Raw genomic sequence first — 454,054 nt, 5'->3', positions numbered from 1 at the left:
CTAAGGTATTTAGGGCGATCAGCAGATTCGCTGACAGCCAGAGAACAGTCTGTCCTCGCGCGACTGTCAGAGCGCCAAACGATAGCACGAGATGTAAACAGGTCGTTTGACGAGAAGCTCACCTACGGCCAACGGCTGGCAGATAAGGTCGCCGAATTTGGTGGTTCGTGGACCTTCATAATGCTGTTTGCGCTCGTTTTGGTCGCGTGGGTCGTTGCCAATACAGTTGCGCTTGCTTTCGACCCTTACCCGTTCATCTTCCTCAATCTCGTGCTTTCAATGCTTGCCGCAGTGCAGGCGCCTATCATTATGATGAGCCAGAACCGGCAAGCCGCAAGGGACCGGTTGGATGCTGCACATGATTACGAAGTGAACCTCAAGGCTGAAATCGAAATAATGGCGCTACACGAGAAGTTTGATCAATTGCGTTCGAACGAACTCAAAGCACTTATCGAAAAGCAGCAGGAACAATTAGAAATCCTTTCATCATTGCTTTCCTCAGCCAAGACAGATCAACGTTAGAGCGCATCCTTGTCAGAAAACTGTTTCGCACTTTTCCAGATGCGCTCCAAGGCTCCCTGTCTGGGCTGCTTTCGCTAGTGATTTACGTTATGTTATCCCGAATGGCACATCAGGCTGCGGCAAGCGCCTCGGCGATGCTGTCCTTCAAGGTGAGACGCTGTTTGCGCAGGTTCGTTTCTTCTTCCTGGCTCACCGGCGCAATCTTCGTTTCGGCGCGGTGAATGCGGTCATTGACGGAATCATACTCTTCCAGAATGCGGGCAAAATGCGCATCCTTTGCTTTCAGGGCATGAATGGCGTCGAGTTGGCCGGGAAACTCTTCTCCAAGTGTGTGGGGGGTATTCGACATTCTGTAGCTCCTTCCTTTGGTTGAAAAGAGCTTCGCAAGCCAGCGAGCGGGTGGCATTGATCGCAATCAAGACGGGCTGAAAGGAGCATGCCGAAACTGCATGGCTGGCATGCAAATGCCGATCTTCTAAGTAATCGGCGCGATCCCCATCTCATGGGCACGGACCGACAAAGTGTCCGTGATGGAGAGAAAAATGTTTACCCGCTTCAATAATCGTTTCGGTCGTGCATTCGCGCAATTCGGTAGCGCCGTTCGTGCTTCTGCTGCTGTGCGCGCTGGCCAGAAGCCAACTGCCCAGGACCTTGAGACGCTTGGCATCGACGTTGACCAGTTCCGTCGTATTCAGGGTTGAGCAGTTAAGTAAGCGTATGCGTATCTGAGTAAAAAGCCCGGCAATGCCGGGCTTTCTTGTGTTTAATCCTCATCTGTCGCCATTTGGCTCAACAGGGCACCCTTGCCCCGCTGTCTCATGACCATGGGGACGACGACTGCGGCAATCGCCAGTGTGATGAGCACTATCGACACCCAGGAATGCACCAGAGTCATCGGGTTTCCCTGACTGATCTGCAAAGCCTGACGCAGGCTCTTTTCTGCCATTGGCCCGAGGATCAGGCCCACGACAACCGGCGCGATGGGGTATGAGAAGCGCCGTAGTACATAGCCCAGCACACCGAATGCCAGAAGCAGGCCAAGTTCGAATGAGACCGGCAGGCCGAACAGCATGGAGGTGGAAGCATTCGCGCCGATTGTTCCAAGCGTTGCGAAAACCAGAATGCCTGCATAGAGCCAGTGGCGCGGGATGGTGAGCATCTTCACCCAAAGGCCGATCAGCGGTAGGTTGAGAACCAGCAGCATCAGATTGGCAACGAGAAGGCTCGCCACCAGACCCCAGACCAGCGTGGCATTGGTCACGAAGAGGAGGGGGCCGGGTTGCAAGCCGAACTGCTGGAAACCGGCAAGCATGATTGCAGCCGTCGCTGTGGTGGGCAGGCCAAGCGTCAGAAGCGGAACGAGAGTTCCGGCGGCGGAAGCATTGTTGGCTGCCTCCGGTCCCGCAACGCCTTCAATGGCGCCTTTGCCGAATTCTTCCGGATGTTTCGAGAATTGCCGTTCCGCTGAATAGGAAAGGAAGCTCGATACATCGGCGCCGCCCGCAGGCATGGCTCCGATTGGAAAGCCGATGGCGGTGCCGCGCAGCCACGGCATCCAAGAGCGTTTCCAGTCGTTTTTGGTCATCCAGACGGAACCCTTGACCGCAATGACTTCATCTTCTGGCCGAAGCTTCTTCGACACGACCGCAAGCGTTTCGCCGATGGCGAACAGCGCCACCGCCAATGTGGTGACATTGATGCCATCGAGCAGGTTCGGCGTTCCCATGACAAGGCGTGCCTGACCGGTCAACTGGTCGATGCCGATCAGGCCGAGCGCCAATCCGATGAACAGGGATGTCAATCCGCGCAGCGTGGAATCGCCGAATGCGGCCGAGACTGTCATGAAAGCCAGAAGCATGAGTGCGAAGTATTCGGAAGGCCCGAAGGACAAGGCGAATTTCACGACCCAAGGTGCTACGAAGGCGAGCGCCAGAGTGGCGATCAGGCCCGCAATGAACGAGCCGATGGCCGCCGTTGCAAGTGCTGGTCCGCCACGTCCGGCCCGAGCCATCTTGTTGCCCTCCAACGCGGTGACGATGGAGGCGCTTTCTCCCGGCGTATTCAGCAGGATCGATGTGGTTGAGCCGCCATACATGCCGCCGTAATAAATGCCCGCGAACATGATGAGGGAGCCGGACGGGTCCAGCTTGTAGGTAACGGGCAGAAGGAGCGCGACGGTGAGCGCCGGGCCAATGCCGGGCAAGACGCCGACGGCTGTGCCGAGCGTGACGCCGATCAGCGCATAAAGAAGATTCGATGGTTCAAGCGCCACCAGAAGCCCGTTGGCGAGAAGTGCGACAGTATCCATGATGGCACTTAGCCTTTAAAGCATTTCCAGCAAAAACGCGAAGCGGCTTTGCGTAGGATAATGCGACAAAACAAGGACTTAGAGCATTTCCAATGTTTCAGTCAAAACTGGGAATGCTCTAAACGAATTGTTCGAGCCAGCCGGACGGCAGCGATAGCTGCAGGCCGCGCGCAAAGATGAACCAGATCACGAAGGCAAAGACGATGCCGACGGGAACGCTGATCCAGAATTTGCGATAGCCGAAGCCGCGTGCTGTTGCTGCGAAAAGCAGGCCGGTGGACAGGGAAAAGCCGACTGTCTTCATCGTCAGCATCTGGATAGCCAGGCCGCCGATGATCCATGCCATAGGGGCGATTTCCTGATGCTCACGCTCGGGGAAATCACCGCGAAGCGCTTCGAATACGGTCCATATGGCAAGGCCGAACAATCCGGCTGCAACGACATAGGGGACGGTTTTCGGGCCGACCGGCGAGTAGCTCGTCACGTCGTTGCCATAGGTTGTCGACCACGCAATGGCGATGGCGACAGCTGCAAGAACAAGGGCGATGACAAGAGCGGCGAAATCTGGCGCCGCCCCTTCCGGGCGGCGCTTTTCCTGCGGTTCTGATCCTGTCATTTGACGAGGCCGATTTCCTTGAGGATGGTCTCAGTCGCGGCGACGTCCTTGGCAAGCTGCTCCTTGAATGCCGGGCCAGCGAGATATGTATCCGCCCAGCCCTTGTCTTTCAGGGCTTTCTGCCAGGATTCGGACTTTACCATTTTCTCGATATCGGCATTGATGGCAGCTTCCTGTTCGGCAGTGATGCCGGGAGCCGCACCCACCATGCGCCAGTTTTGGATCGAAACATCCACGCCACCTTCCTTGAAGGTTGGTGCGTCGATGCCTTCCAGGCGCTTGTCGCTTGAAATACCGATGATGCGCAGCGTCCCAGCCTTGATCTGGGGTTCGAATTCGCCGTAGCCGGAAATGCCTACGGTCACCTGATTGCCGAGAATGGCAGCCAGTGCTTCACCACCGCCGGAGAAGGCGATGTAGTTGACCTTGGTCGGGTCGACCCCTGCTGCCTTGGCAAAGAGGCCTGCGGTGATGTGATCGGTGCCGCCTGCGGAACCGCCGCCCCACGAAACGGAGCCCGGATCAGCCTTCAGCTTCGCGGCAAGATCGCCAAGATTCTGGATGTCGGAAGATGCCGGTACGACGATGGCTTCATATTCACCTGTGAGGCGTGCAATCGGCGTGATGGCATCAAGTGTCACCGGCGACTTGTTGGTCAGGATAGCGCCGACCATGACATAGCCGCCGACGATGAGCTGGCTCGGGTCGCCCTTGTTCTGGTTTACAAACTGAGCGAGGCCGATGGTGCCGCCAGCGCCCGGAACGTTGATGACCTGAACGCTGCCGGAAATCTTTTCATCCTGAAGCGCGCTCTGCATCGTGCGTGCCGTCTGGTCCCAGCCGCCGCCTGGAGCCGCAGGCGCAAGCACCTTATAGTCTTCTGCGGAAGCAGAGCCTGCCATGGCCAACGCCGCCACCGACGTCAGGGCCAGAATAAATCTACGCATATGTCCTCCCAGATAGAATGTATGCCGCCTTCCGGCGGACCTCCCCAAAGTCCCGCTCCTCTAGCGGGAGTTGTCTACATGGATATTGCCAAAAACAAATTCAATAGGCCAGTATGTGCGACTATAGTTTGGCCGCAATTTAAGCGGCAGACTTTCGAATCACTTGAAATTGCAGGCCGAAACAGAGCGCGAGACGCGCTTGACGGCGGCGATGCGCTGACGTAATTGTGTAACGACGGTTCCCCGACCGAGAGCGAAGGGGATTAATAGGGAACACGGTGAGGACGACCCGAAAAGGGGCCAAGACCGTGGCTGCCCCCGCAACTGTAAGCGGATTGCCGTTCATCCTCGTGACGTTCAAAGCGTCATGCCACTGTGCCGGAGAAGCGCGGGAAGGCAGATGAACAGCAGATATTCGTGAGCCAGGAGACCTGCCGTTTAGTGTTGTCCATTGTCACGGGCGGGGATGCCCGGAGCAGGAGCCGGTTATGACAGATTTCCGCGTCGCAGGACGCTTCCTCCCATCGTTATCGCATGATTTCGACATGTTCCCGGATATGCCTGTTCGTCTTCCGCGCCGGATTTTATCCGCCGCCTGACAGGGCGTCTTTCTCTCATCATTTCGGGGACTTTCATGAATATTCTCGGCAAGATGCCGTTTCGCGCCGCCGTTTGCGCGGCTGCATTTTTTCTCGCAGGCGGTGTGACCGCTCAGGCAGCGGAAACGCAATATCCGCTGACTCTGAAAAATTGCGGTCGTGTCGTTACCTTCAAGCAGGCACCCGCCCGCGCGGTTGCAGTTGGCCAGAGCAGCACAGAAATTCTTTACAGCCTGGGTCTCGGCGACAAGGTCGTCGGCACGGCAGTGTGGTTCGGCCCTGTTCTCAAAGGCTTTGAAGAGGTGAATGCCAAGGTCAAGCGGCTTGCCGATAATGATCCGAGCTTTGAAAGCGTTCTGGCGCAGAAGCCGGATATCGTGACGGCAGATTTCCAGTGGCATGTCGGCCCGACAGGCATCGTGGCAAAGCCTGAACAGTTCGAGGAACTGGGCATTCCGGCCTATACCTCGCCATCCGATTGCGTTGGCAAAGACAATTCCGGTGGTGGCGACGGCGTTCGTACGGCGGCGTTCAAGATGGATATCGTCTATCAGGAAATTACCGAACTGGCGCAAATCTTCAATGTGCAGGACCGTGGCGAGAAACTCGTCGCCGACCTGAAGGCGCGTGAAGCGGCTGCGCGTGAAAAAATTGGGGCTGCGGACGGAAAGCTTTCGGCTGTCGTCTGGTTCTCCAGCACGCAGGTCGATGCCGATCCCTATGTTGCAGGCAAGTTCGGCGCGCCCGCCTATATTCTTTCGGCGCTCGGCATCAAGAATGTGATCGACAGCGAGGAAGAATGGCCGACGGTCGGATGGGAAACGATTGCAAAATCGAACCCTTCGATGATCGTGGCTGCAAAGCTGGATCGCCGTCGCTATCCGGCTGACGACATTGCCGTCAAGCACCAGTTCCTCGAGAACGATGCGGTCACGAAACTGATGCCTGCGGTCAAGGACAAGCATGTCTTCGATATGGATGCGCAGTCGATGAGCACGTCGCTTCGCGTGATTGAAGGCATTGAAACGCTTGCTGCCGACATTGCCGCCTCGGGCCTGAACAAGTGACGGTTCGGGCGGCGACAACAGGCTTCAAACAGAAGGGAAGGGCACGCTCCGGCGTGTTCTTCCTGGCCTTTTCGCTTGTCCTGCTTCTTCTTGCTCTTTGGTTCGGAGCGGCGATAGGCGAAACGGCAATACCGCTCGATGTGGTTGCGAAGACCGTGGCCAATCGGGTGTGGAATGCCGGATATCCGCTCGAGCCCATCGATGAAGGGATCGTCTGGAGCTATCGTCTCAGCCGTGCGGTTATCGCGGCATGTTGTGGCGCGTCGCTCGCAATATCTGGTGTCATTCTGCAGTCGCTGCTCCGAAATTCGCTCGCCGATCCTTATATTCTGGGCATCTCCGCTGGTGCTTCGACGGGCGCGGTCGGCGTTGCCATTCTCGGCATAGGCGCTGGCGTGCTGACGCTTTCGCTGGGTGCGTTCATTGGCGCTATTGTTGCTTTCTGCCTTGTGTCACTGCTGGCGTTGCGAGCCGGACGCGGCAGCAGCGCGATCATCCTCGCAGGCATTGCCGGTTCGCAGCTTTTCAATGCGCTGACATCATTCATCGTCACAAAAGCCGCAAATGCGGAGCAGGCGCGCGGCATCATGTTCTGGCTTTTGGGCAATCTTTCGGGCGTGCGCTGGCCTGATGTCACTCTTGCCCTGCCTGCCTGCCTGATCGGGCTTGCCATCTGCCTGTGGCATGCGCGTGCGCTCGATGCCTTTACCTTCGGAACCGAATCCGCCGCTTCGCTCGGCATACCGGTGCGTCGCGTCTATGCGGTGCTGATTGGTGTCAGCGCCATGATGACGGCGGTCATGGTTTCCATCGTTGGCTCTGTCGGCTTTATCGGTCTCGTCATTCCCCATGCGGCGCGCATGGTGGTTGGGGTCAGACACGGCAGGCTGTTGCCCGCGGCAGCACTCATCGGGGCAATCTTCATGATCGTCGCCGATATCCTGTCACGCATCATCATTCCGGGGCAGGTTTTGCCGATCGGCGTCATCACGGCCTTGTTCGGGGCACCGGCATTCGCTCTGTTGCTTGGACAAAGGAGGGCGTCGTCATGATCCTCTCAGCACGCAATGTCGGCTGGTCGGCAGGCAATGTCGAAATTTTGCGCAATGTTTCGCTGGAAGTGGCGGAAGGTGAGTTTCTTGGCATCATCGGGCCGAACGGATCGGGAAAGACCAGCCTTCTCTCCCTGCTGTCCGGCGTTCGCAGGTGCCGTGTCGGTGAAATCAATCTGTGCGGCGCGCCCATCGCCAGTTTCAGCCGCCGCGAGATCGCCCGGAAAATGGCGCTGGTCGAGCAGCAGGCAGGAACGGCAGAACGCATTACGGCGCGCCAGGCGGTCGAACTCGGGCGGACGCCCTATCTTGGCGCGCTGTCGCCATGGTCGGCAGAGGATGATGCTATCGTTGACCAGGCACTGGTCAATGTCGATATGGCGCATCTGGCCGACCGCTGCTGGCATACGCTTTCCGGCGGTGAACGACAGCGCCTGCATATTGCCCGCGCTCTGGCGCAGGAACCGCAGATTTTGCTTCTGGACGAGCCGACCAATCATCTCGATATCGGGCACCAGATCGGGCTGCTCGATCTGGTCAGCCGCCAGAAACTGACGGTGGTGGCCGCCTTACACGACCTGAACCACGCCGCAATGTTCTGTGATCGTATTGCGGTGATAGACAAGGGCGATCTCGTTGCGCTTGGCACGCCGCGCGATGTTTTGCGGGCAGAGCGTATTGCCGAGGTTTTTGGCGTCGAGGTCGATGTCGAATATCAGGGTATCAGCGGCTGTCACATCCGTTACCGGACGCCGAGCCATCGCTCTCTGGAGCTCAGACATTCGGCGTGACCGATTATCTGCAAATCTTCGTTGGGTTTTATGCATTTCTTCTAATGAATGGGAAATAAATAGGATTATAAAATAGATATAGCTAATACTGATACTATGAAACGTCGGGTAACGTTATGAGAATATGTAGTTCTTTCAAATTTTTCTCACAGTAATTTGAGCAGTTTTGTTGACAAACTGTTTCCGTCGCGTTGACGATTGGGTTATAAAAACTCAGCGCATCAGGGCAGTGTACTCATCGGCAAGGCTGGGGCCTTTCTTGTTGAGCGCACCGCTGAAGGACAGAAGAGATCATTCCTTGATTTGTTCCGTCATTCACGGTCCTGATATGCGGGTCGTTCCGGTTTTCGGGAAGATCCGTTTTAAATAAAGAAACATTATTGGCATGTTCGCGTGAATGCGGTGTGCGGCGAATGCAGTTTTTTCAATGAATTACTATACTTATAAAGAGCGGCGGCTTTTCGTTTTGGAAAGCCGCCGTTGTTTTATCAAGGATGTTGAGCGCCGGTGACGGTGAGATAGACCGCATAGAGCGACTTGGTTGCTGCAATGAACAGCCGGTTGCGGCGCGGACCGCCGAAAGTCACATTGGCGACCGTCTGCGGCGTCTTGATCTTGCCGAGAAGCGTGCCTTCCGGCGAGAAGCAGTGCACGCCGTCGCCAGCGCTGGTCCACAGATTGCCGTCTGTATCGAAACGGAAGCCATCCGGCAGGCCGTTGTCGATGGTGCAGAATATGGCGCCGCCGGTAACCTGCTTGCCGTCCACAACATCGAAGACACGGATGTGGCGCGGCGCATTCTCGTCGTGGCTATAGGCGCTGTCGGCGACATAGAGCCGGGTTTCGTCCGGCGAGAAGGCGAGGCCATTCGGCTGATGGAAGTCGGTTACGACGGCATTGATCTCGCCAGTCTTCGGGTCGAGGCGATAGACATTGCGCGACGGCTGTTCCGGCTCGGCCTTGTAGCCTTCATAATCGGCCATGATGCCGTAGGTCGGATCGGTGAACCAGATTGTTCCATCCGAGCGCACGATCACGTCGTTGGGCGCATTGAGCTTCTTGCCCTGATAGCTGTCCGCCAGCACGGTGATGCTGCCATCCGGTTCCGTACGGGTGACGCGGCGACCGCCATGCTCGCAGGTGACGAGGCGTCCCTCACGGTCGCGCGTGTTGCCATTGGAAAAATTGGACGGGCTGCGGAACACCGAAACGCTGTCGCCAACCGGGGCTTCCGGGACCCAGCGCAGGATGCGCTGGTTCGGAATGTCGCTCCACAGAAGGCAGTTCTGGTCACCGAACCACACCGGGCCTTCTGCCCAGCGGCAGTCGCTGTAAAGTTCGTCCAGATCGGCACTCGGCACGATCATCTGCTTGAAGCGTTCGTCGTGGATTTCGTAAATCGAAACAGTTTTTGACAAGGAAAGTTACTCCGAAGGAATTTAACGCTCGGCGCGTCGGCCACTGGCGAGGATAATCACCGCAATGATGGTGAGCCCGGTCAGGACAAGACGGACACCGGCGCCGAAGCCGTAGGTGTTGAGCATCGAAACGATGAGGAACATGAAGAGGGCGGCGCCCCAAATGCCGGGGATGTTGGAATCGCCGCCGGCAACTGCTGTGCCGCCGATGATGACAACGGCAATCGACATCAAAAGATATTCCGCACCCATGTTCAGCGCAGCACCGCCCGAGAAGCAGGCAAGCAGGAAGCCGCAGAGCGAAGCGAGCACTGCGCAGAGCAGATAGGTGACGAAGCGCGTGCCATCGACCGGAACACCCGCCATACGCGCAGCAAACGGGTTCTGGCCGATTGCCGAAATCCAGCGTCCATAGATGCTCTTTTTCAGAAGCACCCAGCCAATGACCGACAGGATCAGCGCTACGATGGCGACGTTGGGAATGCCGAGCGTGGAGGATGTGGTGAACTGCGCGAGGCTTTCCGGCGGTTTTACGCGGAGGCCGCGATTGCTCCAGATGGCGGTGGACTGGATCAGGAAGCTCATCGACAAGGTGGCGATGATGGGCGGAATGCGTAGAAGCTTGATCAGCGCATAGTTGCAGATGCCAATGGCAACACCAACCAGAATGGCAACGCCTAGCCCCGCCAGCACCATGCCGTCCTGCGTATCCATGAGCTTGAGCGCCAGTGTTGCGGCAAGCGTCATATTGGCTGGGACAGACAGATCGATGTTGCCGGGGCCGAGCGTAATGACGAACATCTGCCCGAGGCCGACGATAACCGAGAAGGAGGCGAAAGTGAAAGCCGCGTGCGAGAGCCCATGTGCGCCCGCGCCCCCGGTAAAGAGGATGGTGATGATCCAGACGATGGCAGTGGCGATGAACGACCATATCCACGGGCGGTTGGTAAGGACAGCGAGACCGCTCATTGCTTTTTCTCCCTCTTTTCGAGGCGATTAAGGAAGAGGCGCAATGCCAGCACCACGATGAGAATGCCGCCTTGCGCACCGATCTGCCAGTCCGGCGAAATGCGCATGAAGGAAAGGAAGGACCCGGCAAGCGTCAGAGTCAGCGCGCCGATAACGGCTCCGATGGGCGATACGCGCCCGCCGACAAACTCACCACCGCCGAGAATAACGCCTGCGATAGATAGAAGCGTATAGCGCAGCGCGATATTGGCATCTGCCGATGTGGTGAGACCGACCAGTGCAATTCCTGCCAGCACTGCGAAGAAGGCAGCCAGTGCATAGGTTCCGGCGCGGATCATGGTGACAGACCAGCCTGCGCGCTCGATGGAGCGGCTGTTACCGCCCGCGCCACGCATCAGCACGCCGAAGGTGGAGCGCATGACAATGAAATGCGTGACAACCGCGATCAGGATGCTGGCCACAATGGCCATCGGCATGAAAGGCGGCTTGGCGGTCATGACCCAGCGTGCCCAGTCCGGTGCCTGTCCGCCTGGCGAGGGCAGTAGCAGAACGGCAAACCCGCCCCAGACGAAGCTCATGCCAAGCGTGACGACGATGGAGGGCAGATTACGCAGGTGGATCAGCGCGCCAAGCGCGGCATAAGCTGCAATGGCTGCCACAAGGATCAATACCCCGATGACGGGCGTGGTGTTGAGATAGGTTGCGGCAACACAGACCACGAAACTCACGAAGGTGCCCATCGAAAGATCGAGATCGTTGACCGCCATGATGAGCATCTGGGCGATGGTGGCTAGCGCAATGGGGACGGCCAGATTGAACAGCAGGTTCAGTCCGGTATAGCTCATGGCGCGCGGCTGCATGTAGAAGACGGCGGCAAGCAGCAAAGCCAGCGAGAAGACCGGCGTCAGCAGGCGGATGGAGGAAGAGGAAAGGCGCATTATTCGTGACCTCTCCCAGATGACATGGCAAATGACGCAGCAAGCACGTTCTTTTCCGTAATGTCTTCGCCGGTCAGTTCTGCAACGATAGCGCCGTCGCGGAAAACATAGACACGGTCGCAAAGTTCTATTTCGTCCATTTCGGTGGAGTACCAGACGAATGTGCGTCCGTTTTCGGCCTCATGGCGCAGGATTTCATAGACTTCCTGCTTGGTGCCGACATCGACGCCACGCATCGGATCGTCCATCAAAATAGTGTTGGCGCTGGTTGCCAGTGCGCGGGCGAAAAGCACTTTCTGCTGGTTACCGCCCGAGAGCGACAGGATACGGTTGCCCATATCCGGCGTGCGTATCTGGATGCGATCTTTCCAGTCACTGCCAAGGGCATCTTCCCGCTTCTGGTCGACGAGTTTGAGCGAAGACAGCCGGTCCAGCGAGCCGATGGTGAGGTTGTGCAGGATACTCCACAGCGGGAAAGTGCCGTTGAGGCTGCGATCGCCCGCAACGAAGGCGATTTCGCAATTGCGAGCCGGAACCCAGTTCGGCCGCCGTGCATAGTAGAGATCGAGCAGCATCCTGGTCTGTCCATGCCCGGCCAGACCGGCGAGGCCGATGACTTCGCCCTTGAAAGCCTCAAACGGCTTTATGTCGGTGGCGCGCTTGGCTAAGGACAGAACGGGCGTGCCGCTCGCATCGGTATTTGCGGTGCGGCGCGTGGCCTTTTCGCGCTCGACGCTGCCCATGGCTTCGACGAGGCTGCGGTTGGTGAAATCTTTTGCTGCGCGATTGGCGACCACCTTTCCGTCCTTCATCACCACGATGCGGTCGGAGGTTGAGAGAATTTCACCCAACATATGCGAAATCAGGATAACGGCGCCGCCGGTGCGGACGAAACGGCGCACATAGGCCATCAGTTGAGCGGCAATACCTGCATCAAGCGATGACGTCGGTTCATCGAGAATAACCAGTTTTGGCGCAGTGCCGGGCGCGGTAAAGTTGATGGCGATTTCCACCATCTGGCGCTCGGCGATGGAAAGCTCATCGATGGTAGCGCTGCTGTCGATCTTGTGGCCCGGAAAAATCTCGTCGAGTTTTTTGGAAATCAGTTCAACGGCCTTGCCGCGCCAGCCAGCGCCAGTCAGATCGCGCTGCATGATGCGAACATTTTCGGCAATGGTCAGGTTCGGAAACAGCGACAATTCCTGAAAGACGCAACGCACGCCGTGCTTGCGTGCCATCGCCACGCCGTATCCTGTTTCCTCGTGATAGGAAACGCTGCCTTCATGCGGTGACAACCCGCCATTGATGACATTGACGATAGTGGATTTACCTGCGCCATTGTGGCCGACAAGCCCGACGCATTCACCTTCGCGGATCACGAGTTCGGCGCCATCCAGTGCTTTTACCGCACCGAACTGCACGCGGATGTTGCGCGCCGCGACGACCTCCCGTTTCTCTGCTGTTTCTGTCATATGCTCAACTGATTGCTGGAAATGCTGAAGAATAGGCGATGCAAAAGGGCGGGAACGAAACCCGCCCCAATCGCTCGATTATGTGGACGCCCGGCTTATTTGGCGGCGTCGATGACCTTCTGCGCGTCTTCCAGCGAATATTCGACATTGGCGACGCCACCCTTCTGGGTGTTGGCGAGGTCCTTGTCGAGCGATTCCTGACTGACGCTGAGGAACGGAACCACGAGGTCCTTCTTCACGTCCTTGCCGTCGAGAATCTGCTGGGCAACCCAGAAAGCGAGCGTGGAAACGCCGGGTGCAATCGAAACCGACATGGTTTCATAGCCGTTGGCGTCCTTTTGGCTCTTCCACCACTGTAGTTCGTCTTCACGGTTGCCCATGATGATGATCGGCGTTTCGCGCTTGGCAGCGGCGAAGGCCTGCGCAGCACCATAGCCGTCGCCGCCCTGCGTCACGACTGCGTCGATTTTCGGCAGGCTCGGGAGGATGCCAGCGACGGCACGCTGTGCCACGTCTGCGGCCCAGTCGCCATTGACGGAGCCGACGACCTTGAACTTCGGATGCTTCTTCACGCCTTCTTCGATACCGGCATGGATATTGTCATCAACCGAAACACCGGCAAGGCCGCGGATTTCAAGCAGATTGCCGCCATCGGGGAAGCGCTTTGCCAGATAGTCGATCTGGCCTTCGCCCATTGCCTTGAAATCGACCGCGATGCGCCATGCGCAAGGCTCCGTGACTGTGCCGTCAAAGGAAACGACCGTGATGCCTGCATCGCAGGCTTCCTTGATTGCACCGTTCAAAGCGGTTGGCGAAGCGGCATTGATGACGATGGCGTCATAGCCCTGCAGGATCATGTTCTGAATCTGTGCGGCCTGTTCTGTGGCCTGATTTTCAGCCGTCGTGAACGGATCAGCCGCAGCGACCACACCGGCTTTCACGGCTTCCTTGGTGATCTTGTCCCAGCTCTCCAGCATGGCTTGGCGCCATGAGTTGCCAGCATAATTGTTGGAGAATGCAATCTTCTTCGACGATGTGTCGGCCAATGCGCTGCCAGCGGCGAGAACGCCTGCCAGTGCTGCGGATGCGAATAGGATTTTTGCGAGTTTCATTCTTTCCTCCCGGTTGCCAGTATACGACCCGCAGCGCCCCGGCACTTCGGATCGTCTGAATTGATTGTGATGCGAGCCTCCCGCACCGCCGCTCCTCAACGGCACCAGTCTGCGCCTGACGCGATTTTACGCTCTTGTCTTGCGGGCAATTTTCTGGTGAAGCGAGGATGAAAGAAGAGAAGCCTTCTGTGAAGGCCGAATGAAGCAACTGTCTTGCGGGTTCCCGCAGCAAAATTGCGGGAACCCGCAAGACGCGCCAAGCATGTCACGGCGTATTATAGAGCTTCATGAGCAATTTGCGTTCTGGAGGAGAAACGCTTGGCCGAACTCGCGCCCCAAAGGTTGCTCGACCACTATCTGAATATTTCCAGATTGTTGGCGGGACAGCTAGACTTCGATTCCATCATTCAGGCGGTGGCGGCCGAGATCACGCATATCGTGCCCTATGACCATCTGGACGTCTGCATCAAGATGCTGGATGGCAAGTTCCACATCGCCTATGAGAGCGGCATTTCGACGGCCTGGAGCCGCAATCCTCCCGCGCTGCTATCGGGCAGCCCCATCCGAACGGTGCTTTCCGGTGAGGTCGATCATCTTCTGACCGACGATGCGCGCACCGATCAGCGCTTTCACTTTGAAGGTTCCTTCTCCAGTCCGATCATTGAACATGATCTGAAAGGTCGCCTGCATGTGCCCCTGAAAGCGCAGGGCGATATTATCGGCGCGCTCAGTTGTTCCAGTCTCATGCCCGCCTGCTACAAGCTGAGGGATGTGGAAAATGCTCAATCAATCGCTGATCTGCTTGCACCATACTTCTTTGCGATCCGCGCTGCGGAGCAGGCCAAGCGCTCCGCCATCGTGGAAACGGAAGCGCGCGCCCGCGAGGAGGGCTTGCGCTTCGGTGCGCTGAAACTGACTGAAGCCCTGGAGACCGAGCGCCATCGCATCGGCATGGACCTGCACGATCAGACGCTGGCCGACCTGACACGCCTTGCGCGCCACGTGGAGCGGCTTACCCATGCGCCAGACCTTTCGGGTGAGCAGCTTGAACCACTGTTTCGCGGGCTCCAGCATTGCATGCACGATCTCAGGCAAATCATTGAAGAAGCAAAGCCTTCAATTCTTCAGCTTTTCGGTTTTGTGCAGGCGACGGAAAACCATCTTGATCGCTCGGTGCGTGATAGCGGCTCATCCATCGAATGGACGCTGGACGACCGCAGCGACGGCATGGCTGACCGGCTGGAGGAAACTGTTGCGACTTCGCTGTTCCGCATTGTGCAGGAAGCGATCAACAATACGATCCGCCATGCTCATGCCAGCCGGTTGCGGGTTACGTTTCGCGACAAGGGCGGTCGCCTGCATGTTGAAGTCGCCGACGATGGTATTGGCATGGATCGTCAGACGCAGCGTCCCAGTGCCGGACAGGGTGTTGGGCATGGAATCGACAATATGCGTACACGCGCACGGTTGATTTCTGCAAGTTTCGCGATCAGGAAGAACGCTGAAGGTGGCAGCACCAGCGTGACAATCCATCTGCCTGCAGAAATGTGCCGGGAGGCCGGAGGGTAAAATGCATGTTCTGATCGTGGAGGATGATCCGTTGCATCGCGCCTATCTTGGTGAAGCGGTGCGTGCGGCGCTGCCTGAATGCAGCGATGTTCTGGAGGCCGACAACGGCTCTGCGGGCGAGAAGCTGGCACGCCAGCATCGTGCAGCCCATATCGTCATGGACCTGCAGATGAGCGGGCGCAATGGCATCGAGGCCGCGCGCACCATCTGGAAGGAAAATCCTGAAACGCGCATCCTGTTCTGGTCGAACTATGCTGACGAGGCCTATGTGCGCGGTGTGTCGCGCATCGTGCCGGAAGGTGCTGCTTATGGCTATGTGCTGAAATCGGCTTCCGACGACAAGCTGCGGCTGGCATTGCGCAGCATCTTTGTCGAAGCGCAATGCGTTATCGATCGCGAGGTGCGCGGCCTGCAGCAAAAGAGCCTCGGTCATGCCAGCGGTTTCAGCGAAAGTGAATATGAAATTCTGGTCGATATCGCACTGGGGCTTACGGATCGCGTTATTGCGCGCCGCCGCAATTTGTCGCTGAGAAGTGTCCAGAACAGATTGCAGCAACTCTATGAAAAACTTGGCGTTTATCAGGAAAAAGGTGAGCCGGAGGAAGGGCGTTTCAACCTCCGGGCTCGTGCCGTGACAGTTGCGCTTTTGCGCAAACTACTGAACTACAGTGCGCTGGAACGCGCTGAAATTGAGCTCAATGAGTGGATCAGCCGACAGCTGCCTTCAAACGGTTCTGTGCGAGATTGAGGCCGAGTTCCGACGCGCGGGCAATGACCGGCGCGAAGCGGCGGCGCTTCTTTTCCTCGTGGTTGGAAGCAATGTCTGCGATGCGATGCTTGAGGAAGGGATTGAGAAACCGTTCCCGCACAGATGCCACATAAGCTTCGGCCTGTTCGCCAAGGCCGTCCGCAGCAAATACCGGCAGGACTTCCTCATGCCAGACCGCTTCCAGTTCATTCCGGATCGTCTCGTCCTGCATGGCTTCCAGCACGATCTCGTCTTTCGGGCGGCTGCCCTTGAGCCATTGTTCCGCGATGAACGTATGGCCAAGGTTCAGCAAGTAGAGCTTCAGATGCTCATAGCGCGCAAGATCGTCGGTGACGACGATATCGTCGTGTTCGCAGGGGAGCGTCAGGCCACCGGCCTTCTCGATTGCCCAGAGCGCGTAGGGCTCAGCAACGGCGCCGATTGGCTCAATGGGTTCGGAAACGATGCGGTCGACAAGGCTGTTGGCGAAGACGCACCGGGTTTGTAGCCATTGTACGAAACCGTCCGGCAGTTTCCAGTCATAGGCGAGATCAATGAGGATCGAGCGCAGCTTGTCGCCATTACGCGAGATCAGTTCGCAGGGAAAGAGCGACAATGGCGCATCGGGATTATGCTGCCAGCGATGATGCAAAAGCACCAGAAGTTTGGCCGGAAAACTCTTCGGCAATGCATCCGGATTGGCAATAAGTGAGCTGTCATCGCTTCTGTCGAGCTCGTAGCCCTTGTCGCCGGTATTGGAGAGGATCACATCGACGCTGGCGCCAAGGTCGAGAATTGCTGCCCAGTCGTGATGTGCGGAATAGGCAACGGTAACGCCTTTGGCCTGATGTTCGGTCTCGGACGGTTTGCCGTCAACAAGCCCACGGATCATTACGGGATAGCTGTGGCTTTCGTTCAAAGCGGCAATGCGCTGGCTGCTCTGCGGATTTGAAGTCGTCTGCACGACGGCAATTGTCCCGATGGCTTTCCCCTTTGAAAGTGCCTCCGAAACAAAGAAATCGGCATGAGCCAACAGAAAACGGCTGGTGCCGAACTGCAGGATCGCTGGCTTCTCGTGCATGACCTTCTCCCATAAATCGTTGGTTTTAACTAAGCGATGCATGGTAAATTGGTCAAGCCAGTAGGAATCTTTATCGAGAGATTGGTTCGGTTCCAGATGTGGAAATGTGCTTTTTGCCGCAATTCTTCGGGATTTTAAGCATATTGCGCTTCTATCCGGTTGGAAATATGGTAAGGCCAATTCGAGGAGAGGCGAATTTGGGAGCACAATGAGCGACTTTACGGCAACCGCGGAACCCCGCAGGCTTTATCAGCAGATTGCAGATCGGGTGAGGAGCCTTATCCAGGATGGCCAGTTTCCTGCTGGCAGCAGGCTGCCGGCTGAACGCGAGCTGGCGCAGCAACTTGGCGTGTCGCGGCCTTCGCTACGTGAGGCGCTGATTGCTCTCGAAATCGCCGGTAATGTCGAAATCCGCATGGGTTCCGGCATTTACGTCACGGCAGAGTCGGAAAAGCGTTCGCTTTCGCATGGCGCTTCCATCGGCGAGAGCCCACTTGAAATCATGCAGGCACGCGAAATGGTCGAAGGCAGCGTGGTCGTTACGGCCTGCGCACGCATGACGCCTGAGACGCTGGCCGAATTGCGCGCAACGATTGATGCAATGAAGGTGAATGTCGATGCTGGGCGCAAGGCGATTGAGCTCGACAGGCAGTTTCATCTGCTCATTGCCGAGCAATCGGGAAATTCCGTGCTGGTGCGCATCGTGCGCGACCTTTTTGACGATCGGCATAGTCCGCTGACGTCGCATATCAGGACGCGCTTCGAGGATAACGATACATGGGCTCTGGCTCTGGCCGAGCACGAAGCCATCTATGCGGCGCTGGAAGCGAGGGATCCGCTTCAGGCGCAGGCAGCCATGCGAACGCATCTGGACCGATCCAAGCAGCGTTGGATGGATAACGAACCCAGCGAGTGATTAGCCGGGACGATTTGGGAGTGAGGTCAGACAAATGAATGAATCCGTTGAAACAGCGGTTGCGCCGGTTATTCTGCTGCATCCGTCGGATGATGTTGCGGTTGCGCGCATTTCGGTTCGTGCCGGTGATCCGATCGGCCTTGACGGGATCAAGGCCAGCGAGCTGATCGGACGCGGACACAAGGTTGCCATTCGCGATATTCCGGAAGGCAAGGAAGTCCTGAAATACGGTCAGGTGATCGGTGTTGCGACGAAGGATATTGCTCAGGGCGAGCATGTGCATTTGCAGAACCTCGCCATGCTGCCCTCCGAACACGAGCATCAGTTCTCCATCGATATCGATGAACGCGGTATGCTGCCCGAGGCGGAGCGTCGTCATTTCATGGGCTATGACCGGGGCGCTGGCGGTGTCGGCACACGCAATTTCATCGGCGTGATTTCGTCGGTCAATTGCTCGGCTACGGTGTCGCGTTACATCGCGGATTATTTCAACCGCATGGGCGGTCTCGACGGTTTCGACAATGTCGATGGTGTCGTGGCGCTGACGCATGGCAGCGGTTGCGCGCTCAATACCAAGTCGGAAGGCTATCGTCTTTTGACACGCACTATTCAGGGCTATGCCAAGCATCCGAATTTCGGCGGCATATTGCTGATCGGGCTTGGCTGCGAAACCAACCAGATTGCGCCGATCCTCGAACATTATCGCATGGAGGAAGGCTCACGCCTGCGCACCATGACGATCCAGCAGCATGGTGGCACGCGCAAGACTATCGATCACGCGATTGCGGAGATCAAGGAAATGCTACCGCTGGTCAATTCGGCGGTGCGCACCAAACAGCCTCTGTCGAAGCTGAAAGTGGCGCTGGAATGCGGCGGGTCGGATGGCTATTCCGGCATTTCGGCCAATCCGGCATTGGGCTATGCCTCTGACCTTATCGTGCGCAATGGCGGCACGACCGTTCTTTCGGAAACACCGGAAATCTACGGCGCTGAACATCTTTTGACCCGTCGCGCGGTAACGCCTGCGGTCGCCGAAAAGCTATTGCAGCGCATCGACTGGTGGCGTGATTACACGGCGCGCAATGGCGACGAGCTCAACAACAATCCGTCGCACGGCAACAAGCTTGGCGGGCTGACCACCATTCTGGAAAAGTCGCTCGGCGCCGTTGCCAAGGGTGGCTCCATGCCGCTCAAGGCCGTCTATGAATTCGCTGAAACCGTGACTGAACCCGGCTTCGTGTTCATGGACACGCCGGGTTACGATCCTGTCGCGGTAACCGGACAGGTGGCTGGCGGCTGCAACGTGATTTGTTTCACGACTGGACGCGGCTCGGTTTCCGGCTTCAAACCTTCGCCTTGCATCAAGATCGCCACGAATTCCGAAATGTACGAGCACATGAAGGAAGACATGGACATCAATTGCGGGGGTATCGTCACCGGCGACGAGACCATCGAGCAGTCCGGCACCCGTATCTTCGAACATATCATCGCGGTCGCATCCGGCGAGAAGACGTTGAGCGAAGTCTACGACTATGGCGACAACGAATTCGTGCCTTGGCAGGTCGGTGCCGTAACCTGATCCTCTTTCTCTAATGACGACTGACAGGAATAATTCGATGGTCAAAGCTCTGCGTATCGAGAGCGAAAACGTCACACGTTTTGCAGAAATCGACGAAGCGCCGTTGCTGGCCGGTCAAGTCCGCGTGCGGGTTCGGCATGTGGGTCTGTGCGGTAGCGATCTGAACACCTTCAAGGGGCTTAATCCGCTGGTGCAACTGCCGCGTATTCCGGGGCATGAAATCGGCGGCGAGATCATGGAAGCCGGAGAGGGCGTCAGTGCTGCCCACGCCAAAGGCAAGCGGGTCATCGTGCTACCCTATACGAATTGCGGTGAATGTTCGTCCTGTCGCAAAGGTCGGCTTAATGCGTGTCGTTATAACAAAACGCTTGGCGTCCAGCAAAATGGCGGCTTGGCTGACCAGATCGTGCTGCCTGCCGAAAAGCTGATCCTGAATGATACGCTGGCACCTCGTCATCTGGCGCTGGTTGAGCCGCTTTCGGTTGGCTTCCATGCCGTCGAGCGCGGACGCGTTCAGGCAGGCGATACGGTTGCTGTTCTCGGTTGCGGCATGATTGGCATGGGTGTTCTTATTGGCGCGCTTGCGCGCGGTGCGAAGGTTATCGCCGTCGATCCAAGTGCTGAAAAGCGCGAACTGGCGCTGCAATTTGGTGCAACGCACGCTCTGCCAGGTGGTGAGGATGTAGTAGCGAAGGTTCAGGAACTGACCAACGACGACGGTGTGGATGTTGCCTTTGAAGCGGTTGGCCTGCCGATCACCTTCACGCAGGCTGTCGATCTGGCAGGCTTTGCGGGGCGCGTGGTTTATGTCGGCTATTCCAAGGCGCCGGTCACCTATCAGACACAGTTCTTCAACCTGAAGGAACTCGACATCATGGGATCGCGCAATGCGACGCTCACGGATTTCGAAGCCGTGATTGCGCATCTGGAAAAGCTTGGGGCGGATGCCGACAAGCTGATCTCGAAGGTATTTCCGTTCGATGAGGCTGAAGCGGCACTTCCCTATTGGGACGGTGATCGCAATGTTTTGAAGATCATCATCGAACACGACTGAAATCGAAGCAAATGTTCGGTGCCAGTAAGGAAGGCACCGGACGCTAGTGGAGGAAACCGGCCAAAAGGCCAATTGTTTAATGACCCCATACGGGAGGACAAAGATGAAGAAACTCGTTACCGGCATGATCGCCGCCAGCATGTTGCTGGCAGGAAGCATGGCTGCATACGCCGCCAATGTGTCGATCAAGGTTGCCTATGAAAACAATCCCGGCGAGCCTTTCGATGAGGTAATGCATTACTGGAAAGATGATCTCGCCAAGCGCAGCAACGGCGAAATCACGCTTGAACTCTACCCAAGCTCGCAGCTTGGCTCCAAGAAGGACGTGACCGAGCAGGCCATGATGGGCCTCAATGTCGTGACTATTTCCGACGTTGGCTTTCTGGCCGAATATGACCCGGACCTCGGCGTGCTTTATGGCCCGTTCCTGACTGACGATCCGGCGCAGTTGTTCAAGGTTTATGACGGTCCCTGGTTCAAGAAAAAGAGCGAAGAGCTGAAGAAGAAGGGCATTCACATCGTAATGCCGAACTATCTCTATGGCATTCGTCAGATCATTTCCAAGAAGCCGATCCGCACGCCGGAAGACCTGAAGGGCATGAAGATCCGCGTGCCGAACAACGTCATGCAGATCAAGACCTTCGAGGCCATGGGCGCAACGCCGACCCCGATGCCGCTGGGCGAAACCTTCCCGGCGCTGGCGCAAGGCGTGATCGATGGCGTTGAGAATCCGATTTCGGTTCTTTACGGCCAGAAGTTCCAGGAAGAAGCCAAATATCTGAGCAAGGTCGGCTATCTGACCAACGTGGCGCTCATCGTCGGCGGCGAAGCCTTCTTCTCCACGCTGCCGGAAGATCAGCTCAAGATGATCCATGAGTCTGCCTATGATGCGGGCCTCTACAGCCAGAAGCTGACGATCGAAAAAGACAATGAAATGATCGAAAAGATGAAGGAAGCCGGTGTCGAGATCATCGAAGTCGACCGTGCTCCTTTCAAGGCGCTTGCTGAAAAGGTCTACACCCAGTTCCCGGAATGGTCGCCAGGTCTTTACGAACAGATTCAGGCTGAACTGAACTGATCCCTTCAATCCGGATATTGTCATGTCGCAGCTTGCCCGCGGCATGGCATGGTCATGGAATTCAATTCGATGAAATACTTTGAAAAACTGATCGACTGGCTGGCCGCCGCGCCGCTTTTCGTGCTGTTGGCAATGTTCAATGCCGCTGTTGTCATGCGCTACTGGATGCATCAGCCATTGCAATGGACCGAGGAAATGGCCGGTCTGTTAATGATCTGGATCGTGATGCTCGGCAGTGTCGCCGCAGAACGCAGCAACCAGCATCTTGCCATTCCAATGCTCGTGGATATGCTGTCGGAAAAGGTGCGCGATGTCGTCAACGCCATCGTCTCCACCCTGTCGGGACTGTTCCTGCTTTACGTGTCCTATGCCGGTTACAAGCTTTCGGTTGCGGCTCAGTTCAAAGTGACTGACGTGCTGCGGGTTTCCTATTACTGGATCGATATCGCTGTGCCGGTCGGCTTCGTTATTATCGCTCTTTATATGTTTGCAAGCGCATTCAAATACTTGCGTGCCGCTTTTGCGGGAGGCAAGGCATGAATCTGACCACCATCGTTCTCATCATGCTGGCGCTGATTGCGCTCAATATGCGCCTTTATGTGGCCATTCTGATCGCGGTCTTCACCTATTTCACCTTTTTCAACCAGATGCCGATAGCGATTGCTGTGCAGCGCTTCATCAGCCCGGCACAGAACACGTCGTTGCTCGCCATTCCGTTCTTCATCATGCTTGGCACGGTGATGTCACATACCGGTATTGCAGAACGTCTGATCAAGGTTGCGGAAATTCTGGTCGGTCGTATGCGTGGTGGCATGGCGCTCACCAACATCATGGTTTCCACTCTGATGGGTGGCGTCAGCGCTTCCAATCTGGCCGACAGCGCCATGCTCACCCGCATGATGGTGCCGGAAATGGTCAAGCGTGGCTATGACAAGGCATTTTCCTGCGCGGTGACGGCTGCAGGCTCGCTGATTACGCCCATCATTCCCCCAGGCATTGCGCTCATCATCTATGGTCTGATTGCGGATGTTTCCATCGGCAAGATGTTCATGGCCGGTGTCGTTCCGGGCATTCTGGGCGCCGTTATCCTGATGATTGCGGCGTATGTCACATCGGTAAAGCGCGGCTACAAGCCAAGCCGTGAAAAGCGGATGAGCGGAGCCGAAGTTGTCTCGACACTCGCTTCGGCATGGCCTGCGGTGCTGCTGCTGTTCGCGATCATCGGCGGCATCCGCTTGAACATCTTCACCCCGACAGAAGCCGGTGCAGTTGCTGTCACGCTGGTTCTGATTATCGGCTTCGTGATCTATCGCGAAATGCGCATCTCGCATGTGGTGGATTCGCTGATCGAAACGGCCAAATCGACTGCGTCTGTCATGCTGGTCATTATGGCGTCGTCGGCACTTGCCTGGGTGTTTTCGCTTGAACAGGCCGGCCAGTCGCTGATGCAGCTTATCTCGTCTTTCACCAGCAATCCTTATGCGTTCCTGCTGGCAGTCAACGTGATCCTGCTGATTCTCGGTGCGCTGATCGAGGGTACGGCCCTGATGATCGTTCTGGTACCGCTCTTGATGCCGACGGTAAAGGCTCTGGGCATTGATCCGGTACATTTCGGCATCATCGTGATTATCAACCTGTCGATTGGCACGCTGACACCGCCTGTCGGAACGGTCATGCTGATGGTCTGCAATATTGCGAAGGTGAGGGTGGGAGATTTCACCCGTCAGGCGTTCAGCATGTATATGGCGCTGTTCATCCTGCTGGCGCTGGTTACTTACGTGCCGATTATCTCAACCTATCTGGCTCATTAGAGTGCGTTTCGATCTGATTGGATCAGATCGGCGCTCTAATCTTTTACTTTAACGCGCATCTTTTCCGAAAACCGTTTCACACTTTTCGGGATGCGCTCTAATCAAGGAAAAGCGCGGGATTTCCCGCGCTTTTTTCATTTGGTCACCAAGGGTTTTCGACGCGCGGCCAGATGGCACGGCTGAGCTTGCGGTAATTGGTCGTGCGCGGATTGCTCGGATAAGAGCTGGGCGCTGCAACATAGATGATCTCGGCAGCAATCGGCACAAAGCCCGCGTGAAAATGATTGGTGGATTTGACCACCAATATGTCCTTCTTCATCGGGTCGATGCCGATATTCGAGAAGATATCCGGCTCGAATGTCTGTGTCCGGTTGGTGTTGAGAATGATGTCGATCTCGGTGCCTTCAATTCGCACCACCGCCGAGGCTCCAAGCGTCACGCGGCTTGGGCCAAAACTCTGCCAGCCTTCGGCAAGGGTTTTCATGACCGTCACACGCGCATCAATGGGCTCGCCGCCAAGCGGGCCAGACTTGCCGCCGAAACGCAGGTCGATCACGGCACCTTCGCCTGCCGCATGGCAGAATGTCACTGCGATGGGGTCCCAGATCGTGGCCACGCCGATATTATCGATGCCACGTTCGATCAGGCGGCGAAGTACATAAGTTCCGTCACCCGCAACGCCGCCGCCGGGATTGTCCCATACATCGGCGATCACCGCAGGTTTGGCAGGATTGGCTGCATGGGCAGCCAGCGCCCTATCGATGCCCTGATCAGTGTCGAACATGGTCATCAGCGTCTGCTCGCGCATGGCGATCAGTTCACGCCCGAGTTTTTCTGCAAGTGCTGCGCCCTTGGCCGGATCGTTGTCGGTGACGACAAGAATGCGGGTTCCCATTTCCGGCACATCGGCAGCCATGAAGCCATGAATGACGGAAATGGACAGGATGCCATCCTTGCCGTGCATTGCCTTGATGCGGTCGACGAAGGAGCGCATTGGCTCTTTGCTTGTGGGAAATACACTGATCATATGGCAGTCGAATGTGGATATGACCGGCTTGATGTGACCTTTCAGGGCATCGAGCGCAAGATCGACCACATGCTCGCCACGCTCATAAAAATCCGTGTGAGGAAATTCGAGGAACGACGCGAAAATATTGAGGTTTTCGACACGCTTCGGCGTCAGATGACTATGCGGATCGAATTCGCTGGCAACCAGAATATCCGGCCCGACAATGGCGCGCACGCGCTCCAGAAGATCACCCTCGCAATCGTCGTAACCTTGGGCGACCATGGCGCCATGCAGGCCGAGAACGACTGCATCAACGGGCATTGCCGCCTTGAGCTGATCGAGAATTTCATCGCGCAATTCCTCGAAAGCCTGCCGCTGCAACAAACCGCCAGGTTCCGCCCAGGTGGCAGTGCCTTCAATGACAGTCAATCCTTCCGCCGCCGCCCGCTTGCGCAATGCGACAATGGGTGAAGAGCAAAGCGTCGGCGTTTCCGGATGCTTGCCCGGTGCGGCATAGAAGGCCATTTCGAACGAGGCTCTATCGGTTGGAACCGGCGAAAACGTATTGGTTTCTGTCGCAAGCGATGCAGTGAAAATGCGCATGGAGATACTCTGTGCGGGGAGGTGACGTGCTTATTTCTGCGGTGCGTAGGCGATGGCCTCGACTTCGATCTTGATGTCGATCATCAGGCGGGATTCGACAGTGGTACGTGCTGGAGGCTCTTTTGGAAAATAGGTGCCGTAAACGGCATTCATCCGCCCGAAATCCCGAGCATCTTCCAGCCATATGGTGGTTTTGACCACGTCTTCCATTGTGGCGCCTGCAAGTGCCAGTGCGGCCTTGACGTTTTCGAGCACCTGTTTCGTCTGCGCTTCAATGCCGCCCTCAACGATCTGGCCGTTTGGTCCGACTGGCACCTGACCCGAAATATAGACTGTGTCGCCTGCGCGAACGGCGGGGGAAAGAGGCACATGCGATGCGCCGAAGACCTGTTTTCTGGACATGAGTTTCTCCGGTTATTTGACTGCTCCAAGGGCCAGTCCCTTGATGAGATAGCGCTGGAGCCAGATGAAAAGGATGGCGACCGGCAGTGTTGCAAGAAAGGTGGCTGCCATGACGTAGTGCCATTCGACCGTGTAGCGCCCCGCGACGAGCGAGAAGACCTGAATGGGCAGGGTGTAGCTTTCCTGCCTGCGCAGCATGGTCAGCGCCACGACAAATTCGTTCCAGGCATTGATGAAGGTGAAGATTGCCGTGACGGCAATGGCGGGCAGGCAAAGCGGCAGGAACACTTTTATCAGTGTCTTGCCGCGTCCGGCGCCTTCCATCCACGAGGCTTCTTCCAGATCGCGCGGTATGGTGTCGAAATAGCTCTGCAGCATCCACACGGTAAAGGCTATGTTGAAGGCCATGTAGACTGCACCGACCGCAGAGACACTTTCAATCAATCCATAGGCGGCGAGCAGCCGGAAAAGGCCCAGCACCAGAACGATAGGCGAGATCATCTGCGAAATAAGCAGAAATTGCCGGAATGCACCATGGCCTGCAAAGCGGAAGCGCGACATGGCGTAGGCGGCAGGAATGGAGACGATGATGGCGCCGACGGAAGCAATGACCGAGACGTAAAGCGAGTTCAGAAGCGCTTGCCCGAATTTGGTCTGAACCCACATTTCCGAAAAATTCTGCCAGCGGAAGCTGGTTGGCCACCATGTTGGAGACAGGACTTCCTGTGGCGGTTTGACGGCGGTGAAAAACATCACCGCGAAGGGAAAGAGTGTCAGCACGATAAGCGGCGACAGAACGGCCCAGGCAATGATTGTGCGTTTCAGCTTCGAGCCGGTCATGCGCGTTCTCCCCGCATTGCGAGGCGGATATAGATCGCCGTGAAGACGAGGAGTATTGCCAGCATGATAAGCGATACGGCGGAGGCTTCTCCCAGCTTTCCGAGGCGGAAAGCGAGCTTGTAGAGATGCGTCACCAGAATATCGGTGGAGTTTGCCGGTCCGCCCTGCGTCATGACCCAGATGATCGGGAAAGAATTGAAGACATAGATCGTATTGAGAACGATGGCGATGTTGACGAAGGGCTTGAGCAGCGGAAAGGTGATTTCGCGAAACTGCTGCCACAGACTGGCACCTTCCAGAGACGATGCTTCGTAGAGATCCTCCGGGATGGATGACAGTCCGCCGAGAAAGATCGTGGTGGTGAAGGGCACGGTGACCAGAATACCGACCAGTATCTGCATGGGAAAGGCGGTAACAGCGCTCGCCAGCCATTGAATGTTGCTGTCGATGATGCCGAGATTACGCAGTGCGGAATTGAGCATTCCGCTTTCGCCGTTGAGCGCCCAACGCCAGACAATGGCAGTCATGGTGAGTGAAACCGCCCAGGGTAGCATGACGATGACGCGCGCTACCGAGCGGCCATAGAAATCCATGTTGAGGATGATGGCGACTGGAATGGAAACGATCAGCGCGCCGCCAACCACGGCGACGGTCCAAAGTGCGGTGCGCCAGAGTGCATTGAGGAAATCGGGCGTTGCGAAAAGCGCAGTGAAATTTGCGCCGTCGTTGAAATCGCGTAGCTGCCCGAAGCGGTTCACGTCATGGCTGGCAATTTCGACGAGATGCACCACGGGCCAGAAGATCACCACCGCAGCCAGAAGCAAGCTCGGCAGAATCAGGAGATAGGGCAGGGTGCGGCTTTGCATCGGCAATCAAAATCCTGAAAAGAAAAAAGCCCGGCAGAGCGAGGGCACTGCCGGGCAGGCGGGGAGTGTTACTTCTTCAGGATCGCGTCCGCCTTGGCAGCGGCGTCCTTCAGCACGGCATCAGGTTCGCCCTTGCCGAGATAAATGCTCTGCATGGCATTGGACGTGATGTCGGCAATTTCTTCCCAACCGGGAATGATCGGTGCAAAGCGGGCATCCGGCAGCAGTGCGGTGAAGGCGGCGAGATCGGCATTATTGACGTAATAATCCATCTTCGCTTCTTCCTTGTTGACCGGAAGGAAGCCTTCGCCCTGCGTGAACTTGGCGCGCCATTCGGTCTGGAACAGGAAGTCGAGCACCTTCCAGGCTTCCTCCTTGTTCTTGGAATTCTGGAACATGATGACGGAATCGGTCACGCCATAGGTGCCACGTGCGCCTGTTGGCCCGGCAGGAATGGCTGCAACGCCATATTTGAGGTTCGGGGCTTCTTCCTTGATCTGGTTGGAAAGGAAAGGCGCGGTAATCATCATGCCGACCTTGCCCTGCTTGAAGAGGTTCTGCACGTCCTCGCGTGCATAGGAAGTGACGCCAGGCTGGGTCAGGCCATCGTCGATCAGCGACTTGTAAAGCTTCGCGGCTTCAAGTGCGCCCGGTGTGCTGAGACCCGACGTGCCGTCCTTGTTGAGAATTTCTGTCCCATAGGACCACATGCCGTAATAGTAATAAACGTCGGTCTCGATTTCCTTGCCCTGTAAGCCGAAACCGTAATTCTCTCCGCCAAGCGCCTTGATCTTGGTGGCAGCGGCTTTCAGTTCGTCCCAGGTTGCGGGCGGGTTTTCGACACCTGCCTTGGCCAGGAGATCCTTGTTGTAATACATGGCGCGGGCAGACGCCGCGATCGGCAGGCCGTAAGTCTTGCCCTCAAGGACGGACGGAGACAGGAAAGTCTCAATGAAGCGGCCCTTGAACTCGTCGTTCATGTAACCGTCGAGCGGTTCGGCGATACCCTGTTGCACGAAATCGATCAGCCAGCGCGTGCCGATGATCGAAAGGTCTGCATTGGTGCCTGCTGAAATGTCGGTGGTCAGTTTCTGTAGAAGCACATCCCACGGAACAATTTCGAAATTGAGCGTAATGCCGGGGTTGGCAGCTTCAAACGCCTTCTTGACCTCTTCGAAATAGGGACCGGTCTTGGAGCTGTACTCCGCCACGGTCATGCGCACTTCGCCAGCATTTGCGACCGACGATAGCGCCAGAATGCTCAATCCGGCCAGAAGGCCAGCCTTCCATTTGTTGATAGACATCTTCCCGTTCCCTTGTTTTGCCCCGCATTGGTGCGATGACGATCTATTTTTGTTATTTTCTTACATTATCGGCTTAACTGGTACTTTCAAGCAAAAAGTTTTGTTGCAAACTTACATTTTGACTTTTACGCTGGTGGGAATAAACAGGTGCAGAAAGCTGCCGCATAAAAGGGGAATAGCGTGGAGCAAGCAGGCGAATTTGCGGGAAAGTCGGTGCTGGTTACCGGGGCCGGTGGCGGTGTTGGAAGCGCGCTGGTCAAGCTGTTCTCTGAACGCGGCGCCCGCGTGATCGGTTGCGATACCACACTGGAGGCAATGACCGGCGATGATTTTCATGCGCGTCATGCCTTTGATCTGCTTGACCGTGAGGGACTGGAGCTGGCCGCAGAGCGGATCATAGCGGAACCGGGCCTGCCCGATATTGTCATCAACAATGCGGGCTGGACCCGTGCCGAGACCTTCGATGGGCTGGGGCAGGGCAATATCGACGCTGAGATCGACCTCAACCTGACTGCGGTTGCCGGATTTTCCAATGTCATGGCACAGGCCATGGCGGCGCGCGGACACGGCGTTTTTGTCTTCATTTCCTCGGTCAACGGTCTCCTGCATTTCGGAAACCCGGCTTATGCGGCTGCCAAAGCCGGAATCAATGCTTTTGCGCGCGGTATTGCGGTTGAGTTCGGAAGGAAGGGCGTGCGCGCCAATGTCGTCTGTCCGGGGTCGATAAGAACGCCTGCATGGGATCATCGTATCGCGCAGGATGTAAGCGTGCTGGACCGCCTGCAGCGCTTTTATCCGTTGGGGCGTATCGTTGACACAAGTGAAGTGGCGGAAACGGTCGCATTTTTGGCGTCGGATCGTGCTTCGGGCATTACCGGCGCGATCCTTCCGGTCGATGCCGGTCTGACTGCGGGCTGCCGTCCTTTCATCGAAGATATTCTCGGAGGGAACTGAGCGATGAAAGAGGTTTCGCTGCGCGGTATCACCAAAACCTTCGGACAATTGACCGTTCTCGACCGTGTCGATCTCGATATTCAAAGCGGGGAATTCCTTGTGCTGGTCGGTCCTTCCGGTTGCGGAAAATCCACGCTTTTACGGATGGTAGCCGGGCTTGAGCCTATTTCCGGCGGTGACCTTCTGATTGGTGGGGAACGGGCTAACGAGTTGCCCCCGCAAAAGCGCAATATTGCGATGGTGTTTCAATCCTATGCGCTGTTTCCGCATATGACGGCGCGTGAAAATATCGGTTTTGGTCCGCGCATTCGCGGCGAGAAATCGGAAGAAACGGCCGCGAAGGTGGACAGGGCGGCGTCCATCCTCAATCTCCATTCCTATCTTGATCGCTACCCACGCCAGCTTTCAGGCGGACAGCGCCAGCGCGTCGCCATGGGGCGCGCCATTGTTCGCGAACCGTCGGTATTTCTGTTTGATGAGCCGCTTTCCAATCTCGATGCGCAGTTGCGCGTGCAGATGCGTACGGAGATCAAGGCCCTGCATCAGCGGCTGAAATCGACGGTGATCTATGTCACCCACGATCAGATCGAGGCCATGACCATGGCTGATCGAATCGTGGTTATGAATCAGGGTAAGATTCAACAGATCGGTGCGCCGCTGGATCTTTACGACCGTCCCGCCAACAAGTTCGTTGCGAGCTTTATCGGTTCACCGTCCATGAGCTTCATTCCGGGCACGGTGTCGGGCGGAATATTCCGTACTGGCGAGGGTGAAGAAATCGCCGTTGGTGCGGGAACGTCCGATACCCGACAGGCGGAAGCTGGTATTAGGCCTGAAAACTTTGCGGTCGCGCCGGATGGCAAGGGGCTGACGCTCACTGTGGAGGTGGTTGAGCCGACGGGGCCTGAAACCCATATTTATGGCCAGATTGCCGGGCAGCCCATACGAGCTGTGTTTCGCGAGCGCATGCATCTTGCGCCGGGCGAGCAAGTGCCTGTAACTGCAAAGAGCGAACATATACATCTTTTCGACAAGGATAGCGGTCTCCCGCTTTGAACTTCCGATGAGCAAGGTTGCCGACATCATCACGCGGCTGCATGTCGTGGCGCAGGACGGATCGAAATCCGACCGGCGGCTGGCTGCGCTCGTGCTGGCCGATCCCGATTACGCCTCCAAGGCGGCAATCTCGGAAATTGCGACCAGAGCAGGTGTCAGCGAACCCACAGTGACCCGCTTCTGCCGTGCGCTCGGCTGTGATGGGGTTCGCGATTTCAAGTTCTTTCTGGCACAGGCGCTGGCCATTGGTGGCCAGTATCTGACGGCGGAAATTCCCGCCCGCGATGTGCGTGAAAGCCGTATAGCCACGGCTGTGACCGATGCGGCGGTTGCCGCTATCCAACGTGCCAGCGACGGGCTTGATATGAGCGTGTTGATGAAAGTGGCGGAACGACTTGCCGCCGGTGGCCCTGTGCTATGTCTGGGGTCTGGCGGCATCTCGTCCATGCTGGCAACAGAAATGCAGAACCGCTTGTTCCGGCTCGGTATTCCGGTCAGCGCACAGGTCGATGGGCAGTTGCAGCGCATGTATGCCGCCGTCACTACACATGAAGCGACGGTGATCGCTTTCTCCGTCTCGGGCTTCGCGCGTTCGGTGGTAGAGGCCGTGCTGGTCGCACGGCAATATGGAGCGCAGACAGTCGCGATCACGCCTGTCGGTTCCGATCTTGCCAAGGCGGCAGATGTGCTCATCCCTTATCAGGCCAATGAAGACGGCAATATCTACAAGCCGACATCATCACGCTTCGCGCTGCTCGCCATTCTCGATATGATCGCTACGGCGACAGCAGAAGCGCGTGGCCCAAAGGTGCTGGAAAGCCTGCGCCGCATCAAGCATAGCCTCAATACGCTCACCATAGATGATCCGCGCTTGCCGTTGGGAGACTGATTCATGACCAGACCAAAAACCGTTCACGAGGTGGATACACCCGCTATCCTCATCGACATTGATCGTGTGAAAGCGAATATCGCCAAGGCGCAAGCTCATGCGGATTCAGTGGGTGTTAAACTGCGCCCGCACATCAAGACGCATAAACTGCCGCTCTTTGCCAAAATGCAAGTGGAGGCGGGCGCGACAGGGATTACCTGCCAGAAGCTCGGCGAGGCAGAAGTCATGGCCGATGCTGGAATGACGGACATTTTCCTGCCCTACAATATTCTGGGACAGGAAAAGCTTGACCGTCTGCATGCGCTGCATCAACGCATCACCCTGGCAGTGACGGTTGATAATGGAACCTCACTTGCGGGGTTGGCGGCACGTTTTACCGATGAAAAACACCCGTTGAAAGTGCTGGTCGAGTGCGACACCGGTATGGGGCGCTGTGGCGTGCAGACGCCAGCCGAAGCATTGGAACTGGCGCGGATCATCGATCAAAGTGCAGGTCTTCGTTTCGGCGGTCTGATGACCTATCCCGCAGCGGGCAAGCCGGACGAGGCTGAACAATGGCTTTATTCGGCCCGCGAGCTGCTGGAAGCAAACGGTCTTCCTTGTGAGACAATTTCGAGCGGTGGCACGCCCGATATGTGGCGCAAACCCAGTGACAGTGTTGTCACCGAATATCGTCCCGGCACCTATATCTATTTCGACCGTTATCAGGTCGAGAAGGGGGCTGCGACAGTGGATGACTGCGCTTTTACGGTGCTTTCAACAGTCGTCAGCCATCCGACCTCCGGACGTGCGATCATCGATGCCGGGTCCAAGGCACTGTCCAGCGATACGCTTGGGCTGAGCGATTTTGGCGAAGTGATGGGCCGTCCCGATGCACGTGTTATCGGTCTGAGTGAGGAGCACGGCAAGCTGACCGGCGACGTCGCCAGCTTGAAGGTTGGCGAACGGGTCCGGATTATTCCGGATCACGTCTGCGTCGTATCCAATCTCTTTGATGAGGTCCATCTTGTTTCGGGCGAGGATGTTGTCGATATCCTGCCGGTCGCCGCACGTGGAAAATTAAGATAATCAGGAGGATAGAATGAAGGCTGCGGCCAATCCGTTTGCTGGCGACAAGGATCGTGAGCAGATTTGGGAGATGCTTGTACAGCGCGATATTGAAGCTTTCGTATCGCAGGACTGGTCCTTGGTGGCCGATGATTTCGATGAAACACGCTTTCTTGGCATTCATGCGCATAATGATCGCGATCCCGACAAATGGGATGCCGGATTTCCGACGCTCGCAAGCTATCGCGACGAATGGCTGCGACAGGCGGCGGAAAGTGCTGCGGTCGAATACGCCGAACCTCTGGCAGACGGTATCTTTCGTGCGACCAACCTGAGTGTGATCGATATTACGGGCGATGTTGCCGTCGCGCGGAAAAAATTCGATGGAACGATAGCCAGGAAGGACGGAACAGTTGATCGTCTCAACTGGCAAACGCTTTATTTTTGTCGTCGCGACGGCGCACGCTGGAAGATCACCGGCTTTGTCGGATACATGGCGTATCGCTGAGATATCTGGCTTTTGAGGCATTAATCACGGCGCGGATTAATCAGTCTGCGCCTTATTCTGCAGGGGTAAGCACCCTGTAATAATGCAGACATAGTAAAATATAATATAGATATGATTTTAATTGGCGTTATTTTGAATAATAAAGTTGAGATATTTATCTCATCGCTATATTATTGGAAATAATAAACAAATAATATAATTCAAAATTTGAAATATAATAAACATGTAATATATTCTTACTTAATCTTCCAAAATTTTGAAGCTATGGTTCTTCTCTATGCGAGGAGATGTACTATGGCAAAAATAGTCGGCACAACCAATTCAGACAATATCGTCGGTTCTGACGAGAATGACCGTATATGGGGTCTAACTGGAAATGATTTTATCGATGGAGGTCGCGGCAGCGACATTCTCGATGGGGGCGCGGGCGATGACGTTCTGACCACTACCGGGGGAGATGCCTCAGGATTTGATGAACTTACGGGAGGAGCCGGTGATGACCGCCTCGTCTTCAATTTCGTTGGCGGGGCTGCACGAGGCGGGGAAGGAATTGATACGCTTGTAGCCGATCTGTCGAACCAGCAAGACGCCGTTGTGTTCAGTGCGGCGCAAGGGCACGCTTACTGGGCAAATCCAGCGGTCAGTGACAATCACCTCTATTTCACAGATGTCGAACGTCTGAATCTTCAGACGGGTGCAGGCAACGATGTCATCGATGCGTCAGGTTTTGCCTTTGCAAACATTCACGCGGGTGCCGGCAACGATAAGATTGTGGCTGGAGCTGGGAATGATCAGATTTCCGGCGGTGCCGGACATGATCATATCTGGGGTGGAGGCGGTGCCGATGAAATCCGCGGCGGCAGCGGCAATGACATTATCGACGGCGGCAATGGCGACGACAATATCTCCGGCGATGAAGGCAATGATACGCTGCTGGGAGGCCGGGGTAACGATATCCTAAATGGTGGTGAAGGTGACGACACTCTCAACGGTGGCGACGGTAATGACATTCTCTACGGAGGACCAGGCACGGACACTTTGATCGGTGGCGCGGGTAATGACACGTTCATCAGCTACAACGCAGATAGCGACATCATGATTGGTGGCGATGGCAATGACAGTTTTTCAGCTGGTGTGCAGGATAGCTACTATGCCGGATACTGGTTTCAGATGTCTGGCGGCGCCGGTGACGACACGTTCTCGATTTATAGTGACGGCAACCTCGGCAGTATTGATGGTGGTGAAGGAACCGACACGCTCTCGGTGAACTTTGACGACGTTGCCCGTGGCTTTACTTTCGATGCCGCATCTTACACCACGATAGAGAAATTCAACCTCGATGTTCGCTCGGCGACCATGGGGGCTCAAATTTTCGGTGGCGACGGCGATGATCGTATCACCAGTTCGGAGACCTTTCGGGAAGGGTTTAGCGGGAATGACACCTATGATGGCCGCGGGGGCAATGATTATATCTATGGCGCCAGCGGTTCCGACAATCTCCTTGGTGGGGATGGTGACGACGAACTGAATGGTGGCGAGGGTTCGGACCGGTTGTTGGGCGGAGCAGGTTCCGACATCCTGACCGGTGGCAGCGGTGCCGACACATTTATCTGGGACGATGAATCTGTTCAGTCCGGAGGTCTCGATCGCGTAACTGATTTCAACGTAGATGGCGGAGACGTCCTCCTGTTCCGAGGCGTAGATGCCATCACAAACTTCGACAGCTTTGTTGCCGCATCTGTCGATACGTCCGAAGGCGTTTTCGTGAGCATTGATGGTAGTGCAAACGGAATCATTATCGAAAATGTTACGCTTGCCGAATTGTCGGAAAATGATGTCACTTTTGCCTGAGCCTAAGCGATCATTATAAAGTGATCCGATAATGCACCTTGTCTCTCCCGGTGAATTCCGGGAGGGCATTTTGGGGAACTGATCCTCTCATGCAAAATGGCGTGCTTCCTTGCGGTCTCTGGCGTCTTTTTAAGTCTGGCTCGGGTTAGTTCTGGTTTGCAGTATAATCATACTATTTTTCTGTAATTATATTCGTTTCAGTGTCGAAATATACTAATTCGAATGATGTCGCAGCTGACTGCATATTTGTCGCAGGTCGTTCCAGTAATTGATTGGAACGGGACTACTATTGTCTTCAGGCTGGTCGATTGACACCTGCTTTTAGCAGTGTCGAACAGCCCTCTGAGTTTGTCGCGCAACCCTTCAGAAAAACCATTCAAGGGGACGGTTGTTGGACGGAACATTTAGATGAATTCACGGCTGTGGGTGGACATGTCGGGAAATGACCTATATAGAATCAGGAAATCTATCGATAATCATTCCATGCGAACCGTTTGCGGAACGCAGATAGCGTGTGGGCACTTTGCGCTGGAATGAAGTTCTGTCAATGTTAAAAAGGAGATTAAGTCCGCCAGCACAGCGGGGTTAAACTTAATGCATGGTATTTTATACAAGGAAGAAAGTATGAAGTCGCCGGCTGAGACGAAAATAAGCTTGAAGAGCGTTTTTAAAGTCTTCGGCGATGACCCGGAGCGTGCAATGCAAGAATTGCGCGCAGGTAAGTCAAAAACCCAGATTCACAGTGAACTCGGCGCAACAATCGGCGTCGATGACGCGACCTTCGACATCTATGAAGGCGAAGTATTCGTTATTATGGGCCTCTCCGGCTCGGGCAAATCAACGCTTCTGCGTCTGCTCAATCGCCTGATCGAACCGACTGCCGGTTCCATCGAAGTGGACGGTCGCGATATCGTCAAAATGACGAAACGTGAGCTGATCGATCTTCGACGCCGCGACATGAGCATGGTGTTCCAATCTTTTGCTCTTCTGCCCAACCGTTCGGTTCTGAACAATGCCTCCTTCGGTCTTGAAGTAGCTGGAATGGGTGAGGCGGAACGTCATCAGAAGGCGCTGAAGGCACTCGCTGCCGTCGGGCTGGAGCCTTATGCCCATAGCATGCCGGACCAGCTTTCTGGCGGCATGAAACAGCGTGTCGGACTGGCGCGTGCTCTGGCAAGCGAGCCGACCATTCTTCTGATGGACGAAGCCTTTTCCGCCCTCGATCCGCTGATCCGCACCGAAATGCAGGACGAACTCAAGCGGCTTCAGGCAGAGCATAGCCGGACGATCATTTTCGTCAGCCATGATCTGGACGAAGCCATGCGCATCGGTGACCGTATCTGCATCATGCAGCACGGCAAGGTCGTGCAGGTGGGAACGCCGAACGAAATCGTGTCCGCACCGGCCAATGATTATGTCCGTTCCTTCTTCCGCAATGTCGATGTGTCCCGCGTTTTCAAGGCCGCCGATGTGGCGCGCGAGGACGAGCTGATCGTCTTCGAACCCGAACAGCTGGCAACAGCGCTCGAACGTTTTGATGCGAGCGGGAAGACATTCGGTGTGTTGATCGATGCAGACCGCACATATCGCGGCATGGTCAGTCGTGACGCTCTGGCAAAGGGTATCCCAACGCAAGGCGGCGAGAGACTGGATAGTGTCTCTGCCATCGAAGCCGAAGCGCCGCTTTCCGGATTGCTGACGCAGGTGGCGGAAAGCCCCTGGCCGGTTCCGGTCACTGATCACCAGAACCGTTATGTCGGTGCTATCAGCAAATCGGCCTTGCTTGAAACGCTTGGTCGCGCGGGTTGAGACCTGCGCGCCAACGGCCTTTTGCCTGATGAAGGCAGAATTGGTCCAATCCAGAAGAAATACGGAAATGGACGGTAAAACATGGATTTGAATTTCAGTGTCGGCGGATGGGCGGATGTTGTGGTCAACTACATTCTCGACCACTTTACGCCCGCGCTCGATATGATCGCAGCCGCCATCGGTTTTGTGACTGACGGTATTCAAAACGCTCTTCTCGCTGTCCCGCCGTTAGGTGGGGTTGCAATTCTCACGCTGCTCGCGCTGTGGCGTGTGGGGTGGAAGTTCGCGATATTCACGGCTCTCGCATTGGGGCTCATCATCCACATGGAATTGTGGACGGGCACGATGGAAAGCCTCTCTCTGGTGCTGGCATCGACAGTAATCGCTGTCGTTATTGGCATTCCGCTCGGCATCGCCATGGCTCGTAGCGATACAGTCGCTTCGATCGTGCGCCCGGTGCTCGACCTCATGCAGACGATGCCTGCATTTGTCTATCTCATTCCAGCGGCAATGTTTTTCGGCCTCGGTGCCGTGCCCGGAACAATTGCGACGGTGATTTTTGCGATGCCCCCGGTTGTGCGTCTGACCAATCTTGGTATCCGGCAGGTACATGCGGAGTTCGTTGAAGCGGGGCTCGCCTTCGGCTGCACATCCCGGCAGCTTCTGTTCAAGGTGCAGCTCCCAAACGCCATGCCATCGATCATGGCCGGCATCAACCAGACGATCATGCTGTCGCTTTCGATGGTGGTGATCGCGTCGATGATCGGTGCGGGTGGCCTCGGCAATACTGTGTTGACCGGCATCCAGCGCCTCAATGTGGGCCTCGGCTTTGAAGGTGGTCTCGCAGTAGTCATTTTGGCGGTCATTCTCGACCGCATTACCCAGAGCTTCGGCAAGGGCGGAACTGGACTTTTCAAGCGGCTAGCATCTTTGAGAAAGGCGGCGGACGCTCAGTCCGCCTCGTCCTTTCGCAAGCAGGAAGCATGAAACAAGCAAAAATAATAACCAAGAATAACAACGGGAACTGATACCAATCGAAAAGGAGAAGCTATGTTAGGCAAACTAACCAAATTCGGTCTGGCGGCAGTTGTGGCGGGAACGATGACCATGGGCGCAGCATTTGCGCAGGACGGCAAGCCGGTGAAAATCGGCTGGGCACCTTGGTCAGATGCCGAATTCGTCACCAAACTCGCCAAGAAGCTGATCGAAGACAATCTCGGCCAGAAGGTTGAGCTGGTTCAGACGGACGTGGCCCCACTTTATCAGGGCGTGAGCCGTGGCGATATCGACGCCATGATGATGGCCTGGTTGCCGGAAACGCATGCTGATTACTATGCGCGCGTGAAGGACAAGGTCGAAGACCTCGGCCCGCTCTATGAAGGCGCGAAGCTTGGCTGGATCGTTCCCGCTTACATTCCGGAAAGCGAGATCAGTTCCATCGAAGATTTGAAGAAGCCGGAAGTTCGCGAGAAGCTGAAGGGTGAAATTCAGGGCATTGATCCGGGCGCAGGCCTCACTCGTCTATCACAGGAAGCGATTAAGAAATACGGGCTGGACTACAAGCTCAATATTTCGAGTGAAGCGGCCATGTTGACGACGGTTGATCGTGCCACGCGTTCTGATGGCTGGTTCGTGGCAACGTCGTGGAGCCCGCATTGGATGTTCGGCAAGTACAAGCTGCGTTACATTGCCGATCCTGAAGGCGCACTCGGCGGTGCCGAACATATCGACGCCATCGCGCGCAAGGGCTTCAAGGAAGACAATCCGAAGGTTGCTTCGTTGCTGACCAAAATGAGCATTCCGATCAGCGAGCTCGAAGCTGCAATGTTCGATGCACAGGAAACGTCCTATGAGAAGGCCGTCGATAAATATATCGCGGACCACCCGGACCGCATCAAGGAATGGCTGGCTGAGTAATCAGTTCAGTAAGAAAGCCCCGGTTTTCCGGGGCTTTTTCATATCCTACCCTCTTCGAGCAATCAGAATCCCCGATATCACGATGATACCACCCAGAGCCTGCAACATGCCGATAGGCTCCGACAGGATAGTCCAGGCAAGAAGCGCTGCGACGACCGGTTGTAGAAGCAAGGTGAGTGACGAAAACGATGCCGGAAGATAGGCGAGGGCATAAGCGATCATGCTCTGGCCTGCGGCATGGGTTACCCATGCGAGGCCTGCGAGAATAAGCCAGCCATAGAGCGTGGCAGGCAGTATCTGACCTTCCATGAAATATGCAACCGGCAGCGAAAAGACGGCGGCAATTGCGCTGCTCCACAGCATGATGCGCATGGTGGAAAAGCGGCTGCGCAAGCGCCCAACCGAAAGGATGTAACCGGCATAGAAGACTGCGGCCAGAAGCGCCATCGCATCGCCGGACGATTGGGACTGGAGAAGCTCGCCCGGTCCACCCTTTAGCACGACGACGCCAATGACAGCGACGGCAAGGCCGATCATGAAGGACGTGCTCACGCGCGATTTGAAAAGCAACCAAGCGCCCAATGTCACGAAAATCGGCGCCATGTTGGCAAGCAGCGTGGCATTTGCAACGGAGGTCATGTGCAGCGACAAGTGCCACGCGCCGAGATCGAAGGCGATGAACAGACCGGGCAGGGCGAGGCGCAGGCAGTCGGATAGTGTGAGCGGTGCCGCATCCTTTTCGTCGCGCCGTTCGCGACCATCCATGAGCAGGAGTGGTAAAACTGCAAGCGCAAGACGCCAGAAACCGGTTGCCAGCGGCCCCACCTCGGAAAGCCGGACAAAGATCGGCGAACTGCCAATAGCAATGCCGCCAACGATCAGGGCGGTCATCGCCAGACGTTGTGCATTGGTGGGGGCGTGGCTTGTGGCGGTGGTATGCGACATTTTCAAACTCAAAGTTACGCCGAAAATGTTCCGCTGCCCGCGCAATGCACGCAGCTAAGGAGCGACTGTCGGCTTTGGACTGAACTGGTCATGGAGAATGTCGAGCACATTTCTTCCACTATCCGCGTTCTGATATTGTCCCTCATGTCGCAAAAGAATGGGAATAGAGAAAATTTTGCCCGCGACATTGATATGACGCGGGCTTGCTTATTCCTCTTTGAGGAAGGCGTCCAGCATTGGATTATGGCAGAAACCGGAAATTTCATCACGTTTCTGTTCAATAGATCGCAAATTCTATGAAAAAGCGCCCTCGAGGGGCGCTTTCCAATTATCAGCGAGAATAGGGTGAATAGCACTGTCTGCGCGGCCCATTATAGGGCTGGAATGTATTGTCGGACGAGCGATAGGACCGGTAGCGGTTATAGCACCATTGTACATGCGCATTTGACATCCGCGGTGCGCGATAAACAGGACGAGGCTGGCTTATTGCGCCTCCTATGATCGCACCTGCACCGAACGCTGCCAGTGGATACCACCATCCATCGCTATGGCGACGATAGCCGTGGCGATAATGCCGATAGCCGCGATGTCCGTTCCAATGTCCCGGCCGGTTGGGCCTCTGGCCATGATAGTGACGCGGCGGGCGGCGATGGTCGCGCACCTGTTCGACATTCTGGTTGATGGCCGGGCGATCCAGATTCATAGGGGCAGCCATCGTCGGTGCGATGGACGTTGCTCCAAAGATCACGGCGAACGCCCCGACACAGCTTTGTTTGAAGATATTCACGTGCAGCCCTCCGTCTTAAATGACCAGGGTAAACGCTTGAAATATCGATTTGTTCCCGCTTATTTAAGAACCCAAGAGCCGGGCTTTCACAGTTCCGGGCGGGGTTAGACAATCCCCAAAATGAAAGGGAGCAGGCTCCTCCCCAAGAACCTGCCCCCCAATGCATCGCCCCCCGCCATAGGTGGTGCGATGCTTACCTCTCGTGGCTTTTGCCATGTCTGAATTCAGCGTGTCAGACCTTACCTTCGAGTGCAGCATTTAGCAACTTCAACGCGCGTTCTTTTGTCAATTCAATCGGGTTGCCGCCAGCGGTTGGATCGACGATAGCCATCTCGGCAATCAGGTCCTTCCGGGCGTCGTCCATTTCGAGACCCTTGATGAATTCAGGGAGCGTGTTGGGGACGCCCAATTCGGTACGCAACTTCATGATAGCCGCCAGAAATCCGTCAAAACCGCCCTTGATGCCGAGATAATCGGCAAGCCGTTCTATACGCTTTTCGATGGCGGATCGGTTCTGAAGCAGGACATAGGGCATGAAAACCGCATTCGTCATGCCATGATGGGTATCATAGAGGGCGCCGATGGGATGCGACAGCGAATGAATTGCGCCGAGGCCTTTTTGAAAGGCTGTTGCACCCATCGCGGCCGCCGCCATCATGTTCGCGCGCGCTTCAATATTCTTGCCATCGGTATAGGCGGTAGGAAGGTTTTCAAAAACCAGACGGATACCTTCCACCGCGATGCCATCAGCCATTGGATGAAATCCCGGAGCACAATAGGCTTCAAGGCAGTGCGCCAGCGCATCCATGCCTGTACCTGCGGTGATGAAGGGCGGCATGCCGGTGGAAAGCTCAGGATCAGCAATGACTGTGACCGGCAGCATCTTCGGGTGGAAAATGACCTTCTTGGTATGGGTCGCTTCGTTGGTCAAAACGCCTGCGCGGCCAACTTCCGATCCGGTGCCAGCAGTGGTGGGCACGGCAATGATCGGCGCAATTGCTTTGCTGTCGGCGCGGGTCCACCAGTCACCAATGTCTTCGAAGTCCCAGACCGGTCGCGTCTGTCCTGCCTGAAAGGCGATCAGCTTGCCAAGATCCAGCGCCGAGCCGCCGCCAAAGGCGATGACGCCATCATGCTTGCCGCTTTTGAAGACCTCAACGCCTGCATAGAGATTGCTTTCGACCGGGTTCGGCTTCACGTCGGAGAAAACCCCATGCTTCACACCGGCTTCGTTCAGAATAGCAAGCGTGGACGCCACCACAGGAAGTTTTGCCAGGCCGGGGTCAGTCACAAAGAGCGGGTTCTGAATGCCAGCGGCCTTGAGGATAGCAGGCAATTCCTTGATGCGGCCTGGGCCAAAAAGCACGGTGGTGGGGAAATTCCATTTGGCAGTCAAAGTGGTCATGTCGATTGCTTTCCAGAAATTCAATTCAGATCAGATTTTCTCACGCAGGTGGAAGGATTTCGGGCGCGTGAGATTGCCGTAGCCGATGGGTGACAGGGCAGCCCCCTTGCCAGTGTCTTTTACCCCGGTCCAGACAAGTGCGGGATCGAGATAATCACAACGGTTCATGAAAACCGTGCCTGTTTCGATACGGTCGCCGAGAGTGGCAGCATGGTCCGTGTCTGCCGTCCAGAGCGAAGCTGTCAGGCCATAGATACTGTCGTTCATCAGCGCGAGGGCTTCTTCGTCGTTGCGCACTTTCATGATGCCGACGATGGGGCCGAAGCTTTCTTCACGCATGACACTCATCTGGTGGTCGACATTGGTGAGCACTTCCGGCGCGACATAGGGAGAACCTGCGCGATCATTCTCGACACTCATGTTGACGTGAGCTTTTGCACCCTTGCGCAAGGCTTCCGCCCTCTGCTCGCGGATGAGATCGGCAAAGCGCGCCTGCGCCATTGGTCCGAGCGTCGTTGAACTATCCAGCGGATTGCCGACGACATATTGCTTCGTCAGGTCGATGAAACCATCGACGAAGCGGTCATAGACTGCTTCATGAACATAGATGCGCTCGATCCCGCAGCAGCACTGGCCGGAATTGAAGAAGGCGCCATCGACCAGATTGGCGACGGCATGGTCCAAATTGACATCAGGAAGCACATAGGCCGGGTCCTTGCCGCCAAGCTCCAGTCCGAGCGTCATGAAGGTGCCTGCGGCAGCCTTTTCGATGGCGCGACCCCCGCCGACCGAGCCGGTGAAATTCACATGGTCGATCGTGCCGGATGTGAGCAGCTTTTCCGTCGATGCGTGATCGAGAACGATGTTCTGGAAGACCCCCTTGGGCAGCCCGGCCTTTTCGAACGCTTTTGCAAAGCGCTCACCGGCCAGAAGCGTCTGGGTTGCGTGCTTGAGGATCACGGTGTTCCCGGCCATAAGTGCTGGAATGATCGTGTTGACAGCCGTTAGATAGGGATAGTTCCACGGCGCAATCACCAGAACAACGCCGAGCGGCACGTGCTTCACATACCGGCGGAAGCCATCCTTTTGCATAGGCACATAGGGTTTCAGCGCTTCTTCGGCGATATCGATCATATATTGGCCGCGTTCCTGCACGCCGCCGTTCTCGCCGCCATAGCGCGTTGGCCGTCCCATCTGCCATGCGATTTCGGGGATAATTTCGTCCTGCATTTCTGCAAGCGCATCCAGCGCGGCCCGGCAATAGCTTGCGCGCTCATTGATACTCAGTTGAGCCCAGCCTGTTTGCGCAGCGCGTGCAGTCGCCACCGTCGAGGCGATTGCAGCCTCGCTTAAAAAAGGGCGCTCGGCATAAACCGAGCCGTCTATCGGAGAGATGATCTTGGCCGTGCCGCTCATCTGCAATTTCCTTTGAAGTCTGGCATTGCGTTATTCATTTCGGGATCGGTCGCGCGGGTCAATAGCGCTCGAACCCGCGATGCAGTTCCCAGTCGGTTACGCGCCGATCATATTCGATCTGTTCCCAATGGGCGGTGTGGACGTAGTGGTTGACGACTGCTTCTCCGAGAGCCTCCTTGAGGAATGCGGAGTTTTTGAGCGCCTGTGCGGCTTCGCGCAGCGTATAGGGAATTTCCTTCAGTTTTACTGCACTATAAGCATCGCCGACGAAGGGCTCGTCGAGTTCCAGTTGTTCATCGATGCCCTGCAGGCCCGATGCGATGAGCGCTGCAAAAGCCAGATATGGATTGAGGTCAGCGCCGCCGATGCGGCATTCGATGCGAATGCCTTTCGTGCCTTCACCACACAGGCGGAAACCTGCGGTGCGGTTATCCTGGCTCCACATGATTTTTGTCGGCGCAAAGGTGCCGGCCTGAAAGCGCTTGTAGGAATTGATGTAGGGCGCCAGGAAATAGGTATAGTCGGTGGCGTATTTGAGCTGTCCGGCCACCCAGGAACGCATCAGCGGCGTCATCGTATAGGGCGCTTTCGGATCGAAGAAGAGCGGCTCTTTGCCGTCGGCGCTCCAGATGGAATTGTGCACATGGCTTGAGCTTCCAGCCTTGCTGTAATCATACTTGGCCATGAAGGTGATGCATTTGCCGTGCGCTTCAGCGATTTCCTTCATTGCATTCTTCATGATGACATGGCGGTCCGCCATTTCGAGCGCTTCGGCGTAACGTACATTCAGCTCTTCCTGTCCCGGCCCCCATTCGCCCTTGGAGTTTTCGACCGGGATGCCAGCTGCTGCAAGCTGGTTGCGCATTGCGCGCAGGACCGGCTCCTCCTTGGTGGTCAGGTGGATGACATAATCCTGCACATAAGGCGAAGCCGTTTCCATATCCTGCCAGTGCTTGGCGCGGGCAGTCTTGTAAGTCTCGTCGAAGAGGTAGAATTCAAGCTCGGACGCGAAATAAGCGCGATAGCCGCGCTCGTGCAGGCGTGCGAGCTGCTTCTTGAGGATAGCGCGCGGGGAATGCGCCAGATCCTGATGATCGTGGTGATCAAGCACGTCACAAAGCACGATGGCGGTCTTTTCCAGCCATGTGGCAACGCGCAGGGTTGAAAGGTCTGGCTTGATGACAAAATCACCATAGCCCTTGTCCCATCCGGCGGCCTCATAGCCGGGCACCGGCTCCATATCGATATCGTCGGCAAGAAGATAGTTGCAGCCATGGGTCTCGTCGTAACCAGATTCCACGAAGAACTGTCCGTAGAAGCGTTTGCCGATCAGGCGTCCCTGCATGTCCACAAAACATGCGAGCACCGTATCGATTTCATCGTTTGCAACGGCTCTTTTCAATGCATCGAAAGTCAACTGTTCGGCCATTTATGCTCGCTCCAGAACGGAAAAAAGTGATGGACGCGGCACAGTGTGCCGCGTCCAAAATTCTCATGCGTAGCGGTAAGGTGCACCCGCACCTCGCATGGTTTCTTGATATTTTTTCAGGATCGCGACGACTTTGGCGTTGCGTTCGCTCTTCTGCGCGATGTCGTCCCAGAATTCCTGTGCAGCATCTTCGATCTGCTTCCATTCCGATTCCGGAATAGTCGTCAGTTCCAGCTTTCCACCAGTGGTGCGATAATGAGCCTCGCCCCACCAGTACCAGTGCTGGCGGTAATAGTGCGATGAATCCATCGCCAGCTTGAACAGGGTCTTCAGGTGATCCGGCACGGCTTCCCATTTCTCGGTATTCGCGAAATAGGAACCAGCCCATGCACCGTTGATGTTGTTGGTCAGATAGTACTTGTTGATGTCGGCCCAGCCGACCGTATAGGCCTCGGTCGCACCACACCATGCAACGCCGTCGAGTTCGCCCGTCTGTATGGCAACTTCAATATCTTCCCACGGCAGCGTGACGGGTACGACGCCGAATTTGGTCAGGAAGCGACCGCCGGTCGGGAATGTGAAGACACGAAGCCCTTGCAGGTCCGCGACGCTGCGGATCGGTTTGGTGGTCACGAAGTTGCAGGGGTCCCAGGAACCGGCGCTAAGCCAGGTAACCCCCGGAATTTCCTTATAGGCTTCTTCCCAGATTTCATTGAGCCCATACCAGTTGAACAGGGCGGGCACATCGAGGCTGTAGCGTGATGCGAAGGGGAAGTAAGCCCCGAACACTGCGACATCGACTGGAGACGCCATCGAGTCGTCGTCGCTTTGCGCGGCGTCGATTGTGCCGGACTGAACGGCACGGAACAGCTCACCCTGCGGCACGAGTTGGTCGGCAGTATAAAGTTCGATCACCATGTCGCCATTGGCAGCCTTGTTGAAGGCGTCGATAGACGGCTTGATGACGTGCTCTGCAAGTGCCGGACCCGCATAGGTCTGGAGCCGCCATTTGATCGGGCTTTGTGCCCTGACATACGGCGTTGCAAGTGTACTTGCACCCAGCGCGCCAACGGTCGTCAGCCCGGCTTTCTTGAGAAAATCGCGTTTGTTAAGCTTGCTATTCTCACTCATGCCCATTCTCCCACTCTTGTTTGAGTTCACCCTTTATTTGTCCCGGTCTGGCCCTTCGGGCTCTTGTCACCGGTTTATGCGCATTCTCCCGTAATTATCGTCATCGTCCTGTGTACCAGTTGGGCAACCACATCGCGATCTGCGGAAAGATCATCAAAAGGATGATGGTCAGCACCATGAGGAAGAAGAACGGTACGATTGAACGATAGATGTCTATCAGCGTGATTTCCTTCGGTGCCAAAGCCCGCATCATGAAGAGATTGTACCCGAAAGGCGGCGTAATATATGCAATCTGGCAGGTAATGGTGTAGAGCACGCCGAACCAGATGGCGTTGAAACCGAGGCTCTTTACCAGCGGTATGTAAAGCGGTGCCACGATGACCAGCATTGCCGTGTCATCAAGGAACATGCCCAGTATGATGAACGAAAACAGCATCAATATCAGGATTGTCCACGGCGACAGATCGAAGGTGTTCAGCAATACGCTTTCGATGGCTTTCACCGCTCCGAGACCATCATAGACGGATGAGAAGCAAAGCGCGGCCAGAATGATCCAGAGGAACATGCAGGTGACGGTGAGGCTGTTCCGTGTCGTGGTTTCCCAGACAATCTTGTTGAGGCGTCCGGTGAAAAGCGCGGCAAGTGTCGCGAGCAACGCGCCGACGGCGGAGCTTTCCACAAGGCTGGTAACGCCTGTGAGGAACAATCCCATCATTGCGCCGAAAACCACCAGCGGAAGAATGCCCGCGCGTAGCGCAACAAAACGGTCGTGCCATGTGATCCTGTCTAGTTCTTCCTGCGGCAAAGTCGGTCCGAGTTCGGGCTGGATGCGGCAGCGTATGTAGATATAGATCGCAAAGAGCGCGGCCATGAGAAGGCCGGGGCCAATCCCTGCGAGCCAGAGCTGCAAAACCGGCTGCCGGGCAATCATTGCGTAGAGAACCAGCACCACGCTTGGCGGAATGAGAATGCCGAGCGAGCTGCCAGCCTGAATGACGCCCGTTACCATAACTTTGTTGTAGCCACGCTTGAGAAGCTCCGGCAAAGCTACGGTCGCGCCAATGGCCATGCCCGCAACACTCAGGCCGTTCATGCAGGAAATGATGACCATCAGGCCGATCGTGCCCAGTGCCAGGCCGCCGCGAATGCCGCCGAACCACACGTGGAACATGCGGTAGAGATTGCTGGCAATCCCCGATTCCGAGAGCATGTAACCCATGAAGACAAAGAACGGCACTGTGATAAGCGGATACCAGTTCAACACCGCAAAGGTGGCATTATACGGCATCTCGAACGAGCCTTTGCCCCAAAGCAGGAGCGCGGCGAGCGAGCCGACAAAACCGATCACGCCGAATACGCGCTGCCCAGTCATGAGCAGCACCATCATGGTTGCAAACATGAAGAGCGTTATGAATTCCGAACTCATATGTGATGCCCTTCCTCAATGGCAGGACCCGCAATGGTGCTGATCGGCTTTCCACGTAGGGAGGCCCAGTCCTTGAAGAAATTGGAGACGCATTGCAGCAGCAGCAGCAAAATACCGACGGTCATGATGAGCTTGATCGGCCATAGAAGCGGAGCCCAGGCGGTATAGTTTTTCTGGTTGTAAACGATGGCGTAGTTGGTCGATGAAATGCCGCCGGCGACCATCACACCGAGATAGAAGATGATGAACAGGATGGTGATCATGTCGGTGATCATTTTCCTGCGCGGTGAAAGACGGTCGAAGAACAGGTCCATACGTACATGCGCGCCTTGCTGCATGGCGTAGGCGCCGCCGAGCAGATAATAGGCAGAGAGCAAAAACTGGGACATTTCCAAGACCCAGTTGACCGGCACGCCGAGAACCACGCGTGAAAAAGTCGAATATAGAAGGCAGGCACCCAGCACGAAGAAGAGATACATCGCAAAGCGCCCGACATAGTAATTCACTGCATCAACATATTTGACGAACAGTCTGATCGGCTTCGGCATTTCCCGCTCCTTCAGGCTTTCTGTTCCGTGTTGTGGGGGCCAATTGCTTTCGCAATGTCCTTCAATATCGTTGCGAGTTTTTCGGCCCAGTCGGCCTGCGCCGGACCATCGGCAATCTCATTGTTGCGAAGTTCGATCATCACGCAGGGCGCATTGCGCGGGCGGGCGTGCCGCTCCAGTGTGTAGTAGACGCGGTCGGCTGGTGAGTAGGGTTCGTTCACGCCGACATTGAGGTTCAGGTCTTTCCGAAGCGCGGCAACAAGTGGTTTACCAATCCGGTCATCTTCATCGTGAATGATACCGATCTGCCAGGGGCGAGGGACGTCGCGATAAATGGGCGTAAATGAATGGATCGTCACGATCCACGATTGCAACCCACTTTGCGCGCGCTTTGCAATTACGTGTTCGACGGCAGTGTGGAATGGACGATGTGAAAGATCGATGCGCGCCAGACGTTCCATGGAATTGAGAGCGTGGTTTCCGGGCACTACAGTTGTCTCGCTGATTTCCGGAATGAGGTCGTGAGCGTCGAGAGGACGATTGCAATCGATCAACAGCCGCGAAAGCTGGCTTTCGACGAGAGGCGCGTTAAGAGACGTAGCGAGATGTCTTGCGACTTCCACCGCGCCAGGGTCCCAGGCGATATGAGCCCGCAATGCATCGGCATTCAGTCCGAGCCCGTCGAAAGTCTCGGGAATGAAATTGGATGCGTGTTCGCAGACAAAGAAATAGGGACTTTCCCCATCCTTGTTGAAGACAGAAACAGGCTCGCACGAAGCCGTGCGATGTTCTCGCTCGTCCGCCATTCTGTTTGTTCCCCGCGCTGTAACTTATGTTACGTTTTTTCCAATTATGCGCTATTGCGGATTATTTGATACGTCCTATGATTATTTGTCAAACACAATTTCGCCCAAATTCAAAAAGGGCGTTCGGGAACGGAAAGTGCTGTGCCGGTGCATGCAAGTGTTGCGGAGCTGATCAATGAGCGGATCGATACAATGCCGGCGGGTGAGCGCAGCGCCGCACAGACGCTGATCGCCAACTATCCGATGCTGGGACTAAAAACCGTCGCGGAGTTTTCTGCTTTGGCCGGTGTCAGCTCCCCTACGATCTTGCGCTTTGTCAACAGGCTCGGGTTTCAAAGCTATCCTGATTTTCAAGCGCGATTACAGGATGAGCTCGCAGCCCAGTTGCAATCGCCGCACCATCGGAACGAACAGCCGGGAACAGGGCCAGACACAGCCTATCCGGCTGTGGAGCACACGCTGGAGAATATCCGTGAAAGCTTTCGGCACCTCGGTGAAAAGCAACTGCGCCAGGCCGTGTCAGCTTTGAGCGACGCGAAAGGAAATGTCTATCTCATTGGTGGACGCTTCACCGATCCCATTGCGCAGTATATGGCGGCGCATATGACTGTCATTCGTCCGCACGTCTTTCATTTGGGCGGACAGGAAAGTGTGTGGCGTGACCGTCTTCTCGATATGGGAAAGCGCGACGTTCTGGTGGTTTTCGATATTCGTCGTTATCAGGACAGCCTTCTGAAACTCTCTGAGAAGGCGCGGGCGCGAGGGGTGGAAGTCATCCTTGTGACCGACCAGTGGCTTTCGCCGATTGCACGTGTGGCCAGGCATGTTCTGGCAGGACGTACAGCCGTGCCGTCAGCCTGGGATTCGTCGGCAGCGCTCTTTGTGCTGGCGGAAACGGTCATTCGCGAAATGACCAGAATGCTGGAAAAGGACAGCGCGGCGCGCATTGCCGAACTTGAAGGGCTACGTTGACACGAGGTTTCAGTACGCAGTTTATTCCAGCCCGCAGGCCCGCAGAAACAGCGCCGAAACTTCCCTCTCGATCCGTTCAATGTCGAGCGGCTCGTCTTTGTCCAGTTCCATCATGCTGCGGACCTGTGCTTCAAAGTCGGCATAATGCTGGGTAACAGCCCATATATGCATTTGAAACAGTAGGGGATCGACAGGCTTGATGCGGCCGTCATCTACCCATGACTGGATAAGTTTCACCGCATTATGGGTCGCAGAGACATGTTTTTTCCAATGGCGGCTCAGATATGGAGCGCCATTGGCAATTTCGGTGGTGAAAAGGCGTGAAGCCTTGGGGTTCTTCTGGCTATATTCGAGCTTCGCACGGATATATTGGCGGATTACCTTGGCGGGGTCGTCCTCGGTGTTGGCCCCGAGGAATATGTCTTCCCATTCTTCGAGGATGTAGACGATGATATCCTCGTAAAGCTCTTCCTTGCTCGAAATATAGTAGTGCAATTGCGGCTTGGTGAGACCAGCGCGATGCGCAATGCCTTGCGTGGATGCGCCAGCAAGGCCTTTTTCGGCAAACTCATCGATCGCGGCAGCCCGTATTGCACCGAGAATGCGCCGCCTGCGTCCGAGAACCTTGTCTCGTCCGGTCAGTTCGGTGTCGTCATTCTCGTCGCCGTTGGTCATCCATGCCTGCCGCGATTGAGGTGGGGTTATTGGCCCAGCTTCTTCTTGATGTCGAGCCCCACGCCCTTGTTTACGAAGGCATCGGTCGCGACCTTGCCCATGTCCAGTTCGTCGCCGCTGACAATTCCTGCCTTGCGGGCGAGTTCGTAGAACGCCTTGACGCGATCCATCGAGATTGCGCCAATTCCCTTTTCAATCGTGTCGCCGCTGTCGATGAGCTGAAGGTTCTTGATACGCTCCAGTTCCGCATCGAGCGTTTCCTTGCTCATGTCCGGATTATCTTTCAGAATCAGTTCATAGGCTTTGCTGCGGTCGCCATACAGGAAATTGGTCCAGCCCTCGATGGAAGCGCTGACGAAGCGCTGTACAAGGTCGGGGTTCTTTTCGATCAGATCCTGACGAGTTTCGATCGTGTTGCCGTAAGTGCTGTAGCCGTAGTCGGCGAGAAGATAGGTCGTAACCTTAGCGCCTTCCTTTTCAGCATAAATCGGCTCGGCGGTCGCATAGGCTTGCTGCACGACTTTCTTGTCGTTGAGGAACTGGGCGAGGCTATAGCCATAAGGGCGTAGCTGTTCGTCCTTGAAGCCAAAGTCCTTGACCAGCCATGGCCAGAAGGAGAACTGGCCGTCCTTCGAAATCAGGATCGTTTCGGCATTGGTCAGATCCTTGAAATCCTTGTACGCACCTTCATGCGCCATCAATGCCTGCGGGTCTTTCTGGTAGAACGCGGCAACAACCGTCGTCGGCACACCGTTGGCGACATTGTTGAACGACAGAAGCAGGTTTCCGGTCAGTAGGAAGTCGAGGCGGCCTGCGGCAAGCATCGGGCGATTGTTGACCTGCGGTCCGCCCATTTCGATTTGCACGTCGAGGCCGTATTTCTCATAGGTGCCGTCGGCAAGGGCTTGATAGAATCCACCGTGACCTGCTTGAGCGAGCCAGTTGGTGCCGAGTGTCACCTTGTCGAGTGCATAGGCCATCTGTGCGGAAAGGCCCATGGAAAGTGCGGCCAGCGCCGCAACCAGTGTCTTTTTCATATTGGTTCCCCTTGTTTTAATCAGTCAAAGCCATGTCGGCGGTCCAGCCGCGCGTTTTGCCCGGGTTGAGCAGGCCGTACGGGTCGGCCAGTTTCTTGAATTCGATCTGGACGCTGTCGATCTCTTTCATGCCGCCATCCTCGATGGTGTAGGCATGCGGATCGTAGATGTCGCAACCGTCAACCTGCTCCAGTTCCTTGATCAGGCGGTACATCTCGTCACGGCCTTCAAAGCGGACAAGCGGAAGCGCGAAAATCTGCACTTCGCCTTCAAGACGGGCCATTTCGTGATGCATATATTGTGTTTCGCCGTAGCGCTCGATCTGGCGTGTCACCACATCAACGTCGAAAGGACGCGGATAGGCGACCTGAAGATAGGTCCAGCCTTCCTCGGCTTTCAGCGCCTGCAAGGTTGTATGGTTCCAGCCACATTCATAGGCGGGTTGCAGCCCGTTCTTGTGTAACTCATCCAGCGTCATGGCGAAGGAAACCTTGCCGCCAAATTCGGTGGCGAGCGCTTCGAAACGGGTCATTTCTTCGGGGGCGATCATGGCAAAAACCGCATCCTTGTCGGATGGGAACAGATCGCCGAACTTGGTGTAAAAGCGCGCGAAACGGCGATCAACCGTGGTCAGAAGATAGCAGTCAAGATTGTCTTCCAGTGCCTTGAGACAGAAGTTGAGCGTTGCCTCGTAACTATCGAACAAGGCAGCAGTATGTATCCAGTCGGTCGCCTTGGTAAGACCGATTTCCAACTCCAGAATGATGCCGTTGGTGCCATAGGCATGCTGGACTTTATGAATGTCGCGTCCGCTCAATTCGATAATCTTCGGCTCCGGTTCGACAGTCAGAACCTTGACCGAATAGACATTGCCATCGTCGCGCAACATGCCATGACGCAGCGAGCCGATGCCGCCTGAACCGCCTGAGAAAAAGCCACCAATCGTGGCGATGCGGCGGGTCGACGGATACATCAACAGTTCCTGACCGGTTTCGCGCACGGCATCATCGAGACGTGAAATGCGCGCCCCGCCTTCCACCCGCACCTTGCCGGGTTCGATAGAAACGATGCGGTCGATCTTGGTCATGTCCAGGATGATGCCACCTTCGAGCGGCACGCATTGACCGTAATTGCCTGTACCGCCGCCACGAACGGTGATCGGAATACGCAGTTTTGCGGCGGCTGCCGCCACGCGACGCACCTCATCCTGATCTTTCGGGATGACGACGAGATCACCGACATAATGGCCAATATCTTCGGTCAGGATCGGGCTATACCAAAAATAATCGCGCGAGCGCAGTTCAATCTGCTTTGGGTCGTCATAAATGCGGATTCCATCGATTTCGGCGCGGAATGCGGCCCAGTCGTAGATGCGCTGTGGAGCGGCAGAATTCATATGGCTCTCCCGTTGATTTGAGTTGTGGCAACGCCATTGCGCCAGACGACGCGGCGGGCCTGCGGGCGGCTGATGAGATCGTTCAGGTCTACTGCGTCGTGCCAGACAAAACTGGCCACGCCACCCGCCTGCGGTTGCTGCACGCATTCGCTGCCAATAAGGCGGGCGGGCAGGGTGGTGATGCTGTCGAGCCAGTCCTGCGGCTCGACATGGCAAACCGGCGCTGCGAGACGAAGAATGGCGAGCGGGTCGTAATCGCCGTAGGGATAGAATGCATCGCGGACATTGTCGGAGCCGAGCATGACATCCATGCCTGCTGCGCGCGCTTCCTTAAGCGGGGCAACACCGCGCAGGCGCGGAGACTTCCCGCCGATCCGATCTTGCAGATAGAGGTTTGTCGTGGGCAGCGAAACGAGTGCCGTGCCTGCATCTGCGGCAGCATGAATAATGCGCTGTAGTTCGTCCGGCTGGCGTAGTGATAGCGAGCAGGCATGACCGCACAGCACCCGACCAGCCATGCCATGGCGTTTGGTTGCCGATACGATCAGCGAAAACCCGTTTGCTTCGACATCCAGGCCTTCATCGACATGGAAGTCGAGGTTGAGATCATGCTGCACGGCGAGGCGGAACATCTCTTCAATCTTGGCTTCAAGATCGGCATTGCGATAGAAGAACGCGCCGAAGACGCCACCATCTTTCGCTACGCGGGCAGCGATTTGCGACCCCGCATCAAGCACCAGATCACCGTGGACAAGTGCCGCCAACTGAAGGTCGATCCGGCCTTTCCATTCCTCGCGCAGTTCGTTCAAAACGGGCCATGCAGTCGGGACTTCCGGGGCCGTCCAATCGACATGGCTACGCATTGCGCCTACGCCTTGTTCGAATGCAGCTTCAAGGCCTTTGCTAGCGCGGGCGCGGATATCTTCCGCGCTCCAGTTCCTCCGGTCCGTGCCCATCAGGTCTATGGCGTCGAACAGGCAATCCACTCTGGCGTCACCATTTTCTGCAATGCGCTGGATCGTGAACGTCTTGTCGAGATGGACGTGGACATCCGCGAAAAGCGGGGTGACAAGTCCGCCGCCAACTACCTGCGACGGCACAAGCGAGGCGATGCGATCACCTTCGATCTTGATGTCGTAGTGTCCGGAAAGCCCGGCTATGGCGACGCCAGTCAGCATTTCAGCGCTCACGACGGATTTCGCTTTCGTGCCAGCGCCCCAGGACGAGGCGCGACAGCCAGCTTGTGACAAGGAAAATCACGATGCCGAGCAGCGACACGAGGAAAAGTGCCGCAAACATGCGCGGAATTTCGTTGCGGAAGCTCGATTCCAGAATACGCGAGGCGAGACCGGTGCTCTGGCCTGCCGTACCGGCAACGAACTCAGCCACAACTGCACCGATCAGTGACAGGCCACCAGCGATTTTCAGTGCCGCCATGAAATAGGGCAATGCGCTCGGTGCCAGCAGATAGCGCAGCCGCTGCCAAGGAGAAGCGCGATAGAGTTTGAACAGATCGCGCAGATTATGGTCGGCGCTGCGCAATCCAATCACCGTGTTGGAAAGGATCGGGAAGAAGGCCACGATCCATGCGCAGATCAGCAAGGCTGAAAATGTGTCGCGCACATAGATGAGGATGAGCGGCGCGATAGCGATGACCGGCGTGACCTGAAGGATAACGGCAAAGGGAAAAAACGCCATTTCTATCGGGCGCGACAGGGCGAATATCATTCCGAGCAGAACGCCGCCAATAATGGCGCAGGCCAGCGAGATCAGTGTCAGCTTGATGGTAAACCACATGGAGTCCATCAGGGATGGACCGTCCTTGATGAGTGTTTCCGCGATCAGTGAAGGGGCAGGAATCAGGTAATGCGGTACCTGATAGTAACGGACGAGACCTTCCCATATGCCAAGCGCGATGATGATTGCCAGTGTCGGCATGACAATGCGCAAGGTGCGTTCGCGTCGGGCGAGGCGATCCTGTTCGGAATTGAGAACGGGCAGTTCGTTTTGCATCTGGTTCATTTGCATGTCCTCAGTGATCGATGTCGTCAGAGGAAAGCGTCGCGGTCAGCGCGTCGGAAACCTTGGCGCAATATTTCGCATATGCGTCTGTCGTGCGGTAATTTTCGGCGCGAGGGTAGGAGCCAATGATTGGTATATCAGCAACCACTCGGCCCGGTCTTGCCGCCATGACGATAACGCGGTTGGACAGGTAGACCGACTCGTAAACGCTGTGGGTGACGAAGATTACCGTCAGGCCGTGTTCCTGCCAAAGACGCAGCACGTCATTATTGAGCTTGAAGCGCGTCATTTCATCGAGCGCTGCAAAAGGTTCGTCCATCAAGAGGAGACGCGGACGTGTAACCAGCGCGCGGGCGATGGAAACGCGCATTTTCATGCCGCCTGAGAGCTCTCGTGGAAAAGCCTTGGCAAAGCGTGACAAGCCAACCTGTGCCAGAGCTTCTTCAACACGCGGGGTCGCTTGCTTGCGGGAAATATCAGTAAGACGCAGCGGCAGATAGACATTGTCGAAGACGCTGGCCCATGGCATCAGCGTCGGCTCCTGAAAAACGAAGCCTATATCCTGAGCGCCGATAGGTCCCTTGCCGGGAGCGTGGCCGTTAACGCGGATATCACCGGCGGAAATTGATTCCAGACCGGCGATCATGCGCAACGCGGTGCTCTTGCCGCAGCCCGAGGGGCCAAGAAAGCTGACGAACTGGCCTTGCTCGATCTTGAGCGACATGTCGCTCACAGCCATCACGCCGGTGCCATATTGCTTGTAGACGCCGTCAATCTCGATCAGAGAGGACGGAGCTTGCGAGTTGGGGGACACGCTCATTATCCTTACCAGGCTGGTTGATTGTCGAGCCAGGAAAGCGGCGCTCGTTCGATCTCCGCCAGCACCTCGACCAAACGCTCAGCGGCATAATCGATGGTCGCTCGACCTTTTTCGGCCGTCGCGAGCGTTGCGTCGCCAGCGGCGCCATAAGGATTGATATCCTGAATCTGCCAGGCAGGCTTTGCACCGCCGCTCAGTGAAAGATGCTTGAAATCACTTGCAAAAGTTTCCGTAAGTGTACGGAAATCCTGTGCTTTCGACATGTCGACAAGATCGGGATGCATTTCCAGCATCACCGAGGTTTCCATGTCCCCGGCATGAATGCCATGCTTAGCGTCGTGGTCGTTGTAGACACCTTCCGGCATTCCAAGGCCGAACCAGTTTATGCTTACCACCATCATATTGTGGCGAATGCGAAGCTCTCGTGCCACGATATCCATGACACTGATCTGGCCGCCATGGCTGTTGAGAAGCGCCATTTTGCGGACGCCGCTTGCTGCCACGCAGCCACCGATTTCGCACCACATTCGTATGATCGTCTCAGCCGAGAACGTCAATGTGCCGGGGTAAAGGCTGTGCTCGTTGCTCTTGCCGATGGCCTGCGTCGGCAGGAAAAGCGCGTGGCTTGTTTCCGGCAGGCGGGCGATTGTTTCCTTCACCATGCCGTCGACAATAGCAGCATCGACCGCTAGCGGCAGGTGAGGTCCGTGCTGTTCGATTGCGCCGACGGGCAGAACCGCCACAAGCTTCTCGCGATCGAGGCGGGAGAATGCCTCGCTCGTATAATCGGACCAATATCGTTTCAAGATTGCAACTCCTACACGCTCGGGCCAAGGGCGTTAAACATATGCTACTAAACAATCTGACCGATCGGTCAAACTAAATGTTTTAAATATTCGAATTGCGTGCAATTAAGGTGTGAATCCGTGGCTATTTGGTCACGTGACGGGCCGCGACACGTTTATGATGTGCGGAAATTTCCGGAGGTCCTATGGACGACAGATGCATTATCATTGGTGCTGGCCATGCCGGTTCGCAGGCTGCTATCAGTCTGCGGCAAGAAGGCTATGCAGGCGAAATCGTTCTCATCAACGACGAAACCGATATTCCCTACCATAAGCCGCCGCTCTCCAAATCCTATCTGAAAGCTCCTGAAGGCGGCGGTCTGGTGCTGCGTCCAGAGGCAACTTATCGCGATAATAATATCGAGATGCTGTTCGGCCATCACGTCGAAAGTGTATCGATAGCAGACAAGACAGTCGCGCTTGATGATGGACGCGTGTTGAACTGGTCTGAACTGATCTTCGCAACCGGTGCACGCGCGCGCATTCCCAATGTATCGGGCGTCGGGCTTGAAGGTGTCTTCACGCTGCGCCGGATGGAAGATGCACGTCGCATCGCAGCAGCAATGCCGAATGTCGAGAACGTCGTCATTATCGGCGGCGGTTTCATTGGCCTTGAAATGGCCCATAGCGCAATCGCACTCGGCAAAAAGACAGTTCTGATCGAAGCCGCGCCTCGTGTGCTGGGCCGTTCGGTTGCAACGCATATCTCCGCCCATGTGGAAGAACGCAGCCGCGCCGCCAACATCACACTTTTGACCGGTCTCGGTGTGACGGCAATCGAGGGTGAAAATAACCGTGTTACCGGCGTGAAAGCGGCGGACGGTACGATATTCCCGGCGGATATGGTCGTGATCGGCACTGGTGCGGTGCCAAATGTCGAGCTTGCGGTAACGGCGGGACTTGCAATCGACAACGGTATTGTTGTCGATGAGAATCTGCGTACGTCTGCCAGCCATGTTTATGCCATTGGCGACTGCGTGAGTTACGATCATTTTCATGCCGGTCGCCGGGTGCGGCTGGAATCGGTGCAAAACGCGACCGATCAGGCAAAGCATGTGGCGCGCACCATTGTCGGGCGCGGAACGCCGTTTCGGGAAGTCGCCTGGTTCTGGTCCGATCAGGGCGATATGAAGTTGCAGACCGCGGGACTTTCCTTCGATGCTGATCGGCATATCCTTTCGGGGAACCCGGAAGAAAATGCGTTCTCCATCTTCCATTTTGCCGGTGACAGGCTTGTGGCTGTCGATTCCATCAACCGCCCCGCGGACCATATGATTGCGCGCCGTCTGCTGGCCGCAGGTATTAATCCGACCGAGGCTGATATTGCAGCCGGAGCCGCACGGCTGAAAGAAATGCTGGCTGCAGCGCCGAAATTTTGAGGATTCACTATGAACAGTTTGAAACATCTACTGCCCGCCGACATGGCGGCGCCCTTTGCCGCCTACAGCCATGGCGTGAAGGTTAAAGCCAATGCCGAAATGATTTTTTGCTCCGGCCAGCTGGGTATCGCGCCCGATGCAAGCGTGCCGGAAGATGCAGGCACCCAGGCCGAACTCTGTTTCGAGAATATTCGCCGCATTCTGCGAGATGGCGGCATGGAGCTTTCCGATGTCGTGCGTATCAACGCTTACGTCACGGATCGGGCATATATGCGTCCTTATATGGATGTTCGCGACAGACTGTTTCCCCAGCCAGCGCCAGCCTCGACGCTGATGATCGTTTCCGGTTTCACGCGTGAGGAATTCAAGGTCGAAATCGAGGTGGTTGCGGCCAGATAGTTGCCTGTTGCTGAGCCGTCAAAGCGCCGCAGCAAGGCGTATCGCCTTTGCCTGAAAGGGGTGGTAGGGTTGTCCGACATCCTCCATTCCCTTCAGGCCCATTCATGTCCAAAATTCAACCTTCGGCTTCATCGCCGGAAACTTCGCCGCGTTCGTCTGCACGATTGGCGGAACTGGCGCTTGCCATCGGCGGCTTCGGTATAGGCACCGGTGAATTCGCGATTATGGCGCTGTTGCCCGATATCGCTCGTGATCTTAATGTGACCATTCCGCAAGGCGGCCATCTCATCAGTTCTTATGCGCTTGGTGTTCTGATCGGCGCGCCGGTGCTGGCCGTGATTGGCGCAAGGCTCGACCGCCGCAAACTCCTCTTCCTGCTTATGGGGCTGTTCGCTTTCGGTAATCTCGCAAGCGCATTCATGCAGGACTATGGCGGTCTTTACATGATGCGCTTCGTTGCGGGTTTTCCTCACGGAGCCTATTTCGGCGTCGCTTCACTTGTCGCCGCATCCTTGGCGGAACCGGGCAAGCGCGCTCAGGCTGTAGGGCGGGTCATGATGGGGCTGACCATTGCCACATTGTGCGGGACGCCGCTTGCGACCTCTCTCGGTCAGATTGCCGGATGGCGTGCAATGTTTGCGTCCGTCGGCTTGATTGCAATTCTGACCATGGTGCTGGTCGCGATCTATGTGCCTAAACAGCCCGCAGACGAAGGAGCATCACCTTTGCGCGAACTGGGAGCGTTCCGTCGCAAGCAGGTCTGGCTGACGCTCGGGATTGGTGCAATCGGCACTGGTGGCCTGTTTTCGGTCTTTACCTATGTTGCGGCGACAGTCACCGAGGTTTCGCATGTCGATGTAAAATGGATGCCTTTCGTCTTCGCGATGTTCGGTCTAGGTATGGTGCTTGGCAATATAGTTGGTTCGCGTCTCACAGATCGTTCGGTCATGGGAACGGTTGGTCTGGTGCTGCTCTATGATATGGCCGTCATGCTTGCTTTCCCCGTTCTCATGCAGCATCCGGCGACCGCATTCTTGAACGTGCTTCTGGTCGGTGGTGGCTTTGCGCTCGTCCCCGCATTGCAAACGCGTTTGATGGATGTGGCGGCGGATGCGCAGACGCTTGCGGCAGCCCTCAACCATTCCGCGCTCAATCTCGCCAATGCGCTCGGTGCTTGGCTCGGCGGTCTGGCGGTCGCATGGGGCTATGGCTGGACATCGACAGGGACAGTCGGAGCATTGCTCGCCTTGTCTGGTCTGGTGGTCTTTGCAGTTTCGGTCGCGCTCGACAGACGCGGCGCGGCAAGACTTGCCTCGCAAGAGGTTTAAGTACGGCCCATAAACGAAAACACCCGTCGCGGGAGGAGGCGACGGGTGTTTTATGGGGAAGACCGGACTTGGGAGGAGGATATCCGGTCTTGAATCACCGAGGGAATGGGAGGAGGAGAAAACACCCCGGTGATATTCTGGAAACTGTAGAACCGCGCTGTTATAAAGATTCGCGATCCTTGAAGAAGGCCGATGCCTTCCGGAGGTGCTATTAGCGAGCAGCGGCCTTGCGTGCGACGAACGGGATTTCCGAAGGCAGGATGCCAAGGTCGTTCAGTTCACGTGGGCTCAGGCGGCTCAGTTCGTTTACGGTGTTACGGTAACGGCGCCAGTTGTTGTACGAGCGGATCAGGTTCATTTCTCTCACCTAGTAAAATCTTATCTCTTTGTTGCAAACAGCATATAGGCTCGAAGCATTTCGAATTGGAGAGACAGATTTGCATAGCTGCAATGCGTTAAAGCTTGTCAGTTGCACGGCTTTTGCGCAGCTTGGTCATTATGCGATCACAATCTGATGCCCTGTTAGGCAAATTGGCTGGATTCAGGCTGCTTCGGCAGCTAACTGGTTAAAACTTCTTTAAAAATTCACCGGTCTGAAAGCCGCCCCACAAATTGTGTCGGAGAGCCGTACCGCCAACGGCTTTAGTTGCCGGTAAATGCGTCGTCTCGTCTGTGCCGCAATATGCATGTATTATAGTGTATAAATCTGAACCTCCCATCTGCTTTAAATTTTGTCGCAAAAGTCCGGGAAATCGTCGGTTAGAGACAACAATTCTACATGACTTGCGCGCCGGATTGGGTTAAGGGAGTTTCGTCGGGTGTCGGGACGCCATATAATGTGATGTTCTTGCACTGTCTGTCTGCGGGAGAGCGCCAATTGGCCGCCGAAGGGGAAATCGCCCGAAATCTCTCAGGTACAAGGAACCGCAGACGGGTAAGACAACTCTGGAAAGTCAGGGGCAACCCTGCGCCGAAGGTGTAAGTATAGCATTCTTGCTATGCGAGTCTCTCAGGCCTGAGACAGAGGGGCACGAAGCAACCGCATTTTGCGGAGGCACACGTGCGACTCTGGAGTTGTTATGGGCGATACCGCACATCTGAATACCCTGCCTTTGCAGGATTTGCATGAACAGGCTGGCGCGCGCTTCGGCGGCTTTGCGGGCTGGAACATGCCGATCACCTATCCGCTGGGCGTGATGAAGGAGCATCTTCATACGCGTGAACATGCGGGCCTTTTCGATATTTCTCATATGAAGCTGATCGAAGTTTCGGGCGTGGAGGCAGCAGCGCTTCTTGCCGAAACCTGTCCGCTTGACCCGACTGTGTTGAAGGAAGGTCAGTCGAAATACACTTTCTTCCTCAATGATAAAGGCGGTGTGCTGGACGATCTGATCGTCACGCGTCTCGGCGAAGACCGTTTCATGGTCGTCGCCAATGCTGGCAATGCCGATGCCGATATCGAGCATCTGAATGAAGCCGCATCGGGTAAAGACGTCAAAGTCAATCCGCTTGACCGCGTGTTCCTCGCTCTTCAGGGGCCGGAAGCGGAAGCCATCATCAATGATGCCGGTCTGGCCGGTGCCGAGCTTGCTTTCATGAGCGGATTTGAACCCAAAACTGGCTGGTTCATGACCCGCTCGGGCTATACCGGCGAAGACGGTTTCGAGATCGGTCTGCCAGCCGATGAAGCGCGCGTGCTTGCAACGAAACTGCTTGCCGACGAGCGCGTCGAATGGATTGGTCTTGCCGCTCGCGACAGTCTGCGCCTTGAAGCCGGTCTCTGCCTGCATGGTCAGGACATCACGCCGGAAACCGATCCTGTTTCGGCTGGCCTCACTTGGGCAATAGCCAAGCCTGTGCGCGAAAAGGCTACATTCAACGGCGCAAAGGCCGTGCTGGACGCGATCACCAAGGGCGCATCTGCCAAACGTGTCGGCCTCAAGCCGGAAGGCCGCCAGCCGGTCCGTGGCGGAGCCGACCTTTTTGATGAATCAGGTCGCCAGATCGGCACTGTTACTTCCGGTGGGTTCGGTCCATCGGCAGGATTCCCGGTTGCCATGGGCTATGTCGAGGCAAGTCTCGCTACCCCCGGCACACGTGTTTTCGCTGACGTTCGCGGCAACAAGGTTCCCGTTGACGTTTCGGCGCTTCCCTTCACTCCGCATCGCTATCGCAAAGGATGATTTCCATGGCCAATATCCTGTTCACCGAAGATCACGAGTGGATCAGCGTCGAAAACGGCGTTGCCACTGTTGGCATTACGATCCACGCACAGGAACAACTGGGTGACCTCGTTTTCGTCGAGCTGCCGGACGTCGGCCGCACGGCCACGAAAGGCGAAGGCATCGTGGTTGTGGAATCGGTCAAGGCCGCTTCCGACGTTTACGCGCCGGTTGATGGCGAAGTGGTCGAAGTCAACGAAGCCGTTGCAAGCGATCCGGCTCTTATCAATCAGGCCGCAGAAGGCGAAGGCTGGCTTTTCAAGCTGAAGCTGTCCGATGAAGGCCAGCTCTCCGGTCTGCTCGACAAGGCCGGTTACGACAAACTGGTAGGGTAAACAAATGACGCAGCAGGTTCTTCCCTTTGTTGCCCGTCATATCGGGCCAAGATTGGAAGAGGAGCGCGCAATGCTTGCAGCGCTCGGTCTTCCTTCCATGGAAACCCTTATCACCCAGGCGGTTCCCGCATCTATTCGTTTGAATCGCGCGCTCGATTTGCCCGCCGCTTTGAGCGAACATGCAGCACTCGCGGAGCTCAATGAAATAATGGGCCGCAATGTGGTGAAGAAGAGCTTCATCGGTGCTGGCTATCATGGTGTGGAAACACCGCCTGTCATTCAGCGCAACCTGTTTGAAAATCCGGCCTGGTACACGGCCTATACGCCTTACCAGTCGGAAATCAGCCAGGGCCGCCTTGAGCTTCTTTTCCACTTTCAGACGCTGGTTGCTGAACTGACGGGCCTGCCGGTTGCCTGCGCCTCGCTTCTCGATGAAGCGACCGCAGTTGCCGAAGCTATAGGCGTTGCCTGCCGTCATCACCGCGACAAGCGCAGCCGTATCCTGCTTGCAGGCGAACTGCATCCGCAGACGGTTGATGTCGTCAACACCCGCGCCGAACCGCTCGGCTGGCAGATCGAGACCGGCAGCACTGTCGATGACAATACCGCTGCTATCATCGTGCCGTGGCCGGATACGCGTGGTGTCTATGGCGATTTCGGCAAGGTCATCACCGATGCGAAGGCTAAAGGCACACTGGTTATCGCAGTTGCTGATCCGTTGGCACTGACCATCATGGAAGCGCCAGCCAGTTGGGGCGCCGACATGGCTGTAGGCTCCATGCAGCGTTACGGCGTGCCGATGGGCTTCGGTGGTCCACATGCCGCGTATCTGGCGGTGTCGGAACCTCTGACCCGCATCATTCCGGGCCGCATCGTCGGTCAGTCGGTCGATGCACATGGCCGTGCAGCCTATCGTCTGGCGCTCCAGACCCGTGAACAGCATATCCGTCGCGACAAGGCCACGTCGAACATCTGCACCGCGCAGGCACTGCTTGCCAATATGGCTGCATCTTTCGCGATCTGGCACGGTCCGGTAGGGCTGCAGGCTATTGCTACACGTGTGGCCGGCCTTGCTGCACGCTTTGCGGCTGGCCTCAAGGCTGCTGGTGTCGAGATCGCAGGCGACAGCTTGTTTGATACGGTAACGATTAAAGTTGCCGGTAAGGCTGCGAAGATTGTCGACGAAGCCGACAAGGGCGGTCGTCTGCTCCGCATCATCGATACGGACACGGTTGGCGTGACCTTCGACGAAACGTCGACCGAGGAAGACCTTGCAGCACTCGCCGTTTTGTTCGGTGCCAAGCCGGTCGATGGCGACAAGGCTCTCGTTCCCGGCAAGGGGCGCGGCGAAGGTTTCCTCACGCAGGACGTGTTCCATTCGCACCGTTCGGAAACCGAGATGATGCGCTTCCTGCGTCGTCTGGCCGACAAGGATCTGGCGCTGGATCGTGCAATGATCCCGCTCGGTTCCTGCACCATGAAGCTCAACGCAGCGGCAGAAATGATGCCGGTGAGCTGGAATACGGTTGCCAATCTGCATCCGTTCGCGCCTGCGGCACAGACCGAAGGCTATGCGAAGATGACAGCTGACGTCGAAGCATGGCTTTGCGAAGTCACCGGCTTTGCAGGTGTATCGTTGCAGCCAAATGCAGGCAGCCAGGGCGAATATGCTGGTCTTCTGGCAATCCGCCACTATCACCAGTCGCGTGGCGATGGTCATCGCAACATCTGCCTTATCCCATCTTCCGCACACGGCACCAATCCGGCCAGCGCATCAATGGCAGGCATGAGCGTTGTCGTTGTCAATTGCCGCCCGGATGGCGATATTGATATCGACGATCTCAAGGCCAAGGCCGAGAAGCATCGCGATAATCTCGCCGCGTTCATGATTACCTATCCGTCGACCTATGGTGTCTTCGAAGAAGGCATCAAGGCATTCTGCGAGATCGTCCATGACAATGGCGGCCAGGTCTATTTCGACGGCGCTAACCTCAATGCGCTCGTTGGCCTTGCTCGTCCTTGTGACATCGGTGCTGACGTTTGCCACATGAACCTGCACAAGACCTTCTGCATCCCGCATGGCGGCGGTGGTCCGGGTGTTGGTCCGATTGGCGTTGCCAAGCATCTGGTGCCTTACCTGCCGGGCCATGTGGACATCGGTTCCAAACATGCCGTTTCGGCAGCACCGTTTGGCAGCGCCTCCATTCTGGTCATTACGTGGATGTATATCCGCATGATGGGCGGCGCGGGTCTCAAGAAGGCAACCGAGTCTGCAATCCTCAATGCCAACTATATCGCGCATCGTTTGAAGGACGCTTATCCGATCCTTTACACAGGCGCATATGATCGTGTGGCGCATGAGTGCATCGTGGATACGCGTGTTCTCAAGGATAGCGCAGGCATCACCGTGGAAGACGTAGCCAAGCGCCTCATCGACTATGGTTTCCATGCGCCGACCATGTCGTGGCCTGTTGCCGGAACGCTGATGATCGAGCCAACTGAGTCTGAACCGAAGTCGGAAATCGACCGTCTTTGCGATGCGATGATTGCGATTGCAGGCGAAGCGAAGAAGGTTGCCGACGGCGTTTGGCCGGCAGATGACAATCCGCTTGCCAATGCACCGCACACAGCAGGCGATACACTGGCAACGGAATGGACGCATCCTTACACGCGTGAGGAAGCCGTGTTCCCTGCAAGCGCGATCAATGGCGATTTCGATGCGACAGCAAAATACTGGCCGCCGGTCAGCCGTGTCGACAACGTTGGCGGCGATAGAAATCTCATCTGTTCGTGCCCGCCGGTAGCAGCCTACGGCTGAAATAAAATGTAGGTCAATCGATGGAAAGCGCCGCGGAAAACGCGGCGCTTTTTTGCGTCGTATCCCAGTATATTTCACTGATTAACTGAAAATAAGTTAATACACAGAAAGACGATTTTGAAAAAGCTGATTGTTGTGAATTAGTGTTTTTAAAACAGTGCTTTGTACAAGTTACGTATTCTTGGTGAAAAGAGGAGGGAGCCAGAAATATGGGCAAAAAAAGAGCCGGACTGGGAAGTCCGGCTAAGTTATGAAGGTGCCACATAGGGCAAACCTCCAGAGGGGAACACTTACCGCGCGCAATGGGAGGAGGCACAGCGGTAAGTGACTGTGATATGTATCACCTTGCTCCAATCTTCAACCCCTGAAACACGAAATTTTTGACCATTTCGGAAAATTCTGAAACTTTTCGGATTCCGGCTGTGTTCTCCGGCTCATTGGTCAGCATTTGTATCCTGTTGTGCCTGTGGCGTGCTTCAAATCGAAACAATCTCCCGTTGCAAATGGCAAGTCGGTGCGACACGCAAATCAGCCTGCAAAGTTTTGGGATGTATTCGCACTGGCTGATGGCTAGGATGTCTTCGGGAATGACTGGCATCGCTGCGAATGGGAGATTTCATGGATTTGCGGCTGCTTCTGCTTATGGTTGTCGCCGGGATAGGCTTCGGCGTTCTGCTAATTCATTTTCTGGGTGGAGGGCTGAAACGCAGCATTCTTCCCGACGACGAAAGTGTCAAAACGCGCTTTCATCTTGACTATCCAGAGATCGAAATCAGTGAGATTTGTTATACCGATGATCGTCGCACCGCATTTTTCCCGTTGTGTGGCGCATCTACAGGGCTCGTCCATAGTGTCGGGGACCGCTTTCTGACGCGATGCATGACCGCCGCTGATATCCTTGCTCTTGAGGATAAGGGCAATACCGAATTGATATTGCATATGAAGGATTTTACCTGGCCCAAAGCGCGCTTCCTTTTCAGGAATGCTGCGGATCGGGAAAGAGTGATAGTCTGGCTTTCAGGTTCGTCTGGGGAGGTGAGCCCACATGGATAGCAATCCGATATTTTTCGATGTGACGCGTGTTGCGATCCCGCTTTATGTGCTGGGGATTCTGATTGAACTCGTGGCTATCCGCTATTGGCGGCGCAAGGGCGAATTTGAAACGAAAGACGCCTTCACGAGCCTGCTCATGGGGGCGGGCAATGTTGCAGCAGGCTTGTTGCTCGGCTTCGTTTCCGTGACAGCTTTGCTGTGGGTCTGGCAGTTCCGTTTTTTTGATCTCGGTCTGCATTGGCGGGTATTCGTGATCGCCTTCATCTTCGATGATTTGCGCTATTACTGCTATCACCGGATTGCGCATCGTGTGCGCTGGGTCTGGGCGGAACACGTCAACCACCACTCCAGTCAGCACTATAATCTGACGACGGCGCTGCGTCAGTCGTGGACCGGACAGATGACGGGCATGTTCGTGTTGCAGGTGCCGATGGTGCTGCTGGGATTTCACCCTGCGGTGATCGCTTTCGTCTATGGGTTCAATCTTATCTATCAATTCTGGATTCACACGGAAGCCATCGGCAAACTGCCGAAGCCTATCGAGTTCATCTTCAACACCCCGTCGCATCACCGCGTACACCATGCGACCAATCCGCGTTATCTTGACGCGAATTACGCAGGCACGCTGATTGTCTGGGATCGTATGTTCGGCACCTTCGTGGAGGAGTTGCCGGAAGATATGCCTCGCTATGGTATCGTGAAAAATGTCGGCACATTCAATCCGGTGCGTGTCGCGTTTCACGAATGGGTCGGTATGTTCAAGGACGTATTCTCGCCAGGCCTCACCTTGCGGCAGCGCCTGATGTATATGATCGCGCCTCCCGGCTGGAGCCATGATGGCAGTCGTAAGACATCGGAAGATTTGAAGGCAGATTATGTCAGGCTTAATCCGTCGCAAGCCGGGAAAGCAGGTTTGCCCGAGAGATTTGAAACCTAGACCGGTTTGATTTCAGCTCGTAGTCAACCGATGTTTAATCGGGCTCGGATCACGGCTTCAGTGCATTTTCAATGACTTATACAATCGCCTCTGAACTTGGCAGACTATCATTCCTCGCTAACAAACGGACTCATAAGTTCCTGAAATAGTTAGAATAATTCTAAAACAATCCCGTACTGGTCAACTTCATTTAACTTGCAGCGCCGGCTCAGCAGATATAAAAGATGACCAAATGACGAAGGCTTCATGCCGGGTTTGAAGAGAAGCGACCAAAGGACAGGCCGATTTCTCTGTCTTTTGGATAGTCGGAATGCTCGTACCTTTTCTCATCATGTTCCGCGAAGGCGTTGAAGCAGCGCTGATCGTCGGTATTATAGCCAGTTATCTTCACCAGACCGGGCGTAGCGCATGGATGCCCGTAGTCTGGATCGGCATTTTGCTTGCTTTGGCTATGTCGCTTACCGTTGGGGCTATCCTACAGCTTCTGAGTGCGGAATTCCCGCAGAAAGCGCAGGAGCTTTTCGAAGCCATTATTGGTCTGATTGCCGTTGTTGTACTGACCTCAATGGTGTTCTGGATGCGCAAGGCTGCACGCTCCATCAAATCGGAACTGCATCACTCCATCGATGCAGCCTTTCAGACATCAACGCACAAAGGCTTCGGTCTCATTCTGATGGTGTTCTTCGCCGTCGCACGTGAGGGACTGGAATCGGTCTTCTTTCTGCTGGCTGCTTTTCAGCAGAGCGAAGGGGCCGCCGCACCGCTTGGCGCGCTTCTCGGTGTGTTGCTGGCCGCCGCCGTTGGCTACGGCATCTTTAAAGGTGGCTTGAAGCTGAACCTTCGTCGCTTCTTCCGCTGGACCGGTGTTTTCATTTTGATCATCGCGGCGGGCATTCTCGCCAATTCTGTCATGGCGCTGCACGAAGCTGGTATCTGGAACCATTTCCAGACGGTTGTTTTCGATATGAGTGATGTTCTGCCACTCGACAGCACGCTTGGCTCGGTTCTGGCGGGTGTTTTCGGTTACATCGCAACGCCGACCGTCAGTGAAGTGGTCGCCTATGTCGCCTTCCTCGTTCCGGCGCTCATCCTGTTCCTGATGCCAGCCAGTGCACCGGCAACCGCAGGCCAGGCCAAAACAAGCGCACAGTAAAAGAGATTTCAATGACGAATCCGAAACCCGCTGAACCCATATCGCGCAATCTGGTCCGCATAGGTCTTGCTCTCGCCGTGCTGTTGCTGCTCGCCGCTGGTGCTGCGTTTTACTACGCATCCCGAGTGTCGGACAAAGCCCGCCATGCAGAAGCCGGTGACAAAATACAGGTCGCTATCAACGCAAAAAGCTGCGAGCCGAACGAACTGACGGTTCCGGCCGGGCGCTCGGTATTTGAAATCGTCAATAAGTCGGACCGGACGGTCGAGTGGGAAATCCTTGACGGTGTGATGGTTCTTGAAGAACGCGAAAATATTGCGCCTGGCTTCAAGCAGACCATAACCGCCAAGCTGACACCCGGCGAATACCAGATTACCTGCGGGCTCCTTTCCAATCCGCGCGGCAAGCTGACTGTAACTGCGACTGCTGCCAGCGAAGCGGAAAAGAGCAAGCTTCCGCTTACCGCTTTCATTGGTGCACTGGCCGAGTATCAGATTTATCTGACCACAGAGGTCGCTGAATTCCAGAAAGCTATTGCGGCACTTTCCACGGCAATAGCGAGCGGCAACCTAGAGGCCGCACAAGCGGCTTACGGTCCTGCGCGCGAAGCCTATGCGCGCATTGCTCCTGTCTCGGAGGCGTTCTCCGATCTTGATACAGCTATCAATGCTCGCGCGGATTATTTTGAAAAGCGTGAGCAGGACCCTGCGTTCGGTGGTTTGCACCGTATTGAATACGGTTTGTTCGAACAGAAATCTGTCGATGGACTGGCGCCTGTTGCTGGCAAGCTTGAGCAGGATGCTACTGCATTGAAAGAGCGTATTCGCGGGCTTCGCATTTCACCGGATCGCATGATGGCGGGCACTGCTTCCGCATTGAACCGTTTTGCTTCGACTGCGTCTGATGCCGGTGAAGACCGCTATGCGCACACCGATCTGCAGGCTTTGTCTGGCCTCCTCGAAGGTTCCGGGAAGACTGCCGATGTCCTGCGCCCCATCGTTGTAAAGGCTGATCCGAAAGCCTTTGAAGGCATTGACAAGGATGTGGCTTCGATCAAGGCGCTGCTTGGTACAGGGGCCGAAGGCAACGGCTACAAAGCGTACGATGCTCTGTCGTCTGATGAAAAGGCGAAAATGAAGGAAGGTGCGGCTCAACTCGCTGCACAGTTTACGAAACTCCGCGATCAGCTTGGGGTAGATTGATGACCAGAAAATTTTTCAAAACTGATAAGATTACCACTGAAGAACCTGTTTCAGCTGGCCGCCGCGCACTGCTCCTCGGGGCCGGTGCAACCGGGGTTGCCGGAGCCGTCGCAGGCGTGCTTGCTCCGCAGGCGGCCCATGCTCTTTCTTCGGAAAGCGTGACCAATGCGCCGGAAAGTGAAAAGCTTCACGAAAGCCAGCCTTTTTACGGAAAGCACCAGCCGGGCATTGTTACGCCGCGACCCGCTGCCGGTCTTGTCGCCTCCTTCGATGTGCTGGCGCGTGACCGCGCTGAACTCGAACGTATGTTCAAGCTGCTGACCGAGCGGACCGAATTCTTGATGAAGGGCGGGGAGCCGCCAGAACTCGACGCGAAGTTTCCGCCATCGGATTCCGGCATCCTTGGACCTGTCGTCACGCCGGACAATCTCACGGTTACGATCGCGCTTGGTTCATCCTTGTTCGATGATCGCTTCGGTCTGAAGCCGTTGAAGCCGAAACTTCTGCAACGCATGACCGGCTTCCCCAACGACGCCTTGCAGAAGGACATCTGCCACGGGGATATCGTCATTCAGTTTTGTTCGAATACGCCGGACACCAACATCCATGCGCTGCGCGACATCATGAAGAATATGCCTGATCTTCTGATGGTTCGGTGGAAACAGGAAGGCACGGTTCCAGTGCAGCCGCCGCATTCGCCCCGGGCGAAGGAAAGCGCGCGAAACTTCCTCGGCTTCCGCGATGGGTCCGCCAATCCAGATTCCTCCGACAAGGAATTGATGAACCGCGTAGTCTGGGTGCAAAAGCAAAATGAAGAGCCGGACTGGGCGATCAATGGCAGCTATATGGCTGTACGCATTATTCGTAATTTCGTCGAACGCTGGGATCGTACGCCGCTTCAGGAGCAGGAAGCCATTTTCGGACGTCGCAAGGATAGCGGCGCGCCGTTTGACGGCAAGACCGAAGCCGATGTTCCCGATTATGCGAAGGATGCAGACGGCAAGGTGACGCCGCTCGACTCGCACATTCGTTTGGCAAATCCGCGCGATGCCAATGCCGAACAGCACCTCATTCTGCGTCGGCCATTCAACTATTCAAACGGTGTCAGCAAGTCAGGCCAGCTTGATATGGGTCTCCTCTTCATCGCCTATCAGGCTGATTTGGAAAAGGGCTTCATCACGGTTCAGAACCGGCTCAACGGCGAGCCATTGGAAGAATACCTGAAACCGATTGGAGGCGGGTATTTCTTCGCGCTGCCAGGTGTTCAGGATCACAAGGACTACTACGCGCGCGCACTTTTGGAGGCAAGCGGTCCGCAAAATGCACGCGGGTGAGGATCGCATCTCAAGTTTTTGATTTAACGCGCATTTCCCGCAATGCGCTTTATCTGGAGAGGCTAAATATGAAGTATCGTCTGCCATTGCTCGCATCGGCATGTGCCGTTGCTCTCACGCTCAGCTTCGGCGCAGCCAAGGCCGAAGTTTCACCACTGGACCTCGTTCAGCCGATCGCCGACTACAAAGTCTATGTGCAGGAAAACCTCGACATTCTGGTAAAGGACACCAAGGCTTTCACTGATGCGGTCAAGGCAGGCGATCTGGAAAAGGCCAAGGAGCTTTATCCTTCATCGCGCGTTTCGTATGAAAAGATTGAGCCGATTGCCGAGCTTTTCGCTGATCTTGATGCTTCGATCGACAGTCGAGCCGATGACCATGAAAATGGTGAGAAGTCGGAAGATTTTACCGGGTTTCACCGCATCGAATATGGCCTGTTTGCGCAGAATTCGACTGAAGGACTCGCTCCGATTGCCGACAAACTCTATGCAGATGTGCTGGAACTCCAGAAGCGCGTAAAAGATCTGACTGTTCCGCCGGAAAAGGTCGTCGGCGGCGCCGCTGCGTTGCTGGAAGAAGTGGCTGCAACCAAGATTTCCGGTGAGGAAGATCGTTACAGCCACACCGATCTTTGGGATTTCAAGGCCAATGTCGATGGTGCCCAGAAGATCGTGGAGCTCTTCAAGCCTTTGCTGGAAAAGGAAAATCCAGACCTCGTGAAAAAGGTGGAAGCCAACTTCAAGACGGTCGACGACATTCTTGCAAAATATAAGAAGGGTGACGGCTACGAATCCTACGACAAGCTATCGGATGATGATCGCAAGGCACTTGCTGGTCCTGTGACCACGCTTGCCGAAGATCTTTCTACTCTGCGCGGCACGCTCGGCCTGAACTAAAAGAACGGAAACTAAAATGGCGGGATAACCCGCCATTTTTATGCGCTCATGCGCAGTTTGATTTCGGCATTAAGCAAAATGCGCTGTGTTTCCGGGAGTTCCAGTCGGTCATCCGTTGTTTCGCCCAATGTTCGAAACAAGAGCTCAATCGCCAGTCGCCCGATTTCATTATAATCCTGCGCCACTGTGGTGAGTGGCGGGCACGTATATTCCGACAGCGGATTATTGTCGTGACCGGCGACACGAACGTCGCAATCCTTGAGCCTGCCGATTTTCAGACCAGCCTGCCAGAGTGCGCTGGTTACGCCAAAGGCGATGCGATCATTGGAGCATAGAACGGTGCTTGTCGGAAGACGTCCCTTTTCCCGCAGAATTCGCGCGGTTTGCTCGAAGGCATAACGCTCGAAATCCCAGCTTCGGCTTTGTTCGAGGTCAATGATGCGCGGCTCATAACCGAGCTTTTCCATGGCCTGTCGATAGGCATCTTGTCGTTTGATAGCGTTGTTATTGACCATTGGCATGGAAAAATAACAGGGCTCGCTGCCGGAGCGGCACAGGTAGTCGACGATCAGATGAAAAGACTTGAGATTGTCGGTGCCGACAAAGGGCGAGGTGTTGTCGAGCGGAGAGTCGACATAGACAATCGGAACGTCATCGGCGAGGCGCGCCAGTGTCGAATGTTGCGACGCTTCCCCAAGCGGTGCGATGATGGCGCCTGCTACATTGAGCGAACGCAGAGTTTCAATTGCCTGCTTCTCCAGCTCAGGCTTGCCATCGGATGACAGAACAATCGCAAGATAGCCGCGTTGCTCTGCGAGCGACTGCAAGCGCTTCGTCATCGCCATGTAGAAATGATCGAGCTGGTTGGGAATAATTATACCCAGAATTGTCGTGCGACGTCGATTGAGGTTCACCGCGAAAAGATTGGGTCTAAAGCCGGATTGCTTGATCGCTGCTTCGATCAGTTCGCGGGTCTTGGGACGGACGGATGATGGATCACTGAAATATTTCGAAACCGTTGGACGTGAAAGCCCAACAAACTCCGAAAAATCCTCCATGGTGCGTATTGTCTTGCGCACGTCTTTACGTCCTGTTCGTCAGTTGTCGCGGGCAGGATGCACACGACGATGCTGTTTTTTGCGAAGCCGCCGCATACACTGGAATGTGCTGATTTCTCAGGACAAAATCTGGCCCCGGCTGCCGCTTCTTCAACGATTTCAGGATGTTCCTCCAGCTCCGCTCGCCTTTATTTTCCTCCAGGCGAAGTTCAGCCAAACTGTCAAAGGCGGGGCAAAACGTCAAGCAGACAAATGTGTTCGCAGAGAATGATGCGGTGAATATCCATATGTGCTAAAACATCGGCTCGTGAATTTGGCAGGTAGAAATGTCCGCGATTTCAGCCTTCAGAACTGTTCACAATAGCGGTCGTTTCTCCTAGCAACGCAAAATTGAAAACCGTCCTTGACAAGCTACGGACGCTCGCGCCATAAATTTTACATATGTAAGAATTTTGCTATGCATTCGTAAAGGAGGAGACGAAATGCGGACCAAGTCTTATGTTGCAGGGCTTATTGCGTCTGCTGCAGGTGTTGCAGTTATGGCCGGGGCTGCGTGGGCGGAAGAGCTCACTATCGCGACGGTCAACAATGGTGACATGATCATCATGCAGAAACTGTCGCCGGAATGGGAAAAAGCCACCGGCAATAAAATCAACTGGGTTGTACTTGAAGAAAACGTGCTGCGTCAGCGCGTTACGACCGATATCGCCACCAAGAGCGGCCAGTTCGATATCCTGACCATTGGCGGTTACGAGACACCAATCTGGGGCAAGGCTGGCTGGCTTCTGTCGGTTGATGATCTCGGTGATGATTACGGCTATGACGATCTCATCAAGCCGGTTCGCGCCGGTCTGACGGTCGATGGCAAGCTCTACGCCGTGCCATTCTATGCCGAAAGTTCGTTTACACTTTATCGCAAAGACTTGTTTGACGCGGCGGGCCTTAAAATGCCCGATGCGCCAACCTATGCGGAAATTAAGGATTTCGCGACCAAGCTGACCGACAAGTCCAAAGAACAATATGGTCTCTGCCTGCGCGGAAAGCCGGGCTGGGGCGAAAACATGGCTTACCTCGGTACGCTGATCAATACGTTCGGTGGCAGGTGGTTCGATGAAAACTGGAAGCCTCAGATCAATTCGGACGAATGGAAGAAGGCGATCAACTTCTACGTCGATCTGATGAAGGAAGCAGGCCCTCCCGGAATTACCTCGAACGGCTTCAACGAAAATCAAGCTTTGTTCTCGACCGGTCATTGCGCCATGTGGATCGACGCTACGTCTGCCGCCGGACGCATCTATGATCCAAAGCAGAGCCAGGTTGCCGACAAGGTTGCCTTTACCAAGGCTCCGGTCGAGGTGACGCCAAACGGTTCCTCATGGGCGTGGTCATGGAATCTCGCAATTCCGGCATCGAGCAAGAAGGCGGAAGCCGCCAAGTCGTTCCTGAAATGGGCAACCTCGAAGGAATATGTCGAGCTTGTCGGCAAGTCGGAAGGGTGGGTTGCTGTTCCTCCGGGTACACGCCAGTCCACCTATGCCAATGAGGAATATAAGAAGGCAGCTCCCTTCGCGGATACTGTCCTGAAAGCCATTGAATCCGCCGATCCGACAAAGCCGACCAAGGACCCGGTCCCTTATACCGGCATCCAGTTTGTGGCCATTCCTGAATTCCAGGCCATAGGCACGCTGGTCGGACAGGCAATTTCGTCGGCTGTTGCCGGTCAGCAAAGCGTCGATGCGGCGCTCGACGGCGCGCAGCGTCAGGTCGAGCAGATCATGACGCAGGCCGGTTACATCAAGTAGCCGTGAGATAAAGGTCTGCCGCCTTCGGTAGGAGGAAGGCGGCAGGCCTGATTTTCGTAGAGGTTCGCCACGGTGAATCCGAAACGGGAAGGGGAGGATAAGTCCGAATGCCAGCAAACCATGCGTTGGCCGCAGGCACGAAATCACGTTTTGCAGCAAAGTCGCGTCGCAGTGTTCGCACTGGGCCTCTGCTCGCTCCAGCAGTCATTCTGCTTCTGCTATGGATGATCGTTCCGCTGGCGATGGCCTTGTGGTTCTCGTTTCAGTATTACAATCTCATCAATCCGTTCATTACTGGTTTTGCCGGTTTCTCGAACTATTCCTTCCTGTTATCCGATCCGACCTTATGGTCCGCAATTGCCAAGACACTGATCCTTGTCGTGTCGGTTCTCGTGATATCGGTTGTCTTTGGCGTTCTTTTCGCGGTCATCTTCGATCAGGATTTCTGGGGCAAGAACATAGCGCGGCTTCTGGTCATTGCGCCGTTCTTCGTCATGCCGACCGTTTCGGCACTGATCTGGAAAAACCTGCTGATGCATCCGGTGAACGGGCTGTTTGCCTTCATTTCACGCAGTTTCGGCCTGCCGGTCATCGACTGGTTCTCGCAGTTCCCGATGGCTTCCGTCATCATAATTGTGTCCTGGCAATGGGTGCCATTTGCGACACTGATCCTGATGACGGCGATGCAGTCACTTGATCGGGAACAGATGGAGGCGGCGCGCCTGGACGGGGCCAAAGGCCCGGTAATGTTCTATTATATCGTGCTGCCGCATCTGCTGCGCCCGATCTCGGTCGTCATCATGATCGAGACGATCTTCCTTCTATCGGTGTTTGCTGAAATTCTTGTCACCACTTCGGGTGGACCGGGTATCGCTACGACGACGCTTACCTATTTCATCTATCTGAAAGCGCTCCTGCAATGGGATATCGGCGGCGCTTCCGCAGCTGGCGTTATCGCCATCATCCTCGCCAACATCGTTGCCGCGTTCCTGATCCGGACTGTCGCACGAAATCTGGATAATTAGGAGGGCTGACCGATGGCTGCAAAACGCAAGATCAACAAGGCTGCCGTCTCGGCCGGGATCATTGGCTGGATCGTGGCACTGCTGATGTTCTTCCCGATCCTCTGGATGCTGCTCGCCGCATTCAAGACCGAAATCGACGCCGTGGCACCGCCAAAACTATTCTTTGAGCCAACGCTGGAAAATTTTGTCGCGGTCAATCAGCGTGCTGATTATTTCCGCTATGCCATGAACAGCATCATCGAAAGTCTGGGCGCGACTATTCTCTCGCTCATTATCGCGGTGCCCGCGGCTTATGCAGCGGCGTTCTTTCCCGGCAAACGCACCAAAGACCTTCTTCTATGGATGCTGTCCACCAAGATGCTACCTGCAGTCGGCGTGCTGGTGCCGATCTATCTTCTGGCACGTGATACCGGACTTCTTGATACACGCACCGGCCTCATCATCATCTTCACCCTGTCCAACCTGCCGATTGTGGTCTGGATGCTCTACTCATTCTTCAAGGAAGTGCCCGGTGAAATCCTCGAAGCAAGCCGTATGGACGGTGCGAAAGTTGGCCAGCAGATACGCTATCTACTGTTACCGCTGAGTCTTCCGGGTATTGCATCGACGGCGCTGCTGTCCATCATCCTGTGCTGGAACGAAGCGTTCTGGAGCCTGAACCTGACGGCTTCGCAAGCCGGTCCGCTCACTGCATTCATAGCATCCTTCTCGTCACCGGAAGGGCTGTTTTGGGCAAAACTTTCGGCGGCCTCGACGCTCGCAATCGCGCCAATTCTTGTCTTTGGATGGGTCACGCAGCGCCAGTTGGTGCGCGGGCTTACCTTTGGCGCTGTGAAATAAAGGGAACGAAATGGCTACATTGTCACTGAAAAACGCCACCAAGTCCTTCGGCAATATTGATGTTATCAAGGGCGTCGATCTCGACATAGCAGACCGCGAATTCGTGGTTTTCGTCGGGCCATCCGGTTCGGGCAAGTCAACGCTTCTGCGCATGATTGCCGGGCTTGAGGAAATTACCGGCGGTGACCTCACGATTGATGGCGAACGTATCAACGATACGCCACCGGACGAGCGTGGTCTTGCCATGGTTTTCCAGACCTATGCGCTCTATCCGCATATGAATGTGCGCGACAATATGGGCTTTGCGCTGAAGCTTGCGGGCATTGCCAAAGCCGAACGCGATCGCAAGGTGGAAGAGGTTGCAAAAACGCTGCAGCTTGACCAGTTGCTTGACCGCAAGCCGAAACAGCTTTCCGGCGGTCAGCGTCAGCGCGTTGCCATTGGACGCGCAATGGTGCGCGAACCGAAGATTTTCCTGTTCGATGAGCCGCTTTCCAATCTCGATGCTGCTCTACGCGTGCAGATGCGTATCGAGCTGGCGCGTCTGCACGACCGGCTCAACGCGACAATGATTTATGTCACGCATGATCAGGTGGAAGCGATGACGCTTGCACACAAGATCGTGGTTCTCCGCGACGGGAAGGTGGAGCAGGTGGGATCGCCGCTGGAGCTTTATCACCATCCGGTCAACCGTTTTGTGGCTGGCTTTATCGGCTCGCCGACCATGAACTTCATCGAGGTCAAAGCCAGTGCCGTTGATGCCTCTGGGGTGACGGTTCAGCTTGCAAATGGCCGTTCCGTCAAAGCGCCTGTCAAAAGCGAGGGCGTAAGTGCTGGGGCGCCGCTGGTTCTCGGCATTCGTCCGGAACATCTTCATCCGGCAGCCGATGGTATCCTTGAAGGCGAGATCATGGTTGTCGAACGCCTTGGCGGTGAGACCTATCTCTATGTGCAAAATGAAAGCGCAACCGGACTGATCGTGGCGGAGGCAGGCGGCGGGAGCGCGGCGCGTGCACACGAAACGGCTAAGCTGGGTTTTGATCCGACTGACGCGCATTTGTTTACACCCGACGGCAAGGCTTTGGAGCGCTTTGAACGGCACCCGTTATTGCTGACGGAAAAGAAAACGCACCTGTAAGTGCAGGCTGCAATATCCCGGAGTATCCCCATGAGACTGAAAGACAAGGTGGCCCTTATCACTGGTGCTGCGCGCGGTATCGGATTTGGTTTCGCTGAGGCCTATGCGCGCGAGGGCGCGAAGGTTATTATCGCCGATATTAATATTGAGCGGGCAGAACAGGCTGCACGCGGTATCGGCCCATCGGTCAAGGCGGTAAAGCTTGACGTGACCGACCTCTATCAGATCGACAAGGTCGTGGCGGAGATCGATGCGGAATATGGCGGCATCGATATTCTGGTCAACAATGCCGCGATCTTCGATATGGCCCCTATCAACGAATTGACCGAGGACAGCTATGAGCGTGTGCTTGGCATCAACCTGAAGGGGCCGCTTTTCATGATGAAGGCGGTTTCGAACGTGATGATCAAGCGCGGACGCGGCGGCAAGATCATCAATATGGCGAGCCAGGCCGGTCGTCGCGGCGAGGCGCTGGTGACCCTCTATTGCGCGTCTAAGGCTGCTATCATTTCTGCTACGCAGTCGGCAGCTCTCGCGCTCGTCAAGCACGGCATCAATGTCAATGCGATTGCGCCGGGTGTGGTCGATGGCGAACATTGGGACGTGGTGGATGCGAATTTCGCCAAATGGGAAGGCTTGAAGCCGGGTGAGAAAAAAGCGGCGGTGGCAAAGTCCGTGCCGATTGGTCGCTTTGCGACGCCGGAAGATATTACCGGCATGGCCGTTTTTCTTGCCTCATCTGATAGCGACTACATCCTCGCCCAGACTTTCGGGGTCGACGGCGGCAACTGGATGGCTTGAGATGAGGCCGGGACATCTGCAATGAAAGCGATTTATTTTACCGGCCATGGGGAAGCAGGTTTGGCTGACTTGCCGGATCCGGCATTGCAGCCGGGACACGCCCTGATCGACGTCAAGGCGTCAGGTCTCTGTCATACCGACATAGATGTCCTGCATGGCCGCTACGGTTCCAGCGCGTTTCCGCTGGTGCCTGGGCATGAATATGCGGGCATTGTGGTCGCGGTGGCGGAAGACGTGACCAATGTGAAGGTGGGCGACCGCATTGCGGTCGATCCGAATATTCCCTGCGGTCATTGCCGTGCCTGCCTCAAGGGACTGACCAATCTCTGTTCCGATCTCAAAGCCTATGGTGTGACCCATAATGGTGGCTTTGCGGGCATGAGCCTTGTCAATGCCAGTCATCTCTACCCCATCGGTGATCTGCCTTTTTATGTGGCAGCACTCGCGGAACCGCTCGCCTGTGTGTTGAACGGGCTTGGTGCAGCGGAGTTGAAGACCGGTCCGCGCGGCACCGAGAACGCGCTTGTCTTCGGTGCGGGGCCGATCGGTTTGTTGCTGGCTTTATCTTTAAAGACGCGAGGTGTGCGGCAGGTTTTTGTGGCGGATATCAACGAACATCGTCTGGCCTTTGTCGAAAGTCTCGGCCTCGAGCCTGTCGTATCGGGCTCCGAAATGCTGGATAAGCGTAAGCGGAGTTTCGATTTCGTTGCCGATGCGACCGGCATTGCCAAGGTCGTTGAAAGCATGGTCAGCTTCACGGCCGACGGCGGTACGGTTCTGGTGTTTGGCGTTTGCGCACCAGATGCACGGATTTCAGTCACGCCTTTCGAAATTTTCCGTCGTCAGATTCGAATTGCAGGGTCACATTCGCTGAACCGCAACATTCCGCAGGCCCTGGAAATACTCAAACAGGACAAGGGCGAAATGGCACGCCTCGTTTCGCACCGGTTACCGCTCAGCGAAATGCTGCCGTTCTTCACCAAGCACGGTGGCGATCCAGCTACGATGAAAGTCCAGTTCGTACCCGATTGAATTGAAGGAAATCGTTATGACCAAGCTGTCGCGTGCAACGCTCCAGAGCCTCGACAAGGTTCACAAACCTGGCTACGACCCAACCGGGTTGAAACCGGGCATCGTGCATTTCGGTGTTGGCAATTTTCATCGTGCCCATCAGGCTGTCTATCTGGACGATTTGTTCGGAATGGGCGAGGGGCATGACTGGGCGCTGGTCGGCGCTGGTGTGCGTGGCAGTGATGATGCCATGCGGGACACGCTCAAGGCGCAAGACTGGCTTACCACAGTTGTCGAACAGGAAGCCGATTATGCGGGGGCAAGGATTACCGCTTCCATGATCGATTATGTAACCATATCGACCGAAGAAGGGCGAAAGGCTTTGATGGTCTATCTCACATCGCCCTCTACTCGCATTGTTTCCATGACGATCACTGAAGGTGGTTATTATATCGATCCGGCCAGCCAGACCTTTGATCCTGCTCATCCTGATATTGTGGCAGATGCCACCCATCCGGATCAGCCCAAGACTGTGTTCGGCCTGATCGTGCAGGCACTGAAACTGCGCAAGACGGCGGGTGTTCAACCTTTCACCGTCATGTCGTGCGATAATATTCCGGGCAACGGGCATGTGACGGAAGATGCCGTCACTGGCCTCGCGAAGCTTAGTGATCCGGCCTTTGCCGACTGGATTTCAGCCAATGTCGCTTTTCCGAATTCCATGGTGGATCGCATTACGCCAGCCACTGGTGCACGCGAGCGTGAAATCGCTGCGAAAGATTTCGGGGTTGAAGACGGCTGGCCGGTCTTTTGCGAAGTTTTCAAGCAGTGGGTGGTAGAGGACAATTTCCCCACTGGGCGTCCTGCGTTGGAAAAAGCCGGTGTCACGTTCACTGATCAAGTCGCTGCTTATGAACTGATGAAAATCCGCATCCTGAACGGCGGTCATGCAGCCATTGCCTATCCCGGCGGACTGCTCGACATTCACTTCGTGCATGAGGCGATGGAGCATCCACTGATCCGGCGCTATCTGGAAAAGCTCACCAAGGATGAGATCATTCCAGAAGTGCCGCCAGTACCGGATACCGATCTTGAAGACTATCGCATTCTCATCGATGAACGTTTCGCCAATCCAAGTATCGGCGATACCATCCGCCGCCTGTGCCTTGATGGCTCCAACCGTCAGCCGAAATTCATTCTGCCCACTGCTTCTGATCGGGTGGCCAAGGGTAAGTCCGCCACAGGGCTGGCGCTCGTTTCTGCATTCTGGTGCCGTTACTGCTATGGCACGACTGATAGCGGCACGGTTATTGAGCCGAACGACCCGTCATGGGACCGTCTGACAAAGCAGGCGGCTCTTGCAAAAAACAATCCCGAGGCGTGGCTTGCGATGGATGATATCTTCGGCTCGCTCGCTTCAAATCCAGCTTATGTGGCGGCTTTTTCATTCGCGCTGCTGCGCATCTGGCAGGATGGGACTGTCAAAACGCTCGAGCGTTATCTGGCAGGTGAGCCACTATAACTGAAAATTACAAGGCACCCGGATAGACCCTTACCGGACGGTTATCCTTGACCGACTCCATCACAACAAAAGTGGAGGTGCTCGCCACATTGGGCAGGCTCGAAATCTTTTCGCCCAGCACCTCGCGGTAACGCCGGATGTTGGGCGTTCGCACTTTCAGAAGGTAGTCGAAAGAGCTTGCGATCATATGACATTCTTCGACTTCACGTATCTTGCGCACGGCTGTGTTGAATGCCTCAAGCGCAGCTTCGCGTGTGTCGGATAGCTTGACCGTCGTGAAGGCGATATGATCGAGACCGAGTTTCTCAGGATCGATGGCGGCGCGAAAGCCGACAATATAGCCTTCATCGACCAGTCGTTTCAGTCTCGCTTGACATGGTGTCTTGGAAAGACCGACTTTTTTTGAGAGTTCCGTTACGGGAATGCGTCCGTCTTCGCTCAAGACTTCTAGAATGCGCCTGTCGAATTGATCCAGATCGTCTACAGAATCTATCTTTCGCATCCGCTTAGCCTTTTAATGAATATATAATAAGATCGATAATCCTTTATATGGAGCAAATGAAGGCAGAATGCAATTTGCACAAATGATAGTGTGCGCCCACTTAAAGCAGAGCTAAACTGAGCAGAGACGCTCGGGGCTGTTTTCATTTGTGAGCATTGCACCATGACCGATACCATACCCGCTCCTACCAATCCGGTTTTCCAGAATTTTGCGCCGCCGATCCGCGAGCAAGGCGCACTGAGGCAAGCGATTACCGCCGCTTATCGCCGCCCGGAAGCTGAATGCGTTTCCGCGCTGGCTGCACAGGCCGCCTTGCCGGAAGAAACGGCGAAGCAAGTCCGCTCCACTGCTCGCAAGCTCATTGAAGCGCTGCGTGCCAAGCATAAGGGTACGGGCGTCGAAGGCCTGGTGCATGAATATTCGCTGTCGAGCCAAGAGGGCGTGGCGCTTATGTGCCTTGCCGAGGCGCTGCTGCGCATTCCAGACATGGCGACGCGCGACGCGCTTATCCGGGACAAGATTTCGAATGGTGACTGGAAGTCTCATATCGGCGGCGGGCGCTCGCTCTTCGTCAACGCTGCGACCTGGGGGCTTGTCGTCACGGGCAAGCTGACAAACACGGTCAATGATCGCGGCCTGTCGGCTGCCCTGACACGCCTGATCGCCCGTTGCGGTGAACCTGTCATTCGTCGCGGCGTTGATATGGCCATGCGTATGATGGGCGAACAGTTTGTCACCGGCGAAACCATCGACGAAGCGCTGAAGCGCGCCAAGCCGCTGGAAGAACGTGGCTTCCGCTATTCCTACGATATGCTGGGTGAGGCCGCGACCACCGCTGCCGACGCCGAGCGTTATTACACGGATTACGAAACCGCCATTCACGCCATTGGTCGCGCCTCCGCCGGTCGCGGCATCTACGATGGCCCCGGCATTTCCATCAAGTTGTCCGCTTTGCATCCGCGCTATGTCCGTTCGCAGAGTGAACGCGTCATGGGAGAGTTGTTGCCGAAGGTAAAGGCGCTCGCCGCTATCGCCAAGTCCTATAATATCGGTCTCAACATCGATGCCGAGGAGGCAGACCGTCTGGAACTGTCGCTTGATCTGTTGCAGAGCCTGATTGAGGATTCGGATCTGGCAGATTGGGAAGGCATCGGCTTCGTGGTGCAGGCTTACGGCAAGCGCTGCCCGTTCGTGCTTGATTTCATCATTGATCTGGCCCGTCAGAACAAGCGGCGCGTCATGGTTCGTCTGGTGAAGGGTGCCTATTGGGATGCCGAAATCAAGCGCGCACAGGTTGACGGTCTGGAAGACTTCCCGGTTTATACACGCAAGGTACATACCGACGTTTCCTACATTGCATGCGCACGCAAGCTCCTTGCGGCGACAGATGCTGTTTTCCCGCAATTTGCAACGCATAATGCGCAGACGCTGGCCACCATCTATCATTTGGCTGGTCCGGATTTCAAAACCGGAAAGTTCGAGTTCCAGTGCCTGCATGGTATGGGTGAACCGCTTTATGACGAAGTTGTCGGTGCCGAAAAGCTCGGACGTCCGGCCCGCATCTATGCGCCGGTCGGCACACATGAAACGCTTCTCGCCTACCTTGTTCGCCGACTTCTCGAAAACGGCGCGAACTCATCTTTCGTCAATCGCATTGGCGATGAAAGTGTCTCCGTCGATGAGTTGATCGCCGATCCGGTTGATGTCGTTCGCTCGATGGCTGTCCTTGGTGCACGTCACGACCAGATTGCCCTGCCGGAAAATCTCTATGGCGCTCGCAAGAATTCTGACGGTTTCGACCTGTCGAATGAAGTCACACTCGCTGAACTCAGCACGATTTTGAAGGACAGTGCGAGCCGCGTGTGGACATCGGAACCTCAGGTTGCCGGAGCCAAGGTCAAGGGAACCAGCCGCTCGGTTCTCAACCCTGGAGACCGGAACGATGTTGTCGGTACAGTGACGGAGATCGCCGAAGCAGACGTAGCGAAAGCCATGAAGGCGGCACAGAAGGCTACAGCAAGCTGGTCTGCGGTTGTGCCAGCCGAACGTGCGGCTTGTCTTGAGCGCGCAGCGGATATCATGCAGCGCGATATGCCGGTTCTGCTCGGCCTCATCATGCGCGAAGCTGGCAAGTCCATGCCGAACGCGATTGCTGAAGTACGCGAAGCTATTGACTTCCTGCGTTATTACGCAGAGCAGACCCGTCGTACGCTGGGTGTCGGCCACAAGGCGCTCGGACCTATCGTCTGCATCAGCCCGTGGAACTTCCCGCTGGCGATCTTTACCGGGCAGATTGCGGCAGCGCTTGTGGCGGGCAATCCCGTGCTGGCGAAGCCTGCTGAAGAGACGCCGTTGATTGCGGCACAGGGTGTTCGTATCCTGCATGAAGCTGGCATTCCAGCCGATGCGCTGCAGCTTCTGCCGGGCGATGGCCGCATCGGAGCGGCATTGGTGGCTGCCGAAGAGACATGCGGTGTAATGTTCACCGGCTCGACCGAAGTGGCGCGCCTCATTCAGGCTCAGCTTGCCTCGCGTCTGTTGCCGAACGGCAAGCCAATCCCGCTGATTGCCGAAACCGGCGGTCAGAACGCAATGATCGTGGATTCATCCGCTCTGGCGGAGCAGGTCGTGTTTGACGTGATTGCATCAGCATTCGACAGCGCGGGTCAACGTTGTTCGGCGCTACGCGTTCTCTGCCTGCAGGAAGATGTCGCAGACCGCATCCTGACAATGCTCAAGGGCGCGCTGAAGGAACTATCCATCGGTCGAACCGACAAGCTGAAGGTCGATATTGGACCGGTTATCACCGATGAAGCCAAGAACGTCATCGAAAAGCACGTTCAAGGTATGCGCGATCTCGGTCGCAAGGTTGAGCAGCTTCCGCTAGGTCCTGAAACACAGAATGGAACTTTCGTTGCGCCGACCATCGTCGAGATCAACTCGCTTCGCGATCTGAAGCGGGAAGTTTTTGGCCCGGTTCTGCATGTCGTCCGCTATAAACGCGATGATATGGAGCGCCTGATTGATGATATCAACGCGACCGGTTACGGGCTTACTTTCGGCCTGCATACGCGCCTCGATGAGACGATCGCCAATGTTGCTGATCGTATCCGTGTCGGCAATGTCTATATCAACCGCAACGTTATCGGCGCGATTGTCGGCGTGCAGCCTTTCGGTGGACGCGGCCTGTCTGGCACGGGTCCCAAGGCAGGCGGTCCGCTCTATCTCGGGCGTCTCGTCGAAACAGCGCCGATCCCGCCGCGCCACAGTTCGGTTCACACTGATCCGGCGCTCAAGGATTTTGCGAAATGGCTTGGCCAGCGCGGCATGAATGATCTGGCACAGACTGCGCGCGATACTGGTAGCGCTTCGGCGCTCGGTCTTGATCTTGAATTGCCGGGCCCGGTCGGCGAGCGCAATCTTTATGCGTTGCATCCGCGTGGAAATATTCTGCTGGTTCCGCAAACTGAAACGGGCCTTTATCGACAGATGACAGCGGCACTCGCTACGGGCAACACTGTGTATGTCGATGAGGCTTCGGGTCTGCGGAATGTGCTGAAAGATATTCCGGCTTCGGTTGCGGCACGCACGATCTGGACGAATAATTGGGAAACCGATGCACCGTTCGCTGGAGCGCTGGTTGAAGGGGATGCTGAACGCATCGTCGAGATTAACAAGAAGCTTGCAACGCTTCCCGGACCGTTGGTTCTGACTCAGGCTGCTTCCACGGAAGAGCTTGCAATCAACCCGGATGTCTATTGCCTCAACTGGTTGCTGGAAGAGGTTTCGACGTCGATTAACACCACAGCAGCGGGTGGTAATGCGAGCTTGATGGCAATCGGCTGATCCCGTTCGGGACAGGAAAGGACAAAAAGGGCGGCTTTAGCCGCCTTTTTCTTTTGTCGGTACAGATTTGCATGGCTGTGCAAATGACATTCGAAAACAGAATGATTGAATTATTTTTTGTAATTTCAGAATAAAATTTACAAAGGCATTGACAGGCTTTCATAAAAGGCAAACACTATGCACACGCTTGCAAAAGCGTCGGCGTGGAGGCGCCGTATAAAGGGAGGAAAACAATGCGTTCGGCATTTCTGGTTGCGGCGCTGGCCGCGGGCGTATCTTCATTCGCTTTTTCTGCGCAAGCCGCAGGCAATCTTAATCTCATCTGTTCTGCGGACGTGGTTATCTGTGAGCAGATGAAGAACATGTTTGAGAAGGACACCGGCATCAAGGTCAACATGGTGCGGCTTTCTTCCGGGGAAACCTATGCCAAGGTGCGTGCCGAAGCGCGCAATCCGAAGACGGATATCTGGTGGGCCGGTACAGGTGATCCGCATCTACAGGCCGCATCTGAAGGGCTGACGCTCGAATACAAATCGCCAATGCTTGACCAACTGAATGATTGGGCCAAAAAGCAGGCTGAAAGCTCGGGCTTCCGTACGGTTGGGGTTTATGCCGGTGCGCTTGGTTGGGGATACAATGCCGATATTCTTGCCAAGAAGAACCTGAAAGAGCCGAAATGCTGGGCTGATTTGCTCGATGCGTCCTATAAGGGCGAAATCCAGATGGCCAATCCGAATTCTTCCGGTACTGCCTACACGGCACTGGCAACGCTGGTCCAGATCATGGGTGAAGACAAAGCCTATGATTATCTGAAGAAGCTCAACGAAAATGTATCGCAGTACACCAAATCCGGTTCGGCTCCCGTCAAGTCGGCTGCGCGTGGCGAAACTGGAATCGGCATCGTTTTCATGCACGACGCCGTGGCGATGACGGCGGAAGGTTTCCCAGTCAAGTCAGTTGCGCCGTGTGAGGGCACTGGCTACGAAATCGGTTCCATGTCGATCATCAAGGGCGCCAAGAATCTCGAAAATGCGAAGAAGTGGTACGACTGGGCGCTGACCGCCGAAGTGCAGTCGCACATGAAGGATGCGAAGTCTTTCCAGTTGCCGTCCAACAAATCGGCCGAGGTTCCAAAGGAATCCCCGCGCTTCGAGGACATCAAGCTCATCGATTACGATTTCAAGACCTATGGCGAACCGGCCAAGCGCAAGGAATTGCTTGAGCGCTGGGATAAGGAAATCGGTGCTCACGCCAACTGATTTTTCATTGGCTTGAAATCCGGGTGCGCCGCTCTTGTTGGGCGACGCACCTGTCCCGAATGACGAAGCAAGGTAGCGGCTTCCTGAAATATGCAGGAACCGATGCCTCTCGTCATTCCTTGGAAATCCCCGATCTGGAGGGACGCGGACATCCATGAAACAGCACAATCGCAGACTGGATATCATTCTGGCACTGGCGTTCGCGGCATTTGTCTTGTTGCCGTGGTATCGCATAGAAGACGGCTTTCTGAGTTTCGGCTGGCTGGCTGGAATGTTCGGCGATGGTGCAACGGCGCCCGGCTTTTGGCAGATAGCCTTCTTCGGGCGGCCCTGGCTTGGCGCTGTTGCTGTATTCATGCTGCTTTGTGCTAGTGTCCGCTTCCTATTGCCTGTCGAACGTCGGAGCGGTGTTCTGATATGGGCGAGCCTTCTTGGTGTACTCTTCCTGGCGCTGCAAGGCTTGGCCATCGGCTTTTCCGGCTGGAACTGGATGATCAGTGAAAACCTGTTCGGTGCTCTTTCTGACGGTCAGCCAGCCTTCGGCGCCGGAGCAATCCTGACAGGTCTCTGCTTTCTGCTGATTTTCTCGTTTGGTCTCGCAGAACGCGGCGTAATGAAGGGGGACGCTTTTGTCGTCTCTTCCATTACACTGCTGGTTGCATTGGTGGCTGTATTCGTCTTCTATCCTGTTATCAGCATGTTTGCCGGGTCGGTGCAGGATTTCGACGGTTCTTTCAAACCTGAGGGGTTTATCGGCAATATTCAGGATTCCTCGATCTGGAGTCTGGCCTGCGTTATCGGCGAAGGGCGATGTGGCGTTGCATGGCGCACGTTATGGCTGGCGCTGATGACTGCGACCGGATCCACAGTGCTGGGGCTTGCCTTTGCATTGGTTGCGACCCGCACAGGCTTTCCTTTCAAGAAAGGCTTACGGCTTCTCACCATATTACCGATCATCACGCCGCCCTTCGTTGTCGGTCTTGCATTGACGCTGCTTTTTGGCCGCGCAGGCGTAGTGACGGAACAGATCTCCAATATATTCGGGGTGGAGCCAGGACGGTGGCTTTATGGCCTCACCGGCATATGGATCGCGCAGGTCCTGTCTTTCACCCCGATTTCCTTCCTCGTACTTATCGGTGTTGTCGAGGGTGTGTCACCGTCGATGGAAGAAGCATCTCAAACTCTGCGCGCTGATCGCTGGCGTACGTTTCGCAGGGTTTCTCTGCCGCTGATGGCACCGGGGCTTGCCAATGCGTTTCTCATTGCTTTCATCGAAAGTATGGCGGATTTCGGCAATCCTATGGTGCTCGGAGGCAGCAATGGGGTGCTTTCGACCGAAATATTCTTTGCCGTGGTTGGTGCGCAGAACGATCCATCGCGCGCGGCAGTTCTCGCAATCGTGCTGCTCTGCTTTACATTGACTGCGTTTCTTATCCAGCGCGTCTGGCTCTCGGGCAAGAACTTCGCAACTGTGACCGGCAAAGGCGATTCCGGTATGCATGCCGGGCTGCCACGCGGCCTAAAGATCGGCGTTTATGCCCTTGTCATTCCTTGGATGATTTTCACTGTCGTTGTTTACGCGATGATCCTTATTGGCGGCTTCGTGCGTCAGTGGGGGCTCGACAATACGTTGACAGTCGAGCACTACGCGCGGGCGTTTTCCGTCAATTGGACAGAGAGTGGCATTGCGTGGACCGGTGTGGCATGGAATTCGTTCTGGACGACGATGGAAATCTCGCTGATCTCAGCTCCGCTGACTGCTGCTGTCGGGTTGCTGACGGCCTATCTGATCGTTCGCCAGCGTTTTGTTGGACGAAACGTCTTCGAATTCGCCTTGATGCTGAGCTTTGCAATTCCCGGCACCGTTATCGGTGTCAGCTACATCATGGCTTTCAATCTGCCACCGCTTGAAATGACTGGCACGGCGCTGATCCTGATCGCATGTTTCGTATTCCGTAACATGCCTGTTGGCGTCCGCGGCGGTATCGCAGCCATGAGCCAGCTCGACAAGAGTCTTGATGAAGCCTCTCTGACGTTGCGGGCGAACAGCTTCCGCACAATCCGCAAGGTTATTCTGCCACTGTTGCGTCCAGCTATCACAGCTGCACTGGTCTATTCCTTCGTACGCGCCATCACATCCATCAGCGCGGTCATTTTCCTCGTTTCGGCGCAATACAACATGGCGACATCCTACATTGTCGGTCTGGTCGAAAACGGTGAATTCGGCGTGGCCATCGCATATTCATCAATGCTGATTGTCGTGATGATCGTGGTCATTACAGGCTTCCAGCTTCTCGTGGGTGAACGCAAGCTCAGGCGCGAGAACCGCGTTGCCGCTGTCGCCCCCGTCAAAACCGTTCGTCAGGAGAAAACCGCATGACTGCGATCCGTCCCGGCTCCGTTACATTTGAAAATGTTACCAAGAAATTCGGTAATTTTACCGCCTTGCCCGATCTGTCCCTGACCGTCGAGCCGGGAACTTTGGTGACGCTCCTCGGACCATCCGGTTGCGGCAAGACGACGACATTGCGGCTGCTGGCTGGGCTCGAACATCCTACCTCTGGCCGTATTCTGATCGGCGGCAAGGATGTGACCAATCTGCCAGCCAATGAGCGGGACGTGTCGATGGTCTTCCAGTCCTATGCGCTCTTTCCGCATATGAGTTCGCTCGACAATGTGGCCTACGGCTTGGAATCTTCAGGCTTGAAAAAAGCGGAAGCGCGCGAACGTGCGGAAGAGGGGCTGAAGCTCGTGGGTCTTGCGGGAATGGGACATCGCCTTCCGGCAGAACTGTCGGGTGGCCAGCAACAGCGCGTCGCGGTGGCCCGCGCTCTGGTGCTGGAGCCTCAAGTTTTGCTTCTGGATGAACCGCTTTCGAACCTTGATGCTCGTTTGCGCCGCCGGGTGCGCACCGAAATTCGCGAGCTTCAGCAGCGGCTCGGGTTTACCGCCGTCTATGTCACGCACGACCAGGACGAGGCGCTCGCTGTCTCCGACACAATCATCGTCATGAAAGAGGGCAATATCGCACAGAAGGGAAGCCCTCGTGATCTCTATGAAACACCGGCCTCAGCCTTTATAGCGGATTTCATGGGAGAGGCGAATGTTGTGCCGTGTGAGGTGATGACGGCAGATGGGAGCGAAGCTGTCATTCGTGTGGGCAGCCTGACCCACCGGGTTACCGCGCGCAACGCCCGACCGGGTCCGGCGCAGCTTGCGATCCGTCCCAATGCGGTGACCTTGCAGCCAAAGGCTGGCGGCGGCTTTCCCGGACGTGTCGCGCATTCGGCCTATCTCGGCGATCATATCGAGTATGAAATCGAGACCGAACACGGCAAGCTTTTCATAGTCGATCCGGCGGTCGAAGAGGCTCTGCCGCCACAAACCGACGTCTCTATCGAGTTCAAAACGCGCGGGCTTGCCATTATCAGTCAATAGGCGCAGAAACGTCGCGCCTTTCTTTATCTCTCATCGGAAAATCATCATGACGTCTCATCCCCGACAGGAACTAGAAGCGCGGCTGGCGCTCGCCGAAAAGATCGCGCGCGAGGCGGGCGCCAAGGCTCTCGACTATTTCAAGCGGCGTGAAACACTGGTTATCGAAACCAAGCGCGATCCGCAGGATGTAGTGTCGATCGCGGACAGGGACGTTGAACAGCTTATCCGTGCTCGTGTGTCGGAAACCTTCGCTCAAGACGGATTTCTGGGAGAGGAGTACGGGCTGAATGAAGGCACTTCGGGTTACACCTGGGTTGTAGATCCGATCGATGGCACCAGTCCTTTCGTCAATGGCATGCCGAACTGGTGTGTTTCCATCGCGGTTCTGAAAGACGGTGAACCCGTGGTCGGTGTCATCCAAGCGCCATGTTTTGATGAACTTTATGCTTCGGCCAAGGGGCTTGGCGCAACACTTGATGGCAAGAGGCTGGTTCTCGATCCGAGCCGCACGATCCGTAATTCTGTGACGGGCATTGGTGCCAACAATTACGTTACGCCGCAGGTCGTGGCGAAAATCGTGGAAGACCTGCTTGAGGCGGGCGGAACGTTTATTCGCAATGGTTCCGGCGCGTTGATGATCGCTTATGTCGCGGCTGGCAGGCTAGTCGGATATTATGAGCCTTATATGCATGCCTGGGATTGTATGGCGGGCTTTTGCCTCGTGCGTGAGGCGGGCGGCTATGCTCATCCTTTCCCTGTCGATGGAGAAAAGCTCACCAAGGGCAACAAAGTTTTCGTAGCTGGGCCCGGTGCAATCGAGGACCTCAAGAAGGTTGCTCGCCTATAGAATTGGATATGATCTTCCCGGGATTTCGGTTCCAGCCATATTCTGAATAGGGTTCGTTGCCAGCAGCGCGGAGGAGCGCCTGCCGGACATAGGGAATCGTATTATCCGGTAGATTGTCCAGCCTTCTCCATTGCAGATCGGCATGCTTGTCTGGCTCACATAGCGTAGGCGTGCCGGTCCATTCATCGGCGCGGAAGAAATGACCCAGCCATTGATTGCCAGCCGTCAGACTGTGCAGGGTGTGAACTGGTTCCAATGCTTCAGGTGCGATAATTATGCCAGTCTCTTCGAAGGCTTCACGCGCCGCTGCTGCCCGGATTGTTTCGCCCGCCTCGAGCCCTCCGGCTGGAATGCTGAACCAGCCGTCCATCCATCCGGTTGTCTTCCGCTGCAACATGCAGATTTCTGGCCCGCGTGCCAGAATGACAAAGACTGCGGACGAAAGCTGGAAGCGTACACGCTCGTTCAATTGACTCTCCCAAAAAGCAAATAGGCAAGTCTTCCACAGACTTGCCGGTAGTTTACACGAGTCGATCTTGCTCCGAAGTGAGATCAGAGACAGGTCAGGGATTGTCGCGCTTGAAAATCCAGTCGTGAGCGGGATGGTTTTTGAACCGCCACTTGCGCAAAGGACCAGCCATCACGTTGAGATAATACATCTCATAGCCATAGGGTGCGCCACATGGATGGTGGCCTTTGGGCACAAGCACAACATCTCCGTCAGAGACTGCCATGGTTTCATCAAGGCTTCCATCTTCGGTGAAAACGCGCTGGAAGCCGAAGCCCTGCGCCGGATTGAGGCGGTGATAATATGTCTCTTCCAGATAGGTCATGTCCGGAAAATTGTCTTCGTCATGTCTGTGGGGTGGATAGGATGACCAGTTTCCTTGCGGTGTGAATACCTCGGTAACAAGCAGGCTATCGGCAACATCGCGGCCTTCCATAGCGATATTATGGATGAAGCGGGTGTTGGTGCCTTTTCCCCGTTGTTCAAGTGTCAGACTTTCTGGCCCAAGCTTCTGCACCTTGCGGCCCGGTTTGCCCGGCGCGGTGCAAACGGCCAAAACACAATTCGTTGTGGCAGTTGCATGCCAGTCGCTTTCAGCAGGCACATAGAGGCAATGTGGCGGCAGTTTCTCGAACACGTTCATGCGTTCGCCCATCTCGCCGAAATCCTCGTCTGAGGCGGAAATCTTTGCCTTGCCTTCGACAAGAACGAGGATCACTTCAGTCGATCCGGTCTTTTCGGAGACACTCTCGCCGGATTTGAGACGGTAAAGGCTGAACCCGACATAGCTCCATTCTGCGCTTTCCGGGGTAATGTCGTGGACCTTGCCATGCGTGCCGTTGGGCTTGCGCAACAAATTGGCCATGTCTCAGTCTCCTTTGTCGAGTCCTGCTTCGCGTGCGAATGATTTCAGCGATTTCAGTCCAAGCGACTGATACTCATAGGGATTACGAATATCCGGATCCTGTTCGGCTTCGATCACCAGCCAGCCTTGATAGGCTTTGTCAGCGGCAACTTTCAGTACGGGCACGAAGTCGACGCCGCCATCTACATCGCCCGGAACGGTGAAGACGCCGCGACGGACTCCCTCCAGAAACGACAGGCTCTGGTCGCGTACTTCAGTGGCTATCGCTGGGCGAACGTTCTTGGCGTGGATATGCCCGACGCGGCCCATATGCTTTTTCGCAACCCGTTCTGGATCGCCGCCACCAAACAGGCAGTGACCTGTATCAAGAAGAAGCTTCGCATGTGGTCCTGTATGCTGCATAAGAAGATCTATCTCGTCCTCGCTCTGCACTACCGTTCCCATGTGATGATGGTAGACAAGCGCAATACCTTGGGCCGCAGCATATTCTGCGAGTGCTTCTACGCCCGCGCCGAATTCTTCCCAGCGCGCTTCTTCCAGCACCGGACGCTCGGATAGCGGCTTGTCGTTGTTGCCGTGAATGGCATTCGACGTTTCGCAAACAATGATGACCTTCGAACCCATCGCCTTCAGGAGGTCGAGCGCAGGCTGCATTGCTTTCTTTTCTTCTTCGACCGGATTCACCAGCAGGTTGAGCGAATGCCAGCCCGATACATAGAGAAGCTTGCGCGGTTCAAGCACAGCTTTTAGCGCAGCCGGCTCCTGCGGAAACTTGTGACCTTTCTCGATCCCGTCGAAACCAATCTCAGCGGTTTCATCGAGACATTGATCCAGGGTGATATGCGCGCCGAGGCTGCGATCATCGTCGTTCGACCAGGCAATAGGATTGGTGCCATAGAGGATCATCGGTCAGTTTCTTTCTTTGAGCTTAGCTTCATAATCTTTACGTGCGGCACGCACCTGTTCGCGCTCCGAGACTTCCGGCACCGCGACATCCCACCACCAACCGCCAGTTTCAGGGGTAGGGTAAGGATCGGTATCGATAATGACGACAGTGGTGCGCGGGCTGTTGCGGGTTTCCGCCAGAGCTTCCTCCAGCTCGCGGATTGAACCCACTTTCTTCGTATCTGCACCCATGGCTCCGGCGTGGGCAGCGAAATCGATGTGCGACGGGTTCACGTGGCTCGAATGGTCGAGCAGGTTGTTGAACTCGGCGCTGCCGGTTGCCATCTGCAGCCGGTTGATACAGCCGAAACCGCGATTGTCGGTAACAACAACTGTAATCTTCTGCCCCATCATGACGGCAGTGGCGAGTTCGGAATTGGCCATCATGTAAGAACCGTCGCCGACCATCACGATGACGTCCCGACCCGGCTCGGCCATCTTGATGCCAAGGCCACCGGCGATTTCATAACCCATGCACGAAAAGCCATATTCCATGTGATAGGACATGGGACGACCGGCTTTCCAGAGTTGGTGCAACTCTCCCGGCATCGTGCCTGCCGCGCACATGACAACGGTGTTCTCTCGTGCCTGACGTTGCACTGCGCCGATCACCTGCATATCAGTCGGCAAGGTATTGCCATCGCTTGGGGCAGCGGTAAACCGGTCTGCCGCCGCAAACCATTTCTCTTTCAATGCTGCGTCTACGGGGTGGCGTTTATAGCTGCCAACCGCTTTCGTGAGCGCTTCAAGACCAATCTTTGCATCGGCAACCAATGGAAGCGAACCGTGCTTTGAGCCGTCGTAGGGTTGGACGTTTAGCGAGAGAAGCTTGCGTCCGGGGTGTTTGAACAGCGCCCATGATCCGGTCGTGAAGTCTTGAAAGCGCGTGCCAACACCGATCACCAGATCGGCTTCCGCTGCGATGGCATTGGCGCTGTCTGCTCCAGTTACGCCAACCGGACCAAAATTGAGCGGGTGATCCCACGGTAGCGCCGATTTCCCAGCCTGTGTCTCGATGACTGGAATGCCATGTGCTTCGGCAAAACTGTGCAACGCTTCGTGGGCGCCGGAGTAGTGCACTCCGCCGCCTGCAACGATAACGGGCTTAAGCGCTGCCTTGATTGCTGCTGCTGCGGCATTCAGTTCATTCTCATCCGGCGGTGGACGGCGCCAGCGCCAGACTTTTTGTTCAAAGAACTCTTCCGGCCAGTCATAGGCCTCAGTTTGCACGTCCTGGCAAAAGGCAAGAGTTACGGGCCCACAATCAGCAGGATCGGTCATGGTACGGAAGGCACGAGGCAGGGCAGTGAGAAGCTGTTCGGGCCGGGTGATCCTGTCAAAATAGCGGCTGACCGGACGAAAACAGTCATTTACGGTCATGGTGCCGTCATTGAAATCTTCGATCTGCTGCAAGACGGGATCAGGTCCACGATTGGCAAAGACATCGCCGGGAATGAGGAGGACGGGTAGACGGTTTACATGGGCAAGGGCTGCTGCCGTGACCATATTTGTTGCGCCGGGACCGATGGAGGAGGTGACGGCGCAAGCGCGCCTGCGACCAAGTTGTTTGGTATAAGCAATGGCTGCATGGGCCATGGTCTGTTCATTATGGCCGCGCCATGTAGGCAGTTCTTCGCGAATGCCATGGAGGGCTTCGCCAAGTCCGGCCACATTCCCGTGGCCGAAGATAGCCCAAACACCTGCGATAAAGGTCTCACCATCTGGCGTCATCTGATTGGCGAGGTAGCGCACCAATGCCTGCGCAGCGGTCAATCGAACGGTTTTCATAGCTCCTCCAGCTTCATCCCGGCAGAACGAATTCAAAATGTACGCACGCCATCCCAGACATTGCAAAGGCCACGATAGCGCGTCACCATGTCGGCGATTGCTTCTTCGTCGCTGATCAGGCCGTTCAGCCATTTGCGTGCCGCGTCACCAAAGATCGTACGTCCCACTGCAAAGCCTTTGACAAGGTCGAATTCGGCGGCAATTGCAAGACTGGTTTCCAGTTCTTCGGCCGGTGCGTCCAGTCCTAGAACAACGATGCCGCGTGTGTGTGCATCGTTGCGTAGGATCGCGTCACAAGCATTGGCCCATGCCGCCCTGGTTTTCATGGGCTCGAGCTTCCACCAGTCGGGATAGACGCCGATTTCATAAAACCGCTCGATCACACGCGCAGTTGTGTCGTCATCGACGGGACCTGCTTTGGACGGGATGATTTCGAACAGGAACTCCAGCCTGTTACGTCGGGCAGCTGCAAAAAGACGTGAAACAGTTTCTTCCTGTTCTGCCTTGAACTCGGCTGTGTCATCCGGGTGGTAGAAGCATAGCAACTTCACGACATTCTCTACAGGCCACTCGACCAGTCCACCGCAGTCTGGTCCGAGTTCCGGTTCCAGCTTGAGCGGACGTGAACCAGGCCACTCCGTCGGACGTCCAATCCACAAGCCCGTGCCGGCAGCCTGGTAAAGAGCGTCACGGCCCAGTCGACCATCACACAATATGCCGTAACCTTCAGCGCCGTTCGCCACTTGCAAGGCTGCATTCAGGCAAAGCTGCTTGAATTCGCCGATCTTGTCGGTCGAAACGCCCGCCTCCGCAACCATTTCTTCCAGCTGGACGCGGTGGTCAAAGGCGAAAACGCGCATATGTGGCCAGTGGCCGTTGCGATTGGTGGACCAATGGATCTGCTCCAGAGCGGTGTCCTTGCGCAAAGCCTTGCTGCGAATGCCGGTGCGGAAAAAATACTGAAGCTCTTCCCAACTCGGATAGGCTGGCGTGCAGCCATGTCGCGAGACTGCAAAGGCCCCGCAGGCATTGGCAAATTTGAGGCTGGTTGGCCAGTCTTCTTCCTTTAGCCAGCCTCGCAAAAGCCCGGACATGAAACCATCGCCTGCGCCGAGCACGTTGAAAACGTCAATCGGGAAGCCTTCGCCGGTCTGTCCTTCGTCTAGGCTTTCAGGAATTGGGCCTTCGAAAACCACTGCCCCCATGGGGCCACGTTTGCAAACCAGTGCAGCTTCCGTTACTGCACGCACAGCTTTCAGCGCCTGAAGTGTATCTGTTGAGCCGCCTGCAATATGAAACTCTTCTTCTGTCCCGACGACAAGATCAAAGAGGTGGAGCGTCGATTGCAGTTTGGTCGTGACATCTGCGGATTCGATAAAGCGGTTTTCGCCATCGCCGTGTCCGGAAAGTCCCCAGAGATTGGGACGATAATCTATATCGAGCGCCGTCCGGCTGCCATTCTCGCGCGCAAGACGGAGTGCTTTCAGGACAGCTGCTTCCGTCTTTGGATGGGATAAGTGTGTGCCGGTAGCCAGAACACAGCCAGCTTCGGCGATGAAGGCTGGATCAATGTCATCCTCGCACAATGCCATGTCGGCACAATTCTCGCGATAGAATATCAGCGGAAAATGCTGTTGGTCGCGAATGCCGAGAATGACGAGGGCGGTCAGGCGCTCCGGATCAGTGACGATGCCACGTGTATCCACGCCTTCGCGTTCGAGTTCGCGCAGCAGGAAGCGCCCCATATGCTCGTCGCCGACACGCGTGATCAACGCCGATTTAAGGCCCAACCGCGCAGTCCCAGTTGCAATATTGGTGGGAGAACCACCTACATATTTGTTGAAGGAGGCCATGTCTTCCAGAAGACCGCCCACCTGCGCGCCATACAGGTCAACCGAAGATCGGCCAATCGTGATCAAGTCGAGCCGCTTCACAACCATCCTCCCTCACTACTTTCTTATTGCTGCAAGGCTGTGCATGATTTATGCGCACATAGCAGTTATTCCATTTTTGATTAAAATAGATTTATTATTCTATTTCAACTGAAAAATGGAATAATGCACGGGAAGGATTAGTCGCTTTGACGCGCCGTGCCTACGGCGACAGCGAGCGCTATGGCGAGACAAAGCGTTGCGGAGAGTGAGCGGAAGGCGCCGAAATCTACCTCGGAAACGAGCAATGTCTGTTTTGCTGATTTGCTCATCGGGCTGACAAACGTGTCGGTTATGCCGACGACATCAATACCGCGTGCGGCGATGGTTTCGGCCATGGCGACCGTTTCCGGTGAGTAGGGCGAAAACGTAATCGCCAGAAGCACGTCGCCTTCGCGAATGGCATGCAGATTCTCAAGTTTACCGACCGCACTATGCAGCATCGCAGGCACTTGCATCTTCTCCAGCGCATAAGCGAGGTAGCTCGCAACGGGAAAAGCACGGCGGATGCCGACAATGTGGATTGTTTGTGCGTTGGCCAGTAGCTGAACGACCTTTTCGAGTGCGTCCGGATCGATGGTCTTGAGCAAGCCTTCGAGGGAAGTACGCCCTGCTTCAGCAAATTCGGCAAGAAGGGCGGGTGCACTGCCTGTTGCGGTCTCGCGCAAATGCTGCAGTCTGGTCGAATAATCAGGCCAGCCCCCCGCATAGGAATCCCGGAACAGCTTCTGCATTTCCGAAAAGCCGGAAAACCCCATGATCTGGCAGAAGCGCATGAAGGCAGAACTCTGCACACCTGCGCCTTCAGCCATCTCAGCAACGGTCGACACCGCGATGCGATCCTGGTTGGCGGCGACGAAATCGGCGCATTGCTTGAGCCTCTTCGGCAAACGATCAGAAACCTCCAGCAGTTTCGTTTCGAATTCCTTGATATTCGCCGGAACGCTGATCAATGACGGGGCAGGGGAATCCATCGTTGGCCTTTCAATATGGTCCTTGACAATCTTTATGTCACATTCTAGCAAAATAGAATAAATATTCTATAGCGTATCTTCGATGACTGAAGATGGCCGTTTCCTGGGAGGATGAGGCAATGGTTACACGTCTGGCGCTGCTCGGCGCGGGCCGTATCGGCAAGGTTCATGCAGGCGCAATCGCTGCGGACAAGCGGGCCCGATTGGTTGCCGTCGCTGACGCCAATGAGGCGGCGGCGAGAGCAATTGCCGGTTCTGCGGGTGCGGACGTTCGAACCATCGACGAAATCGAGAAATCAGACGATATAGATGCAGTGCTGATATGCACACCGACCAATACGCACGCTGATCTTATTGAACGGTTTTCTCGCGCCGGCAAGGCCGTTTTCTGCGAAAAGCCCATTGATCTCGATATTGCACGTGTTCGATCTTGTCTCGCTGTCATTCGTGATACCGGCGCGAAGGTGATGCTGGGTTTCAATCGTCGTTTCGATCCGCATTTTGCGGCAGTCCACAAGGCCATCGAAGATGGACGCATCGGCAATGTTGAAATGGTGACGATCACCAGTCGCGATCCGGGGGCGCCGCCTGCAGACTATATCAAGGTATCCGGCGGTATTTTCCGCGACATGACGATCCACGATTTTGACATGGCGCGATTTCTTCTCGGTGAGGAAGTCGATGGCGTATCGGCCGCGGCTTCGGTGCTCGTCGACCCAAAGATCGGAGAACTCGGCGATTACGATAGTGCGAGCGTCATCCTGACGACCCCTTCCGGACGTCAGTGTGTCATTTCCAATTCACGGCGTGCTTCCTACGGCTACGATCAACGCATTGAAGTTCACGGATCGCTTGGTGCTGTTTCGGCGGAAAACCAACGTCCAGTCTCGATAGAGATTGCGTCCAGAGATGGCTATAACCGCCCGCCATTGCATGATTTTTTCATGACCCGCTATACGGCTGCTTATGCAGCGGAAATCGCCTCGTTTATCGATGCTTTGGATACTGGCAAAGCATCGCACCCTTCAGCGGAAGATGGATTACAAGCTTTGGCTCTGGCTGAAGCGGCACTTCGTTCGGTCAGGGAAGGCCGCACTGTCAAAGTTGCGGAAGTTCTCGGATAAGGCGGCAATTTTGTTTGCCTTTTTCCGCAATCGGCTGCGAAGGGCGCAAATATCTAAAAAACAAGTAGTTAGCAGAATGTGCGGCCAAATATTACTTCCCTAGTTTTCGGGGTTTTTCAACGGTGTTGGCCGCACAACGAAGAATTAAAACGCAAAAAAGGCCCCTGCTGGTATTTCAACCAGCAGGGGCCTTTTGCATTCGCGGTTACGGTTTCCGCGACGGGATGGGTATTGATTTGTCGGTTCAGCCGGGATCGATAGGACGCGCTGTCCTACTTCGACCAATCTCTTCTGAATTCTGGTCGATAAGCTTTTTCTGGAATTCTAGGCGCTGCTCTATCGCCTTCATACCAAGTTCAAATTCGCTGCGAGGAATAAGCCCTTCGTCCATCTTCTCAATGCGGGCTTCGTTCCTGTCGATATCCTCATTAGTCCGCTGCATGAACATTTCTAGCTCCTGCCGGGTAACTTTTCGGATTGGTTCGGGGATGCGTGTAAAAAGGCTAAAGTACCGGGTAGGGCGCATGGACTTCGAAAAGCAGCAGCGTCACGCTTGGCTGAGTTCGGATGTACCGAACGCGAAATTATGGCGATAACGGGACACACAACTTCGAAGGAGGTTGACCGATACGCCAAGTCTGCCCGACAAAAGGTTCTTGCGAAATCCGCTATGGAAAAGATGCTATTGAATACGCAGAACGACGAAGAAAAAAGGACGCATCTACAGTTGGTCGTTGGATAACTAAACTGAAAAGTTGGCCGCACAGTGGATTATTGGCCGCACAACGACTACAAGCCCTTGTTAACATTGCTACTTGCAAAACGGTTCATTCGGCTGCGATATGCGGGGCATGGCCTACAAGATCGATGATTTGCCTTTTGAAGAGTTTTTCGTACCCGTGAGCAAGGCTACGGCAGCTTTGGTGCGGCTGGACGAGCGGCTTTCGCGCTCGCCCATTCGCGAAGGTATGGTCGAGCGGATGCATATGCACGATGCCGTCGCTTCGATGTGGCTTGAAGGCGAACTTGTGCATATGGAAGACTTGGTCCTACATGATGCCTTCATGGACAGTCGGATGCCAACTCACGCGCTGACCATCGCACATGCCGTATTGCGCATGCGCCGACAGATTGCTGGAAGGTCGGCCGACTGGGCTCTTGGCCCGACCGGCATTCAACAATTGCTCGGCCGAACAGTTGATACGACACCTGCAGAAGTTGAGCTGTCAGAAGCAATGGACGACGAAGTCGATCCGTTGCTCGATGACATTGACAATTTGCTTGCGCGGACTAACGCACTTTTGAAAGGCGCAGTTCCAGGCAAACCCAAACCGGAAGCGACTTCGCGGGATACGCTACTTTACGACGATGACTGGGATGAGGATGCACGTTTGCAGGAATGGCGGGATTGTCTTGCTGCGACACGGCATCTGCCGCCACTCATGCGCGCCGCTTTGATCCACGATGCATGGTTTTCTCTGGAGGTTGTTCAGCGATCGTCATGGATTGGCCGATTGCTGACTGCCGCCTTCTTGCGTCAAAGTGGTCTTGCAATGGGCCATTTGCCGGCGATCAGCCTAGGTCTCCGCGCGAAACGACCGGATGAACGGCGTTCACCCAATCGTCTGGTCCGTCTCAGGGCATTTTTCGAAAGCATCGAAGATGCCGCCGATACGACCATGAAGGAGCATGACCGGCTGCTTCTGGCGCGCGAGCAAATGCAGCGTAAGCTCAAGGGGCGCAGGTCCAATTCGCGATTGCCGCAATTGATGGAGATGGTTCTGCGCAGGCCCGTGATTTCCAGCCAGATGGTGGAGAAGGAACTTCAGGTTACACAGCAAGGGGCGCTGAAGCTGATTTCGGAGCTCAATTTGCGGGAAATCACCGGGAGGGGGCGGTTTCGCGCGTGGGGGATTCTCTAGGCTGGTTTCATGCACTTGCTGCGAAGATGGTCAGCGAAGAGCTGAAATTCGTTGCGGCGGGCGGCGTTGGAGCGCCAGACGAGAACCAGTGAGCGGTAATTGCTCTTGCCCTCATATGGAACGATACTCAGCTCTGTTCCGCGAGTAACTCCGGCTTTGACTGCCACTTCAGGCAACAGCGTAACACCCATCCCGAAATCGACAAGTTGCACCAACGTCATGATGGATGTGGCATGAACGTCACCGCTTGCTTGGGCCGGTGTGGATCCTATGGCGGCCATGACGTGTTCCCGAAGGCAATGCCCGGTTTCCAGCAGCAGAAACGGCTGGTCCTGCAGGTCGTCAGCCTCGACCTGATCGCGATTGGCCAGCTCATGATCGCGCCGTACTGCCAGATAGAAGATGTCCCGACCAAGTCCTGCTACCTCAAATTCATCGAGATCGTATGGATGGGCGACGAGTGCTACATCGAGCGAACCTGAACGCAAGCTGTCGAGCAACGACCGAGTGAGACCTTCGCGAATAGTCAACTGCAATTCGGGAAAAGCTTTGGCGGTCGCGGGCAGGACTTTAGGCAGCAGAAATGGCGCTATTGAAGGGATGACACCCATTCGCAGTCTGGTCGTCAGCGGTCGCTCGGCCTGCCGCGCGTGTTCGGGTAGTTCTTCAATGAGGGCTATGATCGTACGAGCGCGTGCCAGAAAATCTTCACCGGCAGGCAGCAGCTGCATTCGCCTGCCCGAGCGATCGATCAGTATTACGTCAAGCTCTGTCTCGAGTGCCTGGATCGCCGCACTCAGCGTCGACTGGGTAACACCCACGACCTCGGCTGCACGCGAAAAGGATCCCGCTTTGACAAGGGCCATAAAGTAATGGAGCTGACGGACGCTAATGTTGAGCATTGAATCTTTCGATTTTTCTCCATCGTTATAATCGATGGATTTGATCGTTATAATCGCTTTGACCGATTTAACAAGAACGCCTATATCTGACTCGCAGACGGAGAATTCTGAAATTTCAGAAATTTCCGCATAACAATTGAATTTACAGGCAGGTATAGAATGCTCGGTATCGGCGACAAGCTTCCCTCTTTCCAGGTCACCGGCGTAAAGCCCGGTTTCAACCATCACGAAGAAAACGGCGTTTCGGCATTTGAAGAAATCACCGAAGCAAGCTTCGCGGGCAAGTGGAAGGTTATTTTCTTTTACCCGAAGGATTTTACCTTTGTGTGCCCGACCGAAATCGCTGAATTTGCGCGCCTTGCTTCGGATTTCGAAGACCGCGACGCAGTCGTTCTGGGCGGTTCGACCGACAATGAATTCGTGAAGCTTGCATGGCGTCGCGATCACAAGGACCTCGACAAGCTGCCGATCTGGTCGTTTGCCGACACCAATGGTTCGCTGGTCGATGGCCTCGGTGTTCGTTCGCCGGACGGCGTCGCATACCGCTACACCTTTGTTGTCGATCCGGACAACACGATCCAGCACGTTTACGCAACCAACCTCAATGTTGGTCGCGCCCCAAAAGATACGCTGCGCGTTCTCGATGCGCTGCAGACCGATGAGCTTTGCCCATGCAACCGCGAAGTCGGCGGCGAGACGCTCAAGGCTGCCTGATAGGCCCCGATTGGTTTGCAGAAAGGCGGGTCAAGGCCCGCCTTTCTTTTATCTAATATCCAAATGACAGATAAAGAGGGTTCCATGTCCATTGATGATCTGAAGTCAAAGATCCCGGATTTCGCCAAGGACGTTCGTCTCAATCTTTCGTCGATGGCAAGCGACGAAACTCTGACATCGCAACAGAAATACGGTCTGTTTGTCGCCTGCGGCATTGCCTCTCGAAATGCCGATGTGCGCAAGGCGCTTGTTGCCGAAGCAGCTGCCAAGGTCGATGCTTCCGTCATTCAGGCGGCAAAGTCTGCTGCGTCGATCATGGGCATGAACAACGTCTATTATCGCTTCGTGCATCTTGCGACCAACAAGGACTATCGCACCATGCCAGCGAAGCTGCGCATGAATGTGATCGGTAATCCGGGTGTCGATAAGATTGATTTCGAACTCTGGTCACTGGCTGTATCTGCGATCAACGGTTGTGGCATGTGCATTGATGCGCATGAGGATGTCCTGCGCAAGGCCAATGTGACGTCGGAAACGATCCAGACTGCCGTGCGTTTTGCATCGATTATTCAGTCGGTGGCTATCGCGCTGGAAGCTGCTGACACTGAATAAGAGCAGCACGCTTTTTAAAAAAGAAAACCCGCGTGGATTAGTCCACGCGGGCTTTTTGTTTCGTAGGGTTTATTACTCGTCGCGCTTGAACGAGATGAAGGCAAAACCGATCAGCGAGACAACCGCGGCAACAGACATGTAATAGCCGACATAGTTGAAGCTATAATGCGTTGCGAGCCAGGTCGCGATATAGGGTGCAACCGAAGCACCGAGGATACCCGCCAGATTGAAGGTCAATGAAGCGCCAGTGTAGCGCACGGAAGTTGGGAACGGCTCGGCCAGAGCGGCGCCAATTGGACCGTAGGTCAAGCCCATCAAGCCGAACCCAATGATGAGGAATGCGAGAACACCAGCTGTACCAGCCATGAACAACGGCGCCATGATGAAGCCGTAGAGGCCGATCAGGACTGTGACGATGATCATGACTGGGCGCATGCCAAAGCGGTCGGACAGCAACGCTGCAACTGGAATCATGAGCCCGAAGAAGATTACGCCAGCCATCTGCAGGATAAGAAATTCCTCGCGGCTGTAACCAAGTGCGCGTGTGCCCCATCCCAGCGAGAAGACCGTCATCAAGTAGAACAGGACGAAGGTCGCAACCGCACCGATGGTGCCGAGAAACAGGCTCGTCTTGTGTTTTTTGAACAGCGTGGCGACTGGTACTTCGACGCGTTCAGCCTTGTCGATTGCCTTCTGGAATTCTGGCGTTTCAGCGATTTTCAGTCGGATGAAGAGGCCCACACCGACCAGAAGGGCGCTGGCGATGAATGGAATGCGCCAGCCGAAAGCAAAAAACTGTTCTTCGGTGAGAGCTTCAGCCAGAACGAGGAAGATGCCTGTTGCCAGAATGAAGCCAACTGGTGCGCCGAGTTGCGGGAACATGCCGTACCATGTGCGCTTGCCTTCCGGTGCATTTTCAGTTGCAAGCAGCACTGCGCCGCCCCATTCACCACCAAGGCCAAGTCCCTGACCCAGACGGCAGAGAGCCAGCAGGAGAGCTGCCCATACGCCGATGGAGTCGTATGTTGGTAGGAAGCCGATGGCGACCGTGGAAATGCCCATGGTCATGAGTGCGGCCACCAGCGTCGCCTTGCGCCCGACCTTGTCCCCAAAGTGACCGAACAGGGCACCACCGATGGGGCGGGCAAAGAAGGCAATCGCAAAGGTTGCCAGAGACTGGAGAAGCGCGGAGTTACCGTCGCTCGCAGGGAAGAACAAATGCGGGAACACAATCACCGCAGCGGTTGCATAAATATAGAAGTCAAAGAATTCGATCGTTGTGCCGATCATGCTTGCGGCCAGAACGCGGCGCGCGGAATTTTTCTGCGGGGAAACCGCTACAGCGACAGTCATTGTTTCAGATCCAATATTTGCGGGCCGTCTAAATTAGGGGGAGGGGCCCGAGATATGGTTTCTTTAAAACCGCAGAGTATGGAATCGCAAGCAGAAAACGGCTTTTGAGCAACTTTATGATTTCGGATGGGCTGATTTGGAAAGAAAAGCGAAAGTGGATAAAATTCCCGTCATCACTCGGCCTGGTCTTTCAATTGCCGCGTCGTACGACTAGATTTCGCATGTCGTCTGTTTGGAAACAAAGATGTATCGAGCAAAGTACGATATCGGTATGAGGAATACGGCACGGGGCCATGCGGTCTTGCGTTTGCCTTCCCGTATGCTTGTGACATTGCTTTCGTTCCTGTTTCTCGTTTCCGTGCAGCTTTGTTATGCGATGGCGCATGACACGCCATCTGTGCAGACGGGTTCCGAATGTCATGTGAGTATGCCGCATCATATGGACGGCTTGTCGATGTCTATGTCGGTGGACGAGGGCAAGACTGCACCAATGGATCACGGTGCTAAAACACTAAATGTTTGTGTCATGATGACATGTGGATGTGTTGTTCAGTTGGCGACAGACCTGCGCGCCTCTGATTCCACACAGGATTTCGGCTTGCCGCCGCTTGTTGCGGCGCTGAATGGCAATTCTCCGAACAGAGATCTGCGCCCTCCGATAACGCTCCAGGCTTGATCTTGAAATCGCCGTCAAAGGTTTGGCGGCTATTATGATTATTGTCTGGAGACTTACCATGTCTGGAATTACACGCCGCCGCCTGCTGACCCTTGGGGCAGGCGCCGCCTTTATCACAGCCATTCGCCCCTTTGACAGCCGGGCACAAGATGTACATCAGCATATGGGGCACGGAGCCGCGGCCTCATCGACCGCCCAATCCGGTCGTCCTTTGCCCTTACCGGCTCTGCTTGAACCCGATGCATCAGGTGTTGTTAAATTGAAAGTACAGAAGGGGCGACACAGTTTCGAAGAAGGAAGCGAAGCGGCATCTGCCGGCATCAATGGCGCCTATCTTGGTCCTCTCGTCCGCTTGAAGAACGGGGAAACGGTTACCCTTTCCGTCAAAAATGGCATGGATGAAGAAACCACGCTTCATTGGCATGGGCTGTTTGTTCCGTCCGTCCTCGACGGTGGGCCGCATAATCTGATAGCAGGGGGCGGAGAGTGGAAGCCGAAAGTCACGGTTAATCAGCCAGCTTCGTTCAACTGGTTCCATCCGCATCTGCATGGAAACACCGCTCGCCAGGCGCATATGGGTATCGCCGGTTTGATGGTGGTGACTGATGGCAAGGATGCTGAACGCGGGCTACCGGAAGATTACGGCGTGGATGATATTCCATTGGTGCTTCAGGATCGCCGAGTGATTGAGGGTGATGAGGTCTATCAACCCGATATCATGGATTTGATGCATGGCTTCCGAGGCGACAAGCTTATCGTCAATGGTGTCGTTTCACCGGAAGCACGTGTTCCCGCATCCATCGTGCGTCTGCGTATTTTGAACGGCGCCAATGCGCGAAACTTCCATATCCGTCTGGGTGATGATCGGCCTTTGCTTGTCATAGCATCAGATGGCGGCTTCATTGGAAAGCCAGAACAGGTCGAAAGGCTGACCATCAGCCCCGGTGAACGTTATGAGGTTCTGGTTGATTTCTCCAACGGCGAGGCGGCTGACCTGCTGACTTATGGCGATGACAGCGGCGGCGATGATCTGCAATTGATGCGGTTTGTCGTAGACGCTGCGTTGCATGGGAAAATCACGACCCTTCCAGATCGTCTCGATGGTCCTGATGCGCCTGATGAAAAACTTTCTGTAAAACGCCGTTCGTTCTCCTTCGACGAGCGGATGGCAGAGAATATGAAACTGATGATGGCTAAGCCATCAGCCGACCCTCATACCGGGCATAATATGGGCAATATGGATATGAGCTCGATGTCCGGCGCGATGGATCACGATATGCACGGAGCCAGGAGTTCTGCCGATGCGGGGCCTGCGCTTGAAGCTCTGACCTCGGGTGTGGAAATGGCAATCGCGGGTAAACCGTTCGACATGGATCGCATTGATGTTGAGGCCAAACTTGGTTCTTGGGAGATTTGGGATCTTACAACGAAGGAGATGCCACACCCATTCCATATCCACGGAGCGTCATTCCGTATTCTTTCCCTTAACGGCAAGGCTCCGCCAGCGCACCAGTCGGGATGGAAGGATACTGCTTTGATCGATGGCAAGGCCGAAATACTTGTCCATTTCGACCGTGAGGGGGCGAAGAGCCATCCGTTCATGTTCCATTGCCATGTGCTGGAACATGAAGATGTGGGCATGATGGCTCAATTCGTGACGGTATAGTCTGTGGCGGGCCGCGTGGCGGTCGTTTGTCATGCGGTCCGCCCTTCGAACATTTATTTTCGAACAATTTCTGACGGTATGCGTTGTCCCCTCATCACGAATTATCGCGATCAGGAGGAAATGATGCAGCCGCTATTGATTGCTTCAGCAATGATGCTTCTGACAGTTCCAGCCGTTGCTGCGGATGTGAGTGTCAAACTCTACGAAGCTCTGCCGACGGGGCAGGGGAAAGAAATCGGCACCGTCAAGATCTCGCAGACTGCTGACGGATTGCAATTCAAACCCGATTTGCATGGCCTGCCTGCCGGTGAGCATGGCTTTCATGTTCACGAGAAAGGAAGCTGCGCACCGGCTGAGCAGGATGGAAAAACTGTTCCGGCGCAAGCTGCCGGTGGGCATTACGACCCCTCACATTCCAAGCATCATATGGGGCCGGAAGGCGAGGGGCACCTTGGTGATCTACCTTTGCTCAAGACAGACGCCGCTGGCGATGTGACGCAAAGCGTCACGGCTCCGCGTCTGAAGTCGCTGGATGAAATCAAAGGTAGAGCTTTGATGGTTCACATGGGGGGCGACAATTACTCCGATGAGCCTAAGCCCCTTGGCGGCGGTGGAGCACGGTTTGCCTGCGGTGTGATCGAGTAGTCCGGTGCGAAGACCTATCCCCAATTCTCAATGCGGATTTTGGAACCATCGGAGAAGCGCGATATATGAAACGCCGAAGGATCGACAATCGGCGTTTCTCCCGTGACCATATCGGCTACAAGCTTACCCGCTCCTGGACCGATCCCGAAGCCGTGTCCTGAAAAGCCCGTTGCCACAATCAATCCTTCAACGCCCGGAAGGGGTGAAATAACCGGAATGACATCCGGCATCGTATCGATGAGACCTGCCCATTCCTGCGTTATTGTGGCTGATGCGAAAGAAGGGATTGCCTGCTTCAGTTTCGCAAGCACCTGAGCATTGGCTGCCTTGTGTGGAGCAGGGTCGAGTGTACGGATTTTCTCGAAGATAGAGACCTGATCTGCAGGTCGAAGCTTCCACTGGAATGCTTCTTCGAAAAAGCGCTCGCCAAATCGGAACCGCAACGAGCGCCATTCGCTCGAAAGCGACGGTATGAAATCGCGAAAAAACCGGAAACTGTCGGGTACGATATCAGCGATGGACCCGCCAAGGCTCGCGACCGTATAACCGCCATCCAGCCTTTTGCGTAGGGCAAAGTCTGAAAATGCAATCGCAGGTTCCACACCTGCATCGAGAGCCGCTGTACGGAAGACGGAAGAACGAACTTTCAACTGCGGCAAGTGGGCATTGAATTCAGAAACAATAAGTCTGGACCATGCTCCTCCCGCAACCACTACCGCCTCACAGCGCAGGCGGCCTTTTTCAGTCAGAACAGCAGTGACACGGCCATTGGTTGTTTCGATACCGCGCACCGCGCAATTTTGTAGAATGACGGCACCGTTTTCTTGGGCTTTTGCAGCGAAAGCCGGAACGGCCTTTTGCGGTTCTGCGCGACCGTCGAGGGGGGTAATCATACCGCCTGCGAGATTCCGATTGACGTTTGGTACCAGTGCAGCAGCTTGTTTGGAGTTGAGAAGTTCGGTTTCTATACCATGTTCGCGGGCAATCTTGATCCAGTCGGTATAAAGAGCTATTTGCTCTTCTTTTTCAGCCGTGTAGGCGATTCCGGTAACACGGAAACCTGTTTCGCGCCCAGTACGTTCGTTCATGCTGTCCCATAGTCGCATGCTCTCGACTATGAGCGGCATTTCGCGGCTGTCACGGCCCGTGCGTCGGCACCAACCCCAGTTGCGGCTGGATTGCTCGCCTGCGATCTCGCCTTTTTCAAGGAGAGTGACGGGGATGCCTCGCTCGGCCAGAAAGAGAGCCGTGGAAACACCGATGACGCCGCCACCGATGATGGCGATTTTGGTTTCCTGCGGCAAGCTTTCAGCTGTCGCCACCTTATCCGTGACCGGCCCCATTTCGGTGTTCTCCTGCAATGCGATTGGGTGATTTGGGCATGTGGAAGCAGTGCGAACATGGCGCGCTTTTCGTTCGCGATCAACCAGATAAGCCGCTCTAAAAATACTTAGTTACGATATTCCTGAGATATTCTATCCTGTTTTAGTAGCTTTCTGGAGAATGTGCCTCTATATCCGCCTGAACTGCAATCTGGACACGCGATCTTGCCTATGGACGCACGCAACCCGTACGATGAAAGACAGGTTTCCGGTCATTCCGGTCCGGCATTGGCGTTATCCGGTATTCGCCGCCAATTTGGAGCAGCGCTTGCGCTTGACGACGTTTCCCTTGATGTCCAAGCGGGCGAGATCATCTGTCTGGTTGGCCATTCTGGCTGTGGCAAGACTTCTCTATTGCGCATCATTGCCGGCATTGATGCTCCAGATTGTGGAACACTTGCGATGGGCGGCAAAACATTTGTCGGCCCATCGGTCTTCATCGAGCCGGAAAAACGGAATGTCGGTGTGGTCTTTCAGGATTACGCCCTGTTTCCGCACCTGACGGTCAAGGAAAATATCCTGTTCGGTTTGCGGAAAATGCCCAGAGGCGAAGTGCGCGCGCGGGCAAAGGAGCTTCTGGAACTGGTGTCGCTGTCGCATATGGCGGATCGCTATCCGCACATGCTGTCTGGCGGCGAGCAACAACGTGTCGCTCTTGTCCGTGCCCTTGCTCCGAAACCACATCTGTTGCTGATGGACGAGCCTTTTTCAAATCTTGATAGAGGTCTGCGTGCCAGAGTTCGTCGCGAAACTGTCGCCTTATTGAGGGAACTCGGTACAACGGCGATTATTGTAACCCACGAGGCTGAAGAAGCATTGTCGACTGGGGATCGAGTGGTGCTGATGCGCTCTGGAACAATCGTTCAAAGTGGCCCCGCATGCGAACTCCATGACCGGCCTTTGAACCGTTATGCGGCAGATTTTTTCTGTGACTTCAATATGATACCGGGGAAAGTTGAAGGTGATAAACTAGCCACTCCCTTTGGGACGCTTGCCACGACCAAAAGGCTTGAGCCAAATGCTGAAGTGTTTGTCTATCTGCGTCCACGCGATTTTACGATCCTGACCCAAGGTGAGGCCGGCGAAGCTTCATTGCGTGGTCATATTGAATCGCGCACTTTTCTCGGTGAAATCGAAGAACTGGTCGTACAGGTGACAGGCGCAGCTCTGCGTCTGCGGGTGCGTACGGAGCTGCGGCTTCCTGCAACAGCTATCGATATTGTTCTGTGCCCACACTGGGACAAGGCGCTTATCTTCCCCAAGTGATCGAAAATATACGGCATCAGAGTTGTATGGGTAATTGACCGTCAGCGAGCCTCACCGTATAACTTGATTAGTTCGCTCATAATTCGAAATGAAACCGGTCCATCTGGAGGTAGAATGTCCAAGTTTGCGCGTTATGGTCTCGCTCTCGCCGCAGCAACGTTTTTCGCAGGAGCCGCCCACGCAGATGAAGTGAACATTTACACGACACGCGAGCCGGGCCTTATTCAGCCCTTGCTCGATGCTTTTAAATCGTCCACGGGAATCACGGTCAATACAGTATTTCTGAAGGATGGCTTGGCAGAGCGCGTGGCCTCAGAGGGTGCGAATTCACCCGCCGACATTCTTATGACGGTGGATGCCGGTAATCTGGTTGACCTCGTTGACAAGGGCCTTACCCAGCCTGTCGATTCAAAGGTGCTGAAAGAGGCCGTCCCGGAACAGCTTCGCGATGCAAAGGATAATTGGTTCGCGCTTTCCATGCGCGCTCGTGTTGTCTATGCGGCCAAGGACCTTGAGATTGACAAGATCACTTACGAAGACCTCTCCGATCCGAAATGGAAGGGTAAAGTCTGTATTCGTGCAGGTCAGCATCCTTACAATACTGCTCTCTTCGCGGACTATATCGCGCATTATGGTGCGGAAAAGACCGAAGAATGGCTGAAGGGTCTCAAGGACAATCTTGCGCGAAAAGCCGCTGGCGGAGATCGTGACGGAGCTAAGGATATCGTTGGCGGTATTTGCGATATTGCGGTCGCGAATTCCTATTATGTCGGCCTGATGCGTTCGGGTAAGGGCGGTGACGAGCAGAAGGCATGGGGCGAAGGCATCAAGGTCTTGCTGCCTACCTTCAAGGATGGCGGAACTCAGGTGAACATCAGTGGGGCGGCCATTGCCAAGAATGCGCCGAACAAGGAAGCAGCAGTCAAGCTGCTTGAATATCTGGTGTCTGATGAGGCTCAGCAGATCTATGCCAAGGCCAATTTTGAATATCCGGTCAGGCCGGGCGCGCCGCTCGATCCAATCGTGGAGTCGTTCGGTGAGCTGAAGATCGACAGCGTTCCGTTGTCAGAAATTGTCAGCCATCGCAAGCAGGCTAGCGAATTGGTCGACAAAGTTGGTTTTGATAACTAAAAGCCGAATGAACTAAGCAGTCTAACGCCGGTACAAATCATGTGCCGGCGTTGTATTATAGAGAGACCAATGGAAGCCTTTGCCGCCATGCGGAAACGAGTTTTGCAACCTGCACGGGCAGGGCGCAACTGGCTGTGGCTCTCGGCATTGGTCGCAATTCTGGTTGTGCTGCCGGTTTTCGCCCTCGCCATTGAAGCTATTCAGGGCTCGGCAGGGCTTTGGGGGCATCTGCTAACCACCAATCTGCCAACGGCTTTTCTCGAAACGGTTGTTCTGCTCGTAGGTGTCGGCACTATCGCCGCTGTTATTGGAACATCGACGGCATGGCTGGTGACGGCTTATGATTTTCGCGGGCGAGGTATACTCGAATGGGCGCTTTTGCTGCCGCTGGCTGTCCCAACCTACATAGTTGCCTATGCCTATCTCGATATCCTGCATCCTATCGGTCCGGTACAAGGCGCGGTACGCTTCATGTTGGGGTACGAAAGCCCGCGTCAGTTTCGATTGCCTGATATCCGTTCGATGACCGGGTGCATCATTCTTCTGGGCTTCGTTCTGTACCCCTATGTCTATATTCCTACACGGGCCATGTTTCTCACCCAATCCGCAAGTCTTATTGAGGCGGCAAGAACTCTGGGAGTCAGCCGCAAGGGTATTTTCTGGCGGGTTGCATTGCCACTTGCCCGCCCTGCTGTGGCGGTCGGTGTCAGTCTGGCCTTAATGGAAACGTTGAATGACGTGGGTGCCGCTGAATTTCTGGGCGTTCGCACGTTGACCGTTTCGATTTATACAACCTGGATAACGCGCTCGGATTTGCCGGGGGCTGCCCAATTGGCACTCGCGCTTCTGTTTCTGGTTGTTGCCCTCGTCTCAATTGAGCGCTGGGCGCGTCGTAAGCAGCGGTTTGCTTCGAATATTCGCCATTCGCGTGGGTTCGAGCCATTAAAAGTGAGAAGAGGCCACGCTGTCTGGCTGTTCGGCCTGTGCTCGCTACCGGTGATTATTGGATTTGTCTTGCCTGCGACTTATCTCGTTGTGGAAGCCGTAAAACGCATTCGCTTTGCCGGTGTATCTCCACGATTGGTTGGTGAAGCTTTCAATACAGTCGCCTTGGCCTCAATCGCGACGGCTCTGGTGCTGATATGCGGAATGTTTGTAGCATATGCCGTTCGGCTTTTCCCGGGTCCCATTTCACGCTGGTCTTATCGTCTATCGACGATGGGATACGCCGCGCCGGGCACCGTAATCGCCATCGGCATTCTGGTGGTCGCGGGTGGCTTTGATAGCCTCTTCAACCAGTTCACATCGCATTTCTTCGGGTATTCTGCCGGATTGGTGCTGATTGGAACGGGCGCAGCGGTCATTTATGCCTATGTCGTCCGATTCCTCGCCATTTCCGCCGGTGGTATTGATTCAGGGCTGGAGCGAATTCCTTTGTCTCTCGATCATGCGTCACGCACATTGGGACGCGGTGTAACACGGACATTCTATGCAGTTCATTTGCCATTATCCAGAACAGCCATCGTGGCGGCGGGCCTGCTCGTATTCGTTGACTGCGTGAAAGAGCTACCCGCAACACTTTTGCTGCGCCCGCTCAACGTCGAAACCTTTGCAACACATCTTTATGGTGAAGCCGCACGCGGCACTTATGAAGAGGCATCCATAGCAGCACTTGCTATTGTGGTCGTCGGAATTTTGCCCGTGATATTACTTGCCCGTGTCGGGAAGCGTTTTGGCAGGCGTACTTGACCGATTTTTCTGGTATCGGCAGGCGTGAATCCCGTATTCCATAATTCAGAAATACTTAAATAGTTATTGGTATTCTTGGATAGGGAACAAAGCACAATCTGGATGATACTTGCGGTTGCATTGGCGTTGGAACTGCTCTCCGGAACGATGCAGGGGGCGACATGTTTAAAGTCCTGGAATGCGTGACAATACAGCACGATCAGCCCTTTGTGGTTCTCGCTGCATCCATTTCATTTGCAAGCATGTTTGCATTTTTCCTGTTGCTTGCTCGCGCGCGGGAGTGCACGGAAAGCCGCCGCGATAACTGGCTGGCGATAAGTGCTTTTGCAGGTGGGCTGGGCGTTTGGGCAACCCATTTTGTCGCCATGCTTGCCTATAGCGGCACCGTTGCAATCGAGTTTGATTTCACAATCACAGTTCTTTCCGCAGCTATAGCGGTTCTTGGCTTTTGGTTGAGTTTGCGCCTTCTCAAGGGGCCAACGTTCAAGTTCAGCTTGATCGCCGCCGTTTCGGCGACGTTGTCAATTGCAGCGATGCATTTCACGGGTATGAGCGCAATCAAAGCGGCAGCCAATGTCCACTATGATCTCCCGCCAATCGTCGTGGGTAGCATCGTGTCAATTCTACTTCTGCTCGCGGCTTTCTGGCTGGTGACGAATGCTTCCGGCTGGATGCGTATTCTGCTTCCTACTGTCGGAGGCATACTGGCAGTCTGTACGCTCCATTTCACAGCAGTCGCGTCTACTGAACTGGTTCCAAACCCGAGCCTTCCCGCAGCCGATCCTCTTGGTATCGGACGTCTCTGGCTGATCGGCGCCATTGCCGCTGTGGTTTGTATCGTAGCCTTGACAACGATCATTGCCGTATTTGTAGACCGTTATATGACGGATCTAAAGGGATTTGCGAACGCCACATTGGACGGACTGGCTGTTATCCGTGACGGCGGAATCGTTGAAATGAATGCTCGGTTTTCCGAACTTATGCGGAGAAGCGAAAGGGCGCTTGTTGGTGTCGCGCCGGATACTCTGTTGTTGGCGGCTGACGGGCTCCCGGTCTGTGCGTCTCGTTTGGAAGCGGTTGAGGCGGCTCCCCGGTTTCCAAATGATGAGCGCATCTTTGAACTTGCAGTTCACACAATTGAGTATCAAGGGCGTCCTTGTGAGGTGTTGGCCGTCCGTGACCTTACCGAAAAACGCACAGCCCAGCGTCAAATCGAACACATGGCGCGGCATGATGCACTCACCGATTTGCCCAATCGCATGTTCTTCGAGGAGCGTCTTGCGAATGCGGTAGCGCGCCGCAATCGTGAACCGTTTGCTGTGCTGGCGCTTGATCTGGACCGCTTCAAAGCCGTGAACGATATTTTCGGCCATGCTGAAGGCGACCGCGTATTGAAAACGGTCTCCAACATTCTGAAACGTTCTATCAACGGTATAGATACGGCTGCGCGTATCGGCGGTGACGAGTTTATTATTCTGCAAGTGGGTGTGCCGCAGCCGAAGGGTGCGCGGAAATTATCCGAGAAGATTCTGGACACCTTCAGGTCGGAACTGAACACTGTGCTCGATCCGACCGCCGTTGGCGTCAGTATTGGTGTCGCCGTGTACCCGAATGACGGCAAGGACTCAGAATCGATCCGACACGCTGCTGATATTGCGCTTTATCGGGCAAAGACGGAAGGGCGGGGTACGGTTGCATTCTACTCACCTGAAATGGACCGTGAAATAAGCGAACGTCGCCAGATGGAAGCGGATTTACGCCATGCGATGGTGCGCGGTCAGATCAGTATTGCCTACCAACCCTTGTTTGCGACCGCCGATGGAAGTTGCACCGGTTATGAGGCGCTGGTTCGCTGGAACCATCCCGAACGTGGACAGATACCACCGGAAGTCTTCATTCCAATCGCCGAAGAGACAGGAGCAATTGTAGCTTTGGGCGAGTGGGTTCTGCGTGAAGCTTGCCGCACGGCTGCAGGGTGGGAGAAAAATCTGACTATTGCCGTAAACCTCTCACCCGTGCAGTTCCGCTTGGTTAATCTCCCGGATACGGTCAGTTTGGTTCTTGCAGAAACCGACCTTGACCCTACGAGATTGGAGCTGGAAGTAACAGAATCTGCCTTGATGAAGGATCGCCTCACCACACTTGAACTGTTGCGCCGTATGAAGAAACTGGGCGTTCGCATAGTGATGGATGATTTCGGTACCGGCTATTCATCGCTCAGCAATCTTCAAAGCTTTCCGTTCGACAAGATCAAGATCGACCGCAGCTTCATCACCAGTATGGAAACCGATGTCAGTGCGAGAGCCATTGTGCGAGCCATTGTTGGGCTAGGCCGAAGCCTCGATCTGCCTGTGGTGGCCGAAGGTATAGAAACCTTTGACCAGCATCGCATGGTGATCGAAGAGGGCTGCGAACAGGTGCAGGGTTTCCTTTTCGGACGACCGGCCAATGCGCCAGCGTCGGTAGACCCGTCGTCTCGGCTTCCCAGCAAAAAGGGTGGCGGGCAAGTAAAAGCCACCTAATCAACTGCAAGCTTGTGAATAACTGTAGGGTCTCGGTGTTTCCGGCCCCTCTTTGCTGTGCCGAATTGTTACAGAGCTGTTATCTGATGCGATTGTGAATGAAATATTGCAGCGATATTTCCTGAGGGTGGAACCGTAATTTTCTCAATCAGTGGAAGGGGTTGCGCCGCATCGGGTACGGCGGAACATCGCAAATAACCTAGCGTTTTCAACACGATATTTCGCGTGATCGCAATAATAAGTGAATTTATCTGATGGAGCTTTCCGTGCATGTAACACGTTGCGGCCACAAAGCGAAAGCTGAATAGGACGAACAGTAACAGTACTTGGGATCGTAAAGACAAATCCTCTAATGGATTCCCTCGATACGCATCTTGGTTAAGTGGATGATGGAAACGATGCTTACTTCGCAACAATGGCTTCCGGTCGAGTTGCTCAATATCGGTCTGGCCGCTGCCCTTTTCTTTGCTTGCCTTGTTCACTCGCTGTGGAAGGCCGTCTTTGATGAGCTCAACCCGGTATTCTGGCGCCGTACCGCGGCTCTGCTCTGGGCGGGTATCTTTATTGTCGCACTGAGTGGTGGGATCGAAAGCTTCAACTGGCCGCAGGCTATTGGCTGGCTTCTCGTCCTTGGCGGCGTGGTTGCGACTGTCACGCGTACCGGTATGAGCTATTATCGCCAATATTGCGCCCATACATCACGCGGTGTCCATTCGGGCCGCACCCGATTGTCGGGACGGTGATCGCCATGTTTGCAAAGACTGTAGAAATGCCTTTGCGACTTCACCGCCCTCATAGTTTGCGCTCGTTTTTTATCCGCGCCTTTGCTGCTGTACGATCCCGTAAATATTCGTAGAGCGTGCACCTGATCGGCAGTAGCCAAGAATGGGGCCTTCGGCTTCATCCAGCGCTGCTGCCATCGCATCCACATCTTCCTGCGTCAACTGCCCGCCAACGACGGGAATGTAATAGGTTGCAAGTCCGGCTTTCTCTGCCACACGTGCAATCTCGTTGAACTCGGGCTGCTCAGGGCCACCTTCGCCATCGGGCCGATTGCAGATGATCGTGCGAAATCCCTCCGAAGCAATATCGCGCACATCGTCGGGTTCGATCTGGCCCGAAACGGAATAATTGTCGTCTACTTGGCGAATATCCATCTTTTCCTCGCTTGCCGTCAAAATTGCGACGGCTTGTCCGGTGGCAACTTACATTAAAGTTGTTTTCATGCCACATGAAACTGTCGGGAGAACGGATGCGATGACAGGGAGCGATTAAGATGACGATTCACAAGGTGAGCCGGAGTGCTGCGCGTCTCGCCCATCGCGTGTCCAGCTTCGATGAGGGTACACGGATTGTACCGGAAGAAGTGCCGGTCGCAGTAAGCTATAACGGCTCAACGCAAGCCGTGATGATGGCTACTCCTGACAATCTTGAGGACTTCGCGATAGGTTTCACTCTCACAGAGAATATCGTCGATCACGTTTCGGAGATAGAAGCGGTTGAGGTGGTAGCCTTCGAGAAAGGTATTGACGTTCAAATCCGATTGTCCGCACGCCCCGAGCAGAGACTTGCTGCTCGACGCAGATTTATGGCCGGCCCAGTCGGATGCGGTCTCTGCGGCATCGATTCCATCGAACACGCTCTGCGGCCGCTTGGGGCGCTCAGTGGGAACGGTCAAAAATTCGCCTCTCACGATATTTCGATTGCCGTCTCGTCGCTTGCCGAAGGGCAACAGCTGAATGCCCAAACCCACGCTGTTCATGCTGCAGGTTTCTATGTTCCAGACGAGGGCCTCATAGCTGTGCGTGAGGACGTTGGGCGTCACAATGCGTTGGATAAACTCGTCGGTGCTGTCTCGCGTATCGGTTCCTCGCCGGAAAGCGGGATCGTTGCGATCACCAGCCGTGTATCGGTCGAAATGGTCCAGAAGGCAGTCATGTTTGGAGCGCCTGTTCTGGCGGCGATCTCTGCTCCGACGGCACTTGCTATTCGGACAGCTCTGGAATCGAATCTGACACTTGTTGCGTTGGTGCGAGGTGATGAATTCGACGTTTATGCTCACGGAGAACGCATCGTCGGAGAATGACCGGCCTCTATAGTAAGGCCGGTCTGAACATCCTTATGCGTGGGCCGCTATCCGGCTGCGTTCGCTAACGACTTGCAATGCCGCATTGGCTGCTTCCATGCCTTTCACCTTGAAGTGAGCATGGAAGAAGTCATGGTGCTCCTTGCTTTCATGGAAATGATGCGGCGTCAGGACGACGCTGAGCACCGGAACTTCTGTCTCAAGGCCGACCTGCATCATGCCGTTGATAACGGCAGTCGCCACGAAATCATGTCGATAAATACCGCCATCCACCACGAAAGCTGCGCCGACGATAGCCGCATACTGACCAGTCTTGGCGAGTGTTTTGGCATGAAGGGGGATTTCGTAGGCACCCGGGACGTCGAAGATTTCGACTTCTACGTTGGTGCCAGTCTTTGCGGATAGTTCCGCAACAAAGCTCTTGCGGGCTTCGTCGACAATATCGGCGTGCCAGCGGGCTTGTATGAATGCAATCTTGAAAGAAGTCTTGTTCGGATAGCTCTGGTTCATAGGTTCCTCACGAAACTAGAATCAGGGCGCACAAAAGAACGCATAGACGATGCCTAGGGCACAATCTTGACGCTCAATCGCTCTCTTCCATCCGGACTTTAACCGTCGGCTCCGGCATTTCACCGGATCTGCTGACCCTGAACCAAAACCGAATCGGCATCTGTTCAGGCGCTCGCGGGCTCGAAACTTTCGCTTCATACCGCCGGTGGGGAGTTTCACCCCGCCCCGAGAACAAGCCCGCACACCATTGTGCGAGCGGCGCGAAATTATGCCGTCGTCGCAAGCTTGTCCAGTGAAATAAGGGAAATTAACGGTTGCCGATTTTTCGGGTTGGGGAGGGATATTAAGAGTGCAGCTTGATAGGGATTAAGATGCAAGACACTGTCCTTGAGGCAGTAAGTCTTTAATTCGCAAGTTTTTTTCCTCGCGGAAATTCAATCGTTGGTTTCAATCGATTAAGGTTCTCTGATTTTATCTGTCGAGGGATATTGACACCCTGACGGGGTTTGGGCCTATCCTATGATAACATCGTGTCTTGCGGATATTTCGCATTCATAAAAGACAACGTTGTCAATTGTGTTGAAGCGGCGTAAGAGTGGGATGGAGGATTTCAGGAAAAACGTCGTGACGAATAGCCGGGCACAAGTGAAGGCGGAAGCTTTCGCATCGTATTGCGGCAGTGACTAGGAGGGGTCGGCTGTGTGGAGCAGCCGGTTCTGGGTCTGTGCCGAGAAGGTGCAGATGGGAATGACGAGACGGATTGCCGTACAGAAGCAATGGCTTGTCCGGGTATCCGATAGTTCTGGTTTCGTTTGTTTCTACGGGAGGTAGACATGCAAAAACTTTTAAAGCTCGCTGCGATGGGTACGGCTGCTTGTGCCTTGCTCGCCGGAATGGCCCCTGTTGCCAATGCGCAGGACAAGCAGAATGTTGAAGTTCTGCACTGGTGGACCGCTGGCGGTGAAGCTGCTGCGCTCGACGTTCTCAAGAAGGATCTTGAAAAGAAGGGCATTAGCTGGACCGACATGCCGGTTGCCGGTGGCGGCGGTACGGAAGCAATGACGGTGCTGCGCGCGCGCGTCACGGCTGGCAATGCGCCTACGGCGGTGCAGATGCTTGGCTTCGACATTCGCGACTGGGCGGAGCAGGGTGCACTTGGTAACCTTGATGAGGTAGCCACTAAGGAAGGTTGGGAAAAGGTTATTCCGGCTCCCTTGCAGGAGTTTGCCAAATATGACGGTCATTGGATCGCTGCTCCGGTCAACGTTCACTCCACCAACTGGATGTGGATCAATAAGGCAGCACTTGACAAGGCTGGCGGCAAGGAGCCTGCCAACTGGGACGAACTGATCGCGTTGCTCGATAAATTCAAGGAGCAGGGCATCACGCCGATCGCTCATGGTGGACAGCCGTGGCAGGATGCGACCATTTTTGATGCGGTCGTGCTGTCTTATGGCACCGACTTTTACAAGAAAGCTTTCATCGATCTCGACCCCGAAACTCTCGGCAGCGATACGATGAAGCAGGCTTTCGACCGTATGACGAAGTTGAGGTCCTATGTTGATGACAATTTCTCCGGTCGTGACTGGAATCTCGCTTCCGCTATGGTCATTGAAGGCAAGGCTGGTCTTCAGTTCATGGGCGATTGGGCAAAGGGCGAGTTCATCAAGGCCGGCAAGAAGCCGGGCGAAGATTTTGTCTGCATGCGCTATCCGGGTACGCAGGGCGCTATCACTTTCAATTCCGATATGTTCGCTATGTTCAAGGTCTCGGAAGATAAGGTTCCGGCGCAGCTTGAAATGGCATCGGCGATTGAAAGCCCGACATTCCAGTCGGCCTTCAATGTGGTGAAGGGGTCTGCTCCGGCTCGCACCGACGTACCGGACACTGACTTCGATGCTTGCGGCAAGAAGGCTATCGCCGACGAAAAGGAAGCGAGTGAAAAGGGCACAATGCTGGGCTCCATGGCTCATGGTTATGCCAATCCGGCTGCAGTCAAGAACGCGATCTACGACGTTGTAACACGCCAGTTTAACGGACAGCTTTCTTCGGAAGATGCTGTCAAGGAACTCGTGTCGGCTGTCGAAGCTGCCAAGTAACAGCATATGGGCGTCCGGGATATTCTTTCCGGACGCTTTTCATTCCAGGCGCTCTGAATATGGGCGCGCATTTGAAAGTGCTGGCAGCAACGGCCAGAAATCAAAACAACAATTGCATGATTTAGGTCTGCATGTTTCCATCGGAAATTGCAGCAGGCCGAACTTATTTAGTGCATTCGGTTGCGTGTAATAGAATAGCACCGGATTGCCGATCAAACCGATGTCCGGACCCTTGCCAGATAATTGGCGTGATTTCCGGCGGCGTGAACAGGGTGACGCAAATATGCAGCGTAACAGCCGATTACAGGAACTGGTGCCGAAGCTGGTTCTGGGACCGAGCTTTCTGATAGTGCTCGTGTTCGTCTATGGTTTCATCATCTATACAGGTGTTCTTTCGCTAACCAATAGTCGAATGTTACCATCCTATGGTTTCGTAGGTCTCACGAACTACACCAAACTTTGGGCTTTGCCACACTGGTGGCGTGCGATCACCAATTTGGCAATCTTTGCATCGCTCTACATCATTATCTGTTCGGTTATCGGGCTGTTTCTCGCGATCCTTCTTGACCAGAAGATTCGTGGTGAAGGCATTCTGCGCCCGATCTATCTCTATCCAATGGCGCTGTCTTTCATTGTTACCGGAACGGCGTGGAAGTGGTTTCTCGATCCAGGCATTGGTCTCGAAAACACAATGCATTTATGGGGTTGGGAGAGTTTCTCCTTCAACTGGATCAAGAGCAATACGATGGCAATTTACTGTCTGGTGATTGCAGCCGTTTGGCAATCTTCCGGATTTGTGATGGCCATGTTCCTTGCAGGATTGCGCGGCGTGGATAATGAAATCATCAAGGCTGCCCAGATTGATGGAGCATCCACGGGGACCATCTATCGCCGCATCATTATTCCGTTGATGCGTCCGGTGTTCCTGTCCGCTTTCGTGGTTCTCGCTCATCTGGCGATCAAGGCATATGATCTGGTTATTGCGCTGACCGGCGGTGGGCCGGGTCAGGCTACGGAATTGCCTGCAACGTTCATGTATTCCTACACGTTTACACGCAACCAGATGGGCATCGGTGCATCATCTGCAATCATCATGCTGGCAATGATCTTCTCGATCATTATCCCTTATCTTTACTCTGAAATTCGCGGAGGGTCGCGATCATGAGCGCCCAGTCGCAAGACAATGCCATCAACAGTGGAAAGCTGACGCGCGCGCTGATCTACACTGCGCTGCTGCTCTTCGCATTCTATTATCTGCTGCCGCTCTATGTGATGCTGGTCAACTCCTTCAAACCGCTTGAAGAAATCCGCCAGGGCGGCATGTTGAACCTGCCGCAGCAATGGACCATCGAACCATGGCTATCTGCCTGGTCTACGGCGCAGATCGGGGTACAGCCTACGGGGCTGAAGCCGTTCTTTATCAACTCGATCCTCATGGTCGTTCCTGCCGTTGCAATCTCGACCATTGTTGGCGCGCTGAACGGCTACGTCCTGACCAAATGGCAATTCCGTGGGTCGAACATCTTTTTCGGCCTGCTGCTTCTATCGTGCTTTATTCCGTTCCAGATTGTGCTCATTCCGATGGCGCGCGTTCTTGGTTTTCTGGGGATCGCTGGCACGATCTGGGGGTTGATCCTAGTGCATGTGGTTTACGGCATCGGATTCACGACGCTTTATTTCCGCAATTATTATGAAGCCTTCCCGACAGAACTGGTTCGGGCAGCACAGATCGACGGAGCAAGCTTCTTCCAGATATTCTGGCGTATTTTGCTGCCATCCTCAGGGCCGATCATCGTCGTGTCCGTGATTTGGCAGTTCACCAATATCTGGAACGACTTTCTGTTCGGAGCTTCCTTCTCGGGTGCGAATTCAACACCGATGACGGTTGCGCTCAACAATCTGGTTTCCTCTTCCACCGGCGTCAAAGAGTATAATGTCCATTTCGCAGGAGCCATTCTGGCGGCTCTGCCGACGCTGATCGTTTACATCGTGTCCGGTCGCTATTTCGTTCGTGGCCTGATGTCCGGCGCCGTTAAGGGATAAGTTGCAAATGTCTTTTCTTAAAATAACCGATCTCTACAAATCCTACGGCAATGTTTCTGTTTTGAAGGATATCAACATCGAGATCGACGAGGGGGGCTTTCTCGTCCTCGTTGGCCCATCTGGGTGTGGCAAGTCTACACTGCTGAACACCATCGCCGGACTCGAGCCGATCAAGTCTGGCGACATTGCGATTAATGGAAAGTCGGTTTCCGGCCTGCACCCATCCCAGCGCGATATTGCAATGGTCTTTCAGTCCTATGCGCTTTATCCGAACATGACCGTCGCCGGGAATATTGCTTTCGGCATGGAAATTCGCAAGGTCCCAAAGGCAGAACGTGACAAGGCTATTCAGGAAGTTGCCGATATTCTGCAGATCGGACATTTGCTGGACCGCAAGCCTAGCCAGCTTTCCGGCGGTCAACGTCAACGAGTGGCCATGGGGCGTGCACTGGTGCGCAATCCGCAGGTTTTCCTGTTTGACGAACCGCTCTCCAATCTCGATGCCAAACTGCGTGTCGATATGCGTACCGAGATTAAACGGCTGCACAGCCGGATGAAAACCACGATCGTTTATGTGACGCATGACCAGATCGAGGCAATGACGCTGGCAACCAAGATTGCCGTTCTAAAAGACGGTGTTTTGCAACAGTTCGGAACGCCAGCCGAGATTTACAACAATCCGGCCAACATGTTTGTCGCTGATTTCATGGGATCGCCAGCAATGAATCTGCTGACTGCCCGGGTCGAAAAGAACGGGTCGGGTTATGCAATTCACCTTGGGCGCGGTGACGGCGAACCGCTGAAGCTTCCATTGAAGGCGGCGCCCCAAGGACTCAGCGCGTATGAAGGCAAAGATATTGTCTTCGGTATTCGTCCAGAGGCACTCACCGATCCGGATGGAGCAGATCGCAATGCCGACGCAATCGTGGAAGGGGATTGCCTGATCGATGTTGTCGAGCCAGCAGGATCGGATACGTTTGCCGTCACGCGTCTGGGTGGCAAGCATGTCGTGGCACGTTTGCGTGCGGATGCCCGCATTACGGCAGGACAGTCAGCCCGGCTTGCATTCAACCTGGACAAGTCGGTTTTCTTCGATCCCGGCAGTCAGGGACGAATCCTCTGATCGTAAGGCTGCTTAAAACGAAAAGAGCGCTTCCATTTTATTGGAAACGCTCTTTTTCATGTCTGCCTGGAGGGCAAAAAACTTTGTTTGGGGGCGCACTTTAACGCAGGAAATCCAGCCCCAGAAGGCCGACTGCTAGCGCAGTGTTGAGTGAAATGATCATCATCCCGTAGATGATGGCGGTTCTTGTAATATCGTTCATTTCCTACCTCCTTGAACCGGAGCGGCCCCCCACCCGGTTCGAAGCCTCGTGAAACTGTAACGAAATGTAACAAGCTGTTACTGGAAGCGCAACCCCGTTTTACGCAAATGTGAACGACTGAAATTTGGCGTGAGAAATGCGGTATTGTGTGCCGACAGGGAAGTCGTTAAGTCAAAAACTGGCATAAATGGCTGATTTTATCGCATATTCACTGCAATGTGACGCCGTTCCGACTAGCAATAATTTGTCCGGCACTACATAGGATTTATCGGCTCTTTCATATCCGTGTTTCGGAATATTACCGTGAATCGCATCATTCCCCTCGTATTGGCCATCGCCCTGTTCATGGAGCAGATGGATTCGAATGTCATCTCGACGTCGCTTCCCGCTATCGCTGCCGACATCGGCACAAGCCCCATTGCACTTAAACTGGCGCTGACGGCCTACCTTGTCGCGCTCGCGGTTTTTATTCCGGTGAGCGGCTGGATGGCGGATCGCTTCGGTGCCAAAAATGTCTTTCGGGCGGCGATAGCGGTATTCGTGGTCGGCTCGGTTGCCTGCGCCGCTTCGAATTCATTGACCGCTTTTGTTATTGCACGGTTTTTGCAAGGTATGGGGGGCGCGATGATGACGCCGGTTGGTCGTCTCGTGCTCATTCGTTCAACTCCGCGCAGCGAACTCGTCTCAGCCATGGCTTGGCTGACAATCCCCGCGATGGTCGGCCCCCTGGTCGGCCCACCCGTTGGCGGCTTCATCACCACCTTTTTGACTTGGCACTGGATTTTCCTGATTAACGTGCCGATTGGCTTCGTCGGCATCTGGTTCGCAACACGGTTTCTGCCCGACACAGAAGAGCGTATTGTAAAGCGCCTTGACTGGACGGGGTTCTTTCTTTCAGGGATCGCGATGTCGGGCGTTGTGTTCGGACTGTCAGTCGTCAGCCTGCCAGCCTTACCGCCTGCGGTTGGCTTTACAACTCTTGCAATCGGCATCGTCTGTACTGTTCTCTATCTTCGGCATGCGAAGAGTGTTGATGATCCTCTGCTGAATCTTAAGCTTTTCGATAATCAGGTATTTCGTTCTGCCGTTATCGGTGGCAGCATTTTTCGGTTTGGGATTGGCGCGATCCCGTTCCTGCTGCCTTTGATGTTCCAGCTTGGTTTCGGTCTGACGCCGTTTCAGTCTGGTATGATGACTTTCGTTTCGGCTATTGGCGCTATCAGCATGAAATTCGGAGCAAAGCGTATTTTTGTCCGTGTTGGTTTCCGGCGCGCTTTGATGGCGGGCTCTCTGATTTCGGCCTGTTTCATTGCCGTCAATGGCTTGTTCACGCCAACGACCCCTTACTGGATCATCATCGGCTTTTTGCTGGTGGGAGGTTTTGCGCGCTCATTGTTCTTCACTGGTGTCAATGCGCTGGCTTTTGCCGAAATACCAGATGAAAAGACAAGTCAGGCGACGCCAATCACGGCAGTGGCGCAGCAGGTTTCTATTGCTATCGGGGTGGCTCTCGCAGGCGGTATCCTGGAAATCAGTACGTCGCTACGTGGAGCCCATCTTGAACTGGTGGACTTCCACATCGGCTTCTTTGTGGTTGCTGCTGTTTCTGCAATGGCTTTTCTGTGGTTTGCACGACTTGCACCGGATGCAGGCAAGGAACTTGCCGCTCCGACTGTCGTGAAACATCACAGCAAGGAGCGCGCAGCTGTTGAAGCTGCGAGCACCTCCGCCGGAAAATAAACCCCTAGCCCTTATAATCGCGAGCGAGCAGATAAAGCTCGACGGATTCTGCGCGGGATGCGGGCGGCTTTACATGATGCACTGAGCGAAATTTCTGCTTGAGCAATGCCAGGAGTTCGTTTTCCGTGCCGCCTTGAAATGTCTTGGTAAGAAAATGTCCGCCTGGCTTCAGAACCGAAATCGCAAAATCAGCTGCGACTTCGCAAAGATGCACGGTACGCAGGTGGTCAGTACGGCGGTGGCCGGTGGTTGGCGCAGCCATATCCGAAATGACCAAATCCGGCTTGTCGCCGAGCGCGTCCATCAGTTTTTGCGGAGCCTCATCATCAAGGAAGTCCATTTCCAGCAGAACAACGCCAGGCAGGGGATCGACATGGAGATAGTCGATGCCCACAACATGCGGGTTCTCGTCAGTTGAACCTACGATCTTGGCGGCGATCTGCGACCAGCCGCCCGGCGCGGCGCCGAGATCGATGATTTTCTGACCCTTCTTGAGCAGATCATACCGATCATTGATTTCAATGAGCTTATAGGCTGCTCGCGAACGATACCCATCCTGCTTGGATTTATGAACATACGGGTCGTTCAAGTGACGCTGAAGCCAACGGCGCGACGATTCCTTGATCGTGCCTGCCTTCTTCTTCACGCGCACCTGCAGATTGCTGGAACCCGCACCACCGCGACCGCCAGTTTTTACTCCGCCTTTGTTTCCGCCTGCCTTGCTCATTATCAGTGCCTGTTTCTAGCGCCTGTCGCGCGATTGTGTCGCCATGCGCCATCGCGCGACATCAGTTCGGTCAAAATGCCTTCACGCAGACCACGATCGGCAACAAGTAGTTTCTCGCTGGGCCACACTTTGCGTATCGCATCAAGAATAGCACAGCCTGCCAATACCAGATCGGCGCGGTCTGCGCCAATGCATGGGTTCGCTACACGGGCGTCAAAATCCCACGATAGAAGACGGTTGGTCATCTGTGTCACGTCGTCGGCACCCATCCACATACCATCGACCCGACGACGATCGTAACGATCAAGGCCAAGGTGAATCCCTGCCAGTGTGGTCACTGTTCCCGATGTGCCCAGCAAGTGGAAACGCGGGCTTGCCGTAAGATTTCCAAGACATTGACGCTCAGCAAATTGCGCAAGCAGATCGGTTACATGGGAAACCATGGATTCGAAGCTTTCCTGCGTGACGTTCCGTCCGCCGAACCGTTCCGCCAATGTCACAACACCGACCGGAAGAGATGTCCAGGCCATTATATGTTCTGCCAGGCGTGGGGAACGACGACGGGAAACATCAATCAGCGCGATTTCAGAAGAGCCGCCGCCAATATCGAATAGCACGACTGCATCCGTCTCGCGGGTAACCAGCGTGCCGCAGCCCGAGACAGCAAGCCGGGCTTCCGTCTGCCGGTCTACGATCTCCAGTTCAAGTCCCGTTTCTGCCAGAACCCTTTCCAAAAACGCTTCGCCATTCGAGGCTGAGCGGCAGGCTTCGGTGGCTATCAGCCGCGAACGCCGGATTTTCTTGCCTGCAAGTTTGTCACGGCAAATCTTCAGCGCTTCGACAGCACGATCCATCGCATTGTCGCTAAGTCGGCCGGTGGCACTCAAGCCCTCTCCCAATCGTACGATACGTGAAAACGCATCCACAACGCGGAATTGGCCCGGTCTCGTCGGTGACGCAACCAGCAGGCGGCAATTATTTGTGCCCAGATCCAAGGCAGCATAAAGCGGAGCATCGCCCTTTTCGGGGTGCGCGCCGTTAACGGCCCTCAATGTTTGGCCATTGCTGCCCTTACGTTTGTTTTGAGTCGAAGCATGCGGGTTATCCCCACGTGCACCGTTGTGCTGAGCCTTTGCTGTTATCTCGACTACCGGAGGCGTCTGTCCACCTTGCTGTCGTGCCTGCTTCTTCTTGCGAGCACGGCGACGGCGATTCGAGATTTTACCAGGGGATCGCTGTTGGTTGTTTTCTGCTTCAGTTGCTGTGGGCTTCTGTGCAGAAGATTCGACGCCAGGTACGGATTTGCCGCGCCGACGCCGACGCGCCCGTTTGCGCTGGCTCTGCGAGTTCGTGCCTTCGGTCTCGTCCTGTGATTTTGAGCGTCCTGAATCGGATGCACTACGGGCATTACCGATATCTGTAACGGCTTTTTTGCGCGGTCTGCGCTTGCCGTTATCGGACGGATTCCGGGCTTGCGAGTTGCCCGATTGTCCGCCGGACGCCCCTTGGTGCACCATTTCGGCGGTGCGCTCGTCGGGGTTCTTCAAGGTTCTTGTCCTTATGGCGCCGCGCGAACCTGTCAGGACGCAAGCAAGGCGCTTCAATTTCTACGTTGTGCATAATGTAACAGTGGTTTTCTGTTTTACCAAGGGGCAGGCTGTGGGGAGCCGCCGGAATTTTTTGAATGCACGTATGAAATTTGAGGCACCGGCGCGCCCGAGGGCTTTCGCTGGTGGCGAAAGCCCTTACGGAGTCGATATGTCTGGGCCTAGATGTCGTAAGTATGGGCAGCGTTAATTGTCGCAACGAATTGTTTGGTGCGCTCTTGCTTGGGCTTTGTGAAAATCTCGTGCGCAGTTCCGGTTTCGACGATATTGCCCGACTCGAGAAAGACGACATTTTTTGCAATCTTGGATGCAAGCCGTAGGTCATGCGTAGCAATCACCATCGTCGTGCCTTCCTTGGCGAGCTTGCTCAAAACATCAACGACTTCAGATGCAAGCTCGGGATCAAGCGCCGAGGTAGGCTCGTCGCACAAGAGTACACGCGGTGACGGAGCCAGTGCACGTGCAATCGCGATACGCTGTTGCTGTCCGCCAGAGAGCGTTGAAGGCCAAGCATCTGCTTTATGCGCCATGCCCACTTTGGTAAGCAGCTCCATCGCGCGTTCTTTTGCTTTGTCCTTTGGCCATTTTAGAACCGTAACAAGGCCTTCCATCACATTCTGTATCGCTGTCTGATGAGGAAAGAGTTGGAAGTTCTGAAACACCATGCCCGTCTGACGGCGGATTGACTGGATGGCTTGCCAGCTTGGCTTGCGGTCAGGTTCGAAGCTGAGGCTCTGGCCACCCAGAACAAGAGTGCCCGATGTCGGAATCTCAAGCAGGTTTATGCACCGCAACAACGTGCTCTTGCCGCCACCGGATGGACCAACCAATGCTGTCACTGTGCCTTCTGCTATCGCAACATTAATATCGTTGAGAATAACAGCATCATCGAAGCGCTTTACGATGTGTCGAAGCTCGATCATGCGTTTGTCTCCAGTGTGCCGCCATAGCGTCCGAAGCGCCGTTCAAGCCGCACTTGCAGGGCCGAAAGAACGGAACTCATCACCAGATAGATCAGGGCTGCTTCGATATAGAGGATGAGAGGTTCGTAGGTGGTCGCGACGATACGTTGTGCCGACTGGAAAAGCTCAGGCACCGTGATCGCGGCTGCAAGCGATGTGTCTTTTACTAGAGAAATAAAGGAGTTGGAGAGTGGCGGCACTGCAGTCCGGGTTGCCTGAGGCAGGACTGTACGTGCGAGCGCCTGACGCCAGCTCATACCAATGGAATATGCGGCTTCCCATTGACCTTTCGGAACGGCGGATATGACAGCCCGGATAATTTCTGAACTATAAGCACCAACGCTGAGAGAGAAACCAATCACGGCTGCTGGAAATGCATCAAGATAGATGCCTGCGCTTGGCAGACCGTAAAAGATCACGAACAACTGTACGAGGAGAGGTGTGCCGCGGAATATCCAGACATAAAAGCGGGCGATGGACGAAAGCCAGAGTGGCGCAAACAATCGCACAAGTGCGGTCAGCAATCCCAATGTCAAGCCGAAAGCAAAGGACAAAAGGGTGAGGGGAATGGTGAAGATCAAGCCCGCCCACAAAAGGGTAGGTAGAGATTCCACCATTAGTTGAAGCCAATCGGGCACGGTTTTCGGCTCCTCATCAATACTTGGAAGTCAGACTGAAATGAAGCTGGGCATCTTATCTTATACAGTCTGACATTCATGTCTTTGGAATAGTTTTTCACAATCACAATAAAACGAAGCCGGAAGTAGCTTCCGGCTTCGTGCATGAACCGGGGCCGACGCTTACTTGGAGACGTCCTGACCGAAATATTTCTGCGAAATCTTGTCGTAGGTGCCGTCGGCCTTGATTTCATCGAGAGCCTTGTTGATGGCTGCTACGAGATCGTCATCGCCTTTACGGACAATGATGCCCGAAGCATCTGCATTCTCCTTCTCGGCCACAATCTTGACCGGCGCCTTCGGCTGATGCTTTTTGAAGTCGAGGAAAGAGAGGCTGTCATTGAGCGTCGCGTCGGCACGGCCCGTCAGAACGAGCTGGATCGACTGGTCGAAACCGTCGGTGGCGACGAGCTCGGCCCCAGCCTCCTTCGCAAGCTTGCCATAGTTGCTGGTCAGCGATTGAGCGGACTTCTTACCCTTGAGGTCGGCAAAATCCTTGATCGTGTCGTCCTTGTCGTTGACGATCAGAACGACTTTCGAAACGATATAGGGATTGGAGAAGTTGAACTTCTTCTGGCGTTCTTCGGTAATGCCTACCTGATTGATAACGGCATCATAGCGCTTGGCATCAAGACCTGCGATGAGGCCATCCCATTTGCCTTCCACGAATTCCGGCTTTACGCCGAGCTTGGCGGCAACAGCTTCACCAATTTCCACATCGAAACCGACAAGTTTGTTTTCCTTGTCATGATAGGTAAACGGCGCATACGTACCTTCGGTGCCAATCTTCAAAACGCCAGCCGACTTGATGGCGTCGAGATTTTCTCCAGCCATTGCACCAGTGAAGAGGGCTGCCTGAATAATACCTGCGGTAGCGAGAATCTGAGCGAATTTCATTTTGGTATCCGTGATCTGGTTGATGTCCTATTGATCGCAGAAATTTAATTCCAATGATGCGTCGAAACCGGGTCGCAATTCCCCTCAATTGAGAGATTATTTCCAATTTTTGATAGTCGCATAGGATTGTATTCTATCTGAAGCGTTTGTCCAGATCAGGTGTAGAAGATGCTTCCGCATATAACTGAAAGTGGCGGTCTGCGATAACGAGTTTGAAAACGAAAAAGCCGCCCAAGGGGCGGCGTTCACTTCTCAAAAATGCCGGATTACTCCGGCTTGCCGTACCCACCGCCAGTCGGAGTGATGACGGTGAAGGCTTCGCCTGCTTGCAGAACGGTCTGGTCGCAATTGCCTAGCACATCCACTGAGCCGTCTTTGCGGCGCACTTCATTGCGACCGGTCTGACCGGCTTCACCGCCTTCCAGACCGAATGGCGCTACGCGGCGATGGCCGGAGAGAATGGCGAATTCGAGCGTCTTCAACGCGCGGATCGTACGCTTGGTGCCATCGCCCGCATGCCATTTGCCCTTTCCGCCGGAACCTTTGCGAATATGGAAGTCCTCCAGCAAGACGGGGAAACGGGTTTCCAGAATCTCCGGGTCGGTCAGGCGTGAATTGGTCATATGGGTGTGTACGGCATCGGCACCGTTGAAACCGGGACCGGCAGGAGCGCCGGAGCAAATGGTCTCGTAATACTGATACTCGTCATTGCCGAAGGTCAGGTTGTTCATGGTGCCTTGTGCTGCGGCCATCGCCTTGGTCGCACCGAACAGACAGTTAGTGACAGCCTGACTGACCTCGACATTGCCTGCTACGACTGCCGCCGGATATTGCGGCGAGAGCATGCAGCCTTCCGGCACGACGATCCTGATCGGCCGCAGGCAGCCCGCATTCATCGGAATGTCGCCTTCGACCAGCACGCGGAAGACATAGAGCACAGCCGCGCGGGTGACGGGTTCCGGCGCGTTGAAGTTGTCGGAACGCTGTTCTGACGTGCCGGTGAAATCGACCGTCGCTTCGCGCTTTTCCTTATCGATGGTGACGCGCACCTCGATCTGGCAGCCCTGGTCCATCTCATAGGTGAAGTGACCGTTCGGCAGCTTGTCGAGTACGCGGCGCACGCTTTCGGCGGCATTGTCCTGAACGTGGCCCATATAGGCTTTCACGACATCCTCGCCGAAAAGACCAATCATCTTTTTCAGTTCGGCAACGCCCTTTTCGTTGGCGGCGATCTGTGCCTTCAGATCGTTGACGTTCTGTGTCAGGTTGCGGACAGGGTAGGTGGCGCCAGTCAGTAGAGCGGCGAGCGCCTCTTCACGGAAGGTGCCGCGATCCACCAGCTTGAAATTGTCGATATAGACGCCTTCCTGCTCGATATTGACCGCAAGCGGCGACATGGAACCCGGCGCTATGCCGCCAATATCCGCATGGTGGCCACGGCTAGCGACCCAGAATCGGATTTCGCGATTCTTATCATCGAAAACTGGCGTGCAGACGGTGAGGTCGGGAAGATGGGTGCCGCCATTGTATGGCGCGTTGATGAGGAACACGTCACCCGGCTTGATGTCGCTGTTCTCGCGGATGGCGGTCGCGACCGATGCATCCATGGAACCGAGATGCACGGGCATATGCGGTGCATTGGCGACGAGATTGCCGGCGGCGTCGAAAACTGCACAGGAGAAGTCGAGGCGTTCTTTTATGTTCACCGAATAAGCGGTGTTTTGAAGCGTCACGCCCATTTGCTCGGCAATAGACATAAAGAGATTGTTGAAAATCTCCAGCATGACCGGATCGGCTTCGGTGCCGATGGCCGTGCGCGTAGGCAGCGCCTTAATGCGCGTCAGTACCACGTGGTCATGGGCGGTCAGGCGCGCCTGCCAGCCATCTTCGATGACGATGGTCTGGTTCTTCTCGATGATGATCGCCGGGCCGGTGACGGTCTGGCCGCGCTGCATCTGCTCCCGCAAGACAACGCCTGCGTCGTGCAACTCGCCTTGCGAGAAGAAATTGGTTCGCTTGGCCGTTGCAGCTTCCAGATCGCTGTCGAGCGATTGGGCGCTTTCGGTCTCGCCTGCGCCACCACCTACGGCTTCAACTTCCACGGCATCGATAACAAGAGCCTTGTTTTCCGCAATAAAGCCAAAGCGACGCTTATGGGCTGCCTCGAACTCGGCGCGAAGACGATCAGCATTGTCCTCTGCGGGGAAGGAGGCTTCAACGGACAGCACCGTGTCGGTGCCCGCATAGCGGATATGCGCTCGCAGGTGACGCTGTACGGCTACGGCCTCGATACCTTGGGTCAGAAGTTCGGCAACGCATTCCTGCGCCAGTTCTTCGCCGAGTTTCTTCAGGGCTGCGGGCGCTGCTGGATCAAGCGCGACGCCGAGCGCCTTTTGACGGGTAGCGCGAATATCAGCAAGACCCATGCCATAGGCGGAAAGCAGACCGGACATCGGATGGAGAAGAATATTCTTCATGCCAAGCGCATCGGCTACGAGGCAGGCGTGCTGACCGCCTGCGCCACCGAAACAGTTGAGCGCATAGCGCGTCACATCATAGCCGCGCTGGACGGAAATTTTCTTGATAGCCTCGACCATATTGGCAACCGCAATGCGGATGAAGCCATCGGCAACTGCTTCCGGCGTACGGCCGTCGCCGATTTCGGCTGCAAGCGCGGTGAAGAGTTCCCGCACCCGTTCCACATCAAGCGGCTGGTTCTGTTCGGAACCAAAGATCGCCGGGAAGAATTCCGGCAACAGCTTGCCCAGCATGACATTGGCGTCGGTGACGGCGAGCGGACCGCCATTGCGGTAGCAGGCTGGACCGGGATTGGCGCCTGCCGAATCCGGGCCGACGCGGAAACGTCCGGCGTCATAATGCAGGATCGAGCCGCCGCCTGCGGCGACCGTGTGGATCAGCATCATGGGCGCGCGAACGCGCACTCCGGCCACTTCCGTTTCGAAAGCGCGTTCATATTCACCGTCGAAATGCGCGACGTCCGTGGAGGTGCCGCCCATGTCGAAGCCGATGACTTTCGGGAAACCTGCCGTTTCGCCGGTACGGGCGAGGCCGACAACGCCGCCTGCCGGGCCGGAAAGGATCGCATCCTTGCCCTGAAACAGATCGGCTGCCGTAAGACCACCAGACGACATCATGAACATGACGCGCGCGCCGGTGCGCTCGACATCCAGTTCGTTGGATACTTGCGCAACATAACGGCGGAGAACTGGCGACAGATAGGCATCGACGACCGTGGTATCGCCACGCCCGACCAGCTTGATCAGTGGGGAAACCTCGTGGCTGACGGAGACCTGTTCAAAGTCGAGACCACGCGCAATGCGAGCAATTTCAGCCTCATGCGCGGGGAACTTATAAGCATGCATGAGGGCGATGGCGACGGATTTGTAGCCCTGTTCCTTTAGCGTAACCAGTACGGCTTCGGCCTCGGCGGGATCGAGCGCCGTTTCAACTGTGCCGTCTGCCTGAACACGTTCGTTCAGCTCCACGACCTTTTCATAAAGCGCTTCCGGCTTGATGATTTCAGTCGCAAAGATGTTCTTGCGCTCCTGATAGCCAATGCGCAGCGCATCGCGAAAGCCCTTGGTGGTGACAAGAGCCAGCCGCTCGCCCTTGCGCTCGAGAAGCGCATTGGTCGCGACCGTCGTGCCCATGCGAACTTCGCCAATGATTCCGGCGGGAACAGCTTCGCCGGTCTCGAGGCCAAGATGCAGACGAATGCCGTGAACGGCGGCATCCTTATAGGCAGACGGGTTTTCGGAGAGAACCTTGCGTGCATGGAGCTGGCCCTGCGGATCCCGCCCGATGACGTCCGTAAACGTACCGCCGCGGTCGATCCAGAAGTCCCATACTCCGCGTCCCGTTCCGCTCATCGCTGGCTCCCTCACACAAAATTCCAGATGCATTGAGTTGTGTATTCTGAAAACACTTCTGAAATTAATAGTCACATTTTATTGACAAAATGTCGATAAGATGATGACATAAAATTCACATAAAAGCGGGAGCGTCAAAATGGGTAAAGATAAGGCTCTTGAGGAAGAGCCTAAAACCGGAGACGAAATACAGGAGGCTGGCTTCGATGAAGTCACGCTGCCCAAGCATTTACGCCCGGTTGCCTCGATAGGCCCCATTGTTTCGTCCGCGCATCTGGCTGAAGGCGGTTCGCCCGGCATGTCCGAGGTTGAATATGGCCTCATTCTCGCATCGCACGCCTTTTCACGCTGGATGGTTCGCTGCATGGCCGCGGCGGGATTGCCGGGGCTTTCGCCCATTGAAGTGTTGATTCTCCATTCGATCCGCCATCGTGATCGCGAGAAGAAGCTTGCCGATATCTGCCTCGTTCTCGACATTGAAGACACGCATATTGCCACCTATGCCATTCGCAAGCTTGAAAATGCCGGCTTGCTGACGACCGGCAAGGCGGCAAAGGAAAAGACGGTGAAGATCACCGCCAAGGGCGCCGATGCCTGCGCGCGCTATGCGCAGATTCGCGAGCGTCTTCTGGTTGATTCCACCTTAAATGCGCGCCCATCGGAAGAAACGCTTTCCGAAGTGGCCGCCCTTCTGCGCTTCATGTCCGGTGCATTCAATCAGGCCACGCGGTCTGCCATCACACTTTAAGAGGGTTGAAAGTTTGAGCGGAACCGAGTTGAGCGAACCAGTTTCAAAACCTCTGCTGACCGTCGATGGGCTCAGTGTCGAATTTGGCGCGAGCCGTGTCGTTGACGATCTGAGCTTCTCGGTCCATCCCGGTCGCACGCTGGCTGTGGTGGGTGAATCCGGTTCGGGCAAGTCCATCACATCGCTTTCCATCATGCGGCTTGCCGATATGAGCGGCGCGAAATTCCCGTCCGGCCGCATTCTGTTTGGCGAGCGCGATCTGCTCAAGGCCGATCAGAAGACGATGCGGGGCATTCGCGGCAAGGAGATCGCCATGATCTTCCAGGAGCCGATGACGTCACTCAATCCGGTTTTCACCATCGGTAATCAGCTATCCGAAGTGCTGATGTTGCATGAAGGCATGACCCAGCAGGCGGCGCTTGCCGAGGGGAAGCGACTTCTGGAAATGGTTCGACTGCCGGATGCGGAAGGGCTGCTGAAGCGCTATCCGCATCAGCTTTCCGGTGGTATGCGCCAGCGCGTCATGATCGCCATGGCTCTTGCCTGCCGCCCGAAGCTGTTGATCGCCGATGAGCCGACGACGGCACTCGATGTGACCATTCAGGCCCAGATACTGCACATTATCAGAGATTTGCAGCAAGAGCTTGAAATGGCGGTAATTTTCATCACGCACGACATGGGCGTGGTGGCGGAAATGGCCGACGATGTCGTCGTCATGTGGAAGGGCAGGAAGGTCGAGGAAGGCCCGGTCGGGCAGATTTTTTCGAAGCCGGAACATGCCTATACCAAGACGCTGCTGTCGGCAGTGCCGAAGCTTGGCAGCATGACGGGCGAAGCATTCCCCAAGCGAATGCCGGTCATGACCATGCGCGACGGTGTGCCTGTTCTGACGGGTGAGGAGCGCATTCAGGACACGGCGCGTTATGGCGACAAGCCGTTGCTTTCCGTGGACGATCTTTACGTGCGCTTTCCGATCAAGAAGAACCTGTTTGGCAAGATCACCCATGTCTGTAACGCGGTGTCGAAGGTCGCATTCGATATTTATCCGGGCGAAACGCTGGCGCTGGTCGGTGAATCCGGTTCGGGCAAATCGACCATTGGGCGCACCATCCAGCAATTGCAGACGCCGCTTTCCGGCGATATCCGTTTCAACGGCAAGGCCTATTCGGCCATGAGCGCTGCCGAGCGTTATGCCATGCGCCGTGAAGTGCAGTATATTTTCCAGGACCCGTTCGCATCGCTCGATCCACGCAAGACGGTCGGCTTTTCCATTGCAGAACCCATCCGCACGCATGGCCTTCTCGACAATGACAAGGCAATCAATGCGCGCGTGGCGGAATTGCTGGAGCGGGTTGGCCTTGGTCCGGAACACGCCAAGCGCTATCCGCACGAGTTTTCCGGCGGTCAGCGCCAGCGCGTCTGCATAGCGCGTGCACTTGCCTCCAAGCCTAAGCTCATCATCGCCGATGAAGCCCTGTCGGCGCTCGATGTTTCCATTCAGGCTCAGGTCATCAACCTGTTCATGGACCTGCAGAAAGAGCAGGGCTTGGCTTATCTCTTCATCAGCCATGACATGGCGGTGGTCGAGAAGATGAGTCATCGCGTCGCTGTCCTTTATCTAGGCCAGATCATGGAACTCGGCTCGCGGCAGCAGGTGTTTGAGACACCGTCACATGATTACACGAAACGGCTTCTCTCGGCTGTGCCGATTGCCGATCCGTCGGCGCGTACCAACCGGCCTGCGCTGGAAGGTGAAATTCCAAGCACGACACGCCGGATCGACGACAAACCGTCGATCTATCGCCATCGCGAAGTCGCAACCGGGCATTTCGTGGCCGAAACAGCCTGAGGCATAAAGTTCAACAGAAACCCAAAGGGGAAAAACAATGATAAGGAAAACACTTAAAGCCGTTCTCATGGCTTCCGCTCTCTCGGCGGCAGTGTTTGCATCTGCTCCGGCTTTCGCTGCCGGAAAGCTGACCGTTTCGTCGCCACAGGACCCGGGCAGCTGGGATCCGATCGACACTTTCCTCGTCAACTGGGCTTCTGTCGCCACCAATATTTTCGATGGTCTCGTCTATCGCGGACCAGACCTCAAGATTGTTCCGGCGCTCGCGACCTCGTGGGAAGAGTTGGACGAAGGCAAGCGCATTCGCTTCCATCTGCGTGAGAACGTTAAGTTCCAGAACGGCGAGCCGTTCAATGCCGACGCCGTCAAGTTCACCTTTGAGCGTTTGCTCGGTCACGAAGGCGCGAAAGGCCCGCAGCGTTCGAATTATATCGCCATCGAAAAGGTGGAGGTCATCGACGACAAGACCGTTGATTTTCATCTGAAAGCACCAGATCCAGTTCTTATCACCAAGCTGGCCGGTTACGGTGGCATGATTGTTCCGCCAAAGTACATTCAGGAAAAGGGCGACGATTATTTCAACACCCATCCGGTTGGCACCGGACCTTTCAAATTCGTGTCCTATGAGCCGAAGGTAAACATCAAGCTTGAGGCTTTCGCCGATCATTGGGGCGGCGCGCCGAAGCTTTCCGAACTGGAATATCGCTTCATCACCGAGCCTTCGACCGCTGTTGCCGAACTTCAGGCCGGTCGCGTCGATCTGGTCATTCCGCCGACCATTCCGATTGGCATGATCCCGACCATACAGAGCGATCCGAAGCTGCAACTTCTCACGGCATCCGGTCCAACCGTTTATGCATTGCGCTTCAATACGGCTGACGGAATCACCAAGGATGAGCGCGTGCGCAAGGCGCTGATTATGTCTGTGGATCGCGACGCGATCATTCAGTCCATTCTGGCAGGTCAGGCAGAGCCGATTGCAAGCTTCCAGGGTTCGCTGTCCTTCGGCTTCGATCCGAACATGAAGCCACTGCCTTACGACCCGGAAGGCGCAAAGAAACTGCTCGAAGAAGCGGGTGTTCAGCCCGGTGCAAATGTCCAGATTGACGTGCGTGGTCAGGATGCAAGCTTCAATGAAGTGGCGCAGGCCGTCGCGAGCTTCCTGCAGATGGTCGGTATCAATGCAACGATCAAGCCTTACGACACCAATGTTCTGCTGAACGACATCATTCCGCAGGGCAAAACCGGCGCAATGTTCCAGCAGTCCTGGGGCGGTTGGACCTTCGATTACGATAACACCGCTTATTCCATGTATCATTCGGGCGAGAAGTGGAACCCGTACGACAAGGACGAAAAGCTCGACAAGATGCTGGAAGCGCAGCGTTCGGTTCTTGATCGTGGTGAGCGTGAAAAGCTCCTCCAGGAAATCGCGCATTACGCGGCCAACCGCGCACTGGAAATGCCGCTCTATAACCTCAAGGCAATCTTCGGCGTCAACAAGCGCGTGAAAAACTTTGTGCCGGTTCCCGACAGCCGTCTCCGTCTGACGGACGTTACTGTCGAATAAGCAAGAATGACAATACAGCAAGCCGGAGTTGACCGGCTTGCTGCAGCATTTCGGAGGCGCACTGGTGGCCGGATTTCTGATCAAACGAATTTTGCAGGCGTTATTCGTGCTTATCGCGATGACACTGCTCGTCGCTTTCACGGTCCGCCTGACAGGCGATCCGGCATTGATGCTGACGCAAGGTGCTGGCAGCATCACCGAAGCCGATCTCGCGCGCATCCGCGAAGGTCTTGGTCTCAACCAGCCGTTCTTCGTTCAATATTGGCAGTTCCTCAAAGGGCTGTTCACGATGAATCTTGGGCGCAGCTTCCTCGGTGGCACGCCTGTTTCAACACTGGTCGGTAGCGCTCTGCCTGCTACATTGATGCTGGCCTTCGCCTCACTGTTTGTTTCCATCGTCATTTCAGTTCCACTCGGCATCAAGGCCGCCGTGTCGCGAGGGAAATGGGCAGATCAGCTGATCCGCATCTGCTCGCTTGTGGGCCTATCCTTTCCGAATTTCTGGCTGGCGACTATGCTGGTGCTGCTGTTCGGCATCTCGCTGCAATGGCTGCCACCAAGCGGCATGAGCGGCATTGCAAGCTTTATCATGCCAGCGCTCACCATGGGCATCATTCTGACCGCGACCAATGTTCGCCTTGTGCGCACAGCAATGCTGGAGACGCTACAATCGCAATATATCATGGTGGCGCGCGCCAAGGGGCTGAGCGAGAACAAGGTTCTCTACAAGCATGCGCTACGCAATTGCGCCATTCCGCTGATTACCTATCTCGGCCTTCAGTTTGGCGGCCTTCTCGGCGGTATCGTGGTGGTGGAACGCGTGTTCAACTGGCCGGGCATGGGCACGCTTGCCTTCGACGCCGTCGCCGGGCGCGATTATCCTGTCTTGCAGGCCACTATCGCGATCCTTTCCATGCTGATCATCGGCGTCAATCTTCTCGTGGACATCGCCTATGGCCTTGTCGATCCGCGTATCCGCACGGAGTAGGACCCATGGCGACCAAGACCTCATCCGTTCTGTTTTCGCGTTTCGCGAGCCTTGAATTCATCGTCGGCGTTGTGCTGACTGGCTGCATCTGTCTGGCCGTGATTTTCTCCGGCTATTTGTTTCCGGGCGGCGCCAACAAGATCGATCTTCTGGCGCGCTTGACGCCGCCATTCGTCAATCCAGCTCATATTTTCGGCACCGACCCGCTGGGCCGTGACGTGCTGGTGCGTGTCGTCACCGGCGGTAAGATTTCGCTGTTCGTCGGGTTTGTTTCGGTGATCGGTTCTGTGGTTATCGGCACCATCATGGGTCTCGTCGCCGGCTATTATCGCGGCTTCTGGGACATGGCGCTGATGCGCTTTGTCGATGTGCAGCTTGCCATGCCGTTCATCCTGCTTGCCATCACGGTCATGGCCATTCTGGGCGGCGGACTGTTCAACACCATCATTTTGCTGATCGTCTCGCAATGCGTGCAATATGCGCGACTGGTGCGTGGCTCGGTGCTGTCGCTGCGCGAGCGTGAGTTCATCCTGTCGGCCCGCGCCATTGGTGTGAAAGACTGGCGTATCATCTGCCAGCATCTGCTGCCGAATCTGCTTGGTCCGGTGATCGTGCTGATGACGCTCAATGTCGCTAACAATATTCTGCTGGAATCGAGCCTGACCTTCCTCGGTCTCGGTGTTGACCCCACCATTCCAAGCTGGGGCGGCATGCTGGCCGACGGGCGCACTTATCTCCAGACGGCATGGTGGGTGAGCATTTTCCCGGGCCTCGCCATTCTCTTCACCGTGCTTGGCCTCAATCTCCTTGGCGACTGGCTGCGTGACAGCCTCGACCCAACTGGCAGGACTTCCCGATGAGCGTGCTTTTTGAGAAAACCTATCCGCGCACCGTTCATGCGCTTGTCGAGCACTTTCTGAAACCGGAAATGCGCGGCGCGAAGGTGGAAGCATGGCTGTTCGATGATCAGCCGAGCCGCTTTGCCGCCGAAACGAAGCTGCGTGAAGCAGACGTCGAGGCGCGGCTGCATTCGGCTTATAAGCCGCTCCTGCACTTCTTTCTGGAGGAAGTGGATGGCGGGGCGCTGAAGTCGGCTGTGATCCGTTATCCGCGTCATGAGGCCTGCGTGCAGAACCGTTTCCTGCTCGAAACCTATCCCTTGTCTGCGTTGCTACCGAAGGTGGAACTGACTTTTGCAGCGTCCGGCAAAGACGATTTTCATTATGACGTCGATCTGGTCTTTGCTGATGGCCATAGCGAGAACCATCGCGTTTTCGCGCCCAACCGCGTGCATGTGGATTTCATCGGTGAAACGCTGGTGTCGCCAACCGGTTGGCTGACCGTCACGCAGGACGGCAAGACCGAAAGCGCGCGCTATGAGACTTCGTATGAAAAGCTGTTTCATGACACCGTTTCGACCATCGCCGCCCATGACTGGAAGCGTGGCGAACCTTATTTCGAAGAGCTGAACATTGCAGTCAGTCTGCCTATTACCGACCGTCGTCTGCCTTACAATGAAGAAACGCTGAGCCTCACCGAATCCATGCACGAGGATATCTATTTCTCGCTGCTGGAAGTTTTTCAGAAAAAGTCTGGTCGTCCGGTTGGCGACCGTGGTTTGCAGCCGGGTCAGATTGTGCCGGAAGTCCGCTTTCGCGATGCCGAACCGTCAGTCAAAGTGGAAACACGTCCACTTTCCACCTATGATGCGTTGACTGCAGAGCAGGTTCTGGAAACGGCGCAAGCGCCGCTTTCCGCCGATCAGATACGCCGTGAAATCGCCAGACTGGGCGGTGAGCCGTTTGAAGCGAAAACTCGCTCTGGCCGAACGGTGCGCGCGACTTATCGTAAGGGCAGCAATGCCGCGATGATGATCAGCGCTGGTCAGCACGCCAACGAAACGACCGGTGTTGTCGGAGCGTTGCGTGCGGCCGACCGGCTTGCTGCGCACGAAGGTGCGCATTTCACGATCTCACCGCAGGAAAACCCGGACGGATACGAGATACATAAGCGGCTCTGTGCACTTCAGCCGCACCACATGCACCACGCGGCGCGCTATACGGCGCTGGGTGATGATCTGGAATATCGCAGCGGCGAAGGGCTTTACGAAAAGGCCATTCGCGTCGAGGCGGAAAAGCGAACTGACGCGAAACTACACGTCAACCTGCACGGTTATCCATCGCACGAATGGACACGTCCGCTATCAGGCTATGTGCCGCGATCCTTTGCGATGTGGACGCTACCGAAGGGCTTTTTCCTGATCATCCGCCACCATGCCTCCTGGGAAAAGGAAGCAGAAGAACTGATCGACCGCGTGACAAAGCATCTGGCTGCGATTGATGGATTGGTAGCTTATAACAATGCTCAGATCAGGCTTTTCGAGCAACATGCAGGCGAAACGGGCTTCCGCATCATCAATGGTTTCCCGTGTCTTGTCGGCGTTGATGACCGCCATACGGTGCCATTGACGCTCATCACCGAATATCCGGATGAGACGGTTTATGGCGATGCCTTCGTCAAGGGACACACGGCCCAAATGGAAACCGTGATGGCATCATATGATGCCTTGCAAGCACTGTTTCCTTCGGACACGGTTGCTTAAAGATAATAGACGCCAATGCGCTTGCCGCTGATGATTTCGACGGCAATCTCCATCTCATAAATATCTGCAAGGATTTCTGGATGAATGAGTTCATCCGGGCTTCCCTGATGGACGACCTTGCCGTGGCGCATGGCGACTATGTGGTCGGAATAGCACGATGCGAAATTGATGTCGTGGAGAACCAGAACGACGGTTTTCCCAAGTTCGTCTGCAGCCCGCCGCAACAGCTTCATCATTGAAGCGGAATGCTTCATATCAAGATTGTTAAGCGGTTCATCCAGCAGCACATAATCTGTATCCTGGCATAACACCATCGCCACGAATGCGCGCTGGCGTTGTCCGCCTGAAAGCTCATCCAGAAAGCGTCCGCTCAGATCGTCAAGGCCAAGATATCCGATGGCCTGCTCGACATGTTTACGATCTTCGCTGTTTGGGCGGCCTTTGGAATAAGGGTAACGGCCAAAGGTTACCAGGTCACGCACGGTCAGGCGGGAATTGATTGCATTTTCTTGCCGCAGGATCGATAGGCGCTTTGCCAGTACATCACCGGATGTCCTTGAAACATCGAGCCCGTCTACGGTCACACGGCCTTTATCCAGAGGCAGTAGACGGCTGACCATGGAGAGTAAGGTGGATTTTCCAGCACCATTCGGTCCGATGATCGAGGTTATGCCGCAAGCTGGTAGTTTTAGAGTCACATCATCGACGACAAGCGTGCCGTTGTAGGATTTGCTGACTTGGCTGATTTCTATCAACGTGCGTGCCCCCTGACGAGAAGGATGATGAAGACGAGGCCGCCCAGAAACTCGATAATGACACTGAGTGCGGTGTTGAATGAGAAAACACGTTCAAGAATGGTCTGTCCGCCAACGATGCAAAGGATTGCGAGCAAAATGGCTATAGGCAGGATAAACCGGTGTTTTGCCGAACCGGCAAGCATGTAAGCCAGATTGGCGACCAGAAGACCGAAAAAGGTAATCGGCCCTACCAGTGCGGTGGAAACCGAAACCAGCACCGTGACCATGAACAGGATCTTGTTCACGATGCGCCGATGATCGACGCCCAGATTGATTGCCGGATCCCTACCGAGTGAAAGGACGTCAAAGATATAGACGAAGCGCAGACCGTAGAGCGAAACTGCAGCAACGATGACGGCTGACATAATCAGAATGTCGCTATTGATGGTGTTGAAGCTGGCGAAAAAGCGGTCTTGCAGGACAGCGAAAAGATTTGGATCAAGCATCCGCTGCATCAGGTTGGAAATGCTGCGGAAAAAAACACCGCAAACAATGCCGACAAGCATAACGAGATGCAGGCTGCGCGTTGCTCCAGAGAAGAGCCAGTAATAGAGTGCGCCAGCGAAAACCACCATGATAGCGGTTTCTGCCAGAAAGCGAATATTCGGTCCGATCCAATCGATCTGGACGGCGCCGAAGAAGAAAATCACCAATGTCTGGATCAGGATATAGAGCGCATCGAACCCCATGATCGAAGGGGTCAGGATACGGTTATTTGTGACAGTCTGGAACAAAACCGTTGAAACGGCAATCGAGTATGCGACCAGTACCATAGCCGCAAGCTTGGTCCCACGGAAGGACAGGATAAAAGACCAGCTCCCTTTTGCGCCGATTGTCATGAATGCTGCCATCGCAACGAGAGCGAGCACGCAAAGCAGCAAGAGAACCAAACTAGGACGTTTAAGCAAGGCGTGAACCTCGCCGCAACAGAAGGTAGAGGAATATGATGCTTCCCACGACTCCCATCATTGTGCCGATTGGAATTTCGTAAGGGAAGCGGACCAGCCGCCCAACAATATCGCAGGTAAGAACGAGCCCAGCACCAAGAACTGCCACCCAGGGCACCGCGCGCCGCATATTGTCTCCAATGAACATGCTGACAACGTTTGGAACGATAAGACCTAGGAAAGGTATCATGCCAACAGTCACAACGACTGATGCGCTGACCATCGAAACGATGACAAGGCCAAGTGTGACTACACGGCGATAATTTAGGCCAAGGTTGGTGGTGAAATCTTCGCCCAGTCCTGCGACCGTGAAGCGGTCAGCGGCGAAGTAGGCGATAACGGTCAGGAAGAATGCAAGCCATAAGAGTTCATAGCGGCCACGGAGGACACCTGAAAAATCGCCGGTTGTCCAGGAGTTCAGCGATTGCAGGAGATCGAAGCGGTAAGCAATGAAAGTAGTGATTGCACTGACGACACCACCAAGCATGAGGCCGACCAAGGGCACCACAAGTACGGACCGCAACGGAATCGCGCGAAGAATACGAAGGAAGAGGGCGGTTCCGGCAAGCGCTGTGACAGAAGCAACCAGCATTTTGCCGATTACAGGCGTTTCGGGTGCAAATAATATTACCAGAAGAATGCCGAGACTGGCAGATTCCACTGTGCCAGCCGTCGATGGTTCAACGAAACGGTTGCGTGTCAGCATCTGCATGATCATGCCCGAAACGGCCATCGACATGCCCGCCAGAATGATTGCAAGGGTGCGTGGAATGCGGCTGATGAGCAAAACTTCGGCTGCGCGGTCGGTCCTTCCGGCTCCGAAAAGTGTGCCCAGCGACACATCGCTGACGCCGATAAACAGGCTGATGACAGCCAGTACGACAACAACGGCTATGGCTGCTGCAAGTCCCTTCACGCTCATTTCCTGTTCTGTTGCCTGATCGCGAATTCGGGCCACCGATAGGTGGCCCGACCGGATTGGGTTTGGAAAACTGTTACTTCGCTTTGTCGAAAGCCTGTGACAGCTGATCGATCGTGCTGTGAAGCGCGCCGAGGCCACCGCCGATCAGGTACCAGTTTTGAGCGTTCAGATAGACAAGCTGATCTTTTTTCCAGGCATTGGTCTGGCGCACGAGTTCGTTGTCGAGAACTTGTTTGGCTGAATTGCCTTCACGACCAATGGCGGCATCGCGGTCTATGACGAACAGCCAGTCGGGATTGGTTTCGAGGATGAATTCCGAGCTGACGGGCTGGCCATGATTGCCGATGGAAAGGTCCGGTGCTGCGGGCTTGACCCCGAAGCTGTCATGCAGGACGCCGAAGCGCGATCCGGGACCATAAGCGCTGATCTTGCCACCGGAAGTGAGGATCAGAAGGCCGGTACCCTTGTTGGCGGCCTTTTCTTTCAAAGCAGCGAGTGCGGCATCAAGCTTCTCGGCTTCTGCCTTCGCTTCTGCTTCCTTCCCGAAAATCTGGCCAAGTTTCTCGACATTGGCTTCCGTATCGGCGATGAAGTTCTTCGCGTTGGTCGTCAGATCGATGGTGGGAGCAATTTTTGAAAGTTCACCATATTTCGCGGCCGAGCGACCCGCTACGATGATCAGGTCCGGCTCTGCTGCATTGACGGCTTCATAGTCCGGTTCGAACAATGTGCCGATTTTCGCATAATCGTCGCTCTGATATTTCTTAAGATATTCAGGGAAGGATATGCCGCTTGGAACACCGCTTACCTTGACACCAAGGCGGTCCAGATTGTCGAGAGTGCCGAGATCGAAAACCAATACCTTTGCCGGTAAGGCTGGCACCGCTATCTCACCCTGAGCATGCTTGATGGTTAGATCAGCAGCATTTGCAGTTGCAGCAATGCCCAGCGCCATGATGGCGGCGCCACACAAGCGTGTAACTTGTTGAGCGATATTCAGCATGGTGTTCGATCCTTTCATTAATCCTGTGCTTTACAGTCAAGTATCTTCTCCGTCAAAGCGGGAGAGACAAAATTCAGTTGTTTTTTGCCTCGGGGTTTTTTCCGCGCAGAATGAAATTGAGGCTGTCTTCAACGGTGAGCGGGATCATCGAGCCGTGGCTTTCATCTTCGAAACGATGAAAGGCAGCATCCATCTGCGGTAATTCTGAAAGCTCTTTGAAGACATCTGAACCGGAAGGTCCACCACGGAGTTTTTTAAGCCGTTCATTGTCCTGCTTCGTCTGATCGGGGCGGCTCCCGCGCTTGCCGGAGGTTTCTATAAGCAAACGGATCGGGCGAGGGGCAATCTTGAAGCGCGTGATGAACTGATCTTTATCTGTTAGAATTGAGCGATCATTCCACCAGATTGATGGATCTGCCGCACTATAGATTTGGAAGGATTCCGTGTGGTTGAACAGGGCGTAAAGGGTGAACAATCCGCCCAGGGAATGGCCGAACAGGGCTTGCCGGCTTTTATCAACATTGAAACGCTTCTCGACTTCGGGCTTTACCTTATTGTCGATAAAATCGAAGAACGCATCTCGTCCCCCGGTCTTCGGTACGTTGAAATGGACGGGGATCAGATCGTTAGGGGTGGGAGGTGTGAGCTCGAAATATCTGAGGCGAACAATTTCTTCCTGATCGTCAGTCGGGTAGCCGATACCGACAAACACAGCCTTTAGGGCGGAGTTCTCTGCCATGAGTTTTGCCGCGATCGGCAACATACGATTGCCATCGACCATATATATGACCGGATAACCGCCTTCGGGTGCAGCTTCCTGCGGTGCAGCGGTGAATATACGATAGGTGATGCCGTTGGCTTCCATGTCAAAGGACGAGGTGGTTGGCTCAACAGCCTGCACAGCGGACGCTGTAAATACCCCTGCCATCATCAGGCATACCTTTTTTAAGATATTCGTCAGTACGCTCATATGAGCATCCATTCATGGAAAGACGCCCGCCATTGCTGGCAGACGTCTTGTTGTTACGATCCTAGAAGCGGGAGGTCATGCCGACCCAGAGGCGGCGACCCTCAACGACGTTGTTGAGTTCGTCGACAGTCGTCTTTTTATCGAAGATATTATAGACGGCTGCATTGAGGGTTACGTTTTCGCTGAAATCATACGAACCGCCGATGTCGAATGTCGCATAAGCCTTGTACTTGCGAGCAATAACGTTGCCTTTGTCATTGTAGGCATAGGGTTCACCAACGGTGCCAATGCGCAGGCCTGCGTTGATTTCCTCGCCATGGTAGTTCCCGGAAGCCCAGGCCTTGAGCCCATCGACCGGGGTCATCCAGTCGGCGCGGATACTTGCCATATGCTTGGGCGTGCGAGCCAGCGGCAACCCGGCATACTCGCCGGTCTTCTGCTCGGAATCCGTATAGGTATAGCTTGCGCGAATGTTGAGGTTGGAAGTAGCTTCCCATTCACCTGTCAGTTCCACGCCCTGTAAAACAGCTTCGTCAATGTTGTAGCTGTAGTAGAGGACATAGTTCGGATCCTGATCCCAGCGGCGCGGCTCGCCTGTTACCGGATCATACTGGATGTTGCTGGCGATCTTGTCGGTGAATTTCGTATAGAAATAGGTGGCACCCAGGCGAAGACCTTCCTGGTTGTCCCAAAGAGCGCTGGCTTCATAGCTTGTACTCTTTTCGGGTTGCAGATTGGGATCACCGATAATTACACCGCAAGTGCCGCTCGGACCGTAGGTACAATTTCCGCCACCGGTCGTGTAAGCGTAGCCGGGCGCAATTGTCCGGATTTCAGGGGCACGGAAGCCTGTTGAAATACCGCCCTTAAGGGTCAGTTGTTCCGTTGCGTGCCAAACGGCATATCCGCGTGGGCTCCAATGCGATCCGTAAATCTCATGGTGGTCCATACGCAGACCGCCGGTCAAACCAAAATCTGGTGTTAGCCACCACTCGTCTTCAGCGAAGAGTGCCCACTGCTTGATGCTGAACTCTTCATCAAACCCGGTGCGGCGACCTGGATTCTGATCGGTCAGAACCGAGTCCATAAACTGACCACCCGTTACAAGGGTGTGATTGCCATAGAGTTCGAATGGCGTGGTGAACTTTCCATCGAGAATGGAGTTGCGAATATGCGGAGACCGGGTTGCCTCGACAAAGTTATCGCTTTTCTTGTCCCAGGAGAAACTGCTGCGCCGGGCCGTTTCCTGCATGAAGGAGAAATCAGAGGTGGTCGGACCCCAACGGCCGGTGTGGCTGATCGACCAATGATCGCGATCGTTGTAATTGTAAGTATCGACTGGTGCGGTTCCCCGCGTGGGGACTGGGTCGATATTGTTGCCGACAGTTGAATCACGGCGAAGACGTGTCTTGCCGAGTTCGAGCATGATGTCGTGATCTTCATTAGGGGTGATCGTGACGCGCCCGGTGATGTCAATATCTTTCTGTTCTGGCGTTCCGTTGATGATTTTATCTTCCTGACGCTTCAGTCCACGACCCCAGACCTGCACGCCGACGAGGTTCGGAACCAATGGTCCCGTGATATAGTAAGAGCCTTGAAGTGAATTGCCGAACTTTGAATGTTGCTGCGCCGTACCGTCTACCGTGAAAGAACCACTCCACTTGTCGGAGACCTTTTTGGTGATGATGTTGATAACACCACCCATCGCGTCGGATCCGTAGAGAGACGACATAGGGCCGCGAATAACCTCGATGCGCTCAATAGCATTTGCAGGCGGTAGGAAGCTCTGCTCGAAACCGGAATTTCCGTTGGTGCGTGCATCGCGAGTGCTTTGGCGCTTGCCGTCAACAAGCAGTAGAGTATAGGAACCGGGGAGACCGCGAATGAATATGTCACGTTCGGCAGCCGAACCAGTGACAGCAACGCCCTGAACGTCCTTCAGAGCGTCGGTTAGATCGCGATAGGCGCCCTTTTCCAATTCTTCGCCAGGAACCACCGTAATACTTGCCGGAGCGTCGGTGATATTCTGTTCGAACCCGGTTGCAGTGACAACGATCTGGTTGAGCTTGACGGCGCCGTCAGCTGTTGTTTCAATACCCGTTCCTGTCACAGATAGCTGTCTTTTCTTGGCAGCGGCTTCATTTGAAGTTGCTTCTTCTGCAGTGCTGGTTGCTGTTTGCGCAATAGCAATCGTTTCGCTCAGAAGTAATGTTGTAGAAAGACAGGTCCCTGCAAGAACCGCCCGATAAATGAGCGATTTGCTGGCCAAACGCCTGTTTTGTGTACCGTTGGCCCACAATCCCCGAAACAAGCTGGTCATTTTCGTCACCGTTTAAAGTTGAGTTTTCAACTCTCCTTATGTATGGCAATAAGGTGACGTCAATCGTCATGTTTTATAAGAATTCTAAATTTCGAAAACCGCAAATGAATGGGCAATAAGGTGATGTCGGGCAAGCCGGTGAAAACGCAGCAACAAACGGAGAAAGGCGAAAATGAAAGCCTTCGTTTGGGGCAATTGCGCCTGCTGATAGCGCTTGATGCACTTCTTGTGGAAGGCAGTGTTGGCGGTGCTGCCAGGCAGATGGGCTTGAGTATTGCGGCTATGAGCCGACTGCTCGGTCAGATTCGCGAGAAGTTCAACGATCCAATTCTGGTTCGTTCTGGTCGAAGCATGATAGCGACGCCGAAAGCAGAAGCCTTGCGTGGACGTTTGCGGCGGCTGGCGAATGAAGCTGAGACGCTGCTGAGCCTAGACCTGACTGAATTGCCGAAATTGAGCTGCACAGGACACCATGGATGGAAGCGAAGCACCATTACGGCGCCGCCTCCGCTCGGTATTCGTAAGGTCGTAGAACTCGAAAACCATCCAACACCAGAGCAGCTCGCTGCGCAATTCGCCAATATCCAGGGTGAAAACGATCCGGTCAGAAGGCTTGCAAAATACATCGCCGTTGTCGGACGGAAGGTCGGGCATACCCGTCCTCTCGACATGTCCGAAGCCGAGGACGCATTCACGACGATCTTTAACGGTGAAGCCGATCCGATGCAGATCAGTGCGTTGCTCCGGCTTATTCATTATCGCGGAGAGACTGCTCCAGAACTTGCAGGCATGGTGCGTGCAGCGAGACATATTTATTCCGTGGACGCAGGATTAAACATGCCTGCTTTGGATTGGCCGGCCTATCTATCGCCGAACTCCATGCAGTCGCCATGGTTCATGCTTTCGGCCTTGCTCGTGGCAAGAGCCGGCTATCCCGTCGCTCTGCATGGCAACTGCGGCACAGGTGAAATCTCGGGCAAACTTGAATTGGCGGCTGAAGCTATCAATCTGCCGATCGCAACATCACACTCGCTCGCGGAAAGCGCATTGAGAGCGCACAGCATCTGCTTCATGCCGATAGCCGGTTTCGCTCCTCAGATCTATGCGTTGCTGGCGCTTTACCCGTTGTTCGAGTCGCGTTCATCGATGAACAGTCTCGTTCATCTTCTCAATCCGTTGAATCTCAGGGCGACATTTCTCGGTGTTACCCAGTCCACATATCGCGAGTTGCATCGCGATGCGGGCGCGCTTCTTGGCACGCCGTCGATTTCCGTCGTTTCAACCTGCCGCGACGTTGCCGAGCTGGTTCCACATAGAACCCATATGATCTACAGACTGCTTGACGGTAGGGAAACGGATTTGTTGCTTCCCACACTTTCCAAAGAGAGCAGCGACAAGCATTCTAATTTCAGTTCATTCGAATATTGGTATGGTGTCTGGTCTGGTGCGGCCGTGGATAAACGTGCAGAAAACACAATCGTCGCGACGGCAGCCATGGCTATGATGACGGCGGCCTCCGCAGAAAACGAAAGCCATGCGCAGTTCTTTGAGAGAGCCGAGGAACTCTGGCGCAATCGCCACAATCGGGTAGCGGCATAATGCGGATGCAGCTGCAACTGAGAAACTTAAAACTGTTTCACGTTTCGTAAAATTTGAAAAAAGCTTTTCCCGTGACCGTCGTGGGCGGCAAGTCCATGCTTTGTCCACTAATTTTATAGGCTTTATCTTCTCCCTGTGAGTTCGATTGCAACAGGGGAGCCTCAATGGTCAATCAGGTATTCGGCGAGGCGGGAACGTCGATCTTCGAGGCGATGTCGCGGCTTGCCGCCGAACGTGGGGCCATCAATCTGGGACAAGGGTTTCCAGAAGGCTTTGAGCCTCCCGAACTTCTTGATGCGGCTGCTCATGCCCTTCGTGAAACCTCGCAACAATATCCACCTATGATGGGCCTGCCTATTCTTCGTCAGGCTGTCGCAGAAAACGCCAGGCGGTTTCCCGGTCTTGATGTGGATTGGGAAAAGGAGGTTCTGGTCACCTCCGGAGCCACGGAAGCTCTGGCTGATACGTTTCTGGCATATCTGGATACGGGCGACGAGGTTATCCTGTTCGAGCCGGTCTACGATGCTTATGCAACACTTATCCGGCGTGCTGGCGGGAAAGTTGTGCCGGTGCGGTTGAGGCCACCTCATTGGGAACTACCACGAGAGGAACTGGTAAACGCTATCTCTCCCCGCACCAAACTCATTGTCGTCAATACGCCGATGAATCCAATCGGCAAGATATTCGATCTGGACGAGCTGGACTTTCTCGCTGAACTTGCGATCAAGCATGATCTCGTGATCGTTTCGGATGAGGTTTACGAACATCTCGTCTTCGACGGTCGTCCGTTTCACTCTATGTTCGGTGTTGAGAAAGTCCGCGACCGTGTCGTGCGAATTGGCTCTGCTGGAAAGAGCTTTTCATTAACAGGGTGGAAGGTCGGCTATGTGACGGCTTCCGCAAAGCTTTTAGCACCGATTGCCCGTGCCCATCAGTATGTCACTTTCACCACGCCGCCGGCATTGCAGTCGGCGATTGCCGTTGGGCTTTCGTTGCCTGATAGCTACTTCGTTGAACTCAGGGCAACGGTGGCATCGCGACGGGATATTCTGGTTGAAGGACTGAAATCTGCAGGTTTTGATGTCGTAGCGGTCCCTGCCACCTATTTCGTCGTGGCCGATGTAGAGACGCTCGATCCAGAAGGCGATGATCTCGATTTTTGTCGACGGTTGACGCTTGAAGCAGGTGTAACCCCGGTTCCCATCTCATCTTTTTATGGTGCGCGCGATGTGCGCAGCCACGTCCGTTTCTGTTTCGCCAAGCGCGAAGAAACGCTGTTTGAGGCCGTTTCACGACTGGTTCGCTGGACCAGCAAGTACAATTGGCGCGCCGCATCATAGGCGCGTCCGGAAATCACTACAGGGAAACAAGATGCATTCAGTTTTATTTTTGCGCGGCGCGGTTTCTGCAGCACTCTTTTCAATGTTAGTCGCTTCACCAGCTCTTGCGGAAAAAATTCGGTTTGGTGTGACCTCGGGACCGCATGCGGAAATCGCCGAAGCACTCGCACCCGTTGCCAAAGCAAATGGTCTGGATATCGAGATTGTGGAGTTTTCTGACGGCGCACTGATCGACCCGGCAACAAATGACGGCGATCTTGACGCCAATGGCTTTCAGCATACGCCGTATTTCGATCAGCAGAACAAAGATCGGGGCCTCAACCTCGTTGCCGTTGGTGGACGTACTGTGTTGCTGCCGATGGCTGGTTATTCGCGCAAGTACAAATCTCTTGCTGAACTGCCTGAAGGGGCGCAGATTTCGATCCCCAACGATCCCAGCAATGCGGGTCGCGCCTTGAAGCTTCTCGAAGCAGGCGGCGTAATCAAGCTGACGCCGGGTGTGACCTTCAACGCAACTGAACTCGATATTGTCGATAACCCGAAGAAGGTCAAAATCATCCCGATGGAAACAGCCCAGCTTCCGCGGTCGCTGGAAGATGTGGATTTTTCCGTTATCACTTCACATTTTGCGCTGAGTGCCGGGCTGGTTCCGACCCGTGATGCGATCCTGATCGAAGATCAGCTATCCGATTATTTCTGCCTGCTTGCCGTCGCGGAGAAGAACAAGGATGCACCCTGGGTCAAAACGCTGGTCGAAGCCTATAAGTCTCCTGACGTCAAAGCCTTCATCGAGAAGAAATTCGATGGCAACATCATAGCGGGTTGGTGAGATGAACGTGCTGGTGCGGAACGAATCTGTGTCAAAAGCTGTACCGGACGAAACGGGTTCGGTTCCGCCAATTATCGATATACGCTCGCTGACAAAGATTTATGATGAGACGGCTGGTCCGGTCATCGATGACGTCTCACTCAAGATCACGAGGGGAACGATCCATGGCATCATTGGTCGTTCGGGTGCCGGGAAAAGTACGCTCGTGCGCTGTCTGAACGGTCTTGTGCATCCAAGCAAAGGAGAAATCTTTGTTTCCGGATGTGAGATCACAACGTTGCGCCAAGACGAATTACGACAGGTTCGTCGTGAAGTATCAATGATATTTCAGCATTTTAGTCTGTTGTCTTCACGAACTGCCTTTGGCAACATAGCGCTGCCGTTGGAGCTCGCAGGCATTGGTCGTAGCGCCATAAGAACTCGGGTGAACGATCTGCTCGATCTGGTGGGCCTAAAGGGAAAGGCCGATACCTATCCATCGGAATTGTCTGGTGGTCAGAAACAGCGTGTGGGTATCGCGCGGGCATTGGCTCTGGAACCGAGCGTTTTGCTGTCCGATGAGGCGACATCGGCGCTTGATCCTGAAACCACGGAACAAATTCTTTCGTTATTGAAAGATATCAATCAGCGGCTGGGGCTGACGATTGTGCTCATTACGCATGAAATGGATGTGGTGCGCCAGATCGCAGACCATGTGACGGTTCTTGATGGTGGCAAGGTCGTTGAAAGCGGAGCGACCTTCAATGTCTTTGCCTTTCCTCAATCCCCAGTTGCCCGTTCGTTTTTAGCGAGCATCGTCGCCCACGACTTACCGCCGGAAGTATCGCAGCGGTTACTTCCACAACCTGTTGGCGGGTCAGCCCCGGTTCTGCGCATCATATTTTCTGGTGAAGCCGCCCATGAACCGGTCGTTGCAACGCTCGTGCAGCGCTTCGGGGTAAATCCGAACATATTGCACGGGCGCATAGACTATATCGGTGGCAGACCACTGGGCATCATAACACTCGTCGCCGAAGGTGGTTCCGCCGATCTCGCGGACGTTCGCAATTATCTGTCTTCACTCAATCTTCATGGAGAGGTCATCGGTCATGTTGTCCGATCTGCTTCCGCCGGCGCTCGTCGGGCTTTTGCTTGAATCGCTGAAGCAGACAGCCACTATGGTGGCCGCATCTGCCATTCTGTCTACCTTGATCGGCCTGCCGCTCGGTGTTGCACTGGTTGTTACCAGTCCAGGGCAGTTTCTTGAGCGCTCGGTTTTCAATCGCGTTGCAGGTACGATCGTCAATTTGGTTCGATCTACACCGTTTATCATTTTGATGGTGGCGATCATTCCCTTGACGCGTCTGATCGCGGGAACAACAGTTGGGACTTATGCGGCCATCGTGCCGCTGACAGTGGCCATCACGCCTCTCTATGCGCGTCTCGCTGAAACTGCGATGCGCGAAGTAGACCAAAGCCTGATTGAAGCCGCCGAAAGCATGGGTGCTACACCGATTCAGATCATCTTCAAGGTGCTGTTGCCTGAAGCACTGCCCGGGATCATTGCAGGGCAAACGGTTACACTTGTCAGTCTTGTTGGATATTCGGCGATGGCAGGGACAGTTGGCGGTGGTGGTTTGGGCGATCTCGGAATCCGCTTCGGATATCAGCGCTTCATGCCTGAAGTCATGGTCGCTGTCGTCATCATTTTGGTTGCAATCGTGCAATCCATTCAGATCACGGGCGACCACGCCGCTCGTTTCGTCAATCACCGCGTGGCGCGCAGCCGTCGCTCACGCTGAGAGTTTTTCAGGAGGTTTCAATGACTATACATACCACGCCGATTAATCTGCCCTTGCTTGATTTATCGCGTTTCAACGGAAGTGTCGAAGAGCGCGGCAGCTTCATTGCGGAGCTGCGCCAGACGCTTCACGATCATGGCTTTTTCTACCTGACAGGGCATGGCGTCGATCCGAAACTTGTGGAAGACGTAGTTGCGACTGCGAAGAGATTTTTCGCACTTCCTGCAGAAGAAAAACTCAAGATCGAAATGGTGAAATCATCCCATTTTCGCGGTTATAATCGTGCTGGTTTTGAACGCACTCGTGGCCAGCAGGATTGGCGCGAACAGCTCGATATCAACACGGAATCAGAATCAGCTGAGATTGGTCCCGATAGCCCGGCATGGAAGCGTCTGATCGGCCCGAACCAGTGGCCGGAAGCATTGCCCGAACTTAAGCCGTTGCTGCTTGCCTATCAGGCTGAGGTGACGCGCGTTGGCATTGATATTCTGAAGGCCATTGCTGCGGCTTTAGGACAGTCGGAAGACTTTTTCGCCCAGATTTATCAGCCGCATCCATCCCAACTCCTGAAAATTATTCGTTATCCGGGGCGCGACGTGGCGGAAAGCGAGCAAGGAGTGGGCGCACATAAGGACGGCGGTTTCGTTACTGTGCTGCTACAGGATGTCGTTCCCGGCCTGCGCGTTCAGCGGGAAGATGGTGAATGGATTGATGCGCCTCCGGTTCCAGGCACTTTTGTCATCAATACGGGAGAATTGCTTGAACTTGCTACCAATGGATTCGTGCGGGCGGATGTACACGGCGTTGTTGCGCCTCCAGCCGGTGTGGAACGCTTTTCCGTCGCCTTCTTCCTGGGCGCCCGATACGATGCAACTATCCCGGTTATCGATTTGCCGGATGAGTTGAAGATCAAGGAGCGCGGCGTTACCGTCGATGCGCTGAATCCAATCTTCCGTGAGGTCGGCGCAAATAATCTCAAAAGTCGCCTCCGGTCGCATCCAGATGTCGCGCGAGCCCATCATGCGGACTTGTTGACGCCTGAACAATTGGGAGATCACACACCCGGATCGGCATATTGAGAGGTTGATAGTCTTTTTCAGGGCACCACTGTCACGCGACCGTGGCGCCCTGTTTAACCCATCCCTTGACGATTAAAGTACGATGGTCGCTTAAGTCGCCAAGGAACGGGCCGGGGGTATGCCATTGATCCGCGTTTTCCCGGATCAAGCGACACTCTAACGAATGACGCCGCCTATACTTTGCTGGAATACGGAGATTTAAAAGCTGCGATTGCTGGCAGGGTGGCGGCGAGGGGCATCAATTCGATGTCGGTTTTTGGCTATTTGTCAGGAAAACACTACGTCGACTTTGCAAAAGTTTCGGCAAATTGACTGCATGTTTGTCATTTTGAACAATTTGTACCCTCTAAATTTAACAAATCCACGGCTTGATCGGTCAAAGCATCGATGGAAATCTCCCTTACCTTATATAAGCGTGACGTAGGGAGGGGATCGCTGAAATGCCTGTAATGCCCGAATTGTGTGCCGATACCATAGTTTATAACGGTACGATCTGGTGTGGATATGAAGAGGGCACGGTTGAAGCCCTAGCCATCTGGCAAGGAAAGGTTCTTGCCACGGGTACACGGGACCAGATTTGGTCTTTGAAGGGCGATAATACGCATTTGATCGATCTCAAAGGGCGCTTTGCCACGCCTGGACTTAACGACGCGCACCTGCATCTCATTTCCGTGGGACTGACACTCAAGTGGATCGATGCGACGCCGCAGGCAGCACCGACATTGCAAAGCTTGCTCGACGCCATTCGCGAACAGGCCGCTTCTGCACCTCCGGGGGCATGGATCAGGGCGCGCGGCTATGACCAGACGAAGCTCGATGTCGGTCGCCATCCGCATAAGTCGGAACTTGATGCTGTTGCTCCAAACAATCCCGTCATGGTGGTACGCGCATGCGGCCATGTTTCGATCTTCAATTCAAAGGCATTTGAACTGGCAGGTATTGACGAAAGTTCGCCTGTACCGGAAGGCGGGTTGATCGAGCAGAAAAATGGCAGTCTGACAGGTATGGTTGCCGAAAATGCTCAAGGGGCTGTCCGCAAGGCCATCCCCAAGGCAACGACGGAAGAGATGGTCGAGGCCATTGAGGCTGCGGGTAATCTGCTTCTTTCCTATGGCATAACCAGCGTCATGGATGCCGCTGTCGGTCAGGTCGCAGGATTTGATGAAATCCGCGCCTATAATCTCGCCAAGCTGGATAAGCGTTTGCCAGTGCGTACCTGGCTCGTGCTGCTCGGCGATCCGGGGCCTTCCATCGTGGAGGAGTGCTATAAAGCCGGTCTTGTGTCCGGCGTTGGTGATGACATGCTGACGGTTGGCGCTGTCAAGATTTTCCTTGACGGCTCTGCAGGCGGACGAACTGCATGGATGAGCAAGCCGTATCTCGGCGATGATAACAATATTGGTGTCCAGATATTGCCAGACGCGGAACTGGAAGCGTTGGTGCTGGATACCCATAAAAAGGGCTATCAACTGGCATGTCATGCTATCGGCGACGCAGCCATTGGCCAGTTGATCACGGCGTATGAAAAGGCGCTCGCTGCTTATCCCGATCGAGATCGCCGTCATCGTATCGAACATTGCGGTTTCTCTACGCCGGAACAGCATGATCGGATGAAAAAGGCTGGCATTTATCCATGCCCGCAGCAGGTCTTCATCTACGACTTTGGTGATGCCTACATTTCTGTTCTCGGCGAAGAGCGCGCAATTTCAAGCTATCCGCTGAAAACCTGGAAAGATCTGGGCTTCAAGCCTGCGACTGGCAGTGATTCACCGGTTTGTCATCCGAATCCCTATCCGAACATCTATTCGATGCTGACGCGCGAAACGGGCAAGGGAACAGTGATGGATGCCCGCGAATGCGTGACCATTGAAGAAGCCCTGCAGGTCTACACGGAGTTTGGTGCGTTCTCTCAGAAACTGGAGAATGTGAAGGGTAAGCTTGTACCTGGACAGGTTGCTGATATTGCGGTCTTTTCACGCAATATGCTCACCGCGAAGCCGGAAGAGATTCTCAACGACACGCATTGTGTTCTTACCATGCGTGACGGTGAGGTCGTATTCGAACGGTCGTGAGTTAAATGCTCCCGGTTTCCGGAGGCAATAAAAAGAATTGAAGCGTAAACGCTTCGGGACGATTTCGAGCAGCGAGGTTTCGACAGAGCTGCCCGAAAAACGGTTCATTTGAATCGCAAGAATGACATTTATGAAGGGGAACAATATGAGAAAATTTGCATTGCTGGCAGCGCTGTCCGCAGTCCTGCTAGCCGGAACGGCAGCTTATGCTGCGGACGAGCCGCGTTCGGGAGGCGTCATCAATTTTGTCGCACCTTACGGCGATAGTTTCTCGACGCTCGACATTCAGGCTTCACCTGCCACGCAGGACGAGTTCTATGCCAAAGCTATTCACCGCACACTCTATGATTGGGATGCGAATCTCAACAAGCCGGTACTCGGTCTTGCAACCGATGTGACGGTGTCCGATGACAGGCTCGTCTATACCTACAAGCTTCGACAGGATGCCTTTTTCCACAATGGCAAGCCTTTGACGGCAGACGACATTATTTGGAGCTATACCCGGATAATGGACCCGAAAAAGGCATTCCCACCGGCACGATACATCGCTGAGATCAAAGGGGCTGACGAATATACGCAGGGTAAGGCCAAGGAAATTTCCGGTCTGAAGAAGATCGATGATCATACGCTCGAAATCACACTGAAGCAGCCAATCGATCCCGGCTTCCAGTTTATGCGTAATAACACTGCCATTTATCCGGCAGGTGAGGGCGATAGCGAAGAGTTTCAGCGTCACCCGATCGGCCTCGGACCGTATAAATTTGCCGAATACGTTCCCGGCTCCCGCCTGACGGTTGAGAAGTGGGACAAGTATTACGAGAAGGGCAAGCCTTACGCCGACAAGATCAACATCATGATCATGGGTGATGCGGCCGCGCGCGACGTTGCGTTCCGCAATAAGGAAATTGACGTAGCGGTGCTCGGGCCAGCGCAGTATACAGCCTATCTCGCCGATCCCGAGCTTGCGAAGAACATGGTCGAGGTGGCCGAGGTTTACACGCGCGCCGTTGGTTTCAATCCTGATTTCAAGCCGTTCCAGGACAAACGCGTCCGTCAGGCAATCAACTACGCTATCGATAGCGATCTCATCATCAAGCGCCTTGTCAAAGATAAGGCTTATCGTGCTGTTGGTTGGCTTCCGAACTCATCGCCAGCCTTTGACAAGGATGCGAAGCCTTATCCGTATGATCCTGAAAAAGCAAAAGCTTTGCTTGCTGAAGCAGGATATCCTGACGGCTTCGAGTTTGAGCTGACGGCAACGCAGAACGAGAGCTGGGGCCTGACTATCGTTCAGGCGATCATTCCGATGCTCGCCAAAGTCGGTATCAAGGTGAAGGCAAAGCCAGTCGAAGCGTCTGTACTTGCGGATGTGGTTCCGGCTGGTAATTTCCAGGCCTATATGTGGTCGCTTGAAAGTGGTCCGGATGCACTGACCGCGATGCAGTGCTTCTATTCCAAGACTCCACAATCTGCGTGCAACTACCAGAAATTCTCCAACACGGATTTCGACAAGATTGTCGATGAGGCAAAGGTGGCGAAAACCGAAGAAGAGAAGAATGAACTTCTAAAGAAGGCCAACAATCTGTTGCAGGAAGAAGCACCGGTGTGGTTCTTCAACTACAACAAGGCGGTCATGGCGCATCAGCCATGGTTGCATGGTCTGCAGCCGAACTCGGCAGAGCTCGCAGTGCAGTCCTATGAAAAGCTGTGGGTTGATGACACGGTTCCATCCGGTCGCTAATTCCGGCTGATCTGGATCGGCCCGCTCGTCATCGGGCGGGCCATTGATCCCCTTTGCTCCAGCGTCTTTTGCGCTGATCCGAAAGGAGGACCATGTGCTCTATTTTATTCTTCGGCGCGTCTTGCAGATGATACCGACGGTTGTCGCTGTGTCGTTGCTGATCTTCGTCATTTTCAGTGTTGTTCCGGGCAGCATCGCTTCTGGCCTAATTGCCAATGGCAAGGGCATGAACGACCCCAAAATGGTTGAAAAGATCACCCAGGAATTCGGCCTCGACAAGCCAGTCCATGTGCGTTTTGGCAATTATCTGGTTCAACTGGCGCAGTTTGATCTCGGTACGTCCTATCGATCAAGGCAGCCAGTTGTTTCGCTTATTCAGGAACGCATGTGGCCCACGCTGAAGCTTGCTTTTGCGGCCATGGGGTTTGCAATCCTGATAGGCGTACCGCTCGGATTTCTCGCCGCACTGAAACCTGGAAGCATTCTTGATAGCGTGACCATGATTGGAGCGGTCTCGGGCCTTTCGCTGCCGCAGTTCTGGCTGGGGCTGCTGGCCATGTATCTATTTGCACTGACACTTGGATGGTTGCCGAGCTTTGGCTATGGTGATGGTGGTATCCGAAACATTATCCTCCCGGCGTTGACCTTGGGTGTCGCGCCTCTGGCATTGCTAGCAAGAACAACGCGTGCAGCCGTACTGGAAGTTATGGGAGCTGACTTCATTCGTACCGCCCGCTCAAAAGGCATGAGCAGCTTTCGATTGGTGAAATGGCACGTCATGCGCAATGCGCTGGTGCTGATTATCACGACCATCGGCCTACAGTTCGGATCGATGATGGGACAGGCCGTGGTGGTGGAGAAGCTATTCTCGTGGCCAGGTCTTGGCTCTTTGCTGATCGATAGCGTTTCTTTGCGCGACATTCCGGTCGTGCAGGGGGCAATTCTCGTAATCGTATTGTGGTTTCTTGTCATCAATACGATTGTTGACATTCTCTACGCGGTTATCGATCCGCGCATAAGCCACGAGTAAGCCCATGAAGCTGCGTTTCAATCTCGCATTTGGCGGGTTCGTGTGTATTGTCATTGTGGCCGCGGCTGTCTTTGCGCCATTGCTGTCACACTATAATCCCGTTCTTGATGCCGACCTGATGAATGCTGAACTTCCGCCTGATGCACAGTTTTGGTTCGGCACGGATGCACAAGGCCGCGATGTTTATTCGCGTATCCTCTATGGTGCGCAAGTATCTTTGACTGTTGGTGTCGTCTCGCAATGCATCAACACTGTTATCGGTCTGTGTTTTGGCATTTCGGCCGGTTATTTCGGCGGATGGTGGGACGATTTCGTCAACGGCCTCACCAATCTGATGCTCGCAATTCCGTCGCTGATCTTCGCGCTGGCAATCATGGCTGTCCTTGGCCCTGGCTTGCCGAGCCTTCTGCTTGCACTTGGTCTGACGAACTGGTCCTGGACTTGCCGCATTGCGCGAAGTTCCACGTTGTCGCTCAAAAAGCAGGGCTATATTCAGGCGGCCAAGATGCTTGGTTATAGCGACGTACGTATCATGATCACGCAGATCGTGCCCAACATGATCGGACCTATTCTTGTGATAGGCACGCTCGGAATGGGTGATGCAATTCTGGCCGAAGCAGCGCTTTCCTATCTTGGCCTTGGTATCAGTCCGCCAGACCCAAGCTGGGGCAACATGCTCACCGATGCGCGTGAGTTGATCGTGAACGCGCCTTGGGCTGCAGTGTTTCCCGGCCTCGCCATATTCTTCACAGTACTTGGGCTCAATCTGTTCGGCGACGGTCTTCGCGACTGGCTCGACCCGCATATGAGGACCCGCAAGGTATGAGCGAACAAGCACTTCTTGAGGTGGAAAACCTTCGGATCGATATCGTCTCCGGTTCGAGCAAACATAATGTGGTCGAGGATGTATCGTTCACCATTGGAGCTGGCGAGACATTCGGTCTGGTCGGAGAGTCCGGTTGTGGAAAAAGCATCACCGCGCTGTCGATGATCGGGCTTCTACGCAAGCCGCTGTCGATAACCGGAGGAGCGATCCGCTTTAAAGGGCAAGACCTGCGATCCATTTCGTCGCGCGAAATGCGCAAGCTGCGTGGCAATCGTATAGCGATGATCTTTCAGGAGCCGATGACTGCTCTCAATCCATTGTCGCCAGTAGGTCGGCAGATTGCGGAAATGTTCGTGCTGCACCAAGGCGCCACTTGGCACGAGGCAGAGCGCAAGGCGGTTGAAGCGCTTGCGAGTGTTCAAGTCCCTGCGCCAGAGCAACGCGTGAAGAACTATCCGCATCAGATGTCGGGTGGTATGCGTCAACGCGTGATGATTGCGATTGCACTTGCATGCAATCCTGATCTGCTGATCGCTGATGAACCCACGACCGCACTCGATGTAACGGTTCAGGCGGAAATTTTGCGCCTGATGCAAGAACTTTGCACAGCGCGAGGGACTTCCGTTTTGATGATCAGTCACGATCTGGGTGTCATTGCGAAAATGTGCCGTCGCGTGGGTGTCATGTACGCAGGACATCTGGTCGAAGAACGCATAACAGCAGGTCTGTTCCACCATCCGGCGCATCCTTATGCGCATGGTCTTCTGGCTTCGCTCCCGCAGCTTGGTTCTCGCCAGAAAGAAGGTCAGTTGCGGCTGCAGGAGATCGAAGGCGTTGTGCCGTCGATTTCCGCTTTTCCAAAAGGCTGCAGGTTTGAGCCGCGTTGCACGCGCGCGACCGATGTTTGTCGTGCGCAAAAACCGGGCTGGACACCACTTGAGGATGCCGGTGTGGTGAGGTGTTTCCATCATGAATGATATGCATTCAACCAAACTGGCAGAACCATTGGTCCGCATCGACGATGTCTGCGTTTACTTCCCGGTGAGCGGTGGCATTTTCAGTCGTTCCAAACAATTGCTACGCGCCGTCAACAATCTCAGCCTGACTCTTAGCAAGGGTGAATGCCTTTCGATTGTGGGAGAGTCTGGTTGCGGCAAGTCTACACTTGCACTATCCATCGTCGGCTTGCAGAAGCCAACCAGTGGGCAGATTTATTTCGAAGGACGTCCGATCACCGGAAAGGGCGAACCATCTCGGCTGGAACGGGCGAAGATGGCGCAGATGGTCTTTCAGGACCCATTTGCTTCACTCAATCCGCGGCAGACAGTTTACACGTCGCTAGCCGCACCTCTGCGACTTCACGGTGTGACGTCGCGTGGCGAAGTGGATGGACGTATCGAAGAAATTCTGCGTCTGGTCGGTTTGAAGCCCGAACAGGCAAAGCGTTTTCCGCACGAGTTTTCTGGTGGCCAACGCCAGCGCATAGGAATTGCGCGCGCATTACTCCTCAATCCGAAAGTTATCGTGCTTGATGAACCCGTGTCGGCGCTTGATGTTTCAATCCGGGCACAAATCATCAATCTGCTGCTGGAGTTGAAAGAGCGGCTTGGCCTTTCCTATATCATGATCAGCCATGATTTGAGCGTCGTGGAGCATATGAGCGACCGCGTGGCGGTAATGTACTTCGGGCAAATTGTCGAAAGTGGGCCTTGGGACCGGATATTCTCAAATCCGATGCATCCTTACACCCGGCGGCTAATCTCGGCCATTCCCGATCCGATGACGGAACTGACAGGCGGTCGTTTGATCGACGATCAAAACCCGCCCCAAGCTCCTCAAGGGTATGGATTCTATCCTGAGAGCTTCGGCTCACATGATGTTCACGAAGTGCCGCCACCAACGCAGTTTATCGATATTGGCGGGGATCAGCGTATCCGTGTTATCGAGAAAGCTTGAATCTCAAGTGAGAAACTAAAAGGCGCCGCTAAGCGGCGCCTTTTGCTTGTGATCGTGTAAGGATCATCCACTGATAAGTTTTACTTCCATGAAGTCTTCCAGACCCCACTTGCCACCTTCGCGACCATTGCCCGATTGCTTGTAGCCGCCGAACGGACTACCGGGTGCGCGCGATGTGCCATTGATCTGCACCATGCCAGCGCGCAATTTGCGAGCCACGCGTTTTGCACGTTCCGGACTACCGGTCTGAATATAGGCTGCAAGTCCATATGGAGTGTCGTTGGCAATGGCAATGGCTTCTTCTTCCGTCTCGAAAGGGATCATTGCAAGCACCGGGCCGAAGATTTCTTCGCGGGCAATCGTCATGTCATTGTTCACGTCTGCAAAGACGGTCGGCTTGACGAAATCACCTTCGGTGAACCCATCGGGACGCCCTGTACCACCTGCCACAAGCCGCGCACCTTCATCAATTCCTTTCTGAATCAACTGCTGAACTTTCTGGAACTGGATCGAGGAGGAAAGCGGCCCAATGTGATCGCCTTCCTTGGCTGGGTCGCCTACCTTGGTACCTGCGGTCACCTTCTTCGCAATTTCCACGGCCTTGTCGTAAACGGAGCGCTCCACCAGCATGCGCGTCGGTGCATTGCACGACTGTCCTGTGTTCTCGAAGCAATGCGCAAGGCTGCGTGACATAGCTTTTTCCAAGTCGGCGTCGGCAAAAACGATGTTCGGCGACTTGCCGCCAAGTTCCAGCGAAACGCGCTTTACCGTTGCTGCTGCGGCCCGCGAAACTGCCGTTCCTGCGCGGGTCGAGCCCGTGAAGGACATCATGTCGACGTCTGGGTGTTGCGACAACGCTTCGCCAACAACGGTGCCTTCACCATTGACGAGATTGAAAACACCTTTCGGGAAGCCTGCTTGATCCACAAATTCGGCAAACAGCATAGCCGACATCGGCGCGATTTCGGACGGCTTCAAGATGACGGTGCAGCCAACAGCAAGCGCAGGAATAACTTTCAGCGCGATCTGGTTCATTGGCCAATTCCATGGCGTAATGAGGCCGCAAACACCGATCGGTTCACGCACGACCGTCTGGTTGGGGTGTTTCGGGGAAAGTATCTCTTCGAACTCAAAGTTTTCGAAGGCCGCGATGAAAGCCTTGGTATGAGAGAGGCCAGCTGCAGCCTGCGATTCACGCGCAAGTGTGATTGGCGCACCCATTTCGAGCGAAATTGCCTTGGCCATTTCCTCCAAACGGGCTTCGTAAATTTCCACTAACCGTCGGATATAGCCGATGCGTTCTTCTGCCGGCGTTTCGCTCCAGGTCGGAAAAGCCTTGCGTGCGGCTGCGACCGCCAGATCAATGTCCTGTGAAGAACCCGCAGAAATGACGGCATAAGGCTTTTCGTCGGCGGGATTGATGACCTCAATGGTCTTGGCTTCTAATGGAGCGCGCCACGCCCCATCAATATAGAAGTCAGTTTTCTGTTCGAGGTTTTTCTGAAGCATCGTGCCGTCCTCCGTCGCGCTTAATGTTCAGGGTCAGCATGAACCAACCCGATTTGCGCTCGACACTAATGCGCGGATATGGCGGCGTCAAAACAGAAGGGTACATGGAAACATCAATTTTTCTTATTCATTATCGTAGGCTTCGACATCGAAGCCGAGGGCGACCAGTCCTTCCTCCAGATAATCTCCCAGAAGTGGTGTACCGATGAGATATTTAGCTTCGCGGCCATTGTCGCGATCAGCGGCAGTTGAAAGGGCTTCGTCCCATTCATCAGCGCCGAAGTCGCCGCGACCCACCCACATAAGGGCAAGCAATTCCTGCCGCTCGTCGATATTCAGGGAGCGGATAGCCGCAAAAAGTTCTTTGCGAGTGGGGTTTGCCAGCGAGGCATCGAGAATATCAACTTCATTGTCGTCGCTGGCATTCGAACCGGATTCTTCATCGGCTGCAGGAACCTGAACATCATATTCTCGGGCTTTGGCAATGATAAATTCCAGATTCTCGATATTGTTGACCAGCTCGACCACGCTTGCCTCCATCACCCTGGTTGTTTGGCAAACAACGCTTTCGCAAAGGCTTGGTTCCGGCTTTCTCAGGGAGCTGGATCAGCTTCGCGCAGCCTGTAGCCGACGCCTGTTTCAGTTAGAATATAATGCGGCTGATCTGGCGACTTTTCAATCTTCTGTCGTAGCTGACGAACATAGATGCGAAGATATTGAACGTCTGCCGCAGGCCCCCAGACCTGGTTGAGAATGAAATGGTGTGTCAATACTTTCCCGGCATGCTGTACGAGGAGCCGAAGGATGTCATATTCCTTCGGCGACAATTTAACTTCTTCGCCGTTGAGTTTCACAATGCGGCGAACAAGATCGACCGTAAGGCCGCCGCTTTGGAAAAGCGGCTTTTCTCCCTGCTGTTGCAGCCTGTGTCGCAGTGCGACCCGCAAACGCGCAGCAAGCTCTTTCATACCGAACGGTTTTGGAACGTAATCGTCGGCTCCCTCTTCGAGGGCACGGACGATCCCCGCTTCGTCGGTCCGGCTTGAGAGGATGAGAACCGGCAAGCTCACACCGGTTTCTCTCCAGCGTTGCAATAGAGCGTGCCCATCAGTATCTGGAAGCCCCAGATCGAGAAGCACGATATCGGGCTTTTCCGTTGCGATGTGCGTGTCAGCTTCGCCGCCGTTCACCGCCTCGACAACAGTATAGCCCTCCGTGGTTAGCCCAACCCGCAACAACTTCCGGATAACGGGTTCATCGTCAACAACGAGAATCTTTAATTTCGGATCGTTCATGAGTTTTTGTCAACTTCATCAGCCGAGACGGGCAAAGTGATTGTAAAAACGGCACCGGTGCCTTCATGCCGATTGCTCGCCCGAATAGAGCCTCCCATCGCTTCAATAAAGCCGCGAGCGATTGAAAGACCCAATCCGGTTCCGGCCTGCACGTGATCACCTTTACGTACACGATAGAATGTATCGAATACGCGTTCCAGATCATCCGGCGGAATACCAGGCCCCCGATCACTGATTTCGAGTGTCATTCGAGACGGGCCAGCATGGGCCCTAATCGTAATCGGTGTGTTTTCAGGGGCATATTTCGCTGCATTGTCGAACAAATTGAACAGAACTTGCTCGAACAGAACAGCATCAAGCTGAACCATGGGCAAATCAGCTGGAACAGAAATATTGACCTGATGATGGACCAGTATCTTGGCTGCACGATTGAGTGCAGCTCCAATGAGGTCGCCAACATAATGAAGGGACAGATTGGGCTTCATCGCACCCGCTTCGATCCGTGTCATATCGAGGAGGTTGGCGATAAAACGGTTCAAGCGTTCCGATTGGTCTACCATCGTTGCGACCAGATCGGACCGATCGGCCTCTGGCAATGAGCTGGAATAATCACGTAAGGTTGTGGCGGCACCGAGAATTGCGGCCAGCGGGGTCTTCAGATCGTGGGAGATTGAAGTAAGGAGAGCTGAACGCAGCTTGTCAGCTTCCGCTGCAAGCCTAGCTCGCTCCACATCACCGACAAGCTGAACGCGTTCGATAGCAATTGCGGCCTGATCGGCCAAAGCTTCGAAGAGGCGCTGCTGTTCTGGCGTGAGAATGGGGCCTATGCGATCATTGTCGAGCCCGATGACGCCTACAGATGTTCGTGCGGTTTTGAGCGGCAGATATAGCCGCTTGGCACCGGGGAGCGTATTGGCACCGCGCCCCGCAGGAAGATCATGTTCCCAAGTCCAGTGTGCGGCAGCGATATCAGCGTCATCCAGAGTGTCATCAGGCGGATATGCGCCCCTGACGGCGATACTGTTTCCTTCGGGGAGCAAGATCACCGCGCGGACCTTGAGCATCGATGCGATCTGGAATGCGGTGGCCCACAGCACGTCATCGATTGAACCGGTTCCTGCGAGCTTTTTGCTGAAAAGATACAGATCTTCCGTCATGCGGGCGCGTTGTCGCGCAGCGGCGGCCTGCCGCTGAACGCGACTAGCCAGATTACTGGCAATAAAGCTCACAAACAGGAAAAAAATAAGCGCTACGACGCTTTCGGGGTCGGCGATGGAAAGCGTATAGAGGGGAGAAAGAAAGAAGAAATTATAGGCGAAAGCGCTCAATACGGACGCGAAAAGCGCGGGCCAAAGACCAAGAGTGACAGCAACGCCGAGGACGCCGACAACAAAAACCAGAGCTATGCTGCGTACGTCCAGAAACTGGTCGAGAAGCAATCCAGCGATAAGCGCTACACCAGTAATGGCGATACCGATCAGATAAGGTCGGATATCGAGCGTCGCGTTCTGCCTGGCGGTACTGACCTTGCGGCTGGTTCCTCCGTTTTCATGCTCGACACCTGCCGTGATATGAATATCGATAGCGCCGGAAAGCCGAACAAGTTCACGCGCGGTGGAGCCGTCAATCATCTCACGCCAGCGCGACTTTATGGACTTCCCGGCGACGATCTGAGTGAAGTTGTGGGCTGAAGCGTAGCGGACAATATCTTCAGCGACGGACTGGCCCGGAATGATGATTGTTTCCCCACCAAGCTGCTCGGCGAGCCTCAGTGCGGTTGCAAGCCTGTCCTTTGCTTCTTCAGTAAGCCCGGCAGAACGTGCGGTTTCGATATGAATAGCCGCCCACGGCGCACGCAGGCGGTCTGCTAGCCGACGTGCATAGCGAACCAGCGATACACTACGGGGACGATCATCGACTGCAACTAGTATGCGGTCGCCAGCTGCCCATGGCCCTTCAATAGCGTGTGCGCGCATATGGCTGAGCAGCTGCTCGTCCACGCGCTGGGCCGTACGGCGCAGCGCCAATTCACGCAGCGCGGTCAGATTTCCCGGAGAAAAATAATTGCGGATTGCCCGTTTTGCAGTCTTCGGGAGATAAATCTTGCCTTCATTGAGGCGCTTGATGAGATCGTTCGGCGTGAGATCGATCAATTCTATGTCGTCGGCACGGTCGATGATACTGTCCGGCACGGTTTCGCGTACCCGGATGCGGGTGATTTGCGCCACAACGTCGTTGAGGCTTTCGACGTGCTGGATATTGAGCGTCGTATACACATCAATCCCACGCGCCAGAATTTCCTCGACATCCTGATAGCGCTTGGGATGTCTGCTGCCCGATGCGTTTGTGTGCGCGAGTTCGTCCACAAGAACCAGTTGCGGCTTGCGAGCCAAAACGGCATCGATATCCATTTCATCAAGTTGATGACCACGGTAGGACACTTGCGTACGAGGCACGATTTCAAGCCCCTCAGTCAGGGCTTCGGTTTCCGCTCGCCCATGTGTTTCCACAACACCGATGACGACATCTATTCCGTCGGCTTTGCGCGCGCGGCCCGACATCAGCATTTCATAGGTCTTGCCGACGCCCGGCGCAGCACCGAGAAATATCTTCAGGCGGCCACGCGTTTCGCGTTCCGCCTGTTCAAGCAGAGCATCGGGGGAAGGTCTGTTCTCGCCGAAGCGAAGCGGGTCCGATGTCAAACAAAACTCCTGAAAGGAAGGGGCGGCAAATCATGCCGCCGCCAGTTATTCTACTTGGTGCCGGTCCTGTCCAGAACAAGGTTGAGCTTCAAAACATTGACCACCGGCTCACCGAGGAAGCCAAGTTCGCGAGCTTCAATCTGTTGCTCGACAATTCCGCGCAATGCGGCTTCATTCATCCCGCGCGCTTTCGCAACGCGGGATATCTGATAAAAAGCTGCCTCCGGCGAAATATGCGGATCGAGGCCGCTTGCGGAAGTTGTCACGAGGTTGATCGGCGGTGGCGCGGAGTCTTCGCTTTGTGCCAGTGCGGTGGCGTCGGCTTTAATGCGCTCGATGAGTTTTGGGTTGGTTGGGCCGAAATTGGAACCGCCGGAACTCGTGGCATCATAACCGTTTTGTCCTGCGGCAGATGGTCGACCGTGAAAGTAGCGATCGCCGGTGAAACCTTGTCCGATCAATTCGGAGCCAATGATTGTACCGTCCTTTTCGATCAGGCTGCCATTGGCATTGGCAGGAAAGATCGCCTGTGCGATACCCGTCATACCAAGCGGATAGAGCAATCCCGTTATGACGGTAAGCGACACGATCATCACAAGCGCTGGACGAAGTTGTTTCAGCATTTTTGCTAATCCTTATGCGAGGCCAAGGGCGGTAATGGCCATATCGATGGCCTTGATGCCGATGAACGGCACGATGACGCCGCCGAGGCCGTAGATCAGTAGATTGCGCGAGAGGAGCGCTCCAGCGCCGACCGGCTTGTAGGTGACGCCTTTCAGCGAAAGCGGGATCAGGGCCACAATAATCAATGCGTTGAAGATAATGGCTGACAGAATAGCGCTCTGTGGCGTAGCGAGCCCCATGATGTTGAGCGCGCCAAGTTGAGGATAGAAGGCCAGAAACATCGCCGGAATAATGGCAAAATATTTTGCAATGTCATTGGCAATGGAGAAGGTCGTCAGCGCTCCGCGCGTCATCAGCAATTGCTTGCCGATTTCAACAATTTCGATGAGTTTCGTGGGGTCACTGTCGAGATCGACCATATTGCCTGCTTCACGTGCGGCAACCGTACCGGTATTCATGACCACGCCGACATCGGCCTGAGCCAGGGCGGGGGCATCATTGGTGCCGTCCCCGCACATTGCAACTAATTTGCCCTTCGCCTGTTCTTCACGGATCAGCGACAGCTTGTTTTCAGGCGTTGCCTGCGCAAGAAAGTCGTCCACACCGGCTTCAGCAGCTATGGCTGCAGCGGTCATCGGGTTATCACCGGTGATCATGACCGTACGGATCCCCATGCGACGCAACTCTGCAAAACGTTCGCGGATACCGCCTTTGACGATGTCCTTCAGGTGCACAACGCCGAGAAGATGGCCGTCTTTAGCGACCGCAAGTGGTGTGCCGCCAGCCTTGGCGATTGTGTCAGCGATGGATTGCAGTTCCGAGAGTGTTCTTTCATCGGCGTGCCTGCTCTGCCCCACATAGGCAAGCACAGCATCCACAGCGCCTTTGCGAATGACGGAACCTTCAATGTCGACCCCGCTCATGCGGCTTTGTGCTGTGAATGGTACGAAATGCGCGTGAAGACCTTGCATATCGCGCCCGCGCAATCCGTATTTTTCCTTGGCGAGAACGACGATGGAACGACCTTCCGGTGTTTCATCGGCAAGAGAGGCCAGTTGCGCTGCATCGGCAAGTTCTTGCTCGGTTACACCATTGACCGGCACAAAAGCAGTTGCCTGACGATTGCCAAGAGTGATCGTTCCGGTCTTGTCGAGGAGAAGGGTGTCGACGTCACCTGCTGCTTCTACTGCACGTCCGGACATGGCAAGTACATTGAAGCGTACGAGTCGGTCCATGCCTGCAATGCCAATAGCAGAAAGTAAGGCACCGATTGTGGTCGGGATCAGGGTGACGAAAAGTGCGACCAGTACCGTGACAGAGATATAGCCGCCTGCATAAGTCGCAAAGCTCGGGATCGTAACGACGGCGAGAACGAAGATCAGCGTCATGCCAGCAAGCAGAATATTGAGCGCGATCTCATTTGGCGTTTTCTGGCGTTCGGCGCCTTCCACGAGACTGATCATCTTGTCGATGAAGGTCGAACCTTGCGCGGCTGTGATACGAACCTTGATCCAATCGGACAGAACCTGTGTTCCGCCTGTAACAGCAGAGCGGTCGCCACCGGATTCTCGGATGACCGGCGCGGATTCGCCAGTGATGGCAGCTTCGTTGACGGATGCCACACCTTCGATGACTTCTCCGTCTGAGGGAATAATATCATTCGCTTCTACTAGAACGATATCGCCGACTTTCAAGCTCGTTCCCGGCACGCTTTTCCAGCTTGGGCCTCCGGGATTATCCAGAAGTTTGGCTTGGGTTTCGGTTCGCGTCCGACGCAACGAATCTGCCTGCGCTTTGCCGCGGCCTTCTGCGACGGCCTCGGCAAAATTGGCAAACAGGACTGTGAACCACAGCCACAACACGATCTGGAATGAGAAACCGACATTTGGATTGGCGGCGACCACGTCTTTCAGAAGCAGCAATGTCGTGAGTAGCGAAACGACGGCAACCACAAACATTACCGGATTGCGTGCAAGGCTTCTGGGGTTGAGCTTGCGAAAGGCATCGCCGATGGCGGGTAAAAGGATGCGGGCATCGAGAATGCTCGCGGATTTGGACTGGCTCATAACAGAGGCTCCAGTAAAATTACGTTTCCGTTCGGAAAGCTCAGATCAATCCGGCAAGCTGAACCGCGAGAAGAAGGGCGGTCGTTGCCAGAAGGATCGAGAGAATGCAGCTTGAGGGTTTCAGCATCAGAACATCTGCCCCTTCACCATAGCGAGGTGTTCGGCAATGGGACCGAGTGCCAGCGCTGGGAAGAAGATCAAACCTCCAACCACAAGGATGACGCCGATCAGCAAGCCTACGAAAAGCGGGCCGGTTGTAGGGAAGGTGCCTGCAGATTGGGGAGCTGCTTTCTTGGCGACAAGTGAACCGGCTATTGCCATTGCAGGAACGATCACCAGAAATCGGCCCATCAGCATGGCGAGACCGATGGTGATATTGTACCAGGGCGTGTTGCCAGACAGGCCACCAAAAGCCGAACCATTATTCGCTGTGCCTGAAGTATAGGCGTAGAGGATTTCCGAGAAGCCGTGCGGTCCGGGATTGGTGATGGAGGCCAGACCGGTCGGAAGAACCGAAGCGATGGCCGTAAAACCCAGAATTGACAGTGGAAGACAGAGAACGGCGAGCATCGCCATTTTCACTTCCTTGGCCTCGATCTTCTTGCCGAGATATTCAGGAGTGCGTCCAACCATTAGCCCGGCCACGAAAATGGCAACGACGACGAACAGAACAATTCCGTAGAAGCCTGCGCCTACGCCGCCGATGATAATCTCTCCCAGCATCATATTGATCATGGGGATCATTCCGCCCAGTGCCATCATGCTGTCATGCATGGCGATCACCGCACCGCAAGACGCGGCGGTCGTAACGACGGCAAAAAGTGCGGACATTGCAATGCCGAAGCGCGTTTCCTTGCCCTCCATGTTGCCGCCATCGATGCCGAGCGCATGGATAAGGGGATTGCCTGCCGCTTCCGCCCAGTAGCAGATAGCAACGCCTGCAACGAACAATATGCCCATGGCAGCAAAGATTGCCCAACCCTGGCGTTCGTTGCCGACCATTCGTCCGAAGACGTTGGTGAGGGCCGCGCCAATAGCGAAAATCGCAACCATCTGGATCATGTTGGAGATAGCGTCAGGGTTTTCGAAGGGATGCGCCGAATTGGCATTGAAGAAGCCGCCGCCATTGGTGCCGAGCATCTTGATGGCAAGCTGCGAGGCAACCGGTCCGAGTGCGATCACCTGTTTTGCGCCTTCCAGCGTAGTTGCTTCAGCATAAGCCCCAATCGTTTGGGGTACGCCGAGGCTGATGAAAGCCAGAGTGAGAACAATGCACAAGGGCAAAAGGACGTAGAGCGTGCAGCGTGTGAGGTCGACCCAGAAACTTCCAAGCGTTTTCATGGATTTTCGCGAGAACGCCCGAATGAGCGCTATGGCGATGGCAACGCCAGTAGCGGCTGAAACGAAGTTCTGCACTGTCAACCCTGCCATTTGCGTCAGGTAGGACATAGTGCTCTCACCGCCATAGTTCTGCCAGTTGGTGTTGGTGACAAAACTGGCAGTGGTGTTGAAGGCGAGATCTGCCGGAACGTTGCTCATACCCATCGGATTGAAGGGCAGGGAGCCCTGAAACCGTTGCAGTATATAAAGCAGCAGAAAGCCGGCCAAATTGAATAGCAAGAGGGAGACGGTGTAGGTCATCCAATGCTGTTCTTCTCGTTCGCTTGTGCCTGCGAGGCGATAAAGCCCACGCTCGACTGGAACGAGGACAGGTGAAAGGAAGGTCCGCTCACCGCTGAAAACGCGTGTCATGTAACCGCCGAGCGGTTTGACGAGCAAAATGATGATCCCGCAAAAAACGAGGATCTGAATCCATCCATTGAGTGTCATGGTCTTTTCCGAGGCCTGAAAGGCTGCCGGTTACGCGGGCTGGGCCACAGATTGGCCTAGAACCGCTCCGGTCGTATGAGCGCGTAAAGGAGATAGGCGGCTATGAAGGCTGCAACCAAAGCGCCAGCGATGTATTCAATCATCATGGCGATGCCTCAAAGCCGTTCGCAGATGCGCAAATAGCCGAACATCAGTGCAAAAAAGCTAATCCCAATTGCAAGGACGGCGAAATCCATTGTCATGCCTGAACTGCCCCTAAGGGACTCCCTGTTTCTTACAGGAGCATTATGTTGCCGCACCGCATAGGGTTTCGAGAGTAGGTGCGACACTAAAAAATAAAAAACTCATATATGGAATGAGGCCGCGGAAGGCCGATGTTGAGTTTGATACTTTTCAGAAATGGGAGTCATATTCTGGCTGCCGCTGCACGTCCGGCTGTCCGACCGGAAAAGATGCAGCCTCCGAGAAACGTTCCTTCCAGCGCGTTGTAACCATGATAACCGCCGCCGCCAAAGCCAGCAGCCTCGCCTGCTGCATATAATCCAGGCACTTTTTCGCCAGCCGCATTCAGCACCTGGGCATCCATATCGGTATGCAAGCCACCAAGCGTCTTGCGCGTCAGAATATGAAGTTTGACAGCAATAAGCGGACCATTGGTTGGGTCGAGCAGAGAATGCGGCGGCACCGCGCGTGTGAGACGATCACCGATATAGGCGCGGGCATTGTGGATTGCCATCACCTGTGCATCCTTGGAATAACGGTTCGCTATTTCGCGATCCCGCGCTTCCATTTGATAGCGGATATGATCTGGATTGAGGAGCTTTTCGCCAGTCAAACCGTTCATTCTTGCAACAAGTTCGTCCAGCGTTCCGGCTGTAATAAAGTCGGCTCCATTGTCCAAGAACGCCTTGACTGGCGGTGGGGAAGCCTTGCCGAGGCGGCTTTTAAGCAAAAGCTTCCAGTTTTTGCCGGTGAGGTCCGGATTTTGTTCCGATCCGGATAGTGAAAACTCTTTGCGGATGATTTTCTCAGTCAATATGAACCAGGAATAGTCGTAGCCGGTCGAGAGAATATGCTTGAGAGTGCCAAGCGTATCGAAACCGGGAAGACAGGGCGCGGGGAGACGATTGCCCCTGGCGTCGAACCACATGGATGACGGTCCGGGCAGAATGCGAATGCCATGGTTTGGCCAGATTGGGTTCCAGTTTCGCACGCCTTCCGTATAGTGCCACATGCGATCAGCATTGATGACATGCCCACCAGCAGCCACGGCAATATCGATGCCGCGTCCATCAACGTGAGCCGGAACGCCCAATACCATTTCTTTCGGAGGAATGCCCAGCCTGTCGCGTGGCCATGCCCTTCGAACTTTGTCCGGGTCGCCGCCTATGCCACCAGATGTGACGATTACGCAGTCAGAAAAATAGGCAAACTCGCCAATAGTGTCGCGTGACGAAGATTGCCCGCGCTCGACAGTCGATGGCGCCAGCACCTCTCCATAGACGCCACCGACGCGCCCGCCGGTAGTAGCGATGCTGTTGACCCTATGACGGCATTTTAGGGTTATGAGTCCTTTGCTGATTGCTGCGCGGAGCGACCGTTCGAACGGTGCTACAACAGCAGGTCCTGTTCCCCAGGTCACATGAAACCGCGGCACTGAATTACCGTGACCATCTGCTTTTGCTCCGCCACGCTCTGCCCAGCCGACAACAGGAAACCAGCGCATGCCAAGACCATGAAGCCACGCCCGCATTTCTCCGGCGGCAAACTCGAGATAGGATTCAGCCCAGCGTTTTGGCCAGTGATCTTCGGAACGGTCAAATTGTGCCGATCCGAACCAGTCCTGTCGCGCGAGGTCGATATTGTCTTTGATGCCAAGGCGACGCTGTTCGGGGCTGTCCACCATGAAGAGCCCACCGAGAGACCAGAACGCTTGTCCGCCGATGGAATTCTCACCTTCCTGTTCGAGGAGGATGACTTTGCGTCCGGCAGCAGCCAGTTCGTGAGCGGCGACAAGCCCCGCCAGCCCTGTTCCAATGATTATCGCATCAGCATCGGCCATCCTCGCTTCCTCTCTCCCAAAAGGCGCTTGATGAAAGCATCGTGACCGAAGGGGTGAAGTGTTGCAAGCGGTGACCGAATGTATTCAACCGAAGAAATAAGGCACAATCCAGTCGGCAATCAACTTGATGGAAAGTCCGAACAATGTCAGCTCCACCAGCAGGAAAAATGGACCGTCGGGCATGATCCGTGTCAGCCTTGCGCCAACAAAGGTACCACTGATGGCGGCAGGGACGAGCCAAAGACCGAGTGATGTGTCGAGATTGGAAAACTGCTGCAATTGCCAGTAGGGCACGAGCTTTGCGGCGTTGACGATGGCAAAAAGAATAGTCGATGTGCCAGCAAAGACCAGTTTTGGAAGGTGCTGCGGCAGCACATACATCTGAAACGGTGGCGCACCGGAATGAGAGACGAAACTGGTAAGGCCGGTAAGTACACCCCAGAAGGCACCGCCGGGAACGTCTGCCTTTCGTGCCTTCTTGCGATAGCGTGCGCCGAACCATGCATTGAAACAGAAAAGGATGCCGACCAACCCGACAAGCATTCCGATGAATGTCGGAGACAGATGCGCACTGAACATCCAGCCAATGCCTACGCCGAGAATTGCCGCCGGGGTCAGGATCGCCAGATTACGCGCGGAAAAGTGGTGGCGATAGAGATACAGGCCGAACATGTCGCTGATGACATAGATCGGAAGCAAAAGCGCAGCAGCAGTAACTGGTGATATGACCAATGCCATCAACGGAACGGCAAGTGTACCGACCGACGGCAAGCCACCTTTCGAAAGCCCGACAAGAAATGCCGCAATAACTGCAATTGCGAGAAAAAGGGGCGTATGTTCGATCATGTGATGATGAGGTCAGCTATTGTGGGAGAAGGAACAAACATCTCCGATCCAACGACCGGAGATGTTGTGTTTGGAGATCAGGCGTGAGCCCACTCCCAATAAAGAGCACGAGCGCGTTTGGTCAGCGGCCCATATTCCAGTTTGCGATCATCAAAACCGATAATCGGCACAACTTTGCTCATATTGCCGGAGGAGAAGATTTCGTCTGCCTGGCGGAAGTCTTCGATCTTCAGTGTCGTTTCGTGAACGGTAACGCCCGCTGTGCGCAGCAAACTGATGACGCGCTGGCGCGTGATACCGTTGAGGAAGGTTCCGTTGGGAACTGGCGTGAAAACTTCGCCGCCACGCACCATGAAAACGTTCGAAGTGGCCGTCTCTGCAACGTTGCCGACGACGTCGGTCACCAGTGCATTGTTAAAACCTTTTGCCTTTGCTTCACGCAGCATGCGGGCATTGTTTGGATAGAGGCAGGCCGCCTTGGCATTGACTGGCATGACTTCCAGATATGGCCGACGAAACGATGTCGTGGTGATGGTGAAGCCCTTCGGCTCGACCATGGGGATCGCTTCGAGGCAGAGTGCAAAATCCGTGGATGACGCAAGTGGAGCGACTGCGCTGGCGTCACCTTCTTCTGCCCAGTACATGGGGCGGATATAAACGTCTGTGCCTGGTACGAATTTTTTCAGGCCCTCGCGCGCAAGCGCCTCGATGTCATTGGCGGAGAGTGTCGGTTCCAATCCCAGAGCACGGGCTGAGTCGTTGGCACGTGCTGAGTGACGGTCGAGATCCGGCGTAACACCTTCAAACAAGCGTGCGCCGTCAAATACCAGCGAACCAAGCCAAGTCGCTTGTGATGCTGCACCGAGAATGCGAACATCTCCTTCACGCCATTCGCCTTTGTAATAGGTCCACATCGCCCGTTTATCGGTCATTTCCCTAGTCCTTTGATAAGTATATTTCTCGTGCTTTTGCCAGCGTCAGAGCGCATTCAAACACAGATCGCTATCGGAAAAATGCTTGGTGCGCCTCGATATGATTGAATCAGATCAATGACCTAAGCACTTCTGTTTGAAGCGTTATTTCGTCGATCCTGGACAGGCTGTCCACATCGTAGGAGCAGGCAACGTCCGAGACAAGCGCGAACTTGTCCTGTCGAGCTTCAAGATTGCTCCACCTTGGCTTCCAAAAGCGCCGGAGTCGGTTCCGATGTGACAACAGCCGGAGGCCCCTTAACGCCGCGTTGTCTCTCGCGGATGAAGGTGAAGAGGCCGGAAATAGTAATGAGAACAATGCCGATCAGCATTGGCGTGTCTATATGATCGTGGAAAACAAAATATCCGAAAAGGATCGCCCAGATCATCTGGCTATACTGTGGAGAAGCAATAGCGCTCGCTGGAGCGCGTTGGGCCGCAAGCATCAATAGGATATTGGCGAGGGCTGCAAGCAGGCCGTAGCCCGCGAGATAAACCCATTGCTCGGTATTTGGCGCTTCATAGGACGGGGTCATCAAGGCCCCGCAGATGATGATAGGGCCGATTAGCCCGCTTGTATAAAGCGATATGCGCTTTTCATGCTTCCCCATGACGCGGAAGATGATGATGCTCATCGCGCCACCCATGCCAGCGGCAAGAGCCCCGAGATGGCCGATTGAAAGTTCTCTGAAACCGGGGCGAAGCACAATCAGAACACCGACAAAGCCGATGAGAACTGCCGACCATCGCCGCCAGCCAACCTGCTCCTTCAAGAACACCACTGAAAGTATTGTTACGTAGGCTGGGAGCAGGAAAATGAGCGCGAAGGCTTCTGCCATGGAGAGATGCGTGAATGCCGTAACGCTGCCTATCGTGCCCATGGCAGCGGTTACGGTCCGCAACAGCCACATCTTGATGTTGGTGGTGCGAAACATATCGAACCAGGCATCGTCAGCTTTCTTTGTAAAAGGAATAGCCAGCAGACCTAGCACTGCACCGAAGAATGCGACTTCATATGGCGAGAGCGTGCCATCAAGAAACTTGACGCAGGCGTCGCTGACAGCGAATGCCGCATAGGACGCAAACGCGAGAAAAATACCGTAAAGCATGGCGATGTCCGAAAGAAACGGGGGAGGAATTCGTTCCTTCCGCTCCCTTAATCGATTAGAAGCTCATTGGCAAAAGACATTTCTGAAATTCTGCATTTAAGTCTATAATTGGATCATTGCTTGGAAAAGAAGTAAATTCGACCTTTTCAAGGTTTTGAGCTCAAGCAAAAACGCATGCCTCATTTGCAATCATATCCGTGGTGGAAATTTGGGCAAACGCCTATTTAGCAATCATCCAAACGAGGAGAAAGCAAATGAACATTCGTCAGAAAGTACAGCAGTTCGTATCCCGCCGCCGCGCTATTCGTGAGCTTGGTGCAATGGACGACCATCTTCTTGCCGATATTGGTGTTTCGCGTTCGCAGATTCAGAGCGCCGTTTTCGGTAAGTAATACCTTATGGCGTGTCTCCTGAAAGATCGCCCCGTAAGTGAAAATCGAATAAAGTAACAAAGCGTCGGTCTCCAGTCCCGGCGCTTTTGTTTTTTCTATAGCTAATTCTTTGATCTGAGATTTCAGTTCCGGCTTGTATAATTTCGTTTAGCGCGCTGACAGCGGCGCGAATTTTAACTGATCGCTCTTCTTACCTAGGAAATGAGACATAATCCGTACCATTTTGGGACAGATCGCGATTGTCGTTTTCTCGATTTTCCGCCAAGTTGCTTTTGCGGGGGCAGGCGATGAAGATACGACCCTTCCGTTGTAGCTGCGGTTGGCTTACCTATCTTCATCGCCTTTATTTCATAGCAGTGTCTATTGCCGGTGCTTGTTTTTTATTGTGCGAAGTCATTACCAGTTAGTATTGCGTGGAATGCAGGAGTGCACGCATATCTATCACTTGCATCATCGGGCGGTCTCAGGTTTATCTGGCCGTCCGGTGATGCTGAGGAACAATAAACATGGACATTATCTGGCGTGGAATCCTGATTGGGATCGGCGCAACGATCATAATGGACTTGTGGGCATTGATACTGGCAACAATGCCGGGGCAGGCGCGCCCAAATTGGGGGCTGGTCGGTCGGTGGTTCTGGCATCTCCGCCATGGGCAAATTTTTCATGATAATATTTCCGATGCCAAACCCTATAAGCATGAGGTAGCTCTTGGCTGGATTGGGCACTACGCAGTCGGTATTCTTTACGGTGTTATCTTCGCCATCTATGGTGGTGCGGAATGGCTTGCGGACCCGGTCTTTTTGCCGGTTTGGATTTTTGGTATACTGACAGTATCGGCAGGCTGGTTTCTGTTGCAACCCGGCTTGGGAATCGGCTGGGCGGCATCCAAATTGCCGAATGCGCGTAACGTTCGTTTGCTCAATCTTATTGCGCATACGTTTTTTGCGCTTGGCATGTACGGCACGGCCTTGCTGTTGCAAAGTTCATTTCAAACAGTCAGTTAGAGCTATCAAAACCGCTCTCATGAGCTGTCTTTTTTGAATCTGTTTCAAATATTTCCCGGCAAATCAGTGACTGGCGCGTGGCGAGATCTCAGTCCACACTAAATCATGTCAACAAACTGGCATTCACACGGCAGAACTGTGCTTTTGACCGCGATGGGTGTATGGGGAACATGTCCGACTGCAAATCTGCAGCGGCAACTAACATTATGGCAATCGCATAGGTTGCCTCGGCTCGGGATATTACGAAGCGCAACGTGTTGCGCGTCGCAATTTCACGCGAACTGAGGGGCTAATTGACGGGCGCTTGCCTTGGAGGGACGATGCTCGAAAAGCTGTTCAAATTACAGGAACACGGCACTACGGCGAGAACGGAAATCATTGCCGGCGTGACGACCTTCCTGACGATGTCTTACATCATCTTCGTAAACCCGGATATTTTGTCCACTACAGGTATGGATCGAAACGCCGTCTTTGTTGCCACCTGCCTTGCGGCGGCGCTCGGCTCGATTATCATGGCGCTCGTCGCAAACTGGCCTATCGGTATGGCGCCCGGCATGGGCCTCAATGCCTTCTTCGCTTTCACCGTTGTTGGGGCAATGGGCTTTTCCTGGCAGCAGGCACTTGGTGCCGTTTTCATTTCCGGCATTATCTTCCTGATTTTGACAGTGACAGGTATACGTCGCTGGTTGGTTGAGGGTATCCCGCATTCTCTGCGTAGCGCGATTGCTGCAGGTATCGGTATGTTCCTGGCTCTGATCGGTTTGAAAAGCGCTGGGGTTGTCGTTGGCAACCAGGCAACCTTGGTCGGTCTTGGGGATTTGACCAAAGCTGGCCCGCTGCTGGCGATTGCCGGTTTCTTCATCATCGCTGTGTTGGATGCCCTGAAAGTTCGCGGTGCGATCCTCATCGGTATTCTCGTCGTCACTGTGGCATCGATTGCTCTCGGCATCAGCCAGTTTGGCGGCGTTTTCTCGGCTCCTCCGAGCCTAGCGCCAACCTTCCTTCAGCTTGATGTGATGGGCGCCCTGCATACGGGCATTCTGCACGTGATCCTGGTTTTCGTACTGGTCGAGGTTTTTGATGCCACCGGTACCCTAATCGGTGTGGCAAAGCGCGGCGGCCTGATCGAACCGGGTAAGCCAAACCGTCTTGGACGCGCGCTTTTTGCTGACAGCACGGCAATTCTCGGTGGTTCGCTTCTCGGTACGTCTTCCACGACGGCTTATGTCGAGAGTGCATCGGGGGTTCAGGCTGGCGGTCGCACAGGTCTGACGGCTCTGGTTGTTGCACTGCTGTTCCTCGCAGCCTTGTTCATTTCGCCGCTCGCTGGCTCTGTTCCTGCATATGCGACAGCACCGGCCCTGATCTACGTTGCCTGCTTGATGATGCGTGAGTTGACCGAGATCGAATGGCATGACGTAACGGAAGCTGCACCTGCCGCGCTGACGGCATTGGCTATCCCGTTCACCTATTCCATCGCAAATGGTTTGGCCTTCGGCTTCATCAGCTACGTCGTGCTCAAAGCCTTCACCGGCAAGGCGCGTGACGTACATCTGGCTACCTGGCTGGTTGCAGCACTCTTCGTCATCCGCTTCGCATTCTTTGCGGAGTGACCACAGATGCGTCGGGCTTAAGACAGCCCGGCGCTTTTCTGCAACATCCGGAGGAATAGAACTGTGCAGACAGATGAACTGAAACTGCTTGAAAAGCTGATCGATGTTATCGAGCAGAATGTCATTCCGCTGACTGAACGAGGCGTGGCAGAGGGCAACAAGGTTTTCGGTGCAGCTTTGTTGCGCAAATCGGATCTATCTCTTGTTCTTGCGGAAACCAACAACGAGACTGAAAATCCACTCTGGCATGGTGAAGTGCATACCTTGAAGCGTTTCTACGAAATGCCGGAGAGTGGGCGTCCGGATACGAAAGACATGGTCTTTCTTTCCACTCATGAGCCTTGTTCCATGTGCCTTTCGGCAATTACATGGAGTGGCTTTGACAATTTCTACTACCTGTTCAGTCACGAGGATTCACGAGATGCTTTCTCGATCCCCCACGATTTGAAGATCCTCAAGGAAGTCTTCACGCTGGAGCCGGGTGGATATAACCGTGATAATGCCTTCTGGCATAGTCACTCGATTCCGAAGATGGTTGCCTCCCTGCCTGATGCCGACCGCCAGCGTCTTGGCAAACGACTTGATGCCATTTTCGCCAAATATGACGAATTGTCCGGTACTTATCAGGCAAGCAAAGATGGAAACGCGATTCCTCTCAATTGAGGAGAAATCGTTTTTCATAGTCATACGCCTGAAATAGGCGCGTGCCAGAGGGGATGCGCGATGTCGGATATTCGGCTCGCGCATTTTTCATGTCTGACAGGACGAGCATCATGACCTCTGACCACACAATATCCGCGATTGGCTTCTGCACCCCAACGGGTGACGGCAATTTCAGCACGCTTGAGGGCGCAATCCGCAACATCGTCGAACTTGGTTCGGAAGCTGTAGAATTGTCGCTATATGGCGAGGAAATAATCTCGGGCGGTCGTCTCATTCCGCAACGCGTGGATCGTCTTGTCAATATCACCAGACAGTTTGATACGCGCTACAGTGTCCACGGACAGATCGTTTCCAACTTCATGGATCGCGAGCATCTAGAGTATCAGAAGGCTGTTGTTCGAGCGATGCTCGAACTTTGCGACCGTGTCGGGGCGGAAATTCTGGTTCATCACTCTGGCCATGCTCCCATGCCAGCGCTTTCTCGTATTCATGATCTCGATAAGATGGAACGAGATGCGCTCGCCGAAATGGCGGAGCTTGCAAAGACATATGGCGTCCGGATCGCACTGGAGAATATCTTCGCTATGAGCGACGCTGAATATCGGCAGACACCGGCCCAGGTCGCCGAAACGGTTGCCGTGATCAATCACCCGTCCGTATGTGGATTGATCGACTTCAGCCACGCCTATATTGAATGCACACGCCTGGGTCTGGATTGGCGTCCGCAGATTCGCGCTATGGCGCCTGTGACCGGACATCTACATATACACGACAGTTTTGGTCGCCCTTACACGATGAACAAGTTTTATCATCCTGCGGAAGCAACAGCCCTCGGCATTGGCGATCTGCACCTGCCGATCGGATGGGGCGATATTCCGTGGGAAGAAATTTTCGATGAACTGACTTTCTTGCCCGATACGTTCATGATTATGGAAATCGGAGAAGATCGCTTTAGTACCGAACAAGCCGATAGTCTTGCACGGGCTCGCAAGCTGGCTGAACGAGTTAACAATCGTCTGAAAGCGGCCTGAGTGAAATGAGATGGGCCGCGCAATGAGCGCGGCCTATTCTTTTGGTTCAGGCTTTTACTATTTGCGGATTTCACCGAGCTGCTTTTGTACCGCATCGATGACATCGTCACCGATTTGGGATTTGTACTTGGCATAGATCGGCTGGGATTTCTCGAGCATGCGGGCATGCTCTTCCGGCGAGAGTGTGTTTACCTCCAGGCCCGCTTCCTTGATCTTCTCAAGCGACTTCTGGTTCAGTTCGCGAATGACCTTGCGTTCGATGTCGCGACCGACAACGGCACATTCACGCAAGGCAGCTTGTTCTTCCGGTGAATATGTGTCGAAGATCGGTTTGGAATACAGGAACAGAAACGGTGTATAGGCATGTTTCGTTTCTGTGATGTACTTCTGCACTTCAAAGAATTTTGACGTATCGATTGTGACGTAAGGGTTTTCCTGTGCGTCGATAGCTTTTGTTTCCAGCGCTGAGAAGATTTCACCAAAAGCCATTGGTGTTGCATTGGCACCAAAGTTCTGGAACGTGTCGAGGAAGATGTTGTTCTGCATCACGCGGACTTTCATGCCGCTGAAGTCTTCCCACTTATTGACCGGATGTTTTGAGTTTGAAAGGTTTCGGAAGCCGTTTTCCCAATAGGCAAGATTGACGAGGCCGACGGACGCAAGCTTCTCGTCCATCATCTTGCCAAAGGGGCCATCGACGACGGCGTCCGCTTCTTTATCATTAGCGAAGAGAAATGGCAGATCGAAGACACCGAGCGCGGGAACGATGCCCACGAGCGGCGATGACGATGTGACGACGCCTTCCTGTACACCGGAACGCAGTGCCTGTGTTGCCTGCAGATCACCACCCAGCGCTCCACCCCAGAACGCGGTTATCTTCATCTTGCCACCGGATTTTTCAGCAAGACATTCATTCATCGCCTTGATGCCGTTGCCGACCGGATGGTCCTCGTTAATGCCGTTCGAAACGCGGATGTTGCGATCCTGGAACTCGGCAAATGCAGGTACGGTTAGCGCTCCTGCCACGAGAGCAGTCGTTGCCAGCATAATCAGTTTTCTCATTGAACTCTCCTCCCAGAGTTGATGTTAAACCTAATGAAGCCAGTTCATGGGCACCAGTACGAGACTTGGAAACAGAACCAGCAGGAACAGAACGATCACTTGCGAAATCAGAAACGGATTGACGCCAGCAACCACTTTTCCGAGCGGCACCTTTGAGACGCCGCTCACCACATTCAGCACGACGCCAACCGGCGGCGTGATAAGCCCGATACTGTTATTCATGATAAACAGGACACCGAAATAAGCGGGATCGATGCCTGCCTGCTTAACGATAGGCATCAGGACGGGCGTCAGAATGAGAATTGTCGGTGTGAGGTCCAATGCCGTTCCGACTACAAGCACTAGGATCATGATGGCGAACATCAGCAATTTCGGGCTGTCTATGAGCGGCGCAATATAGCCGCTGATTTCCGCCGGAATGTTCGCTGCCGTTATCAGCCAAGACGATACCAACGCCGAGGCGACAAGAAACATGATGACGGATGTTGTCTTGGCTGCTCGTAAAAAGACGCCATAGAGATCGACGAATCTCAACTCGCGATAGATGAACATGCCAACAAAGAGGGCATAGGCTGCGGCGACTACTGCAGCTTCCGTAGGTGTCATGACACCCATTCGGATGCCACCAAGAATGATGATTGGCATGCCGAGCGCCCATAGTGCACGCCCGGTTGCCTGTAGCCGATCTTTGCCGGATTGCTTGGGCAGTACTTTAAGGTTGTCTTTTCTGACGACAATCTGCCAGGTGAAAAGCAGGGCAATACCCATCATCAGACCTGGCACGATGCCTGCCATGAAAAGCTGAGTTATGGATACATTTGCCGCAACACCGAATACGATCATTGCCATGGACGGCGGGATGACCGGTGCGATGATGCCACCGGCTGCCATCAGTCCGGCTGAGCGTGGGATATTATAGCCTGCTTTCGCCATCATGGGGACGAGGATGGTTGCTAGCGCCGCAGTGTCGGCAGCAGCCGAACCCGATACGCTGGCCATGATGATGGCCGCAAGAATGGCAACGACACCGAGACCGCCGCGAATATGGCCGACGCAGGCTATGGCGAAATCAATGATGCGGCGGGACAAGCCGCCCGAATTCATCAGTTCACCAGCCAGAATGAAGAAAGGGATTGCCAGAAGGGTAAAGGAGTCGACACCGGCAATCATGTTCTGCGCGATGATCTGCGTGTTGAACATTCCCATGTACCACATGAGAACGACACCGCAGAACATAAGCGAAAAGGCGATCGGAACGCCGATTGCCATGGCGCTGAGGAGCGAGCCGACAAATACTACAAGCGTCATGTCGTCTACTCCATCAAATGGTCGAGCGAATGTTCGCCCGCAAAGGTGGCAATTTCCTCATCGGTCAGACGACCGGTAACGGCACGGAGAAAGCGCTCGGCTGCAATGATAAACATCGCGCCGCCGGTGAATAGTCCGACACCGTAAACCCAGATCATTGAAAGCCCGGTGACGGGTGCGACCATGCTGGCGTTGATGTCGAATTGCTTCCATGTGCCCCAGAAGAAAATTGCCGAGCACAACGCGACGATCAGATAGCTGATTGCCATACAGGTAATGCGGCCTTGTCGCCCGAAGCGGGCGACAAGTGACTCGATGCCCAAGTGGCTGTTCTCGCGAAAGGTGAGGACGGCTCCGAGAAACGACACCCAGACGAAGAAATAACGCGCAAGTTCTTCCGATACGGTCAGTCCGGAATTTGCGGCGTAGCGCAAAATCACGTTGACGAAAACCATAATGGCCATGCCAGCAAGGAGGAAGACGAGAATTGCGCCAAGTATCTTGTAGAAGAAGTCTATGGCTTTCGTCATCTGTCCGCCCTCAGACTTTATCAAGCAAATCGCGCGCTTGCAGGTTCTGGATCAGCGCCCTAATGCCAAATGTCCATTCTGGACATTTATCGGTCCGGTCGACCCAGTTGACGAGGCGGCCGAGCTTGGGAGTTGATATCTCCACACGGTCGCCGACTTCGTGGGTGAAACCTTGTCCGGCACCGCGACGGTCCTTGACGGGCGCGAACATCGTGCCGAGGAACAATACCGCACCATCCGGATATTGATGATTGCGGTTCATCATCTGCGATGCGAGGTTTTCGGGATCACGGCTGATCGCCTCCATCGGGCTTTCGCCGGTCATCTCGAAGCCGTCAGCTCCGTGGACAGTCAGCGACAGCTTGAGCTTGCGCAACACATCCATGGTGAATTCGCCATCGAACAGGCGAATAAAGGGACCTATAGCACAGGAAGCATTATTATCCTTGGCTTTGCCAAGCAGGAGAGCGGAACGTCCTTCGACGTCTCTGAGATTGACGTCGTTACCCAGAGTTGCGCCGACAATACGTCCGTCCGAAGTGACGACGAGAACCACTTCCGGTTCAGGATTGTTCCATTGTGAAATCGGTAGAATACCGACGGTCGCACCACAGCCGACGGCGGACATCGGCTGGGATTTAGTGAAAATCTCTGCATCAGGGCCGATGCCCACTTCGAGATACTGGGACCAAAGTCCCATTTCCTGAAGGAGTGCTTTGACACCTGCGGCTTTCTCGGAGCCTGCCGCGACACCTCGCAGATTGTCACCGATGACTGGGGCGAGGCGTTCGCGAATTTCGCGAGCGCGGGAAGGATCACCTTTTGCTTGTTCTTCGATCACCCGTTCAAGCATACTGTCAGCGAAGGTGACGCCCGCCGCTTTGATGGATTGCAAATCGATGGGGGCAAGCAGTTCCCCGCGATCACTGGAAAGAAAATCGTCTACAGAGCCGAGATTTGGAAAGCCTTCTGCATTTTTCAATTCGCTAATCAGTGAATCTCGCTCCAGAAGGCCAGAAACAGTAGCAGACAAGCTGGATAGATCGTGCAAATGACCGCTTTTCACCAATACTGGACAAGGGCCGTTTTCAGCTTTTGACCACACCCGGCCGATCAAAACCGCTGAATGGCTGTCGTCAGGCAAAATTGTCTTTGCTTTCAGTTCACGCTTGTCTTGCACAGATATCCTCCCAATGCATGACCATATCCCACAGGCCATATGTTGTCAGGATGTCTGACAACAATAATACTATTATTAGCAGTCCGGAGTTGAGTCCAGCCTTCAGGTCGTGGTCGCATCAAAAATTAGATCGATCTGTTTTTCTGCGGCTGACCGAGTAGGCCTTGTCCATTTCCGGATTGAGTTCCATGCCGAGGCCCGAACCGGGGGGGACCCTAATCATACCGTTCTTTACTTCAGGCAAAGCCGTGACCAGATCGCGATACCAGGTCTTGTAGAACGCACGAACGCTTTCCTGAATAAATGCATTCGGCGCATTCAGTGACAGGTGCGTCGAAGCGCAGAGGACAACTGGCCCGGTACAGTCATGTGGTGCGACCGGTAGATGCCAAGCTTCCGCCATAGCTGCGATTTTGCGGGCTTCTGAAAGGCCGCCACACCAGCTCAGATCAAGCATGACGACGCCAGCCACACCGGTTTCGAGAAGGTCGCGAAACGCCCAGCGGCTTCCTAAAGTTTCGGAAGCACAGATTGGCGCAATGCTTGCTTCCGCATAACGTTTCAGGCTGCCAAGACTGTCCATCTTGATCGGGTCTTCGTGCCAAAAGGTCTTGAAAGGTGCTAGCTCACGGGCGATCTGCATGGCTGGCAGAAGCTGCCACATGGAATGGAACTCGACCATTATATCCATGCGGTCACCGACAGCCGTGCGGATTTTTTCGAAAGGTTGTAATGCCGCCTTTAGATCAGGCTGAGAGATATACTGCCCGCGGGTCTTTTCCGCTGCCATGTCGAACGGCCAGATTTTCATCGCCGTTATGCCCTCGTCCAGTAACGAGAGTGCAAGTTCGTCTGCCCGGTGCAGGAAGCCATTGAGATCGTCATAATTAGCTCCAGCAGCAGCCAGACCATAATTGGCGGATTGCTGGCCAGTTGCCTTCTTGATGTATTCCGTTCCGGCACAGGTATTATACGTGCGGATGGATTGACGGCTGAAGCCGCCGAGAAGTTGGGCGATCGGCAGGTTTGCAGCCTTGCCGTATAAATCCCACAGGGCGATATCGAAAGCGGAGTTGCCACGCACTTCCGCGCCAGTTGAACGGAAACCGAGATACCCCACAAGATCTGAAGCCAGCAGATCAATCTGCAGCGGATCGCGACCGAGAACGCGCGGCGCGACATATTCGTGCAGATAAGCCTCAACAGTCTCAGACATGAAAAAGGTCTCACCGAGTCCGGTAATCCCTTCGTCTGTGTGAACTTCCACCCACAACAGGTTTGGCCGTTCGGCGATGCGAGTGGTTTCGATTGCGGTGATCTTCATTGCACCTCCCAAATGCAATTGGATTGCCAGCGCGCTAGCCTTTATGGCTCTCGTTAAGCTTTTCGAGATGCAGGAGCAGGGCGCTGTGATCCTTCTCGCCACCGCCTTCCTCCACGAAAGATGCGAAAGCTTCGCGTACGGTCTCGGTCAATGGCAAGCTCAGCGATAGGTCGCTCGCGGTCTGGAGGATCGAATTGAGATCTTTAAGCTGAATGCGCGATGTGCCGCCCGGTTCAAAGTTGCGCTCGATCATCCGCTTGCCGTGCAATTCGAGAATGCGGCTTTCACAGAAACCGCCGCGGATAGCGTCTCGAAATGCGGCGCGCGACCCGCCACCCTTTTCGACCAGGACCATTGCCTCTGCAATCGCTCCGATGGTTACGGCAACAATCTGCTGATTGGCAAGTTTTGCGAGTTGACCGGCACCTGACGGGCCAACGCGGGTAAAGCGCCCCATCGGCTTGAAAACATCGGCTAGGCCAGAGATGACTGCTTCATCTCCTCCGGCCATGATGGCAAGCGTGCCTTCCTGCGCACCCACTACGCCACCGGAAACCGGGGCATCGATATGATCGACGCCTATTGCCGCCAGACGCTTGGCGTGCTCGCGCGCGAAGTCTGGCGAAATTGAACTCATATCGATGACGACGCTGCCTTTTTTCAAGACGGCAGCGGCCCCTTGGTCGAAAAGAACGTCGCGTACCGCCGGACCGTCGGTCAACATCGTGATGATAACATCCGCCGTCTCCACTGCCTCGGTGGCCGATTGAGCGAGTGTGGCACCTTTTTCTGTGAGAGGAGCAGACTTGGCGCTGTTCCGATTCCAGACGGTTACATCAAAGCCGGCATCCAGTAGCCGACTGGCCATTGGTGCGCCCATCAGGCCGGTTCCAAGAAAAGCGATCTTGCGTGTCAAAGCTTGCCTCCCATTTCATCTTCGATGTGAACGCGAATGATCTCATCAAAGGATGTTTCTGCGATGAAGCCAAGAGCCTGTGCGCGTTTTGCTTCGAAACCGGGAGCCCAGCCTGCAACCATACGCATGATCATTTCGTCTGGTTCACGTCGGATCAGACCGACGGCTTTTTCTCCGGCAATGCGACGCAACGCTTCAATCTGCTCGCCTACAGTGGCACTGAGACCAGGCATGGAGAGATTGCGACGTGCTCCAACTGCTTCCGTATCGATGGTGGCTCCATGGATCAGAAAGCCGACGGCTGAGCGTGGTGAAGCATGCCAATGCCGGACATCTTCGGGAACAGGTAAGATTGCTTCCTGCCCGGAGAGCGGCTCACGCAGGATATTGGAGAAGAAGCCGGATGCGGCCTTGTTCGGTTTGCCGGGGCGTATGCAGATCGTCGGCAGGCGAATGCCGATACCGTCAAAAAAGCCGCTCCGGGTGTAGTCCGATAACAGGAGCTCGCTGATTGCCTTCTGCGTACCGTAACTTGTCAACGGGGTGGTGTGAAACTCATCGGGGATCGGGTAGGGGAGCGGAGCACCAAAAACGGCAATAGACGACGTGAAAACCACGCGAGGTTTATAGCCATCGGCAATGTGGGCAAGCCTGATTGCGTCGAACAGATGCCGGGTTCCATCCAGATTGATTCGATATCCTTTATCGAAGTCGACCTCTGCTTCACCGGACACGATTGCTGCGAGGTGAAAGATAACGTCAGGGCGTCCTGACACGATCTTTTGAGCGGTTTCCATGGTGGATATATCCGCTGCGAGAGTATCGACCGATCCTGCAAAGCCGCTCGGACGTTCTGCTGCTACGATATCGATAAGTGTGAGCTCTTCAACTGGGGTTTCCCCGAGATGACCATCGTTTGAAAGACGCTGCGTTAGCTTGCGTCCGACCATACCTGCAGCACCGATGATTGCGATATGCATTTAGAAAGCCTCCTCCCTGCCTTGCAGCCGACCCTATTCGAATGTCTCACGTTGGCTACCACTTCGACACTTATCCGATCTCCCATCAGATTTGTGTTGTAGGGTTGTCTGATAACCTTATATGTAAGCGTTGAAAACAGTTTTCTCCGTCTTGCCACAGGAATGAAACGGAAAAGCCTGTCGCATCTCAAAGACTGTCGTACATCCGCGACAGCACATTGCGCATCGGGAAAGCCAAGAGGATATCATGTACGGTTCGGGGCACATGACCGGAAACAAGCAAACTGATCTCGTTGCTCTTTTGGGCGACGATCTGGTTATGACCGGGCCAAACGACATGCTTGGCTATTGTCGCGACTGGCCGGGAGATGTGGCAAATACGGCGGTTGCCGTCATTCGTCCGCGTTCGACAGAGGATGTTTCTGCTGCGGTTAAAGCCTGCGCCTCACTGGGATTATCCATCATTCCGCAAGGCGGAAATACCGGTCTTGTGCAAGGCGGCGTGCCGGATGGTCAAGATAATCTTGTCATTATAAGCCTTGAGCGAATGAACCGTCTTCGTAAGGTCGATCCGGATGATTTTTCAGCGATTGTGGATGCTGGCTGCATTCTCTCCGAACTGAAAGACAAACTGGCAGCCGAAGGGATGTTTTTTCCATTAGCCCTCGGCGCACAGGGAAGCTGCCGCATCGGGGGAAATGTCAGCACCAATGCCGGCGGCATCAATGTGTTGCGGTACGGCATGACTCGCGAGTTGATCCTGGGACTGGAGGTTGTGCTGCCAGACGGTACGATATTCAATGGTCTTTCGACGCTGAGGAAAGACAATCGCGGCATTGACCTGAAACAGCTATTTATCGGGGCAGAAGGCATTCTGGGAGTGGTGACCGGCGTAGCAGTCAAACTTATGCCCTTGCCGGACAAGGTGGAAACTGCCTTGCTGGGACTCAATTCGCTCGGTGATGCGATTGCACTTTATAGGCGCGCGCGTGTGCACTGCTGTGATTTGATGTCTGCTTTTGAATTCATGCCGCCGGTTGCATTTACATTGGCGCAAGAGGCGATACCAGAGCTTGCCATGCCGCTTGGACAGTACCCCGCCTATGTCTTGATGGAGATTTCAGGTTCGGGGCTGGTCGATATACTATCCTTGATGGAACAGTTTCTCGCTGGCGCAATGGAAGACGGCCTCGTTCTTGACGGAACAATCGCGTCCTCTCGTGCGCAAGGTCAAAATCTCTGGTCATTTCGTGAGGCCATGAATGAGGGGCAGGCGTTACGCGGTAAGCACCTTCGTACCGATATTTCTGTACCGCTTTCAAAACTGGCATCATTCGTTGCCGAAGCTGAACAGGAACTGACCAAGATACTTCCAGATTGTCTCGCCGTTTCTTACGGACATGTCGGCGATGGGAATGTGCATCTCAATGTCATTCCGGAAAGCAATCTCGATGTTGCGACGAAAGACAAGAAGATCAAGCTTGCAAAGGAAACGATCAATGCTGTCCTGGATCGCTATGCGGGTAGCATTAGCGCCGAACACGGCATCGGTCGCTTGAAAAGGGACGATTTCGAAAAGCGTATTGATCCTGCACGACGAAAACTGCTTGAAACTCTCAAGCAGGTCATTGATCCGGATAATATCATGAATCCGGGCTGCCAGCTTTTGCTTGACTCTTCAAAAGGGTGACGACACACCAATCGCACGGGCAATCAGGGAGACTTTATCACTTTGTTTGGTGAAATCAGGCGCAATGAGCAGCTTCCCGGACGCATCGCTTCCGAAATTACGCGGCAGATCAGTGAAGGTAGCCTGCTGCCGGGACAAAAGCTCCCGACAGAACATAATCTCGCACAGAGCTTCGGTGTCAGTCGCTCGGTTGTACGTGAAGCGATTGCCCAATTGCGCAATGAAGGCCTGGTTGAAACTCGACAGGGTGTAGGTGCTTTCGTAACGGAACCCGACCGGCGGCATGCTCTTCGCATAGAGCCTGAAACACTCGCCAATCGTGATAGTTTCCGCAGCCTGTTCCAGTTGCGAATGGCGCTGGAGATAGAAGCTGCCGGGCTCGCGGCAGTGCATCATGACGAACACGACATGATGCAACTTAATGAAGCACTAGCGGAAATGAGCGGCTCGAAAAAATGGACAGATACAGGTATAGCTGCTGATCTCGCATTTCACCGCGCACTCGCTTCCGCAACACATAATGAGTATTTTCCATTGGTCCTCGGTTTCATTGCCGAGAGGATCAATCAGGCAATCAATGCGGCGCGTGCACGAGCGGTGCTTGAACAGATTGTCGAAATCACAATCGATGAGCACACGGCAATCAGGGATGCTATCCATTCACGTGATCCCTTGCGAGCACGTGAAGTGATGCGCCACCACATTGTGCAGGCAGCAAGCCGCGTCGGTCTCAAACTGGAAACTTTCTGATGGCTTCTTCTTTCGAACTTTTCAGTCTGGAAGGGCGCATAGCCCTGATTACTGGTTCCAGCCAGGGCATCGGTTTTGCATTGGCGCGAGGGCTTGCAGAACATGGCGCGACGGTAATCATCAATGGTCGTGATCGGACCAAGGTGGATGCGGCGGTCGCGCTATTGGAAAAAGAGGGCCATACGATCTTTGCATCTGCGTTTGATGTGACGGATGCCGAAGAAGTTCGCGCGGCCATCGATGGGATTGAAGGGGAAATCGGGGCACTCGATATTCTGGTCAATAATGCCGGGATGCAGTATCGCGCCCCGCTCGAAGATTTTCCGATCGAGAAATGGCAACAGCTTCTGGGAACCAATATTTCCAGCGCTTTTTATGCTGGACAGGCGGCTGCACGCCATATGATCGCGCGAGGACGTGGCAAGATAATCAACATTGCTTCGGTTCAAAGTGAACTAGCGCGGCCTTCCATCGCGCCCTATACGGCGACAAAAGGGGCAATCCGTAACCTGACACGCGGCATGGCCACCGATTGGGCCAGACATGGCCTGCAGATCAATGCGATTGCTCCCGGCTATTTCAAGACGCCGCTGAATCAGGCATTGGTTGATAATCCCGAATTTACGGCGTGGCTGGAAAAAAGAACGCCGGCGGGCCGTTGGGGCGATGTGGAAGAGTTGGTCGGCGCTGCGGTATTCCTGAGCGGCGATGCTTCTTCTTTCGTAAATGGACAGGTTTTGCACGTCGATGGCGGCATGACCGCTAGTGTATGAGGAACTGATGCTGCGTATTATCGTTATGGGTGTTTCGGGTTCCGGAAAATCGACCGTCGGTGAGAAAATTGCTGATGCGCTGGCTCTCCCGTTTCTTGAAGGCGACTCCCTGCATCCGAAGTCCAATGTCGATAAGATGTCAGCGGGTATACCTTTACAGGATGAGGATCGCTGGCCTTGGCTCGACAAAATTGGTGAACGTCTAGCGGCCTCGACCGATGGAATTGTCATTTCTTGCTCCGCACTAAAGAAGAGCTATCGTGATCGTCTTCGCTCTGCGGCAGGAGCGCCAGTGCTGTTTGTCTTTCTGGACGGCAGCTTTGAAGTATTGCACGAGCACATGGGGCATCGCACCGGGCATTTCATGCCGGTAACGATGCTGGAAAGCCAGATCGCTACGCTGGAAAGCCCTGTTGGCGAACCGCAGGTTTTCCGCGCAGACATTGCCGAGCCTGTGGAAAAGATAGTCTCCGATAGCGTCGAATGGATACGCTCAGTTCAGCTTTAGCGCTATTTCAGTGGCCAGAAGAACATCAATGTGGGAACCGTTACAATCGCTATGATGATTGATAGTGGGAATCCCAGACGCGGATAATCGCTGAATTTGTAACCGCCCGGTCCCATGACCAGCGTATTGCATTGATGGCCGATTGGTGTGAGGAAATCACAACCCGCGCCGATCGCAACTGCCATCAAAAATGCTTCCGGCTTGAAACCAAGTCCGGAAGCGAAACTTGTTGCGATGGGAGCCATAACAAGCACCGTTGCGGCATTGTTGAGAAATGGTGTCACCATCATTGCGGCCACAAGAATGAGCGCCAATGCACCTGCTGGCGGCAATTGATGGCCGACTGTGGCGAGCCCTTCTGCTATGAGATCTGTGCCGCCGGTTGTTCGTAACGCATCCGAAACAGGGATGAGTGCCGCAAGCATCACTAGAATTGGGCCGTCGATTTCGTCATAGACCTCGTTGAGAGGGATCACCTTAAACAAGAGCATGGCGACGGCAGCGGCAAAGAAAGCGACTGCGACAGGCACAAGGCTTAATGCGGTTGCCCCGATGGCGGCGATCAGAATGGCGAGTGGGATCAATCCACGCCTGACACTGCCGAGCATCAGCTTGCGGCGGGCGAGCGGCAGTAATTCGAACTCTGGCAGGAAGGTGGATAGATTTGCCTGTCTGCCCTGCAACACGATCACATCACCGAAGCGTAGAATGACCTCACTGAGACGTTCGGTAATACGTTCACCCGGTCGGCTGACAGCCAGCAAGTTGAGATCATAGCGCGCGAAAAGGGCAAGTCTCTGGGCTGTCAGTCCGACGAGGCGAGAATTCTTGCCGATAACGGCTTCTACCACCTCGATGTCGGTGGAACCGCTAGTCTCGGAGGGGTCGCGATTTTCGGACAAGGCGAGTTTTCCAGCGCTTATGATCGCATCGAGCGCCTTTGGGTCTCCTTCGAGAAGGACGACATCTCCTTCGGTCAGCATCGTATCGGGAAGTGGTGTCAATCGCTGGTCGTTGCGTATGATGGAAGTCACCATCGCTTCGCCTTCAGCCGCCTTGATGAGATCGGTCACGCGCTTGCCGGTCATCGTCGAAGATTTAGTAATACGTGCTTCGGAGGCGTAATTCTTGATCTTGATTGCCTCGTCCAGCGATACGTTTTCGCGAGTGCGTTGTGGAACGAGCCAATAAAAAAGCGCCAGATAGATGAGCCCTACGGCTGATAGCACTGCACCAACGGGGGTGAAGTCAAACATAGTGAATGGTTCGCCGACCATCTCGCCACGTATACGAGAAACGACGATATTCGGCGAAGTACCTACTTGGGTCATCAAACCGCCGAGCAGTGCACCGAATGCCATGGGCATGAGAAAGGTCGAAGGGGATACGTTGGAGCGGCGCGCGAACTGAAAAGCGACTGGAATCATGATTGCCAGTGCACCGACGTTCTTCACAAAGGCGGAGAGAACGGTAACGACTGCCACCAGAACGACGAGCTGTAGTCTGACGCTGTTCATTTCTGGCAAGAACCGTTGGACAGCCGCTTGCATGAGACCTGAACGTGCAACGCCTGCGCTCACCACCAAGGCACTGCCAACAATGATAACAATGTCATCGCTGAAACCTGAGAAAGCCTGATCAAAGGGGACGACTCCAACAGCTATTGCCAGGAGGAGCGCACAGAGTGCAACCACATCATAACGGAATTTGCCCCAGATAAACGTCCCCATCATGAGTATGATTACTGCAAAGGAGAGTATCTGCTGATGCGTCATCTATCGGAATTTCCTCACAGGCGGAAAAATATTCCACTTCTGTGTAGCGGATAATTTTTAAAACAGAAATCGATTATTATAGCGGGTTGCGCTCCCTTGAGGGCGCAACCCGCTTTGATGTCAATCATTTAAACGCTGACCGTCACCGCCGAAAACATGCACATTTCCTGCTAGGGCACCGACCCTGACGGTCTCGTCGATATTGTGTGCCGAGCGTCCTGCAACGCGGAAAATCAGCGGCTTACCGTCCGGCAAACCAGCGTGGATATAACTTTCTGCGCCGACAAGTTCGACAGCTTCAATCCGGACCGTTGCATTGAAACCATCAGCATCCGGTTCACCATCCTCCAGAATACGGATATCTTCCGGACGAACGCCGATGGTGAAGTTTCCGCCGGGTGTTTTCACTGCATTGCCAGTTTTCCAGCCAGTGGTGTCTTCGCTTTGCAGCAGGTTCATAGACGGCGAGCCGATAAACGTTGCGACGAATGTGGAGGCGGGCTTTTCATAGAGCTCGATCGGTGTGCCGACTTGTTCGATATGGCCCGCATTCAGCACGACGAGACGGTCTGCCATGGTCATGGCTTCCATCTGGTCATGTGTCACGTAAACACTGGTGGTGCCGAGCGAGCGTTGGAGGCGCTTGATCTCTACACGCATCTGCACGCGCAGTTTGGCATCCAGATTGGAAAGCGGTTCATCAAAGAGAAAAGCTGCGGGTTCACGCACAATTGCACGCCCCATGGCAACGCGTTGGCGCTGACCACCGGAAAGTTGGCGCGGCTTACGCTCAAGAAAAGGCTCGATTTCGAGTGCCTTTGCCGCTTTGGCAATGCGACGTTCGATTTCGTCTTTTGGCGTTTTGCGGTTCTTCAGGCCATAGGCAAGATTTTCTCGAACCGTCATATGCGGATAGAGCGCATAATTCTGGAATACCATGGCGATATCGCGTTCTGCAGGTTCAACATCGTTGACCACACGCTCTCCAATAGAGATTGTGCCGGATGTGATGCCTTCCAGACCGGCGATCATGCGCAGAAGAGTGGATTTACCGCAGCCCGAAGGGCCAACCAGCACTACAAATTCGCCGTCGTTAATCTCCAGCGACACGCCTTTGATGACTTCGACATTGCCGCCATAGCTCTTGCGGACGATATCAAGAACGATTTTGCTCATTACTTTTCCGTTTCAACGAGACCTTTGACGAACCAGCGCTGCATCAGCACCACAACGAGGATCGGTGGGATGATAGCTAGAATGGCGGTTACCATGACGTAGTTCCAAGGCGTGGACGCATCGGCCCAATCGACCATACGGCGCAAACCAATGATGATCGTATTCATCTTGGCGTCATTGGTAACAAGCAGTGGCCAGAGATACTGGGTCCATCCGTAAATGAAGAGAATGACGAAAAGCGCTGCAATATTCGTCTTTGAAAGGGGAAGCAGAATATCCCGCATGAACCGGAATGGGCCAGCGTTGTCGATACGCGCTGCTTCAACCAGTTCTCCGGGAATGGTGAGGAAGAACTGGCGGAACAGAAATGTTGCCGTCGCGGACGCCATCAATGGCAGCGTGAGGCCCGCATAGGTGTCGATCAAGCCGAGATCCACAATCACCTTGTAGGTGGGCAGGATACGGACCTCCACCGGGAGCATCAACGTTATGAAGATCATCCAGAAGAAGAACATGCGTAGTGGAAAGCGAAAAAACACAATCGCGAACGCCGACATGAAGGAGATGATGATCTTGCCGACAGCGATGGCCATGGCGACCACGAACGAGTTCCAAAGAAGTCGCTCGAGACTTACGCCGACGACGCGCTCTACACCGCCGAAGATGGCTTCGCCGTAGTTTTCCACGAAATGATCGCCGGGCAACAGCGAGATTGGCGGGCGGATGATCTGGGTCGAAGTCATCGTCGAAGCGACGAAGGTATAGTAGATCGGAAAGGCGACGATAATGATGCCTACGATCAAGATCAGATGGCCGATAAGATTTGAGACTGGGCGTTTTTCTATCATTGTCGCCTCACTCACGAATAATGCACACGCTTCTCGACGAAGCGGAACTGAAAGGCTGTCAAGGCAATAACAATTGCCATCAGAATAACGGACTGTGCCGAAGAAGAGCCGAGGTTCAGGTTGACGAAGCCGTCATTGTAAACCTTATAGACTAGCGTTTCGGTTGCTCTGGCAGGCCCTCCGCCTGTCACAGCATGGATGATGCCGAATGTGTCGAAGAAGGCGTAGACAGTGTTCACAACCAGCAGGAAGAATGATGTGGGTGCGAGAAGTGGAAATACGATAGACCAGAATCGTCGCGATCCTCGCGCGCCATCGATGGCGGCTGCTTCGATTAACGATTTAGGAATTGCCTGTAACCCTGCAACAAAGAACAGAAAGTTATAAGAAATCTGCTTCCATGCGGCTGCGACGACGACGAGGCCCATGGCCTGATTACCGTCAAGCAGAGGATCCCAGGCGATGCCATTGCGGCGCAGAATATAGGCAAAAGTGCCCATCGCCGGGTTGAACATGAATAGCCACAACATGCCTGCAACGGCAGGAGCCACAGCATAAGGCCAGATCAGGAGCGTACGATAAAACGTCTTGCCGCGGATAACGCGATCTGCTGCCGTTGCAAGCAATAATGCTGCACCCATCGCAAGCAGTGCGGTCAGGATATTGAAGACAATGGTTACTCTGAACGAGTGTAGATAGTTGGGGTCAGCCAGAACGGTTGTGAAGTTGGCCAGTCCCACAAATGTAGACTTCAATCCGAATGCGTCTTCACGCATGAAGGACTGATAAATTGCCTGACTGGCTGGCCAGAAGAAAAACACCACTGTCAGAACGATCTGTGGGGCCAGCAGGAAATAGGGCAAGACTTTATTCGGAAAGGTAACTTTCTGCACGGGGAGCTTCCTCGTGGGTCAAGGCCGCCTGCCACAGAGACAGGCGGCGTTGTGTCAATGTGATCGATTACTGAGCTGCGGCAATCGCGTCGTTAGCACGCTTGACGCCGTTTTCGAGTGCTGTTTTCGCATCCTGCTTGCCGCCGAGCATGGCTTCGAATTCTTCGTTCAGAATATCGCGAACCTGCGGCAGGTTGATGAGACGAACACCCTTGGAATTTTCGGTCGGTGCCTTGCCCATCATCTGGAGGATAGGTGTCTCACGGCCCGGATTTTTCTCATAGAAATCCGACTTCTTGGTTTCCTCGTATGCAGCCAGCGTCACAGGCAGATAGCCCGACTTTTCGTGCAGCTTGACCTGGATTTTGGTCTGCGAGAGGAAGTTGAAGAATTCTGCAACGCCCTTGTACTGTTCGTCGCTTAGACCGGCGAAGACCCAGAGAGCTGCGCCGCCAGGGATCGTGTTCTGCGGGCCGTGCCCTTCATAGTAAGGCAGCTGACCGATACCGTAGTTGATGCCGGACTTTACAACATCTCCGAGGCCGCCGGAGGATTCGGTCAACATTGCGCATTCACCGGAGGTGAAAAGCTGCTTGGCTTCCGATGTGCGACCGCCATAGCGGAACGTGCCATCTTTCGCGAGATCGGCAATCGACTGGAAGTGCTGGATGTAGAGCGGTGAATTGATCTCGAGCTTTACATCGGTTCCGCCAAGGCCGTTTTCATTGGTACCATAAGGGACGTTGTTCCAGGCAGCAAAGTTTTCGGTCTGAATCCAAGTCAACCATGTAGAGGTGAAGCCACACGGTGCCGCGCCGCTGGACTTGATCTTCTTAGCTGCTTCGAAAACTTCCGGCCATGTTTTTGGCGGGTTGTTTTCATCGAGGCCTGCCTTCTTGAAGGCGTCCTTGTTGTAATAGAGGATAGGCGACGAGGAATTATACGGGAAAGACAGCATCGTGCCGTCCGGTTTCGAATAGTAAGCGACGATGCCGGGCAAATATTGCGACTTGTCGAACTTGAAGCCGCCCTTTTCCAATACCTCAGCGGCAGGAACCACGGCGCCCTCGGCCGCCATCATAACACCACTACCAGCGTCGAAGACTTGAAGGATTGCAGGCGGCTGTTTTGAACGGAACGCAGCGATGCCGGCATTCAACGTTTCGGGATAAGTGCCCTTATAGACAGGAACGATCTTGTATTCGCTCTGACTTTCGTTGAACTCTTTCGAGAGCTCATTCACCATTTCGTTGTTGGCACCGGTCATGCCGTGCCACCATGCCAGTTCCGTCTGGGCAAATGCCTGCGAACCGATGGTGAGGGCGAGGGCGCTCGTCAGCGCCGAAGTCGTAATCAGACGGATAAGCATGTTTCCTCCTCGAGTGTGAGATTGCATGAACATTCGAGCTCATTGGTAATGGCCTCAAAGTTCCGACATCTGCGGTATATTCATTGCACTTATATGAATGCAATTTTTGCCAAAGGATCAACCTTCGATTCTCCCAATGGCAGAATAAATACGAAAACGATAGCATTCGAAATGAAAAAAAACGAAAGGCAAGTGATAATCGTGGGGAGAACGTGTGTATAATTAAGGCGTTGGGAATGCACCCAAAGCCACTTCTGCATGATGATTGCAGGTTTGCTGGCCGACGGATTGACCAACGCGCCAGACTGAACTGATATATGCCTTTCGAATCTGGTCGACGATTTTATCGAGATGTGTCTTCAACCGGATCGGACATTACCCAATTTGCTGATAGGTGAAGTTATGCCGAGTGACGATCGCAGGAAAAGTCGCGTTACGCTTCTGGATGTGGCACGCCACGCCAATGTGTCGCGCGCGACCGCTTCCCTCGTCATTCGCAAAAGCCCGTTGGTGGGAGCGGCGACGCGCGAGAAAGTAGAAAAATCCCTGCAGGAGCTGGGGTATGTCTACAATATGGGGGCGGCCAGTCTCCGGGTAGAGCGGTCGAATACGGTTGGCGTCATCGTGCCCACTCTCGGCAACCCGTTTTACGGCGAGTTGCTTTCGGGAATAGACAGCGTTGTGGGTGAAGCAGGGCTGGTCGTTCTGCTCGCCAATAGTCACGAGAACTTTGCCAATCAAAGCACTCTCACGCAGCGTATGCGCGAACACGGTGTAGATGGCTTGATCATGTCGCCGACCGCAGAAACGGCACCGGAATTCATCGAGCAGATCGCTGACTGGGGTTTGCCTGTAGTGCAAGTGCTTCGCCATGTGACTGATCGAATTGACTATGCAGGTGTTGATTACGCAGGCGGTATGCGACAGGCGGTCAATCACCTTGCCAGGCTTGGGCATAGAACAATCGCATTCGCTGTACACGAGCCGATTCATTCAGCATATCGCGAGCGTGTCGAAGGGTTTCGCGATGCGATGCAAAAGCAAGGCCTCGATTCCGAGATGATTGTTCGTTTCCCGCATACAATGCCGGAAATTGCCAAAGCAGCTCCAATACTCTTTCAGGACGGTCGGGAGCCGACGGCGGCGATCTGCTTCAACGACGTGATTGCGCTGGGCCTTTCTGCTGGCCTTTATGATTGCGGGAGAAAAATAGGTGAGGATTTTTCCCTGATAGGCTTCGATGACGTAAGCGATGCTGAAGCAACACGCCCGCGCCTGAGTTCCGTGTCAACCCGACCTGTTACTGTTGGCCAAAACGCTGCTCGACTGCTTCTTTCCCGCTTGGCAAATTCGGAAAGGCAGGCAGAGCGGATCGTCAGTGAGACATATTTGCAGGTTAGACAGTCCTGTGGACCGGCAAGAACATCTGTCGTCTAATCCCAATTAATGATTGACGAGCGAGGCTAAACTTATTTAGATCGATCTAAATTTATTGCCGTCGGGAGGAAAAGTCGGCATAATCGGTGTACCGGGAGGTTCAGCATTGTACAATTTCAACTTCGCGCCCGTTTTCGCGTCGATGGATAAGCTGCTTGTCGGTGCATGGCAGACAATTGAGCTTTCCTGCGCTGCAATGGTGCTTGGCTTGATTGTTTCGATTGTCTGCGCCGTTGGTAAGACGTCCGGTCCAAAGCCAGTCCGTTTCATTATTGACGCCTATATCGAAATCATTCGCAACACACCGTTTCTGGTGCAGATTTTCTTCATCTTCTTTGGGTTGCCATCTGCCGGTTTGCGTTTGTCACCCAACAGCGCCGCGCTTCTCGCGCTGGTCGTGAATTTCGGTGCTTATGGTACGGAGATTATTCGTGCTGGCATTGAATCTATTCACAAAGGCCAGGTGGAAGCTGGAACTGCACTCGGTCTCTCCAAGCTGCAGGTCTTCCGCTATGTCATTATGAAACCGGCATTGCGGACGGTCTACCCGTCGCTCACGAGCCAGTTCATCTATCTGATGCTGACTTCAAGTGTTGTCTCCGTGATCTCCGCAAATGAGCTTGCAGCCGCCGGTAACGATCTCCAGTCGGCGACCTTTGCGAGCTTCGAGGTCTATATAGTTATCACGCTCATGTATCTCGTCATGTCCATAGGTTTCTCGGCCATCTTCGCACTGATCGAAAAGCTGGCATTCAAATACCCGTTGAGCCGATAGGAGCAGGCCATGATCAGACCTTTCGGCTGGAACGAATTTCTCATTATCGTCTATGCAGCGCAGTGGACCATTGCTCTTTCAGCTATTGCATTTGTTGGCGGTGGTATCGGAGGATTGCTTGTCGCACTGATGCGTGTTTCGGACGCTCGTGCTCTGCGTTACATCGCGCTCGGCTTCATTCGGCTGTTTCAGGGCACACCACTTCTGATGCAGCTCTTTCTGGTGTTCTTCGGCCTCAATATTTTCGGCCTGGGTATCAATCCGTGGATTGCCGCGACCATCGCACTGACATTGCATGCGAGCGCTTTTCTCGGAGAAATTTGGCGTGGTTGTATTGATGCGGTGCCGCCCGGACAACGCGAAGCGGCAACAGCGCTGGGACTACGCTATTACAATCGCATGCGTTACGTAATCCTGCCACAGGCAGCACGCATTTCGGTTGCGCCAACGGTCGGGTTTCTCGTGCAACTCATAAAAGGCACGTCGCTTGCCGCGATCATCGGTTTTACGGAACTGACGCGACAGGGACAGATCATCAATAACGCGACGTTTAGCCCGTTCATGGTGTTTGGCACGGTGGCGGCTGTCTATTTTGTCCTGTGTTGGCCGCTATCCATTCTGGCACGCCGCATGGAAACGAGGTTTTCTCGCGCTACCGCCCGGTAGTGGTAGTTGGGCGTTTAGGGAAGAAGATCAGCATTTCTGACCGAATGAGAACCAAAATAATGTCAGGAAAAGCGCTGAAAAATAACGAAACAGTGCCGGCGAGGAGACCGGCATTCAATAGGGAAGGAATAAACATGACTATCACCAGACGTTTGGCAATGGCCTTGATTGGTGCGGGTGCTCTCGCAACGGCGTTCGCATCGGCTGTATCTGCGCAAACCGTTGACGGCATTAAGTCTGCCGGAAAAATCAAAATCGGTATGCTAGTCGATTTTCCGCCGTTTGGCATCATGAACACCAGCAACGAACCGGATGGCTATGACGCCGATGTGGCGAAGTTGCTGGCCAAGGAACTCGGCGTTGAAGCTCAGATCGTGCCGGTTACCGGCCCCAACCGTATTCCTTATCTGCAGAGCGGGCAGGTTGATGTTCTGGTTGCCTCGTTGGGTATCACCGAGGAACGCGCCAAGAGCGTTGACTTTTCGCAGCCCTATGCGGGCATTTCGATCGGCGTGTTCGGACCGAAAGATACTGCCGTTGCAAAGCCAGAAGACCTGTCGGGTAAAACCATCGGCGTTGCACGCGCTTCGACACAGGACACGGCAGTAACCAAGGTTGCGCCGCAGGACGCCAACATACGTCGCTTCGATGATGACGCGAGCGCTGTGCAGGCCCTGCTTTCGGGACAGGTTGAGTTGATTGGGCTTTCCAATGTCGTGGCTGCCGAGATCGAAAAGGCTGCGCCGGGCCGTTATGAACAGAAGATCCAGCTCAGCCAGCAGGTACAGGGGATCGCTGTTCGCAAAGGTTCGACAGAAATGCTCGAATTCGTCAACAAATTCATTGAAAAGGCGAAGAGCGACGGCGAATTGAACAAGATTCATGAAAAGTGGCTCGGTACGCCTCTGCCAGATTTTGTTTCTCAAGCAAAGTGAGTTCTCGAATTTCGTCATGCCCGTCCGTTCGGTGGGCATGACGACCCAGTCCACGAAAGTGAGTTTCTCAACATGAACCAGACGGCTCAGGGAAAAGCGAACCGGCTTCCGCAGGATGCTTCCGATCCTGCAGTGCTCATGCAGGGTGTGAACAAGTGGTACGGCACTTATCATGCTCTCAGAGATATTGATCTGAATGTCGCTCGCGGTGAACGTATCGTTATTTGTGGCCCGTCCGGTTCGGGAAAGTCGACCCTTATCCGCTGTATCAATCAGCTGGAGACCATTCAGGAGGGCCGCATCGTTGTTGACGGCCACGATCTGACGGCGGGTGGAAAGAACGTGGATATTGTCCGACAGGAAACCGGCATGGTTTTCCAGCAGTTCAACCTCTTTCCCCATATGACGGTTCTTGAGAATTGTACTTTGGCTCCGATGAAAGTGCGTGGTGTTTCCAAGTTGGAAGCTGAAAAGATAGCGCGCAAATATCTGGAACGTGTCCGCATTCCTGAACAGGCGGATAAATATCCGGCACAGCTATCCGGCGGTCAGCAACAGCGTGTGGCGATTGCACGTGCACTCTGCATGAATCCCAAGATCATGCTTTTCGATGAACCGACTTCGGCACTTGATCCTGAAATGGTAAAGGAAGTTCTCGACACCATGATCGATCTTGCCAAGGAAGGTATGACCATGCTCTGCGTTACCCATGAAATGGGCTTCGCACGACAGGTGGCAGACCGCGTCATCTTCATGGACCAAGGGCAAATTCTCGAAATGGCTGAGCCGGAGGAATTTTTCGGCAACCCGAAACATGAGCGCACAAAGGCGTTTATAGGTCAAATTTCCTGATCGTTTCCAATAGTCTAGTAATGGAGTTTGAAGTGAAGAACGAAGTTCTGCTCATCGAACCGATGATGCGGCTGATCGAAGAACGACTGGACGCAACATACAAGGTTCTCCGCCTGTACAAGCCGGAAGACAAAGCAGTTATCGATGCGACGCTTAGCACTATTCGTGCCGTTGTTACCGGCGGTGGAACGGGGCTCTCCAACGAATGGATGGAGCGTCTGCCATCGCTCGGCATGATCGCTATCAATGGTGTTGGTACGGACAAGGTCGATCTAACCTTCGCAAGAGATCGGAACATCCATGTCAGCACCACGCCAGGCGTTTTGACCGACGATGTTGCCGATACGGGCATTGCCCTCATGCTGGCAGTTATGCGCCATGTTGTTACCGGCGACCAGTTTGTGCGAGAAGGCAATTGGGCTCGTCGCGAAGGATTTCCTCTTGGTGTTAGCCCCAAAGGCAAGCGGGTTGGCGTCCTGGGACTTGGCCAGATCGGAAAATCCTTTGCACGACGCGCGGAAGCATTCGGCATGGAAGTGCACTATTGGAACCGCTCGCCTGTCGCCGACACAAACTGGATTGCGCATGTAACGCCCGTGGAACTTGCGCAGGAGAGCGATGTACTCGCGGTTTGCGTTGCCGCTAACCCATCAACGGCCAATATCGTCAACGCGGATGTTCTCGCGGCGCTTGGGGGCAAGGGCTATGTGGTCAATGTGGCACGTGGTCGTGTCGTTGATGAGGATGCGCTTCTAGCTGCTTTGAATAATGGAACCATCGCTGGAGCTGGCCTTGATGTTTTCGTCAACGAGCCGACGATCAAGGAAGACTTTCTAAGCGCGCCGAATACGGTACTGATGCCGCATCAGGGCAGTGCAACAGTAGAAACACGTATCGGAATGGGTGAATTGGTTCTCGCCAATCTTGCCGCATATTTTTCCGGCGATGTCCCGCCTACCAAGGTAAACTGAGTTACTTCGATGATTGTCAGACAAGCCTTTTTTGAAGGCACTATTCATGCTGGGCGCGAGGATGCGTTCAAAGCTTATGTTGCCGATACTCTTCTGCCGATGTGGCTCAACTTTCCGGGTATCAGGGAGGTTCGTGTTCTTTACGCTGTCGAACGTGACGAAGGTGCTCCAGCCTATCCGATGGTGCTTTGGACCATGTATGACAGCGAGGAGGCATTGTCGGAAGCGCTCGGTTCACCTGTGCGATACGAAAGCCGGGAGGCTACGAAAGGCCTCCTCGAAATGTTCGATGGTCATATTCACCATCATGTTTTCGATCTCACCCTCGAAGGGTGAGATCGCTTCAGTTCGCCGTTTAAGCGCCCCAGGTACGCTCAAGTACATTGATCCAGTTCGCATGGGCCAACTTGACGATGGAAGCATCGTCATAACCGTGTTTACGGAAGGCTTCTATGACGAGCTGTAGATCGCCAACATCGCGAAGTGTTGAAGAAATCGTGGTACCGTCAAAATCGGAACCTAGAGCCAAATGGTCGATTCCGATGCGGTTGACGATGTAATCAGCATGGCGAACGAGTTCGCTCAGATCGGTATTGGGATCGCGCTTTCCGTCTTCACGCAGGAATGAAACGCCAAAGTTAAGTCCGACGAGGCCGCCAGTATCGCGTATAGCGTCGAGTTGCTTGTCCGTCAGGTTGCGGCTTTGCTGGCAAAGCGCGTGAGCATTTGAATGCGAAGCGATGAGCGGTGCATCGGAAATAGCTGCGATGTCCCAGAACCCTTTTTCGTTCATATGGGAAAGGTCGACCATGACTTTGAGTTCGTTACAGGCGCGGATGAGTGCCTTGCCATGATCGGAGAGGCCGGGACCGATGTCGGGCGATGCCGGAAACCGGAAAGGTATGCCGTGGGCAAAAATATTTGGGCGGCTCCAGACGGGTCCCAGCGTTCTCAAGCCCGCCTCATGCAAAACATAAAGGGCATCAAGGTCTTCGCTAAAAGCCTCCACACCTTCGATATGATAGACAGAAGCGAAAATGCCCTTGGCAAATGCATCGCGAATATCGGCAGCCGTGCGGCAAATGCGGACCTTGCCTTCCGATGCTCGTTCGATCTTCAGCAGGATCGCCGACATGGCGAGCGTTGCTTTCATTGCGTCCGTCTGGCTCGGCGTTGCCAGATTGCCGTTTGCGTCGAGTTCTCGTGAAGGCGAGGGCACATATACTGCGCAAAGACCACCGCCTAGCCCACCCTTTTGTGCGCGTGGAAGGTCGATATGTCCGACTTTCTCACCTTCAAGAAAGCGTTTTTCCGGCGCGGAAGCGTCAGATGACCATAGGCGCAGCAGCACGTCGTTGTGACCATCGAAAACGGGTATCATCTGTTCGGTCGCCATGGGAAAGCCTTTTCAAATCAAATCCAGGATTTGAGGGGTGATGGACCCAAGCGAGAAGAATTGCAAATGCGATTTCGGTCACTCGGTATGACGGCACTGCATGAAGGGCGATTCTTTCATATGAAATAACTCTTTTAGTTTATCCTCATGCAAACTCTGCATAGGGAATGCAAAATTCTGCATTGGCCCCTGCCTTCGCTGACGTGATAGCGGGAAGCTGGAAAAATGTATCCAGAGATAGAACGCTGTCGATATGGCCCCAAATATCAGGAAGCCTTTCAGGAAGCGTTGCAAGAGGAGCTCTCAATGATTTCAAGACGCGGTTTTCTGGCAGGCGCTGCTGCCGTTCCTTTCCTGTCCTATGCAAGCATTTTGCCTGCCATCGGAGCTGGACGTCAGGATATTCTGGTTGTGGCCCAGCAGCTCGACAATATGACCAGTCTTGATCCGCATGAGAGCTTTGAAGCTGTCGGCAGCGAAATCTGCAACAATATGTATCAGCGTCTGGTGCATCCAAGCCTTACCAATCCGGATCAGGTGGAAGGTGGTGTTGCTGTTTCCTGGGAAGCCGATGCTGACGGAAAAGTCTTCACCTTCAAGATCGATCCGAATGCAAAATTTGCAAGCGGCGCACAGATCACAGCTGAGGATGTTGCCTTCTCGCTGCAGCGCGCGATCAAGATGAACAAGGGCCCGGCGTTCATCATTGGCCAGTTCGGTTTCACGCCTGAAAATGCAGAGAAGAACATCGTTGCAACTGATCCGTCGACATTGACTCTGACGGTTGAGCAGTCAACGTCGCTGCCTTTCCTGCTGTATTGCCTGTCGGCCAGTGTCGCCAGCATTGTGGAAAAGAAGACTGTTCTGGAAAATGCCTCCGGTGACGATCTCGGTAACGGCTGGCTTCAGAAGAACAGCGCCGGTTCGGGTGAATGGGTTCTTGTTTCCTGGAAGCCAAGCGAAAGCATTATGCTGAACGTTAATCCGCATGGCGCATACAAAGGCAATGTGAAGCGCATCCTTTTGCGTCACGTTGCGGACCCGTCCTCGCAGCTTCTCATGCTCCAGAAGGGGGACGTCGATATTGCGCGTAACCTCACTACCGAGCAGCTTCGCGTTCTGGATGGCGATGAAAACTATAATCTGGTGCGCAAGGGGGTCGGCGGTTTGATGCTGATGTCGCTCAACCAGAGCGTGGAAGTTCTTGCCAAGCCGAAAGTCTGGGAAGCAATCAAGTGGGCTGTGGACTACGATGGCATCCAGAAGAATATCGTGCCGCTGAATTACAAGGTTCACCAAAGCCTCGTTCCTGAAGGTTTTCCGGCAGCGCTGAATGAGAATCCGTTCAAGAAGGATATTGCCAAGGCGAAGGCTCTGCTTGCCGAAGCTGGTGTTCCCGATGGCTTTTCTATCAAGATGGATCACTATTCGGCACAACCGAGCCCCGATATCGCACAGGCGATTCAGGCGAGCCTTGCCGAAATCGGCATCAAGGTAGAGCTGCTGGCTGCTGAAAATCGTCAGGTTCTGACGAAGATGCGCGCTCGTGAACATCAGATGGCATTGACTGTATGGGGGTCGGACTATTTCGATCCGAACACCAATGTCGATGTCTTCTGCAACAATCCGGATAATTCTGATGATGCGAAGACGAAGCCTTTTGCATGGCGCTCGCACTTCCAGAATGAGGATTTCTCCAAGAAGTCTCTTGCTGCGCGTGATGAACAGGACCCGGCAAAGCGCGTGAAAATGTATGAAGATTTGCAGCGCGAATTCATGAACAATAGCCCGTTCATCATCATGATGCAGAAGTTCGAGACGGCCGCTTGCCGCAAGGACGTTACAGGAATGCGTCTTGGCGTCTTGTCCGATTCTCATTCCTATGCAGGGATCGCCAAGGCGTGAAGAAAAGCCTCAAGAACCTGACCGGTATCCTGAGCAGCGTGTTGATCACGCTGTTCGGGCTTATGGTTATTACTTTCATGATCGGTCGTGTCATGCCGGTCGATCCTGTTATCGCTGCCGTGGGCGACAACGCGCCGGAGGCTGTTATTCAGCGTGTCCGCGCGGAGATGGGCCTTGATCAGCCGCTCGTGGTCCAGTTTGTGCACTATGTTGGACAGGTACTGCACGGTGATTTCGGCAACTCTATTCTGACCCGAAATCCGGTGACGCAGGATATCGCTCGCTATTTTCCCGCGACATTGGAACTGGCAACGGCGGCACTTCTTGTTGCGGCACTTGTCGGCATTCCATTGGGTGTTTGGGCTGCTGTCCGACAGGGTTCCATCGTCGATCAAACGATCCGCGTGATCTGTCTTGCGGGGCATTCCGTTCCGGTTTTTATGCTGGCCTTGGTTTCACTTCTGGTCTTCTATGCGACGCTCGATATCGCACCGGGACCTGGACGGCAGGACATCATCTATGAGGGCATGATCCCACACGTTACCGGCTTGCTCACGATCGACAGCCTGATCGAGGGTGACTGGGATGCATTCTGGGATGCGGTCTATCATATGATCCAGCCGGTTTTGATCCTCGCCTATTTCAGTATGGCGTACATCACGCGTATGACCCGCGCCTTCATGCTTGATGCTCTCAAGGGTGAATTTGTGATTACGGCACGCGCGAAAGGCCTGTCATTGACATCGGTTATCTGGAAGCATGCTTTCCCGACCGTCGCCGTGCAGCTCGTGACAGTTCTGGCGCTGACCTATGCAGGTCTGCTCGAAGGTGCTGTTGTGACCGAGACGGTCTTCAGTTGGCCTGGCCTCGGTCAGTATCTGACCGTGTCGCTGATGAATGCCGATATGAATCCGGTTGTGGGCGCTACGCTGCTCATCGGGATCATCTATGTCGGGCTTAATCTGCTCGCCGATATCCTCTATAAAGTTCTGGATCCGCGTGTCCGATGATTTTTGCCAATTTTCATAACTGGGCGCTGGATGAATCGCCCGCTTCCCGCTCTCAGGCCAATTGGGGCAGGCGCTATCGCATCTGGGTAAACCTGCGTGCTAATCCGCTCGCGATGATTGGTCTTTTTATTATCGTCGCTTTCGTCGTTTTGTCACTGGCCGCTCCGCTCTTGGCGCCGTACGATCCGAGCATTCAGGATCTCGGTAATCGTCTTTCTGCTCCAACTGCAGCGCATTGGTTTGGGACTGATGAACTTGGCCGTGATATTCTTTCGCGCATACTTTACGGTGGCCGCGTAACTCTTGGAATGGTTATCGCCGTCGTCATTCTCGTTGCGCCAATTGGACTCTTCATTGGTTGTATAGCGGGTTATTTCGGCGGTATTGTCGATACGGCGCTGATGCGCGTGACGGATGTCTTTCTAGCGTTTCCACGATTGATCCTTGCGCTTGCCTTCGTGGCTGCGCTGAAGCCGGGCGTCGAAAGTGCCGTGCTTGCAATCGCGTTGACCGCATGGCCGCCCTATGCACGACTGGCGCGTGCTGAAACAATGACTTTGCGCAAGAGCGATTTCGTTGCAGCCGCCAAGCTGACGGGTGCATCGCCTTTTCGGATTATCCTGCGTCATATCATGCCGCTTTGTGTACCAAGCGTCATTGTGCGCATCACACTCGATATGAGCTCGATCATCATCACCGCGGCAAGCCTTGGCTTCCTCGGAATGGGCGCGCAGCCGCCATCGCCCGAATGGGGAGCAATGATCGCCACTGCCAAGCGCTTTATTTTCGAACAATGGTGGGTTGCTACCATCCCCGGCATCGCGATCTTCCTCGTATCGCTCGCCTTCAATTTCCTCGGCGACGGTCTGCGTGACGTGCTCGATCCGAAGCAGAATTGAGAGAACAGATGCTGGTTGATATTAAAAATCTGCAGATCAGCTTTGAAACGCGCACCAGCCGTTTCGATGCTGTACGCGGTATCTCACTTCAGCTTGGTCGCGAAAAACTGGGTATCGTTGGCGAAAGCGGTTCGGGCAAGTCTTTGACCGCGCGAGCCCTCATGAAACTACTGCCGCCAATCGCTGAAGTGAAGGCCGACAAGCTCTCATTCGACGGCATCGACATTCTGTCGGCCACCGAACGTGGCATGCGTCAAATTCGCGGCAAGCGGGCAGGCTTTATCCTTCAGGACCCTAAATATTCGCTTAATCCGGTCAAAACCATTGGCGTGCAGGTAGCTGAAGCGTGGCGTACCCATAAAGGTGGTAGCAAGCGTCAAGCGATGGATGCTGCGGTTGATCTTCTTGATCAGGTCATGATCCGCAATCCGCGTGAAGTGGCAAAGCTTTATCCGCACGAAGTTTCGGGCGGCATGGGGCAGCGTGTCATGATTGCTATGATGCTTGCGCCCGATCCGGAACTGTTGATTGCCGATGAACCGACATCTGCGCTCGACGCTACCGTTCAGGCGGAAATTCTTCGCCTGATCGATGATCTGGTTTCGAAACGCGGAATGGGGCTTCTCCTCATCAGCCATGATCTTCCACTCGTGTCGCATTTCTGCGACCGTGTCATGGTCATGTATATGGGCCGCGTCATGGAAGAGTTGAAAGCCGCTGAACTGGTGCGCGCTGAGCATCCTTATACGAAGGGGCTTCTCAATTGCATTCCATCGCTCATGCATCCTCGTGATCGATTGCCGGTTCTCAATCGTGAAGAAAGCTGGCTGAACTCATGATAGTTATTGATCAACTTCGCATCAGCTTCAACGAGCGTGAAGTCGTCAAGGGTGTATCCTTCAATGTCGAGAAGGGCGGGAGCTTTGGCATTGTTGGCGAAAGCGGCTCCGGCAAATCCACCATTCTGCGCGCAATGGCCGGTCTCAACGAACAATGGAACGGCCGCATCGCTTTTGACGGCAAAGATGTTGCTCCGAAGCGCACACCTGCCTTCTTCCGTCAGGTGCAGATGGTGTTTCAGGATCCCTTTGGATCGCTGCACCCTCGCCAGACCATCGACCGAATCCTGAGCGAGCTTCTGCTGGTCCATGGTATCGGCGACATCGACAGGCGTATTGAAAAGGTTCTTGACGAAGTCGCATTGCCGAAAGCTGCTCGGTTCCGTTTTCCGCATCAGCTTTCGGGCGGACAGCGCCAGCGCGTCGCAATTGCTCGCGCTCTTATCGCTGAACCGGAAGTTCTGTTGCTGGACGAACCAACTTCGGCGCTCGACGTCTCGGTACAAGCTGAAATTCTCAATCTTCTCGCGGACTTGCGCGCAGAAAAGAATCTCACTTATGTGCTGGTGAGCCACAATCTCGCGGTAATAGCGCATCTCTGCCCGCAGGTAGGGGTGATGCAACACGGCGAGATGGTGGAACAGCTTAGCGCTGATGATTTGCGCGCCGGGCGAACTACACATCCGCATACCACAGAATTGCGCGCCCTAAGCGTCAATCTGGAAGAACCTGCCTGACGGAGTTTTCATGTTAACGCATGCTGACTGGAACGCGGCCTCGCACGCCGCGAAAGTCTTTTCAAGAACATGGGCCAAGGATGAGCCAGGCGGCGTTATCATCGGCTTTGGTCCAGACGGTGTGAAATTTGCCTATGCGGGCGGGCTTGAGAGCCTTTCTACGGGTGTGCCGTTCACGGCGAATACTGTTATTCGCTACGCTTCAGTCACGAAACATGCGTTTTGTGCGATGGTTCTCAAGCATAGCGATATTATCGACCTTGAGGACCGGCTCGGCGACCATCTGCCAGAGCTGCAAAGCCCACTAGCCGATGTCACTGTCGGTCGTGCGCTCGACATGACTGGTGGTCTGCCCGACACGCGGGAGTGCCTCACGCTTCTGGGGCTATCGGTTTATACAGAAACGGAAGCCCGTCAGCTTCTGGATTACCTTGGCTCTCTTAATCGTCTCAATTTCGATGCGGGTTCGGAAATTTCCTATTCCAACACCGGCTATCGTCTGGTGGAAGCCGCACTGGAGCGAAAAGGGTTTCGCTTCAATGATTTCGTGAAGTCGGATATTGCTGCACCTCTCGATATTTTCATGGAAGCGCCGGATGTGTGGAATGATCCGGTCGCAGGTCTGGTTCCGGGTTACTGGAAGTCTGGCGAAAAATGGCAGCTCAGTTCCGCTGGCCTGCACATTTCAGCTTCGGGCAGCCTGACTGGCAGTGGTATGGCGCTGACCAAATGGGCGCAAGCACTCGTTAACGGCGAGGGTGGGTTCAAGGGCTTGCTCGATAAGCTGTCGGCTGATCGCTACCTTGCTGACGGACGCGTCACCGGTTACGGGCTTGGGCTGCGTTGGAATGAAGTGGCTGGCAAGCGTTTTGTTGGACATGGTGGCTCGCACCCTGGCTACAAGAGCTACTTTATGCTCGATCCAGCCGCGAAAACCGGCATGATTGTTGTTTCAAACCGTGAAGACGCCAACACTTATAAGATGGCGCGAGATTGCATGGCCGCTCTCAACGGATTGTCGTTGCCGGAGACCAACTGCACGATCCCTGACGGGCTTTATGTGACGGAGAGTGGGCCGTTCTGGCTGGAAATGCGCAACGGTATAGCCAATTGGCTCGATTCCGAAGACACGCTTTACGATATCGGTAACGGCTGGTTCTCATCCTTGTCGCCGTCTTCACCAGTTGAACTCCGCTGGACAGGTACGGAATTGGAAGGCGAGATCGGTTACGTGTCTCGCCGGTTGAAGCCGGTCACATTGAAGCCAATCTGCCGGGAACTCGACGGCCACTGGCAAGCGTCGCCCTATGGTGCCGGTTTCGATATCAAGGATGGCCACCTCATCATGGGTATAGGCCCTACGCGCCAAGCCATGCCATTGGAAGATCTCGGGCAGGGGTGTGCGCTGTTCACGCTGCATGACGGGCCGTGGACCAAGCGCGTCTGCTTGCACAGGCTTGACGACAATCGTGTCGAACTGGTTCTCAGTCGAGCCAGGACGATTGAATACGCCCGGTAATCTGGACTTTCTAAAGTTATCGACGCGGCGGAAGGGTGACCTTACCGCCGCGTCTTGCATTGTGGTAACTTTCGACAATTGATTCCGAATTTGAGGTGACGTGATGCTGGAACGGATGATCGATCAGGGCGCGGGTCGGGAGCCTGCCGACATCGTGCTGAAGGGCGGCCGTTTTTTCGATCTCGTGACCGGTGAGCTTGTTGAAAGTGACATCGCAATCTGTGGTGACCGGATTGTCGGAACATTCGGCAATTATCAGGGCAAGCATGAAATCGACATTTCTGGACGGATTGTCGTGCCGGGATTTATCGATACGCATCTTCACATAGAATCCTCGCACGTAACGCCGCATGAGTTTGACCGGTGTGTATTGCCGCAGGGCGTCACCACTGTCATTTGCGATCCGCATGAGATTGCAAACGTGCTGGGTGCTGAAGGCATAAAGTTTTTCCTCGATAGCGCGTTGGAAACCGTCATGGATATCCGCGTGCAGCTTTCGAGCTGTGTGCCCGCGACCCACATGGAAACGTCCGGTGCCGAACTTCTGATTGGTGACCTCTTGCCTTTTGCCGACCATCCCAAGGTGATTGGTCTTGCGGAGTTCTTGAATTTTCCAGGTGTTCTGGCGAAAGATCCTGAATGCTTGGCGAAGCTCAGGGCGTTTCAAGGACGGCATATCGATGGGCACGCACCGCTTCTGCGCGGGTTTGATCTGAACGGCTATATTTCCGCAGGTATTCGCACCGAACACGAGGCGACAAATGCGGAAGAAGCACTCGAAAAGATGCGCAAGGGCATGCATGTGCTGGTGCGTGAGGGATCAGTTTCCAAGGACCTGAACGCGCTCATACCGATCATTACGGAGCGCCACGCACAATTTTTGGCACTGTGTACCGATGATCGCAATCCGCTCGATATCGCCGATCAGGGCCATCTCGACTACCTTATCCGTACGGCTATTGCAGGCGGAGTGGAACCGATTGCCATTTACCGGGCCGCGAGCATTTCCGCGGCACGTGCTTTCGGTCTTTTCGACCGTGGTCTGGTTGCGCCGGGCCAGCGTGCCGACCTCGTTGTGGTGGATAGCCTCGAAGGTTGCCACGCTGAAGTCGTGTTGTCTGCGGGTAGGGTGGTTTCAGAGGATTTGTTTGCCGCTCGCAAGACTGTTGCTCCTGTCGGGCGCAGTAGCGTCAAGGCACCGAAAGTCAGCGCTTCCAGTTTCCGCTCTCATTCCAACAGCGGCAAAACCCGTGCAATCGGTATAATTCCTGGCAAGATCATAACGGAAAGTCTCGAATTCGATCTCAAGGTTGGCCCGAACGGCGTTGAGCCCGATTTCGAAAAGGATGTAGTCAAGATTGCGGTTGTCGAACGACACGGCAAAAATGGAAATATCGCGACAGGCTTTGTGCATGGCTTCGGGTTGAAATCGGGTGCAATCGCGTCGACTGTCAGTCATGACAGCCATAATATCTGTGTGGTAGGCACGTCTGACGAAGATATTGCTGCGGCTGCAAACCGATTGGGCGAAATTGAAGGTGGTTTCGTCGTCGTGCGAGATGGCAAGGTGTTGGCTGAAATGCCTTTGCCCATTGCCGGATTGATGAGTGCCGAGCCATACGAAACTGTTCGCGACCAGCTTCGTGTGCTGCGTCATGCAGCAGAAGAATTGGGATCAGTCCTGGAAGAGCCATTCTTGCAACTGGCCTTCATTGCCCTGCCAGTGATCCCGCATCTCAAAATCACCGACCGTGGCCTCGTGGACGTCGACAAGTTTGCATTTGTCGGGAATTGATTAATGCAGGCCGCCGACGCCGAGCAGTTCTTCTACGGTCTGCCGATCTTCGGCGAGTCCTGCTGACGTGCCAGACCATGCGATGCGCCCACGTTCCAGTATGATGACGTGATCGGCAAAATCGAGCGCGCTCTGGATGCGCTGTTCGACAAGCAGGATCGTCATGTCGCCTTTCTGCGCCAGTGTCGAGAAAGCAGCCATCAGTTCTCCGCAGATGACAGGAGCAAGACCTTCCAGCGGTTCATCGAGCAGCAGCACTGTCGGTCGCCCGAGAATGCTGCGCGCAGTGGAAAGCATCTGTTGTTCGCCGCCGGAAAGCTGCGATCCAAGATTACGGCGTCGCTCCTTTAAACGGGGAAACATCGCATAGGCTTCTTCGAGCGCATCCTTCGGTCGGCTCTTGAGACCAACGAACAGATTTTCTTCGACTGTGAGGGTCGGGAAAACATCGCGGGTCTGCGGCACATAACCGAGACCAGCAATTGCGCGCGCGGCTGATGGAAGCGTGGCGATATTCTCCCCATTCAGCAGAATTTCACCGCCATAACGGCGCGTTTGCCCTGCGATAGTGGCAAAGAGGCTGGTCTTGCCGACACCATTGCGGCCCAGAATGGCAAGCCGCGAGCCCGGTTCCGCTTTGAACGATACATCCTCGATGACACGCGTTGGCCCATAACCGGCGGAGAGATTGCGAATTTCAAGCGAGGCAGCACTCATTGGGCATAACTCCCGAGATAGGCTTCGCGGACGCGGGCGTCCTGCACAACATCTTCCGGCAACCCGTCAAATATCACCGTTCCGGCAGCCAGGACGATTACGCGCTTTGCGAAGCGAAAAACTAGGTCCATATCGTGCTCGATCATGAGCACTGCCAGATCTGCCGGTAATCGGTCGAGCGCTTCCTCGATGCGGCCAGTATCACTCTGCGGAACACCGGCAGCAGGTTCATCAAGCAGCAGCACTTTGGGGCGAAGCGCCAAAGCAAGCGCAATTTCCAGAAGCCGCTGTTGGCCATATGCGATCTCGCTCACCCGCAACTGCCCGACATGCAGAAGACCGAGCGCATCAAGAATGTCGCGAACCTCATCCATGACGTCAGGCATTTTGCGGTAGTTGCCGAGAATACGGCCCGTCTTGCCTTTGCGTTGCAAAACAGCAAGAGCCACATGCTCTTCGGGCGTCATGTCGAAAAAGAGACGGGTAACCTGAAATGAACGCACCAGTCCGCGTCTGACACGCTGCATGGCGTTAAGTCTGGAGACATTCTCGCCGCCCAATGCCACGGTGCCGGAAGTCGCGGCGAGATTGCCTGTAACAAGATTGACGAAAGTGGTTTTGCCCGCTCCGTTAGGACCAATCAGGGCGACACGGTCGCCTTTCGCCATACTGAGCGAAACATCGTTTGTGACTGCCAGGCCGCCGAAATTCTTGCGCAGTTTTGTTACTTCAAACACGATGCTCATTTGCGATGCGCCTTCTTTTCAAAGTAATAGGCGACGGTTCCATAGAGGCCTCGCGGCGCGAATAGCACGACGGCGATCAGCAGAGCACCAACCATTGTAAGCCAGTGGAAGGGGTTGGCAGCAGAGACGAGGTCTTCGAACCACATGAAGACAACCGTGCCGATCAGTCCTCCGAACAGCGATCCTGTGCCACCGAGAACCAGCATCACCAAAGCTTCCGCCGACATGGTAAAACTGAGACTGTCGAGCCCGACGACCTGTGTTGAAATGGCATTCAGCGCGCCGCCGATGCCAGCAACAGCTCCCGAAATGACATACATGCGAAGCTGTGCTGACTGCACCGAAGCGCCCATTGCATGAATGCGGATCGGGTCCTCTTTCACGCCCCGGCAAAGCATTCCAAAGGGTGAACGTACGACATAACGCAGAAAGACGAACGAAACGAGCAGCAGAACTACGGCGTAGATATAGACTGTGTGTCCGTAGAGATCGAACTCGAATATGCCGAAGATCGGATCGGGCGAAATGCCACTTAGCCCATCACTGCCGCCGGTCCAGCTTGATGCCTTGTTGGCGGCCTCATGGAACAGATGGACAACGGCAATCGATAGAACAAGCTGTGCGAGGCCGTGGGCGCGCAGAATGACAGCTCCAGAAACAAGTCCAGTGATAGCTCCTGCAACAAGACCGATAAGTGTCATCAGGATCGGGTCGGTAATACCGAAATGGGCGGCAGCAATGCCGGCACCATAGGCACCAGCGCCAAACAAAGCAGCATGGCCAAGCGTTGCGATACCGCAATAGCCCGTCACCAGATCAAGGGACAAGACGAGCAAGGCAATCGCAATGATGCGTGTCAGCAATGCCAGATTATCGGGGAACAGAAACCAGCCGACGACACCGGCAAAAATAATGGCCACAATGCCAATGAGACCTGCATAGGACTGACGACGTTGGATGAGATTTTGCGTTAGATCGGTCATTTCCGGGCCAGCCTTCCTGCAAGACCGCGCGGGAATAGCGTCACAATGACGATCACCGCCAGATAAAAGAAGAACTCGCCATATTCCGGTGCCAGATAACGACCGGTCGTATCGATTGCCCCAAGCAGGAGGCAGGCAATCAATGCACCGGGTATGGAGCCTGCGCCGCCGACGGAGACGACAACCAGAAATGTCACCATGTAGCGGAGTGCATAATAGGGTTCGACAGGTAGAAGTTCGGCGCCGACCACACCGCCGAAAGCCGCGAGTCCAATGGCAAGCGCAAAGCTGACAGCGTAAACGATTTCTGTTCGCACGCCGAGGGCTGCCGCCATGTTAGCATTGTCTACAGCAGCACGCAGTTTTACGCCGAAGGCAGTGCGTTCGATGATGTACCAAAGACCAAGGGCCACCGCGAAGCCGCACCCGATTGCAAAGATGCGATGTTTGGCAATTGCCCGAAAGCCGAGATCGACTGATCCACGCAACATTTCAGGCAAAGGAATGGTCTTCAGCGTCGGTCCGAATATATAATTGGTGAGACCGATGATGCAGAAAGTGATGCCGATGGTCATCAGCACCTGTGTCAGTTCAGGCGCCCCATAAATGCGCCGATAGAGCAGTCTCTCCACCGGAATGGCGATTATCATCGTGCCTATAACGGCGATGATGATCGCAAAGCCGTAGTTGAGACCAAGCTGCTGGGCAGCATAGGATGCGAAATAGCCGCCGATCATTGCAAATGCGCCGTGAGCGAGATTGACGACGCGCATCAAGCCCATGGTGACCGAAAGGCCGATGGAGATGACGAAAAGCACCATGCCATAGGCGAGGGCATCGACAGCAATGCTGAGCACAGTCTGCATTGAGTGGTCCTGTTGGGCGTATCCCGAAAAGCGCGAAAGGGCTTTCGGGGTACGCGTTAAAATACGCAGTTATGAGCCACGAGCACGTACGCTTTACGCCCGTTCAGGCATCAAGGCGTTCACTCTTGAATGCCAGAACTACTGAGCTTTTAGGCCGGGGTCGTCCTGCTTCTCGAAGGTCTGGATTTCCTTGTTATAGTAGGTGCCGTCATCAGCCTTGGCTACTTCGCGCAGATAGATGTTCTGCTTCATATGGCGGCTTTCGGGGTCGATGGATACAGGGCCACGGGGGCTGATCCACTCCATGCCTTTCACGGCCTCCACTGCCTTTTCAGCATTCTTTTCACCGCCGGTAGCTTCGATCATCTTGTAGATAACATGCATACCGTCATAAGCACCGACCGAGGGGAAGGACAATTCCACAGGATTGCCGATGGCCTTTCGGGCTTCCTCGACAAACTTCTTGTTCTCTGGCGAGTCATGCGAGACTGCGTAGTGGAAAGTCGTAAGAACTCCGAGAGCATTTTCTCCAAGCGCCGGGAGATCGGATTCCTGTGTCAGATCACCAGGAGCAAAAAGCTGAATGCCCGAGCCTTTCAAGCCGTTGTCGACATAGGATTTCATGAAACCAAGCGTGGTTGGCCCGGACGGCAGAAAAGCAAACACACCTTGCGCACCGGAATCCTTGATACGCTGCATGATCGGGCTGAAATCGTTCGTAGCGAGCGGCATGCGAATAGCTTCGACCACTTCACCACCAGCTTTTGTGAACGCCGCCTTGAAAGCGTTTTCCGCATCAACGCCTGGCCCATAATCGCTCACAACCGAGATGACTTTCTTTACACCCTTGTCGAGTGCGACCTTCGCGATCGGAGTTGACGTTTGCCATGTAGTGAACGACGTCCGCACCACATAGGGGCTCTTCGTTACGATGGAAGAAGTGGCGGCATTCATGACCACCATTGGCACATTGCCCTGTTTGAGAATGGGCGTAACCGCCATGGCGTCAGGGGTGAAGTAAAAGCCAGCGAGATATTGCACGCCTTCCTTGACTACAAGTTCCTGCGCAAGAGCCTTGGACTGTGCTGGATCAGCCTGCGGTACATCACGATAAACGATCTCGACAGTGTCATCGCCTATCTTGTTGCCGTGCTCGGTCATGTAAGCGTCGATGCCGGCCTTGAAGTTCTTGCCCTGAAGAGCAAACGGGCCTGAAAATGGACCAATGACGCCGACCTTCACAACATCAGCATAAGCTGCCGATGTTGTGAGTGAAAAGACCGCAAGCGCGGTTAATGCAATTTTCTTCATGTTCTCCTCCCTATCGCCCACCATTCCCGCGCGTGACCGTCTTGTCGCAACAGGGAATGTCCTGATTTCAGCATGCCTATCTAATTGGTCATGTAAAATGAAAAATTCCTTATAAATGATACCCAGATGGTTATGTATCCGAGGATTGCTCGCTTCCGATCCGAACCACTTTATCGATCAAGGTTGACGCAACCTTGAGAGCACTGCCTGTCGATGCAACGATTTGTGGCAGGATCATCCATTCGGTCATCCAGGCTGCGCCTGAGCGCTCCTGCTCGTGCACCATTGCCTGATGAAGACCACCCATTTGGGCCGCATTGAAACGGGCAAGGCTGACCAGTATCTCTGCCGACACCGGATTTTTCTTGTGGGGCATGGCGGATGAACCACCGCCGCCTGTCAAGGACAGTTCGGTACCCAGCTCAGCCATGAGCGCAATATCTTGTCCAAATTTTCCAAGAGTACCCGTAATCAGCGAAAGCAGATTGCCGAACTCGATAATTAAAGCCCGCTGGCTATGCCATTGCGCGCTATCGTGCAATCCAAGTTTATCAGCCAGCAAAGCACGCAGAGCCGGTGCCTGATCGCCGAATTTTTCAAGCGTTCCAGCGGCTCCTCCGAACTGCACAGGAAAGACGATGGTATTCAGTTTTGTGCCGTAAGCGTCGAGCGGGCTTTGCCAGCTTGAGATGCGGTCGGATACGGTGATCGGGATAGCGGATTGCATGCGCGTATAGCCGGTCAGGGTATTTTTTCCAAACGCCGCATCAAGCCAATCGAAACGCTGTGTGAGTTGCTGAATTCGCCCATGAAGAATTGTACTTGCGTGCTTCAACCGCAAAATCAGGCTCGTATCGATGACATCCTGGCTCGTCGCGCCGAAATGAACGTATTCACCGTAATCCGTTCCGACCGCCAGACGTAGTTCCTTAACGAATGAAGGAATGACAACACCGTCTCGCGCAGTCGCTTTTGCCAGATCGGATAGATTGGGTTCGAACGTTTCTGAGGCTTGTTTGATCGCTTGTCCTGCCTCGACCGGTATCAAGCCGAGCCCCGCTTGAGCTTCAGCCAGAGCCGCTTCAAAGCGCAACATCTCAGCAATATCAGCCGCCGCAGTAAACAGGCTCAATATCTCTTCGTCGTCGCCGAAAAGCTGTGCCAGAAACGGATGTTCGAAGACCGAGATGCTCATGCGTCAAATATCGAAAAAGACAGTTTCTTTCTCGCCCTGCAAGTGGATGTCAAAATGATAGACGCTTCCATCACGCTGACCGATCAATGTTTGCACCCGGCTGCGATGTTCGATGCGTGCAAGGACCGGATCCTCTGCATTCGCATCGGCTTCATCGGAAAAATACATCCGCGTCTGCAGTCCGAGATTAATGCCGCGGGCCACGATCCACAAGGTAACGTGTGGTGCCATGAGGCGGCCATCTTTGAAAGAAACGCGGCCAGGTTTGATCGTCTCGAAAGTGAACTCGCCCGTGTCCATATGGCTCGGACAACGGCCCCATCCACGAAAGCCAGGCTCGGCCTTGCCGCCGGTTTCAGAGGGACTGTTATAGAGGCCTTTTGCATCAGCCTGCCATATTTCTATCAGCGCATCGCGGAGTGGTGCGCCCATGCCATCGATGACATGGCCCTTGATAGTGATGCGTTCGCCTGTCGTCTTCTCATCATATAGAGGACAGGAGCCGAGATCCTGCTCGAAAATGCCGTTGATGCCGACAAAATTGGGTGTCAATCCGATATGGACGTAAGGGCCCGCGGTCTGTGATACGGTTTCTTTCAGATAGCCGAGAGGTTGCACCATATCAGTTACCCTCCGGGCGATTTTCAAACAAGGTTGCGCGGCGCCCACGCAACACAATGTCAAACTTGTAGGCAAGCATATCCATCGGCAAATTAGCGTTCATGTCCAGAGGTGCGACCAGCCGTTCGACAGCTGATTTGTCGGGAATGGTTTTTACGATCGGGCAAATCCAGATCAGCGGATCGCCCTCGAAATACATCTGTGTGATGAGGCGCTGCGCAAAGCCATGACCGAATACAGAAAAATGGATGTGAGCCGGACGCCAGTCATTCACACCATTTGGCCAAGGGTACGGGCCGGGCTTTATGGTCTTGAACCAGTAGTAGCCGTTTTCGTCCGTGACCGTGCGACCGACGCCGCCGAAGTTGGGGTCGATGGCCGCAAGATAGGTTTCTTTCTTGTGGCGATAACGCCCGCCAGCGTTGGCCTGCCAGAATTCCAGCAGTGCGCCTGGAACAGGACGGCTACTCTCGTCCAGAACACGACCATGAACAAGGATGCGCGGACCTATCGGCATTTCGCCGGGGCGCGCATAATTGAGGATGAGGTCATTATCCAACTCGTGCAGCATACCGTGCCCGAATACCGGGCCCGTAATTTCACTTTTGGTGCCTTCGAGCGAAAGCAAAGCACGAGTAGGCGAGCGAAGGACGGAGGTCTTATACCACGGCGTGTAAGCCGGTGGATGCATGGACAGATCGCGAGCAAAGAACGGAGTTGTCTCCGGCAGACTGTTCTTCATTTTTCAGCTTCCTCCGCTTCCATCTGCGCATAGGTCTGCTTTGCGATCTTGAAAGCGTGGTTCGATGCCGGAACCCCCGCATAGATCGCGACATGCATCAATGCTTCACAGATGTCCTCTTTTGTGGCGCCGGTATTTTTTGTGGCGCGTATATGCATGGCAACTTCGTCGTCTTGTCCGAGTGCAGCAAGGAGCGCAATCGTAACGATCGAGCGCTCTCGCCTGGTCCAGCCGGGCCGTGACCAGACGGTTCCCCATGCGGCCTCCGTTATAAGCTCCTGAAACGGGGCATCAAGGTCGGTCGCGCTGTTCGAAGCGCGATTCACATGCGTATCGCCCAAAACCGAACGGCGCACATTCATGCCAATCTTGTAACGTTCCGACCGCACGGCATTATCAGCCATGGTTATTCTCCATGCTAGAATCTGTTTGAAATAAAGTTACGCAACAGCGAGACATAGGCATCGGGCTGTTCAATGCAGGGAATATGGCCGCTGGCAGCGATCTCTGCGAAGTCTGCTTCAGGAATAAGGCTTGCCAGTTCGCGCACCAGGGTAGGCGGCGTGGAGCCGTCCTGATCGCCGACCAGACAAAGTGTCGGCACTGAAACATTCTTGGCTACTTCGGTTAAATCGGCTTCACGCAGCGCAGCACAAGTGGCCGCATAGCCGTCGAGCGGTTGCCGAACGAACATATTGCAATAGGCCCGATAGGCAGGATTATCGGGGCGCCGATAGACCGGCGTGAACCAGCGTGGCATTGTTGCGTCGAGGATGCTTGCCAGACCGTCCTGCTGAATAGCAGCTATACGCGCATTCCACATCTCTGCGGTGCCGATTTTATGCGCGGTATTCGACAGGATGAGCCCAGTTACAAGATCAGGTCGCGCTGCATAAACACCCTGTGCAATCAGCCCGCCGACGGAAAGGCCGCAAATGATTGTACGCTTTATTGATAGCCTGTCGAGCAGGGCAATGAGGTCGGAAGCGAGCTGTTCGATTGTGTAGGGAGTGTTTCCGATATCCGAAAGGCCGTGACCGCGCTTGTCATAAACGAGTGTCGATGCGTCTTTGTTCAGACGCGTGCGAACTTCATTCCATATGCGGAAATCGGTTCCAAGCGAATTGATGAAAACCACAACGGGCTTTTCGCCTTTCACCCGTTGAAAATCATAATGAACAACGATGTCGTTTATGGACGCGAACTGCACGGCTTTCTCCTCTCATCCAGCACTGTCGTGCTTTAAACTGGTTAAGTAAAATGATATTATTACCGAAAATCATAACTCTAGGGTTATAGATAAGTGATTGGGAACAGGATCAAGTTTCGTCATCTGCATACGTTTGTTGAGGTCGCGCGACAGAAAAGTGTGGTCAAAGCCTCCGAAATTCTGAGCATCAGCCAGCCTGCAGTGACCAAGACAATGCGCGAGCTTGAGGAGATTTTAGGCGTTCCAGTAGTAGAGCGCGACGGTCGCGGCATAAGGATAACGCGGTTTGGTGAAGTATTCCTGCGTCATGCCGGGACGGCGCTAACGGCCTTACGACAAGGGTTGGATTCCGTGTCGCAAGAGCTAGACGGATCAGGACCACCCATCCGTATCGGCGCATTGCCGACGGTTTCGACCCGCATCATGCCGAAAGCAATGAGTTTGTTTCTTGCTGAGAGAACATCCAGTCGGGTTAAAATCGTGACGGGTGAAAATGCAGTTCTTTTGGAACAACTGCGGGTGGGCGATCTCGATCTGGTCGTCGGGCGACTTGCTGCACCTGAAAAAATGACGGGGTTTTCGTTCGAACATCTTTATTCGGAGCAGGTTCGGTTTCTTGTGCGGGCTGGGCATCCCTTAACCGATGGACGTGCAGTCTTTGAAAACCTGGCTGACTATCCGGTTTTGATGCCGACACGCAATTCAATCATTCGTCCTTTTGTGGATCGGCTGCTGATCACAAATGGGATTGGTGGCTTGCCCGTGCAGATTGAAACTGTGTCCGATGCTTTCGGACGTGCCTTTGTCCGCGATAGCGATGCGATTTGGATCATTTCGGAAGGCGTTGCAGCGCGTGACGTCTCCGAAGGAAAACTTGTCGCGCTTCCCATTGATACAAGCGAGACGACAGGGCCGGTAGGGCTTACGATGCGCACGGATATGGTTCAAACTGCTGCTATGCAGATTTTGATCCAGACATTGCGAGAGGCTGCGGGTTTGAAGTCCTGAAAACCAACACGGTCAGCTACCAGAATGTGGTAGCTGACCGCGCTAGAAGCGAGAAGTTCTGGCCGGAACTTCACGCCGGGGGTCCAATGATAAATGGAAGTCTACATCAATTCTAAAATAAAACATTAGTTTTATAGGGTCTGTATTAATAATATTATATGCTATTTATTTACATTAGATAAGTCTTAATTATTGTTTTCTTATCGGAACGGTAATCCCACATAGTTTTCAGCAAGTGAAGTCAATGCAGATTCGGAAGTGCAGAAATAGTCGAGCTCGGCTTCCTGTACTTTCTGGTCAAACGGAACCATATCTGGGAAGCGGTGCAGCATTTTGGTCATGGACCATGAAAAACGCTCAGCCTTCCAGATGCGAGCAAGCGCATTGGCGGAATAGGCGTCGATACCGGCGTCCGATTTGTCCAGATAAAACTCTCTCAGTCCTTCATAAAGATAGTGAACGTCGCTGGCAGCGAGGTTGAGCCCTTTTGCACCGGTCGGGGGAACGATATGTGCGGCATCACCGACAAGAAACAGTCGCCCGAAACGCATCGGTTCGGCCACGAAGGAGCGTAGTGGGGCAATCGACTTTTCAAAAGACGCCCCGATTACCATAGCCTCGGCATGATGTTCGGGAAGACGTCGGCGCAGTTCATCGTAAAACCGCTGGTCGCTCCAATCTTCGATTTTTTCGTCCAGTGAACATTGGATATAATAACGGCTGCGTGTGAGTGATCGCATGGAGCAAAGCGCAAAGCCGCGTTTGTGGTTGGCATAGATCAACTCGTGAGCGACTGGCGGAATATCAGCCAGTATACCGAGCCAGCCGAAGGGATAGACCTTTTCAAAGAGGTCGATTGCCTTGTCGGGTACTGATTTGCGGCTTATGCCGTGATACCCGTCACATCCGGCGATAAAATCGCAATTGATGCGATGTGTTTTCCCTCCCTTTTCGTAAGTGACGTACGGCGATACTGTATCGAAATCGTGTGGCGTTACGTTAGAGGCTTCGTAAATGCTGGTGGTGTTAGACCTTTGCCGTTCATCCATAAGATCGTGCGTCATTTCGGTCTGACCATAGATCATTACGCGCTTACCGCTCAGCTTGTATAGATCGATGCGGTGATCCCGTCCGTCAAAGGCGAGTGAGAAGCCGTCATGCGGTAGTCCTTCGACGTGAAGGCGCGCCGACGCTCCAGCTTCATCCATCAGATTGACAGTGCCTTCTTCCAGGACGCCGGCGCGCACTCGGCCTAGAATGTAATCCGCGCTGACGCGATCCAGTACGACATTGTCTATCCCGGCTTTCTCCAAAAGTTGACCGAGAAGCAGGCCGGAGGGACCTGATCCGATGATTGCGACCTGAGTGCGCATGTAGTCCTCCCAATGCAAGTTCGCCTTTATTCTTTAGCGAACCTTCGATCTGGCAATGGATAATTCCCGCAATTTATTGTACAAATCGAACATTTTCGGAGGGCAAGTGTCGCAGTATTTTGTTCCAACATACGAGCTTTATGGAGAAGAGAACGAGCAGAAACCGGATTTCTGGCTGCACTGTGAAACGCTTTTCTCTCGATCGAGCTTGCACAATTTCGAGATTACGCTCCATCGTCACGAGAGCTTCTTTCAGCTTTTATATATTGAAGGTGGTACGGGACAGGCGAATTTCGATGGCGTCGTTCGCACCTTCCAAACGCCGTGCGCTATCCTGGTGCCACCTGGGTTCAATCATGGGTTTGCATTTTCTCGAGACATAATCGGTCATATCGTGACAATTCTGAGCCCTCATATGTCATTTTTCGGAGGAGGGGCCGGAGATGCGACAGTGGAATGGTTGATGCAGCCGCAACTCATCTCAATGACAGGTGCAAGCGATGAGGAGTTGGTCCTACTTTCTTCTCTTCTACGGCAAATTCAAGATGAGTTTCACGCGAGAAAGCTATATAAAAACAACCTACTGGAATCTTTTGTTCGAGTTATATTCGTTTACATCATGCGGCACGCTTATTCTTCAAGCTCAGCGAAGCAGGAAGACCGCCAGATATTGGGGTATGCTCGCATTGAACGCTTGCAGGAATTGATCGACCGCTATTATCGAGAACACAAGCCTGTTTCATTCTATGCGAAATTGTTGGGCGTTTCACCAACACATCTCAACCGGACCGTCAAACAGATGACAGGAGCAACGACACAGGACATGGTTGCGAAAAAGCTGATTGAGATGGCCAGACGCGATTTGATTGCCATGCCGTCGTCGGTGCAACATATCGGCTATAGTCTTGGGTTTTCAGATCCCGCATATTTCTCACGCTTCTTCCTGAAGATGACAGGTGAAACACCGCGTACATTCCGCTTGAGGGAACGTGAGCGTTTGGCCGCTCTGGATTCATCATCATAGAATAAATTGGATTTTTCATTCTCCACGTTCATCTCAGCAAGCTGCGCAAATCAGACTGGATCTGAAGCATTGCAGGCAGGAAGCGTTCCACAAGGTCATGTGTTTCGATATGAGCCACGGGCGCCCCGATGTTGAGTGCTGCGACCACTAAACCTCGATGATTTAAGACAGGGACCGCAATGGAGCGCAGTCCAAGTTCCAGTTCCTGGTCGTTGATTGCATAACCTTGACCACGAATAGTGGAAAGTTCTGCCATGAGTGGGCCAATTTCTACTTTCGTAAATGGTGTCAATGCTTTCCGTTCGGTGCGTTCGAGAAGCGCCTGCGCCTCCGGTTCATGAAGCCAGGCCAAAAGTACCCGCCCCATCGAAGCACAGTAGGCTGGAAGCCTGCTTCCGGCCATCAGATTGATGGACATCACGCGCATTTGTGAGGCCCGCGCGATATAAACGATTTCCGTTCCATCCAGAACGGATGCGGACGCACTCTCGCCGACGGTATCGGAGAGCTGGTCCAGATGCGGCTGAATGATTGTCGGCAGTGGTGTCAAAGAGAGATAAGCATGCCCGAGCCGAAGAATCTTGGGAAGAAGCATGAAGAACTTCCCATCATATTCGGCATAACCAAGCTCAGCGAGAGTCAGCAGGCACCGTCGCGCGGTTGCACGATCAAGGCCGGTAATTTTTGAGACTTCCGCTATTGAAAGACGTGATTGATCTCCACCGAACGCTTCGATGACTTTCAATCCCTTGGCAAAACCTCCGACGAAATCCGTTTCGCGCATGAAATCCCCTCAATCTGAACTATCAATTTGTGCGATATATGAACAAATGTCAAATAGCGCACAAATTGTTTGACCCTTTGCCGACGCGGTGGCTAACTCCATCGCGATTGAGACCGGAAACGCGCAAGCATGAAGCTCGAACGCTCCGGTATGGAGGCAAAATGGACAAAACAATCGGAAGTCTGGCCGAGGCCGTTGCCGGGATAGGTGATTGCGCTACGGTCATGATCGGGGGGTTTGGTGGCTCAGGCGCGCCAATAGAATTAATCCATGCCCTGATCGACAAGGGGCCAAAGAATCTCACGGTGATCAACAATAATGCGGGGAATGGGCGCATCGGTATCGCGGCTATGATTGATGCCGGGATGGTTCGCAAGATGATCTGCTCGTTCCCACGGTCTTCAGATCCACGTGCTTTCACGGACAAGTATATTGCCGGTGAAATCGATCTGGAACTCGTACCGCAAGGAACGCTTGCCGAGCGTATCCGGGCAGGTGGCGCTGGTATTCCAGCCTTCTACACGCCGACAGCCTATGGCACGGAACTTGCCGAAGGCAAGGTAATGGCAGAATTTGACGGACGCCCTTATGTGCAGGAGCGTTGGCTAAAAGCTGATTTTGCGCTCATTAAAGCCCATCTTGGCGATACGCACGGCAATCTGACCTATCGCATGGCAGCACGCAATTTCAATCCACTCATGTGTATGGCTGCTGCAAGGACGATTGTACAAGTATCGGAAATTGTTCCGCTCGGTAGTATAGAGCCGGAAAACATCATCACGCCGGGTATCTTCGTCGACAGTGTCGTCGAAGTTGCAAATCCGCAGCAGGAAGAAGAACTCATTCGCGCTGGAGTGACCTACGCATGATGATCGATATTCATGATGACATCAAATTGTCTAACGTGCAGATCGCGTGGCGCGCCGCACAGGATATTCAGGACGGAGCCTATGTAAACCTTGGAATTGGCTTTCCGGAAATGGTCGCTCGCTATCAGCCGGAAGGACGCGAAGCAATTTTTCATACCGAGAACGGCATTCTGGATTTCGGTGAAGCGCCGCCCGAAGGTGAAGAAGACTGGGACCTGATCAATGCAGGCAAAAAGGCCGTTACGCTGAAGCCTGGCGCGGCATTTTTCCATCATGCCGATAGCTTCGCGATGGTGCGCGGTGGACATCTCGATGTTGCGATTCTCGGCGCCTATCAGGTTGCCCAGAACGGCGATCTCGCCAATTGGCGGGTAGGAGCTAAAGGTGTACCTGCGGTAGGTGGCGCAATGGACCTCGTGCATGGTGCGAAACAAGTCGTCGTTGTCACCGAGCACGTGACCAAGAAAGGCGAGCCAAAGCTGGTCGAAACGTGCACTTTTCCGCTAACCGGCGTCGCATGTATTACTCGCATCTATACCAGTCATGCGGTGATCGACATCGACAAGGGGCGTTTCGTGCTGCGCGAAAAACTGGCCGCCATGACACTTGATGATCTTCAGACCATGACTGGCGCGAAGCTTCATATTGATGGCCCAGTTGCCGATCTCGTTGTTCCCGAATTGTGAGACCATGCCATGAGTGAAGCCTATATCTGCGATTACATCCGCACTCCCATTGGTCGTTATGGCGGTGTGCTTTCATCTGTGCGTGCCGATGATCTCGGGGCCATTCCACTGAAAGCGCTTATGGAGCGTAACGGTTCCGTCGATTGGGAAGTCGTCGATGATGTGATTTTCGGCTCGGCCAATCAGGCGGGGGAAGACAACCGCAACGTTGCGCGTATGTCATTGCTTCTGGCCGGATTGCCGGTGGGCGTGTCCGGAACGACGATCAACCGTCTCTGCGGTTCTGGAATGGATGCAGTCATAACGGCTGCGCGAGCTATCAAGTCTGGCGAGGCCGAGCTGCTCGTCGCTGGTGGTGTGGAAAGCATGAGCCGCGCTCCCTTCGTTATGCCCAAGGCCGACAGCGCATTTTCACGCAAGGCGGAAATTTTCGACACGACGATCGGCTGGCGGTTCATCAATCCCTTGATGAAAAAGCAATATGGTGTCGATTCCATGCCGGAAACGGGTGAAAACGTCGCCGAAGATTTTGCGGTCTCACGGCAGGATCAGGATGCTTTTGCACTTCGCAGCCAGGAAAAGGCGGCAGCCGCGCAGGGCAATGGACGCCTTGCGAAGGAAATCGTTCCGGTCACCATCCCACAACGCAAGGGTGATCCGGTTGTTGTCGACAAGGATGAACACCCACGTGCGACCAGCTTGGAAGCACTCGCGAAGCTGGGTACGCCCTTCCGTGAGGGTGGCACCGTGACGGCGGGTAATGCCTCCGGCGTCAATGATGGAGCTGCCGCGCTTGTCATCGCATCTGAAGCAGCCATCAAGAAATACAACCTTACACCGATTGCCCGCATTATAGGCGGTGCCGCGGCGGGTGTTCCTCCGCGCATTATGGGCATAGGCCCGGCTCCGGCAACAAAGAAGCTTTCTGCACGTATCGGCATAGCACCCGATGCATTCGATGTGATCGAACTGAATGAAGCATTTGCGTCGCAGGGGCTGGCAGTGTTGCGTGATCTTGGAATTGCCGATGACGACAAACGCGTCAATCCGAACGGTGGCGCTATTGCGCTCGGGCATCCGCTCGGCATGTCCGGGGCGCGTATTACGGGTACGGCGGCGCTCGAACTCTCGCTCAACGGTGGCAAATATGCTCTTGCAACGATGTGCATTGGTGTGGGACAGGGTATTGCCATTGCGCTGGAACGCGTTTGAGTGTGAATAAATGACAAATCCGGGTGAAAACCGCCCGGATTTGTTCTCTCCCACAAAGCAGATACAACTTTTGTATTCTTGGGCGACTACAATATTGCCCACGCCTACCGATCAAGTTAGCATGACCTCATTACAACAACGGCGGGAACAACCCGTCGAGCCAAAATGGGGAACATGTCGATGAAAATTGCTCGCCTTGCCCTGATGGGTGGACTCCTCGCAACTACACTTTATACCGGCTCCGCTGCGGCCCGCGATCTGACGGTGGTTTCCTGGGGTGGGAACTATCAGGACGCCCAGCGTGAAATTTACTTCAAGCCCTTTTCCGAGAAGACCGGAAAGCCTTTGCTGGACGAATCCTGGGACGGTGGTTATGGCGTCGTTCAGGCGAAGGTGAAAGCCGGAAAACCCAACTGGGATGTTGTGCAGGTAGAAGCTGAAGAACTCGCTCTCGGTTGTGCGGACGGTCTTTACGAGAAGATTGACTGGGACAAGGTTGGCGGCAAGGATAAGTTCCTCGACAGTGCGGTCAATGATTGCGGTGTGGGTGCGATCGTGTGGTCGACGGCAATTGCCTATAATGCCGACAAGCTGAAAGATGGCCCGCAGTCCTGGGCCGATTTCTGGGATGTGAAGAAGTTTCCAGGCAAGCGCTCGTTGCGTAAGGGGGCCAAGTATACGCTTGAATTCGCGCTCCTCGCCGATGGGGTCAGCAAGGATGAAGTTTATGACGTGCTCTCGACACCGGAAGGTGTGGACCGTGCATTCAAGAAACTCGATGAATTGAAGCCGAACATCGTCTGGTGGGAAGCAGGGGCACAACCGTTGCAATTGCTGGCCTCGGATGAAGTGGTGATGGCATCGGCCTATAACGGACGCATCACGGGCATAAACAGGAGCGAAGGCAAGAACTTCAAGGTGGTCTGGCCGGGCAGCATTTATGCTGTCGATAGCTGGGTGATCCTGAAAGATGCCGAGAACAAGGATGCGGGGCTGGATTTCATTGCTTTTGCCAGCCAGCCTGACAATCAGGTGAAATTGCCGAAATATGTCGCTTACGGTTTGCCGAACAAGGAGGCTGCAAGCAAGGTGCCAGCGGAATTCGCGTCCGATCTCCCGACTGCGGAAGCCAATCTGAAAGACGCCCTTCCGCTCAACGTCGATTTCTGGATCGATAATTCCGAAGAGTTGACGAAGCGCTTCAACGCCTGGCTGGCGCAATAATTCACAGTCATAGCCCCGTCGGTGCAATATCGGCGGGGTTTCCCTGTTTTCCGGAAGATGGAGTGATTCATTGACGGACTGCCGCATCCGCTTCGAGAATATCAGCAAATCCTACGGTGATTTCAAAGTCATAGATGGTCTGAACCTCGATATCGATCGAGGTGAATTCGTGAGTCTTCTTGGCCCTTCCGGTTCAGGCAAGACGACGCTTTTGATGATGCTTGCCGGGTTTGAAAGTCCAAGCAGTGGAGCAATCCATGTGGATGGCAGGGCAATCAATACGGTTCCTTCGTACAAGCGCAATATGGGCGTGGTCTTTCAGAACTATGCTCTGTTTCCGCATATGACAGTTGGCGAGAATGTCGCCTTTCCGCTTCAGATGCGAGGTATCGGAAAAGCCGAGACCGGCAAGCTGGTGGATAAGGTGCTCGATATGGTGCAACTCTCCACAATGCGCGAACGTAAGCCATCACAGCTCTCCGGTGGACAGCAACAGCGCGTGGCGCTTGCCCGTGCACTGGTTTTCGAACCGGGTGTGGTTTTAATGGACGAACCGCTCGGGGCGCTCGACAAGCAACTGCGTGAGCAGATGCAACTTGATATCCGCGCGTTGCATGGCCGGTTAGGACTGACGATTGTTTTCGTCACCCATGACCAAAGCGAAGCGCTGACCATGTCGGATCGGATCGCCGTCTTCAACAAAGGAAAAATCGAACAGATAGGCACGCCGCGTGCAATCTATGACGAGCCACAGACTCGGTTCGTCGCCGAATTCATAGGCGAAACCAATCTCGCTGAAGGAACAATCGAACGGGTGGAAGGCACCAGTGCCGTTATTCGCTTGAAGGATGGGGGTATCCTAACCGCATCATCAAAGGGAACGGTGGCGACGGGACAGAAAGTTCTCCTGTCCATTCGGCCTGAGCGCATTGAACTGGGCCGCGAGGGCGGTTCGGACAATCTTCTTAAAACACGTGTCATCGACAGTGTCTATCAAGGGGATCATCTACGTATCCAGCTTGATGGTAGCGCTCATGATTTTATCGTGAGGCTCGATAGAAAAGCGCGCGAATGGGCGCCCGGAACGGATGTCGTGGCGGGTTTCAATGCCGCTGACTGCTGGACTATCACGGCATGATGGTTCTGTCCGGCAAAACTGTCCGAGCGATGTTTCTGATCGCGCCTCTGCTTGTTTTCATCGCCTTGTTTTTTCTGTGGCCGCTCGGAGTGATGATGAAGCAGGCCGTGTCCGATACGGCGGTTTTGCGTGTTCTTCCCCAGACGGCTGACGCTGTAAGTCTGTGGGACGGACAATCGCCTCCATCACCAGAAATGAAACAGGCTTTGGTGACGGATCTGAAGGCTTCGACCGACCAGCAGGCCATAGGCGATATGGTTCGCCGTTTGAACAGCGCTCAATCGGGTTTTCGGACCCTGATGAGCAAGACGCTTTCGGAAATCGAGAAAGATGATCCAGTCCCGGACCTTGAAACAATAGATAAGCGATGGAGCCGACCGGAATTCTGGCAGGCGATTGCGAGCGCGCTTTCTCCGACAACCGATCGCAACCTGCTCGCGGCCGTGGACATGGAACGCGATATGTCTGGTGAAATTGTTTCAATGGCGCAGGGCACATCGGCCAACCGGGCGATCATGCTGCGCACATTCTGGATCGCCGCGCTGGTGACCTTGGCTTGTGCAGCGATTGGTTACCCTTATGCTGTGTTACTTGCATCGTCTAAGGGCTGGGTCAGAAACGTACTTTTTGCCGCCGTTCTGCTGCCCCTTTGGACGTCGTTGCTGGTGCGAACTGCTGCCTGGTTCATCCTCCTGCAGGACAAGGGGCTCATCAATGATACGCTGATCTGGCTGGGCATCACCGATACGCCTTTTCCCTTGATCTTTAACAGGGCAGGGGTGGTGATAGCCATGACCCATGTGCTTTTACCGTTCATGGTGCTTCCGATCTACAGCGTGCTCGTATCGATTCCGTCTAATTTGATGCCTGCCGCTGCATCGCTGGGTGCGCCACCGTGGAGAGCTTTCCTGCGAGTGCTTCTGCCACTGAGTATGCGCGGCATCCTGTCCGGCATGCTGCTCGTTTTCATGAGCGCAATCGGCTACTACATCACACCGGCATTGATTGGTGGGCCGAGCGACCAGATGATAAGCTCGATTATTGCCTATTACGCAACTGGTTCGGCCAACTGGGGTATGGCTGGTGCTTTGGGGCTCGTGCTGCTCGTCGCCTGCCTCGTACTCTATACCGTTTACGGACGGCTCACCGCTGATGAACGGGGGAGAGCGTAAGTATGGAGCGCTTCGCTAAAGTCCTGTTCGGCGTGGCGGCTGTGGTCTTTTTGATTGCACCTCTGTTTGCAATTCTTCCACTTGCTTTCACATCCAGCGTATTCCTGACCTATCCGGTGCCTGGTTGGTCAGTGCGCTGGTTTGAGGAACTGGCAACGGCGGATGTCTGGCGGCGTGCAATCGTCAACAGCCTGATTATAGGCTCAGGAACGACGGTCTTGGCAACTGTGCTGGGAACCATGGCCGCACTTGGTTTGCGCAGCAGGATTTTGTTTTTCTCGGGCCCTATTAAAACTCTGTTCCTCTTGCCCATGGTCGTTCCTGCCGTGGTTATGGGCGTCGGTATGCAGTTACTGTTCGTCCGGCTCGGAATAGCAAATTCCTATCTTGGTGTGATTGTTGCTCATACCGTGATTTCTATACCCTTTGTTTTGGTAAGTGTTACGGGCGCTTTGGCAGGTATCGACCGACGTGTCGAACTGGCAGCCGAAAGTCTTGGTGCATCGCCTCCAACGGTGTTTCGTAAAGTCACACTTCCGCTCGCCATGCCGGGCATCGCGTCAGGCGCGGTGCTGGCGTTCGCTACGTCGTTGGATGAAGTTGTGCTGACCCTGTTCGTGGCCGGTCCAAATCAGCGCACTCTGGCGCGCCAGATGTTTTCGACAATTCGAGAAAATATCAGCCCGGCTATCGCTGCTGCTGCCTTTCTATTCATTGCGGGCACGGTGCTTTTAGGTCTTGCGGCGATGCTCTTCCGCCGAAAGCGTGTGAGTGGGGCAGTCTCCACCTGATGGGTGCGAGTGGCCTCATTTGCCGCATTACTAATCCTTGTGCTTTAGCGATCGATCCGTGTCGAAAGGATGATCGATGACATCGTGCGCTCGACGCCTTCCAGCGCGCCTATCCGATCCAGAACGGCGTCAAGTTCCTGTATGGATGGGGCTTCCACAACGACGATCATATCGAAATGTCCGCTGACAGAATGGAGCGAACGGACGGCCATCATACCGCGCAGAGCTGTTTCGACTTTGGGCGCGAGCTTGGGTAGCGCGGTCACGAGCACATGGGCGCGGACCAGATCGCGCTCGAATTCAGGTGCGATTCGCACTGTGTAGCCCTCGATAACCCCACGTTTTTCAAGCTTTTCGATGCGGCTTTGGACGGTAGTTCGGGATACGCCGAGGCGCCGTGCGAGGTCGGCTGTCGAGGCGCGGGCGTTTTCACGGAGGAGGGCGATGAGGGTAAGATCGGCTTCTGTCGTCATAATGCATATTAAATACGTCAATATGCACAAACAAACAACGTCATATCGTCGGTTTGTATGCTTCTTTTTGCATGGAACTATGCGATTCTTGCATATCCGAATTGCATTCCAAGGGGAAAGTTACATGAAAGAGATCGTTGTTGTCGGTGCAGGCAAAATCGGCGCCACCATTGCCGATCTTCTCGCTTCCACGGGCGAGTATGCCGTTACCGTTGTCGACCGCTCTCAGGCGCAGCTCGATGCACTGGAATCGGGTGCAGAAGTCAAGACGCAGGCGCTTGATATCGAAGATGCCAAGGCTCTTGAAGCTGCTCTGAGCGGCAAGTTCGCCGTACTCAGCGCCGCTCCATTCCATTTGACGACCCGCATCGCTGAAGCTGCTGCCAAGGCAGGCGTTCACTATCTCGACCTGACCGAAGATGTTGCCAGCACACGCCGCGTCAAGGAACTTGCGAAGGAAGCCAAGACCGCTTTCATTCCGCAATGTGGCCTGGCTCCTGGCTTCATCTCCATCGTTGCCTATGATCTGGCGAAGCGTTTCGACAAGCTCGACAGTGTTCGTATGCGCGTTGGCGCTCTGCCGCAGTACCCTTCGAATGCTCTGAACTACAACCTGACCTGGAGCACCGACGGCGTCATCAACGAATATATCGAGCCATGTGAAGCCATTGTGAATGGCGAACTGACAGAAGTTCCTGCTCTCGAAGAACGCGAAGAGTTCTCGCTTGACGGCGTTACCTACGAAGCTTTCAATACTTCCGGTGGTCTCGGCACGCTCTGCGAAACGCTGGAAGGCAAAGTTCGCACGCTCAACTACCGCACCATCCGCTACCCGGGTCACGTTGCGCTGATGAAGGCGCTCCTCAACGATCTCGGCCTGCGTCATCGCCGTGAAGTGCTCAAGGACATCTTCGAAAATGCCCTGCCGACGACCCTTCAGGACGTCGTGGTGATTTTCGTGACCGTTTCGGGCACCAAGAATGGTCGTCTGGTTCAGGAAACTTACGCGAACAAGGTTTACGCCGCTCCGGTTGGCAAGATCGTTCGTTCGGGCATCCAGATCACCACAGCTTCGGCAATCTGCGCCGTGCTCGACATGCTGGCGAAGGGCGATCTTCCGCAGCAGGGCTTTATCCGTCAGGAAGATATCACTCTTGCGGCGTTCCTCGCGAACCGCTTTGGCAAGGCCTATGCACAGGAAGACCATTGCGCACGCATGGTCGCTTGATAACTCCTGCCGTATGAATGCGGGGTCTGTTGCGTTTGCGCGCAACAGACCCTTTTTGCATTTTGGTATTCGGCAAGTCAGTTCTACCAAAGTTGCAATTGAACGGGATCGGATTTAAGCGCATTCCCCGATCCAACCAGACAGATGAACGTTCATCCGCCTGATGTGTCTCTATCCGCGCAGTTTGCCCGAAAACTGGTTTATATTTTCGGGCTGCGTTCTGAAGAAGTAGGAAAGTCATGTTGAAATCAGTTTTGCTGGCCGGTCTGGCCTCTGTCTTTCTCGTTCTGCCGGTCCAGGCAAAGGAATGGAAAGAAATCCGCATCGCCAGCGAAGGCGCATATCCTCCATTCAACTACATGTCACCAGACGGCAAGCTTGAAGGTTTTGATCTCGATATCGCGAATGCGCTTTGCGAAGCAATGGAAGCCAAGTGCACGATTGTTGCCAATGATTGGGATGGCATGATTCCGGGACTGCAGGCCAACAAGTTCGACGCAGTCATTGCTTCGATGGCCATTACCGAAGAGCGCGAAAAGCAGGTTGCTTTCACCGAGCGCTATTACACGACCCCGCTTGCTGTTGTCGTGCCAAACGATACGGATATGACCTCGCTCGATCCGTCGGCATTCGATGGAAAGACGGTTGGCGCACAGGCTGGTACGACGCAGGGCAACTATGCCGATGACGTCTACGGCAAGGCTGGCGCGGATGTGAAGCTTTACCCGACGGCTGATGAAGCCAATGCCGATCTCGAAAGCGGTCGTCTGGACGCAATCGCTGCTGACAAATTCCTCGCCGCAGATTGGCTGAAAAAGCAGGGCGCAAATTGCTGCAAGTTCCTCGGCGACATTCCGGGTTCTGAAACGAAGATCGCTGTTGCCCTGCGCAAGGGGGACGACGACCTGCGTGAACAGTTCAACGCAGCGATCAAGAAAATCCGTGACGACGGCACCTACGAAACGATCCGCAAGAAGTATTTCGATTTCGACATCTATTGATGTGACAAATTACGCTCCGGACACCTTCAGAACCTGCTTGCAGTGGAAGGCGTCCGGTGCTTCAGTCATGGCAAGCGCATAATAATGAGGCGCTGCCATTCGCGGGGGATGCCCTGCCAATTACAACGATAACAAAGCAGTAAGGGGAATAGTTATGTTGAAAGCCATCCTATTTGCGGGCGTTGCATCTGTAATCGCTGCCTTGCCGGCGCAGGCCAAGGAATGGAAGGAAATTCGCATCGCTACTGAAGGTGCGTATCCGCCTTTCAATTTCGTAGCGGCGGACGGTTCGCTTCAAGGGCTTGATGTCGAAATAGCCAATGCTCTGTGCAAGGCTATGGACGCCAAGTGCACAATTGTTGCTAACGACTGGGACGGGATGATTCCCGGCCTGAAGTCGAACAAGTTCGATGCGGTCATTGCGTCGATGAGCATCACGGAAGAGCGCAAGAAAGAAGTAGCGTTCACGGATAAGTATTATTCCACACCACTGTCCGTTGCCGTGCCGAAGGATAGCCCGATCACATCGCTGGATGCCGAAGCATTCAAGGGAAAGTCGGTTGGTGCCCAGGGATCGACGACGCAGGGTAACTATGCGGAAGATGTCTACGGCAAGGCTGGCGCCGACGTGAAGCTTTACCCGACTGCCGATGAAGCCAATGCAGACTTGAAAAACGGGCGCCTTGATGCGGTTGTTTCCGACAAATTTCCGATCTCTGATTGGATCAAAGGTGACGGTGCGGATTGTTGCAAACTTATCGGCGATATTCCCGGCACGCAGACTGATACCGGAATTGCGCTTCGTCAGGGTGATGACGATCTGCGCGAGCAGTTCAATGCGGCAATCAAGAAAATTCGCGACGATGGAACCTATGCCACGATCGTGAAGAAATATTTCGACTTCGACATCTACTGATTGCTTGTAAAAGACACAGCTCTTTGCTGTAAGCAACAACGCGCTGGCTCCAATCGGCGCGTTTATTTGTTTGATTTGTGGATGCCAGAAATGTCGATTCAGCAACAAGATGTCATCGTTCTGGGCGCGGGTATTGTTGGCGTGTCCACGGCACTACATCTGCAGGCACGAGGCCGTTCAGTCTGCCTGATCGACAAAAGTGACCCCGGCAACGGCACCAGTTTCGGCAATGCCGGTCTAATCGAGCGGTCGAGCGTCATTCCCTATTCCTTCCCGCAAGGCTTCTGGACGCTTGTCCGCTACGGCATGAACCGTCGTTCAGACGTTCGCTACAACCCGTTTTACATACCGAAGATGGCTCGTTGGCTGTTTCGATATTGGCGGGAATCGTCGCCGGAGCGGTTGAAGATTGCCACGAACGCCATGCTGCCGTTGATTGAAGCGAGTGTCCGCGAGCATGATACTTTGGTGGCCCAGTCAGGCAGTGAACGGTTGATCCGGTCTCAAGGATGGATCGAAGTGTTCCGGACATCTTCGGCATTCGACGCAACAGTGCGCCGTTTGCCCGATCTGCAGCGTTTCAAACTGTCCTATGACATTCTGGATGCGTCAGCGCTGCGCCAGCGCGAAACGTCGCTTGGCGATGTGGCCGGCGGCATTCACTGGCTCGATCCCAAGACTGTTGTGAACCCCGGTGGGCTGGTTAAAGCCTATGCGGATCTGTTTCGCAGGAATGGTGGCATCTTCGTTCACGGAGATGCCGCGACCCTTACACAGAATGAGAATGGCTGGCAGGTGACGACGGAGGAGGGCATTGTCCATGCGCGGGACGTTGTCGTAGCACTCGGTCCTCAATCCGGCCTCATTTTCAGGAAATTCGGTTATCCAATACCGCTTGGCATCAAGCGTGGCCATCATCTTCATTTCACCATGAAGGACGGTTCGCGGCTCGGTCATACGGTGGTGGATGAAGAAGCAGGCTATGTTCTTGCCCCAATGGTGCAGGGTGTGCGGCTGTCCACAGGCATAGAGTTTGCTTCGCCTGACGCACCTGCCAACCGTATACAGCTCAAGAAGGACGAGAAAATAGCGCGGAAGCTTGTGCCCCAGTTGGGAGACGCCGTCGAAACAACACCATGGCTTGGATTGCGTCCCTGCCTGCCGGATATGCGCCCGGTGATTGGGGCCGCGCCAAAACATAAGGGCCTTTGGTTCAATTTCGGCCACGCTCATCACGGGTTGACGCTTGGGCCTGCGACAGGACATTTGCTCGCTGAAATGCTTGTCGGAGAAGAGCCATTCGTTGATCCGAAACCCTATTCGGCAGAACGGTTTCTATAGTTTATCCTAAAACTTCCGCGACAGGCTTGTCAGTCATGGTGGAGCAGGGCTATCAATTGGCTCCATTCTCATATCGCGTAGTTGCGAATAATCGATCCGGAAAATTCTCGTGAAAATGAAGCCTTTGGGCCGTACCGGCCTTACTGTCACTGAAATTTGCCTCGGCACCATGACCTGGGGCGTACAGAATACCGAGTCTGATGCTCATGAGCAGCTCGACATTGCTCTCGATGCCGGTATCAACTTCATTGATACAGCTGAGGGATATGCCATTCCGATGAGCGCGGAAAGCTATGGCAAGACAGAGACCTACATCGGCAGTTGGCTCAAGAAATCTGGACAACGTGACAAAATCGTACTGGCGAGCAAGATCGCCGGTGGCGGCAGACAGAAGTGGATTCGAGACGGCGCCAGGCCGAGCCGAGCCAGCGTTCGTGAGGCGGTAGAGAGTAGCCTGAAACGGCTTCAGACGGACTATATTGACCTCTATCAGGTCCATTGGCCGATGCGTGCGCACTACCATTTCGGCCAGAGTTGGAGCTTCGATCCGTCCAACACGGATAGAGTGGCAGAAACCCAACAGATGCATGATGTTCTGCTCGGACTGGGAGACATGGTTCGGGACGGAAAGATCAGGCATATCGGTCTTTCCAACGAGACAGCCTGGGGAACTATGCAGTGGCTTCGGTTGGCGGAGCAGCACGGTTTGCCGCGCATCGCCTCAATCCAGAATGAGTATAGTCTTCTGCAGCGCCAGTTCGATTTTGACATGGCAGAACTGGCGCTCTGCGAAGATGTTGGATTGCTTGCCTATTCGACGCTTGCAGCTGGTGTGCTGACCGGGAAATATCTGGGCGGCAAGCTGCCCGCCGGTTCACGCGCAGCCATTTCCGAAGGCGGCATCTGGCGGAACAATGTTCACTCAGAGCCTGCAATTCGCGCCTATATCGATGTTGCGAAGAAGCACGGTCTCGGCATTGCCCAGATGGCGATTGCCTTTGCACTGACACGTCCGTTCATGACCTCGGCCATCATCGGCGCTACGACCGTCGATCAGTTGAAGACCGATATTGCGGCGCACCAGGTTAGGCTGTCCGAGGATGTTCTGAGCGACATTGAGAAGGTCTATCGACAGTATCCACGTCCGCTTTAAGCCAATTAAAAATGCATGATAGAAGCCCGCCAACTGGTGGGCTTTTTCTATCCGGCAAGATAAACTTCGTGTTTGACGATCCATTGATCGATTGGCGTCTCGCTTGAGGAGCTGACGATCACCATTCGGTCGAAGCGTAGATTGCGACCAGCAAGTGATCTTGTCAGGTGAGCCATCTCCGTTGCACGCGAAGCCTTATCGGCAACGCCATAGGCAAGCGAAACATGGGGGAGAAAAGTCGAGATGTCTTTCTCTCCTGATATGTCCAGTGAATCCTGCTTCAGTGCCATCAGTGCGGGCGTTTTCTGCAGTTTGGCGTAGAAAGAGCGGAAATAAGCCTCTGTTCCAGTCACGTCTTCAATAAGAACATCCAGAGGTTTGCGGCCGACCGCAAGGCTGAGCACCAGCGGCAGCAATTCGTCTGCCGAGCGTTTCATATCGGGTACGAGTGTCGCGTGTGGTTCAAATACGGGCGAAGCAAAGCGACCTGCCAGTTCTGCGACAATGGATTCAAGAAATTTGAGGTCATCGCGCGCAGGACGTAACCAGATGGAGTGGAAAGTCATTGATTTGGCATCCCTCGAACGCCGCGTTCGCTTTTAAGTGCTCTGACGCTGTTCCGCAAAATGAGCGGTAGTTCGAGTACAACTGTCTGAGGCGGCGCATTTGGCGCAGCCTGCCTCTCATCGAGCAAGCGTATGATTTCAGCGGAAAGGCGTTCGGCATTCTGGTCGAACGTTGTTAGCCGGTAGGACCCCCAGCGTGCTTCGGTGACATTGTCGAAACCGACGACTGAAATATCGTCGGGAACGGAAAGATTGAAAACGTCACGTGCGCAGTCCATCAGGCCGAATGCCATAAGATCGTTGACGCAAAACACACCTTCGACACGCTCTCGTTCGCCAAGTAGCAGAGACGCTGCGCCGTAGCCGCCGTCGTAATCGGTCAGGTTGCCGCGCTGAACACTGACGCTCAATCCAAGGCTCTTGCCTTTGGCGATGAAAGCTTCCTCACGTTCAACCAGATTGAGGCTGCCGACATTCGACGTTATGAGGCCGAGATTTTTCATGCCTCGTGCCGCGAAGATTTCAACAGCCGTTTCGGCGGCAAGTCGATTGTTGATATGAATATGATCGGCTCCCTCTTCGGTTCGCCCGACGAGGATCAGGGTCTGGCCGTTTCTCTGCGCCAGCTCGACAAATGAAGAGGAAGGCATGCCGGAAAGAACCACCGTCGCTTCGGCGCGATAACGCAGCAGCGTTTCGTGGGCGGCAGAGAGATTTTCTCCATGCTGGCCGGTCGGAATCAACACCGGCACACTGCCGCGTGCTGCAAGCCGACGGGAAAGTGCTGCAATCTGGCGTGAACGAAAAGGACTGTCCGGGTCTGCCGCAATCATTCCGACGATACGGCTGCGATTAGCAAGGAGGCCGCGCGCAAGGTCGTTGACCTGATAGCCAAGCTTCTCAGCGGCTTTCAGCACTTTTTCGCGTGTTGCAGGCGAGACACTGGCACCCGGAGTAAAGGTTCGGGACACCGCAGAGCGAGAGACGCCCGCCTCAAGCGCGACTTCATGCGCGCTGATGAACCGTGGCTGGTTATCCGCGCTGTCCGGTTCTCGCTGCGTTTCTTTATCTGGCATTTTACCGCCCTACTTTTGAAAGGACATCGGCCCTGAGGAAGCGCTCGACCACGAACATGAAGGCAATTGATGGCACCAGCAATATCAATGCGCTGATCGACGCGATTTGATAATTGCCGCCTGAACTCGCTGTATAGAGTAGCAAGGGCAGGGTGGAAATATCAGGAGCTCCCACGAAATAAGTACCGGTGAACTCATCAAGCGATTCAAGAAAGACGAAGATCGCGCTTGCAAGCAAACCGGGTGCGGCTATTGGCAGAGTGATGTCGAAAAATGTCTTGAGGGCTGAAGCGCCCATTGAGCGCGCCGCTTCTTCAAGCTCACGATCGATTGCCGAAAACGCCGCTGTTGCGATCCATACGGCATAGACCAGCCCATGGGTCACGTGGACCAGAACAACACCTGTGATCGTGCCATTCAGCCCAAACGAGTAGAACATCTGCGCGATGTTCACGTAAACGGGCAGGTTTGGAAAGGCCTGCGGGATCAGCAGCGTCAGCAGGATCAGTCCACGAAACGGCAATTTCAATCGTGCGAGAGCATAACCGGCGGGAATGGCGAGGCCAAGTGAAACGATCACTGTAAGGCCTGCAATAAGCACGCTCGTGCCAAGTGACGAGAGCGCGTTGCCGCGAGGCGAAAACACATTCGCCCAGAATGAGAATCCATATTGAAGCGGCAATGTGTGCGGGAAATACCAACGTTCAGCGACCGCCCATAAAAGCAGATTGGCGAGCGGTCCGAAAATCGCGAAGGCGAGCAGGCCGAGCAATATGCCACGTGGTATCCAGCGCCAGTCGATGATGTTGCTCATTGGCCGCGTTCCTTCATGGTCTGGCGGAGATAAACCCAGGCGACGAGGCTGGTCATAAGAAGGGAGATTGTACCCAGTGCATTTGCGACGCCGTAATCCCCATAAGCATTGATACGAAATGCCATATTCGCTGTGATCATCGTCGGCGACTGGGCGTTGATCATCAACGGCACGGACAAAACGGACATCATGGTGACAAAGCTCAGTATCAATCCAACGAGCAATGTCTGGCGGACTTGAGGGAGGACGATCTCGATGAGAATGCGCAGCCGTCCCGCGCCAAGATTGCGAGCGGATTCGATTGTGCTGCGATCAATGGATGCCATGGCACCCGCCAGCAATAACGTGACAAATGGCGTCTGTTTCCAGACAAATGCGATGACGATCCCACGCCAGTCGAGAAAGCTCATGGCTTGTAGGGGCGTTAGAAGCCCTGTTTCGATAAGCAGGCTGTTCATCAATCCGTTCTTGGCAAGGAAGGTGCGAAGTATCTGACCAACGACGATGAAGGGGATGAAAAGCGGCCACCGATAAAGCCAGCGCAGAACAGTGACAGCGCGTGGATTGGAGCCGAGCGTTAGATAGCCACCGATAGCTATGGAGAATAAAGCAATCAGCAACGACGACAGCGTGACGATGACAAAAGTGAAGATGATGTCACTGGAATACAGTTCGAATGCTTTGGTGAAGTTGCCGGTTCCCCATCCACCGGAAACGTAGAAAGCCCCGGTGATAGCGCCAAAAAGCGGTACGATGAACAGCAACAGGACGATCGCCAATGCGGGCGCGACAAGAAGAATCCCCGTCAGTCGATGCGACATTCGAAACCTCATGACAATGTGGAGTGCCGGACAAGCTCGTGGTGCCTTGATTGCATATCCGGCATCGACATCAGAGCGCTTTGCATGGAACCAAGTTCGTCAAAGCGCCCCGATAGAAAGCGGGATTGTCGGGCTTAGTTACCGACCTGACGCTCATAAGCCTCCAGAATCGCGGTGTTATAAGGTGCGATCGGGAAGGGCTTACCGTATTTCGCAAGGTCATCCGGCGAAATATCGGTGAAGAGCTTATTCCAGGTTTCACCGTCAAGCTCTGCCTTGACGTGGTCGGCATCGATGCCCGGATACCAGTTGAAGCGCTTTACAATACCTTCGGCCTGTACTTTCGGGCTCGTCGCCAATGCGACGAATTTTTCGGCCAGTTCCTTGTGCGCGCTCTTTTCCGGGATCACATAATGCATCGGCTGACCGGGCATGCCGGGAGCAGGCAGGACAAGCTTCATTTCTGGCGGAAGCTGACCATTCGCTTTCCACGAATAAAACATGTCTACCCAGACTGGTCCCATCGCGATTTCGCCGCGGCTCAACATGTCGAGTGTGCCAGCATTGCCGGGGGTGAGGGTGGCATTCTTCGTGAAGTCCTTGAGCGAGGCGAATGCCTTGTCCCAGTTCTTCGCTTCGCCCTCTTCGAATGGCCCCTTCATCAGCTTGTCTGCGTCGCCGCCATAAGCATAGATCCAGCCCATGACAAAGCTCACGCCCGACGCGCCGCCCTTAATGCCATTATAACCGAACTGCTTCGGGTTGTCCTTGGCCCATGCGACGAGCTCGTCATAGCTCTTCGGAGGATTGGCAACGAGAGCAGGGTTATAAGCAAGTGCGGTCTGGCTGTTGAACATCGGCATGACGTAACCGTCGACGTCGGTGCCGAGCGCCATTTTCGCGTTCTCACGTGTCACCAACTTACCACTGTCGATTTTGCCGCGATAATTTTCGAGAAACTTTGCCGTTACCATCGGTCCGACGAATTTCTCGTGGACGACTGCAACGTCGGTGTCCCATTTTTCCACGCCGGCCTTGGATTGGGCTTCAAAACGTTCGAGAACCTTTTGCGAGCCTGCATCGCCGGGACCTGTCCCAACAACACGAACGGTCGTTCCGGGGTTCTCTTTCTCGAATAATGGTCCAAGATATTGATTGATATAATCGACCATGTTCTGGTCGCCTGCGGTGATGACGGTAAGCTCATCAGCAGCGGCGGGTGCAACGGTAAGGCCGATTGCCATTGCTGCGTTCAGGATAGTTCTCATGAAAAGGACTCCTGTCTGAACCGGGATTCCCGGTCTTGTGATTGAAAGAAGATGCAGCGCATCAGTGGTGTTTATCGGAAACAGTGGCATCCGCGGGCAAAATTGCCCGTGAAAATGAATTTGAACGGGGGTCCCCCGTATTGGTGCCGGCAGAAATCAAGTTTACTGTGCACAGCTGTGCAGCTGAAATTTGACGAATGCCGTATTCCGCTCTCTGGCCTTCTTTAACTAAACGACGCATTATTAAGCGCTGACGAAAACGCCACAGGTACTTGGCTATTTGTCGAATAGAAACAGAGCATGCTCGGGTATGCGGATTTCTACGTTGGCTCCGGGTTGGTGGCTTTCCTGAGCGTCAACCATGATGTGCCGATCTCCAACACGGATCATATGCCTCCAAAGGCCACCGGGATAACTGGTCTGCTCGACCGTACCGTTGAGCGCTAGTTCGGACCTCGGGGAGTTTTGATCAGTCCCAAGCGCAGAGAGGCGGGCAGCTTCGCTGCGGAAACGTGCCGATGCCATGCCATCGGACAGATTTCGGCGCCCTGCCGAAATGGTACTGGCTTTGTTGTTCGCCCCTGCTGCGATCTCGATATGGTCAGCCTTGATCTGGATTGGTACTTCGATCAGATTTTCAGCACCCATGAATGCTGCGACGAAATCCGAGGCCGGATGGTTGTAGACCTCTTCTGGAGCGCCCGCCTGGGCGATTTCACCATTGTTGAGGATGACGATGCGGTCGGCCATGACCATAGCTTCTTCTCGATCATGCGTCACATGAACTGCTGTGATACCGAGGCGACGCTGCAAGGCGCTGATCTCATGGCGCACCGATAGTCTGATGCGTGCGTCGAGATTGGAGAGCGGCTCATCGAGAAGCAGGATGTCGGGCTGAATGGCGAGGGCACGCCCGAGGGCGACACGTTGGCGCTGTCCACCGGAAAGGGCAGCGGGTTTGCGCTCTAGTAAAGAGTCCAGCCCCAGCAGGCGAGCGACTTCTTCGACCTTCTGTTTGATGGTCTCCTTCGCTGCGCCGCGAATACGCAGGCCATAGCCCATATTCTGTGCGACAGTCATATGCGGCCAGAGCGCGTAAGACTGGAAGACAAGTGCCATGCCGCGTTTGTCCGGGGGCAGTCGGGTGACATCTCTGCCGTCTACCCGGATTGCGCCGCCTGATGGCATGTTGAAGCCCGCTATTGCGCGCAGCAATGTTGTTTTACCGCAACCGGAAGAGCCGAGAAGCGCGACGAACTCACCCTTCTTGACGGATAGGTTCACGCCTTTGAGAACTTCATTATTGCCATAGCGAACGCGCGCGTCCGCCACCTCCAAAAACGCTGGCATAGGCGTCTCCTCCCCAGGATCGCCGGCTGATTTTATTTTTTCTGCACAGCCGTGCAAATCGGATTGAAGCATCTTTAAACAACCTCGACAAGCCGCAAAATTGAAATTGCGCGGGAAAAACTGTCTTGAGTTCCATTATGGAACGTCATTTGAAGGCTGTTTAACGAGATTTCATAACAGCTGTATGACGTAAAGACGAAGACGTGGACAGCTTTGCAAAGCTGTCTACGTCGCACGCAAGCAGGTCTGACGGAGAGTGTATAGGAACCGGCTTGTATCAGTCGTCAGTCAAACTTCTTCTGCGCGCTCTTCGAATTTGGCATTTTGCCGGGAAGAGTAGATGAACGCGGCGAAGAACATAACAGTCATCAGCAGAACGATTGTTGGAGCGGGTGCGCTGTCGATGAAAAAAGACAGGTAGACACCAAAGAAAGATGCGCTGACTGCAATTGTCACGGCGAACAGCATCATGGTGCTGAATTTGCGCGTGAGCAGAAACGCAATTGCACCTGGCGCAATCAACATGGCGATGGCTAAGATGATACCTACTGCTTTAAGAACGCCGACAATCGTCAGCGAAATCAGGCAAAGCAAACCGTAATGCAGAAGGCGGACCGGTAAACCGACCGCTCTGGCTTGTGCCGGATCGAAAGCGTGCAGCAGGAAGTCGCGCCATTTGACGACAAGAATGCCGGCGGTCAGTGTGGCGATGATGGCCGTTTCGATCATGTCGCCGGATGTTATCCCGAGCATATCGCCGAACAGGATATGATCGAGATGCACTGTTGAGCGGATCGCAACATAAAGAACTAGGCCAAGACCGAACATGCCGGAGAATACGATGCCCATCACCGTATCCTGCTTGATGCGGCTGTTTTCGGTGAGGTAGCCGGTTGCAAGGGCGCAAGCCATGCCCGCTACGAAGGCTCCGATACCGAAGGGTATTCCGATAATATAGGCGACCACTACCCCCGGGAGAACGGCATGGCTGATCGCGTCGCCCATCAATGACCAGCCCTTGAGGACAAGAAAGCATGACAACAATGCTGTCGGGATGGCGATTAGTACCGAAATGGCTAATGCATAGCGCATGAACTCGAACTGAAACGGGGCGGCCAGCATATTTAGAATCGTCATTGCTGGAACTCCCTGAGAGCGATTGCTGCCTTGCGGCGTGCGGCCAGTAGTCCGTGCTTTGGAGCAAGCAAAAATACACTGAGGAAAATCAGCGTCTGGAGAACCACGATGATGCCTCCCGTCGCGCCGTCCAGAAAATAGCTCACATAGGCACCTGTGAAGCTTGTGATGGCGCCGATTGCGACAGCAATCCAGAGCAGTCGCGCAAATCGGTCCGTCAGCAGATACGCGGTTGCACCGGGCGTCACTACCATGCAGATGACGAGAAAGGCGCCTACCGTCTGCATGGCAGCGACAGTCGATGCCGACAGCAATGTGAAGAACATGATTTTCAACAGATTGGGCTTGAGACCAATCGAACGTGCATGGTTTTCATCGAAGAACACCACCATCAAGTCTTTCCACTTCAAAAGAAGAAGCGACAGGGAAACGAAGCCGATGACTGCCAACTGCAGCGTGTCTTCTGGCGTGATGGCGAGGATATTACCGAGAACGATGGTTTGAATGCTGACAGCCGTTGGCTTCAGCGAGATCATGAAGAGGCCGAGCCCGAAGAACGACGAAAAGATCAAGCCGATGATCGCATCTTCCTTCAGCCTTGTCCGCTGGTTGAGAAAAAGCATTGCTGCAGCAGCGAGGCCACCTGAAAAGAAAGCTCCAATGGAGAAGGGCAGTCCGAGCATATAGGCGCCTGCTACCCCGGGAACGATGGAATGTGAAAGGGCGTCGCCGATGAGCGACCAACCTTTCAGCATGAGATAAGCTGAAAGAAAGGCGCAGACACCGCCAACCAATGCCGAAACCCACATCGCATTCAGCATGTAGCTATAGCTGAATGGCTCAAGCAGTAAGGTCATTGTTCCAGGCTCCGTTTGTGGGTGGCGGAACTCTCGTTTTCATAAACAACGAACGGGCGTTCATCGTCGGTGATAACGCTGACCGCAGCCCGACCTGAACGATCAGTCTCGTCCAGCACGAGATGGCGCAGCACGCCGCCAAAAGTCTTTTCGAGATTTGCCTGCGTGAACACTTTAGCAGTCAGTCCATAATCAAGGACCGTTCGTTTCAACAATACGGTTCGGTCGCAGAATTCGGGAACACTGCCAAGATTGTGGGTCGAGACCAGCATGACGCGCCCCTCATCTCGCAAACTGCGAAGAAGTGTGACGATTGCTTCTTCGGTCTTCACATCTACGCCAGTGAAGGGTTCATCCAGAAGAACGACGCGCCCGTCTTGTGCGAGCGCTCGCGCAAGAAATACCCGTTTCTTTTGCCCGCCTGAAAGCTCACCGATCTGTCGATGACGAAATTCGAGCATATTCACGCGATCAAGCGCTTTTTCTACGGCTTCTTTGTCGGCGCGGCGCGGGATGCGCATCATGCCCATATGGCCGTAGCGGCCCATCATGACGACATCTTCGACGAGAACCGGAAAGTTCCAGTCAACGTCTTCACTTTGTGGGACATAAGCCACAAAGTTCTTCTTGAGTGCAGTTTCAACCGGCATTCCGAGAATGGATATCTCCCCCTTGGCGAGTCTCACAAATCCCATGATCGCCTTGAAGAGGGTCGACTTGCCGGACCCGTTGATGCCGACGAGCGCTGTAATCGTTCCGGTTGGGATTGCGAAACTTGCATTGTGCAGAGCCGTATGACCGTTGCGGTATGTGACGGTCGCCTCCCTCACATGGATACCATCGGTCGCACCGTTATTCAGCGCTGCGGAGGTATTGGCGTGAAGGTCCACGGGAGCATTCATTGTTTGAGTCCTTCCGCAATCGTACCCGAAGTGATCTTCAATAGTTCGATATAGGTTGGCACGGGTCCATCGGGTTCTGAAAGGGAATCGACATAAAGAACGCCAGCGTATTTTGCGCCGGTTTCGCGGGCCACCTGCTCGGCTGGAGCAGGGGAGACGGTGCTCTCCGAGAAAACCGCCGTAATGTTGTTCTCACGTACTGCATCAATCACTTTTCGCACCTGCTGAGGAGTGCCCTGCTGGTCGGCATTGATTGGCCAGAGATAAAGTTCCTTCAGGCCGAAATCCCGTGCGAGATAGGAGAATGCGCCTTCGCTGGAAACAAGCCAGCGCTTATCTTCCGGAATAGCCATCAGTTGCACTCGGATGGGATCGATTGTGGCCTTAATTTTCGTTTTATAGGCTTCGGCATTGGCCTTGTAGGTATCAGCGTTTGCGGGGTCGTTTTTAACGAAAGCATCCCGTATGTTATCAACATAGATCAGGGCCGCATTTGGCGACATCCATGCGTGGGGGTTTGGTTTGCCTCTATAGGGCCCTTCGCTGATGTCGATTGGTTCAACGCCGTCCGAGACAACTGCATTCGGAACGTCTTTGAGACGCGAGAAGAATTTTTCGAACCATAGTTCCAGCCCAAGACCGTTCCAGAGAACGAGCTTCGCATCCTGTGTTTTGATCAGATCACCGGGAGTTGGCTGATAATTATGGATCTCGGCGCCTGGCTTTGTGATCGACTCGACTATCGCGGCATCACCCGCAACATTCTGGGCAATATCGGCGATAACAGTGAATGTCGTCACGGCCTTGAATTTTTCCGCAAGTGCAGCGCTTGCGCTTGTCCAGAGAAGAGCCCCGCTCAGAAAACTGAGCACCGTTGTTCGTAAAACGCGACGCAGCATATCCAAATCCTTGTTGCCAATCAGTTGCAATTGCATAACTGATCGTCAATCCACGATCAAGTGCTATTGCAAATCATTTGCATTAAATGAAAGAGGTTAGCTAACAAGATTCTGATTGCAAATTGAAAATACACGCTTAAATTGTATTCGAGTGAAAATTTAAAGTTTTGAAGTTGAGCTTTCGATGGAGGCACAATGGAGAAGAAGTGCGCAGTCCATCAGCGAGCTGTATGTCCTTGTTCTCAATTTTCATATTGAACGAATAAATGTGAGGGTGAGCTTAGTGATTGATTTACACCCAGTTATTGCGAAAGATGGGGCTGATGGAAGGATTTTTCGGCAAGTGCAAGCGATATCAAGCAATAGCACTTTGACCTGTACCACAACCCAAGTTGGGCCAGCTATTTATTGTGGAGCCGATACGACCATCATTGTCTTGCGCGAGCAGATTCGCAATCTAAAGTGGTGCTCCTCCGCGCAGATGGTTGAGCAGTCCAACTGTTCGGCTGGAACTGTTTTCATCGTTCCTGCTTCTGTCGATTTATCAATCGACTGGCCGGATTCGATTGAAATTATAATTATGCAGCCTGAAGAGCATCTTTTGCGGGAAACGTTCTGTCTTGAGCCCCGATTCTATGAAATCAATGGCACCAGGAACGTTGAAAAAATTTCGTGCAAAGAATCTATTTCACTATCTCATTTGATATGGGATGAGGTCTGTCGGCGCGGCGGGCAGGATAAGCCCTACCTAACTGCTCTCAGTTTGGTTCTTATGCGCACACTAGCGCACATTGCTTTGAATGATCGCGTTTCAAGCGATAATAAAGCCGGACTCAGCAAATCAGCGTGCCAGCAGATTGAAGCTTATCTCAGCCAAAATTTTCATAAAGCTCTTTCTGTGCCGGATATGGCCGCACTGGTGGGAATCTCAGCGGGGCACTTTTCGACATGTTTTCGAAATAGTTTTGGTCAGACGCCGCATCAATATCTGATGGGGCTGAGGCTTGATGAGGCCGAACGACGTCTCAGAAAGACGGTCGAGCCAATAAGCGAGATTGCGCGTCTTTTGAATTTTTCCAGCCAGAGCCATCTAACGACGGCGTTGCGAAAACATCGACAACTGACACCAGGGGAACTGCGTAAATAGAGTTATCGTCATTTGCAGTGACAATTTCCCAATGCTCGGTCTGCTGGGGCGGTCGCTCTTTATCGGAGTTGGTTTGAGCGCGGGATATCGATCTGCAAATTGATCAGCTCGATATGTCGGACGGCTTCCGTTTCACCCATTTGCGCCAGATGTGCACTTCGCTTCTGCGGCGCCAGCGACGGACGCGATGAGAATCATGAGAAAGGACGATTAATCCGAGTGGAAGCATCCAGAAACCGAGAATCGGAAGAAAACCCAGCGAGCCGCCGACAACGAGTGTGCCGCCAAGCATGCGCCGCATCATGACTGATTGTGGCATCGGGATTCGCCGACCAAGAATCACGATGGCTTTTTTTCGGGGCGTTTCTGCGGATTCGTCATTCACAGGGGCATCTCTCGGACTAATATGTTACAATTCACAGGAGTAAAACGTCCCAGAGAATATAGGGTTTCGAGGGGATAATGCAAAAAGATGAAAAAAAATGGATTTAGCCCTTTGCAAACGCGAAATCCTTTTGCTATACGCCACCTCGCTGACACGACGAGCACCTGTTCCCCGGTAGCTCAGCGGTAGAGCAACCGGCTGTTAACCGGTTGGTCGCTGGTTCGAATCCGGCCCGGGGAGCCACTTCAATCTTGAAGTTGCTTGGTTATAATCTTTCTCAAAGCTGAAGTTTTATCGATATAAGTACGGTTGGTCTTGTTAGGCGAGTGCTCAGCTCGCCGTGGCTGTCTCAGTCAATTTGGATTCGGTGGCGACCACGCAGAATGGACCTGGGTTTGACCACAAGAAAATTGCTCTGAGGCCTTTATGCCCACTAAGCTATCACGCCACCGTGGGCGCTCGTCTATGAGAACGTTTCTTCCATTATGACTTTTTATGCGACGCGAATGTCGATCCTCGCTTATCCGTTTTGAACCAAATCGTTCTTCGTGCGTTGGTTAGCCATCTGTTAACCATGATTGGAGAATGGCAATGCCTTGGTATTTTCGTCTCGAATCCGGCTTCGCGGCTGTTTTTGTAGTTGCGGTCTGTGCCCACATGATTGTTCATCTGATCCAATAGAGGTGTGACACTTCTTCGGAACGGTCTGGCGTGGACGACAGGCCCCAACAGATCGGTTGGCTTATGGGTGACTTTCACTATGGTAGCTAACCTACTGACTCATGGAGGTGCAGTCTAATATTGTACCTCCATGAAGTTGATGAAACAAACATCTCGAGTGAGAAAGTTATTCATATGGGGATTTGGTTATTACACGGGCTCTAACGTTTGCTCCGCAATGCGTTACGAATAGCGGGCAGCTATGACACCGTGGACTACAGATGAGCCTCTTCAACTGATGTCTCTCTCCGACCCAAGCGAGATTTGCGCCCTGTTGTGCTTATGGGGGTGAGGTTGCAGGCGTCTTTGATGAAATATGACATATGCCGCATGGCATGGTGGTGAATTTCAGCTCCTTTTGACATCGGGTTGGGCATCTATGCCAGCAGACCCCCGTTCATATTTCGACGGTCCACTTATGTGACTACTGAGCCTAACCAGAAAAATGTGAAACGGTTTTCGGGGAAGCTGCGCGTCGAAATAAACAGTCAAAGCGCGCCGATCTGGTTTAAACAGATCGAAACACGCTCTGGAGGAGGAATGAAGCGGCTTTAAGCCTTCATTGTGCTCGCGCATCGTTTTCTTGCGGTTGCGAAGCTTCGGTGGGGGCCGGAGCAGGCTGTTGAGGTGCTGGAGCGGGTTCTTCTGCAAGGACTTCATTTGTCTTGGCTTTGATGTCTTCTGCCGTCTGTTGGCTAATTAGCCCTTGCGACGCGGCGAAACCGACAACGACGGCGATGATTGCACCGACGAGGGCGGCTTTGAGCTTCGGTGACATAGTTGGCTCTCCTGCCAAATGTAATTTATGTCCCACCCAATGCATCAATATCGACTATACTGTATACGTGCCAATTGTTTCAATATTTGCTTTATCTGTTTCTCACGCTGGTTTTCATCCTGGCGTTCCTGCACACCTGCGGCTGAAAAACAGTAAACCAAAGTGGAAGATGACAAATTTTGATCGTATGATAAAAATAATACAAAAACTATAATGGGAGGGGATAATGCTTGAGAAAAATGGCGTAGAAGCACCTCATATCTCGCCAATTGATTGGATCGAAAAGCTTCCGTTGACGAAGTTTCTAATGCTTGCTGCGATCTGCGGTGGGGGCACCTATTTGGTTCTCAGTCAGTTGATATGATTGTTGGTGTTGAACCGTTTAGTTGGGAATGATTCCGAGCCCTCGCGGTTGACTGAAAGAGAACAGCGGTCATGTCGACCAAACGCGACGGCATAGAAAACGCAGCGATTTGTCGGTTTCTTCTTGCGGCCAACGAACTGGCAGGCAGGTTCTTGTCCTGTCTGATCGCTGCTCCACTGTTTCTTGGGCCCGCCTGGGCGTCCTGACGGGCACTTCAACAGCCTAGCTTGCCAATTAATTATCTGGAGGGTGCGCTTCGTTAGCGCATCGTTTTTGTTCTATTTGCTCGTTGGTTCGGTAGCGCCGGGTATACCGGTATTTTGGACTGTATTCCGGTCCGTGTCGTAAGCCACAATTAAATAGACAACCACAAGGGCGACAACGATTGGCACGAGAAGGCACAGTGCTCTCAGCGCTGTTGTTGCCGAATGTTTGGCCCGGATGAGTGTACGAGTTCTCATGCCGATTACTATCTCACAGAAAAAGTTACACGGATAGAAAGCGCCATATTAACAATATGCAATGTCCTCTTAACAATAAGCCGTGTCCTGGTCGCAACTTGACCATGATGCTTTAGAATCTTCGAAATCCGCCGCCAAGACGGGAGGGGCATTTCGCTCCATCAGCGGGCGTCGAGCGATCATTTCTGTCTGAGCAGAAAACTCAACAGGTTGCCATAACCTCGTGCATCATCAATGGCGCGGTGCGTGTGTTCGATGTCGCCGAGCCATTCAGATGGATAATGCTCTACGTCGCAATTCCAATAATCTCGACCGGTCTTTCCAGCGACCATGGACATCAGACAAAGCGGGGCATACCGGAAGAGCCGGTCTGTAATCCAAGGCCCCTCAAACAATGACCTACCGGTGAACGTTTTCAGATAGTGGTCGAACCAAGGCCCATCGAGTGAAACCGGATGAGCTGCGAATATAGGTTCTTTATCAAACGCCTTTATCCAAGAGACGAACTGCAAAATGACAGCTTCTGGTGGCTGCGCATTCTCCGTTGCTGCGGCCCATGCTTCGGGGTGCCTGCGCCAAAAATCCATGGTCGCCGCATCGTTTTCTGCCCCGTGAAGAGGTTCCAAGACCGCCTCGAACTCTCCGAGAACCTCTCCTGTATCGGCTACAGCTACAGAACCAAACGACAGCATTGAGTGTCGCCCTGGTACGGGGCCGTCAAACTCACAATCTGTTACGATGTAAATGAAAGGCATCGCTCGATCCTTTTGCGGTGGCAAGGACGCTATCGATACGTCTGAGCGTACTCGCTGTGCAATGTCGTGTCTGGTTCTGGCCGACAACAGACTTCAGACTCATATTACACTGCCGGATAGGCAATCACAGATCAAGAAGGCGGGACAACGTGGAGTCGGAACACCGGTTACTCTTAACAGGCGTTATACCCGCGAGCCCTTTTCTCTTCACGAGAATATGAGGCCGCAGCTTGTGAGGATGGTCAATAATAGGCGGGATGTATGAAGGGTTGGTTCTCCCAAATTCGCCTGTCAGGTGCGGGTAGGCTACAACGATGATATTCTATAAGGGCTTTCTAATGATCGGTTGCATGCCACCACTTATTCTCCTGATTTTAGGAGCTGGCGTCGGTGCATTAATCGGGGGGAGTTACGGCGCAATTTATGGCGGCCTTGTCGGTTTCGCGATTGGGCTCGTCGTGATGGTCGTCCTGATTTGGATTTTGGTGAAGGCTCGTAACCGATAAGCCTCAACGTTAGGACTACGGAAGCATCCGCTTGAGAACGTTATCCTTTTTGTAGAACTGGTGCCAGACCGCCGCAAGTGCGTGTAGGCCTGCTACGATCAGAATGGCATTCGCCAGAAAACCGTGAACTTCCTTGACAGAACCCGCAAGTTCTCGGTCAGGGGTTATGAATTGCGGAATCTTGAATAGTCCGAAGAATGACAACTCATTACCCCGTAATTCAGCAAGCCAGATACCGAGCACCGGAATCAACACTAGAAGAGCGTAAAGGAGGTGATGTGCAAACTTGGCAGCGGTCTTTTCTAAGTGTGTCATCGAACTTGGGAGTGGCGGCACAGTTGACGTGGCTCTGGCTAATAGCCGCCAGATCACAAAGGCGAGCAGCGATAATCCCAATGAGAAGTGTAACCACCACACGGTTACCCGTTCCGGTGAACCTCGTGAATAGAAGTCTTCGCCGAACGTAATGAGGTAAGCACACAAAACCAGGACAAAAACGGTCCAATGCAAAAACTTCTGAACGGGGGTGTATTCGGAGCGTGACATAGAATTTCTCCAACTTAGAATAATTCTATGTTTGCTTGAATTAAGGCAATCTTTTGTCTCGCAGTGAGCTGGGTGAAAGCCTGGAGAGATAAGCGCTTGGGCTTCCATGCCATGGCGATAACATCGCCGGACCTGATCGCGGGCACACACGCCACCAAGCATGTTTGTGACGCTATTGGGTTGCCTTCCGATGTTTGTGTTTTGTTCGCGAGAGGGGGCAAACAGAGTCGAGCATGTTGCTTTCCATGTCGTACGGATTTGCCGGACTTTTTTTATAACCCATTGTAATTTATGGGAATCAATTCGCAGCATGATGCGACAAGGCCAGCAGGGCTAATATTGACGCCAAGTCGCATAACTTATTGAATATATTATGAGAAAATTGGAGGCCTCGCCCGGAATCGAACCGGGGTGCAAGGATTTGCAGTCCTCTGCGTAACCACTCCGCCACGAGGCCTTCCGTAGGGCGGGTGCCAAATCAATTGGCAACGCCTTGGTCCGTTCCAATATTGATACAGACCGGTCTCGTCAAGCCGTTAGAGGCAAATGTAGGAAATTTCTACAAAGGTTTCTTCGTGCTTTGTAAATTCACTGCTGGTCGTCTCGATCTGGCGGCATCTGCGGGCGTGCCAGATTGCCTTTGGAGAAGGTATAGCCGGTTTCGACGGCGCTTAATCCGAATTTGTTTCGCAATTTGTCGATGGCATTTTCCGCGACAGCGCGCTTGGTAGCCTGAGTGTCTACGAGATCGGGTGGGTCGGCGCGATCACTTGAAGAAAGCTCGCTAACTCCAATTCCTAGCAAGCGAAATCGCGTTCCATCCAGTTCTTTTTCAAGCAGTTGCAATCCGTGGCGAAAGATTCTGTCTGCAAGCTGGGTCGGATCGGAAAGCTGACGGTTGCGGGTACGTGATTTGAAATCGTGGGTCTTCAGTTTCAAAACGACGGTGCGTCCGGCTATCTCACCCGCTTTTAGCCGCCGCGAGACTTTTTCGGCGAGTGCGCGAAGAACAGGAACGAGATCGTTTGCTTCCGACAGGTCGCTGTTGAAGGTTGTCTCCGCTGAAACACTTTTCATGTCCTGGTCCGGCTCTACCTTCCGGCTGTCCTGACCTCGGGAGAGACGGTAAAGGCGCTGACCCATGGTGCCGTAGGCTTTCATGAGTGCTCCTTCCTCCATCGTCTGTAGCTGGCCAATCGATCTAATTCCGTCACTTTCCAGTTTGGCGGCAAAAGCCTTGCCGACCCCCCAGATGGTGCTGACGGATCGGTTGCGCAGAAACGTCAGAGCTTCTGCTTTACCGATAACGGAAAACCCGCGCGGTTTTTCGATATCAGACGCAACCTTGGCCAAAAACTTGCAATAGGACAACCCGATCGAGGCGGAGATGCCTATTTCATCCTCTACGCGCTTGGCGAAATTTGCGAGAACGATTGCAGGTGGCGCCTTATGGAGTCGCTCCGTGCCGCTCAGATCCAGAAAAGCTTCATCGATGGATAGAGGCTCAACAAGTGGGGTCAGGTCACGCATCATCTGCCGCACCTCGCGACCCACGCGAACATATTTCTCCATGTTTGGTTTGATGACAACGGCGTCGGGACATGCTTCCAGCGCCTTGAACATGGGCATGGCAGATCGTACGCCATGAATTCGGGCGAGATAGCAGGCCGTCGACACGACGCCGCGCTTTCCGCCGCCGATGATGAGCGGTTTGTCCCGCAGTTCCGGATTGTCCCGCTTTTCAACCGATGCATAAAAAGCGTCGCAATCAATATGTGCCAGTGAGAGCTTATACAGCTCCTTATGACGGAGAAGGCGAGGACTCCCACATGCATGGCATCGCCTGCTTGTGTCCGATTTCTGCGGCGCAAGGCAATCGCGGCATACACCTTTTTCCGAACTGTTGAGGGCAGTGGTGTCAGCCATGAGGACGACCCGATTGATGAACATAAAAGGAACATCCTTTTATAGCATCGAAAGGCTGAAGTGCCATGGGGATATGTGCCCCTGGTTGGTCTTACACTTGACATTGCCGGGAATATCACCAAGTTTAGCACTATGAACAACCGTTTTGCATCCATACTTCATCGGGTTTATCCGATCACGGGATAGCTACCCTCGAGTTCTGCCTAGCGCAGGGGAACTCCGGGGGACGGTACGCCGCTTGTCCAAAAGCGGATTTCAAATAAGCGCTTTCACCAAAATCAATCTGAACGGCTTCGTGCAGAAACAGCACGGAGATTTATTACCTTTCAACAGCAGTGAGCACTCGCCATGAGCGGAAAGAATCGCAAGAAGCCCAATATCGTTGTCAGCGAAATCGACTATGAGCGTCTGATGGGGCTGGCCACCAATGTTTCGGAACGTCTCGAGGAGATCGCCGAAGAGTTGATGGTCGAACTTGATCGCGCGAAAGTCGTTCCTGCGAAGCGGTTGCCACAGAACGTGATTCACATGGGGTCTACCGTGGAGTTTCGTTCCAATGATGGGCAGGAGCGCCGGGTGACGCTGGTATATCCGGGCGAAGCGGATATTGCGCAGGGCAAGATTTCGATTCTGACACCTATCGGCACTGCGCTGATCGGCCTTGCGCCCGGCCAGTCAATTTCCTGGACGGCACGTGATGGCAAGCAGCACGAGTTGAACGTGTTGTCGGTGTCGGACCAAGCCGAGGTTTCTGCGGCAAATCCTGCTGCTGAATAATTACCAAGAAGCCCGGTTCAGCCGGGCTTTTAAATTGCAGATTGAGGTCTTCGCTAAAGGTGCTGGTTCAGGCCGCCGGGCAAATATGACAAGGCTTTCTCGATCGTTGCCGGATCGCGGTCGGCCTCTTCGCAGAAGCGCAGCAGCGTCGGCTCATGCGTCAGAAAAAACTGTAATACACCGGCCAGAAAGCCAGGTTCACGTGCTGCCTGTCGGATCGACGTAGCCTCAATGCCTGTCAGAGCGAGGAAGCGAGGCAGCAGGTCCTTGTCTTGCGCCAGCCATGCCAACGCTTCGATAGCGATCGCTTCCGCATCCGCTTGGCTCATCAGCGTTTTCATGTGGTTTCTCCGCTTTTTCTGTTGCTTCGTCGAATGTGTAACGGTCGCTCATTCGAGGAACAATGGAATTATTTGCCTTTCATCAATGAAATGAGGTTAAACTATCCGCAGTCTAAGAAGTGGGGACTTTCTGGCGGATAAGAAAATCGAGCAAATGCCGGGTTGCTGCAGGGAATAAGACCAAGGAATTTTCGATGCCGAAAAGCGTGATGATCGTCGAAGACAACGAACTCAATATGAAGTTGTTTCGCGATCTTATCGAAGCCAGCGGATATGAGACGATCCGGACGAGAAATGGGCTCGAGGCGCTCGATCTCGCGCGTGAACACCGGCCCGATCTGATTCTCATGGACATACAGCTTCCTGAAGTGTCTGGACTGGAAGTCACGAAATGGCTGAAGGACGATGACGAGTTGCGGCACATTCCGGTCATTGCGGTAACGGCATTTGCCATGAAGGGGGATGAGGAACGCATTCGGCAAGGTGGCTGCGAAGCCTATATTTCCAAGCCGATATCGGTGCCCCGCTTTATAGAAACAATCAAATCCTATCTGGGCGACGCTTAGCGGAAATTAGGGCGAGGGGCATCATGACTGCACGAATTCTCGTCGTTGACGATGTGGATTCCAATGTAAAGCTCCTCGAGGCAAGGCTCCTCTCGGAATATTATGAGGTTGTGACGGCTTTTAGCGGTCCTGAAGCCATCGAGCTTTGCCTGGGTGGGCAGATTGACGTTATCCTCCTCGACGTACTGATGCCTGAGATGGACGGTTTTGAAGTATGCCGTCGCTTGAAGGATGATCCCCGTACATCCAATATTCCCGTTGTCATGGTGACATCGCTTGACAGCGCGGAGGACAAGATTCGCGGCCTCGAAGCAGGTGCTGACGACTTTCTGTCGAAGCCGGTCAGCGATCTTCAGTTATTGTCACGTGTGAAGAGTCTGGCGCGGCTGAAGCTGGTCTCTGACGAGCTTTTCCAGCGGACGGGCACTATTGCCGATACAGAGGTGGAAACGCTGCTGGCAAGCAAAATGGGGGGGGATTATGCTGATAAGGACGAGGTGGCGCGCATTCTCGTTGTCGATGAAGATGAGCTGGCAGCTGCGCGACTTCGTCTCATTCTTGGGGAGACCTATCGTGTCGATGTGGCCAGCGACGCCAACACGGCTTTGATCCGGGCGATAGATACGGATTACGACAGTATCGTCGTTTCAGCCAATTTTACTTATTACGATCCGCTTCGTCTATGTTCGCAGTTGCGAACCATAGAGCGCACCAGGCTGGTGCCGATCATTCTCGTCGTACGGGAAGATGAGGGAGCGCTCGTGGTGCGCGCGCTGGAGCTTGGCGTAAACGACTATCTGATGCGCCCGCTTGAGAAGCTGGAGCTGTTTGCGCGCTTGCGAACCCAGATCAAACGGAAGTGCTACAACGACCTTTTGCGACAAAGCCTCAACCGCACCATCACCATGGCGGTTACGGATAGCCTCACAGGGCTGCATAACCGCCGTTATCTCGATACGCATATGCCTGTCCTGCTGACCCGCGCCATGGGGCGCGAGCGGCCATTGTCGATCATCATGCTCGACTTCGATCACTTCAAACGGATCAATGACCAATACGGGCATGATGCCGGTGATGATGTTCTTCGTGAATTTGCGATCCGCCTGCGCAAGAACATCCGTGGGATGGATCTCATGTGTCGCTACGGCGGAGAGGAATTTGTCGTGGTGCTGCCAGACAGCGATGTAGAGGCCGCGAAGGCTGTTGCCGAACGAATTCGGATTGCCGTGTCAGACATGCCATTCGCGGTCGCCAATGGCAAGCACAAGGTCAACCTGACCATCAGCATGGGGATTGCAGGGCTGAGACTGGTGGGGGATAGTGCCGACGCGCTTTTCTCCAGGACGGATGCTGCGCTTTATCAGGCGAAGAAAGCTGGCCGTAACCGTATCGTCTCCTCAGCAGCCTGAGGATTGAACGAAGCTTGGAAACAAAAAAAGCCGTCTCATGAGAGACGGCTTTTTATTTCAATCGTCTTGTCGATGACGACCCGAAACGAATTACTTGATCTTCGTTTCCTTGAACTCGACGTGCTTGCGCGCAATCGGGTCGTACTTGGTCTTTGTCATCTTTTCCGTCATCGTGCGGCTGTTCTTCTTCGTTACGTAGAAGAAGCCGGTGTCAGCGGTCGACAAAAGCTTGATCTTGATCGTCGTAGCCTTGGCCATATCGAATTACCTGCTCTGTATCTTTGCCGGAGCATGATCCCGAAAACCGGTTCCCAATCTTCGGGATCATGCTCAATGGATGGAAACCTCCAGCGATTCCGGTAATCTCATCCGGCAGCGGAAATTTGGCGCGACACTACGTATTGGCGGCGAAAAGTCAAGCCCGCTTCTTCCGCAAAAGCAGTCTTCCCGCCGCAAACAGTGCATATGCGGCAAAAAACACGCCGAGTGTCATCGGGAATCCCTTCGGTCCCAGCATGTCCATGCCGACGCCAACGGCCTGCGGTCCCGCAAGCATGCCGATGGCATAGCAGAACACAAAGGCAGCATTGGCGGATGCCAGTTCGCGCCCGGTCAATTCAGAACCGAGATGCGCGAGGCCGATTGTGTAGAGCCCGGCCACTACGCCGCCCCAAAGGAACAGGATCGCCGCCATGAGATACCAGTGCAGCATGAGATAGGGCAGGGCGATCATACCGATCAGGCCCGTTGTGGCGCAGAAAAGCAGAAGCTTGCGGCGATCCGAAATACGATCGCTGACGAGGCCTAGTGGAATTTGCATCAGCACATTGCCCAGACCTATCATTGTGAGCAGAAGTGCTGCGTCTGCTTCCGGATAACCGATACGCGCACCGAAGACTGGAAAGAGGGCAAAGCCACCGGTTTCCACAGCACCAAAGACGAAGACGGCCATGGTCGCGGTTGGAACGGCAAAGATGAAGGGCAGAAAGGGGACGTGTTCGCCCTCCTCGAAGTCGGGACTATCCCGCCACGCGAATGCAACCGGTATGAGGGCTATCATGATAATGACGAAGCCGACATAGAATGGCAGTCCGCCCGTACTGCCGATCTTCGAGAACAGCCACGGTCCGAATGCAAAACCTAGTGAAAGCGAGGTGGAATAGATACCGAGCACCAGCCCGCGCTTTTCAGGCGGCGCCGAGGCATTGATCCAGTATTCGGACAGAACGAAAAGCACGGTCAATGCAAAATGCAGGACGATGCGTAGCGCAAACCAAGCCCAGAGCGGTTGAAAGAAGTGGAAGCCGAGAAAGGCTCCGCTTCCGATGATAAGCATGAGGAAAATCGCCTTGACCACACCCAATCGTGCGGCGATGGGAGCGGCCAGCGGAGCGGCAACGATGGATGCCAATCCTGCGACGGCCGTATTGGCGCCGATCAGGCTCGCGGAATGACCACGACTTTCCAGGAGAACGCTTAGAAGCGGAATACCCAAGCCGATTGCTGCGCCAACCGCACTGATCGTGGCTATGGCTGCAGCAAGTGAGCGCCAGTGCATCTGGCCCACTGCCGGCCCGCCGCCTGGTTCTTGCGGGACAAGATCGGCAGGTTGGATTTCTTTATTCATAGGTTTCAGATCACTTCGCGAACAAAGCGGCCATGCCGCTTGCAATATTGCACCACTGGCAAGGTGGAAGGCAGTTCAAGTTTGGTATCCGACAGAAGCACGCGGGCTTCCTTCAGGATAGCCTGAGTTATATGAGCGACGTCGAGTTTATCGATTTGATCGATGGAAACCCAGTCCAGATCCTCCAGTTCGCCACTTGGAACGAGCGATTGCCCGTCCAGCTCCGGTATCTGATCGCGAAATGCGATAAAAAAGCGGGTATCAAACCGGCGAACATTGTCCGGCGGCGTTACCGCACGGGCAAAATAGCGCAGGCTGTTCAAGGCTGGCATCACGCCGTTGTCGAGGAAGGCTGACCAGTCGCGGTGTGTGGGTAAAGCGATTGGAGCCGAGGTAGCTTGCCCTATGCGGAGGCCGGTCTCTTCAAAAGTTTCGCGAATAGCGCATAGGCCGAGGGCACGGGCGCGACGCAGCGATGCACGAGCCCCCATGCCTGCGAGCAGCTTGGCAACATCATTATTATTGAGTTCAGCCGCAGCGGCGATAGCGCCGTCTACAGGATCGGCACGACCGCCTGGAAAGACAAACTTGCCAGGCATGAACACAAGGCTGGCGTGGCGTCTGCCCATGAGAATTCGCGGCTTGCTGCCCGATCTGTCGACAAGCAACAGGGATGCGGCGTCGCGCGGTCGCAAAGCTTTCGCGGCTTTGACTGACGAGGAGGGGGGCTGAACCATGGCGGTCATGATGACCTTCAGGTCACGTCGCCATATTCGCCTTCGCCCTTACCCCCAAAACCATGCATATAGAGCGCCCATTGCAGGCCAATGGTCGCACCTTTCATGGGTTGGAGAAGCAACAGCGACATAATCACCGTCAGCGGTCCCCATATCGCCATATGAGCCCAGAGTGGCAGATTGGTGGTTGCTTCCACGCCCATGAAAGCGCCTACAACCACGTGTCCCACGATCAAAATGGTGAGGTATGCAGGAAGATCGTCGGCGCGTTGTTCTGTGTAGTCTTCGCCACACACGGAACATTGCGCAACTGGTTTCACAAATGAACGAAAAAGCTTTCCTTCACCGCAATGCGGGCAACGTCCGCGAAAACCGCGCCACATCGCTTCCCCCAAAGGGCGTTTCGGGTGAATGGCCTTGGGGTTTTCGCCGCCGAAAACCTGCACATTTTGCGCGGAATTGGCCTCTAGCGTGCTCATCAGCGACCTCTTCTCTTCTGACGCGGAATACCCGCGGGTTTACCCCTTCGCCCACGCATCGTCCGGCTTGCCTTGTGATGCGAGCGGGTCGCCATTGGCAGAGGATGCGGTTCCGAAACCATCTCAAAACGAAGCGCGCCCGCAACGGGGAGCGCTTCTACAAGCCGAACCGTCACTGTATCACCAAGCCGGAAGCCTTTACCGCTCCGTTCACCGGCAATCGCATGGTTCGCTTCGTCATATAAATAGTATTCATGACCTAAAGTTGAAATGGGTACCAGCCCATCCGCGCCATATGTCGCAAGGTTCACGAAAAGACCGGCCCGCGTTACGCCCGTAACGCGCCCTTCATATTCGTCTCCAAGATGTGCGGCGAGAAAGTGTGCAATGAGACGGTCAACAGTTTCACGCTCGGCCAGCATGGCGCGACGTTCGGTCGAGGAGATGAGTGCGGAGATTTCTTCGAGATGCGCTTCCTCCTCTGTCGTTAATCCGTCACTTCCAAGATTCAGGGCCTTGATCAGAGCGCGGTGAACGATGAGGTCGGCGTAACGGCGGATCGGCGAGGTGAAATGCGCATAACGGCTCAGATGCAAGCCGAAATGTCCGATATTATCAGGGTTGTATTCCGCTTGGCTTTGTGTGCGCAGCACGACCTGATTGACCAGTTCTTGATGATCCGAGCCTTCAACGGCTTCAAGAATCCGATTGAACTGAGCGGGCTGCAACTCCGCACCCTTGGCAAGGTTTAGATCAAGCGTGCGCAGGAACTCACGCAGGGTTTCCTGCTTGGCAAGCGCCGGTGCATCGTGAATGCGGAAAATCAACGGCTGGCGGCGCGCTTCCAATGTTTCTGCGGCAGCGACATTCGCCTGAATCATGAACTCTTCGATCAGCTTGTGCGCGTCGAGCCGTTCTGGAACGATAACCTTATCCACCTTGCCATCGGGCGTGAGCAGAATTTTCTTTTCCGGCAGGTCGAGTTCCAGCGGTTCGCGGGCATCGCGCCCCCGCTTCAGTACGGCATAGGCGTTCCACAGCGGTTTCAATATGCCATCGAGAATCGGCGCGGTCTTGTCATCCGGCGCGCCATCAACGGCAGCCTGCGCTTGCGAATAGCTGAGTTTAGCCGCCGATTTCATCATGATGCGATGGAATTTGTGCGACTTCTTGCGTCCATCAGCCGCAAAAATCATACGAACGGCAAGAGCGGGGCGATCTTCAAGTTCACGAAGCGAACAGAGATTGTTTGAAATCCGTTCGGGCAGCATTGGTACGACCCGGTCGGGGAAATAGACCGAGTTACCGCGCTTCTGTGCTTCGCGATCAAGCGCGGAATCTGGCCGAACATAGGCTGCAACGTCTGCGATAGCCACAATGACAATCTGGCCGCCCGGATTCTCGGGGTCCTTATCCGGCTCGGCGTAAACCGCATCATCATGATCCTTGGCATCAGCCGGATCGATGGTCAGGAGCGGAATATCGCGCCAGTCTTCCCTGCCGTCCATCGCCGCAGGCTGGGCGGCTTCTGCCTCGCTCAGCGCTTCCGCTGGAAAAACATGCGGAATTTCATGCTCGTGAATAGCAATCATCGACAGGGCTTTTTCGCTGTCGATAGACCCGACCACTTGTCGAACCTTGCCGCGTGGCAACTCCTGACGGCGCGAGGAAATCAGGTCGACTTCAACAAGATCGCCAGCTTCGGCATTTTCGAGTTGTGCCGGGTCGAGCTGCACCTCCGGCTGCTTTCGGTTTACCGGGTCAAGGCGCCATTCACCATTGCCAAGCTTGCGCACAATGCCGAGCACCGCATTTGTACGGTGCTCGAGGCGCTTCATTACCCGGGCGGTATAATCCGGTCCGTCCCGATCCTCACTGCGGAATATTTTTGCCAGAACGCGGTCACCCACGCCAACAGCCGGGCCGCCTTCGGAGGACTTGTTCAACCGGGTGCGGCGGATCAGGACGACGGGAGGCTTGCCATAAGCGGCTTCATCCCACTCCGACGGACGTGCTAGTAAACCGCCATCCTCGTCGCGCCCGGTGATATCAAGCACGGTAACTGCAGGCAACGCACCAGGACGAGACAATTTGCGGGTGCGTTTTTCGACCAAGCCCTCGTCGGAGAGCTCGCGCAGGAGGTCTTTCAGATAGACCCGGGCATCCCCCTTGATGTTGAATGCTTTTGCCAGCTCACGCTTGCCTGCCCGATCGGGGTTCTCCTCAATATATTTGAGAACCTCTTCGCGGGTTGGAAGGAACGCATTGGGATCGTTCCTTCCATCAGCGGATTTTGCTTTGGCTGCACGCCGTTCGGTCCGCGCGGATCGACCGGTATCGGATTTGGAAAAACGGCGTGCCAATTGCTACTCCTCTACCGCCTCAGCCTTGGATTTGGCTTTCGACTTGGCCTTTGCTGGTGCCTTTTTGGCCGCGGGCTTCTTTGCAGAGGCTTTCTTTTCAGCGCCGGCCGAAGCCTTGCGGGCAGGGGCTTTCTTGCTCTTGGAAGAACCAGCCTTTTCTGTAATCAGTTGCAGTGCTTCTTCCAGCGTAACACTTGCCGGGTCCTTGCCCTTCGGCAACGTGGCGTTGACCTTGCCCCAATTGACATAAGGCCCATAGCGACCGTCGCGAACAGTGATTGAACCGCCTTCGGGATGGTCGCCGAGTGTCGCCAATGCAGCCGGTGTGGAACGGCCGCGACCGCCGCCCTTCGACTGTTTGTCGGCCAGAACGGACACAGCGCGATTGAGACCGACGGAAAAGACTTCTTCGGCATTCTCCAGATTGGCGAATGTCCCGTCATGGCTGACATAGGGCCCATAGCGACCGATGCCGGCGGAGATCATCTTGCCGGTTTCTGGATGCTGGCCGATGTCACGCGGCAGAGACAAAAGTGCAACGGCTTTCTCATGGTCGAGCGTATCGACGGTCCAGCCTTTCGGAAGGCTGGCGCGCTTTGCTTCCTTGCCCTCGCCGCGCTGGACATAGGGGCCGAAACGACCAGTCCGGGCGGTGATCTCTTCCCCGGTGAATGGGTCCTTGCCGAGCGATTTTGGTTCGTCTGCAGCTGCAGATTCGCCATTGGCGTCACCGCCGAGCTGGCGCGTATATTTGCATTCCGGATAGTTGGAGCAGCCGACGAATGCACCGTATTTGCCAAGCTTCAACGACAGCATTCCTGTGCCGCAGGTCGGGCACGAACGCGGATCACTACCGTCTTCGCGTGCAGGGAATACCAGCGGTGCAAGTTCTTCGTTCAGCGCATCGAGAACATTGGTGACGCGCAATTCCTTGATGTCATCGACATTGCCGGAGAAGTCGCGCCAGAAGTCGCGCAGAACATCCTTCCAGGAAAGCTTGCCATCCGAAATAAGATCGAGCTTTTCCTCAAGGTCTGCCGTGAAATCATATTCCACATAACGCTCGAAGAAGCTTTCGAGGAAGGCTGTGACCAGACGGCCCTTTGGTTCTGGAATAAGCTTGCGCTTGTCGATCGTGATATATTCGCGGTCGCGCAAAGTGGCCAGCGTTGCAGCATAGGTCGAAGGACGACCGATGCCGAGTTCTTCCATCTTCTTGATGAGCGAAGCTTCCGAATAGCGCGGCGGCGGTTCGGTCGAATGCTGGGTCGCATCGATCTTTTCGCGTGCCAGAGCTTCACCAGAACGAATTTCCGGCAACTTTGCACCATCCTCGTCGTCGTCTTCTTCCTCGCGATGATCCATATAGGCGGCGAGGAAGCCATCAAATTTCGTGACCGAACCGTTGGCACGCAGCATGGCCGAGCGCGAGCCGTTGACCGCCTCAATGTCGACGGTGGTGCGTTCAATATCGGCAGCCTGCATCTGGCTGGCGATGGCGCGTTTCCAGATCAACTCATAGAGTCGGGCCTGATCCTCATCGAGATAACGGCGCACATCCTTCGGGTGCCGCGAGAAATCCGTCGGGCGGATGGCTTCGTGCGCTTCCTGTGCGTTCTTGGCCTTGCTGGAATAATAGCGTGGTTTTTCCGGCACATATTTTGCACCGAAGCTTTTGCCGATGGCGTCACGGGCTGCGTTGATTGCTTCCGGAGCGATCTGTACGCCGTCGGTACGCATATAGGTGATCAGACCGGCAGTCTCGCCGCCAATATCGACACCTTCATAAAGCCGCTGCGCCACTTGCATGGTGCGCGAGGCAGAAAAACCGAGCTGGCCGGAGGCTGCCTGCTGTAGAGTCGATGTGGTGAATGGCGGTCCCGGATTGCGTTTGGTCGGCTTTGCCTCGACGGAAAGAGCTTTGAAGCTTGCGCCTTCCAGCATGGTACGAATGGCCGTTGCCTGTTCACCATTCTTGATGTCGAGTTTGCCGAGCTTCTTGCTGTCAACAGCAGTGAGGCGGGCAGTGAAACTGTCATTGCGCGGTGTCTTCAACAGCGCCGCGATGTTCCAGTATTCCTCACGGATGAAGCGTTCGATCTCGGATTCGCGATCGGCGACGAGACGCAGGGCCACCGATTGTACACGACCAGCTGAGCGCGCGCCCGGCAGTTTGCGCCACAGAACAGGCGAAAGGGTGAAGCCTACGAGATAATCCAGTGCACGGCGTGCAAGATATGCATCGACCAATGGTTCATCGATATCGCGTGGATTGGCGATAGCATCGAGAACAGCCTTTTTGGTGATGGCATTGAAAGCCACACGCTTGACCGTTTTGCCCTTGAGCGCCTTTTTCTGATTGAGCACTTCAAGCACATGCCACGAGATGGCTTCACCTTCGCGATCCGGATCGGTTGCGAGAATGATGCCGTCGCTGTCTTTCAGCGCTTTGACAATATCGGCAAGGCGTTTGGAGGAATTGCTATCCACCTCCCACGACATTGCAAAGTCTTCATCAGGGCGAACCGAGCCATCTTTAGCTGGCAGGTCTCGCACATGACCGAACGAGGCCAGAACCTTATAGTTCGAGCCCAGATACTTATTGATGGTTTTAGCCTTGGCAGGCGATTCGACAACGACGACGTTCATTTAAAGCAGCCCAGATTCGCGCCCCATGGAGACAAAATATCTCCTCTCCGCGAGAAATTCGTTGCCTTCACATGAACAGCAGGCAGCGTTTGGTCAAGAGCAGGACGACAAAAATAACGAAATACAACTTAAAATTGCTGTTAAGTTGAGTGAAACCAATAGTAGCATAGGGTACAGGGAAATCAGTTATCTCGCGAGGAGATAGGTATGAACGATACGGCGAGTTTTCCAGAGATGGAAGACGGTGAGGGTGTGGAAACCGCGACTCGCTTCGAGACGGTAACATATATTGAGCAGATGCTCGAACAGCTTAGCATGATGGCGAAAAGTACGAATTATGTGTTGCTGGCCTATATGATTGAGATGGCTCATGTGGAGGCCCGAGAAGCTCTTCAGAATGAGTCCGAGGCATAATGCGTTATTCCAGAGGGACCAAAGCGACCTGATTGCCCGCAGATCGATGTAGCCGTCCGGCCAGATCCAGTTCCAGCAAAATCAGATGAACGGCCCCGGTATCCATACCTGTATGACGAACGAGCGCGTCGATGTCAGTCGGTACGGGACCGAGCGCATCGATAACGATGTCTCTTTGCTCTTCCGTTGCGATCGGTTGGAGTGATTCCGGTTCTTCCAACGCTGAAGACAAAAGATCGGGCTGTGCTAGTGTATCGGCCTGATAGGCGGTTGAGCCGGCCAGCGGCCTGAGTGCCTCGATGATGTCGTTCGCTTCTGTGACCAGTGTCGCACCTTGTTTCAGCAGCAGGTTTGTACCGCGTGCACGGGGATCAAGCGGAGAGCCTGGAACGGCAAACACGGTGCGTCCCATGTCTCCTGCCATACGCGCGCTGATAAGCGAGCCGGAACGCTCGGCTGCTTCAACGACGATCAGTCCTAGCGATAAGCCAGCAATAATCCGATTGCGGCGCGGAAAATCACGCGAGCGCGGCTCCGCGCCCATCGGCATTTCACTTATGAGCGCGCCGCCCTGTTCCGGTATGGCGCGATAGAGGGGAAGGTTTTCCGGCGGATAGGGACGGTCAAGTCCGCCTGCAAGTACTGCTACTGTGCCTGTTTTCAGGCTTGCGCGGTGTGCAGCGGCATCAATACCGCGCGCAAGCCCCGAAATAACAGCAAATCCGGCTTCGCCAAGATCGTGTGCCAGGCGTTCGGTAAACCGCGCGCCAATCACCGAAGCATTGCGCGAACCAACAATTGCAATGGGGGGCTTACGGAAGACGGCTGCATTTCCCTTGATTGTAACCAAGGGGGGCGGAGCTTCACAGTTTCTGAGCTGCTGTGGATAATCCGGCTCGCCCATGCCGACAAGACGGGCACCGGCGCGCTCAATGGCTTCAAGCTCGCGCTCAGCGTCATCCAAGGATGCAACACGGATCGGACGGGCACTGCCGCCTCTGATATTGAGATCAGGCAGCATTTCTATGGCGCTTGAGGCTGAGCCGCAAAACAGAATCAGATCGCGAAACGTGACAGGGCCAATGTTGTCGGTCCGGATGAGGCGTAGCCAGTTGAGCCGCTGACGATCGGAGAGGCGAATTCCAGTTTTCGAATTCGCGCTTTCCTTCATCCCTTAGCTCCGATCTTGCTCTCGGTGCCGTTCAAGAGGCGCGAAATATTCGCCTTATGTTTGAAGATAACGATGATCGTCATGATCGCAAAGAGAATTGCGATTGCGGAATAGCCTCTCGAATAAAGCGCGATGGGAACAACGACGCTGGCGATAAGTGCTGCAAGGGAAGAATAACGCGTCAAAAGCGCCGTCACGATCCAGACGGCAGCGAAGACCAGCGCACCTGGCCATGCAAGACCGATAAGAACGCCCAGATAGGTGGCAACGCCCTTGCCGCCCTTGAAACCGATCCATACTGGAAAGAGATGACCGATGAAGGCACCGAAACCAGCGCCAATGGCGGCATCCGGCCCGTAGCGTGAAGCGACGAGAACGGCGACAGTGCCTTTGAGCATGTCAAAAATTAGCGTTGCCGCAGCAAGCTTCTTGTTACCGGTGCGCAGCACGTTCGTTGCGCCAATGTTGCCCGAGCCGATGGACCGGACATCACCCAGCCCGGCGAACCTGGTTAGGATCAAACCAAACGGAATGGAGCCAAGAAAATAGCCGAAGATGAGCGCTCCCATGAGCGCCAAGCTAAGGAATCCCGCTTCGGCCATGAATATCCCCTTGTTTCTTGATTCCGCCTACCCGGATTTTTGGATGATTGTTCCGGGTTATGCGGTGTTTTTCAAGCCGAGTAAACGGTTTTGCCAGCCACTAAAGTGTGGACGACGCGACCTTGAAAGCGAGCACTTTCAAAGCAACTGTTCTTAGACAGCGAGTGCAGGTCTTCTTCGCGCACGATCCAGGGCTCATCCAGATCGACAATGGCGATATCTGCTCGGGCGCCCGTCTTGAGAGTGCCTGCATCAAGGCCGAAAATACGAGCTGGAGCTGTTGATAGCACTTCAACCAGACGCAGCAGCGGAATGCTGTCATTGTGATAGAGACGAAGTGCGGCCCCCAGCAATGTTTCAAGGCCGATTGCGCCCGCTTCTGCATCCGAGAAAGGCAGGCGCTTGGTATCGACATCCTGCGGGTCGTGGGCGGAAACGATGATATCAATGGTGCCGTTTTTTACGGCCTCTACCATGGCAAGGCGATCCTGTTCGCTGCGCAAAGGCGGCGAAAGCCGGAAAAACGTGCGGAACTCTCCAATGTCGTTTTCATTGAGCGACAAATGGTTAATCGAAACGCCTGCAGTTACCTTGGCACCAAGGTCCTTCGAGCGACGCACGGCTTCCGCCGACATTTCGCAGGAAAGCTGTGCGGCATGATAGTTGCTGTTGGTTAGTGCTGCTAGACGCAGATCGCGTTCCAGCGGAATCACTTCCGCTTCACGCGGACTGCCGGAAAGACCAAGCCAGCTTGCAAACAGGCCTTCGTTCATCACGCCGGTGGCACCGAGATAGGGATCACGGGTTTCGCAGGCAATCACGGCATCGAAGTCGCGGGCATAGGTTAGCGCGCGCCGCATGAGCTGCGTATTGGCGATTGTCTGCCTGCCTTCCGTGAAGGCGACCGCCCCGGCATCGCGCAGCAGACCGATTTCGGTCATTTCCTCGCCATGCAGACCTTTGGTGATCGCTGCAGCCGGGTGCACGTTGACGACCGCCGTATCACGCGCCGTGCGTTTGACAAATTCCACCAGAGCCACGTCATCGATCACAGGATCGGTATCGGGCATCATGATGATGGAAGTTACGCCGCCAGCGGCTGCCGCACGGCTTGCTGAAGCAATGGTTTCGCGATGTTCGGCGCCGGGCTCCCCGACGAAGACGCGCGCATCCACGAGGCCAGGCAATACTGCCTTGCCATTCAGGTCGATAATTTGCGCACCTTCCGGTGCGCCCTGATTTCTGACGTCCGAACCAGCGGCAACAATCTTGCCATCTTCGATCAGCAAACTACCAGTTTCATCGAGACCGCGCGACGGGTCGACGATGCGCGCGTTTTCAAACAGGATCGCGCTCATGCTGCTTCTCCGTTGCTGGGATTACGGCGCGGATCAAGCAGGGCTTCCATCACGGCCATGCGCACAGCAACCCCCATTTCCACCTGTTGCTGGATTACGCTCTGCGGCCCGTCGGCAACATCGGATGCGATCTCGACGCCGCGATTCATCGGACCGGGATGCATGACGAGTGCGTCAGGTTTGGCGACTTTGAGCTTTTCTTTATCGAGGCCATAGAAGCGGAAATATTCGCGTACCGAGGGCACGAAGGAGCCGGCCATGCGCTCGCGCTGAAGGCGCAGCATCATGACCACATCGGCATCTTTCAGGCCTTCTTCCATCGAATTGAAGACCTCGACGCTCATATCGGCCATGCCAGAAGGCAGAAGGGTGGACGGCGCGACGACGCGCACCCTTGCGCCAAGCGCGTTGAGAAGGAGAATGTTGGAGCGTGCCACACGGGAATGCAGCACATCGCCGCAAATGGCGACGATAAGATTTTCAATCTGGCCTTTGGCGCGGCGGATGGTTAGCGCGTCGAGAAGTGCCTGTGTGGGGTGTTCGTGTGCGCCGTCACCGGCGTTGACGACCGAGCAGCCGACTTTCTGCGCGAGGAGGGCAGCGGCGCCTGCCGAAGCGTGACGGATAACCAATATATCCGGCTGCATGGCGTTCAGCGTCATCGCCGTATCGATGAGCGTTTCGCCTTTCTTGACCGACGAATTGCCGACCGACATATTCATGACGTCGGCGCCGAGCCGTTTTCCGGCCAGCTCGAACGACGATTGCGTTCGTGTCGATGCTTCGAAGAAGAGATTGATTTGCGTGCGACCGCGTAGCACGGACTTTTTCTTCTCGGGCTGTCTGGAAACAGCGATTTCCTGATCGGCAAGATCAAGAAGGCAGAGAATGTCCAGGGGCGAAAGCCCCTTGATGCCCAGCAGGTGGCGGTGAGGGAAAAGCGGAGGGACCGTTTGATTTATCATGGCAAGTCACCCGTATAGGACCATGAGGCAGGTCCCGCAACCGTCCTTATAATGGCTTCGGGCGATTCACCAAGAAAAACCTGTGTTGTTCGGACGACAAATTGCGTTCGAGATGGCAAAATTTTAGCAAATGCAATGCAAGAAACCTAAATTAAACTGAATCGCACAATACGGAACGAGCTTTTGAAAACGCACGACGTTACCAACCAGACGCCGCCCATGACGGGCAACAATGCCTATCTGGGCGATCCGCTCTTGATGCAGGTTGCGGCGCGATTCCCGAAGGAATTGCATGCCGATCTGGAGCAGACGGGCCGTTTTGTTTTGTCGGCTGAAGCACAGGACCTTGCACGTCTCGCCAATACCGAACTGCCGAAATTGCGGACGCATGACAGGCAGGGTAACCGTATCGACCTTGTCGAATATCATCCGGCCTATCATGCGCTGATGCGCCGTTCCATCGCGGCAGGCCTGCATTGCTCGATCTGGGAAGGCAATCCGCTCGAAAGCGGTCGCCGTCATCAGGCGCGTGCATCGCGCTTTTTCCTGACCGCACAGCTTGAGGCGGGGCATCTTTGCCCGCTTACCATGACAAGCGCGTCGCTCGCCGCACTCATGGCATCGCCGGAAATCTATAAGGAATGGTCGCCGGTCATCCTGTCGCGCAAGTACGATTTTTCGCAGAAACCCTCTTTTGCCAAGCAGGGCATTACGCTTGGCATGGGCATGACCGAAAAGCAGGGCGGAACCGATGTGCGCGCCAATACGACGCGCGCGACGCGCAATGACGGTGGCACCTATGCCATTACTGGCCACAAGTGGTTCATGTCTGCGCCGATGTCGGATGCTTTTCTGACACTCGCGCAGGCGGAAGAAGGCCTTTCCTGTTTTCTGCTCCCGCGCCTCACTTCAGGGGGAAGCGGGAACGGGTTCTTTTTCCAGCGCCTGAAAGACAAGCTTGGCAACAAGTCCAATGCTTCGTCGGAAGTTGAATTCGATGGTGCGGTCGGCCATCTGATCGGCAATCCGGGTGAGGGCGTCAAAACGATCATGGATATGGTCACGCTGACACGTCTCGATTGCGCTGTCGCGTCGGCCGGACTTATGCGTTCAGGCCTCGCCGAAGCCGTGCACCATAGCCGTCATCGTCAGGTATTCGGCAAGGCTCTTGTCGAGCAGCCATTGATGCAGCGCGTTCTTGCCGACATGGCGCTCGATGTTGCGGGTGCGACTGCGCTTTCCATGCGGCTGGCACGTGCTTTCGATATGGCTGCAAGTGATCGTGCCGAGGCTGCTTTTGCCCGCTGCATGACACCGGTGGTGAAATACTGGGTTTGCAAGATCGCACCTGCATTACTCTATGAAGCAATGGAGTGCCTTGGCGGTAACGGTTACATCGAAGAAGGCAATCTTGCGCGTGCCTATCGGGAAGCTCCGGTCAATGCAATCTGGGAAGGTTCCGGCAATGTCATGGCGCTGGACGTGGCGCGTGTGCTTTCACGCGCGCCGGGGCTCTTCGACGAAGTGCTGGAGTGGATCGGCGGACAGCTTGGTCCGCGTGGGCAAGGGACGCTCGATGTGCTGCGCGCCGCATTGCAGTTAACTGAAACTGATCCGGGCGTTGCGCGCCTTCTGACCGAGCAGCTGGCCTATGCTGCGGCAGCAGCAGAATTGCGCCAACTTGGGGCTGACGATGTGGCCGATGCATTTATCGAGACCCGTCTTGGCGGCCAGTGGCGTTCGACCTATGGCATGCTGGATGCGCGCCATAATGCCGAACGGATTCTCGATCAGCTTTATCCGGCGCCATAATCATCGGATGCCGACTGCCTGATACTATGCAGGCGGTCGAGCGCGCCTTGAAGAATGAAGGATGCAGCAGCCGAATCGATACGTTCGGCCCTCTTGCCGCGTGAGACGTCCATGCCGATCAGCGCTCGTTCGGCTGCGACGGTCGACAGGCGTTCATCCCAGAAAACGAAGGGCAGGTCGGTTAGAGGCTGCATGGTGCGCACAAATGCCCGTGTAGCCTGAACGCGGGGACCGGAAGTTCCGTCCATATTCATAGGCAAACCGATGACGATAACGCCGACCTTGTCGGCGTCGAGCGCTTTCAGAAGCACCTGTGCATCAATGGAAAACTTCACCCGTTTGATAACGGGGCGCGGATGCGCGAAGGAAAGACCGAGATCAGACACTGCAAGGCCGATGGTCTTGGTTCCCAGATCCAGTCCGGCAATCGTCTGCCCGGACTGAAGCAGCGCTGGAATTTCCTCGATTTCAACGACAGCCATTGGACCTCATAGGATTTTGAAGTGGTTTCATATTGCCTTCAACTTTATCGGCGTCATATCTGTTCGCAAACCGGAAATCGAGCCGGAAACAGAGATTGAGGAGAGACTCGATGAAACTTACCTGGCTTGGCCACGCCGCTTTCCGTGTTGAAACGGCAAAGGCTGTTATTCTCATCGATCCGTTTCTGAACGGAAATCCCGGTGCAAAGGGCATCGATTTCAAGGATGCAACCAAGGGCGTAACCCATATTGCGCTGACCCACGGCCACGGCGACCATGTGGGCGATACGGTAGCTATCGCCAGGGAACACGGTGCGACAGTCATCGCCAATGCCGATCTTGCAAGCTGGCTTGGCAGTCAGGGCGTGGAAAAGCTCGATCCTGGCAATACAGGTGGCACGGTGGCGCATGACGGGTTCACCGTTACTTTCGTCAATGCGCTCCACTCTTCGGCAATGCTGACGGAAAACGGTGTCTCGCAGGCGCTGGGCAATCCGAATGGTCTGGTATTCCATTTCGAAGATGCACCGACGCTCTATCATATGGGTGACACGGATATCTTCTCCGATATGGGGCTTATCAATGAGCTTCATCAGCCTGAGATCGGCATCGTTCCCATTGGTGACCGCTTCACGATGGGGGGCGCAGTCGCGGCTCTCGCCTGCCAGCGCTATTTCAACTTCAAAACCGTGCTGCCGTGCCACTACGCCTCGTTTCCAATCATCGATCAGACGGCGGACAAGTTCGTGGCCGGAATGGCAGATCATCGCGAAACGAAGGTTCTCACTGATCCGGCTGGCACTGTTCATTCGTTCTGACTTTGGGTTTGAAGCGCAAGAAATGTTGCGCTTCAACAATCGCGCCGTTATAGCCGGTAAGAAAACTTTTCAGGGTGGCGGTTCGCCGCCCGATCTAGTGCATGTCTCCCAAAAGTGGGTACCGGTTTTGGGGCAAAGACATGCGTAAAAACAAAAGATAGAGCATTTGCGGAGAACAGGATGTCCGTCGATATTTCTACCGTCAAGCGCGTCGCGCATCTGGCGCGCATTGCCGTCAGTGATGACGATGCGGAACGCATGACTGGCGAACTTAATGCTATTCTGGGCTTCGTCGAGCAACTGAATGAAGTCAATGTCGATGGTATCGAGCCTATGACTTCCGTTACGCCGATGGACATGCGCATGCGCCAGGACAAGGTAACGGATGGTGGTATTGCTGCTGCGGTGGTGGCAAATGCACCGGTTACGGAAGACAATTTCTTCGTCGTACCAAAGGTCGTGGAGTAAGGTGATGGCCATTCGGGTTTCAATCGAGACCCCCTTGCAGGACGATGTGCGCGCACTGGTCGAAGGCCTGAATGCGCATCTTCTGCCGCTGTCGCCGCTGGAATTCCAGTTCAAGATGACGGTTGAGCAGATGGCGGGGCCGGATACGACGGTCTTCGTGGCGCGCGATGAAGACGGCAAGGCTGTCGGCTGCGGTGCCTTGAAGATGCACGAAGATGGTATCGGCGAGGTGAAGCGCATGTTCACCCTTCCAGAAGTGCGCGGAAAGCGCGTTGGTTCGGTTCTGGTGGGTGCGATTGTCGATCAGGCAAGGGCCAATGGCATTTCCCGCCTTGTACTCGAAACGGGTACGGGACCCGGTTTTGCCGGTGCATGGCGGCTTTATGAGAATTCAGGTTTTACGCGCTGCGGTGTGGTTCTGGACTATCCGGATTCCGAATACAGCGCCTTTTTTGAAAAGCGTCTCGTTGGGGCGCACTGACAGGATTTGACGATGAGCGAACTGACCGCACTGACCATTGCCGAGGCGCGCGACAAGCTGAAGGCCAAAGCCATCACCGCGACCGAACTCACCGACGCCTATCTTTCCGCTATCGATTCCGCGAATGACGCGATCAATGCTTACGTGAAAGTGACACACGATCAGGCGCGTTCGATGGCCAAGGCTTCGGATGAGCGTATTGCCAAGGGTGAAGCGGGCGCACTGGAAGGCATTCCGCTTGGCGTGAAGGACCTGTTTGCCACCAAGGGCGTGCATACGCAGGCCTGCTCCCACATTCTCGACGGCTTCAAGCCGGAATATGAATCGACCGTCACAGCCAATCTGTGGGCCGACGGTGCAGTTATGCTCGGCAAGCTCAACATGGATGAGTTCGCCATGGGCTCGTCCAATGAAACCTCCTATTACGGTTCGGTCAAGAATCCTTGGCGCGCCAATGGTTCTAACGCGGATCTGGTGCCGGGCGGTTCGTCGGGTGGTTCGGCTGCCGCTGTTGCCGCGCACCTTTGCGCCGGCGCCACCGCAACCGATACCGGCGGTTCGATCCGCCAGCCTGCAGCCTTCACCGGCACGGTTGGTATCAAGCCGACCTATGGCCGCGTTTCGCGCTGGGGCACGGTTGCCTTCGCTTCGTCGCTCGATCAGGCAGGACCGATTGCCCGTGACGTACGGGATGCAGCTATCCTGTTGAAATCCATGGCTTCGCTTGATCTCAAGGATACGACATCGGTCGATCTGCCTATTCCAGATTATGAAGCTGCGATCGGCAAGTCGCTCAAGGGCATGAAGATTGGTATTCCGAAGGAATATCGCGTTGATGGCATGCCGGATGAGATTGAGGAGCTTTGGCAGAAGGGTATCCAGTATCTGAAGGATGCCGGTGCCGAGATTGTCGATATTTCGTTGCCACACACGAAATATGCGCTGCCTGCTTACTACATCGTGGCACCGGCGGAAGCCTCTTCAAACCTCGCCCGTTACGATGGCGTGCGTTATGGTCTGCGTGTACCCGGCAAAGACATTGCCGATATGTACGAACAGACCCGCGCAGCTGGCTTCGGCAAGGAAGTAAAGCGCCGTATCATGATCGGCACCTATGTTCTGTCGGCAGGCTACTACGATGCCTATTATCTGCGTGCGCAGAAAGTGCGTACGCTGATCAAGAAGGACTTTGAAGACGTATTCGCCATGGGCGTACATGCGATCCTGACGCCAGCAACACCTTCGGCTGCATTTGGTCTTGCCGATGAGGATCTCGCCAACGATCCGGTCAAGATGTACCTCAACGACATCTTCACGGTAACGGTCAACATGGCCGGTCTTCCGGGTATTGCCGTGCCTGCCGGTATCAATGACAAAGGCTTGCCGCTCGGCCTTCAGCTTATCGGACGTCCATTCGAGGAAGAGACCTTGTTCCAGGCAGCGCATGCCATTGAGCAGGCTGCCGGACGATTTACTCCGACAAAGTGGTGGTAAAAGCCGACTTTCTTATTCGCCGGGGTTTCCCCGGCGAATTTGTCTCTATGTCCGCATTGGCGGTCAGGGCCTGGCGTATTGCGGCTCGCGATATTGAACTGAGCGCGGAAGGCCAAAAAGCGTTGGAAGCCAAGTTCCAGCGCGATCTCCAAGAGAATGCGGACGGTGTTTTGGCTGCTGAAAGGGCCGGGGCACTTGCAGGTTGGGGTGCCAGGGTACCCCAAAGTAATTACATTTCCGATTTATGGGTCGATCCACCGTATCACGGGCAGGGAATTGGCAGACAGCTTCTTGATGCCCTGATGGTGAAAATTCTGCTTGATGGTTTTGATGAAGCACAGATCGGCACGCATGCGGATAATCTGCCTGCGATCAATCTTTATAAAAAGGCTGGTTTTCAGATAGACTGGCAAGGGGGCGAGTGGTCGGAGAGTTTCGGGAGGACTGTCGAGAAAGTCAGAATGCGCGCCGGTCTTTGAAGGCCAACTCCGCGCAACCGTTGCCGAATGGTCTATCGCGCCTATCCTTCCTTGGAGTGGACAACATCAGGAGGAGGGCAAGCGATGTGGATCATGCTGACGGAAGTGAACGGCGAAAAGCTCGCGGTGAATTTCAATCACGTTCTTTCTTATAACGCTTATGGAACCGGCACACGCATTGTGACACTGAGTACGGATCAGACCTTCTTTGTCAAAGAGTCGATTGAGGAAATTGAAGCCAAGTTAGGCATCGACGTGAAAGCCTGAATCTTTCTTTTATCAGTGACTTAAATAGCTTTATTGAAAAAGAAAATGAACGGCATCGCCCTTGCGAACTGCCGTTCATCCGGTCTGCATTTTCAGGCACATTTCGTGGTTCGCTGAAAATGCTCTATCTTCTTGTTTTTAAGCGCATATCGTTCCGAAAACCGGTCCCATTTTTCAGAGCGCACTCTAGATATCAAGCTCTTCGACAAAAGCTGCACGGTCCTGAATGAAACGGAAACGAGCCTCCGGCTTTGTGCCCATCAGTTCATCGACGGTGTTGCGGGTTTCATCGACATATTCTTCGTCCACCTGAACACGCAGAAGCGTGCGCTTCCTTGGGTCCATGGTCGTCTCTTTGAGCTGTTCGGCGCGCATTTCGCCAAGGCCTTTGAAACGACCGATTTCGACTTTGCCACGCCCGGTGAACACGGTCCGTAGAAGCTCGTCCTTATGCGCTTCATCCCGCGCATAAGCGACCTTTCCGCCTTGGCTCAGGCGGAAAAGCGGAGGAACTGCCAGATAGAGATGGCCGTTGCGGATCAGGTCGGGCATTTCCTGATAGAAGAATGTAATGAGCAGCGATGCGATATGTGCGCCATCGACGTCGGCATCGGTCATGACGATGACGCGATCATAGCGCAGATCGTCTTCCCGATAATTCTTGCGCGTACCGCAGCCGAGAGCTTGCACCAGATCACTTATCTGCTGGTTTGCCGTCAGCTTCTCGCGTCCGGCGCTGGCAACGTTCAAAATCTTGCCGCGCAATGGCAGGATAGCCTGATTGGCGCGGTTACGCGCCTGTTTGGCTGAACCACCTGCCGAGTCACCCTCGACGATGAACAGTTCTGCACCGGCAGCGGCATTCTGCGTGCAATCGGCAAGTTTGCCGGGCAGGCGCAGCTTGCGCGTCGCACTTTTTCGGACGGTTTCCTTTTCCTGACGGCGGCGCAAGCGTTCGTCGGCGCGGTCGATCACCCAGTCCAGAAGGCGAGAGGCTTCCTGCGGGGAGGCGGCAAGCCAATGATCGAACGGGTCACGGATTGCATTCTCCACGATGCGTTGTGCTTCGACGGTGGCAAGTTTGTCCTTGGTTTGACCGACAAACTCCGGCTCGCGAATGAAAACCGACAGCATCCCCGCTGCCGATACCATCACGTCATCGGTCGTTATGATCGAAGCGCGCTTGTTGTTGGTCAGTTCCGCATAGGCTTTCAGCCCCCGCGTCAGGGCAATACGCAAACCTGCTTCATGCGTGCCGCCATCGCCGGTCGGGATAGTGTTACAATAGGAATGGACGAAACCATCCCCACCAAACCACGAAACTGCCCACTCGACAGCGCCGTGGCCACCCTGCTTTTCGGTCTTGCCTGCGAAAACCTCACGCGTGACCTGATGTTCCTTACCGAGCGATGCCTCAAGGTAATCCTTCAAGCCGCCGGGGAAGTGAAACACGGCCTTCTCGGGTGTTTCCTTCTTTGGGTCGAGCAGGGCAGGATCGCAGTTCCAGCGGATTTCAACACCGCCGAACAAATAGGCCTTCGACCGTGCCATGCGATAAAGACGGTGTGGATCGAACTGTGCCGTCTTGCCAAAAATATCAGGGTCCGGATGGAAGCGCACGCGAGTGCCACGACGATTGTGCACTTCACCGAGCTCTTCCAGCCCGCCTTGCGGGATACCGCGCGAGAATCGCTGGCGATAAAGACGGCGATTGCGTGCGACTTCCACTTCCAGCACGTCAGAAAGGGCATTCACCACCGAAACACCGACGCCGTGCAAGCCGCCTGATGTTTCATAAGCCTTACCGTCGAACTTGCCGCCCGCATGCAGTTTGGTCATGATGACTTCGAGCGTGGACTTTCCGGGAACCTGCGGATGTTCATCCACCGGAATGCCGCGTCCATTGTCCGAAACCGTTACAAACCCGTCGGCATCGAAGCTCACTTCGATGAAATTGGCATGCCCTGCGACAGCTTCGTCCATCGAGTTGTCGATGACTTCGGCGAAGAGATGATGCAACGCCTTTTCGTCTGTGCCGCCGATATACATGCCGGGACGCAGGCGAACCGGCTCCAGGCCTTCCAGAACGCGGATAGATGATGCGTTGTAGTCGTCGCCTGCCGATGAAGCAGGTGGCGCCTTGGTCGTCACCGGCTTTGGAACAGAGAGCGAAGGCGCTGCCACTGGCTGCGCAACAGGCTGTGGTGCTACAGGTTTTTCCCCCTGACGTCCCTGTTCTTGTTCCCGTTCTCGGGCCCGGGCATTGTTGACCACTCTCGAGAAGAGATCGTTGCTATCGTCCATCTGTTCCGAAAAGCTCTCTATCTGAATTTCAGGAGGTCTGCGTCGAGCTCGCTCGCCATCGACCGGAAAATACTGTTCGCGAATCACCTAAATCATGCCATGTGCGCTCGCGAAAGGCGAACAAAGTTCGCTTTACGTTCCATTTTCGCACGGCTTTTTCAAAGGGTTTTGTTCAGAACCGAAATGATTTGCACCAGAAAGAAGGCGAAAGTCAAACAAGTGGGATATTTCCGATCAAATTGGATGGAAACGCTACCACAGTTCGCATAGAGCGATAGCGGGGAATATTCAGAATACCGAGAGTTTGAAATGCAAAACAGCGCGACAAGTGGCATGGAAGCGCACGTAAAGGGCATGGCGATCATGGTGCTCTCGGTGCTTTTGCTACCGTTGATGGACGCCATCGGCAAATGGCTCGCCATGGTGGACAACATGCCTCCGGCCACTGTCACATTCATGCGCTTTTTCATTCAGTGCTGGCTGATGTTCTTTATTCTCCTCATTGTCGGTGGTTTCGCTGCACTGCGAACACAATATCTGGCGGGAAATCTCATCCGCGGCGCATTGATGGGGTTCGGTGGGCTCTGCTTCTTCACGGCGGTCAAATATATGCCGCTGGCCGATGCGATGGCCGTCTTCTTCGCCGAACCGCTTATTCTGACGCTCTTTTCGGCAATTTTCCTCAAGGAAAAGGTGGGCTGGAGAAGGTTCAGCGCAGTCGGCATCGGTCTTATCGGCACGATGATCGTGATCCAGCCGAGTTTTGAGATCTTTGGTGCTGTTTCGCTTCTACCGCTGGCGACAGCCGTAACCTTCGCAATCTACCTGATCCTGAATCGCAAATACGGTGCCAAGGAAAGCCCGCTTGTCATGCAGTTCTATGCGGGTGTTGGTGGCTGGATGTTTGCCGGGGTCGCCATGATTTTCGGAACTGCTGCGGGGCTCGGTGACTTGAGTTTTGGTCTGCCGCACGGCATTCAGCCTTGGCTTCTTCTGCTGCTTCTGGGAACGATCGGAACCGTCAGCCATTTGATGGTCGTGCAGGCGTTCAAGCTGGCCCCGGCATCAGTGCTGGCCCCGTTCCAGTATCTGGAAATTGTCAATGCTGTTCTGGTTGGCTTGATCGTGTTCGGTGATTTCCCGACGCCATCGAAATGGTGCGGGATCGCGATTATCGTCGGGTCCGGGTTCTATGTTTTCATGCGCGAGCGCCGCGTGAAAGCCGACGCTGTCGCTTGAGACCGAGCTAGAGCGGTTCTAGTTAAAACGGAATCGTGGGACCGCTCTATCTCTTTATTTTACGCATTCCCCAACGCAAAACCGCTTCGCACTTTTGCTGGAAATGCCTATTTCAACTGACGGGGTCCGAAGACCGTCTCGAAGGCTTTTCCCAAAGCGACGTCCATGTCGCCCATTGTTACCGGCAATCCGAGGTCTACAAGGCTGGTAACGCCATGTTCGGAAATTCCGCAAGGAACGATTCCCGCATAGTGGCCGAGATCTGGTTCGACATTGATGGCGATGCCATGAAAGCTTACCCAACGACGGAGGCGGATGCCAATAGCCGCGATCTTGTCTTCGCACATGCCGCCATTGGCAAGGCGTGGCTTTTCCGGCCGTGTAACCCATACGCCGACACGATCCTCACGACGTTCGCCTTTGACGTTAAACTCGGCAAGGCTCTCGATGATCCATTGCTCAAGAGCTGTTACAAAAGCGCGCACGTCCTCACGGCGGCGCTTCAGGTCGAGCATTACATAGGCCACGCGCTGGCCTGGCCCGTGATAGGTATATTCCCCGCCGCGTCCCGTGTTGAAGACAGGGAGACTGTTCGGGGTCAGGAGATCGTCTGCATTGGCGCTCGTCCCCGCTGTGTAAAGCGAGGGATGCTCGACCAGCCACACGAGTTCATTGGCGGTGCCTTCCCGAATGGCCTGGACGCGCGCTTCCATGAAAGCGAGAGCCTCTTCATAATCCGTCAGCCCTTCGGCAACGACCCAATCGACGGGAGCCGCATCTGCAATGACAGGCAGGAAATAGGCTTCCAGCGCATCGCGCTCACGCGACTTTTGTGAAGCTGTCTGGAAAACGGGGGAAGCGGAATTATTCGTCATGATGGCAGCATATGGCGGTTTTGCAGTGTAACCGCCAGATGTCAAAATGCCTCTCCGATCAATGAATCGCGAGCGGCACTTCCTTTTCACAGCGATTGCGCCCTGCCTGTTTGGCCCGATAAAGAGCACGGTCTGCGGCGTTGACGAGATGGCTATAGTCCGGATGACCGTTGAATGCAGCCACGCCGATGGACAGCGTGACCGTCTGACGTGCGCCATCCGGAAGGTTCAATGGCTGATGCGCAATCTGTTTGCGCAGTTCTTCGCCAATTGCAAAAGCCTTGTTCTCGTCGGCCTCTACGAGGGCGACGAGAAATTCTTCGCCACCATAGCGGAACACGAAGTCGCTCGGGCGGCAAAGCGACAGGATCGCTTCAGCCACCTGTTGGAGAACGGCATCGCCACTGCTATGCCCGTATGTATCGTTGATGTTCTTGAAGTGATCGATGTCGATCATCAGAACACTCAGATTCATAGCCTTCTGCGAGGCCATGCGTACCTCGCGGGTCAGGATCGAAGGCATGAAACGGCGATTGAGCGCGCGCGTCAGTGGATCGCGTCCTGTTTCCATGGCCGCCGCCGTCTGAAACAGCTCGGACAGCAGGAATTTCACTTCACCGATCTTGGTTTGAAACAGTGCGAGCGAAGCGGGGAGTTCAGCCGGGTTATCTTTGCGAGCGTTGCTGATAGCAGCCAGCAGCACTTCATCAATATGGTCTACGTTCCGGCGGATGTTCTCCAACGTGCCGGAGTTGGAAAACATCAGATCGGCCTTGTGCTGCAACCACAGCCCGAAGTCTGAGCTTGCGAGCGGGTGAAGCGGACTGTCGGAATTGCCATAAAGGTTGAAGAGAAGCGACTGGCTCCATTCCATAAGCGCTGCACGCTGCGATTCGCGCTCCAGCGGAAAATCATGGCTTAGCGTGAAAGCCCGATAGGCTTCGTCGGTCTGGGCGCTTTCGCGCGCATCTTTCACAAAAGCCTGGCTCATGATTTCAATCGCGATGTCGATGGCATTACTGACATGCACGATCAGGCGCGCCAAAGCCTCGCGTGATACAACCTCCAGCTCCAACTGACGAACGATTTCGTTTTTGAGCAGGCGCGCGCCCTGCATGACGACGTGGATCGGCACGTCGATACGGGCGTGAACTTCGCCAACCTTGCGCTGTTCGCGAATGAAAGCGTCAACATCGTCAGCGGTTCTCTGGAACATTTTCAGCAACCAGTCGCTTAGCGAATTATGCAGGCGTTCCTGCACCATTTTCTGGGACAGAAAAATCGCCGCGTCGCGGTTGCTCATAAGGCGGTCGTAAAACACGCCGACAAACTGTTCGCGGTGACGGGCGATCAGATCACGGAGAATGATAGAATGTTCTTCAGGCAAGCTGCGAACCAGCTCAACCCATTCGGTCTGGGTTGCGCCCAGTCCGGTTTTCGACCCCCATGCAGTGTCGAGTTCAGAGGTCGAATAATCCATGTTCATGCTCCTTGCGATAGCCGCAAGGCTCCGCCCGCGACCGGTGCGGAACCGGTGCCGGATTGGCTTCGCGGATCGGAGATTCTGCGGTTTGCCCTTGCTAGGAAGGGACTATGTGCGAATTCAATTGGCTTCTAATACCCCGACTTTCTTAAAAATTCTCTCTGCAAAGCGTCTAGTCACTCATTGGGGTAATTAGGGGCGCTTTTTGTAAAATTGCGGTCGAGATTGATAGAGCGTCGTAAGATTAAGTGACTTTACGAAATGGCTGATTGGCCTACCTATCTGCGGGCAAGATTCCAATTCTGGCCAACTCTGGAAAGGAACCCGGAATGAGATTGACGTTACTTTCTGCGGCGCTCGCGCTTTTCGCAGTGACCGCTTCTGCTGAAGCGGGTATGCCCGTTGCTCCAGCAGTACCGGCTGTTGCCGTTGATGGCGTTGGCTCTGTCATTCAGGTCGATTATCGCTGCCGTCGCGGTATGGTCCGTACACCAAGCGGCCGCTGCGTTACTGATCGCCGTTGGCGGGATGATCGTCGCGGGTGGGACCGCCATTCACCACGCTACGAACGTGATCGCCGCTGGCGCCATGATCGCGACCATCGTCGCGATCGCGTTTATATCGAGCCGCGTCGTCGCGGCCCGCATAACTAAAAAGAAAGAGAGCAGCGATTTCGCTGCTCTTTTTTATACCGGCTCGGTTCGTGTGCCGGAAAGACTATCAAGTTGCGGAAATACATCCGACGTCATAGGGGCCAATACGTCAATCACCAGTCCGTCTGGCGCAAAGTTGATATCGCATTTGGCCCTGAGTTCGGCTGTGAGAACGGAATAGAGCAGTCTCTGGCCGAAGCCACGGCGGGTAGGGCGTTCGACCGCAGGTCCTCCGTCTTCAATCCAGCGCATATGGAGTTTCCGCTCGCCCTGCCTTTCGACGACATCCCAGCTGAATTGGACTGTGCCGTTTTCGTTGGAAAGCGCACCGTATTTTACGGCATTCGTTGCGAGCTCGTACAAGCCAAGCGAAAGCGAAACCGTTACTCGGTCACTTACAACGAGTTCGGGGCCACGGGTTCGGATTCGATGGCCGAACGTACTGTTGAAGGGGGCGAGGGCTGTTTCACAGATCTGGCTGATCGTTGTGCCTGTCCAGTCCTCCCGGAGCAGCATATCATGCGCCTGACTGAGCGCACGCAGCCGCTCGCTGAACAGCTCGTTGGCGGTTTGTGGATCAGTGGCATTGCGCAAGGTCTGGTTGGCGATCGATTGCACCATCGCCATCGAGTTCTTGAAGCGATGGGAAATTTCGCGGGTTACGAGTGCCTTGTCCGCTTCGGCTTTTTTGCGTTCGGTGACGTCGATGACGATGCCCAGAAGCATAGGCGATTTGCCCGGCAACGCTTTTGCACGGGTTTCAACCCAGCGCACCTGACCCAGACGGTTGGTGATGCGATATTCCACCCGGAAAGACTTGCCGGTCGTGAAAGACTCCTGTGACCGCTGGATTAGCGTTATCCGGTCTTCGAGCACCACCATGTCTATGATCTTGTCATAGTTGACTGGCTCGTCCGGTGTCAGTCCAAAAATGCGCCTATATTCCGCTGAACAGCTGATTTCACCGGTATGGTAATCCCGCGTCCAGAAGCCCACATTCGCTACTTCAACGATATATTGCAGCTGGTCGTTGCTACGCTGCTTTTCGATTGAAAGCGTTTCGCGTTCTTTTTCGAGTTCGACGAGTTTTCCGAGTTCCAGGGTCACATCAAGCTGTGAAGAAACGAAGTGATGAAGCTCACCTGCCTCGGTTTTGACCGGGGAGATATGAAGCCGGTTCCAGAATGGTTCGCCTGACTTCTTATAGTTCAGAATATCAATATCGATTGACTGCTCCGATTCCAGCGCCGCGTGGATAGTCTCGATATGCTTCGGATCAGTGCCGGGGCCCTGAAGGAAGCGGCAATTCTTTCCGATGATTTCATCGGCATCATAGCCGGTCAGGTTCTGGAAAGCCTTGTTTGCAAAGACGATAGGATTGTCCGGCAGGCGGGGATTTGTGATGAGCATTGGCATGGGCGTCAGTTCGACTGCCGCCGTGAAAGGATTCGCCTCCTGGGAGAACGATGCTCCCAACACTTTTACGGACGGCTGTACTCTTGTCGCCAATGCAAACCCCACTCGCTTTAAACGCTTACAAGCTGCCCTACCTCACGCAAGTTATCCGATTGTCGCTTAATTTGCTAACAAAAATAATGGAATAGCCAGAACGAATTGTCACCGCTCACGTTAACCAGCAGTGGAAACATCTGCGTGTTGCAAGGTGAAAATAAGGTATGCACGTAATTTTATGGCAATATTCAGCGGGCATTCATAAACGGACAGCAATGATGGCATCATTGAAATGGAGAAGTACAGGGATGAACACCTTCAAAAAGATGATGGTCGGCCTTGTCGGTGCAAGCTTTCTGATCGGCGCATTGGTTCCGGTCTCAGCTGCGCCTGTCATGCCAACCGCGCCTGCAGCAAGCAATGAAAATGTTCAGCAGGTTCGTGATGATCGCTGGCGTCGTGGGCCGGGACACGGGCATTGGGGTGGACACCGACCTGGGTATCGTCCGGGTTGGCAGGGTCGCCCTCACTACCGTCCGGGGCCGGGTTACTGGAATGGCTATCGCGGTGACCGCTATTATCGCCACGGCTATCGCCGCCATAATGACGGATGGTGGTATCCGCTCGCAGCGTTCGGTGCTGGCGCAATCATTGGTGGTGCGATTGCCGCTCCGCCACCGCCACCTCCGCCAGTCTACCGCGCACCGGCTTACAGTTACAGCAACTCGCACGTTCAGTGGTGCTATAATCGTTATCGGTCCTATCGGGCGTCTGACAATACTTTCCAGCCGTATAACGGCCCACGTCAGCAGTGTTATTCGCCATACTGACAGTGGAAATTTGTTAAATTCAATGAAGCCGCCCTTTATGGGCGGCTTTGTTTTTGTGGACTAAGTCTATCAACTGCATCCATGAGTAATTGTCATCCATATCAGTGCATTCTAAAAGGCGAGTGGGGTCAGATTCCGGGGTGCATTTGTTGAATCGCTTTCGGTCTTCCCATTTCATAACGAAGCGCTAGAGGAGACGGGATGCGCCAGATTTTACCCAAAGCATTGGCTGGTATAATTATACTCGGCATACTGAGCGTAGTACTTGGTTCCTGGTACACGGTTGACGAAGGTGAGCGCGGCGTTGTTTTGCGCTATGGTGCGGTTTCCGGCGTTGCACAACCGGGGCTGGGCTTCAAAATTCCGGTGATCGATTCGATTGTGCGAATCTCGGTGCAATCCAAGGCTGCGATCTACAACAGCATGGAAGCCTATAGCCGCGATCAGCAGCCAGCCACGATGAACCTGTCGGTCAACTATCGCATTCCGCCAGACCGCGTGGAAGAAGTCTACGCGACCTATGGCGGTGAAGAGGGCCTCTTGTCCCGCCTTGTCGAACGGCGCGTTTTTGAGGAAAGCAAGACTGTTTTCGGCAAGTTCAATGCTGTTGAAGCTATTCAGGAGCGCAGCCGTCTCAATCAGGAAATCGCTGAGGCTATACAGAACAGCGTACGTGGTCCGGTTATCATCGATACGGTGCAGATCGAGAATATCGATTTTTCGGATTCCTATGAGCAATCCATCGAACAGCGCATGCTGGCCGAAGTTGAAGTGCAGCGTCTTCGTCAGAATGCGGAGCGCGAAAAGGTACAGGCTGAAATCACCGTGACACAGGCAAAGGCGCAAGCAGACGCGCGCCGTGCCGAAGCCCAAGCTCAGGCTGATGCCGTTCGTCTTCAGGCTGAGGCCGATGCGGAAGCGATCCGGATCAAGGGCGAGGCGGAAGCGACCGCCATCAAGGCGCGTGGCGATGCACTTCGTGACAATCCGGGTCTTGTCGCGTTGACGCAGGCAGAACGATGGGACGGCCAGTTGCCAAGCACAATGCTGCCGAACGGAGCGATTCCCATGCTGAACCTGAACAGTTCCCAGACACAGCAGAAATCACCCGATTACTGATCGGTGAAGCAAAGAACAGCGTGGCACTAACTGTTTAATTTAATACGGATCCTGAAAGCCATTTCACAGTTTTCGGGATGCGTTTTTATCCGCCACGCTGTTCATAACCTTCGACGTTTTCTCCATCCATCTTCTGACGCAAATGCTGCTTGAGCTTATCAAGCTTGTCTGTGTCCCATCCGGTCACGCTGGTGACCTCCAGCCACGCATCCACATAATGTTCCGGAGCATAGACATGCCCGTGTCCTATCGGTGTGGTGGTGCCAAACGCCATGTCGAGCGCCAGTTGCAGCATGGTGACAACTGGATACCATCGCAATTCCGGCGAAACGTCGGGCCCGCGCGGCGCCTGCATCCAGTCAGGCTGACGGTAGAATGACAGGCTGTCGAAGAAAGTCACCGGATCGCTGGCATATTGCAGATAAACCACACGCATCGGTCCCCAGCGCGTTCCGTTTCCTGGCGCTTCGCCATTCTGATTCATGAAACGCGCGAAGGAGCCGTCACGGAATACGGGCAGCCATTCAGGCGTTCCCGGATTCCTTCGCCTCGTCATGGCTTTCCAGTCGCGGCTCGGGAAAGGGGGGCCGCTCCACAAAGCGCCGTTGATCGGATCGTCGAGCATTTCGAAAAGCTCGGAGGAGACTTCCGAGTTCATTGCGCCGAGGCTCAATCCATAAAGATACAGGCGAGGACGCTGATTGTGCGGCAGCTCTTTCCAGTAATTATAGACGGTGATGAACAGGGCTCGGGAAGCTTCTGCTCCGTATTCCGGTTGAAACAACAACGACAAGGGACTGGAAAGATAAGAATATTGCATGGCAATGCTGGCTACATCGCCGTTGTGCAGAAACTCCAGTCCGTCCATGGCTGCGGGATCTACCCAGCCCGTACCGGTTGGAGTGATGACGACCAGTACAGAACGTTCAAAGCCATGCTGACGCTTTAATTCCTCAAGGGCCAGTTCGGCTCGTTGTTCAGGTGTATCGGCAACTTGCAGACCCGCATAGACCCGTATCGGATCGATGGCCTTTTCACCGATCAAGGCGGCAATATCGGCAGCCTTGGGGCCTGAGGAAACGAACTCGCGTCCGGCCCGCCCCAGTTCGTTCCAATGCAAAAGCGAAGCGGCGCTGCCAGTCTCGTTCGATGCTGTCGGTTGCGGGCGATCCGGCTCGATCAAAGCGTCAAATTCGCGAAACGAACGATCCAGAACTTTGAAAGTGGACTGGATGAGCAGGCCGTTGGCGATGGTCCAGATGAGTACCACCGTGATCGTGACGCCCAGGACATTGGCTAACCGCCGAGGCATGACGAGTTGCACTTTGGCGGAAACGAATTTCCCTAGTCGAATGAGAAGGCGAACCAGAATCAGCAGAACCAGAAATGTCAGCACAGCCAAAGCAGAGACGCTCATTGGATAGGCGCTCGACACCGGCTCCATATCCATGACTGCACGAACTGAGTTCTGCCAGCCCGCGGCAAAATAAAGTGCTGCGATTGCGACCGCGAGACAGATGACACCAACAATAAGATTGACCCGGCTGCGCAGCCGGTTTCGAGGTTCTGGCAATTCGAGATAGTGCCAGAGCCAGCGCCACAATACGCCGATGCCATAACCGACTCCGAAGGCAACACCTCCCAGAATTCCCTGCATAACATAGGTTCGTGGGATGAGGCTCGGGGTGAGGGCTGCAGCGAAAAACAGCGTTCCGAGCGCGACACCCACGCCGGACAAGGAACGTCGGAAATGAGAAAGTGCCTTGGTGGCCAGAGACATGAAACACCGCGCTGTTCTATTATCCTGATAAAACTAGCTGTAGCACGACCTGGCGGCAAGGTCCTGCCCCTGGGGACAGCAAAAGCTGGATAGTCTTGTTTGCGCACATCGGGATTCGGAACCACCTACCTATCAAGGAGTATTCAGCAGTCCAACGAGCGTGAAAAACACCAGTTCCGCAACGCAACGCGGTTAGGCATGCCCAGACCTGTGATTTTTTTGAATTTATGTTGGAGAAACCTCATTTTATGGTGTTGACCAATCCGCAAGCCGCCCTTATGTTCCGCCGCACTTCCAGGGGCGATTTGCTCCTCTTGGGAGCGCGTAGCTCAGCTGGTAGAGCAACTGACTTTTAATCAGTAGGTCTTGGGTTCGAACCCCAACGCGCTCACCAAAATCAATAACTTAGCACCATATTTTTATGTGTCATTTTACAGCGATCTCAACTTTTTACAGGTTCGCGCTTATTGCGTTCCCTTTCTGATCGCCTCGATAACATCCCCACCAGCCAAGTAGTTCCGGCGAATTATCGTCTCACATTCGGATTGCGAATGACCTGAGATTTCAGCGATCCTCACAACATCCATTCCATTCGCATAAGCGTAGGTGATTGCCGTGCCGCGTAAGTCGTGGAAGGTGACACCTTTGATGCCTAGTCGAATCATCTCCTTCTTGAAGGACGAATCAAACCCGGAGGATGTCCACATGTCTCCGAAGCTATTCGCCAGAACCCTTGTGCGATTCTTCTCTTTGGCCGTTCGCAGTATTGGCAAAATCTCATCAGCTGGCTTAATCCTCACCCTCGCGCCAGTCTTCCCTTGGGTGATCCAGAGTAGACCGTCGCTATAAGCAATCGTCGGCAGCCCAAGTACGTCGCCCTTTCGCTGCATCGTCCAGAGAGCCATCTTGACCACGTCGGCCAGATGCTGAGGTGCCTCATTCAGAAACTTCGATAACTGGCTGGGCATCCATATGATGTCCTTCCGGTTTGATTTATGGAGCTTGCCTGCCTTCTCGAGCGGGTTCCTGATGATGATCTCGCGATTCTTCGCCCATGACATGATCCGGGCCAGCACAGTTATGTGCAGGTCTGCCGAACGCGGTGTAGCCCGCATTTCATCCCGCCAATCCATAAACACGCGCCTTGCTCCCCGCGCTTCAAGTGCTTGAATGGGGAGCGTTCCGAACTTCACAGAAATGACGCCGGTCATTCGTTCATAGTCGCGTTTCGTGGATACGCTGAGTTTCTGATAATCCGCGGACACCAGATATTCTCCGACGAGCCAAGCGAGAGTCTTCGGCTTGGCGTCTGCTCGCTTCTTATCTTTTGTAAGGCGGAGGTATTCATGCATGAAAGCCGGAGTATCCGGCTTAGACTTCATGCGTGGTCCGCCACGCCAGGCATAATAGTACTCGACCACGTCGCCATTTGGCCGCGTAGCCTTTACCTTATGCACTCCGACGAGTTCGACCTTCATTCACCCACCGTTCGAGAGCACTTTCTGCGCTTTCGTCTTCTTCGTTTTTCTCATTGTTCTGGATCGTGTGAAGAAATTCAATCTCACCCGTCTTGTGTAGTCTGGCACACATCCCGGTTTCAGCCGCGGCTCTGGCTGCATCCATGATTTCAGCCTTGGAGAAGGTTCTCGCCTTACTCATAGATCACCTCCTGAAAGATGTGATTGGTTCTTTCTTTGTTCACGGTATAAGACAGCCAGCCTTGGAGGCTGTCATGGGTACATTCAGCACGAACGCGACATTGGGTGATTGCCTGCGCTGTGGTGAGATCATCACGGCGCACTGTCATACGTGCGGCAGATACGCTGAACTTGATATTCAGGCGCTGGCGGATGAGCTTGGCCTTGCGCATGGTGCAATGCGCAAAGACCTTGCACCCAAGCTGAAATGCTCTGTCTGTGACGGCAAGCGCCTGCAACTGCTGTATTCTAACATATGCACGAGGCGAACTGGTCTGGCTCGCAATACATGGGGCGGGCTGTGACATCCTCACTCCCTTTCCCGCAGTGCGGCGCGGCTCCGCTGAATGTCTTGGCAAATGACGTTCCAGACAAACAAAGGTGCGCCGCCTGCCGACCAGCCAAGTTCACGGGCCTTTGCGAAGACTTCGGCGCGCCCTGTGTCGTCAATCAGCTTTTCGATGTATTCCTTGGTGATGTTCATTAGGAACTGCCTTTCAGGGCTTGGCGACCGGAGCCGACAAAGCAGTAAACCAGATCGCCCGGTTCGAAATACTCGGCGTTGGCTACGTTCTTGTGCCGCGTGGGGTTGAACTTCTCGGTGCGTAAGACGCCATATTCAAGACCAAGCTCCTGAATGGTGCCGCCGTCTGCATCGCTTCCATTGAAAGCGAACTGGCACAAAGCAAGCGCAAAACCTTCATAATCAGGCTGTTTCATTCGCTCTGCTCCCCAAGTGCGGAGGCGGCGAGCATCTTCGGCCACAGCACTTCCCCATATTGCCAACCATCGCTGCATTCATCCAGCATCGCTTCTGTCGGATCCTGTAGAGCGGCGAGGATGGTGGAGATGGCGGCTTGAGCCGTTGGCGACCAATCTATGATGATTTCGTCGTCCGTCATCGTTTCAACGGGCGGATTGTCTATTATTGCCTCGGCAACCAGTGCAATGAGTTCCTTACTCGGCATTGCTGGAAACCTCCCGAAGGATAGCATCGCGCTCGATAGCAATCGTGTTGATGCAATTGGCGATACTGTCTTCAATGCTTTTCTCAATGTTGTGCTTCGCAAAGGCAGAGATCGTTGCCATTGCCTCTCTCACGCCTGTGCCAGTGTGAGCAAAGGTTTGATCAATAGACACGGTAACGGTGAACAGGCCCGAGCTAACAAGCCTCTCGTGGTTGTTCCGAAGCCATTTCAGAGCTTTTTCATTGCTCTCAATGCATTCTGTGGCTTTGTTGATGCGTTCAAGGTTCATGGCTTGGATGCCTCCTTTGCGCTCAAGATGGCGATGCACATCGAGATTGCTGCCGTAGCTCCAGACGCAGTTCCCGGAGTGACGAAATTATGCACAGGGTAGACCATTCCGCAGTTATGTCCGTCTTTGTCGCTTCTTAGAAAGAAGCCCCACCCCGGCAACACCCTCTCAGCCAGCGCGATAGCGGCGTCTACAGAGGCGGTGAGTTTCGGTATGGGACCGTAAAGCACAGCGCGAGGTTCGTCTGACATCAGATAGCGCCAGATTTCGCCATCCACTTCCCTGTCAGGCGCGTCTAGCTTGGAGAGACGGGTAATGAGGTTCTGGGTCATCACCAATCACCCCCGTCATTTGGAATGTCGAAATTTGGGCTTTCCGGTTTCTGAGGTTGATCTGACATTCGGGGGGCCTCGACATAGTGCAAAAGCTCGTCCAGTTGCTTACCGCATCCGTGCTCGCGCATTTCCTCCTTGAGGTCGTTGGGCGTCATATCCCATCGGTCCAGCAGGTTGCCGATGATACGGTCTCGGTCATCGCCGTCGGTCTTGGTCCAAGGAGCCGACGCATCATCAAGCCGCTCGTAGATATCAGCGGCGCAAGGCTCAGCGCATGAAAAGCTCAGGCCGTCGTAGATACTGCCAATTCTGTATCCTTGATCTTGCGCCCATCGAACATCCGCAGGGTCAGCCACGTCGATTGCCCCGACGCGACGATAGCTTGGTGGGCAATCATCTCCGATGAAAGTGAACGACTTGCGTTTCTCAGCGTGGCGGCTCATGACGACTTCCCTCCCAGCGCTGCTCGGGCAGTCTCAGCACAAAATGCGTGGCCCTCTCCGGTCATTGAATGCGATGCGCTTTGTTCGATTTCTTCCAGCGCCCGTTCAGCCGCCACGAGTTTGGCTTCGAGTTCGGAGATACGTTTCAAAGCGGGATCAACGCGAGCTTTTTCCTGCTCGTACATAACTACAGCCTCTTTCCATGCCTGACGGGCCTCTTCCTTCTCCGCTTCGGCACGTTCTGCCCGCTGGATAATAATGGGCTGCACTGTGTTGACGGCTTGATCGAGCTTGTATTCAGATACTTCCGCACGGTTCCGTTCCGCCGCCAATAGCTCATCAGCCTGCGAACGATTAATGACAGATAGCACACGGGCATCGAAATCAGCCTGCGCGGCGGCAATAGCGGCTTTTCTGTTTGGGAATAACTTGCATCCCGTTCCTGCAATAGGGAAGTCAAGAACGTATTGCCCTAAATATTCAGTAGCTAAGCAAGGACGCACCGAGTAGTTACCAACGATTGTTCGAGCTACGTGCCAACTATCCGGCGCGTCCCACTTCAGTTTCTCCACCGTCACCAACTCCCCGCATGCCTGCGAGCGGGGCTTATTGTAATCACCAGCATCGTGCGTGGTGACATAATCCTGTGGAATGTTAGAAAAGGTAGTTTGGTCAATCTTTTCCCCGCAGCGTTCACAATAGTGCTGCCTACCGTCTGAATATACGTAGCTGCGATGCCTTCTCTTTCCCCCAATCCCAAGTGGACAGGGGTGTTTATCTGTCACCAACTCCCCGCACTTGCCGGTAGCATCCGGCGATACGGGAGCAACGGGGGTGGGGCGGGTGTTCCAAACGTTACTCAGTTCCTCGAAGAAAAGAGGGCATGCATCCATAGCGAATGTCGCGCGCGATGACGCGCCGCACTCATTGCAAGAAATGCGATGAAACTTTCCGTCTGTATCCATGTCCGGAGTGCTTCGGAAGGAAAGCCGATTGCTCCCGCAAAGCGGGCAGGGCAGTAAATCAGCCATGGTTTTGGCTCCTATCATATATGGAATGAGCGAGATCAGCAGCGTCTACCCAAGTTCTTCGGCTCACAATTTCACGAGGTAGGCTTTCGCTAATCCCAAACCGTGCGGCAATGGACTTACATTCCTCGCCTCGGAGGCGGGCAAGTGCTACCTCAACAGCTGCGCTGAAATCCAAGCGCTTATTCCTTCTGTTCCGCGCCTGTTGAACTGGCGTTGCCCATCGACAATTGCCCGGCTCGTAGTTGCCATTATTGTCGATGCGATCCAGTGTTTTGCCATCTGGCCTTTCGCCCATATCTTCAAGAAAGGCTTCAAACGACTTCCAGCGCTCGCAGACGGTTATTCCTCGCCCAACATGCTTGTTGTGCTGGTCCCGATCCTCATACTTGCAGCGCGACAACATCGACTGCCAAGAGGTGTACGTTGGGCTGTCTCCACGCCCATCAATCCTGGAAGAATGACCATGCCGAATATGCTGCTCTGACCATTTGCGCGGATCATAGTTCGGCCAAGGCTTCAGTTCACTAGCCATGACGGTCGCCTCTTGATGGGTGGGTGGCGTCCGGTATTTCGTTGCCCCATACTGTCCAGCCATCTCGAAATCTCCGTGCAAAAACGTCAATCTTGTTCGCTTGTGGCGAATAAATTCCGTCAATCATCTCGTAAAAAGCGTCTGGCTTGACGCTATGGCCAGTAGGCGGGGCCATGATTACGTTGGGGACACGAAGCGAACTCGGTATCGGCTTGTTTCCTTTTACGCCGAATAAGATGTGTTCAGTAGCGCCCCGGAAAAACCAGCCCATGCCGCCGCCATGAACGCTTCCATCCCGTTTTGTTTTGGTCCATGTCAGAGTTGTTTTGTAGGTAAAGCCCCACCGTTTCATTACCTCAAAGGCGAACGGAAGCTTTGGGTTGGTTACCCATAGATAAAGGTGCGCATCGCGGCTTGCCCAGTCGTTTATGGGGGCGCAGTCAACGATTGCCTCAATACCTTTCCCGGTATTGCGGTTTATTTCTTTCCCATTGTGACCGATGGTCGGATAGTGAGCTTCGGCCACTCTGTTCGGTCGCCCAGTGTTGGAACCATATGACCAAGGGGGATCGACCACGAGAACATCATACGAGGATTTGTTCTTCATCCGAACAACCTCCCGAAGCGTTCGCCCATATTCAGGCCGTGGTCATAGGCTTCTGAAAGACGGTCGTCGTCGTATGTCATCCCGACGGAAACGTCATAAGGGCACAGAAATCCCTCTTTTACCCCTAGTAAGTAGGCCACAATTATAGAGATCATGACCCCGCCACCTCGTGAGAAGGTGCAGATGGGAGAGTGGAGCGGGGGAGCCAACGCTTCGGATAAACCTCATCGTCAGCTTGCAAGTCCCACCAGCCGAACCAATCGTTAATGTCGTCAACAGCGTACCGACAGAAGCCAATTGAGCCATACTTGGTCAGATAGATGATTTCCGTCCCATCCTTCGGCGCGCTTTCTATCGGCAACCACCCATCCCCCTCGACCTTACCGGCGTCGGCATGGTCCGGGGAGGATAGGGCGCGGATGGCGGCGGATGCTTCAATAAGCAACACGAGCGGAACGATTTGGCATTCCTCGCCATCTGGGCTCGCGTATTTCAGCTTGGTGCGTTCTTCCAATTCGTCGGCAATCTTTGCCGCTTCCTCCAACGCCAGCTTACGCGCTGCGGATGGCTCCCCTTGCGGTAGGTGAGGGAGGGGGCGAACGCCAAGTGCCCACGCCTCATTGTAGACTGCGAGGGCAAACTCCTGATTTTCCCGCGTGAAGTCTGCGCCGAACTCGGCAGACAGATTAAACGCCATCACTTCAAGCATGGTCTGGGTCGGCTGCTGCGGGATAAGCCGATAGCCACACGGAGCATCCATCATGAAGGGGATAGCCGCCGACAGTGCCAAACGCATACGGCGCGCCTGTTCCGGTAGTGGCGTTGCATTCATGACATGCGGTCGTGTTTCTTCGAACCAAGCGTTGATTGCCGCATTCACGGCTTCTTCCGGTACTGTGGTGGAGGTCATTGGACTGTCTCCCCTTCGCCGTTCTCTTTGACGATGACGAGCGCATTAGCCAGCGCTTGGTTGATATCGAGCGTCAGAACTTGGAGGAGGTCGCTTTCTGGCGTCCCTTCAAACATAACCAAGTAAGTTCCGATCACGCCGGTCAGAGCACCGGCCATAATTGCGCGACGGCGTTCAATCGTAGGTAAGTCATTAGACTGGTCGCTCGTGAAAGCATTGAACACCACCATTCCAACGCTCTGACGGGTTGCTTCTGCAATCACGTCGAATGGGCAATTCGGGTCGAACTGTGCTTCTTCCGGTACTGTGGTCATGGCTGGACCTCGCGGGCTGCGATCATGGCGTCGGCGTACAGATAGGCGTTGGTCGCCAAATTGCGCCTTACATCAGCATCTGTGCTAAATTTGCCAACTTCTTTGATAAAATCGGAAACATATTGGCTGGCAAGAAACCCTTGAAGCGCCATAGACGCGAAGTAATCGCGAAGCGACATACCGGGATCGGCAAATATCCCACTGTCTGAACCGCCTTCGCATGGGAATGCTGCACCACCTGTGTTGATATCAGTCATGCTCGCGCACTTTCGCTAACAGGGCGACCGAATATGTCGCGCTTACGGGGAGGGAGTTGTTTTGTGAGGCGCTTCGGCTGCTTGTCCTTGGCGGAAAGCTTTGAAGATGGTTTGATAGCGCCGTTGTTCTTATCCCTCTGTCGGTCGGCCTTGCGGGTGCGGCGAATATCGTCTGCCGTCTTTTCCGCATGACACTGCTGGCAAAGCACTTGAGCGTTGACCAATACCGGCTCGCCGCCTAGAATGTCAGGCAGAATGTGATCCACTTCAGCCTCTCCCTTTTTGAGAGCGGCCTTGCATTTCTCACAGTGACCGGCAGCGCGCTCGATAGCGGCGGTGCGGATTTTTCGTGTAAACTCTTTGCGGGCCATGTCAGTGCCTCGCATAGCCGAGTTCTTCGGCCAGTTGCTCGGCCATCAGGCCGTTAAGTTCATCGTAAAGGTGGCTTCGCGGTCGATGCTGGCGCTTGGCCGTCTCGATTTCCGCTATCTTGGCGGTAATCTCGGCCTGAAGGTCGCGGCGCTCCGGTTCGGGGAAAAGCCAGTTGAAGAATTTTGCAATGAAAGAGGGGATCATCACGCAACCTCCTCACGGACATAGCCGTAGGTTTCGGCAAGCCACTTCTCAGCCTTCTTGAAGAAAGCTTGGAATTCAGCTTCGCTCATCTTGTCAAAGGAAATTGAACCGGGGAGTTGAACCTTTAGGCCGTCCGGCAAGCGGACCAAATCAACCACGCCCGTCTCAAGCTTGATGATTTCGTGTAGGCGGTCGGCGCTATAATTCAAACCGTAGCCGTCAACGACTTCCTGTATCATTGCCCAATAGGCACGATGACGGGAAACATTGCGAAACTGTTTTATTTCGACCTTCACCAGTTCGCCGTTGCGAATGCTGTCCAGTGCGGCCATGTCGAACTCCATGGCCGGGACAAGGGCATTCCCCTTGCGAACGAAACCATAAATTGGCTTTTCTCGCTTGCTCATGGCTCACCCCGCATTGACAGGGTGAGAGTTGAGCATTGCGCGAAGAACGCGGGCGATCTGATGCTTGCGAAGATCGAAGGCGCGTTGAAGGGCTTCTTCATCCTCGGTCAAGGTAGCTTCAACGTCGAAGTCATCCCAGATTTCTACAATCTGTTCCTCGGTCTTGCCGGTCGCCATGGCTTCATCGACTTTAGACAGAAATGCCTCAAGGTCGAAGGCCTCACCGTCATTGACGATTTCGGCTTCTTCAATGACTTCCTCTTTCGAAGCGGTAATGGCAGGCGATGGCGGCGATGGTGGAGTGACGTTTACTGGTTCATCGCTCCCGGCAATCTCGTTTGCTTCGAATTCGTCGGTAATGCCACCAAGAACATCTGCAAAAAGTTCGCGCAGGCAGTAACCGGCAGCGCGCCACGCAAGCATGCGCTTCGGATATCGGAACCAAGGCGCATCGTTCGGGACTTCCTTGAATTCTCCATAAACTTTGCGCCTGACCATTTTGCGGTCATCCCACAGACCGGCAGACCGAGCATCAGCTTCAGAAAACTCAACGCGCTTTTCTTCTCCGTTGTCTGCTCGCTTGGCTTCACACCATCCGCATTTTCGGGCTTCATCATATCCGGTGCGAATATAAGCAGCCTTACGGGAGCGGCGGGCAACATTGATGATGCCATCACCATAAAGAGCAGGGCGTCCGCCGATAACGGTGAAACTACGAAGGGCTACCATTGGCGGCAGGCCAAGTTCGGCACCAGCCATCACGGCGATAGCCACGGCGCTTACAGCTTCTTCGCCTTCCTTCTTCCCGACAAGCGCTTGCGGTGCCAGACCAGCACGAACGACCATCGTTGATACACGCCACATTTCTTCGATGCTGCGTGGGATGATAGCGCCAACCTGCGCACCGGCCATAAAAGCAGGAACATTTGACGGGCGAGATTGCATTTCAATGACAGCGCTCATTATGCGGCCCTCTGTTCTTCAAAGCGCTCGACGCCAGCAACTTCGATACCGGCGCGAACCGCACGGTTGGCAAGCTGCTCGACAAGAGCTTTCATTTCGGGGTGATCTTTCAGGGCAACCAAGGCCTTGTCGTAATCAACGATCCGGGCAGAGACGAAAGTGCGAAGGCTGACCTTTGCCCCAGTACGACCAGCTTGCGCATTCGTGGCCTGAGCAGCTTTCTCACGCTCGGCAGCTTCTGCCTTTAACTGTTCAGCCTCGGCCAATGCCGTTTCGTCGTTGCCTTGCTCAGCGGCGCGGGCGCGTTCATCAGCCTCACGGCGCAACCGGTCGGCTTCTTCCTGCTCCTTGCGGCGGCGCTCGTTTTCAAGGCGTTGCTGCTCGATCAGGAATGCATCCATGTGGCGCTTGAGCTTCTTGGATAAGTCGGCAGGTTCTTCCTTGAGGTCGCGCCATTTGTCATCGACAGCGCGGCCCGCGTCCAAATGAGGTTGCTTATCGACCTTGTGCAGATCAGTGGCTTTCTTGGCGATCCCGGCGAGCTTCTTCGACCAGACTGCCGCCTTGTCGGCCTGCTCCTGAGTGGTGATAGGCGTTTTCAGGAAGGTATCGGCCAATTCCTTCTCGGCCTGAAATTCCAGCTTAAGCGCTTCGTGGGGATCATCCGGCAGATTGTGACCGATAGGCGCAACCGGCGCGTCATCATCCCAACCATTGCCATCGACAGCCTTACGATATGCAGCCTCGGAAACCGGGAAACGGCAAACCCACGACCATAGGTCCACCGGATCGCCCATTTTATCGCCAATCTTTGCGACAAGCTGGCCGTCTTGTTCCCAGATGGCGACCGGAAGCCAAGGCCCATCCTTGCCGTTGCGCTTGCGGTAAAAACCGGGCTGTGCATCGCCCTCGTGGACTGGCAGTCCCTTGCCCACTTCTTTCGGGTCTGCAAGCGCGGCGGTCCAGAATTCATAGGTATGGGTCATGCTGCAATTCCTTCTTGAACAAGGTCGCGTGTGTCGGTCAGGTCGAGGTAAATCGACCGAATTTCACGACGGGCGTCATATGGGAGAGGGCGGGCGAGAAGATCGCCAGCGGCTTCAATACGATCTTCGATAGGCTTGTCTGTGCTGATTGCGGTCAGATACAAATCAACCTGTTCAGCGCTGAGGTGATCGGCGTGACTGGTCATGGCTTACCCCTACCGGCTGTCAGAGCCGATAAGCAGGCTCTGCTTGGTCGTGATGAAAACCGGGCCAAGTTCTTCCATGCGAATAGCGTGATGGGCGTCTTGAAGCGCAAAGCCGAACTGCTTGGCGTTGAATGAAGTGTTGCGCTTGAACCAACGCTCGAATTGCTCCGGCGTGGCTTCGGCACGGTACAGTTCAATGTCCTTGAGTTCCGCCGCCTGTTTTTCGCGGTACATGGACCATGCAAGCTGCATGACGCGCTTTTGGCGGGTTACTTCACGTACCGGCTTTTGTGCCTTTACGGTCAGTCCGGTCAGCGTCCTTGCAAGGTCTGTGTAGGTTGTCTGGATAGAGGGATGCATGTTGCGCTCCGATCTCGTTTGTTGAGATCGAATATACACGCTTCTGCGTGCATTGCAATAGAATACACGCAATTACGTGCAATTAGTTTTGACGCCATCCCGCGCCGTGCTAGAATCAGCGGCATCCCAGATGGCCATTTTTACTGTTCATCAACCGCCATCGGTTAACCATAAAGGGATGCTAGGAGCGGGTGATGGCTGACACGTCGATTGAATGGACAGATGCAACATGGAACCCAGTTGCCGGATGCACGATCCTTACCGCTGGATGCACTAATTGCTACGCGATGCGCATGGCGGCTCGATTAGAAGCCATGGGCGTTGAAAAGTACGTCGGCACGACACGCAAATCAGGTGGGCGTGCAAAATGGACAGGTAAAATCGTCCTAGATGAGAACGCCTTACAAATCCCTGAGACTTGGTCAAAACCTCGGCGCGTGTTCGTCAACTCGATGTCCGACCTGTTTCACACCGATGTGCCGGAAGAATTTGTGAGGAAAGTCTGGGATGTCATGGCGCGCACCCGTCGTCACACTTATCAGATACTTACAAAACGTCCTGACCGCATGGCGGAAATTCTCCAGAAGGACGGGTTTAAAGTCCTTTCCAATGTATGGCTGGGGACCAGTGTAGAAGATAGCCGTGTGCTACACCGACTTGATGAGCTCCGCGAAGTTCCTGCTGCGGTTCGGTTTGTCTCATACGAGCCGCTAATTGGTTCGGTTGCAGGCGGAGAACTTAGAGACATACATTGGGCAATCGTCGGCGGCGAAAGCGGACCGAATGCCCGACCAATGGATCCGCGCTGGATTGATGAGATTTTTGATCAGTGCACGGATGCCGACGCCGCATTCTTTTTCAAGCAGTGGGGTGGCAAAAACAAAAAAGCCACCGGCCGCGTTTATCGTGAACGCACTTGGGATGAGCTCCCACGCTTGAGTATGTGAGACGCGATATCTGAAGCCAGTTTGACAGCGGGCGGACTCGTATTTGAAATTGCGAAGAAAAGAGAGGCGAGAGGCGCGCCGTTTTTGTGATGCAAGCGGATCGGCTTCAGTACTGCACCTCTGAAGGCATCTGACAATCTTTCTGCCACATAGGCTTCAATGGCGTCGACATCAGCAGTCCTGGCCGTTGCAATTGGATCGCCGAACAAATCGGTTGTTATTGTCTCATGGTTGTACCAGCGATTGTACCATTCTTCTGTACCAAAGAGCCTATTGAGCGCTCGTCGTTTATCTGCGCTCAATTTTGGAGCTTGCTTAGGTGCATTTCTGTAAAGGCCTGAAAGGGGAAAGAAGTACCAGCAATCCAACGCCTCAGTTTTCCCGATTTCAGAAACCGTCTGCCAATCTACTTCCATTCCATACGGATCAAGAAATATAACGCCTCTAATGCCACGTCCAACCGTATTTGGCCCTCGCCACGGGGTCCTTTTGCACAAACGCTGCACTAGTTCATTCGCATCACCATTTTTAAGTATTACACGCCTTTCCGGATATTCAGCCTGCAACTGGATGAGAGCGTTGTAACGATGCGGATCGCGTTCAATAAGTACCAATGTGTTCAGTGGCGGATCAACGTCCAGTGCGAGGCGGGCCGATCCAGGTGTCGTAACTTCTTCAGGCTCGCTGAACTCTGAACCAAGTAGCGGCAACGCCGGGCGCACTTGAGTGCGTTCACCGGAGCCAGCAAAAGCATCAATATAAATGCAGGCGAATTGCTGTTTGCGAAGCGCAGTGGAAAATGCGGTTAGATACTCATTGAGGCACTGAAGCTTGGTTTCGGTGTCCGGCCCACCGAAAATATGTCCCGCCATGATCTCCCCCTTGAACGTGTCCCCACCGAACATCGAAGCCGATTTACATGGGCAAGTCGAGTCAAAATAGGTGGGAAGAACCGCAGTGCGTGGCGCGCTCTAGAACGGGGGTTTCTTGCCCTTCAAGGAAGTTGGCCTTCCATCTTCGGCGGCGCGATGGCACGCCGCCAGTGTTGTAAGCCAGGCTGATGCTTTAAGCGGCATTTCAATCTCGCCGGACAGCCAGGCTTCCACAAGCGATACATTACATTCCAGCCTGCGCGCCAGAATATCCGGCGTCCAGCCGATATCATCAAGGCAGTGCTGTAAGCTTTCTGGCGTCATGGTCTGTTCTCGTAGTCCAATCAGACGAACATCATCACGATAATGCCACCGAGAACGACAAGGACAAGTCCTCCAATCAACATCGGGGTAAGCGTGCTTCCTTGGGAATCCCCGCCGCTTGAGCGGTCGCCGTCGATGATTACAGCATTATTCCGGGGTCTTTTATCATCCGCCATGATGGTCCTCCGTCGAGGAAATCATATCTTAGCATGTCTCGACGCTATTTGCGCTAGCGCAAAGAAGGCGGGGCACGAACTTTGACTGCAAATGAAAAACCCCGCCGAAGCGGGGTTCATAGTAATTAAGCGTTTTCGTCTTTTGTTTTGTTCTTTTGACGTTCTATTGAGTGAAAAACTCCAATTCGAACTGTTTCATCTTTAATTGTCACGTCGACACCAAACTTAGTTCCCACAGGTGAGAAAAGCCCTTCAAGTTGAATATGCGAAACACCATTAACAGATCTTCCGTCTGGAGAGTTTGGAACCTTTCCCATCGTCTCATCGGCGATTTGTTTCTCTTTCCCATCCTTGTCGATAGATAAAACAGCAATGAGAGGTGTTTGCCCTTCGTACTCTGGAGGGATATCCAAGTAAATGGCGATGCCAAATCGAGGCAAAACAAAATCACCATCTACGTCGGGTTCAAAGAACTCACGGTGGTGAGGAAAAACGCCAATATAACTAACTTGGCGATTTACCTCGATCCGAACGTCTTCGCAAAAGACTACATGACCAGTAAAATTAGGCATACTCATCTAGCTCAACTACTGCCTTGGCTTCTGCTCGAACGTCTATTTTGCCCCGTTCACGGTCAGGGCGTGTCAATTTTACTTCTTTAACGTGGAAATCATCATCCGGGCAGTTGAAATGATTAGAGTTTACCTTGGGAATATCTTTTCTAAATTCCACTACTGGTAAAAATCCCAGCGCCCAGGCTAGATCAGAAATCGTCCTAAGTGTGAGGTTTCCCTCACCAACCAATATTCGATTGACGACTGACCTATCGAGGCCAAGCTTCTTCGCTAATTTTTGCTGAGTTAAACCGTCTTCGCGTGATGCACGAACAAACGCTTTTTGTATTTCTCTATGAGTCTTTGATATCAACCGACCGGCTTGCCGTTTCCGTAGATCAATCTTAAGTTGATACGACATCATTATAATCCCTGCTCTGTATGCATTTGGGTTCGTCTAAATCAAGTGTCGTGCGAACGTATACGGTCTGTGCTATAAAGCGTGGATAAGCTAGCCTTAACTCGATTTCATCCTTCATTTCACCGTAGCAACAAATGAAATGATCCTTCTTGGGGACCCACCCAAATATTCTTATGTCTGGTGTTTTAAGTTCCCAAACATGCCTATCGTCTGGGCGGGAAGTTAATCTTTTAAATCGCCGGTCATAGTTTATATCCTCTCCAGAGATATATTCGTGAAACACCGCGTCCACCTGTTCCAAGGGGTCGGTTATTCCGCCAACAATCGTCGTTTGCAGTTGAGGTAGAACCTCATCTAGCCACAAGACAAAGCCCGGAGTTCCTATCAGTTTCCTGCATGGCAAAGCATTCTGTTCAAGCTCCACTCCAAGGGAAACCAGCTCATCCGTCTCAATAAGTTGCTCTAATGTTGCCATATAAGTCAACACACAATCATTGACAACTGGTAACGATGCCGCAACCAGATTAAACTTTTTTCATGAAATTCAGCTGCGATGCTAAACACAGCTCAGCCCCTTTACGCTGCTTGCCCGATGACCAACATAACGTGATTCCTAATATCCACAACCGCGACTCGATACCAGCCGCCCGGCAAACACCACATCTAGCGGCGGCAAAAGGCCGTTTACCTTTCGTCAAGAATGTTCTTGTTCTGTTCCGTTTTATGAGTCATCCTGTCGCACATAACAAGCGTACAGGGAGTAACGGGTATGAGCATGCAAACTAATTTTATCGTACAGAGCTACAGTAAGGGGCCGAGGGGCAAACTGATTGCCGACACTCCGTTCATCGCGAAAGACGTGGCTCATGCCAAGCGCACTGCTGAACGCATGGCAGTAAGCAGCCCTATGGTGATTGCATTCGCGAACACCGGCGATGCAGACACCGGAGATTTCGAAGAACCTAAGCTGATTTACGCTCATGGCGATCCGTTGCCGCCTGAAATCGAAGAAATGGAAAAAATCTAACGCCGGAGGCCGAATTGATCCGTTATGTCTCAGGCGGTAAAATTCTAAAGAAATCAGCCGTCGATGAAATGCTCGAACAAGCTCTATCTTGCGACGAGTTAAATGCGGCGAGGGAAATTGAAAAGATCAGCCAGCGGCTATCCGACCTTATGGAGTTGGTTCACGGTGGGGATTGGCAGTCTCAGATTGATCATCAGTACGGCTATGTTCTCGTTCGTAAGCATTCGCCTTGATGGTATTCAGGATCATACCAAGAAGCAGTCCCACGTCGTCGGGCTTCAGCCCTTGCACACGACCTAACATGGTTCTGATTTCGTGTTCACCACGGATAGGGGCTTTGTCATCTTCTGCGCCCCAGAAGAGATAAGCCAGGCTTACGCCTAGCTCTTCGCTCAGCTTCATAACTTTTTCGATGCTGGGCGACTTTTCAGTATTTCGCAGTTCGTTGACCGTGTTGACGCCAAGACCCGTCGCCAAACTAATGGCGCGATCTGATCGTGGGTCTTCGTCTACAGCCTTCAAAAGGCGGCTTTTCCAGTTCTCTTCCATACCAATTTTTTATCACGTACACGGAAAAGCGTGCACACGTTGTTGCGTGTATTGATTATGCACGCGATAGCGTGTATATATCAGTTATGAGCACGAAACTTCTCAAAGAAATTGAAGCCTTCATGGCTGAAACAGGAACCGGCGCTTTCCGATTTGGGATGAAAGCGATCAAGAACGGTCGCCTTGTCGAAAGGCTCCGTTCTGGCGGGAGAGTTTGGCCTGAAACGGAGATGGAAGTTCGCGCATACATCCGTGCCGAGCGCGCAAAAGTCAACGTACAGGCTTCTCGCCCGCGCAAAGAGGTGAGGGCGTTGATATGAGCGACGTTATCCAAGTTGCTGAGCTTCGCGCATTTGTTGAACGGATTGAACGCGATGAAGAATTCATCCGCGAGCGCAACTCTGACAAGTCCGAAACATACAAAGAGCTTAAGGCTCGCGGTTATGACGTTAAAGCCGTCAAGAAGATCGTCGCCGCTCGGCGCATGGATACGCATGTTCGCGAAGAACAGAACATGGTCTTCGAACTGTATTGGGAAGCTCTTCATGGCGCCTCTCACGTGCATGCACGCGAGGGAGGTGCAGAATGAGTGCGCCGCGCCTCACAAGTACCGATAAGGGAAATATCCTCTCTGCCTACGTCAGCGGCGAGCCGATAAAGTCTATCTCCGAAAGATTTGGCGTTCATCCATCATATCCCGGCCTATTGGCAAAGCGCCGTGGTCTGTTCCTTCGTTCGTCTGCCACCCCACAAGCCCCCCGCACGGCAGACGAAGAAAGCCTCACCGGACATGTAACGAGTACCGGTGAGGCTCCCTTTTCTGAGCGAGGGGCGGCGATATGAGGAACAAGCCTCGCTCAATCTCAAATTCAAGAACCCGTCGAGCGTCCTTTATGTCGCGATCTTTTCCGTTCGCCCGGATATTCGACGGTAGCGGGTGCCTCCGGGCGAAGTGCAGCGTTCAAGGCAGAAATACCTGGAACACCCTCTGCGCTGTGCATTTCGGTACCCGCGTCTTTTTCTTTTCGGGCAATCGCTGCTTTTCGTGCGTTTTGCAGAACGCGCCATGCTGCATGCCCGATGTGCTCCAAACCTCAACTCCTGCTCTCGTTTCGTCTCAGGCTCTCTTTGTTGTCCTGAAACGTAGCTGGAGAGCTTTGCAATGTCCGACAAAGGTTTTGAAGGATCTGACAAAATGAGTGTCGAGTTTGTCAGCAGCGCCAGAGGGATGAGTGATTTCATCCTTCAAAGCACCTACCGGGGGCCGGGTGATACCGTTGACGCTGCCATGCACCGGGCTGAGCGCATGTATGGCGCGCCTGCTTCTTGGATGCATCGCCTCCGCTATCGATCAATCAAAGATATGCCTGTTTCCGCATATGCGGCCATCGCTCGCGCCTACAAAGCGGCGCTTGAAGCATCAGAAAAAGCCTATGCGGCTGAGAGGGAACTAGCCCATGCGCGCAATTCGAAACTTCTTGGCATCGCGGATGCTCTGGCTGGAACGCCTTTTGCAAGCAGCGTGGCAGAAATTGCGCCAGTACTGGTTAAGGCTGACGCAGCGGCAGAGGGACGAAAAGACCTTTCCGACGCGAATAGAGAAGGGTGAACGATGAACCCTTTCGCCGCCGCTGTTCTCTCAACTCTCCTGACAATCCTGCTGGTCTGTTTGATCGGCCTCTATTTCGCATGGAGGATGTAATGACGGCTACAGCACGCGGACTTTTCAGAGCGACGGGCAATAAGGCCAAGCCAGTGCACATCATGCTCGATGGCGAGATTGTTAAGGCCGATTCCCTTTTTCGTGAAAAAGACGATTTCTATCCGACTCCGCCAGAACCCACGCGCGCATTCCTCCATGCTGAAATTGACCGCCTGCGAGACTTCGGCACAATCTGGGAACCAGCAGCCGGTGACGGTGCGATGGTTCGTGAGATGGAAGCGCTTGGCTTGCAGGTGCATGCATCTGATCTTGTCGATAGAGGGTGTAACGCGGAAGTCCGCTCCTTTTATGATTTCTCAGTGGCACCTTCCACGGCGCTAGTGACCAATCCACCATTCCAAGAATGCGGCTGGGGCAATGGCAAAGCACGATGGCTTTACCACGCGCTTGATACGCTTGATGTCGACTACATGGCGCTGCTGCTCAACTGGACGTGGCCCGGTGCTGGCGGTCTTGCATCATTCTGGGGCCGGTTCCCCGCCGCTCGCGTCTACCTCATGCGTTGGAAGATCGATTTCACCGGCCAAGGCGCGCCACCAATGCTCCACGCTTGGTTCGTCTGGGACAAAAAACATCGCGGCGAAACCATTCTGCGCATGCTGGATCGCAAGGATGCCAGACAGGGCGAACTTTTTGGGGGTGAACTTTGACGATTACCCTCCAAGACAAACTTGCTCGCATCGAAAAGATCAAGAATGAAAAGGTCTGGTGGCTCGCTGACTTCAGCGAAGGTAAGAGCAAGCGGCCAGATCATGAGCTTGAGAACCGCCGAGTTGACGTTGAAATCCTTGAAGCTGTTGCTCAGGACTACCGAAACGCCATCGCCCGCAAGGCAGAAGGCGAGGCGGCATGATCAAGCTTGCACTCCCGTTCCCTCCCTCTGTCTGGGATATTTACGTTGGCTGGGGCAAAACACGCCGCCTTTCGCCAGAATATGCGAAGTGGCGCAGTGACTGTGGCTATTTCCTCAATGGCAAGAACGAATTCATCGAAGGTCCATTCAGCATTCAGGTTGCCTTGAAGCGTCCGCATAAGCGCATGGACCTCGACAACCGAATGAAAGCGCTTCTGGACGTTCTCCAGCATTACAAGGTCATCAAGAACGACAGCCTCTGCGAACGCCTCACGATGACGTGGGATGCCGGTTTGAAAGAGGAATGCGTCGTCATATTGCAGCGCGCCGAGGAGGCGCAGGCGGCATGAATTATTCAAGTAAGCTTCTATCAGATTTTTCGGATGAGTTTCACACTTGGGTCGAAAGCGCTGTTTTTCACGATACCAACAAGGTTGAACAGCCGATTTCAGAACTAGTGGATAGCCCAATCGAGGGTACGTTACTTTTGGCGACGGTAGCGTACATGCGCCTGTGGGGCGATAACGTTGTGGTGACGAAGCGTGGCAAGCCGGAAAGTCTATATTTTTACAAGCAATATACTGATCCGATTGCCAACATCATTATTCCTCAGTTGCAGATTGATCAGTATCGGGTCGATTTCTTCCTTACCAATGCCTACGCAAAAGACGTGAAGCTTATCGTGGAATGCGATGGCCACGATTATCATGAGCGAACGAAACAGCAGGCGCAAAGAGATAAAGCCAGAGACCGTCATTTCCAGAAAGATGGTTACACCATCCTTCGATATACGGGATCCGAAATCTTTCGGTCTCCATTTAAGTGTGCTGCTGAAATAACCGAAACGCTTGCTTCTCTCATTTCCAGATCTAACGCGGGGAAGAGAAAATGAGTGAGCGCCCATTCATGCAGCTCTATGTCTCGGACTATCTTGGGGACACACGGCACCTGTCATGCGAACAGCATGGCGCATATCTCCTTATGCTTATGACTATGTGGAACGCTGGCGGGTCTTTGCCAAATGATGATGTGAAGCTTTCACGCATCGTATGCTTGTCGGTCAAGAAATGGCGTTCGATCAAGGATGACATTCTTGCTTTCTTTGACGTGTCAGAAGCATCCATTTCTCACAATCGCCTGACGAATGAGCTTCGCAAAAGCGAACGTAAAAGTGAATTGAGAGCTTCCGCAGGTTCGGCTGGTGGCGCTGCTAAGTCATTGAAAGATAAGCAAGCGCACTTAGCAAATGCTAAGGTTTTGCCATGCCATTCTCCAGATACCAGAGAGTTAAAAGAAACACCTAACGGTGTTTCCAAAAAACAATCTCGATCTGTTCGCCTTACTGCTGATTGGCAGATCCCAGACGATTGGATCGCAGAGGCTGTGTCTGAGGGCATGCCTCGTTCCAAAGCCCTTTCTGAGGCGGAGCGAATGAAAAACTGGTCTCTCAGCAACAAGAACGGCGCAAAGCTGGACTGGCGTGCCACTTGGAGAAACTGGTTCCGAGATAAAATCGGTCCTCCCGGCCCGCAGCTTAAGCCGAACAAGCCAACAAAAATCACAGACGTAATCCAAGCCGAAGCCCGAAAATATGGGGTACTGCCAGATGAACCAGATAGCGAACAGACCAGACTACTGGACGCCAGCGACACGAGAGGAAGTGCTACAGTGCTTGAGCTTCCTCTCCGGTCTTCCGTCGCGGGATTCTACTAACGGTCAAATGGAAATTGCCGGCTACTACGTTGCGTTGGAAGGCGTTTCAAAGTTCGCGATCCAGACGGCAGCAAAAGCGATTATGCGCGGTTCGCTCGGTCACACTTTCTATCCGCAGCCACCAGAACTTCGCCTCCAGTGCGATGAAGTCATGCGACCGATCCGTGAGGCCGAGGCCCGCGACCGCCGCGAAGCTGAAATCCTCAAGGAACAGCGCGAAGAAAAGCGCCAGCGGGAGCGCTCGCAATCAACCTGGACGCCAGAAAGCCGCCAGCGCGCATCAGCCAAGTGGCAAGCCATCAAAGCCCAGATGCAGGCAGAGGGCGCCAAGGATGACGCCAAGCGCGATCAGTATGACGTCAGCCCGGAAGCATGCATGGCTCGGTTAAAGGCGGCGGCAGAAGCCAACGGCCACAAATTCAACATCGACAATCTCAAGTCAGCGCCAAGCGGATCATTCAAGCAAGTAGGGAGGGCAGCATGATGATATCAGACTCGAAAGTGGTCCACGACAGTGTAAGTTCGAGTTGTTCCACGCTCACTACGAAACTTAACTTTGAATTCAAATTGCCATTTATATGTCCCAGATTCAGGATGGGGACCTTTTACATTGAACTTTATCAATTTGCACGGCGGAGCGTGATCTGGTCGAATATTTCCGTCAACAAACTGTCGGTCAGGAAAATCGGTTCGCGTCTCGCCCGGTTTGAAATAACCGATATCTTTATTGGTGTCCCAGTACATTTTTACTTGAAATGGTGTGAGATTTGTAACCGAAACAATCTCCACACGCCTGCGATTAAAGTTTTGAACCAAAATGCCAGCACTGATCGCGGAATCAATAGAGAGCTCGAAACTTGGATCGGTGTTGCCCAGAATAAAGTCAGTTTGTCGCCTCTGATCGGAAATTTGCTTTCTCAAGTGGGATATAGTCCATCCTGCAGCAACCAAAGCGCCAGCGGCGCCAGCCCAACCGCTCAATGCGCCGAGCCAATCGCGAAGGCATCTCACTCCTGTTGCATCCGTTGTGGGGCAAAAACCGTCACGACCAAATACGAACCCAGCTCGGTAGAGCAAAAAGACCGCAACAATTATGGTTGCGGCGATGAGTACCACATACAAGAAATCACGAGAGAACTTCCACATACTTTCAAGCCCCGATTTGCCCCTTTGTCTAGAGGGAGAGCATGCGCGCCAAATAAAAGCAACAAGCTTTGGAGGGCAGCATGATGCACGATGCAGCAGAGCATCCCATGGGCAAATATCACGGCTATGCACCGTCTCTCATCAGGAGATTGCAGGCGCAGAAGAAGTTCTTGATGGGAAACTCCCGCCGTTCTCAGGCGCACCGGCTGTTTCGCAAGGGAATGGATACGGTCGAGATTGCCCAGATGATGAACAAGACAGAGGCAGAAGTTGAAAAACTTCTGCACCAGGCGAGAAACGAAATTCTCGGTATCGAGATAGCAGCATAACCCACGTCAACGAGGAACAGACATGGCGAAAACTAAAGCGGCAAAGATCAAGGCGAAACGCGGAAGGCCGAAGAAGGAGGGAGCTCTGCGTACGCCTTCTGGTCAGATTAGTAGGGCAAAGGAGCCGCCAGCTAAAGTCGCCCAGCTTGCGAGGATGAGGATTTTCGGCATGACAGCATCAGAAGCGCTTTCGGATCTAGCAAGTGACAACTTGGGTAGGCTTCATATGGCGTACAAGCGCGACAAATCGGAAGGCATCAGCACGAGCCAGTACGACGCCGCCGAGCGCTATCGCGAAGTTCTGAACGACCGGCGCAAGGCTGAATGCTCTCCGGCTGCGCATTACGATCAAACGGGTACAGTCGGCGCCAATGACCCGGAGGACTATGCCAAATGGGTTGTTCGGGCAAAGCAGGCATACAGCGATGCGCGCCGCGTCATTGAAAAGGCACAGCTAGAGACGCAAAACTCGAACCTTTTCGCTGCCGTGCAGTTCATGCTGGAGAATGACCAATACTTTCCTCATATGATCGGGGATATTCGTCTCGCCTGTAACGCACTTCATCGACATTTTTTCACACAAACTCGAAAGAAAGTCGCATGAATGTCTTGTAATATCGGGCGAAGCAGAATATTCTGCGCATAGTTTCAGGGTGCAAAATTGCGGCTTGATAAGAATTCAGCGGCCTTCGGGCCGCTTTGTTGTTTTAGGCGAGCCGATGTTCACCGCATTTTTAGCGGCCTTCACATTACTGATCTGTGCGCCTGTGGCGTATCTTTGCCTCAAGCTGCCAATGCCAACCTTGTTTAAGTTCGTGTATCTGGCGGTGATCGCATTAGTGGCAGGGCTTACGATCATTTTGGGCAGGCATTTAGGCTAAGTGGTGTTGGCTTCGGGGCTGATTTTTCATTGACCAGCCCGTTTGGTTACCCCAATCTTCTCTCTAAAAGGAGAGAGGACATGGGGAAAGCACTTATTCCGGCGATTATAGCGGGGATTTTCTTATCCGGTTGCGGCGTGAGCGCATCGACCTACGCGACAGGGCAGCAAGCATTAAAGGGAAGTCCGGCAGTAAAGAGCGATTTCATCCGCACTTGCACGCAGAGAATACGCAGTAAGCCGTTTAAGACGCGTCAAGGAATAGCGAAAATAGCGAATACGTCGGTATCATCCGCCCCAAGGGTGTACTGCACCAGATTGACGAATGGCATGGCGTCCGGACGCCTCACACATGCCGATATCAATGCTGCTTCACGTGGGCAGGTCACCCCGAACATAGTCAAAGTGCTTCAGGGGCGATAAGTTTCGAGGCAATGCCTCAACAGAATGCGAGGATTGCGGTGTTATGTTAATCCGGCAAACTCGCAAGTAGCTGACGGCCAGCGAAGATAGCCGTAGTCGGTTAAGGGTGGCGTAAAGACGTTGTGAGAGCCTCGCCCGAAAAGGGTCCGACTAGCGCACATATCCGCCCTCATGCAGTACCGCCCCACTTATCCGGGTAGCGCGAGACATGGGGGCTTGAAATCAGAACGGCGGCGCTGAAAGCAGCAACATAGCAACAAATGCTGCCGCACTGGCAACAGCAACCAGCAATATAAAACCAAGCACGGGCAAACGGTCTAGCCAGGTACGATCACGATCTTTTAGAAGTTCGGTCTTAATCCGAAACTCCTGGTCAAACTGGTATCGTCTGGCCCCGCGCCAATTAGCTTGAAAATCTTCCTGCTCCATGCGGGCGAGTTTGAATTGAACAGCTTAATTTCTGGTTGAAGTTCCGACCCCGCCATAGAGTGGGGTTTTTCATTTCAACAATCGGAGAACGATATGCGCTTTGGCTTCAGTGTCATGGCGGCAGCACTGCTGTCGTCTGTTCGTGGGTTCTTTGGTGGAGCGGTGGCTTCTCCTTTCCCGGATATTTCCGCGCCAGCACCGCACCGGCACCGGTCGACAAGCAAGCGCATTCGCCTCGGTGGCCGCACGTACAAGCCCAACGGCACCCGCGAAGTGGCTCGCCGCCAGCGCCAGATTATCGAGGGCAGGCTTACTGCAAGCAACGGCGTCGTGTTCCATTCTTAGGGAGCGGATTGTCTGACTGAGACAGCCGGCCGCTTGGAACAAGGCTTTCACTCGTGGCTGGAGCGGCCAGCCCAGCTCCGGGGAGCATGCACCCTCATAATGCGGCGTAAGTGAGCAAGACCGGCATTTATCGTTTTACAAAGGCCGATTTGAGCGCCTGACAGAACTTGAAAATGACAGCGAACAGATCAGCTTCAAAGAACGTCAACGGCTTCCCGTAAACGTATTTCGGCTTTTTGCTGTCAGATGTTCGTTCGCGTTCGTCCATGCCGATCTCCTTCGCCCAACGACAATAGGTGAAAAATGAACCGCCGTCGCTTCCTTTCTTTCCTCGGCCTCGCTCCGGTAGCTGCTGCCGTTCCTGCAATGGCGCTGCCAAGGGCGGAGAAGCCGACCGAGATCGCCAAAGGCACGTTTCGGATGACCGCTGAAACGATGGGTGTTTATTCAGCCAATATCGGGTCGATCACAGCGGGCATACTGCGAAGCGATGACGGCAAGGTCATCTGCGATCTGGCTAACCATACGCTCAGGTTTGCTGGCTGATTTGAGGAGCTACCCGTGCTCTCTCTTCGACCATGCGCGCGCGAGCTTCTTCTTCCGTTCTGCACCGTTGCTCTTGGCGAGGAATGCCATCTGCATTGAGAGTTACAACAAGCCAGAATTGCCCTTCCTGCTCTATGCCAACCGTGATGAGGGGCTTTCCGATCATTAATCTATCCTCCCTTTACCCATCAGGAATACAACCGTGAGTCTCACGCCGAAACAAGAGGCCTTTGCCCGCGCCTATGTGGAAACCGGAAATGCCTCTGAGGCATACCGGCGAGCGTATAATGTGGGTGAGAAGACAAAGCCGGAGAGTATCTGGGTTAAGGCATCAGAGCTGCTGGCAAACGGTAAGGTATCGGTAAGGGTAGCTGAATTGCAGTCAGCGGCATCAGAGCGCACGCTTGTCACGGTCGAGAGCCTTACAAAAGAACTGGATGAAGCCAGACTGCATGCCCTCAAGGACGAGAAAGGTGCGTCTGCTGCCGTATCCGCAATCATGGGCAAAGCAAAGCTGCATGGGCTGTTGGTCGAGAAACATGAACATAGTGGCGCAATTAATCTAACCGTATCACCAGAGGACGCTGAACTGTGAGGCATGGCTGCAATTCAACTGACGGAGAAGCAACGACAGGCTAACCGGCTACTGGCTGGCCCTGCGCGCAATATCATGCTGCGCGGCGGCTCCCGATCTGGAAAGACGTTCGTACTTGTCCGTGCCATCATTCAGCGGGCAATCAACGCGCCTGGTTCTCGACATGCCATTTTCCGTTTCCGGTTCAATCATGCCAAGACTTCCGTGTGGTCCGACACGCTGCCGAAGGTTCTGAAGCTTTGCTTTCCATCGCTGCGAGTGCGGTTCGACAAGACTGACTTCTATGTCGAACTGCCGAACGGTTCTCAGGTGTGGATTGCTGGTCTGGACGACAAGGAGCGCGTCGAGAAGATTCTTGGGCAGGAATACGCAACGCTTTATTTCAACGAAAGCAGCCAGATTCCTTGGGCATCAGTGGAAACCGCGATGTCCCGACTGGCCCAGAAGTGTGAGCTCGCGGCTCAAATAGCAAAAGCCACCGGGCGTCTGTATCTGGCGCTCAAGGCATATTTCGACTGCAACCCACCTTCAAAGCTTCATTGGAGCTTTCAGCTATTCCGGGCAAAGATGAAGCCCGGCACGAAAGAGGCTCTTCCTAATCCCGACGACTACGTCGAGATGAAAGTAAACCCTTCCGATAATGCCGATAATCTGCCAGCCGAGTATTTTGACGTGCTGGCCTCGATGTCGGCCGCAAAGCGGTTACGTTTTGAAGCTGGCGAATGGGCAAGCGAAGTCAACGGTGCCTTGTGGGCTCTGGATGATCGAACGGCTGCCGACGGCAAAGTTATGCCGGGTATCGACAGCCTGCGCATGAAACAGGCGCCGCAACTGGTTCGAGTTGTGGTCGCGGTCGACCCCTCTGGCACGCGGGGTGATGACGGCGGCGACGACATCGGCATTGTTGTCGCAGGTCGTGGGGTAGATGGTCACGCATACATTCTCGAGGACGGCACTTGCCAGTTGTCGCCGGAAGGATGGGGACGGCGCACAGTCGATCTATATCACCGTTTCGAAGCTGACCGGATTGTCGGAGAGCGGAACTACGGTGGAGACATGGTGCGCTTCACGGTCGCGACTGCCGATAAGAAGGCAGCCTTCAAGGAAGTGGTTGCCAGCCGCGGCAAGGCTGTCCGAGCCGAGCCGATCAGCGCCTTGTACGAGCAAGGCAAAGTACATCACGTGGGCATTTTCCCCGACCTTGAAGACCAGATGTGCAACTTCACGGCCTCCGGCTACGTGGGCGATGGATCGCCAGACCGTGCAGACGCCCTTGTATGGGCAATCACTGAATTGATGCTTGGCGACGAAAAGAACGTCGCGATGTTCCTGAGAAAGAAGCACCGATGAACCCAATTCGAGCCTTGGCCAATGCCGCAGCGCGTCGGCTCGACGTCATGTTCCCGGGCTACTTCAGCGCCGCCAAGCACAACCATTACGCGGACTTTGGATATCCTGAAAACCTGACGTTCGACATGCTGTTCGGCATGTACCGGCGGAATGGCATCGCGGCTGCCGGAGTTGACAAGACCATCCTGAAGACATGGCAGGACAACCCATTCCTTCAGGAAAAGCAGCGTGACGGATCAGAGGGTAAGAGAGCCGAGGAGACCACACTCGAGGCCGATATTCGTCAGCGGTTCGAAGACCTGCGCATCTGGTCACGCATTGCCGAGACTGATCGCCGGTCATTGGTCGGGTCGTACTCCGGTCTGATCCTTCGTCTCGCTGACAACAAGAAGTTCTCGGAACCGGTTGATACGGTGCCTGGTGGGCTTAAGGGCTTGGCTGAAGTCATACCGGCATGGGAAGGACAGTTGCAGGTCTCGCGGTGGGATACGGATGAAACGTCCGATACCTACGGCCAGCCGCTAATGTACCAGTTCAATGAGGCAAGCGTTGGAGAGGAATCTCGCCAGCCCCGTCAGTTCATGCTTCATCCAGACCGGGTGATTGTCTGGTCGCGGGATGGAACGCTGGATTGCCGTTCACTTCTTGAGCCTGGCTACAATGACCTGATCACCTTGGAGAAGGTAAGCGGTGCAGGCGGCGAGGGCTTCTGGAAGAACGCGAAGTCAGCTCCCGTGCTCGAAGTCGACGCCGAGGCCAAGCTTGACGAGATGGCCAAGATCATGGGCGTCCCGGTCGATGAACTCGTAGACCGAATGAATGACCAGGTCGAAGACTGGCAGCGCGGTTTTGACAAGCTGCTGATGATGCAGGGCATGACCGCCAAGACACTAGGCGTCACACTGCCAAGCCCGGAACACTTCTTTGCCATCGCCCTTCAGGCGTTCGCAGCTTCCATCTCGATACCGGTCAAGATCCTTGTCGGTTCACAGACAGGCGAGCGAGCCAGCACGGAAGATGCTGACGAGTGGGCCAAGACAAACATGTCTCGCCGGACCAACACAGTTCGCCCGAACATTATGGACTTCGTCAACCGGCTGGAACGATTCCGCATATTGCCGGAAAAGGACTGGTATCTGGATTGGGCCGACCTGACTGAAACGTCCATGGCCGAGAAGATCGACCGCGTAGCCAAGATGGCTGATACCAACCAGAAGATGAGCGCATCCAATGAGTTGGTGTTCACTGCTGATGAGATGCGTGAAGTCGTCGGCAAGGAACCTCTCACGGACGATCAGCGATACCGTGAAGATGATGACGACGATTTGACCGCCGCTGCTGGCCTGCCAGACGATCCCGCAAACGAGGAATAACCAATGAAAACCGTTCGGGTGAATATCCGATCACTGGCTAACGCTGGTGCGATCCGACGCGAGAAGAGAAACGGGCGAGACGTGGTTATCGTCCCATCTGCCACTCTTCCCGATGACATCGTGATGAACGACATCATGTACCCGGCTGACGAAATCGAAAAGAGCTTTGCCAGTCTGGAACGAACCCCGGCACCGCTCGGCCATCCAACGATCAATGGTGCATTTGTCTCCGCCCGAGACCCGGAAGGGATCAATCTCGGCTGGATCGGCGCATGGAATGAGAACGTGCGCCGTGAGAATGGTCGTGTGTTCCTCGACAAGGTAATCGATGTTGAGACAGCAAGCCGATCAGACGGCGGGAAGCGGGTTCTGGAAGCCATCGACAATGGCGGGCCCATTCATACGTCAACCGGTCTCCTTGCCCTTCTGGAAGCCGCAAACGGTGACGTGAACTACAAGCATATCGCTCGAGCCCTTGAGTTTGATCATGACGCCATCCTTCTGGATGAGCTGGGAGCGGCAACGCCTGAGCAGGGCGTGGGCATGCTGGTCAATGCCAAGGGTGAAAAGCAGGAAGTCGAGGTCATCAACTCCTTTATCGAGGATGCTGACCGCGAAATGGATTGGGCGGTGGATAGCCTCGCCCGAGCTTTGGAACGGCGCTCCAAGGCGTCTGTTCTGGAGCGAATGAAGTCCGCGATTATGGAGGCCGTTGGCCTGTCCGAGCGGGTTCCCTCAACCAATCGAAAGGAAGACGACATGTCTGTCTCTGACGAGCAGTTCAAGGCGCTTTCCGATGAGGTCAAAACCCTCTCGGACGGATTTGCCAAGATCGGCGAAACCATTGGCACCGCAGTGGCGAACGCTGTGAAGCCTCTGGTCGATGCACAAAATGAAATGGTCGCGAACCAGAAGGCCAAGGAAAACGCCGAGAAGTCTGACCTGGTCGAGAAGGTTGTGAAGGCCAATCTTCTCACCGAAGCAGTTGCTAACACGCTGTCGATCGATGCTCTCAAGGAATTGGCTCCGAAGGCTGAACCAGGCCGCGCAGCTGCTCTGAACGGTGCATTCAAGCCGACGAGCGATAAGCCAGGCTTCAAGGTTCCAGAAGGAGAATAATCCAATGGCCCGCTATAACAAGATTTTCGCCGGCCCGTTCACTGAGGCCACTCCGCAGGTGCAGGAAGGCATTGCAGCCGCTGCAACTCTTCCGGGCCTGGCCGTGGTGCTGAACGGCACTGGCGGCTTTGCCATTGCTGGCGCTTCGACCAATGAAAAGGTGTTTATCGCTCAGGACAATTACCTTGTCCTCAAGGGCGTGGACGATGCCTGGGCTGCCAATGATCGCATGATCGGCATGGAAATGCTTGATGAGCAGTTCTTCAACGTCCGCGTACCGACTGGCACCAATGTTGCCAAGGGCGCCAAGCTCACCACGAACGCCACTGGTCGTTTCATCATCGCCGCCGCTGACACGCGCATCATTGCGATCGCTGAAGAGGCTTTCAACAACACGACCGGATCGGACCAGCTTGTGCGTGTACGCGCAGCCAAGGGCCATCTGGCTGCGGCATAAGGGAGTTACACCACATGCGTTACTTCTCCTCCCAGCTTCTCAACAGCTCGCGTATTCACGCCGGTTGGTGGGATGAGGTCTCGGCGGACCGTGAATGGTTCCACAATTCCGAGGATCAGCTTGCCGCTGTGCGCAATCAGGCTGCAGTTCTGCCGCGTGATGCCTGGCTCGAGCTCGACGGAATTACCCGCCGTGTCATGCGAAACGACGAAGGTCAGGTCTACATGGCCGATCTGATGCCGCTCGCGAAGGCCGTCAACATTGGTAAGCTCGTTCACCTGAACCGTGTGTCGTCTGATGCCGGTACGGTTGTCCGCTCGCTGTCCGGTCAGGTGCCTGTTCCTCTGGACAAGGTCACCTATGACTATCGCGGTACGCCGGTCCCGATCTTCTCGACCGCGTATGGTCGCGAATGGCGGGAATGGAACACGCTCCAGTCTGAGAACTTCGACGCGCTGTCGGACGATCAGGAAGCACATACCGCCAAGATCCGTCGGGATATGGCTCTGTATGCCCTTGATGGTGATGCTTCCATCACTGTGCAGGGGTATTCGGGCTACGGTATTCGTACCTCGCCGTTCTCCAAGGCCATCAACCTTGGATCGGCAGCCGGCGGCGCGAACATCGACCTGACGACGGCGGGCTCTGATGATGTTGACGACTTCATCACCCAGACGCTCGGCGCCATGCTCGATGACAACCTCATAACCGGCAAGGTCAATCTGTACGTCTCGCCGGAAATCGGGCGCAATCTGGACAAGTACTATTCGGGCTCGACCGGGTTCAAGGGTGGCACTCTGCTCTCCTATCTGCTCACCAATCGCCGTATCAACAAGATCGCGGTTACTTACGAGCTGAGCGGGAACGAGTTCTTCGGCTTTGTTCCGAACTCGGAGTTTATTCGCCCGATTGTCGGCATGGCTGTGAATACGACCGCCAAAGTTCGCCAGAACCCGACCGACAATTATCAGTTCCTCATCATGGGCGCGATGGGTCTGGAAATCCGGGCCGATTACAACGGCAAGACCGGCGTTTTCTATAGCACCGTCGTCAACTGATGAACCAGCCCGGCCTTAGTGCCGGGCTTTCTCTTTCAGGAAGGAACAGAGCATGCGTGTGAAAATCACGAAGCCGGGCATCTTTGGCGCCAAGGGTGAAATCCCGGTCGGTACCGAAGTGACCGTAAAGGACGAGCCGAAGGGCTGGGCCGGTCGATATGAAGTCATTACCGGCAACGGTGACGACAAGGCTGCAATCACCAATCCTTCTCAGGGTGAGCGTGAAGAGCTGAAGAAGCAGGCGGATGAACTTGGCATCGAGTACGCCAAAAACGTCTCCAATGCAAAGCTCCAGGAATTGATTGACGCGAAATTGGCGGAATAACGAACATGGCAGGCTACGGCACAGACGATCAGTTCCAGCAATGGCTGGATGATAACGGATACACATTGCCCAATGATGCGCCGTCGCTTGCCGTTCTACGTCAGCGCGGCAGTCTCTACATTGATGCTGTATATGGTGACCGGTTCATTGGCCGTGTCGCCACATTCGATCAGGAAAGGGCGTGGCCTCGCGTAGGAGCGTCACTGAGAGGGACGGCGATACCTTCTGACGTAATCCCGCAGGCGGTCATCTATGCCTCGTTCTATGCCGCCTATGAGGAATCGGTGAATCCCGGCAGCCTGAACAACACCGGTTCGTCCTCTTCGGCGGTTGTCCGCGAGAAGGTCGGTGATCTTGAAGTTCAGTATGCGAATGCTCAATCCGATGGCACGGCAGCATTCCTCACGCCTTTAATCTCGACAGTTGACGGCATGCTCGCGCCGTATCTGCGCGATCTTGATGCTACCTGCCTATGGCTGAAATCGGTGGGCTGACCAAGCGTAGTATCAATGATATTCTGAGTTTGTGGAGCGGCGTATGAGAAATCAGAGACCGATCAATGGCAGGGTTCCGATATCGGAGTAAGCGAAAGCTGAGACCCGTAACGCCACGGTAGCCGCTCCACCTCCCAACAATTGAGGCTGTTCTATGGCCAAGTTTAACTATGCGCGCTCGGTAGCTACGGCGAACCGTCTGATCGACAAGTTCGGCCAGACTGGCGCTATCCGGCGTACTGAGACATCTGGCGATCCGTGGAACCCCGGCACAAGCGATACCGACTATCCGTGTACTCTGGTCGCGCTGGATTATGACCAGAAAGACATTGACGGGACACTGATCAAGTCGACCGATAAGAAGGTCTACGTTGCCACCAAGGGTCTGACGATCCAACCGACGACGACCGACAAGGTCATCATCGGCGGTGTTGTCAGTTCAATTGTTCAGGCGAAACCACTGAACCCGGCAGGGACTGTGGTGTACTGGGAGCTACAGGCACGGAAGTAGCTTCGCCGCATCGATTGGCGATAATAGTTTTCATTCCCTTGGACAGGAATGTTAGTTGCATTGTCTCACCAACAAAAGTGATTGTTGCGTTTTCACTGGCTTGGACGCCGCCTCGAATGCAGACGAGCGCAAGGGTGTATGTTCCATTGACGTTGTGAATGCTCATCACGTCACAATCGAGGTCGGGATATCTCAGTTGCGTAGGTGAAATGGTGAACGTTTTACCGTTGTTCACACACCATTTCCCAATGATCGGAGTGGGGTCAGCCGGTGTATCTGACATAGAAGCGACTTCGCTGTTTCCGCCACAGGCTGAAAGCAACGACAAAGACAGACTAAACACGGCAATGTTCAACCCACGAAGCATTTAAGCCTCTCCAGTTTTACGCAGCTTCACAGATTGGATAGACGGAAAGCTCTCTATGCTCAAGCGTCTCACGCCCCGCGAACGGTTTGAAGCCCTTATCGCGACATACGAACCCATCCTTCGCGCCGCATTCATGGCAGCTGTGGATGATATCCGTTCGAACATTGTGCTTCGCAGGATCGTTGAACGGCTGGAGAAGGGCGATATCTCTGGCGCCATTGAAGCGATGTTCATCGAAGAGGCCGCATTCAACCCGCTCGAAGAAGCGCTACGACAGGCATTCAACGCGGGCGGGGTCGATACTGTTTCGAACATGCCGGCACTGAAAGACCCGGAAGGCCACATAGTTGTCATTCGTTGGGATGCTCGGAATGTGGTTGCTGAAAACTGGCTACGCGATCATTCCGCCAGCCTTGTTTCAGGCATCGTTGCCGATCAGGTCGAAAGCATCCGCACCGCGCTAACGGAAAGTCTGGCTCGTGGCGACAATCCGACGAAGGCCGCCAAAGCCATCATTGGACCTGTCAACCGAGCTACCGGAAAGCGAGAAGGCGGCATTATCGGGCTGACGTCCGCACAAGCTCAGTTCGTCCAGAGCGCTCGTGATGAGCTCCTTTCCGGCGATACGGCGCTGTTAAAGAATTATCTGGCCCGAGGTCGAAGAGACAAGCGATTTGACCGAACGGTGATGAAGGCGCTCAAGGAGCAAACCCCGTTGTCGGCCGATGTAGTTGAGAAGATCGTCAATCGGTACAGCGCAGGTCTGCTGAAACTTCGTGCCGACACGATCGCTCTGAACGAAACATTCGATGCGATGGCCGCAGCCAAGGACTTTGCTTTCAATCAGCAGATCGAGAGCGGGAATATCTCGGCACAGAACGTCACCAAGACGTGGAGGCATACTCCGGGTCAAAAGCAGCCGCGTGTTCAGCACGAAGAAATGAGTGGGCAGAAGGTAAGATATGACCAGCCATTCGTTGCGCCTGACGGGACCTTGATCATGTATCCGCATGCTCCAGGTATTCCCGTTCGCCACAAGATCGGATGCAAGTGCATCGCTGAATACAAGATCGATTTCGTCGCTCAACTGGTAGAATAATGGCCAAGTCTTTTGCTGCAACCGTCGGGCAGTGGGCCGTTAAGGTCGATGGCGCGCTAGAAGTCGTATTCAAAGAGAGCGCGCAAGAGCTCGTAAGCCAGATGGATAAGCTTCTCGCCGACATGGTCTATGACCAGCCGTCGTCTGAGAATTACCGGCGAACAGGGTTTCTCCGAGCGTCTCTGATGGCATCACGTGAAGCCATGCCAAGGCTGTATCGAGACAATCCGGGCGCTTCGGTCCCGCCAGACCTTCAACAAGTCATTCTGGTGATCAGCAGCGCCGATATCGGTGACACGATTTATCTCGGCTACACGGCGAACTATGCGGCCTATGTGCATTACGGTGCCAAAGGTGCGGCCCCGCGTCCGTGGGTAACGCTCATCGCTCAGCGGTGGGAGGAAATCGTTGCCGTCAAAGCCAAAGAAGTGAAGCAAAGGCTCAAGCTCTGACATGACGATCGAGAAGAGTATAGAAAACGCTCTATTCGAGCGTGTGGCGTCGTTGGTGCTTAGTCCTGCGCTTCCGGTCGCTTGGCCCAATATAGCGTTCCAGCGGCCCGCTACGGGATATCTGCGCGTGACGCATGTCCCGAACACATCACGACGCCGGTTCGTCGGGTCCACTGAACCTCATCAACGGCGCGGAGTTCTTCAGATTGATGTGTTCCTGCCTCTGAACAGCGGGGCAACTAAGTCGACGGAGAATGCAGGCAAGGTTGCTGAACACTTCCCGACTGACCTAAAGTTGCCGAAAGACGGATTGTCCGTTCGCATCACCAAGGCACCCGACATCACGCAAGGGTTCAGCGATGAGACACACTGGCAAGTGCCGGTGACGATCTCATACGATTGTTTCGCATAACATTCATCCGGCCTGAGCCGTTAACAGCCCCGATCCGGGGCTTTTTTCATATGGAGAAGACCCAGGATTACAACTGCTTCGGGCTCTACGATTGCGATCGGGCCTGCAACTCCCGTAACCGGTGCCAATGAGGCCGCTATCATCACGGCGTATAAGGCACTCACGTTCGTTCCAGTCGGTGAAGTCCAGAACCTCGGCGAATTTGGTGATGAGGCGAACGACGTCACTTTCACCAGCCTTTCGGATGCCCGTGTGCGCCATCTTAAAGGTGCTCGTGATGCTGGCGTTCTCGCCCTGGTATGTGGCCGTGATCCGCTCGATGCAGGTCAGATCGCGCTGAGGGCGGCTGAAAAGACCAACCTGGCTTACGCAATCCGTATCATCGCAAACGATGCGCCAGATGAAACCGGAACCCCGACCGAGTTCTATTTTCACGCGCTCGTACAGTCCGCTAAGGACAGCTACGGCGAAGCTGATGATGTGGTTACCACGGCTTTCAACCTCGGCATTACAACCGCTGTGTTTGAAGAAGAAGCCACTGCCGGAACGCCGTAATACCAACAGCTTATCAACCGTTTCTCCACAGACTTATAAACAGGAAACTCACAGATGGATCTGTCAGTATTTGACGGCGCGGCGAAGGCATTTGACGAAGGTTTCGAGGTGGACATCGTTCACCCGACCACAGGCAAGAAGCTGGGCATGAAAGTTCGTGTTGCGTCGTATCAGTCGCAGCGCGTCCGTGATGTTCAGCGGCGCCTGGCCAATGCCAATATCCGCGACCAGAAGCGCAACCCAAAGAAAACCCAGACCGTTGAGGAAGTCGAAGAGCGCGCAATCGACGTGATGGTGGCTGCTGTGCTTTCTTGGGAAGGGTTCGAACGTGGCGGGAAGCCTATCGAATGCACGAAGGAGAATGTTCGTTCCGTGCTGTCGAACCCCGATCTCTGGTTCATTGCTGAGCAGATCGATTCCACAGCGGATAACCAATTGGCTTTCATCAAGGCCTTGCCAACGACCTGATATCGTTTGGTGAGGCCGTATTCGCCATTCGTCGTCCCGCTGTGCTTCCCGATTTCCCCGAAGAGCTACGGCACGTCTGGGAATGGTTTCTCGACCTCAATTCGAGGCGATCTGTCGGCATGGCTGCTAACCCTATTTCCTACGTCGATATTGACGCGTATTGTCGCCTGTATGGCATCGCCATGCTGACGTGGGAGATAGAGATGATCTGCTCACTGGATAACGCGATTCTTGCTGTCACACGATCGGGCCAGAAAACCAAATCCAGCGACCAGTTAAAGAACGAAACGCCAGCCAGTGACGGTCATGGCGTTGCATCGCTGTTGCGTGGGTTTAAGCGGAAGAAAGGGTAACACAATGACCGATGCAAACCGCATTTTGATCGAGGCGGATAAGTTCGCCCCCGCACCGTTCCATGCGCCATTCATTTTCGGCATTCCCAAAACTTCACAGACTGTATCCCGCCGGGAGTTGGTGAAGGAAATCGAAATCAGCGATGAATTTGTGACAGTCCATTACGAGCAATGTGAGGGGGCAGAACAAAAGAAAAAGGCGGCACTCCGCGATGAGATTGCCGCCTTTTCCGAAAATGTCACGAAATCCTATCAGGCGTCGATAATCGAAGCTAACGGGCCTGATAGCAAGATTGCGGCTATGCTTGATGAGATACCTATGTTCGATCCCTACAAGGATGACTTCCAAGATTTCGTCAAGCGGGCTTCAATGCGACCATCTGATTGATCACGTCGGCAATCTTTTTTATCTCCCCTTTAGGGAAAGAAATCACAAACAGGGCCTTCCCGAACATCAGTCTGAGCCGAGGTTCGCCGCTTTCACGGTCAAATTCGACGGCGGCCGCTGTTGGGTAGAGAATCGCTCCACCTTCTGCCACATCGTCGCCGCTCTCGATGGCTTGTTGTGACATTTTATGTAGCAATTGCGAAATGAATGCGCTCGCAATGTCCGCAGGCAAATCTTCGCTTTTGCCATCAATTTGTATGCTGATACCGCCATTTGATAAAGGATGAGAATCAATCATTCCAAGCCTCCCATTGTTAACGGCTGTAACATGCCGTGAGTCGCAACCGGGAGTCGAGAGGAGGAAGGGTTAGGGCGAACTATGTGATTTCGTTGCCTTGTTCGCTGATCGTCAGTACCGGCGTTCCGGTGGATGCATTGGTTATATAGAAACGGAAATTTGTGGTGTGGGTCTCACCAAAGATATCATCATATTGAACATGACCATCGATCCATAACGTCGTCAGGCCCTTTCGAATTTCGTCGATAGTTGAATGCGAAATGCGTCGTTGCAGTGTCCCATATTCAATTTTCATCTCTCCAGTTGGCCCAATTGGCGCTCGCGTACCTCCGGTGCTGCCGTCGTACGCACTAAAACGTTCATCGAACTGCGATGCCGCCTGACAAGTTGACCACATCCTGACGTCAGTTGCTGGCGTCTGCCCCTGATTTCGGAGCATAATCATGAACTGGAATTCGCTTGAGGTATCCTCGTGATGAACATAACGCGTTTTGCACGCCGAAACTGTAACGTAAGCTCTTAATTGACTCTTCATAGTTTGCTCTGTGACGGCAAGTGCCTTCTGAGCAATTTGGGTTGACTGTCGCGCCTCTCGCACCGCTCCGAGCGCGAACCAAGCGGCGAACCCGCTCGCAGCAACCGTTGCAAATGAAAGAATGAGAGATATCGCGCCTATCCAAGTTTGGAAGAAAGAATAATGAGCGACTTCTTTGGAACTGTCTGCGACGGAACGTTGTATTGCAAGGTTCTCGTCTTCCCTACGATTGCTTTCCTCGCGGGTCTTTGCATCGGCGGCATCATTCTCGTTGGCGGCTGGGGATGGAATAATCCGTACAGGTATGGAAAACACATCGCTTGGATTGGAATGTGCGGAATTTTCTCCTTGTACGTTGGGATCGCCTTGGGCTTGACTATGGCCGTTTTCCACCCATAGGGAAGCTGCCAACACGAGTAGAGATAGAAAAGCCCCGCGTGCGATCAATTTAATTGCCCCCTTTGCCGCTCAGCCCATCAAAGCCGAGTCGCAGAAGGGTGTCGAGCTGGTGCTCTACAGATAACAACCTAATTGTGTCGCTTCAGCTTGTGCCTGAGCCCGCTCAGCTTCAAGTATGCCCGCATAGTTAGCCCGGCTGAGTAGCTGTTGGCATCGGAATTCTTTGTTTGCCTGATCCGATGATTGATTGCTTGCACAACCGGAAAGAACGAACAGGGCGAGACCGGCGATCACGAGTGCTTTCATGTGGTTTCCCTCTTTTGGGGATTATAACGCATAAGGGAGCCGACTACGGGGCCGCATTCAGATGTAAATAGCAAACTCAAACTAGCCAAGGAGGCTAAGCAGACCCTTAATGCCGGCCAGAGCACCTTCTGCGGTAAGATTGCCAGCTGCGCCAACAAGAGCGCTTCGAGCGTCCGTTAGCAAGCTTCGCAACTTACTGGTTTCAGGGGAGGACTTCTTAGATTCTACCTCGATATTCTCGATCGCATTCCTTAAACGATCAATATCGGCACCAGCATCCCTTAACGCTGGGATGGCGGTTTTTATTTGACTCGTTAGTTCCAGAACCTTGCGCACATCAAAACTGGACAGCATCGAAATGTCACCGGTTGTGTTGCCTGAGCCCATCACGCCATTAAATGAAGCAATTGAATGGATATTGTAGGTGACTGAGGGTGAGGCGGCTTTTGATTTTTCAGATTGGTCGAAGCTGACCCCCTCTCCAACGATGCCTGCCTTCTCAAGCTCCGTTGCCCAATCAAGGGCAGCGTTCCTAACTCTATCGATAATCTCTTGAATCTGAATAACGGAAAGATGGATGGACATGCGCCCGAATTCCACATCCATATTAGCATTCAGCGTTCGAATTAGCTCTGGTCCCAACGGCATTTCAACAAAGCCTGCGTCGCTTCGAGAAACAAGTTCTTCGAGAGAAGAGATCGATTGTCTCGCATTTACGGTCGATAGTTGTCGATTTAGTTTATCAGTTGCTAGAATGATTGGTATCCAACCGTTATATGGATTGAATGCCTGTGGTTTACCAACCAGTATTCGATAGTCTGGAACGTTACCACCCGTGTATCCATTCAATTCCTGTTCAACCCAGTTTTCAACGCTTCCGAGTTTAAGCTTAGCAGCAGCCAGTTTAACTTTGCGCAGTATAGTGGAAACGGGAACGCGGGGATTGAGCGCGTCTCGTTGTATCTCTTCTACTAGTCCAGACATCAGGCTTCCTTCTTTGAACACTAATCGTTTCGCTGATGAATCTCTTTTTGGGGGCGTCTGCCAGCGGTTACGCCTGGAAAATCAAAAAAGGGCTTCGACTCCCCTTTTTATTTGAACGGGTTAATAGCTGCCCCGTCTTCATTTATAGTCATCCGAAATTTATTAATTCCTTCAGCCCCACCTTTGTAAGGCGAGCACATCTCGATTGCTTTAGAAGCCGACTTGACGGCTTCCTTACCCAAGTCGTTGTGGGGCTTATATGTCGTTACGGTGATGTCCTTGACGGCACCGCTTGCGGTCAAGAGTACATCAAACTCGGCATCAGTATCCGCATCAGCTGAAAACGGTGGCGGGTTCCAGCATTTTTGAGCTTGTTCCGACAACGTTTCAGCCGAGGCTACCCCAGCAGAAACGCCGAAAATAATAACCCCGAGAAATAGATAGTTCATGCCCCGTCTCCTTTTAGGTGGCGAGGACGATAGCTTTCGCCAGAAAGGAACGCAACATGGCTGACATTGCTACTCTCGGCTTGGAAGTCCGCAGCGATCAGGTCGAGAAAGGCACTCGTTCGCTCGATAAGATTTCCGGTGCGGCTAAGCGGGCTGAAGCGGCGGTAAACGGATTTTCCTCAACCAGTTCGGGCGCGGCGTCAGCGGCTTCGCGGCTTGCGGCAGGAACGAACAACGCCGAAGCTGGGCTGGAACGCGTTGCGGGCGCTGCAAGGCAAGCACAACTGTCACTTCGGCTGGCGAGTGCTGCCGCAAACGACAACATCAAGGCAGCGAGCAAGTTCAACACAGCCAATATCGCGGCACAGTTTCAGGACATCGCCGTTTCTGCGCAGATGGGCATGGGCGCATTTCAGATCGGCTTGCAGCAGGGCACTCAGCTGGCAGCGGTTATCAGCATGATGGAAAACCCGTTACGCGGGCTCGGCGCAGCATTCATGTCCGTCCTCTCGCCGGTCAGCATTTTAACCATCGGCCTTACCGCTTTGGCCGCTGCCGGCCTGCAAATGGTTGATTGGCCAAAGAGGGCGGCACAGGCGCTTGTCCTCCTTGCCGACAATCTCAAGGCGATCGCGCCATATGCAGCGACTGCCGCAGCGGCGCTGGCGTTGATCTATGCGCCGTCCGTCATCGCGGGCATGGTAAATCTGATCGCTTGGATGGGCCGTGTCTCTGTGGCCGCAATAGCAATGGCAGCTTCATTTGCACTTGCTAACCCGGCTACTGCGCTCGTGCTTGGCTTCGCGGCAGCTGTGATAGCTGCGAATGTTTTCCGGGACGAACTGAAAGACATATTCGGTCGGGACATCGTGGCAGACGCCAAAAACGCGGTGAATTGGATCGTTGGAGCATTCGTCGGAGGCTTCAACGCGGCGAAGATAATCTGGAATGAGTTCCCAGATGTCATGAATGAGATTGGCGCGTTGGCTATGCACAATCTAATGGAACAAATCCGATGGGGCCTTCGTCAAATGGTGCTCGAAGTCAACATGGGCCTGAAGTCTATTGGCGAGTGGTTTAATATAACACTGCCCGACCTTGGTAACCCGAACAAATTGTTCCCGCCTCAAAAGGGCCCAAAGGTGTCGGGCCCGACTTACGATGCCGTCGCAAAAGTGACCGCAGCATTCAGTGATGCCCAGAACACAGATTACGTCGGCAACATGTATTCCGCTATCGAAAGTGGAGCATCTGCCGCAGCGGACAAGCTGAGAGGGCTTGCCAAGGGCCTTACCGATGTCGACGAAAAGAAAAAGAAGGGCAAGAAAGGCCGTCACGGAAAGACCGACGCCGAATACTATCAGGACATCATTGACGGTGCTGATCGGCGGATAGCGACACTTCTGGTCGAACAGCAGGCACTTGGCATGACCGAGGAAGCAGCCAATGCGCTTCGGTACGAGCAGGATATGCTCAACCAAGCGCAACAGCATGGTATCGAGCTCACGCCGAAGCAGGCGGACTATATAAAGATGCTTGCCGAAACCATGGCGGGGCTGGAATCAGCAATCCAGAAGGCACAGGATGCGATCAACTTCGCCAAGGATACGACGAAGGGTTTCTTCTCCGATATGGCGAACGGTCTTGCCAATGGCCGAGGCTGGTGGGGTTCACTTGCCGACGCTGCGGTAAATGCAATCACCAAGATTGCGGATGCTCTGATCGATAGCGGGATAGATTCGCTCTTCGGCGGAAGTGGTTTTGGCAGCCTCTTAGGCGGGTTGTTCGGCGGTAAATCGGCAGACCCTTGGTCAGGCCTGCGGCTTGCAAGTGGCGGCTACGTATCCGGTCCCGGCTCTGCGACCTCTGACAGCATTCCTGCTTGGTTGTCGAATGGTGAGTTCGTCATGAATGCGCAAGCAACCAAGGCATTCGGGCCGTGGTTGCAGGCGATGAACGATAACAAGTTGCGCGGTTTTGCCTATGGCGGTCCGGTCGACGGGAATGTCGTCTCTATGCCGTCTCGCTCCGCCTTGCCGAGTGTTCGAGAGGCTGCTGTTAGCGGCGGTCAGCAGACTGTTCGTATCATCACGGAAACCCGTTTCGTGAATGACGGAAACTTCCAGAACTATATCAAAAGCGAAGTTGAAGACGGTTCTGCGAAGACCTTCAAGGCCGGTATTCAGAAATACGACAAGGGCGGCGCCGTTCGTGCCGCTCGTGATCTGCTTCAGGTGAACCAGAGAGGCTATGCGAAATGAGTATCAGCCTCCCTGACTTCATTCAATATCAGGCTGGCCGTCCACGTCTGAATAAGCCGATATCGATGTCTCGGTATGGCGAACGCGCCATATCAATGATTCAGAACGGTGATGAGTGGTGGACGGTCAATATTGAAACCCAGCCAATGTATGATGAGGACTTGGCCGAGTTCGAGGGCTGGCTTGCACAAGCTCAGAACGGCATGGAGACGATTGTTTACACGGTTCTCGGCAAGCAATCGCTTCCTCGTGCCTACTGGAGCAATCCGAATAGCCCCGTTCCGGCTGACAATGGTTCGCTTACATCAGTGACGAATGGGAAAACGCTGCTGATCGGAGGCGTAACGGTGGGGCTGGCGATGACAAAGGGCGATTTGATCTCGCTTACGACCGGTGATTATCACAGCCTGCATCGGGTAACTGCCAATGCAACAGCAGGGGCGACAATTACGCTTCCGGTCGATCCTCCGGTACCGTCTTACATCGCAAATGGCGCAACGGTCCGGTTCAAAGACCCGGTTCTGAATACCCGGATTGTGCCGGGATCGACCGAAGTTGGAGACGGCGTGATGCCAACGGCGAATTTTCAGCTTATCGAGGTACCGAAGTGAGTAACTTAGAAGACTTCCCCGTCCATTAAGGCAACGATACCGAATTCTGAGACAGCGGAATCAAAGAAGTCTAACGCTTGTTTATCGGTATCGAACGGGGTGTCACAATGCATTATGCCCCAGTCCTGCTCGACAAGACAAAGCAGCCACTTGGATCCCTCATTCTCTTTGTAGACAATTACATCCACTGTAACGCTGTCGTCTTCAAATGTTTTGCACAGCGTCGAATATACGTAATCGGAATCATCAATAATCATAATCACCCGCCCAGTGACAGTTAGACGGATAATGCCGACTTTGTCGAGGGTGGGTTGCAACCATTGGTGCGCTAATGGCTTTTCCAGCACGTCTACAGCAATTGCTCAACGAGGGCAGGGGCAAGATAGCCTCTGCCGTGAAGTTCGAGTTCGGCACAGGCATTTATGGGTTCTTTTCAGGTAAGGGCAGCGTCGACTATGGCGGTCTGACGTATCATGGCAATACAATCATCGATATCGATGAGCCGACTTACGCGCTCGGCACCGCAGCCCAGCCAGTGACCATGAGATTACCTGCCGCTGCTGATTTCGGGCTTACGCCAGACAAGCTCGGTCTGATCGAACAGGAAGACTACAAGAACCGCCCTGTCACGTTCTACGACTTCTATTTCGACCCGGATACGAACGCTTTCCTTCACGCTGAGCCAACCTGGTACGGCTATGTCGATACCATCGATCACCGGGAGGAAAGCGACGAAATGTGGCTCGAAGGCCATATTGAGACCGGCGCAGTCGACAATTTCCGTGAGGGCTTCCGCTACGCCTCGCACGAGGACCAGCAGCTTGTTTCACCCGGCGACATGCTTTTCGAATACGCTGCAAGGATCAAACATGATTACTTCAAAATCAAGTTCGGCTAGGGTCATCGGCTGGGATCGGGCACTTGAAGACCTTGCAACCGCTCACGTATCGGTCATCCCGGAATGGGGCGTTTCAGACTGCCTGATGACGGCGGCTGACGCGATTGAAGCGGTTATTGGTGAAAAGCCACTTGCTGAGTTTCGAGGCAAGTACAAAACCGAGGCCGGGGCTGCCCGAAAGATGCGCGCCAATGGCTGCGAGAACGTCAAAGACGTGTTTGAAAACTACCTCCAGCTTGAACCAGTCAATCGGCTCTCCGCCCGCCGGGGTGATGTCGGCGTGATGCTCATCAATGATGAATACGTTGCCGGTTTCATCTGTGGGTCAGGTTTTGCGGTCAAACAACCGCACGGGCTCACATTCTTTCCAGTGACCGACATCGAGCAGGCCTACAGGGTCGGCAGCTAACCACGACTACAATCAGCGCCTTTGAAGGTCCGCCACTGCGGGCCTTTTTTGTTGCGCTTGCATGAGGCTTCCATATGCCATTTCTAGCACCTATTGGCGCTTTCATTGGAGGCGTTGTGTCCAGTGTGGCCGCATGGGCGGCTGCAAGCCCGATCCTCGCCGGTATCGCCCAGACTGCATTTGGCATTGCTCTAAAGTATGCCATCAATGCGCTGTTCCCTCCGAAAACACAAAGCCGCGCTTCCGAACTGGAAACTCAGTATGGCGCGAATATCCCGCGCTCGGTCATTCTCGGTACGTGTGCCACCGAAGGCCACCATATCTATCGCAATAGCTACGGCAGCGGCGGTCGTCTCATTCAGGACGTGTTCGTTCTGTCGAGCTTCCGTATTACGTCTGTGCCTCGTGTCCGCTACAACGGTGAGTGGCGTTCGCTTGTGCAGCAGGATGCAGACGGATACTGGCTAGTTCCAAACGAAGGCACGAGCGGAGACGATCACGACAACGTTCGCGTCAAGTTCTACTACGGCACGATGGATCAGCAGGCAGAGCCGACGCTGATCAACAATGCCCGTCCGGCTGGCCGATGGACAGCAAACCATCGCGGCGCAGGCGTTGCCTATGCCATCGTGTTTTCCGAACTGCGCAAGAATGGCGACGGCCTGACTTCACCGGCAAAGCTGCTGTTCGAAGTCGTTGGAGCGCCGCTGTACGACTGGCGCAAGGATAGCACTGTCGGCGGTTCGGGCACGCATCGCTGGGAAGACCAGAGCACGTGGGAATATTCCGACAATCCATCCGTCCAGATTTACAATCTGGAACGTGGTTTCTTCAATGGCACCCAGCGAATGGTCGGGAAGGCCGTTCGTGCAAGCCGCCTGCCATTGGCGGAATATACGCAAGCCGCGAACATCTGCGATGAAACCATGCCGGACGGTTCGAAGCGCTATCGTGCGCATGCGATTGCCAAGGACGGCCCCGGCGCAAACCATGATGCGAATCTGACGCCGATCCTTGAAGCCATGTGCGGATCGTGGGTGGAACGTGTTGACGGCGAGTTTCCGATTGCAGGTGCTCCGCAAGCCATCATTGCCACGATCACGGACGACGATATCAAACGCGGTGCGCCGCTTCGATTCAGCGCGAAACGCAAGCGTACAGAACTCATCAACACTGTCGCGGCTTCCTATGTCTCGCCGGAAGATTTCTACGAGACCAAGGATGCGGCAACCCGTATCGATGCTGGCGCTCTGGCTGAAGATCGGGAAACTCTGGCCAGTGCCATTCCTTACGCTGCCGTCACCGATGTACGGCAGGTGGACAGGCTGGCTGACATCGCCATCCGTGGCGCTCGCTATCAGGCGTCGGCGGAAATCGTCGTTCATCCGAAATTCCTCGACACGATCAAGGAAGGTCGGTGGGTTCGCTGGAACAGTGCCAAGTATGGCGACCGCACGTTTCAGGTGCTGACGCGCCAGCTTGGCGGGATCAACACCGACGGCGCCCGCGATATCTCGATTGCGTTGCAAGAGATCAGCAATGGCGTGTTCGATCCGACAGCATACGAAACCAATCCACCGGTCATCATCGTTGTCCCGCCGCCGCAATATCTGGCCGAAGTTCAAAACTTCAAGGTCATTCCGTTTGTTGTGGTCTCGGATGGACAGGGCGAACTCCCGGCTGCCCGCCTGCTATGGGATAACATCGATGATATTTCTGTCATTGGCGTGACCATTGAATATTGGCCAGCAAATGATCCAAGCCAGGTGTTCACACGGTTCGTCACTTGGGATGTCACAAACGTTATTCTGGTCGAGGGATTGACTTCGCTTACTGACTGGTTTGTGCGGACCCGCTTGCGTGTGGACAATGGCCGGTCTGTGGCGTGGTCAACTGAAACACCCTTCACCACGCTTAACGCTCGCAGTGATGATAGTCCGGTCGACTATGAACGGCTGGACAGTGATATGAAGGGCCTTGTCAACTGGATGACAGACGACAGGCGCGAGCTTATCCGGCAGGCTCAGGAAAACGCTACCGGCACAGCCGACAGCGCACTGAAGGGCTATTCGAACGTTCTTCGCCTCAGCCAGCAACTGACAAGCACATTCGGCTCTGCAAAGGCTCAGTGGAAACAGGATATCTTTGTCGCCACCGGGCCTAACAGTGCCATCGGACAGCAACTGACCGAGATCAACGCGCAACTGTTCACAAGCGACGGTGCAAGCGTCATCGACCTCATGCAGGCCCGCGTTGATGGTGTCGAGGGCGATGTCACGGCCATTTCGAATGCCCTGACAGAAGTCAACGCTTCTGTTGACGGTACGGTGGCTAACGCAGCTTGGCGCATGACAGCGCAGGCTGGCAGCGGCGGCAGTTCCGTGAAGATATCTGCCTTCGCCCGCTTGGGTATCGGAGATACCTGGAAGCAGGCTGGATGGTTCGTGAACGTCACTCCGACGGGAAGCCAGTTCATTGTCGTATCCAACCAGTTCGCCATTGCTGATCCGAACAATAACGGAAGCTATACCTATCCGTTTGTTGTCCAAAATGGGCAGGTCTACATACAGAATGCCCGTCTGGGCACTTTGAATTTCGACATTCTGCAGTCGAACAACGGAAAGTTGATCTTGCGCGGTTACGACAACTTCGCCGATATCAGGATTTTTGTCTGATGGTTTATGTAGCGTACGGCAAAAAGCCGGGTGGCGATCCGTTCTTCAAGGTCATGAAATACGACACCGACGATCATCTGGCCGTGGCGAACACGGCCTTTGATCGCTTTTACTTCAACTCCGAAAACCAGATGGTATCGTATATTTATGAACCGCAGGCCGTCTATAACGTGAATAAGACTACGTTCCCCGGTGGAACGATTAATAACGATGCGCCTAGCGGAACGATATCCTTAATCGAAGGACCCTCGGTGGGTGCCGCCAAGCGAGCCGTTCATAGTTGGAATAGTGGCGTTACAGCAAACCGTGTTATCCAATATGTCCAGTTCCTTGAACGATATGATAATCAGGGGATTATCCCAATATTTGAAGCACGCCTGCGAATGCCTAACGGTAGATTGCAGGGGCCGTGTTATTACAATAACAAGATCGACTATGTTGGCGCGCAACATAATGGTGTCATCTATTTGAATAATTCTGTTTATACGAATGGGATTTATTCGTCTCCCGGTTCTATTCGGTCTGACTTCAACTATTACGGTAAGTGGTATGGCAATGTATTTGATGTGAACAATATATCCGCTCGAAGTCTGAGCAGTATTAGAACTCCAATCAGCGGAAACGAGAACTACGAGATTTATACCGCCCTGTGGACCCTTCCGGCTCACAATGCACCCATTCCCAACCCGCAAGCAACGCCGGTCGCTGGGCAAAATCCTATCTTAATCAGCCCTTCACAGGTCGTGATCTGTCGGCGCGGTTTTGATGCCGCAACATCGAGCGGTTTCCAGCGCATCATAGACAGTGATCGCAATCCGCCCTTGTGCATTCTGGCTGGCCAAACTGGATTAATCGCTGCTGGTGGCACTGCCTTCATTGCCGCCCCGGCTGGCGTCACGATGACTACAAGCATGATTGTGGATATGATCGTCCGAATTGAAGATCGTGACTTCATGGTTCCGATGTTCGACAGGGTTTATCGCGATGCGACGAACAATCATTTCATCGAATACACAATCGCCGGAAATGGGATCACGATCTACAACAGCGGTCAATACGCTGTAACGATCAAGTACGTCGTCTTTGGAAACGATATGTCGGCCCCAACGACTGGAGGTTCGCTGACACAGCGTCGTTTGGACAATGGAAACATTCAACTGAAAAGGCCCGGATCGAGCGACACCAACCCGTCATTGCGTGACATCCTGCTCGATACCCGGTTCCCGATGCTTCAGGTGATCGCCGAAGGCTATATCCCGGTATCGAACTTCAGCACGGGCAACAGGGTCGACATCATGTATGGGACGCATGCTGCTGTCGTGAATTTCTCTGCCCCGAATATGTTCGTGTTCCCGAAGATCGTCGGAGTGTTTCCCCATGCCTTTCGACAGGGATATGGCAATTGGCAACGGCGACCGGGCGGCACTGAAACGGGGCCATCTAACCAATCTGTGGTGACTGTTGTTCGCGACAATCAGCTTGTCATCCATCTGTCGCCGGGCCGACCGACTGAGTTCGCAGAAGGTGCGTGGCAATATAGCCAACCTGACCCGGTAGGCGCTCGTTATTACGTACTCGCGGCAACTTCGATCTAGGCCGCTTCTCAGGAGGAAAAAACTATGGCTGTTTTGTCCGACTATACGTCGGGAACGATTTCGCTTGCCAATGGCTCAGCGACAGTCACCGGCACCGGGACGCTGTTCGAGGTAACGCGATTTCGGGAAGGCGACACGCTCCAAATCCAGAACCTCACGGCTGTCATTGCCAGTGTCGACAGCGACACACAGTTGACGCTCACTGAGCCATGGACCGGCACAAGCATTGTTGATGGGCCATACCGCGCTCGACAGCTTGCCGATGGCACCCGCGTAGGTACGCAAGCCGCGACCCTCATTGAGCTTCTGGGTGACGGCACCTTGGCCGGTCTGGCAGCGCTTGGCGTAGAGGAAGGGAAGGCTCCTGTCGGTGGCCCTGCCGGTCAATACGTGCTTCAGCCTATTGCTGTAGACGATAAAGGCACCTTGGCCAGTCTGGCCGAATTGGTGCTTGCTGCAAACAAGGCGATCACGACTGATGGCAGCGGCAACGCCCAGCAGTCCGATCTTGGAACCCTTGGCCGCGCACTGCTGGCCCTCGCGGCTGGCAACAATACGCAATATGTGCAGGGTGACGGCACCTTGCAGGCTAAGTCTGGCTTGCCTGTCAGTGCTGCAACGCAAACCGCGCTTGATGAAAAAGTTACGGCAAATAACCCTCAGATATCACAAGCATTACGTGTTCGCGCTGGGTTGTACCCAAATCAGTCAGGAATGATTGACTTCTCGTGGCAAGGTGGCTTAGCGGTATGGGGATGGTATTTAGAAAACAACTTTGCCCTATCGTTGAGTACCTTCGATGGAGGTACAGGCGCTTACACTGGTACGCCTGTTAGCTTTCTCGCAAACGGGAACGTTGCGTTCAGTGGCACGATTTCGAAGGGTGGCGGCACTTTTTATATCGATCACCCGCTTGATCCGTTCAACAAGAACCTTCGCCATGGCTTCGTGGAAGCACCTCGATACGACCTCATCTATCGCGGGACGGTCCAGCTAGTCGATGGTCGCGCCACGGTCGATATCGACGCTGCCAGCAATATGACCTCCGGTACATTCGCCGCTCTCACCACCAACGCGGTTGTTACCAGTCTGCAAAATCAGGACGGTTTTGCGCGGTTGAAGCCGGGGCCGATCAACGGCGGTTCGTTCGAAATCATCTGCGAGGATGAGAACTGCACCGATCTGGTGTCGTGGGTTGTGATCGCAGAACGCAATGACCCGTTTGTAAAATCTGACCTTGACCCGAATACAGACAGCAATGGCCGGTTCGTGCCTGAGTTCGAAAAGGAGGATGCATAATGTCAGCTACGGAAACTGTCATTGATACCGCTCGCGTCGGGAAGAAGGGCTATCCGATGCATTATGCGGCTTACGGCTTGGACGCGCCGACAAAAGTTGTTCCGGTTGAGAATGGAGAACCACAAGTCAACCATCCCGGCATGACGTTGCAGGAATATGCAGCCGCCAAACGTTGGGAAAAGGAAGTCGGCGGGATTGAGATCAATGGCCTGACTGTCGCTACAGATGATCGATCAAAGACCATGATTTCCGGGGCGCGGGTGGCTGCGATGGCCAATCCAGAATTCACGACGGCGTGGAAAGGGGCTGGCGGCGAATTCGTTCCGCTCGATGCCAATGCTGTTATTGCGATCAGCGATGCGGTGCTTGCACATGTGTCGTATTGTTTCGCAACCGAAGCACAAGTGCTGGCCGCGATCGAAGGTGGAAGTATCACAACGGAAGCCCAGATTGACGCGGCATTCGCTGACTAAACCTACTCCGCTGTTCCTATACGCCTCTTTTCATCCTTGAAGCGTGTTTCCCATGGGTCATAAGGCAGAAACGAACCATCTTCGTGATTTTGATCGTTTCTGGCGTCCTTCGCAGTTTTCACTTCACGGGTCATCGTCGTCTCAATCAGTTGCAATTTCGCGCTTGTATGATGCTCGGTCATTCATTGCAACCGAAAGGCGTAAATAAAACGCTACGCTGCCGCCCTAGAGGCGGCTTTTTCTTTGCCGAAAGGAAATCACCTTGGATATGCACCTTGGCGATACCCGCCTCTTGATTGAGGAGGGTCGAAAGCATGGACTATTGCGTAATCAGATGGCGTATGTGCTGGCTACCGCCTATCACGAGACGGCGCATACGATGAAGCCGGTCAATGAGATGGGCGGACAAAAGTATCTCCGATCGAAGAAATACTGGCCGTACATCGGACGCGGATACGTTCAGATCACGTGGAAAAATAACTATGAAAAGGCTGGCAGAATTCTGGGTATTGACTTCGTTTCGAAGCCAGAACTTCTCCTGAAGCCAGAGTATGCCGCACCGATCATCATTGCCGGAATGTCCGAGGGATGGTTCACCGGCAAGAAGCTCTCCGACTACATCACCTTGCAGAAGTCCGACTTCAAGAATGCCCGCCGGATCGTCAACGGCACGGACAGGGCGGAACTGATCGCCGGGTATGCCAAGCAATATGACAAAGCCTTGCTTGCCGAAGGTTATGGCGTCGATCAGGTGGTGACGGCACCCGCTACCGAAGTAGTTCCAGCACCTGTTGAGGAAAAGCCCATCTCGAAATCGTCTCGCTTCTGGACTTGGTTTGGATCGGGTGGCGGTGCGGCAGTAATGCCGTTTGTGGATTGGAAAGTGCAGTTGGTCATTGTGGCAGCAATCATCCTCATTGCCGGATACGCAATCTTCACCATGCCGCAGGCGAGGGCCAAGCTTGAAAAGCTGGTCGATGCGCTATGACCGCGCTCTGGGATATGGTCACGACATGGGCAAAAACCGCGCTCGCTGCCGTTCTGGCGGCGTTTCTGCTTCTGGTGGGTGGATACGTCGCCGGAACCATCAAAGAGCGTCAGCGGGCGGCTGTGGCAGCGGCAGAAGCGACGGCAAAAGCCATACAGAAAAGGACAAACATCGATGAAAAGATTATCGGTATGGATGCTGTTGCTCTCTGCCTTGAGCTTGGCGGCTTGCCAGAGCAATGCAACGAATTGCGCCGGGTGGAAGCCAATCGGCCTTAAACCGTTGACGGCTGTCTATCTCGCAGGAAACGATATCCAAGCTGGGCAGGGGATCGCTTCTCATAATGCATTTGGGAAATCGCGAGGCTGCTGGTGATGTCAGAAGACTTGAAATGGCTCATGGGAACGGCGGTCACTCTGATTGTCTTTTTCAGCGGTGCACTGATAGCGGCCTTTCGGTCACTTTCCAGTTCTCAAAAAGCCGGAGACGATCAACTTCATGACCGTGTGAACCGTGTCAGGGATGAATATGTGCGCCGGGTAGATCTTGACGACCATGTGAAGCAATTGCGGGAGGGCATGAAAGAAATGCGAGACGAAACCAGAGAAGGGTTGAAAGAGACAAATAAGCGGCTGGATCAGGTGCTAGCCGTATTGGCGCAGGATAAGAAAGTCTAACTGCGATTCTAATGGTCTGATAATATTTATTTCGCAACGGCTTTGGCAATTCGGGCGTTATCTTCTTCTGCGCCGTCTAGCCGTGCCGATCTACGACGGATGCCGTATTTCATCTTCGACCCTATTGGTTGAATGTTCTCCAACCTTCCGAAGAAGGAAGGCTTGATTGGAGGGCAATATGAAATTCGCGATTATCGCTATGGCCATTCTTCTAGCAGGCGCCTCGACCGCTTCCGCAATGGCTAGTTGGAAGCCAAATACGCACTGCCGCACCGGTTTGAATTGCAAGACCGGCAGGTAATTCCAACGGGCGCTCCGTCATGGCTTATTTCTTTTTGCCAGCCAGAGCGTCCTCGCCTTCCTGTTTATGAGCACGGCAGAACCAAAGCTGGCCATATGTCGTCGTGTAACCGGTCATCTTAATTCATCACTATGCTTTCATATTGCGCTGTGCTAGCCAGAAGAAACCAGACGCCACAAAAAGCGCCTTCTATTTTTTACAATCGCCTTTGAGGCACACTGATTCAATTAGACTTTTTCCGGTTGCATTTTACAGGGCAAAACCAGTTAGGGAATTGTTTTAATTGGATATGCGGTGAGACTTTTAATCAGTAGGTCCAGGGTTCGAATCCCTGCGCGCTCACCAAAACCCATCACAACGTGCCCTCTCTTTCCGCGTTTCATTGCGGCCTCATCTTTGACGCGGGGCAACCTTATTTCGTCGCCACACTAGGAACTCAATGAATCTAGTGTGGTTTACGGATTTGAAGTTCCTGGACGATGATGCCATGCAAATGACAGGAACTTCAAATCCACCACACTACCGCGTGTGTCGCCTTCCTGCCCATGGGCACAGCCTAGCTGTCAACTGGCTGGCCGTGGTGGCAACCCGGCGCGGGCGCGCATCTTTTCAAGCAGGCTGGCGGCAATCGGCTCATAGTTTTCATCGAAGTGATGACCGCCTGCCAGTTTCATGACTTCCATGCCTTTCAGTTCGGCAGCAGTGCAGGCGGTATCTTCTTCTTCTTCGCCGTAAACACAAACCACCCGGTTAAGCGGAATGGTCGAAATGGCCGGAACAACATCCTTGTCGCCATCCATTCCAAGCCAGCCCTCAATGGATACCTGAAACGTCGTCGTCGTTTCGACACCGAGAAGCCCGATCATCTTCGTCCGGTCCTGTATGGCGGGGTCGAGATATTTCCAAGCAAAGGGGAATGTATCGGCACCGAACGAGTAACCCAATACTGCAACCGGCAATTTGTTCGTCGGGTCAGCCTTCTTGATCATGGCCGTCGTGTCATTGGCTATTTCTTCCGGCGTTCGCTCCGACCAGAAATAGCGCAGCGAATCGACGCCAATGACGTGAACGCCATGAGCCTGCAGCCATTCACCGATCGATTTGTCGAGATCGCGCCAGCCACCATCGCCCGAATAGAAAACCGCAACCATTTCGGCTTTCCCGCCCTTTGCGGGAAGGTCTACGATAGGCAGAGCTTCATTCTTGGCATCCTGATCCGCCATGGCAACGACATTGTCGACGGCCATTTTCAGACGCGCCGGAAACTCGGGCGCGGATTGGAGCACGGCGAAATTTTCCTGACGGGCCGTAACCGGATTGTTTGTTGGCGATCCGGCGGGGCTGATCACAAGGGCAGGGGCCGGAATGGCGGCATTGAAGCCATAGATGAAGCCACCGTCGGGAGCCTTGGTTGCATCGGCCTTCTCCGTGCACGAAGGCAGACGGGTCTTGGCCGGAACAGGATCAAGCGACACGGCACCAGCAATGGTCGCATCCGGTGAATCCGAGGCAGCCGCGTAAGCGATAGTGCCTCCCTGTCCGATACCTGTAAGGACAGGATGAAAATAGACGCCTAGATCAAGCCCGCGCAAGGCTTCCTTGGCGATGGCTTCGAAATCGGAGTCCAGATAATTGCACTCGCCGTCCTCCTTATCGAGCGCGGCGCGCCATGGGCCAAGCTCGACGGGCAGAACAATCATGTTCTGGGCGAGCATGGCATCCATGAACTTTTTCTCGCGATCACCGATGCCGCTGTCGTCGCTCAGCAGAATCGCAAGGCCGATGGGGTCATTCTTCGGCATATAGACCGGAATATTGGACAGTCTTTCAGCGCTTGCATGGATAACCGGTTCGTCGGAATCTGTGATTTTCGTCCAGAGCCTTGCAATTTTACCGGTGTGCATCGCGCCGTAAACACCCGCCGCAGCCACCAGCACCAGCCCTAACACAGTAAAGAGAACGCGTTTTTTCGTCATTTGCGGATGAACTCCAATGGGCTGCCATTGATAAGGGTTGTGGCATCAAGAAGGGCGCGAGGGGTTTCGAGGCCACCCGGGCAAACCATGTAATGCGGGGTCCAGACTGGATCGAATTTTTCCTTGAAGGCTTTCAGTCCGTCAAAGTGATAGAGGTCGGCTCCGCGCTTGTAGATGAAGGAACCGAAACGGTTCCAACGGGATGCCAGCCTGCTGCCGCTCAGGCCGGAAAGCGGTGCGGCGCCAAGATTGAACCACTTGTAGCCTTCTTCCTTGCTGGCCATCAGCAGCTTTGCAAACAGCGCGTCCATCAGGAGTTTATGCACATTCGGCATATAGCGCATCAGGTCGACGGTGATTTCGTATTTATCCGCGCCGCGCCACATATTGGCGAAGGCCACAATTTCTCCGTCACTTTTCAGGACAGCGACATCGAAACGTTTCATATATTCGTCGTCGAAGTAACCCAGCGAAAAGCCCTTTTCGCTGCCCGACTTGAAATCGAGCCAGGCGTCCGAAATCTCGCGTAAACGAGAAATGAGCGGAGGAACATCGGCTGCCGGTATGATTTCAAACGTCAGGCCGTCCTTGTCGATCTTGCGGTCGGCGTAGCGGAATGGCTGGCGACGTGGGCCATCAAGAGAGAAAGTGGTGAGGTCGACGCGAGCGACTTCACCAAGCTTCAGGGCGACCAGCCCCATATCCAGAAACAGCGGCAGGCTTTGCGGGCCGACGCCGTAGAATACGGTCCGCAAGGCAAGCTTGTCAGCCAGCGCATGAAATGACCATGCAAGCTCCTTGCCCGTCTGTTCGTTGCCAATGGGCTCCCCAAGTGCAATCAGGCTCCCACCGGATTGCGCATACATGATGAAGGCGCTGTTGTCCGGGGCGAGAAGGAACTGCTTGTCGCCGAGCAGCGCCAGAGCGGCATCCGTGTGCGGCCATTGAGCAACCAGATCGGGCACGGCATCGGGTATGGAATAATCCACCTTCCGCTTGCGGTGTCCAGCTCGGTTGATAAGCGAATAGAGGCCTGCTGCGGCGACCACGGCAAAGACAAGCACAGTCGCCCGCAAGAAGCGGGGCGCGTTGCCGTTCCAAGCGAAATCCCACCAGAGATCGTTGGAATATTCCACATGCCGGTAGACGAAAAAGCCAAGCCACGTGGAAACGAGGACGGTTGTACCGACGGTCGCAATCCAGTTCCAGCTCAAGTCGAACGGCCCGGAAATGGGTCGTCGATAGAATGAATCCCGGAACCCCCAGAGCGTGAAGGCGAAAATGCAGAGAATGGTTGCTTCTTCCCAGTCGAGACCCTTCACCAGGGAAAAGGCAGCGCCACTGAGGAGAAGGATTAAGGCGGCCACCCAGGCTCGCGCAAGCCGCTTCGACAGGCCACGCGCTACAATGAGCAGCGCGACGCCGACGAGGCTGGCAGCAAGATGCGACATCTCCATGAGAGATTCAGGAACGATGTCGGAGAGGACCTCCACGCGGTAGCGAAGGTCCGGCGTCGCACCGGAAATGAGAAGAATGATGCCGCCAAGAAAGATGATACTGGCAGAAAGACTCGGGATAAGCGGTTCCACCAGACGTTTGGCGAAGCGCGCCTGTTTGCCGAGCATATGGCGGCGTCGCATGATCTCCCATATGAGAATGCCTGCCGCCGCCACAACAAGCGGCATTACCGTATAGACAAGCCGATATGCGAGAAGGCCTGCAACAGCATCCGGTTTTCCGCCCAGGCCAAGGCCCGCAATGATCGTCGCCTCAAAAGCTCCGAGACCACCTGGGGCATGACTGGCGATACCCAGCACAATGGCGATCACATAAACCAGTGCGAAGACTGCAAAGCTTGGCACTGCATCGGCAGGCATCAGAACATAAAGAGTAGCGGCTGCAGCGCCCACATCCACCAGTCCGGCAAATATCTGGGTCAGCGCGCCTTTGGAATTCGGCAGGCGCAAGCTGAACGAGCCTATCGTGAAGCTGCGCTGTTCATGCGACAACCAGTAGATCAGCCAGCCGATACCGCCCAGAATGGCGATGCCAGCGACAATATCTATGCGGGAATCGATGGCGGAGAGCCATGGAACATCCTGCGGATCGATGAGAAGTGCCGCACCGACCATGATAATCAGCGCGAACCAGATGGCGAACCACGATGTTCCAACGATCTTGCCGATATCGGCTAGACTGACGCCTTCCGCAGCATAGATGCGATAACGCAGAGCACCTCCGGTCAGGAGGGAAAAGCCGAGCGCGTTGGAGATGGCGTAACCGGCTGCACCGGCCACGGCGGCAATGCGGCGCGGTATCTGGTTGGGCGCAATCGTATCCACTGCCACAACGTCATAGAGAGCGACGGCTGCATAGCTCACCGCCGTGAAGAACACAGCCAGGCCAAGCGTCATCCATGAAATGTTGTGAAAGGCTGCAAGCGTTTCCGTGCGAGACGTGTGCTGAAGTAGATTCTCCAGCACATAGATCGCCAGCAACGCAATCGCGATGCCCGCTACCGGAAACAGGAAATGTTGGTAGCGTTTGAACCAGCCCGAATGTCTTGTCGACGTCGCAGATGGTGTTGAAGGCACTTCATCATCAATAAGGCTCATAGGAACGTCGTCCGGTTGGAGCAATATATTATAAATCGCGCAATGATCTCGATTTAGGGCGAACTTGTGTTCGAGCGAGATGCCGCATTGAAAATATTCTAAGTAGAGCAGAAGTTGGTCTATATAAGCCTGCGGTTGGGCCAGACCGCAAGTGATTTGATAGATTGAAAGAGGTATTGGTGCTCGATATTTCATATATGACCGCAGCCGGAGCCGGTGCGTTGTCGTTTCTGTCTCCCTGCGTCCTTCCGCTGGTGCCGCCCTATCTGTGTTATATGGCGGGTGTGAGCGTTGAAGATTTTCGTGCAGAGAAGGCGACAACCGTCGCGGCAGCACCTTCTGCGCGCCGTTCCTTGGCATTTGCGGCAATTTGCTTCGTTCTCGGTTTCACGACGGTTTTCGTGGCGCTGGGTGCCGGAGCGTCTTCCATTGGCGCCTTCCTGCGCGCATGGCAGCAGGAGATCGCAATCGTCGCTGGTGTCGTCATCATTTTGATGGGACTGAATTTCCTTGGTATTCTGCGTCTGTCGTTCCTCTCCCGCGAAGCGCGGTTTCAGGCACGCAATGCCCCTGCATCGCCGCTTGGGGCCTATGTCATGGGGCTGGCATTCGCCTTTGGCTGGACGCCCTGCATCGGGCCTGTTCTTGGACCAATTCTGACGCTGGCAGGCGGCAGCAGCACAGTTGGCGAGGGCGCGTTATTGTTGGCGACCTATTCGCTTGGTCTTGGCATTCCGTTTTTGATTGCTGCCCTTTTTTCCGGCGCATTCATGCGGTTTCTTTCGCGGTTCCGGGTGCATCTCGGCAAGGTGGAAAAAGCGATGGGCGCGCTTCTGGTTGCGGCAGGCGTCTTGTTCCTGACTGGTGGCATGCAATCCTTCTCGTTCTGGCTGCTTGAGAATTTCCCGGCGCTTGGGCGGTTGGGGTAAAGGTTCACCGGTAGTTTGTAAGTTTTCATAGACGCTTTGATGTTAAGAGCGAAGATCATCTCAATTTTCTGGACGATATCATGACAGACCGTACCTGCCTTTCCATCGTACTTGCCGCTGGCGAAGGCACGCGCATGAAATCCAGCTTGCCCAAGGTGCTGCATCAGGTGGCAGGCTTGCCGCTGGTTTCTCACGTGGTCAAGGCAGTTCAGGGCACCGGCAAAAGTGACGTTGCGCTGGTCGTAGGGCGTGGTGCCGAGGATGTGCGGGCGGCAGTGGAAAAGAATGCAGGCCCGGTGTCGGCTTTCGAGCAGAAGGAACGCCTGGGCACGGCGCATGCGGTTCTCGCCGCGCGCGAAGCAATCGAACGCGGCTATGACGATCTGCTCATTGTTTTCGGCGACACGCCGCTGATCGAGGCGCAATCTCTGCAAAAGGCCCGTGCGCGACTGTCCGATGGTGCCGATGTCGTTGTTATCGGTTTTCGCCCGGATAATCCGCACGGCTATGGTCGTCTGATCGAGGAAGGCGACCAACTTGTCGCCATCGTCGAGGAAAAAGAAGCAACCGAAGCGCAAAAACTGATTGGTTTCTGCAATGGCGGGCTGATGGCAGTTCGCGGTCAACACGCTCTGGCGCTTCTGGATGCGGTGGGCAATGACAATGCCAAGGGTGAATATTACCTCACCGATATCGTCGCCATCGCCCATGGCAAGGGTATGAACGTGACGGCTATCGAAGTGCCGGTCGATAATGTCATCGGCATCAATAATCGTGTTGAACTGGCCGAAGCAGAAACCATCTGGCAGCAGCGCAAGCGCCGCGAGATGATGCTTGCAGGCGTGACGCTTATCGCTCCGGAAACGGTATTCTTTTCGCACGACACGCTGATCGAGGCGGATGTTATCGTTGAACCGAACGTCTTCTTCGGCCCTCATGTGCGTGTGTCGACAGGCGCTTTGATCCATTCGTTCTCGCATATGGAAGGAGCCGATGTTGGTCCGAAGGCGGAGATTGGACCGTTTGCGCGCTTGCGTCCCGGCGCAAATCTCGGTGAGAAAACTAAGGTCGGCAATTTCTGCGAGGTGAAGAATGCCATGGTTCACAAAGGCGCGAAGATCAATCACCTGACCTATATCGGCGACGCGACAGTCGGCGCATCAAGCAACATCGGTGCAGGCACGATCACCTGCAATTACGACGGTTATAACAAGTACAAAACGGTGATTGGCGAGAACGCATTCATCGGGTCGAACAGCTCGCTGGTTGCTCCGGTAGAAATTGGCGACAATGCCTATATCGCGTCGGGCAGCACGATTACTGACAATGTTCCCGCCGATGCGCTGGCTTTCGGTCGCGCACGCCAGGAAACGAAAGAGGGGCGGGCGAAGATCCTGCGAGAGAAGTACGCCGCCATCAAAGCGGCTAAAACCTCCACCAAATGAATCATCCAATTGTTTAAGCGAACGGCAATCCCCTGGGTTGCCGTTCTGCGTTAGAATCTTTAAACCGCGAAGCAACACGCCTGAACGTCGGATTTGGAGCAGCCTATGTGTGGAATTATCGGCATAATTGGAAATAACGAAGTCGCTCCGCTTCTTGTGGATGCACTGAAGCGGCTTGAATATCGCGGCTACGATTCTGCCGGTATCGCTACACTGCAGAACGGTAAGCTCGATCGCCGCCGTGCCGAAGGCAAGCTGGTCAATCTGGAAAAGCGCCTGGCGGGAGAGCCGCTTCCCGGCGTTATTGGTATCGGCCATACGCGCTGGGCTACGCACGGGAAACCAGTGGAGCGCAACGCACATCCGCACATTACCGATCGCCTCGCGGTCGTTCACAACGGCATCATCGAGAATTTCGCCGAACTTCGCACCATGCTTGAGGCGGAAGGCTACAAGTTCCAGACAGAAACCGATACCGAAGCTGTTGCCCATCTGGTGACCCGTGAACTGGCAAAGGGCAAGTCCCCGGTTGAAGCCGTGCGCGACAGCCTGCCGATGCTGCATGGTGCCTTTGCACTCGCCTTCCTGTTCGAAGGGGACGAAGAACTTTTGATCGGTGCACGTCAGGGACCGCCGCTCGCCGTCGGTTATGGGGAAGGAGAAATGTTCCTCGGTTCCGACGCCATCGCACTTTCGCCCTTCACGGATACCATTGCCTATCTCGAAGATGGCGATTGGGCCGTTCTGACGCGCAAGGGCGTGACGGTTTACGACGAAAACAACAGCGAAGTTGAGCGCCCGATTCAAAAGACGCAGACGGCAAACATGCTCGTCTCCAAGGGTAATCATCGTCACTTCATGCAGAAGGAGATGTTTGAGCAGCCGGAAGTAATTTCCCATACGCTTGCCAACTATCTCGACTTCACGACGGGTAAGGTGCGCCAGGAAGCGATTGGTATTGATTTTAGCAAAATTGACCGCCTGACGATTTCTGCCTGCGGCACGGCCTACTATGCGGCGTCCGTCGGCAAATACTGGTTCGAGCAGATTGCGCGACTGCCGGTCGACAGCGATATCGCTTCCGAATTCCGCTATCGCGAAATGCCGCTCTCGAAGGATTCGCTGGCGATGTTCGTGTCGCAGTCAGGCGAAACGGCTGATACGCTTGCTTCGCTACGTTACTGCAAGTCGCAAGGATTGAAGATCGCCGCTGTCGTGAATGTCACCGGCTCGACCATTGCGCGTGAATCCGATGCTGTTTTCCCGACGCTTGCAGGCCCTGAAATCGGCGTTGCTTCCACTAAAGCCTTTACCTGCCAGCTGTCGGCCATGGCCTCACTGGTAATTGCAGCTGCGAAATCGCGTGGCGCAATCGATGACAAGCGGGAACAGGAACTGGTACGTCAGCTTTCCGAAGCGCCACGTTTCATCAATCAGGTTCTGAAGCTTGAAGACCAGATCGCTGCGGTCTGCCATGAACTGGCCAAGGTCAATCATGTGCTTTATCTCGGTCGCGGCACTTCCTTCCCGCTGGCGATGGAAGGTGCGCTGAAGCTGAAGGAAATTTCCTATATTCACGCCGAAGGCTATGCTGCCGGTGAATTGAAGCACGGCCCGATTGCGCTGATTGATGAAACTATGCCAGTAATCGTCATTGCGCCGTCCGATCGTCTCTATGAGAAGACCGTTTCCAACATGCAGGAAGTCGCAGCGCGTGGCGGTCGTATCATTCTTATCACCGATAAGAAGGGTGCCGAGGCTGCAAGCATCGACACGATGGCGACCATTGTTCTGCCGGATGTGCCGGAATTCATCACGCCGCTCGTTTACGCATTGCCGATCCAGATGCTGGCCTATCACACTGCAATCCTCATGGGGACGGATGTGGATCAGCCGCGCAATCTGGCAAAGTCGGTAACTGTCGAGTAAATTCAGCTTATTATAGAAAAATCTTTATAAGTTAATAGAAGTGGCGGCGTATTGCCGCCATTTTGCTATCCAGCTCTTAAGAGCCTTATCGCTTCGTCGCGCCCGAAAAGATAAAGCAGGACCCGCAACGCCTGTCCGCGCTCGGATTCCAGATCTGGGTCGCTTGTCAAAATATAGCGCGCATCCTTGCGAGCGATTTCCAGAAGGTCGCCATGTGCCTCGATGGAGGCCAAACGGAAGCCTGGGGTGCCGGATTGCCGTGTGCCGAGCAATTCGCCTTCACCGCGCAGTTTCAAATCTTCTTCGGCGATGCGAAAACCGTCTTCCGTCTCGCGCATAACCTTCAGCCGGGATTGTGCGATTTCTCCCAGCGGGCCTTTGTAAAGCAGCAGGCAGGTCGATGGTTTGTCGCCGCGACCCACGCGACCGCGTAGCTGGTGCAATTGCGACAGGCCGAACCGTTCAGCATGCTCGATGACGATGATCGTGGCGTCGGGCACATCCACGCCGACTTCGATCACGGTAGTCGCGACGAGAACTCGTGTTTCGCCTTGTTTGAATGCCCGCATGGCCTTGTCTTTTTCAGCCCCGTTCATGCGGCCATGGATAAGGCCGATGCGCTCGCCGAAGACGGGCTTGAGGCTTTCGAAACGTTCTTCCGCCGAAGTCAGTTCAACGACTTCGGATTCCTCCACGAGCGGACAAATCCAGTAGATTTTTTGACCTTCTGCTACGGCCTTCCGGATGCGCTCGACAAGTTCGCCCATGCGTTCCATTGGCACAATGGCAGTCGTAATGGGCTGGCGTCCGGCAGGTTTCTCGGTCAGTTTCGACACGTCCATATCGCCGAAGGCTGTAAGCACGAGGGTCCGCGGTATTGGCGTGGCGGTCATAACCAGCATATCAGGTGCAGAACCCTTTGCGGTTAGCATCAGACGCTGATGCACGCCGAAGCGATGTTGTTCATCGATGATGACGAGAACGAGGTCGTGATATTCGACCTTTTCCTGAAAAAGAGCGTGCGTGCCGATGACGATATCGATCTCGCCGCTTTTCAATCCTTCGAGAACTGCGTTCCGGTCACGGCCCTTTTCGCGACCGGTCAGCAGCGCTGCTTTCAGTCCGGCCTTCTCCGCGAGTGGAGCGATGGTTGCAAAATGCTGGCGGGCGAGAACTTCCGTTGGGGCCATGAGTGCTGATTGGCCGCCGGATTCAGCGGCATGCGCCATGGACAGCAATCCAACGACCGTCTTGCCAGAGCCGACATCGCCCTGCAAAAGCCGCAACATGCGCTCAGGCGATTTGAGGTCTGTGATGATTTCGCGAACCGCCTGATCCTGCCCCTTGGTCAAGCGATAAGGCAGGTGCCGCATGATCTCGGCAACGATGCGTCCGGTGCCCTCCAAGGGGCGACCGGAAAGCCTGCGTGTCTTGGCACGCACGAGGGCGAGCGCCAGTTGCCCGGCCAGAAATTCGTCATAAGCAAGCCTGCGTCGCGAAATGCTTTCAAGCGCGATGTCCGACGGATTTTCGGGCAGGTGAAGCGTGTTGAGCGATTGCTGAAAACTGGTGAAGCGCTCGCGCGCCAGCAAGGGTGGATCGATCCATTCCGGCAGCGGAGGCACACGACTCAAAGCTTCCTTGACGGCGCGTGCCAGTGTCTTGGGTGACAGGCCCGCAGTCAGCGGATAGACAGGTTCGACCATCGGCAGATTGGCTGCATCTTCCAGGCTTGCAATATAGTCCGGGTGAACCATGGAGGCCCGACCGTTGAACCATTCTACCTTGCCTGACACGATGACTGTTTCGCCTTCGGGCAGCATTTTGTGCAGCCATGGCAATTGCGCATGGAAGAAGGTCAACGCGATTTCGCCGGTGTCGTCATGGGCGAAGACGCGATGCGGAACATTGCCACGTCCGGGTGGTGCAGGCTGATGCTGGTCGACAATGACTTCCAGCGTGACGATTGCACCTTCCTGCGCAAGCGCGATGCCGGGCCGATTGCGCCGGTCGATCACACTGTGCGGTGCCAGAAACAGCAGTTGCCAGACCTTGGGTTCTGCGCCCGGTATATCTGTGCCAAGCAGTTTTCCAAGCAGGGCGGCAACCTTCGGGCCAATGCCGGAAAGCGAACGAACGGAAGCAAAAAATGGATCGAGCATGGATGGGCGCATGGGCTTGAGCATTAACTGCTTCGCCTCACGGTGCAAGGGCAGTGCATAATCTTTCTGTGCTCTTTTTGTTCTTGTTGGATAAACGGGTTCCCGTTTGCCGCGCAGATGCTATATACCAGCAGCAATTTGAATGATTGGAGCTTACCGAGGATGACTGGCAGCACATTGGCGACGGAAAATCTTGATGTACGGCGCCGCAAGCTTCTGTTTCGCGCGTGGCATCGCGGTATGCGCGAGATGGATCTGATCCTCGGGCAATATGCGGATGAATATATTGTCGGCTTCACCGACCCGCAGCTCGATGAGTTCGAGCATATTCTTGAAGTGCTTGACCGCGATCTTCTCAAATGGGTGACGGGTGAAAGCCCTATCCCGGCAGATTACGACACGCCTCTGTTTCGCGATATTGTCGCCTTCCGCGACCGCATAGAATTCTGAGTTCAAGGTTCCCATGCCCGTTTTCAGCAAACTAGGTCTCAAGTCCTCCAGCGCGCTCGGGGCAAATCGTCATATCGTGATCGACGGTGTCGCCGACGGTTACGAGGCGTTCTGCCTTGTTCGTCTCGCGGAAGAGATTGGTGAACGCGGGCCAATCATGTATATCGTGCGTGACGGTCAGCGCATTGCCGATCTGGAGCAGGTCTTAAGTTTTGTGGCGCCGGACATGCCGGTTCTGCATCTGCCTGCATGGGACTGTTTGCCTTACGACCGCGTGTCGCCGGGCGCAGATGCAGCCGCACGCCGGCTCGCTGCTCTTAGTGCGCTGTCCGAGCTTAAAAAGACACCGCATCCCGCGATTGTTCTCACCACAGCCAATGCCGTTCTGCAAAAGCTGCCGCCGCAAAATGCGATTGCCGAACAGGTGATTTCGGCGCGTCCCGGCAACCAGCTGGATATGAACGATCTGGCATCCCGGCTGGAACGCAATGGTTTCGAGCGCGTTTCTACCGTCCGTGATATTGGTGAATTTGCCGTTCGTGGCGGCATTCTCGATCTTTATGCGCCGGGTGCTGAAGAGCCATTGCGGCTTGATTTCTTTGGCGACACACTGGAATCAATCCGCGCTTTCGATCCGGCTTCGCAGCGCACCACGGGTACCCGCAAGGAGTTCGTGCTCCAGCCGATGAGCGAAATCACGCTTTCGCCTGACATGATCAGCCGTTTCCGCAAGAATTACGTCGCGATGTTCGGTGCGCCGCAGCGCGACGACGCGCTCTATCAGGCAATCAGTGAAGGTCGCCGTTTTGCGGGCATGGAACACTGGCTGCCACTGTTCTATGACAAGCTCGATACTGTGTTCGACCATGTGGGCGATATGCCGGTGGTGTTTGATCATCTGGTGCATGAAGCGCTGACCGAGCGCCACACCATGGTTGTCGATCATTACGAGGCGCGGCTGAGACAGGCCGAAGGCAAGGAGCCGGGCAGCGATGCCGTGCCTTACAAGCCGGTCAAGCCGGAAACGCTTTATCTCACACCATCAGAGGTGGAGAAGCACGCCGAAGCCGGGGGCGTACGCATCGACCTGACGCCATTCGGTGCGCCGGAGGTTACGGGGCGGACGATTGTTCATGCGGCTGTGCATAAGGGCCGCAGCTTTGCCGAGGAGCGCGCCGCTACCGACGTGAACCTGTTTGAAGCAGTGGTGAAGCATATTGCCGAGCTGCGTGCCGCAGGCAAGAAAGTGCTGGTTGCTGCGTGGACGGAAGGTTCGCTCGACCGTCTTTTGCAAGTGCTGGACGAGCATGGGCTGGAAAAGATCGAGTCGGTTGACCGGCTTTCTACCGTCAAGGCGCTATCGCGCGACAAGGTCACGGCTGCTGTGCTGGCCGTCGAGAGCGGCTTCGATGCTGGCGATCTCGTCATTGTGGCCGAGCAGGATATTCTGGGTGACCGTCTTATCCGCCGTTCCAAGCGTCGCAAGCGCGATCAGGATTTCATCTCGGAAGTCGCCTCGCTAAACGCTGGCGATATTGTCGTCCATGTCGATCACGGTATCGGCCGCTTCATTGGCCTCAAGACCATTACTGCCGCTGGCGCTCCGCATGACTGTCTTGAAATCCATTATGCGGGTGATGACCGGCTGTTTCTGCCGGTCGAAAATATTGAGTTGCTCTCGCGTTATGGTTCGGAAGGCTCCGATGCGGTCCTCGACAAGCTTGGCGGTGGCGCATGGCAGATGCGCAAGGCCAAGCTCAAGAAACGCCTGCTTGAGATTGCCGGGCATCTGATCCAGATCGCCGCTGAACGGCAGATGCGCGGTGCGCCGGTGATGACGCCACCGGACGGACTTTATGCGGAATTCTCCGCTCGTTTTCCCTATGACGAAACCGACGACCAGCTAACAGCTATTGAGTCCGTGGCGGATGATCTGGCTGCTGGCAAGCCGATGGATCGCCTGATCTGTGGCGATGTCGGCTTTGGCAAAACGGAAGTAGCGCTGCGTGCTGCCTTCATTGCTGCGATGAGCGGTGTTCAGGTGGCGGTCGTCGTGCCGACGACACTTCTGTCACGCCAGCATTTCAAGACCTTCTCGAAGCGCTTCCATGGCCTGCCGATCAATCTGGCCCATGCCTCGCGTCTTGTCGGCGCGAAGGAGCTTGCGGCTGCCAAGAAGGGGCTGGAAGAAGGAACTGTCGATATTGTCGTTGGCACGCATGCGCTGCTCGGCAACTCGATCAAGTTCAAGAATCTCGGCCTGCTCATCATCGATGAAGAGCAGCATTTCGGCGTCAAGCACAAGGAGCGGCTGAAGGAACTGAAGTCGGACGTGCATGTGCTGACATTGTCCGCCACGCCGATTCCGCGCACTTTGCAGCTTGCGCTGACCGGTGTGCGAGAACTCTCGCTCATCACCACGCCTCCCGTCGATCGTATGGCGGTGCGCACCTTCGTTTCGCCGTTCGATCCGCTCGTCATTCGGGAAACGCTTTTGCGCGAACGCTATCGCGGCGGCCAGAGTTTCTATGTCTGCCCGCGCATTTCCGATCTTGGCGAGATCGAAGAATTCCTGAAAACGCATGTGCCTGAACTGAAAGTGGCCGTGGCCCATGGCCAGATGGCGCCGGGCGTGCTGGATGACATCATGAACGCCTTCTATGACGGCCAGTATGATGTGCTTCTGTCTACGACCATCGTGGAATCTGGCCTCGATATTCCGACGGCTAACACGATGATCGTGCACCGCGCCGATATGTTCGGCCTGGCTCAGTTGTACCAGCTTCGCGGTCGGGTCGGTCGTTCCAAGCAACGCGCCTTTGCGCTGTTCACCCTTCCAGCAGGTAAGATGCTGACGCAGATGGCAGAACGTCGCCTCAAGGTTCTGCAGTCGCTCGACACGCTGGGCGCAGGCTTCCAGCTTGCCAGCCACGATATGGATATTCGCGGGGCAGGCAATCTGCTCGGCGAAGAGCAATCGGGCCATATCAAGGAAGTTGGATTCGAGCTTTATCAGCAGATGCTGGAAGAGGCGGTGGCCACGCTCAAGGGCACTGTCGAAGTTGAGGACAGCCAGTGGTCGCCGCAGATCGCGATCGGCACCGCCGTGATGATCCCCGAAGCCTATGTGCCCGACCTGCAACTGCGTCTTGGCCTTTATCGCCGTCTGGCTGATCTGGAAGAGCCGCAAGATATCGATGCCTTCGGTGCCGAACTCATCGACCGGTTTGGTCCGATGCCCGACGAAGTGCAGCATTTGCTCAAGATTGTTTATATCAAGGCGCTTTGCCGCCGTGCGAATGTCGAGAAGCTCGATGCCGGTCCGAAGGGCGTGGTCATCCAGTTCCGCAATGCGACCTTCAACAATCCTGTCGGGCTGGTGAAAATGATCGGCGAACAGGGCTCCATGGCCAAGATCAGGCCGGATCAGAGCATCGTCTTCATCCGCGACTGGCCGACACCGGAAAAGCGGCTCAACGGTTCTGCCGTCATCATGACGCAACTGGCGAAGATCGCGGCGGGTTAACCCGCCGCTTCGTGTCTTTTAGCGATCTTCAGAAATCCCCGGCTCAAAGCCTTCTGCCGTCTGGCGGATGGCGTCAGCAAGGACATCTGCCGTCTGAGCGCCCATGACAGCGTATTTCTGATCGATGATAAAACAAGGCACGCCGCGCACGCCAATGCGGCTGGCAGTATCGATCTCTTCACGAATCGTTGCCCTGTCGGCCTCGCTTTGCAGGAGCCGGGCGACCACTTCGGCATCCATGCCGACACTTGCCGCCGCATCGACCAGCACTTCATGATCGCCGATATCTTGTCCCTGCTCGAAATAGAGCGAGAACAACATGCCGACCATCCGGTCCTGTGTATCAGGAGCAGCCTGTGCAGCCCAATGGATGACACGATGGGCGTCGAGAGTATTTGGCGCGCGGGCGATGGCGTCGAAATCGAAGACGATGCCGTTTTCCTCGCCAAGCTGCGTCAGTTGCTTGTGGATGTCATCGATCTTTCCGCCGGTGCCGAATTTCTCCCGCATATAGGTTTGGCGATCCTTGCCCTGCGGAGGCAGGGTCGGATCGAGCTGGAAGGGGCGCCAGCGTACTTCCGCCTCCACATCCGGCACCATGGCAAGAGCCGCTTCGAGGCGCTTGCGCCCCAGAAAGCACCAAGGGCAGACGACGTCGGACACGACATCGATAGTTATCTTTCTGGTGGCCATGGCAGTGTCTCCATACGGGAACCAGAGGCGTCGCCTCCGGTTGAATGCTCATCATATATTGGGTGCATGTAGGGCGAATTACATCAACGTTAAAGCCCGATCATGGCTTTGCACGCCACCAGGTCGGCAGTTGATAACCATAGAGCGAAGTCTTCTTCGGGTGATCGATGCGATCCCAGCGCGCCACCCACTGATAGGGCAGGTGGTAGAGCGGGATATAGTAATCCCCGGAGATAAGCACACGATCGAGCGCGCGGACCGCACTCACGAAATCGGCACGGCTTCTGGCTGCCAGCAGCGCTTCAATCATCGCATCTACTGCCGGGTCGGCAACACCTGGATAGTTGAAACTTCCCTGGACGTCACGCGAGGCCGCTCCCCAGCGCATCCATTGTTCATTGCCGGGCGAAAGCGATCCGGTCAGCGCTCCGAGAATCATGTCGTAGTCGAATGTCTGGAGACGTTGTTGATACTGGGCGTCGTCCACAGTGCGTATTTCGATTGTGATGCCCAGTCGCGCGAGATTACGCTTATAGGCCAGTGCGACTTTTTCCTCGTCGGGCGAGCGCGTCATGATTTCGAATTTGAGCGGCTTGCCAGAAGGATCGACGGCGAGACCGTGTTCAAATTGGAAGCCGGCCTCTGTCAGCAGATCATAGGCTTTCTTTGCAGGCATGCGGTCATGACCGCTGCCGTCCGTTACGGGCGGATGCCATGTACCATTCATGACATCGTCGCGAACGGCTTCGGGGAATGGTTTCAGCCACTGCTTCTCGCGCTCATCGGCAGGCTTGCCGACGGAAGAAAGCTCCGATCCTTCCCAAAAACTCTGCGTGCGGCGGTATTGATCGGCGAAAAGGTTGCGGTTGGCCCATTCGAAATCGAACAGCAGTCCCAGAGCCTGCCGGACGCGGCGGTCGGCGAAAATTGGGCGGCGTGTGTTGAACACGAAGCCAAACATGTTGGCAGGCGTGCCTTTTTCAAAGCTGTCCTTGATAACTCGGCCCTGTTTTACAGCCGGGAAGTCATAAAGCTTCTCCCAACGAGTAGGGTTTGCCTCGATGAAGACATCCAGCAGGCCCTTCTTGAAAGACTCGAACAGGGACGTCTCGTTTCGATAATATTCAATTGTCAACGTATCGAAGTTGTTGAGGCCGCGCTGCGATGGCAGATCCTGACCCCAATAGTCCGGGTTACGCTTGTAGATGATACGCTGGCCGGGCTGCAAGCCGGAAACGAGATAAGGGCCGCTGCCGACAGGTGGTTTCAGCGATGAATTGCCGAAGGTTTCGCGATCAATGGCGTGCTTTGGCAGCACAGGCATGATGGACGCGATCAGCATCGGAAATTCTCGGTCTGACTTGTCGTTGAAGGTGAAGCGAACGGAGCGCTCCCCTGTCTTTTCGATCTTATCGATTCGACTCATACGGTTATTGTAGGGAGGGCGTCCCTTTTCCGTCAGAATGTCGTAGGTAAAGAGAACGTCGTCCACTGTCACCGGCTGGCCGTCCGACCATTTCGCCTTCGGATTCAAGGTGAATTCGACCCATTCGCGATCGGGGTCGATGGAGACTTTTTCTGCCAACAGGGGGTAGAGCGTGAAAGGTTCGTCACGCGATCGCTGCATCAAGGGTTCGAAAACCAGATTGCCCAAATCACCGTCGAGAAAAAGGCCGCGCGCCGTCGTCCGCATGCTTTTCAGCACAAATGGGTTGAGACTGTCGAAAGTACCGACAACGCCCATTGTGATGGCACCGCCCTTTGGAGCGTCAGCGTTTGCGTAAGGAAAATGGGTGAAGTCAGCCGGCAGCGCCACATCTCCATGCATGGAGAGCGCATAGTCCGGCTGTGCTTCGGCTATCGCCTGCGCCGGCAGCACGCCGACGACAGCTCCGGTAAGGCTCGCAAGAACCACGTTGCGGAGAAAGGCAATCAATCCGTTCAACTTCAATCGTCCATTGTAAATAAGTTTGATGGTCGTCGCCGGAAGCGTCGATTCGGAACCGAAAACTAGCATGATCGTACATTAAGTGCGGAATTAGGGCGTGTCCGCCACGCGACAGTAGGGGCTAAAATAAAGATTTTGGCGGATTCCGGGCATGGAATGTCGAAACTCATCTGGATTCATACCCCTAGTCGTTGTAACACGGCTCCGGATTGGGGCCCGGAAGGGTCCGGATGGGGGCTAAAATCCCCAAGGTCACGCTGTTGCCGCATTTTCAAACCAGTGACGGTCTATCGCTGACTTATAATACAGAACGGGAACTATAGATCAGAGCGTTGAAAGGAACCTGTTGATCATGTCCAGCACTAAGACAATCGCTGCCGCATCTGCCATTGCTGGCGCGTTCGCCCTGCTTGCCTCCGCGACGATGCCCGCATCGGCGCAGCAGCCGCCACAGGGCTGGTTCAAGGTTTGCTCGAAGCAGGAAGACAATGACATCTGCAACACGCAGAACATCGTCACCGCGGATTCCGGCCAGCTCCTGACTGCCGTCAACCTCATCGAGATCAAAGGCAAGATCAACCGCAAGATCTTCCAGGTGACTGTTCCTATCGGTCGTCTGATTCCTGCCGGTGTCGGCCTCCAGATCGACAACAACAAGCCGGTCAAGCTTGAATACGGCATCTGCTTCCCGGATCGCTGCATTGCCGAAGCTCCGCTGACGGACGATCTCATCAATGCGCTCAAGAAGGGCGGCAAGCTGACCCTGACTTCGGTCAACTATCAGAACAAGCCGAACCCGATTCCGGTTGCACTCACCGGCTTCTCTGGTGCCCTGACCGGTCCGGCTCTCAAGCAGTCGGAACTGGAAGAACGCCAGAAGGAACTTCAGGACGCCGTCCAGAAGCGCCAGAAGGATTTTGAAGCCAAGATGAAGGCTGAACAGGACAAGGCAAAGGGCGCAGCCAACTAAGCTGCTGTCTGTCCGGTATGTTATGAACAAGGGGCGCTTCAAGCGCCCCTTTTGTTTTGAAGCATGACTTTAGAAGAAACGTCTATCCTAGTTCGAATGCTGTGATTTTACGCGATAAGAACCGTTATCCTGTCGATCAAACATCTCCTCGATCTGAGGATGGCGCAAAGGCTCGCCGCTTAGATCAGGCACCAGGTTCTGCTCCGATACATAGGCGACATATTCGGATTCCGCGTTTTCCGCGAGCAGATGGTAAAAAGGCTGGTCGCGATGCGGGCGCGCTTCCTCTGGAATGGACTCGTACCATTCCTCAGTATTCGCAAACTCGGGGTCCACGTCGAAGATAACCCCGCGGAACGGGAACAACCGGTGCCTGACGACCTGACCGATCTGAAATTTCGCGTGCTTTATCTGTGTCATACCCATGCAACACTATGTAGTTCACCGCGTGACAAATTAAAGTCGGCGGCAACCGGCAATTCTGTCTGTTCGATGTCTCGGATGATCTGAAAACGATCTTAGCTGGAGCGCTTTCCGTCGCTTCGTTGTGGAAGGTTCGGCAGTTTCGGAAGAAAATGTGAGAAACCGCTACCGGGACGAAGCCCCTCACGCATGAAGAATGCGCGCAGTGGCGCAAAAGAGCGAAGCATTTCCAATCCGACTCCACGCACGATCTGGGCTGGAAGCATGCCGGAGAGAAGCGAACGATTGAGCGCATCGACCGAACCGGTGCGGGCCAGAATATCCGGACGTCTGGCGCGGTCATAGGCGCGGATGACTCGATCTGAACCCGGATCGACTGGGTCGCTTTCGATAGCCTTGACCAGCGTTTCGACATCGCGTGAACCAAGATTGAGACCTTGTGCGCCAATCGGTGGAAACACATGCGCGGCTTCACCGATCAGAATCGTGCGCTTGGCCGCAAAGACATGGGGCACGAGGCCGGAAAGGGGCCAGGCCTGCGGCTTGATTTCGAGCTTAATCTTGCCCAGCATGGACTGCATCATGTCTTCGATGCGCTGAGCGAGCGTCGTTTCATCAAGCGCGAGAAGCGCTTCGGCGCGACCCGGATTGACCACCCAGACGAGGCTTGAGCGCTTGCCTTTCAACGGCACTTGAGTGAAGGGGCCTTCTTCGGTGTGGAATTCCGTCGAAATATTCTCGTGGTCGACACTATGCGAGAAGGAAAGCACAACGGCTGTCTGCGGATAGCTCCAGCGGCGTGTGCGGATGCCTGCCGCTTCGCGCGCCATGGAATTGCGTCCATCGGCTGCCACGACCAGCCGCGTATGCAACGTGTCACCACCTGAAAGGGTGATGGTCACGTGGTCGCCATTGTGGCGATATTCGATGACGGAGGCATTGATGCGTTGGATATTCGGATTGCGGGAAACGGCCCCAGCCAGCTTCTCGTTCAAAACGGCATTGGGGATATTGTAGCCGAACGCGGTCTCGTCGATTTCACCTGCGCGGAAGGTCACGGCAGGGCTTCTCACGAGCCGTCGCGTCGCGTCGACAATGCGCATGGAGGCGAGGGGGGCTGCTTCCGGCTCGATATCCGACCAGACACCCAGTCCCTCCAGTAATCTGATGGCAGGCATCATGAGTGCGGTGGTGCGGCGGTCGCTCTTGTCTGTCTCCGGTCCCAGCAACACGGTGCGATAGCCTTTTGTGCCAAGCGCCAGCGCTGCCATCATTCCGGCAGGCCCGCTGCCGCTGATGACAATATCAGTGAGAGGCTTGTTCACAACAAGATCGTTCATCGTGTTTCATCCCTGGTCCGACAGCGCAGATCTCGTGACCGTTCGCTATGCATGTCGCATCCATCGATGATTCCAGACGGATGCGTTTGAGCTGCACTTAAACCGAATTGCAGGCAAAAGACCATTCTTCCGTGGGATTATGGCGGATTTGCCTCACGCCTTACTTGCTCTTTTGTGCTTATTCAGGGAAAGCTGCTGCAAGATCATGGCTTTTCCTGGGGGAGAAGCTATTCAACGATCTTGAGAGTTGGGGACGTCAGTTTGTTTGGTGTACGCGTTCCCCGTTTGATGAAATGTACTCGCTGCCTTAGAGCGCCGTGCGTCCTTGCCGACGTACAAAGGCCGCTCTAACTTGTTGAATTAATGCATCGTGCTTTTCAAAAATCGATTCCGATTTTTGAAAAGCACGATGCGGGGAATGTCTTGGGCGGGATATGCGCGGCGACAAACTGAAATGGCGGACGGCGTGAAAACCAAACTGACTGGAAAACTCAAAGCCAAGAAAGTCACCGCGCCGCAAGCCAAGGCGTTTTCGGTTCATCTTCTGACGGCATCGGGATCGTTTCTGGCGTTCCTTTCCATAGTGGCGGCCAGTGACGGGCGCTATACGGCCATGTGGTGGTGGCTGGGACTGGCGCTTTTCGTCGATGGTATCGACGGTCCCATCGCACGCAAGCTCGAAGTCAAATATGTTCTGCCAAACTGGTCTGGCGAACTTCTCGACAACATCATCGATTACGTTACCTATGTTCTGATACCAGCCTTCGCGCTTTATCAGAGCGGATTCATGGGGACGTATCTGTCATTCATCTCCGGCGCGATCATCGTGGTTTCGAGCGCGATTTATTATGCCGACACCGGCATGAAGACGAAGGAGAACTTCTTCAAGGGTTTCCCGGTCGTCTGGAACATGGTGGTCTTTACGCTTTTCATAGTCAGGCCGGGAGAGTGGGTCGCCTTTGCAACGGTTGTCGTGTCGGCAATCCTGTCGTTCCTGCCGATCAACTTCCTGCATCCGGTGCGCGTTGTGCGCCTGCGACCACTTAACCTGACGGTTTTCCTGCTCTGGTGTGCCTTTGGTGCGGCTGCGCTCTATTATACTCTGGACGCGCCGTTGTGGGTCCGCGTCGGCATATCCGTGACGGGCCTCTACATCTACTTCATCGGCGCTGTCATGCAGTTTTTCCCGGGGTTGGGACGAACTGCCACCGTCATCGCGGCTGAGAAAGCCGCTGCCGCAAAGAAGAGTGGAGAAGCATGATGATCAATGCCATTCGCGTCCATCAGACCGGTGGGCCGGAAGTCATGAAGTATGAACAGATGGAGATAGGCGAACCCGGTCCGGGCGAGGCGAAAGTGCGCCACGAAGCCGTCGGTCTGAACTTTATCGACGTCTATTTTCGCACCGGGCTTTACAAGGCGGCCCAGATGCCGTTTACGCCCGGCAATGAAGGTGCTGGCACGGTCATTGCGGTTGGTCCAGGCGTTGAGGATGTTCGTGTCGGCGACCGCGTTGCCTATGTGGCAACGCCGGGCTCCTATGCAGACGAGCGCATTCTCCCAGCCGACCGGCTGGTCAAGGTTCCAGACAATGTTGACCTGAAAACCGCCGCCTCCATGATGTTGAAGGGCATGACGGCGCAATATCTTCTGCGACGTACTTTCAAGGTGGAACCGGGGCAGACGATCCTGTTTCACGCGGCTGCTGGCGGTGTGGGCTTGATTGCCGGACAATGGGCGAAGCACCTTGGCGCCAAGGTCATCGGCACGGCGGGATCGGAAGAAAAGATCGCGTTGGCCAGAAAGCATGGCTACGACCATGTCATCAACTACCGTACCGAGAACTTTGCCGAAAAGGTGAAGGAACTGACCGACGGAGCGGGGGTTGACGTCGTCTATGATTCCGTTGGGCGCGATACCTATATGGGCTCGCTCGATGTGCTGAAGCCGCTTGGCATGTTTGCCTGCTTCGGGCAATCGTCTGGCGTCATTCCGCCGTTCGATCTTGGCATTCTGGCGCAGAAGGGTTCGCTGTTCGCCACACGTCCAACGCTATTCAATTACATCGCCAAGCGGGCGGACCTCGAAAAGACGGCAGCAGAGCTTTTCGATGTGGTCGGAAGCGGAGCCGTCAAGATCGAAATCAACCAGACCTATGCGCTCAAGGATGCGAGCAAGGCGCATGAGGATCTGGAAGCCCGCAAAACGACAGGAACTACCATTCTGCTTCCATAATAAGGCCCAGGATTGCAGCGGTGTGCATATGTCCACCGCTGCTTGCTTTTAGGCTTTTCAAGAGCAGACTTGCTGGATAAGGTCGCAAAAAATACAATTGGGGAACAATGATAGCGCCTTTAACCGACCGGCCTCTTCTGGATGTCCGCCGGCTCACGAAAGTATTTGGTCAGCTGCGGGCCTGCGATGGTGTCGATCTCACCATCGGGGAAGGCGAAATTCACGCGCTTCTGGGTGAAAACGGCGCCGGAAAATCCACCTTTGTGAAAATGCTGTTCGGCGCATTGCAGCCTCTTGAAGGCGAAATTGTCTGGAAGGGGCAGCCGGTCACCATAGACGAACCCGGTGTCGCAAGAAAACTTGGCATCGGCATGGTTTTTCAGCATTTTTCGCTGTTCGACTCGCTTACCGCCGCTGAAAATATCGCCCTGTCGCTCGACCGTTCGCTGCCGCTTTCAGACGTTGCAAAGCGTGCGCGTGAGGTTGGCAAGACGTACGGTCTTCCGGTTGATCCACAAGCCCATGTTGGTGATCTGTCCGTTGGCGAACGCCAGCGTATCGAAATTGTGCGCTGCCTTCTTCAGAAGCCGGATCTTATCATTCTGGATGAGCCGACTTCGGTGCTGACGCCGCAGGAAGCCGACAAGCTGTTTGAAACGCTGGAGCGCCTGAAAGCCGAAGGCAAGTCGATCCTCTACATCAGCCACCGTCTGGAGGAAGTGAAGCGTCTCTGTGACCGCGCAACCGTATTGCGGCATGGCAAGGTCGTTGCGCATTGCGATCCACGCAAGGAGACCGCTGCGTCGCTTGCCCGTATGATGGTCGGTAATGATATCAATGTCGTGGCACGCAGCCCCATCGTGGCAGTAAATGCCGGTAAAGATGCGCTTTTTGAAATCAGGTCACTGTCGCAACCGCCACGTGGACCATTTTCGACGGCATTGAGGGATATTTCCCTTTCGGTTGCCGCTGGCGAGGTCGTTGGCATCGCCGGTGTTGCAGGCAACGGGCAGGGTGAATTCTTCGAAGCCGTTTCCGGGGAAGTACTGCAGTCAAATCCATCGAATGTCCGTATTCGCGGAAAGGATGCAGGCAAGGCCGGTATCAGTGAAAGGCGCATGATGGGCGCGGCCTTCGTGCCGGAGGAGCGGCTTGGTCACGGTGCCGTTCCGACCATGACGCTGACCGACAACCTGTTCTTGTCTCGGTACAAGACCGATGCAAAAATGTTTCTGCGAGGCGGCAAGATGAAGCTGATCGCTGAGAGTGCCCTTCGGTCGGCCGCAAAACGCATTATTGAACGGATGGATGTGCGCAAGAGCGCTGAAAATCCGCCTGCCTCTGCCCTTTCCGGCGGAAACCTGCAGAAATTCATCATCGGGCGTGAGCTTGATCGCTCACCATCGGTCATGGTTGTGAACCAGCCGACATGGGGCGTCGATGCCGGTGCCGCAGCACATATCCGGCAGGCGCTCGTCGATCTTGCACGTTCCGGTTCCGCAGTTCTCGTCATCAGCCAGGATCTTGATGAGCTTCTTGAAATCAGTGACCGCATTGCCGTGATGAATCATGGCCAGCTTTCCGATCCTCTGCCGATTGCCGATGTAACGCTGGAAAAGATCGGCCTTCTGATGGGCGGTATCTCCGGAGAGGCGGGAGCTGCATGATGCGGATCGAACTCGTCAAACGCCCGCAGCCGTCAAGACTTTTCAGTGCCTTGTCACCATTGCTTGCACTGTCGCTGACACTGATCTTCGGCGGACTTGCCTTTGCGCTGATGGGCAAAGACCCATTGCATGCGCTTTATGTCTTCTTTGTCGAACCGTTATTCGACATCTGGTCATGGCATGAATTGCTCGTGAAGGCTGCACCGCTGATCCTGATCGCGGTGGGTCTCTGCGTCTGTTTTCTATCCAATAACTGGAATATCGGTGCCGAGGGACAGTTTATCGCCGGTGCCATAGCGGGATCGGTCCTGCCCGTCATGTTTCCCGACCTGCAGTCATGGGTGGTTCTGCCGTTGATGATGCTGATGGGGATGGCGGGTGGCGCGGCTTATGCATCCATTCCGGCATTGCTGAAAGTGCGCTTCAATACCAATGAAATCCTGACCAGCCTCATGCTTGTCTATGTCGCGCAGCTGTTCCTCGACTGGCTGGTGCGTGGGCCTTGGCGCAACCCAGAAGGATATAATTTTCCGGAAACCCGTCAGTTCAGCGATAGCGCCATTCTGCCGGAAATCTGGAGTGCATCCGGTCGTGCGCATTGGGGCTTTATTTTCGCGCTCGTTGCAGCGGTCTTCGTCTGGTTTCTGCTCAAGCACACGCTGAAGGGCTTTGAGGTCAAGGTTATCGGCCAAAGTCCGAGGGCAGGGCGTTTTGCGGGTTTCAGTGCAGGCAAGATGGTGTTCTTCGTCTTTGCGGTTTCGGGTGCTCTTGCCGGTCTCGCGGGCATCGCGGAAACATCCGGTGCCATTGGCCAGCTTCGTCCGGTCATATCTCCGGGCTACGGTTTTACGGCGATCATTGTCGCGTTTCTGGGGCGCCTCAATCCGCTGGGAGCAATAGCAGCCGGTCTGGTACTGGCGCTTTCCTATCTTGGCGGCGAAGCTGCACAGGTTGCTATCGGCATCTCCGAAAAATCTGCGCGCGTGTTTCAGGGCATGATCCTGTTCTTCGTTCTCGCTTGCGATACACTCATCCTTTATCGCATTCGCTTCATATCCGGTCGCCAAGCGGGAAAGGCCTGATCTCATGGATTTGACGCAGGCTATTCTTCTCACGATTGCAACGGCAGCGACGCCGCTCCTGATCGCCGCCATCGGCGAGCTTGTCGTAGAACGCTCCGGCGTGCTCAATCTCGGTGTCGAAGGCATGATGCTGATGGGGGCCGTGTCCGGCTTCGCCATTGCGCAGATGACCGGCTCGGCCTGGCTGGGCTTGTTTGCCGCTGTCTTGGTCGGTGCGCTTTTCTCCGCCGTTTTTGGCTTTCTGACGCTCATACTCGTCACCAATCAGGTGGCAACCGGGCTGGCACTGACGATCCTTGGCGTTGGAGCATCGGCCTTGCTCGGCGAAAGCTTTGTCGGGCTTCCCGGCGTCCGGCTTGAAGCAATCCATATTCCCTACCTCACCGATCTGCCGCTTGTCGGGCGGTTCCTCTTCGGTCAGGACCCGATCTTCTATATGTCTATCCTGCTGGTTGTCGGTGTGGCATGGTTTCTGTTCCGCACGCGAGCGGGGCTTACATTGCGCGCCATCGGCGACAGCCATGGCTCGGCCCATGCACTCGGCGTGCATGTGGTGCGCACGCGCTATCTGGCGGTTCTGTTCGGCGGTGCTTGCGCCGGTCTTGCGGGCGCGCAATTGTCGCTCGTCTATGTACCGCAATGGGTGGAGAACATGACAGCCGGGCGCGGCTGGATCGCTCTTGCTCTTGTCGTTTTCGCTTCGTGGCGACCATGGCGGGTATTGATCGGTGCTTACTTGTTTGGCGCCGTGACCATCGGCCAGCTTCACGCGCAGGCGCTCGGCTTTGGCTTGCCGTCGCAGTTTCTGTCTGCGCTGCCTTATCTTGCGACGGTTGTGGTGCTGGTCATCATCTCGCGCAACAAGCGCCTGACGATGATGAATACGCCGGCTTCGCTCGGCAAGCCGTTTGTTCCTGACCGGTAGCACGAACGGCTGAGGGGTAGACGTAAACCGTCCCAAGGGTTTTCGTTTTGGTTAGTGGGTAAAAACAAGGAGTGCAGGGAACATGAAAAAGACGCTTATGGCCATGGCCACTGCGGCCAGCTTTATGCTTGGCGGCGCAGCGCATGCAGAAGATAAACTCAAGATCGGTTTCATCTATATCGGACCTCCGGGTGATTTCGGCTGGACCTATCAGCATGATCAGGCCCGCAAGGAGCTTGTCGAGGCGCTTGGCGACAAGATTGAAACCACATTTCTGGAAAGTGTTCCGGAAGGCGCCGATGCCGAACGTTCCATCGAACGTCTGGCGCGTGCTGGCAACAAGCTGATCTTCACGACGTCGTTCGGCTATATGGACCCGACCCTCAAGGTCGCCAAGAAGTTCCCGGACGTGAAGTTTGAACACGCAACCGGCTACAAGACCGCCGACAACATGTCCGCCTACAATGCGCGCTTCTACGAAGGCCGTTATGTGCAGGGCGTGATCGCTGCCAAGATGTCGACAAAGGGCGTTGCCGGTTACATCGCATCCGTGCCGGTTCCTGAAGTCGTGCAGGGCATCAACGCATTCATGCTCGGCGCGCAGTCGGTCAACCCGGACTTCAAGGTCAAGGTGATCTGGGCTAACTCCTGGTTCGATCCGGGTAAGGAAGCCGATGCGGCCAAGGCTCTGATCGATCAGGGCGTGGACATCATCACCCAGCATACCGATTCTACTGCTGCCATTCAGGTGGCTCATGATCGCGGGATCAAGGCTTTCGGTCAGGCTTCGGACATGATCAAGTTCGCGCCCGACACGCAGCTCACCGCTGTCGTGGACGAATGGGGCCCGTATTATATCGATCGCGCGAAGGCTGTTCTGGACGGTACGTGGAAAAGCCAGAACATCTGGTGGGGTATGAAGGAAGGCCTCGTGAAGATGGCGCCTTATACCAACATGCCTGACGACGTGAAGAAACTGGCCGAGGAAACCGAAGCCAAGATCAAGTCGGGCGAGCTGAAGCCGTTCACTGGCCCGATCAAGAAGCAGGACGGCTCCGTCTGGCTGAAAGAAGGCGAACAGGCTGACGACAAGACCCTGCTGGGCCTCAATTTCTACGTCGCTGGCGTGGACGACAAGCTGCCACAGTAAGTTTCTCCAGACTGAAACAGAAAAGGGCGCTCAAAGCGCCCTTTTTATTTTCTCACAATGGATTGTATCCGCCTGTTAAAGCGATAGCTTAAGTCCTTCGTGACTATCCGTGAAGCCGAGCGACTGATAGAAACGCAGCGCGTCGGAACGCGATTTATCCGTCGTCAGTTGTACGAGACCGCAGCCGCGCTCACGGCACTGCTCGATTGCCCACCCGATCATCTGGCGGCCTATTCCACCGCCACGAATTTGGCTTGCAATCCGCACGCTTTCGATCTGTCCTCGCCACATGCCCATTCGCGACAGGCCGGGTATGAAGCTGATCTGCATGCAGCCGATGATCTCGCCATCATGTTCAACGACAGCCAGAAGCTGATTGGGATCAGCATCAATTGCTGCAAAGGCGTTGCGGTAGGAATCCTGCAAGGGGAGACTCGCATCTTCGCGCTGCGCACCCAATGCGTCATCGGCGAGCATGGAGACAATTGCCGCCACGTCAGCCGCGGCGGCTTTTCTGATCGCTATGGCAGCTTCCGCCGCCATCAGACCGCCATGCCATGCAGATCGTAAGCGTCGCTCGCTTCGATCTTCACCGTCACGATGTCGCCGACGCGAAGCGGACGGCGTGACTGGATGTGAACGCTGCCGTCGATTTCCGGAGCGTCGTAGCGCGTACGGCCCTTGGCAATCGTACCGTTTGCCTCATCGATGATGACAGGCAGGCGCTTCCCGACCTTCTTCTTGAGGAGATTGGTCGAAATCTGCTGCTGCTTGGCCATGAAACGATGCCAGCGCGCTTCCTTGATTTCTTCCGGGACCTGCTCAAGGCCGAGATCATTAGCCTTCGCGCCCTTCACCGGTTCATATTTGAAACAGCCGGCGCGCTCGATCTTGGCTTCGTCGAGCCAGTCGAGAAGCATCTGGAAATCTTCTTCCGTTTCGCCGGGATAGCCTACGATAAAGGTGGAACGCACGGCCAGATCCGGGCAGGTCTCACGCCAGGCCTGAATGCGGCGCGAGGTCTTTTCCTGATGTGCCGGACGGCGCATGTTCTTCAGAACCGCCGGTGAGGCATGCTGGAAAGGAATATCCAGATAAGGCAGAATCTTGCCTTCCGCCATCAGCGGAATGACTTCATCGACATGCGGGTAGGGGTATACATAGTGCATACGCACCCACACGCCCATGTCACCCAGTTCGCGCGAGAGATCGAGGAACTTGGTGCGAACCGTGCGGTCCTGCCACATGGCTTCCTGATATTTGATGTCGAGGCCGTAGGCGCTCGTATCCTGCGAGATGACGAGGATTTCCTTCACGCCTGCATTGACCAGTTTTTCCGCTTCACGCAGCACCTGATCGATCGGGCGCGATACCAGATCGCCACGTAGTGCTGGAATGATGCAGAAGGAGCAGCGGTTTGAACAGCCTTCGGAAATTTTCAGATAGGCGTAGTGGCGCGGGGTGAGCTTCACGCCCTGCGGCGGCACCAGATCGACAAACGGATCGTGCGCGGGAGGGGCGGCTTCGTGCACCGCGCTCATCACGCTTTCATAGGCCTGCGGACCGGTGATAGCCAGCACGTTCGGATGGCGCTCACGAATGACATCGGGTTTTGCGCCGAGGCAGCCGGTCACGATGACCTTCCCGTTCTCGTTGAGAGCAAGGCCAATGGCATCCAGCGATTCATCACGTGCGGAATCAAGAAAGCCGCAGGTATTGACGATGACCAGATCGGCACCGTCATGTTTGCGGGAGATTTCATAGCCCTCGGAGCGAAGGCTGGTGATGATACGTTCGGAATCGACAAGCGCCTTCGGGCAGCCAAGAGAAACAAAACTGACGCGCGGTGCGCTCATTGGGAGAACCTTGCAAAATATCGGAAATTGGGCGCGCAATATCACGATAAAGGGGCAACGGTAAAGTTGAGATGATAAAAAAAGCCGGAGCGCAAGGCCCCGGCTTCTGTTTACTTGGTGGGTTTGGCTTACTCAGCCTGATCGGCCGGAGCCGCGTTGAGCTGGCCATAACGTTCTTCGCCGATCTTGGCGAGGAGGTCGAGCTGGGTTTCGAGGAAGTCGATATGACCTTCCTCATCCGCCAGAAGCTCATCGAAAAGCTGCTTGGAAACATAGTCACCGAGTTCGTCGCAGATTTCGCGGGACTTCTTGTAGGAAGCGCGTGCGTCGTATTCGCCTGCAAGGTCGGCTTCCAGAACTTCCTTGACGTTCTGGCCGATGCGCAGCGGAGCCACGGTCTGCAGGTTCGGGTGACCTTCGAGGAAGATAATGCGATCAATCAGCTTGTCTGCGTGATGCATTTCTTCGATGGATTCTTCACGTTCCTTCTTGGCAAGACGCGTGAAGCCCCAGTCGTTGAGGAGGCGGTAGTGAAGCCAGTACTGGTTTACAGCGCCAAGCTCGAGGAACAATGCCTCGTTAAGCCGCTCGATGACCTTTGGTTCGCCTTTCATTCCATGAACTCCCGAATTTGTCGCGTAGAGAACGTACACGATCCATGAACTGGACCACGTTTTCGTCCATTTGGTTGTGACGAAGATGATACTCTTCAGTCACCCTTATGATCGTTTCCACGACGTTTGGGAAGCAGCCACAGCAACGGCCGCTCTTGGACATGACATTATAGACGGTACCGGGAACGATAAGTTGCCAGCAATCCTGATCGAGAAGCTCGATAACTACAGCTTCAATGTCTTTATCGGTAATAACGTTGCAGCTGCAGACTAGCATGAGGAACTATCTCCCATGCCTGCAAAGCAGAAATCGGACGCCAAAAGCGTCGACTGGAGAGACTTTACCGGCTCACTCTTTACTTCAACTGGGTTGCTGACCTGAAAAACTGGCAGCTTTATTTCACTCGTGGCGCAAGGCCGAACTGAACCGGTCAATGGTTCCTCCAACTGCAAGGGTTAAAGGCCCGAACATTAAAGGCATTACTTAAGTGGTGTTTATAAAACCCACCAAATTAAGTCAGGTTATGGCCGGTAGGGCTCCGTTCTGTCAATTTTTATGTTTTTGAAATGTTCTAAAAATCAATAAGTTAGAATCATTCTAAATATGAGTTAACTACCCATCTTTAAACGATAATTGTTATTTTATTGTCGTCATGGCAGCGTTCGAATGACGCTGACATGACAATGTGCGCTATTTCGCCGCACCTTGTGGATAGGCGTTTCTCCTAGGCCTCAGGAGCCGAGAACGGAGCTGAAGCCTTCGAACTGCGGAGGTCCGAGATAGAGCGGCTTGTTGTCTCCGGCATTGCGATGCGCATCGCGAAACTGTTCGGACTTGGTCCAGGCGACGAAATCATCGCGATTGCGCCAGACCGTGTGCGAGGCATAAAGCGTGTAGCCTTCCTCCTCGTTGGTCGCGCCGCGCAGGAGGTGGAAGCTTTCGAAGCCGGGAAGTTCGGACAATTTGGAGTCTCGGTTTTTCCACACGGTTTCGAAGTCGGCTTCGCTGCCGACGCGAACCTTGAAGCGATTCATGGCTATGAACATTGCTGATCCTTTTCCATCAGGTTTGGGATTGGCTACTTTATATAACTTTTGGCGAGTGCAGCGGTAGGGGCCGCACCCGCCGCGTCACATCTCGGGATCAGAAGGCCGCCGCGGTCAGGTTGGTCGGTCTTCGAAGATGCGACGATCGTGAATGAGAGGCGAGCACGCCTCTCAAAGTTTTAGAACTGGAACTGTGTGGAGACGAGGAATGTGCGTCCGCGACCAGAACCATAGGTGCTGAGAGCAGGGGTGTATTCCTTGTCGGTGATGTTCAGCACCTGAAGCGAAAGATCGACCGTGTCGGTAAACTTGTACTTCGCGAAGACGTCGACCAGCGTGTAGGGATCACTGTTATCTCCGTCGAGCGTCTTTCCGCTGGAAACATGCTGGACACGCAGACCGCTTTCGAGCTTGCGTTCAAAGAAGCGCGCACCGGCTGTAACCGTTACAACGTCTTCGGGCAGATATTGATTTGCACCCATGCCGGCTGTCTGTTCAGGCAATTCAGAGGTGGAATGCGTGTAAGCAATGCCACCGAAGGCGAAGCCCGCATCATAACGCGCGTCGAGTTCGAAGCCCTTGACGGTGGAAGTGCCGTCTACGTTGATGAACTGGCTGTAGTCGGATGCAGCCGTTATGTAGTCCTCAACGCGCATCGTGTAGTAATTGGCCTTGAGGCGCAGACCGTCTTCGGCGGTCAGGATGCCATCGCGGGCGATATTGACACCGAATTCCCAGCCGCGCTGCTTTTCAGGGCGAAGATTGGGGTTGCCGTGCATCATGCCCGTTCCGGCATGCGCCACGCCACCGAGGAATGTTTCCTGCAGGCTCGGCGAACGCATGGAATGCGCATAGGTGATGTAAGGCTGCAGCCAGTCGGTCAGGTTATAGGCAACGGTGACCTTGGGGCTGAATTCGCCATCGCTGTTAGAAATCGAGCTGTCTTCGCTTTCGAGCTTGAAATAATCGTAACGCAGGCCGGTAACGACTTGCAGGGCCTGATAATTCCAGGTCGCTTCCGAGAAAACCGCGCCGCGATTGGATGTGGCATCCGTCGGATTGACGCCCGTTTGGGTGCCGCCAGCGGTATCGCGGTTGATTTCAAAACCGTTCTTCCACGCGACCGCCACTTCGCCAAAGGTGAAGCGTGACGTGTTCGAGGCTGTCATGCCGGTGGTTTCGGTTGAAACCTGCCGTCCCACGAAGCTGCCATTACCGTCTTCCCAGTTCTGCAATGTGCTGTTGTGGTAGAGGTTGACGTCGAGGCCGATGAGATCGTTGTCCGACGGATTGTAGTTATACTGTGCGAAGAACGTGCGGTTCTGCAGGAACATATCGTAGATCGTATAGGTCCCCGGACGGTAGCCGTTCGCATATGTTCCGTAGTGGTTGTTGTAAAGCACACCGCCGAGCGTCAGCTTCTGGTCTTCGCCAAGGCCGAACTCGGCCTTGAACAGGCCGGAAGTCAGTTCCTCACCGGTCTTCTCGACGGTCACGCCGTCGCCGTTCTTGTAATCGTTGGAATCGTGACGGCTGATGGCCGCAACAATGCCGATGGAATTGACGCGGGCAGCACCTGCCAGCATTTCGGAGAAGCCGGTTCCATTGCTACCCCAGGAAGCGCGGCCGAGGACACCCTTGTCCTTGCCATCCAGAATGACATCATCAACGCCGAGCGTGCGGAAATTGACACTGCCGGCAAGGCCGGTTCCGCCTTCGGTCGTCACGGCGCCGCGCGCCACATCGATTTCTGACAGCAGATTCGGGTCGATATAGGCATAGCCCTGCGCATCGTGGGCGGTGTTGCGATAGTTCTGCGGTACGCCGTCGATCATCATATTGACGCGACCGGAGCCTTCGAAACCACGAATATTGACCGCGACGCCTGGATTGGAAGCGTTTTGCAGGGTGAACACGCCTGCCGTGCCACGCAACACGTCATCGAGCTTCGCGCCACCGAAACGATTGATCTCTTCGCGGTCGACCCTACCGACTGGTGCCGCCACGGACGTCGGCGCCTGCGCGTCTGTCGCCCGGCGAATGGTGATCGTCTTCAACGCAACACCAGCTTCTTCTTCAGAGGCTTTCTGTTCCTGCGCAAAGGCTTGTGACGTCATCGCCACCAGAATGACAGCAAGCCCCGTGCTCGCCAGAATTGATCGTTTGTGAACCCCACCAGTCGCCCGCATTTCCAATGTTTCCTTCATGACCCAGACGCGCTTCGTCGACCCGACGGGTGACGAAGAAACTAAAAAATTCAATTGTTTATGACTTCCCCCTCAAGAGAAGGCCGCGTGCTGGCTGGGAAGACGATTTCTTCCGGGCTTGCGCTGAAAAAAGCGAGATTTAAACTTGACTCGATTATTCCAGTAATGCAGTGATTAATAAACATGACTGTTGATGTCAACAAAACAAATTTGCTGTCATCACCGTGTGGAAAGTCGATGCTGAGGCGAGAAAATGAACAGGCGAATCCATATCGACATGCAGGTGCGGTTACCGCGCGGACCCGTTTCCGACAGAACTGCAAATCGCATTCCTGAAAGCCAGCTCAGCGGCGATTCAACCGGGTCTGTCCCGGCTCGGATAAAACCTCGCTTCGGCGAGAGTGCACTTGAGCCGCAACTGAAAACCTATGGCAGTCGCGAACTCTTCGACGGCTCCCGGGAAGTGGGCATAGAGCACGGCGGCTCGCTCTATCGCCTCAAGATCACCCGCCAAGGCAAGCTCATCCTAAACAAGTAGGCAACCATCAGATGACGACTCAATCCAAGCCCTCCCCAGAGCAGATTCTCAAGGCACGGGCTGATAATCCGAAAATGCGTGAACGCGATTTTGCGCAGAGCCTCGGTATATCAGAAGCCGATTTCGTAGCAGCGCATTGCGGACAAGATGCAACGGCACCGATTTCGGCGCGGCGTGTTCGCGCCGATGTCGAAACGCTGTTGAATCGGATTGGGGCCGTCGGCGAAATCATGGCGCTGACGCGCAATGAGAGTGTTGTCCACGAGAAGATCGGGCCTTTTGAAAAGACGATCTGGGGGCCGCATGCTTCGCTGGCACTCGGCAAGGAGATCGATCTTCGTATTTTCCCGAAGCATTGGGTTCACGGTTTCGCGGTTTCCAAGCAGGATGGCGAAGCAACGCGTCGCAGCCTGCAGTTCTTCGACGCCACGGGCGAGGCGGTCTTCAAGATTCATCTGCGTCCGGCTTCCAATGTTGAAGCCTACGAAGCGCTCGTCAGCGATTTGCTGCTGGACGATCAGTCTCCAGTCATTGAAACCAGCGCGCTTGCGCCAAAGGGGCCGAAGGCCGACATATCGCTTCTCGATATCGACGCATTCCGTGAACGTTGGGGCGCTCTCACCGATGTGCACCAGTTCGTCGGCCTGTTGAAGGATTTCGGCGTGGATCGCCATCAGGCCGTGCATCTTGCCGGTCATGATTTTGCCTGGCGTGTCGATACGTCGTCGGTCGAGGCTATGATGAACCATGCGGTGCAGGAAAAGCTGCCGATCATGTGCTTTGTCGGCAGCCGTGGCTGCATTCAGATTCATACGGGTCCGATCCTCGAGATCAAGATGATGGGCCCGTGGCTTAACGTACTGGACCCGACGTTCCATATGCACCTGCGCGTCGATCACATTGCCGATGTATGGGTGGTGCGCAAGCCTACGAAGGATGGTCATGTGACATCGCTGGAAGCCTATGATGCCAATGGCGAACTGATTGTGCAGTTCTTCGGCGAGCGTCATGAAGGCGAAGCGGAGCTGGCCGACTGGCGCATGATCGCGGAAAATCTTCCGCGTCTGCCGCAGTCGTCTGCTGCGTGAGGTGACGGCAATGTCGTTCATTTCCTCGCGCTTCCGGCGCGGAGCTGCTCTGGCTGCCGTGGCACTATCGCTGGCGGCTGGTAGTGCTGCACGTGCCGAGACTGTCGATCATTTCAGCGACACGTCGCGCATTGTTTCCGTCGGCGGCTCGCTGACGGAAATTGTCTACGCTCTCGGTGCGGAAAAAATGCTCGCCGCGCGTGACCAGACGAGTATCTATCCCGATGCAGTAAAGAAGTTGCCGGATATCGGCTATATGCGCCAGCTTGCACCCGAAGGCGTGCTCTCGGTCAATCCGACCGGCATTCTGCTCCTTGAGGGCAGCGGTCCGCAGGACACACTGGATGTTTTGAAAAAAGCATCGGTGCCGATGATCGTCGTGCCAGAAACTTATACCGGTGAAAGCGTTGTCAAGAAAATCGAGATCGTGGGCAAAGCTCTCGGTCTGGAAGACAAGGCCAAGACGCTTGCTGCCGAAGTCTCGCGCGATATAGAAGCGGCTGAAAAGGCCGCGTCCGGCCACAGTTCACGCAAGCGTGTTCTATTTATACTGTCGGCTCCCGGCGGGCGTATGATGGCATCGGGTACAGGTACGGCGGCTAACGGCATGATTGAGCTTGCCGGCGGCAAAAACGTCATCACCGAGTATCACGGATATAAGCAGTTGACCGACGAAGCTGTCGAGAAAGCCGCGCCCGACATGATCCTGATGATGGATACGGGTTCGGACGGAATGACGCCGGAATCACTGTTGAAAAATCCCGTTATTGCGGCGACACCGGCGGGCCGCGACAAGAATGTCGTATCGATGGAAGCAACCTATCTGTTGGGATTTGGGCCGCGGACCGGCGCTGCCATTCGTGACCTGTCAGCAAAACTCTACGGCACTCCCGCAGCGCAGTAACATGATTGGGCTTGCGCGTTTGAAGAACATGCAAGCCTGATTGCAAGGAATATTCGAAATGACCAGCCAAGGTCGCGTAGCGCGCGAACAGCGCTTTGCAGCGCGTCATTCAGATAATGAAGTCACTACCTCTGACGGTGACGTCACAGGAGACCGCGCGGCACGTGCGCGGCTCACCATCATATTGCTCGCCGTTGCTTTATGCATCGCGGCACTGTTCAGCCTGACAGCAGGCGCTTCGGATGCGTCCGTGCTTTCGGTTCTGCGCGCTCTGACCTCCTCCGGCGCAGCCGAAGGCGCGGATGCATTTCGTCGCGATCATCTGATCATCATGGAGATCCGCTTGCCGCGTATCGTCATGGGCATGTTGATCGGGGCTGGGCTCGCCGTTTCCGGGGCTGTGATGCAGGGCCTGTTTCGCAATCCGCTGGCTGATCCGGCGCTTGTCGGTGTGTCAGCCGGTGCCGGCCTTGGTGCAGTATCGATGATCGTTCTGGGCGGCACTTTTCTCGCGCCCGTTATTGCGATCCTCGGTGTCTATGCATTGCCTCTGGCTGCATTTCTGGGCGGTCTTGCCAGCACTTTGCTGCTCTACCGTGTTGCGACGCGTCGCGGGCGCACTTCTGTTGCAACCATGCTGCTCGCAGGTATTGCACTTGGTGCCCTGGCGGGCGCTGCTACCGGCGCGCTCATCTACCTGGCCGATGACCGGCAGTTGCGGGACCTGACATTCTGGGGTCTCGGTTCGCTCGCTGGTTCTACCTGGGCAAAGATTGGCGCTGCGGGGCCGGTCATCGCCATCATTCTGGTGGTTTCACCTTTGCTCGCGCGCGGTCTCAATGCACTGGCTCTGGGCGAGGCTGCCGCTGGCCATCTTGGCATTCAGGTGCAGCGCATCAAGAACATCGCCATCGTCACGGTGGCTGCTGCTACCGGTGCAACGGTGGCCGTTGCAGGCGGGATCGGCTTTATCGGCATTGTTGTACCGCATATGTTGCGCCTCAGCATTGGGCCGGACCATCGTTATCTCCTGCCAGCGTCGGCTCTTTTGGGTGCTACGCTTCTGCTTCTGGCGGATGCGGTAAGCCGCACGATTGTTGCTCCGGCAGAATTGCCGATCGGCATCATCACCGCGCTTTTCGGCGCGCCGTTCTTCCTCTGGATATTGCTGCGCCAGCGCGGCCTGCTTGATCTGTGAGGCTATCATGATTGAAACAAAGGCATTGGGCGTAAGCCTGTCGGGCAAGACCATCATCAGCGATATCGCCTTTTCGGCTAAGCCGGGCGAGGTGACCGCAATCGTCGGGCCGAATGGTTCCGGCAAGACCACGCTGTTGCGCGCACTTTCCGGCGATATCACTTACAAAGGAACCGCCTATCTGGATGGCCAGTCCTTCGCTGAAATCAAGCCGTGGCAGATGGCGGCGCGCCGGGCAGTGCTTCCGCAGGCAAGCGCCTTGTCTTTTCCCTTCACGGTTCGCGAGATCGTAAAGATCGGGCTTACCGGCGGCTATAGCGGCGTTTCTCGTGATGAAGAAAAGCGCTTGCCCGATCTCGCCCTGCAAAGGGTTGATCTCGCTGGCTTCGGTGGTCGGCTCTATCAGGAACTTTCCGGCGGAGAACAACAGCGGGTACAGCTTGCCCGCGTTCTGTGCCAGGTCTGGAAACCGGTCGTGGACGGCAAGCCGCGGTATCTCTTTCTGGATGAGCCGATTTCGAGCCTCGATATCCGACACCAGATCGTCGTGATGGAGATTGCGAAGGATTTCGCGGCGGCAGGCGGCGGGGTGATCGCTATCCTGCATGATCTAAACCTGACTGCCATGTTCGCCGACCGTATTGCAGTCATGAACAGGGGCAAGCTCGATGTGATCGGCACACCGCGCGAAGCACTGACCGACGAACGGCTCGAACGTGTCTATGAATGCACGTTGCGGGTAGGGGTTCCGCCGGAAAAGGGTGTCCCTTTCGTATTGCCGCAGTCTGCCTATCGCTCTGCCGCAGAATAAAAAAGGTCCGGCATCAAGCCGGACCTTTTCATTTCAAACTTTGCGTTGAACCGTCAGCTCGCGACGCGCTCTTCTTCCATTTCATCGAGACCAAGCAGGTGCCGCACATTCGGGCGCGCCTTGACGAGGTCTGCAATGCTGTACTTCATCAGTACGCCGAAGAAGGCATTGAGCGCTTCGCGCAACGCGGAATTGAGCGCGCAACTGTCGACCAGCGGGCATTCGGTAGCGTCATTTTCAAAGCACTCGGCCATGGCGAAGTTTTCTTCGGTTACACGCACAACATCGAACAGCGAAATGTCCGGTGCCGCACGTCCAAGGCGCACGCCGCCATTGCGGCCACGTACAGTTTCCACCAGCCCATGCTCCACGAGCGGTTGAAGAATCTTGAACAAAAACAGTTCAGAAACGCCGTAGGCGCGCGCAATTTCCGGAATGCGGCTGAGCTTGCCGTCGTTGGCGGCGCAGTACATGAGCATACGAACGGCATAATTCGTCTGGCGGGTAAGACGCATCACTGTTCCTTTCAGCACGTCTCGGAGCGATTACATGCCTCGATGCCGAGGACGCGATGCTCCAATCCTTGAGTTCGCAATTCCAAACCGAAAACGGTTTATCCCTGTTTTGGAACTGCTCCAAAATTCTGGTCTTCTCGCATTTGCGATCCGGAAAGGTTCAAGGCTCGATCGGATCATGCGTTAAAGCGGGTATCGGTTTCTTAACCCACTTTAGAATCATTCTTAAAATATATGAAGTCTTTTCTCACCTTTAAAGGGGAAAAGTTGTTACCCGTATCAATTAACTGCGAGTTCCTCCCAGGCCCGCTGCAAAAAACCATTTCGGCCTACTGACAGACGTCTATCCACTCGGCACTGACCAGTTCAGCCATTTTGTGCGGAGTGATGCGCACGGCGCTATTGGTAGCTCCGGCGGCGGGTACGACTTCCTCGAAGCTCTTCAGCGATATATCGCAGTAAACGGGCAGGGCGCTGGGAAGACCGAACGGACATACGCCTCCAACCGGGTGGCTGGTTTCAGCGAGAACGGTTTCAGCATCCAGCATGCGTGGCTTAGTTCCGAACTGATCTTTGAACTTGCGATTATCGATACGCGCATCGCCACGAGTGACGATGAGAATGGTCTGCTCCTTGGCCGAAAACGAAAGCGTCTTGGCAATCTGCCCCGGTTCCACACCATGCGCTTCCGCGGCGAGAACAACGGTGGCTGTGCTCGTCGGCAATTCGATCACTTCGATTTCCGGCGCTTTGGCCGCAAAAAATGCCTTTACGGAATCCAGACTCATAGCTTCCCATCTTCTTATTTTGATTATTATACTCATGTTTAAGCCGCAATATGGCAAAGGACAAGTCCGGTCGCTTCCTTGCGGCGTTTTGACAATGAATTTCTATCAGATCGAAGTCTCGATCTGCAACAATGCAGAAAGACGATGGGCGAAAGGCAGACGAGGTGGAGGGCTCATAACACGGCAGCCTTTGGCCGCGTGTTATGAGCAGGTTTTGAGGCTGGCTTCAGAGATCGACCGGACGGCCTGAGGCTTCTTCCTCCAGGGTTACCGCCACATCGGCATTGGCAGAAAGTCTCACCTTGTCGCCTTCGACGTCGGCAACAAAACCGAGTTCGATATAATGATGGTGGTCGCTGTGAAGGCCGGAATTATCGGTCTTTTTCAGCTTGATGCGGTTACCTTCAATGTGGTCGACTGTGCCAACATGCACGCCATCGGCGCCGATGACTTCCATGTCTTCCTGGATTTTGTGTTGCATGGGGATTCCTCCGTGTTGAATCCTGCCGATATGGCAATCTGCGATAGGGACTGCGTGAAAGAACTTAGCGCGCAATCAACCGCTGGCCATGGCTGCAACATTGAAAGTTGAAGTGTTGAGGCTGGATTGAGTTCTTGTGGGCGGGATCTGTGACTGTTTTCTGTCTCTCATGTTCAGAATGCTGGCAAATGGAACAGTGCACGTTGACGCCACAAGAAAAACTGCTAAGAAGTCACTCGCTGAGCGATTGGGCGCAAATCGATAGCTTGCTTCGGTTTGCAGCTTTTCTGGATTTGAGAAAAGCATAATAAATCAATCGCCTGGAGGGGTGGCCGAGCGGTTTAAGGCACCGGTCTTGAAAACCGGCGTGCAGGAGACTGTACCGTGGGTTCGAATCCCACCCCCTCCGCCATTTCATTGGATCTTATGATTTTTACTGCAGTTATGGACGCAAAGCACTGATGCGCTGGCTGCGCCTTCGCGCCAACATTTCTTACATCCTCTCAGTATTCTTTTCGCCTTTAGCGATAATGGGAATTTCCCGCCCATGCGATCCTGAATCGGTTTGTGAACCATGCACCCGCAGAAAGACCTGCCTTGGATAGACTATGGTAGGCATTGGCCTCGGCCAAATATATAACGTTGGATTTAGCGAACCTTGTGCACGCACCTCCTAAACAGCTCACAATGTTCCATTGGTATTAATTCCAATAAATATCATGAACATTATCACTATGACGACCGCAAATAATGCAAGGGATTGAATAACAGAGAAAGTGTCAATTTCCATATTCATTAATCCTAAAATATAATATAAATAAACTATATCACATTCGTGAGTATTGATCCAGAAAATGATTCGTTTAATTGAAATTAGATCAAATGTGATGAATATTAGTATTCAATGTCTTTAAAAATACTGGAGTAAATAGGTTATATTGCCTTCAGGACTTGATCCGAGATTGACAATGTTTTCAAAAGCAAACGTGTCAATCGTATTTCCTGTATGTTGGCCGCCCGCACAGGCATTGCTTGCTTCCCCCATAAAGCGCACGTAAGAACCACCTAGAGCATTTCCTGTTTTGATTGAATCATTGGAAATGCTCTATCTGTTTGTTTTTGTGCATGTCTTTATCCCGAAACCGGTTCCCACTTTCGGGAGACATGCTCTAGTGGATTGAATTTGACGTTTGATACCCATCCGATATAAATCTCGTTTTAAGCGTCAAATTAAAAAAACCCATTAGATTCATAAATTTACTAGTGGTTTGGCCAGTTGCTGGCTGGTGCAGGCTAAGGATAAACTCCGTCCTTCTTGAACAGAATTTTCAGGGTTGGTTTGTGGATATGAAGACAAGCAAGCACGTGTTCCTGATGGTGATACCCTCACTGTTGTTTGTTTTTGTAATTGGTTTTTCTTTCATGTTGTCGCAGAAGAGCGTGGCATCCCTCGTTTCGGCGGATGGTCAGCTCTCATGTACTGATGAACAGTTCAATGCGTATAACAAGCACATGCTTCAGGCAGGCGAGATGACCATCTCCAGGCAACCGGATTCGGGTACGTTTCTTCAGCAGCGAAAGATGATTGATGCATTTGAAAAGCTGACGTTACCAAAGTACAAGACGATCATCGCCGCAGCTCACGTCGAAACTGCACAAGTCTATACGACGGCCTGCGCGAAGGAGAAGTGCACGATGGACGAGATGGCAAAGCCTGAGCAGGCATGCCTGACCGAGCACTGGAATGATTGTCCATATCTCGCGATGCAGTTCAGAGAGAAAAGATACTGCTTTCTAAAGCCCGCACGTGAATGATACGGGCTTTATAATATTTAGGATGCTTCTTCTTCGATCGCATTCTGCGCGACCTGCTCGATGCCGCCATTGAAGCGTTCTGCTGCAAGCAGCCCGAGCCAGACGGCGATCAGGCAAAGCACAACCGAAAAGCCGATATTGAACAGGGCTTTGCCGGGTTGGCCAGCGCGTAGAAGATCCATCGTTTGCAGGCTGAACGACGAGAACGTGGTGAAGCCGCCGCACACGCCGACCATAAAGGCGATGCGCCAGATCTCGGGCAGGGGGAAGCGGCCCTGTTCCAGCGTCAGTGCGCCGAAGAACGAAATTGCAAAAGAGCCGACAATATTGATGACGATGGTGCCCCAGGGAAGTTCGCGGCTGACCGGCAGCATCAACAGGGCCAGCCAGTATCGCGCGACGCTTCCGATCGCTCCGCCGAGCGCCACCATGAGGGTTGCTTGCATTGTTCTGTGTCCATTTCAATAATGGATAGAGATTTAGTCAGTGACTTCTGAAAGTTTGATAGAATATCTCTCTTCGAGAGGTCGCTCGACGCACTCTTCTCCTGTTTCAATTCAAGCAGGAGTCATCAGCCAATTGCTGGCAGTTTCGGGAGAACCCCATTCCCATCATATGTGGCGAAAGCCATCATTGATTATACTGAGAAACGGGGTTGTCCGTCAATCTGATGGGCGCGAATACCGCGCCCATCCCGATCACAAACCGGTAATCAGTTGAGCGCGCCGCTCTTTCGGCGTCCCAGCCGCCGCTTCACCGCGTCGCTTGCCCGATAGATGAATGAGGCGGGTGCAGGCAAAGTGCGTCGCATGAAGGCGACCTTTCGCAGATAATTGTCGATTTTCCAGGTCGCCCATGTGCCGCCCCGAAAATAGGCGACATCGCCAGCCCGCAAGGTGCGTGTGCCGCCGTCCGTGTCGGTGATATGTACTTCGCCTTCCAGAATATAGACGGTTTCATCCCAGCCGAAATACCAGCGGAACGTGCCTGCGGTGCAATCCCATATGGCCGTATAGGCAGCTCGATCGCCGCTTGCCGATTGTTCACTCGAACGTGCCTGCGGATTGCCGTCCAATACCCACTCGGGATTGATCGGAGCCGGTTTCAGCTCCATTTCCATCGCGTTGTCCGAGACCACGGCTGGGCCCCTTGGGGCGACGAAGGCTCTCGGCATTGTGCGCGTTACAGCGAGAACGGCACTTGCAAGCATGAATTTCCAAGCCATGATTTCCCCCGATTGGCTGCCATCTTTCCTGATAGCGGCTAATCGTCAGAAATACGTTAAAACGGACTGGGAGAGTTTGAAACGCTACCGGAATTTACTCCGGCAGCGAAACTCAAGCGGCGACTATGCCGTCGCGGCGGGCAGGCAGCTCAAATAGCCGGGCGCCGTTGTCGGTTCCCTTCTCCTCATAGCCGATGATCTTGAACCATTTCACGATGTCGGAACGGTCGAGCCAGCTTCGCGAATGGACAGGCAGATCGCCTGCCAAAGCTTGAATCTGCCGGATATGCTGCTTGCAGAAGCGCACCGTATTTCGGTTGAAGAATTCTTCCTTCGCTGCAAAGAGCGTATCTGTCGCGCCATCGACCTCGTGCCAGGCAATGATTGCGACCACTTTGCCGTCTTGCAGCAAAGCATGCGCGCGACCTTCCCGAAGGTTCATCATCAGGTTGTCATAGGCTGTTTTGGTATCCTTGCCAGCGGCGATATATTCAATTGCCATCCGCCTCGAAAGGTCGTGAAAAACGCTTTCAAGATCACCGACAGTCGCTGTGCGTGCCTTCATTTTTCTGACCTCCCTTCGTTTCGCTCCCGTCGCGTGAAAACCGCGACAGCATCATAATGGCCACTTCCGGCCATCGCTTTCAACGTGAAAAGCTGCCGCCGGTTCCGATCTGGTGAGCCATATTCTGCCGTGATGTCAGTGCCGGGCCGCCAGGAAGGGCAATATCCGGCAAGCTTGTTTTGTATTCACGTGATTGTGAAAGAAGCGCATGGAGTGGCATCACCGGCCCGGATTTTCGTCGTTCTTCAGGCCTTTCCGGATTGCGCTAAGGCTCTAGTTTTATAGAGAACTCCGGTTGGTTATGCACAACTAGGGTACAAGTTATTTGAACTATTCTGGAGGTATGTGTATCCAGCGTGTATGTTTCTCATCTGCGTATCGTGGAATTTTCTCGGAAACACCTCAAAAAGTCTTACCCACCAAATCGGCAGGAAACGACAATGACCGACCTTCCCGGATATCCGAGTCGTCGCAGTTTTTTGAAAGCCTCCGCGGCAAGCGTGATGCTTTCAGGGCTCGCTGTCTCAGCCAAAGCGGAACCACAAACTCCCCCGGTTCCACTCGAAGAATATGAACGTCAATATTTCAATGAAGTCGAATGGGCTTTCATTCTCGCCGCGACGGCGCGATTGATCCCGTCCGAAGGGGATGGCCCCGGCGCCATCGAAGCCCGTGTTCCCGTATTCATCGATCTCCAGCTTGCCGGCGATTTCGGTCGCGCGGATGACTGGTACATGGTCGGTCCCCACGATCCGTCCGCCGATCCGACGCGCGGCTGGCAAACGCCGCTCAATCCGGCGCAGATTTACCGGCAGGGCATTCCCGCCTTCAATGCGTGGTGCGAGCAGAAACATGGCGCAGCTTTTGCAGCCCTCACGGCCGAACAGCAGGACGCGGCTTTGACCTCGCTGCAGAAAGGGGAGGTCGGCTTGCAGCCTGAACTGCGCGACTTCTTCACGGTTCTGCTGCAGAACACCAAGGAAGGCTATTTCGCCGATCCGATGTATGGCGGCAATCATGGCATGCAGGCCTGGAGCTATATCGGTTTCCCCGGTGCGCGCGGCAGCTACAAGGAATGGGTCGAGCGCTACAATGTTCGCTATCCGCTAGGCCCGGTTTCGATCAAGGGCGAGAGGGCTTAACAATGGCACGTCAGGAAAAGAAAAAAGACGTGGTCGTCGTCGGCCTCGGCTGGACCGGCGCCATTCTGTCCATGGAACTGGCTCAGGAAGGGCTTGAAATCGTCGCGCTTGAGCGCGGCCATGACCAGAATACGGTCCCCGATTTCAAATATCCCAACATGATCGACGAGCTGAAATATGGCGTGCGCCTCAAGCTGATGCAGCGCGCCAGCCAGCAGACGGTCACGGTGCGGCGCAACGAGAACGAAATTGCGTTGCCTTATCGCAGCTTCGGTTCGTTCCTGCCAGGCAACGGCGTTGGCGGAGCGGGTACGCACTGGAACGGCCTGAACTGGCGTCCGCAGCCGGAAGAGTTGCGCCTGCGCTCCTATGTAAGGGAACGCTGGGGCGAGCAGATCATTCCGGAAGATATGCTTCTGGGCGATTATCCAATCCACTACGATGAGCTGGAACCTTTCTTCGACCGGTTCGAGCGTATTGCCGGCATTTCCGGCAAGGCTGGCAATCTCAAGGGCAAGACCGTCGAAGGCGGCAATCCGTTCGAGGGATGGCGTTCAAACGACTATCCCATGCCGCCGATGCACACGACCTGGGATGGGCGCAAATTCGCCGATGCGGCACAGTCTGCGGGTTACCACCCGTTCCCGTCGCCGGGCGGTATCGCGTCGACAGCCTATGTCAACGAATATGGCATGCAGATGGGGCCGTGCAATCATTGCGGCTTCTGCGAGCGCTTCGGCTGCTACCAGTATTCCAAGTCTTCCCCGCAGACGGCAATTCTCGATGCGCTGAAACGCATGCCAAACTTCTCCTATCGCACGGAGTCGGAAGTGCTGCGCGTCGAAATGGCGCCGGATGGCAAGACGGCTACGGGCGTGACCTATTTCGATGAGGCGACACAGGAAGAAGTGTTCCAGCCCGCCGATATCGTCATTCTTGCATCCTTCTCGCTCAACAACGTGCATCTGGCGCTGCTTTCCGGCATCGGCCAGCCATACGATCCGGCAACGGGCGAAGGTGTGACCGGGCGTAATTATGCCTATCAGATGAATGGCGGCGTGACGCTCTTCTTCAAGGATGAAGAGTTCAATCCGTTCATCGGCACCGGCGCGAACGGCATGTGCATCGACGATTTCGGTGTCAACCAGATCGATTTCGGACGGGAAGGCTTCATCGGCGGTTCGTACTGGCGCGCAGGCCAGACCAACGGCCAGCCCATCCGCAGCATGCCGCTGCCGTCGGGCACACCAGCCTGGGGTGGAGCATGGAAAAAAGCTATCGCCGAATGGTACGGCCATGCCATGTCCATCGGGAGCCATGGTTCGCATATGTCCTACCGGACCAACCACCTCGATCTGGACCCGACCTACAAGGACCGTCACGGTCGCCCGCTCATGCGCATGACCTTCAACTGGAATCCGAATGATATTCGGATGACCCAGTATATGAAGACCAAGATGGAAGAGCTGGCCAAGACGATGAATCCGGACCTGTTGCAGTCGTCGTTCAAGAAGGAAGGCGCGCAATACGACGTACGCCCCTATCAGACGACGCACAATACGGGTGGCCATATCATGTCGGAAAATCCGCGTGAGGGTGTGGTCAATCGTTATTCGCAGGCTTGGGACAAGCACAATGTGTTCATGACCGGCGCAGGCAATTTCGTGCAGAACACGCAGTATAATCCGACAGGTCTGCTCGGCGGGCTTGCCTATTCGACTGCGCATGCGATCCGCACGCAATATCTGTCCAATCCGCGTCCGCTGATCTGAGGAGAATGGTGATGAAAACTTTTCTTCGCATAATCGGCGCTCTGGTCGTCATCGGGATTGTCGCGCTGCTCGCCTTCATCTTCGTGCCGGTACAACTGACCAAACCGACCAAGGAACTGGCCGCAGACTGGAAGCCCGCCGAAGGGCAGGGGCAATACGTCATGTATGCCTCTGACTGTATGGCCTGCCATACGGCGGAAGGCGGCAAGCCCTTTGCCGGTGGCCGTCCGATTGCAAGCCCGATGGGCACGATCTGGACGACCAACATCACGCCTGACAAGGAAACCGGCATTGGAAACTGGACGCTGGATCAGTTTCGCGCCGCTCTTTATGACGGCATTCGTGCTGACGGCTCGCATCTCTATCCGGCAATGCCATATGAGAACTATCGCAAGCTGACGGAAGAAGACGTCCGTGCGCTGTATGAGTATTTCATGCATCAGGTAGATCCGGTGAATAATGTCGTTCAGGAAACCAAGCTTGGCTTCCCGTTCAATATGCGTTTCGGGATTCGCGCCTGGAACTGGCTGGCTCTCGGCCAGGAAGCGGGCTTCAAGGCTGCTGGCAAATCGGAAGCAGAGGATCGCGGACAATATCTGGTCGAGGGACCGGCACACTGCGCCGCCTGCCACAGCCCACGTAATTCGCTGATGGCGCAAAGCGGCACGCAGGTCGGTGACAAGGACTTCCTCACCGGCGGCGTTGTCGATGGCTGGAATGCACCGTCTCTGCGCGGCGCCAATTCTGCTCCACAGAAATGGTCCATTGAGGAACTGGCGACCTACCTTGCGACGGGCCGCAACTCCTACTCCACGGCCAATGGCGAAATGGGCCTCGCGGTCGAACATTCGCTGCAGCATCTGACCGATGCCGATAATCTGGCAATTGCAGCGTTCCTGAAGGGGATCGATGGCGCAGCCGTCGAAGTGCCACAGAGCTTTGCTTCAAAGGCGTCGATGGCATTGCCAGCAGCGCCGGCGGATGCCGCCGGTGAAGCAACGACAAAGATGCTGACGGAAGCTTCTCCGGACATGCCTCTTGGCGCGCGTCTCTACATTGATAGCTGCGCAGCCTGTCATTTCGTGACCGGCAAGGGCGCGCCCGGAATCTTTCCTGAGCTTGCCGGTAATGATCTTGTGACGGGTTCGGAAACGAAGCCGCTGATCTCGATCATCCTGCATGGCGCCGAGGTTCCGTCCACGGCGAAGCGTCCGATGCGTCTTGTGATGCAGGGTTATGCCGACCGCCTGTCGGATGATGAAGTTGCCGAACTGGCCACATTCGTCCGCTCGGCATGGGGTAACAGTGCAGGCCCGGTAAAGGCGGCAGATGTCGCAGCAGTCCGCAATAGCCAGACGCACTGACAAATAAGAACGGCGGAACGAGAGTTCCGCCGTTCTGTTATCTAAGCCGCTTCGATGTCGCGCATCGGTGGGTTTCCATAGAAGCGGCTATATTCGCGGCTGAACTGCGACGGGCTTTGATAGCCGACGCGATGGCCAGCCGTACCGGCATCCAGCCGCTCGACCAGCATCAGTCTGCGTGCCTCGTTCAGACGCAACTGCTTTTGATACTGAACTGGCGTCATAGCTGTAATCGCCTTGAAATGATGATGAAATGACGACGCGCTCATATTGACGTGTTCGGCAAGCTGTTCGATCCGCAATGGCGCTGCAAAGTTTTGCCGAAGCCACCCGATGGCGCGCGCTATCCGGTTGGCCTGACTGTCGGCGGTTGCGATATTGATCAAGCGCTCGCCGCCCGGACCCGTCAGAAGGCGATAGAGAATTTCCTGTTCGATGAGGGGCGCCATCACCGGAATATCCTCGGGATTGTCGAGAAGGCGCAGGAGGCGCAGGGCCGCATCCAGCAGTCCAGCAGGCGCTGCATTGACGGTGATCCCCCATTGATCGCCAACGCCCATCATGTGCCTGCGAACGTCGGCGCGCCCGATCAGATCAGTGAGCTTTTCGCTGTCGATGGCGAGAGCAAGACACAGATGCGGTGCTTCTGGACTTGCCTCCACTACCCGCCATGTGACGGGCAGGTCGAGCGACGTCACCAGATATTCGCCCTTGGTATAGTTGATCGTCTCGGAACCGAGACGCAGGGATTTCGCGCCCTGCAACACCATGGCGAGACAGGGCCGATAACTGCTGTGGCAGGGGATGCTTGGTGTCGTGCGCCTGCTGATGGACAGACCTTCGATCGGCGTGCGGTATTCGCCGTCCTGCGCGGTGAAACGCTCAGCCAGAGCAGCAAGCTCCTTATAGGTGTCTGTCAGTGACGTCATATGTGATCCGCTTCAGATGATGTGGAATAGAGTAATTATTGCGCAAGCAGGTAGGTATCGGCAATCGCGGAGCAGGCAGTTTTGCAGGATCGTGCAAGAAGCTTGCAGGATCGGTCTACCGCATCTGTCCTTGCATCCGGCATATTTAGCCTGCTTCCCCAATCCAATAAATGGAGTCTATCATGGCCATAGCAAGAGGTTATGCTGCTACGGATGCAGATGAGCCGTTGGTTCCGTTCACTTTTGAACGGCGCGAGCCCAATGCGGATGACGTGGTCATCTCGATCCAGTATTGCGGCGTTTGCCATTCCGACATCCATACCGTCCGCAATGAATGGAAGAACGCAGTTTATCCCATCGTTCCGGGGCACGAAATCGCGGGTGTCGTCACCGCCGTCGGCGATGCGGTCACCAAGTTCAAGGTCGGCGACAAGGTAGGCGTCGGCTGCTTCGTGGATTCCTGTGTTGGCTGCGCCAGCCGGGATGTCGACAATGAGCATTATCTTCCCGGTCTCATCCAGACCTACAACACCTTCGATGCGGCAGGAAAGGCACGGACGCAGGGCGGATATTCCGACCATATCGTCGTCAAGGAAGGCTATGTCCTCTCCATGCCGGACAACCTTCCGCTCGATGCGGCAGCGCCGCTGCTTTGTGCAGGCATTACGCTGTACTCGCCGCTGCGCCACTGGAATGCCGGTCCCGGCAAAAGGGTTGCGATCATCGGCATGGGTGGGCTCGGGCATATGGGCGTCAAGCTCGCCAACGCCATGGGCGCGCATGTAACGGTTCTGAGCCAGTCGCTTTCAAAGAAGGAAGACGGTCTCAAGCTCGGCGCTCATGAATATTACGCGACCAGCGACGCGACCACCTTCGAGAAGCTGGCCGGATCGTTCGATCTTATCATCTGCACGGTTGGCGTTGCCATCGACTGGAATGCCTATCTTGCTCTGCTCAAGGTCAATGGCACGATGGTCGTCGTCGGTGTTCCGGAGCATATGGTGCCGGTGCATGCCTTCTCGCTCATTCCCGGTCGCAAGTCGCTTGCGGGATCGATGATCGGTTCGATCAAGGAAACGCAGGAAATGCTGGACTTCTGCGGCCAGCACAACATCGTTTCGGAAATCGAGAAGATCAATATCCAGCAAATCAACGAAGCCTATGAGCGCGTCCTGAAGAGCGATGTGCGCTACCGCTTCGTCATCGACATGGCTTCGCTGGCAGCCTGATACCGAGAATCTGCGCGGCTCCTTCACGGTGCCGCGCAGGTTATTTTTATTCAGCCTTGCTTACATCGTTGTCGGCGCCGGAGATCGAGATCGTCGGTTCCGTGGAGCCGCCGGCAAGCGACCAGGTCACCTGATGGTTCGAGCCGCTGACGTCGAATTGTGAAGGCCCGTCGACCTTCACATTGACGATATTCGCTGCACCGGAAATCTCCAGAATTGAAGGGTCTGTTCCTTTCTTCAAGGTGGCGTTTACCTGATTGTTCGACACTTCCACGATGAGATTTTGCGTGGCTCCACCAGAAACCGTGTTGTCCGTTCCGGATATCGAGAGCTTCTGGGCATTCTCAAAGGTCACGGTATGGGAAACGCCATGGACGGTGACATGGCCGCATTCTCCCTTGAGCTTGATGGTATTTTCGGCACCGTAAATCCCGACATCGCCGGAGGTGCACGTAATTTCCCTGCCGAGGCCCACGCCTTCGATTGTCTGTTCGTCGGCGAATGACGATGGTGTTGCAAGAAGTGTCAGGCTGCCTGCCAGCAATGCAATTTTGAACATCTAGACCTCTTTTACCAAAACCCCGCGCAGTGATTATTAACCATAGCTCATCTGTTCTGTATAGAGATGGCATCCTTTGGGCGATGCCTGTTTGACGCGAGCATATTGCTTATCGCTTATTTTCAAGAGCTGAATTACACTTGGCTTCACGGCGGGTAGGCGGCGGGGGAAAGGCAGCTTTGGGATTCGACCAGAACACTTTGTTTTTTGCGACTGGTATCTGCTCTCTGGCAGTCGGCCTTACGATTCTCAGCGTCTGGTATCAGAACTCGCGTGACAAATTTCTGCTCTGGGGCTGCCTTGGCATGATCCTGCTCGGCACGGGGGCAGTACTTTACTATGCGGGGCCTTTGCCGCTGGCTACGGCCTCCATTGTCGCCTTCGGTCTGGAGAGCGTCGGTTTCATCTTCCTGATTGTCGGGTCACGGCAGATTTCCGGACGTCCGATACAACGGAGCTTTCTGGTCGTTCTGGCGATTGCTGTCATATGCGCGACGACGCTGCCCATTCTGGCCGGACAGACGGGCACGGGCACGGCGATCTTCAACCTGACTTCGGCTCTGTTACTTCTGCTGACGGCGAAAGAATATTTCCATGTCTATCGGGAAGCGCCGGTCCCGGTCATGGGCATGATCGTTCTTTATGCCCTGACAGCGATTTCGTTCTTTCTGTGCGGCGCTGTCATCCTGCATCAACAACAGTGGGTCATGACTGCGACCCCGAGCAATTGGGCCGAAGATATCAATGCCATTACCGCTATCATAGGCATTACGGGCATTGGCGCGCTGTCACTGAATTTCACCCAATCGCGCATTGCGCGCCGTCATGCCAACGAGGCACGCACCGACAGCCTGACCGGATTGCTGAACCGGCGCGCGCTTTACGACGTGCTGGACGATAATGAACTGCAACTCGGGGATTCAGTCGTGATCTTCGATCTGGATGCGTTCAAATCCATCAATGATACGCATGGCCACATCGTGGGCGATCAGGTGCTGGGCACCTTCTCCGACGTTCTGCGCAGCCATATCAAAGGCGCGGCCCTCATCTCGCGCATCGGCGGCGAGGAGTTCGTTCTGATCCTGAGGCAGAAACATAATAGCGATGTTCTCGCTCTGGCCGACATGATCCGTAAAGCCTTTGCGGCGATCGCCTTCGAGGCTCCGGCGGGGGGCTTCTCAACGACGACCAGTGCCGGGATCGCCTTCTGCACGCCGGGAGACGATGATTTCCAGACTGTCTTCCGCAGAGCTGATGCCGCGCTTTATCGCGCCAAACATATGGGGCGCAACAAGGTCTGCACCGAACTGCACAGCGTCGCCTGACCTTCTTTCAAATGAAAAGGGCCTGAAATCAGGCCCTTTTCGCTTTTCATTCCGTCATTATATCACGTGCCGAAGCGCTCTTCGCTGAGTGCTGCCGCCATCAGGGCCTTGGTATAGTCCTCGCGTGGGTGATCGAACACCTGTTCGGTATCGCCCTGTTCGACGATCTTTCCATTCTTCATCACGATCACATAGTCCGAGACCGCACGCACGACCGCCATGTCGTGGCTGATGAAGAGATAGGACAGGCCGTGATCCTTCTGGAGATCGCGCAGCAGGGTAACGATCTGCTTCTGCACTGAGCGATCCAGCGCACTCGTCGGCTCATCGAGCACGATCACGCGCGGTTTCAGGATCATCGTGCGCGCAATGGCAATGCGCTGACGCTGGCCACCGGAAAATTCGTGCGGATAGCGATTGCGCATGGCCGGATCCATGCCGACTTCCCGCAATGCTTCCTGCGCACGACGATCACGCTCTTTCGCCGAAAGGTTCGGTTCGTGGATCAGAAGTCCTTCGGTGATGATGCGTCCCACGGTCATGCGCGGGCTGAGCGAGCCGAAAGGGTCCTGAAAAACGAGCTGCAACTCGCGGCGCTTCGGGCGCATCGCCTGCGATTCCACCGGCAATTCCTTGCCGAGATAAGCGATGCGGCCTTCTGATGGGAGAAGACGCAGAATGGCGCGGCCGAGCGTAGACTTGCCGGAACCGGATTCACCCACGATGCCGATGGTCTGGCCTTCCTTCAGCGTTAGCGAGACATTGTTGACGGCGGTGAGATAGTTCGCAGCGCCGAGCCATGGCTTGTTGATGAGGAAGTTGACCTTCACATTGTCGGCGCGAACCAGCACCGGCGCGTCCTCGCGGGGAGGAGCCTTTTCGCCTTCCGGCTCTGCATCGAGCAGCATCTTCGTATAGGGATGCTCAGGCGCGGTGAACAGTTTTTCCGTATCGTTGGTTTCAACCACTTCGCCGGAACGCATCACATAGACCCGGTCGGCAAAGCGCCGCACGATGCCGAGATCATGCGTGATGAAGACCACCGCCATGCCCAGCCGCTTCTGCAGATCGGCCAGCAGGTCGAGAATCTGCGCCTGAATGGTGACGTCGAGCGCGGTCGTCGGTTCGTCCGCAATCAGGATGTCCGGTTCGTTGGCGAGCGCCATGGCGATCATGACGCGCTGGCGCTGCCCGCCCGACAGTTCATAGGGATAGCTGTCGATGCGGCGCTCAGGCTCTGGAATACCAACCAGCTTGAGCAGTTCAAGAATACGCGGACGCGCCTGCTTCTTGTTCATGCCACGATGATAGCGAAGCGGTTCGGCAAGCTGGTCGCCGATGCGGTAAAGCGGATCGAGCGACGTCATCGGCTCTTGAAAGATCATGGTGATCTTTGCGCCGCGGATATTGTTCAGCTTCTTTTCGGACATGCCGATCAGATCCTGACCGCGATAGAGCGCCTGTCCGGTCGCCTTGCCGTTCTGGGCCAGAAGCCCCATCATCGCCATGGTTGTCTGGCTCTTGCCGGAGCCGGACTCGCCGACGATTGCGATGGTTTCGCCGGCTTTGACATCGAGATTGATGCCGCGCACCGCCTGCACCGGCCCGTCATGCGTGTCGAAAGTGACCTTCAGGTCGCGCACGCTCAGAATGTTTTCACTCGTCATCTCAGCGATCCTTCGGGTCAAGGCTGTCGCGCAGGCCGTCGCCAAGGAAGTTCAGCGCAAACAGGATGATGGTCAGCGTTGCGGCAGGCCAGATCAATTGCCAGCTTGCGCCGCGCATGTTCTGGGCACCTTCGGAAATCAGCAGCCCCAGAGAGGTGAGGGGGTCCTGAACGCCGAGACCGAGGAAGGAGAGGAGACTTTCGAGCAGGATTGCCTTCGGCACCAGAAGCGTCACGAAAACGATGACCGGGCCGAGCGCATTCGGAATGATATGGCGGGTGATGACGCCGCGTCGTGTCGCGCCAAGCGCTTCTGCCGCCTGAACGAATTCCTGACGTTTGAGGCTCAATGTCTGTCCGCGCACGATGCGCGCCATATCCAGCCACTCCGTCGCGCCAATGGCGATGAAGATGATGAAAATGGATCGCCCGAAGAAGACGAGCATCAATATGACGAAGAAGATAAAGGGCAGCGAATAGAGAATATCGACCAGCCGCATCATCACATTATCGACGCGTCCGCCCAGATAACCTGAGATGGCGCCGAAGGACACGCCCAGTATCAGAGACATTGCCGAAGCAAGCAGGCCGATGGCAAGCGACATGCGCACGCCGATGAAGATGCGCGTCATCAGATCGCGGCCAAGATTATCAGTGCCGAGCAGGAAGTAATTGCGCGTCACATTGAGGGTCAGCTTGCCCGACAGCCCATCCGAAGCGATGTCGATCTTCGGATTGCTGAACAGGTCGGAGCGCTGGAAATAACGCAACACACGTTCATCCGTCGGGCGCTGTGCGGTGAAATCGACAACGACATTGTTGCCGCTCAGTTCCGGTTCGCCGGCAGCTTTCAATCGCGCGCGGGCAAGTTCGCGGTCAAGGCCCGGCAGGATGGTATCCGCACGCGGATAGGCTTCCAGGCTTGGGGCCACACGCACGAACTGCGGATAAATCTTGTCGTAAGGATGCGGGCTCAGCATCGGGCCGAATATGCCCAGAAAAGCCATCAGGAGAAGGACGATAGCGCTTGCCACCGCAGCCTTGTTCTTGCGCAGGCGCAACCATGCGTCCTGCCAGAGCGAGCGGCTTGGAACTTCCAGCCGGGCTGTTTCCGTCGGTACAGAAAGATCAGTCATAGCGAACCCTCGGATCAAGCCATGCATAAAGAAGGTCGACAATCAGGTTGAACACCACGACGAAGACCGAAATGACAACAACGGTTCCCATGACGAGGGTGTAATCGCGGCTGAGCGCGCCCTGCACGAAATAGCGACCGATGCCGGGAATGCCGAAAATCGTCTCGACCACGACCGAACCTGTGAGCAGGGCGGCTGCCGTCGGGCCGAGATAGGAGACGGCGGGCAGCATGGCGGCGCGCAATGCATGCACACCCACAACCACACGCGATGGCAGGCCATAGGCGCGCGCGGTGCGCACGTGATTGGCGCGCAATGCCTCAATCGTTGCGCCGCGCACAAGACGCGCAATGACGCCAACCTGCGGCAATGCAAGTGTCAGAACCGGTAATATCCAGTAGGTTATATTGGCCGAAGACCAGCCGCCCGCCGGAACCCAGCCGAGGATGACACCGAACAAAAGGCTGAGGAGAGGAGCTACGACGAAGTTCGGTGTGGTGATGCCGAATGTGGCCAGCGCGACAACGAAATAGTCGACGGCTGAATTCTGCTTCAGCGCTGCCAGCGTGCCGAGAAACGTTCCGATAATGGCCGCAAGCGTCAGTCCGAGCGTGCCGAGCATGATCGAAACGGGCAGGCCGGAAGCGAAAAGGTCGTTCACGGTGAAATCGCGTCGCGTGAAGCTTGGTCCAAGATCGCCGTGCAGAAGATTGCCCAGATAAATCAGATACTGCTGCCACAGCGGCGCATCCATATTATAGGCCTTCTTGAGGTTCTCCAGGATCAGCGGATCAATCGGCCTTTCAAGGTCGAAAGGTCCGCCGGGCGCGAGCCGGATCAGAAAGAATGTCAGCGTGATGATGATAAATATCGTGGGTATCGCACTACCCAATCGTCGGAGCGTATAGCCCAGCATGTTCTTTTCCCTTCTTTGCCGGATCGCTTTCAAACGATCCGGCAAATCCCACTAAGGGCGTGTTTCATTTTTGTTTTTAATTCTTTGTCGATAGCCAGCGCGTGCCGTGCGAATTCATGAGGTTGTCTTCATAACCCTGAACACGGTCGGCAACGAGAGCGGTGGATGAATAATACATCAGGGGCACGACAGCCCCGTCGCCGAGCAGTATCTTCTCTGCTTCAGCGAGGATTTTTGCCCGCTCTTTGAGATCGGTCGTAGTTGCGGATTTCGCCATCAGCGCGTCGTAATCCTTGTTCGACCATTCGGCATAATTGAAGTAATTGCCGGTGGTATAAAGCTCCAGGAACGAATTCGGATCGTTGTAATCGCCGATCCAGCCGTCGCGGGTGATGTCGAACATCCCCTTTTCCTGAAGGTAGTTATAGAAGGTAGCGCCTTCGACCTCGTTGAGCGTTGCCTTGATGCCGATATTGCCCAGCATGTTGGCAAGCGCTGCCATGGTATTCTTGTGGTTTTCCGAGGTGTTGTAACGCAGGGTCACAGAAAGGCTGCCCGGCTGGACACCGGCTTCCTGCAGCAGTTCCTTGGCCTTGTCCTCGCGGTCCAGCACATCCTCGTCGGCGAAATCCAGCTTCGGCGCATCCTTGACGTAATTTGCAATGCCGGGCGGCACCATCGAACTGGCTGGCAGCATCACACCGCGCCAGACCTCATTGGCGAGGAACTCGCGATCGACGGCCATCGATATGGCGCGACGCACGCGCGGATCGCGCAGCTTGCTCGTGGGCTCGCCTTTGATGTCGACATAATAGATGCCGAGATAGGGAGCGAGGCGGAACTGGCTGCTGAGGTTCTTCTTCACATAATCCATCTGTTCGGCAGGAACATCGGAACAGATATCGACTTCCTTCGCCTCGAAGCGGCGCATGCAGCTTGCCCGGTCTTCAAACGGAATCCAGTTGACCGCATCGATCTTCACATTGGAAGCGTCCCAGTAATTCGGGTTCTTCTTCATGGAGATTTTGTCATTGGGAGTGAAACCGACAAGCGTGTAGGCGCCATTGGTCACCATATTGCCGGGCAGGGTGAACTTGTCGCCGAACTTCTCGACAGCCTTCTTGTTGACCGGAAATCCCGTCTGGTGCGTGAGAAGCTCAAGGAAATAAGGGGCAGGGTTCTTGAGGTCTATCTGAAGTGTCTTGTCGTCAAGCGCCTTCACGCCAAGCTGATCGACCGGCATTTTGCCGGTGGCAACTTCCTCGGCATTCTTGATGGCATAGAGGACGCTGGCGTAACCGGCAGCCGTCTTCGGGTCCATGATGCGACGGAAGGAAAACTCGAAATCGCCCGCAGTGACAGGATCGCCATTCGACCATTTGGCATTTTCGCGCATATGGAATGTGTAGGTGAGACCGTCTTCGGAAATATCCCACGATGCAGCCGCGCCGGGGATGGCTTCGCCCTTCTCGTTTTGCGCGAGCAAACCTTCATAAAGGTCGCGCAGGACACGGTTTTCCGAAACGGTGGTCGTGTGGTGCTGGTCCAGCGTGGCGGGATCGGTATCGTTACCCCGGTTGAGCACTGTTTCTGCCGATGCAGCGCCGCTGAGCGCCATCAGGCAAATGCCTGTCATCAGGAATCCGCGAACCATTGTAAAAACTCCCATATGCTTTTTAGAAAACGTTTGCCCCGACAAAAGAGGGCCCTCCGGAACAGCCGGAAGAAAAAGGGCCGCGCCGAGAAGCGCAGCCCAAGCTGAAAATTTATTGTTTAAACGAAAGCCAGCGCGTCTTGTGGCTATCCATCAGGTTGTCGTTCCAACCGTCGATCTTGTCCGAAACAAGGGCGCGCGACGAATAATAGAGGATCGGGATATTGCTCATCTCATCAAGCTTTACCTGTTCGGCTTCTGCCAGTGTCTTGGCACGCTCGTTGAGATCGAGAATTTTTTCGGCCTTCGCCATCAGCGCATCGTAATCGGCGTTCTTCACCTTGGAATAGTTGAAGCTCACATTGCTCTGGCTGATGAACAGGAAGTTCTGCGGATCGTTATAGTCACCGATCCAGCCTGCACGGGCGATGTCAAATGGGCCATCGTCGCGCATGAAGTTGAAGTAGGTCGCACCTTCCGTTTCGTTGAGCGAAGCCTTGACGCCGATATTGCCGAGCTGATCGGCGATGGCAGCCATGGTGTTCTTGTTGTTTTCCGAGGTGTTGTAAAGCAGTTCGATCGAAAGTGTGTTAGGCTCGACGCCTGCTTCCTTCAACAGTTCCTTGGCCTTGTCTTCGCGCTCCAGCATATCGTCGGAATAGTTGAGCTTCGGCGCATCCTTCACATAATTGGCAATGCCCGGAGGAACCATTGAATAGCCCGGCAGCATGGTGCCTTGCCAGACCTGATCGGCAATGAAATCACGGTCGATGGCCATGGAAATCGCCTGACGGACACGCGGGTCCTTCAGCTTGCTGTCTGCGGTCTTGCCTTTTACCGGCAGATAATAGACGCCGAGATAAGGCGCCATGCGGAATTCCTTGGACAGGTTCTTCTTCACATAGTCCATCTGCTCGGCCGGAACGTCGGAGCAGATCTGCACTTCCTTCGCCTCGAAACGGCGCATGCAGCTTGCGCGATCCTCGAACGGTATCCAGTTGACCGTATCGATCTTCACCTGATCCGCTTCATAATAATACGGATTCTTCTTCATCACGATCTTGTCGTTCGGTGTGAAACTTTCCAGCATATAGGCGCCGTTCGTCACCATCTTGCCGGGCGTGGTGAACTTGTCGCCATTTGCCTCGACGCTTTTCTGGTGCAACGGGAAGCCGGTCTGGTGGGTCAGAAGCTCAAGGAAATACGGAGCAGGGGCGTTCAACGTGATCTTGAGCGTATGGTCATCGACGGCTTCGACGCCGAGCTGGTCAGTCGGTTTCTTGCCACCGGCAATATCTTCGGCGTTCTTGATGATGAACAGCATGCTGGCATAACCGGCGGCTGTCTTCGGGTCCATCAGGCGGCGGAAAGTGAACTGGAAGTCACCGGCTGTGACCGGATCGCCGTTCGACCATTTGGCGTCATCGCGCAGATGGAAAGTGTAGACCGTGCCGTCTTCGGAAACATCCCAGGATTTCGCTACACCCGGCACTGCTTCGCCGTTTGCGTTCTGAATTGTCAGGCCGTCATACAAGTCGCGCATGACGTTGCCTTCAGCCACCGTCGAGGTGCGATGATGGTCCAGCGTCGCCGGATCGGTGTCGTTGCCGCGATTGAGAACGACTTCAGCCGAAGCAGCGCCAGCCAGCGCCAGAAGACACACACCTGTCAGTAGAAATTTACGATACATTTGAGAACCCCTCCTTTGAAATTTTTGAAATGTCCCGCATCTTATGGATAAGCACGCCACTTGCAAGAGAACTTATCAACGCTTTGACTTAATTAATGTATTCACGATTTCTTGAGCGATTTCGGTGCCCGTTTTCTGGTACGGAATGATCGATTTTCATCCCATTTACAAGATCGGCCCGCTGGCCGGGTTCGCCAGAAAAACGCCGCAATTTCCGCGATTTGCGACGTTTGAATGTCAGATGAAAATGGACGAAAAATCGTTCCGATTCGAGGAAAATTACATTCGTCGTTTTCCGGGCGATCCTGTGAATAAGCTGTGCGTCAAAGAGCTCCCCAAATTCCAGACCGGATCAATATCGGATAGTTCCATAATGCGTATTATCTGATTGAGAGTGATCCCGAGGGTGAGCTCCAGCTTGAAGTGCGACTTGCAGAAAGGCCCGTCCACATATGAGCAAGAAGCGCCTTTTCAGGCGCTTCCTTTGATCTCAGAATGACCGCTGCAGTGCGATCAGTCCTTGCCAGGCGTCTGTTCCGTTGAGGACTGACTTCTTGTCATTCCAACGCACATAGGAGATTTCCGGCGTGACCGTGAAACCCGGAACCAGTTCGTAAGTGACATTTGCGGTCGTATAGAACGTATTCGTGCCGTCGTAAGCAAGTTCTGCATTGAGAACGGCCTTTTCGGAAAGCTTGTAAGCGCCGCCGCCCCATGCGGCCCAGTCACCGCCCCACTGGCCATAGAAACTATCGATCACGCGCACTCGACCAGCGATCTGGCTGTTGTCGCCCTGGACGTCCATATAGTTGTCTTTGTTGGATTTATAGCCGCCCATCGCCCACACCGAAAACCGGTCGGTGATGTTGAGATTGCCGCGCAACTTGCCTGCCCATTTTTCATTGCGGGCATCGTAAGCGGCAACTGCAATCACCGCTCCCCAATCCTGAGCATATTTGAGGCCGCCAACGACATGCGGAGTATAATCGCTGATTGTGCCGTCATAGCCATATTTCTTGTCGGTATCGACATTATTGCCCTGTTCCAGCGACAGGATTGCCGAAATGCCGTTGCTGCCGGAATAGGTGTAGCTGATCAGTCCTGTCCGGTAACCGCCAGCGAGGATGACATCGTCGTTGAAGACGTCGCCAAGATAGCCAACGAAGGATGTGAAAGCTGAAAAATCGAGGCCGACACGCAGTCCGCCCAGATCGATATAGCCAAAGCGTAGCGAGCCGGTGGACTTGGAGTCCTCGCCGTTGCCCCATTGAAAACGGGTTTCCGCATAGGTTTTGAGCGTACCAAGTTCTGTCTCGGACGCCGTACTGGTGCGCAGTGTCAAGCGGGCAGAATTATCCCACGTATCACGCTTGCTGGAACGCTGGAGATGAGGCTTTCCGTCCTTGTCGGTAAAACCGCGGCCATAAACATCGTCTCCGCCCTGCATGAGATAGCGGACGTAGCCGTGAATCCGCAGGCATGTTTCGGTTCCGGGAATATAGAAATATCCCGCACCGTAGGCGTCACAGACCCGGACATATTGTGCCGGTTCCGGCTCGGGTGTGACTACAGCGTCAGCGCCATAGGCAACGGACAGGTTGCACGCGGTCGCAATGCTGCCTGCCAACAGTAAATTGAATTTCATGTCCCCTCACAAGTGGTAGTAAAAAATTCCAAAAGAAAAAAGTTTTAATGGAAATGCAAATACAAGATAGAACATGAATTCAGTTTATATAATCGCAAATTATAATAGGCGAATTATAGGTTGCATTTATATGCGTCTGATCGAAGTGTTTAGACAAAAATTGCGGGTAACTACTTAAAATAGAAATATATTAGATGGATATATACATTGAATACTTCTTGCGGCGCATGGACGTCGCCGCGTTATCAACGGGAGGATTTCATGTATCGCAGTTTCTTTCTTGCGAGCGTTTGCTGGTGTTCTGTGGCCGGTATCGCATCGGCTGAAACAGTACTTAACCGCGATAGCGGCAGCGATCCGTCCACGCTCGATCAACACCGAACAACGACGGTGAATGAAAGCGCCCTGCTGCGCGATCTCTATGAAGGACTTGTTAGCGAAGATGCGAAGGGTGAGCTGATACCGGGTGTGGCGCGGTCCTGGGATATTTCTTCTAACGGACTGATCTATACGTTTCATCTGCGCGAAAACGCAAAATGGTCGAATGGCGATCCGGTTACTACCGGCGATTTCGAATATTCTCTACACCGTATCATCGATCCAAGGACTGGCGCTGGCTACGCCAATGTTCTCTATGCGATCAAGAACGCCAGAGAAATCAATACCGGCAAGCTCCCGCTGGATCAGTTGGGCGTCGAGGCGCTTGACGACTTCACGCTGAAAATCACGCTTACGTCCCCTACCCCTTATTTCCTTTCGCTGCTGACCCATCAGACGACCTTGCCGCTAAACCGGAAAGCCGTTGAAAAATACGGAGACAAGTTCACTTTGGCGGGAAACATGGTGTCGAATGGTGCCTACACGCTGGCAAGTTTTACGCCAAATGCCCAGATCGTCATGAAGAAAAACCCGAATTACTGGGACTCCTCCAGCGTAAAGATCGACGTGGTGAACTGGATTCCATTCGAGCAACCGGCGTCGTGCATGCGTCGTTTTGAGGCCGGGGAGATCGACATTTGCGGTACGGTTTCCGCCGAGCAGATGGATTATATCAAGTCCAATCTGGGGCATAATCTGCGCGTAGCACCCTATTTCGGCACTTTCTATGTCAGCGTCAAAGGCGAGCCGGACAGCAAGCTGCGCGACCCCAGGGTGCGGCAGGCAATTTCGATGGCGATAGACCGCAAGTTTCTGGCAAAGGAAATCAGGCGAGGCATGATGATGCCGGGCTATTCGATGGTGCCTCCCGGCACTGAAAACTACGTCGCAGATGCGCCCCGGCTGGACTATATGGATGAGGACATTCTTGACCGTGAAGACAGGGCGAAGGAATTGCTGGAGGAGGCCGGCGTCGCGCCGGGAAGCCTGTCGGTCAAGCTCCGCTATGCTACTTCAGTCAATAACAAGAACTCGATGATTGCTATTGCAGACATGCTCAAGAATATTGGCATCGAAGCATCACAAGACGAAGTCGAAGGTGCTACCTATTTCAATTATCTGCATGAACATGGCATGTATGATTTTGCGTATCAGGCATGGATTGGTGATTACAATGACGCCTATTCCTTCCTGAATATGTTCACGACTGACAATTATTTTAATAATTCGGATTGGTCGAACAAGGAATACGATGCGCTGATTGCCAAGTCGGAAACCATGACCGACGCCAAGATGCGAGCCCAAACGCTTGCCGAGGCAGAGCGTATTCTGCTGAGAGAAGTTCCCGTCATTCCTCTGCTCTATCCCTCGTCGCAAGCGCTCGTGGCAGACAAGGTTGAAGGCTACAGCGATAATCTGATGAACATACACGCAACCCGCTGGCTGTCGCTTCAAAGCGAATGAAATGAAGGCTGATTGTATGACCATCGCGCGAACAGGTCGCGCGGTGGCTTGATTCCACTGTTTCAATCAAAACCGGAAATGCTCTAGCATAGCACTTTCAACTGAATCAGTTTCCGGCAAAGCCAGAACGGTGGGGTATGAAACCAGCAATCGAGCAGCTCTTTCCCGGCTTTGAAATGCGGGAGGTGGAAACGAACAATGTTCGTTTCGCCGTCATGACTGGCGGTAAGGGCCTGCCGGTCCTGTTGTTGCACGGTTATCCGGAAACCATGGCCGCGTGGCATCGCATCGCTCCGGAACTCACCAGTTCCTGCACGGTCATCGTGCCTGATCTGCCGGGCTATGGCCGGAGCCGCGTCACGTCCAATCCTGCAGGAGCCGGATCGAAACGTCGCATGGCGGCCAGTCTGGTGGAGTTGATGCAGGCGCTCGGCCATGAACGGTTCGTGGTGATCGGGCATGATCGCGGCGGTCGAGTCGCCTATCGCATGGCGCTGGATCATCCGGACAAGGTGCTTGGACTGGTGTCCGTCACGGTCGTGCCGACACCCGAAATGTGGGAAGGCGCCAGCAAAGCATTCGGCATGGGCGCATGGCACTGGTTCATGTTGGCCCAACCCGAGCCGCTGCCGGAAACGCTCCTGTCCGGCGATCCCCGGTTCATGATCGATACGACCTTGCAGAAGATGGCGCATGGTCTCGACAAACTACATCCGCTTGCACTGGCAGATTACCGGGAAGCCTTTGACAGCGCGGAAGTCCGGCACTGGATATGCGAGGATTACCGCGCTGGCGCTGGCGTGGATGAAGCCGACGATCTTGCCGATCGGGCGGCAGGACGGCGCATTCATGCGCCGGTTCTGGTCTTCTGGGAACAAGGTCGACGCTATGGCGGCGGGCGCGAACCGCTCGATATATGGGCGGACTGGGCCACCGATGTTGAAGGCGAAGGATTGGCGGGCGGGCATCTTCTGCCTGAGACCGCATCCGGTCCAATATTGGCTCGATTAGGCCCGTTTCTGCGGAGAATCGATGCCTGTGCATTGGCGGCAGAACATGTACGTGGCCGTTAATCTTATTGAAAATCCCGCTATGTGGCTTTATGCGAAAGCAATCTTCCATATTTTTCCGTGGCAGAGACGTAATGAAATTTTGTTTGCCGGGCTTGGCAGGAAATCTGTTGTGCCGGGCTGATACCCGCATCGGAGGAGAGCCAGAATGGATTTCACGCTGACACGCCGTCAGACATTGATGGGACTTGGTGCATTGGGCATCAGCACGGCTTTCGGCTCCCCTGCCCGCGCCGCGCCGCGCAATCTGGCGGTGCTCCATCTGGCGAGCCATGCGCCGAGCTATATTGCGCATGAGCGTGGCTATTTCAAAGATGCCGGTCTCGATATCGAGTTGAAGTTCTTTGAAGCCGCCCAGCCCATGGCCGTTGCCATCGCATCGGGCGACGCCGATTTCGGCGTGACGGCAATGAGCGGCGGACTTATCAGCCTGGCTGACAAAGGTGCGATCAAGGTGATTGGCGGTGCGCTTGCCGAAGAAAAAGGCATTACCGGCAATGTTATTCTGGCCTCCAACAAGGCCTATGAAGGCGGGCTGACGGAACCGTCCAAGCTGGCGGGACACAGCTTTGGCATCACCACGGCAGGATCGTCATTCCATTTCATGGCGCACAAGATCGCCAAGGCCAACAATATTCCACTTTCTGAAATCCAGCTCCGCCCGTTGCAGAAACTCGGTGCCATAGTTGGCGCTCTGTCAACCGGTCAGATCGATTCCTGGGCCATCCAGCCCAATATCGCCAAGAAGCTCATTCGTGAGGGCGCCGCAAAGCAGATCGGCCTCGTCTCAGACTATGCGCCGGATTATCAGGTCACGACAGCATTCACGTCTACCAGGAATGCGAGCGACGAGCGCGCCATGACTGAAGCCTTCGTCAAAGCCTATTCCAAGGCTATCGATGACTATAATGCGGCCTTTGTCGACAACACGGCAGACGACGCGGCGCGCGACGACATCGCAAAGATCGTGCACAAATATGTCGAAAGCGATAGCCCGTTCGAGACGGCAAAACAAAACCTGATCGATGGCGCTATGCGCATCAACAAGGGGCTGGCCCTGTCGCTGAATAGCTGCGTGGAGCAGCTCGACTGGTTCCGCTCCGAAGGTATGGTCAAGGAAGCGGTCACACAGGAAAAGCTGTTCGACACATCCTACGTCAAGACAATTTGAGACTGGCCAAGGCTGGCTGAAACTGAACATTCAGTGCCCGACAGGTTTTGTCGGGCACAAAGCCCGAAGACAGGCATTCCAAACCGGGATGCGCGTCAAAACAAAGAGATAGAGCGCCGACCTGACCCAATCAGATCGAAACGCACTCTAACGTTGAAGGGCGGACTTTCCGACTGGAGTTGAAATGGATCTGCAACTGAAAAACATCAGCCATTCCTATGGTCCGGTCGAAGTTCTCAAAGATATATCGCTCACCATCCCGCAAGGGCAGATTGTCTGCCTGATCGGCCCTTCGGGCTGCGGAAAGTCCACGCTTCTGCGTTTTCTGGGTGGCCTTGAAAAGCCATCTTCGGGCGAAGTGCTGCAGGTAGGTTCGCCGCCGAAGGATTCACTCAATCCCCTCACCTATGTTTTCCAGCACTTCGCGCTGCTGCCATGGCGCAGCGTGGAAGGAAATATAAAGCTGGTGCTGGAGGATCATGATCTTGGCCGGGCGGAAATGGACAGGATCGTAACCAATGTTCTGGAGCGCACCCGGCTCTCGGATTTCCGACAGGCATTGCCGAAGCAGCTTTCGGGTGGCATGCGCCAGCGCGTGGCGATTGCACGCGCCTTGTCGGTGCGCCCCGCCGTCATGCTGATGGATGAGCCCTTGTCGGCGCTCGATAGCCAGACGCGGGAATTGCTGATGGACGACCTGATTGCGCTGTGGACGCGCCAGCCATTTACCTCCGTTTATGTCACGCACAATCTCAACGAGGCGGTGCGGCTCGGTCATCGGGTGGTGGTACTGTCGCGAAGGCCGGGACGGATCAGGGAAATTGTCGATATCGATATTCCCCTTTCCGAACGTCATCTTGGCGACCCCGTTCTTGAAGAAAAACAGAAGCAACTCTGGGAGCTGATGCGGGCGGAAGCGCAGGCGGCAGATCAGGAGCTGGTCAATGGTTGAGGTCGCAGAAATGAAGCAGTCCAGCCCGGATGTTCGCCCGGTTCCTTTCCGGGGTGGCGGTTTCGCGCCCCAGCCGGTGCGCCATATGGCCCTGATCCTGTTCGTGGCACTGCTGGCTCTCGCGGAAATTGGAACCCGCAGCGGCTTCATATCCAATCTGACATTGCCGCGCCCTTCCGCGGTACTCGAAACTTTCGTCCAGCTCTGGCAGACCGGCCTTCTGTGGCAACATCTGCTGCCATCGCTGCGGCGGCTTGTCGTCGGTGCAAGCCTTGGCATAGCGGTCGGTGTCGGTCTCGGGGTGATGATCGGCTTGTTCAGCTATGTCCGCGCCGGCCTGGTGCCGCTCGTCGCCGCCCTCTTCCCGATCCCCAAGATCGCGCTTCTGCCGCTTTTCGTGATCTGGTTCGGTATCGACGAAATGTCGAAATATATGCTCATTGCCTTTGGCACCTTTACGCCCACCGTCGTCGCCACTTACGGCGCGGTCGATAATGTGGATCGTTCGCTTGTGCGCATGGGCCAGAGCTTCGGTCTCGGATGGTGGTCGATCGTGCGCAAGATCATCCTGCCCGGAGCCTTTCCGGCGATCCTGTCCGGGTTGCGGGTGTCAATCTCCATCGCCATCATTCTGCTGGTCGCAGCCGAAATGCTCGGCGCCCAGTTTGGCGTTGGTTCCTATATCCTTGAAGCCGGGTCGCTCTACGACCTTGAAAAGCTGTTTGCCGGGGTCACAATCCTGTCGGTGATGGGACTGATCGTCAATTTCATCATCGGACAGATCGAGAAACGCTTCCTGACCTGGCGCGGCTGATCGCAATAATATTTCGTATAGACTTATTTTTGTCGATAGTTTGAAATGCGCTGTCCGCTTTTCGTTGCATGTTCTTGCCGGGACGTTATACGAAGGGACTCTATCGCAAATTTTTGCGTCTCGCTTTAGACGGATAAGGTCACGCATCTTGTCTGTTCCCCCATTCATGAGGCGCTACCCGAAAAGGAGCGGAAATATGAGCCGTTATGGCAAAGCACATCGCCTGTTCACGGGATGTGACGAGCGATGAGCGCCGAACCAAGCCGTATTCAGCCGGAAGAAACACACAAGACAGCAATTGCGCTCAAGGATGTGCAGATTTCGTTCAAGCTGGCCGATGGCGGTCGCTTCGATGCTGTCGCCGAAAGCAATCTGGAAGTTGCTGAAAACGAATTCGTGGCGATTGTCGGTCCGACGGGCTGCGGAAAATCCACATTGCTCAATGCCGTTGCCGGGCTTCTCGTGCCAGCCAGCGGTACTGTCGAAATCAGCGGCCAGCGGCTGCAGGGTCTCAATCGCAAGGCAGGTTATCTCTTCCAGCAGGATGCTCTCATGCCCTGGAAGACCGTGCTGGACAATGTCTCCATCGGACTGGAAATCGCTGGCACGCCAAAGGCCAGGGCGCGCGAACAGGCTCGTGAATGGCTTGGTCGCGTCGGGCTTGCAAGTTTCGGTGACCGTTATCCGCATATGCTGTCGGGTGGACAGCGCAAGCGCGTTGGTCTTGCGCAGGTGCTGATCCGCAATCCGAAATATCTCCTGATGGATGAACCCTTCGGCCCGCTTGATGCGCAGACGCGCGTTATCATGGGTGACCTTCTGCTGGACCTGTGGTCGCAGGACAAGAAGGCGGTCATGTTCGTGACCCACGATCTGGAGGAGGCTATCGCGCTGGCGGATCGCGTCGTCATCATGTCTGCCGGGCCGCGTGCCCGCATCATGGCGGAATATAAAATTCCCCTCGCCCGCCCGCGCGAGATTTCCGAAATTCGCCTCGACGACAAGTTTCACGAAATTCATCGCGAAATATGGAGTGCGCTCAAGGAAGAGGTTCTCAAGGGCTATCAGCAGACGAGTGGGGAAAAGAAATGAAAAAGCCTATGCTGTTTCTGGCGCAGCTCAGCGTGGCTGTCGTCGTTATTCTGGTCTGGCACATCTTCACCGCCACCCATCTGCTGGGCAATCCGGCCAAGGCGAAGTTCTTCTTCGCAACGCCGGGCGATGTGGCCGTGCGCATCTACAAATGGTTCTCCGACGGAACGATCTGGTATCACCTCGGCATCACGCTGCTTGAAGCCATGCTGGCCTTTGCCATTGGCTCAATCGGTGGTGTTCTCATCGGGTTCTGGTTCGCCCGCAAGCCCCTCCTTGCAGCAATCTTCGATCCTTATGTGAAAGCGGCCAACTCGCTGCCGCGTGTCGTGCTGGCGCCGATCTTCGCTTTGTGGCTGGGCCTCGGCATCTGGTCGAAGGTGGCGCTCGGCGTCTCGCTGGTCTTTTTCATCGTCTTCTTCAACGTCTATCAGGGCGTGAAGGAAGTGAACCAGACGGTACTCGCCAATGCGCGTATGCTGGGCATGAACGAGCGCCAGCTCCTGCGAAATGTCTATCTGCCATCGGCGCTGTCCTGGATGTTCTCAAGCCTGCATACGGCTGTCGGCTTTGCGGTCGTTGGCGCGGTCGTCGGGGAATATCTCGGCTCATCGGCAGGTCTCGGCTACCTGATCCATCAGGCTGAGGGCGTGTTCGACGTTACCGGCGTCTTTGCCGGCATGCTGGTGCTGACGGCATTCGTTCTGGTCATCGACTGGGGCGTGTCCATCGTCGAAGAACGCCTGCTTGTCTGGCGTCCAAAAGCTGCCGGACACAATGATTAAGAGTATTCAAGGAGGAAACCATGACGACAACGCGTAGAGATATTTTGCTGGGCGCCGCCGCCTTCGGGCTTGCGGGTATCGCCTCGCGCCTGCCTGCCTATGCGCAGGATGCATCTGCGACGCCGGAAAAGCCGGAGCTGATGTTCGGTGTTGGCGGTAAGCCGCTCTTCTATTACCTTCCCCTCACCATTGCCGAGCGCAAGGGCTTCTTCGAGGAAGAAGGCATCAAGGCGACCATCAATGATTTCGGTGGCGGCGCAAAGTCCTTGCAGGCGCTGATCGGCGGTTCGGTCGATGTGGTGACCGGTGCATACGAACACACCATTCGCATGCAGAACAAGGGACAGGACATCAAGGCCGTCTGCGAACTTGGCCGCTTTCCGGGCATCTGCATCGGCGTGCGCAAGGATCTCGCCGGCGAGATCAAGACGATTGCCGATCTCAAGGGCCAGAATGTCGGCGTCACGGCGCCCGGCTCTTCGACCTCGCTTTTGCTGCAATATGCGCTCATCAAGAACGGCCTCTCCGAAGACGCTGCTTCGATCATCGGTGTCGGCGGTGGCGCAAGTGCTGTCGCAGCCATCAAGAAGGGCGAAATCGCCGCCCTCGTCCATCTCGACCCGGTTATCACGCGACTGGAAGTGGATGGCGACATCACGTTGCTACTCGATACACGCACCGAAGAAGGCACGCGCCAGCTTTTCGGTGGCACCAATCCGGCCGCGACCGTTTATGTGCAGCAGAGCTTCATCGATGCAAATCCGGTTACCACGCAGCGGGTCGTCAATGCTTTCGTCAAGTCGCTGAACTGGATTCACAAGGCTTCGGCCGATGAAGTGGCAGATGCCGTGCCGGAAGAATATCTGCTCGGCGACCGCGAGCTTTACAAGACCGGTTTCGAGAAGTCCCGCGCCATGTATTCCGAAAAGGGCCTGATTGCGGAAGACGGCTTCAAGAGCCTGTTCGAGATGCTGAAGGCGCTCGATCCGGAACTGGCAAGTGCGGATATCTCATTTGCGCAAACCTTCGATCCGCGCTTTGTGGAAGCCGCAAAGGTATAACCCGCTTTGGGCAGGGTCATTCCCTGCCCTTTGCATCTTCTTTATCAAAAGTTCAAAAGCGGCTCTTGGCAAAGCGCTCCTGCAGCCATTGGGCGGCTGGCCCCTGCCGTCGCCGCTTGTTCCAGATTAGCTCAAGCGCGACCGGATGCGCACCTTCATCGAACTGCAGTTTCGGAATGACAAGCTCCGGCGCCAGCGGCGAATCCTGCAAGATATGTTCGGGAATGAACGCCCAGCCGATCCCTCGCGTGAGGATTTGCAGGATGACCCAGTGGCTTTCCACCCACCAGACCTCGGCACCGACCCGCAGACGGCGGCTTTCAGCCGTATCGCTATGCTTTCGGGCCATGATCTGGCGAAACGACCTCAAATCTTCCCAACTGACCGCATTATGCGCCAGCGGATGCTCGCGCCCGCAGACCAGCACGAGAGGCACCCAGCCGATGGTATGGAAGCCAAGCTCATCCGGCATCTGCTCGGCGCGCCACATGACGCCAAGGTCTGCCTTTCCTTCCAGCACAAGCCCGCTTATCGCGGTTGAGGGTGGGAAGGTCAGCTCAAGCTCGACGTGCGGAAACTCCTGCGCAAAGGCTGCAAACAGCGTCGCGATGGCCGGTTCGGGGTAAAGCTCGTCGATTGCGACTACAAGACGGCTTTCTACATGATCGCCGAAATTTCTGGCGACGGAAATCAGATGTTCGCGCCTTGCAAGCAGCAACCGCGCTTCCGGCAACAGCCTTGCGCCCGCCTCTGTCAACACCGGATTGCGGGATGCACGGCTGAACAGCTTGACGTCGAGATCATCTTCCAGCGAGGAAACCAGCACGCTGACCGCAGACTGCGCCTTGCGCAAATATCGCGCGGCGGCGGAGAATGATCCGTGATCCGCAGAGGCCACAAAGGCCTCGAGCTGCTCCAGTTCGATACTCATCTATCGCAAATCCAGATAATATCTAACTTTTCTTATTGGCATAATAAGATAGAAGCACGCGCATTAACAACAGGGATTAAAGGAAATGCGCAGTTTTATGGACCGTGTCCGCCACGCAACGATGTTTGAAATCATCGGTCTGGCGATCTTCATACCCGGTTCCGCCTTCATTCTGGACAAGCCTGCAGCAGAGATGGGCGTCATCGGGGTTGTTTCGGCAACCACCGCAACCGTGTGGAATTTTCTGTTCAATCTGGGCTTTGACAAGGCGATGCTGCGCTTCACCGGTAGCGTCAACAAGAGCATGGCCGTCCGGGTTCTTCACGCAATCCTCTTCGAAGCAGGATTGATCGTGCTTCTGATCCCGTTCATCGCCTGGTATCTGGGAATTTCGCTGATTACCGCTCTCGTGATGGATATAGCGATTGTCGTCTTCTATCTGGTCTATGCGTTCGTGTTCAACATCGCATATGACAGACTGTTCCCGCTGCCTCTCGGGCATATGGCCAAAACGGCCTGACACTTCGCTCTGGAGCATAAGCCGATCTGATCCAATCAGATCGGCGCTCTAATGATACAGCCACACAGGGCGAATTTTGGAACGGGCTCTCAACAAGGGGCGCGGCGCTTGCGCAGGTTTGCCTGCCGTTGCTCCCAGGCGATGAGCAGCAGGCTTGCCAGCACGATCAGGAATGCACCGGCAAATACATTTGCTGCCGGAACTTCCGCCCAGATGAGATAGCCGTAGATAAAGGCCCAGATCAGCCCGCTATATTCTACGGGCGCCAGCGCCGAGGCGGGTGCGTGGCGAAACCCTTCATAAAGAAGGAACTGGCCAAGGGTTGATACAAGCCCCAGACAGATCATCAGAAGCCAGCCGTTGAGATCAGGGTCCTGCCATGTCCACGGAAAGGACAGTGCACAGGCCAGACCGAACAACAGGCTGGTCGCATACATCTGTGTCATCGTGGTTTCGCTGCGGCTGACAAGCCGGATCAGGATCGTGCTCCATGCCCAGCAGAAACCCGCCACGATACACATGGCGGCGGGAATAAGATTGGGCGAATGGGTCGGGTTCGCAGCAACCGTTACGCCGATGAAACCGATGGCGCAAGCGATCCATCTTCCCGGTCCGATCTTCTCCTTGAGGACGAGGATCGACAGGAACATGACCATGATCGGTGCTGAGAAATAAAGCGTGGTCAGTTCTGCAAGCTCCAGATGGCGGGCTGCATTGTAGAACAGCAGCCACGCGCCAAGCATAAGTGCTGCGCGCAGAACGACGGTGTTGCGATAAGGGCTTCGGAAAATCGATGGATGACGGCGATAACGTATCAGCACGCCGGTAATGAGCACGATCACCAGACTGCGCATGAACAATATCTGCGGCACCTGATAGATCGCCACGAGCCATTTTACCATCGCGTCCTGAAGGGCGAAACAAGAGTAACCGCCGCAAGCAAGAGCAATGCCCGCGAGCGGTCTTGAACTAACTGACCCGGTGTCCATGGATTCCTCGATCCGGCCCAAGAATCCCCGCTGCGGAAAGGGCCACGAACGTTGAATTTGCAGGACTGGAGCGCGTAAGCAAGAGGCTGATATATGACGACTGCAGACGAGAGCGCCTATGTAGCCGGAATGCAACAAATTGGGAGGCTAAAACACCAGGGATCGATGCGCCGCAGTTCCTGCCGTCACGCCATCAGCCACAGACCAGGCGACGCTGTGCGCGCCGCGAGTAATATCGCCTGCTGCAAAAATTCCGGGAACCGTTGTCGTCTTCAGCCCGTCTGTCTGTATCGTTCTGCCGAGCGGCAGTTCATCCATTGCGCAGCCGAACGTGTCGGCAATCTGGCTGTTCAGCCGATTGCGTGGTCCGATGTAAAGCGCATTGAGTGGGACCAGTCGCCCATCTTCAAGCTCGACCTCTGAAATGTCGCCCCCCTCGCCGTGCAATGCACTGACTAGGCTGTGTTCGATCGTCACGCCGCGCCGTTCCAGTTCTGCGAATGTCTCTGCATCCGGTTCCAGTCCCTTATCGATGAAGAAAGTTGTCGGTCCCCATTCCGCGATCAGCATGGCCTGATGCACCGACATTGGCGACATATTGAGAACACCAAGCTGCCGGTCGCTGAATTCATAGCCGTGGCAATAGGGACAATGAATGACGGTATTTCCCCATCGCTCCGCGAGGCCGGGAATATCCGGCAGCTCATCCGATATGCCGAAAGCAAGGATCAGTCTGCGTCCCTCAACGACCTCCCCGCTATCGAGTTCGATCGTAAAATTGTCGGTTTCGCCACTACCGGAAACGGCTTTGCCTTGCGTAAAGGTCACGGTCGGATAGGCTTCGACCTGTGCCTTCGCCGTTTCCAGCATGGAGAGCGGGTTGCTGCCGTCCTGCGCAAAGAAACCATGCGAATGTTCGGCAAAACGGTTGCGCGGTTTTCCGGCGTCGATCACGCGGACAGATCGTCTGCCGCGCGCCAGATAGGTTGCCGCAGACAAGCCAGCGAAGCTGCCGCCGATAATGATTGCATCATGATGCATGATTGCTCTCCAGATCGAATGTTACGCCGCGCTCCAGTGCGCGCTGATGAAAATCTGCGCTCAGCATGGCAAGCGTGACCTCGCCAAAACGCTCCAGAAGAAGGTTCTCGGCGTCGCTAAATGCCTTGCTGAGTGAAGCATTGACTGCCTGCTCCACCAGACAGCCTGGCATTTCCGTGCGGTTGCCCATGGCGAGAAGCGCCGGTTCCCCGATGGCTTCGTAAATGTCACGCAGGGTAACCTTGTTGAGGTCGCAGGCTATTTCCCAACCGCCGCCATGTCCCTTTTCCGAGCGAACATAGCCCTGCTCGCGCAGACCGCCCATGACACGTCTCACGACGACCGGATTGGTGGTCATGGCTTTGGCAAGAACCTCAGACGTGACCGGTCCTTTATGTTCCGCCATGTGAAGAAGGACGTGCAGAACGCCCGATAATTTGCTGTCTCTTTTCATGTAACAATAGATGTTACGAGAATCAGCAAATGTCAACACAGCCGGTGAAAAACACCGGGTCAGATAAATGTGATCATTACGAAGTGGTTTGGATTATCTATAGATTTCAGGCTTGTAACGGCTGCCGAGACGGTAGCGGTTACCGGCGTAGATCAGCTTGTTGACGGTCGCCACCGTCTCGCCTGTCCATGTCCGGCGATCCAGAAGCACACAGGCAGCCCCATCGTCGAGACGCAACAGGCGGGCAATTTCTGCGTCTGGTGTGATTGCCGAAATGACCTGCTCAACCTCGGTCATCGGGGTACTTTTCTGGAGATAGTCGTATGTCGTGATAGCCCGAAAATCCTGCAACTCGTAGTGCTGCACGAGGCTTGTATTGACGAACCGCTCCTCAAGCTGCACCGGCACATCGTTTTCGAGATGCACGATCAGCGAATGGGCGATGGGAATGCTCTTGCGCAGCTCGAACGCATTGAGCAGACCGGGCGTCGGCTCGATGATTTCGAGGGTGACGACCTCGGCGCTGTGCTGTCCGCCCCGCGCCTTGATTTCATTGGCGATGTTGACGACTTCGATCAGCGTCGTTTCCGGCTTTGGCGGTGCAACGAAAGTGCCAACGCCCTGAATGCGCTTCAATATGCCCTGATCGGTCAGTTCGCGCAGGGCCCGGTTGACGGTCATGCGTGAAATGCCGAGCGCATCCACCAGCTCATGTTCTGAAGGCAGGCGGTGATTGCCGGGCCAGCGACCGGAGCGGATGTTGTCCAGCACCTGCGCCTTGACCTTCTCATAGAGCGGCCCGGCGGTTTCGGGCAGTTCAATGCCGGCGGTATGATGGGGTTCCGATTTGTCGCCAGCACCCATGGGTCACATTCCTGTCCGTAAGATCGTTTTCAAGCCGTTCGCCTCACCGGCTATCAGCCGGGCATAGGCGGCCGGAACCTCATCGAGCGAGATTTCCCGGTCGACAAGCTGTAACAGCGGCGCCTCAATATCCGGCAGAAGTTTTGCAATTTCATGCAGTTCGTCCTGATAGGCATGACAGCCGATCAGGCTTATCTCCCGCTCGACCAGACTATTCGGATCAAGCTCGATCTTGCCATGGGATATACCGACCAGTGCCAGCGAGCCGCCGCCGGAAAGCACGTTGAGCGTTGCCCTGAGGACGCTGATATTGCCGGTGGCATCAATGGCGTAGCGGATTGGCCGGCCATCAAGTGCAGCTTCAATTGCCGACTTGTCGAGCGGTACCTTGATTGCGCCGGTGACAGTCGAAACAAGCTCGGCGCGCTGGTCGTTGCGGTCGCAGACCAGTATAGGACCGTCATGCAGGCGGGAGAGAAGAAGCGCTGCAAGCCCGCCGATTGGCCCGCAACCCACAACGAGAACCGCTTCGCCCGACGGCACGCGCTGCTTGCGGATCGCGTGTAGCGCCACCGAAAGCGGCTCGCCCATGGCGGCGACCACCGGGTTGATGGCCGGATCGTAATGAACGAGGAGCCGGGCGGGAAGTGCTGTCTCCTCGGCAAAACCGCCATCGCAGACTTCACCGATGAACCCCAACGTTTCGCAGACATTGTGCCTGCCGCTTTTGCAGGACGGGCATTCGCCGCACCAGTAGCGGGAGTCCGCGATCACCGTATCGCCGGGTTTGAAGCCGGTCACGCCAGCACCGATCTCCGTCACTACACCTGCAAATTCATGGCCTGCGACCGAAGGCGAACGGCTGATCCACTGCCCGGTCATGAAATTATGGAGATCGGAGCCGCAGATACCGGCGGCCGACACTTTCAGCCGGACCCAGCCCGGCTCCAGATGCGTCGGCGGGTCGATTGTCTCGACCCGCAAATCCTTCGTCGCATAGAGCCGCACAGCCTTCATCGTCAGCCTCCCCGGCTCTTTCTAGAGGTAATCCTTGCGGATTTCCGACACGGCGTTCTCGTGTGAGGAGAACCCTTCGTAACGCGCCAGTGTGCGGGCATGTTTTGCAAATTCCGGATAGGCGGATGCCGTCACATAGCCGATGGACGAACGCTTGACGAAATCCGTAACCGAAAGCGGACCATAGGTGCGCGCCCAGCGGCTGGTCGGCAGCACGGCGTTCGGACCAAGGCCGAAATTGCCGATGACGACCGGCGTATGTGGTCCCATCAGGATTTCGGCAGCTTCGGTGATGTGGCCGAGATGCGCAAACGGATCGGTTGAAAGAAGCTCCAGATGTTCCGGCGCGTAATCATTGATGAACTGGTAGCTTTCTTCAACCGACGACGTCAGGACGATGCCGCCATATTTGCCGGTAAGCACGGTTTTGGAGAAGCCGACGCGCTGTTCGGTCATGCGCGCCCAATGGTCCGGCAATGCAGCCAGCGCTTCTTCCGCCACGCGGCGGCTATGTGTGACGAGCCATGCCGACGAATCCGGGCCATGTTCCGCCTCGATCAGGAGGTCGAGTGCCACAAGCCCGCCCTTCACCGTGTCGTCGGCGAAAATGACAGCTTCGGAAGGTCCCGCAGGCAGGCCGGGATCGATGACGCCGCCGAGCAGGCGCTTGGCAGCAACCACCCATGGGCTGCCGGGGCCGACGATCTTGAGCGCCGGTTTCACTGTTTCCGTGCCATAGGCGACGGCAGCGACTGCCTGCGCGCCGCCGACCTTGTAGACGGTTTCCACACCGGCAAGGCGTGCTGCAACGAGCGTTGCGGCATCGACGGAACCATCCGGCGTCGGCGGAGTGACGATGGCAAGATCAGGCACGCCAGCAACCACAGCCGGAACTGCGGTCATCATGGTGACGGACGGAAACGCCCCCTTGCCGCGCGGAATATAGAGCGCGACGGAACGGATCGGCGTGAAACGGTCGCCCGCAAAGGCACCGGGACGCATTTCCTTCAGCCACATGGCCTCCGGCTTCTGTTCCTCATGGAAATGGCGAATATTATCGATGCCGAACTGGATGGCCTCGATCACGTCCTTTTCCACCTTGTCGAAAGCGGCATCGAACTCGGCTTCCGTCGCCTTGATATTGGCCGGATCGACTTCAGCCTTGTCGAGATCGCGCGCAAAGCGGACAAGCGCCGCGTCGCCTTCTGTGCGAACGGCTTCGATGATCGGCTTCACCTTTTCAATAAAACCGGACAGGTCGGTTTCCGAGCGCTTGAGAAGTTCGGCGCGCGCTGCGTCGTCCAGTTTAGCCAGTTCGTGAAAAGAAACATCGGACATGATCGGCTCCTTGCTGGTTGCGGTGGTGGCGCAACCCGTCATTTCGATTTGAGGAAGATGTCGAGCCCGACCAGCCGGTCGAGCAGGAAGATGGCGGCAGCGGCACAGGCGATGAACACGACGGAGATGGCCGCAAGGTCGGGCGTGATGATTGACCGGATTGAATTATAAATCTGCACCGGCAGCGTCACGATGCGCGCGTCGACCAGAAGCAGGCTGACCAGAAATTCGTTCAGCGCCAAAATGAACATCAGAAGCGAGCCGCTGATGACGCCCGGCACGACGACCGGCAGTGTGACGAAGAAGAAAGTCGAGATTGGCCCTGCCCCGCAATTGGCGGCGGCAAGTTCCAGATCGGCATCGAGATTGGCGGCACTTGCGGTCACCGCCCAGATCATGAAAGGCAGATTGATGACGCAGGCTGCAATCCCTACCGGCCAGAGCTGGCCCAGAATGCCAGCCTGACCGAAGATCAGCATGAGACCGATGCCAGAACCGATCAGCGGAATGGTAAAGGGCAGCAGCAGATAAATCTGGATTGTCTTTTCAAACCGCACGGCATATTTCGCCAGCGCTATACCAGCGAGCGTTCCGACCGGAATGGCGACGATAGTGCAGATGAAGGAGACGTAGAGCGAGCGCAGAAATGCATCCCAGAGGTCGCTCGTTCCGGCGATCTTCTGATACCATTTCAGCGAGAACCCTTCCGGCGGAAAGGTAATCATGTTGCCGGACGTGAAGGAGGCTCCAAGCACCACAATGGTCGGTGCGGAAAGCAGCACCAGAACGGCGATAACAAACGTCCATATGACGATGGATTTTGACAGTGGCGAGGTCATTTGCGCGCCCTCCCCATGGCAAGCGTGCCAGCCCCGAACAGCGTGAACACGATCCCGACGAGGATGGAACCGACGCCGACCAGAAGCAGCGCAAGCGTTGCGCCCAGTCCCTGATCGGATGTGCGGAAGAACTGGTCATAGATCGCATTGGCGATGAAATCCTGCGATCCGCCGCCCAGAATGGCCGGTACGGCAAAATCAGTGAGCGACAGCGTCATCACCACCAGTCCCGCGCCGATCAGGCCCGGGCGGGCCATGGGCAGGACAACATGGGCGAAGGTCCGCAGCCAGTTTGCACCCAGCGAGCTTGCCGCCGCTTCCATTTCTTCCGGAATGGCGGTCAGCGCCGGTGCAAGCATCAGCACGGCGAATGGCAGCATATACTGGATGAGGCCGAACAGAACCGCCGGATAATTATAGAGCAGCCGCATGGGCGCGATGCCGACAAAGCCAAGCGCCTCGTTGACCATGCCCTGATTACCGAGAATGATGAGCCAGCCATAGGCGCGCACGACCTGACCGATGAAGAAGGGCAGGAACAGCGCGATCAGCAGGAATTTGCGCAATGCAGCCGATGGCGTGCGCACCATGAGATAGGCATAGGGAAATGCCAGAAGAAGCGTGAATGCGGTCACGACGAGCGAGCCGAACAGGCTGCGCCATGCCACGGTTGCAAAGAGGCTTTCCGTCAGCGCGCGCTTGTAATTGGCGAGCGTGTAATAGTCCGACATCAGGAATGTCGAGGTGTCGAGCGTGCGCAGGCTGGTATCCGCGATCTGGATCAGGCCAAGCACCAGCAGCCCGACCAGAACAATCGCCGGAAGCAGCATCAGATAAGGCACGGCGCGATTGAACCGCGCGGGCCATAAAAAGGCTGCGATTGCTTCCAGCGCGTCCATGATGCGCCATGTCATGGGATAGGCAGTGCGTGCCGCTCGCATGTTTCAATTCCTGAATGTTTGTCCGAAATGTTTGCCCGAAGATGCCGGGCACACGGATCGCCCTATCGGGCGACCCGTCTTGTTTTTCAAGGAGCTGGATCAGCCCTGCATGATGGCCTTGAACTTCGAGAACCATTCGCTCTCGTTTTCCACCTGCACCTTTGCCGAAATACGGATGAGGTGTTTGAAATCCTCGTCCTTGGTCGGATAGGCCGGATCGTTCACCAGATCGGCGGGCGGGGTCAGGCCCGGCACGACGCCCGGCAGACCAAGGCCGTCGAGCCAGACCTGCTGCGCATCCTTGGTAAGCGCGAAGTTGATATATTCCTTGGCCCAATAAAGCTCGTTTTCCGGCAGGCCCTTTGGAATCCAAAGGCCGTCTGTGTCGAACTTCGCGCCCTCTTCCGGAACGGTCCAGTCGATCTTGACGCCGTTCTTCTGGGCTTCGCGCGCATTGGTGGAAATGGTGCAGGCCAGATCGATTTCACCCTTCTGGAACCAGGTGGTGAAATCCGGGTCTTCGCCGAGAAGCGGTTGCTGCTGCTTCACCTTGGTGATGAAATCCCATGCGGGCTGCATATTGCCCGGAATGTCTTCCAGCTTGCCGCCACCGGCAACCTGCGCCGGGAAGTGGAAGCCGATGCCATCATTATAGAGCGCAATGCGTCCCTTGAACTTCGGATCGAGCAGAGCGTGCCACGACTTCGGCGGGCCATCAGGGAAGGCTTCCGGACGATAGGCCAGCACATAGACATAGCCATATGTGTTGACGATCGGATAGCCGTCGAGACCAACCGGCTTGGCAAGATCGGTCGTGTTCTTGAGATTGGACAGGTCCGACAGGTCTTCCGTCACGCCACGCAATGCCGATTTGGTCGCATTGGTGGTCGTATCCCAGTTGACGTGGATCGGCGGAACACGCTTTTGCGCGACCGCAGCCCAGAGCTTCGGCTGGATTTCGTTGTCTTCCGTCAGGTCGTGACGGATGGAAATGCCGGTCTTGGCGGTAAAGGGATCGGATACGCCAGCTTTCAGCGCGTCCACCCAGCTACCACCCCAGGCGCGCACGATCAGTTCCTTCGGCTTGGCCGGTTCTTCAGCAAATGCGCGCGACAGGCCGAGCGATGTCGTGCCGGCTGCGGCGGCAAAAGCACCTGCGCTCTGCAGGAAGCGGCGGCGGTCGAGTATCAGAAAAGGCTTCTTCAGATTGCTCATTTTGTTTCTCCTCTGGAGTTTCCCCGTAACGTTTCAGTTCATGCGGCAAAGACGATGAGATCGCGGGCGTTCCAGCCAAGATGCACGGTTTCACCCTCTGCAAACTGGCTATGGCCGATGGGATCGTGGTCGAAGACGCGCATCAATACGTTTCCCAAGGCAGGAACCCGCAATTCATAGACGATGCGTTCGCCCTCGAAGATCGCATCCGTAACAATGCCTTCAAGCACGGTATCGAGTTCCGCATGCGCTGCGGCGCTGCCGCCGATGCGGATCTGTTCGGCGCGGATTGCGCACGAGACATTTGCGTTGGCGGCAACCGGTCCGCGCCCCTCGCCTGCCATGCCTACCAGAGCCATTCCTGCATCGACCCGCACGAGATTGCCGTCGAGCGACGATGCCTTGCCGGCAATGAAATTGGTGACGCCGATGAAGTTCGCCACAAAGGCGTTGGACGGGTTGCGATAGGTCTCGGATGGCTGCGCCATCTGCTGGATTTCACCGCCATCCATGACGATGATTTCGTCAGATACGACGAGCGCTTCGCGCTGGTCATGGGTGACATTGATGGTCGTGACGCCGAGTTCCCGCTGGATACGGCGGAATTCGAGCTGCATTTCCTCGCGCAGCTTGCGGTCGAGGGCCGCCAGAGGTTCGTCGAGCAGAAGCAGGTCCGGTTCGAAAACGAGCGCGCGCGCGATGGCCACGCGCTGCTGCTGGCCACCGGAAAGCTCGTGCACGCGCCGTCCGCCGAGGCCGTTCAGACGAACGAGGTCGAGATAGCGTTCCACCCGCTCAGGGATCGAACGCGCATCGAAGCGGCGCATTTTCAGCGGAAACGCGACGTTTTCGGCTGCCGTCATATGCGGGAAAAGTGCGAGCTTCTGGAAAACCATGCCGATGGAGCGCTTGTGCGGCGGCACGGCGCTGACAGCTTCATCGTTGATGAATATTTCACCGATGCTCGGTTTCTGGAAACCGGCGATGAGGCGGAGAAGCGTCGTCTTGCCGGAGCCGGATGGCCCGAGAATGGTCAGAAAACGGCCCTTGGCGAGATCGAAAGATGCCGCACGCACGGCATGGAAGCCGTTATAGATCATGCTGACATTGTTGACCGATACGGCAGCCGGTCCGTTGGAGACTTTACGGCCAGTTCCGGTTTCGGTTGTATTCATCGTTGTTTCCCATTTCAGTCAAAGTACCGGAAGGTGCTTTATGAAGTTATTTCAATCCTGTTTCGCAATCTGCTGATGTTTCCCTTGAGAATATCAGATTGATGCGAGATAGCCGCCGTCGATGGGGATCACCTGCCCCGTGACATAGGACGATGCGGCGCTTGCCAGAAACACCACGGCGCCCGCAACATCTTCCATAGCGCCGAAACGGCCCTGTGGAATCTTGCCCAGCATTGTCTTTTGCCAGTCGTCGTTCTCGTAAAACACATCCGTCATGGCAGTGCGGAAATAGCCCGGCGCAATGCCGTTGACGCGGATGCCGGAAGGCGCCCATTCGGTGGCCAAAGCGTGGGTCATGCCCATGAGACCGGATTTGGAAGAACCATAAGGAGCGGCGGTTGGCACACCGACATAGGAGGTCAGCGAGCACAGATTGATGATCGCTCCACCCTTCCCGCTCTCTGTCATGTGGCGGGCGGCGGCCTGCGCGCAAAAGAACGCGCCTTTGAGGTTGGTCGCCACGATGCGATCCCAGAGCGCTTCGTCCACATCGAGCGAGGGACGGATTTCTTCATAACCTGCATTGTTGACGAGAATATCGAGGCCGCCGAGAGCACCTTTCGCTTGCGCGACAGCGGCTCCACAGGCCGCGACGTCGCGCACATCGAGAGAAAGAGTTGCCGAGGTGCGGCCATGGGCGGCGATACGGGATGCCGTTTCGGAGAGGTCGTCGGACTTGCGCGCTGTAATGGCAACATCGGCACCAGCCGAGGCGAGTGCTTCGGCAATAGCCTGTCCCAGTCCCCGGCTGGCACCGGTAACCAGCGCTTTACGCCCGCTAAGGTCGAAAAGCGATAAAACCTGCATCATGTTCCCCTGCGGACCTTTGGCAAAACAATATTCTTGCCCGAACTTCTACTTGTTCTGGCTCTAATGTTTAGCAATTTTTTGTGGTCTCCCCAGCATAGGACCATCTTTTTTATAAGTTGTCTATACATATATATACAAAATTGGATTTTAGTCTTAGAACTTCTCTTCTAATGATGCTTATCAAGTGATGTTGGGCACCTGAAGCGACCTCTCATGGCGCCGGAAAAATGCGGCTATCCGGGTTGATTCGGCCCAGGTTTTTACCGGCCCCGCGCCTATCTCGGGTTTGAAAGCAGGTTTCGGGAGGCGGCCTTCCCAACTCATGCTAGAAAGCTTTTATGAAAGACCTTTTCGAGCAGATTGAACCACGTGAAATTCTGGCGCCCGGTGCCGTGCTTCTACGCGGCTTTGCGCTTCCAAGCGAAGATGCTGTCCTGAAAGCTGTGGCCGATGTTTCCGCTGCCGCGCCTTTTCGGCACATGACCACTCCCGGCGGGTATCGCATGTCGGTTGCGATGACAAATTGCGGAGAATTCGGTTGGGTCACGGACCGGACCGGCTATCGTTACAGTACCGACGACCCGGAAACCGGACTGCCCTGGCCTGCGATGTCGGATGCGTTTCGCGCGCTTGCCCAAAGCGCTGCCCGTGAAGCTGGCTATCCTGATTTTGAGCCGGATGCCTGCCTCATCAATCGTTATGAACCGGGTGCGAAACTTTCATTGCATCAGGACAAGGACGAACAGGATTTCAACAATCCGATTGTTTCAGTGTCGCTTGGTCTGCCCGCGACTTTCCAATTCGGCGGACTGAAGAGAACCGACCCGATTGCGAAATATATCCTGCATCATGGTGACGTGGTTGTGTGGGGTGGACCGTCACGTCTCTTCTATCATGGCATACTCGCCCTGAAGCGTGGCGCGGATGAAAAACTGGGTCCGTTTCGCCTTAATCTGACATTCAGAAAATCGCGCTGACAGTTGCCAAACGCGATTTTTGGAACAGAGAAGCGACAGAAATCGCCTTTTAATTGTGGCGAGTGACCGTTCTTTGTGCGGCAATTTTGTGGCGAGCGGGGGTTTTAGTTAAACGCCCCGCCGTCGCTTTTACTCTCCGGACGTTCCTTCGCAACCTTGTTGCGGTAGCCGCTGGCTCTGTAGGCAGCAACCGGTTCGATGGCCCCGCCGGTGCGGCGGCGTGCTTCCGCAAGGATCGGTTCGACATCGGTTCGATAGGCGCGTTTGAGCGTATCGGATGCCATCAGCGCATCGTTTTCCTGTTGATAGGTTTCGAGCGCTTCGCGATCCACCAGAAGCGCCTGCGCATAGGCGCGGCGGATTTCATTGGCGGATGAGATCAGGCTTTCCAGCGGATCGGTCACATTGTGCGACTGGTCGATCATATGGGCCGGATGGAAGTCGGCCACACCACGATAATCTGCATCCACCAACTCATTGAAAACAAGGAATAATCGATACGGATCGATGGAGCCGGCGTCGAGATCGTCATCGCCATACTTGCTGTCGTTGAAATGGAATCCGCCAAGTTTCCCGAACTGGATCAGCCGCGCGACGATCATTTCGATATTGGTGTTGGGCGCATGATGGCCGAGATCGACCAGACATTGCGCCTTCGGCCCAAGCGTCGAGGCGATGAGATAATTGGTGCCCCAGTCCTGAACCACCGTCGAGTAGAAGGCCGGTTCATACATCTTGTGTTCGGAGAACAGGTGCCAGTCGTCGGGCAAAGCATGATAGATTTCGCCCATGGAAGCCAGATAGCGCTCAAAGGCGCGGGTAAAATTCTGCTGGCCCGGAAAGTTGGAGCCATCGCTCAACCAGACGGTCAAGGCCTTGGAACCTATGGCTTTTCCGATTTCGATACATTCGATATTGTGCTCGATGGCCTGCGCCCGCACCTTTGGGTCGACATGGGTGAGCGAACCGAATTTGTAGGAAAGCTTCTGATCCGCCGCATCGGCAAAGGTATTGGAATTCATGGCATCGAAGCCGAGACCAAGCACTTGCGCATGGGCTTTGAGCTTCTTCGGATCGGCCTTATCCCACGGAATATGCAGCGAGACATTCGGCGTTGCACGCGACAATTCGTTGATGACGGCGCAATCGTCGAGCTTGTCGAAAATGCCGCGCGGCTCACCCCTTCCGGGAAAGCGCCCGAAGCGGGTGCCGCCCGTGCCTGTGCCCCACGAAGGCACGGCAACGAAATAGGATGCTACCTTGTCTGTAATCTTGTCGATCTCGATACCGCGGCGCAAAAGCTGTTCGCCGAGCGCCTGATAATCGCTCTTCAATGCATTTTCGAAACCGGAATTATGCTCGGCGATGAAATCTGCCGCAATGCGTTGCTCGGACATGGTTCCTCCCAGAATGTCCTGTTTATACGGTCAGCGCGGAAAACTCTGCTGGTTTCCGGCGTCGACATTGATGATGTTGCCGGTCGACTTTGTCGAGGCATCGCTTGCAAGGAAGTAGATGGCCTCTGCTATGTCTTCGGGGAAGACGTTCAGCTTCAGCATGGAGCGCTTGCGATAATGTTCCTCAAGCTCGGAAACATCAATCTTGGAGGATGCGGCACGCTGTTCGCGCCATTCACCGTCCCATATCTTGGAGCCGCGCAAAACCGCATCAGGGTTGACCACATTGACGCGGATACCTGCATCCGCGCCTTCCAGTGCCAGACAACGCGCCAGATGGATTTCCGCAGCCTTTGCAGCGCAATAGGCCGAAGCATTGGGCGAAGCTGCAAGCCCGTTCTTCGAGGCGACAAACACCACATTGCCGCCGATCTTCTGGCGGCGGAACAGGCGGAATGCTTCTCGCGACACAAGGAAATAGCCCGTCGCCAGAATGTCGATATTGCGGTTCCACATGGAAAGTTCGGTGGTTTCCACCGGCGCGGATGAGGCGATACCGGCATTGGATACCAGAATGTCGATGCCGCCAAGCTCGACACTGGCTTCAACAAAGGCGTTGGCTACGCCGTGCTCATCGGTGACATTCAGTTCGACGCTGCGCACCTGATCAGCACCGAACCGCTTTACGAGATTTTCGTGAGCGGTTTTGAGCGATCCTGCGTCAATATCCGCCAAAACCACGCAAGCGCCCTCGCCCGCCAGCCTTTCGGCGGTCGCAAAACCAATACCGCCAGCGCCGCCGGTGATGAATGCAACGCGGCCCGCAAGGCTCTTTGGCTTCGGCATACGTTGAAGCTTTGCTTCTTCAAGCAGCCAATACTCGATATCGAAGGCTTCCTGTTCAGGTAGGCCCTGATACTCCGATACGCCGGATGCACCGCGCATCACATTGATCGCGTTGACGTAAAACTCACCGGCGATGCGCGCAGTCGCCTTGTCGCGTGCGAAGGACAGCATGCCGACACCGGGGATCAGGAAAATCACCGGATTGGGATCGCGCATCTTCGGCGAATTGTCATGCTTGCACGCCTCGTAATAGCGCTTGTAATCGGCGCGATAGGCTTCCAGTGCGCCCTCAAGTCCGGCAACCACGGCATCGATATCGGGCTTGGCCGGATCGAAATTAACGACCAGCGGACGGATTTTGGTGCGCAGGAAATGGTCCGGGCAGGAGGTGCCGAGCGCCGCGAGCGGATGCAATTCTTTCGAGTTCACGAATTCCAGCACGGCATCCTGATCATCGAAATGACCGAGCTTGCGCTCATCCTTTCCGATAAGTCCGCGAATTTCCGGCATCAGCCGCGCGGCAATGGCCCGGCGCTCGGCAACTGGGAGGCTCTGCGTGACAGCGCCGCCGAAAACAGGCTTGCCTGCCGTCTTCTGGTCCAGCCATTCAATGGCCTTGTTGATGATGGCGAGCGTGGTTTCGTAGCAGGTCTTTGCATCATTGCCCCAGGTGAAAAGTCCATGACTTTCAAGGATAACGCCCTTTGCCTTGGGATTTGCCTTTACAAAGGCTTCAAGGTCAAGACCGAGCTGGAAGCCGGGACGACGCCACGGCAGCCAGCCGATTTCGCCACCGAAAATCTCGCCCGTCAGTTCACGGGAATTCCGGGATGCGGCGATTGCGATGATCGCATCGGGATGCATATGGTCCACATGCCTGAAGGCGACAAAACCATGCAGCGGCGTATCAATGGAAGCGGCGCGCGGGTTGAGATTGAAGGTGCAGTGCGGCAGGAAGCCGACCATGCGGTCCTCGTCCTCGACACCCTTATAGATACCTTTCAGCGCGTCGAGCTTGTCCTGATAAAGCGTGGCAAAGCCATCGAGCTTGATTGTGCCGACATCGCCGCCCGAACCTTTGACCCAGAGAACCTGAACCTTTTCGCCAGTTAGCGGATCGGTTTCCTCCACCTTGGCGGAAGTGTTTCCGCCGCCGTAATTGGTGATGCGCTTGTCGGAACCGAGCAGATTGGAGCGGTAAAGCAGCTTGCCCGGCTCATCCATCGTTGCTGCTCTGGCGTCATCCCACCGGTTTTCGAGAAGCCTGCTCTGGGCCACCATGTCATCCTCCCAAGTCTGTTATGGTGAATCGCAAGCCGCCTGTAGGTCTGCAAGTGCGTCTGCATGCCCGTTCAATGTGCCAGCGATCATGTTGCGGCAGATATGACGTATCAAACGAATTGCTGTCAATCACAAACGATCACAATCAATCATTAATGTGATTATTGTGCGCCATTGTGATTGTTTGTGATTGACAGGCGCGACATTTATGCCCGATACAAAGACAAGGAGGAGCCATGCACGAAAGAGAGCGCCACCGCATCATCCTGAGTGCTGTTCAGGAAAAGCCGGTGATTACCATTCAGGATCTGGTGGAACTGACGGAGGCGTCGGAAGCGACACTTCGCCGGGATATCGCGTCGCTCCATATGCAGGGCAGGATCAAGCGCGTGCGCGGTGGCGCAGAGGCTATTCATCCGCCGCAGTTCGGCAATCTTGCGGGCCGTCCTTTCAAGGTTTCGGAATCGGAAAACGCGGATCGCAAGCGCGCAATAGCTCGTGAAGCAGTTGCGCTGTGCGAGGAAGGCGACAGCATCATCATCAATGGCGGGTCCACGACTTTCCAGATGGTGCATTATCTTGCTCCGCGCCGCCTTCAGGTGCTGACCAATTCGTTTGCCATCGCCGAACATCTTCTGCGCCAGTCGAAAAGCACGGTGATCGTGCCCGGCGGTGCGATCTATCGCGACCAGAGCCTTATCCTGTCGCCGTTCGACAATGACGTTATTCGCAATTTCTACGGACGGCGCATGTTTATGGGCTGTCAGGGGATCAGCCCGCTCGGCGTCATGGAATCCGATGCGCTGATCATCCAGAGCGAACAGAAACTGATGGGCCAGGCGGACGAACTTGTCCTGATGGTCGATTCAACGAAATTCACACGCCGTTCCAGCCTCATCCTTTGCCCACTCGACCGGGTCAGCACGCTGATCACCGATGACGGCATTTCGGATGAAGCGCGGCGCATGGTGGAAAATGCGGGCATCCGGCTCATCGTGGCGCAGGTCTCCGCAAATGCTGGCAAGGGCGACCCACGGGAGGATTCCGCCGAGGTGGCCTGAGCCAGAACAAGCGAAACATATGTCTTTATACTGGGAGGAATGAGACATGAAACTTTTCAAGAAACTGGCATTAGGCACTGCACTGGCCGTTGCCTTCATGGCTGCCCATGCGCAGGCCGCCGACATGAAGATCGGGCTTGTTGCGAAGTCGCTCGGCAACGGCTTCTTTGAAGCTGCCAACAAGGGCGCGCAGGAAGCTGCGAAGGAACTGGGCGGCGTAGAGGTCATCTATACCGGCCCGACCACCACGACGGCGGAAGGTCAGATCGAGGTCATCAATTCCCTGATCGCGCAGGGCGTGGATGCCATCGCCATTTCGGCCAACGACCCGGATGCTGTCGTCCCTGCCCTGAAGAAAGCCGCACAGCGCGGCATCAAGGTGATCTCGTGGGATTCGGGCGTCGCACCTGAAGGCCGTATCGTCCACCTCAACCCGTCTTCCAACGAACTGATCGGCAAGATGTGCCTCAAGCTCGCAGCCGATCACCTGCCGGACGGCAAGGGCGATTTCGCGATCCTGTCTGCCACCACCACCTCGACCAACCAGAATATCTGGATTGGCGAGATGAAGAAGCAGCTCAAGGATTTCCCCGGCCTCAATCTGGTGACCACCGTTTATGGCGACGACCTGGCTGACAAGAGCTACCGCGAAGCGCAAGGACTGCTGACTTCAAACCCGAATGTGAAGGTCATCGTGGCACCGACGACCGTTGGCGTTCTCGCTGCCTCGCAGGCCGTGAAGGATGCAGGCAAGATTGGTGATGTCTATGTGACCGGTCTTGGTCTTCCGTCCGAAATGGCTGGCGCCATCAAGTCGGGCGCAACCAAGGAATTCGCCATCTGGAACCCGATCGACCTTGGCTATTCGGCAACCCAGATTGCCTACCATCTCGTCAAGGGTGATGCCGATGGCAAGCCGGGCTCGGAAATCGAAGCCGGACGCATGGGCAAGATCAAGATTGGTGACAATGGCGAAGCCGCAATGAGCGATCCTTTCGTCTATGACGCGTCGAATATCGACGAGTTCTCCAAGGTCTTCTGATCGGTAAGCGCATCCCGAAAAGTGCGCATTCATGATGAGAGGCGGAATTCGACAAACGGATGCCGCCTCATATTCCCCGGAATCGACTTCAGGTATCTGCGATGAATGCAGCCTTTCAATCCAGCGGCCCATCCGGCGGAGAGCCGACGCTTGCCGCCACGGATCAGCCCATTCTGGAAATGCGCGGCATAGCCAAGACGTTTCCGGGGGTGCGTGCGCTTGATGACGTGAACATAGCGCTTTATCCCGGCAAGGTAACGGCCCTGATCGGAGAGAATGGTGCCGGCAAGTCCACGCTTGTGAAAATCCTGACCGGCATCTACCAGCCCGATGAAGGCAAAATCCTTATCGACGGCAAGCCGGTGCATTTTGCGACCGCACAGGATGCGACCGATCACGGCGTAACGGCCATTCATCAGGAAACCGTGCTTTTCGACGAATTGTCGGTGGGTGAAAACATCTATCTCGGCCATGCGCCGCGTACCAAATTCGGTTTCGTCAACTGGAAGGCTGTTTATGCACGCTCGCAGGCGTTGCTTTCGTCGCTCGAAACGACGGTCGATGCCCGTATCAAGCTGAAAGAACTGTCCATTGCCCAGCGCCATCTGGTCGCCATTGCCCGCGCGCTGTCGGTGGATTCCCGCATCGTCATCATGGACGAGCCGACCGCAGCCCTGTCGCGCAAGGAAGTGGACGATCTGTTTCGCATCGTGGCGCGCCTGAAGGCGCAGGGCAAAGCTATCCTGTTCATCAGCCACAAGTTTGATGAAGTTTATGAAATCGCCGACAATTACGCGGTTTTCCGCGACGGGCACGCCGTCGGCCACGGCACGCTTGCCGATACACGGCAGAACGATATTGTGCGCATGATGGTGGGGCGGTCTGTCGAACAGGCTTTCCCCAAGCAGGATGTCGCCATCGGCAAGCCGGTGCTTAAGGTCGAAAACTATTCGCATCCGACCGAGTTCCGCGACATTTCGTTTGAACTGCGCAAGGGGGAAATCCTTGGCGTCTACGGTCTTGTCGGCGCCGGGCGATCGGAGTTTGCACAATCCCTGTTCGGCATTACCAGGCCTTCCCATGGCCGCGTGACGCTCGAAGATCGCGAGATCAGTATCCGCCGTCCCGGCGATGCGGTGGCCCATGGCATCGTCTATGTGCCCGAGGAGCGCGGACGCCACGGCGCGGTGCTGCAACTGCCGATCTTCCAGAATGTATCGCTGCCGTCGCTCGCCCGCACCTCGCGCAATGGTTTTCTGCGCATGGCGGAAGAGCTGGCATTGGCGCGCAAATATGCCGAGCGTTTCGACCTGCGCGCAGCAGCGCTTTCCGTCCCTGTAGGCACCCTTTCCGGCGGCAACCAGCAGAAGGTTGTCATCGGCAAGTGGCTCGCCACCAATCCGAAGGTCATCATTCTCGATGAGCCAACCAAGGGCATCGATATCGGTTCCAAGGCGGCGGTTCACGCCTTTATCAGCGAACTGGCGGCGGAAGGGCTCAGCATCATCATGATCTCGTCGGAACTGCCGGAGATCATCGGCATGTCTGACCGCGTGATGGTCATGCGCGAGGGGCTGATGGAAGGCATCTTTGAGCGCGCCAGCCTCGACGCGGAAGTGCTGGTGCGCGCCGCCACCGGAAACACGGAGTAGACGATGAAACAGTTGCTCAAGCAGCGCGAACTCCTGCTCCTTGTCATTATCGCTCTTCTGGTGGGGCTGTTCGCAGGCCGCGCTCCGGGCTTCGCCAGCGCGCATAATCTGGCGAATATTTTCAACGATACGTCTATTCTCATCATTATCGCGCTCGGACAGATGGCGGTGATCCTGACCAAGTCCATCGATCTGTCGGTCGCCGCCAACCTTGCCTTTACCGGCATGGCTGTGGCGATGCTGAATGCGACCTATCCGGGTCTGCCGCTCGTGCTTCTGATTGTGCTGGCAATTGGCATCGGTGCAGTTCTGGGCGCGATCAACGGCATTCTGGTCTGGAAACTCAACATTCCGGCGATTGTCGTCACGCTTGGCACGCTTACCATCTATCGCGGCATGGCTTTTGTGCTCTCCGGCGGCGCGTGGGTGAATGCGCATCAGATGACCGCGCCCTTCCTCAACACGCCGCGCACGCCTTTTCTTGGCCTGCCGCTGCTTGGCTGGACGGCGATCCTGATCGTGGCGCTTGTCTACGTTCTGCTGACGCGGACGTTTTTCGGACGCGCGCTTTATGCCTCCGGCGGCAATCCGACTGCCGCCGTCTATACGGGCATCGATGTGGGCCGCACGCGCTTCTTCGCCTTCGTGCTTTCGGGCGCGCTTGCCGGGCTTTGCGGCTATCTCTGGGTGTCGCGCTATGCCGTCGCCTATGTGGATGTGGCCGCCGGGTTCGAACTTGACAGCGTTGCGGCATGCGTTATCGGCGGCATCTCGACACTTGGCGGGATAGGTTCTGTCGCCGGTGCGGTTCTTGGCGCCCTGTTCCTCGGCGTCATCAAGAACGCCCTCCCCGTCATCGACATATCGCCCTTCTGGCAAATGGCCATCTCCGGTTCCGTCATCATTCTGGCGGTGATCTTCAATGCGCGTCAGGAAAAGCGGCGCGGACGCATCATCCTGCGCGACAAGGCTGCAAAGACTTATGAGGAGGTTGCGGCATGAATAACGAACAGCGCCGTCACATTCCGGACCGGCTCGGAACGCCATTCTCGCACATCTTCGCAAGCTGGGAAATGCTTCTGCTTGGAGTCGCGATTGCGATCTTCATCGCCAATTCGTTCGCCTCGCCCTACTTCCTCAATGCGTGGAACCTGTCGGATGCCACGTTCAATTTCACCGAAAAAGCATTGATCGCTTTTGCGATGACGCTTCTCATCATTTCCGGTGAAATCGACCTTTCGGTCGCTGCCATCATCGCCCTTGCCTCAACAGCCATGGGCGCGGCGGCGCAGGCCGGTGTCGGCACACCCGGCCTCGTGATGATCGGCATAGGCACCGGTCTTGTCTGTGGCGCGATCAATGGCGGGCTGGTTGCGGGGCTGAAACTGCCCTCCATCGTCGTGACCATCGGCACGATGAGCCTTTTCCGCGGCATTTCCTATATCGTGCTGGGCGATCAGGCATTTGGCGGCTACCCGGCAAGCTTTGCCTATTTCGGACAGGGCTATGTGTTCTGGGTGATCTCTTTCGAATTTGCGCTGTTCATCCTGTTTGCCGTGCTGTTCGGGGTACTGTTGCACTGGACCAGCTTCGGGCGCCGTATCTATGCCATCGGCAACAATGAATTCGCGGCGCGCTTTTCCGGCATTCCGGTTGAGAAAACCAAATTCGTGCTTTTCCTTATGACGGGCGTGATGAGCGGCATCGCCGCCGTTTGCCTGACCTCGCGCCTCGGCTCGACGCGCCCGTCCATTGCGCAAGGCTGGGAACTGGAAGTCGTCACCATGGTCGTGCTGGGCGGCGTGTCGATCCTCGGCGGTTCGGGCACAATTGTCGGCGTGGTGATCGCCGCTTTCGTAATGGGCCTCGTCACTTTCGGGCTCGGGCTGCTCAATGTGCCGGGCATCGTCATGTCGATCTTCATCGGTCTCCTTTTGATCGTCACCATTTCATTGCCGATCCTCATCCGGCAGTTCAAAGGGAGACGCACAGCATGACGGCTGAACGCTATGCATTTCGCATGAAGCTTAATCCGGGCATGGAAGCGGAATATCGCCGCCGTCATGATGAGATATGGCCAGAACTGGTGGACCTTCTCCACGAAGCAGGCGTGTCGGATTACGCGATCTATCTCGATGAAGAGGCCAATATCCTGTTCGGCGTGCTGACCCGTAAGCCCAATCACGGCATGGCCGCCCTGCCCGATCATCCGGTGATGAAAAAGTGGTGGGCGCATATGGCAGACATCATGGCGACAAACCCGGACAATTCGCCGGTTTCTGTGGACCTCAAGCCAGTCTTTCATATGCCATGAAGCGCATCGCCATTCTCGATATCGGCAAGACAAATGCCAAGGTCGTGGTGCTCGATGCGGCGAGCGGCGAGGAGATCGTCGCAAACCGTATCTCCAATACGGCGCTGCGCGATGGCCCCTATCCGCATTACGACATCGAGGCTCTGTGGCGCTTCTTTCTGACAAGTCTCGCGGAGTTTGCGCAAGAGCCGGGCTTTGATGCCATCTCTATCACCACGCATGGCGCGGCGGCGGCTCTCGTCGCAGCAGATGGCACATTGGCCATGCCAGTTCTCGACTATGAACTCGACTATCCGGCTGAAATCCACGCAGCCTATGCTGACATAAAGCCGGATTTCAAAGATACATTCTCTCCGCCCCTGTCGCTCGGCCTCAATCTGGGTGCGCAGCTTCATTATCTGAAGACGACGTTTCCCGATGATTTTGCGCGCACACATTTCATATTCACTTATCCGCAATACTGGGCCTGGCGCCTTACTGGCGTCGCCGCCACGGAAGTGACGTCACTCGGTTGCCATACGGATTTATGGCTGCCGAAAGATTCCACCTTCTCGCCCCTCGTTGACCGGTTGGACATTCGCGGGAAATTTCCGCCGCTTCGCTCCGCCTTCGATGCGCTGGGCGAAGTTCTGCCCGAAATTGCATCAGAGATCGGCCTTTGCAAAGCCGTGCCGGTTCATTGCGGCATTCACGATTCCAACGCATCGCTGCTCGCGCATCTGGTGGATCGGGAAGGCCCGTTCTCGGTCGTCTCAACCGGTACGTGGGTTGTCAGTTTCGCCGTTAGCGGCAATTTTGACGGACTGGCCCCGGAACGCGATACGCTGGCCAATATCGATGCCTATGGTCGTGCGGTTCCATCCGCCCGTTACATGGGCGGGCGCGAGTTCGATATCATGACTGAGGGACTGACTGTTCCCCCGGTCATCGACCAACCCGATATCGTGACAAGGGTTCTGGCGCAGCACATAATGGCGTTACCTTCAGCGGTGCCCGGTTGCGGTCCCTATCCGAATTCCAATCTTCGCTGGATCAACGCAGACATGGCCAACAAGGCGGAACGCTATGTTGCCGCCTGCATCTATGCGGCGCTGATGACGGAGACCTGTCTCCACCTGCTGGGTGCAGGTGGACCGGTTATTGTCGAAGGGCCGTTTGCCGGGAATCCGGTCTATCTTGAAGCGCTGTCGAATTTTACGGGACGTGACGTCGAAGCCGTATCAGGATCGACGGGCACTTCGCTCGGTGCCGGATTGCTCGCAGGCGCAACGGTTCCAGAGAAACACGGCCGGATTTACAGGCCGGGCAACGAAGCCTATGCCGCCTATCGAAAGCAATGGATAAAGAATACGGCATAATTTACTGAAACAAGATGGAATAAGCCCGGAATGCATGAGCGCTTTCCGGGCTTATTCCGATCAGTTAAGTGCCTTCTGGCGTGTCTCCACATCGATAAAGAAGGCGATAATACCGGCCAGTGCCAGAAGTCCCGCGAATAGCGCCACGGCGACATAAAAGCTCTGGCTGATGACGAGCGCCAGCGCGGATGGTGCAAGCAAGCCGCCAAGGCGAGCCATCGCGCCCGCCGCTCCCATTCCGCTTGCGCGCAATCCTGTCGGATAAAGTTCCGGCGTGAAAGCATAGAGTGCGCCCCATGTACCGAGCAGCGCAAAGCTCATGATGAGAATGGATGAACCGACGACGGTAGAGCTGTTGGCCACCGTAAAGAGAGCGCAGGCAGCCGCGCTGATGAACAGGAAGGCGATCAGCGTCTTCTTGCGTCCCCACGCTTCCACGCCATAGGCGGCGAGTGCGTAGCCCGGCAATTGGGCCAGTGCAACCACGACAAGGAAGCCGTAGCCGCGGACGAAGCCAAAACCGTCACCGGCAAGCTTGGCCGGAATCCAAGTGAAAATACCGTAATAGGACACCGAAACGAGGAACCAGATTGCAAGCGTCGTCAGCGTGCGCTGGCGCAGATTTGGCGACAGAAGCTTTTCGCCTGTCACCATAAGCGGCGCTTCAAGCCGGGCCTTCGGCGGTAGCTCTGGTTTGCCATTACGCCGCAGCACGCGGTTCATCACCGATTTGGCTTCTTCCGGGCGTCCCGACTTCAGAAGATGCATTGGGGATTCCGGCACCCAGAGGCGCAGCCATATGCCGATAAGGGCGGGTGCAGCGGTGACGACGAAGATATAGCGCCACGCATCCTCTACGCCTGCAAGGCTGGTGGCCCATGCCGCAAGGGCGATGATAACAGTGCCGACCGCCCAGAAACCTTCGAGCATAACCAGCCAGCGACCGCGATTTTTGGCCGGAAGGAATTCGGCCATCATCGCATAGTCGACCGGCAAGGTTCCGCCTACTGCCACGCCTGTCATGAAGCGCAGGGCAAGCAAGACGCCGAAGCTGGGCGCAAATGCCGAAAGCAGTCCGAAAACGGCATCACAGGCGACAGTGATGAGAAGCACGCGACGGCGACCATATTTATCGGCCAATCGTCCGAATACGGCTGCGCCGATCAGCATGCCGAGGAAGAACAGCGTTCCGGTCTGCAATGCCTGTGGAATCGTCAGCCCAAAAGTCTTTGCAATGGCAGCGCCGGTAAAGCCGACGGCAAGCACCTGCATGGCATCGGCGGCCCAGACAAGACCGAACACACCCAGAAGACCGCGTTGAAATGCGCCCGTACCCGCCTGATCGAGCGTCTGTTCGATGGTAACTTTCATGCCGCGACGTGTCCCCTGCTGCCGGCTGAATATATGCTGCCTTTTACAACGCTGACGATGGGTCGCTGTCAATCGCCCTTTTCGGATATTGCCCGATCTTTTGCCTGCAAATATTCCCAGAAGCTCTCGGCATGTGCCGGAAGTGCCGCATCGTGACGATAGATGCGGACCTCGACCGTGAAATCCCAATAGGGATCAGTCGAGGCCGGTACGAGTTCGCCACGCTGCAGTTCATCATAGATGAGACTTTCGGGCAGCCAGGCCATACCCCACCCTGCAAGCGCCATGGCTTTCAGACCGATCGACATGGTGTTTTCGTGAACCACCTGACGCTTGAACGCAGTGCCAGATGCAAATTTCTGTGACAGGGCAGCGCCGAAGAAGGAAAAGTCGCCGTAGCTCAGATATGGCAGCGGCTCCGCGCTGGCGATCGCGTGATCGAGGATCGGGCCTGTCTGTGATGGGCGCGAGACCGGCATCAGCCGTTCGGTGCCGAGCACGAGATAAGGAAACTGGGTACGGTCGATCAGGATCGGCACGAAATTATGGGCATAGGTCAGGAAGAAGTGAACCTCTCCTTCCGTCAGCGTCGCGATATTATCCTCAAAGCCGCCGCGATCCGGACTGAGCAGGGAGCGGATGCCGCCAACATCGTCGTCGATCTGTTTCAGCCAGTGCGGAAAGAACGTGACCGTCAGCGTGTGCAGGGCTGAAAATGTGAGGACGGGATTCTGGACTTCGCGGCTCGGCTGCAACGCTTTGCGCGTGTTGTAGAACTGGCGAACCGTATCCTGCGCGACAGGCAGGAAGGTTCGTCCCTCGCGGGTAAGCTCGGCAGGGAACGTCGCGCGATTGACGAGCGTGACCCCCAGCCAGAGTTCAAGCTGCTTGATCCGGCGGGAAAATGCGGATTGCGTCACATGACGGGCATCTGCCGCGCGCGAGAAACTCGACGTTGCCGCCAGCGCGATGAAGTCTTCCAGCCATTTTAGTTCCATTGGGTCGGGGCCTTCTCTAGGGGAGTAGGGGAATAAGGGAATAGGTGAATAGGGCATCAGAGGCAATTCGCGGCCCCACATACCCCCTTACTCACCTATTCCCCTACTCCCTCACCCCTTATGCAATTTCTGCATAGTAATTGCAAAACATAGCATTGGCAGCTCCAAAGGTTTTTCCCTACCGTCGCGTCAGGGCTTGTTAAACGCGCATCTGTTCCGAAAATCGCTTCACGCTTTTCGGGGTGCGCACAATCAATCACATAGATGTCCGAGGACGTGTTTTGGCCAGGGTAATTTATTTGAACGGCGCTTTCGTTGCTGAGAACGAGGCGAAGGTGTCGGTGTTCGATCGCGGCTTTCTTTTTGGTGACGGGATTTACGAAGTCAGCGCTGTCATCGATGGGCGTCTTGTCGATAACGAGCTTCACCTCGCCCGTCTGGAGCGTTCCGTCAAGGAACTCGGAATTCCGTTGCCTGCTTCGCTGGATGCCATTCGCGCGGCCCAGATCGAACTGATGAAACGCAACGAGCTTTATGAAGGCGTCGTCTATATGCAGGTGACGCGCGGCGAAGCTGAGCGTGATTTCGTCTATGCCGACGACATCAAGCCGAATTTCGTCATGTTCACGCAGGCCAAGAACCTCGCCAATTCGCCGTCGGTTCAGAATGGCGTCCGCGTGGATGTTGCACCCGACACACGCTGGGCGCGCCGCGACATCAAGACCGTCATGCTTCTGGCACAGGTGCTGGCGAAGAAGCAGGCCAAGAGCAAGGGCTATCATGAAGTCTGGCTGGTCGAAGATGGCTTCGTCACCGAGGGCGGTTCATCGACGGCATTCATCATCACCAATGACAATGTGCTGGTAACGCGGCCGAATTCGCACGCCATCCTGCCCGGCTGCACGCGACGCGCCGTCATCAAGATCGCGGAAGAACAGAATCTTCGCATCGAAGAGCGCCTGTTCACGGTCGATGAGGCGAAGGCCGCCAAGGAAGCATTTCTCACGAGCGCATCAAGTTTCGTGACGCCGATTATCGGCATTCAGGATCACACGATCTCCGATGGCAAGCCGGGGCCAATCACCCGTCGCCTGCAGGAGATTTACATGGATATGGCTCGCACGGGAGCGGAGCCGATACTGCAACCTTAACCCCAAGAAATGAAAGCAAGAGGGGACAATGACAATAAAAAGACTACTGAAACAGACAGCCTATGGCGCAGTTTTTGCCAGCGCAGCAGCGCTGGCAGGTGCGGGAGCCGCATCGGCAGCAACCGAAGGCTACGGCGATTGCCCGCTGACGGGTGAAAAGGGTTCGGCCAAGATCAATCCGGCGGTTGAAGGGCAGTTTACTGTCATCATCAACCTGCCTGCCCTTGGCCAGTTCAACGGCGATACGCCGGACAGCATCAAGGACGGCTATGAATTCTGCATGGCGGTCAACATTGCGCATCGTCTGGGCCTCGACAAGGTAAAGCTCGTCAACGCCTCGTTCGATTCCATCGTTGCCGGTCAGAACAAGGATTACGACATCGCGCTTGCGCTGATCTCGGTTACCGAGCCGCGCAAGAAAGTCGTGGATTTCTCCGTTCCTTACATGAATTCCGATTACGGTGTTGCTGCACGTGCCGACAAGCCGGTTACCGAAGCAGACATGAAGACCGGAAAGATCGGAACTCAGGCCGGTACGACACTGGTTCCTTTCGCACAGGATACGCTGAAGGTCGCAAGCCTCGACGTGTTCGACGATACGGCTTCCATGTTTACCGCTCTTGCCGCTGGCAAGGTTGATGCCGTGATGACTGACCTTACGATCATCCTCGGACAGGTACAGAATTCTAACGGAAAGCTGGCAGTTGTCGGCAAGTATACGTCCGGCGGCGAGACCGCAGGCATCTACCCGAAGGGTTCGGAAAACAAGAAGGTCATCGACCAGCTTATCGAGGACATGAACAAGGATGGCACGCTGAAGAAGCTTGAAGCTGCCTATCTGCTTCCGTCCTGGGGAATGTCGCCTTCCGACGTTCCGCTCTGGAAGCCATGATCTGACGGTTTTCGGGTCGCAATCGCAATGCCGGTTGCGACCCGGACTGACCGGCATTCAGAACCCGATCTTTGCGGCTGGCGTTCCCGATCGTCGGGACCGTTTCCCCATTTGTTTCAGCGAGAATAAACCATGTCTTATCCGGCACCGGATGCAAGCGCGGAACGCGCGCGGCAATGGCGTGTCCGAAACAAGGTTCGCACCCATGGCGGTCGTTCCCTGTTCGCTTTTGTCTTTTCCTTCCTTACCCTTCTGGCCTCGGGCCAGACGGTCTATAGCGTTTCGAGCTATACGATCTCGCAGGGCTGGCCTGAATTGCCCGTTGTGGCGGTCGGCATCGTGCTGCTGCTGGCACCGCTTGCCGTCCTCTGGTTTGCCTGGCGCGCAGTGCAGATTTCGGGCGAAGCCGGAAAAAGCGCCGATATCTACCGTGGGCGCGAGCTCGGCGCACAGGCGTCCGATCTTTCCTGGCAGGTGATTTCCTATGCCGTAGCGGTTCTCATCATCTGCGCCGGCGCATGGTTCATGATCGTCAATGACGCAGCCGTCAGCCGAACCTTCTTCGACGTCAGCCTGATCGTCAAATCGGCAGGTACGGTGTTGAAAGCTTTCGGCACGAATATCGTCATCTTCTTCGTATCGGCCATCCTGATCCTCGTCTGGGCGCTCGTCATCGCCATTGCGCGCACGCTGCCGGGCAAGGCCGGCAAGCCCATCCGCGTGCTTGCAACGCTCTACAGCGATCTGTTTCGCGGACTTCCGGCCATCATCACGATCTATCTTATCGGTTTTGGCCTGCCTCTGACCGGCCTGCCGATCCTGAAGGACCTGTCCTCCAACGCCTATGCCATCATTGCGCTGACGCTGACCTACGGCGCCTATACGTCCGAAGTCTATCGCGCAGGCATTGAAAGCGTGCATCCAAGCCAGATCGCGGCAGCGCGTTCGCTCGGCCTCTCCTATGCGCGCACCATGCGCTATGTAGTTGTGCCGCTTGCCGTGCGCGGCATCATTCCGCCTCTTATGAACAACTGCATCAGCTTGCAGAAAGACACCGCGCTGGTCGCCATTATCGGCACCATTGATGCCTTCAACCAGTCGAAGATCATCGCCGCGAACTATTTCAACCTGTCGGCTGTCACCACCGTCGCCATTCTGTTCATCGTCATCACCATTCCGCAGGCCCGCTTCGTGGACCGCCTGATCGAACGTGATCGCAGAAAAATGCGTTCGAGCATGTAAGGGGGACGGATAATGGCACTCGTAGAAATCGACAAGGCAATCAAGCGCTACGGCTCGCTGGAAGTTCTGTCCGGCATCAGCCTGGACATCGAGGAACATCAGGTCGTGTGCCTGATCGGGCCTTCTGGCTGCGGCAAGTCCACGCTTCTGCGCTGCATCAACCGGCTGGAGACCATCGACGAAGGCGAAATCCGCCTGCACGGCGATCGGGTCACGGGACCGGGGGTGGACCTCGACATTTTGCGCCGCGAGATCGGCATCGTGTTCCAGGGATACAATCTGTTTCCGCATATGACGGTTATGGAGAATGTCACGCTGGGGCCGACAAAAGTGCTGGGCATGCCGGTGAAGGAAGCCGAGGAAAAGGGGCTGGCGCTGCTTGCACGCATTGGCCTCGATCACAAGGCGAAGGAATATCCGGACCGTCTGTCCGGCGGACAGCAGCAGCGTGTGGCCATTGTGCGTGCGCTCCTGATGGACCCGACGCTCCTGCTGCTCGACGAAATCACCTCGGCGCTCGATCCCGAACTGGTGTCGGAAGTGCTCGACATCGTGCGCGATCTTGCCAAAAAAGGCATGACGATGGTGCTGGCCACGCATGAAATGGGTTTTGCCCGCGAGGTTGCGGACAAGGTCTGTTTCCTGCAAAACGGCAAGGTCTATGAAGAAGGCCCGCCGTCGCAGATTTTCGGCAATCCGCAGGGCGAGCGCACGCAGGCTTTCCTCAAACGCATTATCGAGGCCGGGCGTCTTTGACGCCCTGCCCCTTCAACACCTGACGGAAAATGACCATGACAGGCAAGGCACGCGACTACGGCATCATTTGCGGCATCATGCAGCCGGGCGAAAACAACGCCATAACCGATGTGCCGGGCGTGCGCGTGGGGCACCGCACCCTACGCAACGGCGATATCAATACCGGCGTGACGGCAATTATCCCGCATGACGGCAACATATATCGCCGCAAGGTGCTGGCCGCCTGTGATGTCATCAACGGTTTCGGCAAGAGCACCGGTCTCGTGCAGGTCGAGGAGTTGGGCACGCTGGAAACGCCGATCCTGCTCACCAATACGTTTGGCGTCGGAACCTGCGCCAATGCGTTGATCCGCGATGCGATTACGGGCAATCCCGATATCGGGCGCACCACGGCAACCGTCAATCCTGTCGTTCTGGAATGCAATGACGGTCCGCTCAACGATATTCAGGCCATGGCAGTCACAGAGGCTGACGCGCAGGAAGCCTTGAAGATTGCCGGAACGGATGTCGGCGAAGGCAATGTCGGTGCGGGAACCGGCATGAGCTGCTTCGGCTTCAAGGGCGGCATCGGCACGTCCTCGCGCCAGTTCGAACTTGATGGCAAGGTTTATCACCTCGGCGTTCTGGCACTGACGAACTTCGGTCGGGCCGGTGATCTCGTTCTTCCCGATGGACGCAGGCCTTCACCGAAGGCCGAAGCAGAGCCGGAAAAGGGTTCGGTTATTCTGGTGCTCGCAACCGACGTTCCGATGGAACATAGGCAACTGAAGCGCGTGACGCGCCGCTGCGGCGCGGGACTGGCGCGTCTCGGTGCATTCTGGGGCCACGGCAGCGGCGATATCGCCATCGGATTTTCAACGGCAGTGACCTTCGATCATGACGAAGAACGCGATGTGGTCGAGATCGCGGTGCTTAACGAGAACCGTATCGATACGTTGTTTCGCGCAGCAGTTGAGTCCACGCAGGAAGCCGTTCTCAACTCAATGTGCATGGCTGAACCGATGCGCGGACGTGCCGCAAACCGCCGTTCGCTCGCAGACTGGCTGGAAAATCAACGGAACTAAGCCCGGCAATCCCTGGCGGGCTCCACACAAAACCCTGATATTTTCTGTGTATTGCCACAATTGACTTCGTTCATCCGCTGATGATCGAAGCTGAAGGATGGCAATATGCTGTCGAACCGCGACTCGGCGCGACCCAAGGTATGCTCCCACGAGTTTGGGCTGCCCAGGTACAACCGTTGCAGGTATAAGGCGCTTCGTTTTAGGGGCAGTCGAATACTGACTTGATGACAGCACCGGAATTTCAGGACCAAATTTTTGACGACATCGCTTGTTCGCCTGACCGTATTGGGAAGTATTCTGCCATTGCTGGCGGCGTGCGTTACCGTTGGTCCCGACTACCAGAAGCCGAATGTGCTGACTCCTGCCGGATGGAACAGCAAGGCTGACAGACGCGCCCCGCAGCTTGGCGATTGGTGGAGGAGCCTGAAAGATCCGGTTCTGGATCAACTGATCGCAGATGGAATCGCAGGCAGCCCGGATGTAGCGACTGCGAAGGCCAAAGTGCGGCAGGCCCGCGCCAATTACACCTCGGCTGGTGGCGCGCTTTATCCTCAACTGGATGGCCAGGGAAGTTACAAGCGATCAGACGGTCCCAATGTGACGGCGTCAAACCAGTCAAGCATGGGCTTTAACACGACATGGGAACTTGATCTTTTCGGCGGTAACAGGCGCGGTGTCGAAGCCGCCTATTACAATGTTGAATCCGCGAATGAACAATTGCGGGCAGCGCACGTGACGCTGATCGGGGACATCGCCACCAATTATGCCAATCTGCGCGGGGCACAGGCCAATATTGCCATTGCGCAGCGCAATGCTGCATCGCAGCGGCAGACTGTAGCACTGACACGCAACCAGCTTGAAGCCGGACAGATTTCGCAGGTCGATCTTCTGAACGCCGAGACCCAGGCCGCCACGACTGAATCACAAGTTCCGGGGCTGCGGATCAACTATGCCCAGTATCTCAATCAGCTATCGGTCCTGACGGGGCGGTCTTCTTCGGCGCTGGCGAGCGTTCTGGACAAGTCTCGTCCTATACCAGCAATTCCAGGCAAGGTTTCAGCAGGTCTGCCTGCCGATCTGTTGCTCAGTCGCCCGGATGTCCGCGCAGCAGAACGTGATTATGCAAGTTCCAATGCCAGCGTCGGCCAGAAGCAGGCCCTGCTCTATCCGAGTATTTCCCTAACAGGGAATATCAATACGGGCGGCGCCAATTTCGGCGATCTTGGAAAGCTGTCGACGATCAGCTGGGGCTTTGGTCCTAGTCTGACCGTCCCGATCTTCCACGGTGGAAAATTGAATGCAGATGTGGATGCGGCTCGTGCGGTCCGCGACCAGTCATTCATCGCCTATAGAAAGTCCATTCTGACAGCGCTCAGCGAAGTCGAGAATGCCAGCGTATCGCTCAATCAGAACCGCCTGCGCACAGCGCAATTGCAGAAAATCGTAGGTAACAGCCGCAAGATCAACGAGCTGACGCTGGAGCAATATAGAGCAGGTACCAAGAGTTTTGTGGATGTGCTGACGGCGCAGCGTGACCTTCTCAGCGCAGAAACCAATCTCAGTCAGGCCCGAACGGACCTCGTTTTGAATTATGTTGCCCTGCAGAAAGCGCTGGGCGGCGGCTGGAACGGCATCATCGATGTTGCGAAGCCTGAAGTCGTTGACGGCTATACAGGTCCGCGCATCGTCAAGACACCGGCGCTTCCTCCGCTGACAACCGATAAGAGACCACTATGAAACCCAAGTCCAAACGCCGTTTTCGCTGGCGCCTGTGGCTGGCTGTCCTCATCGCATTGCTGATTGTCGGTTACTTCGTCGTCCGCTCCCTGACGAAAGAAGAGCCACTGCCCGCCACGACCGAGATCAAGCGCGGCGACATCGAAAGTTCGGTTCTTGCCACCGGCACATTACGACCGAAAAATCTCGTTGCTATCGGTGCGCAGGCAACTGGCCGTATTCTTTCTTTGAAGGTGAAACCGGGCCAGCAGATAAAGGCCGGTGAAGTCGTTGCGCTGATCGACTCCACCAATCAGCAGAACGAGCTGAACAAGGCGCAGGCGTCACTTCGCCAGAACGAGGCCACGCGCGCGCAGAACCTCGCCGATCTGGAACTGGCTCGGCAGGACTTGGCACGAAACCAGATGATGATCGGCAAGAATGCCGTCGCACGCGCCGATTACGACAAGGCGGTCAGCACCGTCAAATCGAAGGAAGCACAGGTTGCCAACAGCGAAGCGGCGATCGCGGCAGCGAAGGTCGACGTCCAGATCGCCGAGACCAATCTCGCCTATACCCGCATCACCGCGCCTATCGATGGAACGATCCTCGCGACGGTGGTTCAGGAGGGGCAAACCGTCAACGCACAACAGAGTGCGCCGACAATCGCCATTCTTGGCCAGCTCGACACGATGACCGTTGAGGCCGACATTTCGGAAGCGGACATCACGCAGGTTCGCGAGGGGATGCCGCTTTATTTCACCATATCGGGACAGAATTTGAAGCGTTATGACGCCAAGCTTGAGAAGATCGAACCCGCTCCGGATTCCATCGTCAGCGACAAGAGCTTCACGACGACAGCCGTGAGTTCTTCCAGCGCAGCGACTGCTTCGGCCATCTATTACAAGGGCATTTTCAATGTTCCCAATCCAGACGGACTGCTCAGAACCTATATGACCACCGAGGTGCACATTCTGCTCGCGAAGGCAACAAATGCGTTGATTGTCCCTGTGACAGCTCTCAAAGACACCAAGGAGCCCGGAAAATACACGGTTCGTGTGGTGACAGGTGCCAGCAAGATCGAAGAACGAACGGTCGAAACCGGCATTACCGACAAGATCAACAGTGAAATCCGTTCAGGCCTGAACGAGGGGGACAGAGTCGTGACCGACAATCAGGCCATCGCTCCTGCCCCTGCCGGTATCTGAAATGAATGAAGCGCCGCTGCTCTCGCTCAAGGACGTCTCCCGACATTATCCGTCGGGTGATGACTTCACGACGGTTCTTAAACATGTGAACCTGACCATCAAGCGCGGCGAGATGGTAGCGATCATCGGCGCATCCGGTTCGGGCAAATCCACGCTGATGAATATTCTTGGCTGTTTGGATCGTCCGTCGGAGGGCGAATATCTGATTTCCGGTCGTGCGACTTCCGAGCTGGAAGCTGACGAATTGGCACAGCTGCGACGCGAACATTTCGGGTTTATTTTTCAGCGCTACCATCTGCTCGGTGAGCTGGACGCTGTTGGCAATGTTGAGATTCCAGCCATTTATGCAGGCCAGAAGAAAACTGAACGGCGCGACAGGGCCGAAATGATACTTCAGCGGCTCGGCATGGGTGACCGCACCCATCACCGGCCAAGCCAGCTCTCCGGTGGCCAGCAGCAGCGTGTATCTATCGCCCGTGCGCTCATCAATGATGCGGATGTCATTCTGGCAGACGAACCAACAGGCGCGCTCGACAGCCATAGCGGTGAGGAAGTTCTCGGTATCCTGCAGGAACTGAACCGCGAAGGGCGCACTATCGTTATCGTTACGCATGACCGGCAGGTTGCAGCGCGAGCGCAGCGCATCATCGAAATTCGCGACGGCGAAATCATTTCTGATACGAGAAATGGGGAGACTGAGCGGCCAGCGACTTCCGTGCCGGTTGAGCAGCCGCTCGCCAGACCAGGTCTGCTTGCCGCAATGCGCGACCGCTTCAACGAGGCTTTCGCAATGGCGCTTCGCTCGATGAATGCGCATCGGCTGCGCACTTTTCTGACGATGCTGGGCATCATTATCGGCACGGCTTCGGTCGTTTGCGTCGTGGCGCTCGGGCAAGGGTCACAACAGCAGATTCTGGAACGGATCAGCGATCTTGGCACCAATACGCTCTACATCAGTCCCGGCAGGGGATTTGGCGACCTCAAAGCAGCCCAGATCACCACACTTAACCTGAGTGATGCCGACGAGATTGCAAAATTGCCCTATGTCGTGGCGGCCACGCCATCCGACACAACCAGTTCCACCATTCGCGTTGGTGACAAGGAAGTCAGTGTATCGGTAAACGGCGTCGGTTCAGAATATTTTGCCACTCGTAACAGTAAGCTACTCGAAGGACGCTTCTTCGATCAGCGCAATGTCGACGATCTGGCGCAAGTGGCCGTGGTCGATGAAACGGCCAGGACGACGCTTTTCCCGCATGAGGTCGGCTCCGTCATCGGCAAGATTATCCTTCTGGATAAGGTGCCGGTTCGTATTGTCGGCGTCGTCAAGGCGGAAGACCGAGGACCGGGATCGGCACAGACACTGGAAGTTTATCTGCCCTATGCGACTGTGAAGACGCGTATGACAGGCTCGCGTTCATTGCAGATGATTGTGGTTCGTGTCGCCGACACAATGGATCCGTCGGAAGCTGAAAAACTGATTACTGCATTCCTCACCAAGCGGCATGGCGAGAAGGACTTCTCCGTCTTCAATACCGACAGCCTGCAGAAAACCATTCAGGCCACGACCGCGACACTTGCGCTTCTCGTCTCAAGCATTGCAGGCATATCGCTTTTCGTCGGCGGTATCGGGGTGATGAACATCATGCTGGTCGCGGTCTCGGAAAGAATCAACGAGATCGGCGTTCGCATGGCCATCGGGGCGCGGCAAAGCGATATCTTGCAGCAGTTTCTCATCGAGGCGATTCTCGTCTGTCTGATCGGCGGCGTGCTTGGCGTTCTCATCGCTGCTGGATTCGGTTTGTTGTTTGCGCAGTTCAGTTCGATGTTCCAGCTCATTTATTCGCCGACATCCATCGTGGTTGCACTTGTCTGCTCGAGCCTGATCGGCATCGGATTCGGCTTCATTCCGGCCCGCAACGCCTCCAGACTCGACCCGGTCGTGGCGCTCGCACGAGACTGACCTCTGAGTCTCGGACGTGAGTCCTTTCTGTCGCCGGACATGTCCCCCGGCTGCAGAATTAACAGGCGCAGAAAACTATCCTTGATTGTTTCGATGTGCTTAAATTAATATAAGAAACCTATTTAATAGATTGATATTATTGTATTTATGAATGCAACCTATAGTAATATCCCCTTCGGGATGCCTGGCAAGGTGATATATGCCCTGCAAGAAATTTCTGTCTTTCGTGTCGTTTCGGAAGGGGGTTGTTAACCTTCATTTTTTATTACTTGGGCTCATTCAGGCGACAGTATCTATGGTTCAGGTATCATGCGTAATTTGAGAGAAAATTTCCCCCAGTCTACAGGAAATCGTGCAGAGAACGCTCAGGACCCGAAGCAGCCTCGCGGCCAGACGGGAAGTCACAATCCGGCCAGTGACGATGCCTGGAAAATCCATTTTTCGCTCGGGGCGAATGTTCGCTTTACCCGCACACCGGAAGTCGAGCTTCTGCGTCGTCGCGGCGAGGAGCTCCCGAACATTAACGAGCGCACTCAGGCAAGCGCGGCCGGGGCTGCCCCTGCGATCAGTGTGGAGAAGGTTGCAGAAGCGCAGCCAATGGCTGTAGCCGAGCTCCAGAAGACCGTGTCGCAGAGCATGGTGCGTTCGCCAGTGGCACCGGTGCCGCCAGCAATGCCCGCAGTTCCTGTTGCAGTCGTCGCCGCTCCGGTAGAGCCCGTTCTGGAGGCCACTCCGGTCGTGATTGAGACTGCAAATCCGGCTCAGCCATCAGCATTTACCTATCTTTCCGATTTTGCTTTCTGGGAAGGTTGCGGCATCGATACGGCACTTGTGCCTGCGGAGCCTCTCGTTTCTGCTGTTCCGGCAGAACCGCGCAAGCCATTGCCCACCGTTGAATCCATTCTGGCACAGTTTCGCATTCGCGAATGGAACAAGCAGCCGGAGCCGGTTGCTGTAGCCCCGGTTCAGCCGGTCGCAGAGGCGCCGGTTGCGCCAATGGCAGTCATTACACCGGAACCTGTTGCAGCCGTTGAGGTCGAAACGCCTGCGCCGCAGCCGATTGCGGTTGTGCCAGAAATCGTACCCGAAGTTGTCGGGGAAGCTACTGAAGATGAAGTCGTGCTCACCGTTGCGGAAGCCGAAGAGCATGTCATCGAGGAAGTGGCAGCTCCAGAGCCGGTCATCGAAAAGCCTGCCCCGGTCAAGGCGGCGCCTTCGATTGCATTGTATCAGCCGCAGCCCCTCCCCCGCGCGGAGGCACCGGTTATCCACGGCAGCTATGAATTCCCGCCGCGCGATCTCTTGCAGATGCCGCCCGAACAGGACGGAAATGTCATCACGCAGGAAATGCTGGAACGCAGCGCCGGGCTTCTCGAAAGCGTACTGGAGGATTTTGGCGTGCGCGGCGAGATCATCCATGTCCGCCCCGGCCCCGTCGTTACGCTCTATGAATTTGAACCGGCGCCTGGCGTAAAATCCTCGCGTGTCATCGGCCTCGCCGACGACATCGCCCGCTCCATGTCGGCGCTGTCCGCCCGCGTGGCTGTAGTTCCGGGCCGCAATGTCATCGGCATCGAACTGCCGAATGCCAATCGCGAAACGGTCTACCTGCGTGAAATGATCGATAGCCGCACTTTCGAGGCATCGAATTACCGTCTGCCGCTTTGCCTCGGCAAGGGTATCGGTGGTGAGCCGATCATTGCAGAACTGGCCAAGATGCCCCACCTTCTGGTGGCAGGCACCACAGGCTCGGGCAAGTCGGTTGCAATCAACACGATGATCCTCTCGCTGCTCTACCGTTTCAAGCCGGAAGAATGCCGCCTGATCATGGTCGATCCGAAGATGCTGGAACTGTCCATCTATGACGGCATTCCGCACCTTTTGACCCCGGTTGTTACCGATCCGAAGAAGGCTGTCGTCGCCCTGAAATGGGCTGTGCGCGAGATGGAAGAACGCTATCGCAAGATGGCCCGTCTCGGCGTCCGCAACATCGAAGGCTTCAATGCCCGCGCCGCCTCGGCCAAGGGCAAGGGCGAAACCGTGATGTGCACGGTGCAGTCCGGCTTCGACAAGGAAACAGGTGAAGCGACCTATATTCAGGAAGAACTCGACCTGACGCCGATGCCTTACATCGTGGTCATCATTGACGAGATGGCCGACCTGATGATGGTTGCAGGCAAGGACATCGAAGGCGCAGTCCAGCGTCTTGCCCAGATGGCCCGCGCCGCCGGTATCCACCTCATTATGGCCACACAGCGCCCATCGGTCGATGTCATTACCGGCACGATCAAGGCCAACTTCCCGACCCGCATTTCGTTCCAGGTTACCTCGAAGATCGACAGCCGCACCATCCTCGGTGAAATGGGTGCCGAGCAGCTTCTCGGTCAGGGCGACATGCTGCATATGGCAGGCGGCGGACGCATCGTCCGTGTCCATGGCCCGTTCGTTTCCGACGAGGAAGTGGAAAAGGTGGTCAACCACCTGAAGGAACAGGGACGCCCGGATTATCTGGCGACCGTCACGGAAGACGAGGAAGACGAAGACGCAACCCAGGAAGCGGCGGTTTTCGATGCAACCTCGATGGGTTCGGAAGATAGCGACGACGTGTATGAACAGGCCATCAAGGTCGTGATGCGCGACAAGAAGTGCTCTACGTCTTACATCCAGCGTCGTCTCGGTATCGGTTATAACCGCGCAGCCTCGCTCGTGGAGCGTATGGAAAAGGATGGTCTGGTCGGCCCCGCCAATCATGTCGGCAAGCGCGAAATCCTGACAGGCAATCGCGACTGATCACCGCCAGATCAAGGTTAGAAAAAGGCCGGATTGCACACGCGATCCGGCCTTTTGCTGCGCGTTGCCAAGGGGTTAGAAACTGTTGCAGCAATGCGCTTGTCAAGATGTAAAATTTAGTTAATACTTAGTTCATTCGTACATTCTTGATAATCGGTCGAGACAGCCTCGAAAGCTGTCACGCGCCAAGAAGATAGGGAGAATGATCGATGAAAAGCATAATTATCGGTCCTGCGACTAACGAAAAGGATCGCACAGTTACGCAGCAGATTTTGCTGCGCATTCATGAGCAGATGCCAAAGCCCTCGGAAGACAAGACACAGGTTTGCAACGTATTGCGCCTGTCGAAGGGTGGCTATTCGCACCGCAGACGCAGAATTCATAAACTTGCCTGAGAACGAAGCGATATAATAAAATTTTGCTCAGCGCCACGCATTCATCACGAATGCGGCAGGCGCTGTAATTTTATCTAACATGATACTACCTGAAGCGTTCGTTGTGCATCCGTAGGGATGCACAACGCTTTAGTACGAAAGATCGAGTGCGCGATAAAGCTCGGTATCCCTTGCCTCGCCATTCATGCGTTCCGCCAGAATTCGCCCTGTCGTCGGCCCAAGTGTAAACCCTTGATGACCGTGCCCGAAATTCAGCCACAAACCCTTGTGTCGCGGAGCCTCCGCAACGACGGGCAGCATACGGGGCATACAGGGGCGACTGCCGAACCATGGCGTGTTTTCCGTAGGTGCGCCAATGTCGAAAAGCTCGCCTATGGCCTTGATAGACCTGTTAAGCTGCTGATGGCGAGCCACGCTGTTCAAAGGTGTCAGTTCGGCCCCGGTCAGGATGCGCAAGCCTGCATCCATCGGCGTTACGACTGTTGAATTGTTTACGTCAACGATTGGAACCTTCGGCCCGGTGCCCGAAAAATGTTGATGGTATCCACGCTTGATAACAAGTGGAATTTTATAGCCGAAACCGCGGAGGACTTCCGGACTCCATGGGCCCAGTGCAAGAACGACGTGGCGTGCGCGATGTGGTCCTTCGGTTGTGTCAACCTGCCAGCCGGAACCATCCTGCCGCAAACTACGCGCATCGCCGTGCAGAAAGATTCCGCCGCGCTTTACGAACAGGCCAGCATAGGACTGGACGAGAGCGCCCGGATCGGAACAGGACCAGGGATCGGTCCAGTGGATGGCCCCGGCCGGATCTGTCTTCAACGACGGTTCAGCAGTGCGGACAGCCTTACTGTCCTCTATGATGCTCGCAACGCCGAACTCCTGTTTTTTCCGCTCCGCATCACGCGCGGAAATATCAAACGACCGGGCGGAACGATGCAGCTCACGCAGTCCGGTCCGCCTTATCAGGGTCTCAGCTCCTGAAGCCTCAATCAAAGGAGCATGATCGTCGGCAGCGCGCCGGATCATACGCGCATAGAACTGCGAAGCTGTGCGGTGACGCCCTGCTTCCGAATTGTGCCAGTAGCGCGACAGGGCACCAATCTGCCCCGGCATATCGCGAAGCCGCCAAACAACCTGATTGTTGGCGCCGAAGGCGGCCTTCAACAGTTCTGACGGGGCGCGTGGCAAGGCATAGGGGCTTACGGCTTCTGTCTGGATTATCCCGGCATTGCCATAACTCGTTTCGGTTCCCGGACCGCTTCGGTCGACGAGAAGAACGGACCAGCCCCTTTCCTGCAGGGCGAGCGCCGCGCCGACACCCACCATACCGGCACCCAGAACGATGCAATCCGTCATATCCAGCTACTTCTCAGAAATGGTACGATTCTCTTTGCGCCAGTATGTAAAATCTGGCCTGCGACTGACAAGTTCGATGATCACGTTCTTTTGTGGTCCAACCCTTTCTTGGCATTGAATTTTTGTTATAGAAGGCCACTTTCTGCATCAGGCTCTGTTGGCTGCCGTGATTGAAGGACAAGATGATGCCCTCCCCCGAAAATGAACAAACGGTCCAGAAAACCTCTTCCCGGTTCTTCCTTGGTTTGATGTCGGTGCTGGGGGTCATCTTCTTCATCGTTTTCATGGGGCTGGGCATCTGGCAGGTCGAGCGCCTGCAATGGAAGCTCGATCTCATCGCAAGGGTTGATGCGCGTGTTCATGCCGAGCCAATTGCGGCGCCGGGTCCGGACGATTGGGCCAATGTCAACCAGAAGGATGACGAGTATCGTCATGTCATGCTGACCGGCACCTATCTGAACGACAAGGAAGTGCTGGTTCACGCGCTGACCGAACGAGGCGCGGGCTATTGGGTCCTGACGCCGATGCGTTCGCCCGACGGCGCGCTGACTTTCATCAATCGTGGCCTGGTTCCAAACGACAAGCGCGATCCGTCATCGCGGCAGGAAACGCAAATTGCCGGTGAAACGACTGTGACCGGCCTGTTGCGTATGCCGGAACCTGACGGGTTCTTTCTGCGCCCGAACGATCCGGCGCGCAATGACTGGAATTCGCGCGATGTCGCAGCCTTTGCGCAGAAGGAAAATCTGGGGCCGGTTGCGCCCTATTTCATCGATGCCGATGCAACTGCCAGCGCAGGGGCGCTTCCCATTGGCGGGCTGACGGTCGTGAAATTCCGTAACAGCCATCTTTCCTATGCAATTACATGGTTTGCGCTTGCTGCCATGATTGCAGGTGCCGCCATTTTTCTCTGGCGACACGAGCGTAGGTCAAAGAGCTAGATATGTAGTGCGTGGCCGAAAGCTTTCATGCTCGCCTCTGCAAATCCTTCGCTCAATGTCGGATGCGCATGGATCGTAGCGGCGATATCTTCCAGTCTTGCGCCCATCTCCACTGCCTGCGCGAAGGATGACGAAAGCTCGGCTATGCCGACGCCAACAGCCTGAATACCGAGGATGAGGTGATTATCCGCACGTGCAACGACGCGGATCATGCCGTCTTCGCGTTCGATGGTCATTGCCCGGCCATTGGCCTGAAACGGGAAAATACCGACCTGAATTTCATGACCGGCCTTGCGGGCTTCATCCGGCGACTGCCCGACAGTGACGATTTCCGGATCGGTGAAGCAGACGGCGGGGATGCAGCGTTTGTCCCAGAGTTGATTGCCGCCAGCGATGATTTCCGCCACCATCTCGCCCTGTGCCATGGCACGATGCGCAAGCATGGGCTCACCGGTCACGTCGCCGATAGCATAGACACCGCGCATGGAGGTGCGGCAGCGCTCGTCGATACGGATGAAACGTCCGTCCATATCGAGGCGGATTTCACTGAGACCCCAGCCATCGGTTTGTGGTTTGCGGCCCACGGTGACGAGTATCTTGTCAGCCTCGATGGTTTTCGTGGTTCCATCGGCGGTGAGAACTTCCAGCCCCGTCTCATCCTTTGATAGTCCCTTGGCTGAA

At 54.9% G+C, this 454,054-nt stretch carries 443 protein-coding genes, 4 tRNA genes, 3 pseudogenes and 4 riboswitches (2 of these 454 only partly in view); of the genes and pseudogenes, 236 read left to right on the top strand and 214 right to left on the bottom strand.

The genetic code is table 11. The features are described from left to right. Positions 1–522, top strand: partial view of a DUF1003 domain-containing protein gene (locus F9K94_RS16910; RefSeq protein ID WP_061346958.1) — the 3' portion only. 57 nt of this gene lie to the left of the window's left edge; the window shows 522 of its 579 coding nt (coding positions 58–579); the start codon falls outside the window, past its left edge; it ends in the stop codon at positions 520–522. Positions 523–631: 109 nt separating this feature from the next. Here the strand turns inward: F9K94_RS16910 and F9K94_RS16905 are convergent, their stop codons facing one another. Next, a complete protein-coding gene (locus F9K94_RS16905; protein ID WP_061346959.1) occupies positions 632–871 on the bottom strand; it encodes a YdcH family protein in 240 nt (79 codons plus the stop codon). 193 nt (positions 872–1,064) lie between these two features. On the opposite strand from F9K94_RS16905, the gene F9K94_RS24455 reads away from it, so the two are divergent. Beyond that, positions 1,065–1,223 carry a hypothetical protein gene (locus F9K94_RS24455; protein ID WP_100229493.1) on the top strand — a complete coding sequence of 53 codons (159 nt, stop codon included), beginning with the start codon at positions 1,065–1,067 and terminating at the stop codon, positions 1,221–1,223. A gap of 62 nt (positions 1,224–1,285) precedes the next feature. Here F9K94_RS24455 and F9K94_RS16900 read toward each other — a convergent pair whose 3' ends face one another. The 3 genes from F9K94_RS16900 to F9K94_RS16890 all read right to left on the bottom strand — a co-directional run bounded on the left by F9K94_RS16900 (position 1,286) and on the right by F9K94_RS16890 (position 4,393). Next, on the bottom strand, positions 1,286–2,830 hold the full coding sequence (locus tag F9K94_RS16900; protein WP_151647103.1) for a tripartite tricarboxylate transporter permease: 1,545 nt from the start codon (positions 2,828–2,830) through the stop codon (positions 1,286–1,288). A 118-nt stretch (positions 2,831–2,948) separates the two neighbouring features. Further along, a complete protein-coding gene (locus F9K94_RS16895; protein WP_061346961.1) occupies positions 2,949–3,446 on the bottom strand; it encodes a tripartite tricarboxylate transporter TctB family protein in 498 nt (165 codons plus the stop codon). Beyond that, positions 3,443–4,393 (bottom strand): Bug family tripartite tricarboxylate transporter substrate binding protein, encoded by a 951-nt coding sequence (locus F9K94_RS16890; RefSeq protein WP_151647101.1) that lies wholly within the window; start codon positions 4,391–4,393, stop codon positions 3,443–3,445. Before F9K94_RS16890 ends, F9K94_RS16895 begins: the two co-directional genes overlap by 4 nt. A gap of 223 nt (positions 4,394–4,616) precedes the next feature. Further along, positions 4,617–4,846: riboswitch (cobalamin riboswitch) on the top strand. Between the two features lie 181 nt (positions 4,847–5,027). On the opposite strand from F9K94_RS16890, the gene F9K94_RS16885 reads away from it, so the two are divergent. From F9K94_RS16885 to F9K94_RS16875, 3 genes are read left to right on the top strand one after another with little or no spacing between them, the layout of a single operon-like run. Continuing rightward, positions 5,028–6,059 carry an ABC transporter substrate-binding protein gene (locus F9K94_RS16885; RefSeq protein ID WP_151647099.1) on the top strand — a complete coding sequence of 344 codons (1,032 nt, stop codon included), beginning with the start codon at positions 5,028–5,030 and terminating at the stop codon, positions 6,057–6,059. Then, complete coding sequence (locus F9K94_RS16880) at positions 6,056–7,111, top strand: FecCD family ABC transporter permease (RefSeq protein ID WP_151647097.1); 1,056 nt, start codon at positions 6,056–6,058, stop codon at positions 7,109–7,111. The genes F9K94_RS16885 and F9K94_RS16880 overlap by 4 nt, the downstream gene beginning before the upstream one ends. After that, positions 7,108–7,902: an ABC transporter ATP-binding protein gene (locus tag F9K94_RS16875; RefSeq protein ID WP_151647095.1), complete on the top strand. Its 795-nt coding sequence runs from the start codon at positions 7,108–7,110 to the stop codon at positions 7,900–7,902. Before F9K94_RS16880 ends, F9K94_RS16875 begins: the two co-directional genes overlap by 4 nt. Positions 7,903–8,390: 488 nt before the next feature. On the opposite strand, the gene F9K94_RS16870 is transcribed toward F9K94_RS16875, so the two are convergent. The 5 genes from F9K94_RS16870 to F9K94_RS16850 form a co-directional block, all read right to left on the bottom strand. Beyond that, on the bottom strand, positions 8,391–9,269 hold the full coding sequence (locus F9K94_RS16870; RefSeq protein ID WP_192799534.1) for an SMP-30/gluconolactonase/LRE family protein: 879 nt from the start codon (positions 9,267–9,269) through the stop codon (positions 8,391–8,393). A gap of 72 nt (positions 9,270–9,341) precedes the next feature. Continuing rightward, complete coding sequence (locus F9K94_RS16865) at positions 9,342–10,289, bottom strand: ABC transporter permease (protein WP_151647091.1); 948 nt, start codon at positions 10,287–10,289, stop codon at positions 9,342–9,344. Continuing rightward, on the bottom strand, positions 10,286–11,227 hold the full coding sequence (locus F9K94_RS16860) for an ABC transporter permease (RefSeq protein WP_061346967.1): 942 nt from the start codon (positions 11,225–11,227) through the stop codon (positions 10,286–10,288). Before F9K94_RS16860 ends, F9K94_RS16865 begins: the two co-directional genes overlap by 4 nt. Continuing rightward, complete coding sequence (locus F9K94_RS16855) at positions 11,227–12,699, bottom strand: ATP-binding cassette domain-containing protein (RefSeq protein ID WP_151647089.1); 1,473 nt, start codon at positions 12,697–12,699, stop codon at positions 11,227–11,229. The genes F9K94_RS16860 and F9K94_RS16855 overlap by 1 nt, the downstream gene beginning before the upstream one ends. 95 nt (positions 12,700–12,794) lie before the next feature. After that, on the bottom strand, positions 12,795–13,811 hold the full coding sequence (locus tag F9K94_RS16850) for an ABC transporter substrate-binding protein (RefSeq protein WP_109986376.1): 1,017 nt from the start codon (positions 13,809–13,811) through the stop codon (positions 12,795–12,797). Between the two features lie 318 nt (positions 13,812–14,129). On the opposite strand from F9K94_RS16850, the gene F9K94_RS16845 reads away from it, so the two are divergent. Together F9K94_RS16845 and F9K94_RS16840 are read left to right on the top strand one after the other, a co-directional pair. Then, complete coding sequence (locus tag F9K94_RS16845; protein ID WP_151647087.1) at positions 14,130–15,380, top strand: GAF domain-containing sensor histidine kinase; 1,251 nt, start codon at positions 14,130–14,132, stop codon at positions 15,378–15,380. A 1-nt stretch (position 15,381) separates the two neighbouring features. After that, positions 15,382–16,128: a response regulator transcription factor gene (locus F9K94_RS16840; RefSeq protein WP_151647085.1), complete on the top strand. Its 747-nt coding sequence runs from the start codon at positions 15,382–15,384 to the stop codon at positions 16,126–16,128. On the opposite strand, the gene F9K94_RS16835 is transcribed toward F9K94_RS16840, so the two are convergent. Continuing rightward, positions 16,088–17,209, bottom strand: a complete 1,122-nt coding sequence (locus tag F9K94_RS16835; RefSeq protein WP_151647083.1) for a mannitol dehydrogenase family protein — start codon at positions 17,207–17,209, stop codon at positions 16,088–16,090. The genes F9K94_RS16840 and F9K94_RS16835 overlap by 41 nt on opposite strands. Positions 17,210–17,417: 208 nt before the next feature. Here F9K94_RS16835 and F9K94_RS16830 point away from each other — a divergent pair, with 208 nt between their 5' ends. The 6 genes from F9K94_RS16830 (at position 17,418) to F9K94_RS16805 (ending at position 23,647) form a co-directional block, all read left to right on the top strand. Then, positions 17,418–18,125 carry a FadR/GntR family transcriptional regulator gene (locus tag F9K94_RS16830; RefSeq protein ID WP_151647081.1) on the top strand — a complete coding sequence of 236 codons (708 nt, stop codon included), beginning with the start codon at positions 17,418–17,420 and terminating at the stop codon, positions 18,123–18,125. 34 nt (positions 18,126–18,159) lie between these two features. After that, positions 18,160–19,704, top strand: a complete 1,545-nt coding sequence (locus F9K94_RS16825; protein WP_151554449.1) for a UxaA family hydrolase — start codon at positions 18,160–18,162, stop codon at positions 19,702–19,704. A gap of 37 nt (positions 19,705–19,741) precedes the next feature. Continuing rightward, positions 19,742–20,758 (top strand): zinc-binding alcohol dehydrogenase family protein, encoded by a 1,017-nt coding sequence (locus F9K94_RS16820; protein WP_151647079.1) that lies wholly within the window; start codon positions 19,742–19,744, stop codon positions 20,756–20,758. Between the two features lie 103 nt (positions 20,759–20,861). Continuing rightward, entirely contained in the window at positions 20,862–21,836 is a 975-nt protein-coding gene (locus F9K94_RS16815) for a C4-dicarboxylate TRAP transporter substrate-binding protein (RefSeq protein WP_151647077.1), read from the top strand. Between the two features lie 69 nt (positions 21,837–21,905). After that, a complete protein-coding gene (locus F9K94_RS16810) occupies positions 21,906–22,376 on the top strand; it encodes a TRAP transporter small permease (protein ID WP_151647075.1) in 471 nt (156 codons plus the stop codon). Further along, entirely contained in the window at positions 22,373–23,647 is a 1,275-nt protein-coding gene (locus F9K94_RS16805) for a TRAP transporter large permease (RefSeq protein WP_151647073.1), read from the top strand. The genes F9K94_RS16810 and F9K94_RS16805 overlap by 4 nt, the downstream gene beginning before the upstream one ends. A 142-nt stretch (positions 23,648–23,789) precedes the next feature. On the opposite strand, the gene F9K94_RS16800 is transcribed toward F9K94_RS16805, so the two are convergent. From F9K94_RS16800 to F9K94_RS16780, 5 genes are all read right to left on the bottom strand, one after another. Further along, positions 23,790–25,259, bottom strand: a complete 1,470-nt coding sequence (locus F9K94_RS16800; protein ID WP_151647071.1) for a M81 family metallopeptidase — start codon at positions 25,257–25,259, stop codon at positions 23,790–23,792. 30 nt (positions 25,260–25,289) lie between these two features. Next, a complete protein-coding gene (locus tag F9K94_RS16795; protein WP_012093249.1) occupies positions 25,290–25,661 on the bottom strand; it encodes a RidA family protein in 372 nt (123 codons plus the stop codon). A 12-nt stretch (positions 25,662–25,673) separates the two neighbouring features. Next, complete coding sequence (locus F9K94_RS16790) at positions 25,674–26,501, bottom strand: carbohydrate ABC transporter permease (RefSeq protein WP_151647069.1); 828 nt, start codon at positions 26,499–26,501, stop codon at positions 25,674–25,676. After that, on the bottom strand, positions 26,498–27,367 hold the full coding sequence (locus tag F9K94_RS16785; RefSeq protein WP_151647067.1) for a carbohydrate ABC transporter permease: 870 nt from the start codon (positions 27,365–27,367) through the stop codon (positions 26,498–26,500). Before F9K94_RS16785 ends, F9K94_RS16790 begins: the two co-directional genes overlap by 4 nt. A 68-nt stretch (positions 27,368–27,435) precedes the next feature. Continuing rightward, entirely contained in the window at positions 27,436–28,671 is a 1,236-nt protein-coding gene (locus tag F9K94_RS16780; protein WP_061346979.1) for an ABC transporter substrate-binding protein, read from the bottom strand. A 180-nt stretch (positions 28,672–28,851) separates the two neighbouring features. Here F9K94_RS16780 and F9K94_RS16775 point away from each other — a divergent pair, with 180 nt between their 5' ends. The 9 genes from F9K94_RS16775 to F9K94_RS16735 all read left to right on the top strand — a co-directional run bounded on the left by F9K94_RS16775 (position 28,852) and on the right by F9K94_RS16735 (position 38,702). After that, positions 28,852–29,625 carry an SDR family oxidoreductase gene (locus tag F9K94_RS16775; RefSeq protein WP_151647065.1) on the top strand — a complete coding sequence of 258 codons (774 nt, stop codon included), beginning with the start codon at positions 28,852–28,854 and terminating at the stop codon, positions 29,623–29,625. Between the two features lie 3 nt (positions 29,626–29,628). After that, a complete protein-coding gene (locus F9K94_RS16770) occupies positions 29,629–30,681 on the top strand; it encodes an ABC transporter ATP-binding protein (RefSeq protein WP_151647063.1) in 1,053 nt (350 codons plus the stop codon). A gap of 7 nt (positions 30,682–30,688) precedes the next feature. Next, positions 30,689–31,570 carry a MurR/RpiR family transcriptional regulator gene (locus tag F9K94_RS16765; RefSeq protein WP_151647061.1) on the top strand — a complete coding sequence of 294 codons (882 nt, stop codon included), beginning with the start codon at positions 30,689–30,691 and terminating at the stop codon, positions 31,568–31,570. Between the two features lie 3 nt (positions 31,571–31,573). Beyond that, positions 31,574–32,638 (top strand): D-TA family PLP-dependent enzyme, encoded by a 1,065-nt coding sequence (locus F9K94_RS16760; RefSeq protein WP_061346983.1) that lies wholly within the window; start codon positions 31,574–31,576, stop codon positions 32,636–32,638. A gap of 13 nt (positions 32,639–32,651) precedes the next feature. Beyond that, positions 32,652–33,125 (top strand): hypothetical protein, encoded by a 474-nt coding sequence (locus F9K94_RS16755; RefSeq protein WP_151647059.1) that lies wholly within the window; start codon positions 32,652–32,654, stop codon positions 33,123–33,125. Positions 33,126–33,419: 294 nt separating this feature from the next. Next, positions 33,420–34,976, top strand: coding sequence for a calcium-binding protein (locus F9K94_RS24875; RefSeq protein ID WP_151647057.1), 1,557 nt, complete (start codon positions 33,420–33,422; stop codon positions 34,974–34,976). Between the two features lie 624 nt (positions 34,977–35,600). Next, positions 35,601–36,785 (top strand): glycine betaine/L-proline ABC transporter ATP-binding protein ProV, encoded by a 1,185-nt coding sequence (gene proV / locus F9K94_RS16745; protein WP_151647055.1) that lies wholly within the window; start codon positions 35,601–35,603, stop codon positions 36,783–36,785. Between the two features lie 81 nt (positions 36,786–36,866). Beyond that, entirely contained in the window at positions 36,867–37,772 is a 906-nt protein-coding gene (locus F9K94_RS16740; protein ID WP_151647053.1) for an ABC transporter permease, read from the top strand. A 63-nt stretch (positions 37,773–37,835) separates the two neighbouring features. Further along, positions 37,836–38,702: a glycine betaine ABC transporter substrate-binding protein gene (locus F9K94_RS16735; RefSeq protein ID WP_010659072.1), complete on the top strand. Its 867-nt coding sequence runs from the start codon at positions 37,836–37,838 to the stop codon at positions 38,700–38,702. 45 nt (positions 38,703–38,747) lie between these two features. Here F9K94_RS16735 and F9K94_RS16730 read toward each other — a convergent pair whose 3' ends face one another. The 9 genes from F9K94_RS16730 to F9K94_RS16685 all read right to left on the bottom strand — a co-directional run bounded on the left by F9K94_RS16730 (position 38,748) and on the right by F9K94_RS16685 (position 48,595). Continuing rightward, positions 38,748–39,647: a DMT family transporter gene (locus F9K94_RS16730; protein ID WP_151647050.1), complete on the bottom strand. Its 900-nt coding sequence runs from the start codon at positions 39,645–39,647 to the stop codon at positions 38,748–38,750. A gap of 331 nt (positions 39,648–39,978) precedes the next feature. Further along, positions 39,979–40,362 carry a BA14K family protein gene (locus F9K94_RS16720; protein WP_407922053.1) on the bottom strand — a complete coding sequence of 128 codons (384 nt, stop codon included), beginning with the start codon at positions 40,360–40,362 and terminating at the stop codon, positions 39,979–39,981. Positions 40,363–40,666: 304 nt separating this feature from the next. Further along, a complete protein-coding gene (locus F9K94_RS16715) occupies positions 40,667–41,839 on the bottom strand; it encodes an iron-containing alcohol dehydrogenase (protein WP_151647046.1) in 1,173 nt (390 codons plus the stop codon). A gap of 30 nt (positions 41,840–41,869) precedes the next feature. After that, complete coding sequence (locus F9K94_RS16710) at positions 41,870–43,255, bottom strand: aldehyde dehydrogenase family protein (RefSeq protein WP_151647045.1); 1,386 nt, start codon at positions 43,253–43,255, stop codon at positions 41,870–41,872. Positions 43,256–43,313: 58 nt separating this feature from the next. Continuing rightward, entirely contained in the window at positions 43,314–44,684 is a 1,371-nt protein-coding gene (locus F9K94_RS16705; RefSeq protein ID WP_151647043.1) for a glutamine synthetase family protein, read from the bottom strand. Positions 44,685–44,747: 63 nt separating this feature from the next. Then, positions 44,748–45,815 (bottom strand): TRAP transporter substrate-binding protein, encoded by a 1,068-nt coding sequence (locus F9K94_RS16700; protein WP_061346993.1) that lies wholly within the window; start codon positions 45,813–45,815, stop codon positions 44,748–44,750. A 100-nt stretch (positions 45,816–45,915) separates the two neighbouring features. Continuing rightward, positions 45,916–47,241: a TRAP transporter large permease gene (locus F9K94_RS16695; RefSeq protein WP_151647041.1), complete on the bottom strand. Its 1,326-nt coding sequence runs from the start codon at positions 47,239–47,241 to the stop codon at positions 45,916–45,918. Continuing rightward, on the bottom strand, positions 47,238–47,789 hold the full coding sequence (locus F9K94_RS16690) for a TRAP transporter small permease subunit (protein WP_061346995.1): 552 nt from the start codon (positions 47,787–47,789) through the stop codon (positions 47,238–47,240). Before F9K94_RS16690 ends, F9K94_RS16695 begins: the two co-directional genes overlap by 4 nt. 11 nt (positions 47,790–47,800) lie before the next feature. Continuing rightward, positions 47,801–48,595, bottom strand: a complete 795-nt coding sequence (locus F9K94_RS16685; protein ID WP_151647038.1) for an N-formylglutamate amidohydrolase — start codon at positions 48,593–48,595, stop codon at positions 47,801–47,803. Positions 48,596–48,787: 192 nt separating this feature from the next. Between F9K94_RS16685 and F9K94_RS16680 the strand changes: the two genes are divergently transcribed. Further along, on the top strand, positions 48,788–49,567 hold the full coding sequence (locus F9K94_RS16680; protein ID WP_235813518.1) for a MurR/RpiR family transcriptional regulator: 780 nt from the start codon (positions 48,788–48,790) through the stop codon (positions 49,565–49,567). 21 nt (positions 49,568–49,588) lie between these two features. Here the strand turns inward: F9K94_RS16680 and F9K94_RS16675 are convergent, their stop codons facing one another. The 7 genes from F9K94_RS16675 to F9K94_RS16645 are packed head-to-tail and all read right to left on the bottom strand — an operon-like array spanning position 49,589 to position 56,323. Continuing rightward, a complete protein-coding gene (locus F9K94_RS16675) occupies positions 49,589–50,242 on the bottom strand; it encodes a TetR family transcriptional regulator C-terminal domain-containing protein (protein ID WP_151647036.1) in 654 nt (217 codons plus the stop codon). 26 nt (positions 50,243–50,268) lie between these two features. Continuing rightward, a complete protein-coding gene (locus F9K94_RS16670) occupies positions 50,269–51,279 on the bottom strand; it encodes an ABC transporter substrate-binding protein (protein WP_151647034.1) in 1,011 nt (336 codons plus the stop codon). Positions 51,280–51,295: 16 nt separating this feature from the next. After that, entirely contained in the window at positions 51,296–52,675 is a 1,380-nt protein-coding gene (locus F9K94_RS16665; protein WP_061347000.1) for an FAD-binding oxidoreductase, read from the bottom strand. Then, positions 52,672–53,865: an amidohydrolase family protein gene (locus F9K94_RS16660; RefSeq protein WP_235920635.1), complete on the bottom strand. Its 1,194-nt coding sequence runs from the start codon at positions 53,863–53,865 to the stop codon at positions 52,672–52,674. Before F9K94_RS16660 ends, F9K94_RS16665 begins: the two co-directional genes overlap by 4 nt. Further along, a complete protein-coding gene (locus tag F9K94_RS16655; protein ID WP_192799519.1) occupies positions 53,855–54,697 on the bottom strand; it encodes an ABC transporter permease in 843 nt (280 codons plus the stop codon). The genes F9K94_RS16660 and F9K94_RS16655 overlap by 11 nt, the downstream gene beginning before the upstream one ends. A gap of 10 nt (positions 54,698–54,707) precedes the next feature. After that, positions 54,708–55,517 carry an ABC transporter ATP-binding protein gene (locus tag F9K94_RS16650; protein WP_151647032.1) on the bottom strand — a complete coding sequence of 270 codons (810 nt, stop codon included), beginning with the start codon at positions 55,515–55,517 and terminating at the stop codon, positions 54,708–54,710. A 5-nt stretch (positions 55,518–55,522) separates the two neighbouring features. Continuing rightward, positions 55,523–56,323 carry a creatininase family protein gene (locus F9K94_RS16645; RefSeq protein WP_151647029.1) on the bottom strand — a complete coding sequence of 267 codons (801 nt, stop codon included), beginning with the start codon at positions 56,321–56,323 and terminating at the stop codon, positions 55,523–55,525. Between the two features lie 185 nt (positions 56,324–56,508). Here F9K94_RS16645 and F9K94_RS16640 point away from each other — a divergent pair, with 185 nt between their 5' ends. From F9K94_RS16640 to F9K94_RS16630, 3 genes are all read left to right on the top strand, one after another. Further along, complete coding sequence (locus F9K94_RS16640; RefSeq protein WP_151647027.1) at positions 56,509–57,741, top strand: NAD(P)/FAD-dependent oxidoreductase; 1,233 nt, start codon at positions 56,509–56,511, stop codon at positions 57,739–57,741. Between the two features lie 9 nt (positions 57,742–57,750). Beyond that, positions 57,751–58,140 carry a RidA family protein gene (locus F9K94_RS16635; protein WP_151647025.1) on the top strand — a complete coding sequence of 130 codons (390 nt, stop codon included), beginning with the start codon at positions 57,751–57,753 and terminating at the stop codon, positions 58,138–58,140. Positions 58,141–58,244: 104 nt separating this feature from the next. Continuing rightward, the gene (locus F9K94_RS16630) at positions 58,245–59,468 is read left to right on the top strand and encodes an MFS transporter (protein ID WP_151647023.1); all 1,224 of its coding nucleotides are present in this window, start codon (positions 58,245–58,247) and stop codon (positions 59,466–59,468) included. A 211-nt stretch (positions 59,469–59,679) separates the two neighbouring features. Here the strand turns inward: F9K94_RS16630 and F9K94_RS16625 are convergent, their stop codons facing one another. Beyond that, positions 59,680–59,826: a DUF1127 domain-containing protein gene (locus F9K94_RS16625; RefSeq protein ID WP_002965914.1), complete on the bottom strand. Its 147-nt coding sequence runs from the start codon at positions 59,824–59,826 to the stop codon at positions 59,680–59,682. A gap of 495 nt (positions 59,827–60,321) precedes the next feature. Next, positions 60,322–60,405, top strand: a riboswitch (glycine riboswitch). A 142-nt stretch (positions 60,406–60,547) separates the two neighbouring features. Here F9K94_RS16625 and gcvT point away from each other — a divergent pair. The 9 genes from gcvT to efeO (F9K94_RS16580) all read left to right on the top strand — a co-directional run bounded on the left by gcvT (position 60,548) and on the right by efeO (F9K94_RS16580) (position 71,418). Next, the gene (gene gcvT / locus F9K94_RS16620) at positions 60,548–61,651 is read left to right on the top strand and encodes a glycine cleavage system aminomethyltransferase GcvT (protein WP_151647021.1); all 1,104 of its coding nucleotides are present in this window, start codon (positions 60,548–60,550) and stop codon (positions 61,649–61,651) included. A 5-nt stretch (positions 61,652–61,656) separates the two neighbouring features. Further along, positions 61,657–62,025 (top strand): glycine cleavage system protein GcvH, encoded by a 369-nt coding sequence (gcvH, locus tag F9K94_RS16615; RefSeq protein ID WP_010659049.1) that lies wholly within the window; start codon positions 61,657–61,659, stop codon positions 62,023–62,025. A gap of 4 nt (positions 62,026–62,029) precedes the next feature. Further along, positions 62,030–64,843, top strand: coding sequence for an aminomethyl-transferring glycine dehydrogenase (gcvP, locus tag F9K94_RS16610; RefSeq protein WP_151647019.1), 2,814 nt, complete (start codon positions 62,030–62,032; stop codon positions 64,841–64,843). A gap of 618 nt (positions 64,844–65,461) precedes the next feature. Then, positions 65,462–65,896 (top strand): hypothetical protein, encoded by a 435-nt coding sequence (locus F9K94_RS16605; protein WP_235920634.1) that lies wholly within the window; start codon positions 65,462–65,464, stop codon positions 65,894–65,896. After that, entirely contained in the window at positions 65,889–66,833 is a 945-nt protein-coding gene (locus tag F9K94_RS16600) for a sterol desaturase family protein (protein ID WP_151647015.1), read from the top strand. The genes F9K94_RS16605 and F9K94_RS16600 overlap by 8 nt, the downstream gene beginning before the upstream one ends. Positions 66,834–67,143: 310 nt before the next feature. Further along, a complete protein-coding gene (gene efeU / locus F9K94_RS16595) occupies positions 67,144–67,986 on the top strand; it encodes an iron uptake transporter permease EfeU (protein ID WP_061347012.1) in 843 nt (280 codons plus the stop codon). An 11-nt stretch (positions 67,987–67,997) separates the two neighbouring features. After that, the gene (efeO, locus tag F9K94_RS16590) at positions 67,998–69,188 is read left to right on the top strand and encodes an iron uptake system protein EfeO (RefSeq protein ID WP_151647013.1); all 1,191 of its coding nucleotides are present in this window, start codon (positions 67,998–68,000) and stop codon (positions 69,186–69,188) included. Further along, the gene (efeB, locus tag F9K94_RS16585; protein ID WP_061347014.1) at positions 69,188–70,522 is read left to right on the top strand and encodes an iron uptake transporter deferrochelatase/peroxidase subunit; all 1,335 of its coding nucleotides are present in this window, start codon (positions 69,188–69,190) and stop codon (positions 70,520–70,522) included. Before efeO (F9K94_RS16590) ends, efeB begins: the two co-directional genes overlap by 1 nt. A 68-nt stretch (positions 70,523–70,590) precedes the next feature. After that, a complete protein-coding gene (gene efeO, locus F9K94_RS16580; protein ID WP_061347015.1) occupies positions 70,591–71,418 on the top strand; it encodes an iron uptake system protein EfeO in 828 nt (275 codons plus the stop codon). Positions 71,419–71,456: 38 nt separating this feature from the next. On the opposite strand, the gene F9K94_RS16575 is transcribed toward efeO (F9K94_RS16580), so the two are convergent. Beyond that, positions 71,457–72,476, bottom strand: coding sequence for a LacI family DNA-binding transcriptional regulator (locus F9K94_RS16575; protein ID WP_151554657.1), 1,020 nt, complete (start codon positions 72,474–72,476; stop codon positions 71,457–71,459). A gap of 482 nt (positions 72,477–72,958) precedes the next feature. Between F9K94_RS16575 and F9K94_RS16570 the strand changes: the two genes are divergently transcribed. The 7 genes from F9K94_RS16570 (at position 72,959) to F9K94_RS16540 (ending at position 80,615) form a co-directional block, all read left to right on the top strand. Beyond that, complete coding sequence (locus F9K94_RS16570) at positions 72,959–74,278, top strand: ABC transporter substrate-binding protein (protein ID WP_061347017.1); 1,320 nt, start codon at positions 72,959–72,961, stop codon at positions 74,276–74,278. Between the two features lie 107 nt (positions 74,279–74,385). After that, a complete protein-coding gene (locus F9K94_RS16565; RefSeq protein ID WP_151647011.1) occupies positions 74,386–75,303 on the top strand; it encodes a carbohydrate ABC transporter permease in 918 nt (305 codons plus the stop codon). Between the two features lie 12 nt (positions 75,304–75,315). Beyond that, on the top strand, positions 75,316–76,143 hold the full coding sequence (locus F9K94_RS16560; RefSeq protein ID WP_061347019.1) for a carbohydrate ABC transporter permease: 828 nt from the start codon (positions 75,316–75,318) through the stop codon (positions 76,141–76,143). Between the two features lie 10 nt (positions 76,144–76,153). Then, positions 76,154–77,281, top strand: coding sequence for an ABC transporter ATP-binding protein (locus F9K94_RS16555; RefSeq protein WP_151647009.1), 1,128 nt, complete (start codon positions 76,154–76,156; stop codon positions 77,279–77,281). Between the two features lie 30 nt (positions 77,282–77,311). Continuing rightward, the gene (locus F9K94_RS16550; RefSeq protein WP_151647006.1) at positions 77,312–78,082 is read left to right on the top strand and encodes an L-iditol 2-dehydrogenase; all 771 of its coding nucleotides are present in this window, start codon (positions 77,312–77,314) and stop codon (positions 78,080–78,082) included. Positions 78,083–78,103: 21 nt separating this feature from the next. Next, on the top strand, positions 78,104–79,114 hold the full coding sequence (locus F9K94_RS16545; protein ID WP_151647004.1) for a zinc-dependent alcohol dehydrogenase family protein: 1,011 nt from the start codon (positions 78,104–78,106) through the stop codon (positions 79,112–79,114). Between the two features lie 16 nt (positions 79,115–79,130). Next, positions 79,131–80,615 carry a mannitol dehydrogenase family protein gene (locus tag F9K94_RS16540; RefSeq protein ID WP_151647003.1) on the top strand — a complete coding sequence of 495 codons (1,485 nt, stop codon included), beginning with the start codon at positions 79,131–79,133 and terminating at the stop codon, positions 80,613–80,615. A 7-nt stretch (positions 80,616–80,622) separates the two neighbouring features. Here F9K94_RS16540 and F9K94_RS16535 read toward each other — a convergent pair whose 3' ends face one another. Further along, positions 80,623–81,117: an Lrp/AsnC family transcriptional regulator gene (locus F9K94_RS16535; protein WP_010659033.1), complete on the bottom strand. Its 495-nt coding sequence runs from the start codon at positions 81,115–81,117 to the stop codon at positions 80,623–80,625. A 162-nt stretch (positions 81,118–81,279) separates the two neighbouring features. Here F9K94_RS16535 and putA point away from each other — a divergent pair, with 162 nt between their 5' ends. The 5 genes from putA (at position 81,280) to F9K94_RS16510 (ending at position 90,507) form a co-directional block, all read left to right on the top strand. Then, entirely contained in the window at positions 81,280–84,963 is a 3,684-nt protein-coding gene (gene putA / locus F9K94_RS16530) for a trifunctional transcriptional regulator/proline dehydrogenase/L-glutamate gamma-semialdehyde dehydrogenase (RefSeq protein ID WP_151647001.1), read from the top strand. A 233-nt stretch (positions 84,964–85,196) separates the two neighbouring features. Beyond that, positions 85,197–86,222 carry an ABC transporter substrate-binding protein gene (locus F9K94_RS16525; RefSeq protein ID WP_151646999.1) on the top strand — a complete coding sequence of 342 codons (1,026 nt, stop codon included), beginning with the start codon at positions 85,197–85,199 and terminating at the stop codon, positions 86,220–86,222. A 154-nt stretch (positions 86,223–86,376) separates the two neighbouring features. Next, positions 86,377–88,602 (top strand): ABC transporter permease, encoded by a 2,226-nt coding sequence (locus F9K94_RS16520; protein ID WP_151646997.1) that lies wholly within the window; start codon positions 86,377–86,379, stop codon positions 88,600–88,602. Next, on the top strand, positions 88,599–89,660 hold the full coding sequence (locus tag F9K94_RS16515) for an ABC transporter ATP-binding protein (RefSeq protein ID WP_061347027.1): 1,062 nt from the start codon (positions 88,599–88,601) through the stop codon (positions 89,658–89,660). Before F9K94_RS16520 ends, F9K94_RS16515 begins: the two co-directional genes overlap by 4 nt. A 46-nt stretch (positions 89,661–89,706) precedes the next feature. Then, positions 89,707–90,507 (top strand): inositol monophosphatase family protein, encoded by an 801-nt coding sequence (locus F9K94_RS16510; RefSeq protein ID WP_151646995.1) that lies wholly within the window; start codon positions 89,707–89,709, stop codon positions 90,505–90,507. On the opposite strand, the gene F9K94_RS16505 is transcribed toward F9K94_RS16510, so the two are convergent. The 6 genes from F9K94_RS16505 to F9K94_RS16480 all read right to left on the bottom strand — a co-directional run bounded on the left by F9K94_RS16505 (position 90,485) and on the right by F9K94_RS16480 (position 97,518). Beyond that, positions 90,485–90,976 carry an NUDIX hydrolase gene (locus F9K94_RS16505; protein ID WP_151646993.1) on the bottom strand — a complete coding sequence of 164 codons (492 nt, stop codon included), beginning with the start codon at positions 90,974–90,976 and terminating at the stop codon, positions 90,485–90,487. The two genes, F9K94_RS16510 and F9K94_RS16505, sit on opposite strands and share 23 nt — an antisense overlap. 94 nt (positions 90,977–91,070) lie before the next feature. Beyond that, positions 91,071–91,880 carry a 5-deoxy-glucuronate isomerase gene (iolB, locus tag F9K94_RS16500; RefSeq protein ID WP_151646991.1) on the bottom strand — a complete coding sequence of 270 codons (810 nt, stop codon included), beginning with the start codon at positions 91,878–91,880 and terminating at the stop codon, positions 91,071–91,073. A gap of 3 nt (positions 91,881–91,883) precedes the next feature. Next, the gene (gene iolE / locus F9K94_RS16495; protein ID WP_061347031.1) at positions 91,884–92,786 is read right to left on the bottom strand and encodes a myo-inosose-2 dehydratase; all 903 of its coding nucleotides are present in this window, start codon (positions 92,784–92,786) and stop codon (positions 91,884–91,886) included. A 3-nt stretch (positions 92,787–92,789) separates the two neighbouring features. Beyond that, complete coding sequence (iolD, locus tag F9K94_RS16490) at positions 92,790–94,613, bottom strand: 3D-(3,5/4)-trihydroxycyclohexane-1,2-dione acylhydrolase (decyclizing) (protein WP_061347032.1); 1,824 nt, start codon at positions 94,611–94,613, stop codon at positions 92,790–92,792. 32 nt (positions 94,614–94,645) lie between these two features. Beyond that, positions 94,646–96,553: a bifunctional 5-dehydro-2-deoxygluconokinase/5-dehydro-2-deoxyphosphogluconate aldolase gene (locus F9K94_RS16485; protein WP_151646989.1), complete on the bottom strand. Its 1,908-nt coding sequence runs from the start codon at positions 96,551–96,553 to the stop codon at positions 94,646–94,648. Between the two features lie 131 nt (positions 96,554–96,684). Further along, on the bottom strand, positions 96,685–97,518 hold the full coding sequence (locus tag F9K94_RS16480) for a MurR/RpiR family transcriptional regulator (RefSeq protein ID WP_151646987.1): 834 nt from the start codon (positions 97,516–97,518) through the stop codon (positions 96,685–96,687). A gap of 119 nt (positions 97,519–97,637) precedes the next feature. On the opposite strand from F9K94_RS16480, the gene iolG reads away from it, so the two are divergent. Beyond that, complete coding sequence (iolG, locus tag F9K94_RS16475; RefSeq protein WP_151646985.1) at positions 97,638–98,642, top strand: inositol 2-dehydrogenase; 1,005 nt, start codon at positions 97,638–97,640, stop codon at positions 98,640–98,642. 244 nt (positions 98,643–98,886) lie between these two features. Here iolG and F9K94_RS16470 read toward each other — a convergent pair whose 3' ends face one another. After that, on the bottom strand, positions 98,887–99,084 hold the full coding sequence (locus F9K94_RS16470) for a hypothetical protein (RefSeq protein ID WP_151646983.1): 198 nt from the start codon (positions 99,082–99,084) through the stop codon (positions 98,887–98,889). A gap of 15 nt (positions 99,085–99,099) precedes the next feature. Between F9K94_RS16470 and F9K94_RS16465 the strand changes: the two genes are divergently transcribed. Continuing rightward, the gene (locus F9K94_RS16465; RefSeq protein WP_151647701.1) at positions 99,100–99,384 is read left to right on the top strand and encodes a tyrosine-type recombinase/integrase; all 285 of its coding nucleotides are present in this window, start codon (positions 99,100–99,102) and stop codon (positions 99,382–99,384) included. 109 nt (positions 99,385–99,493) lie between these two features. Then, positions 99,494–100,564 carry an RHE_PE00001 family protein gene (locus tag F9K94_RS16460; protein ID WP_151646981.1) on the top strand — a complete coding sequence of 357 codons (1,071 nt, stop codon included), beginning with the start codon at positions 99,494–99,496 and terminating at the stop codon, positions 100,562–100,564. Here the strand turns inward: F9K94_RS16460 and F9K94_RS16455 are convergent. Beyond that, positions 100,561–101,466, bottom strand: coding sequence for a hydrogen peroxide-inducible genes activator (locus F9K94_RS16455; protein ID WP_151646979.1), 906 nt, complete (start codon positions 101,464–101,466; stop codon positions 100,561–100,563). The genes F9K94_RS16460 and F9K94_RS16455 overlap by 4 nt on opposite strands. 159 nt (positions 101,467–101,625) lie before the next feature. On the opposite strand from F9K94_RS16455, the gene F9K94_RS16450 reads away from it, so the two are divergent. Both F9K94_RS16450 and F9K94_RS16445 read left to right on the top strand, forming a co-directional pair. Beyond that, positions 101,626–102,180 carry a peroxiredoxin gene (locus tag F9K94_RS16450; RefSeq protein WP_151646977.1) on the top strand — a complete coding sequence of 185 codons (555 nt, stop codon included), beginning with the start codon at positions 101,626–101,628 and terminating at the stop codon, positions 102,178–102,180. A gap of 84 nt (positions 102,181–102,264) precedes the next feature. Next, a complete protein-coding gene (locus F9K94_RS16445; protein WP_151554507.1) occupies positions 102,265–102,792 on the top strand; it encodes a carboxymuconolactone decarboxylase family protein in 528 nt (175 codons plus the stop codon). Positions 102,793–102,864: 72 nt separating this feature from the next. Here F9K94_RS16445 and F9K94_RS16440 read toward each other — a convergent pair whose 3' ends face one another. Continuing rightward, positions 102,865–104,145: an MFS transporter gene (locus F9K94_RS16440; RefSeq protein ID WP_151646975.1), complete on the bottom strand. Its 1,281-nt coding sequence runs from the start codon at positions 104,143–104,145 to the stop codon at positions 102,865–102,867. A gap of 244 nt (positions 104,146–104,389) precedes the next feature. Here F9K94_RS16440 and F9K94_RS16435 point away from each other — a divergent pair, with 244 nt between their 5' ends. From F9K94_RS16435 to sodC, 3 genes are all read left to right on the top strand, one after another. Continuing rightward, positions 104,390–104,821 (top strand): hypothetical protein, encoded by a 432-nt coding sequence (locus tag F9K94_RS16435; RefSeq protein WP_151646973.1) that lies wholly within the window; start codon positions 104,390–104,392, stop codon positions 104,819–104,821. 58 nt (positions 104,822–104,879) lie between these two features. Further along, on the top strand, positions 104,880–106,487 hold the full coding sequence (cueO, locus tag F9K94_RS16430; RefSeq protein ID WP_151646971.1) for a multicopper oxidase CueO: 1,608 nt from the start codon (positions 104,880–104,882) through the stop codon (positions 106,485–106,487). A 123-nt stretch (positions 106,488–106,610) separates the two neighbouring features. After that, positions 106,611–107,132 (top strand): superoxide dismutase family protein, encoded by a 522-nt coding sequence (gene sodC / locus F9K94_RS16425; protein WP_151646969.1) that lies wholly within the window; start codon positions 106,611–106,613, stop codon positions 107,130–107,132. Positions 107,133–107,146: 14 nt separating this feature from the next. Here sodC and F9K94_RS16420 read toward each other — a convergent pair whose 3' ends face one another. After that, complete coding sequence (locus F9K94_RS16420) at positions 107,147–108,475, bottom strand: NAD(P)/FAD-dependent oxidoreductase (protein ID WP_151646967.1); 1,329 nt, start codon at positions 108,473–108,475, stop codon at positions 107,147–107,149. 210 nt (positions 108,476–108,685) lie between these two features. Here F9K94_RS16420 and F9K94_RS16415 point away from each other — a divergent pair, with 210 nt between their 5' ends. From F9K94_RS16415 to F9K94_RS16395, 5 genes are all read left to right on the top strand, one after another. Then, positions 108,686–109,780 (top strand): ABC transporter ATP-binding protein, encoded by a 1,095-nt coding sequence (locus tag F9K94_RS16415; protein ID WP_151646965.1) that lies wholly within the window; start codon positions 108,686–108,688, stop codon positions 109,778–109,780. A gap of 114 nt (positions 109,781–109,894) precedes the next feature. After that, positions 109,895–110,911: a Fe(3+) ABC transporter substrate-binding protein gene (locus tag F9K94_RS16410; protein ID WP_061347043.1), complete on the top strand. Its 1,017-nt coding sequence runs from the start codon at positions 109,895–109,897 to the stop codon at positions 110,909–110,911. A gap of 69 nt (positions 110,912–110,980) precedes the next feature. Beyond that, positions 110,981–112,660 carry an ABC transporter permease gene (locus F9K94_RS16405; RefSeq protein ID WP_061347044.1) on the top strand — a complete coding sequence of 560 codons (1,680 nt, stop codon included), beginning with the start codon at positions 110,981–110,983 and terminating at the stop codon, positions 112,658–112,660. A 161-nt stretch (positions 112,661–112,821) separates the two neighbouring features. Then, the gene (locus F9K94_RS16400; RefSeq protein ID WP_151646963.1) at positions 112,822–115,182 is read left to right on the top strand and encodes a bifunctional diguanylate cyclase/phosphodiesterase; all 2,361 of its coding nucleotides are present in this window, start codon (positions 112,822–112,824) and stop codon (positions 115,180–115,182) included. Positions 115,183–115,580: 398 nt separating this feature from the next. After that, positions 115,581–115,925: a hypothetical protein gene (locus tag F9K94_RS16395; protein ID WP_010659008.1), complete on the top strand. Its 345-nt coding sequence runs from the start codon at positions 115,581–115,583 to the stop codon at positions 115,923–115,925. Positions 115,926–115,994: 69 nt separating this feature from the next. Here the strand turns inward: F9K94_RS16395 and F9K94_RS16390 are convergent, their stop codons facing one another. Then, complete coding sequence (locus F9K94_RS16390; protein ID WP_061347046.1) at positions 115,995–116,339, bottom strand: TIGR01244 family sulfur transferase; 345 nt, start codon at positions 116,337–116,339, stop codon at positions 115,995–115,997. A gap of 119 nt (positions 116,340–116,458) precedes the next feature. On the opposite strand from F9K94_RS16390, the gene fdhD reads away from it, so the two are divergent. Beyond that, positions 116,459–117,268: a formate dehydrogenase accessory sulfurtransferase FdhD gene (fdhD, locus tag F9K94_RS16385; RefSeq protein ID WP_151646961.1), complete on the top strand. Its 810-nt coding sequence runs from the start codon at positions 116,459–116,461 to the stop codon at positions 117,266–117,268. A 33-nt stretch (positions 117,269–117,301) separates the two neighbouring features. Here the strand turns inward: fdhD and F9K94_RS16380 are convergent, their stop codons facing one another. Next, on the bottom strand, positions 117,302–117,778 hold the full coding sequence (locus F9K94_RS16380) for a 6,7-dimethyl-8-ribityllumazine synthase (RefSeq protein WP_061347048.1): 477 nt from the start codon (positions 117,776–117,778) through the stop codon (positions 117,302–117,304). A gap of 75 nt (positions 117,779–117,853) precedes the next feature. Beyond that, positions 117,854–118,015: riboswitch (FMN riboswitch) on the bottom strand. Between the two features lie 596 nt (positions 118,016–118,611). Between F9K94_RS16380 and F9K94_RS16375 the strand changes: the two genes are divergently transcribed. From F9K94_RS16375 to F9K94_RS16355, 5 genes are all read left to right on the top strand, one after another. Beyond that, positions 118,612–119,877 carry an ABC transporter substrate-binding protein gene (locus F9K94_RS16375; RefSeq protein ID WP_061347049.1) on the top strand — a complete coding sequence of 422 codons (1,266 nt, stop codon included), beginning with the start codon at positions 118,612–118,614 and terminating at the stop codon, positions 119,875–119,877. Between the two features lie 283 nt (positions 119,878–120,160). Then, positions 120,161–121,042: a carbohydrate ABC transporter permease gene (locus F9K94_RS16370; protein ID WP_061347050.1), complete on the top strand. Its 882-nt coding sequence runs from the start codon at positions 120,161–120,163 to the stop codon at positions 121,040–121,042. After that, positions 121,039–121,920: a carbohydrate ABC transporter permease gene (locus tag F9K94_RS16365; RefSeq protein WP_061347051.1), complete on the top strand. Its 882-nt coding sequence runs from the start codon at positions 121,039–121,041 to the stop codon at positions 121,918–121,920. Before F9K94_RS16370 ends, F9K94_RS16365 begins: the two co-directional genes overlap by 4 nt. Before the next feature lie 7 nt (positions 121,921–121,927). Further along, positions 121,928–123,043 (top strand): ABC transporter ATP-binding protein, encoded by a 1,116-nt coding sequence (locus tag F9K94_RS16360; protein WP_151646959.1) that lies wholly within the window; start codon positions 121,928–121,930, stop codon positions 123,041–123,043. 505 nt (positions 123,044–123,548) lie between these two features. Beyond that, a complete protein-coding gene (locus tag F9K94_RS16355) occupies positions 123,549–124,985 on the top strand; it encodes a DHA2 family efflux MFS transporter permease subunit (RefSeq protein WP_151646957.1) in 1,437 nt (478 codons plus the stop codon). 4 nt (positions 124,986–124,989) lie between these two features. Here the strand turns inward: F9K94_RS16355 and F9K94_RS16350 are convergent, their stop codons facing one another. From F9K94_RS16350 to F9K94_RS16325, 6 genes are all read right to left on the bottom strand, one after another. Further along, entirely contained in the window at positions 124,990–125,712 is a 723-nt protein-coding gene (locus F9K94_RS16350) for an RlmE family RNA methyltransferase (protein WP_151646954.1), read from the bottom strand. A gap of 2 nt (positions 125,713–125,714) precedes the next feature. Beyond that, positions 125,715–127,259: a Ppx/GppA phosphatase family protein gene (locus tag F9K94_RS16345; RefSeq protein ID WP_151646952.1), complete on the bottom strand. Its 1,545-nt coding sequence runs from the start codon at positions 127,257–127,259 to the stop codon at positions 125,715–125,717. 221 nt (positions 127,260–127,480) lie between these two features. After that, positions 127,481–128,242, bottom strand: a complete 762-nt coding sequence (locus tag F9K94_RS16340; RefSeq protein WP_061347056.1) for an amino acid ABC transporter ATP-binding protein — start codon at positions 128,240–128,242, stop codon at positions 127,481–127,483. Next, the gene (locus tag F9K94_RS16335; RefSeq protein ID WP_061347057.1) at positions 128,239–128,919 is read right to left on the bottom strand and encodes an ABC transporter permease subunit; all 681 of its coding nucleotides are present in this window, start codon (positions 128,917–128,919) and stop codon (positions 128,239–128,241) included. The genes F9K94_RS16340 and F9K94_RS16335 overlap by 4 nt, the downstream gene beginning before the upstream one ends. Positions 128,920–129,081: 162 nt before the next feature. Beyond that, complete coding sequence (locus F9K94_RS16330; RefSeq protein ID WP_109986465.1) at positions 129,082–129,855, bottom strand: amino acid ABC transporter substrate-binding protein; 774 nt, start codon at positions 129,853–129,855, stop codon at positions 129,082–129,084. A 266-nt stretch (positions 129,856–130,121) separates the two neighbouring features. Continuing rightward, positions 130,122–133,745, bottom strand: coding sequence for a hydantoinase B/oxoprolinase family protein (locus F9K94_RS16325; protein WP_151646950.1), 3,624 nt, complete (start codon positions 133,743–133,745; stop codon positions 130,122–130,124). Between the two features lie 139 nt (positions 133,746–133,884). Between F9K94_RS16325 and F9K94_RS16320 the strand changes: the two genes are divergently transcribed. The 6 genes from F9K94_RS16320 (at position 133,885) to F9K94_RS16295 (ending at position 141,499) form a co-directional block, all read left to right on the top strand. After that, complete coding sequence (locus tag F9K94_RS16320; protein ID WP_192799517.1) at positions 133,885–134,493, top strand: winged helix DNA-binding protein; 609 nt, start codon at positions 133,885–133,887, stop codon at positions 134,491–134,493. Positions 134,494–134,506: 13 nt separating this feature from the next. Further along, positions 134,507–136,342, top strand: coding sequence for an ABC transporter ATP-binding protein (locus F9K94_RS16315; protein ID WP_061347061.1), 1,836 nt, complete (start codon positions 134,507–134,509; stop codon positions 136,340–136,342). Positions 136,343–136,379: 37 nt separating this feature from the next. After that, the gene (locus tag F9K94_RS16310; protein ID WP_151646948.1) at positions 136,380–137,909 is read left to right on the top strand and encodes an ABC transporter substrate-binding protein; all 1,530 of its coding nucleotides are present in this window, start codon (positions 136,380–136,382) and stop codon (positions 137,907–137,909) included. A 64-nt stretch (positions 137,910–137,973) separates the two neighbouring features. Then, positions 137,974–138,897, top strand: coding sequence for an ABC transporter permease (locus F9K94_RS16305; protein WP_151646946.1), 924 nt, complete (start codon positions 137,974–137,976; stop codon positions 138,895–138,897). A gap of 5 nt (positions 138,898–138,902) precedes the next feature. Next, positions 138,903–139,757 (top strand): ABC transporter permease, encoded by an 855-nt coding sequence (locus F9K94_RS16300; RefSeq protein WP_151646944.1) that lies wholly within the window; start codon positions 138,903–138,905, stop codon positions 139,755–139,757. After that, positions 139,754–141,499: a M14 family metallopeptidase gene (locus F9K94_RS16295; protein ID WP_151646942.1), complete on the top strand. Its 1,746-nt coding sequence runs from the start codon at positions 139,754–139,756 to the stop codon at positions 141,497–141,499. Before F9K94_RS16300 ends, F9K94_RS16295 begins: the two co-directional genes overlap by 4 nt. Here F9K94_RS16295 and F9K94_RS16290 read toward each other — a convergent pair. From F9K94_RS16290 to F9K94_RS16265, 6 genes are all read right to left on the bottom strand, one after another. Further along, positions 141,496–142,254 (bottom strand): iron ABC transporter ATP-binding protein, encoded by a 759-nt coding sequence (locus F9K94_RS16290; RefSeq protein WP_061347065.1) that lies wholly within the window; start codon positions 142,252–142,254, stop codon positions 141,496–141,498. The genes F9K94_RS16295 and F9K94_RS16290 overlap by 4 nt on opposite strands. Beyond that, positions 142,251–143,204 (bottom strand): iron chelate uptake ABC transporter family permease subunit, encoded by a 954-nt coding sequence (locus tag F9K94_RS16285; protein WP_061347066.1) that lies wholly within the window; start codon positions 143,202–143,204, stop codon positions 142,251–142,253. Before F9K94_RS16285 ends, F9K94_RS16290 begins: the two co-directional genes overlap by 4 nt. Then, complete coding sequence (locus tag F9K94_RS16280) at positions 143,197–144,159, bottom strand: ABC transporter permease (RefSeq protein WP_061347067.1); 963 nt, start codon at positions 144,157–144,159, stop codon at positions 143,197–143,199. Before F9K94_RS16280 ends, F9K94_RS16285 begins: the two co-directional genes overlap by 8 nt. Positions 144,160–144,238: 79 nt before the next feature. After that, positions 144,239–145,186: a siderophore ABC transporter substrate-binding protein gene (locus F9K94_RS16275; RefSeq protein WP_151646940.1), complete on the bottom strand. Its 948-nt coding sequence runs from the start codon at positions 145,184–145,186 to the stop codon at positions 144,239–144,241. Between the two features lie 55 nt (positions 145,187–145,241). Beyond that, positions 145,242–146,138: an alpha/beta hydrolase gene (locus F9K94_RS16270; RefSeq protein WP_151646938.1), complete on the bottom strand. Its 897-nt coding sequence runs from the start codon at positions 146,136–146,138 to the stop codon at positions 145,242–145,244. A gap of 61 nt (positions 146,139–146,199) precedes the next feature. Beyond that, the gene (locus tag F9K94_RS16265) at positions 146,200–148,458 is read right to left on the bottom strand and encodes a TonB-dependent receptor domain-containing protein (RefSeq protein WP_151646936.1); all 2,259 of its coding nucleotides are present in this window, start codon (positions 148,456–148,458) and stop codon (positions 146,200–146,202) included. A 123-nt stretch (positions 148,459–148,581) separates the two neighbouring features. On the opposite strand from F9K94_RS16265, the gene F9K94_RS16260 reads away from it, so the two are divergent. The 12 genes from F9K94_RS16260 (at position 148,582) to F9K94_RS16205 (ending at position 162,711) form a co-directional block, all read left to right on the top strand. Then, the gene (locus tag F9K94_RS16260) at positions 148,582–150,057 is read left to right on the top strand and encodes a glycosyl transferase family protein (RefSeq protein ID WP_061347169.1); all 1,476 of its coding nucleotides are present in this window, start codon (positions 148,582–148,584) and stop codon (positions 150,055–150,057) included. Positions 150,058–150,221: 164 nt separating this feature from the next. After that, positions 150,222–151,397 (top strand): aminotransferase, encoded by a 1,176-nt coding sequence (locus F9K94_RS16255; protein ID WP_151646934.1) that lies wholly within the window; start codon positions 150,222–150,224, stop codon positions 151,395–151,397. A 31-nt stretch (positions 151,398–151,428) separates the two neighbouring features. Further along, complete coding sequence (locus F9K94_RS16250) at positions 151,429–152,226, top strand: MetQ/NlpA family ABC transporter substrate-binding protein (protein ID WP_151646932.1); 798 nt, start codon at positions 151,429–151,431, stop codon at positions 152,224–152,226. Position 152,227: 1 nt separating this feature from the next. Beyond that, a complete protein-coding gene (locus F9K94_RS16245; RefSeq protein WP_151646930.1) occupies positions 152,228–153,361 on the top strand; it encodes a methionine ABC transporter ATP-binding protein in 1,134 nt (377 codons plus the stop codon). Continuing rightward, positions 153,315–154,007, top strand: coding sequence for a methionine ABC transporter permease (locus tag F9K94_RS16240; RefSeq protein WP_151646928.1), 693 nt, complete (start codon positions 153,315–153,317; stop codon positions 154,005–154,007). Before F9K94_RS16245 ends, F9K94_RS16240 begins: the two co-directional genes overlap by 47 nt. 20 nt (positions 154,008–154,027) lie before the next feature. Continuing rightward, entirely contained in the window at positions 154,028–155,086 is a 1,059-nt protein-coding gene (locus tag F9K94_RS16235; protein WP_061347073.1) for an isopenicillin N synthase family dioxygenase, read from the top strand. A 449-nt stretch (positions 155,087–155,535) separates the two neighbouring features. Continuing rightward, positions 155,536–157,158 carry an amidohydrolase gene (locus F9K94_RS16230; RefSeq protein WP_369798336.1) on the top strand — a complete coding sequence of 541 codons (1,623 nt, stop codon included), beginning with the start codon at positions 155,536–155,538 and terminating at the stop codon, positions 157,156–157,158. Positions 157,159–157,303: 145 nt separating this feature from the next. Then, positions 157,304–158,899, top strand: a complete 1,596-nt coding sequence (locus F9K94_RS16225) for an ABC transporter substrate-binding protein (RefSeq protein WP_151646926.1) — start codon at positions 157,304–157,306, stop codon at positions 158,897–158,899. A 94-nt stretch (positions 158,900–158,993) separates the two neighbouring features. Continuing rightward, entirely contained in the window at positions 158,994–159,929 is a 936-nt protein-coding gene (locus F9K94_RS16220; RefSeq protein ID WP_061347076.1) for an ABC transporter permease, read from the top strand. 4 nt (positions 159,930–159,933) lie between these two features. Further along, positions 159,934–160,755: an ABC transporter permease gene (locus F9K94_RS16215; RefSeq protein WP_061347077.1), complete on the top strand. Its 822-nt coding sequence runs from the start codon at positions 159,934–159,936 to the stop codon at positions 160,753–160,755. Next, positions 160,752–161,732 carry an ABC transporter ATP-binding protein gene (locus F9K94_RS16210; RefSeq protein WP_061347078.1) on the top strand — a complete coding sequence of 327 codons (981 nt, stop codon included), beginning with the start codon at positions 160,752–160,754 and terminating at the stop codon, positions 161,730–161,732. The genes F9K94_RS16215 and F9K94_RS16210 overlap by 4 nt, the downstream gene beginning before the upstream one ends. Next, entirely contained in the window at positions 161,725–162,711 is a 987-nt protein-coding gene (locus F9K94_RS16205; RefSeq protein ID WP_151646924.1) for an ABC transporter ATP-binding protein, read from the top strand. Before F9K94_RS16210 ends, F9K94_RS16205 begins: the two co-directional genes overlap by 8 nt. A gap of 63 nt (positions 162,712–162,774) precedes the next feature. On the opposite strand, the gene F9K94_RS16200 is transcribed toward F9K94_RS16205, so the two are convergent. The 12 genes from F9K94_RS16200 to F9K94_RS16145 all read right to left on the bottom strand — a co-directional run bounded on the left by F9K94_RS16200 (position 162,775) and on the right by F9K94_RS16145 (position 177,725). Next, a complete protein-coding gene (locus tag F9K94_RS16200) occupies positions 162,775–164,220 on the bottom strand; it encodes an aldehyde dehydrogenase family protein (protein ID WP_151646921.1) in 1,446 nt (481 codons plus the stop codon). Positions 164,221–164,343: 123 nt separating this feature from the next. Next, on the bottom strand, positions 164,344–164,748 hold the full coding sequence (locus tag F9K94_RS16195; protein WP_151646919.1) for a DUF3775 domain-containing protein: 405 nt from the start codon (positions 164,746–164,748) through the stop codon (positions 164,344–164,346). 65 nt (positions 164,749–164,813) lie between these two features. Further along, positions 164,814–165,515, bottom strand: a complete 702-nt coding sequence (locus tag F9K94_RS16190) for a response regulator (protein WP_151646917.1) — start codon at positions 165,513–165,515, stop codon at positions 164,814–164,816. After that, complete coding sequence (locus tag F9K94_RS16185) at positions 165,512–168,217, bottom strand: sensor histidine kinase (RefSeq protein WP_151646915.1); 2,706 nt, start codon at positions 168,215–168,217, stop codon at positions 165,512–165,514. Before F9K94_RS16185 ends, F9K94_RS16190 begins: the two co-directional genes overlap by 4 nt. 50 nt (positions 168,218–168,267) lie before the next feature. Next, complete coding sequence (gene kdpC, locus F9K94_RS16180; protein WP_151646913.1) at positions 168,268–168,840, bottom strand: potassium-transporting ATPase subunit KdpC; 573 nt, start codon at positions 168,838–168,840, stop codon at positions 168,268–168,270. A gap of 12 nt (positions 168,841–168,852) precedes the next feature. Further along, a complete protein-coding gene (kdpB, locus tag F9K94_RS16175) occupies positions 168,853–170,907 on the bottom strand; it encodes a potassium-transporting ATPase subunit KdpB (RefSeq protein WP_151646911.1) in 2,055 nt (684 codons plus the stop codon). 126 nt (positions 170,908–171,033) lie between these two features. Further along, positions 171,034–172,737 (bottom strand): potassium-transporting ATPase subunit KdpA, encoded by a 1,704-nt coding sequence (gene kdpA / locus F9K94_RS16170; RefSeq protein WP_151646908.1) that lies wholly within the window; start codon positions 172,735–172,737, stop codon positions 171,034–171,036. Between the two features lie 56 nt (positions 172,738–172,793). Further along, positions 172,794–172,883, bottom strand: coding sequence for a K(+)-transporting ATPase subunit F (kdpF, locus tag F9K94_RS16165; protein WP_081104515.1), 90 nt, complete (start codon positions 172,881–172,883; stop codon positions 172,794–172,796). A 260-nt stretch (positions 172,884–173,143) separates the two neighbouring features. After that, positions 173,144–174,799 (bottom strand): FAD-binding dehydrogenase, encoded by a 1,656-nt coding sequence (locus F9K94_RS16160; RefSeq protein WP_151646906.1) that lies wholly within the window; start codon positions 174,797–174,799, stop codon positions 173,144–173,146. A gap of 84 nt (positions 174,800–174,883) precedes the next feature. After that, positions 174,884–175,645 (bottom strand): sulfite exporter TauE/SafE family protein, encoded by a 762-nt coding sequence (locus F9K94_RS16155; RefSeq protein WP_151646904.1) that lies wholly within the window; start codon positions 175,643–175,645, stop codon positions 174,884–174,886. 77 nt (positions 175,646–175,722) lie between these two features. After that, positions 175,723–176,577 carry a branched-chain amino acid aminotransferase gene (locus F9K94_RS16150; RefSeq protein ID WP_061347088.1) on the bottom strand — a complete coding sequence of 285 codons (855 nt, stop codon included), beginning with the start codon at positions 176,575–176,577 and terminating at the stop codon, positions 175,723–175,725. Positions 176,578–176,804: 227 nt separating this feature from the next. Then, positions 176,805–177,725, bottom strand: a complete 921-nt coding sequence (locus tag F9K94_RS16145) for a DMT family transporter (protein WP_061347089.1) — start codon at positions 177,723–177,725, stop codon at positions 176,805–176,807. A gap of 254 nt (positions 177,726–177,979) precedes the next feature. Here F9K94_RS16145 and F9K94_RS16140 point away from each other — a divergent pair, with 254 nt between their 5' ends. The 5 genes from F9K94_RS16140 to F9K94_RS16120 all read left to right on the top strand — a co-directional run bounded on the left by F9K94_RS16140 (position 177,980) and on the right by F9K94_RS16120 (position 182,428). Continuing rightward, on the top strand, positions 177,980–178,117 hold the full coding sequence (locus F9K94_RS16140; protein WP_006471330.1) for a DUF1127 domain-containing protein: 138 nt from the start codon (positions 177,980–177,982) through the stop codon (positions 178,115–178,117). A 506-nt stretch (positions 178,118–178,623) separates the two neighbouring features. Continuing rightward, complete coding sequence (locus F9K94_RS16135) at positions 178,624–179,121, top strand: DUF2938 domain-containing protein (RefSeq protein ID WP_151646902.1); 498 nt, start codon at positions 178,624–178,626, stop codon at positions 179,119–179,121. Between the two features lie 320 nt (positions 179,122–179,441). Next, positions 179,442–180,734 (top strand): NCS2 family permease, encoded by a 1,293-nt coding sequence (locus F9K94_RS16130; protein ID WP_061347091.1) that lies wholly within the window; start codon positions 179,442–179,444, stop codon positions 180,732–180,734. Between the two features lie 63 nt (positions 180,735–180,797). Next, complete coding sequence (locus F9K94_RS16125) at positions 180,798–181,397, top strand: nucleoside deaminase (protein ID WP_104754881.1); 600 nt, start codon at positions 180,798–180,800, stop codon at positions 181,395–181,397. Between the two features lie 110 nt (positions 181,398–181,507). Then, positions 181,508–182,428 (top strand): sugar phosphate isomerase/epimerase family protein, encoded by a 921-nt coding sequence (locus F9K94_RS16120; protein WP_151646900.1) that lies wholly within the window; start codon positions 181,508–181,510, stop codon positions 182,426–182,428. A gap of 57 nt (positions 182,429–182,485) precedes the next feature. Here the strand turns inward: F9K94_RS16120 and F9K94_RS16115 are convergent, their stop codons facing one another. From F9K94_RS16115 to denD, 7 genes are all read right to left on the bottom strand, one after another. Beyond that, complete coding sequence (locus tag F9K94_RS16115; protein ID WP_061347093.1) at positions 182,486–183,490, bottom strand: TRAP transporter substrate-binding protein; 1,005 nt, start codon at positions 183,488–183,490, stop codon at positions 182,486–182,488. Positions 183,491–183,520: 30 nt separating this feature from the next. Continuing rightward, positions 183,521–184,798 carry a TRAP transporter large permease gene (locus tag F9K94_RS16110; RefSeq protein WP_151554562.1) on the bottom strand — a complete coding sequence of 426 codons (1,278 nt, stop codon included), beginning with the start codon at positions 184,796–184,798 and terminating at the stop codon, positions 183,521–183,523. Positions 184,799–184,803: 5 nt separating this feature from the next. Continuing rightward, positions 184,804–185,328 carry a TRAP transporter small permease gene (locus F9K94_RS16105; RefSeq protein ID WP_151554563.1) on the bottom strand — a complete coding sequence of 175 codons (525 nt, stop codon included), beginning with the start codon at positions 185,326–185,328 and terminating at the stop codon, positions 184,804–184,806. Positions 185,329–185,338: 10 nt separating this feature from the next. Then, positions 185,339–186,547, bottom strand: a complete 1,209-nt coding sequence (locus F9K94_RS16100) for a fumarylacetoacetate hydrolase family protein (protein WP_235920632.1) — start codon at positions 186,545–186,547, stop codon at positions 185,339–185,341. A gap of 79 nt (positions 186,548–186,626) precedes the next feature. After that, the gene (locus F9K94_RS16095) at positions 186,627–187,832 is read right to left on the bottom strand and encodes a mandelate racemase/muconate lactonizing enzyme family protein (protein ID WP_151646895.1); all 1,206 of its coding nucleotides are present in this window, start codon (positions 187,830–187,832) and stop codon (positions 186,627–186,629) included. Between the two features lie 34 nt (positions 187,833–187,866). Continuing rightward, positions 187,867–188,748 carry an NAD(P)-dependent oxidoreductase gene (locus tag F9K94_RS16090; RefSeq protein WP_151646893.1) on the bottom strand — a complete coding sequence of 294 codons (882 nt, stop codon included), beginning with the start codon at positions 188,746–188,748 and terminating at the stop codon, positions 187,867–187,869. Next, entirely contained in the window at positions 188,745–189,728 is a 984-nt protein-coding gene (denD, locus tag F9K94_RS16085; protein ID WP_151646891.1) for a D-erythronate dehydrogenase, read from the bottom strand. The genes F9K94_RS16090 and denD overlap by 4 nt, the downstream gene beginning before the upstream one ends. Before the next feature lie 247 nt (positions 189,729–189,975). Between denD and F9K94_RS16080 the strand changes: the two genes are divergently transcribed. From F9K94_RS16080 to F9K94_RS16065, 4 genes are read left to right on the top strand one after another with little or no spacing between them, the layout of a single operon-like run. After that, entirely contained in the window at positions 189,976–191,418 is a 1,443-nt protein-coding gene (locus F9K94_RS16080; RefSeq protein ID WP_151646889.1) for an FAD-binding oxidoreductase, read from the top strand. 42 nt (positions 191,419–191,460) lie between these two features. Then, entirely contained in the window at positions 191,461–192,168 is a 708-nt protein-coding gene (locus tag F9K94_RS16075) for a FadR/GntR family transcriptional regulator (protein ID WP_151646887.1), read from the top strand. After that, a complete protein-coding gene (locus F9K94_RS16070; protein WP_151646885.1) occupies positions 192,168–192,941 on the top strand; it encodes an SDR family oxidoreductase in 774 nt (257 codons plus the stop codon). The genes F9K94_RS16075 and F9K94_RS16070 overlap by 1 nt, the downstream gene beginning before the upstream one ends. A 7-nt stretch (positions 192,942–192,948) precedes the next feature. Then, positions 192,949–193,449 carry a gluconokinase gene (locus tag F9K94_RS16065; protein ID WP_151646883.1) on the top strand — a complete coding sequence of 167 codons (501 nt, stop codon included), beginning with the start codon at positions 192,949–192,951 and terminating at the stop codon, positions 193,447–193,449. 2 nt (positions 193,450–193,451) lie between these two features. Here the strand turns inward: F9K94_RS16065 and F9K94_RS16060 are convergent, their stop codons facing one another. From F9K94_RS16060 to ugpB, 5 genes are all read right to left on the bottom strand, one after another. Continuing rightward, entirely contained in the window at positions 193,452–195,224 is a 1,773-nt protein-coding gene (locus F9K94_RS16060; RefSeq protein ID WP_151646881.1) for an SLC13 family permease, read from the bottom strand. 120 nt (positions 195,225–195,344) lie between these two features. Continuing rightward, a complete protein-coding gene (locus F9K94_RS16055) occupies positions 195,345–196,400 on the bottom strand; it encodes a sn-glycerol-3-phosphate import ATP-binding protein UgpC (protein WP_151646879.1) in 1,056 nt (351 codons plus the stop codon). After that, positions 196,400–197,248 (bottom strand): sn-glycerol-3-phosphate ABC transporter permease UgpE, encoded by an 849-nt coding sequence (gene ugpE, locus F9K94_RS16050; RefSeq protein ID WP_061347105.1) that lies wholly within the window; start codon positions 197,246–197,248, stop codon positions 196,400–196,402. The genes F9K94_RS16055 and ugpE overlap by 1 nt, the downstream gene beginning before the upstream one ends. 11 nt (positions 197,249–197,259) lie before the next feature. Next, on the bottom strand, positions 197,260–198,141 hold the full coding sequence (gene ugpA, locus F9K94_RS16045; protein ID WP_061347106.1) for a sn-glycerol-3-phosphate ABC transporter permease UgpA: 882 nt from the start codon (positions 198,139–198,141) through the stop codon (positions 197,260–197,262). Between the two features lie 67 nt (positions 198,142–198,208). After that, positions 198,209–199,510: a sn-glycerol-3-phosphate ABC transporter substrate-binding protein UgpB gene (gene ugpB / locus F9K94_RS16040; protein WP_181394237.1), complete on the bottom strand. Its 1,302-nt coding sequence runs from the start codon at positions 199,508–199,510 to the stop codon at positions 198,209–198,211. Positions 199,511–199,912: 402 nt separating this feature from the next. On the opposite strand from ugpB, the gene F9K94_RS16035 reads away from it, so the two are divergent. The 7 genes from F9K94_RS16035 to F9K94_RS16005 all read left to right on the top strand — a co-directional run bounded on the left by F9K94_RS16035 (position 199,913) and on the right by F9K94_RS16005 (position 205,482). After that, entirely contained in the window at positions 199,913–200,947 is a 1,035-nt protein-coding gene (locus tag F9K94_RS16035) for a LacI family DNA-binding transcriptional regulator (RefSeq protein ID WP_151646877.1), read from the top strand. A 106-nt stretch (positions 200,948–201,053) separates the two neighbouring features. Continuing rightward, positions 201,054–201,722 carry an amino acid ABC transporter permease gene (locus tag F9K94_RS16030; protein ID WP_151554576.1) on the top strand — a complete coding sequence of 223 codons (669 nt, stop codon included), beginning with the start codon at positions 201,054–201,056 and terminating at the stop codon, positions 201,720–201,722. Positions 201,723–201,731: 9 nt separating this feature from the next. Continuing rightward, positions 201,732–202,388: an amino acid ABC transporter permease gene (locus tag F9K94_RS16025; protein ID WP_151646875.1), complete on the top strand. Its 657-nt coding sequence runs from the start codon at positions 201,732–201,734 to the stop codon at positions 202,386–202,388. 134 nt (positions 202,389–202,522) lie between these two features. Then, entirely contained in the window at positions 202,523–203,323 is an 801-nt protein-coding gene (locus tag F9K94_RS16020; RefSeq protein WP_151646872.1) for a transporter substrate-binding domain-containing protein, read from the top strand. Between the two features lie 72 nt (positions 203,324–203,395). Next, a complete protein-coding gene (locus F9K94_RS16015) occupies positions 203,396–204,175 on the top strand; it encodes an amino acid ABC transporter ATP-binding protein (RefSeq protein ID WP_061347110.1) in 780 nt (259 codons plus the stop codon). A 20-nt stretch (positions 204,176–204,195) separates the two neighbouring features. Then, positions 204,196–205,146, top strand: coding sequence for a 2-hydroxyacid dehydrogenase (locus tag F9K94_RS16010; protein ID WP_151646870.1), 951 nt, complete (start codon positions 204,196–204,198; stop codon positions 205,144–205,146). Between the two features lie 9 nt (positions 205,147–205,155). Then, positions 205,156–205,482: a hypothetical protein gene (locus F9K94_RS16005; RefSeq protein WP_061347112.1), complete on the top strand. Its 327-nt coding sequence runs from the start codon at positions 205,156–205,158 to the stop codon at positions 205,480–205,482. A gap of 19 nt (positions 205,483–205,501) precedes the next feature. Here F9K94_RS16005 and F9K94_RS16000 read toward each other — a convergent pair whose 3' ends face one another. Next, positions 205,502–206,542: a dipeptidase gene (locus F9K94_RS16000; protein WP_151646868.1), complete on the bottom strand. Its 1,041-nt coding sequence runs from the start codon at positions 206,540–206,542 to the stop codon at positions 205,502–205,504. 306 nt (positions 206,543–206,848) lie between these two features. On the opposite strand from F9K94_RS16000, the gene F9K94_RS15990 reads away from it, so the two are divergent. From F9K94_RS15990 to ade, 7 genes and pseudogenes are all read left to right on the top strand, one after another. Next, positions 206,849–208,447 carry an ABC transporter substrate-binding protein gene (locus tag F9K94_RS15990; protein WP_151646866.1) on the top strand — a complete coding sequence of 533 codons (1,599 nt, stop codon included), beginning with the start codon at positions 206,849–206,851 and terminating at the stop codon, positions 208,445–208,447. Next, a complete protein-coding gene (locus F9K94_RS15985) occupies positions 208,444–209,457 on the top strand; it encodes an ABC transporter permease (protein ID WP_151646864.1) in 1,014 nt (337 codons plus the stop codon). Before F9K94_RS15990 ends, F9K94_RS15985 begins: the two co-directional genes overlap by 4 nt. Beyond that, a complete protein-coding gene (gene nikC, locus F9K94_RS15980; protein WP_151646862.1) occupies positions 209,454–210,356 on the top strand; it encodes a nickel transporter permease in 903 nt (300 codons plus the stop codon). Before F9K94_RS15985 ends, nikC begins: the two co-directional genes overlap by 4 nt. An 8-nt stretch (positions 210,357–210,364) precedes the next feature. After that, positions 210,365–211,195: an ABC transporter ATP-binding protein gene (locus F9K94_RS15975; protein ID WP_036587313.1), complete on the top strand. Its 831-nt coding sequence runs from the start codon at positions 210,365–210,367 to the stop codon at positions 211,193–211,195. Beyond that, positions 211,192–211,932: an ABC transporter ATP-binding protein gene (locus F9K94_RS15970; RefSeq protein WP_151646861.1), complete on the top strand. Its 741-nt coding sequence runs from the start codon at positions 211,192–211,194 to the stop codon at positions 211,930–211,932. The genes F9K94_RS15975 and F9K94_RS15970 overlap by 4 nt, the downstream gene beginning before the upstream one ends. Positions 211,933–211,942: 10 nt before the next feature. Further along, on the top strand, positions 211,943–213,451 hold the full coding sequence (locus F9K94_RS15965; protein ID WP_151646859.1) for a serine hydrolase domain-containing protein: 1,509 nt from the start codon (positions 211,943–211,945) through the stop codon (positions 213,449–213,451). Positions 213,452–213,505: 54 nt separating this feature from the next. Further along, a pseudogene (ade, locus tag F9K94_RS15960) lies at positions 213,506–215,246 on the top strand (adenine deaminase). On the opposite strand, the gene F9K94_RS15955 reads toward ade, so the two are convergent. The 10 genes from F9K94_RS15955 to pcaD form a co-directional block, all read right to left on the bottom strand. Continuing rightward, positions 215,247–215,963 carry an ABC transporter ATP-binding protein gene (locus tag F9K94_RS15955; protein ID WP_151646854.1) on the bottom strand — a complete coding sequence of 239 codons (717 nt, stop codon included), beginning with the start codon at positions 215,961–215,963 and terminating at the stop codon, positions 215,247–215,249. Beyond that, positions 215,960–216,709: an ABC transporter ATP-binding protein gene (locus F9K94_RS15950; protein ID WP_151646852.1), complete on the bottom strand. Its 750-nt coding sequence runs from the start codon at positions 216,707–216,709 to the stop codon at positions 215,960–215,962. The genes F9K94_RS15955 and F9K94_RS15950 overlap by 4 nt, the downstream gene beginning before the upstream one ends. Further along, positions 216,706–217,692: a branched-chain amino acid ABC transporter permease gene (locus tag F9K94_RS15945; protein WP_151646850.1), complete on the bottom strand. Its 987-nt coding sequence runs from the start codon at positions 217,690–217,692 to the stop codon at positions 216,706–216,708. Before F9K94_RS15945 ends, F9K94_RS15950 begins: the two co-directional genes overlap by 4 nt. Beyond that, positions 217,689–218,558 (bottom strand): branched-chain amino acid ABC transporter permease, encoded by an 870-nt coding sequence (locus F9K94_RS15940; RefSeq protein WP_151646847.1) that lies wholly within the window; start codon positions 218,556–218,558, stop codon positions 217,689–217,691. Before F9K94_RS15940 ends, F9K94_RS15945 begins: the two co-directional genes overlap by 4 nt. A 138-nt stretch (positions 218,559–218,696) precedes the next feature. After that, positions 218,697–219,869: an ABC transporter substrate-binding protein gene (locus F9K94_RS15935; RefSeq protein WP_151646846.1), complete on the bottom strand. Its 1,173-nt coding sequence runs from the start codon at positions 219,867–219,869 to the stop codon at positions 218,697–218,699. Positions 219,870–219,999: 130 nt separating this feature from the next. Then, the gene (locus F9K94_RS15930; RefSeq protein WP_151646844.1) at positions 220,000–221,064 is read right to left on the bottom strand and encodes a 3-carboxy-cis,cis-muconate cycloisomerase; all 1,065 of its coding nucleotides are present in this window, start codon (positions 221,062–221,064) and stop codon (positions 220,000–220,002) included. 3 nt (positions 221,065–221,067) lie between these two features. Further along, complete coding sequence (gene pcaG, locus F9K94_RS15925) at positions 221,068–221,685, bottom strand: protocatechuate 3,4-dioxygenase subunit alpha (RefSeq protein WP_061347126.1); 618 nt, start codon at positions 221,683–221,685, stop codon at positions 221,068–221,070. A 1-nt stretch (position 221,686) separates the two neighbouring features. Next, on the bottom strand, positions 221,687–222,427 hold the full coding sequence (gene pcaH / locus F9K94_RS15920; RefSeq protein ID WP_061347127.1) for a protocatechuate 3,4-dioxygenase subunit beta: 741 nt from the start codon (positions 222,425–222,427) through the stop codon (positions 221,687–221,689). Next, positions 222,424–222,831, bottom strand: a complete 408-nt coding sequence (gene pcaC, locus F9K94_RS15915) for a 4-carboxymuconolactone decarboxylase (protein WP_061347128.1) — start codon at positions 222,829–222,831, stop codon at positions 222,424–222,426. Before pcaC ends, pcaH begins: the two co-directional genes overlap by 4 nt. A 14-nt stretch (positions 222,832–222,845) precedes the next feature. Beyond that, positions 222,846–223,637, bottom strand: a complete 792-nt coding sequence (gene pcaD, locus F9K94_RS15910) for a 3-oxoadipate enol-lactonase (RefSeq protein WP_151646842.1) — start codon at positions 223,635–223,637, stop codon at positions 222,846–222,848. A 93-nt stretch (positions 223,638–223,730) separates the two neighbouring features. Between pcaD and pcaQ the strand changes: the two genes are divergently transcribed. Further along, positions 223,731–224,645: a pca operon transcription factor PcaQ gene (gene pcaQ, locus F9K94_RS15905; RefSeq protein ID WP_151646840.1), complete on the top strand. Its 915-nt coding sequence runs from the start codon at positions 223,731–223,733 to the stop codon at positions 224,643–224,645. A 200-nt stretch (positions 224,646–224,845) separates the two neighbouring features. Here pcaQ and pobA read toward each other — a convergent pair whose 3' ends face one another. Next, positions 224,846–226,018: a 4-hydroxybenzoate 3-monooxygenase gene (pobA, locus tag F9K94_RS15900; protein ID WP_151646838.1), complete on the bottom strand. Its 1,173-nt coding sequence runs from the start codon at positions 226,016–226,018 to the stop codon at positions 224,846–224,848. A 106-nt stretch (positions 226,019–226,124) separates the two neighbouring features. On the opposite strand from pobA, the gene F9K94_RS15895 reads away from it, so the two are divergent. Next, positions 226,125–227,042: a helix-turn-helix domain-containing protein gene (locus tag F9K94_RS15895; protein ID WP_235920631.1), complete on the top strand. Its 918-nt coding sequence runs from the start codon at positions 226,125–226,127 to the stop codon at positions 227,040–227,042. Positions 227,043–227,070: 28 nt separating this feature from the next. Here the strand turns inward: F9K94_RS15895 and F9K94_RS15890 are convergent, their stop codons facing one another. Beyond that, positions 227,071–227,826, bottom strand: a complete 756-nt coding sequence (locus F9K94_RS15890; protein ID WP_151646834.1) for an IclR family transcriptional regulator — start codon at positions 227,824–227,826, stop codon at positions 227,071–227,073. A gap of 161 nt (positions 227,827–227,987) precedes the next feature. Here F9K94_RS15890 and F9K94_RS15885 point away from each other — a divergent pair, with 161 nt between their 5' ends. From F9K94_RS15885 to F9K94_RS15855, 7 genes are all read left to right on the top strand, one after another. Then, positions 227,988–228,695: a 3-oxoacid CoA-transferase subunit A gene (locus F9K94_RS15885; protein ID WP_151646832.1), complete on the top strand. Its 708-nt coding sequence runs from the start codon at positions 227,988–227,990 to the stop codon at positions 228,693–228,695. Then, a complete protein-coding gene (locus F9K94_RS15880; RefSeq protein WP_151646830.1) occupies positions 228,692–229,381 on the top strand; it encodes a CoA transferase subunit B in 690 nt (229 codons plus the stop codon). Before F9K94_RS15885 ends, F9K94_RS15880 begins: the two co-directional genes overlap by 4 nt. A 9-nt stretch (positions 229,382–229,390) precedes the next feature. After that, entirely contained in the window at positions 229,391–230,593 is a 1,203-nt protein-coding gene (gene pcaF, locus F9K94_RS15875; protein WP_061347136.1) for a 3-oxoadipyl-CoA thiolase, read from the top strand. Between the two features lie 180 nt (positions 230,594–230,773). After that, entirely contained in the window at positions 230,774–231,817 is a 1,044-nt protein-coding gene (locus F9K94_RS15870; RefSeq protein WP_151646828.1) for an ABC transporter substrate-binding protein, read from the top strand. Between the two features lie 70 nt (positions 231,818–231,887). Continuing rightward, positions 231,888–232,955 (top strand): ABC transporter ATP-binding protein, encoded by a 1,068-nt coding sequence (locus F9K94_RS15865; protein ID WP_061347137.1) that lies wholly within the window; start codon positions 231,888–231,890, stop codon positions 232,953–232,955. Further along, complete coding sequence (locus F9K94_RS15860) at positions 232,952–234,127, top strand: ABC transporter permease (RefSeq protein ID WP_151646826.1); 1,176 nt, start codon at positions 232,952–232,954, stop codon at positions 234,125–234,127. Before F9K94_RS15865 ends, F9K94_RS15860 begins: the two co-directional genes overlap by 4 nt. 2 nt (positions 234,128–234,129) lie before the next feature. After that, positions 234,130–234,918, top strand: a complete 789-nt coding sequence (locus tag F9K94_RS15855) for an ABC transporter permease (protein ID WP_061347139.1) — start codon at positions 234,130–234,132, stop codon at positions 234,916–234,918. A 44-nt stretch (positions 234,919–234,962) separates the two neighbouring features. On the opposite strand, the gene F9K94_RS15850 is transcribed toward F9K94_RS15855, so the two are convergent. Then, positions 234,963–235,391: an Lrp/AsnC family transcriptional regulator gene (locus F9K94_RS15850; RefSeq protein ID WP_061347140.1), complete on the bottom strand. Its 429-nt coding sequence runs from the start codon at positions 235,389–235,391 to the stop codon at positions 234,963–234,965. 124 nt (positions 235,392–235,515) lie between these two features. Here F9K94_RS15850 and F9K94_RS15845 point away from each other — a divergent pair, with 124 nt between their 5' ends. The 5 genes from F9K94_RS15845 (at position 235,516) to F9K94_RS15825 (ending at position 241,030) form a co-directional block, all read left to right on the top strand. Then, the gene (locus tag F9K94_RS15845) at positions 235,516–236,619 is read left to right on the top strand and encodes a saccharopine dehydrogenase family protein (protein WP_151646824.1); all 1,104 of its coding nucleotides are present in this window, start codon (positions 235,516–235,518) and stop codon (positions 236,617–236,619) included. Positions 236,620–236,858: 239 nt separating this feature from the next. Continuing rightward, positions 236,859–237,620, top strand: a complete 762-nt coding sequence (locus tag F9K94_RS15840) for an ABC transporter substrate-binding protein (RefSeq protein WP_151646822.1) — start codon at positions 236,859–236,861, stop codon at positions 237,618–237,620. A gap of 154 nt (positions 237,621–237,774) precedes the next feature. Beyond that, complete coding sequence (locus F9K94_RS15835) at positions 237,775–238,536, top strand: ABC transporter substrate-binding protein (protein WP_151646820.1); 762 nt, start codon at positions 237,775–237,777, stop codon at positions 238,534–238,536. 90 nt (positions 238,537–238,626) lie between these two features. Further along, positions 238,627–239,877 (top strand): NAD(P)/FAD-dependent oxidoreductase, encoded by a 1,251-nt coding sequence (locus F9K94_RS15830; protein ID WP_151646818.1) that lies wholly within the window; start codon positions 238,627–238,629, stop codon positions 239,875–239,877. A gap of 115 nt (positions 239,878–239,992) precedes the next feature. After that, entirely contained in the window at positions 239,993–241,030 is a 1,038-nt protein-coding gene (locus F9K94_RS15825) for an aldo/keto reductase (RefSeq protein WP_151647697.1), read from the top strand. Positions 241,031–241,077: 47 nt separating this feature from the next. Here the strand turns inward: F9K94_RS15825 and F9K94_RS15820 are convergent, their stop codons facing one another. The 10 genes from F9K94_RS15820 to F9K94_RS15775 all read right to left on the bottom strand — a co-directional run bounded on the left by F9K94_RS15820 (position 241,078) and on the right by F9K94_RS15775 (position 250,720). Continuing rightward, positions 241,078–241,596: a haloacid dehalogenase gene (locus F9K94_RS15820; protein WP_061347145.1), complete on the bottom strand. Its 519-nt coding sequence runs from the start codon at positions 241,594–241,596 to the stop codon at positions 241,078–241,080. Continuing rightward, positions 241,593–242,672, bottom strand: a complete 1,080-nt coding sequence (locus tag F9K94_RS15815) for a LacI family DNA-binding transcriptional regulator (RefSeq protein WP_151646816.1) — start codon at positions 242,670–242,672, stop codon at positions 241,593–241,595. Before F9K94_RS15815 ends, F9K94_RS15820 begins: the two co-directional genes overlap by 4 nt. Position 242,673: 1 nt before the next feature. Then, positions 242,674–243,486, bottom strand: a complete 813-nt coding sequence (locus tag F9K94_RS15810) for an ABC transporter permease (RefSeq protein WP_029927273.1) — start codon at positions 243,484–243,486, stop codon at positions 242,674–242,676. Next, positions 243,483–244,307, bottom strand: a complete 825-nt coding sequence (locus tag F9K94_RS15805; RefSeq protein ID WP_061347147.1) for an ABC transporter permease — start codon at positions 244,305–244,307, stop codon at positions 243,483–243,485. The genes F9K94_RS15810 and F9K94_RS15805 overlap by 4 nt, the downstream gene beginning before the upstream one ends. Positions 244,308–244,441: 134 nt before the next feature. Then, a complete protein-coding gene (locus F9K94_RS15800; RefSeq protein WP_192799515.1) occupies positions 244,442–245,575 on the bottom strand; it encodes an ABC transporter substrate-binding protein in 1,134 nt (377 codons plus the stop codon). A gap of 276 nt (positions 245,576–245,851) precedes the next feature. Then, the gene (locus F9K94_RS15795; RefSeq protein WP_151646814.1) at positions 245,852–246,925 is read right to left on the bottom strand and encodes an ABC transporter ATP-binding protein; all 1,074 of its coding nucleotides are present in this window, start codon (positions 246,923–246,925) and stop codon (positions 245,852–245,854) included. 288 nt (positions 246,926–247,213) lie between these two features. Beyond that, on the bottom strand, positions 247,214–248,062 hold the full coding sequence (locus F9K94_RS15790; protein ID WP_151646812.1) for a metal ABC transporter permease: 849 nt from the start codon (positions 248,060–248,062) through the stop codon (positions 247,214–247,216). After that, positions 248,059–248,919 (bottom strand): metal ABC transporter permease, encoded by an 861-nt coding sequence (locus tag F9K94_RS15785; RefSeq protein WP_151646810.1) that lies wholly within the window; start codon positions 248,917–248,919, stop codon positions 248,059–248,061. The genes F9K94_RS15790 and F9K94_RS15785 overlap by 4 nt, the downstream gene beginning before the upstream one ends. After that, a complete protein-coding gene (locus F9K94_RS15780; protein WP_235920630.1) occupies positions 248,916–249,821 on the bottom strand; it encodes a manganese/iron ABC transporter ATP-binding protein in 906 nt (301 codons plus the stop codon). The genes F9K94_RS15785 and F9K94_RS15780 overlap by 4 nt, the downstream gene beginning before the upstream one ends. Beyond that, positions 249,818–250,720 carry a metal ABC transporter substrate-binding protein gene (locus F9K94_RS15775; RefSeq protein WP_151646808.1) on the bottom strand — a complete coding sequence of 301 codons (903 nt, stop codon included), beginning with the start codon at positions 250,718–250,720 and terminating at the stop codon, positions 249,818–249,820. The genes F9K94_RS15780 and F9K94_RS15775 overlap by 4 nt, the downstream gene beginning before the upstream one ends. A 184-nt stretch (positions 250,721–250,904) precedes the next feature. Between F9K94_RS15775 and F9K94_RS15770 the strand changes: the two genes are divergently transcribed. Then, positions 250,905–251,867 (top strand): AraC family transcriptional regulator, encoded by a 963-nt coding sequence (locus F9K94_RS15770; protein WP_151646807.1) that lies wholly within the window; start codon positions 250,905–250,907, stop codon positions 251,865–251,867. A gap of 103 nt (positions 251,868–251,970) precedes the next feature. On the opposite strand, the gene F9K94_RS15765 is transcribed toward F9K94_RS15770, so the two are convergent. After that, entirely contained in the window at positions 251,971–252,186 is a 216-nt protein-coding gene (locus F9K94_RS15765; RefSeq protein WP_407922049.1) for a hypothetical protein, read from the bottom strand. A 234-nt stretch (positions 252,187–252,420) separates the two neighbouring features. On the opposite strand from F9K94_RS15765, the gene F9K94_RS15760 reads away from it, so the two are divergent. Next, positions 252,421–252,495 (top strand) — tRNA-Asn (locus F9K94_RS15760). A 1,036-nt stretch (positions 252,496–253,531) separates the two neighbouring features. On the opposite strand, the gene F9K94_RS15755 is transcribed toward F9K94_RS15760, so the two are convergent. Beyond that, positions 253,532–253,750: a hypothetical protein gene (locus F9K94_RS15755; RefSeq protein ID WP_151646802.1), complete on the bottom strand. Its 219-nt coding sequence runs from the start codon at positions 253,748–253,750 to the stop codon at positions 253,532–253,534. A gap of 226 nt (positions 253,751–253,976) precedes the next feature. Here F9K94_RS15755 and F9K94_RS24450 point away from each other — a divergent pair, with 226 nt between their 5' ends. Next, a complete protein-coding gene (locus F9K94_RS24450) occupies positions 253,977–254,114 on the top strand; it encodes a hypothetical protein (protein ID WP_192799514.1) in 138 nt (45 codons plus the stop codon). A 640-nt stretch (positions 254,115–254,754) separates the two neighbouring features. Here the strand turns inward: F9K94_RS24450 and F9K94_RS15750 are convergent. The 4 genes from F9K94_RS15750 to F9K94_RS15735 form a co-directional block, all read right to left on the bottom strand. After that, complete coding sequence (locus F9K94_RS15750; protein ID WP_061347153.1) at positions 254,755–255,330, bottom strand: 3'-5' exonuclease family protein; 576 nt, start codon at positions 255,328–255,330, stop codon at positions 254,755–254,757. Between the two features lie 521 nt (positions 255,331–255,851). Then, positions 255,852–256,382, bottom strand: coding sequence for a cytochrome b (locus tag F9K94_RS15745; protein WP_061347154.1), 531 nt, complete (start codon positions 256,380–256,382; stop codon positions 255,852–255,854). Positions 256,383–256,765: 383 nt separating this feature from the next. Further along, positions 256,766–256,839, bottom strand: a tRNA-Cys gene (locus F9K94_RS15740). Positions 256,840–256,970: 131 nt separating this feature from the next. Beyond that, entirely contained in the window at positions 256,971–258,308 is a 1,338-nt protein-coding gene (locus F9K94_RS15735) for a DNA polymerase IV (RefSeq protein ID WP_151647690.1), read from the bottom strand. A gap of 348 nt (positions 258,309–258,656) precedes the next feature. Between F9K94_RS15735 and rnk the strand changes: the two genes are divergently transcribed. Beyond that, positions 258,657–259,085 carry a nucleoside diphosphate kinase regulator gene (gene rnk / locus F9K94_RS15730; RefSeq protein WP_061345769.1) on the top strand — a complete coding sequence of 143 codons (429 nt, stop codon included), beginning with the start codon at positions 258,657–258,659 and terminating at the stop codon, positions 259,083–259,085. A 53-nt stretch (positions 259,086–259,138) separates the two neighbouring features. Here rnk and F9K94_RS15725 read toward each other — a convergent pair whose 3' ends face one another. Next, a complete protein-coding gene (locus F9K94_RS15725; RefSeq protein WP_151646800.1) occupies positions 259,139–259,426 on the bottom strand; it encodes a DUF3572 domain-containing protein in 288 nt (95 codons plus the stop codon). A 194-nt stretch (positions 259,427–259,620) separates the two neighbouring features. On the opposite strand from F9K94_RS15725, the gene F9K94_RS15720 reads away from it, so the two are divergent. Together F9K94_RS15720 and F9K94_RS15715 are read left to right on the top strand one after the other, a co-directional pair. Next, the gene (locus F9K94_RS15720; protein ID WP_010658876.1) at positions 259,621–259,992 is read left to right on the top strand and encodes a response regulator; all 372 of its coding nucleotides are present in this window, start codon (positions 259,621–259,623) and stop codon (positions 259,990–259,992) included. Between the two features lie 23 nt (positions 259,993–260,015). After that, complete coding sequence (locus F9K94_RS15715) at positions 260,016–261,401, top strand: PleD family two-component system response regulator (protein WP_151646798.1); 1,386 nt, start codon at positions 260,016–260,018, stop codon at positions 261,399–261,401. Positions 261,402–261,491: 90 nt separating this feature from the next. On the opposite strand, the gene rpmG is transcribed toward F9K94_RS15715, so the two are convergent. The 6 genes from rpmG to topA all read right to left on the bottom strand — a co-directional run bounded on the left by rpmG (position 261,492) and on the right by topA (position 269,256). Then, entirely contained in the window at positions 261,492–261,659 is a 168-nt protein-coding gene (gene rpmG / locus F9K94_RS15710) for a 50S ribosomal protein L33 (RefSeq protein ID WP_002966024.1), read from the bottom strand. 157 nt (positions 261,660–261,816) lie between these two features. Continuing rightward, complete coding sequence (locus F9K94_RS15705) at positions 261,817–262,959, bottom strand: MFS transporter (protein WP_061345772.1); 1,143 nt, start codon at positions 262,957–262,959, stop codon at positions 261,817–261,819. Positions 262,960–263,033: 74 nt separating this feature from the next. Then, positions 263,034–263,774 carry an NUDIX hydrolase gene (locus F9K94_RS15700; protein ID WP_151646796.1) on the bottom strand — a complete coding sequence of 247 codons (741 nt, stop codon included), beginning with the start codon at positions 263,772–263,774 and terminating at the stop codon, positions 263,034–263,036. An 8-nt stretch (positions 263,775–263,782) separates the two neighbouring features. After that, positions 263,783–264,244, bottom strand: a complete 462-nt coding sequence (locus F9K94_RS15695; RefSeq protein WP_151646794.1) for a DUF983 domain-containing protein — start codon at positions 264,242–264,244, stop codon at positions 263,783–263,785. Then, positions 264,244–266,607, bottom strand: coding sequence for a ribonuclease R (rnr, locus tag F9K94_RS15690; RefSeq protein WP_151646790.1), 2,364 nt, complete (start codon positions 266,605–266,607; stop codon positions 264,244–264,246). The genes F9K94_RS15695 and rnr overlap by 1 nt, the downstream gene beginning before the upstream one ends. 3 nt (positions 266,608–266,610) lie before the next feature. Continuing rightward, positions 266,611–269,256, bottom strand: coding sequence for a type I DNA topoisomerase (topA, locus tag F9K94_RS15685; RefSeq protein WP_151646788.1), 2,646 nt, complete (start codon positions 269,254–269,256; stop codon positions 266,611–266,613). Positions 269,257–269,463: 207 nt separating this feature from the next. Between topA and F9K94_RS15680 the strand changes: the two genes are divergently transcribed. Beyond that, on the top strand, positions 269,464–269,670 hold the full coding sequence (locus F9K94_RS15680) for a hypothetical protein (RefSeq protein WP_061345763.1): 207 nt from the start codon (positions 269,464–269,466) through the stop codon (positions 269,668–269,670). A gap of 4 nt (positions 269,671–269,674) precedes the next feature. Here the strand turns inward: F9K94_RS15680 and dprA are convergent, their stop codons facing one another. The 4 genes from dprA to F9K94_RS15660 all read right to left on the bottom strand — a co-directional run bounded on the left by dprA (position 269,675) and on the right by F9K94_RS15660 (position 273,766). Beyond that, on the bottom strand, positions 269,675–270,841 hold the full coding sequence (gene dprA / locus F9K94_RS15675; RefSeq protein ID WP_151646786.1) for a DNA-processing protein DprA: 1,167 nt from the start codon (positions 270,839–270,841) through the stop codon (positions 269,675–269,677). Then, positions 270,838–271,443 (bottom strand): glycerol-3-phosphate 1-O-acyltransferase PlsY, encoded by a 606-nt coding sequence (plsY, locus tag F9K94_RS15670; protein WP_151646784.1) that lies wholly within the window; start codon positions 271,441–271,443, stop codon positions 270,838–270,840. The genes dprA and plsY overlap by 4 nt, the downstream gene beginning before the upstream one ends. Positions 271,444–271,514: 71 nt before the next feature. Continuing rightward, positions 271,515–272,801 (bottom strand): dihydroorotase, encoded by a 1,287-nt coding sequence (locus F9K94_RS15665; protein WP_151646782.1) that lies wholly within the window; start codon positions 272,799–272,801, stop codon positions 271,515–271,517. Further along, positions 272,798–273,766: an aspartate carbamoyltransferase catalytic subunit gene (locus F9K94_RS15660; protein ID WP_061345759.1), complete on the bottom strand. Its 969-nt coding sequence runs from the start codon at positions 273,764–273,766 to the stop codon at positions 272,798–272,800. The genes F9K94_RS15665 and F9K94_RS15660 overlap by 4 nt, the downstream gene beginning before the upstream one ends. Before the next feature lie 183 nt (positions 273,767–273,949). Here F9K94_RS15660 and F9K94_RS15655 point away from each other — a divergent pair, with 183 nt between their 5' ends. After that, complete coding sequence (locus F9K94_RS15655; protein WP_151646780.1) at positions 273,950–275,578, top strand: acyl-CoA dehydrogenase family protein; 1,629 nt, start codon at positions 273,950–273,952, stop codon at positions 275,576–275,578. On the opposite strand, the gene ruvX is transcribed toward F9K94_RS15655, so the two are convergent. Next, the gene (ruvX, locus tag F9K94_RS15650; protein WP_151646778.1) at positions 275,563–276,060 is read right to left on the bottom strand and encodes a Holliday junction resolvase RuvX; all 498 of its coding nucleotides are present in this window, start codon (positions 276,058–276,060) and stop codon (positions 275,563–275,565) included. The genes F9K94_RS15655 and ruvX overlap by 16 nt on opposite strands. Positions 276,061–276,170: 110 nt before the next feature. Here ruvX and F9K94_RS15645 point away from each other — a divergent pair, with 110 nt between their 5' ends. The 6 genes from F9K94_RS15645 (at position 276,171) to F9K94_RS15620 (ending at position 280,067) form a co-directional block, all read left to right on the top strand. Then, the gene (locus F9K94_RS15645) at positions 276,171–276,878 is read left to right on the top strand and encodes a metal-dependent hydrolase (RefSeq protein ID WP_061345756.1); all 708 of its coding nucleotides are present in this window, start codon (positions 276,171–276,173) and stop codon (positions 276,876–276,878) included. Between the two features lie 180 nt (positions 276,879–277,058). After that, the gene (gene gatC, locus F9K94_RS15640; RefSeq protein ID WP_061345755.1) at positions 277,059–277,346 is read left to right on the top strand and encodes an Asp-tRNA(Asn)/Glu-tRNA(Gln) amidotransferase subunit GatC; all 288 of its coding nucleotides are present in this window, start codon (positions 277,059–277,061) and stop codon (positions 277,344–277,346) included. A 4-nt stretch (positions 277,347–277,350) separates the two neighbouring features. Continuing rightward, entirely contained in the window at positions 277,351–277,827 is a 477-nt protein-coding gene (locus F9K94_RS15635; protein ID WP_061345754.1) for a GNAT family N-acetyltransferase, read from the top strand. Between the two features lie 12 nt (positions 277,828–277,839). Continuing rightward, complete coding sequence (gene gatA, locus F9K94_RS15630; protein ID WP_151646776.1) at positions 277,840–279,321, top strand: Asp-tRNA(Asn)/Glu-tRNA(Gln) amidotransferase subunit GatA; 1,482 nt, start codon at positions 277,840–277,842, stop codon at positions 279,319–279,321. Then, the gene (locus F9K94_RS15625; protein ID WP_235920629.1) at positions 279,315–279,800 is read left to right on the top strand and encodes a GNAT family N-acetyltransferase; all 486 of its coding nucleotides are present in this window, start codon (positions 279,315–279,317) and stop codon (positions 279,798–279,800) included. The genes gatA and F9K94_RS15625 overlap by 7 nt, the downstream gene beginning before the upstream one ends. 84 nt (positions 279,801–279,884) lie before the next feature. Next, positions 279,885–280,067: a flagellar FlbD family protein gene (locus F9K94_RS15620; RefSeq protein ID WP_010658857.1), complete on the top strand. Its 183-nt coding sequence runs from the start codon at positions 279,885–279,887 to the stop codon at positions 280,065–280,067. A 186-nt stretch (positions 280,068–280,253) separates the two neighbouring features. Here the strand turns inward: F9K94_RS15620 and parE are convergent, their stop codons facing one another. Continuing rightward, positions 280,254–282,371, bottom strand: a complete 2,118-nt coding sequence (gene parE, locus F9K94_RS15615) for a DNA topoisomerase IV subunit B (RefSeq protein WP_151647688.1) — start codon at positions 282,369–282,371, stop codon at positions 280,254–280,256. Between the two features lie 309 nt (positions 282,372–282,680). Between parE and F9K94_RS15610 the strand changes: the two genes are divergently transcribed. After that, positions 282,681–283,610 (top strand): DMT family transporter, encoded by a 930-nt coding sequence (locus tag F9K94_RS15610; protein WP_151646772.1) that lies wholly within the window; start codon positions 282,681–282,683, stop codon positions 283,608–283,610. 107 nt (positions 283,611–283,717) lie between these two features. On the opposite strand, the gene lipB is transcribed toward F9K94_RS15610, so the two are convergent. Next, the gene (gene lipB, locus F9K94_RS15605) at positions 283,718–284,485 is read right to left on the bottom strand and encodes a lipoyl(octanoyl) transferase LipB (protein WP_151646770.1); all 768 of its coding nucleotides are present in this window, start codon (positions 284,483–284,485) and stop codon (positions 283,718–283,720) included. A gap of 58 nt (positions 284,486–284,543) precedes the next feature. Next, positions 284,544–285,965: a GGDEF domain-containing protein gene (locus tag F9K94_RS15600; protein WP_151646768.1), complete on the bottom strand. Its 1,422-nt coding sequence runs from the start codon at positions 285,963–285,965 to the stop codon at positions 284,544–284,546. A 332-nt stretch (positions 285,966–286,297) separates the two neighbouring features. Between F9K94_RS15600 and F9K94_RS15595 the strand changes: the two genes are divergently transcribed. Next, entirely contained in the window at positions 286,298–286,621 is a 324-nt protein-coding gene (locus F9K94_RS15595) for a hypothetical protein (protein WP_151646766.1), read from the top strand. Positions 286,622–286,654: 33 nt separating this feature from the next. On the opposite strand, the gene F9K94_RS15590 is transcribed toward F9K94_RS15595, so the two are convergent. Beyond that, complete coding sequence (locus F9K94_RS15590) at positions 286,655–288,097, bottom strand: HWE histidine kinase domain-containing protein (protein WP_268906962.1); 1,443 nt, start codon at positions 288,095–288,097, stop codon at positions 286,655–286,657. 284 nt (positions 288,098–288,381) lie between these two features. Here F9K94_RS15590 and F9K94_RS15580 point away from each other — a divergent pair, with 284 nt between their 5' ends. Together F9K94_RS15580 and F9K94_RS15575 are read left to right on the top strand one after the other, a co-directional pair. Continuing rightward, entirely contained in the window at positions 288,382–288,903 is a 522-nt protein-coding gene (locus F9K94_RS15580; RefSeq protein WP_081104453.1) for a BA14K family protein, read from the top strand. A gap of 201 nt (positions 288,904–289,104) precedes the next feature. Then, on the top strand, positions 289,105–290,022 hold the full coding sequence (locus F9K94_RS15575) for a prohibitin family protein (protein WP_061345746.1): 918 nt from the start codon (positions 289,105–289,107) through the stop codon (positions 290,020–290,022). A gap of 85 nt (positions 290,023–290,107) precedes the next feature. On the opposite strand, the gene F9K94_RS15570 is transcribed toward F9K94_RS15575, so the two are convergent. After that, complete coding sequence (locus F9K94_RS15570; protein WP_151646762.1) at positions 290,108–291,802, bottom strand: alpha/beta hydrolase; 1,695 nt, start codon at positions 291,800–291,802, stop codon at positions 290,108–290,110. A gap of 318 nt (positions 291,803–292,120) precedes the next feature. Here F9K94_RS15570 and F9K94_RS15565 point away from each other — a divergent pair. Continuing rightward, a tRNA-Lys gene (locus F9K94_RS15565) sits at positions 292,121–292,196 on the top strand. A 70-nt stretch (positions 292,197–292,266) separates the two neighbouring features. On the opposite strand, the gene F9K94_RS15560 is transcribed toward F9K94_RS15565, so the two are convergent. The 22 genes from F9K94_RS15560 to F9K94_RS15460 all read right to left on the bottom strand — a co-directional run bounded on the left by F9K94_RS15560 (position 292,267) and on the right by F9K94_RS15460 (position 302,683). Continuing rightward, the gene (locus F9K94_RS15560) at positions 292,267–293,280 is read right to left on the bottom strand and encodes a tyrosine-type recombinase/integrase (RefSeq protein ID WP_235920628.1); all 1,014 of its coding nucleotides are present in this window, start codon (positions 293,278–293,280) and stop codon (positions 292,267–292,269) included. Next, a complete protein-coding gene (locus tag F9K94_RS15555) occupies positions 293,252–293,461 on the bottom strand; it encodes a hypothetical protein (protein ID WP_151646759.1) in 210 nt (69 codons plus the stop codon). Before F9K94_RS15555 ends, F9K94_RS15560 begins: the two co-directional genes overlap by 29 nt. Further along, positions 293,454–293,807 carry a hypothetical protein gene (locus tag F9K94_RS15550; protein ID WP_151646757.1) on the bottom strand — a complete coding sequence of 118 codons (354 nt, stop codon included), beginning with the start codon at positions 293,805–293,807 and terminating at the stop codon, positions 293,454–293,456. Before F9K94_RS15550 ends, F9K94_RS15555 begins: the two co-directional genes overlap by 8 nt. A 2-nt stretch (positions 293,808–293,809) precedes the next feature. Continuing rightward, positions 293,810–293,983 (bottom strand): hypothetical protein, encoded by a 174-nt coding sequence (locus F9K94_RS24445; protein WP_192799513.1) that lies wholly within the window; start codon positions 293,981–293,983, stop codon positions 293,810–293,812. Continuing rightward, positions 293,983–294,219, bottom strand: coding sequence for a hypothetical protein (locus F9K94_RS15545; protein WP_151646755.1), 237 nt, complete (start codon positions 294,217–294,219; stop codon positions 293,983–293,985). Before F9K94_RS15545 ends, F9K94_RS24445 begins: the two co-directional genes overlap by 1 nt. Beyond that, on the bottom strand, positions 294,216–294,467 hold the full coding sequence (locus F9K94_RS15540; RefSeq protein WP_151646753.1) for a hypothetical protein: 252 nt from the start codon (positions 294,465–294,467) through the stop codon (positions 294,216–294,218). Before F9K94_RS15540 ends, F9K94_RS15545 begins: the two co-directional genes overlap by 4 nt. Continuing rightward, positions 294,457–294,756 (bottom strand): hypothetical protein, encoded by a 300-nt coding sequence (locus F9K94_RS15535; protein ID WP_151646751.1) that lies wholly within the window; start codon positions 294,754–294,756, stop codon positions 294,457–294,459. The genes F9K94_RS15540 and F9K94_RS15535 overlap by 11 nt, the downstream gene beginning before the upstream one ends. Beyond that, positions 294,753–295,088: a hypothetical protein gene (locus F9K94_RS15530; RefSeq protein ID WP_151646749.1), complete on the bottom strand. Its 336-nt coding sequence runs from the start codon at positions 295,086–295,088 to the stop codon at positions 294,753–294,755. The genes F9K94_RS15535 and F9K94_RS15530 overlap by 4 nt, the downstream gene beginning before the upstream one ends. Then, on the bottom strand, positions 295,088–295,534 hold the full coding sequence (locus F9K94_RS15525; protein WP_151646747.1) for a hypothetical protein: 447 nt from the start codon (positions 295,532–295,534) through the stop codon (positions 295,088–295,090). The genes F9K94_RS15530 and F9K94_RS15525 overlap by 1 nt, the downstream gene beginning before the upstream one ends. Next, positions 295,531–296,565 carry a hypothetical protein gene (locus F9K94_RS15520; RefSeq protein WP_151646745.1) on the bottom strand — a complete coding sequence of 345 codons (1,035 nt, stop codon included), beginning with the start codon at positions 296,563–296,565 and terminating at the stop codon, positions 295,531–295,533. Before F9K94_RS15520 ends, F9K94_RS15525 begins: the two co-directional genes overlap by 4 nt. Then, complete coding sequence (locus F9K94_RS15515) at positions 296,558–297,097, bottom strand: hypothetical protein (protein WP_151646743.1); 540 nt, start codon at positions 297,095–297,097, stop codon at positions 296,558–296,560. The genes F9K94_RS15520 and F9K94_RS15515 overlap by 8 nt, the downstream gene beginning before the upstream one ends. After that, positions 297,090–297,704 (bottom strand): MT-A70 family methyltransferase, encoded by a 615-nt coding sequence (locus F9K94_RS15510; RefSeq protein ID WP_151646741.1) that lies wholly within the window; start codon positions 297,702–297,704, stop codon positions 297,090–297,092. The genes F9K94_RS15515 and F9K94_RS15510 overlap by 8 nt, the downstream gene beginning before the upstream one ends. Positions 297,705–297,855: 151 nt before the next feature. Continuing rightward, positions 297,856–298,614 (bottom strand): hypothetical protein, encoded by a 759-nt coding sequence (locus F9K94_RS15505; RefSeq protein WP_151646739.1) that lies wholly within the window; start codon positions 298,612–298,614, stop codon positions 297,856–297,858. Then, the gene (locus tag F9K94_RS15500) at positions 298,611–298,928 is read right to left on the bottom strand and encodes a hypothetical protein (protein ID WP_151646737.1); all 318 of its coding nucleotides are present in this window, start codon (positions 298,926–298,928) and stop codon (positions 298,611–298,613) included. The genes F9K94_RS15505 and F9K94_RS15500 overlap by 4 nt, the downstream gene beginning before the upstream one ends. Beyond that, on the bottom strand, positions 298,925–299,185 hold the full coding sequence (locus F9K94_RS15495; protein ID WP_151646735.1) for a hypothetical protein: 261 nt from the start codon (positions 299,183–299,185) through the stop codon (positions 298,925–298,927). Before F9K94_RS15495 ends, F9K94_RS15500 begins: the two co-directional genes overlap by 4 nt. Next, positions 299,182–299,556: an HNH endonuclease gene (locus tag F9K94_RS24950; protein ID WP_151646733.1), complete on the bottom strand. Its 375-nt coding sequence runs from the start codon at positions 299,554–299,556 to the stop codon at positions 299,182–299,184. The genes F9K94_RS15495 and F9K94_RS24950 overlap by 4 nt, the downstream gene beginning before the upstream one ends. Position 299,557: 1 nt before the next feature. Next, a complete protein-coding gene (locus F9K94_RS15485) occupies positions 299,558–299,761 on the bottom strand; it encodes a hypothetical protein (RefSeq protein WP_036577761.1) in 204 nt (67 codons plus the stop codon). Then, positions 299,761–300,168 carry a DUF1367 family protein gene (locus F9K94_RS15480; protein ID WP_151646731.1) on the bottom strand — a complete coding sequence of 136 codons (408 nt, stop codon included), beginning with the start codon at positions 300,166–300,168 and terminating at the stop codon, positions 299,761–299,763. Before F9K94_RS15480 ends, F9K94_RS15485 begins: the two co-directional genes overlap by 1 nt. Before the next feature lie 3 nt (positions 300,169–300,171). Further along, the gene (locus tag F9K94_RS15475) at positions 300,172–301,131 is read right to left on the bottom strand and encodes a recombinase family protein (protein WP_235920627.1); all 960 of its coding nucleotides are present in this window, start codon (positions 301,129–301,131) and stop codon (positions 300,172–300,174) included. Next, positions 301,131–302,117 carry a hypothetical protein gene (locus tag F9K94_RS15470; RefSeq protein ID WP_151599278.1) on the bottom strand — a complete coding sequence of 329 codons (987 nt, stop codon included), beginning with the start codon at positions 302,115–302,117 and terminating at the stop codon, positions 301,131–301,133. Before F9K94_RS15470 ends, F9K94_RS15475 begins: the two co-directional genes overlap by 1 nt. Next, positions 302,114–302,323, bottom strand: coding sequence for a hypothetical protein (locus F9K94_RS15465; protein ID WP_151646729.1), 210 nt, complete (start codon positions 302,321–302,323; stop codon positions 302,114–302,116). The genes F9K94_RS15470 and F9K94_RS15465 overlap by 4 nt, the downstream gene beginning before the upstream one ends. A 9-nt stretch (positions 302,324–302,332) precedes the next feature. After that, the gene (locus tag F9K94_RS15460; protein WP_151646727.1) at positions 302,333–302,683 is read right to left on the bottom strand and encodes a hypothetical protein; all 351 of its coding nucleotides are present in this window, start codon (positions 302,681–302,683) and stop codon (positions 302,333–302,335) included. Between the two features lie 194 nt (positions 302,684–302,877). Between F9K94_RS15460 and F9K94_RS15455 the strand changes: the two genes are divergently transcribed. Beyond that, complete coding sequence (locus F9K94_RS15455) at positions 302,878–303,630, top strand: DUF5131 family protein (protein WP_151646725.1); 753 nt, start codon at positions 302,878–302,880, stop codon at positions 303,628–303,630. Here the strand turns inward: F9K94_RS15455 and F9K94_RS15450 are convergent. The 6 genes from F9K94_RS15450 to F9K94_RS15430 all read right to left on the bottom strand — a co-directional run bounded on the left by F9K94_RS15450 (position 303,585) and on the right by F9K94_RS15430 (position 306,461). After that, a complete protein-coding gene (locus F9K94_RS15450; protein ID WP_151646723.1) occupies positions 303,585–304,502 on the bottom strand; it encodes a three-Cys-motif partner protein TcmP in 918 nt (305 codons plus the stop codon). The two genes, F9K94_RS15455 and F9K94_RS15450, sit on opposite strands and share 46 nt — an antisense overlap. A gap of 99 nt (positions 304,503–304,601) precedes the next feature. Next, complete coding sequence (locus tag F9K94_RS15445; protein WP_151646721.1) at positions 304,602–304,826, bottom strand: hypothetical protein; 225 nt, start codon at positions 304,824–304,826, stop codon at positions 304,602–304,604. Between the two features lie 20 nt (positions 304,827–304,846). After that, on the bottom strand, positions 304,847–305,002 hold the full coding sequence (locus tag F9K94_RS24440; protein WP_185757968.1) for a hypothetical protein: 156 nt from the start codon (positions 305,000–305,002) through the stop codon (positions 304,847–304,849). 125 nt (positions 305,003–305,127) lie between these two features. Next, the gene (locus tag F9K94_RS15440) at positions 305,128–305,580 is read right to left on the bottom strand and encodes a hypothetical protein (protein WP_151646718.1); all 453 of its coding nucleotides are present in this window, start codon (positions 305,578–305,580) and stop codon (positions 305,128–305,130) included. Then, positions 305,567–305,980 carry a helix-turn-helix domain-containing protein gene (locus F9K94_RS15435; protein WP_151646716.1) on the bottom strand — a complete coding sequence of 138 codons (414 nt, stop codon included), beginning with the start codon at positions 305,978–305,980 and terminating at the stop codon, positions 305,567–305,569. Before F9K94_RS15435 ends, F9K94_RS15440 begins: the two co-directional genes overlap by 14 nt. Beyond that, positions 305,961–306,461, bottom strand: a complete 501-nt coding sequence (locus tag F9K94_RS15430; RefSeq protein WP_151646714.1) for a hypothetical protein — start codon at positions 306,459–306,461, stop codon at positions 305,961–305,963. Before F9K94_RS15430 ends, F9K94_RS15435 begins: the two co-directional genes overlap by 20 nt. A 285-nt stretch (positions 306,462–306,746) precedes the next feature. On the opposite strand from F9K94_RS15430, the gene F9K94_RS15425 reads away from it, so the two are divergent. Beyond that, on the top strand, positions 306,747–307,004 hold the full coding sequence (locus F9K94_RS15425) for a hypothetical protein (protein WP_151646712.1): 258 nt from the start codon (positions 306,747–306,749) through the stop codon (positions 307,002–307,004). 147 nt (positions 307,005–307,151) lie between these two features. Here F9K94_RS15425 and F9K94_RS15420 read toward each other — a convergent pair whose 3' ends face one another. Then, the gene (locus F9K94_RS15420; protein ID WP_151646710.1) at positions 307,152–307,553 is read right to left on the bottom strand and encodes a helix-turn-helix domain-containing protein; all 402 of its coding nucleotides are present in this window, start codon (positions 307,551–307,553) and stop codon (positions 307,152–307,154) included. A gap of 316 nt (positions 307,554–307,869) precedes the next feature. On the opposite strand from F9K94_RS15420, the gene F9K94_RS15415 reads away from it, so the two are divergent. The 9 genes from F9K94_RS15415 to F9K94_RS15375 all read left to right on the top strand — a co-directional run bounded on the left by F9K94_RS15415 (position 307,870) and on the right by F9K94_RS15375 (position 312,326). Further along, positions 307,870–308,142: a DUF2312 domain-containing protein gene (locus F9K94_RS15415; RefSeq protein WP_151646708.1), complete on the top strand. Its 273-nt coding sequence runs from the start codon at positions 307,870–307,872 to the stop codon at positions 308,140–308,142. Beyond that, positions 308,139–308,396, top strand: a complete 258-nt coding sequence (locus F9K94_RS15410) for a hypothetical protein (RefSeq protein WP_151646706.1) — start codon at positions 308,139–308,141, stop codon at positions 308,394–308,396. The genes F9K94_RS15415 and F9K94_RS15410 overlap by 4 nt, the downstream gene beginning before the upstream one ends. A 352-nt stretch (positions 308,397–308,748) precedes the next feature. Then, positions 308,749–309,162 (top strand): hypothetical protein, encoded by a 414-nt coding sequence (locus F9K94_RS15405; RefSeq protein ID WP_151646704.1) that lies wholly within the window; start codon positions 308,749–308,751, stop codon positions 309,160–309,162. A gap of 92 nt (positions 309,163–309,254) precedes the next feature. Continuing rightward, positions 309,255–309,926 carry a hypothetical protein gene (locus tag F9K94_RS15400; protein WP_151646702.1) on the top strand — a complete coding sequence of 224 codons (672 nt, stop codon included), beginning with the start codon at positions 309,255–309,257 and terminating at the stop codon, positions 309,924–309,926. Then, complete coding sequence (locus tag F9K94_RS15395) at positions 309,923–310,129, top strand: hypothetical protein (protein WP_151646700.1); 207 nt, start codon at positions 309,923–309,925, stop codon at positions 310,127–310,129. The genes F9K94_RS15400 and F9K94_RS15395 overlap by 4 nt, the downstream gene beginning before the upstream one ends. Next, entirely contained in the window at positions 310,126–310,479 is a 354-nt protein-coding gene (locus F9K94_RS15390; protein WP_151646698.1) for a RusA family crossover junction endodeoxyribonuclease, read from the top strand. The genes F9K94_RS15395 and F9K94_RS15390 overlap by 4 nt, the downstream gene beginning before the upstream one ends. After that, complete coding sequence (locus F9K94_RS15385) at positions 310,434–311,021, top strand: endonuclease domain-containing protein (protein ID WP_151646696.1); 588 nt, start codon at positions 310,434–310,436, stop codon at positions 311,019–311,021. Before F9K94_RS15390 ends, F9K94_RS15385 begins: the two co-directional genes overlap by 46 nt. After that, complete coding sequence (locus F9K94_RS15380) at positions 311,018–311,842, top strand: YdaU family protein (RefSeq protein WP_151646694.1); 825 nt, start codon at positions 311,018–311,020, stop codon at positions 311,840–311,842. The genes F9K94_RS15385 and F9K94_RS15380 overlap by 4 nt, the downstream gene beginning before the upstream one ends. Before the next feature lie 7 nt (positions 311,843–311,849). Continuing rightward, positions 311,850–312,326, top strand: coding sequence for a hypothetical protein (locus F9K94_RS15375; protein ID WP_151646692.1), 477 nt, complete (start codon positions 311,850–311,852; stop codon positions 312,324–312,326). A 5-nt stretch (positions 312,327–312,331) separates the two neighbouring features. Here the strand turns inward: F9K94_RS15375 and F9K94_RS15370 are convergent, their stop codons facing one another. Further along, positions 312,332–312,988 carry a hypothetical protein gene (locus tag F9K94_RS15370; protein ID WP_151646690.1) on the bottom strand — a complete coding sequence of 219 codons (657 nt, stop codon included), beginning with the start codon at positions 312,986–312,988 and terminating at the stop codon, positions 312,332–312,334. Positions 312,989–313,068: 80 nt separating this feature from the next. On the opposite strand from F9K94_RS15370, the gene F9K94_RS15365 reads away from it, so the two are divergent. Beyond that, the gene (locus tag F9K94_RS15365; RefSeq protein ID WP_151646688.1) at positions 313,069–313,317 is read left to right on the top strand and encodes a hypothetical protein; all 249 of its coding nucleotides are present in this window, start codon (positions 313,069–313,071) and stop codon (positions 313,315–313,317) included. Between the two features lie 22 nt (positions 313,318–313,339). Next, positions 313,340–313,921, top strand: a complete 582-nt coding sequence (locus tag F9K94_RS15360) for a hypothetical protein (protein WP_151646686.1) — start codon at positions 313,340–313,342, stop codon at positions 313,919–313,921. 921 nt (positions 313,922–314,842) lie between these two features. Here the strand turns inward: F9K94_RS15360 and F9K94_RS15355 are convergent. After that, positions 314,843–315,049, bottom strand: coding sequence for a hypothetical protein (locus tag F9K94_RS15355; RefSeq protein WP_151646684.1), 207 nt, complete (start codon positions 315,047–315,049; stop codon positions 314,843–314,845). Positions 315,050–315,142: 93 nt separating this feature from the next. On the opposite strand from F9K94_RS15355, the gene F9K94_RS15350 reads away from it, so the two are divergent. After that, a complete protein-coding gene (locus F9K94_RS15350; protein WP_151646681.1) occupies positions 315,143–315,394 on the top strand; it encodes a hypothetical protein in 252 nt (83 codons plus the stop codon). Between the two features lie 127 nt (positions 315,395–315,521). Here the strand turns inward: F9K94_RS15350 and F9K94_RS24605 are convergent, their stop codons facing one another. Continuing rightward, entirely contained in the window at positions 315,522–315,662 is a 141-nt protein-coding gene (locus F9K94_RS24605) for a hypothetical protein (protein WP_210250255.1), read from the bottom strand. 35 nt (positions 315,663–315,697) lie between these two features. On the opposite strand from F9K94_RS24605, the gene F9K94_RS15345 reads away from it, so the two are divergent. Beyond that, complete coding sequence (locus F9K94_RS15345) at positions 315,698–315,940, top strand: twin-arginine translocation signal domain-containing protein (protein WP_151646679.1); 243 nt, start codon at positions 315,698–315,700, stop codon at positions 315,938–315,940. Here the strand turns inward: F9K94_RS15345 and F9K94_RS15340 are convergent. After that, positions 315,924–316,106 carry a hypothetical protein gene (locus F9K94_RS15340; RefSeq protein WP_151646677.1) on the bottom strand — a complete coding sequence of 61 codons (183 nt, stop codon included), beginning with the start codon at positions 316,104–316,106 and terminating at the stop codon, positions 315,924–315,926. The two genes, F9K94_RS15345 and F9K94_RS15340, sit on opposite strands and share 17 nt — an antisense overlap. A gap of 36 nt (positions 316,107–316,142) precedes the next feature. Here F9K94_RS15340 and F9K94_RS15335 point away from each other — a divergent pair, with 36 nt between their 5' ends. The 16 genes from F9K94_RS15335 (at position 316,143) to F9K94_RS15260 (ending at position 327,316) form a co-directional block, all read left to right on the top strand. Next, positions 316,143–316,535 carry a terminase small subunit gene (locus F9K94_RS15335; RefSeq protein ID WP_151646675.1) on the top strand — a complete coding sequence of 131 codons (393 nt, stop codon included), beginning with the start codon at positions 316,143–316,145 and terminating at the stop codon, positions 316,533–316,535. A gap of 3 nt (positions 316,536–316,538) precedes the next feature. Continuing rightward, positions 316,539–317,885, top strand: a complete 1,347-nt coding sequence (locus F9K94_RS15330) for a phage terminase large subunit (protein ID WP_151646673.1) — start codon at positions 316,539–316,541, stop codon at positions 317,883–317,885. Further along, positions 317,882–319,258 (top strand): anti-CBASS protein Acb1 family protein, encoded by a 1,377-nt coding sequence (locus F9K94_RS15325; protein WP_151646671.1) that lies wholly within the window; start codon positions 317,882–317,884, stop codon positions 319,256–319,258. The genes F9K94_RS15330 and F9K94_RS15325 overlap by 4 nt, the downstream gene beginning before the upstream one ends. A gap of 3 nt (positions 319,259–319,261) precedes the next feature. Next, complete coding sequence (locus F9K94_RS15320) at positions 319,262–320,377, top strand: hypothetical protein (protein WP_151646669.1); 1,116 nt, start codon at positions 319,262–319,264, stop codon at positions 320,375–320,377. Between the two features lie 4 nt (positions 320,378–320,381). Then, complete coding sequence (locus F9K94_RS15315; RefSeq protein ID WP_151646667.1) at positions 320,382–320,834, top strand: hypothetical protein; 453 nt, start codon at positions 320,382–320,384, stop codon at positions 320,832–320,834. Between the two features lie 14 nt (positions 320,835–320,848). Beyond that, entirely contained in the window at positions 320,849–321,892 is a 1,044-nt protein-coding gene (locus F9K94_RS15310) for a major capsid protein (RefSeq protein ID WP_151646665.1), read from the top strand. Positions 321,893–321,944: 52 nt separating this feature from the next. Continuing rightward, positions 321,945–322,217 carry a hypothetical protein gene (locus F9K94_RS15305; protein WP_151646663.1) on the top strand — a complete coding sequence of 91 codons (273 nt, stop codon included), beginning with the start codon at positions 321,945–321,947 and terminating at the stop codon, positions 322,215–322,217. Between the two features lie 5 nt (positions 322,218–322,222). Continuing rightward, positions 322,223–322,711: a DnaT-like ssDNA-binding protein gene (locus F9K94_RS15300; protein WP_151646661.1), complete on the top strand. Its 489-nt coding sequence runs from the start codon at positions 322,223–322,225 to the stop codon at positions 322,709–322,711. Between the two features lie 154 nt (positions 322,712–322,865). Beyond that, the gene (locus F9K94_RS15295; protein ID WP_151646659.1) at positions 322,866–323,222 is read left to right on the top strand and encodes a hypothetical protein; all 357 of its coding nucleotides are present in this window, start codon (positions 322,866–322,868) and stop codon (positions 323,220–323,222) included. 422 nt (positions 323,223–323,644) lie between these two features. Further along, the gene (locus F9K94_RS15290; RefSeq protein ID WP_151646657.1) at positions 323,645–324,688 is read left to right on the top strand and encodes a head morphogenesis protein; all 1,044 of its coding nucleotides are present in this window, start codon (positions 323,645–323,647) and stop codon (positions 324,686–324,688) included. Then, positions 324,688–325,140, top strand: coding sequence for an HK97 gp10 family phage protein (locus F9K94_RS15285; RefSeq protein WP_151646655.1), 453 nt, complete (start codon positions 324,688–324,690; stop codon positions 325,138–325,140). The genes F9K94_RS15290 and F9K94_RS15285 overlap by 1 nt, the downstream gene beginning before the upstream one ends. Before the next feature lies 1 nt (position 325,141). Continuing rightward, positions 325,142–325,552, top strand: coding sequence for a DUF4128 domain-containing protein (locus tag F9K94_RS15280; protein WP_151646653.1), 411 nt, complete (start codon positions 325,142–325,144; stop codon positions 325,550–325,552). A gap of 48 nt (positions 325,553–325,600) precedes the next feature. Next, positions 325,601–326,107: a phage tail tube protein gene (locus F9K94_RS15275; protein ID WP_151646650.1), complete on the top strand. Its 507-nt coding sequence runs from the start codon at positions 325,601–325,603 to the stop codon at positions 326,105–326,107. Between the two features lie 54 nt (positions 326,108–326,161). Further along, a complete protein-coding gene (locus F9K94_RS15270; RefSeq protein WP_151646648.1) occupies positions 326,162–326,575 on the top strand; it encodes a hypothetical protein in 414 nt (137 codons plus the stop codon). A gap of 41 nt (positions 326,576–326,616) precedes the next feature. Next, positions 326,617–326,928, top strand: a complete 312-nt coding sequence (locus F9K94_RS15265) for a phage tail assembly chaperone (RefSeq protein WP_456236760.1) — start codon at positions 326,617–326,619, stop codon at positions 326,926–326,928. Then, positions 326,882–327,316 carry a hypothetical protein gene (locus F9K94_RS15260; protein WP_192799512.1) on the top strand — a complete coding sequence of 145 codons (435 nt, stop codon included), beginning with the start codon at positions 326,882–326,884 and terminating at the stop codon, positions 327,314–327,316. Before F9K94_RS15265 ends, F9K94_RS15260 begins: the two co-directional genes overlap by 47 nt. On the opposite strand, the gene F9K94_RS15255 is transcribed toward F9K94_RS15260, so the two are convergent. From F9K94_RS15255 to F9K94_RS15235, 5 genes are all read right to left on the bottom strand, one after another. Further along, complete coding sequence (locus tag F9K94_RS15255; protein WP_151646630.1) at positions 327,285–327,614, bottom strand: hypothetical protein; 330 nt, start codon at positions 327,612–327,614, stop codon at positions 327,285–327,287. The two genes, F9K94_RS15260 and F9K94_RS15255, sit on opposite strands and share 32 nt — an antisense overlap. Before the next feature lie 79 nt (positions 327,615–327,693). Then, positions 327,694–328,596 carry a hypothetical protein gene (locus tag F9K94_RS15250; protein ID WP_151646628.1) on the bottom strand — a complete coding sequence of 301 codons (903 nt, stop codon included), beginning with the start codon at positions 328,594–328,596 and terminating at the stop codon, positions 327,694–327,696. A 66-nt stretch (positions 328,597–328,662) separates the two neighbouring features. Beyond that, the gene (locus F9K94_RS15245) at positions 328,663–328,854 is read right to left on the bottom strand and encodes a hypothetical protein (protein WP_151646627.1); all 192 of its coding nucleotides are present in this window, start codon (positions 328,852–328,854) and stop codon (positions 328,663–328,665) included. A gap of 81 nt (positions 328,855–328,935) precedes the next feature. Beyond that, positions 328,936–329,838 carry an AbiTii domain-containing protein gene (locus tag F9K94_RS15240; protein ID WP_151646625.1) on the bottom strand — a complete coding sequence of 301 codons (903 nt, stop codon included), beginning with the start codon at positions 329,836–329,838 and terminating at the stop codon, positions 328,936–328,938. A 107-nt stretch (positions 329,839–329,945) separates the two neighbouring features. Next, complete coding sequence (locus F9K94_RS15235) at positions 329,946–330,287, bottom strand: hypothetical protein (protein WP_151646623.1); 342 nt, start codon at positions 330,285–330,287, stop codon at positions 329,946–329,948. Between the two features lie 56 nt (positions 330,288–330,343). Between F9K94_RS15235 and F9K94_RS15230 the strand changes: the two genes are divergently transcribed. Further along, positions 330,344–332,548 (top strand): phage tail tape-measure protein, encoded by a 2,205-nt coding sequence (locus tag F9K94_RS15230; RefSeq protein WP_151646621.1) that lies wholly within the window; start codon positions 330,344–330,346, stop codon positions 332,546–332,548. Then, positions 332,545–333,159 (top strand): hypothetical protein, encoded by a 615-nt coding sequence (locus F9K94_RS15225; RefSeq protein WP_151646619.1) that lies wholly within the window; start codon positions 332,545–332,547, stop codon positions 333,157–333,159. The genes F9K94_RS15230 and F9K94_RS15225 overlap by 4 nt, the downstream gene beginning before the upstream one ends. A gap of 5 nt (positions 333,160–333,164) precedes the next feature. Here the strand turns inward: F9K94_RS15225 and F9K94_RS15220 are convergent, their stop codons facing one another. Next, on the bottom strand, positions 333,165–333,506 hold the full coding sequence (locus F9K94_RS15220) for a hypothetical protein (RefSeq protein ID WP_151646617.1): 342 nt from the start codon (positions 333,504–333,506) through the stop codon (positions 333,165–333,167). Here F9K94_RS15220 and F9K94_RS15215 point away from each other — a divergent pair. The 6 genes from F9K94_RS15215 (at position 333,491) to F9K94_RS15190 (ending at position 340,508) form a co-directional block, all read left to right on the top strand. Further along, a complete protein-coding gene (locus F9K94_RS15215; RefSeq protein WP_151646615.1) occupies positions 333,491–334,057 on the top strand; it encodes a hypothetical protein in 567 nt (188 codons plus the stop codon). The genes F9K94_RS15220 and F9K94_RS15215 overlap by 16 nt on opposite strands. Beyond that, on the top strand, positions 334,029–334,466 hold the full coding sequence (locus tag F9K94_RS15210) for a DUF6950 family protein (protein WP_151646613.1): 438 nt from the start codon (positions 334,029–334,031) through the stop codon (positions 334,464–334,466). Before F9K94_RS15215 ends, F9K94_RS15210 begins: the two co-directional genes overlap by 29 nt. 74 nt (positions 334,467–334,540) lie before the next feature. After that, positions 334,541–337,141 (top strand): phage tail tip fiber protein, encoded by a 2,601-nt coding sequence (locus F9K94_RS15205; RefSeq protein WP_151646611.1) that lies wholly within the window; start codon positions 334,541–334,543, stop codon positions 337,139–337,141. Continuing rightward, a complete protein-coding gene (locus F9K94_RS15200) occupies positions 337,141–338,736 on the top strand; it encodes a hypothetical protein (RefSeq protein ID WP_151646610.1) in 1,596 nt (531 codons plus the stop codon). The genes F9K94_RS15205 and F9K94_RS15200 overlap by 1 nt, the downstream gene beginning before the upstream one ends. 24 nt (positions 338,737–338,760) lie before the next feature. Further along, entirely contained in the window at positions 338,761–340,035 is a 1,275-nt protein-coding gene (locus tag F9K94_RS24435) for a hypothetical protein (RefSeq protein ID WP_192799511.1), read from the top strand. Next, positions 340,035–340,508, top strand: a complete 474-nt coding sequence (locus tag F9K94_RS15190; protein WP_151646609.1) for a DUF4376 domain-containing protein — start codon at positions 340,035–340,037, stop codon at positions 340,506–340,508. The genes F9K94_RS24435 and F9K94_RS15190 overlap by 1 nt, the downstream gene beginning before the upstream one ends. A 2-nt stretch (positions 340,509–340,510) precedes the next feature. Here F9K94_RS15190 and F9K94_RS15185 read toward each other — a convergent pair whose 3' ends face one another. Continuing rightward, positions 340,511–340,690 carry a hypothetical protein gene (locus F9K94_RS15185; RefSeq protein ID WP_151646608.1) on the bottom strand — a complete coding sequence of 60 codons (180 nt, stop codon included), beginning with the start codon at positions 340,688–340,690 and terminating at the stop codon, positions 340,511–340,513. Between the two features lie 86 nt (positions 340,691–340,776). Between F9K94_RS15185 and F9K94_RS15180 the strand changes: the two genes are divergently transcribed. The 3 genes from F9K94_RS15180 (at position 340,777) to F9K94_RS15170 (ending at position 342,173) form a co-directional block, all read left to right on the top strand. Continuing rightward, positions 340,777–341,496, top strand: coding sequence for a glycoside hydrolase family 19 protein (locus tag F9K94_RS15180; RefSeq protein WP_151647682.1), 720 nt, complete (start codon positions 340,777–340,779; stop codon positions 341,494–341,496). Next, a complete protein-coding gene (locus F9K94_RS15175; protein ID WP_151646607.1) occupies positions 341,493–341,774 on the top strand; it encodes a hypothetical protein in 282 nt (93 codons plus the stop codon). The genes F9K94_RS15180 and F9K94_RS15175 overlap by 4 nt, the downstream gene beginning before the upstream one ends. 96 nt (positions 341,775–341,870) lie before the next feature. Beyond that, on the top strand, positions 341,871–342,173 hold the full coding sequence (locus F9K94_RS15170) for a hypothetical protein (protein WP_061345380.1): 303 nt from the start codon (positions 341,871–341,873) through the stop codon (positions 342,171–342,173). A gap of 864 nt (positions 342,174–343,037) precedes the next feature. Here F9K94_RS15170 and F9K94_RS15165 read toward each other — a convergent pair. Together F9K94_RS15165 and mprF are read right to left on the bottom strand one after the other, a co-directional pair. Next, positions 343,038–344,450, bottom strand: a complete 1,413-nt coding sequence (locus F9K94_RS15165; RefSeq protein ID WP_192799510.1) for an AcvB/VirJ family lysyl-phosphatidylglycerol hydrolase — start codon at positions 344,448–344,450, stop codon at positions 343,038–343,040. Continuing rightward, a complete protein-coding gene (gene mprF / locus F9K94_RS15160) occupies positions 344,447–347,065 on the bottom strand; it encodes a bifunctional lysylphosphatidylglycerol flippase/synthetase MprF (RefSeq protein ID WP_192799509.1) in 2,619 nt (872 codons plus the stop codon). The genes F9K94_RS15165 and mprF overlap by 4 nt, the downstream gene beginning before the upstream one ends. A gap of 179 nt (positions 347,066–347,244) precedes the next feature. Here mprF and F9K94_RS15155 point away from each other — a divergent pair, with 179 nt between their 5' ends. The 3 genes from F9K94_RS15155 to glmS all read left to right on the top strand — a co-directional run bounded on the left by F9K94_RS15155 (position 347,245) and on the right by glmS (position 351,368). Beyond that, positions 347,245–347,994, top strand: coding sequence for a cytochrome c biogenesis CcdA family protein (locus F9K94_RS15155; protein WP_061345405.1), 750 nt, complete (start codon positions 347,245–347,247; stop codon positions 347,992–347,994). An 80-nt stretch (positions 347,995–348,074) separates the two neighbouring features. Further along, positions 348,075–349,439, top strand: a complete 1,365-nt coding sequence (glmU, locus tag F9K94_RS15150) for a bifunctional UDP-N-acetylglucosamine diphosphorylase/glucosamine-1-phosphate N-acetyltransferase GlmU (RefSeq protein ID WP_151646605.1) — start codon at positions 348,075–348,077, stop codon at positions 349,437–349,439. A 105-nt stretch (positions 349,440–349,544) separates the two neighbouring features. After that, complete coding sequence (glmS, locus tag F9K94_RS15145; protein WP_151646604.1) at positions 349,545–351,368, top strand: glutamine--fructose-6-phosphate transaminase (isomerizing); 1,824 nt, start codon at positions 349,545–349,547, stop codon at positions 351,366–351,368. Between the two features lie 65 nt (positions 351,369–351,433). On the opposite strand, the gene recG is transcribed toward glmS, so the two are convergent. Next, positions 351,434–353,554, bottom strand: a complete 2,121-nt coding sequence (recG, locus tag F9K94_RS15140) for an ATP-dependent DNA helicase RecG (RefSeq protein ID WP_192799508.1) — start codon at positions 353,552–353,554, stop codon at positions 351,434–351,436. Between the two features lie 138 nt (positions 353,555–353,692). On the opposite strand from recG, the gene F9K94_RS15135 reads away from it, so the two are divergent. Together F9K94_RS15135 and mfd are read left to right on the top strand one after the other, a co-directional pair. Beyond that, positions 353,693–353,980 carry an FAD assembly factor SdhE gene (locus F9K94_RS15135; protein WP_061345376.1) on the top strand — a complete coding sequence of 96 codons (288 nt, stop codon included), beginning with the start codon at positions 353,693–353,695 and terminating at the stop codon, positions 353,978–353,980. Positions 353,981–353,993: 13 nt separating this feature from the next. After that, a complete protein-coding gene (mfd, locus tag F9K94_RS15130; protein ID WP_151646603.1) occupies positions 353,994–357,506 on the top strand; it encodes a transcription-repair coupling factor in 3,513 nt (1,170 codons plus the stop codon). Positions 357,507–357,524: 18 nt separating this feature from the next. Here the strand turns inward: mfd and F9K94_RS15125 are convergent, their stop codons facing one another. Next, positions 357,525–358,199, bottom strand: coding sequence for a DsbA family oxidoreductase (locus F9K94_RS15125; RefSeq protein ID WP_151646602.1), 675 nt, complete (start codon positions 358,197–358,199; stop codon positions 357,525–357,527). 100 nt (positions 358,200–358,299) lie between these two features. Continuing rightward, a complete protein-coding gene (locus tag F9K94_RS15120; RefSeq protein ID WP_151647676.1) occupies positions 358,300–360,150 on the bottom strand; it encodes an extracellular solute-binding protein in 1,851 nt (616 codons plus the stop codon). Between the two features lie 349 nt (positions 360,151–360,499). Between F9K94_RS15120 and F9K94_RS15115 the strand changes: the two genes are divergently transcribed. Further along, entirely contained in the window at positions 360,500–361,117 is a 618-nt protein-coding gene (locus F9K94_RS15115; protein WP_010658835.1) for an invasion associated locus B family protein, read from the top strand. A gap of 87 nt (positions 361,118–361,204) precedes the next feature. On the opposite strand, the gene hspQ is transcribed toward F9K94_RS15115, so the two are convergent. Further along, a complete protein-coding gene (gene hspQ / locus F9K94_RS15110) occupies positions 361,205–361,543 on the bottom strand; it encodes a heat shock protein HspQ (RefSeq protein WP_061345372.1) in 339 nt (112 codons plus the stop codon). A 92-nt stretch (positions 361,544–361,635) separates the two neighbouring features. Further along, a complete protein-coding gene (locus F9K94_RS15105; protein WP_061345371.1) occupies positions 361,636–362,880 on the bottom strand; it encodes a UbiH/UbiF family hydroxylase in 1,245 nt (414 codons plus the stop codon). Positions 362,881–363,334: 454 nt separating this feature from the next. On the opposite strand from F9K94_RS15105, the gene pcsA reads away from it, so the two are divergent. The 6 genes from pcsA to F9K94_RS15075 all read left to right on the top strand — a co-directional run bounded on the left by pcsA (position 363,335) and on the right by F9K94_RS15075 (position 369,939). Then, positions 363,335–364,141, top strand: a complete 807-nt coding sequence (gene pcsA, locus F9K94_RS15100) for a phosphatidylcholine synthase (protein ID WP_061345370.1) — start codon at positions 363,335–363,337, stop codon at positions 364,139–364,141. Continuing rightward, positions 364,141–365,115, top strand: coding sequence for a quinone oxidoreductase family protein (locus F9K94_RS15095; RefSeq protein WP_151647674.1), 975 nt, complete (start codon positions 364,141–364,143; stop codon positions 365,113–365,115). Before pcsA ends, F9K94_RS15095 begins: the two co-directional genes overlap by 1 nt. Positions 365,116–365,222: 107 nt before the next feature. Continuing rightward, positions 365,223–366,782 carry an ABC transporter ATP-binding protein gene (locus tag F9K94_RS15090; RefSeq protein ID WP_151646601.1) on the top strand — a complete coding sequence of 520 codons (1,560 nt, stop codon included), beginning with the start codon at positions 365,223–365,225 and terminating at the stop codon, positions 366,780–366,782. Then, on the top strand, positions 366,782–367,864 hold the full coding sequence (locus F9K94_RS15085; protein ID WP_061345402.1) for an ABC transporter permease: 1,083 nt from the start codon (positions 366,782–366,784) through the stop codon (positions 367,862–367,864). Before F9K94_RS15090 ends, F9K94_RS15085 begins: the two co-directional genes overlap by 1 nt. Positions 367,865–367,868: 4 nt before the next feature. Then, positions 367,869–368,789, top strand: coding sequence for an ABC transporter permease (locus tag F9K94_RS15080; RefSeq protein ID WP_151646599.1), 921 nt, complete (start codon positions 367,869–367,871; stop codon positions 368,787–368,789). Positions 368,790–368,871: 82 nt separating this feature from the next. Further along, complete coding sequence (locus F9K94_RS15075; protein ID WP_061345366.1) at positions 368,872–369,939, top strand: BMP family ABC transporter substrate-binding protein; 1,068 nt, start codon at positions 368,872–368,874, stop codon at positions 369,937–369,939. 75 nt (positions 369,940–370,014) lie between these two features. Here the strand turns inward: F9K94_RS15075 and F9K94_RS15070 are convergent, their stop codons facing one another. The 6 genes from F9K94_RS15070 to F9K94_RS15045 all read right to left on the bottom strand — a co-directional run bounded on the left by F9K94_RS15070 (position 370,015) and on the right by F9K94_RS15045 (position 375,663). Beyond that, positions 370,015–370,482 carry a GNAT family N-acetyltransferase gene (locus tag F9K94_RS15070; RefSeq protein WP_151646597.1) on the bottom strand — a complete coding sequence of 156 codons (468 nt, stop codon included), beginning with the start codon at positions 370,480–370,482 and terminating at the stop codon, positions 370,015–370,017. Beyond that, positions 370,482–371,795: a 30S ribosomal protein S12 methylthiotransferase RimO gene (gene rimO / locus F9K94_RS15065; protein ID WP_151646595.1), complete on the bottom strand. Its 1,314-nt coding sequence runs from the start codon at positions 371,793–371,795 to the stop codon at positions 370,482–370,484. The genes F9K94_RS15070 and rimO overlap by 1 nt, the downstream gene beginning before the upstream one ends. 128 nt (positions 371,796–371,923) lie before the next feature. Next, positions 371,924–372,409, bottom strand: coding sequence for a bacterioferritin (bfr, locus tag F9K94_RS15060; protein WP_010658824.1), 486 nt, complete (start codon positions 372,407–372,409; stop codon positions 371,924–371,926). After that, positions 372,375–372,686, bottom strand: a complete 312-nt coding sequence (locus F9K94_RS15055; protein ID WP_151557908.1) for a (2Fe-2S)-binding protein — start codon at positions 372,684–372,686, stop codon at positions 372,375–372,377. The genes bfr and F9K94_RS15055 overlap by 35 nt, the downstream gene beginning before the upstream one ends. Before the next feature lie 455 nt (positions 372,687–373,141). After that, positions 373,142–373,456 carry an antibiotic biosynthesis monooxygenase family protein gene (locus F9K94_RS15050; RefSeq protein WP_151646593.1) on the bottom strand — a complete coding sequence of 105 codons (315 nt, stop codon included), beginning with the start codon at positions 373,454–373,456 and terminating at the stop codon, positions 373,142–373,144. 179 nt (positions 373,457–373,635) lie between these two features. Then, on the bottom strand, positions 373,636–375,663 hold the full coding sequence (locus F9K94_RS15045; protein ID WP_061345401.1) for a TonB-dependent receptor domain-containing protein: 2,028 nt from the start codon (positions 375,661–375,663) through the stop codon (positions 373,636–373,638). Positions 375,664–375,916: 253 nt separating this feature from the next. Here F9K94_RS15045 and hemP point away from each other — a divergent pair, with 253 nt between their 5' ends. Genes hemP through F9K94_RS15020 form a run of 5 tightly spaced genes read left to right on the top strand, consistent with a single transcriptional unit; the run spans position 375,917 to position 380,202 of the window. Continuing rightward, positions 375,917–376,201 carry a hemin uptake protein HemP gene (gene hemP, locus F9K94_RS15040; RefSeq protein WP_061345361.1) on the top strand — a complete coding sequence of 95 codons (285 nt, stop codon included), beginning with the start codon at positions 375,917–375,919 and terminating at the stop codon, positions 376,199–376,201. Positions 376,202–376,212: 11 nt separating this feature from the next. After that, positions 376,213–377,289, top strand: a complete 1,077-nt coding sequence (locus tag F9K94_RS15035) for a hemin-degrading factor (RefSeq protein ID WP_061345360.1) — start codon at positions 376,213–376,215, stop codon at positions 377,287–377,289. Between the two features lie 10 nt (positions 377,290–377,299). Next, positions 377,300–378,193, top strand: a complete 894-nt coding sequence (locus F9K94_RS15030; protein ID WP_151646591.1) for a heme/hemin ABC transporter substrate-binding protein — start codon at positions 377,300–377,302, stop codon at positions 378,191–378,193. 58 nt (positions 378,194–378,251) lie between these two features. Then, on the top strand, positions 378,252–379,391 hold the full coding sequence (locus F9K94_RS15025; RefSeq protein WP_061345358.1) for a FecCD family ABC transporter permease: 1,140 nt from the start codon (positions 378,252–378,254) through the stop codon (positions 379,389–379,391). A 7-nt stretch (positions 379,392–379,398) separates the two neighbouring features. Further along, positions 379,399–380,202 (top strand): heme ABC transporter ATP-binding protein, encoded by an 804-nt coding sequence (locus F9K94_RS15020; RefSeq protein ID WP_151646589.1) that lies wholly within the window; start codon positions 379,399–379,401, stop codon positions 380,200–380,202. Positions 380,203–380,255: 53 nt separating this feature from the next. On the opposite strand, the gene rirA is transcribed toward F9K94_RS15020, so the two are convergent. The 3 genes from rirA to F9K94_RS15005 all read right to left on the bottom strand — a co-directional run bounded on the left by rirA (position 380,256) and on the right by F9K94_RS15005 (position 381,986). Beyond that, positions 380,256–380,717, bottom strand: coding sequence for an iron-responsive transcriptional regulator RirA (gene rirA, locus F9K94_RS15015; protein ID WP_151646587.1), 462 nt, complete (start codon positions 380,715–380,717; stop codon positions 380,256–380,258). 329 nt (positions 380,718–381,046) lie between these two features. Then, positions 381,047–381,505, bottom strand: coding sequence for a YbaK/EbsC family protein (locus tag F9K94_RS15010; protein WP_151646585.1), 459 nt, complete (start codon positions 381,503–381,505; stop codon positions 381,047–381,049). A 226-nt stretch (positions 381,506–381,731) separates the two neighbouring features. Continuing rightward, on the bottom strand, positions 381,732–381,986 hold the full coding sequence (locus tag F9K94_RS15005; RefSeq protein ID WP_151557894.1) for a DUF2171 domain-containing protein: 255 nt from the start codon (positions 381,984–381,986) through the stop codon (positions 381,732–381,734). Between the two features lie 322 nt (positions 381,987–382,308). Between F9K94_RS15005 and F9K94_RS15000 the strand changes: the two genes are divergently transcribed. Together F9K94_RS15000 and F9K94_RS14995 are read left to right on the top strand one after the other, a co-directional pair. Continuing rightward, positions 382,309–382,398 (top strand) — tRNA-Ser (locus tag F9K94_RS15000). A gap of 929 nt (positions 382,399–383,327) precedes the next feature. Next, positions 383,328–383,801 (top strand): hypothetical protein, encoded by a 474-nt coding sequence (locus F9K94_RS14995; protein WP_151646583.1) that lies wholly within the window; start codon positions 383,328–383,330, stop codon positions 383,799–383,801. 17 nt (positions 383,802–383,818) lie between these two features. Here the strand turns inward: F9K94_RS14995 and crcB are convergent, their stop codons facing one another. The 3 genes from crcB to F9K94_RS14980 all read right to left on the bottom strand — a co-directional run bounded on the left by crcB (position 383,819) and on the right by F9K94_RS14980 (position 385,591). After that, a complete protein-coding gene (crcB, locus tag F9K94_RS14990; protein WP_151556864.1) occupies positions 383,819–384,247 on the bottom strand; it encodes a fluoride efflux transporter CrcB in 429 nt (142 codons plus the stop codon). Between the two features lie 109 nt (positions 384,248–384,356). Beyond that, positions 384,357–384,420, bottom strand: a riboswitch (Fluoride riboswitch). 93 nt (positions 384,421–384,513) lie between these two features. Continuing rightward, positions 384,514–385,026 carry a cupin domain-containing protein gene (locus F9K94_RS14985; RefSeq protein WP_151646581.1) on the bottom strand — a complete coding sequence of 171 codons (513 nt, stop codon included), beginning with the start codon at positions 385,024–385,026 and terminating at the stop codon, positions 384,514–384,516. 112 nt (positions 385,027–385,138) lie between these two features. Beyond that, the gene (locus F9K94_RS14980) at positions 385,139–385,591 is read right to left on the bottom strand and encodes a hypothetical protein (protein WP_151646579.1); all 453 of its coding nucleotides are present in this window, start codon (positions 385,589–385,591) and stop codon (positions 385,139–385,141) included. Positions 385,592–386,031: 440 nt separating this feature from the next. On the opposite strand from F9K94_RS14980, the gene F9K94_RS14975 reads away from it, so the two are divergent. From F9K94_RS14975 to F9K94_RS14965, 3 genes are read left to right on the top strand one after another with little or no spacing between them, the layout of a single operon-like run. Beyond that, positions 386,032–386,733, top strand: a complete 702-nt coding sequence (locus F9K94_RS14975; RefSeq protein WP_024899775.1) for a gluconate 2-dehydrogenase subunit 3 family protein — start codon at positions 386,032–386,034, stop codon at positions 386,731–386,733. A gap of 2 nt (positions 386,734–386,735) precedes the next feature. Then, positions 386,736–388,505, top strand: coding sequence for a GMC family oxidoreductase (locus F9K94_RS14970; RefSeq protein ID WP_061345349.1), 1,770 nt, complete (start codon positions 386,736–386,738; stop codon positions 388,503–388,505). Between the two features lie 11 nt (positions 388,506–388,516). Further along, positions 388,517–389,869 carry a cytochrome c gene (locus F9K94_RS14965; RefSeq protein ID WP_151646577.1) on the top strand — a complete coding sequence of 451 codons (1,353 nt, stop codon included), beginning with the start codon at positions 388,517–388,519 and terminating at the stop codon, positions 389,867–389,869. Positions 389,870–389,910: 41 nt separating this feature from the next. Here the strand turns inward: F9K94_RS14965 and F9K94_RS14960 are convergent, their stop codons facing one another. Then, positions 389,911–390,798 (bottom strand): AraC family transcriptional regulator, encoded by an 888-nt coding sequence (locus tag F9K94_RS14960; protein WP_061345347.1) that lies wholly within the window; start codon positions 390,796–390,798, stop codon positions 389,911–389,913. A gap of 182 nt (positions 390,799–390,980) precedes the next feature. On the opposite strand from F9K94_RS14960, the gene F9K94_RS14955 reads away from it, so the two are divergent. Further along, positions 390,981–392,027 carry an NAD(P)-dependent alcohol dehydrogenase gene (locus F9K94_RS14955; RefSeq protein WP_151646575.1) on the top strand — a complete coding sequence of 349 codons (1,047 nt, stop codon included), beginning with the start codon at positions 390,981–390,983 and terminating at the stop codon, positions 392,025–392,027. 46 nt (positions 392,028–392,073) lie between these two features. Here F9K94_RS14955 and F9K94_RS14950 read toward each other — a convergent pair whose 3' ends face one another. Beyond that, positions 392,074–392,586, bottom strand: coding sequence for a DUF3060 domain-containing protein (locus F9K94_RS14950; protein ID WP_151646573.1), 513 nt, complete (start codon positions 392,584–392,586; stop codon positions 392,074–392,076). A gap of 179 nt (positions 392,587–392,765) precedes the next feature. Here F9K94_RS14950 and F9K94_RS14945 point away from each other — a divergent pair, with 179 nt between their 5' ends. Beyond that, entirely contained in the window at positions 392,766–393,911 is a 1,146-nt protein-coding gene (locus F9K94_RS14945; RefSeq protein WP_151646571.1) for a GGDEF domain-containing protein, read from the top strand. A 62-nt stretch (positions 393,912–393,973) separates the two neighbouring features. On the opposite strand, the gene F9K94_RS14940 is transcribed toward F9K94_RS14945, so the two are convergent. From F9K94_RS14940 to F9K94_RS14920, 5 genes are all read right to left on the bottom strand, one after another. Then, positions 393,974–395,578, bottom strand: coding sequence for an ABC transporter ATP-binding protein (locus tag F9K94_RS14940; protein WP_061345343.1), 1,605 nt, complete (start codon positions 395,576–395,578; stop codon positions 393,974–393,976). A 1-nt stretch (position 395,579) separates the two neighbouring features. Next, positions 395,580–396,713, bottom strand: a complete 1,134-nt coding sequence (locus F9K94_RS14935) for an ABC transporter permease (protein ID WP_151646569.1) — start codon at positions 396,711–396,713, stop codon at positions 395,580–395,582. Then, positions 396,706–397,629, bottom strand: coding sequence for an ABC transporter permease (locus F9K94_RS14930; protein ID WP_061345341.1), 924 nt, complete (start codon positions 397,627–397,629; stop codon positions 396,706–396,708). Before F9K94_RS14930 ends, F9K94_RS14935 begins: the two co-directional genes overlap by 8 nt. Positions 397,630–397,705: 76 nt before the next feature. Then, the gene (locus tag F9K94_RS14925; RefSeq protein WP_151646567.1) at positions 397,706–399,283 is read right to left on the bottom strand and encodes a peptide ABC transporter substrate-binding protein; all 1,578 of its coding nucleotides are present in this window, start codon (positions 399,281–399,283) and stop codon (positions 397,706–397,708) included. Positions 399,284–399,395: 112 nt separating this feature from the next. Then, positions 399,396–400,973, bottom strand: coding sequence for a peptide ABC transporter substrate-binding protein (locus F9K94_RS14920; protein ID WP_151646566.1), 1,578 nt, complete (start codon positions 400,971–400,973; stop codon positions 399,396–399,398). Between the two features lie 145 nt (positions 400,974–401,118). Between F9K94_RS14920 and F9K94_RS24600 the strand changes: the two genes are divergently transcribed. Then, positions 401,119–401,361, top strand: coding sequence for a hypothetical protein (locus F9K94_RS24600; protein WP_210250254.1), 243 nt, complete (start codon positions 401,119–401,121; stop codon positions 401,359–401,361). Positions 401,362–401,463: 102 nt separating this feature from the next. On the opposite strand, the gene F9K94_RS14915 is transcribed toward F9K94_RS24600, so the two are convergent. Next, positions 401,464–402,618, bottom strand: coding sequence for a porin (locus F9K94_RS14915; RefSeq protein ID WP_151646564.1), 1,155 nt, complete (start codon positions 402,616–402,618; stop codon positions 401,464–401,466). Positions 402,619–402,879: 261 nt separating this feature from the next. On the opposite strand from F9K94_RS14915, the gene F9K94_RS14910 reads away from it, so the two are divergent. From F9K94_RS14910 to F9K94_RS14870, 8 genes are all read left to right on the top strand, one after another. Next, on the top strand, positions 402,880–404,460 hold the full coding sequence (locus F9K94_RS14910) for a peptide ABC transporter substrate-binding protein (RefSeq protein WP_151646562.1): 1,581 nt from the start codon (positions 402,880–402,882) through the stop codon (positions 404,458–404,460). 137 nt (positions 404,461–404,597) lie between these two features. After that, positions 404,598–405,533, top strand: a complete 936-nt coding sequence (locus tag F9K94_RS14905) for an alpha/beta hydrolase (protein ID WP_151646560.1) — start codon at positions 404,598–404,600, stop codon at positions 405,531–405,533. A 145-nt stretch (positions 405,534–405,678) separates the two neighbouring features. Next, entirely contained in the window at positions 405,679–406,701 is a 1,023-nt protein-coding gene (locus F9K94_RS14900) for an ABC transporter substrate-binding protein (protein ID WP_151646558.1), read from the top strand. A 184-nt stretch (positions 406,702–406,885) separates the two neighbouring features. Further along, complete coding sequence (locus tag F9K94_RS14895) at positions 406,886–407,653, top strand: ABC transporter ATP-binding protein (protein ID WP_151646556.1); 768 nt, start codon at positions 406,886–406,888, stop codon at positions 407,651–407,653. Next, entirely contained in the window at positions 407,646–408,467 is an 822-nt protein-coding gene (locus F9K94_RS14890) for an ABC transporter permease (RefSeq protein ID WP_151646554.1), read from the top strand. Before F9K94_RS14895 ends, F9K94_RS14890 begins: the two co-directional genes overlap by 8 nt. A gap of 246 nt (positions 408,468–408,713) precedes the next feature. Further along, positions 408,714–409,559 (top strand): ABC transporter ATP-binding protein, encoded by an 846-nt coding sequence (locus tag F9K94_RS14880; protein ID WP_151646552.1) that lies wholly within the window; start codon positions 408,714–408,716, stop codon positions 409,557–409,559. Beyond that, positions 409,556–410,344, top strand: a complete 789-nt coding sequence (locus tag F9K94_RS14875; protein ID WP_151646550.1) for an ABC transporter permease — start codon at positions 409,556–409,558, stop codon at positions 410,342–410,344. Before F9K94_RS14880 ends, F9K94_RS14875 begins: the two co-directional genes overlap by 4 nt. Before the next feature lie 20 nt (positions 410,345–410,364). Further along, complete coding sequence (locus F9K94_RS14870) at positions 410,365–411,405, top strand: ABC transporter substrate-binding protein (RefSeq protein WP_151646548.1); 1,041 nt, start codon at positions 410,365–410,367, stop codon at positions 411,403–411,405. 52 nt (positions 411,406–411,457) lie between these two features. Here F9K94_RS14870 and F9K94_RS14865 read toward each other — a convergent pair whose 3' ends face one another. Next, positions 411,458–412,336, bottom strand: coding sequence for a LysR family transcriptional regulator (locus tag F9K94_RS14865; protein WP_061345328.1), 879 nt, complete (start codon positions 412,334–412,336; stop codon positions 411,458–411,460). Positions 412,337–412,421: 85 nt separating this feature from the next. On the opposite strand from F9K94_RS14865, the gene F9K94_RS14860 reads away from it, so the two are divergent. After that, positions 412,422–412,856, top strand: coding sequence for a PACE efflux transporter (locus F9K94_RS14860; protein ID WP_061345327.1), 435 nt, complete (start codon positions 412,422–412,424; stop codon positions 412,854–412,856). Positions 412,857–412,945: 89 nt separating this feature from the next. Here F9K94_RS14860 and F9K94_RS14855 read toward each other — a convergent pair whose 3' ends face one another. The 11 genes from F9K94_RS14855 to F9K94_RS14805 all read right to left on the bottom strand — a co-directional run bounded on the left by F9K94_RS14855 (position 412,946) and on the right by F9K94_RS14805 (position 423,596). Then, positions 412,946–413,845, bottom strand: a complete 900-nt coding sequence (locus F9K94_RS14855; RefSeq protein WP_151646546.1) for a DMT family transporter — start codon at positions 413,843–413,845, stop codon at positions 412,946–412,948. A gap of 147 nt (positions 413,846–413,992) precedes the next feature. Then, positions 413,993–414,886, bottom strand: coding sequence for an NAD(P)/FAD-dependent oxidoreductase (locus F9K94_RS14850; protein ID WP_151646544.1), 894 nt, complete (start codon positions 414,884–414,886; stop codon positions 413,993–413,995). Then, positions 414,876–415,340, bottom strand: a complete 465-nt coding sequence (locus F9K94_RS14845; protein WP_061345324.1) for an Rrf2 family transcriptional regulator — start codon at positions 415,338–415,340, stop codon at positions 414,876–414,878. The genes F9K94_RS14850 and F9K94_RS14845 overlap by 11 nt, the downstream gene beginning before the upstream one ends. Before the next feature lie 93 nt (positions 415,341–415,433). After that, on the bottom strand, positions 415,434–416,204 hold the full coding sequence (gene hutC / locus F9K94_RS14840; protein WP_061345323.1) for a histidine utilization repressor: 771 nt from the start codon (positions 416,202–416,204) through the stop codon (positions 415,434–415,436). Positions 416,205–416,207: 3 nt separating this feature from the next. Continuing rightward, a complete protein-coding gene (locus F9K94_RS14835) occupies positions 416,208–417,221 on the bottom strand; it encodes a zinc-dependent alcohol dehydrogenase (protein WP_151646542.1) in 1,014 nt (337 codons plus the stop codon). Between the two features lie 21 nt (positions 417,222–417,242). After that, positions 417,243–418,559, bottom strand: a complete 1,317-nt coding sequence (gene hisD / locus F9K94_RS14830) for a histidinol dehydrogenase (RefSeq protein ID WP_151646540.1) — start codon at positions 418,557–418,559, stop codon at positions 417,243–417,245. A gap of 38 nt (positions 418,560–418,597) precedes the next feature. After that, positions 418,598–419,398, bottom strand: coding sequence for an ABC transporter permease (locus F9K94_RS14825; protein WP_006468850.1), 801 nt, complete (start codon positions 419,396–419,398; stop codon positions 418,598–418,600). Next, complete coding sequence (locus F9K94_RS14820; RefSeq protein ID WP_151556918.1) at positions 419,395–420,339, bottom strand: ABC transporter permease; 945 nt, start codon at positions 420,337–420,339, stop codon at positions 419,395–419,397. Before F9K94_RS14820 ends, F9K94_RS14825 begins: the two co-directional genes overlap by 4 nt. Positions 420,340–420,438: 99 nt before the next feature. Continuing rightward, positions 420,439–421,554 carry an ABC transporter substrate-binding protein gene (locus tag F9K94_RS14815; protein ID WP_151646538.1) on the bottom strand — a complete coding sequence of 372 codons (1,116 nt, stop codon included), beginning with the start codon at positions 421,552–421,554 and terminating at the stop codon, positions 420,439–420,441. A 38-nt stretch (positions 421,555–421,592) separates the two neighbouring features. After that, positions 421,593–422,729 (bottom strand): ABC transporter ATP-binding protein, encoded by a 1,137-nt coding sequence (locus F9K94_RS14810; RefSeq protein ID WP_061345319.1) that lies wholly within the window; start codon positions 422,727–422,729, stop codon positions 421,593–421,595. 93 nt (positions 422,730–422,822) lie between these two features. Then, positions 422,823–423,596, bottom strand: a complete 774-nt coding sequence (locus tag F9K94_RS14805) for an SDR family NAD(P)-dependent oxidoreductase (RefSeq protein ID WP_151647672.1) — start codon at positions 423,594–423,596, stop codon at positions 422,823–422,825. A gap of 341 nt (positions 423,597–423,937) precedes the next feature. Here F9K94_RS14805 and alkB point away from each other — a divergent pair, with 341 nt between their 5' ends. After that, positions 423,938–424,576 carry a DNA oxidative demethylase AlkB gene (gene alkB, locus F9K94_RS14800; protein ID WP_151646536.1) on the top strand — a complete coding sequence of 213 codons (639 nt, stop codon included), beginning with the start codon at positions 423,938–423,940 and terminating at the stop codon, positions 424,574–424,576. Between the two features lie 104 nt (positions 424,577–424,680). Here the strand turns inward: alkB and rhaI are convergent, their stop codons facing one another. After that, entirely contained in the window at positions 424,681–425,973 is a 1,293-nt protein-coding gene (gene rhaI / locus F9K94_RS14795; RefSeq protein WP_151646534.1) for an L-rhamnose catabolism isomerase, read from the bottom strand. A gap of 30 nt (positions 425,974–426,003) precedes the next feature. Continuing rightward, complete coding sequence (locus tag F9K94_RS14790; RefSeq protein WP_151646532.1) at positions 426,004–428,100, bottom strand: bifunctional rhamnulose-1-phosphate aldolase/short-chain dehydrogenase; 2,097 nt, start codon at positions 428,098–428,100, stop codon at positions 426,004–426,006. 236 nt (positions 428,101–428,336) lie between these two features. Between F9K94_RS14790 and F9K94_RS14785 the strand changes: the two genes are divergently transcribed. From F9K94_RS14785 to F9K94_RS14755, 7 genes are all read left to right on the top strand, one after another. Beyond that, the gene (locus F9K94_RS14785; RefSeq protein WP_061345314.1) at positions 428,337–429,161 is read left to right on the top strand and encodes a DeoR/GlpR family DNA-binding transcription regulator; all 825 of its coding nucleotides are present in this window, start codon (positions 428,337–428,339) and stop codon (positions 429,159–429,161) included. Positions 429,162–429,207: 46 nt separating this feature from the next. Further along, the gene (gene rhaS, locus F9K94_RS14780; protein ID WP_061345313.1) at positions 429,208–430,203 is read left to right on the top strand and encodes a rhamnose ABC transporter substrate-binding protein; all 996 of its coding nucleotides are present in this window, start codon (positions 429,208–429,210) and stop codon (positions 430,201–430,203) included. Positions 430,204–430,304: 101 nt separating this feature from the next. Beyond that, a complete protein-coding gene (locus F9K94_RS14775) occupies positions 430,305–431,855 on the top strand; it encodes a sugar ABC transporter ATP-binding protein (RefSeq protein WP_151646530.1) in 1,551 nt (516 codons plus the stop codon). A gap of 3 nt (positions 431,856–431,858) precedes the next feature. Continuing rightward, positions 431,859–432,857, top strand: a complete 999-nt coding sequence (locus F9K94_RS14770) for an ABC transporter permease (RefSeq protein WP_151646528.1) — start codon at positions 431,859–431,861, stop codon at positions 432,855–432,857. Continuing rightward, a complete protein-coding gene (locus tag F9K94_RS14765; RefSeq protein WP_151646526.1) occupies positions 432,854–433,852 on the top strand; it encodes an ABC transporter permease in 999 nt (332 codons plus the stop codon). Before F9K94_RS14770 ends, F9K94_RS14765 begins: the two co-directional genes overlap by 4 nt. Continuing rightward, a complete protein-coding gene (gene rhaM / locus F9K94_RS14760; RefSeq protein WP_151646524.1) occupies positions 433,849–434,169 on the top strand; it encodes an L-rhamnose mutarotase in 321 nt (106 codons plus the stop codon). Before F9K94_RS14765 ends, rhaM begins: the two co-directional genes overlap by 4 nt. Further along, positions 434,166–435,527 (top strand): FGGY-family carbohydrate kinase, encoded by a 1,362-nt coding sequence (locus tag F9K94_RS14755; protein WP_151646522.1) that lies wholly within the window; start codon positions 434,166–434,168, stop codon positions 435,525–435,527. Before rhaM ends, F9K94_RS14755 begins: the two co-directional genes overlap by 4 nt. A 60-nt stretch (positions 435,528–435,587) precedes the next feature. Here F9K94_RS14755 and F9K94_RS14750 read toward each other — a convergent pair whose 3' ends face one another. Together F9K94_RS14750 and F9K94_RS14745 are read right to left on the bottom strand one after the other, a co-directional pair. Continuing rightward, the gene (locus tag F9K94_RS14750) at positions 435,588–436,898 is read right to left on the bottom strand and encodes an MFS transporter (RefSeq protein ID WP_151646520.1); all 1,311 of its coding nucleotides are present in this window, start codon (positions 436,896–436,898) and stop codon (positions 435,588–435,590) included. 68 nt (positions 436,899–436,966) lie between these two features. Further along, a complete protein-coding gene (locus F9K94_RS14745; protein ID WP_151646518.1) occupies positions 436,967–437,896 on the bottom strand; it encodes a LysR family transcriptional regulator in 930 nt (309 codons plus the stop codon). Positions 437,897–438,177: 281 nt separating this feature from the next. Between F9K94_RS14745 and F9K94_RS14740 the strand changes: the two genes are divergently transcribed. The 11 genes and pseudogenes from F9K94_RS14740 (at position 438,178) to F9K94_RS14695 (ending at position 451,073) form a co-directional block, all read left to right on the top strand. After that, positions 438,178–439,047 (top strand): D-amino-acid transaminase, encoded by an 870-nt coding sequence (locus F9K94_RS14740; RefSeq protein WP_061345305.1) that lies wholly within the window; start codon positions 438,178–438,180, stop codon positions 439,045–439,047. 28 nt (positions 439,048–439,075) lie between these two features. Continuing rightward, positions 439,076–439,939 (top strand): ABC transporter substrate-binding protein, encoded by an 864-nt coding sequence (locus F9K94_RS14735; RefSeq protein ID WP_061345304.1) that lies wholly within the window; start codon positions 439,076–439,078, stop codon positions 439,937–439,939. A 132-nt stretch (positions 439,940–440,071) separates the two neighbouring features. Further along, a complete protein-coding gene (locus tag F9K94_RS14730) occupies positions 440,072–441,181 on the top strand; it encodes an amino acid ABC transporter permease (protein ID WP_061345303.1) in 1,110 nt (369 codons plus the stop codon). A gap of 12 nt (positions 441,182–441,193) precedes the next feature. Further along, positions 441,194–441,937, top strand: a complete 744-nt coding sequence (locus tag F9K94_RS14725; protein WP_061345302.1) for an amino acid ABC transporter ATP-binding protein — start codon at positions 441,194–441,196, stop codon at positions 441,935–441,937. Between the two features lie 35 nt (positions 441,938–441,972). After that, positions 441,973–443,001, top strand: a complete 1,029-nt coding sequence (locus tag F9K94_RS14720; protein WP_061345301.1) for a DmpA family aminopeptidase — start codon at positions 441,973–441,975, stop codon at positions 442,999–443,001. 255 nt (positions 443,002–443,256) lie between these two features. Continuing rightward, positions 443,257–444,738 carry an efflux transporter outer membrane subunit gene (locus F9K94_RS14715; protein WP_151646516.1) on the top strand — a complete coding sequence of 494 codons (1,482 nt, stop codon included), beginning with the start codon at positions 443,257–443,259 and terminating at the stop codon, positions 444,736–444,738. After that, a complete protein-coding gene (locus F9K94_RS14710; RefSeq protein ID WP_151646513.1) occupies positions 444,735–445,925 on the top strand; it encodes an efflux RND transporter periplasmic adaptor subunit in 1,191 nt (396 codons plus the stop codon). Before F9K94_RS14715 ends, F9K94_RS14710 begins: the two co-directional genes overlap by 4 nt. Before the next feature lies 1 nt (position 445,926). Next, positions 445,927–447,888, top strand: coding sequence for a MacB family efflux pump subunit (locus F9K94_RS14705; RefSeq protein WP_151646511.1), 1,962 nt, complete (start codon positions 445,927–445,929; stop codon positions 447,886–447,888). A 309-nt stretch (positions 447,889–448,197) separates the two neighbouring features. After that, positions 448,198–448,567: pseudogene (locus F9K94_RS24945) on the top strand (DNA translocase FtsK); the annotation flags it as partial. Between the two features lie 92 nt (positions 448,568–448,659). Beyond that, positions 448,660–450,678, top strand: a pseudogene (locus F9K94_RS14700) (DNA translocase FtsK); the annotation flags it as partial. Positions 450,679–450,887: 209 nt separating this feature from the next. After that, complete coding sequence (locus F9K94_RS14695) at positions 450,888–451,073, top strand: hypothetical protein (protein ID WP_061345297.1); 186 nt, start codon at positions 450,888–450,890, stop codon at positions 451,071–451,073. A 129-nt stretch (positions 451,074–451,202) separates the two neighbouring features. Here the strand turns inward: F9K94_RS14695 and F9K94_RS14690 are convergent, their stop codons facing one another. Continuing rightward, entirely contained in the window at positions 451,203–452,432 is a 1,230-nt protein-coding gene (locus F9K94_RS14690; protein WP_151646507.1) for an NAD(P)/FAD-dependent oxidoreductase, read from the bottom strand. A gap of 182 nt (positions 452,433–452,614) precedes the next feature. Here F9K94_RS14690 and F9K94_RS14685 point away from each other — a divergent pair, with 182 nt between their 5' ends. Further along, positions 452,615–453,373, top strand: a complete 759-nt coding sequence (locus F9K94_RS14685; protein WP_151646505.1) for an SURF1 family protein — start codon at positions 452,615–452,617, stop codon at positions 453,371–453,373. Here F9K94_RS14685 and lpdA read toward each other — a convergent pair. After that, positions 453,370–454,054: the 3' portion of a dihydrolipoyl dehydrogenase gene (lpdA, locus tag F9K94_RS14680; RefSeq protein WP_151646503.1), read on the bottom strand. It continues 710 nt past the right edge of the window; 685 of the gene's 1,395 nt are visible here — the last part of the coding sequence; its start codon lies beyond the right edge, outside the window; it ends in the stop codon at positions 453,370–453,372. The two genes, F9K94_RS14685 and lpdA, sit on opposite strands and share 4 nt — an antisense overlap.

Origin of the sequence: Brucella tritici (assembly GCF_008932285.1) — a bacterium.
Taxonomy (GTDB): Bacteria; Pseudomonadota; Alphaproteobacteria; order Rhizobiales; family Rhizobiaceae; genus Brucella; species Brucella tritici.
Note: the sequence above shows the minus strand (reverse complement) of the source record. Positions and strands in the feature narration are given on the sequence as shown.

What these genes read in the sequence shown, in the direction of transcription:
- F9K94_RS16905 (WP_061346959.1), bottom strand. Translation starts at nt 871, where the DNA reads ATGTCGAATACCCCCCACACACTTGGAGAAGAGTTTCCCGGCCAACTC.
- F9K94_RS24455 (WP_100229493.1), top strand. Translation starts at nt 1,065, where the DNA reads ATGTTTACCCGCTTCAATAATCGTTTCGGTCGTGCATTCGCGCAATTC.
- F9K94_RS16900 (WP_151647103.1), bottom strand. Translation starts at nt 2,830, where the DNA reads ATGGATACTGTCGCACTTCTCGCCAACGGGCTTCTGGTGGCGCTTGAA.
- F9K94_RS16895 (WP_061346961.1), bottom strand. Translation starts at nt 3,446, where the DNA reads ATGACAGGATCAGAACCGCAGGAAAAGCGCCGCCCGGAAGGGGCGGCG.
- F9K94_RS16890 (WP_151647101.1), bottom strand. Translation starts at nt 4,393, where the DNA reads ATGCGTAGATTTATTCTGGCCCTGACGTCGGTGGCGGCGTTGGCCATG.
- F9K94_RS16885 (WP_151647099.1), top strand. Translation starts at nt 5,028, where the DNA reads ATGAATATTCTCGGCAAGATGCCGTTTCGCGCCGCCGTTTGCGCGGCT.
- F9K94_RS16875 (WP_151647095.1), top strand. Translation starts at nt 7,108, where the DNA reads ATGATCCTCTCAGCACGCAATGTCGGCTGGTCGGCAGGCAATGTCGAA.
- F9K94_RS16870 (WP_192799534.1), bottom strand. Translation starts at nt 9,269, where the DNA reads ATGATCGTGCCGAGTGCCGATCTGGACGAACTTTACAGCGACTGCCGC.
- F9K94_RS16865 (WP_151647091.1), bottom strand. Translation starts at nt 10,289, where the DNA reads ATGAGCGGTCTCGCTGTCCTTACCAACCGCCCGTGGATATGGTCGTTC.
- F9K94_RS16860 (WP_061346967.1), bottom strand. Translation starts at nt 11,227, where the DNA reads ATGCGCCTTTCCTCTTCCTCCATCCGCCTGCTGACGCCGGTCTTCTCG.
- F9K94_RS16855 (WP_151647089.1), bottom strand. Translation starts at nt 12,699, where the DNA reads ATGACAGAAACAGCAGAGAAACGGGAGGTCGTCGCGGCGCGCAACATC.
- F9K94_RS16850 (WP_109986376.1), bottom strand. Translation starts at nt 13,811, where the DNA reads ATGAAACTCGCAAAAATCCTATTCGCATCCGCAGCACTGGCAGGCGTT.
- F9K94_RS16840 (WP_151647085.1), top strand. Translation starts at nt 15,382, where the DNA reads ATGCATGTTCTGATCGTGGAGGATGATCCGTTGCATCGCGCCTATCTT.
- F9K94_RS16835 (WP_151647083.1), bottom strand. Translation starts at nt 17,209, where the DNA reads ATGCACGAGAAGCCAGCGATCCTGCAGTTCGGCACCAGCCGTTTTCTG.
- F9K94_RS16830 (WP_151647081.1), top strand. Translation starts at nt 17,418, where the DNA reads ATGAGCGACTTTACGGCAACCGCGGAACCCCGCAGGCTTTATCAGCAG.
- F9K94_RS16825 (WP_151554449.1), top strand. Translation starts at nt 18,160, where the DNA reads ATGAATGAATCCGTTGAAACAGCGGTTGCGCCGGTTATTCTGCTGCAT.
- F9K94_RS16820 (WP_151647079.1), top strand. Translation starts at nt 19,742, where the DNA reads ATGGTCAAAGCTCTGCGTATCGAGAGCGAAAACGTCACACGTTTTGCA.
- F9K94_RS16815 (WP_151647077.1), top strand. Translation starts at nt 20,862, where the DNA reads ATGAAGAAACTCGTTACCGGCATGATCGCCGCCAGCATGTTGCTGGCA.
- F9K94_RS16810 (WP_151647075.1), top strand. Translation starts at nt 21,906, where the DNA reads ATGAAATACTTTGAAAAACTGATCGACTGGCTGGCCGCCGCGCCGCTT.
- F9K94_RS16805 (WP_151647073.1), top strand. Translation starts at nt 22,373, where the DNA reads ATGAATCTGACCACCATCGTTCTCATCATGCTGGCGCTGATTGCGCTC.
- F9K94_RS16800 (WP_151647071.1), bottom strand. Translation starts at nt 25,259, where the DNA reads ATGCGCATTTTCACTGCATCGCTTGCGACAGAAACCAATACGTTTTCG.
- F9K94_RS16795 (WP_012093249.1), bottom strand. Translation starts at nt 25,661, where the DNA reads ATGTCCAGAAAACAGGTCTTCGGCGCATCGCATGTGCCTCTTTCCCCC.
- F9K94_RS16790 (WP_151647069.1), bottom strand. Translation starts at nt 26,501, where the DNA reads ATGACCGGCTCGAAGCTGAAACGCACAATCATTGCCTGGGCCGTTCTG.
- F9K94_RS16785 (WP_151647067.1), bottom strand. Translation starts at nt 27,367, where the DNA reads ATGCAAAGCCGCACCCTGCCCTATCTCCTGATTCTGCCGAGCTTGCTT.
- F9K94_RS16780 (WP_061346979.1), bottom strand. Translation starts at nt 28,671, where the DNA reads ATGTCTATCAACAAATGGAAGGCTGGCCTTCTGGCCGGATTGAGCATT.
- F9K94_RS16770 (WP_151647063.1), top strand. Translation starts at nt 29,629, where the DNA reads ATGAAAGAGGTTTCGCTGCGCGGTATCACCAAAACCTTCGGACAATTG.
- F9K94_RS16765 (WP_151647061.1), top strand. Translation starts at nt 30,689, where the DNA reads ATGAGCAAGGTTGCCGACATCATCACGCGGCTGCATGTCGTGGCGCAG.
- F9K94_RS16760 (WP_061346983.1), top strand. Translation starts at nt 31,574, where the DNA reads ATGACCAGACCAAAAACCGTTCACGAGGTGGATACACCCGCTATCCTC.
- F9K94_RS16755 (WP_151647059.1), top strand. Translation starts at nt 32,652, where the DNA reads ATGAAGGCTGCGGCCAATCCGTTTGCTGGCGACAAGGATCGTGAGCAG.
- F9K94_RS24875 (WP_151647057.1), top strand. Translation starts at nt 33,420, where the DNA reads ATGGCAAAAATAGTCGGCACAACCAATTCAGACAATATCGTCGGTTCT.
- proV (WP_151647055.1), top strand. Translation starts at nt 35,601, where the DNA reads ATGAAGTCGCCGGCTGAGACGAAAATAAGCTTGAAGAGCGTTTTTAAA.
- F9K94_RS16740 (WP_151647053.1), top strand. Translation starts at nt 36,867, where the DNA reads ATGGATTTGAATTTCAGTGTCGGCGGATGGGCGGATGTTGTGGTCAAC.
- F9K94_RS16735 (WP_010659072.1), top strand. Translation starts at nt 37,836, where the DNA reads ATGTTAGGCAAACTAACCAAATTCGGTCTGGCGGCAGTTGTGGCGGGA.
- F9K94_RS16730 (WP_151647050.1), bottom strand. Translation starts at nt 39,647, where the DNA reads ATGTCGCATACCACCGCCACAAGCCACGCCCCCACCAATGCACAACGT.
- F9K94_RS16720 (WP_407922053.1), bottom strand. Translation starts at nt 40,362, where the DNA reads ATGGCTGCCCCTATGAATCTGGATCGCCCGGCCATCAACCAGAATGTC.
- F9K94_RS16715 (WP_151647046.1), bottom strand. Translation starts at nt 41,839, where the DNA reads ATGACCACTTTGACTGCCAAATGGAATTTCCCCACCACCGTGCTTTTT.
- F9K94_RS16710 (WP_151647045.1), bottom strand. Translation starts at nt 43,255, where the DNA reads ATGAGCGGCACGGCCAAGATCATCTCTCCGATAGACGGCTCGGTTTAT.
- F9K94_RS16705 (WP_151647043.1), bottom strand. Translation starts at nt 44,684, where the DNA reads ATGGCCGAACAGTTGACTTTCGATGCATTGAAAAGAGCCGTTGCAAAC.
- F9K94_RS16700 (WP_061346993.1), bottom strand. Translation starts at nt 45,815, where the DNA reads ATGAGTGAGAATAGCAAGCTTAACAAACGCGATTTTCTCAAGAAAGCC.
- F9K94_RS16695 (WP_151647041.1), bottom strand. Translation starts at nt 47,241, where the DNA reads ATGAGTTCGGAATTCATAACGCTCTTCATGTTTGCAACCATGATGGTG.
- F9K94_RS16690 (WP_061346995.1), bottom strand. Translation starts at nt 47,789, where the DNA reads ATGCCGAAGCCGATCAGACTGTTCGTCAAATATGTTGATGCAGTGAAT.
- F9K94_RS16685 (WP_151647038.1), bottom strand. Translation starts at nt 48,595, where the DNA reads ATGGCGGACGAGCGAGAACATCGCACGGCTTCGTGCGAGCCTGTTTCT.
- F9K94_RS16680 (WP_235813518.1), top strand. Translation starts at nt 48,788, where the DNA reads ATGCCGGCGGGTGAGCGCAGCGCCGCACAGACGCTGATCGCCAACTAT.
- F9K94_RS16675 (WP_151647036.1), bottom strand. Translation starts at nt 50,242, where the DNA reads ATGACCAACGGCGACGAGAATGACGACACCGAACTGACCGGACGAGAC.
- F9K94_RS16670 (WP_151647034.1), bottom strand. Translation starts at nt 51,279, where the DNA reads ATGAAAAAGACACTGGTTGCGGCGCTGGCCGCACTTTCCATGGGCCTT.
- F9K94_RS16665 (WP_061347000.1), bottom strand. Translation starts at nt 52,675, where the DNA reads ATGAATTCTGCCGCTCCACAGCGCATCTACGACTGGGCCGCATTCCGC.
- F9K94_RS16655 (WP_192799519.1), bottom strand. Translation starts at nt 54,697, where the DNA reads ATGAACCAGATGCAAAACGAACTGCCCGTTCTCAATTCCGAACAGGAT.
- F9K94_RS16650 (WP_151647032.1), bottom strand. Translation starts at nt 55,517, where the DNA reads ATGAGCGTGTCCCCCAACTCGCAAGCTCCGTCCTCTCTGATCGAGATT.
- F9K94_RS16640 (WP_151647027.1), top strand. Translation starts at nt 56,509, where the DNA reads ATGGACGACAGATGCATTATCATTGGTGCTGGCCATGCCGGTTCGCAG.
- F9K94_RS16635 (WP_151647025.1), top strand. Translation starts at nt 57,751, where the DNA reads ATGAACAGTTTGAAACATCTACTGCCCGCCGACATGGCGGCGCCCTTT.
- F9K94_RS16630 (WP_151647023.1), top strand. Translation starts at nt 58,245, where the DNA reads ATGTCCAAAATTCAACCTTCGGCTTCATCGCCGGAAACTTCGCCGCGT.
- F9K94_RS16625 (WP_002965914.1), bottom strand. Translation starts at nt 59,826, where the DNA reads ATGAACCTGATCCGCTCGTACAACAACTGGCGCCGTTACCGTAACACC.
- gcvT (WP_151647021.1), top strand. Translation starts at nt 60,548, where the DNA reads ATGGGCGATACCGCACATCTGAATACCCTGCCTTTGCAGGATTTGCAT.
- gcvH (WP_010659049.1), top strand. Translation starts at nt 61,657, where the DNA reads ATGGCCAATATCCTGTTCACCGAAGATCACGAGTGGATCAGCGTCGAA.
- gcvP (WP_151647019.1), top strand. Translation starts at nt 62,030, where the DNA reads ATGACGCAGCAGGTTCTTCCCTTTGTTGCCCGTCATATCGGGCCAAGA.
- F9K94_RS16605 (WP_235920634.1), top strand. Translation starts at nt 65,462, where the DNA reads ATGGATTTGCGGCTGCTTCTGCTTATGGTTGTCGCCGGGATAGGCTTC.
- F9K94_RS16600 (WP_151647015.1), top strand. Translation starts at nt 65,889, where the DNA reads ATGGATAGCAATCCGATATTTTTCGATGTGACGCGTGTTGCGATCCCG.
- efeU (WP_061347012.1), top strand. Translation starts at nt 67,144, where the DNA reads ATGCTCGTACCTTTTCTCATCATGTTCCGCGAAGGCGTTGAAGCAGCG.
- efeO (WP_151647013.1), top strand. Translation starts at nt 67,998, where the DNA reads ATGACGAATCCGAAACCCGCTGAACCCATATCGCGCAATCTGGTCCGC.
- efeB (WP_061347014.1), top strand. Translation starts at nt 69,188, where the DNA reads ATGACCAGAAAATTTTTCAAAACTGATAAGATTACCACTGAAGAACCT.
- efeO (WP_061347015.1), top strand. Translation starts at nt 70,591, where the DNA reads ATGAAGTATCGTCTGCCATTGCTCGCATCGGCATGTGCCGTTGCTCTC.
- F9K94_RS16575 (WP_151554657.1), bottom strand. Translation starts at nt 72,476, where the DNA reads ATGGAGGATTTTTCGGAGTTTGTTGGGCTTTCACGTCCAACGGTTTCG.
- F9K94_RS16570 (WP_061347017.1), top strand. Translation starts at nt 72,959, where the DNA reads ATGCGGACCAAGTCTTATGTTGCAGGGCTTATTGCGTCTGCTGCAGGT.
- F9K94_RS16565 (WP_151647011.1), top strand. Translation starts at nt 74,386, where the DNA reads ATGCCAGCAAACCATGCGTTGGCCGCAGGCACGAAATCACGTTTTGCA.
- F9K94_RS16560 (WP_061347019.1), top strand. Translation starts at nt 75,316, where the DNA reads ATGGCTGCAAAACGCAAGATCAACAAGGCTGCCGTCTCGGCCGGGATC.
- F9K94_RS16555 (WP_151647009.1), top strand. Translation starts at nt 76,154, where the DNA reads ATGGCTACATTGTCACTGAAAAACGCCACCAAGTCCTTCGGCAATATT.
- F9K94_RS16550 (WP_151647006.1), top strand. Translation starts at nt 77,312, where the DNA reads ATGAGACTGAAAGACAAGGTGGCCCTTATCACTGGTGCTGCGCGCGGT.
- F9K94_RS16545 (WP_151647004.1), top strand. Translation starts at nt 78,104, where the DNA reads ATGAAAGCGATTTATTTTACCGGCCATGGGGAAGCAGGTTTGGCTGAC.
- F9K94_RS16540 (WP_151647003.1), top strand. Translation starts at nt 79,131, where the DNA reads ATGACCAAGCTGTCGCGTGCAACGCTCCAGAGCCTCGACAAGGTTCAC.
- F9K94_RS16535 (WP_010659033.1), bottom strand. Translation starts at nt 81,117, where the DNA reads ATGCGAAAGATAGATTCTGTAGACGATCTGGATCAATTCGACAGGCGC.
- putA (WP_151647001.1), top strand. Translation starts at nt 81,280, where the DNA reads ATGACCGATACCATACCCGCTCCTACCAATCCGGTTTTCCAGAATTTT.
- F9K94_RS16525 (WP_151646999.1), top strand. Translation starts at nt 85,197, where the DNA reads ATGCGTTCGGCATTTCTGGTTGCGGCGCTGGCCGCGGGCGTATCTTCA.
- F9K94_RS16520 (WP_151646997.1), top strand. Translation starts at nt 86,377, where the DNA reads ATGAAACAGCACAATCGCAGACTGGATATCATTCTGGCACTGGCGTTC.
- F9K94_RS16515 (WP_061347027.1), top strand. Translation starts at nt 88,599, where the DNA reads ATGACTGCGATCCGTCCCGGCTCCGTTACATTTGAAAATGTTACCAAG.
- F9K94_RS16510 (WP_151646995.1), top strand. Translation starts at nt 89,707, where the DNA reads ATGACGTCTCATCCCCGACAGGAACTAGAAGCGCGGCTGGCGCTCGCC.
- iolB (WP_151646991.1), bottom strand. Translation starts at nt 91,880, where the DNA reads ATGGCCAATTTGTTGCGCAAGCCCAACGGCACGCATGGCAAGGTCCAC.
- iolE (WP_061347031.1), bottom strand. Translation starts at nt 92,786, where the DNA reads ATGATCCTCTATGGCACCAATCCTATTGCCTGGTCGAACGACGATGAT.
- iolD (WP_061347032.1), bottom strand. Translation starts at nt 94,613, where the DNA reads ATGAAAACCGTTCGATTGACCGCTGCGCAGGCATTGGTGCGCTACCTC.
- F9K94_RS16485 (WP_151646989.1), bottom strand. Translation starts at nt 96,553, where the DNA reads ATGGTTGTGAAGCGGCTCGACTTGATCACGATTGGCCGATCTTCGGTT.
- F9K94_RS16480 (WP_151646987.1), bottom strand. Translation starts at nt 97,518, where the DNA reads ATGGATTCCCCTGCCCCGTCATTGATCAGCGTTCCGGCGAATATCAAG.
- iolG (WP_151646985.1), top strand. Translation starts at nt 97,638, where the DNA reads ATGGTTACACGTCTGGCGCTGCTCGGCGCGGGCCGTATCGGCAAGGTT.
- F9K94_RS16470 (WP_151646983.1), bottom strand. Translation starts at nt 99,084, where the DNA reads ATGCAGCGGACTAATGAGGATATCGACAGGAACGAAGCCCGCATTGAG.
- F9K94_RS16460 (WP_151646981.1), top strand. Translation starts at nt 99,494, where the DNA reads ATGGCCTACAAGATCGATGATTTGCCTTTTGAAGAGTTTTTCGTACCC.
- F9K94_RS16455 (WP_151646979.1), bottom strand. Translation starts at nt 101,466, where the DNA reads ATGCTCAACATTAGCGTCCGTCAGCTCCATTACTTTATGGCCCTTGTC.
- F9K94_RS16450 (WP_151646977.1), top strand. Translation starts at nt 101,626, where the DNA reads ATGCTCGGTATCGGCGACAAGCTTCCCTCTTTCCAGGTCACCGGCGTA.
- F9K94_RS16445 (WP_151554507.1), top strand. Translation starts at nt 102,265, where the DNA reads ATGTCCATTGATGATCTGAAGTCAAAGATCCCGGATTTCGCCAAGGAC.
- F9K94_RS16440 (WP_151646975.1), bottom strand. Translation starts at nt 104,145, where the DNA reads ATGACTGTCGCTGTAGCGGTTTCCCCGCAGAAAAATTCCGCGCGCCGC.
- F9K94_RS16435 (WP_151646973.1), top strand. Translation starts at nt 104,390, where the DNA reads ATGTATCGAGCAAAGTACGATATCGGTATGAGGAATACGGCACGGGGC.
- cueO (WP_151646971.1), top strand. Translation starts at nt 104,880, where the DNA reads ATGTCTGGAATTACACGCCGCCGCCTGCTGACCCTTGGGGCAGGCGCC.
- sodC (WP_151646969.1), top strand. Translation starts at nt 106,611, where the DNA reads ATGCAGCCGCTATTGATTGCTTCAGCAATGATGCTTCTGACAGTTCCA.
- F9K94_RS16420 (WP_151646967.1), bottom strand. Translation starts at nt 108,475, where the DNA reads ATGGGGCCGGTCACGGATAAGGTGGCGACAGCTGAAAGCTTGCCGCAG.
- F9K94_RS16415 (WP_151646965.1), top strand. Translation starts at nt 108,686, where the DNA reads ATGGACGCACGCAACCCGTACGATGAAAGACAGGTTTCCGGTCATTCC.
- F9K94_RS16410 (WP_061347043.1), top strand. Translation starts at nt 109,895, where the DNA reads ATGTCCAAGTTTGCGCGTTATGGTCTCGCTCTCGCCGCAGCAACGTTT.
- F9K94_RS16405 (WP_061347044.1), top strand. Translation starts at nt 110,981, where the DNA reads ATGGAAGCCTTTGCCGCCATGCGGAAACGAGTTTTGCAACCTGCACGG.
- F9K94_RS16400 (WP_151646963.1), top strand. Translation starts at nt 112,822, where the DNA reads ATGTTTAAAGTCCTGGAATGCGTGACAATACAGCACGATCAGCCCTTT.
- F9K94_RS16395 (WP_010659008.1), top strand. Translation starts at nt 115,581, where the DNA reads ATGCTTACTTCGCAACAATGGCTTCCGGTCGAGTTGCTCAATATCGGT.
- F9K94_RS16390 (WP_061347046.1), bottom strand. Translation starts at nt 116,339, where the DNA reads ATGGATATTCGCCAAGTAGACGACAATTATTCCGTTTCGGGCCAGATC.
- fdhD (WP_151646961.1), top strand. Translation starts at nt 116,459, where the DNA reads ATGACGATTCACAAGGTGAGCCGGAGTGCTGCGCGTCTCGCCCATCGC.
- F9K94_RS16380 (WP_061347048.1), bottom strand. Translation starts at nt 117,778, where the DNA reads ATGAACCAGAGCTATCCGAACAAGACTTCTTTCAAGATTGCATTCATA.
- F9K94_RS16375 (WP_061347049.1), top strand. Translation starts at nt 118,612, where the DNA reads ATGCAAAAACTTTTAAAGCTCGCTGCGATGGGTACGGCTGCTTGTGCC.
- F9K94_RS16370 (WP_061347050.1), top strand. Translation starts at nt 120,161, where the DNA reads ATGCAGCGTAACAGCCGATTACAGGAACTGGTGCCGAAGCTGGTTCTG.
- F9K94_RS16365 (WP_061347051.1), top strand. Translation starts at nt 121,039, where the DNA reads ATGAGCGCCCAGTCGCAAGACAATGCCATCAACAGTGGAAAGCTGACG.
- F9K94_RS16360 (WP_151646959.1), top strand. Translation starts at nt 121,928, where the DNA reads ATGTCTTTTCTTAAAATAACCGATCTCTACAAATCCTACGGCAATGTT.
- F9K94_RS16350 (WP_151646954.1), bottom strand. Translation starts at nt 125,712, where the DNA reads ATGAGCAAGGCAGGCGGAAACAAAGGCGGAGTAAAAACTGGCGGTCGC.
- F9K94_RS16340 (WP_061347056.1), bottom strand. Translation starts at nt 128,242, where the DNA reads ATGATCGAGCTTCGACACATCGTAAAGCGCTTCGATGATGCTGTTATT.
- F9K94_RS16330 (WP_109986465.1), bottom strand. Translation starts at nt 129,855, where the DNA reads ATGAAATTCGCTCAGATTCTCGCTACCGCAGGTATTATTCAGGCAGCC.
- F9K94_RS16325 (WP_151646950.1), bottom strand. Translation starts at nt 133,745, where the DNA reads ATGAGCGGAACGGGACGCGGAGTATGGGACTTCTGGATCGACCGCGGC.
- F9K94_RS16320 (WP_192799517.1), top strand. Translation starts at nt 133,885, where the DNA reads ATGGGTAAAGATAAGGCTCTTGAGGAAGAGCCTAAAACCGGAGACGAA.
- F9K94_RS16310 (WP_151646948.1), top strand. Translation starts at nt 136,380, where the DNA reads ATGATAAGGAAAACACTTAAAGCCGTTCTCATGGCTTCCGCTCTCTCG.
- F9K94_RS16300 (WP_151646944.1), top strand. Translation starts at nt 138,903, where the DNA reads ATGGCGACCAAGACCTCATCCGTTCTGTTTTCGCGTTTCGCGAGCCTT.
- F9K94_RS16295 (WP_151646942.1), top strand. Translation starts at nt 139,754, where the DNA reads ATGAGCGTGCTTTTTGAGAAAACCTATCCGCGCACCGTTCATGCGCTT.
- F9K94_RS16275 (WP_151646940.1), bottom strand. Translation starts at nt 145,186, where the DNA reads ATGAAAGGATCGAACACCATGCTGAATATCGCTCAACAAGTTACACGC.
- F9K94_RS16270 (WP_151646938.1), bottom strand. Translation starts at nt 146,138, where the DNA reads ATGAGCGTACTGACGAATATCTTAAAAAAGGTATGCCTGATGATGGCA.
- F9K94_RS16265 (WP_151646936.1), bottom strand. Translation starts at nt 148,458, where the DNA reads ATGACCAGCTTGTTTCGGGGATTGTGGGCCAACGGTACACAAAACAGG.
- F9K94_RS16260 (WP_061347169.1), top strand. Translation starts at nt 148,582, where the DNA reads ATGTCGGGCAAGCCGGTGAAAACGCAGCAACAAACGGAGAAAGGCGAA.
- F9K94_RS16255 (WP_151646934.1), top strand. Translation starts at nt 150,222, where the DNA reads ATGGTCAATCAGGTATTCGGCGAGGCGGGAACGTCGATCTTCGAGGCG.
- F9K94_RS16250 (WP_151646932.1), top strand. Translation starts at nt 151,429, where the DNA reads ATGCATTCAGTTTTATTTTTGCGCGGCGCGGTTTCTGCAGCACTCTTT.
- F9K94_RS16245 (WP_151646930.1), top strand. Translation starts at nt 152,228, where the DNA reads ATGAACGTGCTGGTGCGGAACGAATCTGTGTCAAAAGCTGTACCGGAC.
- F9K94_RS16240 (WP_151646928.1), top strand. Translation starts at nt 153,315, where the DNA reads ATGTTGTCCGATCTGCTTCCGCCGGCGCTCGTCGGGCTTTTGCTTGAA.
- F9K94_RS16235 (WP_061347073.1), top strand. Translation starts at nt 154,028, where the DNA reads ATGACTATACATACCACGCCGATTAATCTGCCCTTGCTTGATTTATCG.
- F9K94_RS16230 (WP_369798336.1), top strand. Translation starts at nt 155,536, where the DNA reads ATGCCCGAATTGTGTGCCGATACCATAGTTTATAACGGTACGATCTGG.
- F9K94_RS16225 (WP_151646926.1), top strand. Translation starts at nt 157,304, where the DNA reads ATGAGAAAATTTGCATTGCTGGCAGCGCTGTCCGCAGTCCTGCTAGCC.
- F9K94_RS16215 (WP_061347077.1), top strand. Translation starts at nt 159,934, where the DNA reads ATGAAGCTGCGTTTCAATCTCGCATTTGGCGGGTTCGTGTGTATTGTC.
- F9K94_RS16210 (WP_061347078.1), top strand. Translation starts at nt 160,752, where the DNA reads ATGAGCGAACAAGCACTTCTTGAGGTGGAAAACCTTCGGATCGATATC.
- F9K94_RS16205 (WP_151646924.1), top strand. Translation starts at nt 161,725, where the DNA reads ATGAATGATATGCATTCAACCAAACTGGCAGAACCATTGGTCCGCATC.
- F9K94_RS16200 (WP_151646921.1), bottom strand. Translation starts at nt 164,220, where the DNA reads ATGCTTCAGAAAAACCTCGAACAGAAAACTGACTTCTATATTGATGGG.
- F9K94_RS16190 (WP_151646917.1), bottom strand. Translation starts at nt 165,515, where the DNA reads ATGAACGATCCGAAATTAAAGATTCTCGTTGTTGACGATGAACCCGTT.
- kdpC (WP_151646913.1), bottom strand. Translation starts at nt 168,840, where the DNA reads ATGCTGAAACAACTTCGTCCAGCGCTTGTGATGATCGTGTCGCTTACC.
- kdpB (WP_151646911.1), bottom strand. Translation starts at nt 170,907, where the DNA reads ATGAGCCAGTCCAAATCCGCGAGCATTCTCGATGCCCGCATCCTTTTA.
- kdpA (WP_151646908.1), bottom strand. Translation starts at nt 172,737, where the DNA reads ATGACACTCAATGGATGGATTCAGATCCTCGTTTTTTGCGGGATCATC.
- kdpF (WP_081104515.1), bottom strand. Translation starts at nt 172,883, where the DNA reads ATGATGATTGAATACATCGCTGGCGCTTTGGTTGCAGCCTTCATAGCC.
- F9K94_RS16160 (WP_151646906.1), bottom strand. Translation starts at nt 174,799, where the DNA reads ATGGCCGATGCTGATGCGATAATCATTGGAACAGGGCTGGCGGGGCTT.
- F9K94_RS16155 (WP_151646904.1), bottom strand. Translation starts at nt 175,645, where the DNA reads ATGATCGAACATACGCCCCTTTTTCTCGCAATTGCAGTTATTGCGGCA.
- F9K94_RS16150 (WP_061347088.1), bottom strand. Translation starts at nt 176,577, where the DNA reads ATGACCGATAAACGGGCGATGTGGACCTATTACAAAGGCGAATGGCGT.
- F9K94_RS16145 (WP_061347089.1), bottom strand. Translation starts at nt 177,725, where the DNA reads ATGCTTTACGGTATTTTTCTCGCGTTTGCGTCCTATGCGGCATTCGCT.
- F9K94_RS16140 (WP_006471330.1), top strand. Translation starts at nt 177,980, where the DNA reads ATGAACATTCGTCAGAAAGTACAGCAGTTCGTATCCCGCCGCCGCGCT.
- F9K94_RS16135 (WP_151646902.1), top strand. Translation starts at nt 178,624, where the DNA reads ATGGACATTATCTGGCGTGGAATCCTGATTGGGATCGGCGCAACGATC.
- F9K94_RS16130 (WP_061347091.1), top strand. Translation starts at nt 179,442, where the DNA reads ATGCTCGAAAAGCTGTTCAAATTACAGGAACACGGCACTACGGCGAGA.
- F9K94_RS16120 (WP_151646900.1), top strand. Translation starts at nt 181,508, where the DNA reads ATGACCTCTGACCACACAATATCCGCGATTGGCTTCTGCACCCCAACG.
- F9K94_RS16115 (WP_061347093.1), bottom strand. Translation starts at nt 183,490, where the DNA reads ATGAGAAAACTGATTATGCTGGCAACGACTGCTCTCGTGGCAGGAGCG.
- F9K94_RS16110 (WP_151554562.1), bottom strand. Translation starts at nt 184,798, where the DNA reads ATGACGCTTGTAGTATTTGTCGGCTCGCTCCTCAGCGCCATGGCAATC.
- F9K94_RS16105 (WP_151554563.1), bottom strand. Translation starts at nt 185,328, where the DNA reads ATGACGAAAGCCATAGACTTCTTCTACAAGATACTTGGCGCAATTCTC.
- F9K94_RS16100 (WP_235920632.1), bottom strand. Translation starts at nt 186,547, where the DNA reads ATGGCCTGTGGGATATGGTCATGCATTGGGAGGATATCTGTGCAAGAC.
- F9K94_RS16095 (WP_151646895.1), bottom strand. Translation starts at nt 187,832, where the DNA reads ATGAAGATCACCGCAATCGAAACCACTCGCATCGCCGAACGGCCAAAC.
- denD (WP_151646891.1), bottom strand. Translation starts at nt 189,728, where the DNA reads ATGCATATCGCAATCATCGGTGCTGCAGGTATGGTCGGACGCAAGCTA.
- F9K94_RS16080 (WP_151646889.1), top strand. Translation starts at nt 189,976, where the DNA reads ATGTACGGTTCGGGGCACATGACCGGAAACAAGCAAACTGATCTCGTT.
- F9K94_RS16070 (WP_151646885.1), top strand. Translation starts at nt 192,168, where the DNA reads ATGGCTTCTTCTTTCGAACTTTTCAGTCTGGAAGGGCGCATAGCCCTG.
- F9K94_RS16065 (WP_151646883.1), top strand. Translation starts at nt 192,949, where the DNA reads ATGCTGCGTATTATCGTTATGGGTGTTTCGGGTTCCGGAAAATCGACC.
- F9K94_RS16060 (WP_151646881.1), bottom strand. Translation starts at nt 195,224, where the DNA reads ATGACGCATCAGCAGATACTCTCCTTTGCAGTAATCATACTCATGATG.
- F9K94_RS16055 (WP_151646879.1), bottom strand. Translation starts at nt 196,400, where the DNA reads ATGAGCAAAATCGTTCTTGATATCGTCCGCAAGAGCTATGGCGGCAAT.
- ugpE (WP_061347105.1), bottom strand. Translation starts at nt 197,248, where the DNA reads ATGATAGAAAAACGCCCAGTCTCAAATCTTATCGGCCATCTGATCTTG.
- ugpB (WP_181394237.1), bottom strand. Translation starts at nt 199,510, where the DNA reads ATGCTTATCCGTCTGATTACGACTTCGGCGCTGACGAGCGCCCTCGCC.
- F9K94_RS16035 (WP_151646877.1), top strand. Translation starts at nt 199,913, where the DNA reads ATGCCGAGTGACGATCGCAGGAAAAGTCGCGTTACGCTTCTGGATGTG.
- F9K94_RS16025 (WP_151646875.1), top strand. Translation starts at nt 201,732, where the DNA reads ATGATCAGACCTTTCGGCTGGAACGAATTTCTCATTATCGTCTATGCA.
- F9K94_RS16020 (WP_151646872.1), top strand. Translation starts at nt 202,523, where the DNA reads ATGACTATCACCAGACGTTTGGCAATGGCCTTGATTGGTGCGGGTGCT.
- F9K94_RS16015 (WP_061347110.1), top strand. Translation starts at nt 203,396, where the DNA reads ATGAACCAGACGGCTCAGGGAAAAGCGAACCGGCTTCCGCAGGATGCT.
- F9K94_RS16010 (WP_151646870.1), top strand. Translation starts at nt 204,196, where the DNA reads ATGGAGTTTGAAGTGAAGAACGAAGTTCTGCTCATCGAACCGATGATG.
- F9K94_RS16005 (WP_061347112.1), top strand. Translation starts at nt 205,156, where the DNA reads ATGATTGTCAGACAAGCCTTTTTTGAAGGCACTATTCATGCTGGGCGC.
- F9K94_RS16000 (WP_151646868.1), bottom strand. Translation starts at nt 206,542, where the DNA reads ATGGCGACCGAACAGATGATACCCGTTTTCGATGGTCACAACGACGTG.
- F9K94_RS15990 (WP_151646866.1), top strand. Translation starts at nt 206,849, where the DNA reads ATGATTTCAAGACGCGGTTTTCTGGCAGGCGCTGCTGCCGTTCCTTTC.
- nikC (WP_151646862.1), top strand. Translation starts at nt 209,454, where the DNA reads ATGATTTTTGCCAATTTTCATAACTGGGCGCTGGATGAATCGCCCGCT.
- F9K94_RS15975 (WP_036587313.1), top strand. Translation starts at nt 210,365, where the DNA reads ATGCTGGTTGATATTAAAAATCTGCAGATCAGCTTTGAAACGCGCACC.
- F9K94_RS15970 (WP_151646861.1), top strand. Translation starts at nt 211,192, where the DNA reads ATGATAGTTATTGATCAACTTCGCATCAGCTTCAACGAGCGTGAAGTC.
- F9K94_RS15965 (WP_151646859.1), top strand. Translation starts at nt 211,943, where the DNA reads ATGTTAACGCATGCTGACTGGAACGCGGCCTCGCACGCCGCGAAAGTC.
- F9K94_RS15955 (WP_151646854.1), bottom strand. Translation starts at nt 215,963, where the DNA reads ATGAGTGCTGCCTCGCTTGAAATTCGCAATCTCTCCGCCGGTTATGGG.
- F9K94_RS15950 (WP_151646852.1), bottom strand. Translation starts at nt 216,709, where the DNA reads ATGAGCATCGTGTTTGAAGTAACAAAACTGCGCAAGAATTTCGGCGGC.
- F9K94_RS15945 (WP_151646850.1), bottom strand. Translation starts at nt 217,692, where the DNA reads ATGACCGATCTAACGCAAAATCTCATCCAACGTCGTCAGTCCTATGCA.
- F9K94_RS15940 (WP_151646847.1), bottom strand. Translation starts at nt 218,558, where the DNA reads ATGCAGACTGTGCTCAGCATTGCTGTCGATGCCCTCGCCTATGGCATG.
- F9K94_RS15935 (WP_151646846.1), bottom strand. Translation starts at nt 219,869, where the DNA reads ATGAAGAAAATTGCATTAACCGCGCTTGCGGTCTTTTCACTCACAACA.
- F9K94_RS15930 (WP_151646844.1), bottom strand. Translation starts at nt 221,064, where the DNA reads ATGAGCATCTCGGTCTTCGAACATCCGTTTCTGGCACAGCTTTTCGGC.
- pcaG (WP_061347126.1), bottom strand. Translation starts at nt 221,685, where the DNA reads ATGGTGCAACCTCTCGGCTATCTGAAAGAAACCGTATCACAGACCGCG.
- pcaH (WP_061347127.1), bottom strand. Translation starts at nt 222,427, where the DNA reads ATGAAGAACAGTCTGCCGGAGACAACTCCGTTCTTTGCTCGCGATCTG.
- pcaC (WP_061347128.1), bottom strand. Translation starts at nt 222,831, where the DNA reads ATGGCTGATAATGCCGTGCGGTCGGAACGTTACAAGATTGGCATGAAT.
- pobA (WP_151646838.1), bottom strand. Translation starts at nt 226,018, where the DNA reads ATGCGCACTCAGGTCGCAATCATCGGATCAGGTCCCTCCGGCCTGCTT.
- F9K94_RS15890 (WP_151646834.1), bottom strand. Translation starts at nt 227,826, where the DNA reads ATGCGCGAAACGGATTTCGTCGGAGGTTTTGCCAAGGGATTGAAAGTC.
- F9K94_RS15885 (WP_151646832.1), top strand. Translation starts at nt 227,988, where the DNA reads ATGGACAAAACAATCGGAAGTCTGGCCGAGGCCGTTGCCGGGATAGGT.
- F9K94_RS15880 (WP_151646830.1), top strand. Translation starts at nt 228,692, where the DNA reads ATGATGATCGATATTCATGATGACATCAAATTGTCTAACGTGCAGATC.
- pcaF (WP_061347136.1), top strand. Translation starts at nt 229,391, where the DNA reads ATGAGTGAAGCCTATATCTGCGATTACATCCGCACTCCCATTGGTCGT.
- F9K94_RS15870 (WP_151646828.1), top strand. Translation starts at nt 230,774, where the DNA reads ATGAAAATTGCTCGCCTTGCCCTGATGGGTGGACTCCTCGCAACTACA.
- F9K94_RS15860 (WP_151646826.1), top strand. Translation starts at nt 232,952, where the DNA reads ATGATGGTTCTGTCCGGCAAAACTGTCCGAGCGATGTTTCTGATCGCG.
- F9K94_RS15855 (WP_061347139.1), top strand. Translation starts at nt 234,130, where the DNA reads ATGGAGCGCTTCGCTAAAGTCCTGTTCGGCGTGGCGGCTGTGGTCTTT.
- F9K94_RS15850 (WP_061347140.1), bottom strand. Translation starts at nt 235,391, where the DNA reads ATGACGACAGAAGCCGATCTTACCCTCATCGCCCTCCTCCGTGAAAAC.
- F9K94_RS15845 (WP_151646824.1), top strand. Translation starts at nt 235,516, where the DNA reads ATGAAAGAGATCGTTGTTGTCGGTGCAGGCAAAATCGGCGCCACCATT.
- F9K94_RS15840 (WP_151646822.1), top strand. Translation starts at nt 236,859, where the DNA reads ATGTTGAAATCAGTTTTGCTGGCCGGTCTGGCCTCTGTCTTTCTCGTT.
- F9K94_RS15835 (WP_151646820.1), top strand. Translation starts at nt 237,775, where the DNA reads ATGTTGAAAGCCATCCTATTTGCGGGCGTTGCATCTGTAATCGCTGCC.
- F9K94_RS15830 (WP_151646818.1), top strand. Translation starts at nt 238,627, where the DNA reads ATGTCGATTCAGCAACAAGATGTCATCGTTCTGGGCGCGGGTATTGTT.
- F9K94_RS15825 (WP_151647697.1), top strand. Translation starts at nt 239,993, where the DNA reads ATGAAGCCTTTGGGCCGTACCGGCCTTACTGTCACTGAAATTTGCCTC.
- F9K94_RS15820 (WP_061347145.1), bottom strand. Translation starts at nt 241,596, where the DNA reads ATGACTTTCCACTCCATCTGGTTACGTCCTGCGCGCGATGACCTCAAA.
- F9K94_RS15815 (WP_151646816.1), bottom strand. Translation starts at nt 242,672, where the DNA reads ATGCCAGATAAAGAAACGCAGCGAGAACCGGACAGCGCGGATAACCAG.
- F9K94_RS15810 (WP_029927273.1), bottom strand. Translation starts at nt 243,486, where the DNA reads ATGAGCAACATCATCGACTGGCGCTGGATACCACGTGGCATATTGCTC.
- F9K94_RS15805 (WP_061347147.1), bottom strand. Translation starts at nt 244,307, where the DNA reads ATGTCGCATCGACTGACGGGGATTCTTCTTGTCGCGCCCGCATTGGCG.
- F9K94_RS15800 (WP_192799515.1), bottom strand. Translation starts at nt 245,575, where the DNA reads ATGAGAACTATCCTGAACGCAGCAATGGCAATCGGCCTTACCGTTGCA.
- F9K94_RS15795 (WP_151646814.1), bottom strand. Translation starts at nt 246,925, where the DNA reads ATGCCAGCGTTTTTGGAGGTGGCGGACGCGCGCGTTCGCTATGGCAAT.
- F9K94_RS15790 (WP_151646812.1), bottom strand. Translation starts at nt 248,062, where the DNA reads ATGACGATTCTAAATATGCTGGCCGCCCCGTTTCAGTTCGAGTTCATG.
- F9K94_RS15785 (WP_151646810.1), bottom strand. Translation starts at nt 248,919, where the DNA reads ATGACCTTACTGCTTGAGCCATTCAGCTATAGCTACATGCTGAATGCG.
- F9K94_RS15780 (WP_235920630.1), bottom strand. Translation starts at nt 249,821, where the DNA reads ATGAATGCTCCCGTGGACCTTCACGCCAATACCTCCGCAGCGCTGAAT.
- F9K94_RS15775 (WP_151646808.1), bottom strand. Translation starts at nt 250,720, where the DNA reads ATGCTGCGTCGCGTTTTACGAACAACGGTGCTCAGTTTTCTGAGCGGG.
- F9K94_RS15770 (WP_151646807.1), top strand. Translation starts at nt 250,905, where the DNA reads ATGGAGGCACAATGGAGAAGAAGTGCGCAGTCCATCAGCGAGCTGTAT.
- F9K94_RS15765 (WP_407922049.1), bottom strand. Translation starts at nt 252,186, where the DNA reads ATGCCACAATCAGTCATGATGCGGCGCATGCTTGGCGGCACACTCGTT.
- F9K94_RS15755 (WP_151646802.1), bottom strand. Translation starts at nt 253,750, where the DNA reads ATGTCACCGAAGCTCAAAGCCGCCCTCGTCGGTGCAATCATCGCCGTC.
- F9K94_RS24450 (WP_192799514.1), top strand. Translation starts at nt 253,977, where the DNA reads ATGCTTGAGAAAAATGGCGTAGAAGCACCTCATATCTCGCCAATTGAT.
- F9K94_RS15750 (WP_061347153.1), bottom strand. Translation starts at nt 255,330, where the DNA reads ATGCCTTTCATTTACATCGTAACAGATTGTGAGTTTGACGGCCCCGTA.
- F9K94_RS15745 (WP_061347154.1), bottom strand. Translation starts at nt 256,382, where the DNA reads ATGTCACGCTCCGAATACACCCCCGTTCAGAAGTTTTTGCATTGGACC.
- F9K94_RS15735 (WP_151647690.1), bottom strand. Translation starts at nt 258,308, where the DNA reads ATGGCTGACACCACTGCCCTCAACAGTTCGGAAAAAGGTGTATGCCGC.
- rnk (WP_061345769.1), top strand. Translation starts at nt 258,657, where the DNA reads ATGAGCGGAAAGAATCGCAAGAAGCCCAATATCGTTGTCAGCGAAATC.
- F9K94_RS15725 (WP_151646800.1), bottom strand. Translation starts at nt 259,426, where the DNA reads ATGAAAACGCTGATGAGCCAAGCGGATGCGGAAGCGATCGCTATCGAA.
- F9K94_RS15720 (WP_010658876.1), top strand. Translation starts at nt 259,621, where the DNA reads ATGCCGAAAAGCGTGATGATCGTCGAAGACAACGAACTCAATATGAAG.
- F9K94_RS15715 (WP_151646798.1), top strand. Translation starts at nt 260,016, where the DNA reads ATGACTGCACGAATTCTCGTCGTTGACGATGTGGATTCCAATGTAAAG.
- rpmG (WP_002966024.1), bottom strand. Translation starts at nt 261,659, where the DNA reads ATGGCCAAGGCTACGACGATCAAGATCAAGCTTTTGTCGACCGCTGAC.
- F9K94_RS15705 (WP_061345772.1), bottom strand. Translation starts at nt 262,959, where the DNA reads ATGCACTGGCGCTCACTTGCTGCAGCCATAGCCACGATCAGTGCGGTT.
- F9K94_RS15700 (WP_151646796.1), bottom strand. Translation starts at nt 263,774, where the DNA reads ATGACCGCCATGGTTCAGCCCCCCTCCTCGTCAGTCAAAGCCGCGAAA.
- F9K94_RS15695 (WP_151646794.1), bottom strand. Translation starts at nt 264,244, where the DNA reads ATGAGCACGCTAGAGGCCAATTCCGCGCAAAATGTGCAGGTTTTCGGC.
- topA (WP_151646788.1), bottom strand. Translation starts at nt 269,256, where the DNA reads ATGAACGTCGTCGTTGTCGAATCGCCTGCCAAGGCTAAAACCATCAAT.
- F9K94_RS15680 (WP_061345763.1), top strand. Translation starts at nt 269,464, where the DNA reads ATGAACGATACGGCGAGTTTTCCAGAGATGGAAGACGGTGAGGGTGTG.
- dprA (WP_151646786.1), bottom strand. Translation starts at nt 270,841, where the DNA reads ATGAAGGAAAGCGCGAATTCGAAAACTGGAATTCGCCTCTCCGATCGT.
- plsY (WP_151646784.1), bottom strand. Translation starts at nt 271,443, where the DNA reads ATGGCCGAAGCGGGATTCCTTAGCTTGGCGCTCATGGGAGCGCTCATC.
- F9K94_RS15665 (WP_151646782.1), bottom strand. Translation starts at nt 272,801, where the DNA reads ATGAGCGCGATCCTGTTTGAAAACGCGCGCATCGTCGACCCGTCGCGC.
- F9K94_RS15660 (WP_061345759.1), bottom strand. Translation starts at nt 273,766, where the DNA reads ATGATAAATCAAACGGTCCCTCCGCTTTTCCCTCACCGCCACCTGCTG.
- ruvX (WP_151646778.1), bottom strand. Translation starts at nt 276,060, where the DNA reads ATGGCTGTCGTTGAAATCGAGGAAATTCCAGCGCTGCTTCAGTCCGGG.
- F9K94_RS15645 (WP_061345756.1), top strand. Translation starts at nt 276,171, where the DNA reads ATGAAACTTACCTGGCTTGGCCACGCCGCTTTCCGTGTTGAAACGGCA.
- gatC (WP_061345755.1), top strand. Translation starts at nt 277,059, where the DNA reads ATGTCCGTCGATATTTCTACCGTCAAGCGCGTCGCGCATCTGGCGCGC.
- F9K94_RS15635 (WP_061345754.1), top strand. Translation starts at nt 277,351, where the DNA reads ATGGCCATTCGGGTTTCAATCGAGACCCCCTTGCAGGACGATGTGCGC.
- gatA (WP_151646776.1), top strand. Translation starts at nt 277,840, where the DNA reads ATGAGCGAACTGACCGCACTGACCATTGCCGAGGCGCGCGACAAGCTG.
- F9K94_RS15620 (WP_010658857.1), top strand. Translation starts at nt 279,885, where the DNA reads ATGTGGATCATGCTGACGGAAGTGAACGGCGAAAAGCTCGCGGTGAAT.
- parE (WP_151647688.1), bottom strand. Translation starts at nt 282,371, where the DNA reads ATGGACGATAGCAACGATCTCTTCTCGAGAGTGGTCAACAATGCCCGG.
- F9K94_RS15610 (WP_151646772.1), top strand. Translation starts at nt 282,681, where the DNA reads ATGCAAAACAGCGCGACAAGTGGCATGGAAGCGCACGTAAAGGGCATG.
- lipB (WP_151646770.1), bottom strand. Translation starts at nt 284,485, where the DNA reads ATGACGAATAATTCCGCTTCCCCCGTTTTCCAGACAGCTTCACAAAAG.
- F9K94_RS15600 (WP_151646768.1), bottom strand. Translation starts at nt 285,965, where the DNA reads ATGGATTATTCGACCTCTGAACTCGACACTGCATGGGGGTCGAAAACC.
- F9K94_RS15595 (WP_151646766.1), top strand. Translation starts at nt 286,298, where the DNA reads ATGAGATTGACGTTACTTTCTGCGGCGCTCGCGCTTTTCGCAGTGACC.
- F9K94_RS15580 (WP_081104453.1), top strand. Translation starts at nt 288,382, where the DNA reads ATGAACACCTTCAAAAAGATGATGGTCGGCCTTGTCGGTGCAAGCTTT.
- F9K94_RS15575 (WP_061345746.1), top strand. Translation starts at nt 289,105, where the DNA reads ATGCGCCAGATTTTACCCAAAGCATTGGCTGGTATAATTATACTCGGC.
- F9K94_RS15570 (WP_151646762.1), bottom strand. Translation starts at nt 291,802, where the DNA reads ATGTCTCTGGCCACCAAGGCACTTTCTCATTTCCGACGTTCCTTGTCC.
- F9K94_RS15560 (WP_235920628.1), bottom strand. Translation starts at nt 293,280, where the DNA reads ATGAAGGTCGAACTCGTCGGAGTGCATAAGGTAAAGGCTACGCGGCCA.
- F9K94_RS15555 (WP_151646759.1), bottom strand. Translation starts at nt 293,461, where the DNA reads ATGAGTAAGGCGAGAACCTTCTCCAAGGCTGAAATCATGGATGCAGCC.
- F9K94_RS15550 (WP_151646757.1), bottom strand. Translation starts at nt 293,807, where the DNA reads ATGTCACAGCCCGCCCCATGTATTGCGAGCCAGACCAGTTCGCCTCGT.
- F9K94_RS24445 (WP_192799513.1), bottom strand. Translation starts at nt 293,983, where the DNA reads ATGAACATCACCAAGGAATACATCGAAAAGCTGATTGACGACACAGGG.
- F9K94_RS15545 (WP_151646755.1), bottom strand. Translation starts at nt 294,219, where the DNA reads ATGAAACAGCCTGATTATGAAGGTTTTGCGCTTGCTTTGTGCCAGTTC.
- F9K94_RS15540 (WP_151646753.1), bottom strand. Translation starts at nt 294,467, where the DNA reads ATGCCGAGTAAGGAACTCATTGCACTGGTTGCCGAGGCAATAATAGAC.
- F9K94_RS15535 (WP_151646751.1), bottom strand. Translation starts at nt 294,756, where the DNA reads ATGAACCTTGAACGCATCAACAAAGCCACAGAATGCATTGAGAGCAAT.
- F9K94_RS15530 (WP_151646749.1), bottom strand. Translation starts at nt 295,088, where the DNA reads ATGACCCAGAACCTCATTACCCGTCTCTCCAAGCTAGACGCGCCTGAC.
- F9K94_RS15525 (WP_151646747.1), bottom strand. Translation starts at nt 295,534, where the DNA reads ATGAGCCGCCACGCTGAGAAACGCAAGTCGTTCACTTTCATCGGAGAT.
- F9K94_RS15520 (WP_151646745.1), bottom strand. Translation starts at nt 296,565, where the DNA reads ATGGCTGATTTACTGCCCTGCCCGCTTTGCGGGAGCAATCGGCTTTCC.
- F9K94_RS15515 (WP_151646743.1), bottom strand. Translation starts at nt 297,097, where the DNA reads ATGGCTAGTGAACTGAAGCCTTGGCCGAACTATGATCCGCGCAAATGG.
- F9K94_RS15510 (WP_151646741.1), bottom strand. Translation starts at nt 297,704, where the DNA reads ATGAAGAACAAATCCTCGTATGATGTTCTCGTGGTCGATCCCCCTTGG.
- F9K94_RS15505 (WP_151646739.1), bottom strand. Translation starts at nt 298,614, where the DNA reads ATGACCTCCACCACAGTACCGGAAGAAGCCGTGAATGCGGCAATCAAC.
- F9K94_RS15500 (WP_151646737.1), bottom strand. Translation starts at nt 298,928, where the DNA reads ATGACCACAGTACCGGAAGAAGCACAGTTCGACCCGAATTGCCCATTC.
- F9K94_RS15495 (WP_151646735.1), bottom strand. Translation starts at nt 299,185, where the DNA reads ATGACTGATATCAACACAGGTGGTGCAGCATTCCCATGCGAAGGCGGT.
- F9K94_RS24950 (WP_151646733.1), bottom strand. Translation starts at nt 299,556, where the DNA reads ATGGCCCGCAAAGAGTTTACACGAAAAATCCGCACCGCCGCTATCGAG.
- F9K94_RS15485 (WP_036577761.1), bottom strand. Translation starts at nt 299,761, where the DNA reads ATGATCCCCTCTTTCATTGCAAAATTCTTCAACTGGCTTTTCCCCGAA.
- F9K94_RS15480 (WP_151646731.1), bottom strand. Translation starts at nt 300,168, where the DNA reads ATGAGCAAGCGAGAAAAGCCAATTTATGGTTTCGTTCGCAAGGGGAAT.
- F9K94_RS15475 (WP_235920627.1), bottom strand. Translation starts at nt 301,131, where the DNA reads ATGAGCGCTGTCATTGAAATGCAATCTCGCCCGTCAAATGTTCCTGCT.
- F9K94_RS15470 (WP_151599278.1), bottom strand. Translation starts at nt 302,117, where the DNA reads ATGACCCATACCTATGAATTCTGGACCGCCGCGCTTGCAGACCCGAAA.
- F9K94_RS15465 (WP_151646729.1), bottom strand. Translation starts at nt 302,323, where the DNA reads ATGACCAGTCACGCCGATCACCTCAGCGCTGAACAGGTTGATTTGTAT.
- F9K94_RS15460 (WP_151646727.1), bottom strand. Translation starts at nt 302,683, where the DNA reads ATGCATCCCTCTATCCAGACAACCTACACAGACCTTGCAAGGACGCTG.
- F9K94_RS15455 (WP_151646725.1), top strand. Translation starts at nt 302,878, where the DNA reads ATGGCTGACACGTCGATTGAATGGACAGATGCAACATGGAACCCAGTT.
- F9K94_RS15450 (WP_151646723.1), bottom strand. Translation starts at nt 304,502, where the DNA reads ATGGCGGGACATATTTTCGGTGGGCCGGACACCGAAACCAAGCTTCAG.
- F9K94_RS15445 (WP_151646721.1), bottom strand. Translation starts at nt 304,826, where the DNA reads ATGACGCCAGAAAGCTTACAGCACTGCCTTGATGATATCGGCTGGACG.
- F9K94_RS24440 (WP_185757968.1), bottom strand. Translation starts at nt 305,002, where the DNA reads ATGGCGGATGATAAAAGACCCCGGAATAATGCTGTAATCATCGACGGC.
- F9K94_RS15440 (WP_151646718.1), bottom strand. Translation starts at nt 305,580, where the DNA reads ATGAGTATGCCTAATTTTACTGGTCATGTAGTCTTTTGCGAAGACGTT.
- F9K94_RS15435 (WP_151646716.1), bottom strand. Translation starts at nt 305,980, where the DNA reads ATGATGTCGTATCAACTTAAGATTGATCTACGGAAACGGCAAGCCGGT.
- F9K94_RS15425 (WP_151646712.1), top strand. Translation starts at nt 306,747, where the DNA reads ATGAGCATGCAAACTAATTTTATCGTACAGAGCTACAGTAAGGGGCCG.
- F9K94_RS15420 (WP_151646710.1), bottom strand. Translation starts at nt 307,553, where the DNA reads ATGGAAGAGAACTGGAAAAGCCGCCTTTTGAAGGCTGTAGACGAAGAC.
- F9K94_RS15415 (WP_151646708.1), top strand. Translation starts at nt 307,870, where the DNA reads ATGAGCGACGTTATCCAAGTTGCTGAGCTTCGCGCATTTGTTGAACGG.
- F9K94_RS15410 (WP_151646706.1), top strand. Translation starts at nt 308,139, where the DNA reads ATGAGTGCGCCGCGCCTCACAAGTACCGATAAGGGAAATATCCTCTCT.
- F9K94_RS15405 (WP_151646704.1), top strand. Translation starts at nt 308,749, where the DNA reads ATGAGTGTCGAGTTTGTCAGCAGCGCCAGAGGGATGAGTGATTTCATC.
- F9K94_RS15400 (WP_151646702.1), top strand. Translation starts at nt 309,255, where the DNA reads ATGACGGCTACAGCACGCGGACTTTTCAGAGCGACGGGCAATAAGGCC.
- F9K94_RS15390 (WP_151646698.1), top strand. Translation starts at nt 310,126, where the DNA reads ATGATCAAGCTTGCACTCCCGTTCCCTCCCTCTGTCTGGGATATTTAC.
- F9K94_RS15385 (WP_151646696.1), top strand. Translation starts at nt 310,434, where the DNA reads ATGCGTCGTCATATTGCAGCGCGCCGAGGAGGCGCAGGCGGCATGAAT.
- F9K94_RS15380 (WP_151646694.1), top strand. Translation starts at nt 311,018, where the DNA reads ATGAGTGAGCGCCCATTCATGCAGCTCTATGTCTCGGACTATCTTGGG.
- F9K94_RS15375 (WP_151646692.1), top strand. Translation starts at nt 311,850, where the DNA reads ATGGAAATTGCCGGCTACTACGTTGCGTTGGAAGGCGTTTCAAAGTTC.
- F9K94_RS15370 (WP_151646690.1), bottom strand. Translation starts at nt 312,988, where the DNA reads ATGTGGAAGTTCTCTCGTGATTTCTTGTATGTGGTACTCATCGCCGCA.
- F9K94_RS15365 (WP_151646688.1), top strand. Translation starts at nt 313,069, where the DNA reads ATGATGCACGATGCAGCAGAGCATCCCATGGGCAAATATCACGGCTAT.
- F9K94_RS15360 (WP_151646686.1), top strand. Translation starts at nt 313,340, where the DNA reads ATGGCGAAAACTAAAGCGGCAAAGATCAAGGCGAAACGCGGAAGGCCG.
- F9K94_RS15355 (WP_151646684.1), bottom strand. Translation starts at nt 315,049, where the DNA reads ATGGAGCAGGAAGATTTTCAAGCTAATTGGCGCGGGGCCAGACGATAC.
- F9K94_RS15350 (WP_151646681.1), top strand. Translation starts at nt 315,143, where the DNA reads ATGCGCTTTGGCTTCAGTGTCATGGCGGCAGCACTGCTGTCGTCTGTT.
- F9K94_RS24605 (WP_210250255.1), bottom strand. Translation starts at nt 315,662, where the DNA reads ATGGACGAACGCGAACGAACATCTGACAGCAAAAAGCCGAAATACGTT.
- F9K94_RS15345 (WP_151646679.1), top strand. Translation starts at nt 315,698, where the DNA reads ATGAACCGCCGTCGCTTCCTTTCTTTCCTCGGCCTCGCTCCGGTAGCT.
- F9K94_RS15340 (WP_151646677.1), bottom strand. Translation starts at nt 316,106, where the DNA reads ATGATCGGAAAGCCCCTCATCACGGTTGGCATAGAGCAGGAAGGGCAA.
- F9K94_RS15330 (WP_151646673.1), top strand. Translation starts at nt 316,539, where the DNA reads ATGGCTGCAATTCAACTGACGGAGAAGCAACGACAGGCTAACCGGCTA.
- F9K94_RS15325 (WP_151646671.1), top strand. Translation starts at nt 317,882, where the DNA reads ATGAACCCAATTCGAGCCTTGGCCAATGCCGCAGCGCGTCGGCTCGAC.
- F9K94_RS15320 (WP_151646669.1), top strand. Translation starts at nt 319,262, where the DNA reads ATGAAAACCGTTCGGGTGAATATCCGATCACTGGCTAACGCTGGTGCG.
- F9K94_RS15315 (WP_151646667.1), top strand. Translation starts at nt 320,382, where the DNA reads ATGGCCCGCTATAACAAGATTTTCGCCGGCCCGTTCACTGAGGCCACT.
- F9K94_RS15310 (WP_151646665.1), top strand. Translation starts at nt 320,849, where the DNA reads ATGCGTTACTTCTCCTCCCAGCTTCTCAACAGCTCGCGTATTCACGCC.
- F9K94_RS15305 (WP_151646663.1), top strand. Translation starts at nt 321,945, where the DNA reads ATGCGTGTGAAAATCACGAAGCCGGGCATCTTTGGCGCCAAGGGTGAA.
- F9K94_RS15300 (WP_151646661.1), top strand. Translation starts at nt 322,223, where the DNA reads ATGGCAGGCTACGGCACAGACGATCAGTTCCAGCAATGGCTGGATGAT.
- F9K94_RS15295 (WP_151646659.1), top strand. Translation starts at nt 322,866, where the DNA reads ATGGCCAAGTTTAACTATGCGCGCTCGGTAGCTACGGCGAACCGTCTG.
- F9K94_RS15290 (WP_151646657.1), top strand. Translation starts at nt 323,645, where the DNA reads ATGCTCAAGCGTCTCACGCCCCGCGAACGGTTTGAAGCCCTTATCGCG.
- F9K94_RS15285 (WP_151646655.1), top strand. Translation starts at nt 324,688, where the DNA reads ATGGCCAAGTCTTTTGCTGCAACCGTCGGGCAGTGGGCCGTTAAGGTC.
- F9K94_RS15280 (WP_151646653.1), top strand. Translation starts at nt 325,142, where the DNA reads ATGACGATCGAGAAGAGTATAGAAAACGCTCTATTCGAGCGTGTGGCG.
- F9K94_RS15270 (WP_151646648.1), top strand. Translation starts at nt 326,162, where the DNA reads ATGGATCTGTCAGTATTTGACGGCGCGGCGAAGGCATTTGACGAAGGT.
- F9K94_RS15260 (WP_192799512.1), top strand. Translation starts at nt 326,882, where the DNA reads ATGGCGTTGCATCGCTGTTGCGTGGGTTTAAGCGGAAGAAAGGGTAAC.
- F9K94_RS15255 (WP_151646630.1), bottom strand. Translation starts at nt 327,614, where the DNA reads ATGATTGATTCTCATCCTTTATCAAATGGCGGTATCAGCATACAAATT.
- F9K94_RS15245 (WP_151646627.1), bottom strand. Translation starts at nt 328,854, where the DNA reads ATGAAAGCACTCGTGATCGCCGGTCTCGCCCTGTTCGTTCTTTCCGGT.
- F9K94_RS15240 (WP_151646625.1), bottom strand. Translation starts at nt 329,838, where the DNA reads ATGTCTGGACTAGTAGAAGAGATACAACGAGACGCGCTCAATCCCCGC.
- F9K94_RS15235 (WP_151646623.1), bottom strand. Translation starts at nt 330,287, where the DNA reads ATGAACTATCTATTTCTCGGGGTTATTATTTTCGGCGTTTCTGCTGGG.
- F9K94_RS15230 (WP_151646621.1), top strand. Translation starts at nt 330,344, where the DNA reads ATGGCTGACATTGCTACTCTCGGCTTGGAAGTCCGCAGCGATCAGGTC.
- F9K94_RS15225 (WP_151646619.1), top strand. Translation starts at nt 332,545, where the DNA reads ATGAGTATCAGCCTCCCTGACTTCATTCAATATCAGGCTGGCCGTCCA.
- F9K94_RS15215 (WP_151646615.1), top strand. Translation starts at nt 333,491, where the DNA reads ATGGCTTTTCCAGCACGTCTACAGCAATTGCTCAACGAGGGCAGGGGC.
- F9K94_RS15210 (WP_151646613.1), top strand. Translation starts at nt 334,029, where the DNA reads ATGATTACTTCAAAATCAAGTTCGGCTAGGGTCATCGGCTGGGATCGG.
- F9K94_RS15205 (WP_151646611.1), top strand. Translation starts at nt 334,541, where the DNA reads ATGCCATTTCTAGCACCTATTGGCGCTTTCATTGGAGGCGTTGTGTCC.
- F9K94_RS15200 (WP_151646610.1), top strand. Translation starts at nt 337,141, where the DNA reads ATGGTTTATGTAGCGTACGGCAAAAAGCCGGGTGGCGATCCGTTCTTC.
- F9K94_RS24435 (WP_192799511.1), top strand. Translation starts at nt 338,761, where the DNA reads ATGGCTGTTTTGTCCGACTATACGTCGGGAACGATTTCGCTTGCCAAT.
- F9K94_RS15190 (WP_151646609.1), top strand. Translation starts at nt 340,035, where the DNA reads ATGTCAGCTACGGAAACTGTCATTGATACCGCTCGCGTCGGGAAGAAG.
- F9K94_RS15185 (WP_151646608.1), bottom strand. Translation starts at nt 340,690, where the DNA reads ATGACCGAGCATCATACAAGCGCGAAATTGCAACTGATTGAGACGACG.
- F9K94_RS15180 (WP_151647682.1), top strand. Translation starts at nt 340,777, where the DNA reads ATGCACCTTGGCGATACCCGCCTCTTGATTGAGGAGGGTCGAAAGCAT.
- F9K94_RS15175 (WP_151646607.1), top strand. Translation starts at nt 341,493, where the DNA reads ATGACCGCGCTCTGGGATATGGTCACGACATGGGCAAAAACCGCGCTC.
- F9K94_RS15170 (WP_061345380.1), top strand. Translation starts at nt 341,871, where the DNA reads ATGTCAGAAGACTTGAAATGGCTCATGGGAACGGCGGTCACTCTGATT.
- F9K94_RS15165 (WP_192799510.1), bottom strand. Translation starts at nt 344,450, where the DNA reads ATGACGAAAAAACGCGTTCTCTTTACTGTGTTAGGGCTGGTGCTGGTG.
- mprF (WP_192799509.1), bottom strand. Translation starts at nt 347,065, where the DNA reads ATGAGCCTTATTGATGATGAAGTGCCTTCAACACCATCTGCGACGTCG.
- glmU (WP_151646605.1), top strand. Translation starts at nt 348,075, where the DNA reads ATGACAGACCGTACCTGCCTTTCCATCGTACTTGCCGCTGGCGAAGGC.
- glmS (WP_151646604.1), top strand. Translation starts at nt 349,545, where the DNA reads ATGTGTGGAATTATCGGCATAATTGGAAATAACGAAGTCGCTCCGCTT.
- recG (WP_192799508.1), bottom strand. Translation starts at nt 353,554, where the DNA reads ATGCTCAAGCCCATGCGCCCATCCATGCTCGATCCATTTTTTGCTTCC.
- F9K94_RS15135 (WP_061345376.1), top strand. Translation starts at nt 353,693, where the DNA reads ATGACTGGCAGCACATTGGCGACGGAAAATCTTGATGTACGGCGCCGC.
- mfd (WP_151646603.1), top strand. Translation starts at nt 353,994, where the DNA reads ATGCCCGTTTTCAGCAAACTAGGTCTCAAGTCCTCCAGCGCGCTCGGG.
- F9K94_RS15125 (WP_151646602.1), bottom strand. Translation starts at nt 358,199, where the DNA reads ATGGCCACCAGAAAGATAACTATCGATGTCGTGTCCGACGTCGTCTGC.
- F9K94_RS15115 (WP_010658835.1), top strand. Translation starts at nt 360,500, where the DNA reads ATGTCCAGCACTAAGACAATCGCTGCCGCATCTGCCATTGCTGGCGCG.
- hspQ (WP_061345372.1), bottom strand. Translation starts at nt 361,543, where the DNA reads ATGGGTATGACACAGATAAAGCACGCGAAATTTCAGATCGGTCAGGTC.
- F9K94_RS15105 (WP_061345371.1), bottom strand. Translation starts at nt 362,880, where the DNA reads ATGAACGATCTTGTTGTGAACAAGCCTCTCACTGATATTGTCATCAGC.
- pcsA (WP_061345370.1), top strand. Translation starts at nt 363,335, where the DNA reads ATGGCGGACGGCGTGAAAACCAAACTGACTGGAAAACTCAAAGCCAAG.
- F9K94_RS15095 (WP_151647674.1), top strand. Translation starts at nt 364,141, where the DNA reads ATGATCAATGCCATTCGCGTCCATCAGACCGGTGGGCCGGAAGTCATG.
- F9K94_RS15090 (WP_151646601.1), top strand. Translation starts at nt 365,223, where the DNA reads ATGATAGCGCCTTTAACCGACCGGCCTCTTCTGGATGTCCGCCGGCTC.
- F9K94_RS15085 (WP_061345402.1), top strand. Translation starts at nt 366,782, where the DNA reads ATGCGGATCGAACTCGTCAAACGCCCGCAGCCGTCAAGACTTTTCAGT.
- F9K94_RS15080 (WP_151646599.1), top strand. Translation starts at nt 367,869, where the DNA reads ATGGATTTGACGCAGGCTATTCTTCTCACGATTGCAACGGCAGCGACG.
- F9K94_RS15075 (WP_061345366.1), top strand. Translation starts at nt 368,872, where the DNA reads ATGAAAAAGACGCTTATGGCCATGGCCACTGCGGCCAGCTTTATGCTT.
- F9K94_RS15070 (WP_151646597.1), bottom strand. Translation starts at nt 370,482, where the DNA reads ATGGCGGCGGAAGCTGCCATAGCGATCAGAAAAGCCGCCGCGGCTGAC.
- rimO (WP_151646595.1), bottom strand. Translation starts at nt 371,795, where the DNA reads ATGAGCGCACCGCGCGTCAGTTTTGTTTCTCTTGGCTGCCCGAAGGCG.
- bfr (WP_010658824.1), bottom strand. Translation starts at nt 372,409, where the DNA reads ATGAAAGGCGAACCAAAGGTCATCGAGCGGCTTAACGAGGCATTGTTC.
- F9K94_RS15055 (WP_151557908.1), bottom strand. Translation starts at nt 372,686, where the DNA reads ATGCTAGTCTGCAGCTGCAACGTTATTACCGATAAAGACATTGAAGCT.
- F9K94_RS15050 (WP_151646593.1), bottom strand. Translation starts at nt 373,456, where the DNA reads ATGTTCATAGCCATGAATCGCTTCAAGGTTCGCGTCGGCAGCGAAGCC.
- F9K94_RS15045 (WP_061345401.1), bottom strand. Translation starts at nt 375,663, where the DNA reads ATGAAGGAAACATTGGAAATGCGGGCGACTGGTGGGGTTCACAAACGA.
- hemP (WP_061345361.1), top strand. Translation starts at nt 375,917, where the DNA reads ATGAACAGGCGAATCCATATCGACATGCAGGTGCGGTTACCGCGCGGA.
- F9K94_RS15035 (WP_061345360.1), top strand. Translation starts at nt 376,213, where the DNA reads ATGACGACTCAATCCAAGCCCTCCCCAGAGCAGATTCTCAAGGCACGG.
- F9K94_RS15030 (WP_151646591.1), top strand. Translation starts at nt 377,300, where the DNA reads ATGTCGTTCATTTCCTCGCGCTTCCGGCGCGGAGCTGCTCTGGCTGCC.
- F9K94_RS15025 (WP_061345358.1), top strand. Translation starts at nt 378,252, where the DNA reads ATGACCAGCCAAGGTCGCGTAGCGCGCGAACAGCGCTTTGCAGCGCGT.
- F9K94_RS15020 (WP_151646589.1), top strand. Translation starts at nt 379,399, where the DNA reads ATGATTGAAACAAAGGCATTGGGCGTAAGCCTGTCGGGCAAGACCATC.
- rirA (WP_151646587.1), bottom strand. Translation starts at nt 380,717, where the DNA reads ATGCGTCTTACCCGCCAGACGAATTATGCCGTTCGTATGCTCATGTAC.
- F9K94_RS15010 (WP_151646585.1), bottom strand. Translation starts at nt 381,505, where the DNA reads ATGAGTCTGGATTCCGTAAAGGCATTTTTTGCGGCCAAAGCGCCGGAA.
- F9K94_RS15005 (WP_151557894.1), bottom strand. Translation starts at nt 381,986, where the DNA reads ATGCAACACAAAATCCAGGAAGACATGGAAGTCATCGGCGCCGATGGC.
- crcB (WP_151556864.1), bottom strand. Translation starts at nt 384,247, where the DNA reads ATGCAAGCAACCCTCATGGTGGCGCTCGGCGGAGCGATCGGAAGCGTC.
- F9K94_RS14985 (WP_151646581.1), bottom strand. Translation starts at nt 385,026, where the DNA reads ATGGCTTGGAAATTCATGCTTGCAAGTGCCGTTCTCGCTGTAACGCGC.
- F9K94_RS14980 (WP_151646579.1), bottom strand. Translation starts at nt 385,591, where the DNA reads ATGAAGGCACGCACAGCGACTGTCGGTGATCTTGAAAGCGTTTTTCAC.
- F9K94_RS14975 (WP_024899775.1), top strand. Translation starts at nt 386,032, where the DNA reads ATGACCGACCTTCCCGGATATCCGAGTCGTCGCAGTTTTTTGAAAGCC.
- F9K94_RS14970 (WP_061345349.1), top strand. Translation starts at nt 386,736, where the DNA reads ATGGCACGTCAGGAAAAGAAAAAAGACGTGGTCGTCGTCGGCCTCGGC.
- F9K94_RS14965 (WP_151646577.1), top strand. Translation starts at nt 388,517, where the DNA reads ATGAAAACTTTTCTTCGCATAATCGGCGCTCTGGTCGTCATCGGGATT.
- F9K94_RS14960 (WP_061345347.1), bottom strand. Translation starts at nt 390,798, where the DNA reads ATGACGTCACTGACAGACACCTATAAGGAGCTTGCTGCTCTGGCTGAG.
- F9K94_RS14955 (WP_151646575.1), top strand. Translation starts at nt 390,981, where the DNA reads ATGGCCATAGCAAGAGGTTATGCTGCTACGGATGCAGATGAGCCGTTG.
- F9K94_RS14950 (WP_151646573.1), bottom strand. Translation starts at nt 392,586, where the DNA reads ATGTTCAAAATTGCATTGCTGGCAGGCAGCCTGACACTTCTTGCAACA.
- F9K94_RS14940 (WP_061345343.1), bottom strand. Translation starts at nt 395,578, where the DNA reads ATGACGAGTGAAAACATTCTGAGCGTGCGCGACCTGAAGGTCACTTTC.
- F9K94_RS14935 (WP_151646569.1), bottom strand. Translation starts at nt 396,713, where the DNA reads ATGACTGATCTTTCTGTACCGACGGAAACAGCCCGGCTGGAAGTTCCA.
- F9K94_RS14930 (WP_061345341.1), bottom strand. Translation starts at nt 397,629, where the DNA reads ATGCTGGGCTATACGCTCCGACGATTGGGTAGTGCGATACCCACGATA.
- F9K94_RS14925 (WP_151646567.1), bottom strand. Translation starts at nt 399,283, where the DNA reads ATGGTTCGCGGATTCCTGATGACAGGCATTTGCCTGATGGCGCTCAGC.
- F9K94_RS14920 (WP_151646566.1), bottom strand. Translation starts at nt 400,973, where the DNA reads ATGTATCGTAAATTTCTACTGACAGGTGTGTGTCTTCTGGCGCTGGCT.
- F9K94_RS24600 (WP_210250254.1), top strand. Translation starts at nt 401,119, where the DNA reads ATGATCGATTTTCATCCCATTTACAAGATCGGCCCGCTGGCCGGGTTC.
- F9K94_RS14915 (WP_151646564.1), bottom strand. Translation starts at nt 402,618, where the DNA reads ATGAAATTCAATTTACTGTTGGCAGGCAGCATTGCGACCGCGTGCAAC.
- F9K94_RS14910 (WP_151646562.1), top strand. Translation starts at nt 402,880, where the DNA reads ATGTATCGCAGTTTCTTTCTTGCGAGCGTTTGCTGGTGTTCTGTGGCC.
- F9K94_RS14905 (WP_151646560.1), top strand. Translation starts at nt 404,598, where the DNA reads ATGAAACCAGCAATCGAGCAGCTCTTTCCCGGCTTTGAAATGCGGGAG.
- F9K94_RS14900 (WP_151646558.1), top strand. Translation starts at nt 405,679, where the DNA reads ATGGATTTCACGCTGACACGCCGTCAGACATTGATGGGACTTGGTGCA.
- F9K94_RS14895 (WP_151646556.1), top strand. Translation starts at nt 406,886, where the DNA reads ATGGATCTGCAACTGAAAAACATCAGCCATTCCTATGGTCCGGTCGAA.
- F9K94_RS14890 (WP_151646554.1), top strand. Translation starts at nt 407,646, where the DNA reads ATGGTTGAGGTCGCAGAAATGAAGCAGTCCAGCCCGGATGTTCGCCCG.
- F9K94_RS14880 (WP_151646552.1), top strand. Translation starts at nt 408,714, where the DNA reads ATGAGCGCCGAACCAAGCCGTATTCAGCCGGAAGAAACACACAAGACA.
- F9K94_RS14875 (WP_151646550.1), top strand. Translation starts at nt 409,556, where the DNA reads ATGAAAAAGCCTATGCTGTTTCTGGCGCAGCTCAGCGTGGCTGTCGTC.
- F9K94_RS14870 (WP_151646548.1), top strand. Translation starts at nt 410,365, where the DNA reads ATGACGACAACGCGTAGAGATATTTTGCTGGGCGCCGCCGCCTTCGGG.
- F9K94_RS14865 (WP_061345328.1), bottom strand. Translation starts at nt 412,336, where the DNA reads ATGAGTATCGAACTGGAGCAGCTCGAGGCCTTTGTGGCCTCTGCGGAT.
- F9K94_RS14860 (WP_061345327.1), top strand. Translation starts at nt 412,422, where the DNA reads ATGCGCAGTTTTATGGACCGTGTCCGCCACGCAACGATGTTTGAAATC.
- F9K94_RS14855 (WP_151646546.1), bottom strand. Translation starts at nt 413,845, where the DNA reads ATGGACACCGGGTCAGTTAGTTCAAGACCGCTCGCGGGCATTGCTCTT.
- F9K94_RS14850 (WP_151646544.1), bottom strand. Translation starts at nt 414,886, where the DNA reads ATGCATCATGATGCAATCATTATCGGCGGCAGCTTCGCTGGCTTGTCT.
- F9K94_RS14845 (WP_061345324.1), bottom strand. Translation starts at nt 415,340, where the DNA reads ATGAAAAGAGACAGCAAATTATCGGGCGTTCTGCACGTCCTTCTTCAC.
- hutC (WP_061345323.1), bottom strand. Translation starts at nt 416,204, where the DNA reads ATGGGTGCTGGCGACAAATCGGAACCCCATCATACCGCCGGCATTGAA.
- F9K94_RS14835 (WP_151646542.1), bottom strand. Translation starts at nt 417,221, where the DNA reads ATGAAGGCTGTGCGGCTCTATGCGACGAAGGATTTGCGGGTCGAGACA.
- hisD (WP_151646540.1), bottom strand. Translation starts at nt 418,559, where the DNA reads ATGTCCGATGTTTCTTTTCACGAACTGGCTAAACTGGACGACGCAGCG.
- F9K94_RS14825 (WP_006468850.1), bottom strand. Translation starts at nt 419,398, where the DNA reads ATGACCTCGCCACTGTCAAAATCCATCGTCATATGGACGTTTGTTATC.
- F9K94_RS14820 (WP_151556918.1), bottom strand. Translation starts at nt 420,339, where the DNA reads ATGCGAGCGGCACGCACTGCCTATCCCATGACATGGCGCATCATGGAC.
- F9K94_RS14815 (WP_151646538.1), bottom strand. Translation starts at nt 421,554, where the DNA reads ATGAGCAATCTGAAGAAGCCTTTTCTGATACTCGACCGCCGCCGCTTC.
- F9K94_RS14810 (WP_061345319.1), bottom strand. Translation starts at nt 422,729, where the DNA reads ATGAATACAACCGAAACCGGAACTGGCCGTAAAGTCTCCAACGGACCG.
- F9K94_RS14805 (WP_151647672.1), bottom strand. Translation starts at nt 423,596, where the DNA reads ATGCAGGTTTTATCGCTTTTCGACCTTAGCGGGCGTAAAGCGCTGGTT.
- alkB (WP_151646536.1), top strand. Translation starts at nt 423,938, where the DNA reads ATGAAAGACCTTTTCGAGCAGATTGAACCACGTGAAATTCTGGCGCCC.
- rhaI (WP_151646534.1), bottom strand. Translation starts at nt 425,973, where the DNA reads ATGTCCGAGCAACGCATTGCGGCAGATTTCATCGCCGAGCATAATTCC.
- F9K94_RS14790 (WP_151646532.1), bottom strand. Translation starts at nt 428,100, where the DNA reads ATGGTGGCCCAGAGCAGGCTTCTCGAAAACCGGTGGGATGACGCCAGA.
- F9K94_RS14785 (WP_061345314.1), top strand. Translation starts at nt 428,337, where the DNA reads ATGCACGAAAGAGAGCGCCACCGCATCATCCTGAGTGCTGTTCAGGAA.
- rhaS (WP_061345313.1), top strand. Translation starts at nt 429,208, where the DNA reads ATGAAACTTTTCAAGAAACTGGCATTAGGCACTGCACTGGCCGTTGCC.
- F9K94_RS14775 (WP_151646530.1), top strand. Translation starts at nt 430,305, where the DNA reads ATGAATGCAGCCTTTCAATCCAGCGGCCCATCCGGCGGAGAGCCGACG.
- F9K94_RS14770 (WP_151646528.1), top strand. Translation starts at nt 431,859, where the DNA reads ATGAAACAGTTGCTCAAGCAGCGCGAACTCCTGCTCCTTGTCATTATC.
- F9K94_RS14765 (WP_151646526.1), top strand. Translation starts at nt 432,854, where the DNA reads ATGAATAACGAACAGCGCCGTCACATTCCGGACCGGCTCGGAACGCCA.
- rhaM (WP_151646524.1), top strand. Translation starts at nt 433,849, where the DNA reads ATGACGGCTGAACGCTATGCATTTCGCATGAAGCTTAATCCGGGCATG.
- F9K94_RS14755 (WP_151646522.1), top strand. Translation starts at nt 434,166, where the DNA reads ATGAAGCGCATCGCCATTCTCGATATCGGCAAGACAAATGCCAAGGTC.
- F9K94_RS14750 (WP_151646520.1), bottom strand. Translation starts at nt 436,898, where the DNA reads ATGAAAGTTACCATCGAACAGACGCTCGATCAGGCGGGTACGGGCGCA.
- F9K94_RS14745 (WP_151646518.1), bottom strand. Translation starts at nt 437,896, where the DNA reads ATGGAACTAAAATGGCTGGAAGACTTCATCGCGCTGGCGGCAACGTCG.
- F9K94_RS14735 (WP_061345304.1), top strand. Translation starts at nt 439,076, where the DNA reads ATGACAATAAAAAGACTACTGAAACAGACAGCCTATGGCGCAGTTTTT.
- F9K94_RS14730 (WP_061345303.1), top strand. Translation starts at nt 440,072, where the DNA reads ATGTCTTATCCGGCACCGGATGCAAGCGCGGAACGCGCGCGGCAATGG.
- F9K94_RS14725 (WP_061345302.1), top strand. Translation starts at nt 441,194, where the DNA reads ATGGCACTCGTAGAAATCGACAAGGCAATCAAGCGCTACGGCTCGCTG.
- F9K94_RS14720 (WP_061345301.1), top strand. Translation starts at nt 441,973, where the DNA reads ATGACAGGCAAGGCACGCGACTACGGCATCATTTGCGGCATCATGCAG.
- F9K94_RS14710 (WP_151646513.1), top strand. Translation starts at nt 444,735, where the DNA reads ATGAAACCCAAGTCCAAACGCCGTTTTCGCTGGCGCCTGTGGCTGGCT.
- F9K94_RS14705 (WP_151646511.1), top strand. Translation starts at nt 445,927, where the DNA reads ATGAATGAAGCGCCGCTGCTCTCGCTCAAGGACGTCTCCCGACATTAT.
- F9K94_RS14695 (WP_061345297.1), top strand. Translation starts at nt 450,888, where the DNA reads ATGAAAAGCATAATTATCGGTCCTGCGACTAACGAAAAGGATCGCACA.
- F9K94_RS14690 (WP_151646507.1), bottom strand. Translation starts at nt 452,432, where the DNA reads ATGACGGATTGCATCGTTCTGGGTGCCGGTATGGTGGGTGTCGGCGCG.
- F9K94_RS14685 (WP_151646505.1), top strand. Translation starts at nt 452,615, where the DNA reads ATGATGCCCTCCCCCGAAAATGAACAAACGGTCCAGAAAACCTCTTCC.